The 461,373-nt window shown below is 59.1% G+C and carries 421 protein-coding genes, 1 tRNA gene, 5 pseudogenes and 1 riboswitch (2 of these 428 only partly in view); of the genes and pseudogenes, 223 read left to right on the top strand and 204 right to left on the bottom strand.

Annotated features, from left to right (window positions below; translation table 11 throughout):
* Positions 1-515, bottom strand: partial view of an NnrS family protein gene (locus tag AM571_RS30065; RefSeq protein ID WP_074064623.1) — the 5' portion only. The gene continues 694 nt to the left of window position 1, outside the view; the window shows 515 of its 1,209 coding nt (coding positions 1-515); its start codon is at positions 513-515; the stop codon falls past the left edge of the window.
* Between the two features lie 201 nt (positions 516-716).
* Here AM571_RS30065 and nirK point away from each other — a divergent pair, with 201 nt between their 5' ends.
* From nirK to AM571_RS30040, 5 genes are all read left to right on the top strand, one after another.
* On the top strand, positions 717-1,853 hold the full coding sequence (nirK, locus tag AM571_RS30060; protein ID WP_074064622.1) for a copper-containing nitrite reductase: 1,137 nt from the start codon (positions 717-719) through the stop codon (positions 1,851-1,853).
* 87 nt (positions 1,854-1,940) lie between these two features.
* On the top strand, positions 1,941-2,900 hold the full coding sequence (locus tag AM571_RS30055; RefSeq protein ID WP_074064621.1) for an SUMF1/EgtB/PvdO family nonheme iron enzyme: 960 nt from the start codon (positions 1,941-1,943) through the stop codon (positions 2,898-2,900).
* The gene (locus AM571_RS30050; protein WP_074064620.1) at positions 2,897-3,592 is read left to right on the top strand and encodes a Crp/Fnr family transcriptional regulator; all 696 of its coding nucleotides are present in this window, start codon (positions 2,897-2,899) and stop codon (positions 3,590-3,592) included. Before AM571_RS30055 ends, AM571_RS30050 begins: the two co-directional genes overlap by 4 nt.
* A 161-nt stretch (positions 3,593-3,753) precedes the next feature.
* Positions 3,754-4,413: a CBS domain-containing protein gene (locus AM571_RS30045; protein ID WP_074064619.1), complete on the top strand. Its 660-nt coding sequence runs from the start codon at positions 3,754-3,756 to the stop codon at positions 4,411-4,413.
* Between the two features lie 464 nt (positions 4,414-4,877).
* Entirely contained in the window at positions 4,878-5,558 is a 681-nt protein-coding gene (locus tag AM571_RS30040; protein ID WP_155774556.1) for an NnrU family protein, read from the top strand.
* Here the strand turns inward: AM571_RS30040 and AM571_RS30035 are convergent.
* Both AM571_RS30035 and AM571_RS30030 read right to left on the bottom strand, forming a co-directional pair.
* On the bottom strand, positions 5,555-6,163 hold the full coding sequence (locus AM571_RS30035; RefSeq protein WP_074065664.1) for a UbiX family flavin prenyltransferase: 609 nt from the start codon (positions 6,161-6,163) through the stop codon (positions 5,555-5,557). The genes AM571_RS30040 and AM571_RS30035 overlap by 4 nt on opposite strands.
* A complete protein-coding gene (locus AM571_RS30030) occupies positions 6,156-7,658 on the bottom strand; it encodes a UbiD family decarboxylase (protein WP_074064617.1) in 1,503 nt (500 codons plus the stop codon). The genes AM571_RS30035 and AM571_RS30030 overlap by 8 nt, the downstream gene beginning before the upstream one ends.
* 101 nt (positions 7,659-7,759) lie before the next feature.
* On the opposite strand from AM571_RS30030, the gene ubiT reads away from it, so the two are divergent.
* The 7 genes and pseudogenes from ubiT to AM571_RS30000 all read left to right on the top strand — a co-directional run bounded on the left by ubiT (position 7,760) and on the right by AM571_RS30000 (position 11,707).
* The gene (ubiT, locus tag AM571_RS30025) at positions 7,760-8,266 is read left to right on the top strand and encodes a ubiquinone anaerobic biosynthesis accessory factor UbiT (RefSeq protein WP_074064616.1); all 507 of its coding nucleotides are present in this window, start codon (positions 7,760-7,762) and stop codon (positions 8,264-8,266) included.
* Positions 8,257-9,233, top strand: a pseudogene (ubiU, locus tag AM571_RS30020) (ubiquinone anaerobic biosynthesis protein UbiU). Before ubiT ends, ubiU begins: the two are co-directional and overlap by 10 nt.
* 4 nt (positions 9,234-9,237) lie before the next feature.
* The gene (gene ubiV, locus AM571_RS30015; protein ID WP_237358665.1) at positions 9,238-10,173 is read left to right on the top strand and encodes a ubiquinone anaerobic biosynthesis protein UbiV; all 936 of its coding nucleotides are present in this window, start codon (positions 9,238-9,240) and stop codon (positions 10,171-10,173) included.
* A 101-nt stretch (positions 10,174-10,274) separates the two neighbouring features.
* Positions 10,275-10,622: a hypothetical protein gene (locus tag AM571_RS30010; RefSeq protein WP_155774555.1), complete on the top strand. Its 348-nt coding sequence runs from the start codon at positions 10,275-10,277 to the stop codon at positions 10,620-10,622.
* A 17-nt stretch (positions 10,623-10,639) separates the two neighbouring features.
* The gene (locus tag AM571_RS36680) at positions 10,640-10,831 is read left to right on the top strand and encodes a hypothetical protein (RefSeq protein WP_155774554.1); all 192 of its coding nucleotides are present in this window, start codon (positions 10,640-10,642) and stop codon (positions 10,829-10,831) included.
* A 70-nt stretch (positions 10,832-10,901) separates the two neighbouring features.
* On the top strand, positions 10,902-11,219 hold the full coding sequence (locus tag AM571_RS30005) for a TraR/DksA family transcriptional regulator (RefSeq protein WP_074064613.1): 318 nt from the start codon (positions 10,902-10,904) through the stop codon (positions 11,217-11,219).
* Positions 11,220-11,305: 86 nt separating this feature from the next.
* Positions 11,306-11,707, top strand: coding sequence for a hypothetical protein (locus tag AM571_RS30000; RefSeq protein WP_074064612.1), 402 nt, complete (start codon positions 11,306-11,308; stop codon positions 11,705-11,707).
* A 30-nt stretch (positions 11,708-11,737) separates the two neighbouring features.
* Here AM571_RS30000 and AM571_RS29995 read toward each other — a convergent pair whose 3' ends face one another.
* Together AM571_RS29995 and AM571_RS29990 are read right to left on the bottom strand one after the other, a co-directional pair.
* Positions 11,738-12,025 carry a hypothetical protein gene (locus AM571_RS29995; RefSeq protein ID WP_074064611.1) on the bottom strand — a complete coding sequence of 96 codons (288 nt, stop codon included), beginning with the start codon at positions 12,023-12,025 and terminating at the stop codon, positions 11,738-11,740.
* Between the two features lie 150 nt (positions 12,026-12,175).
* Positions 12,176-12,394 carry a hypothetical protein gene (locus AM571_RS29990; protein ID WP_074065663.1) on the bottom strand — a complete coding sequence of 73 codons (219 nt, stop codon included), beginning with the start codon at positions 12,392-12,394 and terminating at the stop codon, positions 12,176-12,178.
* 136 nt (positions 12,395-12,530) lie between these two features.
* Here AM571_RS29990 and AM571_RS29985 point away from each other — a divergent pair, with 136 nt between their 5' ends.
* Positions 12,531-13,094 carry a LysE family translocator gene (locus AM571_RS29985; RefSeq protein WP_074064610.1) on the top strand — a complete coding sequence of 188 codons (564 nt, stop codon included), beginning with the start codon at positions 12,531-12,533 and terminating at the stop codon, positions 13,092-13,094.
* Positions 13,095-13,305: 211 nt separating this feature from the next.
* Positions 13,306-13,485 carry a twin-arginine translocase TatA/TatE family subunit gene (locus AM571_RS29980; protein WP_074064609.1) on the top strand — a complete coding sequence of 60 codons (180 nt, stop codon included), beginning with the start codon at positions 13,306-13,308 and terminating at the stop codon, positions 13,483-13,485.
* A 17-nt stretch (positions 13,486-13,502) separates the two neighbouring features.
* On the opposite strand, the gene AM571_RS29975 is transcribed toward AM571_RS29980, so the two are convergent.
* Positions 13,503-13,793 carry a DUF6522 family protein gene (locus AM571_RS29975; protein WP_074064608.1) on the bottom strand — a complete coding sequence of 97 codons (291 nt, stop codon included), beginning with the start codon at positions 13,791-13,793 and terminating at the stop codon, positions 13,503-13,505.
* The gene (locus tag AM571_RS29970; protein WP_074064607.1) at positions 13,784-14,668 is read right to left on the bottom strand and encodes a ferritin-like domain-containing protein; all 885 of its coding nucleotides are present in this window, start codon (positions 14,666-14,668) and stop codon (positions 13,784-13,786) included. Before AM571_RS29970 ends, AM571_RS29975 begins: the two co-directional genes overlap by 10 nt.
* Positions 14,669-14,890: 222 nt before the next feature.
* Here AM571_RS29970 and AM571_RS29965 point away from each other — a divergent pair, with 222 nt between their 5' ends.
* From AM571_RS29965 to AM571_RS29925, 9 genes are all read left to right on the top strand, one after another.
* On the top strand, positions 14,891-17,122 hold the full coding sequence (locus AM571_RS29965) for a NosR/NirI family protein (RefSeq protein WP_237358664.1): 2,232 nt from the start codon (positions 14,891-14,893) through the stop codon (positions 17,120-17,122).
* Positions 17,123-17,146: 24 nt separating this feature from the next.
* Positions 17,147-19,060: a TAT-dependent nitrous-oxide reductase gene (gene nosZ, locus AM571_RS29960; RefSeq protein ID WP_074064605.1), complete on the top strand. Its 1,914-nt coding sequence runs from the start codon at positions 17,147-17,149 to the stop codon at positions 19,058-19,060.
* Complete coding sequence (locus AM571_RS29955) at positions 19,060-20,433, top strand: nitrous oxide reductase family maturation protein NosD (RefSeq protein ID WP_420493404.1); 1,374 nt, start codon at positions 19,060-19,062, stop codon at positions 20,431-20,433. The genes nosZ and AM571_RS29955 overlap by 1 nt, the downstream gene beginning before the upstream one ends.
* A complete protein-coding gene (locus tag AM571_RS29950; RefSeq protein ID WP_074064604.1) occupies positions 20,430-21,344 on the top strand; it encodes an ABC transporter ATP-binding protein in 915 nt (304 codons plus the stop codon). The genes AM571_RS29955 and AM571_RS29950 overlap by 4 nt, the downstream gene beginning before the upstream one ends.
* Positions 21,341-22,168, top strand: coding sequence for an ABC transporter permease (locus AM571_RS29945; protein ID WP_074064603.1), 828 nt, complete (start codon positions 21,341-21,343; stop codon positions 22,166-22,168). Before AM571_RS29950 ends, AM571_RS29945 begins: the two co-directional genes overlap by 4 nt.
* The gene (locus AM571_RS29940) at positions 22,165-22,722 is read left to right on the top strand and encodes a nitrous oxide reductase accessory protein NosL (protein ID WP_074064602.1); all 558 of its coding nucleotides are present in this window, start codon (positions 22,165-22,167) and stop codon (positions 22,720-22,722) included. The genes AM571_RS29945 and AM571_RS29940 overlap by 4 nt, the downstream gene beginning before the upstream one ends.
* Entirely contained in the window at positions 22,715-23,719 is a 1,005-nt protein-coding gene (locus AM571_RS29935) for an FAD:protein FMN transferase (protein WP_074064601.1), read from the top strand. Before AM571_RS29940 ends, AM571_RS29935 begins: the two co-directional genes overlap by 8 nt.
* A gap of 175 nt (positions 23,720-23,894) precedes the next feature.
* Positions 23,895-24,599, top strand: coding sequence for a CBS domain-containing protein (locus tag AM571_RS29930; RefSeq protein ID WP_074064600.1), 705 nt, complete (start codon positions 23,895-23,897; stop codon positions 24,597-24,599).
* A gap of 144 nt (positions 24,600-24,743) precedes the next feature.
* Positions 24,744-25,121, top strand: a complete 378-nt coding sequence (locus tag AM571_RS29925; protein ID WP_074064599.1) for a YbaN family protein — start codon at positions 24,744-24,746, stop codon at positions 25,119-25,121.
* Positions 25,122-25,154: 33 nt separating this feature from the next.
* On the opposite strand, the gene AM571_RS29920 is transcribed toward AM571_RS29925, so the two are convergent.
* The 11 genes from AM571_RS29920 to AM571_RS29865 all read right to left on the bottom strand — a co-directional run bounded on the left by AM571_RS29920 (position 25,155) and on the right by AM571_RS29865 (position 36,500).
* The gene (locus AM571_RS29920) at positions 25,155-25,850 is read right to left on the bottom strand and encodes a cytochrome c3 family protein (protein WP_074065661.1); all 696 of its coding nucleotides are present in this window, start codon (positions 25,848-25,850) and stop codon (positions 25,155-25,157) included.
* A gap of 7 nt (positions 25,851-25,857) precedes the next feature.
* Positions 25,858-26,364, bottom strand: coding sequence for a nitrate reductase cytochrome c-type subunit (locus AM571_RS29915; RefSeq protein ID WP_074064598.1), 507 nt, complete (start codon positions 26,362-26,364; stop codon positions 25,858-25,860).
* Positions 26,331-28,838, bottom strand: a complete 2,508-nt coding sequence (gene napA, locus AM571_RS29910; RefSeq protein WP_074064597.1) for a periplasmic nitrate reductase subunit alpha — start codon at positions 28,836-28,838, stop codon at positions 26,331-26,333. Before napA ends, AM571_RS29915 begins: the two co-directional genes overlap by 34 nt.
* The gene (locus tag AM571_RS29905; protein ID WP_074064596.1) at positions 28,813-29,100 is read right to left on the bottom strand and encodes a chaperone NapD; all 288 of its coding nucleotides are present in this window, start codon (positions 29,098-29,100) and stop codon (positions 28,813-28,815) included. The genes napA and AM571_RS29905 overlap by 26 nt, the downstream gene beginning before the upstream one ends.
* The gene (gene napF / locus AM571_RS29900) at positions 29,093-29,593 is read right to left on the bottom strand and encodes a ferredoxin-type protein NapF (protein WP_074064595.1); all 501 of its coding nucleotides are present in this window, start codon (positions 29,591-29,593) and stop codon (positions 29,093-29,095) included. Before napF ends, AM571_RS29905 begins: the two co-directional genes overlap by 8 nt.
* A gap of 7 nt (positions 29,594-29,600) precedes the next feature.
* Positions 29,601-29,759, bottom strand: coding sequence for a periplasmic nitrate reductase, NapE protein (gene napE / locus AM571_RS29895; RefSeq protein ID WP_155774585.1), 159 nt, complete (start codon positions 29,757-29,759; stop codon positions 29,601-29,603).
* A gap of 503 nt (positions 29,760-30,262) precedes the next feature.
* Positions 30,263-30,508 carry a DUF982 domain-containing protein gene (locus tag AM571_RS29885; protein WP_074064593.1) on the bottom strand — a complete coding sequence of 82 codons (246 nt, stop codon included), beginning with the start codon at positions 30,506-30,508 and terminating at the stop codon, positions 30,263-30,265.
* A 158-nt stretch (positions 30,509-30,666) separates the two neighbouring features.
* Positions 30,667-31,617 (bottom strand): glycoside hydrolase family 25 protein, encoded by a 951-nt coding sequence (locus tag AM571_RS29880; RefSeq protein ID WP_074064592.1) that lies wholly within the window; start codon positions 31,615-31,617, stop codon positions 30,667-30,669.
* A 161-nt stretch (positions 31,618-31,778) separates the two neighbouring features.
* On the bottom strand, positions 31,779-33,212 hold the full coding sequence (locus AM571_RS29875; RefSeq protein WP_074064591.1) for a family 16 glycosylhydrolase: 1,434 nt from the start codon (positions 33,210-33,212) through the stop codon (positions 31,779-31,781).
* A gap of 238 nt (positions 33,213-33,450) precedes the next feature.
* Entirely contained in the window at positions 33,451-34,761 is a 1,311-nt protein-coding gene (locus tag AM571_RS29870) for an HlyD family type I secretion periplasmic adaptor subunit (protein ID WP_074064590.1), read from the bottom strand.
* A complete protein-coding gene (locus tag AM571_RS29865) occupies positions 34,758-36,500 on the bottom strand; it encodes a type I secretion system permease/ATPase (protein ID WP_074064589.1) in 1,743 nt (580 codons plus the stop codon). Before AM571_RS29865 ends, AM571_RS29870 begins: the two co-directional genes overlap by 4 nt.
* A 484-nt stretch (positions 36,501-36,984) precedes the next feature.
* Here AM571_RS29865 and AM571_RS29860 point away from each other — a divergent pair, with 484 nt between their 5' ends.
* The 3 genes and pseudogenes from AM571_RS29860 to AM571_RS29850 all read left to right on the top strand — a co-directional run bounded on the left by AM571_RS29860 (position 36,985) and on the right by AM571_RS29850 (position 38,817).
* Positions 36,985-37,260, top strand: a complete 276-nt coding sequence (locus tag AM571_RS29860) for a hypothetical protein (protein ID WP_074064588.1) — start codon at positions 36,985-36,987, stop codon at positions 37,258-37,260.
* Between the two features lie 105 nt (positions 37,261-37,365).
* A pseudogene (locus AM571_RS29855) lies at positions 37,366-37,833 on the top strand (alkaline phosphatase PhoX); the annotation flags it as partial.
* 159 nt (positions 37,834-37,992) lie between these two features.
* Positions 37,993-38,817 carry an inositol monophosphatase family protein gene (locus tag AM571_RS29850; RefSeq protein WP_074064587.1) on the top strand — a complete coding sequence of 275 codons (825 nt, stop codon included), beginning with the start codon at positions 37,993-37,995 and terminating at the stop codon, positions 38,815-38,817.
* A gap of 7 nt (positions 38,818-38,824) precedes the next feature.
* Here the strand turns inward: AM571_RS29850 and AM571_RS29845 are convergent, their stop codons facing one another.
* Genes AM571_RS29845 through AM571_RS29825 form a run of 5 tightly spaced genes read right to left on the bottom strand, consistent with a single transcriptional unit; the run spans position 38,825 to position 43,641 of the window.
* Complete coding sequence (locus tag AM571_RS29845; protein ID WP_074064586.1) at positions 38,825-39,673, bottom strand: glycerophosphodiester phosphodiesterase; 849 nt, start codon at positions 39,671-39,673, stop codon at positions 38,825-38,827.
* Positions 39,666-40,745: an ABC transporter ATP-binding protein gene (locus AM571_RS29840; protein ID WP_074064585.1), complete on the bottom strand. Its 1,080-nt coding sequence runs from the start codon at positions 40,743-40,745 to the stop codon at positions 39,666-39,668. The genes AM571_RS29845 and AM571_RS29840 overlap by 8 nt, the downstream gene beginning before the upstream one ends.
* Before the next feature lie 36 nt (positions 40,746-40,781).
* Positions 40,782-41,609 carry an ABC transporter permease gene (locus tag AM571_RS29835; protein ID WP_074064584.1) on the bottom strand — a complete coding sequence of 276 codons (828 nt, stop codon included), beginning with the start codon at positions 41,607-41,609 and terminating at the stop codon, positions 40,782-40,784.
* Complete coding sequence (locus tag AM571_RS29830; protein ID WP_074064583.1) at positions 41,606-42,496, bottom strand: ABC transporter permease; 891 nt, start codon at positions 42,494-42,496, stop codon at positions 41,606-41,608. The genes AM571_RS29835 and AM571_RS29830 overlap by 4 nt, the downstream gene beginning before the upstream one ends.
* Positions 42,496-43,641, bottom strand: a complete 1,146-nt coding sequence (locus AM571_RS29825) for an extracellular solute-binding protein (protein WP_074064582.1) — start codon at positions 43,639-43,641, stop codon at positions 42,496-42,498. Before AM571_RS29825 ends, AM571_RS29830 begins: the two co-directional genes overlap by 1 nt.
* Positions 43,642-43,920: 279 nt before the next feature.
* Here AM571_RS29825 and AM571_RS29820 point away from each other — a divergent pair, with 279 nt between their 5' ends.
* On the top strand, positions 43,921-44,142 hold the full coding sequence (locus AM571_RS29820; RefSeq protein ID WP_074064581.1) for a hypothetical protein: 222 nt from the start codon (positions 43,921-43,923) through the stop codon (positions 44,140-44,142).
* Positions 44,143-44,300: 158 nt separating this feature from the next.
* Here AM571_RS29820 and AM571_RS29815 read toward each other — a convergent pair whose 3' ends face one another.
* Complete coding sequence (locus tag AM571_RS29815) at positions 44,301-44,780, bottom strand: hypothetical protein (protein ID WP_074065659.1); 480 nt, start codon at positions 44,778-44,780, stop codon at positions 44,301-44,303.
* A gap of 348 nt (positions 44,781-45,128) precedes the next feature.
* Between AM571_RS29815 and AM571_RS29810 the strand changes: the two genes are divergently transcribed.
* Positions 45,129-45,446 (top strand): hypothetical protein, encoded by a 318-nt coding sequence (locus AM571_RS29810; protein ID WP_074064580.1) that lies wholly within the window; start codon positions 45,129-45,131, stop codon positions 45,444-45,446.
* A gap of 319 nt (positions 45,447-45,765) precedes the next feature.
* Here AM571_RS29810 and AM571_RS29805 read toward each other — a convergent pair whose 3' ends face one another.
* On the bottom strand, positions 45,766-45,966 hold the full coding sequence (locus AM571_RS29805; RefSeq protein ID WP_074065658.1) for a hypothetical protein: 201 nt from the start codon (positions 45,964-45,966) through the stop codon (positions 45,766-45,768).
* Positions 45,967-46,065: 99 nt separating this feature from the next.
* Positions 46,066-46,953 (bottom strand): LysR family transcriptional regulator, encoded by an 888-nt coding sequence (locus AM571_RS29800; protein WP_074064579.1) that lies wholly within the window; start codon positions 46,951-46,953, stop codon positions 46,066-46,068.
* Between the two features lie 273 nt (positions 46,954-47,226).
* On the opposite strand from AM571_RS29800, the gene AM571_RS29795 reads away from it, so the two are divergent.
* Positions 47,227-48,258: an aldo/keto reductase gene (locus tag AM571_RS29795; RefSeq protein ID WP_074064578.1), complete on the top strand. Its 1,032-nt coding sequence runs from the start codon at positions 47,227-47,229 to the stop codon at positions 48,256-48,258.
* A gap of 15 nt (positions 48,259-48,273) precedes the next feature.
* On the opposite strand, the gene AM571_RS29790 is transcribed toward AM571_RS29795, so the two are convergent.
* The 6 genes from AM571_RS29790 to AM571_RS29765 form a co-directional block, all read right to left on the bottom strand.
* Entirely contained in the window at positions 48,274-49,344 is a 1,071-nt protein-coding gene (locus tag AM571_RS29790) for an ABC transporter ATP-binding protein (RefSeq protein ID WP_074064577.1), read from the bottom strand.
* Positions 49,341-50,168 (bottom strand): carbohydrate ABC transporter permease, encoded by an 828-nt coding sequence (locus tag AM571_RS29785; RefSeq protein WP_074064576.1) that lies wholly within the window; start codon positions 50,166-50,168, stop codon positions 49,341-49,343. Before AM571_RS29785 ends, AM571_RS29790 begins: the two co-directional genes overlap by 4 nt.
* The gene (locus AM571_RS29780) at positions 50,165-51,067 is read right to left on the bottom strand and encodes a carbohydrate ABC transporter permease (RefSeq protein ID WP_074064575.1); all 903 of its coding nucleotides are present in this window, start codon (positions 51,065-51,067) and stop codon (positions 50,165-50,167) included. Before AM571_RS29780 ends, AM571_RS29785 begins: the two co-directional genes overlap by 4 nt.
* Before the next feature lie 129 nt (positions 51,068-51,196).
* Positions 51,197-52,429 carry an ABC transporter substrate-binding protein gene (locus AM571_RS29775; protein WP_074064574.1) on the bottom strand — a complete coding sequence of 411 codons (1,233 nt, stop codon included), beginning with the start codon at positions 52,427-52,429 and terminating at the stop codon, positions 51,197-51,199.
* Between the two features lie 69 nt (positions 52,430-52,498).
* The gene (locus AM571_RS29770; protein WP_074064573.1) at positions 52,499-53,401 is read right to left on the bottom strand and encodes a sugar phosphate isomerase/epimerase family protein; all 903 of its coding nucleotides are present in this window, start codon (positions 53,399-53,401) and stop codon (positions 52,499-52,501) included.
* Between the two features lie 12 nt (positions 53,402-53,413).
* Entirely contained in the window at positions 53,414-54,448 is a 1,035-nt protein-coding gene (locus AM571_RS29765) for a Gfo/Idh/MocA family protein (RefSeq protein ID WP_074064572.1), read from the bottom strand.
* 377 nt (positions 54,449-54,825) lie between these two features.
* On the opposite strand from AM571_RS29765, the gene AM571_RS29760 reads away from it, so the two are divergent.
* The 3 genes from AM571_RS29760 to AM571_RS29750 all read left to right on the top strand — a co-directional run bounded on the left by AM571_RS29760 (position 54,826) and on the right by AM571_RS29750 (position 57,845).
* Positions 54,826-55,869, top strand: a complete 1,044-nt coding sequence (locus AM571_RS29760) for a LacI family DNA-binding transcriptional regulator (protein ID WP_074064571.1) — start codon at positions 54,826-54,828, stop codon at positions 55,867-55,869.
* A gap of 441 nt (positions 55,870-56,310) precedes the next feature.
* Positions 56,311-56,550, top strand: a complete 240-nt coding sequence (locus AM571_RS29755) for a DUF1127 domain-containing protein (protein ID WP_074064570.1) — start codon at positions 56,311-56,313, stop codon at positions 56,548-56,550.
* A 257-nt stretch (positions 56,551-56,807) separates the two neighbouring features.
* Positions 56,808-57,845, top strand: a complete 1,038-nt coding sequence (locus AM571_RS29750; protein WP_074064569.1) for a substrate-binding domain-containing protein — start codon at positions 56,808-56,810, stop codon at positions 57,843-57,845.
* Between the two features lie 36 nt (positions 57,846-57,881).
* Here the strand turns inward: AM571_RS29750 and AM571_RS29745 are convergent, their stop codons facing one another.
* Positions 57,882-59,081 carry a multidrug effflux MFS transporter gene (locus AM571_RS29745; protein WP_074064568.1) on the bottom strand — a complete coding sequence of 400 codons (1,200 nt, stop codon included), beginning with the start codon at positions 59,079-59,081 and terminating at the stop codon, positions 57,882-57,884.
* 173 nt (positions 59,082-59,254) lie between these two features.
* Here AM571_RS29745 and AM571_RS29740 point away from each other — a divergent pair, with 173 nt between their 5' ends.
* Complete coding sequence (locus tag AM571_RS29740; RefSeq protein ID WP_074064567.1) at positions 59,255-59,980, top strand: TetR/AcrR family transcriptional regulator; 726 nt, start codon at positions 59,255-59,257, stop codon at positions 59,978-59,980.
* A 3-nt stretch (positions 59,981-59,983) separates the two neighbouring features.
* Here AM571_RS29740 and AM571_RS29735 read toward each other — a convergent pair whose 3' ends face one another.
* The gene (locus AM571_RS29735; RefSeq protein WP_074064566.1) at positions 59,984-60,382 is read right to left on the bottom strand and encodes a response regulator; all 399 of its coding nucleotides are present in this window, start codon (positions 60,380-60,382) and stop codon (positions 59,984-59,986) included.
* A 292-nt stretch (positions 60,383-60,674) separates the two neighbouring features.
* Between AM571_RS29735 and AM571_RS29730 the strand changes: the two genes are divergently transcribed.
* The 7 genes and pseudogenes from AM571_RS29730 (at position 60,675) to AM571_RS29700 (ending at position 73,480) form a co-directional block, all read left to right on the top strand.
* The gene (locus tag AM571_RS29730) at positions 60,675-66,143 is read left to right on the top strand and encodes an alpha-2-macroglobulin family protein (protein ID WP_074064565.1); all 5,469 of its coding nucleotides are present in this window, start codon (positions 60,675-60,677) and stop codon (positions 66,141-66,143) included.
* Positions 66,143-68,224: a penicillin-binding protein 1C gene (gene pbpC / locus AM571_RS29725; protein ID WP_074064564.1), complete on the top strand. Its 2,082-nt coding sequence runs from the start codon at positions 66,143-66,145 to the stop codon at positions 68,222-68,224. Before AM571_RS29730 ends, pbpC begins: the two co-directional genes overlap by 1 nt.
* Positions 68,225-68,296: 72 nt before the next feature.
* Positions 68,297-70,816 carry a malto-oligosyltrehalose synthase gene (treY, locus tag AM571_RS29720; RefSeq protein WP_074064563.1) on the top strand — a complete coding sequence of 840 codons (2,520 nt, stop codon included), beginning with the start codon at positions 68,297-68,299 and terminating at the stop codon, positions 70,814-70,816.
* 67 nt (positions 70,817-70,883) lie between these two features.
* Positions 70,884-71,166 (top strand): annotated as a pseudogene (locus tag AM571_RS29715) (copper-transporting ATPase); the annotation flags it as partial.
* 282 nt (positions 71,167-71,448) lie between these two features.
* Positions 71,449-71,988 carry a sigma-70 family RNA polymerase sigma factor gene (locus tag AM571_RS29710; RefSeq protein WP_074064561.1) on the top strand — a complete coding sequence of 180 codons (540 nt, stop codon included), beginning with the start codon at positions 71,449-71,451 and terminating at the stop codon, positions 71,986-71,988.
* The gene (locus tag AM571_RS29705) at positions 71,975-72,742 is read left to right on the top strand and encodes an anti-sigma factor family protein (protein WP_074064560.1); all 768 of its coding nucleotides are present in this window, start codon (positions 71,975-71,977) and stop codon (positions 72,740-72,742) included. Before AM571_RS29710 ends, AM571_RS29705 begins: the two co-directional genes overlap by 14 nt.
* 21 nt (positions 72,743-72,763) lie before the next feature.
* The gene (locus AM571_RS29700) at positions 72,764-73,480 is read left to right on the top strand and encodes a Bax inhibitor-1/YccA family protein (RefSeq protein WP_074064559.1); all 717 of its coding nucleotides are present in this window, start codon (positions 72,764-72,766) and stop codon (positions 73,478-73,480) included.
* A gap of 119 nt (positions 73,481-73,599) precedes the next feature.
* On the opposite strand, the gene AM571_RS29695 is transcribed toward AM571_RS29700, so the two are convergent.
* The 3 genes from AM571_RS29695 to AM571_RS29685 all read right to left on the bottom strand — a co-directional run bounded on the left by AM571_RS29695 (position 73,600) and on the right by AM571_RS29685 (position 76,911).
* Entirely contained in the window at positions 73,600-74,718 is a 1,119-nt protein-coding gene (locus tag AM571_RS29695) for an RHE_PE00001 family protein (protein WP_074064558.1), read from the bottom strand.
* A gap of 76 nt (positions 74,719-74,794) precedes the next feature.
* Positions 74,795-75,508 (bottom strand): histidine utilization repressor, encoded by a 714-nt coding sequence (gene hutC, locus AM571_RS29690; protein ID WP_074064557.1) that lies wholly within the window; start codon positions 75,506-75,508, stop codon positions 74,795-74,797.
* A 56-nt stretch (positions 75,509-75,564) separates the two neighbouring features.
* On the bottom strand, positions 75,565-76,911 hold the full coding sequence (locus tag AM571_RS29685) for a formimidoylglutamate deiminase (protein ID WP_074065657.1): 1,347 nt from the start codon (positions 76,909-76,911) through the stop codon (positions 75,565-75,567).
* 119 nt (positions 76,912-77,030) lie between these two features.
* On the opposite strand from AM571_RS29685, the gene hutI reads away from it, so the two are divergent.
* From hutI to AM571_RS29665, 4 genes are read left to right on the top strand one after another with little or no spacing between them, the layout of a single operon-like run.
* Positions 77,031-78,281, top strand: coding sequence for an imidazolonepropionase (gene hutI, locus AM571_RS29680; protein WP_074064556.1), 1,251 nt, complete (start codon positions 77,031-77,033; stop codon positions 78,279-78,281).
* Entirely contained in the window at positions 78,278-79,813 is a 1,536-nt protein-coding gene (gene hutH / locus AM571_RS29675) for a histidine ammonia-lyase (RefSeq protein WP_074064555.1), read from the top strand. Before hutI ends, hutH begins: the two co-directional genes overlap by 4 nt.
* 1 nt (position 79,814) lies before the next feature.
* Positions 79,815-81,488, top strand: a complete 1,674-nt coding sequence (hutU, locus tag AM571_RS29670; RefSeq protein WP_074064554.1) for a urocanate hydratase — start codon at positions 79,815-79,817, stop codon at positions 81,486-81,488.
* A 4-nt stretch (positions 81,489-81,492) separates the two neighbouring features.
* A complete protein-coding gene (locus tag AM571_RS29665) occupies positions 81,493-82,074 on the top strand; it encodes a HutD family protein (protein WP_074064553.1) in 582 nt (193 codons plus the stop codon).
* 142 nt (positions 82,075-82,216) lie between these two features.
* Here the strand turns inward: AM571_RS29665 and cobM are convergent, their stop codons facing one another.
* Both cobM and cbiE read right to left on the bottom strand, forming a co-directional pair.
* Positions 82,217-82,975 (bottom strand): precorrin-4 C(11)-methyltransferase, encoded by a 759-nt coding sequence (gene cobM, locus AM571_RS29660; RefSeq protein WP_074064552.1) that lies wholly within the window; start codon positions 82,973-82,975, stop codon positions 82,217-82,219.
* 2 nt (positions 82,976-82,977) lie between these two features.
* Positions 82,978-84,210, bottom strand: coding sequence for a precorrin-6y C5,15-methyltransferase (decarboxylating) subunit CbiE (gene cbiE / locus AM571_RS29655; RefSeq protein ID WP_074064551.1), 1,233 nt, complete (start codon positions 84,208-84,210; stop codon positions 82,978-82,980).
* Between cbiE and AM571_RS29650 the strand changes: the two genes are divergently transcribed.
* The gene (locus AM571_RS29650) at positions 84,209-84,979 is read left to right on the top strand and encodes a cobalt-precorrin-6A reductase (protein WP_074064550.1); all 771 of its coding nucleotides are present in this window, start codon (positions 84,209-84,211) and stop codon (positions 84,977-84,979) included. The two genes, cbiE and AM571_RS29650, sit on opposite strands and share 2 nt — an antisense overlap.
* Here AM571_RS29650 and AM571_RS29645 read toward each other — a convergent pair.
* The 6 genes from AM571_RS29645 to AM571_RS29620 form a co-directional block, all read right to left on the bottom strand.
* On the bottom strand, positions 84,943-85,707 hold the full coding sequence (locus AM571_RS29645) for a precorrin-3B C(17)-methyltransferase (RefSeq protein ID WP_074064549.1): 765 nt from the start codon (positions 85,705-85,707) through the stop codon (positions 84,943-84,945). The two genes, AM571_RS29650 and AM571_RS29645, sit on opposite strands and share 37 nt — an antisense overlap.
* Entirely contained in the window at positions 85,704-86,435 is a 732-nt protein-coding gene (locus AM571_RS29640) for a precorrin-2 C(20)-methyltransferase (protein ID WP_074064548.1), read from the bottom strand. Before AM571_RS29640 ends, AM571_RS29645 begins: the two co-directional genes overlap by 4 nt.
* Positions 86,432-87,064, bottom strand: coding sequence for a precorrin-8X methylmutase (locus AM571_RS29635; protein ID WP_074064547.1), 633 nt, complete (start codon positions 87,062-87,064; stop codon positions 86,432-86,434). Before AM571_RS29635 ends, AM571_RS29640 begins: the two co-directional genes overlap by 4 nt.
* 2 nt (positions 87,065-87,066) lie before the next feature.
* On the bottom strand, positions 87,067-88,431 hold the full coding sequence (gene cobG / locus AM571_RS29630) for a precorrin-3B synthase (RefSeq protein WP_420493403.1): 1,365 nt from the start codon (positions 88,429-88,431) through the stop codon (positions 87,067-87,069).
* Between the two features lie 72 nt (positions 88,432-88,503).
* Positions 88,504-89,262: a precorrin-6A synthase (deacetylating) gene (gene cobF / locus AM571_RS29625; RefSeq protein WP_074064545.1), complete on the bottom strand. Its 759-nt coding sequence runs from the start codon at positions 89,260-89,262 to the stop codon at positions 88,504-88,506.
* A 25-nt stretch (positions 89,263-89,287) separates the two neighbouring features.
* Positions 89,288-89,767: a DUF2938 domain-containing protein gene (locus tag AM571_RS29620; protein ID WP_074064544.1), complete on the bottom strand. Its 480-nt coding sequence runs from the start codon at positions 89,765-89,767 to the stop codon at positions 89,288-89,290.
* Between the two features lie 160 nt (positions 89,768-89,927).
* On the opposite strand from AM571_RS29620, the gene AM571_RS29615 reads away from it, so the two are divergent.
* From AM571_RS29615 to AM571_RS29575, 9 genes are all read left to right on the top strand, one after another.
* A complete protein-coding gene (locus tag AM571_RS29615; RefSeq protein WP_074064543.1) occupies positions 89,928-90,860 on the top strand; it encodes a dihydrodipicolinate synthase family protein in 933 nt (310 codons plus the stop codon).
* A gap of 464 nt (positions 90,861-91,324) precedes the next feature.
* Positions 91,325-91,897 carry a GbsR/MarR family transcriptional regulator gene (locus AM571_RS29610; RefSeq protein WP_074064542.1) on the top strand — a complete coding sequence of 191 codons (573 nt, stop codon included), beginning with the start codon at positions 91,325-91,327 and terminating at the stop codon, positions 91,895-91,897.
* Positions 91,898-91,901: 4 nt separating this feature from the next.
* A complete protein-coding gene (gene cydD, locus AM571_RS29605; protein ID WP_074064541.1) occupies positions 91,902-93,617 on the top strand; it encodes a thiol reductant ABC exporter subunit CydD in 1,716 nt (571 codons plus the stop codon).
* Complete coding sequence (locus AM571_RS29600; protein WP_074064540.1) at positions 93,605-95,293, top strand: amino acid ABC transporter ATP-binding/permease protein; 1,689 nt, start codon at positions 93,605-93,607, stop codon at positions 95,291-95,293. Before cydD ends, AM571_RS29600 begins: the two co-directional genes overlap by 13 nt.
* 68 nt (positions 95,294-95,361) lie before the next feature.
* On the top strand, positions 95,362-96,942 hold the full coding sequence (locus AM571_RS29595; RefSeq protein WP_074064539.1) for a cytochrome ubiquinol oxidase subunit I: 1,581 nt from the start codon (positions 95,362-95,364) through the stop codon (positions 96,940-96,942).
* A gap of 5 nt (positions 96,943-96,947) precedes the next feature.
* Complete coding sequence (gene cydB / locus AM571_RS29590) at positions 96,948-98,099, top strand: cytochrome d ubiquinol oxidase subunit II (RefSeq protein WP_074064538.1); 1,152 nt, start codon at positions 96,948-96,950, stop codon at positions 98,097-98,099.
* Between the two features lie 13 nt (positions 98,100-98,112).
* Positions 98,113-98,223: a cytochrome bd-I oxidase subunit CydX gene (gene cydX / locus AM571_RS29585; RefSeq protein ID WP_074064537.1), complete on the top strand. Its 111-nt coding sequence runs from the start codon at positions 98,113-98,115 to the stop codon at positions 98,221-98,223.
* Positions 98,224-98,358: 135 nt separating this feature from the next.
* On the top strand, positions 98,359-98,661 hold the full coding sequence (locus AM571_RS29580) for a hypothetical protein (protein WP_237358663.1): 303 nt from the start codon (positions 98,359-98,361) through the stop codon (positions 98,659-98,661).
* A gap of 142 nt (positions 98,662-98,803) precedes the next feature.
* Positions 98,804-99,418, top strand: a complete 615-nt coding sequence (locus AM571_RS29575; protein WP_074064535.1) for a TerC family protein — start codon at positions 98,804-98,806, stop codon at positions 99,416-99,418.
* A gap of 683 nt (positions 99,419-100,101) precedes the next feature.
* Here the strand turns inward: AM571_RS29575 and fhuB are convergent.
* The 6 genes from fhuB to AM571_RS29545 form a co-directional block, all read right to left on the bottom strand.
* Complete coding sequence (gene fhuB / locus AM571_RS29570) at positions 100,102-102,036, bottom strand: Fe(3+)-hydroxamate ABC transporter permease FhuB (protein ID WP_074064534.1); 1,935 nt, start codon at positions 102,034-102,036, stop codon at positions 100,102-100,104.
* A gap of 40 nt (positions 102,037-102,076) precedes the next feature.
* Positions 102,077-102,949, bottom strand: a complete 873-nt coding sequence (locus AM571_RS29565) for an ABC transporter substrate-binding protein (protein WP_074064533.1) — start codon at positions 102,947-102,949, stop codon at positions 102,077-102,079.
* A 5-nt stretch (positions 102,950-102,954) separates the two neighbouring features.
* On the bottom strand, positions 102,955-103,737 hold the full coding sequence (locus tag AM571_RS29560; protein WP_074064532.1) for an ABC transporter ATP-binding protein: 783 nt from the start codon (positions 103,735-103,737) through the stop codon (positions 102,955-102,957).
* A gap of 105 nt (positions 103,738-103,842) precedes the next feature.
* Positions 103,843-106,041: a TonB-dependent siderophore receptor gene (locus AM571_RS29555; RefSeq protein ID WP_074064531.1), complete on the bottom strand. Its 2,199-nt coding sequence runs from the start codon at positions 106,039-106,041 to the stop codon at positions 103,843-103,845.
* Between the two features lie 165 nt (positions 106,042-106,206).
* Complete coding sequence (locus AM571_RS29550; RefSeq protein WP_074064530.1) at positions 106,207-107,091, bottom strand: helix-turn-helix domain-containing protein; 885 nt, start codon at positions 107,089-107,091, stop codon at positions 106,207-106,209.
* A 121-nt stretch (positions 107,092-107,212) separates the two neighbouring features.
* On the bottom strand, positions 107,213-108,046 hold the full coding sequence (locus AM571_RS29545; RefSeq protein WP_074064529.1) for an amidohydrolase family protein: 834 nt from the start codon (positions 108,044-108,046) through the stop codon (positions 107,213-107,215).
* Positions 108,047-108,202: 156 nt separating this feature from the next.
* Here AM571_RS29545 and AM571_RS29540 point away from each other — a divergent pair, with 156 nt between their 5' ends.
* The gene (locus tag AM571_RS29540; RefSeq protein WP_074065656.1) at positions 108,203-108,661 is read left to right on the top strand and encodes a YbaK/EbsC family protein; all 459 of its coding nucleotides are present in this window, start codon (positions 108,203-108,205) and stop codon (positions 108,659-108,661) included.
* Between the two features lie 85 nt (positions 108,662-108,746).
* Positions 108,747-109,772, top strand: a complete 1,026-nt coding sequence (locus AM571_RS29535; RefSeq protein ID WP_074064528.1) for a Tim44 domain-containing protein — start codon at positions 108,747-108,749, stop codon at positions 109,770-109,772.
* Positions 109,773-109,774: 2 nt separating this feature from the next.
* On the opposite strand, the gene AM571_RS29530 is transcribed toward AM571_RS29535, so the two are convergent.
* Together AM571_RS29530 and AM571_RS29525 are read right to left on the bottom strand one after the other, a co-directional pair.
* On the bottom strand, positions 109,775-111,052 hold the full coding sequence (locus AM571_RS29530) for an L-fuconate dehydratase (RefSeq protein WP_074064527.1): 1,278 nt from the start codon (positions 111,050-111,052) through the stop codon (positions 109,775-109,777).
* A gap of 26 nt (positions 111,053-111,078) precedes the next feature.
* Positions 111,079-111,813 (bottom strand): SDR family oxidoreductase, encoded by a 735-nt coding sequence (locus tag AM571_RS29525; protein WP_074064526.1) that lies wholly within the window; start codon positions 111,811-111,813, stop codon positions 111,079-111,081.
* Positions 111,814-112,315: 502 nt separating this feature from the next.
* Between AM571_RS29525 and AM571_RS29520 the strand changes: the two genes are divergently transcribed.
* Positions 112,316-112,639, top strand: a complete 324-nt coding sequence (locus AM571_RS29520) for a hypothetical protein (protein ID WP_081377237.1) — start codon at positions 112,316-112,318, stop codon at positions 112,637-112,639.
* A 217-nt stretch (positions 112,640-112,856) separates the two neighbouring features.
* Here AM571_RS29520 and ppk2 read toward each other — a convergent pair whose 3' ends face one another.
* Positions 112,857-113,771, bottom strand: coding sequence for a polyphosphate kinase 2 (ppk2, locus tag AM571_RS29515; RefSeq protein WP_074064525.1), 915 nt, complete (start codon positions 113,769-113,771; stop codon positions 112,857-112,859).
* 354 nt (positions 113,772-114,125) lie between these two features.
* Here ppk2 and AM571_RS29510 point away from each other — a divergent pair, with 354 nt between their 5' ends.
* Positions 114,126-114,902, top strand: a complete 777-nt coding sequence (locus AM571_RS29510) for a TIGR01458 family HAD-type hydrolase (protein ID WP_074064524.1) — start codon at positions 114,126-114,128, stop codon at positions 114,900-114,902.
* Between the two features lie 303 nt (positions 114,903-115,205).
* Here AM571_RS29510 and AM571_RS37855 read toward each other — a convergent pair whose 3' ends face one another.
* A complete protein-coding gene (locus tag AM571_RS37855) occupies positions 115,206-115,529 on the bottom strand; it encodes a DUF6665 family protein (protein WP_074065654.1) in 324 nt (107 codons plus the stop codon).
* A gap of 1,025 nt (positions 115,530-116,554) precedes the next feature.
* Positions 116,555-117,613, bottom strand: coding sequence for a substrate-binding domain-containing protein (locus tag AM571_RS29490; RefSeq protein ID WP_074064522.1), 1,059 nt, complete (start codon positions 117,611-117,613; stop codon positions 116,555-116,557).
* 260 nt (positions 117,614-117,873) lie between these two features.
* Here AM571_RS29490 and AM571_RS29485 point away from each other — a divergent pair, with 260 nt between their 5' ends.
* The 6 genes from AM571_RS29485 to AM571_RS29460 all read left to right on the top strand — a co-directional run bounded on the left by AM571_RS29485 (position 117,874) and on the right by AM571_RS29460 (position 126,184).
* Positions 117,874-118,860 (top strand): autoinducer 2 ABC transporter substrate-binding protein, encoded by a 987-nt coding sequence (locus tag AM571_RS29485; RefSeq protein WP_074064521.1) that lies wholly within the window; start codon positions 117,874-117,876, stop codon positions 118,858-118,860.
* 92 nt (positions 118,861-118,952) lie between these two features.
* Positions 118,953-120,464 carry a sugar ABC transporter ATP-binding protein gene (locus AM571_RS29480; RefSeq protein WP_074065652.1) on the top strand — a complete coding sequence of 504 codons (1,512 nt, stop codon included), beginning with the start codon at positions 118,953-118,955 and terminating at the stop codon, positions 120,462-120,464.
* Positions 120,457-121,458, top strand: coding sequence for an ABC transporter permease (locus AM571_RS29475; RefSeq protein WP_074064520.1), 1,002 nt, complete (start codon positions 120,457-120,459; stop codon positions 121,456-121,458). Before AM571_RS29480 ends, AM571_RS29475 begins: the two co-directional genes overlap by 8 nt.
* Entirely contained in the window at positions 121,455-122,450 is a 996-nt protein-coding gene (locus tag AM571_RS29470) for an ABC transporter permease (RefSeq protein WP_074064519.1), read from the top strand. The genes AM571_RS29475 and AM571_RS29470 overlap by 4 nt, the downstream gene beginning before the upstream one ends.
* 4 nt (positions 122,451-122,454) lie before the next feature.
* Positions 122,455-123,303 carry a sugar phosphate isomerase/epimerase family protein gene (locus AM571_RS29465; RefSeq protein WP_074064518.1) on the top strand — a complete coding sequence of 283 codons (849 nt, stop codon included), beginning with the start codon at positions 122,455-122,457 and terminating at the stop codon, positions 123,301-123,303.
* Positions 123,304-124,396: 1,093 nt separating this feature from the next.
* Positions 124,397-126,184 carry a PBP1A family penicillin-binding protein gene (locus AM571_RS29460; RefSeq protein WP_420493402.1) on the top strand — a complete coding sequence of 596 codons (1,788 nt, stop codon included), beginning with the start codon at positions 124,397-124,399 and terminating at the stop codon, positions 126,182-126,184.
* Positions 126,185-126,603: 419 nt separating this feature from the next.
* Here the strand turns inward: AM571_RS29460 and AM571_RS29455 are convergent, their stop codons facing one another.
* From AM571_RS29455 to AM571_RS29445, 3 genes are read right to left on the bottom strand one after another with little or no spacing between them, the layout of a single operon-like run.
* Positions 126,604-127,281, bottom strand: coding sequence for an ABC transporter ATP-binding protein (locus AM571_RS29455; RefSeq protein WP_074064516.1), 678 nt, complete (start codon positions 127,279-127,281; stop codon positions 126,604-126,606).
* The gene (locus tag AM571_RS29450; protein WP_074064515.1) at positions 127,278-128,519 is read right to left on the bottom strand and encodes an ABC transporter permease; all 1,242 of its coding nucleotides are present in this window, start codon (positions 128,517-128,519) and stop codon (positions 127,278-127,280) included. Before AM571_RS29450 ends, AM571_RS29455 begins: the two co-directional genes overlap by 4 nt.
* Positions 128,520-128,526: 7 nt before the next feature.
* Positions 128,527-129,534, bottom strand: a complete 1,008-nt coding sequence (locus AM571_RS29445) for an efflux RND transporter periplasmic adaptor subunit (RefSeq protein WP_074064514.1) — start codon at positions 129,532-129,534, stop codon at positions 128,527-128,529.
* 138 nt (positions 129,535-129,672) lie between these two features.
* On the opposite strand from AM571_RS29445, the gene AM571_RS29440 reads away from it, so the two are divergent.
* On the top strand, positions 129,673-130,374 hold the full coding sequence (locus tag AM571_RS29440) for a TetR/AcrR family transcriptional regulator (RefSeq protein WP_074064513.1): 702 nt from the start codon (positions 129,673-129,675) through the stop codon (positions 130,372-130,374).
* A gap of 437 nt (positions 130,375-130,811) precedes the next feature.
* On the top strand, positions 130,812-132,569 hold the full coding sequence (locus AM571_RS29435; protein ID WP_074064512.1) for an adenylate/guanylate cyclase domain-containing protein: 1,758 nt from the start codon (positions 130,812-130,814) through the stop codon (positions 132,567-132,569).
* A 116-nt stretch (positions 132,570-132,685) separates the two neighbouring features.
* On the opposite strand, the gene AM571_RS29430 is transcribed toward AM571_RS29435, so the two are convergent.
* Positions 132,686-133,588, bottom strand: coding sequence for a DMT family transporter (locus AM571_RS29430; RefSeq protein ID WP_074065651.1), 903 nt, complete (start codon positions 133,586-133,588; stop codon positions 132,686-132,688).
* Between the two features lie 149 nt (positions 133,589-133,737).
* On the opposite strand from AM571_RS29430, the gene AM571_RS29425 reads away from it, so the two are divergent.
* Positions 133,738-134,595, top strand: a complete 858-nt coding sequence (locus AM571_RS29425) for a helix-turn-helix domain-containing protein (RefSeq protein ID WP_074064511.1) — start codon at positions 133,738-133,740, stop codon at positions 134,593-134,595.
* A gap of 148 nt (positions 134,596-134,743) precedes the next feature.
* Here AM571_RS29425 and AM571_RS29420 read toward each other — a convergent pair whose 3' ends face one another.
* Together AM571_RS29420 and AM571_RS29415 are read right to left on the bottom strand one after the other, a co-directional pair.
* On the bottom strand, positions 134,744-135,268 hold the full coding sequence (locus tag AM571_RS29420) for an NUDIX hydrolase (protein WP_237358660.1): 525 nt from the start codon (positions 135,266-135,268) through the stop codon (positions 134,744-134,746).
* Between the two features lie 67 nt (positions 135,269-135,335).
* A complete protein-coding gene (locus tag AM571_RS29415; RefSeq protein WP_074064509.1) occupies positions 135,336-136,343 on the bottom strand; it encodes a substrate-binding domain-containing protein in 1,008 nt (335 codons plus the stop codon).
* A 185-nt stretch (positions 136,344-136,528) separates the two neighbouring features.
* Between AM571_RS29415 and AM571_RS29410 the strand changes: the two genes are divergently transcribed.
* From AM571_RS29410 to AM571_RS29370, 9 genes are all read left to right on the top strand, one after another.
* Positions 136,529-137,557, top strand: coding sequence for an ABC transporter substrate-binding protein (locus AM571_RS29410; RefSeq protein ID WP_074064508.1), 1,029 nt, complete (start codon positions 136,529-136,531; stop codon positions 137,555-137,557).
* 79 nt (positions 137,558-137,636) lie between these two features.
* On the top strand, positions 137,637-139,880 hold the full coding sequence (locus AM571_RS29405; RefSeq protein ID WP_074065650.1) for an ABC transporter permease: 2,244 nt from the start codon (positions 137,637-137,639) through the stop codon (positions 139,878-139,880).
* A complete protein-coding gene (locus AM571_RS29400) occupies positions 139,877-140,938 on the top strand; it encodes an ABC transporter ATP-binding protein (RefSeq protein WP_074064507.1) in 1,062 nt (353 codons plus the stop codon). The genes AM571_RS29405 and AM571_RS29400 overlap by 4 nt, the downstream gene beginning before the upstream one ends.
* A gap of 26 nt (positions 140,939-140,964) precedes the next feature.
* Complete coding sequence (locus AM571_RS29395) at positions 140,965-141,762, top strand: inositol monophosphatase family protein (protein WP_074064506.1); 798 nt, start codon at positions 140,965-140,967, stop codon at positions 141,760-141,762.
* A gap of 184 nt (positions 141,763-141,946) precedes the next feature.
* A complete protein-coding gene (gene ugpB / locus AM571_RS29390; RefSeq protein ID WP_074064505.1) occupies positions 141,947-143,257 on the top strand; it encodes a sn-glycerol-3-phosphate ABC transporter substrate-binding protein UgpB in 1,311 nt (436 codons plus the stop codon).
* 64 nt (positions 143,258-143,321) lie between these two features.
* The gene (ugpA, locus tag AM571_RS29385) at positions 143,322-144,203 is read left to right on the top strand and encodes a sn-glycerol-3-phosphate ABC transporter permease UgpA (RefSeq protein ID WP_074064504.1); all 882 of its coding nucleotides are present in this window, start codon (positions 143,322-143,324) and stop codon (positions 144,201-144,203) included.
* A 9-nt stretch (positions 144,204-144,212) separates the two neighbouring features.
* A complete protein-coding gene (gene ugpE, locus AM571_RS29380; RefSeq protein WP_074064503.1) occupies positions 144,213-145,061 on the top strand; it encodes a sn-glycerol-3-phosphate ABC transporter permease UgpE in 849 nt (282 codons plus the stop codon).
* The gene (locus AM571_RS29375; protein ID WP_074064502.1) at positions 145,061-146,113 is read left to right on the top strand and encodes a sn-glycerol-3-phosphate import ATP-binding protein UgpC; all 1,053 of its coding nucleotides are present in this window, start codon (positions 145,061-145,063) and stop codon (positions 146,111-146,113) included. The genes ugpE and AM571_RS29375 overlap by 1 nt, the downstream gene beginning before the upstream one ends.
* A gap of 515 nt (positions 146,114-146,628) precedes the next feature.
* Entirely contained in the window at positions 146,629-147,891 is a 1,263-nt protein-coding gene (locus AM571_RS29370; RefSeq protein WP_074064501.1) for a glycerate kinase type-2 family protein, read from the top strand.
* Between the two features lie 21 nt (positions 147,892-147,912).
* Here the strand turns inward: AM571_RS29370 and AM571_RS29365 are convergent, their stop codons facing one another.
* On the bottom strand, positions 147,913-148,926 hold the full coding sequence (locus AM571_RS29365; protein WP_074064500.1) for an AraC family transcriptional regulator: 1,014 nt from the start codon (positions 148,924-148,926) through the stop codon (positions 147,913-147,915).
* Positions 148,927-149,070: 144 nt separating this feature from the next.
* On the opposite strand from AM571_RS29365, the gene AM571_RS29360 reads away from it, so the two are divergent.
* The 7 genes from AM571_RS29360 to lpdA all read left to right on the top strand — a co-directional run bounded on the left by AM571_RS29360 (position 149,071) and on the right by lpdA (position 157,164).
* Positions 149,071-149,838, top strand: a complete 768-nt coding sequence (locus AM571_RS29360; protein WP_074064499.1) for a 3-hydroxyacyl-CoA dehydrogenase — start codon at positions 149,071-149,073, stop codon at positions 149,836-149,838.
* A gap of 20 nt (positions 149,839-149,858) precedes the next feature.
* Complete coding sequence (locus AM571_RS29355) at positions 149,859-151,046, top strand: acetyl-CoA C-acyltransferase (RefSeq protein ID WP_074064498.1); 1,188 nt, start codon at positions 149,859-149,861, stop codon at positions 151,044-151,046.
* 11 nt (positions 151,047-151,057) lie between these two features.
* A complete protein-coding gene (locus AM571_RS29350; protein WP_074064497.1) occupies positions 151,058-152,185 on the top strand; it encodes an acyl-CoA dehydrogenase family protein in 1,128 nt (375 codons plus the stop codon).
* Between the two features lie 65 nt (positions 152,186-152,250).
* Positions 152,251-153,483, top strand: coding sequence for a 3-methyl-2-oxobutanoate dehydrogenase (2-methylpropanoyl-transferring) subunit alpha (locus tag AM571_RS29345; protein ID WP_074064496.1), 1,233 nt, complete (start codon positions 152,251-152,253; stop codon positions 153,481-153,483).
* A gap of 1 nt (position 153,484) precedes the next feature.
* Complete coding sequence (locus tag AM571_RS29340; RefSeq protein ID WP_074064495.1) at positions 153,485-154,498, top strand: alpha-ketoacid dehydrogenase subunit beta; 1,014 nt, start codon at positions 153,485-153,487, stop codon at positions 154,496-154,498.
* A gap of 3 nt (positions 154,499-154,501) precedes the next feature.
* On the top strand, positions 154,502-155,761 hold the full coding sequence (locus tag AM571_RS29335; RefSeq protein WP_074064494.1) for a dihydrolipoamide acetyltransferase family protein: 1,260 nt from the start codon (positions 154,502-154,504) through the stop codon (positions 155,759-155,761).
* Between the two features lie 5 nt (positions 155,762-155,766).
* A complete protein-coding gene (gene lpdA, locus AM571_RS29330) occupies positions 155,767-157,164 on the top strand; it encodes a dihydrolipoyl dehydrogenase (RefSeq protein ID WP_074064493.1) in 1,398 nt (465 codons plus the stop codon).
* Positions 157,165-157,334: 170 nt separating this feature from the next.
* On the opposite strand, the gene AM571_RS29325 is transcribed toward lpdA, so the two are convergent.
* From AM571_RS29325 to AM571_RS29290, 8 genes are all read right to left on the bottom strand, one after another.
* Positions 157,335-157,946 (bottom strand): thiamine phosphate synthase, encoded by a 612-nt coding sequence (locus AM571_RS29325; RefSeq protein ID WP_074064492.1) that lies wholly within the window; start codon positions 157,944-157,946, stop codon positions 157,335-157,337.
* Positions 157,943-158,716, bottom strand: a complete 774-nt coding sequence (locus AM571_RS29320; RefSeq protein ID WP_074064491.1) for a thiazole synthase — start codon at positions 158,714-158,716, stop codon at positions 157,943-157,945. The genes AM571_RS29325 and AM571_RS29320 overlap by 4 nt, the downstream gene beginning before the upstream one ends.
* Before the next feature lie 3 nt (positions 158,717-158,719).
* Positions 158,720-158,917, bottom strand: a complete 198-nt coding sequence (gene thiS, locus AM571_RS29315) for a sulfur carrier protein ThiS (protein ID WP_022717603.1) — start codon at positions 158,915-158,917, stop codon at positions 158,720-158,722.
* On the bottom strand, positions 158,914-159,897 hold the full coding sequence (gene thiO / locus AM571_RS29310; RefSeq protein WP_074064490.1) for a glycine oxidase ThiO: 984 nt from the start codon (positions 159,895-159,897) through the stop codon (positions 158,914-158,916). Before thiO ends, thiS begins: the two co-directional genes overlap by 4 nt.
* A gap of 1 nt (position 159,898) precedes the next feature.
* Entirely contained in the window at positions 159,899-161,725 is a 1,827-nt protein-coding gene (gene thiC / locus AM571_RS29305; protein ID WP_074064489.1) for a phosphomethylpyrimidine synthase ThiC, read from the bottom strand.
* Positions 161,726-161,817: 92 nt separating this feature from the next.
* A riboswitch (TPP riboswitch) is annotated at positions 161,818-161,929 on the bottom strand.
* 127 nt (positions 161,930-162,056) lie between these two features.
* On the bottom strand, positions 162,057-162,812 hold the full coding sequence (kduD, locus tag AM571_RS29300) for a 2-dehydro-3-deoxy-D-gluconate 5-dehydrogenase KduD (RefSeq protein ID WP_074064488.1): 756 nt from the start codon (positions 162,810-162,812) through the stop codon (positions 162,057-162,059).
* Positions 162,813-162,817: 5 nt separating this feature from the next.
* Positions 162,818-163,654, bottom strand: coding sequence for a 5-dehydro-4-deoxy-D-glucuronate isomerase (gene kduI / locus AM571_RS29295; RefSeq protein ID WP_074064487.1), 837 nt, complete (start codon positions 163,652-163,654; stop codon positions 162,818-162,820).
* Entirely contained in the window at positions 163,651-164,421 is a 771-nt protein-coding gene (locus AM571_RS29290; RefSeq protein ID WP_074064486.1) for a GntR family transcriptional regulator, read from the bottom strand. The genes kduI and AM571_RS29290 overlap by 4 nt, the downstream gene beginning before the upstream one ends.
* Positions 164,422-164,929: 508 nt before the next feature.
* Between AM571_RS29290 and AM571_RS29285 the strand changes: the two genes are divergently transcribed.
* The 7 genes from AM571_RS29285 to AM571_RS29255 all read left to right on the top strand — a co-directional run bounded on the left by AM571_RS29285 (position 164,930) and on the right by AM571_RS29255 (position 173,525).
* Positions 164,930-165,655 (top strand): FadR/GntR family transcriptional regulator, encoded by a 726-nt coding sequence (locus tag AM571_RS29285; protein ID WP_074064485.1) that lies wholly within the window; start codon positions 164,930-164,932, stop codon positions 165,653-165,655.
* A 66-nt stretch (positions 165,656-165,721) separates the two neighbouring features.
* Entirely contained in the window at positions 165,722-167,230 is a 1,509-nt protein-coding gene (locus AM571_RS29280) for an ABC transporter substrate-binding protein (protein WP_074064484.1), read from the top strand.
* Positions 167,231-167,295: 65 nt separating this feature from the next.
* The gene (locus AM571_RS29275; protein WP_074064483.1) at positions 167,296-168,243 is read left to right on the top strand and encodes an ABC transporter permease; all 948 of its coding nucleotides are present in this window, start codon (positions 167,296-167,298) and stop codon (positions 168,241-168,243) included.
* Complete coding sequence (locus AM571_RS29270; RefSeq protein ID WP_074064482.1) at positions 168,240-169,112, top strand: ABC transporter permease; 873 nt, start codon at positions 168,240-168,242, stop codon at positions 169,110-169,112. The genes AM571_RS29275 and AM571_RS29270 overlap by 4 nt, the downstream gene beginning before the upstream one ends.
* 13 nt (positions 169,113-169,125) lie before the next feature.
* Positions 169,126-170,910, top strand: a complete 1,785-nt coding sequence (locus AM571_RS29265; RefSeq protein WP_074064481.1) for a gamma-glutamyltransferase family protein — start codon at positions 169,126-169,128, stop codon at positions 170,908-170,910.
* 3 nt (positions 170,911-170,913) lie between these two features.
* The gene (locus AM571_RS29260) at positions 170,914-171,684 is read left to right on the top strand and encodes a DUF1028 domain-containing protein (protein ID WP_074064480.1); all 771 of its coding nucleotides are present in this window, start codon (positions 170,914-170,916) and stop codon (positions 171,682-171,684) included.
* A 14-nt stretch (positions 171,685-171,698) separates the two neighbouring features.
* Positions 171,699-173,525 (top strand): ABC transporter ATP-binding protein, encoded by a 1,827-nt coding sequence (locus tag AM571_RS29255; RefSeq protein WP_074064479.1) that lies wholly within the window; start codon positions 171,699-171,701, stop codon positions 173,523-173,525.
* Between the two features lie 74 nt (positions 173,526-173,599).
* On the opposite strand, the gene AM571_RS29250 is transcribed toward AM571_RS29255, so the two are convergent.
* Positions 173,600-173,857 (bottom strand): hypothetical protein, encoded by a 258-nt coding sequence (locus AM571_RS29250; RefSeq protein ID WP_074064478.1) that lies wholly within the window; start codon positions 173,855-173,857, stop codon positions 173,600-173,602.
* Positions 173,858-174,254: 397 nt separating this feature from the next.
* Between AM571_RS29250 and AM571_RS29245 the strand changes: the two genes are divergently transcribed.
* Positions 174,255-174,569, top strand: a complete 315-nt coding sequence (locus AM571_RS29245; protein ID WP_074064477.1) for a hypothetical protein — start codon at positions 174,255-174,257, stop codon at positions 174,567-174,569.
* 29 nt (positions 174,570-174,598) lie between these two features.
* Here the strand turns inward: AM571_RS29245 and AM571_RS29240 are convergent, their stop codons facing one another.
* From AM571_RS29240 to AM571_RS29230, 3 genes and pseudogenes are all read right to left on the bottom strand, one after another.
* Positions 174,599-174,925, bottom strand: a complete 327-nt coding sequence (locus AM571_RS29240) for a hypothetical protein (RefSeq protein WP_155774553.1) — start codon at positions 174,923-174,925, stop codon at positions 174,599-174,601.
* 92 nt (positions 174,926-175,017) lie between these two features.
* Positions 175,018-175,447, bottom strand: a pseudogene (locus tag AM571_RS29235) (HD domain-containing protein).
* Between the two features lie 10 nt (positions 175,448-175,457).
* A complete protein-coding gene (locus AM571_RS29230; protein ID WP_074064475.1) occupies positions 175,458-175,868 on the bottom strand; it encodes a hypothetical protein in 411 nt (136 codons plus the stop codon).
* Positions 175,869-176,324: 456 nt separating this feature from the next.
* On the opposite strand from AM571_RS29230, the gene AM571_RS29225 reads away from it, so the two are divergent.
* The 9 genes from AM571_RS29225 (at position 176,325) to AM571_RS29185 (ending at position 184,669) form a co-directional block, all read left to right on the top strand.
* Complete coding sequence (locus tag AM571_RS29225) at positions 176,325-177,428, top strand: flavodoxin family protein (protein WP_074064474.1); 1,104 nt, start codon at positions 176,325-176,327, stop codon at positions 177,426-177,428.
* A gap of 147 nt (positions 177,429-177,575) precedes the next feature.
* Entirely contained in the window at positions 177,576-177,797 is a 222-nt protein-coding gene (locus tag AM571_RS29220) for a hypothetical protein (protein ID WP_074064473.1), read from the top strand.
* 204 nt (positions 177,798-178,001) lie between these two features.
* Positions 178,002-178,859 (top strand): SDR family oxidoreductase, encoded by an 858-nt coding sequence (locus AM571_RS29215; protein ID WP_074064472.1) that lies wholly within the window; start codon positions 178,002-178,004, stop codon positions 178,857-178,859.
* 202 nt (positions 178,860-179,061) lie between these two features.
* Complete coding sequence (locus AM571_RS29210) at positions 179,062-179,265, top strand: hypothetical protein (RefSeq protein ID WP_074064471.1); 204 nt, start codon at positions 179,062-179,064, stop codon at positions 179,263-179,265.
* A 1-nt stretch (position 179,266) separates the two neighbouring features.
* Entirely contained in the window at positions 179,267-179,479 is a 213-nt protein-coding gene (locus tag AM571_RS37845; RefSeq protein ID WP_074064470.1) for a hypothetical protein, read from the top strand.
* A gap of 81 nt (positions 179,480-179,560) precedes the next feature.
* The gene (locus AM571_RS29200) at positions 179,561-181,204 is read left to right on the top strand and encodes an alpha-amylase family protein (protein WP_074064469.1); all 1,644 of its coding nucleotides are present in this window, start codon (positions 179,561-179,563) and stop codon (positions 181,202-181,204) included.
* The gene (locus AM571_RS29195; RefSeq protein WP_155774584.1) at positions 181,201-182,169 is read left to right on the top strand and encodes a TIGR03885 family FMN-dependent LLM class oxidoreductase; all 969 of its coding nucleotides are present in this window, start codon (positions 181,201-181,203) and stop codon (positions 182,167-182,169) included. The genes AM571_RS29200 and AM571_RS29195 overlap by 4 nt, the downstream gene beginning before the upstream one ends.
* Before the next feature lie 640 nt (positions 182,170-182,809).
* Entirely contained in the window at positions 182,810-183,373 is a 564-nt protein-coding gene (gene rfbC / locus AM571_RS29190) for a dTDP-4-dehydrorhamnose 3,5-epimerase (RefSeq protein ID WP_074064467.1), read from the top strand.
* 12 nt (positions 183,374-183,385) lie between these two features.
* A complete protein-coding gene (locus AM571_RS29185) occupies positions 183,386-184,669 on the top strand; it encodes an NAD(P)H-dependent oxidoreductase (RefSeq protein ID WP_074064466.1) in 1,284 nt (427 codons plus the stop codon).
* A gap of 440 nt (positions 184,670-185,109) precedes the next feature.
* Here the strand turns inward: AM571_RS29185 and AM571_RS29180 are convergent, their stop codons facing one another.
* On the bottom strand, positions 185,110-187,014 hold the full coding sequence (locus AM571_RS29180; RefSeq protein WP_074064465.1) for an acyltransferase family protein: 1,905 nt from the start codon (positions 187,012-187,014) through the stop codon (positions 185,110-185,112).
* 547 nt (positions 187,015-187,561) lie between these two features.
* Positions 187,562-188,317 carry a metallophosphoesterase family protein gene (locus tag AM571_RS29175; RefSeq protein WP_237358687.1) on the bottom strand — a complete coding sequence of 252 codons (756 nt, stop codon included), beginning with the start codon at positions 188,315-188,317 and terminating at the stop codon, positions 187,562-187,564.
* 554 nt (positions 188,318-188,871) lie between these two features.
* On the opposite strand from AM571_RS29175, the gene AM571_RS29170 reads away from it, so the two are divergent.
* The 17 genes from AM571_RS29170 to AM571_RS29095 all read left to right on the top strand — a co-directional run bounded on the left by AM571_RS29170 (position 188,872) and on the right by AM571_RS29095 (position 209,506).
* On the top strand, positions 188,872-190,293 hold the full coding sequence (locus AM571_RS29170) for a glutamate-1-semialdehyde 2,1-aminomutase (protein WP_074064463.1): 1,422 nt from the start codon (positions 188,872-188,874) through the stop codon (positions 190,291-190,293).
* Positions 190,294-190,464: 171 nt separating this feature from the next.
* Positions 190,465-191,703, top strand: a complete 1,239-nt coding sequence (locus AM571_RS29165; RefSeq protein ID WP_074064462.1) for a class I SAM-dependent methyltransferase — start codon at positions 190,465-190,467, stop codon at positions 191,701-191,703.
* Positions 191,704-191,744: 41 nt separating this feature from the next.
* Positions 191,745-193,010, top strand: coding sequence for a DUF4910 domain-containing protein (locus tag AM571_RS29160; protein WP_155774583.1), 1,266 nt, complete (start codon positions 191,745-191,747; stop codon positions 193,008-193,010).
* 6 nt (positions 193,011-193,016) lie between these two features.
* Complete coding sequence (locus AM571_RS29155) at positions 193,017-193,748, top strand: SDR family NAD(P)-dependent oxidoreductase (RefSeq protein WP_074064460.1); 732 nt, start codon at positions 193,017-193,019, stop codon at positions 193,746-193,748.
* A gap of 604 nt (positions 193,749-194,352) precedes the next feature.
* Positions 194,353-195,072, top strand: a complete 720-nt coding sequence (locus tag AM571_RS29150) for a family 16 glycosylhydrolase (protein ID WP_237358658.1) — start codon at positions 194,353-194,355, stop codon at positions 195,070-195,072.
* 118 nt (positions 195,073-195,190) lie between these two features.
* Positions 195,191-196,189, top strand: a complete 999-nt coding sequence (locus AM571_RS29145) for a glycosyltransferase family 2 protein (RefSeq protein ID WP_074064459.1) — start codon at positions 195,191-195,193, stop codon at positions 196,187-196,189.
* The gene (locus AM571_RS38080; protein WP_257788712.1) at positions 196,186-196,317 is read left to right on the top strand and encodes a hypothetical protein; all 132 of its coding nucleotides are present in this window, start codon (positions 196,186-196,188) and stop codon (positions 196,315-196,317) included. Before AM571_RS29145 ends, AM571_RS38080 begins: the two co-directional genes overlap by 4 nt.
* Positions 196,314-198,704 carry an AAA family ATPase gene (locus AM571_RS29140; protein ID WP_237358657.1) on the top strand — a complete coding sequence of 797 codons (2,391 nt, stop codon included), beginning with the start codon at positions 196,314-196,316 and terminating at the stop codon, positions 198,702-198,704. Before AM571_RS38080 ends, AM571_RS29140 begins: the two co-directional genes overlap by 4 nt.
* 106 nt (positions 198,705-198,810) lie before the next feature.
* Positions 198,811-199,923 carry an NAD-dependent epimerase/dehydratase family protein gene (locus AM571_RS29135; protein WP_074064458.1) on the top strand — a complete coding sequence of 371 codons (1,113 nt, stop codon included), beginning with the start codon at positions 198,811-198,813 and terminating at the stop codon, positions 199,921-199,923.
* Between the two features lie 70 nt (positions 199,924-199,993).
* Positions 199,994-200,782, top strand: coding sequence for a glucose-1-phosphate cytidylyltransferase (rfbF, locus tag AM571_RS29130; protein WP_074064457.1), 789 nt, complete (start codon positions 199,994-199,996; stop codon positions 200,780-200,782).
* Between the two features lie 233 nt (positions 200,783-201,015).
* On the top strand, positions 201,016-201,696 hold the full coding sequence (locus tag AM571_RS29125; protein ID WP_074064456.1) for a sugar transferase: 681 nt from the start codon (positions 201,016-201,018) through the stop codon (positions 201,694-201,696).
* Positions 201,697-201,735: 39 nt separating this feature from the next.
* Complete coding sequence (locus AM571_RS29120) at positions 201,736-203,025, top strand: polysaccharide biosynthesis/export family protein (protein ID WP_081377235.1); 1,290 nt, start codon at positions 201,736-201,738, stop codon at positions 203,023-203,025.
* 22 nt (positions 203,026-203,047) lie between these two features.
* Positions 203,048-204,346, top strand: a complete 1,299-nt coding sequence (locus AM571_RS29115) for an O-antigen ligase family protein (protein WP_074064455.1) — start codon at positions 203,048-203,050, stop codon at positions 204,344-204,346.
* A gap of 333 nt (positions 204,347-204,679) precedes the next feature.
* Positions 204,680-205,642 carry a glycosyltransferase family A protein gene (locus AM571_RS29110; RefSeq protein ID WP_081377234.1) on the top strand — a complete coding sequence of 321 codons (963 nt, stop codon included), beginning with the start codon at positions 204,680-204,682 and terminating at the stop codon, positions 205,640-205,642.
* A gap of 56 nt (positions 205,643-205,698) precedes the next feature.
* Positions 205,699-206,766, top strand: a complete 1,068-nt coding sequence (locus AM571_RS29105; RefSeq protein WP_196776388.1) for a glycosyltransferase family 8 protein — start codon at positions 205,699-205,701, stop codon at positions 206,764-206,766.
* Between the two features lie 90 nt (positions 206,767-206,856).
* Positions 206,857-208,308, top strand: a complete 1,452-nt coding sequence (locus AM571_RS29100; protein ID WP_196776387.1) for an oligosaccharide flippase family protein — start codon at positions 206,857-206,859, stop codon at positions 208,306-208,308.
* 382 nt (positions 208,309-208,690) lie between these two features.
* Positions 208,691-209,506, top strand: coding sequence for a hypothetical protein (locus AM571_RS29095; RefSeq protein ID WP_074064451.1), 816 nt, complete (start codon positions 208,691-208,693; stop codon positions 209,504-209,506).
* Positions 209,507-209,579: 73 nt separating this feature from the next.
* On the opposite strand, the gene AM571_RS29090 is transcribed toward AM571_RS29095, so the two are convergent.
* Positions 209,580-210,254, bottom strand: coding sequence for a sugar transferase (locus AM571_RS29090; protein WP_074064450.1), 675 nt, complete (start codon positions 210,252-210,254; stop codon positions 209,580-209,582).
* Between the two features lie 459 nt (positions 210,255-210,713).
* Between AM571_RS29090 and AM571_RS38575 the strand changes: the two genes are divergently transcribed.
* The 5 genes from AM571_RS38575 to AM571_RS29065 all read left to right on the top strand — a co-directional run bounded on the left by AM571_RS38575 (position 210,714) and on the right by AM571_RS29065 (position 217,753).
* Positions 210,714-210,950, top strand: coding sequence for an exopolysaccharide production repressor protein (locus AM571_RS38575; protein ID WP_074064449.1), 237 nt, complete (start codon positions 210,714-210,716; stop codon positions 210,948-210,950).
* A gap of 181 nt (positions 210,951-211,131) precedes the next feature.
* Complete coding sequence (locus AM571_RS29080; protein WP_074064448.1) at positions 211,132-212,280, top strand: NAD(P)/FAD-dependent oxidoreductase; 1,149 nt, start codon at positions 211,132-211,134, stop codon at positions 212,278-212,280.
* A gap of 443 nt (positions 212,281-212,723) precedes the next feature.
* Positions 212,724-214,346 carry an FAD-dependent oxidoreductase gene (locus AM571_RS29075; protein WP_074064447.1) on the top strand — a complete coding sequence of 541 codons (1,623 nt, stop codon included), beginning with the start codon at positions 212,724-212,726 and terminating at the stop codon, positions 214,344-214,346.
* A 208-nt stretch (positions 214,347-214,554) separates the two neighbouring features.
* Positions 214,555-215,967 (top strand): FAD/NAD(P)-binding protein, encoded by a 1,413-nt coding sequence (locus tag AM571_RS29070; RefSeq protein ID WP_074064446.1) that lies wholly within the window; start codon positions 214,555-214,557, stop codon positions 215,965-215,967.
* Positions 215,968-216,256: 289 nt separating this feature from the next.
* Entirely contained in the window at positions 216,257-217,753 is a 1,497-nt protein-coding gene (locus AM571_RS29065) for a DegQ family serine endoprotease (RefSeq protein WP_074065646.1), read from the top strand.
* Between the two features lie 156 nt (positions 217,754-217,909).
* Here AM571_RS29065 and AM571_RS29060 read toward each other — a convergent pair whose 3' ends face one another.
* The 9 genes from AM571_RS29060 to AM571_RS29020 all read right to left on the bottom strand — a co-directional run bounded on the left by AM571_RS29060 (position 217,910) and on the right by AM571_RS29020 (position 227,323).
* Entirely contained in the window at positions 217,910-218,698 is a 789-nt protein-coding gene (locus tag AM571_RS29060) for a crotonase/enoyl-CoA hydratase family protein (RefSeq protein ID WP_074064445.1), read from the bottom strand.
* Entirely contained in the window at positions 218,698-219,567 is an 870-nt protein-coding gene (locus tag AM571_RS29055; RefSeq protein ID WP_074064444.1) for a hydroxymethylglutaryl-CoA lyase, read from the bottom strand. The genes AM571_RS29060 and AM571_RS29055 overlap by 1 nt, the downstream gene beginning before the upstream one ends.
* Positions 219,567-221,543 carry an acetyl/propionyl/methylcrotonyl-CoA carboxylase subunit alpha gene (locus AM571_RS29050; RefSeq protein ID WP_074064443.1) on the bottom strand — a complete coding sequence of 659 codons (1,977 nt, stop codon included), beginning with the start codon at positions 221,541-221,543 and terminating at the stop codon, positions 219,567-219,569. The genes AM571_RS29055 and AM571_RS29050 overlap by 1 nt, the downstream gene beginning before the upstream one ends.
* A gap of 7 nt (positions 221,544-221,550) precedes the next feature.
* Positions 221,551-223,158, bottom strand: a complete 1,608-nt coding sequence (locus tag AM571_RS29045) for a carboxyl transferase domain-containing protein (RefSeq protein WP_074064442.1) — start codon at positions 223,156-223,158, stop codon at positions 221,551-221,553.
* Positions 223,155-224,318 carry an isovaleryl-CoA dehydrogenase gene (locus tag AM571_RS29040; RefSeq protein WP_074064441.1) on the bottom strand — a complete coding sequence of 388 codons (1,164 nt, stop codon included), beginning with the start codon at positions 224,316-224,318 and terminating at the stop codon, positions 223,155-223,157. Before AM571_RS29040 ends, AM571_RS29045 begins: the two co-directional genes overlap by 4 nt.
* A gap of 307 nt (positions 224,319-224,625) precedes the next feature.
* Positions 224,626-225,657, bottom strand: coding sequence for a hydroxyacid dehydrogenase (locus tag AM571_RS29035; RefSeq protein WP_074064440.1), 1,032 nt, complete (start codon positions 225,655-225,657; stop codon positions 224,626-224,628).
* A gap of 243 nt (positions 225,658-225,900) precedes the next feature.
* Complete coding sequence (locus tag AM571_RS29030) at positions 225,901-226,086, bottom strand: hypothetical protein (RefSeq protein ID WP_420493401.1); 186 nt, start codon at positions 226,084-226,086, stop codon at positions 225,901-225,903.
* Positions 226,087-226,347: 261 nt separating this feature from the next.
* Complete coding sequence (locus tag AM571_RS37135; RefSeq protein WP_165918533.1) at positions 226,348-226,593, bottom strand: hypothetical protein; 246 nt, start codon at positions 226,591-226,593, stop codon at positions 226,348-226,350.
* A gap of 223 nt (positions 226,594-226,816) precedes the next feature.
* Entirely contained in the window at positions 226,817-227,323 is a 507-nt protein-coding gene (locus AM571_RS29020) for an Hsp20/alpha crystallin family protein (protein WP_074064438.1), read from the bottom strand.
* 342 nt (positions 227,324-227,665) lie between these two features.
* On the opposite strand from AM571_RS29020, the gene groES reads away from it, so the two are divergent.
* From groES to AM571_RS28960, 11 genes are all read left to right on the top strand, one after another.
* Positions 227,666-227,980: a co-chaperone GroES gene (gene groES / locus AM571_RS29015; protein WP_074064437.1), complete on the top strand. Its 315-nt coding sequence runs from the start codon at positions 227,666-227,668 to the stop codon at positions 227,978-227,980.
* Between the two features lie 42 nt (positions 227,981-228,022).
* Complete coding sequence (gene groL, locus AM571_RS29010) at positions 228,023-229,654, top strand: chaperonin GroEL (RefSeq protein ID WP_074064436.1); 1,632 nt, start codon at positions 228,023-228,025, stop codon at positions 229,652-229,654.
* Positions 229,655-229,708: 54 nt separating this feature from the next.
* On the top strand, positions 229,709-229,948 hold the full coding sequence (locus AM571_RS29005) for a hypothetical protein (protein ID WP_074065644.1): 240 nt from the start codon (positions 229,709-229,711) through the stop codon (positions 229,946-229,948).
* A gap of 230 nt (positions 229,949-230,178) precedes the next feature.
* Positions 230,179-230,466 carry a hypothetical protein gene (locus AM571_RS29000; protein WP_074064435.1) on the top strand — a complete coding sequence of 96 codons (288 nt, stop codon included), beginning with the start codon at positions 230,179-230,181 and terminating at the stop codon, positions 230,464-230,466.
* 149 nt (positions 230,467-230,615) lie between these two features.
* Positions 230,616-231,644, top strand: coding sequence for a LacI family DNA-binding transcriptional regulator (locus AM571_RS28995; protein WP_074064434.1), 1,029 nt, complete (start codon positions 230,616-230,618; stop codon positions 231,642-231,644).
* 40 nt (positions 231,645-231,684) lie between these two features.
* Positions 231,685-232,923 (top strand): ABC transporter substrate-binding protein, encoded by a 1,239-nt coding sequence (locus AM571_RS28990; RefSeq protein ID WP_074064433.1) that lies wholly within the window; start codon positions 231,685-231,687, stop codon positions 232,921-232,923.
* A 74-nt stretch (positions 232,924-232,997) separates the two neighbouring features.
* Positions 232,998-233,912: a carbohydrate ABC transporter permease gene (locus AM571_RS28985; protein ID WP_074064432.1), complete on the top strand. Its 915-nt coding sequence runs from the start codon at positions 232,998-233,000 to the stop codon at positions 233,910-233,912.
* Positions 233,909-234,772, top strand: coding sequence for a carbohydrate ABC transporter permease (locus AM571_RS28980; RefSeq protein WP_074064431.1), 864 nt, complete (start codon positions 233,909-233,911; stop codon positions 234,770-234,772). The genes AM571_RS28985 and AM571_RS28980 overlap by 4 nt, the downstream gene beginning before the upstream one ends.
* 23 nt (positions 234,773-234,795) lie before the next feature.
* On the top strand, positions 234,796-236,724 hold the full coding sequence (locus tag AM571_RS28975; RefSeq protein ID WP_074065643.1) for a glycoside hydrolase family 127 protein: 1,929 nt from the start codon (positions 234,796-234,798) through the stop codon (positions 236,722-236,724).
* A gap of 1 nt (position 236,725) precedes the next feature.
* Positions 236,726-237,802: an ABC transporter ATP-binding protein gene (locus tag AM571_RS28970; protein WP_074065642.1), complete on the top strand. Its 1,077-nt coding sequence runs from the start codon at positions 236,726-236,728 to the stop codon at positions 237,800-237,802.
* A gap of 331 nt (positions 237,803-238,133) precedes the next feature.
* A complete protein-coding gene (locus AM571_RS28960; RefSeq protein ID WP_074064429.1) occupies positions 238,134-238,859 on the top strand; it encodes a YoaK family protein in 726 nt (241 codons plus the stop codon).
* A gap of 16 nt (positions 238,860-238,875) precedes the next feature.
* Here AM571_RS28960 and AM571_RS28955 read toward each other — a convergent pair whose 3' ends face one another.
* The gene (locus tag AM571_RS28955) at positions 238,876-239,481 is read right to left on the bottom strand and encodes a class I SAM-dependent methyltransferase (RefSeq protein WP_074064428.1); all 606 of its coding nucleotides are present in this window, start codon (positions 239,479-239,481) and stop codon (positions 238,876-238,878) included.
* Between the two features lie 269 nt (positions 239,482-239,750).
* Here AM571_RS28955 and AM571_RS28950 point away from each other — a divergent pair.
* A tRNA-Val gene (locus AM571_RS28950) sits at positions 239,751-239,826 on the top strand.
* A 190-nt stretch (positions 239,827-240,016) separates the two neighbouring features.
* Here the strand turns inward: AM571_RS28950 and AM571_RS37840 are convergent.
* Positions 240,017-240,325: a hypothetical protein gene (locus tag AM571_RS37840; protein ID WP_074065641.1), complete on the bottom strand. Its 309-nt coding sequence runs from the start codon at positions 240,323-240,325 to the stop codon at positions 240,017-240,019.
* A 381-nt stretch (positions 240,326-240,706) separates the two neighbouring features.
* Here AM571_RS37840 and AM571_RS28940 point away from each other — a divergent pair, with 381 nt between their 5' ends.
* The gene (locus tag AM571_RS28940; RefSeq protein ID WP_074064427.1) at positions 240,707-241,144 is read left to right on the top strand and encodes a VOC family protein; all 438 of its coding nucleotides are present in this window, start codon (positions 240,707-240,709) and stop codon (positions 241,142-241,144) included.
* A 223-nt stretch (positions 241,145-241,367) separates the two neighbouring features.
* On the opposite strand, the gene AM571_RS28935 is transcribed toward AM571_RS28940, so the two are convergent.
* From AM571_RS28935 to AM571_RS28920, 4 genes are all read right to left on the bottom strand, one after another.
* On the bottom strand, positions 241,368-241,589 hold the full coding sequence (locus AM571_RS28935) for a hypothetical protein (protein WP_074064426.1): 222 nt from the start codon (positions 241,587-241,589) through the stop codon (positions 241,368-241,370).
* Positions 241,590-241,900: 311 nt separating this feature from the next.
* Positions 241,901-244,399, bottom strand: coding sequence for an ImcF-related family protein (locus AM571_RS28930; RefSeq protein ID WP_237358655.1), 2,499 nt, complete (start codon positions 244,397-244,399; stop codon positions 241,901-241,903).
* Complete coding sequence (locus AM571_RS28925) at positions 244,396-245,265, bottom strand: M15 family metallopeptidase (protein WP_074065640.1); 870 nt, start codon at positions 245,263-245,265, stop codon at positions 244,396-244,398. The genes AM571_RS28930 and AM571_RS28925 overlap by 4 nt, the downstream gene beginning before the upstream one ends.
* Before the next feature lie 35 nt (positions 245,266-245,300).
* Positions 245,301-246,068: a PP2C family protein-serine/threonine phosphatase gene (locus tag AM571_RS28920; RefSeq protein WP_074065639.1), complete on the bottom strand. Its 768-nt coding sequence runs from the start codon at positions 246,066-246,068 to the stop codon at positions 245,301-245,303.
* Between the two features lie 118 nt (positions 246,069-246,186).
* Here AM571_RS28920 and AM571_RS28915 point away from each other — a divergent pair, with 118 nt between their 5' ends.
* The gene (locus AM571_RS28915) at positions 246,187-246,945 is read left to right on the top strand and encodes an OmpA family protein (RefSeq protein WP_074064424.1); all 759 of its coding nucleotides are present in this window, start codon (positions 246,187-246,189) and stop codon (positions 246,943-246,945) included.
* Between the two features lie 36 nt (positions 246,946-246,981).
* Here the strand turns inward: AM571_RS28915 and tssH are convergent, their stop codons facing one another.
* On the bottom strand, positions 246,982-249,696 hold the full coding sequence (gene tssH / locus AM571_RS28910; RefSeq protein WP_074064423.1) for a type VI secretion system ATPase TssH: 2,715 nt from the start codon (positions 249,694-249,696) through the stop codon (positions 246,982-246,984).
* 162 nt (positions 249,697-249,858) lie between these two features.
* On the opposite strand from tssH, the gene AM571_RS28905 reads away from it, so the two are divergent.
* From AM571_RS28905 to AM571_RS28820, 18 genes are all read left to right on the top strand, one after another.
* Complete coding sequence (locus AM571_RS28905) at positions 249,859-251,952, top strand: serine/threonine protein kinase (protein WP_074064422.1); 2,094 nt, start codon at positions 249,859-249,861, stop codon at positions 251,950-251,952.
* Positions 251,953-252,048: 96 nt separating this feature from the next.
* Positions 252,049-253,212 (top strand): type VI secretion system protein TssA, encoded by a 1,164-nt coding sequence (gene tssA, locus AM571_RS28900; protein WP_074064421.1) that lies wholly within the window; start codon positions 252,049-252,051, stop codon positions 253,210-253,212.
* The gene (gene tssB / locus AM571_RS28895) at positions 253,209-253,745 is read left to right on the top strand and encodes a type VI secretion system contractile sheath small subunit (RefSeq protein ID WP_074064420.1); all 537 of its coding nucleotides are present in this window, start codon (positions 253,209-253,211) and stop codon (positions 253,743-253,745) included. The genes tssA and tssB overlap by 4 nt, the downstream gene beginning before the upstream one ends.
* Positions 253,746-253,748: 3 nt before the next feature.
* The gene (gene tssC / locus AM571_RS28890; protein ID WP_074064419.1) at positions 253,749-255,257 is read left to right on the top strand and encodes a type VI secretion system contractile sheath large subunit; all 1,509 of its coding nucleotides are present in this window, start codon (positions 253,749-253,751) and stop codon (positions 255,255-255,257) included.
* Positions 255,258-255,285: 28 nt separating this feature from the next.
* On the top strand, positions 255,286-255,735 hold the full coding sequence (locus tag AM571_RS28885; protein ID WP_074064418.1) for an Hcp family type VI secretion system effector: 450 nt from the start codon (positions 255,286-255,288) through the stop codon (positions 255,733-255,735).
* A complete protein-coding gene (tssE, locus tag AM571_RS28880; protein ID WP_074064417.1) occupies positions 255,722-256,480 on the top strand; it encodes a type VI secretion system baseplate subunit TssE in 759 nt (252 codons plus the stop codon). The genes AM571_RS28885 and tssE overlap by 14 nt, the downstream gene beginning before the upstream one ends.
* A gap of 2 nt (positions 256,481-256,482) precedes the next feature.
* Complete coding sequence (gene tssF, locus AM571_RS28875; protein ID WP_074064416.1) at positions 256,483-258,357, top strand: type VI secretion system baseplate subunit TssF; 1,875 nt, start codon at positions 256,483-256,485, stop codon at positions 258,355-258,357.
* Positions 258,321-259,385, top strand: a complete 1,065-nt coding sequence (gene tssG / locus AM571_RS28870; protein ID WP_074064415.1) for a type VI secretion system baseplate subunit TssG — start codon at positions 258,321-258,323, stop codon at positions 259,383-259,385. The genes tssF and tssG overlap by 37 nt, the downstream gene beginning before the upstream one ends.
* The gene (tagH, locus tag AM571_RS28865) at positions 259,382-260,650 is read left to right on the top strand and encodes a type VI secretion system-associated FHA domain protein TagH (protein ID WP_074064414.1); all 1,269 of its coding nucleotides are present in this window, start codon (positions 259,382-259,384) and stop codon (positions 260,648-260,650) included. The genes tssG and tagH overlap by 4 nt, the downstream gene beginning before the upstream one ends.
* Positions 260,650-261,111, top strand: a complete 462-nt coding sequence (tssJ, locus tag AM571_RS28860; RefSeq protein ID WP_074064413.1) for a type VI secretion system lipoprotein TssJ — start codon at positions 260,650-260,652, stop codon at positions 261,109-261,111. The genes tagH and tssJ overlap by 1 nt, the downstream gene beginning before the upstream one ends.
* A gap of 16 nt (positions 261,112-261,127) precedes the next feature.
* The gene (gene tssK, locus AM571_RS28855; protein ID WP_074064412.1) at positions 261,128-262,462 is read left to right on the top strand and encodes a type VI secretion system baseplate subunit TssK; all 1,335 of its coding nucleotides are present in this window, start codon (positions 261,128-261,130) and stop codon (positions 262,460-262,462) included.
* A 4-nt stretch (positions 262,463-262,466) separates the two neighbouring features.
* Complete coding sequence (gene icmH, locus AM571_RS28850; RefSeq protein ID WP_074064411.1) at positions 262,467-263,789, top strand: type IVB secretion system protein IcmH/DotU; 1,323 nt, start codon at positions 262,467-262,469, stop codon at positions 263,787-263,789.
* Between the two features lies 1 nt (position 263,790).
* Complete coding sequence (gene tssM / locus AM571_RS28845) at positions 263,791-267,321, top strand: type VI secretion system membrane subunit TssM (RefSeq protein ID WP_074064410.1); 3,531 nt, start codon at positions 263,791-263,793, stop codon at positions 267,319-267,321.
* Positions 267,303-267,848, top strand: coding sequence for a type VI secretion system-associated protein TagF (gene tagF, locus AM571_RS28840; RefSeq protein WP_081377231.1), 546 nt, complete (start codon positions 267,303-267,305; stop codon positions 267,846-267,848). Before tssM ends, tagF begins: the two co-directional genes overlap by 19 nt.
* Positions 267,848-268,954, top strand: coding sequence for a DUF2169 family type VI secretion system accessory protein (locus tag AM571_RS28835; RefSeq protein WP_074064409.1), 1,107 nt, complete (start codon positions 267,848-267,850; stop codon positions 268,952-268,954). The genes tagF and AM571_RS28835 overlap by 1 nt, the downstream gene beginning before the upstream one ends.
* The gene (locus AM571_RS28830) at positions 268,951-269,973 is read left to right on the top strand and encodes a beta-ketoacyl synthase N-terminal-like domain-containing protein (protein WP_074064408.1); all 1,023 of its coding nucleotides are present in this window, start codon (positions 268,951-268,953) and stop codon (positions 269,971-269,973) included. The genes AM571_RS28835 and AM571_RS28830 overlap by 4 nt, the downstream gene beginning before the upstream one ends.
* Positions 269,973-270,929, top strand: a complete 957-nt coding sequence (locus tag AM571_RS28825; RefSeq protein WP_074064407.1) for a DUF4150 domain-containing protein — start codon at positions 269,973-269,975, stop codon at positions 270,927-270,929. The genes AM571_RS28830 and AM571_RS28825 overlap by 1 nt, the downstream gene beginning before the upstream one ends.
* On the top strand, positions 270,929-271,861 hold the full coding sequence (locus AM571_RS28820) for a hypothetical protein (protein WP_074064406.1): 933 nt from the start codon (positions 270,929-270,931) through the stop codon (positions 271,859-271,861). Before AM571_RS28825 ends, AM571_RS28820 begins: the two co-directional genes overlap by 1 nt.
* 31 nt (positions 271,862-271,892) lie before the next feature.
* Here the strand turns inward: AM571_RS28820 and AM571_RS28815 are convergent, their stop codons facing one another.
* Genes AM571_RS28815 through AM571_RS28805 form a run of 3 tightly spaced genes read right to left on the bottom strand, consistent with a single transcriptional unit; the run spans position 271,893 to position 274,983 of the window.
* Positions 271,893-272,240: a hypothetical protein gene (locus AM571_RS28815; RefSeq protein WP_074064405.1), complete on the bottom strand. Its 348-nt coding sequence runs from the start codon at positions 272,238-272,240 to the stop codon at positions 271,893-271,895.
* Complete coding sequence (locus AM571_RS28810; protein ID WP_074064404.1) at positions 272,240-272,665, bottom strand: DUF6484 domain-containing protein; 426 nt, start codon at positions 272,663-272,665, stop codon at positions 272,240-272,242. Before AM571_RS28810 ends, AM571_RS28815 begins: the two co-directional genes overlap by 1 nt.
* An 11-nt stretch (positions 272,666-272,676) precedes the next feature.
* Positions 272,677-274,983, bottom strand: a complete 2,307-nt coding sequence (locus AM571_RS28805) for a type VI secretion system Vgr family protein (RefSeq protein WP_074064403.1) — start codon at positions 274,981-274,983, stop codon at positions 272,677-272,679.
* A 282-nt stretch (positions 274,984-275,265) separates the two neighbouring features.
* On the opposite strand from AM571_RS28805, the gene AM571_RS28800 reads away from it, so the two are divergent.
* Positions 275,266-277,407, top strand: a complete 2,142-nt coding sequence (locus tag AM571_RS28800; RefSeq protein ID WP_074065637.1) for a caspase family protein — start codon at positions 275,266-275,268, stop codon at positions 277,405-277,407.
* 480 nt (positions 277,408-277,887) lie between these two features.
* On the opposite strand, the gene AM571_RS28790 is transcribed toward AM571_RS28800, so the two are convergent.
* The 4 genes from AM571_RS28790 to AM571_RS28775 form a co-directional block, all read right to left on the bottom strand.
* Positions 277,888-280,137: a glycosyltransferase gene (locus AM571_RS28790; protein WP_074064402.1), complete on the bottom strand. Its 2,250-nt coding sequence runs from the start codon at positions 280,135-280,137 to the stop codon at positions 277,888-277,890.
* An 879-nt stretch (positions 280,138-281,016) separates the two neighbouring features.
* Positions 281,017-281,814: an ATP-binding cassette domain-containing protein gene (locus AM571_RS28785; RefSeq protein ID WP_074064401.1), complete on the bottom strand. Its 798-nt coding sequence runs from the start codon at positions 281,812-281,814 to the stop codon at positions 281,017-281,019.
* Positions 281,807-284,059: an ABC transporter permease gene (locus AM571_RS28780; RefSeq protein ID WP_074064400.1), complete on the bottom strand. Its 2,253-nt coding sequence runs from the start codon at positions 284,057-284,059 to the stop codon at positions 281,807-281,809. Before AM571_RS28780 ends, AM571_RS28785 begins: the two co-directional genes overlap by 8 nt.
* Before the next feature lie 77 nt (positions 284,060-284,136).
* Positions 284,137-285,219 (bottom strand): substrate-binding domain-containing protein, encoded by a 1,083-nt coding sequence (locus AM571_RS28775; protein ID WP_074064399.1) that lies wholly within the window; start codon positions 285,217-285,219, stop codon positions 284,137-284,139.
* Positions 285,220-285,581: 362 nt separating this feature from the next.
* Between AM571_RS28775 and AM571_RS28770 the strand changes: the two genes are divergently transcribed.
* Complete coding sequence (locus AM571_RS28770; protein ID WP_074065636.1) at positions 285,582-286,223, top strand: alpha/beta family hydrolase; 642 nt, start codon at positions 285,582-285,584, stop codon at positions 286,221-286,223.
* Positions 286,224-286,410: 187 nt separating this feature from the next.
* Here the strand turns inward: AM571_RS28770 and AM571_RS28765 are convergent, their stop codons facing one another.
* Positions 286,411-288,372: a HAMP domain-containing methyl-accepting chemotaxis protein gene (locus AM571_RS28765; RefSeq protein ID WP_074064398.1), complete on the bottom strand. Its 1,962-nt coding sequence runs from the start codon at positions 288,370-288,372 to the stop codon at positions 286,411-286,413.
* Positions 288,373-288,925: 553 nt separating this feature from the next.
* Positions 288,926-289,741, bottom strand: a complete 816-nt coding sequence (locus AM571_RS28760; RefSeq protein ID WP_420493400.1) for a methyltransferase domain-containing protein — start codon at positions 289,739-289,741, stop codon at positions 288,926-288,928.
* 100 nt (positions 289,742-289,841) lie between these two features.
* Here AM571_RS28760 and AM571_RS28755 point away from each other — a divergent pair, with 100 nt between their 5' ends.
* The 5 genes from AM571_RS28755 to AM571_RS36675 all read left to right on the top strand — a co-directional run bounded on the left by AM571_RS28755 (position 289,842) and on the right by AM571_RS36675 (position 294,347).
* The gene (locus AM571_RS28755; RefSeq protein WP_074064396.1) at positions 289,842-290,972 is read left to right on the top strand and encodes an ABC transporter substrate-binding protein; all 1,131 of its coding nucleotides are present in this window, start codon (positions 289,842-289,844) and stop codon (positions 290,970-290,972) included.
* Between the two features lie 84 nt (positions 290,973-291,056).
* Positions 291,057-292,193: an ABC transporter substrate-binding protein gene (locus AM571_RS28750; RefSeq protein WP_074065635.1), complete on the top strand. Its 1,137-nt coding sequence runs from the start codon at positions 291,057-291,059 to the stop codon at positions 292,191-292,193.
* Entirely contained in the window at positions 292,193-293,260 is a 1,068-nt protein-coding gene (locus AM571_RS28745) for a FecCD family ABC transporter permease (protein WP_074064395.1), read from the top strand. Before AM571_RS28750 ends, AM571_RS28745 begins: the two co-directional genes overlap by 1 nt.
* Positions 293,254-294,006, top strand: coding sequence for an ABC transporter ATP-binding protein (locus tag AM571_RS28740; RefSeq protein ID WP_074064394.1), 753 nt, complete (start codon positions 293,254-293,256; stop codon positions 294,004-294,006). Before AM571_RS28745 ends, AM571_RS28740 begins: the two co-directional genes overlap by 7 nt.
* Positions 294,007-294,179: 173 nt before the next feature.
* Positions 294,180-294,347: a Thivi_2564 family membrane protein gene (locus AM571_RS36675; protein WP_022716243.1), complete on the top strand. Its 168-nt coding sequence runs from the start codon at positions 294,180-294,182 to the stop codon at positions 294,345-294,347.
* Between the two features lie 102 nt (positions 294,348-294,449).
* Here the strand turns inward: AM571_RS36675 and AM571_RS37130 are convergent, their stop codons facing one another.
* From AM571_RS37130 to AM571_RS28730, 3 genes are all read right to left on the bottom strand, one after another.
* A complete protein-coding gene (locus AM571_RS37130; RefSeq protein WP_165918538.1) occupies positions 294,450-294,620 on the bottom strand; it encodes a hypothetical protein in 171 nt (56 codons plus the stop codon).
* Between the two features lie 109 nt (positions 294,621-294,729).
* Positions 294,730-294,939 (bottom strand): cold-shock protein, encoded by a 210-nt coding sequence (locus tag AM571_RS28735; RefSeq protein WP_074064393.1) that lies wholly within the window; start codon positions 294,937-294,939, stop codon positions 294,730-294,732.
* Positions 294,940-295,302: 363 nt separating this feature from the next.
* Entirely contained in the window at positions 295,303-295,608 is a 306-nt protein-coding gene (locus AM571_RS28730) for a DUF982 domain-containing protein (RefSeq protein ID WP_074064392.1), read from the bottom strand.
* A 445-nt stretch (positions 295,609-296,053) separates the two neighbouring features.
* Between AM571_RS28730 and AM571_RS38570 the strand changes: the two genes are divergently transcribed.
* The gene (locus tag AM571_RS38570) at positions 296,054-296,401 is read left to right on the top strand and encodes a helix-turn-helix domain-containing protein (protein WP_074064391.1); all 348 of its coding nucleotides are present in this window, start codon (positions 296,054-296,056) and stop codon (positions 296,399-296,401) included.
* 1 nt (position 296,402) lies between these two features.
* Entirely contained in the window at positions 296,403-296,627 is a 225-nt protein-coding gene (locus AM571_RS28720; RefSeq protein ID WP_074064390.1) for a hypothetical protein, read from the top strand.
* 36 nt (positions 296,628-296,663) lie between these two features.
* On the opposite strand, the gene solA is transcribed toward AM571_RS28720, so the two are convergent.
* The 6 genes from solA to AM571_RS28690 form a co-directional block, all read right to left on the bottom strand.
* Positions 296,664-297,830: an N-methyl-L-tryptophan oxidase gene (gene solA, locus AM571_RS28715; RefSeq protein ID WP_074064389.1), complete on the bottom strand. Its 1,167-nt coding sequence runs from the start codon at positions 297,828-297,830 to the stop codon at positions 296,664-296,666.
* A 9-nt stretch (positions 297,831-297,839) separates the two neighbouring features.
* A complete protein-coding gene (locus AM571_RS28710; RefSeq protein ID WP_074064388.1) occupies positions 297,840-299,333 on the bottom strand; it encodes an HAL/PAL/TAL family ammonia-lyase in 1,494 nt (497 codons plus the stop codon).
* The gene (locus AM571_RS28705; RefSeq protein ID WP_074064387.1) at positions 299,330-300,106 is read right to left on the bottom strand and encodes an ABC transporter ATP-binding protein; all 777 of its coding nucleotides are present in this window, start codon (positions 300,104-300,106) and stop codon (positions 299,330-299,332) included. Before AM571_RS28705 ends, AM571_RS28710 begins: the two co-directional genes overlap by 4 nt.
* Positions 300,107-300,134: 28 nt before the next feature.
* The gene (locus AM571_RS28700) at positions 300,135-300,839 is read right to left on the bottom strand and encodes an ABC transporter permease (protein ID WP_074064386.1); all 705 of its coding nucleotides are present in this window, start codon (positions 300,837-300,839) and stop codon (positions 300,135-300,137) included.
* Between the two features lie 9 nt (positions 300,840-300,848).
* Positions 300,849-301,574, bottom strand: a complete 726-nt coding sequence (locus AM571_RS28695; protein ID WP_074064385.1) for an ABC transporter permease — start codon at positions 301,572-301,574, stop codon at positions 300,849-300,851.
* A gap of 95 nt (positions 301,575-301,669) precedes the next feature.
* A complete protein-coding gene (locus AM571_RS28690) occupies positions 301,670-302,512 on the bottom strand; it encodes a transporter substrate-binding domain-containing protein (protein ID WP_074064384.1) in 843 nt (280 codons plus the stop codon).
* A 196-nt stretch (positions 302,513-302,708) separates the two neighbouring features.
* Here AM571_RS28690 and hutC (AM571_RS28685) point away from each other — a divergent pair, with 196 nt between their 5' ends.
* The 8 genes from hutC (AM571_RS28685) (at position 302,709) to AM571_RS28650 (ending at position 308,662) form a co-directional block, all read left to right on the top strand.
* Positions 302,709-303,464: a histidine utilization repressor gene (gene hutC, locus AM571_RS28685; RefSeq protein WP_074065634.1), complete on the top strand. Its 756-nt coding sequence runs from the start codon at positions 302,709-302,711 to the stop codon at positions 303,462-303,464.
* 311 nt (positions 303,465-303,775) lie between these two features.
* Positions 303,776-304,177, top strand: a complete 402-nt coding sequence (locus AM571_RS28680) for a hypothetical protein (RefSeq protein WP_196776385.1) — start codon at positions 303,776-303,778, stop codon at positions 304,175-304,177.
* Between the two features lie 92 nt (positions 304,178-304,269).
* Positions 304,270-304,497 (top strand): hypothetical protein, encoded by a 228-nt coding sequence (locus tag AM571_RS28675; protein WP_074064383.1) that lies wholly within the window; start codon positions 304,270-304,272, stop codon positions 304,495-304,497.
* Positions 304,494-305,960: a TolC family protein gene (locus AM571_RS28670; protein ID WP_074064382.1), complete on the top strand. Its 1,467-nt coding sequence runs from the start codon at positions 304,494-304,496 to the stop codon at positions 305,958-305,960. The genes AM571_RS28675 and AM571_RS28670 overlap by 4 nt, the downstream gene beginning before the upstream one ends.
* A gap of 14 nt (positions 305,961-305,974) precedes the next feature.
* Entirely contained in the window at positions 305,975-307,321 is a 1,347-nt protein-coding gene (locus tag AM571_RS28665; RefSeq protein WP_074064381.1) for a multicopper oxidase family protein, read from the top strand.
* Between the two features lie 34 nt (positions 307,322-307,355).
* On the top strand, positions 307,356-307,835 hold the full coding sequence (locus AM571_RS28660; protein WP_074064380.1) for a cupredoxin domain-containing protein: 480 nt from the start codon (positions 307,356-307,358) through the stop codon (positions 307,833-307,835).
* A gap of 22 nt (positions 307,836-307,857) precedes the next feature.
* Positions 307,858-308,145, top strand: coding sequence for a copper-binding protein (locus AM571_RS28655; RefSeq protein WP_074064379.1), 288 nt, complete (start codon positions 307,858-307,860; stop codon positions 308,143-308,145).
* A gap of 55 nt (positions 308,146-308,200) precedes the next feature.
* Positions 308,201-308,662, top strand: a complete 462-nt coding sequence (locus tag AM571_RS28650) for a DUF411 domain-containing protein (protein WP_074064378.1) — start codon at positions 308,201-308,203, stop codon at positions 308,660-308,662.
* Between the two features lie 207 nt (positions 308,663-308,869).
* Here the strand turns inward: AM571_RS28650 and AM571_RS28645 are convergent, their stop codons facing one another.
* The 11 genes from AM571_RS28645 to AM571_RS28595 form a co-directional block, all read right to left on the bottom strand.
* A complete protein-coding gene (locus AM571_RS28645; protein WP_074064377.1) occupies positions 308,870-309,529 on the bottom strand; it encodes a peroxiredoxin in 660 nt (219 codons plus the stop codon).
* A 98-nt stretch (positions 309,530-309,627) separates the two neighbouring features.
* Entirely contained in the window at positions 309,628-310,212 is a 585-nt protein-coding gene (locus AM571_RS28640) for an RBBP9/YdeN family alpha/beta hydrolase (RefSeq protein ID WP_074065632.1), read from the bottom strand.
* Between the two features lie 115 nt (positions 310,213-310,327).
* Entirely contained in the window at positions 310,328-310,885 is a 558-nt protein-coding gene (gene msuE / locus AM571_RS28635; RefSeq protein WP_074064376.1) for an FMN reductase, read from the bottom strand.
* A gap of 252 nt (positions 310,886-311,137) precedes the next feature.
* A complete protein-coding gene (locus AM571_RS28630; protein WP_074064375.1) occupies positions 311,138-312,469 on the bottom strand; it encodes a hemolysin family protein in 1,332 nt (443 codons plus the stop codon).
* 169 nt (positions 312,470-312,638) lie between these two features.
* Complete coding sequence (locus AM571_RS28625; RefSeq protein ID WP_196776384.1) at positions 312,639-313,403, bottom strand: FadR/GntR family transcriptional regulator; 765 nt, start codon at positions 313,401-313,403, stop codon at positions 312,639-312,641.
* 23 nt (positions 313,404-313,426) lie between these two features.
* The gene (locus AM571_RS28620; protein ID WP_074064373.1) at positions 313,427-314,488 is read right to left on the bottom strand and encodes a four-carbon acid sugar kinase family protein; all 1,062 of its coding nucleotides are present in this window, start codon (positions 314,486-314,488) and stop codon (positions 313,427-313,429) included.
* Positions 314,485-315,477 carry an ABC transporter ATP-binding protein gene (locus AM571_RS28615; RefSeq protein WP_074064372.1) on the bottom strand — a complete coding sequence of 331 codons (993 nt, stop codon included), beginning with the start codon at positions 315,475-315,477 and terminating at the stop codon, positions 314,485-314,487. Before AM571_RS28615 ends, AM571_RS28620 begins: the two co-directional genes overlap by 4 nt.
* Positions 315,477-316,481, bottom strand: a complete 1,005-nt coding sequence (locus AM571_RS28610) for an ABC transporter ATP-binding protein (RefSeq protein ID WP_074064371.1) — start codon at positions 316,479-316,481, stop codon at positions 315,477-315,479. Before AM571_RS28610 ends, AM571_RS28615 begins: the two co-directional genes overlap by 1 nt.
* Positions 316,481-317,440 (bottom strand): ABC transporter permease, encoded by a 960-nt coding sequence (locus AM571_RS28605; protein ID WP_074064370.1) that lies wholly within the window; start codon positions 317,438-317,440, stop codon positions 316,481-316,483. The genes AM571_RS28610 and AM571_RS28605 overlap by 1 nt, the downstream gene beginning before the upstream one ends.
* 2 nt (positions 317,441-317,442) lie before the next feature.
* Positions 317,443-318,399 (bottom strand): ABC transporter permease, encoded by a 957-nt coding sequence (locus AM571_RS28600; RefSeq protein ID WP_074065631.1) that lies wholly within the window; start codon positions 318,397-318,399, stop codon positions 317,443-317,445.
* 136 nt (positions 318,400-318,535) lie between these two features.
* Positions 318,536-320,182 (bottom strand): ABC transporter substrate-binding protein, encoded by a 1,647-nt coding sequence (locus tag AM571_RS28595; protein ID WP_074064369.1) that lies wholly within the window; start codon positions 320,180-320,182, stop codon positions 318,536-318,538.
* Between the two features lie 283 nt (positions 320,183-320,465).
* Between AM571_RS28595 and AM571_RS28590 the strand changes: the two genes are divergently transcribed.
* The 4 genes from AM571_RS28590 (at position 320,466) to pdxA (ending at position 324,996) form a co-directional block, all read left to right on the top strand.
* Positions 320,466-321,371, top strand: a complete 906-nt coding sequence (locus AM571_RS28590; protein ID WP_074064368.1) for a dihydrodipicolinate synthase family protein — start codon at positions 320,466-320,468, stop codon at positions 321,369-321,371.
* Between the two features lie 10 nt (positions 321,372-321,381).
* Positions 321,382-322,569 carry a sialidase family protein gene (locus AM571_RS28585; protein WP_074064367.1) on the top strand — a complete coding sequence of 396 codons (1,188 nt, stop codon included), beginning with the start codon at positions 321,382-321,384 and terminating at the stop codon, positions 322,567-322,569.
* A 278-nt stretch (positions 322,570-322,847) separates the two neighbouring features.
* Positions 322,848-323,981, top strand: a complete 1,134-nt coding sequence (locus tag AM571_RS28580; RefSeq protein ID WP_074064366.1) for an iron-containing alcohol dehydrogenase — start codon at positions 322,848-322,850, stop codon at positions 323,979-323,981.
* 28 nt (positions 323,982-324,009) lie between these two features.
* Positions 324,010-324,996 (top strand): 4-hydroxythreonine-4-phosphate dehydrogenase PdxA, encoded by a 987-nt coding sequence (pdxA, locus tag AM571_RS28575; RefSeq protein WP_074064365.1) that lies wholly within the window; start codon positions 324,010-324,012, stop codon positions 324,994-324,996.
* 279 nt (positions 324,997-325,275) lie between these two features.
* Here pdxA and AM571_RS28565 read toward each other — a convergent pair whose 3' ends face one another.
* Positions 325,276-325,752 carry an Lrp/AsnC family transcriptional regulator gene (locus AM571_RS28565; protein ID WP_074064363.1) on the bottom strand — a complete coding sequence of 159 codons (477 nt, stop codon included), beginning with the start codon at positions 325,750-325,752 and terminating at the stop codon, positions 325,276-325,278.
* 589 nt (positions 325,753-326,341) lie between these two features.
* On the opposite strand from AM571_RS28565, the gene AM571_RS28560 reads away from it, so the two are divergent.
* From AM571_RS28560 to cysG, 12 genes are all read left to right on the top strand, one after another.
* Positions 326,342-326,929, top strand: coding sequence for an ANTAR domain-containing response regulator (locus tag AM571_RS28560; protein ID WP_074064362.1), 588 nt, complete (start codon positions 326,342-326,344; stop codon positions 326,927-326,929).
* Between the two features lie 49 nt (positions 326,930-326,978).
* A complete protein-coding gene (locus AM571_RS28555; RefSeq protein WP_132550840.1) occupies positions 326,979-328,253 on the top strand; it encodes a CmpA/NrtA family ABC transporter substrate-binding protein in 1,275 nt (424 codons plus the stop codon).
* A gap of 362 nt (positions 328,254-328,615) precedes the next feature.
* Positions 328,616-329,914 carry a CmpA/NrtA family ABC transporter substrate-binding protein gene (locus tag AM571_RS28550; RefSeq protein WP_074065630.1) on the top strand — a complete coding sequence of 433 codons (1,299 nt, stop codon included), beginning with the start codon at positions 328,616-328,618 and terminating at the stop codon, positions 329,912-329,914.
* A 59-nt stretch (positions 329,915-329,973) separates the two neighbouring features.
* Positions 329,974-330,864, top strand: coding sequence for a nitrate ABC transporter permease (ntrB, locus tag AM571_RS28545; RefSeq protein WP_074064360.1), 891 nt, complete (start codon positions 329,974-329,976; stop codon positions 330,862-330,864).
* A gap of 11 nt (positions 330,865-330,875) precedes the next feature.
* Positions 330,876-331,673, top strand: coding sequence for an ABC transporter ATP-binding protein (locus AM571_RS28540; protein ID WP_074064359.1), 798 nt, complete (start codon positions 330,876-330,878; stop codon positions 331,671-331,673).
* 166 nt (positions 331,674-331,839) lie between these two features.
* Positions 331,840-332,442, top strand: a complete 603-nt coding sequence (locus AM571_RS28535; protein WP_074064358.1) for an ANTAR domain-containing response regulator — start codon at positions 331,840-331,842, stop codon at positions 332,440-332,442.
* Positions 332,439-333,653: a CmpA/NrtA family ABC transporter substrate-binding protein gene (locus AM571_RS28530; RefSeq protein WP_074064357.1), complete on the top strand. Its 1,215-nt coding sequence runs from the start codon at positions 332,439-332,441 to the stop codon at positions 333,651-333,653. The genes AM571_RS28535 and AM571_RS28530 overlap by 4 nt, the downstream gene beginning before the upstream one ends.
* 316 nt (positions 333,654-333,969) lie before the next feature.
* Complete coding sequence (locus tag AM571_RS28525) at positions 333,970-335,235, top strand: MFS transporter (RefSeq protein ID WP_074064356.1); 1,266 nt, start codon at positions 333,970-333,972, stop codon at positions 335,233-335,235.
* Between the two features lie 16 nt (positions 335,236-335,251).
* Positions 335,252-337,702 carry a nitrite reductase large subunit NirB gene (nirB, locus tag AM571_RS28520; RefSeq protein WP_074064355.1) on the top strand — a complete coding sequence of 817 codons (2,451 nt, stop codon included), beginning with the start codon at positions 335,252-335,254 and terminating at the stop codon, positions 337,700-337,702.
* A 10-nt stretch (positions 337,703-337,712) separates the two neighbouring features.
* The gene (gene nirD / locus AM571_RS28515; RefSeq protein ID WP_074064354.1) at positions 337,713-338,042 is read left to right on the top strand and encodes a nitrite reductase small subunit NirD; all 330 of its coding nucleotides are present in this window, start codon (positions 337,713-337,715) and stop codon (positions 338,040-338,042) included.
* A complete protein-coding gene (locus AM571_RS28510) occupies positions 338,043-340,700 on the top strand; it encodes a nitrate reductase (RefSeq protein WP_074064353.1) in 2,658 nt (885 codons plus the stop codon). It abuts the gene before it with no gap.
* Positions 340,672-342,141, top strand: coding sequence for a siroheme synthase CysG (gene cysG, locus AM571_RS28505; protein WP_074064352.1), 1,470 nt, complete (start codon positions 340,672-340,674; stop codon positions 342,139-342,141). Before AM571_RS28510 ends, cysG begins: the two co-directional genes overlap by 29 nt.
* Positions 342,142-342,395: 254 nt before the next feature.
* Here cysG and AM571_RS28500 read toward each other — a convergent pair whose 3' ends face one another.
* Complete coding sequence (locus AM571_RS28500; protein WP_074064351.1) at positions 342,396-343,439, bottom strand: LacI family DNA-binding transcriptional regulator; 1,044 nt, start codon at positions 343,437-343,439, stop codon at positions 342,396-342,398.
* Positions 343,440-343,578: 139 nt separating this feature from the next.
* Between AM571_RS28500 and AM571_RS28495 the strand changes: the two genes are divergently transcribed.
* From AM571_RS28495 to AM571_RS28475, 5 genes and pseudogenes are all read left to right on the top strand, one after another.
* Positions 343,579-345,900: an alpha-L-rhamnosidase gene (locus AM571_RS28495; RefSeq protein ID WP_074064350.1), complete on the top strand. Its 2,322-nt coding sequence runs from the start codon at positions 343,579-343,581 to the stop codon at positions 345,898-345,900.
* 42 nt (positions 345,901-345,942) lie between these two features.
* Positions 345,943-347,222 (top strand): annotated as a pseudogene (locus tag AM571_RS28490) (ABC transporter substrate-binding protein).
* Between the two features lie 50 nt (positions 347,223-347,272).
* Positions 347,273-348,151 (top strand): carbohydrate ABC transporter permease, encoded by an 879-nt coding sequence (locus tag AM571_RS28485; protein ID WP_074064349.1) that lies wholly within the window; start codon positions 347,273-347,275, stop codon positions 348,149-348,151.
* Entirely contained in the window at positions 348,148-348,975 is an 828-nt protein-coding gene (locus AM571_RS28480; RefSeq protein WP_074064348.1) for a carbohydrate ABC transporter permease, read from the top strand. The genes AM571_RS28485 and AM571_RS28480 overlap by 4 nt, the downstream gene beginning before the upstream one ends.
* Positions 348,976-348,980: 5 nt before the next feature.
* The gene (locus AM571_RS28475) at positions 348,981-349,964 is read left to right on the top strand and encodes an ABC transporter ATP-binding protein (RefSeq protein WP_074064347.1); all 984 of its coding nucleotides are present in this window, start codon (positions 348,981-348,983) and stop codon (positions 349,962-349,964) included.
* Positions 349,965-349,983: 19 nt separating this feature from the next.
* Here AM571_RS28475 and AM571_RS28470 read toward each other — a convergent pair whose 3' ends face one another.
* The 5 genes from AM571_RS28470 to AM571_RS28450 are packed head-to-tail and all read right to left on the bottom strand — an operon-like array spanning position 349,984 to position 355,092.
* Entirely contained in the window at positions 349,984-350,721 is a 738-nt protein-coding gene (locus AM571_RS28470) for an ABC transporter ATP-binding protein (protein ID WP_074064346.1), read from the bottom strand.
* Entirely contained in the window at positions 350,718-351,563 is an 846-nt protein-coding gene (locus AM571_RS28465; RefSeq protein WP_074064345.1) for an ABC transporter ATP-binding protein, read from the bottom strand. Before AM571_RS28465 ends, AM571_RS28470 begins: the two co-directional genes overlap by 4 nt.
* A complete protein-coding gene (locus tag AM571_RS28460) occupies positions 351,550-352,452 on the bottom strand; it encodes an ABC transporter permease (RefSeq protein ID WP_074064344.1) in 903 nt (300 codons plus the stop codon). Before AM571_RS28460 ends, AM571_RS28465 begins: the two co-directional genes overlap by 14 nt.
* The gene (locus tag AM571_RS28455; protein WP_074064343.1) at positions 352,449-353,477 is read right to left on the bottom strand and encodes an ABC transporter permease; all 1,029 of its coding nucleotides are present in this window, start codon (positions 353,475-353,477) and stop codon (positions 352,449-352,451) included. Before AM571_RS28455 ends, AM571_RS28460 begins: the two co-directional genes overlap by 4 nt.
* A 19-nt stretch (positions 353,478-353,496) precedes the next feature.
* Positions 353,497-355,092 carry an ABC transporter substrate-binding protein gene (locus tag AM571_RS28450; protein ID WP_074064342.1) on the bottom strand — a complete coding sequence of 532 codons (1,596 nt, stop codon included), beginning with the start codon at positions 355,090-355,092 and terminating at the stop codon, positions 353,497-353,499.
* Positions 355,093-355,231: 139 nt separating this feature from the next.
* Between AM571_RS28450 and AM571_RS28445 the strand changes: the two genes are divergently transcribed.
* The 3 genes from AM571_RS28445 (at position 355,232) to kdgD (ending at position 357,957) form a co-directional block, all read left to right on the top strand.
* Positions 355,232-355,933: a FadR/GntR family transcriptional regulator gene (locus tag AM571_RS28445; RefSeq protein ID WP_074065629.1), complete on the top strand. Its 702-nt coding sequence runs from the start codon at positions 355,232-355,234 to the stop codon at positions 355,931-355,933.
* A 71-nt stretch (positions 355,934-356,004) separates the two neighbouring features.
* Positions 356,005-356,985 (top strand): mannonate dehydratase, encoded by a 981-nt coding sequence (locus AM571_RS28440; RefSeq protein ID WP_074064341.1) that lies wholly within the window; start codon positions 356,005-356,007, stop codon positions 356,983-356,985.
* Between the two features lie 48 nt (positions 356,986-357,033).
* Positions 357,034-357,957 carry a 5-dehydro-4-deoxyglucarate dehydratase gene (gene kdgD / locus AM571_RS28435; protein ID WP_074064340.1) on the top strand — a complete coding sequence of 308 codons (924 nt, stop codon included), beginning with the start codon at positions 357,034-357,036 and terminating at the stop codon, positions 357,955-357,957.
* A 351-nt stretch (positions 357,958-358,308) separates the two neighbouring features.
* Here kdgD and AM571_RS28430 read toward each other — a convergent pair whose 3' ends face one another.
* Positions 358,309-359,643: a dicarboxylate/amino acid:cation symporter gene (locus AM571_RS28430; protein ID WP_074064339.1), complete on the bottom strand. Its 1,335-nt coding sequence runs from the start codon at positions 359,641-359,643 to the stop codon at positions 358,309-358,311.
* Positions 359,644-359,891: 248 nt separating this feature from the next.
* Between AM571_RS28430 and AM571_RS28425 the strand changes: the two genes are divergently transcribed.
* Positions 359,892-361,754, top strand: coding sequence for a sensor histidine kinase (locus AM571_RS28425; protein WP_074064338.1), 1,863 nt, complete (start codon positions 359,892-359,894; stop codon positions 361,752-361,754).
* Positions 361,751-363,118, top strand: coding sequence for a sigma-54-dependent transcriptional regulator (locus AM571_RS28420; protein WP_074064337.1), 1,368 nt, complete (start codon positions 361,751-361,753; stop codon positions 363,116-363,118). Before AM571_RS28425 ends, AM571_RS28420 begins: the two co-directional genes overlap by 4 nt.
* A gap of 377 nt (positions 363,119-363,495) precedes the next feature.
* Here the strand turns inward: AM571_RS28420 and AM571_RS28415 are convergent, their stop codons facing one another.
* From AM571_RS28415 to AM571_RS28400, 4 genes are all read right to left on the bottom strand, one after another.
* Positions 363,496-363,972, bottom strand: a complete 477-nt coding sequence (locus AM571_RS28415) for a hypothetical protein (RefSeq protein ID WP_074065628.1) — start codon at positions 363,970-363,972, stop codon at positions 363,496-363,498.
* Positions 363,973-364,020: 48 nt separating this feature from the next.
* Entirely contained in the window at positions 364,021-364,497 is a 477-nt protein-coding gene (locus AM571_RS28410) for a TspO/MBR family protein (RefSeq protein WP_074064336.1), read from the bottom strand.
* Between the two features lie 70 nt (positions 364,498-364,567).
* Positions 364,568-364,792 carry a DUF378 domain-containing protein gene (locus AM571_RS28405; protein ID WP_074064335.1) on the bottom strand — a complete coding sequence of 75 codons (225 nt, stop codon included), beginning with the start codon at positions 364,790-364,792 and terminating at the stop codon, positions 364,568-364,570.
* A gap of 70 nt (positions 364,793-364,862) precedes the next feature.
* Positions 364,863-365,345 carry a fasciclin domain-containing protein gene (locus AM571_RS28400; RefSeq protein WP_420493406.1) on the bottom strand — a complete coding sequence of 161 codons (483 nt, stop codon included), beginning with the start codon at positions 365,343-365,345 and terminating at the stop codon, positions 364,863-364,865.
* Between the two features lie 172 nt (positions 365,346-365,517).
* Between AM571_RS28400 and AM571_RS28395 the strand changes: the two genes are divergently transcribed.
* The 5 genes from AM571_RS28395 (at position 365,518) to AM571_RS28375 (ending at position 371,440) form a co-directional block, all read left to right on the top strand.
* Entirely contained in the window at positions 365,518-366,096 is a 579-nt protein-coding gene (locus AM571_RS28395) for a helix-turn-helix domain-containing protein (protein WP_074064334.1), read from the top strand.
* 627 nt (positions 366,097-366,723) lie between these two features.
* A complete protein-coding gene (locus AM571_RS28390; RefSeq protein WP_074064333.1) occupies positions 366,724-367,848 on the top strand; it encodes a sugar ABC transporter substrate-binding protein in 1,125 nt (374 codons plus the stop codon).
* 78 nt (positions 367,849-367,926) lie between these two features.
* Positions 367,927-369,480, top strand: coding sequence for a sugar ABC transporter ATP-binding protein (locus AM571_RS28385; RefSeq protein WP_074064332.1), 1,554 nt, complete (start codon positions 367,927-367,929; stop codon positions 369,478-369,480).
* On the top strand, positions 369,477-370,457 hold the full coding sequence (locus tag AM571_RS28380) for an ABC transporter permease (protein WP_074064331.1): 981 nt from the start codon (positions 369,477-369,479) through the stop codon (positions 370,455-370,457). Before AM571_RS28385 ends, AM571_RS28380 begins: the two co-directional genes overlap by 4 nt.
* Entirely contained in the window at positions 370,454-371,440 is a 987-nt protein-coding gene (locus tag AM571_RS28375) for an ABC transporter permease (protein WP_074064330.1), read from the top strand. Before AM571_RS28380 ends, AM571_RS28375 begins: the two co-directional genes overlap by 4 nt.
* Positions 371,441-371,451: 11 nt before the next feature.
* Here the strand turns inward: AM571_RS28375 and AM571_RS28370 are convergent, their stop codons facing one another.
* From AM571_RS28370 to otnK, 19 genes are all read right to left on the bottom strand, one after another.
* Entirely contained in the window at positions 371,452-372,441 is a 990-nt protein-coding gene (locus AM571_RS28370) for a beta-ketoacyl-ACP synthase III (RefSeq protein ID WP_074064329.1), read from the bottom strand.
* Positions 372,438-373,703, bottom strand: a complete 1,266-nt coding sequence (locus AM571_RS28365) for an adenosylmethionine--8-amino-7-oxononanoate transaminase (RefSeq protein ID WP_074064328.1) — start codon at positions 373,701-373,703, stop codon at positions 372,438-372,440. The genes AM571_RS28370 and AM571_RS28365 overlap by 4 nt, the downstream gene beginning before the upstream one ends.
* Entirely contained in the window at positions 373,700-374,338 is a 639-nt protein-coding gene (gene bioD, locus AM571_RS28360) for a dethiobiotin synthase (RefSeq protein ID WP_074064327.1), read from the bottom strand. The genes AM571_RS28365 and bioD overlap by 4 nt, the downstream gene beginning before the upstream one ends.
* Entirely contained in the window at positions 374,335-375,483 is a 1,149-nt protein-coding gene (locus AM571_RS28355) for an 8-amino-7-oxononanoate synthase (protein WP_074064326.1), read from the bottom strand. The genes bioD and AM571_RS28355 overlap by 4 nt, the downstream gene beginning before the upstream one ends.
* A complete protein-coding gene (bioB, locus tag AM571_RS28350; protein WP_074064325.1) occupies positions 375,480-376,493 on the bottom strand; it encodes a biotin synthase BioB in 1,014 nt (337 codons plus the stop codon). Before bioB ends, AM571_RS28355 begins: the two co-directional genes overlap by 4 nt.
* 128 nt (positions 376,494-376,621) lie before the next feature.
* On the bottom strand, positions 376,622-377,290 hold the full coding sequence (locus AM571_RS28345) for a GntR family transcriptional regulator (protein ID WP_074064324.1): 669 nt from the start codon (positions 377,288-377,290) through the stop codon (positions 376,622-376,624).
* A gap of 60 nt (positions 377,291-377,350) precedes the next feature.
* Entirely contained in the window at positions 377,351-379,072 is a 1,722-nt protein-coding gene (locus AM571_RS28340) for an ABC transporter ATP-binding protein (protein ID WP_074064323.1), read from the bottom strand.
* 214 nt (positions 379,073-379,286) lie between these two features.
* A complete protein-coding gene (locus tag AM571_RS28335) occupies positions 379,287-380,921 on the bottom strand; it encodes an FGGY-family carbohydrate kinase (protein ID WP_074064322.1) in 1,635 nt (544 codons plus the stop codon).
* 2 nt (positions 380,922-380,923) lie between these two features.
* Entirely contained in the window at positions 380,924-381,652 is a 729-nt protein-coding gene (locus AM571_RS28330; protein ID WP_074064321.1) for an SDR family oxidoreductase, read from the bottom strand.
* A gap of 25 nt (positions 381,653-381,677) precedes the next feature.
* On the bottom strand, positions 381,678-382,925 hold the full coding sequence (locus AM571_RS28325; protein WP_074064320.1) for a sugar ABC transporter permease: 1,248 nt from the start codon (positions 382,923-382,925) through the stop codon (positions 381,678-381,680).
* Positions 382,922-383,743, bottom strand: a complete 822-nt coding sequence (locus AM571_RS28320) for an ATP-binding cassette domain-containing protein (RefSeq protein ID WP_074065626.1) — start codon at positions 383,741-383,743, stop codon at positions 382,922-382,924. Before AM571_RS28320 ends, AM571_RS28325 begins: the two co-directional genes overlap by 4 nt.
* A gap of 80 nt (positions 383,744-383,823) precedes the next feature.
* Positions 383,824-384,909, bottom strand: a complete 1,086-nt coding sequence (locus AM571_RS28315) for a sugar ABC transporter substrate-binding protein (protein ID WP_074064319.1) — start codon at positions 384,907-384,909, stop codon at positions 383,824-383,826.
* A 210-nt stretch (positions 384,910-385,119) separates the two neighbouring features.
* Positions 385,120-386,004, bottom strand: a complete 885-nt coding sequence (locus AM571_RS28310; protein WP_074064318.1) for an AraC family transcriptional regulator — start codon at positions 386,002-386,004, stop codon at positions 385,120-385,122.
* Positions 386,005-386,281: 277 nt separating this feature from the next.
* Positions 386,282-386,992: a DUF899 family protein gene (locus AM571_RS28305; RefSeq protein ID WP_074064317.1), complete on the bottom strand. Its 711-nt coding sequence runs from the start codon at positions 386,990-386,992 to the stop codon at positions 386,282-386,284.
* A 243-nt stretch (positions 386,993-387,235) separates the two neighbouring features.
* Positions 387,236-388,063, bottom strand: coding sequence for a 3-methyl-2-oxobutanoate hydroxymethyltransferase (gene panB, locus AM571_RS28300; protein ID WP_074064316.1), 828 nt, complete (start codon positions 388,061-388,063; stop codon positions 387,236-387,238).
* Positions 388,063-388,938, bottom strand: coding sequence for a pantoate--beta-alanine ligase (gene panC / locus AM571_RS28295; RefSeq protein ID WP_074064315.1), 876 nt, complete (start codon positions 388,936-388,938; stop codon positions 388,063-388,065). The genes panB and panC overlap by 1 nt, the downstream gene beginning before the upstream one ends.
* A 142-nt stretch (positions 388,939-389,080) precedes the next feature.
* Positions 389,081-389,974, bottom strand: a complete 894-nt coding sequence (locus tag AM571_RS28290) for an NAD(P)-dependent oxidoreductase (RefSeq protein WP_257788711.1) — start codon at positions 389,972-389,974, stop codon at positions 389,081-389,083.
* Between the two features lie 45 nt (positions 389,975-390,019).
* Positions 390,020-390,661, bottom strand: coding sequence for a 3-oxo-tetronate 4-phosphate decarboxylase (gene otnC / locus AM571_RS28285; RefSeq protein WP_074064314.1), 642 nt, complete (start codon positions 390,659-390,661; stop codon positions 390,020-390,022).
* Entirely contained in the window at positions 390,654-391,937 is a 1,284-nt protein-coding gene (gene otnK, locus AM571_RS28280; protein WP_074064313.1) for a 3-oxo-tetronate kinase, read from the bottom strand. Before otnK ends, otnC begins: the two co-directional genes overlap by 8 nt.
* A gap of 187 nt (positions 391,938-392,124) precedes the next feature.
* Between otnK and ltnD the strand changes: the two genes are divergently transcribed.
* The 3 genes from ltnD (at position 392,125) to AM571_RS28265 (ending at position 394,944) form a co-directional block, all read left to right on the top strand.
* Entirely contained in the window at positions 392,125-393,045 is a 921-nt protein-coding gene (gene ltnD, locus AM571_RS28275; RefSeq protein ID WP_074065624.1) for an L-threonate dehydrogenase, read from the top strand.
* Positions 393,045-393,821 (top strand): 2-oxo-tetronate isomerase, encoded by a 777-nt coding sequence (gene otnI / locus AM571_RS28270; protein ID WP_074064312.1) that lies wholly within the window; start codon positions 393,045-393,047, stop codon positions 393,819-393,821. Before ltnD ends, otnI begins: the two co-directional genes overlap by 1 nt.
* A gap of 97 nt (positions 393,822-393,918) precedes the next feature.
* Positions 393,919-394,944, top strand: coding sequence for a LacI family DNA-binding transcriptional regulator (locus AM571_RS28265; RefSeq protein WP_074064311.1), 1,026 nt, complete (start codon positions 393,919-393,921; stop codon positions 394,942-394,944).
* 21 nt (positions 394,945-394,965) lie between these two features.
* Here AM571_RS28265 and AM571_RS28260 read toward each other — a convergent pair whose 3' ends face one another.
* The 9 genes from AM571_RS28260 to AM571_RS28220 form a co-directional block, all read right to left on the bottom strand.
* Positions 394,966-395,712: an SDR family NAD(P)-dependent oxidoreductase gene (locus AM571_RS28260; protein ID WP_074064310.1), complete on the bottom strand. Its 747-nt coding sequence runs from the start codon at positions 395,710-395,712 to the stop codon at positions 394,966-394,968.
* 39 nt (positions 395,713-395,751) lie between these two features.
* On the bottom strand, positions 395,752-396,645 hold the full coding sequence (locus AM571_RS28255; protein WP_074064309.1) for a carbohydrate ABC transporter permease: 894 nt from the start codon (positions 396,643-396,645) through the stop codon (positions 395,752-395,754).
* Positions 396,646-396,661: 16 nt separating this feature from the next.
* Complete coding sequence (locus AM571_RS28250) at positions 396,662-397,597, bottom strand: carbohydrate ABC transporter permease (protein WP_074064308.1); 936 nt, start codon at positions 397,595-397,597, stop codon at positions 396,662-396,664.
* Positions 397,598-397,662: 65 nt separating this feature from the next.
* Positions 397,663-398,976: an ABC transporter substrate-binding protein gene (locus tag AM571_RS28245; RefSeq protein ID WP_074064307.1), complete on the bottom strand. Its 1,314-nt coding sequence runs from the start codon at positions 398,974-398,976 to the stop codon at positions 397,663-397,665.
* A gap of 129 nt (positions 398,977-399,105) precedes the next feature.
* A complete protein-coding gene (locus AM571_RS28240) occupies positions 399,106-400,173 on the bottom strand; it encodes an ABC transporter ATP-binding protein (RefSeq protein ID WP_074064306.1) in 1,068 nt (355 codons plus the stop codon).
* Between the two features lie 91 nt (positions 400,174-400,264).
* On the bottom strand, positions 400,265-401,041 hold the full coding sequence (locus tag AM571_RS28235) for an SDR family oxidoreductase (protein WP_074064305.1): 777 nt from the start codon (positions 401,039-401,041) through the stop codon (positions 400,265-400,267).
* A gap of 1 nt (position 401,042) precedes the next feature.
* Complete coding sequence (denD, locus tag AM571_RS28230) at positions 401,043-402,026, bottom strand: D-erythronate dehydrogenase (RefSeq protein ID WP_074064304.1); 984 nt, start codon at positions 402,024-402,026, stop codon at positions 401,043-401,045.
* 30 nt (positions 402,027-402,056) lie between these two features.
* Positions 402,057-402,800: a FadR/GntR family transcriptional regulator gene (locus AM571_RS28225; RefSeq protein ID WP_074064303.1), complete on the bottom strand. Its 744-nt coding sequence runs from the start codon at positions 402,798-402,800 to the stop codon at positions 402,057-402,059.
* A gap of 197 nt (positions 402,801-402,997) precedes the next feature.
* Positions 402,998-403,441 (bottom strand): CBS domain-containing protein, encoded by a 444-nt coding sequence (locus AM571_RS28220; RefSeq protein WP_074064302.1) that lies wholly within the window; start codon positions 403,439-403,441, stop codon positions 402,998-403,000.
* Positions 403,442-403,686: 245 nt separating this feature from the next.
* On the opposite strand from AM571_RS28220, the gene AM571_RS28215 reads away from it, so the two are divergent.
* Positions 403,687-404,127 carry a DUF2267 domain-containing protein gene (locus tag AM571_RS28215; protein WP_074064301.1) on the top strand — a complete coding sequence of 147 codons (441 nt, stop codon included), beginning with the start codon at positions 403,687-403,689 and terminating at the stop codon, positions 404,125-404,127.
* A gap of 96 nt (positions 404,128-404,223) precedes the next feature.
* Here AM571_RS28215 and AM571_RS28210 read toward each other — a convergent pair whose 3' ends face one another.
* From AM571_RS28210 to AM571_RS28200, 3 genes are all read right to left on the bottom strand, one after another.
* Positions 404,224-404,688, bottom strand: a complete 465-nt coding sequence (locus tag AM571_RS28210; protein ID WP_074064300.1) for a YbhB/YbcL family Raf kinase inhibitor-like protein — start codon at positions 404,686-404,688, stop codon at positions 404,224-404,226.
* Between the two features lie 230 nt (positions 404,689-404,918).
* Entirely contained in the window at positions 404,919-405,563 is a 645-nt protein-coding gene (locus AM571_RS28205; protein WP_074065623.1) for a TenA family protein, read from the bottom strand.
* Between the two features lie 5 nt (positions 405,564-405,568).
* Positions 405,569-406,411 carry a BtpA/SgcQ family protein gene (locus AM571_RS28200; RefSeq protein WP_074064299.1) on the bottom strand — a complete coding sequence of 281 codons (843 nt, stop codon included), beginning with the start codon at positions 406,409-406,411 and terminating at the stop codon, positions 405,569-405,571.
* A gap of 24 nt (positions 406,412-406,435) precedes the next feature.
* Between AM571_RS28200 and AM571_RS28195 the strand changes: the two genes are divergently transcribed.
* Positions 406,436-407,332 (top strand): ribokinase, encoded by an 897-nt coding sequence (locus AM571_RS28195; RefSeq protein ID WP_074064298.1) that lies wholly within the window; start codon positions 406,436-406,438, stop codon positions 407,330-407,332.
* A gap of 3 nt (positions 407,333-407,335) precedes the next feature.
* Here the strand turns inward: AM571_RS28195 and AM571_RS28190 are convergent, their stop codons facing one another.
* From AM571_RS28190 to AM571_RS28160, 7 genes are all read right to left on the bottom strand, one after another.
* Positions 407,336-408,106, bottom strand: coding sequence for a glutamine amidotransferase (locus AM571_RS28190; protein ID WP_074064297.1), 771 nt, complete (start codon positions 408,104-408,106; stop codon positions 407,336-407,338).
* Between the two features lie 26 nt (positions 408,107-408,132).
* Positions 408,133-409,200, bottom strand: coding sequence for a phosphotriesterase family protein (locus tag AM571_RS28185; protein ID WP_074064296.1), 1,068 nt, complete (start codon positions 409,198-409,200; stop codon positions 408,133-408,135).
* 3 nt (positions 409,201-409,203) lie between these two features.
* Complete coding sequence (locus AM571_RS28180; RefSeq protein ID WP_074064295.1) at positions 409,204-410,208, bottom strand: ABC transporter permease; 1,005 nt, start codon at positions 410,206-410,208, stop codon at positions 409,204-409,206.
* A complete protein-coding gene (locus AM571_RS28175; RefSeq protein WP_074064294.1) occupies positions 410,205-411,017 on the bottom strand; it encodes an ATP-binding cassette domain-containing protein in 813 nt (270 codons plus the stop codon). The genes AM571_RS28180 and AM571_RS28175 overlap by 4 nt, the downstream gene beginning before the upstream one ends.
* Positions 411,014-411,970, bottom strand: a complete 957-nt coding sequence (locus tag AM571_RS28170; protein WP_074064293.1) for a substrate-binding domain-containing protein — start codon at positions 411,968-411,970, stop codon at positions 411,014-411,016. Before AM571_RS28170 ends, AM571_RS28175 begins: the two co-directional genes overlap by 4 nt.
* Positions 411,971-411,974: 4 nt before the next feature.
* Positions 411,975-413,033: a LacI family DNA-binding transcriptional regulator gene (locus tag AM571_RS28165; protein WP_074064292.1), complete on the bottom strand. Its 1,059-nt coding sequence runs from the start codon at positions 413,031-413,033 to the stop codon at positions 411,975-411,977.
* A 111-nt stretch (positions 413,034-413,144) separates the two neighbouring features.
* Entirely contained in the window at positions 413,145-414,050 is a 906-nt protein-coding gene (locus tag AM571_RS28160) for a S1C family serine protease (protein ID WP_074065622.1), read from the bottom strand.
* Between the two features lie 297 nt (positions 414,051-414,347).
* On the opposite strand from AM571_RS28160, the gene AM571_RS28155 reads away from it, so the two are divergent.
* Positions 414,348-415,112, top strand: coding sequence for a metallophosphoesterase (locus AM571_RS28155; RefSeq protein WP_081377230.1), 765 nt, complete (start codon positions 414,348-414,350; stop codon positions 415,110-415,112).
* Positions 415,113-415,227: 115 nt separating this feature from the next.
* Here AM571_RS28155 and AM571_RS28150 read toward each other — a convergent pair whose 3' ends face one another.
* Both AM571_RS28150 and AM571_RS28145 read right to left on the bottom strand, forming a co-directional pair.
* Positions 415,228-416,226: an ABC transporter permease gene (locus AM571_RS28150; RefSeq protein WP_074065621.1), complete on the bottom strand. Its 999-nt coding sequence runs from the start codon at positions 416,224-416,226 to the stop codon at positions 415,228-415,230.
* A 38-nt stretch (positions 416,227-416,264) separates the two neighbouring features.
* Positions 416,265-417,005, bottom strand: coding sequence for an ATP-binding cassette domain-containing protein (locus AM571_RS28145; protein ID WP_237358653.1), 741 nt, complete (start codon positions 417,003-417,005; stop codon positions 416,265-416,267).
* 256 nt (positions 417,006-417,261) lie between these two features.
* Here AM571_RS28145 and AM571_RS28140 point away from each other — a divergent pair, with 256 nt between their 5' ends.
* Together AM571_RS28140 and AM571_RS28135 are read left to right on the top strand one after the other, a co-directional pair.
* Positions 417,262-418,242: an NAD-dependent epimerase/dehydratase family protein gene (locus tag AM571_RS28140; RefSeq protein WP_074064290.1), complete on the top strand. Its 981-nt coding sequence runs from the start codon at positions 417,262-417,264 to the stop codon at positions 418,240-418,242.
* A gap of 48 nt (positions 418,243-418,290) precedes the next feature.
* On the top strand, positions 418,291-419,277 hold the full coding sequence (locus AM571_RS28135; protein ID WP_074064289.1) for a sugar-binding protein: 987 nt from the start codon (positions 418,291-418,293) through the stop codon (positions 419,275-419,277).
* Positions 419,278-419,491: 214 nt separating this feature from the next.
* On the opposite strand, the gene AM571_RS28130 is transcribed toward AM571_RS28135, so the two are convergent.
* The 5 genes from AM571_RS28130 to AM571_RS28110 form a co-directional block, all read right to left on the bottom strand.
* Positions 419,492-420,607, bottom strand: a complete 1,116-nt coding sequence (locus tag AM571_RS28130; protein ID WP_074064288.1) for a TRAP transporter substrate-binding protein — start codon at positions 420,605-420,607, stop codon at positions 419,492-419,494.
* Between the two features lie 59 nt (positions 420,608-420,666).
* Entirely contained in the window at positions 420,667-422,244 is a 1,578-nt protein-coding gene (locus tag AM571_RS28125; RefSeq protein ID WP_074064287.1) for a TRAP transporter large permease, read from the bottom strand.
* Between the two features lie 12 nt (positions 422,245-422,256).
* A complete protein-coding gene (locus AM571_RS28120; protein ID WP_074064286.1) occupies positions 422,257-422,805 on the bottom strand; it encodes a TRAP transporter small permease subunit in 549 nt (182 codons plus the stop codon).
* A 127-nt stretch (positions 422,806-422,932) separates the two neighbouring features.
* The gene (locus AM571_RS28115) at positions 422,933-423,577 is read right to left on the bottom strand and encodes a response regulator (RefSeq protein ID WP_074064285.1); all 645 of its coding nucleotides are present in this window, start codon (positions 423,575-423,577) and stop codon (positions 422,933-422,935) included.
* Positions 423,574-424,965: a cache domain-containing protein gene (locus AM571_RS28110; RefSeq protein WP_074064284.1), complete on the bottom strand. Its 1,392-nt coding sequence runs from the start codon at positions 424,963-424,965 to the stop codon at positions 423,574-423,576. Before AM571_RS28110 ends, AM571_RS28115 begins: the two co-directional genes overlap by 4 nt.
* 596 nt (positions 424,966-425,561) lie before the next feature.
* Here AM571_RS28110 and AM571_RS28100 point away from each other — a divergent pair.
* On the top strand, positions 425,562-426,626 hold the full coding sequence (locus AM571_RS28100) for a glycosyltransferase family 2 protein (protein WP_074064282.1): 1,065 nt from the start codon (positions 425,562-425,564) through the stop codon (positions 426,624-426,626).
* 134 nt (positions 426,627-426,760) lie between these two features.
* On the opposite strand, the gene pqqE is transcribed toward AM571_RS28100, so the two are convergent.
* The 7 genes from pqqE to AM571_RS28060 form a co-directional block, all read right to left on the bottom strand.
* Positions 426,761-427,867, bottom strand: a complete 1,107-nt coding sequence (pqqE, locus tag AM571_RS28095) for a pyrroloquinoline quinone biosynthesis protein PqqE (RefSeq protein ID WP_074064281.1) — start codon at positions 427,865-427,867, stop codon at positions 426,761-426,763.
* Positions 427,864-428,163: a pyrroloquinoline quinone biosynthesis peptide chaperone PqqD gene (gene pqqD / locus AM571_RS28090; RefSeq protein ID WP_335727745.1), complete on the bottom strand. Its 300-nt coding sequence runs from the start codon at positions 428,161-428,163 to the stop codon at positions 427,864-427,866. Before pqqD ends, pqqE begins: the two co-directional genes overlap by 4 nt.
* Entirely contained in the window at positions 428,160-428,915 is a 756-nt protein-coding gene (pqqC, locus tag AM571_RS28085; RefSeq protein ID WP_074064280.1) for a pyrroloquinoline-quinone synthase PqqC, read from the bottom strand. The genes pqqD and pqqC overlap by 4 nt, the downstream gene beginning before the upstream one ends.
* Entirely contained in the window at positions 428,912-429,850 is a 939-nt protein-coding gene (gene pqqB, locus AM571_RS28080; protein ID WP_074064279.1) for a pyrroloquinoline quinone biosynthesis protein PqqB, read from the bottom strand. The genes pqqC and pqqB overlap by 4 nt, the downstream gene beginning before the upstream one ends.
* A gap of 297 nt (positions 429,851-430,147) precedes the next feature.
* On the bottom strand, positions 430,148-431,005 hold the full coding sequence (locus AM571_RS28070) for a substrate-binding domain-containing protein (protein WP_074064277.1): 858 nt from the start codon (positions 431,003-431,005) through the stop codon (positions 430,148-430,150).
* Positions 431,006-431,009: 4 nt separating this feature from the next.
* The gene (locus AM571_RS28065; protein ID WP_081377229.1) at positions 431,010-431,528 is read right to left on the bottom strand and encodes a c-type cytochrome, methanol metabolism-related; all 519 of its coding nucleotides are present in this window, start codon (positions 431,526-431,528) and stop codon (positions 431,010-431,012) included.
* A gap of 181 nt (positions 431,529-431,709) precedes the next feature.
* Positions 431,710-433,557, bottom strand: coding sequence for a methanol/ethanol family PQQ-dependent dehydrogenase (locus AM571_RS28060; protein WP_165918543.1), 1,848 nt, complete (start codon positions 433,555-433,557; stop codon positions 431,710-431,712).
* Between the two features lie 474 nt (positions 433,558-434,031).
* On the opposite strand from AM571_RS28060, the gene AM571_RS28055 reads away from it, so the two are divergent.
* Entirely contained in the window at positions 434,032-434,382 is a 351-nt protein-coding gene (locus AM571_RS28055; RefSeq protein WP_074065618.1) for a hypothetical protein, read from the top strand.
* 453 nt (positions 434,383-434,835) lie between these two features.
* Positions 434,836-435,084, top strand: coding sequence for a hypothetical protein (locus tag AM571_RS28050; RefSeq protein WP_074064275.1), 249 nt, complete (start codon positions 434,836-434,838; stop codon positions 435,082-435,084).
* Between the two features lie 252 nt (positions 435,085-435,336).
* On the opposite strand, the gene AM571_RS37125 is transcribed toward AM571_RS28050, so the two are convergent.
* The gene (locus AM571_RS37125; protein ID WP_165918539.1) at positions 435,337-435,480 is read right to left on the bottom strand and encodes a hypothetical protein; all 144 of its coding nucleotides are present in this window, start codon (positions 435,478-435,480) and stop codon (positions 435,337-435,339) included.
* Positions 435,481-436,705: 1,225 nt separating this feature from the next.
* Between AM571_RS37125 and AM571_RS28040 the strand changes: the two genes are divergently transcribed.
* Positions 436,706-437,098, top strand: coding sequence for a c-type cytochrome (locus tag AM571_RS28040; protein WP_074064273.1), 393 nt, complete (start codon positions 436,706-436,708; stop codon positions 437,096-437,098).
* 56 nt (positions 437,099-437,154) lie between these two features.
* On the opposite strand, the gene rpe is transcribed toward AM571_RS28040, so the two are convergent.
* Genes rpe through AM571_RS28000 form a run of 8 tightly spaced genes read right to left on the bottom strand, consistent with a single transcriptional unit; the run spans position 437,155 to position 445,785 of the window.
* A complete protein-coding gene (gene rpe, locus AM571_RS28035) occupies positions 437,155-437,844 on the bottom strand; it encodes a ribulose-phosphate 3-epimerase (protein ID WP_074064272.1) in 690 nt (229 codons plus the stop codon).
* The gene (gene cbbX / locus AM571_RS28030) at positions 437,841-438,779 is read right to left on the bottom strand and encodes a CbbX protein (RefSeq protein WP_074064271.1); all 939 of its coding nucleotides are present in this window, start codon (positions 438,777-438,779) and stop codon (positions 437,841-437,843) included. The genes rpe and cbbX overlap by 4 nt, the downstream gene beginning before the upstream one ends.
* Complete coding sequence (locus tag AM571_RS28025) at positions 438,772-439,191, bottom strand: ribulose bisphosphate carboxylase small subunit (RefSeq protein ID WP_074064270.1); 420 nt, start codon at positions 439,189-439,191, stop codon at positions 438,772-438,774. Before AM571_RS28025 ends, cbbX begins: the two co-directional genes overlap by 8 nt.
* A gap of 10 nt (positions 439,192-439,201) precedes the next feature.
* Positions 439,202-440,662 (bottom strand): form I ribulose bisphosphate carboxylase large subunit, encoded by a 1,461-nt coding sequence (locus AM571_RS28020; protein ID WP_074064269.1) that lies wholly within the window; start codon positions 440,660-440,662, stop codon positions 439,202-439,204.
* 35 nt (positions 440,663-440,697) lie between these two features.
* Positions 440,698-441,777 (bottom strand): class II fructose-bisphosphate aldolase, encoded by a 1,080-nt coding sequence (gene fba, locus AM571_RS28015; protein ID WP_074064268.1) that lies wholly within the window; start codon positions 441,775-441,777, stop codon positions 440,698-440,700.
* A gap of 47 nt (positions 441,778-441,824) precedes the next feature.
* Entirely contained in the window at positions 441,825-443,837 is a 2,013-nt protein-coding gene (gene tkt, locus AM571_RS28010; RefSeq protein ID WP_074065617.1) for a transketolase, read from the bottom strand.
* Between the two features lie 11 nt (positions 443,838-443,848).
* Positions 443,849-444,721: a phosphoribulokinase gene (locus AM571_RS28005; protein ID WP_074064267.1), complete on the bottom strand. Its 873-nt coding sequence runs from the start codon at positions 444,719-444,721 to the stop codon at positions 443,849-443,851.
* 14 nt (positions 444,722-444,735) lie between these two features.
* Entirely contained in the window at positions 444,736-445,785 is a 1,050-nt protein-coding gene (locus tag AM571_RS28000) for a class 1 fructose-bisphosphatase (RefSeq protein ID WP_074064266.1), read from the bottom strand.
* 116 nt (positions 445,786-445,901) lie between these two features.
* On the opposite strand from AM571_RS28000, the gene AM571_RS27995 reads away from it, so the two are divergent.
* Positions 445,902-446,846, top strand: a complete 945-nt coding sequence (locus AM571_RS27995) for a LysR family transcriptional regulator (protein WP_074064265.1) — start codon at positions 445,902-445,904, stop codon at positions 446,844-446,846.
* Between the two features lie 36 nt (positions 446,847-446,882).
* On the opposite strand, the gene AM571_RS27990 is transcribed toward AM571_RS27995, so the two are convergent.
* The 5 genes from AM571_RS27990 to AM571_RS27970 form a co-directional block, all read right to left on the bottom strand.
* The gene (locus tag AM571_RS27990) at positions 446,883-447,695 is read right to left on the bottom strand and encodes a formylmethanofuran dehydrogenase subunit C (RefSeq protein WP_074064264.1); all 813 of its coding nucleotides are present in this window, start codon (positions 447,693-447,695) and stop codon (positions 446,883-446,885) included.
* On the bottom strand, positions 447,692-448,600 hold the full coding sequence (gene fhcD / locus AM571_RS27985) for a formylmethanofuran--tetrahydromethanopterin N-formyltransferase (protein WP_074064263.1): 909 nt from the start codon (positions 448,598-448,600) through the stop codon (positions 447,692-447,694). The genes AM571_RS27990 and fhcD overlap by 4 nt, the downstream gene beginning before the upstream one ends.
* A complete protein-coding gene (locus tag AM571_RS27980; protein ID WP_074064262.1) occupies positions 448,588-450,219 on the bottom strand; it encodes a formylmethanofuran dehydrogenase subunit A in 1,632 nt (543 codons plus the stop codon). Before AM571_RS27980 ends, fhcD begins: the two co-directional genes overlap by 13 nt.
* The gene (locus tag AM571_RS27975; protein ID WP_237358652.1) at positions 450,216-451,301 is read right to left on the bottom strand and encodes a tungsten formylmethanofuran dehydrogenase; all 1,086 of its coding nucleotides are present in this window, start codon (positions 451,299-451,301) and stop codon (positions 450,216-450,218) included. Before AM571_RS27975 ends, AM571_RS27980 begins: the two co-directional genes overlap by 4 nt.
* An 81-nt stretch (positions 451,302-451,382) precedes the next feature.
* Complete coding sequence (locus AM571_RS27970; protein WP_074064260.1) at positions 451,383-451,775, bottom strand: 4a-hydroxytetrahydrobiopterin dehydratase; 393 nt, start codon at positions 451,773-451,775, stop codon at positions 451,383-451,385.
* Positions 451,776-451,890: 115 nt separating this feature from the next.
* Between AM571_RS27970 and AM571_RS27965 the strand changes: the two genes are divergently transcribed.
* From AM571_RS27965 to fae, 7 genes are all read left to right on the top strand, one after another.
* Entirely contained in the window at positions 451,891-452,874 is a 984-nt protein-coding gene (locus AM571_RS27965; protein WP_081377227.1) for a beta-ribofuranosylaminobenzene 5'-phosphate synthase family protein, read from the top strand.
* A 14-nt stretch (positions 452,875-452,888) separates the two neighbouring features.
* Positions 452,889-453,785: an NAD(P)-dependent methylenetetrahydromethanopterin dehydrogenase gene (locus AM571_RS27960; RefSeq protein ID WP_074064258.1), complete on the top strand. Its 897-nt coding sequence runs from the start codon at positions 452,889-452,891 to the stop codon at positions 453,783-453,785.
* Entirely contained in the window at positions 453,763-454,890 is a 1,128-nt protein-coding gene (locus AM571_RS27955) for an ATP-grasp domain-containing protein (protein WP_237358651.1), read from the top strand. The genes AM571_RS27960 and AM571_RS27955 overlap by 23 nt, the downstream gene beginning before the upstream one ends.
* Entirely contained in the window at positions 454,887-455,846 is a 960-nt protein-coding gene (gene mch, locus AM571_RS27950) for a methenyltetrahydromethanopterin cyclohydrolase (protein ID WP_074064256.1), read from the top strand. The genes AM571_RS27955 and mch overlap by 4 nt, the downstream gene beginning before the upstream one ends.
* Positions 455,839-456,771, top strand: a complete 933-nt coding sequence (locus AM571_RS27945; RefSeq protein ID WP_237358650.1) for an ATP-grasp domain-containing protein — start codon at positions 455,839-455,841, stop codon at positions 456,769-456,771. Before mch ends, AM571_RS27945 begins: the two co-directional genes overlap by 8 nt.
* A 20-nt stretch (positions 456,772-456,791) precedes the next feature.
* Positions 456,792-457,631 carry a triphosphoribosyl-dephospho-CoA synthase gene (locus AM571_RS27940; RefSeq protein ID WP_237358649.1) on the top strand — a complete coding sequence of 280 codons (840 nt, stop codon included), beginning with the start codon at positions 456,792-456,794 and terminating at the stop codon, positions 457,629-457,631.
* A gap of 160 nt (positions 457,632-457,791) precedes the next feature.
* Positions 457,792-458,298, top strand: coding sequence for a formaldehyde-activating enzyme (gene fae, locus AM571_RS27935; protein ID WP_040116633.1), 507 nt, complete (start codon positions 457,792-457,794; stop codon positions 458,296-458,298).
* 125 nt (positions 458,299-458,423) lie between these two features.
* Here fae and AM571_RS27930 read toward each other — a convergent pair whose 3' ends face one another.
* Positions 458,424-459,176, bottom strand: coding sequence for a HisA/HisF-related TIM barrel protein (locus tag AM571_RS27930; protein ID WP_074064254.1), 753 nt, complete (start codon positions 459,174-459,176; stop codon positions 458,424-458,426).
* A 43-nt stretch (positions 459,177-459,219) separates the two neighbouring features.
* Between AM571_RS27930 and AM571_RS27925 the strand changes: the two genes are divergently transcribed.
* Positions 459,220-460,266, top strand: coding sequence for a hydantoinase/oxoprolinase family protein (locus AM571_RS27925; protein ID WP_074064253.1), 1,047 nt, complete (start codon positions 459,220-459,222; stop codon positions 460,264-460,266).
* 30 nt (positions 460,267-460,296) lie between these two features.
* Here AM571_RS27925 and AM571_RS27920 read toward each other — a convergent pair whose 3' ends face one another.
* Both AM571_RS27920 and AM571_RS27915 read right to left on the bottom strand, forming a co-directional pair.
* Positions 460,297-460,860, bottom strand: coding sequence for a DUF447 domain-containing protein (locus AM571_RS27920; protein ID WP_074064252.1), 564 nt, complete (start codon positions 460,858-460,860; stop codon positions 460,297-460,299).
* On the bottom strand, positions 460,857-461,373 hold the end of the coding sequence (locus tag AM571_RS27915) for a DUF6513 domain-containing protein (RefSeq protein WP_074064251.1). The gene runs 881 nt beyond the window's last position; only the last 517 of its 1,398 coding nucleotides appear in the window; its start codon lies beyond the right edge, outside the window; its stop codon occupies positions 460,857-460,859. The genes AM571_RS27920 and AM571_RS27915 overlap by 4 nt, the downstream gene beginning before the upstream one ends.

Here is a 461,373-nt window from a genome sequence, read left to right as displayed (position 1 = left end):
TGGAAGCAGATGTTTGCCGCAGACAGCGCCGCAAGGCCGCTTAAAACTTTCAAGTCCTTCCACTTCCGACCGGCGATCACTTCACGAGTGCAGATGATCAGCATTGCCGGCAGGAAAAGGCTATCGGCGACGGCAGCGGGGAGCAAGCCGATTGTGTCCGACAAAAGGATGGCTACCCGCCCGGACGTCCACAGCCCAAATAGAACGACAAGCGGCCGTCCCGAAACCGGCAAGCGGCCGGTCCAATTCGGCACCGCCGTCAGCAGGAAGCCTGCAAGAACCGCCGAGGCAAACCCGAAGAGCATTTCATGGGCATGCCAATTGACCGGTCCGTAGTTCGGCGCAATCGCCGGGCCCGAGGAAAGAAACGCCGCCCAGAGCCCGATGCAGAGAACAGACCAACCGGCTGCGCCGAGGAAGAAGGGCCGGAAGCCGTAAGAAAAGAGCACCGATCCGGACGTCCACATTCCTCTTGGAATGCGCTTGGCCGGTTCGGCTGCTGACGTATTTTGCATGGTTAAGATCTCCGAATTGACCCCTCAGTAATGGTCGCATCGGACGAAGCAGTCGTTGACAATACGCAAAGAGCAGCGCCTCGACTTTGTGCTCCCGCAAAGATCGAATTTGCTCCAAATCAAAGAGATTCCACACAATTCTTCTAGAACGTTTTGTGACCGGGCGGTTTTTGCTCCGTGTTCGACTTCAGGAGAAGGATGATGACAAACACATTTCAAATGACCCGGCGCACGATGCTGACGGGTGCTGCTGTCGCCGGAGCGCTGACCCCCATCCTCGCATCGACGGCGGCGAATGGCTCTCCTGCCGCCCTCGCCAAGAAGCTGAGCGCCGCCGACATCGCAGCCCTTCCACGCCAGAAATTGGAGCTCATGAAGCCACCTTTCGTCCACGCACATACGCAAAAGGCAGAAGGCGGACCGAAAGTCATCGAAGTCACGCTGACGATCGAGGAAAAGAAGCTCGTGATCGACGGTAAAGGCACTGAAGTCAATGCCATGACCTTTGATGGATCGGTTCCTGGTCCGCTCATCGTCGTGCACCAGCACGATTACGTCGAAGTCACGCTCGTCAATCCCGAGACGAACTCGATGCAGCACAATATCGACTTTCATTCGGCAACCGGCGCGCTCGGCGGTGGGGCGCTGACGATCGTCAACCCGGGTGAGAGTACCGTACTGCGCTTCAAGGCGACCAAGGCCGGCGTCTTCGTCTATCACTGCGCCCCTCCCGGCATGGTGCCGTGGCACGTTGCGTCCGGTATGAACGGCGCGATCATGGTGCTGCCGCGCGAAGGTCTGACAGACGGCCATGGCAAGGAACTTGTCTATGACAAGGTCTACTATGTCGGTGAGCAGGACTTTTATGTTCCGCGCGACGAAAAGGGCGAGTTCAAGAAATATGACAGTCCCGGCGAGGCCTATGAAGAGACCATCGCCGTCATGCGCACCTTGACACCGACGCATGTCGTCTTCAACGGCGCCGTTGGCGCGCTCACCGGTGAGAACGCTCTGACGGCTGCAGTCGGCGAGCGCGTTCTCATCGTTCACTCGCAGGCCAACCGCGATACCCGGCCGCACCTCATCGGCGGTCACGGCGAATACGTCTGGGCGACGGGCAAGTTTATCAATGTGCCGGACCGGGATCAGGAGACCTGGTTCATTCCCGGCGGCACAGCCGGCGCAGCCTACTACACCTTCGAGCAGCCCGGCATCTATGCCTACGTCAACCACAACCTGATCGAAGCCTTCGAGCTTGGAGCTGCGGCTCACTTCAAGGTCACCGGCGATTGGAACGATGATCTGATGACTTCGGTCAAGTCGCCATCGGCCAGCTGATCTGGCCAGCTCAAGCCGGCGAGTGGACCAAGCTGTTGGCCTGCTCGCTAAAACTCAATGTGAGGCGCCTTCAAACGCGTAGCGGCCGTGATACTAGACGAAGTCGATGATCAGATTTCGGAGATTTCCGTCGCCATACCGCTCGCGTTGTTGGCGGTCATGCTGGCTGCGGTCGCCGTTCAGTCCGGCCTCGTCGCCTTGCGCAGCCACCAGGATCAGGTCGCCCGTCCGGATGTGATTACCGTGGCACCCCGGTCGTTCGATTACCGGGACCATGGGGAGTATTTCCGCGCCGGGCTCGCCGTCGATGCGCCGCGTTTCCTTGTGACGACTGAAACCCCGCTGACGATCATGAAATATCAGGTCTCGCATGCCGAATACGACCGCTGCGTCCAAGATGAAACCTGCACCGCAGCGGAGAGCGAAGGACCGGCCGCGCCGGGCGACACACCTGTTATCGGTGTCAGCTATGATGATGCCGTGCGCTATGCAGCGTGGCTTTCCGAAAGCACCGGAGACTCATGGGATCTTCCGACGGATCAGCAACTGGCCTTTGCCGCCGGAAGCCGCTTTCCCGACGACGCGCTCGGTGTTTCAAGCAATGATAAGAATCCCGCCATACGCTGGCTTGCAGACTACGAACGCGAGGCGCGCCGTTCCGCCTCCAAGGATCCCCTCCCCCAGATCCGCGGATCGTTTGGCGTCAGCGAATACGGGTTGGCTGACTTTGGTGGTAACATTTGGGAATGGACGCGCAGCTGCAGCAAGCGTATTGATGCTGGCGTTCAAGAAGCAGCCCAAGAGGCTGATCCATCGCGCTGCGGTATCCTGATTGCCTCCGGCAAACATAGAGCACCAATGAGCAGTTTTGTCCGCATTCCAAAAGGCGGCGGCTGCTCTGTCGGCAGCCCGCCGGACAATCTCGGCTTCCGCCTCGTTCGCCAGCCAACTCCCTTTGAGGCGGCGAAAGACTGGATCAGGCGAGTGATCGGCTTGACCGCTTTTTCGATGAACGCCGTCCCCCCCGATGAAGGACCTCCGGCATGAAGATTGATCGCGCCGTATTGAAATCACTGCCATTGTTCGATCGAATGACGGATTCCGATCTCGACGCGATGGTGGAGCATGCGGTTTCACGGCGTGTCGCACAGGGCGATGCCGTCTTCGAGCAAGGGGCGCCTGCCAGATTTTTCTTCCTGCTCCTGCATGGCAGATTAAAGGTTACGCAAATTACCGCAGATGGCCAGCAGATCATCGTCCGGGTTGTTCACCCGGGCGATTTGTTCGGTTTTGCCAGAGCCTTGCAGCGTTCCGACTATCCAGGCACCGCAATTGCCGCCGCCGAGAGCCTGACGCTTTCGTGGCCAACCGATCTTTGGCCGCAATTCGTCGAGCAAAACCCGCGCCTGGCGGTTACCGCGATGCAAACCATCGGTCAACGTCTCGAAGAGGCTCATACGCGGATCCGCGAAATGTCGACAGAGGAGGTGGAAAGACGCGTCGCCCATGCTGTCCTGAGGCTTTCCAAGCAGGCAGGGAAACAGGAGGGTGACGGCATTCGTATCGACTTTCCGATTTCTCGCCAGGATATCGCCGAAATGACGGGAACGACACTGCACACGGTCTCAAGAATTCTGAGCGCCTGGGAAGCCAAGGGCCTTGTTGAAGGTGGCCGTCAAAAACTGCTCGTCTGCGACTACCGAAAGCTATTGATTCTCGCAGACGGCGGCCGTGAATAGATTTTGCCCCGCGTCGCCCGCATCAGAAGTCTCTGATCGGCACCTGCCGCGCGAAAAAGCCGAAGTCCTTGATCCCGATCAATTCAGCCCTGGACGCGCCGCGATAGGCTTTTTGTCTCAGGATATCCCGATGGTACCGGCAGCAACGGCAAGGAGCCACCATGCAAGCCAAAGACATAATGACGAGGGCCGTGGCTACGGTCAGCCTGACGGCCAGCATCCGCAAAGCTATCGAAACAATGATCGCTGCCGATGTCAGCGGGCTGCCGGTCGTCGGCGACGACGGAAGCTTGCGCGGGATTATCACTGAAGGCGACATGCTGCGCCGAAAGGAACTGGACCTGAGGGCAGCCGATGATGCAGGCACGGTTGACGCGCTTCGCGACTATGTCCACGGCAATAGCTGGCGGGTCGAAGACGTCATGTCCACCGACGTCGTATCTGTGAGGCCAGCGGCGCCTCTTGGCGAAATCGCCGGTCTCATGGCGCTGCATTCCATCAAGCGCGTGCCGGTCGTCTCGGATGGCAGGGTTGTCGGGATCGTCAGCCGCCGCGACCTTCTCAGAGCGGTCGTTGCAGGCCTGCCCGATTTCATTCCGCGCGGCGAGGATGCGTTGCGCCTTGCTGTCGCGACACGGTTGAAGAATGATCTGAGTCTTCCGCAGGAGCAAATTGATGTGGCCGTTCAGGACGGCAACGTCATACTCACGGGCAGCGTCGAGACAGAACTCCATCGCAAAGCCATAAAAGTTCTCGTCGAGAACCTCAGAGGCTCGGCAACCATTGTCGACAAAGTGACAACGATTGCCGGCCGGCCGTAGCCCCGGATGTACTCAGCCGAGGAAAAAGAGCGCCCAAAACCGCGCACGTGCAACAACCGTGCCGCTGAGACCGCGAACTTGGCCAAGCACGACGGGCTGTAGCGTCCGGCGATGCTGTAGGCGAGATTAAGGGACCACGATCCCGCCGCGCCAACAATCATGCAGCGGGCCTCGTCGACCATCGGGATCGATAGGCCATCAATGCACAATTGGGTGATGGTCATCGACAGGAGTCCGCAGAACAGGCCTGCCGCAGCGACCGGTATCATGGCCTGGGCGAGATGATGGAACCGGCGGCGGCTCCACCCGCCCAACGGGACGGTACTCACCTTTATGGTCGTCAATCGCGCCGTTCTTTGTTCGAACGCAAATAAGAAGCCAGGCACTGCTTTTGAGATTTCGCAATGAAGCGATTGCTCAAGATCGTATAGAGGAGCGGGTCGACATCAAAATGGGGGTTGAACGTGCAGGGATTCGCAGCCGCATTTGCAGTCTTCATCGTGCTACATTCGATACCGGCGATCCCGGCTCTGCGCTCGCGCATCATCGGCATCGTCGGAAGGGCGGCCTACCTCGTTATCTATTCCACCGTCTCAACGGCGGTTCTCGTCTGGGTTTTTCACGCCGCGCTGATGCTGGACTACATCCCGCTTTGGGATTTTCAACCTTGGCAGACAATGGTAGCTTTCGCCCTGGCTCCGCTGGGTATTTTTCTGGTGATTGCCGGACTCTTGAGCGACAATCCCTTATCGATCTCCTTGGCGCGCGGATCGACGCCTGGTGCGATCGTCAGCATCACAAGACATCCGGTCCTATGGGGATTTTTTCTCTGGGCGGTCGGGCACGTGATTGTCAATGGTGACCTGCGCTCATTGCTGCTATTCGGCGGATTTGCACTCTTTGCCATCACGAGCATCCCGATAGCGGAAAGACGCGCCCGGCGCCGTCTTGGCGACGGCTGGGCAACGGTTGCGTCGGGCACATCAAATGTGCCGCTGCTTGGCGCTTTGACATGGCAGATGAGGCCGCGCATCGACATGCGTCTCGGCGTGGCAGCATTGGCCACAGCTGCATTGACGGCGTCGTTGCTGATGGGCGGCCATAGCTATCTGTTCGGAGCCGATCCGCTTTCGCTGCTTGGCTAAGCGCAGCCAGAGCCGGCAGCCTGTTCTCCCTGCCAGCTCTGGGCAAGAGGCCGGATCGGCAATGCCAGCTGGTCGATTGCTCGTGAAGCAATGTGATCCACGACATGCGCGATCGTTTCCGGCTTCTGATAGAAGGCCGGGACCGGCGGCATGATGATGCCGCCACATTCGGTGACGGCCACCATGTTGCGCAAGTGACCGAGGTGAAGCGGTGTCTCGCGCGCCAACAGGACCAGCTTCCTCCGCTCTTTGAGCTGCACGTCGGCTGCGCGTATGATCAGGTTGTCTGAGAGACCGGCTGCGATCCCTGCCAGTGTCCGCATAGAGCACGGCGCGACGATCATGCCATGGACGGGAAACGAGCCGCTGGCGATGGCCGCTCCGATGTCGGCGCCCTCATAGGCCTTGTGTACCTTGAGCAGAAGCTTGCCATAGGCACCTGTGCCGATCTCATGGGCAAGCGTGCGCTGCCCTGCTGCCGAGACAACGAGGTGAACATCGATGCCGAGTGCAATGAGCTTGTCGGCGATTGCGACACCAAAGATCGCGCCCGAAGCGCCGGTGATCGACAACACCACGCGTGGCGCCGTCCGGGGGTCATAAATCACGCTTCATCCTTTCCCAAATGGCATCGGCGCGGGCCGAAACGTCAGGCGATATCGATAAGACACGCCCCCAGTCGCGCTCCGTCTCCGACCCGATTTTGTTGGTTGCATCGCAGCCCATCTTGGCGCCCAAGCCTGGTCGCGGCGAAGCAAAATCAAGATAATCGATCGGCGTGTTTTCGATGACCGTCAGATCACGGCCGGCGTCGAAGCGGGTCGACAAGGCCCAGATGACGTCGGCCCAGTTGCGGACGTTGATGTCAGGATCGACCACGATGATGAGCTTCGTGTAGTTGAATTGCGGCAGCATCGACCAGAGACCCATCATAATCCTCTTGGCCTGACCCGGGTAACGCTTGTCGATCGAGACAACGATCGCCCGATACGAACAGGCCTCCGGCGGCAGCCATAAATCGCATATTTCCGGAAACTGCCGTTTGACGATCGGCACGAAGAGGTCGGTCATCACCTCTCCAAGTCGCGACGGTTCATCGGGCGGGCGGCCGGTGAATGTGGAGAGATAGAAGGGTTTTTGCCGGCTTGTCATTGCCGAGACGGTCATCACCGGGAAAGGCTCGATGCTGTTGTAGTAACCTGAGTGATCGCCGTAAGGTCCCTCGGGCGCGCGCTCCGTGGCCGACACCGTGCCCTCGACAATAATCTCCGCATTGGTTGGAATTGGCATCGAGACCGTCAAGGCGGGGGTCACCTCTGTCCTAGCGGACCGCAGCAGGCCCGCAAAATTGATCTCGCTCACGCCTTCGGGTAGGGGCATGACCGCCGAAAGAATGCTGACGGGGTCCGCACCGATCGCGATCGTGACGGGCATATCCAGGCCTTTGCGCTGCCAGGCTCGATGATGTTTTGCTCCGCCGCGATGATCCAGCCAACGCATTATGAGTGATCGTCGATCACTTACCTGCATCCGGTATATTCCGACATTGATATCGGACGGATCATCTGGGCAACGCGTGATCACCATCGGCCAGGTGACGAGTGGCGCCGGCTCGCCCGGCCAGCACCATTGGATCGGAAGCAGCGAAAGATCCACCTCCTCTCCCATGCGTATCATCGCTTGCGCCGGCGACCTTGCCTGGCGCTTGGGCCGCATCGACATTGCCGCGCGCACAAGCGGCAGCTTGTCCCAGGCCTCCCGGATGGTCTTCGGCGGTGTCGGCCGATGCAGTTCGCCCAGCATATCCGCAAGATTTGCCAGGCCTCCGGCCTGGAGCCCGAAGCCGAGCTCAATCCTTTCCCGAGTGCCGAAGAGATTGACGAGAACAGGAATATCCTTCCTCCGGCCGGAGGCATCGATCGGCGTCTCGAACAGCAAGGCCGGGCCGTTTTGTTCGATGGACCTTCGGTGGATCTCCGCCATTTCGTGGACGAGCGAGACCGGCTCGCTGATCCGCCGAAGCAGGTTGCGCCCCTCAAGGTCGAGGGCAAAGCTTTGGAGGTCTGGAAATGCGGCAACGGGAGCGGTGCGAATACTCATCCGCCTGCCATCGGTAAAAAAATCCGGTCTGTCTTTGAGATGGCACAAATACCGGCCGATCAGTCGGGACTAAACCGGTTTCCGCTACCAATGAGGCGCGCATGTTATTTCGACCACGGCTGATAACTTCCTTGCACCCGGTTCCGTTACCGCTTGCTCAAGGCGTCTCGGCTTTCCTACTAAGACAGATCCTCGAACGACATCCAGGACTCTTTGATCGGCTGGGAGCCTTCAAGGAGATGCGATTTGCGTTTGTTCCGATAGATTTGCCTTTTTCCTTTCTGGTCGATCCGGCCCGCAAGACGATAAAGGCGTTCCGAAAAAGGCGGCCGATTGCGGCGGATGCGACGGTCGAAGGCCCGTTGACGCTCTTGCTGGCGCTGGCCGAGGGGCGCGTCGATGGCGACGCGGTGTTTTTTTCGCGCCGCCTGACGGTAACGGGCGATATGGAAAGCGTCCTTGCCCTTCGAAACGCTCTCGACGACTGCGATATCGACATCACCGAAATCATTGCCAGGGCCGGCGGACCTGTTCACCCGATGCTGAAGTCATTGATGGTCTCGATCCGGAAACAGGCCTTGATGTCGGAGGGGCTCTCGTGGAACTGATTTGTCCTGCGGGCACCCCGGCAGCCTTCCGGGAAGCCGTCGACGCTGGCGCCGATGCCGTCTATTGCGGTTTTCGCGACGAAACCAACGCCCGCAATTTCCCGGGCTTGAATTTCACGCGGGAGGAACTTGCCGCGTCAATCTCATATGCCCGGACCAAAGGCGTCCGCACCTTCGTGGCCCTCAACACCTTCATGACGGCGGGCCGCGAAAAGCTCTGGTATTCAGCCGCCGATGACGCCGTGGCGATCGGGGCGGATGCACTTATCCTGGCTGATTTCGGCCTGATGGCCTATGTCGCGGAACGCCATTCCCAACAGCGCCTGCATGTTTCCGTGCAGGCATCTGCGTCAAATGCGGATGCGATCGCCTTCCTCGCAGACATGTTCAACGCAGCACGCGTCGTACTGCCGCGCACGCTGACAATTCCCGATATCGCCCGGCTTGGGAGCAAGATCAAATGTGAACTGGAGGTCTTCGTCTTTGGCGGCCTCTGCGTCATGGCGGAAGGACGTTGTGCCCTGTCATCCTATGCCGCGGGAAAGTCGCCGAACATGCAGGGCGTCTGCTCGCCGGCCAGCCAGGTGCGCTACCGTCAGGAGCGGGTGGTCTCGTCTCCGAGCTTGGCGATTTTACCATCAATCGCTTCGGGCCCAACGAGCCTGCGGGATATCCGACCTTATGCAAGGGCCGTTTCGACATTGCAGACAGGCAAGGCTACGCGTTTGAGGATCCCACGTCGCTCGACATCATGGATGAGATCGATGCGCTGAGAGCAGCAGGCGTTTGCGCCCTCAAAATCGAAGGGCGGCAGCGCGGCAAAGCCTATGTCGGCGAAGTGGTTTCGACGCTTCGCGCCGCGGTCGATGCTGCCCCGGCCGAACGATCGCGCCTGCTGGCCCGTCTGCGGAGTTTAAGCGAGGGTCAGAAAACCACGCATGGCGCCTATGAGAAACGGTGGAGATAATGAAGTGACAGATCGTTCAACGGCGCTTGTCCTCGGTCCCGTCTACTATCTCTGGGACGCCGATCGCTGGCGCGATTTCTATTTCCGGATCGCCGACGAAGCGCCGGTCGATACGGTCGTCATCGGTGAAACGGTTTGCTCGAAACGGCTGCACATCACCGAACTGGTTTTTGCAGATGTCGTCGATCGGCTGAAAGCTGCAGGTAAGTCCGTCAGGCTTTCAACGCTCGCCCTCATCACGCTCGATCGCGAAAGCCAATATCAGCGCGATCTCATCCGTGACGGCGGCCACGTCATCGAAGCCAACGACCTGTCGGCACTCAATCTGCTCAAGGGCCACAACTACGCCGTCGGGCCACTGGTGAACGTCTATAACGGCCCGGCGGCGCGATTCCTTGCAAAAAACGGAGCATCGACAATATGCCTACCGCCGGAATTGCCGGCGATGTCCGTCAAGGCGATCGCCGCGGATTGCCCGGAACTCGCCTTCGAGCTTTTCGCATTTGGCCGTCTTCCGCTTGCCGTGTCGGCGCGCTGCGCGCATGCAAGGACAAAAGGCAGGATCAAGGACAATTGTCAGTTCGTCTGTGGCGAAGAGCCTGACGGTTTGACGGTAAAGACGATGTCGAACCAACCGTTTCTGGCGCTGAATGGCGTTCAAACCGTTTCCTATACGTGTCAGGCGCTGCTGCAGACGAACACTGATCTCGATGCGCTCGGCGTGTCGGTGCTGCGGCTGTCGCCGCAGGTCTGCGATATGGTCGAGGTCGCCGAGATCTTCCTCGATCTGACAAAAGACAGGATCGATCCCGACGAGGCGGCGCTTCGCCTGCGAATGGCCTATCCGGCCGTACCCTTGTCGAATGGCTTTCACCATGGTCACGCCGGCGCGGAATGGATCGCCCGCAACCGCAACGCTACCATGGGAGTGCCCCAATGAGCGATTCCAATTCCATTCTAGCGGGAGCGAATGTCCAGGCTGTCATCCACCAGATCCGCGCGATTATTCGCACGAGCGCTCTGGATTGCAGGTGCCGCGACGTGATCGATGACGTGCTCGAGGGGCTTGAGCGCCGGGAAAAGGCGGTCGCCACCGAGGAACTGCTGAAAGCTGCCATCAGGCAAAGGGACAAGATCATAAAGCTCACCGAATTGCTGCGCGATTTCGGTGAGGTGTCGACGGGTTCCGATGATGGGGTCATCAATGAGGCCGCGTTGCTGTTTGAAGATCTGGCCATGCAGGCGCAGGTAGGATCGCAATTTCTGCAGGCGATCGCTCACGGCAGTGCGATCGCGGCCGCAAAGCGGAGCAGCCGCGATGATCCGGGAAGTCTGCACCGGAGCAAAGACCGGCTCTCTTTGGCTTGTAACGCTAAGAGCACGCAATGAGATCTGGAGCTCGATCAATGACCCGCGACTTTACGGCACGTCGCCGTGACACCGTGATTGCGATGACCACGTCCGGGATGGCGCTATCGGGCGAGGCGATGTCTTTCATTGATGCGTTTGACGACTGCCGCGTTCCTTCGGCATCGGCGTTTCGGCGAAATGGTCGGTCTCTGGTGTCGCACCTCAAAACCTCTGTTTTTGAATATTGACGTAGATCAAGATGACTCGCCCGAAATCGCCCTAACTATGATCGGGAGAGGAAGAGTCTGGAGAACCAGGATGCAAAAAGAGAAATTTGAAAAGATTCTGCGGCGCCGATTGGAAGATCTGGACCGGCGCCTGCATCTCGTTGATAGCGATCTGGGGCGGCGAAAGGATGCCGACGACGAGGACCGTGCCGTCGAGCTCGAAAACAACGATGTGCTCGAGGGCTTTGGACGTGCGGGGCAGGAAGAGGTGCGCGCAATCAACGCCGCCTTGCTACGCCTGGAGAACGGAACCTTCGGCATCTGCGTAAAGTGTGGATCGCCGATTTCGGAAGCGCGTCTTGAAGCGGTTCCGTTCGCCGTCACATGCCAATCGTGCCTCAGCGAATAGCCGGCGCGACGATCATCAAAGAAGGTTCGTGCCGGGCCAACGGTCGTGAGTGGATGTTACGCACTGCAAGAAGGGAGTAGCAGGTCATGGAATATGGCATCGTAGCAGCCGGATTGGACGCGGACGAGAAGTCTGGATGCATCATTTTGCAGGTCGGCTCACAATGCCGGACCGTCTTGGTGACGCGCCGCGCCATACTGAACGTCGCCTCCCCGCCGCGCGCCAGCGAAGCGCGTTTCCTGGAGCACGTCGGTACCTTCTGCGAGATTGCCGTCAATCGTATGCAGATGCCGATCGTCAATCAGGACATCGTTATCACCGCAGACGACGTGCGAGGCTGGCGCCGGCATTGGCCGTCTTCTCCGGCGCAGTTTTCCTCTCGCTCGAAGGAAACCTGCAACAGCAGGTATCGCATTCGCAAGCGGTCGCATCACCTTCAGCTCGTCTCAGCCAAATCCCCAGAGGAAAAAGGCTATACCGTGGAGTGAAACCGTGCGGTTGCACGGCAGGCAGCAAAGTCAGTGCCGATGGTCACGATTTGAGTTCCACTCCGAGACATCGCCGGCAGAAACATAGATACGGCCATCAGACGCAACATCCTTGACGCGATGCTTTGCGCGAACGATGTCGCAGAAGAGCTCGATATTTTCCTGCAGCCGCGTCTCGTCCGCCCGCGGTGGAGAGGCAACATTGAGGAGCGCCTCTTTTTCGACGACGGCAATCTGATTGCTTCCGGCCTCCTCAAGGATGATCATGGCGTTCTCGCCAGAAGAGCGCAGGAAGGCTGTAACGAACTTTAAAGACATCGCAATACCTCTCGCTTGATGGATAAGCGCTCGAGGGGCGCTTCGTCGCGGCATTGGATGTGCCGGTACTCGGCAAATATCGCCGCAACACAGAGCGATGTCTTTGAGGAAGATCAAAATCAATAAGATGACTTCGGTGTCTCTTGCGGGTTATTCCGATTCCATCATCAGCGCCGTGCCGAGATATCCGAGTGCGATCGTATCGCCAAAAGAGAAAATGAAGAGGGCCTGGGCCACATAGTGCTCCACCAAGCCTAACGAGGCTGTTGAATCTGAAAATGCTGTTGTCCAAAGAATCGAACCCACTGCGCTCCCTATGAGGAAGCCGATGGTCATTCTGACGATGATAAACCGAATGAGCTGGGGCATGGCGCAAGAATCCTCAACGCCTGGCACAACAACGAAACGGCAGAAAAGTTCCATGGGAGAGCAAGATCTTGACCTTCGTCAAGGCGGCGCCTCCTATTGCCCATCAAATAGACCTGTTCAGATTGACGGGCAAAACATGACACAACTTTCGATGGCCGCCGGTGCATTTGCACTTCTTGCAATGCCCGGCCCAACCAATACGCTTCTTGCGCTCGCTGCCCACCGACGGGGAGTGCGGGAACTCGCAATTCTCGCGACCACTGTCGTTGCCGCCTACCTGATGGTGGTGGTTTTGCTTGCAGTCTTTGCAGGAGCCTTCCTGCATTCCCATCCGCAGATCGCCGCGGCCCTCAAATTGGTCTCTGCGGCCTGGGTTTTGTATCTTGCCTTCCGATTGTGGTTCGCGCCTGGTCCGATATCGGCCACCGACGTCTCGGCTCGTCATGTCCTGATGACGACGCTGCTCAATCCGAAGGCGATCATCATCGGGTTGGCGATGGTCCCCACGGCCGGCATTTCGACGCAAATCCCACATCTCATGACTATCGCCTTTGTTGTCGCGGCAGCCTCGGCGCTCTGGCTTGCACTTGGCAAGCTAGTGATTGGAGGGCAAGAAACGTTGCCGATGCTCGTGCGCCGATGCAGTTCCGCTGTGCTTATGCTGTTTTCAGCCAGCTTGACCGCCGGCTTTTTTACCTGACAGCGGCACGTTCTGACCGACCTAGGGTCTGTGAGATTCAGCGTGTCAGTCGCTGACCACGCTCTGAGCAAAAAACTCCCGAAAGAATGAGCGCGCCGAGCTATTCGAGTGCGTTGTTGAGATATGTCAAACAGTCCACCTTCTGAACGGCATAGGCTTTTGCTCAACGGCCTGGAGGACGGCTTAATTGCCTAAAATAAGGAGTATTGCAATGGGTTCGTTGAGTGTATGGCATTGGCTGATTGTAATGGTGATCGTTCTGCTGCTCTTCGGTCGAGGCAAGATCCCGACGTTGATGGGCGACGTCGCACAGGGGATCAAGGCCTTCAAAAGGGGGATTGCAGACCCTGCCCCTAACGAGACAGCAGGATCGAACAATGAACGGCAATAGCTGGCGAACCGCTGCTTTTACGCAAGGTTCCGGCGCCTGGCCCTTTTCATCGTGCCAGCCCGGGCAAAGGTCATTTCTTCGGAAATGACGGTATAGGACTTGTCGAGGATTGCGCACCAAATGCGGTTGCCGATCCTAAGGCTCAACCGCCGAAAACCTGCATCCTCGCCTTCTCCAATTTCCACGGTACTTGCAACCAGTTCCATCTGCAGTTTTCGCTTGAACTCCGCTCCAGAGAGACCGAACCGCGAGGAAAGCTCTGCGGGATTCAGAACGAAATCGCCATTGTCATCGCGCGTTATCTGCATACTGGATCCTCTTTCCGGTCGCGTCGTGATCGCGTCTCTAGGCGCCCCACGACAGACAGACAGTGAATAAGTTCTCCTGCGAACTTCTGCGCTAGATTGCGCCCCGGCTGATCCCTGCAGCTCTCGGCAAGGTCGAGATAACAGTCAAGCAGGAGTTCGCTTAGTCCGCGAAGGTTCGGCACTTCGTCATTTTGCTGCACGGCAACCGTCATCGGACCCGCAAATGGCCAGGACCGGACAGCGTCAGCACGTGCCCGAGCCTGCCGCGCCAGCGCAATAACTTCAGCCATATCCGCCGTCTCCACTGTCGAAAACTGACCATCGAGAGAGCCGGTCAGCCGGTCCTCCAGAAACGCGATGCTTCTAACGATGGTTGCTTCCGAGTGCCTGAGAGCATGAAAAGCGCGGCGCCGTTCCTGACGAAGTGTTGCGACATGTCCGAGTTCTTCCCGCGCCATGCGCTCGGCGGCTGATCGCATCTCCGGCGTCGGGGCGTGGGCGGCGACATAGGTCCAGAACACGAAGGCGCGCTCCTCATTGCGCACCGCGATCGAAAAGGTCCGACAGGCGCTAAGCATTTGCGGCGCGACAACACCCGCACCTTCGTCGTCAAAGAGGCTAACCTGATCTGGCAAAGCCTCCGTCTCGCAGGCAATACCGGTTTGGGCTGACCATTGCTCGACCATGGCGAGATGGTCCTGCTCCTCGGCGACGAGCCGATCGAAAACTGAAGCAAGCTCGGCCCTTCCTTCCCTGACCATGCGTTCGGACAATGCCTGATAGCCGGCAACGGCTTCCTGCTCCATCGACCGCGCGGTCGTCAGCAGATCCTGCATCGATTGAATGGTTTTCGGCTCGTCCCTCAATCTCTGCATTGGCATGTTTCTCCTGTTGCCCCGCAAAAGGCGCCTTAAGACGGCTGTCTCCGCGATCTGCATTAGCAGGAGCGAAAATCCGAGAGTTTGACCTTCATCAAAGAGTGATGCCGTCAGGTGATTAGGTTGCAGCCAACTGATCACCAAGATTCTGCAGGCAGCACCGGCGCCATGTCTTCTCCGATTTCCAGATGCTCCCACCAGCACATCGTCCGATGGCTTATGGCTCTGTGCCTGTCTCTTCTTTCTGCCGTGCCGGCTTTTTGCGGACAGCAACTGTCAGCCTATTTGCCGAAGGTGCAGCCGTCAGAGCTTTTCGCAGGCGCCGATCGGTTCGGTGCGATTCAGGGCGAGCCGCCGATCGCTCCGGTATTGCGCGGCAACGATATCGTGGGTTATGCCTACCTCAATTCCGACTTTACGGCGTCCACAGGCTATTCCGGCAAGCCGATCCACATTATCGTCGGCATCGACCCGACCGGCGTCGTCAGAGGCATCAAGCTCGTCGATCACAAGGAGCCGATCGTCCTGATCGGCATACCGCAGGCGAAGGTCGTTTCCGCGTTGAATTCGATCATCGGCAAGGATCTCGGGCGCGTGGCGGCTGGACAAGACAGGCCGCCCCAGGTCGATATCGTCAGCGGCGCCACCGTTACCGTCCTGGTGATGGGCGACAGCGTCGTGCGATCAGCAGTCAAGCTCATCCGCAGCCACCGCCTCGACGGCAGTGCTGCGCAAAGTGCGGCGCGCAATGTCGTCGAGACCCGGAAGGTCGATGAGGCAAAGTCCGGAACTCGCAACTGGCAGACCTTGATCGGCGACGGTTCAGTGCGCAGCCTGCGTCTCACGGTAGGCGAAGTTTCGCAGGCTTTTCTGACCGCCAAACAACCTGAAGCCGCCGCGCATTCTGAAGATCCCACGCCGGAAAACCGTTTTATCGACCTTTTTGTCGCGCCAGTCAGTGTCCCGGCAATTGGCCGGAGCCTGCTCGGCGACACCGGCTTCCAGCGCTTGCGTGGTAGGCTGAAACCCGGCCAGTCCGCGCTGATCGTTGCCGGCGATGGCGCTTATTCCTTCAAGGGTTCGGGCTATGTCCGCGGCGGCATCTTCGATCGGATCGAACTGCTACAGGACAGTCAGGGGCTGCGGTTTCACGATCGTGATCACACACGAATACCATCGCTTGCCGCCGAGGGAGCGCCACGGCTGCGCGAGATTGCGCTGTTTGTTGTTCCGAGCGACTTCCCCTTCGACGTGACCGCACCGTTTGAGCTCCAACTGCTCGTCCAACGCAGCGCCCGCGGCCGTGACAAAGCCGTTTTGCCTTACAATCTGGGCTATACGCTGCCCGACGGCTACGTCTCCATCGAGCGCGCACCCCAGCCATCCGTTCCAGTCGCAGCACCCACAGATCGGCCCTCGGCGGCAGCCGAAGATGACGGCGCGGACCAAGCTCTCTGGATCAGCATCTGGCAAATGAACCGCGGCTCAATCGCCATTACGATCGGCGCACTCTTGGTCCTGACCGCCATCTTCTTCTTCCAGGACTGGATGGTGCAGCGCCCGAAGTTCTTCGCATGGGTGCGCAACGTCTATCTGCTGTTCACGCTGGTCTGGTTTGGCTGGTATGCCAATGCCCAGCTGTCCGTCGTAAATGTCCTGACCTTTGCCAACTCGCTTGTAACAGGATTCAGCTGGGAGTTCTTTCTTGCAGCGCCGCTTGTCTTCATTCTCTGGGCGTCGGTGGCCGCGGGGCTTCTGTTTTGGGGACGCGGCCCCTTCTGCGGCTGGCTATGCCCTTTCGGAGCGTTGCAGGAACTCACGAATGCCGTCGCCAAGAAGCTGAAAGCCCCTCAGGTAAGGCTGCCCTGGGGTCTGCATGAGCGCCTGTGGCCGGTCAAATACATCATCTTCCTCGGTCTTTTCGGCTTGTCGTTCTATTCGATGGCGCTTGCCGAAACTGCCTCGGAAGTCGAGCCGTTCAAGACAGTCATCATTCTTAAATTCGCGCGGCAGTGGCCCTTCCTGCTTTTTGCAACGGTGCTGCTGGGCGCTGGATTGTTCATCGAACGCTTCTATTGCCGGTACCTCTGTCCGCTTGGCGCAGCACTGGCCATTCCGGGCCGTATCCGAATGTTTGAGTGGCTGAAGCGATGGCCGGAATGCGGTTCGCCGTGTCAGCGCTGCGCCAAGGAATGTCCGGTCCAGGCAATCCATCCCGAAGGCACGATCAACGTCAACGAGTGCATCTACTGCATGCATTGCCAGGAACTGTACCAGGACGACCAGCGCTGTCCGCACATGATCCAGGTACGGCTCAAGCGCGAAAAATTCATGGCTCTTTCCACCCCGACCTCACGCGGAGAGAAACCTGAAAAGCGACCCAAGGTGGAAGTCACCTACAAGGGCACTCCTATCAAGAACCCTAATGCCCTGCCGGATCAACCGGCATAACCCGAACAACCAAGGAGAGATGAAGTGGCAATTGATGATAAACAACCGCGCCTCAACCGGCGCCAGCTTTTGGGAACGACGGCCTTTGCCGCAGCGGCAGGTGCCGCAAGTGTGGGTGGTGCGCTGACGATGTCGGGCGCCATGGCGACACCGGCGCTTGCCGCCGACGGCCTCGCGTATGAGGTCAAGCCCGGCGAACTCGATGAATACTACGTCTTCGTGTCGGGCGGTCACTCGGGGGAAATCCGCGTCGTCGGCATGCCCTCGATGCGAGAGCTCATGCGCATTCCCGTCTTCAATCGCTGCAGCGCGACGGGTTGGGGTCTCACCAATGAAAGTCGAAAGGTCCTGACGGAGGGCCTGCTGCCTGAAACCGTGGAATTCCTCGGCGAGCGCGGAGGCGTTTATCTGAACGGCGACCTGCACCATCCTCATCCCTCCTTCACCGACGGCACTTATGACGGGCGCTACCTTTTTGCCAACGACAAGGCCAATACCCGTGTCTGCCGCATTCGTCTCGACGTGATGAAATGCGACAAGATCATTCAATTGCCGAACCAGCACACGGTCCACGGCCTGCGTGTGCAGAAATATCCGAAAACCGGCTACGTGTTCTGCAATGGGGAAGACCGCGTTCCAATTCCGAACGACGGTAAGGTGCTCGACGACCACAAGCAGTATCACGCGATCTTCACTGCCGTCGACGGCGAGACAATGAAGGTTGCCTGGCAAATTTCGGTCGATGGCAATCTCGATAACGTCGATGCCGACTATCAGGGTAAGTATGCCTTTGCCACTTGCTACAACTCGGAGGAAGGCGTCAACCTTCCAGAAATGATGGCCAGTGAGCAGGATTGGGTCGTCGTCTTCGACCTCAAGCGCATCGAAGAGGCCGTTGCGAAGGGAGAGTTCAAGGAAATGGGCGGCGTACCGGTGCTCAATGGTCGCCACGGCTCTCCCTATACCCGTTACATCCCCGTCTCCAACAGCCCGCATGGCATGAACACCGCTCCTGACGGCATCCATCTGGTGGCCAACGGCAAGCTGTCGCCGACTGTTACGGTCTTCGACGTTCGCAAGTTCGAAGACCTGTTTGCCGACAAGATCAAGCCGCGTGACACCGTCGTTGCCGAGCCGCAGCTCGGCCTTGGCCCGCTTCACACCGCCTATGACGGTAAGGGCAACGCCTACACGACGCTCTTCATCGACAGCCAGGTGTGCAAGTGGAACATCGAGGACGCCAAGCGCGCCTACAAGGGCGACAAGGTCGATCCGATACGCCAGAAGCTCGACGTCCAGTATCAGCCGGGCCACAATCACACCTCCATGGGTCAGACCAAGGAAGCTGATGGCAAATGGCTGATCTCGCTGAACAAGTTCTCCAAGGACCGGTATCTCAACGTCGGACCGTTGAAGCCGGAAAATGATCAGCTGATCGACATTTCCGGCGATCGGATGGTTCTGGTCCACGACAATCCGACATTCGCCGAGCCACATGATGCGACGATCGTCCATAATTCCAAGATCAACCCGGTCAGCACGTGGAATCGCGATGATCCGTTCTTCGCCGATGCTGTCAAACAGGCAATGGCCGACAACATCGACCTCCTGTCGGACTCGCAGGTGATCCGCGACGGAAACAAGGTGCGCGTTTACATGACGTCGGCAGCGCCGGCATTCGGTCTGGAGAGCTTCAGCGTCATGGAAGGCGATGAGGTCACTGTCTATGTGACCAATATCGATGATGTCGAAGACCTGACGCATGGATTTGCCATCGTCAACTACGGCATCAACATGGAAGTTGGCCCCCAGGCGACGGCGTCGGTGACTTTCAAGGCCGATCGGCCAGGCGTATGGTGGTACTACTGCTCCTGGTTCTGCCATGCCATGCACATGGAAATGAAGGGCCGTATGTTCGTCGAGCCGAAGCAGGCGTGATGCGGCATCTGCTGAACATCGGGATCACCGGGATGGCGGCCGCTATGGCCGCCATCCCGGCTGCTGCGGCCGAACACATCGTCGGCCGCGAGCAGGCCTTCGCCCTTCAGTCAGTACTCGACGCCGCGTCCGCAGGTGACGTCATCCGGCTGACGCCGGGCAAGTATGAAGGACCGTTGAGTGTTAACACGCCGGTGACACTTGAAGCTGAAGCTGGCGCCGTACTGCTAGGCTCCGGCAAGGGCAGCGTGGTGACGGTGACCGCTCCGGGCACAGTTGTGCGTGGGCTGGAAATCCGCGGCTCCGGCAGTGATCTCGCTGCAATGGATTCAGGCGTATTCGTCGCCGCCTCGGCACAGGGCGCGCTCATCGAAAACAACCGGATCATCGGCAATCTGACGGGCATCTACCTTCATGGCGCGGCGCAATCGACGGCGCGCGGTAATCATATCATCGGAATGAATGCCGGCCGTATGAGTGAGGCAGGCAATGGCGTGACATTGTGGAACGCACCCGGCGCTCAGGTCGTCGACAACGACATCAGCTTCGGACGCGACGGCATTGCGACAAACTCCAGCAAGCGCAACGTCTTTAAGGGCAACCGCTTTCGCGATCTGCGCTTTGCCATCCATTACATGTATACCAATGACAGCGAGATCAGCGGCAACGTCTCGACCGGCAACCTTGTCGGGTATGCGATCATGTTTTCCAGCCGCCTGAAGATCTTCAACAATCTGTCGGATGGCGATCGCGATCATGGCCTTCTCCTGAACTTTGCCAATGGCTCGACGGTCACCGGAAATGTTGTCCGCGGTCGTCTGCAGGCCGCTGACCGCTGGGTGCTGGGAGGCGCACGGTCCGATGACAAGGACTTGCCGAAGATCGACGAGCCTGCCGGCCGGTTCGGTGAAGCCGGAGGCCGGCTCGGACCGGAGAAATGCGTCTTCATTTACAACGCCAACAAGAACACCTTTACCGACAATGTCTTCGAAGGCTGCTCGATCGGCATTCATTTCACCGCCGGGTCCGAGGGCAATACCATTACCGGCAACGCCTTCATTGCCAATCGAAACCAGGTCAAATATGTCGGCACGCGCTATCTCGATTGGTCGAAGAACGGGCAAGGCAATTATTGGAGCGACAATCCGGCCTTCGATCTCAATGGCGACGGCCTGGCCGACAGTCCCTATCGCCCCAACGATATCATCGACCAGGTTCTATGGACCTCTCCCCAGGCGAAGGTGCTCACAAGCAGCCCGGCGGTCCAGGTGATCCGATGGGCGCAATCCCAGTTTCCCGCGCTGTTGCCCGGCGGCGTTGTCGATAGCCGGCCCTTGATGGCTCCACCCGAAAGGAAGGACAAGACACCATGACACCTTCGGTATGCTTGATGGAAACGAGCAAAAGCTATGGCAAGTTCGCCGCAGTCAACGATATTTCGTTGTCACTTGGCGAAGGCGAGACAATCGCGCTCGTCGGTCACAACGGTGCTGGAAAGACCACGATCATCAAGCTGATCCTGGGGCTGATCAGGCCGACATCGGGCAAGGTGCGCGTTCTGGGCGAAGACCCGGTGACGGGAAACACCGGTGTGCGACGCCGTCTTGGCTATCTGCCGGAAAGCGTGTCATTCCATCTCGCGCTCACGGGCCGCGAGATCTTGACATTCTACGCCCGTCTCAAGCGGATCCGGCTCGCAAAGACGCACGACCTATTCGACCGCGTTGGTCTTGCCGAAAGCGCCGATCGGCAGGTCCGCACCTATTCGAAGGGCATGCGGCAAAGATTGGGTCTGGCGCAGGCCTTGCTCGGCGAGCCGCGTATCCTGCTGCTTGATGAACCGACCAGCGGGCTGGATCCCGCACTCAGGCGAAATTTCTATGACCTTGTCTCCGAGCTGCGGGCAAAAGGCACGACGGTCCTTTTGTCATCGCACGCGCTCACCGAGCTGGAGGATCGGGCCGACCGTGTGATCATCGTTAACGGCGGCCTCAAGATTGCCGATGGAACACTTGAAGACCTGCGGCAGATCGCGCGGCTGCCCACGCGCATTCGATTCAAGCCGAGCCAGGATGCCGGCGCTGACCACTGGGCGACAGGATATTTCCCATGGACGCGATCGGCGGACGGCTTGCTTGAGGCGGATATCGATCATGAGGAGAAGATCGCCGCCCTTTCCTGCGTCACGGCCGATCCGCAAGCCGTGGCAAACCTGACGATCATGGAGCCGACCCTGGATGACCTCTATGCGCATTTCCTCAACGGACAAGGCACGAGACAATGACGAATATATTGATCATCGCCGGCAAGGAAATTCAGGAGGGAATGCGCAATCGCTGGGTCTTGGCCATGACGATCCTTCTTGCCGCCTTGGCGCTCACTCTGTCTTTCCTTGGCAGCGCGCCGACCGGACATGTCGGGGTCAACCAGCTCGACATCGTCATTGTCAGCCTCTCGAGCCTGACGATCTTCCTCGTGCCGTTGATCGCGCTCTTGCTCTCGCATGATGCGATCGTCGGTGAGATGGAGCGCGGAACGATGCTGTTGCTGCTGAGCTATCCGATCGGGCGTCGACAGGTGATCTTCGGCAAATTTCTGGGACATATCGCGATCCTCGCCTTTGCAACGCTTTGCGGCTATGGCGCTGCAGCGGCAGCCCTTGCCTCGACCGGAACGGCAATCGCCGCCAGCAGCTGGTGGGCCTTCGCGTCGATGGTCGGCTCGTCGATATTGCTCGGCGCAGTCTTCATCGCCATCGGCTATTTGATGAGTGCGTCGGTTGGCGAGCGCAGCACGGCGGGCGGTATCGCCATCGGCATATGGCTGTTCTTCGTCATGCTTTACGACATGGCGCTGCTTGGCACGCTCGTGGCGACAAAGGGTCACGGCATTCCAGGCGGGCTGCTCGACGTGTTGCTGATGCTCAATCCGACGGATGCCTACCGTCTCCTCAATCTCAGTTCCGGCGGGGCTGGATCGCTCTCCGGCATGAGTGGCGTCGCCGCAAATGCGACACTGACACCCACGCTGCTGCTCTCAACGCTCGGTCTCTGGACGCTGGTGCCATTGGCGCTCGCTGCGCTGCGTTTCTCTAGGAGAGAACTATGAAACGGTCAAATCTTGCCGCGATGATGACGGTGGTGCTGCTGCTTGCCGCCTGCGAAAAGTCCGAAACTGCGGCACCTCCAGCCATGCTGCTGATGCCGGAAGCCGTCGATCACTACTGCGGCATGAACGTTCTGGAGCATCCGGGACCCAAGGGGCAGATCATTCTCGAAAGCCGTGACGAGCCCGTATGGTTCACATCATCGCGGGACGCGGTGGCATTCACCAAGCTTCCGGAAGAACCAAAGGACATTGCTGCCATCTATGTCTCCGACATGAGCCGTGCACCAAGCTGGGAGCATCCTGGCAACGATAACTGGATCGACGCACGACAGGCCCACTACGTGATCGGCAGCAGCCTGCGCGGTGGCATGGGCGCACCCGAAACCGTGCCGTTTTCTAGCCGTGAAGCCGCAGCGGCGTTCGCGGCAGAAAACGGCGGCAAGGTCGTCCTCTTCGAGGAAATTTCCGAGAGCTACGTCTTTGGAGCAGACACAAGCACCGGAACCGGGCTTGGTGGCACGAACAATGAGGAAGGGAGCGCGATCAGTGGCTAGTCTGTTTACCCGCCGACGCGCCATCGCGATCATTGCCGCAGCCGCGGGTTTGCCGCTCGTTCGATCGGCCGAACCTGCCCGCGCAGCAGCGGATGCTGTCGTATGGAGGGGACAGGCATTGGGGGCACAGGCAACGCTGATCCTCCATGATGACAATCGCAGTCGCGCGGCAACGCTGATTGCGCAGGTGGTGGCAGAAGTCGACCGGCTGGAGGCCATTTTCAGTCTGTACCGCAGCGATTCTGCGCTCTGCGAGCTCAACCGCGTTGGCGGGCTGGCAGCGCCGCCAACGGAAATGATCGCACTGCTCGAAAGGTGCCGAACCTACTGGGAGACGACCAAAGGGCTATTTGATCCGACAATCCAACCCCTTTGGGCACTGTACGCGCACCATTTCTCGGCCTCGGGTGCCGATGCGGCCGGCCCGCCCGCGGCTCAGTTGAAAACGGCCTTGACGCGCATCGGCTTTGATGGAGTCAGGTTCAACCGCGACCGGATCGCCTTCATCCGCCCCGGCATGGCGATGTCATTGAACGGCGTTGCGCAGGGCTTCATAACCGATCGGGTCGTCAATCTTCTGCGCAATGCCGGCGTCACCAGCAGTCTCGTCAACATGGGCGAGGATCGGGCGGTCGGCGCTAAGGCGGATGGCAGTCCATGGAGTATCGGGCTTGCATCGCAGGAAGACAGCTTGAAGGCAGATGCCGTGCTGGAGATTGTCGACCAAGCCGTCGCGACGTCGAGCGCAGCTGGTCTCCACTTCGACGGATCCGGCCGTTTTGGCCATATTCTCGACCCGCGGACCGGAACCGCCCCGCAGCTCTACCGCCGCTTGAGCGTCGTCGCCAAGGAGGCTGCTACGGCAGATGCACTGTCGACTGCAATGAGTTTGGCGGCGCCGCAACAGATTCCGGACATGCTCGCCCCTTCCGACGAGGCGAGCGTCGACTTGGTGACGATGTCGGGCGAACACCTTCGTTTCGGGATGGACGGTTGACTGGCAGCCGGCTGCAAGTTGGCAGCGACCGTCACGGATGCGGTCGATGCGGCGCAGCCCATGTCGCCTTCCGACCAAGTGCGCATCGCGGCCAGCTTTGATTCATCTCAAAGTCGAGGATCAGTCTTCCCTGTAAGCTGCCTCGCATGAAACCAACAACGGTGGGAGGACAGCCATGCGCGTCAGCACCATTATGACTTCGGCGGTTATTACGATCCAATCGACGGCGACGGTCGCTGAGGCAGCAAATCTGATGTTGGCCAATCGCATCAGCGGACTGCCGATCGTCGAGCCGCAAGGCATGCTCGTCGGCCTCATCAGCGAAAGCGATCTTCTGCGGCGCAGCGAGCTCGACACCGAGCGCCAGCGTTCATGGTGGCTATCGCTTTTGGCAAGCCCGGGAAAGGTTGCCGAGGAATATGTCCGGGCGCATGGACGGAAGGTCAAGGAGGTCATGTCTGCGCCGGTGATGACTGTGTCGCCCTACGCCACGCTTGGAGAAGCGGCCGATCTGATGGAAAGGTCGAAGGTGAAACGCCTGCCAGTGGTGACGAATGGGCGACTTGTCGGCATCGTCACACGCTCGGATTTTCTGAAGCCGCTGGTTCGCGAACCGCCGGTAGAAGCGGGTCAACCGCTATCCGACGCAGCCATCGCAGCGGCGATTGCCGAAGAGCTGGCGGCTCAATCCTGGTCCAAAAATGGCCTCATCCGTGCCAACGTCAAGAATGGCGTCGTGACGCTCAGCGGATCGGTACTGGACGAGCGTGAGCGCGGTGCGGCGATCGTGGCAGCCGAAAATGTCCTGGGCGTTAAAATGGTTCGCGATCAGCTTGCTTGGATTGATCCGAGCTTTGGGATTGTCGTACAGGCACCGTAGGGTCTTTTGAGTTTGCACGCCGTCTGGCTTTCAGCGGATATTGGCAAGGTTGGTTGAACCGCGCGCACTGCAATCCTATTCTCTGATAGGACAAAAGCCAGGTCGATCGGCGCTTTGAAGCAGGCGAATGGCTGAAGCCGCTTGATGAAAGGACATTCCGTGCGGTTGCTGTTTGCTGCCTTTGGCTTTGGTTTCGTTGCAATCGGGGTTGTTGGTCTCTTCGTGCCGCTGCTTCCGACAACACCGTTTCTGATCGTTGCCGCTGCTCTATTCTCCCGCTCTTCGCCGCGCTTCGAGCGCTGGCTGCTTGACCATCCGCGCTTGGGCGAACCACTGCGGAATTGGCGCCGCCAAGGGGCAATCCGGCGACGTCATAAGCTTGTCGCCTGTATCTCGATGGTTTGCAGCTTTGTCATTCTGCTGGTGTTTTTCAGACCTTCAACAATTGCGGTTGTTGGCGCTGGAGTTCTGATGGCGGCTGCCGCGATCTATGTCGCATCCAGGCCTGAACCGCGATACTGAAAATCCACCCACGACTGTCACGCGGCCCTTTGCTTAGAACGCCCCGGCGTGAATTTCGTCCAAAGCACGGCCGAGGTCGTCGATCGGCGAATTGCCCGCCATTTTCTTTCCCTCGAGCTCCTTCGGCATTTTCCATCCCGGATCAATCCCTTCCATATTGGGAAGCTCGTGTGCGATGCCTTTGTGGCAATCGATGCAGGTCGCTTTGCCAGACAAGAGATAACGGGTGTGGATATCGGCAGCGCGTTGCGCCTGCTTCTGCAGATCCATCGCCGTCGATGAATGGCAGTTGCGGCACTCGAGGCTGTCATTGGCTTTCAGGCGTGCCCATTCATGTTGAGCCAGCTCGAGGCGTTTTTCCAGAAACTTTGGCCGAGTGTTGATCGTCCCGAAGATCTTGCCCCATACCTCCTTGGACGCCTGCATCTTACGGGCGATCTTGTCTGTCCATTGATGCGGCACGTGGCAATCCGGACAGGATGCGCGAACGCCGGAACGGTTGGAGAAATGAATGGTGCGGGTCAGTTCCTGATAAACATTGTCACGCATCTCGTGACAGGAGGTGCAGAACGTTTCTGTGTTGGTAAGCTCCAGCGCCGTATTGAACGCGCCCCAGAAGATGACCCCGCCGATGAAACCTCCAAGCGTCAGGAAGCCGAGACTGAGGGTTGCGGCGGGCGTGCTCAACATCCGCCAGGCCCAAAGAACGATTTTCTTGATCCGGCCTATCATCTGATTACTCACTTCCGGCCGGTTTAAAGCCCAATTCGCTCATGTCCTTGAAGAGATTGGGCACGAGGGGGCCGGTATCGGCCTGTGGCACGTGGCAGGCGGTGCAGAAGTATCGCCTCGGTGAAACGTCCGCGAGCATCTGACTGTCGCGGGTCATGTAATGGGTTACGCTGATCATCGGAGCGCCGGAATCCTGCGTGAACTCGCGCTTGTGGCACGACAGGCACCGGTTGGCGTTCACCGACAGTTCGTAGCCTTCGATCGAGTGCGGGATGACCGGCGGCTGGTCCGGGTAAGCGCGCATCTTGCGCTGGTCATCGACGACCCATTTCGGTAACGGTTCGGCGGCGCCGCTTTCCATCGAGGGCGTCGGCCCCTCGAGTTGCGGCACCATCTGCTGAACCACCTGAGCGATTGCTGTCGTCGTGACAAACAGCACAAGCCCTGCTGCGAGCAGCAGCCATTTTTGCCGTCCTCTCACAAGACGACGGGAACGATCTTGACTGCGCATTTCTTGAAATCCGTCTGTTTGGAGATGGGATCGGTGGCGTCGAGCGTAACCTTGTTGATGAGTTGGCTGGCGTCGAACCACGGTACGAAAATGACGCCCGGGGGCATGCGGTTACGACCGCGGGTTTCGATGCGCGAGCGGATTTCGCCGCGCCGGGAGACGATCCTGACTTCGGCGCCCTGATTGATGCCGCGCTTGCGGGCATCGTCCGCATTCATGAAACAGCGAGCGCCGGGGAATGCCTTATACAGTTCCGGCACGCGCATGGTCATCGAGCCGGAGTGCCAATGCTCGAGCACCCTGCCCGTCACCAGCCAGAAATCATACTCATCGTCGGGAGATTCGGCCGGCGGCTCGTACGGCACGGTGAGAATCACGGCCTTGCCATCCGGCCGCCCATAAAAACGCACGCCCTCGCCAGGCTTCACATAAGGATCGTAACCCTCCCGGTAGCGCCACTTGGTTTCCTGTCCGTTGACCACGGGCCAACGCAACCCACGTTCCTGGTGATATCGGTCGTAAGGAGCCAGATCGTGGCCGTGTCCACGTCCGAATGAGGCATATTCTTCGAACAATCCCTTCTGGATGTAGAAGCCGAACTCCCGGGCTTCGTTATTTTCGTAGTTCGGGTCGATCTCGCTCAGCGGGAAGCGGTCGACCTGGCCGTTTTTGAACAGGACGTCGAAAAGGGTCTTGCCGCGATAGTCGGGGTGCTTGTCCAGAGTCTCTTTCGGCCAAACCTCGTCGGTGGTAAAGCGCTTCGCAAACTCCGTTATCTGCCAGAGATCGGACCGCGCCTCTCCGGGAGCCTGCACGAGTTGGTGCCAGACATGCGTCCTGCGCTCGGCGTTGCCGTATGCCCCTTCCTTTTCGACCCACATGGCTGCGGGCAAGATGAGATCGGCACTCATTGCCGTGATTGTCGGATAGGCATCGGAAACGACGATGAAGTTATCGGGATTGCGGTAACCCTGGTAGGTCTCATTCTTGGTATTGGGCGCTGCCTGGACATTGTTATTGACCTGCACCCAATAGAAATTGAGCTTGCCGTCTTTGAGCATGCGGTCCTGCTGCACGGCGTGATAGCCTGGCTTGTCGGGAAGCAGGCCTTCGGGGAGCTTCCACAGCTCTTCGGCGTGATGCCGATGCTCGGGGTTGGTAACCACCATGTCGGCGGGCAGGCGGTGCGCGAAGGTGCCGACCTCTCGCGCCGTGCCGCAGGCTGACGGCTGGCCGGTCAACGAAAAGGGGCTGTTTCCCGGCTCCGAAATTTTTCCAGTCAGCAGATGCAGGTTATAGACCATCTGATTGGCCCATACCCCACGGACATGCTGGTTAAAGCCCATGGTCCAGAGCGACATGACCTTCCGGTTGGGATCCGCATAGAGTTCGGCGAGCTGCTCGAGGAAACCGGGATCGACCCCTGTCAATTCAGCGGTCTTGTCGAGCGTGTAATCTGAGACGAACTTCTTGAACGCCTCGAAATCAATCGGCTCCATTTTGGCTGGATCACCGGCATTCAGCGCCTTGAGTTCCAGCGGATCCTCAGGGCGTAGGCCGTAGCCGATGTTATCCACGCCCTTCATGAAGATCGTGTGGTTGCGGACGAATTCCTCGTTGACCTTGCCGCTCGTGATAATGTGGTTGGCGATGTAGTTGAGGATGGCAAGATCGGTGCCGGGCGTGAAGATGATCGGAATGTCGGCAAGGTCCATGCTCCGATGCGTGAATGTCGAAAGTACGGCCACGCGGACATGTGGTTGGCCTAGGCGGCGATCGGCGACGCGCGTCCACAGGATCGGATGCATCTCAGCCATGTTCGAGCCCCAGAGCACGAAGGCATCGGCGTTTTCGAAATCATCGTAGCACCCCATCGGCTCGTCCATGCCGAAGGTGCGCATGAAGGCGTAGGCTGCCGATGCCATGCAGTGTCGGGCATTCGGATCGAGATTGTTTGAGCGGAAGCCGGCCCGCATCAGCTTCGTGGCCGCATAGCCCTCGAAGATCGTCCATTGGCCGGAGCCGAACATGCCGACCGCCGTTGGCCCTTTCTCCTTCAGCACCCTTTTGCACTGCTCGGCCATCACGTCGAAGGCCTCGTCCCAGCTGACGGGCTCGAACTCGCCGTCCTTGGCGTAGACGCTTTCGCGTTTGCGCAGCAGCGGTGTTTTCAACCGGTCCTCGCCGTACATGATCTTCGACAGGAAGTAGCCCTTGATGCAGTTCAGGCCACGGTTGACCTCCGCCTGCGTGTCGCCATGCGTGGCAACCACCTGCCCCCCCTTGACGCCGACCATGACGCCGCAGCCCGTTCCGCAGAAACGGCAGGGAGCCTTAGACCATTTTATCTCCAGCGCGCTCACGCCGCCGGGCACCGGCTGAGCAGCAGCAGGAAGCACAATGCCGGCTGCGGCCGCGGCAATGCCGGCGGCCTGGGCCTTGAGAATGTCACGCCGCGTCAATTCTCCCGTCATCGCTCTGCATCTCCTCCATCTCGACATGCTCGAAAACCATGTTCGCCGCGATCACCCCGTCCAGAAGCGAGATTCGCGACAGGCATTCTCCAAGCATTCCTGTACTTGTTCCCTCGATGACGACGACGATCTTGCCGCCAGCATGACCATGGATTTCGACGTTTTCCATCCCTGTCAGCGCAGCAAGCACACCCTCGGTGCGAGCCGGTATCGTGGCGATTACGGCGCTTGAAATATGATAGGGCAATACCGGCTCAGACATTTGCGGCCTCCCCGTCACGTGCCTGAAGAGCGATAGCGCCGACGGGGCAGACCTGCAGGCACGCGCCGCAACCGCTGCACATCCCTGCCTTCAGCTCCGGAAGAAACGGGCCGCCGATGCGCGGACGGAAACGGATGGCTTGCTCGGGACAGCTTTCGCCGCAGGCCTGGCAGGCGATATCTTTCCTCGCCAGACAGCCATCGGTGACGACCGCCATATGGGCAAAGCGCTTTGCAGCCTCCGGCTGGAAAACGGGTTCCGGACAGGCGGTCTTGCACGCGCCGCAAAAGGTGCATTCGCCAAATTCGAAATCGATGGAAGGCAAACCGTCGAGCAGACAGATTATGCCGGTGGGACATCGCTCGGCGCACAGCCCGCACCCGGTGCAGGCTTCAAGACTTTCAGTGGAGGCGCCAGGCGGTGGGATGCGAGTTTGCCGGGACACCGGCGAGCCCGCGAGAAACTTCCTCCGTGAGAGAGGTTCCATTTGCATGGCAATCTCAATGCCCGGGCGGGCCGGGCGGCCCGAATACGATCTGGAACATCCAGACGAGGAAGCCGTAGCCGCCAACAACGGCGACTGCGAGCAGCGGCCAAATGCCGAACGCCAGGACAAGGAACGTCAGAAACTCGTTACGCCGCCGGGAACGAGGGTCGATCGAAAGGGGTCGGTTGGGAGACGAGTCTGACAGAACGAACCTCCTCAATTGCAGTCAAGCCATCAATACGAGCAGAAAATCAAAACCCATTGGGGCTTTGTCATCTAGATTTCACCGTCCGGTAGCGAAAGCGGGCCGTTTTCGATCCCTGGAAGGAACTAGAGGATTGGACGTGCATTTCCAGAGATCGCACATACGAAAATGGACGCGATTGAGGTCGCTCTTGGAAGGTTTGCCAGGATGAGTCTTGAAGGACACTCGACAGCGCCCGGTGCAAACGTCCATGAGGACCATTGCTGCGACCATGAAGATGCAAGCGGGATCCGTTGCTCGCAATGGGGCTGTTATGGCTTCGAGGAGGCTACCGGCGCCACACGATGGTTCTGCCGCAGGCATCAGCCGCTTGTCTACCGCGGACTGCCTGCCCATGGCAGTATACATGTCCTTGTCGGAAGTTAAGCCCGGCTTGGTTGCCGGCGCCCATACGGTCGTGGAACCTTCTGTCAGCTCAAACGAAAGTGGGCTTCGATTGCAGCAGCAATGAATGCTTGCCGGGCTTTGGTCTCGTCATCGCCGCCATTGAGAGCGTCGTCACAAACCTTCTCAGCTTTCCGGTACTGGCTCCCGTGATAAGCCGGCCAGAAACGATCCAGCATCACCTTGGCTTGCCTAACGGTCCTGACCGTTCGCATATTACCCGTCTCCGGATCCTCAAGAGTGATCGGAGTATCCCAAGCAGCCTGTTTCATGACGCAGCACCTCCCGAACTGGGAACGGATTTCACGTCAGCACTGTTCCCCGGCCTGCCCACTTCCGGCTGGTTTGGTTAAGAGGGTGTTTCGCCTTTACTCGGCAGGCCCTGAAGGTGCGATCGGACGCCACCGGCGACGGATTGATCAAGTGCTCGTCAGCGGCGGCCAGGCGAGATCGCAGACGTTACAATCCGGTCAAGTTGCGGCGCTTCAAGCGGCACGGAGCCGAATTCGATCTTTGCAAGGATCAATGGAGGATCGGGCTCGGCAGGGCGCAGGAGATCGCCTTGGGGCCAGGCACGGCGCAGTTCCTCCTTGGACATCGCTGCGACGTTCACGTCGATGTCGGTCAGCGTGCCCGGCACGCGATAAGGACAACGCCGTTTTGAACAGTTGCTGGCGGAAGAAAACTGCCACAGAAAATAGTTTTGCCAGTTGCCGAGCGGGAAGACCTTGCGGATGTCCGGCTTGTAACGCGCATACCACAGGGGCAGCCTAGCCAGTACGCTGTAGTCTCGGCGATATGCGGCAATATAGCGTGCCGTATCGTGGTTGGTATAAAGGATGGGATAGCGTCCGGTTCTGGCCCTGATGTGCCCTACAAAGATCTGCGCATCCTCGAGCGACATGAACCGATCGGGGTCGATTCCCTCGATGTCGAGGATCATCAGATCGTCCGTACCCGGCGTTGCATAGTCCAGGAAGTGATTGGCCTGGTCGATCGGATTGCCCGGCCGACCGACATGGTAGGCACCCCAGAGTAAGTCGTTCTGTCGGGCAATCATCCGGCGGCTCGTATAGAGCTCCCGGCTTACCGCGTATTTCCGCCACATCGTTTTGCAATGCGCAAACGTGTCTCCGCGGTGTTCTCCCTTGCAGTGGAAGCTCTCAGGCAGACCATCGGATGCCTTGGAAATAAAGGCCGCAACGCGCTCGTCCTTGAGCAAGGCCTGCCAATCGATCGCATTCATTTCATAGGCGTCGACGACCAGCGCAGTGTTTGGACTCTTCCAGGGCGACACATCCGCCGCAAACAGAGACCTTGCTTCAACGATGAATGCAAGCAGACATAGGCAGGAGAGAATCGATGTTCGGAGCCCCTTCATCGATCCAGGGTAGAATATCCCAAGTTTATAATATGTTAAGAATAAGATGGCCTGAACACGCGTCCCAATGATTGAGCGCCATGGCCATGGCGCTCAAGGTGGCCGACCCGTTCACCGGCCAAGCGATTGGAACAAGGTCTGTCGCCCGAGATCCGCGTCGATCATATGTGCCAATCGGTTGTGGCGGACTGGGAGCTGGCCGTGACCGGGGCGTCATCGAGCGAATAGGCATGGATGTAGTCTATCTTCATCTGTGCTCCATCGGCGAACCCGGCACCCGGTGTCCCAGCCGTGCCGCCGACGGCCAGGTTTACCAGCATGTACATTGGATCATGCATGTCGGCCGGCGTATCGGCACGGGCAATGGCGACATCGTCGAAATACCAGACGATCTGATCTTCGTCCCACAAGACCCCATAGGTGTGGAAGCCATCGGTGCTCGGAACCTTGACCGGCGTCAAGACCGAGGTGCGCGAGCCAGTCTCGTTGCTGTGGACTGTCACGTTGACCGTGTTCGGATCCTGTCCCCGCATTTCGACGACGTCGAGTTCCGGCGGCCATGAGCCATCTTCAGGCAGCAGCCAGAAAGCCGGCCAGGCACCCTGCTCGGTCGGCATATCAGCGCGCATTTCGAAGTAGCCGTAGGTCTGGGCGAAGGAGGAGTGGGTGTTCAAGAGGCCCGACGTATAATCATAGCCGTTGATCTGCGATTGGATCGCTTCGGAGGCCGGCGCCGCTGTGATGGTCAGTACCCCATTCTGGACGGAGAAGGGATTGACGGCCGAGGTCGCAGCATAGGACGGGTTGATGTACCACTGGAGTTCGCCATTGCCGGAGAGAGTGCTGCCCTTTTCGGGCGCCCACCAGAATTTGGCATCCCAGACACCCTGGTCGCCGTTGCGCAGCGACAGGCTGTTGAATTCATCGGCAAATGTAAGCGTGAGTGCGGACCGGTCGAGCGTCAGCTGGAACTGATTCGCACTGAGGTCGGCGACGGTTTTATTCGCAAAAACGATACTTTCTCCGCCACCGAGATCGAGCCGCAGGTTTGCGCCCTCCTGTGTGAGGTGGTTTACCACCTGATCGAAGCTCGACAGCCCGTAGCTGTTCAATCGGACGGTATCGTCGACAGCGAAATCGACGATAAGGTCGCTGCCGTTGCCGCGCGTGAAGATGAATGTGTCGGATCCGCCGGCTCCGATAAGGACATCGTTGCCCGCGCGACCATCTATCGTCTGACTGCCGGATCCACCGGTGATGATATTGTCGGCCGCATTGCCAAATGCGTAGCGGCCGCTACCGGTGACGGTCAGGTTTTCGAAGTTTTCAGGAAGCGTATAGCTCATCCAGGTGCTGATGGTATCGACCCCGGCGTTCGGGGCCTCCACCGCGCGGTTGATGCTGGAATAGAGGTAATAGATGTCATCACCCGTTCCGCCCTGCATGGTGACGTTTACGGAGGCGTCGCCCCAGATCGAATCGTTGCCGCTCGTCCCATTCAACACAGGGCCTGAACCTTTGGCCGAAAACCAGGCGCTCGATGCACCGCTATAAAAAAGTGATTTACCAACGGCGTTCGTAACCGAGCTTGCCATACATGATTCTCCTTCGTTTTCTGCCTTGCGATAGTAGACGACGATTTAGGCGGTTTTGACACCTTTCGATTGGTTTTAGCTTCAACCTCCACGGAAAGCCTGCAACAGACCTAATGGAAATATCGCCGTCCGTTTGCGGCTGTGCCATCATCTGGCGTTCGAACCATAATGATCCATAATGACACCGCCAAGACTTGCGCTTGCCCTCGCCAATGCCTCGGGCACCCGCCAAAACTACTCAGTCCTCCCGGAACGCGCGTGCCACCTGGTCGGTCAGAGGCTTCGTCAGATAGGCAAGAGCAGTACGCGCACCTGTTTGCACGAATGCTTCCACTGGCATGCCGGGGACGGGCACAAGACTACCCAATCGGCTCCATTCGCTCTGATCAACCGAAATCCGGACCGCATAGTAGGTCGAGCCGCTCTCACGATCCGTCGTCAGATCAGCGGCAATCTGCTGCACGATGCCGTTGATTTCGGGCGTATTCCTTTGGTTAAAGGCAGAAAATCTCAACCTGACCTCTTGGCCGATGGATAGCTGATCGATGTCTTGAGGTAAGACGCGGACTTCGGGCGTCAGCGTATCGCGGGCGGGCACGATCTGCATGATCGGCTCACCGGGCGGAACGACGGCGCCGGCGGAGTGGACCATAAGCTGATGGACGACACCTGTCTGAGGCGCCCGGATGTCAACGCGCCGTAATTCGTCTCTTGCGGCGACCATTCGTTCGGAGAATTCAGCGATGTCGCTCTGGGTCTTGCGCAGTTCGTCCGATACTTCGCTGCGGTGATCGTCATCGATCTGAATGATCTGCAATTCCGTCTCGGTCACCTTACCGTTCGTCTGCGCAACGCTTGCCACGAGGCTGCCGAGTTCGCCCTTCAGGCGCGCGGACTCGCGTTCAAGGGCATAGAGGCGGTTGACGGGCACGATACCTTGGTCGAACAGTCGCCTGACGCTCGCAAGCTCCTTGTCGATCAGCGCCATTTCCGCTTTCTTGCCGGTCTGCTGGGCAACCAGTCCCTCCGCTTCCTGCCGCAATTGCTGGATGCGTTGGCGCAACTGGGCCTTTCTGCTGGCTCGCGATGTCCGGCGATCTTCGAACAATCTGCGCTCGCCTTCGATAATGCCGCCATCTCCAGCTTCGACCGCCTGCTGCAACAGGTTCTGGGGAAACCCGATCTCCCCAACGCCGTCCCGTTCGGCGCCCAGCCTGGCAGAGGTTGCCGACAGTTCGTTCAGTCGCCGCGAGATGATTGCGAGGTTTGCCCGCAATTGCGTATCGTCCAGATGCACGAGGATCTGCCCGGCCTCAACCAGCCCGCCGTTTTTGACGAAGATCTGCCCGACAGTACCCCCCTTTTGATGCTGAACGGGCTTCACATAGCTGTCGACGACAAGCGTGCCGTTCGCAATCACCGCGCCGGAGAGGTAGGTCGTGGCTCCAAGGCCTCCAACCACACCGATCAGAAGCAGGACCATCGCCAGCGCGATTGTCGTAAGGCGGCCGATTGCAGCTTCGGAAATGGGAGCTCGCTTGTCGATCAACTGTCGCCTCCCGCGATAACCGTCAGCGTGCTACTGCGCGGAGCCGTCGTAACCGTTGTCTTATTGAGAACCTCGTCCTTCGCCCCGAAGGCCTGAAGCTGTCCATTGGCGAGTACCAGAACGAGATTGGTTGCCGCCAATGCACTTGGTCGGTGAGCAATTACGATGGCAATGCCCTTTCGTGCCCGGACGCCTGCGATTGCCTGAGCGAGCGCTGCCTCGCCATCGCTGTCGAGGTTTGAGTTCGGCTCATCCAGGACGACAAGGAAAGGATCGCCATAAAGCGCGCGCGCCAGGCCGATCCGCTGACGCTGCCCGGCCGAAAGCATCGATCCGTTTTCGCCGATCTGGGTATCGAAGCCATCGGCAAGCTGCACGATCATCTCGTAGACACCCGCAGCTCTCGCAGCTGCGATGACTTTCTCGGACGGGGCATCCGTGTCGAAACGAGCGATATTTTCGGCAATTGAGCCCTCAAAGAGCGACACTTCCTGCGGGAGATAGCCGATCGACCGGCCAAGCGATGACGGGTCCCACTGATCAAGGGACGCCTTGTCGAGACGCACCGCGCCGCCGACTGGTCTCCAAAGGCCGACAAGTGCGCGGGCAAGCGAGGATTTTCCCGATGCGCTCGGCCCGATGACGCCGACAGCGTCTCCGGCCTGCGCCCTGAAGGAGATCGCCCGCAGCACCATCGTGCGGTTACCAGGAACGGCAAGGTGGAGCGCTTCCACGGACAGGTTCGCGGTCGGCGCAGGCAGGTCGACATGCCGCTTCTCGCCCGGCAGCAGTTCCAGATAGGTCGTCAGTCTGCTCCAGCTTTGCCGGGCGGCGACAAAGGCCTTCCATTGTCCGATAGCAAGCTCCACAGGTGCCAGCGCCCTTGAGACGAGGATGGAACTTGCGATCATGATGCCGGGCGTGGCCTCTTGCCTGACGACCAAGATCGCGCCGACGGCCAGAACGCCGGATTGCAGCATCAACCGAAGGACTTTTGAGATCGACATCAGACTGGTCGTCACAGTCGTCGCCGAGATATGATTCGCAAGATACTGGTTGTTGACGTCGCTCCATTTGGCGGCAAGCAACGACCCGAACCCCATGGCCAACACGGCCTCGCAATTGCGCCGTGTCGCTTCGGCAAGATTCAGCCGCCGCGCGGCAAGCTCAGCGGCGATCTTTGCCGGTTTGCGGGATTTGTACTCGGCGAGTGCTGTAAGGCCTATCAACATCACCGCACCGGCAAGCGCCGTGACCCCGATCCAGACGTGAAAGAAAAAGCACAGACCGATGTAAAAGAGCATCCACGGCATATCGAACAGCGCCGTTGGCCCGGGACCTGAGAGAAAACCGCGCACGGTATCAAGATCGCGGATCGACTGGAGACCGTCGCCCGGCATTCGCATCCGTGAGGGCAACAGGATCAGGGAGTTGTAGACGTCGCCTCCCAAACGCTCGTCGACAGCGCCTCCGGCCCGCATCAAAAGCATCGAGCGGATAAAGTCGAGCAATCCCTGGAAGATGAAGAGCGTTGCTGCAATGATCGCAAGCCCGGCAAGTGTCGGCAGGCTTCGACCCGGAATCACCCGATCATAGATCTGCAGCATGAAGAAGGAGCCGGTGAGCGCCAATATGTTGACAATGCAGCTCGTTGCTCCGACACCCAGAAAAGCGCGCTTGAGGGAAAATAGCACCGCCACAAGGAAAGCCCGTGATGGGCCGGATTTTTCATTCGCCATGCAGCGCTCCGCGGTTGTATCACCGACACGAAGCGGGAGCCGTTCGTGCAGGCCATTTCAACATTAGATTCTCAGTTCGACTTTATTGATATCATCCCATGGGGTCGGCGTGTTCCCGTTAAAAAGTTTCTTTCGGTCTAAATTAAGGACCGCTTTACACCGGACGCATGTGAACGGCCGATGTGCCGGAAAGGGACGAGGCCGCGCATGTCTTGCCGACGAAATCATCCTCCAATATGTCAGCCTTGGCGTTCGACAAAAGCAAGCCCGCCCTGCAAATCCTGCTGTGGATAAGAGAGATTGCCGACGAAATTTGGCCCTGTTGGCACCCTACGGGCTGGAGTTGGCAACGTTTTGTTAACCATGCCGACCTACCAATGGGGCGCTGCTTTTCCGCGATAGCAAGGCAGCATGTCGCGTGGCGGGCTTTGCAGCTTCAGGCATGTGGCGCTTGGGCTGGATATCTTCTCCAAGGAGTTTGCAAATGCAGCTTATCGCTTTACCGGATACGTTCAACCTGATCGGCAACGAAGCGCTTATCGTCATGAAGGCCGACGACATGCATCAAGCAGTCTGTGTGACGAAAGATGCGCTTGCTGATGTTCAGGCTGCGCCTGACCCACGGTGGCTGCCGCAGGATCTGAGCGTACTCGAACTTATCGCGAGCCGGAAATTCGATCATGGCGAGATCGCCTTCGATGGCCGCATCTGGATCACGGCGAAGGATGTCCAGAACTGGCACAAAATGACGCGGCATTGAATTTAGCCGACCGCGACGGGTTGCGAGTGAGCGGCAAGGAACTGTCGCATCTTCGTATTATCCCAGCTCTAAGTTTAGAATGGCTCCAAAACCAGGGGGCCGTTCAAATGGGAAGTGCTTTTGAAGTTGCGGGGATCCTTCGGTTGCTGAAGTCGGTGCGACTTTCTCGACCGAAACTTCGAAGAACGGCTGGTTCGGCATGCCGGACAACTGCACTGTCGATTCGGCCAGCCGCCTTTGGGTCGCAACGGACGGCAATAGCAACAAGGCCACCGGCCGCACTGACGGCCTTTGGGCTGTCGACACCGATGGTGACGCCCACGCCGCCTCTCGCCTGTTCTTCCGCGTCCCGGTCGGGGCCGAACTCAGTGGTCCGCTTTTTGCCCCGGATGACGAAACCGCTTTCGTCGCCGTGCAACATCCCGGCGACGGCGGTGCTGACTGGGCCGGCCATGGCCGTCCATCCTGTTACGAAGATCGTCCATCAGATGGCCGGACTTCAAGGATGACATGCCAGAGCGCCCGTCTGTACTTGCCGTGACCAAGATCGGCGGCGGCAAGATTGGCGTCTGAGACGATACCTTGTTAGCCGGGACGAATGCCTCGTCCCGCCTATTGTTATTCGCAGCAATACAATCCTGTTTGCATCCATGCGCCTCCGCGTCACAAAAACTTCATGCGCCTCTGCGAAAGCTTCAAACGACGTCGGCAATCCTCCTTTAAGAATTCTCCATGACATTCTCCTCAGCCTCAACGCGCTTGTCACCGGCGGCCTCGCAACGCCTGATGCTTCTCGCAAATACGGCCCTGATAGCGGGGCAAACCGCCCGCGCCTCGCTAAAGCGGCGGCTCGTGAGCGAGATCGTGTCGAAGGCACCGCGTGACTACCAGACGGAAATCGACGTTTCGGTCGAGCGAATCATCGTCGATGAGGTGGCGAAAGCCTTTCCGACTTACTCGATCAAAGGAGAGGAGGCCGTCGGCAATCGTGACGCCGGGGCAAGCACGCCTGTCATCTATATCGACCCGATCGACGGCACGACAAACTACGCTTGGGGTATCCCGCATTTCGGCATGACGATTTCGATCGTCGAAGCTGGCCGCATCGTGGCTGGCGTCGTCTATGATGCGATGCAGGATGAACTGTTCAGCGCGGAGGCCGGAGGCGGCGCTTATCTGAACGGCGAGCCGATCCGCTGCATCGAGAACGGCGAAATCGAAAACGTCCTGATCGGCGCTGGACTGCCGGTTCCAGGACAAGTGAAAGCCGTCAGCGAGGAAACCTATTTCACCGCGCTCAAGCGGCTGATGGGAAATACCGCAGGTGTGCGGCGGATGGGCTCAGCAGCACTTTCGATTGCCTATGTGGCATGCGGACGGCTGGACGGCTTCTTCGAAGACGGCCTTTCGCTGCATGATTATGGCGCGTCGGTCCTTCTGGTCGAAGAGGCTGGCGGGCAGGTTTCGGCCTTTTCGGGCGGGCCGGTTACGGCAAACGGCGATATTCTCGCCGCAAACAGCGCGATCCATCCGTGGCTTGTCCAGGGGTTTAACTGAGCTCGGCTTACAGGTGTTTGACCAGAAGCGTTTCCAGCCCGACCGGATCGTCGGTCGTGATTTGATCCGCTTTGAGCGCAAGAAGCCGTCGAACTTTCGGCAAGACTTCGGGAACGGCTGCCGTGATGGTATAGGCATCGACGCGGCGGCCAGCACGATGGAAGGCACCAATGAGGTCATAGCCTGCAGCGTCGGCGAAGAGCACCAGCTCGTAATAGAGATAGAACATTCGCGCGCGCGGCGATGCCTTCAGCGCTCTTTCCACGAAACCTGCGAAGTCGCGGCTTTCGATCAAGCGCTCAATCGCTCCGTCGTGACAAGGATCATAGCCGACCGGCATGTCGGGTACTGAGAGGGAAAGCCTTTCGATGGCTCCAGCATCGCCCCCAGACAGGACGACAGACCGTGCGACCGGCGATATTGCTGCGGCAAAGGCGGCGATATCGATGTCGCGTATATTCGTCGACGCCTCCTTGAGATCCAGCTGCAGGACGGCATTTTCATCGTATTCGCCTGCAAGAAGAAGCTGACCGAGATCGTCGATCAGCATCACAGGGTGATCTGTCGGAATGCCGTCATCATCGCGAAGCTGCAAGCCACGCAGATGTTCCTGCGAAGCATCCAGGACACGGCCCGTGCCCGTCGTGGCTCGATCAAGTGTTTCATCGTGAAGAACTGCAAAACCTGCGCCGCAAAAGCGAATGAGATCTATCTCGACGCTGGCGCCAAGCAACATGCCTTCGGCAATCCGCCGGCGCGTGAACGAGATGTCGCCGGCGAAGCGATGACCACGATGCCATTTCAGCCATGTCCTGTGCTCACCTGTCTCGATGGCAATCCCCCTGCGGTCAGACATGTCCGAGCATCCGATCGGTTTGCGGTTCGCCGGCGCAGTCCGACCGATGGACGAGCTTGTTGTCACGAAAGGCGAAGTAAGCGGTGACTACAGGTTCCACAAGAAAGCCCATTTTCCAATCGACATCCGGTGACGTCATGGCCTTGAGCCGCGTGCCGTCCGCAAGGTCGACATCGATGATCCTGTGGGTGCCGAAATCGATGCTGCGATGCACGATGCCGGCGCCTGGCTTCTTGGACGGGCTGAGCACAAGCGCTTCCGGACGGAAGGCGACTACGAGATCGCCATCTTCGACAGGAACTGCAAGCGAAAAGTCTGGATGTTTGCTGATCCCGTTGCGGATCTTCAGGCGAACGAAATTCATGGAGCCGATGAAACCTGCCACGAATTCGGTCTTCGGTTCGCGGTAAATAAGGTCCGGCGGGCCGATCTGTTCGGTGCCGCCATCCCGCATGACGACGATCCGGTCGGCAAGCGTTAGAGCCTCGTCCTGCCCGTGAGTGACAAACAGGGTCGTGATGCCGAGGCGCTGCTGGATGTCGCGCACCTCCTCCCGCAGACGCTCGCGCAAATGCTGGTCGAGACTGGCAAAGGGCTCGTCGAGCAGCAAGATCTTCGGCTCGAGCACGAGCGAGCGCGCCAGCGCCACACGCTGCTGCTGCCCGCCCGAAAGTTCAGTCGTCATCCGCTTTGCATAGTTGGAAAGGCCGACTAGTGCGAGCGCGCCTTCAACGCGCTCCCTGATCTCGGGTTTTGCCAGCCTGCGTATCTTCAACCCGAATGCAATATTGTTGAAAACGTCCATATGGGTCCACAGCGCATGGCTTTGAAACACCATCCCTGTCGGGCGCTTCTCCGGCGCAACGGTCGTAACATCCTTGGAGTCGATGAGAATTGCGCCTGCACTCGGTCGTTCGAAGCCGCCGATCATGCGAAGAAGCGTCGACTTGCCGGAGCCCGATGGTCCGAGCAGGCAGACGAGCTCGCCATCATCGACATCGAGCGAGAAATCGCGCACCGCGAACGAAGCGCCGAAGGCCTTCGAAACCCCTTTGATCGTCAAGCGTGCCATTTCAAACCTTTCGTTGGGTCATGCCCGATCCGCGCGTCACGCGCCCAAGCCGCGGGCAAAGGCGCCCGTTCCAACGACACGGCGGGCAAACATCAGTGCGATGAAGGACGGCACCCACAACATGAGCGAGAGGACGGCGCCATACTGCACGACGATCTGATTGTTGATGAAGGTGATCATCAAAACCGGCATGGTTCGGACCTCAGGAGCACCGATCAGCCAAGCTCCTTCCGTTTCGTAAAAGGTTCCGACAAAGGTGAGCAGAAGCGCAGCCGCGATTGTCGGCGCGGCCTGCGGAAGGGTGATCGACCAGAATACCCGCAGTGGTGCCGCACCCGCATCCCGGGCCGCTTCCTCCATGGCCCGGTCAACGTTTTGAAACGCTGCGACGGGGATCCAGATCATCAGCATAAGGGTACCGACAAGCTGGATCAGGACGACACCCCAGAACGTGCTGATCAGCCCAAGCTGCAGGAAGATGCCGGCGATCGCAACAAGCAGTCCGAACTTCGGGAAGGCGTGCGAAGCAAGAAAGGAGAGAAACAGGATGTTCCTGCCCGGAAAGGTCATGCGCGCAAATGCGTAAGCTGCCGGCAGGCAGATGACAGCCGACAGCAGCGTCACGGTCGCCGTCAGCCGAAGGCTGAGGAAAAGCGATTCCCAGACATCGGAGCGCGACAGCGTCTGCGACCAAAAGCGCAGCCCGAACTGCTGCGGAATGACTGAGGGATAGCGCCATACCTCGGTAAAGGCCCAGGTTCCGACAACAATCAGCGGAAGCGCGATGAACAGGGTCAGCAGCGCCGCAAACAAGATGCCAACCCAATCGATTCTTGCCGCACGCGCATCTGTACCAATGCTCATCGGCAGCCCCGGTTTTTCGCGATCGATCGAACATAGAAGATTCCGAACCCCAGGCAGAAGCCGAAGGTGATCACCGCCTGCGTCAGCGCATTCAGCGGGTCGTTGAGGTCGGAGAAGGTGCGTTGCATGAACGGACCCATCATTTCGGGCGAAGCTGGGCCAAGCACATAAGGCAGCGTGAAGGACGAAAAGATGCCGAGGATGGCGAAGGAGGTGGTGACAAGAAACGAATTGCCCATGCGCGGCAGGATGATCGAAATGAAGACCCGCAGCGGAGAGGCACCGACATCACGCGCAGCTTCGATCGAACTTTTCGGGATACTGCCCAATCCGGCCGCCAGCATCAGCACGGTGAGCGGAAGATTGTCCCAGACAAGGCCAATCACCGGCCCCCAGGGCGTCAGATATGGCGAAGGCAGCTTTGGCAGGCCGGTCGCGTTCAGAAGGATGTCGATCGTGCCGTTCGGACCAATCGTGCGGATAAGAGCATAAGAGAGGATGATCGACGGGACGAACATCGGAAAGATTGCCAGGCCCTGGACATAAGCTGCCAGCCGTCCCTGCGAAAAGCGCAGATAGAGTGCGATCGGCAGTCCCGTGGCGAGAAGCAGCACGCCGCAAACCAGCGTCGTCCAGAGCGTAAGCCAAAGATTGGCGAGGCTGTAGGTATCGCTGAAGAAAAAGCGGTAGGAGGCAAGCGAAAAGACAGTAGCGCCGTCCGGTTGGTGCACGAAGACCGTTCCGACGACAGCGGCGATGATCGGGTAGACGATCAGCCAGGCCAGCAGAAGCACCGGCAGGGCGACGAGAAGAAGCCCTGCCGAAGCGCTCCTGGCGGCTGGTGCGCGCCAGCGCGCCAGCGATGGTAGCGCAAAATCCTTGCCCATTAGATACGGTCAATGCCTGGCGCGACGCTGCGGTACCAGCCGTCGTTGATGGCAGGCTCCCAATCGCCACTCGGAAAAGTGGGGATGGTTGCCGGGACGACATCGGCATATTTCTGGCGCAGTTCATCGGAGATATGGTCCCAGGAGATGCCTGGAAAACCGCCGATCTCGGTGATGATCGCCTCTTGCATCTCCTTTGTGAGCACGAAGGCGGCCAGCTTCAGGGCCGCCTCCTTGTGCGCGCCGATCGAAAATACCGTCATGCGCGAGAAATTGCCGCAAAGGGCAAGGTCGCCGAGCTGAACGACACCGGTCGTTTCGGGCAAGACGCCTTGCGAGATCGCCTGCAGGACCTGGTCCGACCATACCGGCGTCATGGTGACGACGCCCTGCGCCAGAAGCTGGATCGACTGCGTGTTGCCAGCCGTATAGGCGCCTTTTTCATAGAGCGACGGCGCAAGGTCGTTGAGGATCGCCCAGGCAGGCGTCAGGGTCTGGGTGGCGTAATCGGCCGAGAAGTTGTCGATCGTGAATTTCTTCGGATCGCGGCCGTTTGCCTCGTGAATGGCGCGGCGGACGAAATTGCCGCCTGAACCGCCCTTGTCGGGACGATTGTAGATGAACTGGCCCGGATTGGCCTTGATCCACGATACCAGCTGTTCCCAGGTTTTCGGCGCATCCTTTGGATCGAGCTTGGACTTGTCGTAGGCGAGAAGAACCTGCGAGCCGCGGTAGGGAAGTGAATATTGGCTGTCGACGCTCAGTGGATTGACGCGGTCGAAGCCTTCGATGTTCTCTGCAGAGAACTTGACCCAAAGACCGGCGTCGATCCCACCCGTGGGCAGGCGCGGATCGAAGGTCTCGAATATGTCTGCCTGCGGATCGGTCTTAGTCTGTAGAGCCGCCAGGGCTCGATCGGCAATGGCGCGCAAGCCGGTATTGTCGCCGGCGTCAGTGACCTTCAAGGCAACGTCCGGATGGGCCTTTTCGAAAGCCGGACGGACGATGTTGTTCCAGAAGTCGACGATATTGGCGTCGGAGCCGCTGTAGAGATCGATCGTCGTCGTTGCTGCGGCGGCAAGACGCGGCGCGGCCAACAGAGCTGCAGCTGCCGACGATGTGACAAGAAACTCGCGTCTATTCATGACCCTCTCCATTCGTTCACAGCCGCACCGCGCGTGGCTGATGGAGCTAGCTAACGCTGACGCGTGACATCGAGATGACAAACTAGGCCCGACGAGAGTTTTTTGCACAGCCGTGCATTCTCATCTTCGAAAACGGCATCGACGCAAGGGTGGCCGGTTCGCACATTCTTGAATGCGGCTGATGACCAACGGCGGCTGTGTGGCCATCTTTTCGCCGTCGCAGTTACATTAGATTGTAATCAATCGCGGCTAGATTGTTTTCATCATCAGGAGGCAACTATGCGCGATATGACCATATCAGAGATGCTGAGCGATCCGCTGATCCGGCAGCTTTTGCGCGCCGACAGGGTATCGCTTGATTTTTTCGCGACATTGCTTCGCGAAGCTGCAGCGCGGGTCCACGCACAGGCAATGAAGGACGTGAGCACGGCCGCGCGGTCTAATGACAGCGAGGCTTCAGCACAGCCGCACGGGACGGTCTTGCAAGCAGAAGCAGTATAGAAAGTGCGGGTTTTGATCTTCGCCGCCCAGGTGATTGCTGTGTACGAGTATGCGATTCTTAGCGCTCGAGAGCGCCGTTATGAGCGCGCGCCAGCTGGCGTTTGCTAGACTGCAATATCGCCTACAACTTCAAGAGGAAGCGAAGATGCAAGGGGGCGCTAGCGCGTAGCGCCCCAGAGGTAGGCAACCGCCGCGACTATGCCGACGGCAGTCAGCGGCCTTGCCCTGACATGCTCTTCGATTTCATAAACAAGGGTTCTCGCCTGAACTTTCGCGACCCGCGCCGTATCGGAGGCAAGATCTGTTGCGGCTCCTGACAGGCGGCTCACTTCTGATCGCAGGGGCCTGATCTCGCCGCCGCTGGCCTCGCTCCTTTTTCGATGTGCAGCGAGAGCTTCATCCACCAAGGGAGATCTTTCGTCGGGACTTTCCAGGTCCCGCTGCCGCTGCACGCGCTCGGCCGCCTCGGCGTCCACTCTTCCAGATGGTGCCGTAGTGTGGGTGAGGGAAACGGGGTCCGAAGCTGGAAAGGTGTCCTCGAGTCCCTTCTCGAGTTCGCCCTTTCGCGATCGCTTGCGCTGCTCGGCCTGCTCCTGCTTCATGGACTGAACTGCTGGGGATTCGTCTGGATTTGGCATTTTGAGTTCCTCCTTCTTGATCGCACTAATCCCGTAGGTGACAGGAAGTTCCGGATTTGCGTTGCAACCGCCGCAAACCGGTATGTCAAACTCGAAGCTCATCGCGGCGAGTATCCTGCTGCAAGGTCGACACTCATTTTTCGTGACCGCGACAATTGCGCCCGGTGGCTTCGACGACAGGCGGGCATGCGTTGGGAATGATTTACAGTGGCAGGTGAAGGCCGCGTTAAATCATGGGGATGCATGGAAATCTTGAGACGCCGTCTGCGCCCGGAAGTTTCCTGGAACTTTAAGGTTCGACCGGTGTTCCTTGCACGGATCTCGGCGATCCCAAAAAGGAACATAACAATGCATGCCTTCATCCTAGCCGCTACCGCCCTCGGCGCATCCGCCTCTTCCGTGCTAGCCCAGGCAACCCTTGCCCCCTCCCCGACCGGCAACACGCCTGCAATCGCAACGCCAGGCTCCAAGAACCCGACTGCCCCCGTCGCAGGTGCCAACAGCTTCACCGAAGCCCAGGCAAGAGATCGCATCGAAAATGCGGGCTACACGGAGGTTAAGGACTTAAAGCTCAATGACAAAGGCGTCTGGATGGCCTCGGGGATGAAGGACGGCAAAGCCGTTTCGATCGCTCTCGACTATCAGGGCAACATTGTCGCCGACTAGCGAACCTGAAACATTGCATCAGACCTCATCCGAACCGTTCGATGACTACTTCAAAACTGCAAGCTGACGCACCGCCATGTCTCTGTCAGACAGTAGTACGACATCTGCCAACATGCTGTCCTCATAGATCTTCAATCGACGCTTTAGGCAATAGGCCATAAGTTATTGATATAAACGCAAGTGCGGTCCGAAAGAACTTTGCCTGAGTGACAATAGGGACCGACGGCTTTCACAAGCTTTCAGCCTATTCGTAGTCTGGCGATCCAACTCCACGAGCCGGTCTGCTACGGCGGTCGGCTGATCTAGACCTGTCAGCAGATCAGTTCCCACGCAGTTTATGGGTGATGAAGACGGCTATGCCGCCGATCCCCACGACGATGACACCCCATAAAATCCAGAGATTTTGATTGACCATGAAACTTGAGGAAGGATAGGGGAAGAGCCCGCTGCCTTGACCGATCCAGAGCAGTCCGAGCAGGATCAAGCTCGCGCCGAATGCATAACCGAATTTCCGTCTCATGTTCATCCCTTCCGTACACTCCGGTTGCCGGCCATGGTGACGACCGGTGTCACAGCCGCAAATTTCGACAGTATCCACAAATCATGCGCCACCCGGGGGTCAAACTTCGATGCCGGCATCACTTCCGATGATTTCCTCAAAGCGTCTCGGCAGAGCGTCGCCCGATGTTGCCGATGAGGCCAATACGACTTCCCAGCATGCATCTGCTTCTTTGAGACGGCAAACACTCAATATCTGTGGCTGGCTGCAGGCGACCGATTCCGGCACCAGGGCGATGCCGAGCCCGTGTCCGACCAGTTCCATCAGAGTAGCAAGATCACTCACCTCAAATGCGATCTTGCGATCGATATTCGCCGCCAAAAACAAATCATCGATGATTTTGCGCGTTCCTAAATCCTGCTCGAATTCGACAAAGGCATGAGCTGCAATCTCAGCAAGCGAAACGACCTGGCTTGAGGCAAGTGAATGGGCCTTGTTGCAGACGACAACCAGTTCTTCGCAGGCGATGGTGACGGTTGCGATATCGGCTGGTGGTTCAAACATCGGCAGGAAAGCAAGGTCAAGCTTGCCATTCCTGACCTTCTCCAGGAGATGGACCGCCCCGCCCTGTATCAGCCGCACATCGATATGCGGATGACGCTTATGAAAACGTGCAAGTAGAAACGGCAGATCGACAAACGCCGGCAGTCCGTGAACGGTTCCGAGGTTCAGCTTTCCCGATTTCGCCTGGGCAACAGCGCTTACCGCTTCGCGTGCGTCCTTCGCGGCATCAAGGACAATCTCGGCTTTTTCGAGCAGCGCTCTGCCGGCGGCCGTCAGCCGCACCTTGCGAGTCGTGCGAACGAAAAGCTTGGCATTCAGCTCTTGTTCTAGCGCCCGGACTGAACTTGAAAGAGCAGACTGAACAATGTTCAACCGTTGCGCGGCTTTTGTGAAATGCTCGGCTTTTGCCGCAGCAACAAAATACTGGAGCTGGCGTAGTTCCACGGGAGCCTCATTTTTCACATCTATTGATCAATCTCATCTAAATCTTCCGTTTGAAAGATGGAAGCGCCTGTCGCATTCTCTCGTGGCGTTTTCGGCATTGCTTCTACCTCATGTGATCAACCCATCTGTTCATGACGGTCTTGTCGACGCTGTCCCTTCCGACAGCTGCGAAAGAAAAGAATCGTTGGCTGCGGATACCGCCGCCACCGGTGTCGATGACGCGAGACGGTGGCCGCCCTTGGTGTCGCGGCTTTGTTGGATCAGGAGGTTAACATGGATTATCGCAAACTCGGCCAGAGCGGCACAATCGTGACCGCCTATTGTCTCGGCACGATGACCTTTGGCGCGGAGGCGGACGAAGCGGCCTCCCACAAGCTGCTCGACGACTATTTCGCCTGGGGCGGCAATTTCATCGATACCGCCGACGTTTATAGCGCTGGCAGTTCCGAAGAAATCATCGGCCGCTGGCTGAAAACGCGGCCGAGCGAGGCAAGGCAAGCCGTGATCGCGACCAAAGGCCGCTTCCCGATGGGTCCGGGTCCAAATGATATCGGTCTCTCACGCAAACATCTCAACCAAGCGCTCAACGACTCTCTGCGTCGCTTGGGCATCGAGCATATCGATCTTTACCAGATGCATGCATGGGACGCGCTGACGCCGATCGAGGAGACCCTACGCTTCCTCGATGACGCCGTCTCAGCGGGCAAGATCGGCTATTACGGGTTTTCCAACTATGTCGGCTGGCACATCGCCAAGGCATGCGAAATTGCCAAGGCGCGCGGCTACACACGGCCGGTGACGCTTCAGCCGCAATACAATTTGCTGATGCGCGATATCGAGCTAGAGATCGTCGCCGCCTGCCAGGATGCTGGCCTGGGGCTGCTTCCTTGGTCACCACTTGGCGGCGGCTGGCTGACTGGCAAGTACAAGCGTGATCAGCTGCCGACCGGCGCAACCCGTCTTGGCGAAAATCCAGCGCGCGGCGGCGAAGCCTTCGAAGCCCGCAATGCGCAGGAGCGCACCTGGGCAGTTATCAGGGTGGTGGAGGAGATCGCCATTGCCCGCGGCGTCAGCATGGCGCAAGTGGCCCTTGCCTGGACGGCGGCGCGCCCGGCAGTGACCTCGGTCATTCTCGGTGCGCGAAATCCTGAGCAGCTCGCCGACAATCTCAACGCCGCCAGCCTTGCGCTTTCACATGAGGAGACCACCAGGCTTGACGAAGTCAGCGCGCCGACGCCTGGACAATATCCCTATGGTGAGCATGGCATCAACCAGCGCCACCGCAAGATGGAAGGCGGACGCTGACGCTTAAAGGCGGCGTCAGATCCTGACGCCGCTTGTCTCGTCGAAGAGGTGAAGCTTCTCCAGATCGACACGGACGCCGATGATATCTCCCGCCCGTGTATTTCCGCGACCGGTTTCGACAATGGTGAGTTCAGGTCTGGTCGCCGCGGTGATGAAGGTTGAAGAACCCGTCGATTCCACGACAGCGACCGGAACGTCGAAAGTGCCCTGCCCCTGGCTGGTGATGCCAATGTGTTCGGGGCGAATACCGGCGGTGACTTTGCGGCCGGGTTGCAGTTTGCTGGAGATCGCCACCTTGTGCTTCAGCGCCCCGAAGTCGAGCGTCAGGCTTTCGCTACCTTCGCCGACGATCGCCGGGATGAAGTTCATTGCGGGCGAGCCGATGAAGCCGGCGACGAATTTGTTGGCAGGCGTGTCGTAAAGATCAAGCGGCCTTCCCTGCTGCTCGATGACGCCATCGCGCATGACGACAACGTGATCGGCCATCGTCATAGCCTCGATCTGGTCGTGGGTAACGTAAACGGAAGTCGCATGAAGTCGGTCGTGTAACGCACGGATTTCCTTGCGCATATGGACACGCAGCGCCGCATCCAGATTGGAAAGCGGTTCGTCAAAGAGGAATGCCTTCGGATGACGGATAATGGCGCGGCTCATGGCGACGCGCTGACGCTGGCCGCCTGAAAGCTCTCGCGGATAGCGTTTCAGGAGATGCGACAGGCCGGTCGTGGCGGCGACGTCCTCGGCGGCTTTCTTCGCCTCGGTTTTGGCGACGCCGCGGATGCGGAGACTATATGTGAGATTCTGCTCGACGGTCATATGCGGATAAAGAGCGTAGGACTGGAAGACCATCGCCACGTCGCGCTTGCGCGGCGGCACGTTGTTCATCAGCTCCCCGGCGATCTTGAGGTCGCCCTCAGAGATGCTTTCAAGACCCGCGAGAGATCGCAGAAGCGTGGACTTGCCGCAGCCGGAAGGACCGACGAGCGCCACGAACGTCCCCTTGGCGATCGACAGGTTGATGTTCTTGAGAGCGTGAAAGGCGCCGTAATGCTTGTTGACGCCGACAAGCTCGATCTGAGTGGTCATTTGAGGGCTCCCGAGGTGAGGCCGGATACGATGCGGCGCTGCAAGAGAACGAAGATGGCGAGAATGGGCGTTACATACATCGTGGCGTAGGCCATGATGTTGTTCCACTCGTTGGTGTTCGGCCCCATGAAGGAATTGAGACCGACGCTCGCCGGCTGAAGCTCGGCGGCCTGGATCATCGATTTCGCATAGACGAATTCGCCGAAGGCCTGCATGAAGATGAGGATCGCGCTGACCAGGATACCGTTGCGCGCCAGCGGCAAGACGATGGTGAAGAAAGCGCCGATGCGGGAATTGCCGTCGACAAGAGCGGCCTCTTCCAGTTCCTGGGGTACGGCCATGAAGGTGGCGCGGACCAGGACGACGAAGAAGGGCATGCTTTTTGCTGCTATGGCGATGATAACGGCAAGACGCGGATAGTTGAGCATGCCGAGCTGCGAAAAACCGACGAAGATCGGTGTAACCATCAAGGAGGCGGGAAGAACCTGCAGCATGAGGATCAGGAACAGGCCGATATCCACCCAGATGCTGCGATAACGCGCCAGCACGTATGCGCAACCAACGCCGAGGATGGTGATGAGGGCCACGGAACCGAGCGCGATCACCAGCGAATTCCAGAGATAGCGACCCATGTTCCGGCTCTCCCACACATAGGCATAGGTGCTCCATTGCGGAGAAGACGGCCAGAAGCTCGGCGGCGTGGCGAACATCTCCGAGCCGCTTTTCAGTGCTGTGATATACATCCAGTAGAGCGGAAAGAGGTAGATCGCCGCCATGGCGATGGCGATCGCGAGCATCAGTCGGTTTCGGTTTATTTCACTCATCCTCGCACCTCATGGCGCGTCGAACGGACATAGACGACAGAGGCGATCATGACGAAGACGATCATGATGACGGAGATCGTGGCGCCTTTGGCGAAATCATATTGGCGGAAAGACAACTCCCAGGCCCAATATTGCGTCACATTTGAGGAATTGTTCGGCCCGCCAGAGGTGATCGCGGCGAAGAGGTCGAACTGTTGCAGCGTGAAGATCAGGCCAAGGGCGATGATGGCGCCGATTGTCGAGCGCATCATCGGCAGAGTGATGGTCCAGAAGCGCTGCCAGGCATTCGCACCATCGAGTTCTGCAGCTTCATAGAGATCGCCGGGGATGGCCGAAAGGCCGACGGATAAAAGGATCATGTTGAAGGAAGTGCCGAGCCAGACATTGGCAATAATGACGGCAAAGAGCGAATAGTGTGGGTCGGAACGCCAGAAGATGTTTCCGGAGATCATGCCGCTTTCTCGCAGGATGAAATTGAGCACGCCGAAGTCGCCTGACAAGATCCAGTTCCAGATGGCGCCGACAACGAGGCCGGGCATGACCCAGGACACGAGGAAGAGACCGCGCATCCATGATGCCCCGGGAAAGTTCACCCAGAAGAACAACGCAAGCCCGAAACCGATCAGGAACTGACCTGCGATCGAGCCGGCGACGAAGATCAGCGTGTTGTAAAAGATCCCCAGCGTCTCGGGCTGCGCGAAGAGATCTGTGTAATTCTTGAAGCCGACAAAGGGTCGCGAAAAGGTCCCGAGGCTGAACATGTCAACCTCCTGAAAGCTCATTACAACGTTGTAGATGAGCGGCAGACCCGCCATCAGAAACAGAAAGCCGAGCGGAAAGGCAACGAGCACGATATCGAAACCGCGGCCGTCCTTGACGCTCATCAGGATCCTCTTCATGGGGCCTCCGATTACTCCCGAACGGCGCTGCCTGGCGCTCTCGCGCAAGACAGCCCCTGCCGGGAGGAAATGGTTGAGTTTCTCCTTCCCCCCGGACCGGGGAGAAGACGAAGCGATTGACTGCGCCAATTATCCCAGAACGGCCTTGATTTTGTCGGCGGCCTGGTCGAGCGCTTCCTTGGCGCTCATCTGGCCAGTCAATGCGGCCTGGATTGCGTCCTGGATCGCCTTGGAGATCTTCGGCCACTGCGGGTGCGGGCCACGGGGCTTGGCATATTTCAGTTGCTCGAGGAAGACCTTGAGAGCATCATCCTTCAGCTTTTCGCCGGTCTGCGGGATAGTGATGTCGGAACGGGCCGGAAGCTGGCCGTAGTTCTTGAACAACTTGTCGTCCTGAGAGGCGAAATACTCAAGCGCCTTGAAAGCTTCGGCCGGGTGCTTGGAGCTTGCGAAGATCGCCCAGTTGAAGTCGCCCATGGCCGATGAACGCTCTGCGCCTGCCTTCGGGACCGGAAGCAGTGTCACACCCCAATCGAACTTGGCTTCCTTCACCATGCGGTCGAGCTCCCACGGACCGGAGATCGCCATGGCTGCATTGCCGGAGTTGAAGGTGCCGGTCGAGTCCCACTGGCCGCGCGTGAGTGTATCCGGCGAGGCAAGCTTTTCGTCCAGTATGGTCTTCCAGGTCTCGAGCGCCTTGACCGCACCATCGGCATTGATGTTCTCGTAGCCGCCACCGCCCATTTGGGCCCAAGGAAGGAACTGGAAGGTGCCTTCCTCGTTGGCTTTTGCAGAGAAGGCCAGGCCATAGACGTTCTTGGCCGGATCGGTCAGTTTACGCGCGTCTTCAACGAGCTCGTCCCAGGTCTGCGGCGGCTTGTTCGGGTCGAGGCCCTTCGCCTTGAACATGTCCTTGTTGTAGTAGAGCGCGATCGTGTTCGTCGCTTTTGGCACGCCATAGTATTTCCCGTCCCATTCGACCGACTTCAGCGGCCCGGGAAAATAATTCTCCGGCTTGATCACGGTCGACTTCGAGATCATGTCGGTCAGATCGAGGAAGGCGCCACGCGAAGCGAACATTGCGTGTTCGGGATTATCGACGGCAATGATGTCGGGCGCCTGACCGGAGGCATAGGCGCGCATCGCTTCGGTGACGACGTCATCGAACTGAATGAGGCGGTATTCGATCTTAATGCCGTTGTTCTGCGCGTTGAATTCCTTGACGAGATTGGGCGCCGGTTGAATGTCGCGATCAAGTGACCAGACGCTGATGGTCACGTCTTCGGCCTTGGCTGAAAAGCCGAAGAGCGAGACGCCGGCAAGTGCCAAAGCACTCAGGACTGCGAATTTGCGGATAGCCATGGTTCTCCTCCTTTGTGGTTACCCATTCCCCGACTGCCCGGCAAATCCTCCTTGCCGGGCGCCGTATCATTAAACCGGATCGGCGACAAAGTCGCCGCCCCGGGCATGCTTCAGATGGTTCAGTGCGTAGACCTGGCCTGTCATCTCCAGCACGTCGCGGTAAACCGGATCGTGCCAGCCTTCGATATCGATCGAGCCCGACCAGCCCGCCAGACGCAGCTCCGAAATGATGTCCGTCCAGTTGCTGTCGCCGAAGCCAGGCGTGCGCATGAGGACGAATTTTTCCTTGCCGAAGATGCCATGCTCCTTGATGACATCCCAGCGGATCGTCGCATCCTTGCCGTGGACATGGAAGATTTTCTTTGCCCACTTTCGGATCTGCGGCAGCGGCTCGATCAGGTAGACCATCTGGTGGCACGGTTCCCACTCAAGGCCGATATTATCGTCCGGCGTCTCATTGAAGATCAGCTCCCAGGCATCGGGATTATGCGCGATGTTCCAGTCACCGGTTGTCCAGTTGCCGTCCATTGCGCAGTTTTCGAAGGCGATCTTGATGCCCTTGTCGGCGGCGCGCTTGGCAAGTTCGCTCCAGATCTGCTTGTAGCGCGGCAGGCTGTCGGTCAGCGGCGCACCGCGGATGCGGCCGGTAAAGCCGGCAACGCAATTGGCGCCAAAATGATGGGCATTGTCGATGCAGTCCTTCCAGCCCTGCAGCGTCTGCAAGTCGATATCGGTTTCTTCCAGCGGATTGCCGAACATGCCGAGCGTCGAGATCGTGATGTCGCGATCGCCGATGGCATCGAGTGAGCGCTTGCCGAGCTCGGCGAGATCCTGCCCGTTCGTCGTCTGCCAGAAAAAGGGTTCGAAGCTCTCGAATCCCATATCGGCGATCTGGCCGATGCGCTTGTCGGCCCCGCCCTTGGACGCGCTGACCATAGTTCCGATTCGGATGGATTTTGCAGGATTGCTCACGATCTCAATTCCTTATGCTGATATTACAACACGTTTGCCCGTTCTGGCGCTCTCGACCGCGCCGAAGACCATGGCAAGGCTTCTGATGTTGTCGCAACTGGCCGTCTCCGGCCGCCTGCCGGTCCGGATGGCGTCCACGAAACCTGCAATCACGCTGGCATGGCCGCGTGTCTCCTCGTCCCGCTCCGGCCCTGGAACATCGACGGGCGTAAAGCCGCGAAGCAGCCCCCTCTCTTCCCCGGCGACCGCGGCGCGGAATGTTTCATCTCCATTCCAGGTCAGCATTCCCCTGGAGCCAACGAGACGCCACTGGCTTTCCCAGCTCGTGCGCTCGCCTTCAGCGCACCAGGAGCCGCGATAGGTGAAAATGACATCGTCGGAGAATTCAAAGGTGGCGTTGGCACAGGCGCCGTGACGATACCACGACCCCTTCGGATTGCGCTCGACGCAGTAGACGGCGAGCGGCGTCTTGCCGGCGACAAAGCGTGCGGCGTCGAAGGTATGGATCGCCATGTCCACAAGCAGGACATTGTCCATGTCTTCGCGGAAGCCGCCGAAATGCGGGGCTATGAAGAAGTCGCAATGGATCCCGGTCAGATCGCCGATTGCACCGCTTTCGACAAAACGGCGCATGCGACGAACACCGGAAATGAAGCGTCGGTTCTGGATGATCGCATGGATCTTGCCTGTCTCTGCGGCAAGATCGATCAGGGCAGTTCCTTCCGCCAGCGAGGCAGCCATCGGCTTTTCGCTCAGCACATGGCATCCCGCCTTAAGGGCTGTAGAGACGACATTGAAGCGGGCAACCGGGATGACGACGTCGAAGACGATATCCGCCCTCGCCGATGCAATAACATCGGAAAGATCGGTGCCGATCAAGGCCCGATTCAGGCCGAATTCAGCGGCGAGCGCTTCGGCTGCAGCCAAGTTCACATCGACGAGGCCCGTCACCTCGATTGCTTCGGCTAGAGCCGGCGTTTCCTTTATGGCACGCAACCAGCCCTTGGACATGGCTCCGCAACCGCACAGCACTGCATTCAATGTCACGATTTCCTCCCGCGGCGCGCCTCCGGCAAATCTCCGAAGGCATGTCCCGTAAACGTTTACGATCCTAACGGAAACGTTTCTTGCTGTCAATAGAAGGCAAAGCAGGCTCGAATAGTGCGGAAAAGGGGTTTGAATGCACGATCTTGGTGGAATCCCTGTTCAATGCAGCGCGGTCATGGCAGGCATGTCATCTGGCTGACAAACAGAGATTTTAGGAAAACAATCAGCACCCAAACGGGCAGAACAGGCGCCCTACTGCTGCTTTAAGCGCCGTGGCACGGAAACATAGCAGTGAGGACCGCGCTCATGCCTGCATCCTTGGTGCCCATGCGAATCAGGAGCTGTTCGTGACTTCGCGCTGAGAAAAAGGAATACCAATGAAGGACGGCCCGACGAGCCAGAAAAATAAGACCAAGCCCAAGGAGCGCATGCGATTTGCCAGCGCAGATCAGGTCGCCCAGCTTGCGGGCGTTTCACGCTCCGCCGTTTCACGCACTTTCACCCCAGGCGCAAGCGTTGCGCCCGCCACCCGCGAACGGGTGCAGAAGGCTGCCGAGGAGCTCGGCTATCATGTCAACGACCTGGCACGTGGCGTCCTTGCAAATCAGAGCCGCCTGGTCGGTATTGTTGCGACGCGGCCGGAAGTCGGCTTCCGCGCCCATCTGGCCGCAGCACTTGCAAAGGCGCTGATAAGGCGAGGCAGCATCCCGATCCTGATCGACACCGGCAAGACAGAGGATGAAATGCTTGCCGCGCAGAAGGTGTTGATCGGCCACCGCGCCGAAGCAACGATCATTCTTTCCGGATCGCCACCCGCCAGCTTCGTTGATATCGCGCATCGCAACGGCCAGCCGTTGGTGGTCATCGGTCGCTGCGAGCCGGATGCCGATCATGTCAGTGCCGGAAACGCCGAAGCATCCCGCAAAGCAGCGACGGCTTTCTTCGAAAAGGGGTACCGGCGACTTGCCGTTGCAGTGTCGCATTCGGCAACGTCCAGCATTGCAGAGCGCAAGGATTCCTTCTTGGCGGCAGCCGAAGAGTGCGGCGCTTCGATCTCGATCGGGCGCGGCAGCGATTCCGACTATGACAGCGGCATGGATGCCGCGCGTCAGCTCTTCTCCCAGACCGAAAGACCTGATGCCGTCTATTGCGCCAACGATTTGATTGCCTTCGGATTGATGGATCATGTGCGAAAGACGCTCGGCTTGCGGATACCGGAAGACGTCGCGGTGATCGGCTTCGATGATGTGCCGGAGGCAGCCTGGCTCAGCTACCGGCTTACGACTTTCCGCCAGGATCCGGTCGTCATGGCGCAGCGCGCCGTCGACCTTGTCGAGCGTCGGCTTGCCAATCCGGACTTGCCGCCTGCCTACGAGAGAATCGTTCCGGAACTTGTCTTCCGCGACAGCTTTACTCCCTGACCTTAAAGCCGACGCGATCCCTTTTGCCGCTCGCCACAGATAGCTGCCGGACAACAGGCGTCGGAAGTGACGTGTTGCCGTCACGCAACAACCTTATCGATGATAGCTACAATTCATGATTTAGTATTGCTGACCACCCGCCGTTGTGCAAATATGCGGCTATCTCGCAGATTTGATCAGAGGAGGCGTGAAATGAATTCCATTCTCGTGTTTGTACGCTCCGCTGGCGGGATGGCTCCCATGACGTCGATGCACTGTGCATCCAATCGGGACCTGTATTCGTCCGAGGCCGTGTAAACCCCGGATTCCTGCCAATTTGGCATTTCCCAACTTGACCTGACGTGAGTCGGACCGCCGAGCGACTAGGTGTGTTCCACGTCCGCCTCCGTATGTCTTTGAACCTTCAAGAGGACCTGGCTGCTTGAGCCGGGGCGGATAATCATGCGTGAAGTACAAGTTATAGTTGCTGAAACCCTGCCAGCAACGGTCGATGAACTATACCGGAAATTTGGCGTCTGGCGGACAGCGCGCGCGCTGGTCCTGGCCGCCTGGAGGCATCACCAAACGGTGAGCCAGGTCTCCCAGCTGTCAGATCGTATGCGCCGCGATATCGGCCTTCCGGAGGCCGAGCACGCGCACAGCGCGGAGAGGTACTGGAGCATCTGGCCAGACACAAGATGACTTCCAGCCCCGGCGGCCTGGCTGCCGGGGCTGGCATCTGCCTGCGGACCACCTTGATGAGGAGCGTGAAGTAGATGTCGGCTGGCAAGCGCAAAAGCGATGCGGCATCGTCATCCTGGGCCGGTTTTCATCTGACGTCCGTGCCGCCCACGGCTGCCGCCCATGGGCAAGCGAGCCTGCGGCCGCTTTGCGCAGACGCGTTCCTGTGGCAATAAGAGGAGGCTACGCGCTTTGATCGAGGAGGAAGAACGCAGCCGATGAAGGGAATCCGTCAGCTTGCCAAGCATCTCGACATTTCGATTGGGACGGTTTCCCGCGCGCTGAACGACAAGCCGGACGTCAACGAGGAAACGCGCAAGCGCGTGCTGGCGGCTGCCGAAGAGCTCGGCTACGTGCCAAATCAATCCGGCCGGAGCCTGAGGCAGGGCACGACCAACGTCATCGGATTGATGATCGAATCAAGCAAAGAAACGGTCGAAAATAGCGACAACTTTTTTCTCGGCCTCACCGGCGGTCTGCAGAGCGTGCTTGCACGCCACAAGCTCGACCTCGTAATGCTGCCCTGCCCCAGCGACGAAGATCCCTACGAATATCTGAAGCGCATGGTGGCGCGGCGCGTCGTCGACGCGATGATTCTTTCAGCGACGCAGCGGATCGATAGGCGCATCGATCTTCTGGTGAAAGCCAAGATCCCTTTCGTCGCGCTCGGACGAAGTTCATCGGGCGGCAACTACACCTGGATAGATCTCGATTTCGAAGGCGTAGCTGCATCGGCCGTCGACCGGCTGGTGGCCAAGGGACATCGCAGGATCGCGATCGCAGCACCCTCGAGCGACATCAATCTCGGCTATGTCTTCGTCGATGCCTACCAAAAGTCGCTTGAGCGCCACGGCATCCCCTACGACCCGAAGCTCGTCATCCGCGTCAAATCGAGCGAACAAGGTGGCTATCAGGCCGGACACGAATTGCTGCTGCTGGACAACAAGCCGACAGCCATCATCCTGATCTACGAACTGATGGCGATTGGTCTTTACAGACGCCTTGTCGAGGCAGGCGTCGTTCCGGGGCGCGATTTGGCAGTGATCGGCTTCCGCGAAGAGCCGCGCGCTAAATTCCTGCAACCTGCCCTCACCTGTTTTCGCATGTCGCTGCGCGATCTCGGTGTCGAACTGGCCGAAACGCTGCTTGCGACCATGCCCGCTTATGCGAAATTTTATCCCAAGGGCGCGCGCAACACGATCTGGCCGCTGGAACTGGTGCCAGGCGAAAGCGACGCCTTTTTACTCAATTCGTGAAAACTGGCCGCGCCATCTTCGGAGCGGCCGCAATTGTCATTCAGCCGGCGCTGCGGCGGCGCGGCGGCCGAGCGTTGCTTGAGTAAGGACGAATGCAAGCAGCGCGCAGGCCGCAATGCCTGCGGCCATCGGAACGGCCGTCCCGTCGGCAAACAGGCTAGACACCACCATCGCGACAGCCGCAATGACGAAGTGCAATGTTCCCATCAATGACGAGGCCGTACCTGCGATCTGACCATGATCCTCCAGAGCAAGAACCGCGCTCGTTGGGATGACAAGGCCGAGAAAGCCATATCCGATGAAAAGCAAGACGGCCATGACCGCAAGCTCGTTGATGCCCGCCGCCATTACGACGGCCATCACGACCATGACGAGGCAATAGAAGGTGACAGCTGAGCGCATGACGCGAGCGAGGCCGAAACGCTCTCCGAGCCATCCGGTCGCCTGCGAAACGGCGAAGAAGGACACGGCATTGACGGAAAAGGCGAAGCTGTACTGCGTCGGGGTCAGGCCGTAGTGCTGGATCAGAACGAAGGGCGAGTTGGCGAGGTAGACGAGGAAGCTTGAGATCCCGAGACCACCGATGGTGGTGAGCGTCAGGAAATTCCTGTCGCGCAAAAGCAATCCATAGGCAGACATCGCGCTGCCGAGGCTGCTGCCCTTACGATCCTTCGTCGGGCGAGTCTCGTCAAGCTGTGTGGCAAGCAGCACGAGCCCGACGACGGCCGCGACCATCACCGCCCAGAAGACACCCCGCCAGCCGTAGAACTCGATGACCGCGCTGCCGGCCAGCGGAGCAAGGATGGGGGAAATTGAAAAGACGAGCATGAGTAGCGACATGAGACGGGCTGCCTGAACGCCAGTGTGCATGTCACGAACAACAGCGCGTGGTATGACCATGCCGGCCGCCCCGCCGATGCCCTGGATAAAACGGAAGGCGATCAGCGTTTCTATGTCTTGCGCCAGCGCGCAGCCGATGCTGGCAAGGGTGAAGATGCCGATGCCCAGGTAAAGTGGCAGCTTGCGGCCCCACATGTCGGACAGCGGACCGTAAAGCAACTGGGCCAGTGCAAAAGAAATGAAGAACGACAGAAGGCTCAACTGGGTAACGTTATTATTAGAACCGAGATCGGCGCCGATCGAAGGCAGCGCGGGAAGGTACATGTCGATAGCAAAGGGACCTATGGCTGATAGCAGCCCGAGAATGATCGCAATGCGAAAGAATGAAGCGGTCATTTTGATGATCTTTCATAAATGCGCAGCGAAGGAAGCGGATCTACTCCGCCGCGTTGCTTTCGAAGGATTCAAATGAGGGGCGGCTGCAGCCTGCCCGACGCGCTGGGACCGGCGTCAGCGAATGCGAACCGACGTGTCAATTATTTTGGACACATATGTAAAATTAGACAACGTTGTCTAAAACGTCAAGGCGCATTATCTATAGAGAGATGAAGAATTTCGCGCCATCCGAAAAGAAATTGGACGAGCCGACCCAGCGCGGCCAGTTCAAGAAGCGCGCTTCCATCCTTGAAGCAGCCGCGGACGTGTTTTGCCGCCAGGGCTTCGCAGGAGCAAGCATCGACGAGATTGCGGCAGAGGCCAATGTCTCGCGCCAAACGATCTATAATCACTATTGCGAGAAAGAGACCTTGTTCATCGCCGTCGTGGACGACGTGCTGAAGCGCGCCAATTCGATGATTTTTTCGATGCTGGCAACATTTCCGATCAATGCCGACAATTTGGAAGAAGACCTTGTCGCCTTCGCGATCCGGATCAACAAGAATTGCATTTGCAACCAGGACGGAAAGTTCCTGCGCCGTCTCGTCCAGAACGAAGGTGAGCGCTATCCGCATCTCTTCGAGACTTGGCGTCAGCAAGGCCCCGGCAGGATCGTTTCGGCGCTCGGCGCCTTATTTGCGCGGTTGAGCGCCAGCGGTGCGCTGACGATCGAAGATTTCGATGTGGCGGCACGCCAATTCCTTGCTCTCGCGAATGCGGATCTGCAGGTCATGATGCTGTTCGGGCAAACGCCGAGCGATGAGCAGATTGAAAGTGCCGCCCGCAATGCGGTCACGACGTTCCTTCGCGCCTACGGTGCGGGTGTGAGCGCCGGGCGGCTTGCGCCCGCCAGCGGCTGAGCCTCAGGCAAAGACCAGCATCTGCGACGGAACGGCAGCGAGCGCGCCATTGCGGCGTGCGACGGCATATCTCAGCGACTGCTCGACGACAGACGGCTTGACCGGCTTTTTGACGACGCCGAGCGTCCCCTCGATGCCTCCTGCCACCATGTCCGGATTGCCGGTCATAAAGACGACGGCAATACCGTGGTCTTGCGCCAGTCGGCGGCCGATTTCCGGTCCGGTCGCACCATCCGACAGGTTGACGTCGACAAAAGCGACGTCCGCCGTCGGCGCAAGACGCAACGCCTGTTCCTTGTTTGTGGCAAGCCCTGTCACTTCCATGCCCATGGCGTGAACGGTTGCTTCAAGATCGAGGGCGATCAAGAACTCGTCCTCCACGATCAATACTTTTTGGTTCATGAGGTTGTCCTATAAGCCAGCTTACGCAAAACAATTCGTGGCCAAACGCCCTTTCCACCCGGCACACGAAAGACTGCGCAGCAGCGGAACTTGGGTGAATAACGGGCAAGCGGGGGATATGTTCCGGACCGATACGCATTATTTTTCGAATAAGCTATTGTTAATATTAACAAAACACTAAACGTGGCGTAAGCCTTTGATAAAAAGCATCTCTAAATTTGAAGTTGTATTGACAAGTCTTTTCGGCCGCAGGAGAGTGCCGCAATGAAGCGCCAGCGACCGGGGGGGACCTATGTCTGTACGCTCGTTTTTTGCATCTGCCGTCATTGCCGTTTCAGCCATCGCGGCCAGCCTTCCCGCGACAGCTGCGGAGACGAAGCGAGATATCCAGACGATCAAGGACGCTGACTTCTTCGGCTTTGACCTGCGGACCGAACAGAACGTTTCGCTCGAACAATGCAAGACCTCGTGCATTGGTGACAAGAGCTGCAAGGCTTTCACCTATAACCCCAAGGTGAAATGGTGTTTCCTGAAGTCCGACTTCAAGACGATGAACGCATTTCCGGGCGCCATCGCCGGTCGGGTCGTCGAAACGACGGCGGGACCGCGCGAGCGCGATATCGGTGCGCCCCCTCGCCTCAGCTTTCTGTCGGAAGACATCATCCAGCAAGCGCGCGACTTCAAGGCCAATCTGGCGCTCACCGACGCTCAACCGGGCCAGACCGTCGACAGCCTGACAGCAACGGCGCGCCTTGATCTTACCGCCAACAACCTCGCAGGTGCGATCGACGCTTTTCATCATGCGCTGGCGCTGGCGCCCGACGATGCCGATCTCTGGCTGGAGACGGCTCGCGCCGCAAATTCGCTCGGCGGTACTGACAGCCAGGCCTTCGGCCAGGCACTGGTCGATGGGTTGAACGGCTACCAACTGACGCGCACAGCCTCAAAGCGGGCCGAGGCTCTTGCCGTGCTTGCGACCTCGCTCGCCAAGAATTCGAATTTCCGCGCGGCCCTCAACGCCTATAAGGCAAGCCTTGCGCTGGCAAGTTCCAGGGAAGTGCAGGCAGCTTATCTAAAGCTCAAATCGGAACAGGGCTTCCGTATCACCGAACACAATGTCGATGCAGACAGCGCGACGCCTCGTGCCTGCGTGACGTTCTCTGAACCCCTCGTCAAGTCGCTCGACTATGCACCGTTTGTAACGCTGAACGGACAAGTCCCCAAGGCGCTCGAGGCCAAGGACAAGCAGATCTGCGTCGAGGGCCTGGGTCACGGCGAAACCTACAAGATCAGCTTGCGCACCGGCCTTCCCTCTTCCGTCGACGAAGTCCTGGACGTACCCGTCAGCCTCGATGTCTACGTCAAGGACCGCTCTCAGATGGTGCGCTTTACCGGCGATGGCTTCGTGCTGCCTTCGACGGCCCGCCGCGGCGTTCCGCTCGTCAGCGTCAATATCGAAACTGCCAACCTCAAGCTCTACCGCATTGGCGATCGCGGTATTGCTCCGCTCCTCACCACTTCGCAGTTCCTGACGCAGCTCGACGGTTATAGCGCGCAGCGCATTCAGGATGAAAGCGGTGAACTCGTGTGGCAGGGTTCAATCGAGATCGCCAACGCTCTGAACAAAGATGTCGTCACCAGCTTCCCCGTCGATGAAGTCCTGCCCAAGCGCCAGCCGGGCATCTATGTTCTGACCGCCTCGCCTGCCGACAAGCCGGAAAACGAGTGGGATTCCAAAGCGACACAATGGTTCGTCGTTTCCGATATCGGCGTTACAACCTATGCCGGAGCCGACGGGCTCAACGTCTTTACGCGCTCGCTCGCTTCCGCCAAGCCGATCGCCGGTGTCGAACTGCAACTGCTTGCCAAAAACAACGAGGTTCTGGGCACCGCGACGACGGATGAAAGCGGCCGAGCCACCTTCACTGCCGGGCTGCTGCGCGGCACCGCAGCACTCACGCCAGCCGTCCTGGCTGCCCGGAGCGGGGCGTCCGACTACGTCTTCGTCGACATGACTCGTGCAGGCTTCGACTTGTCCGATCGCGGCGTCACGGGACGAGCCTCACCCGGGGCTATCGATGTCATGACCTGGACCGAGCGCGGGATCTATCGGGTGGGCGAAATCGTCCATGCCACTGCCCTTGCCCGCGATACGGATGGCAAGGCGATCGAGAAGCTGCCGCTGACCTTCATCTTCATGCGTCCAGATGGCGTCGAAGACCGGCGCATCATTCGGCAAAGCAGCGACGTCGGCGGCTACCTGATCGATCTGCCGATTCAGGAAAATGCCATGCGCGGCAGCTGGACGATGAACGTCCATACCGACCCCAAGGCCCCCCCGATCGGCACCAGAACGTTCCTCGTCGATGATTTCGTTCCCGATCGCACCGAGCTGGATCTGAAGACCGAAGCCCAGGTAATCGGTCCCGATACGCCGGCAACGATTAAAATCAGCGGTAAATATCTTTACGGCGCGCCGGCAGCCGGCCTGACGCTCGAAGGCGATGTCGTCATCAACCCGACGCGCGAAAGCCAAAGCTTCCCGGGTTACTTCTTCGGTCTTTCTGACGAGGAGGCGAACGAAGAAAGCCGCCAGGCGATCGAAGGCCTGCCGGAACTGGACGAGAACGGCCAAGCAACGACCGATCTTGCGATCGGCGATCTTCCGGCAACCACGCAGTTGTTGAACGCGACGATCCATGTCCGCATGCAGGAAACGGGCGGCCGGGCGCTTGAGCGCTCGCTCGTGATCCCGGTCAAGAACCAGGGGCCGGTAATCGGCATCAAGCCTGAATTTTCAGATGATATTGCCGAGAACTCGATCGCAAGCTTCAACGTGATCGGCGTCTCGGCCGACGGCCAGAAGCAGGAAATGAAGGGGCTTCGCTGGACGCTTTCACTCCTTGAGCGCGAATACCAATGGTATCGGGAAGGCACGGCGTGGAAATACGAAACCGCCTTCAATGCCCGCCAGGTTGCCAGCGGCACGACTGATACCGGATTGGATGGCGGCAAGATCGCATCGCAGGTCGGCTGGGGCCGCTACCGACTTGAAGTCGAAAGCCCCGAGAACGATGGCCCGGTATCAAGTGTTGAATTCGATGCCGGATGGATGGTGGAGGCTGTCTCGAGCGAAACGCCAGACGGCCTTGAAATCGCACTCGACAAAGCGAGCTACAGGACAGGCGAGACGGCGAAGCTCAAGATTTCTTCGCGTTATGGCGGCGAGTTGATGGTGACGGCCGGAACGGAAGACCTCATCGCCGTACAAAATGCCACGATTGGCGAGACTGGCGGCGAAGTGGAGATCCCAGTCACCGCCGAATGGGGCGCTGGCGCCTATGTGACCGCAGCTCTCTTCCGTCCGGGCGACGCACAGGACAGCCATATGCCGATGCGCTCGATCGGCATCAAATGGCTGAAGGTCGATCCCGAGCAGCGCGCACTGCAGGTAACAGTCAATGCACCGGAAAAAATGCTGCCGCGCGCTCCGTTGAACATCAGCCTTGCGGTATCGGGTGCTGGAGCCACTGAGGATGCTTATGTCACGGTTGCGGCCGTCGATGTCGGCATCCTCAACCTGACACGTTACGAGGCGCCCGATCCCGAGGACTGGTATTTCGGCCAGCGCCAGCTCGGTCTTGAAATCCGGGATCTCTATGGCCGCCTGATTGACGCTTCTCTCGGCACGACAGGCAAGCTTAGAACCGGTGGCGATGGTGGCACGGTGGCGCTGCAGGCCAGCCCGCCGACGCAAAAACTCGTCGCCTTCTTCAAAGGTCCGGTGAAGCTTGACGCCGAAGGACGGGCGAATGTCCGCTTCGACATTCCGCAATTCAACGGCACGGCGCGTCTCATGGCCGTTGCCTGGTCCAAGGACGGGGTCGGCCACGGCGTCAAGGATATCGTCATCCGCGATCCGGTGGTCGTCACCGCCAGCCTGCCGAAATTCCTGGCGCCCGGCGACACGGCGCAACTGCGCCTCGATATCGCCAATACCGATGCGCCCGCCGGCGATTTCAGACTGCAGCTGATGGGCAACGAAGCCGTCGGCATCGAGGGGGCCGCAGCTTCCCGGACAATCCATCTGGATGCCGGTGAAAAATCCGATTTCACGCTGTCGGTGATCGGCAAGCAGCCCGGCAACGGCCTTGTTTCGATCAATCTGTCGGATGCATCTGGACTGTCGCTTGATCAGACAGTCGACATACCGGTCCGCCCATCGTCCCTGCCCGTGACCGAAAGGCGCGTCATCGCCTTAAAACCGGGGGCGAAACTGAGGGTCGACCAGGAACTTCTGGCCAACAGCGTTTTGCCGGGCGCCTCGGTCAGCGTCAACGTCACGCGTTCGGCCGCCTTCGACATTCCCGCACTGCTGATGTCGCTCGACCGTTATCCTTTCGGCTGCGCCGAACAGACGACGAGCCGCGCGCTGCCGCTTCTTTATCTCAGCGATCTTGCAAAACAAAACGGGCTCGAAGGCGATGCCGACGTCACGAAGCGTGTCCAGGACGCGATCTATCGTGTGCTGTCCTATCAGGCATCGGCGGGCAGCTTCGGCCTTTGGGGACCCGATTCAGGCGATCTTTGGCTCGACTCCTATGTCACTGATTTCCTGACGCGGGCGCGTGAAGAGAACTACGACGTGCCTGACCGCGCGCTGGTCCAAGCGCTCGAGAACCTGCAGAACGCGCTGAGCTACGACGTTGACGTCAAGACGCAGGGCGATCAAATTGCCTATGCAATCTATGTTCTTGCCCGCAACAGGAAAGCCTCGATCAGCGATCTGCGCTACTACGCCGATACGATGATCAACGACTTCCCGACGCCGCTTGCCAAAGCTCACGTCGCCGCGGCTTTGGCACTTTACGGAGATGCGACGCGGTCGAAGAATATCTTCGTCGACGCTTTGCAGATGACCGAGGATTCCATCGTTCAGCGCGTCAATCTTTCGCGCACCGATTACGGCTCTATTCTGCGCGACGGTGCGGCCATCCTGGCACTTGCGGCCGAAAGCCGCCCCGTCCCGCCAGTCATACCGGAACTGGCAAAAGCTGTTGGCCGCGAATGGGACCGCAGCAAGTGGACGAGCACCCAGGAACAGGCCTGGACGCTGCTTGCTGCGCGCGCGATCCAGAGCGGCGATGATTCGCTGAAGGTGGACGTCAACGGCGCGCTACATACAGGTGCCTATATGGCGAAGATGAGCGGCGACGCGCTGATGAACAATCCCCTGACGCTGACGAGCGCCATGGCCGAGCCGGTGTCGGCGGTCGTCACGACAGTTGCAGCACCCGTCACGCCGCTGCCTGCAGGAGGCAACGGCTTTGCTATCGAGCGCACCTATTACACGTTGGATGGCGAGCCGGCAAATGTCAGTGAGGCGCAGCAGAACGAGCGTTACGTGGTAGTGCTGCACGTCACCGAAACCAACGCCTGGCCGTCGCGCGTTGTCGTGACCGATCTGCTGCCAGCCGGCCTCCAGATCGATAATCCGAGCTTGGTCGACAGTGCTCAGCTCACCAATTTCGACTGGATCGGCGAACAGACGGCGGCACACACTGAATTCCGCAACGATCGCTTTGTTGCCGCCTTCAATCGGACCACCGACGACAACCGGGAAATCAATGTCGCCTATATCGTGCGGGCCGTCACCCCGGGCGCTTATGACCATCCGGCGGCGACCGTTGAAGATATGTACCGTCCCGAGTATTCGGCTCGCACGGCGACCGGCAAGATGGAGGTTGTCGCAGCAAGATAATGCGGCTCTGGCGCAAGCTCACGATTGGTACTGCGGCCGGTTTCATTCTTGCCGGCGCGGTTCTTTTTGCGCTGGACACTGCCGATAGGGCCTTTCCGCCGCCGCTCGATAAGACCGGTGCGGTGTCGGCCGAAGTGCTTGATGCCGATGGTCAGTTGCTGCGCGCCTTTGCGACGCCGGAAGGGCGTTGGCGTCTGAAAACCACGGTCGCGGACGTTGACCCGCAATTCATGCGCATGCTGATTGCCTATGAGGACCGGCGCTTCTACGAGCATCGGGGCATCGATCCGCTGGCAATCGGGCGCGCAGGCCTGCAACTGGTCACCAACGGTCGCATCGTATCGGGTGCCTCGACACTTTCCATGCAGGTGGCGCGGCTGATCGAACCGCGCGCCGGACGTTCGCTTTCGGCGAAAATCCTCCAGGTGACGCGCGCCATTCAGATCGAGCGGCGGCTTTCGAAGGAAGAGATACTCGATCTTTATCTGACATATGCACCCTATGGCGGCAATCTGGAAGGCGTGCGGGCCGCAAGCCTTGCCTATTTCGGCAAGGAGCCGAAGCGGCTGACAGTTGCACAGGCTGCCCTTCTCGTTGCCCTTCCCCAGCTTCCTGAACGACGACGCCCCGACAGGAACCTGGCGGCAGCGGAAGCCGCACGAAAACGCGTTTTGAATCGCGCTGCCGTGGCCGAAGTCATCGGCGAGGGTGAGGCCGAGCGCGCCGAGGCGACACTCGTTCCGGCAACGCGCATGCAGCTTCCGGCCCTTGCCGCGCATCTTGCTGAAGCAGCGCTTGGCAGCAAGCCGAGCCAGCGCGAACATCGCACGACGCTGAAAAAGCAGATACAGGCAGGGCTTGAAGCGACGGCGAAAAGTGCCGCGATGAAACTTCCTGCGAAACTTTCGCTCGCAATCGTGATGGCCGATGCGCGCACCGGCGAAATCGTCGGCGAAGTGGGCTCGGCGGACTACTTCGACGCGAGCCGTTCCGGCTGGATCGACATGACGCGTGTCAGCCGCTCGCCCGGCTCGACCCTGAAACCCTTCATCTATGGTCTTGCCTTCGAACAGGGACTGGTCAGCCAGGAAACGATCATCGAGGACCGGCCTGCCGATTTCTTCGGTTACCGGCCGCGTAATTTCGACATGAGTTATCAAGGCGACGTGACGGTCCGCGAGGCATTGCAGCTTTCCTTGAATGTGCCGGCCGTCCGGCTGCTTGACGCCGTCAATCCGGCGCGGCTCTTGGTCCGCTTCCGCCGGGCCGGCGTTCGCCCCATCCTGCCGCCGAACGAAGCGCCGGGACTGGCGATTGGTCTCGGCGGCGTAGGCATCACGTTGAAAGACCTCGTGCAGCTTTATGCGGCGCTTGCCAACAGGGGTGAGCCGGTTCGCATCGGCGACGGCGTAACTGCCGTGCCCGGCAAGATAGACGGCGAGCCCTTGCTGGAGCCGGTCGCCGTTTGGAATGTTTCGGATATACTTTCCAGCGTCATTCCACCGGCAGGCGCCCCGCAACGCGGCATCGCCTACAAGACGGGGACCAGCTACGGCTATCGCGACGCCTGGTCAGTCGGCTACGACGGGCGGTATGTGCTCGGTGTCTGGGTGGGAAGGCCCGACAATGGCGCGGTGCCGGGATCGACCGGTTACGGCACGGCAGCCCCCATCCTGTTTGAGGCTTTTGCAAAATCGAACATTGCAACCACACCTTTGCCGCGCCCGCCCTCTGGCGCCATGCGCATCGCCCAGGCGGATCTGCCGGTGAGCCAGCGGCGTTTCTCGACAGATGCCAGCGGACTGCTTTCCACCTCCAGCCGAGAGCAGGCGCCACAGATCGTCTATCCGCCGGAGGGCGCGCATGTCGATCTCGGCGCAAGAAGCGGTGATCTTTCGCCATTGATATTGAAACTGCAGGGCGGCCGGGCGCCGTTCCGCTGGCTTGCAAACGGCAAGCCGCTACCCGATCTTTCTCGCCGCCGCACCAATCAATGGATGCCGGATGGTGGCGGCTACTCGAAACTGACGGTGATCGATGCGATCGGCCGTGCGGCAAGCGTCGGTGTCTTCATCGACTAAATCTTGAGCTGAGGGGAACAAAGAACCCGTTGTCACCGTTGCGGGCCGTCTCCTCCGGAACGGCAGGCGAACATGATACTTCCGACATCGACTTACCGCATTCAATTCCGCAACGGCATGACATTCGACCGGGCCATAGAATCTGTGCCCTATCTCAAGGCCCTTGGCATCAGCCATCTTTACGCTTCACCGATCTTTGCCGCGACGAGAGGTTCCACGCATGGCTATGACGTAACCGATGTCAATGAAATCGAGCCGGCTATCGGCGGACGCGACGGCTTTGACCGCTTGTGCCATGCTTTGAAAGACGCCGGGCTCGGCCTCATCCTTGACATTGTGCCAAATCATATGGCCGCCTCGACGGAAAACCCCTGGTGGCGAAGCGTGTTGAAGCTCGGTCAAGAAAGCCCCTATGCGGGCCATTTCGATATCGACTGGAGCGAACGGCTCACCCTGCCGATCCTTGGCAAGCCGTTCAACGATGCACTGTCGGATGGTGAACTACGCCTTAAACGCGATCCTGAAAGCGGCGAGCTGGCGCTCGGCTACTGCGATACACTCTTGCCCCTGAACCCCGACAGCACCAATCTTGTTCCAGCAAGCGCGGACGAGCCAGCGTTGGTCGACCTCGCATTAGACCAAGAGCTCATCGTCAGACTGCACCAGGCCCAGCATTGGCGGCTGACATATTGGAAAGAGGCGGCCAGACATCTGAGCTACCGGCGATTTTTCGAAGTAACGGGTCTGGTCGGACTGCGCGTTGAGGACGAGCAGGTTTTTGAAGATAGCCATCGGCTCATTCTCGAACTCGTCCGCTCCGGTCAGGTAGAGGGCTTGCGGCTCGACCATATCGATGGCTTGGCCGATCCGAAGCAATATCTGCAAAGGCTTCGCTCTGAGACAGGACCTAAGACCTATATAGTGGTCGAGAAGATCCTTGCCCATGACGAGACACTGCCCGCAAGCTGGCCGATCGCGGGGACCACCGGCTACGAATTCATTTCGGCGCTTGGCCATCTCTTCGTCGACGGAGGCGGCCTGCAACAGCTGGATACCATCTATGCGAATATCGCCCCGGACATGGTCGATACCGCTGCCGGTCTTCGCAAGGCCAAGCAATTGATGGTCTCGCGGTACTTCGAAGGCGAGACGACCCGGCTGGTGAAGATCGTCCATGGCGTTTATCCCGACCTTGACCGCCCCGCCATTGCGGCAGCCATCCACGAATCACTGATAGCCTTTCCCGTCTATCGCATCTATGGCAGCAAGGGTCGCCTTGAAGCACGCGATGCGGACGTGCTCAGCCGGGTCATTTCCAGCGCGGCAGAAAAGCTTGCTGACCGGCGAGCGATCGACGTTGTGGCAAGGTTATTGAAAGGTGAAGTACGGGGAGCAGCGGCGAAAGAATTCCGCCGCCGTTTCCAGCAGTTGAGCGGACCGGTCATGGCCAAGGCAATGGAGGACACCTTCTTTTATCGCTACACTCGGTTGCTTGCGGTAAACGAAGTCGGCTGCGATCCGGATCTCAAGCCGGGCGGCGTCGAGGCTTTTCATGCGTTGATGCTGAGGCGCGCGCAGACTCATGCACACGGGCTTTCGGCGACATCGACGCATGATACCAAGCGCGGCGAGGATGCGCGTGCAAGGCTTTACAGCTTGAGTGAAGGAGCCGATGTCTGGGCGCAGGCGGTGGAGCGCTGGCGCGAGATGAACCGTGATTGTCTGGTCGAGCTGCCGGGAGGGTTGACGCCGGAACCGAATGTCGAGTGGATGCTCTATCAAGCACTTGCCGGGATATGGCCGGAGGATTTCTCAAACGGTGAGGCCGAAGCGCTGATCGGGCGCTTCACGGCCTATGCGCAAAAGGCGATTCGTGAAGCAAAGCTCGGCACGAGCTGGAATGAACCGCATGCCGGCTACGAAGCAGCGGTCACAGCTTATGCAACAGCGTTGCTTTCATCGACCAACCTCGTCTTCCACGAGGACTTCGCAGCGCTAATGCGGCCCTTCATTGAGGCCGGCTATCTAAACACCCTGTCACAGACGCTGATTAAGCTCATGGCGCCGGGTGTTCCAGATATTTATCAGGGGGCCGAGATCCTGGATTTGAGCTTCGTCGATCCTGATAATCGCAGGGCTGTCGACATGACGGCATTGCATGCCAGCCTCCTGGAAGGAGCGCCAATTGCTAGTTTGACGGTGCCCGCGCTGAAGCAGCGCATCGTCCAAATCGGTCTTCATCTTCGAAAGCGGCAGCCGGCGCTTTTTGCGAAAGGAAACTATGTTCCGCTTGAGGTGTCAGGCAACCGCAAGGATCATGTTGTTGCCTTTGCACGAGAGTTAAACGGAACCTATGCAATGACCGTCGTTCCACGGTTGATGCTCGGGTGGCTCGATCCAGGCGTCCTATTCGCCGGTCCGGAATTCTGGAACGATACGGCAATCCAGGTGCCGGCCTTTCTTGAAGGGCGCCGCTGCGATCTCCTGACTGGTCAAATTCTCGATCCAGGAGGCAAGCTGCCACTTTCGGCGCTCCTTGGCAGCCAGCCTGTGGCGCTCGTAGAATCTGGTGGAACCGACGGAGGACCCTGACCATGAGGGTTCAGGGATCAAGGGTGAGAGCGCGTGGGAGCGGGAACAATGTTATCGCCCGTCGTCGGTCGAAATGGTCGCCAAGGCACAGCGCTCGCGCGCCAATAAAGGGGCGCAATTGACCGGGTCTCGGCCGTGTTCGTACCGGTCGTCGTTGTAACAGCGATAGCGGCCTTCGTCGCCTGGGACATGTTCGGGCAGGACCGCCTGTGGCCATCACCGCTTGCCCGTGCGCACTTGATCTTGCGACGCCGATGTCGATCATCAATGCGACGGTCCATGGCGCGCAGGAGGACGTGCTAATCCAGGATGCTGAAGCATTGGAGCGTTTCTCGAAGGTCGATTGCATTGATCCTCGACAAACGCTTGGCGTGCCAGTCGCTGCAGGCGTATTCTAGCCGGTCTCGGGCTTTTTAAAGTTCGCCGCAAGGCCTCGGTCTTGGTGATATGGCTTCCTGGGAGCCAGCTGTTTCGCAATCTCGCTTGGAATGACGAGAGGCATTCGCACGGTCCCGTTTAGACGATATAGCGCAGGCATCTCCGCAAGCCGAGACCAAGGGTGGTTCCTCCCATTTGTCAAAAAACATCAGAGGAACGGGAATAAAACCTCACGGGCTGTCGTATACTCAATCATGGAACGCAACGAACGGCCATTCGACGTTATCGGGCAGCTCGCAGCGCTGAGGCGCTACGCACGTGCGTTGGTGCGCAATTCGGATGACGCCGAAGATCTTGTCCATGATGCGCTGGTGCGCGCCTTCGAGAAGCGGCAGAGCTTTAGGCGCGGCGGCAACCTGAGGACCTGGCTGCTCTCGATTCTCCACAATGCCCATATCGACAGGGTTCGTCAGAATCGGTCCATAACGCGCCGGCACGATAAGGCAGCCATCGAGGCAGACCAGTCGCTGCCGGCGGGACAGGAGCATGCAGTGCGTCTTCAGCAGGTTCGTGAAGCTTTCTTTGACCTGCCGGAAGAACAGCGCGAAGCACTGCATCTCGTTGCGATCGAGGATCTTTCCTACCAGGAAGCTGCAGCCTCGCTGGGCATTCCGGTCGGAACGCTGATGTCGCGCATTTCGCGCGCCCGGACCCAGCTTCGCGAGTTCGAGGCAGCGACGCCTCGTGCCTCACACCTGAAACTAATCGGAAGGAACGGCAATGAAAGCAGTTGATCCGATCATCGATGCCGATCTCGACGCCTATGTGGATGGCGAACTGGATGTGGCTCGCCGCATCCAGGTGGAGTCTTATCTCTCGGAGAATCCGGCGATTGCTGCAAAGGTCATGGCCGATCTGAGCATCAAGGGCGAACTGCGTCTGGCGCTCGCCGGAGAGAACGCCTTTGGCCGGATCGAGACCCGCGACGCCGCACGGCGTCTGGAGCGGGGACTTTCTTACGGCCGTATCCTGCATTCGGTTCAAAGGATTGCCGCCGTCGGCGTTCTCGTGATGGCAGGCTGGGTGGCGCACACGTCCTTTGGTGCCTTTACGGCGACGGAGGTCGCCGCATCCGTTCCCGCCCCGCCCTACGTCGAGGATGCGGTGCGCGCCTACCAGACAGCCAAGCTCCGCGAAACGATGCCTTCGCAGCCAGCGGCACAATATAATGCTGACGACGTTCGTGCGGCGACGGCGATTGCGATGCCGGAGCTCCCGAAAGACTGGAAGGTTTCCGATGTCCAGATCTTTCCCTCTGAGTTCGGCCCCAGTGTCGAAATGGCGATCCGGGAACCGGACGGAAAGCAACTTTCGCTTTTTGCCGTGCGTCCTGGCGCGTTTGCCGTTCAGCCCGTCAGCCATCTGGCGCTCGACAATGCCCAGGCTGCTTACTGGCAGATTGGCGAGGTGGCCTATGCGTTGATTGCCAGCGACAAGGATCTTGAACTCGACCGGGCGGCCGAAGGGCTCGCCCGTTCGCTCTACTAGTGTCAACCCGAGGAGATCAAAATGAATCCGAACAATCCGCGATACGGCTACGGCTCCGCCGCAGGCTCGCAGGCCATCTTCGACGAGGGCCTCCGCCAGCATATGCTGCGCGTTTACAACTACATGGGTCTCGGCCTTGTCATCACCGGGATCGTAGCATTCATCGTCGGCAGTACGCCGGCCCTTTACGTGCCGATCTTCCAGTCGCCCTTGAAATGGGTCGTGATGCTCGCGCCGCTTGCCTTCGTCTTCTTCTTCACGTTCCGCATCCAGACGATGTCGGCAAGTGCTGCGCAAACGACTTTCTGGGCGTTCTGCGCGGTCATGGGACTTTCGCTTGCCTCGGTTTTTCTGGTCTTTACCGGCACGAGCATCGCGCGCACTTTCTTTATCGCCGCGACGATGTTCGGCGCGACCAGTCTCTATGGCTACGCGACAAAGCGTGATCTTTCACGCTTCGGCTCATTTCTGATCATGGGCCTGATCGGCGTCATCATCGCCAGCATCGTCAATATCTTCCTGGGTTCGAGCGCGCTGCAGTTCGCCATATCGGTGATCGGTATCCTCGTCTTCGTCGGCCTGACCGCATGGGATACGCAGAACATCAAGGAGCAGTATTCGGAAAATCACGATCAGGAATCGAACCAGAAGCTTGCTGTTTTCGGTGCGCTCTCGCTCTACCTGAACTTCGTGAACATCTTCCAACTCCTGCTCAACTTCACAGGCGAGCGGGAATAAAGACTGCGCTTCTGGGGGCAATGGAAGCGCAAGAACGCCCGGTTCGCCGTCTGTGACAGGATGGCGGGCCGGGTGTTCACCGAAATAGTCGGCCGGGCACCGTGCCCGGCCGTTTTGTCTCAGATGATACCCCAGGCACGGTAGCGTCCCCGGCCGGTGATTTCGCGGATGCCTATCTCGTTGAGAAGATTGAGTGCGCCCCGGCTCGTCACCCGCAACTGACGCGCAACCATCGTCGAGGAGACCATGGGCCGCGATAGGACGAATTCGGCAAGCTGCGGCAGGCTGCTGTTCGAGCGACGATCCCTGAATCGCAGTTCCATCTGCGTGCGGGCAAGCGACAGACGATCCATATCCTTAAGGCCGGCCGCCGCACTCTCACGCATTGCCTCGAGGAAGGCGAGCAGCCGCGTCGCCCGATCTCGCGAGCGGCGGCGCTCATGACGGATTACCTTCAATCCGGCATAGAAGGAAAAGAGATGAGAGGCGACCTTGCCCCGCGAGCGCAGGTAGCTCGAAACCAGAAGCCCGCCCAGCCAGTGCTGGCGCCGAAGCGGCTCAGTTCTCTCCCATGCCTCGAAAAGAACCGCTGCACCCAAGGCGGCAGGCAACTCATCGGCGAGCGGAATAACCGCACGCCAATCCGATAGACGCTGGGCCTCGTCCCATTCATCGTCGGCGAACAGGCCAAGCGGGTCGACAGGCGTCGCCTTCGGCCTTTCTTCCACCTTAGAACCTCTGGCGAGATGCGTATCGAGCAATCGCTGGGAGCGCGCGAGTACGGCGTCGATCTCGGCAAGTTCCAGTGACAGCAACGCTTCGCCTTCGTCCATTTCCTGTTCAGGCGACGCTGGCATGCTCCTAATTTCGGGTGCCCGCCCGGCATCATCTGGACCGCTGCCGGCAAGTACGTTCAATCCGGCGCCGCTCAGCGCCCAGAGCGGGTCGGCCGTCCAGATGCGGCGCCGCGCTCGCAGCACGGCATGGGCAATCGTCAGCTCGTGGCTCGGCGTCCGGCTGTCCATATGTGCATCATGCAGCACCAGGTCTTCGACGTGCACGAGTTCTCCGGCAACCCAGAGCGCGCTTGCAGCGTCGAAAAAATGCCCCCGTTCGGCAAAACCAGCGCCGACTGGCGAACGGGCCACCCTCTCATCCAGCCTGGCCAGCATATCCTCCGCCAGCGCGAAAGCGGGCAACAGGTTCTTCAGCAGGGTATTGTCGATTTCGTAGCGCATCTTCTCGGCCGGAAGTCATCTTGCTGTTTACTTCCGCTATTTGTGGGATGATTCGCAATAGAGCTGTTGTGGATTCTCAGGAGGCCGGGCTGAAACGGGCAACAAGCGCGTGGCGGTCGCCGGGATAGGTAAAGCGCACATGCGTCACAGGCCCGGCACTGCTCCAGGTGCGGCGCTCGATAACCAGGCATGCTGCCGCGCGGGCAATGTCGAGCGCTGCGGCTTCCTCAGCACCAGCCGCAAACGCGTAAATCTTGTGCTCCGCCTTGCTCCACGGAACCAGTTTCAAAAGCCAGGGGCCAGGCGCGATTGCGCCAAAGTCGGCATCGGCCGCTTCCGCAACGGTGCCCAGATTGATCAAGCGCTGTTCAAGACAGAAAGGCCGGGTCCCTGCAAAATGAACGCAAACGACCTCCTTCACGAAGCCGCCGGCCGGAAGGTCTAGTTTGTCATCCGCCCTTGCTTTGCGGTTTGCATTCTTCATGACCGAATACGCGTACGGCAGATTCAGCGATTGAACTTCTGCTTTGATGTCATGAATTTCCAGCACGGCGGACTGCGCCTGCGGCTGGGTGACGAAGCTGCCCGACTTCTTGCGGCGCTCGATCAATCCGGCTTTGGCCAGCTGCGTCAGCACCTTGTTGACGGTCATTCGTGAGCAATCGTATTGCGCGGCGAGATCGACCTCGAAGGGGATGCGATATCCCGGCGGCCACTCACCGGAAACGATGCGACCTTCGATCTCGCTCAAGATGCGCTGATGCAGGGTCGCATCCTTGCTATCGTTCATTATTCTCTCCGCTTCGCGCCACCTGCTCTATTGCCAATGCAGCAGCAAGGAAAGACTTAGGCGGCAAGCAATTGGCGCATTGCAGCAAGGAAACGTCGGCTGATCGCCTCACGCTGCCGATGACGGCCGGCTTCGACCTGCTTGCGGCCAAGTGCCCAGAGGCAATCGACCGCGACGCTGCCGGCGAATATCCAGTGGTCAAGGATTTGATCATGTGTGAGATAAGGCACCTGGCGGCAGTCAAGGGCGACGATATCTGCATAATTGCCTTCGGCGAGGCCCGCGGCAGCACCAAGCGCGCAACCACCACCCAAGAGCGCGTGATCGAACAGCGCTCGGCCCGTCGAGCCGCTGGTCTCTGCAATCACGTTGCGGGCGCGAAGTGCCAGTCGCTCGGAATATTCGAGCTGGCGGAGTTCCCCGGGAAGCGTAATCTGCACATTTGAGTCCGAACCAATGCCAAACCGTCCGCCCTCTTCAAGAAAGATCGGCGCTGGAAAAACCCCGTCTCCGAGATTGGCTTCAGTGATTGGGCAGAGACCGGCGACCGATCCGCGTTTTGCCATGCGCCGCGTTTCATCCTCGGTCATGTGAGTGGCATGGATGAGGCACCAGCGGCGGTCGACGGACGCATGCTCCAGGAGCCACTCGACGGGTCTCGCGCCCGACCAGGCGATGCAATCATCCACTTCCTTGAGCTGCTCGGCGATGTGGATATGGACTGGACCGCCTTCTGCAAGCGGCAGGAGCTTTGCCAATTGATCAGGCGTGACGGCGCGAAGGCTGTGAGGTGCAATCCCGATCTTTGCGCCGTCAAGCTTGCAGGTGATCGTGCGTGCCCGCTCCATCAGCCTGCCGAAGCCCTCAAGCGAGTTGACGAAGCGCCGCTGGCCATCGAGGGGAGCAGCACCGCCGAAGCTCGAATGGGCGTAAAAGACCGGCAGCAACGTCAGGCCGATACCGGCCGTCTCGCTCGCCGCGCCGATGCGTTCTGCCAACTCCGCAATATTGGCATAAGGACTGCCGTCCTTGTCATGATGCAGATAGTGGAATTCGCCGACGCGCGAAAAGCCGGCTTCGAGCATTTCCATGTAAAGCTGTGCGGCAACGGCCTCGACATGCTCCGGCGTCATAGACAGCGCGAACCTGTACATGACCGTGCGCCAGCTCCAGAAGCTGTCGGCTCCGGGACCACGGGCCTCGGCAAGGCCCGCCATGGCGCGCTGGAAGGCATGGCTGTGCAGGTTGGGCATCGCAGGAATGACGAGTTTGTGGCACTCGTCGCCCGCCTCGGCCTTTGCGCCGACCGCAATCTTCGCGATAAGGCCGCCATCAAGTGTGAGACGCACGTCGCTTCGCCACCCCTCAGGCAGGAGCGCGCTCGCCGCATGAAGTGTCGTCATCGCCTTTTCCCTTCCTGTGGGCCTGTCATCTTTCTTTTCCATGGAAACGCCCAAATTTCCACTTGTCACCCGGTTATTATGTATATACATGTTTCGACAGAAGGAAAGGCGTAAAGCTGATGAGCGGGAACAATCTTTTTGCGCGAGAGCAGAGGCCGAGCCTCTGGCGAAATGGCCGGCTGGCGACGCTCGACCCGGGTAAGCCGGGACTGGGTATTGTCGAAAAAGGCGCAATCGTCACGGAAAGCGGCCGAATCCGCTATGCTGGCCCGGAGGGCGAATTGCCGGTTTCCGTCATCGAACGTGCCGAAATCATCGACCTTGAGGGCCGCTGGGTGACGCCGGGGCTCGTCGATTGCCACACCCACATCATTCACGGCGGCAACCGGGCGCGCGAATTCGAAATGCGGCTTGGCGGCGCGACCTATGAAGAGATTGCCCGCGCCGGCGGCGGCATCGTCTCCTCGGTCAAGGCAACGAACGCGCTTTCTGTCGAAGGCCTTGTGCAAGCTTCCCTGCCCCGCCTCGATACCTTGCTTGGCGAGGGGGTGACGACGATCGAGATCAAGTCGGGCTACGGTCTCAGCATCGCTGGCGAAGTGAAGATGCTGGAAGCTGCCCGTGTTATCGGCAATATGCGACCGGTGCGCGTTAAGACCAGCTATCTCGGCGCCCATGCGACACCGGCCGAATACAAGGACCGCAACCGTGAGTATATAACAGACATCGTGCTGCCCGCTCTCGAAGAGGCGCACGCCAAGGGCCTTGTCGATGCCGTCGATGGGTTCTGCGAAGGCATTGCCTTCTCAGCGGAAGAGATCGGACTTGTCTTTGATCGCGCCGAGGCACTTGGCCTTCCGGTGAAGCTGCATGCCGAGCAGTTGTCTAATCTCGGCGGAGCTGCACTTGCTGCCGAGTATGGTGCGCTCTCTGCAGATCATCTCGAATATCTCGATGATGACGGCGTGGTCGCCATGGCGGCAGCCGGAACCGTCGCGGTGCTGCTGCCGGGCGCATTCTATTCCATCAACGAAAAACAGAAACCACCCGTCAAGGCGCTGCGCGCCGCCGGTGTTCCGATCGCGGTCGCGACGGATTGCAACCCGGGCACATCGCCTCTCACCTCCCTGCTTTTGGCGATGAATATGTCGGCGACGCTCTTCGGCCTGACGGTTGAGGAATGTATTGCAGGGGTCACACGCGAAGGCGCTCGCGCACTCGGCGTCGTTGCCGAAACGGGCACGATCCAGGCCGACAAATCCGCCGATCTTGCCATCTGGGAGATCGAGAGTCTGGCCGAACTTGTCTATCGAATCGGCTTCAACCCGCTCTTTGCGCGTGTCTTCAAGGGCGAAAGGATCGACCGTTGACCATCATCCTCCACCCAGGTTCCGTTTCGCTGAAACAGCTGGAAAAAATCTACTGGACCGGCGAAGCGGCGGAACTCGATCCCGCATTTGATGCCGGCATAAGGAAGTCGGCGGCGCGCATTGCCGAGATCGCCGCCGGCAATGCCCCCGTCTACGGCATCAACACAGGCTTCGGAAAACTCGCTTCGATTAAGATCGACAGTGCCGATGTTGCCACACTCCAGCGCAATCTCATCCTCTCGCATTGCTGCGGCGTCGGCGCACCGTTACCTGAAAACATCGTGCGTCTCGTCATGGCGCTGAAGCTCGTGTCACTCGGCCGCGGCGCCTCGGGCGTGCGACTGGAGGTGGTGCGGCTGATCGAAGCGATGCTGGACAAGGGCGTCATACCGGTCATTCCGGAAAAGGGTTCCGTCGGCGCCTCGGGCGATCTTGCGCCGCTTGCCCACCTGGCGGCCGTGATGATGGGAGAGGCCGAGGCCTACTTCAAAGGCGATCGGCTTGAAGGCGCGGAAGCCTTGAGCAAGGCTGGCCTTGCGCCGGTCGTTCTGGCCGCAAAAGAAGGCCTTGCGCTGATCAACGGTACGCAGACTTCAACCGCGCTCGCACTTGCCGGCCTGTTCCGTGCGCATCGTGCCGCCCAGGCGGCCCTGATCACCGGCGCCATGTCCACCGACGCGGCCATGGGCTCTTCGGCACCGTTCCATCCGGATATCCATACACTTCGCGGTCACCGCGGCCAGATCGACACTGCCGCGGCTTTGCGGGCGCTGCTAGAAGGATCCGTTATCCGGGAAAGCCATATTGAGGGCGACGAGCGCGTGCAGGATCCCTATTGCATTCGCTGCCAGCCGCAAGTCGATGGCGCCTGCCTCGATCTTCTGCGGACGGTCGCACGCACGCTTGAAATCGAAGCCAATGCAGTGACCGACAATCCGTTGGTACTTTCCGACAACTCCGTCGTTTCCGGCGGCAACTTCCATGCGGAGCCGGTTGCCTTCGCTGCCGATCAGATCGCGCTTGCGGTCTGCGAGGTCGGTGCAATTTCGCAGCGCCGCATCGCCCTGCTCGTCGATCCGGCTCTCTCCTACGGGCTTCCAGCCTTCCTTGCCAAGAAGCCAGGACTGAACTCCGGTCTGATGATCGCGGAGGTCACCTCTGCCGCGTTAATGTCCGAAAACAAGCAGATGTCGCATCCAGCTTCCGTCGACTCGACGCCCACTTCGGCGAACCAGGAAGATCATGTTTCCATGGCCTGCCATGGTGCACGCCGTCTGTTGCAGATGACCGAAAACCTTTTCGGCATCATCGGCATAGAGGCATTGACGGCCGCACAAGGCGTAGAATTGCGCACACCGCTTGCCACCAGCGGTGAACTGCAAAAAGCGATCGCTGCCATTCGCAATGTGGTGCCGACACTGGAGGTCGATCGCTACATGGCCGGCGACCTGCAAGCCGTCAGCGAACTTGTTGCAACCGGCGTATTGAACGCGTCGGTTTCCGAAAACATCCTTCCGTCCCTGGAGATCTGAGATGAGCAATCCCCGTCACAACATCCGCGAAATCCGGGCACCTCGCGGACCGGTGCTCAATGCCAAGAGCTGGATGACCGAAGCGCCGCTTCGCATGCTGATGAACAATCTCGATCCAGATGTGGCAGAAAATCCCAACGAACTCGTCGTCTATGGCGGCATCGGCCGCGCTGCCCGTACCTGGGAGGATTTCGACCGCATCGTCGCGACATTGAAGACGCTTACCGAAGACGAGACGCTTCTGGTGCAGTCCGGCAAGCCGGTCGGCGTCTTCCGCACGCATAAGGATGCGCCGCGCGTCCTGATCGCCAATTCCAACCTCGTGCCGCACTGGGCGACTTGGGACCACTTCAACGAGCTCGATAAGAAGGGCTTGGCGATGTATGGACAAATGACGGCAGGCTCATGGATCTACATCGGCACACAAGGCATCGTCCAGGGGACCTTTGAAACCTTCGTCGAGGCGGGCCGGCAGCATTATGGCGGCAACCTCAAGGGTAAATGGATCCTGACCGGCGGCCTTGGCGGCATGGGTGGCGCCCAGCCGCTCGCTGCCGTCATGGCCGGCGCCTGCTGCCTTGCCGTCGAGTGCAATCCGGACTCGATCGATTTTCGCCTGCGTACCCGATATCTCGATGCCAAGGCCGAAACGCTGGACGAAGCCCTCGCCATGATCGGTCAGTGGACCAAGGCTGGCCAAGCCAGATCGGTCGGCCTTCTTGGCAATGCCGCCGAAATTCTTCCTGAAATGGTCCGCCGCGGCATCCGTCCGGATATCGTCACCGACCAAACGTCAGCCCACGACCCGATCAACGGCTATCTACCGAAAGGATGGACGATCGCGCAATGGAAGGCGATGCGCGAAAGCGATCCGAAGGCTGTCGAAAAAGCGGCTCGCGCCTCCATGCGCGAGCATGTCGAAGCGATGATCGCATTCTGGGATGCAGGCATTCCGACGCTCGATTACGGCAACAATATCCGCCAGGTTGCTCAAGACGAGGGTCTCGAAAACGCCTTCGCTTTCCCCGGCTTCGTGCCTGCCTATATCCGCCCGCTCTTTTGCCGCGGCATCGGTCCCTTTCGCTGGGCAGCACTCTCGGGCGATCCGGAAGATATCTACAGGACCGACGCGAAGGTGAAGGAATTGCTGCCGGACAACAAGCACCTGCACAACTGGCTGGACATGGCCCGCACGCGTATCGCCTTCCAGGGTCTGCCGGCGCGCATCTGCTGGGTCGGCCTTGGCGACCGTCATCGTCTTGGGGTTGCCTTCAACGAAATGGTGAAAAGCGGCGAGTTGAAGGCGCCGATCGTGATCGGACGCGACCACCTCGATTCCGGCTCGGTTGCATCGCCGAACCGCGAGACGGAAGCGATGAAGGATGGTTCTGATGCGGTCTCAGACTGGCCGCTGTTGAACGCTCTTTTGAACACCGCCTCCGGCGCAACGTGGGTTTCTCTCCATCACGGCGGCGGCGTCGGCATGGGCTATTCGCAACATTCAGGCATGGTCATCTGCTGCGACGGCACCGACGATGCGGCCCGCCGCATCGAACGCGTGCTTTGGAACGACCCGGCGACCGGCGTCATGCGCCATGCCGACGCCGGCTACGATATCGCGCTTGATTGTGCCAAGGAGAAGGGGCTAAGGCTGCCGGGGATCTTGGGAGACTGAACCAATGCAGATCCTTCGCGCGGCCGATCACCGGCGCATGCCGTGGAAGAACGGCGGCGGCGAGACGGTGGAGGTGGCCGTTTGGCCGCCCGGTGCGGGCCTTTTCGATTTCGACTGGCGGGTCAGCATGGCCACGGTTGCTTTCGATGGACCCTTTTCGATTTTTCCCGGCATCGACCGCACACTTTCAATCCTGTCCGGCAGTGGCATGATCCTTAAGATCGACGGCAAAGAGCCTGCGCTCCTGGCACAGGACAGCCCGCCATTTGCTTTTTCGGCCGACATTGGCGTCACGGCACGACTTGTGGCGGGGCCGATCACAGACCTCAATGTCATGACGCGGCGGCACGCCTTTGCCCACAAGGTCGTAAGGCTGCATATCGAGCAAAGCTGGAGCGGCTCTCTACCGGCCGCAGTATCGCTTGTGCTGTGTCACGAAGGCAAAGCAGCATTTGAACTGGCCGAAGAAAGCGGCATGATTCATACCGGCGATGTCTTGATGATCGAGGCTCATAACCGCGAAGCTTTGACGCTTGCTGGTGCTGCCACCTGCTACTTGATCAGCATTATGGAAGCCGATGACTGAAGGAGCCGGCATCATCGACCCTCGTGGAGCCGCTTGGTTTTGAGATCTGCTCGCCGCGTTTGCAAAGACAAGCAGCGAAGGCGAGCATGGACCCACTATCGGCAAAGCATTGAGCGGGACGGCGAGCCGGCGTTCCGGCTCGCTATTGCCTGCCCCTGAACCGCCGCTGATAGGAGGCGTCGTAAAGAGCGCTTTCGCGAAAATCGCAGGCAGCAAGCGTCGGACCGACGAAGATGATCGCCGTGCGCTCGATCGGTTCGAGGGCGACCCTCGCCTCGATGTCGGCAAGCGTGCCATGCACGACGCGCTCGTCCGGCCAGGAGGCTTTGACGACGATCGCAACAGGACAATCAGCGCCGTAAAGTGGTGTCAGTTCTTCAACGACCTGGCTGAGCGCATGAATTGCCAGATGTATTGCAAGCGTCGAGCCCGTGGCGCCAAACTTGGCGAGCGTTTCCTCACTCGGCATCGGCGAAGCGCGGCCCGAGACGCGCGTAAGCACCAGGCTCTGAGCAACGGCCGGAATCGTCAGTTCCCGGCCCAGGGCGGAGGCCGCAGCAGCAAAGGCCGGAACGCCCGGTGTCATCGTGTAGGCGATGGCATGCTTGTGAAGACGCCGAACCTGCTCAGCAACAGCGCTCCAGACGGATAGATCGCCCGAGTGCAGACGAGCCACATCCTCCCCCGCGTTGGTCGCACGCACAAATTCCGCCTCGATCTCATCGAGTGACATCGGTGCGGTATCGATGATGCGCGCATCCGGCGGGCAATAGTTGAGCAGTTCGGGCGATACGATCGATCCGGCATAAAGGCATACCGGGCATCTGCCAATGAGGTCCCGGCCGCGAACGGTGATGAGATCAGCCGCACCTGGGCCGGCTCCTATGAAGTGAACCGTCATTTCTAGTCCTTGATCCAGCGCCATTGCACCACCGGCATTGCCGGGCGCCAGCCGCTCATTGCGCCGAGCGGGGCGGCTCGGCAAACCTCGATCCTTGTCAGAAAGCCGCCGCGCCTGGCTTGTTCGGCAAGCAGAACGGCCTCCATTTCCAGTGTCACCGCATTGGCCACAAGGCGCCCGCCGCTTTTGAGCGAGATGATTGCGGCATCCATGACGCCTGGCTCGCTGCCGCCTCCGCCGACAAATATGGCGTTAGGTTCCGGCAATCCCCTCAAAGCCGCAGGGGCTCTTCCCTCGACGACGGCAAGGTCGGGCACCCCGAACGCGGCAGCATTTCGCGCGATCCGGCTGACGCGACCTGGCGATTGCTCGATAGCGACCGTCTTCAGTGATGGGTCGCAGAGCATCCACTCGATGCCGATCGAACCCGAGCCGGCTCCGATATCCCACAGCAGTTCCCCATGGCGCGGTGCAAGTGCCGACAGCGTCAGAGCGCGGATTTCTCGCTTGGTGATCTGCCCGTCGTGCTCAAAGAGTTCATCGTCGCGGCCGGGGGCAAATGGCAGGATGCGAGCTTCATTTCCCGCCTTGACCTCGACGGCGCAGACATTGAGAGGGTCGATATCCCTAAACTGGAAGTCTTCTGCAGACGTGCTGAAGATGCGCTCGCGCGGGCCGCCGAGCGCCTCCAGAACCGTTATGCGGGAGTGGCCAAAGCCGCTGTTTGACAGCAGCACAGCCAGTTCCCCCGGCCCCTTCCCGTCGGATGTCAGCGCAATGATGCGCCGTCCGGAATGCAGATGCGGGCGGATGAGATTGATGGAACGGCCATGCAGCGAGAGGCAGGCAGTTTCCTGCATCGGCCAGCCTAGACGCGACGCGGCCATGCTGAAGGCTGACGGAGCTGGGATCGTGCGCATCTCCTCGGCATTTACATGCCGCGAGAGTGTTGCGCCGACACCGAAAAGAAATGGGTCACCGGAAGCGAGTACGACGACCGGTGTACCGCGCCGCCTAACAATAGCATCGATCGACTTTTCGAAGGGGCTTTGCCAGACAAGCCGCTCGCCGGCAATCAGACTATCCATCAGCGCATGATGCCGTTCGCCGCCGAAGACGGCAGGCGCGCTCAGAATCAGCCGCTTGGCGTGCTCGCCAAGTCCTTCTGGACCATCCTCGCCGATACCGATAATGGTCAGCCAGGGTTTCGGAGTGAGGCTAGGCATATCAGACATGGCAAAAATCCGCGTGCTGATACTGGGCGGGACGAGCGAAGCGCGTGCCTTGGCACAGATGCTTTCCAAGAGGGCCGGCTTTGACATCCTGCTGTCCTTGGCCGGCCGCACAGAAAAACCCTCCGTCCAGCCTGTCCCCGTTCGTATTGGTGGTTTCGGCGGAGTGGAGGGCCTTGCTTCTTTCCTGCGCGACGGACGATTTGACATTCTCGTCGATGCGACACATCCCTTTGCCGCACGCATCTCGGCCAATGCCGTCGCCGCAGCGCGACTTTCCGGAATTGCGGCCCTTGCCCTCCACCGGCCCGAATGGATCGAGCGACCGGGTGACAAATGGACCGCGAGCAGTAACATCGCGCAGGCAATCGCCGCGCTTGGGCCCGTTCCCCGCCGCGTCTTTTTGGCGATCGGGCGTCAGGAGGCGCACTATGCCGAGGCGGCGGCACATCATTTCTATCTTGTTCGCAGCGTCGATCCCGTCACCCCGCCGCTCGATATCGAAAACGCCGAGTATATTCTCGATCGTGGCCCCTTCGATGTGGACGCCGAGGCCGCGCTTTTTGCCTCTCACCGCATCGATGCTATCGTCGCCAAAAACAGCGGCGGCGCTTCGACCTACGCAAAAATCGCGGCGGCTCGCCATCTCGGCATTGAAGTCTTCATGATCGCCCGTGCGCCCGCTCCTGCCATGAGAGCGGTCGAAACCGTCGAGGAAGCGCTTGGCGCGATCGATCAACTGTTTCCTCCCGCCATAGAACGGGGAGTATAGACGAGCTCGGGCCTGCCGCCGCCGGAAATGATCCGTGTTTCTGGCGACCCGATGATGATGCATGTCGCCATATCGGCAATTGAAGCGTGGGCGTCACCGAGGGGCTGAATGATGATTTTTTCGTCGGGACGTCCGGCTGCGCGCCCGAAGATCACCGGCGTCTGCTGCGGCAGTTGCGCGCGCAGCAATTCAAAGGCCTTGCCGAGCTGCCAGGGCCGCGCTTTGCTGATCGGATTGTAAAGCGCAATCACGAAGCCCGCCTTGGCAGCCAATGTCAGGCGCTTTTCGATGATCTCCCAGGATTTGAGGTTGTCCGAAAGCGAGATTGCGCAGAAGTCGTGGCCGAGCGGGGCGCCGACACGCGCAGCAACCGCAAGCATTGCGGTGATGCCCGGAACGACGACCAGTTCGACGGAACGCCATTCGGCCGGACCTGTGTCGATTGCCTCGCAGACTGCCGCTGCCATGGCGAACACACCGGGATCGCCGCCGGAGACGATGCAGACCTTGCGGCCGCCTGCCGCCATCGTCAAAGCATCCGCTGCCCGCCTCATCTCCTCGCGATTGTCGGAAGAATGACGATTTTGGTGGGCGCGAAGCTGCAGCCGGTCCAGATAGGGCCCATAGCCGAAGAAATCGGTCGAGGCCGAAACCGCTGAATGCGCTTCCGGTGTCATCTGCTGTGGGCTGCCAGGACCGGTGCCAATGACGAACAGGATTCCACTCATCGACTTGCCTCCCAGCCTGGTACCAGCACCAGCGAGAAATACGGCGCGTCACCCTCCGGCCGCTCCGCAAGCTTCGCCATTGCGGCATTCGCCATCGTCCCACGCTCGACATAGACGGCTTCGCTAAGACGCCCTGCTGCTTCAAGAGCGCGGCGGATCTTCGGAAGATTGCGGCCGACCTTCATAATGACGGCTGCCTGGGTATCGGCAAGCCGCCGGGTCAGTTCCGCTTCGGCCATGGTGCCCGGCAGCACGGAAAGGACATCGTCACCTTGCACGATCGGCATGCCGGCAAGCGACCAGCAACCGGACATGGCGCTGATGCCCGGAATCACCTCGGTCGGATAGCGACCGGCAAGGCGCACATGCAGGTGCATATAGGATCCGTAGAACATCGGATCGCCTTCGCTGAGGACAGCAACGGTTCTTCCCGCATCGAGGCGCGCTGCGACCGCGGCTGCAGAATCATCGTAGAAGGCAGTGATCTGGCTTTGATAGAACGTCTCGCTTTTTTCGATTTCAGTGGTCACCGGATAGTAGAGCGGCAGCAGTTCTGTCTCGGGACTGATCAAGTGCTGGACGACCGCCCGGCCGTTGCCGGCCCTGCCCTGTTTGGCGAAATAGGCAATGACATCCGCAGCTTCGATCGCTTTCTTTGCCTTGATTGTCAACAGATCTGGGTCGCCTGGACCCGTTCCGACGCCGATCAGTCGGCTTGGCCTGGTCATAGTCCCGACCTCGCCAGCGCGTTGATTGCGGCGGCAGTCATCGCACTGCCGCCCAGGCGACCGCGAACGATCGCGAAGGGCACGCCATAGGAATTTTCCGCCAACGCGTCCTTTGATTCTGCCGCACCGACGAAGCCGACCGGCATGCCGATGATGGCCGCCGGCCGCGGTGCGCCGCCGCGCAATCGTTCAAGAAGGTGGAAGAGTGCCGTTGGCGCATTGCCTATCGCGACAACGCTGCCGGCCAGACGATCGATCCAAAGGTCGACGGCCGCCGCCGAACGCGTGTTGGCGCTTGCTTCTGCCATTTGCGGAGTGCGGGGGTCGCGCAGAGTGCAGATCACGTCATTGTTTTCTGGCAGCCGGGCGCGTGTGATGCCGTGGGCGACCATTTCCGCGTCGCAGAAGATCGCTGCGCCCTTTTTGAGCGCGCCGCGCGCTGCATCGACGAAACCCGGCGAAAAGTCGAAATATGTCGCGGCTTCGACCAGCCCGCAGGCATGGATCATGCGCACGGCAATCTCGGCCTCTTCCGTCGAAAAGCGCGAGAGGTCGGCTTCGCTGCGGATAATCGCAAAGGAGCGCTCGTAGATCGCCTCGCCGCTGCGGATATAATCGTAATCTGGCATTCCTATTCCTGTTTCAGCGCCTTCACGATCGTCTGGGGGCCAAGCCGCGTCAGGCAGGCAGCAGCCGATTCGTCAGCGCTCTTGTTGTTCTCGACCAGCCGGGCGAGCTTCTCTATAGCGAAATCAATCTTGCCGCCAGCAATCGTTGCATCAGGGCTGTCGCCTGCAAGTCCGCTCAACACAATACCATAACCGCTCGCCATTCCAGTCAACGCCAGCGCCGGTCGCGGATGAGCGCATCCCTTGGAACAACCCGAGAGATGAAACGTAAGCGATCCATCGAAAAGAACCGGTGAATGCCGCAGCAAATGCTGTGCTCGCATCCTCGTTTCATAAAAGCCGGAGGCGCAGGCACCCGCACCGGCGCAAGCGGCAATATTTGCAGATGGATCATCGGCATCGGAGCTGAAGCCATAATCCTTTGCCGCTGCCTGCAACGCCTTCGCCGCCTCCGTGCTGCAGCCCGTGACGAAGAACTGGCGGCCCGGTGCCAGGCGAATTTCCGCCGCACCGAGGGGCTCGGTCTGTCCCAGGAATCGTGATAGGGCACTAGCCTTCATCTGGCCGAAACGCGGTCTGAGGCCAAGGACCGCGCTGTCATCGCAAAGCTGATGAAGGCCGGGCCTCGGCATTTGCGAATTTGGTCCGGCGGCAAATTGCAATTCCATTGCCGGAAACACTTCGCGCAATGCAGTCGGTCCAATGTCGCGCGCTCGAGAATTCTTGCCGATTTCCATGAGCATCGCCAGCAATCGCCCGACCGCCCGGGCGGCGTCGTCTGCGGAACCGATACAAACCGGCTTTGCCGCTTTTGCATCACCGTCGATCGCGACCAACCAACGGCCTTCGTCCAGAGCGTCAACGCGGATATCGGCCGATAGACCGGATAGACCGAAACGTCCCCCACCGTCGACGATGATGGAGAGCTTCGGGGCCAAGAGTGGTGAAGACAGCGCGATCTTGTGCTCATTTCGCAGCCGGGCTTCGATCGCGGCGGCATTTCCTATCTCACCCGGGTCGATGCCATGCAATGGCGACAGCTCGATCGGCGGACCTGCGGGCACGAGGATCCCAGCCGCATCAACATCAGCGGCGAGCCGCCCGACAGTTTCCGGCCGCAGTCCGCGCACTTGCAGACTTCCCCGCCCAGTGATTTCCAAAACGCCGTTGCCGTTTGCCGCTGCGGAGACTGCAAGCATGTTCAATTGCGAAGGCGTCAGCGCACCCCCGGCTGGACGCAGCCGTGCGAGAAGGCCATCACCGGTCGCCATGGGTGCAGCAAGCGTCGGACAGGCGCCTCGGCGCGAGCCTGGTGCGGCAATTGCACGCCCTTCCATGTCGATCTCTCTTTCGCCGGCAAACCCCATGGCTCGTCCTTTCATGCATGCCTTTACGGGGCGGCACGCTTGCGGTAAAGCGCCCCGACTCGACCTGCCGGGCTAGTCGTGAACGTCGCGGGCTTTGCGCAGCAGGTAGATATCCATGATCCAACCGTGCCGTTCGCGCGCTTTGGCCCGGATCGTTACGATGTCATCGGCGACGTCGCCGAGCCGCCCGGACCGGATGATTTCGTCCTGCGTGCCAAGATAGGCTCCCCAGAAGATCTCCGCATCAGGGTCGTCGATCTTCGTAAACGCCTGGATCCCATCGAGCATCACGACCGTACTTTCCCTCTTGAGCCCCTCTTCGGCGAGCCTTCGGCCAGTCGTAATCTCCACAGGCTTGCCCACGAGATTGATTGGAACGCGGTGGCTGGCGGCAAGCGCCTGAATGCTGGTAATGCCCGGGATGACGGTGAGATCGAAATCCACTTTGTCCCGCACCCGTTCCAGGATGCGCAATGTGCTGTCGTAAAGACTCGGATCGCCCCATACAAGGAAGGCAGCCGTGCCATTTTCAGGCAACTCATTGATCAGATGACAATAGGTCTCAGCAATTGTGGCGTGCCATTCATCGACGCTTTGCCCATAGCTGCGCTCCTTCGTTTCGCGAAGAGGCACCGCAAATTCGATGATCTTTCCATCCGCCTGCTTAAGATACCGCTCACAGATTTCGCGGCGGACATCTGCAAGCTCTTCTTTCTGTGCACCTTTTGTGGGAATGAACACGAATTCGGCGCCGTTCATGGCGTTGATCGCCTGAATGGTCATGTGCTCCGGATTTCCGGTGCCGATGCCGATTGCGTAAAGATGCTTCACTGAGCCTCCTTGCGGTCTTGTGCCCTCAGGCGATCAAAAGCGCCGTGCCGTAGAGCCCGATGGCGAAGACGGTATGCGCGATCAGATTGAGCGCACGCACCTTGTTCGGGTTCGGTGTCTTCGACGCTGCCCAGCCGATGCCAAGTCCGGGCTGCAGCAGGAACCAGCCGGCCCCGACCGTGACAATACCGAGGATCCAGGCGGGCAGGAAAGTCGGTGCTGCCAGCCAGGATGGACCCATGATAGCCGCAAGAGCAAGGCCATAGATGATGCCGGTCGCATAATGGCCGATCCACCCGATTGCCAGCTCGTGTCTATAGGGTTCTGCATTGGCGATATTGTCGTGAAATACCTTGCCGCGCCCGAGGTGCCAGAACCACCGTCCGACAGGCGCCCAGTTGGCGGGCCCCTGACCGAAAACCCGGAAAAGGACGATTGCCCAAATATCCATGAGCAAGGTCGCACCGATCCCCATACCAATCCCGCGCCATAAAATATCGAACATGAAGAAGATCCAGACTCGTAAATTGCTGGACTGTCTTAAACAGGCGCGGCAGGCCCTGCAACAGCGCTCTTGCACTTAAGCGCGATCCCTGCAAACGACGCATTTCAATTGATCGGAAAGGTGACTACCCCTAAATTCCGGCAAAAAAGGAGAGTGCGCAATGAAGCTCGATCAGACAGCCAAGGGCGTCTATGCCATCGCCGCAACGCCGTTTCATCCGGACGGGCGGCTGGATCAGGTGTCGGTTGACCGGCTCACCGATTTCTATCTCGGGTGCGGCGTGAGCGGGCTTACCATACTTGGGATCATGGGCGAAGCGCCGAAGCTTGAGCCGGAGGAGTCGCTTGCAATCACCCGGCAGGTCGTGAAGCGCGCCGGCGTTCCGGTGATCGTCGGTGTCTCGGCGCCGGGATTTGCGGCGATGCGTTCACTCGCGCGCGGCGCCATGGATATTGGCGCCCAGGGCGTCATGATCGCCCCACCGCCGTCTCTTCGGACGGATGATCAGATCGTCGGCTACTATGCCCAGGCGGTCGAGGCGATCGGCGATGATGTTCCCTTCGTCATCCAGGACTATCCGCTGACACTGACCGTGGTGATGACGCCTGGCGTCATCCAGAAGATCGTCAACAATCACCCGTCCTGCGTGATGCTGAAGCACGAAGACTGGCCGGGGCTCGAGAAGATTTCCCAGTTGCGGGCAGCGCAAAAAGCGAACGAGATGCGCGACATTTCGATCCTTTGCGGCAACGGCGGGCTGTTTCTCGATTTCGAGATGGAGCGCGGTGCCGATGGCGCGATGACCGGTTACGCCTTCCCCGATATGCTGGTCGACGTCGTGAATTTCCAGCAGACCGGAAACCGCGAGGCGGCACATGACCTCTTCGATGCACATCTGCCGCTCGTTCGCTATGAGCAGCAGCCGGGAGTTGGGCTTGCCGTGCGCAAATATGTCCTCAACAAGCGCGGCGCGATCGCCAGCGACTCTCAGCGAAAGCCCGCGGGAAACATTTCAATGAGAGCAAAGGCCGAGATCGATTACCTCCTTTCACGCATTGCAAGATATGACACGCGTGCGGCGTTCAGGGACTAGACCGCCAATTTTCCATTCGGCACTGCATGTTCCTCGATCACTTTTGAGCGGATCAAACAAGTTCCAAAGCAATCTCGCTCCTTGTCAGTGCTAAACTGCGCCCTGGCCCGGCGATGGCGGCGTCGTGGCGAGAGCGCTTCGATCGACTGTAAATTTTGCCATCTGCCATGAGGTGGGGCTCAGATCGGCCCTGCTCTTTTCATCAGTGGCAGCACGCTGCCAGCAAAAACGAGCCTCCGGGTCCGTCTGGGCCATCTCCTGCGACAAGTCCTCCGGCCCGTTTCATTTCGTTCCTATCGGCTCTTTCGAAGTCCGCGCTGGATTTTTGTGCCGCCCAGAGACGTAGAGGTATCGAGAAGACATCACCAAATTGCCGCAGCCCGGTTTGATCGATTGAGGGCTGCGAAAACAGACGTATAATAGTTTCAGAAATTTCTGAAAGTTTAGAAATAACGGAATCGCCAATGAACCTCCCGCCGCTCGTTCAATCCTTCGTTCTGCATTTCGGTGAGATGGGCTCGCGTTGGGGCATCAATCGCACGGTCGGCCAGATTTATGCGCTTCTTTATGTTTCGCCATCGCCGCTTTGCGCCGATGAGATCGTCGATGCGCTCAACATCTCGAGATCGAATGTGTCGATGAGCCTGAGGGAGCTGCAGGCATGGAACCTCGTGCTTTTGAAACATCGACCTGACGACCGCAGGGATTTCTTCACGACACCTGATGATGTCTGGCACATCCTGCGCACCCTTGCTGAAGAGCGGAAGAAGCGCGAGGTCGATCCAACGCTCTCGGTTCTGCGCGAAATCCTGATGCAAAGGCCGGCGAGCGAAGCCGAACGCTTCGCCCAGGAGCGGATGAGCGAAATGCACGGTCTGATCGAGCAGCTGACGCATTGGTACGAGGATGTGAAACAGCTTGAAACGGAACGCCTCGCAACGCTACTCTCCTTAGGAGCAAAAGTTACGAAGCTTCTGGAAGCCAAGGACCGGGTGGTTTCACTCGGCCGTGGCCGCCGGCCCGCCAACAAGAGCTAGCGCTATGGGGACCGCTTTGTTCGACGAGGCAAAAGCCCATGCAGCCGGAGCGTCAAAGACTGGCTTGCCGGCCCGCTCGGCCCGGCCTTTATGTCTTCGTCATGCCGCTTCGCTTCAAACCGCTGCCTCTTTCTTGTGGATCCCGCAAGCTGGTCTGCTTGCTCATGCCGTCGGGCGTATTGCAGATGGCGACGGTCTCAGTCATGTCCTTTGGCCCGCCTTTTTTGTGTTGACACTCGGAATTGCAAAGGCGCTGCTTGACGCGGTTGGCGGCCAGATTGCCCTCGACAGCGCGCGGACCGAACTGAGTGTGAGGAGACAGTTTGCCGTTGCAGCGCTTGCCCGGCGATCGCCGATCGACGGCACACGTCCTGCTTCCGGGCAAGTTGCGAGCGTTCTCGGCGAGCAGGCGGAGCTTGTCGTTCCCTACCTCGCGCGCTATTTTCCCGCGCGCATCAAGGCGAGCGTCATCCCTGTCGTCATGCTTGTTTGCGTGCTAGCGATCTCCTGGGTTGCCGCGCTCGCGCTCTTCATTTCTATGCCGCTTATACCGCTTTTCATGGCACTCATCGGCTGGCGCGCACAGGTTGCAAGCGAAAAGCAGCTCGCTGCAACAGGCAAGCTCAATGCATTCCTTCTCGACCGGCTCCGTGGGCTGGCCACGATACGCTCCTTCAATGCAGTCGAGCTGACTGCCACGCGGCTGCGGGCAGATGCTGAAGACCTCAAGACACGCACCATGGCGGTACTTAAAATCGCCTTTCTCTCCTCGGCCGTGCTGGAGCTCTTTGCTGCGCTTGGCGTTGCAATGGTCGCCGTCTATGTGGGCTTCAGCCTCCTCGGCGAAATTCACTTCGGGACGTGGTCGGGCAAGATCAGCCTGACCGAAGGGTTTTTCATACTTCTTCTCGCACCCGCCTTTTTCGAACCGTTGCGCGAACTTTCCGCCGTTTGGCACGACCGTGCTGCCGGAGAAGCGGCGATAAAGGCGCTGGACAGCCTCGGCGAGTGCGGCGGTATTGAGATCGTCGATACGCACAGCACCGGCCCGGCGCCGGGCTTTGACCGGCTTGACATTGAATTCAACGATGTCAGCTTCCGTTACGATTGCCTGCGGCCCTGCGCGCTGACCGGCTTCAACTGTCTTATCGAAGAGGGTGAGCATGTCGCGCTTTCAGGTGCGAGCGGCGCGGGAAAATCCACGCTGCTTGCGCTAATCGCCGGTCTGGCACCTCCACAGACGGGTCGAGTCCTGATCGATGGCCGGCCCGTCGATGCGGGCGTGCGCAGCACCATGGCCTGGATCGGCCAGACGCCGCATATATTCGCCGGAAGCTTGGCGGGCAATGTCTTGCTGCACAGACATTACGGCGTTCTAAAGGAGGCTTTGGCGCTTGCCAGACTGGACGGCGTTGCGGCCGCCTACGGCAAACGGCCGCTGGGCGAAGGCGGTGCCGGTCTTTCCGGCGGCGAAGCCTTGCGACTTGCGATCGCACGGGCGGCCGCCAATCCTTTCATTCGCATCATCCTGGCGGACGAACCGACGGCGCATCTCGACGCAGTGACTGCTGCGGAGATCACGGAAAGCCTGATTGCCCTTGCCAGCGAGCGGACGCTTATCGTTGCCACGCATGATGCGCGTCTTGCTGCGCGCATGGACCGCATGATCCTCATCGATGCACCGTTCTCAAAAGAGGCTGCTGTGTCATGCGAAAACTGATCCGGATGCTTGCGCCGATCCTCAAACTTTTCTTTTTTGACAGGCCGCGTCGTCTGTTGGCCGGTGCCTTGCTTTCTGCCGTCACGGTCTTTGCGGGTCTTGCGCTGCTCGGCTTGTCGGGCTGGTTCATCACCGCCGCGTCGATTGCCGGCCTATCTGCAGCAGCCGTCGCCTTCGACGTCTTTGCGCCGGCAGCCGCAATCCGCTTGCTTGCAATCAGCCGTACGGCTGCCCGCTACGGCGAGCGGATGACGACGCATGATGCAACGCTGGGCATATTGGCGGCACTTCGCGAGAGGCTTTTTCGCGGCTGGGCGGGACCTGGTGCCGCACGCAATCTTCTCAGGCGTCCCTCCAAAGCGCTATTTCGCCTGACGGCCGATATCGATGCACTGGATTCGCTCTACCTCAGAGTTCTCGTTCCCATCGGTGCCGCCATGGGTGCTGGGGTTGTCGCTGTCGTGGCGCTGGGCATCATGCACCCCGCCTTCGGGCTCACGGTCGGTGCAGCTTTGGTTGGCTGCGGGATCTGCGTCCCGATCGCTGCAGGCGGCCTTGCGCGAAAGCCTGCCCGGCGTCGCGCTTACGGCATCGAGGCGCTTCGCTCGCGTGCCATCGACCTGACCGCGGGCCAGGCAGATCTCATGATGGCATCGGGAATGGAAGCGCAATGCATGTCCGTTCTCGCTGCCGATCGCTATACCGCCAGGGCCGATCGTCATCTCAATCGGATCGAAACGGGCGTCACTCTGACCTTCGGCCTCGTCACGGCGATCCTGCTCGCCGGCTCGCTTCTTGCGGTAGCGGCGCTCACCGAAGCAAAGGCGATCACTGCACCGGTCGCCGCATTGGGGCTGCTGATCGCCTTTGCAGCCGTCGAACCCTTCACGGCCCTGCGACGCGGCGCCCTGGAATTCGGCCGTGTCCTGGTTGCAGCAAAGCGGATTGGTCCGCGCCTGACTGAAGAGACCTTGCGCCATCAAAGAAGTGTCACTGAAGCCGGCATCGCAGTTGGACTGCGGGAGGCAAGCGTCAGACATGACGGGTCGGCCGGAGATGCGCTTCATGCAATCAGCCTCGAATTGAGATTGGGTGAAACATTGGCTGTCATCGGCCCGAGCGGTGCCGGAAAAACGACACTGCTGATGCTGCTCGCAGACGAAGTGGAGCCGCGCGTCGGGACTGCTGCATGCGTCGATGCGACGCTGCTGACGCAAAGGACAGAACTCTTTCACGATACGCTCGAAGGCAATCTTCGGCTCGCCAAGCCGGAGGCGAGCGACGCGGAACTGCGCGAAGCGCTTGCCGCCGCGGGGCTGCTTTCGGATATCGAGGCCTTGCCGAAGGGGCTCGGTACGCCGCTTGGCGAAGGCGGCTTCGGTCTTTCGGGTGGTCAGTCCCGTCGCCTTGCGCTTGCACGCCTTTTCCTTCGCGACACGCCGCTTTGGCTGCTCGATGAGGCGACGGAAGGTCTCGACAGCGCAACGGCAAACGATGTCATGTCCCGGCTGAAGCAACGGGCGTGCGGCCGTGCCGTCGTCATTGCATGCCATACCCGCCGCGAGGCTGCGATCGCCGATCAGATCGCAGTCATCGAACGCGGTCGCATGACCCAACTATCGCGCCGTGGAGAGGCGGCGTTCGAAAGCGCGCTCGAGCGGCTAAGGCCGGATTGAGTGCTGCGCCAACTGCGGACGCCGACCGGCGCCCGTTCGACATCCTGTGGGACTGTGGAAGAAAAACAATGGAACTAGATATCGTCGCGCTCTCGCGCTTCCAGTTCGCCCTGACGGCGCTTTATCACTTCCTGTTCGTGCCGCTGACGCTCGGTCTGTCGGTGCTGCTCGCCATCATGGAAACCACCTATGTGATGACCGGCAGGCAGATCTGGCGGCAGATGACGAAATTCTGGGGCACGCTCTTCGGCATCAACTTCGTACTGGGCGTGGCGACCGGCATCGTCATGGAGTTCCAGTTCGGCATGAATTGGAGCTACTACAGCTATTATGTCGGCGACATCTTTGGTGCGCCGCTGGCGATCGAAGGGCTGATGGCCTTCTTTCTGGAAGCGACTTTCGTCGGCCTCTTCTTCTTCGGCTGGGACAAGCTGTCGAAAGTGGGGCACCTGATTGCCACCTGGGCCGTGGCGCTCGGCTCCAACTTCTCGGCGCTCTGGATCCTGATCGCCAACGGCTGGATGCAGAACCCGGTCGGCTCGGCGCTCAATCCGCAGACCATGCGTATGGAGATTACGAGCTTCTTCGACGTGGTCTTCAATCCCGTCGCCCAGGCGAAATTCGTGCATACGGTTTCTGGCGGCTACGTCTGCGCCTCGATCTTCGTGCTCGGCGTCTCGGCTTGGTACCTGCTGAAAGACCGCCATATCGAGCTTGCCAAGCGCTCGATGACGGTTGCCGCCTCCTTCGGACTTGCCTCGGCTCTCTCGGTGGTCGTACTCGGCGACGAGAGCGGCTATCTGGCGACTGAAAACCAAAAGATGAAGCTCGCCGCAATCGAGGCAATGTGGGAGACGGAACCGGCACCTGCAGCCTTCACGGCCTTCGGCTTTCCGGACCAGCAATCGCGTGAGACGCATTACGCCATTCATATCCCGTGGGTCATGGGACTGGTCGGGACACGCTCGCTGACCACCGAAATTCCAGGGATCGACAAGCTTGAACAGCAGGCCGAGACCCGTATCCGCGAAGGCATCAAGGCCTATGATGCGCTGATGCAAATCCGCGCGGCTCCAACACCGGACGGCATTGCGCACGAGGTTCGCAGCGCCTTTGAAGACCTTGGCCATCAGCTCGGCTACGCGCTTTTATTGAAGCGCTATGTCGATGATCCGCGCCAGGCAACAGATGAACAGATTGTCCAGGCTGCACGCGACACGATCCCGCATGTTCCGACCCTTTTCTGGTCGTTCCGCGTCATGGTCGGGCTCGGCATGTTCTTCATCGTGCTGACGGCAGTCTTCTTCTGGCTGTCAGCCCGCCGCCACCTCGACAAATATCCGTTGCTCCTGAGGGTCGCCGTTTTCGCCATACCCCTTCCCTGGATTGCCATCGAAGCTGGCTGGATCGTCGCCGAGATCGGTCGACAGCCCTGGGTCATAGAAGGGGTTCTGCCGACGGCAATGGCAGTTTCCAGCCTGGGGGCAAGCACGGTGCTTGCCACCATCATCGGCTTTGCCGCACTTTATACGACGCTCATCGTCGTCGAAATGAGCCTCATGATCAAAGCGATCCGCCAGGGGCCGGATCCGGACGAGGAGCCGGACGCCGCACTCATTTCCGAAACAATCGTTCCAGCAGCGGAGTGATCGCCATGGTCCTTCATGAACTCGTCGACTACGGAACCCTACGGATGATCTGGTGGCTGCTGCTCGGCATATTGCTGATCGGCTTTGCGGCAACCGACGGCTTCGATCTGGGTGTCGGTGCGTTGTTGCCCTTCGTGGCCAAGACCGACACGGAACGCCGCGTCGCGATCAACACGATCGGCCCGGTCTGGGAAGGCAATCAGGTCTGGCTGATCCTTGGCGGCGGCTCCATCTTCGCCGCGTGGCCGGCGCTCTATGCCGTTTCCTTCTCGGGCTTTTATCTCGCCATGTTTGCGATCCTGCTTGCGCTCATCTTGCGCCCGGTCGGCTTCAAGTACCGTTCGAAGCGGGAAAGTGCACGCTGGCGCAACAACTGGGACTGGGCGCTGTTCATCGGCGGCTTCGTGCCGTCGCTAATCTTCGGCGTTGCCGTCGGCAATGTATTGCGGGGAGTGCCCTTCCGTTTTGCCGACGACATGCGCATTTTTTACGAAGGCTCATTCTTCGGCCTTCTCAATCCATATGCGCTGCTTTGCGGCCTGCTCTCGGTCTCCATGTTCGTCCTGCACGGCGCATCCTGGCTGGTGCTGAAGGCGAGCGGTCCCGTTGCCGAGCGCGCCAGAAACTATGGAAGCGTTGCTGCCCTATGCGTTATCGTACTCTTTGCCCTTGGCGGCCTTTTCCTGGCGCTCGGCATCGATGGCTATCGCATCACCAGCGCCATCAGCCCCGGCGGTCCGTCAAATCCGCTCTTGAAAACGGCGCAGCATGACGGTTCGTGGCTTGCAAACTACAGCACCTATCCGTGGCTGCTGATTGCTCCGGTACTCGGCCTGCTGGGTGCGGCACTTTCGTTTGCTGCAATGCGGGCGAGGCGCGAGGTCTCGACCCTGCTTTTCAGCAAGCTCTCGATCTTCGGCATCATAGCAACGGTCGGCGTCTCGATGTTTCCCTTTATTCTGCCCTCCTCGCTCGATCCGCGATCAAGCCTGACAGTCTGGGATGCTTCCTCGAGCCACATGACGCTTTTCATCATGCTCGTCGTCTCGCTGATATTTCTGCCGATCGTCGCCGCTTACACCGCCTGGGTCTACAAAGTGCTGTGGGGCAAAGTCGACGAAAAGTCGGTTACCGACAAGAACGGACACGCCTACTGAAGGAGATAAGGTGATGTGGTACTTCGCATGGATGCTCGGGCTGCCGCTGGCGGCCGCCTTCGCCGTCCTCAACGCCATGTGGTACGAACTGGTCGACGACGAAGCCAGGAAGAAGAAGCAATGACAAAAAACTCAGGACAAGCGCCCGGCCGTGAATGCACCCTGCCACACCGCCGGCCCATCCTCGCAGAGCCTTTGGTCAATCTGGCACAAGGATTGCCTATTAATACCCGTCTGAAGCGTGGCAGGAGAAGATATGATGGTGTCAGTCACGGATATGATTGGTGCGACATGGCGTCTTGAGGATGCAATCCGGGAGGTGATCGCGGACAGGCATATTTTTTCTAATGAAACCAAAGCCATGAAGGAAAAAGCTAAAGTTCTACCCCATCTTCTGGTGCAGAAATATCCACATCTGTCGGATATCGAGAACGAATTGCGCGGCGTCTTCGAGACCTGCCGCTTGGCGATTGACCACAAATCGATCAGTCCGGTCGTTGTAAAGGCAGCAATTGCCATTGCCGACGAATACCGGGAGATCATCATCAAGCTGAAGCACTGAACTTGCCGAAACGCGCGACCTTAAAAACTTGGGGACAGAGCGGTTCCCCGCGCAGCATTTGCTTGACCTTGCGTCATTCATGGTTGACGTGGCGTTCCGGGGACACTAGCACGCTTGTCGAAGGCATTCTGGGGACGTTTCCATGGAAATCTTTACTGCTGCGGGCCTGACTGCACTCCTGCAGGTCATCGCGATCGATCTTGTTCTTGCCGGCGACAACGCCGTCATCATTGGTCTTGCTGCCGCCGGCCTGCCGGTCGCTCAGCGTAAGAAGGCCATTCTGGTCGGCATTCTTGCCGCCACCGTTCTGCGCATTCTTTTTGCATCCGTGACGGTTCAGCTCTTGAGCATCGTCGGTTTGCTGCTTGCCGGGGGCCTGCTCCTGCTCTGGGTCTGCTGGAAGATGTGGCGCGAGCTTCGCTCCCAGCATGCAAACGGCGGGGAGATCGGTCTGGACGGCGAAGCCTCCACCGGACCCAAGAAGACCTTCATGCAAGCTGCAACCCAGATCGTCGTCGCCGACGTTTCGATGTCGCTCGACAACGTGCTGGCGGTTGCCGGTGCCGCACGCGAGCACCCGACCGTGCTTGTGCTGGGCCTTGCGCTCTCGATCGCCATGATGGGTGTCGCGGCGAACATCATCGCCCGCCTGCTCAACCGCCATCGCTGGATCGCCTATGTCGGCCTGCTGATCATCCTTTACGTCGCCCTCGACATGATTCATCGTGGCGTCCTGGAAGTGTGGCCGCATCTCTAGTCGTAAGAGCTGATGCAATTGCCTTTGAGGCGGATCGGCGAAAGCCGCTCCGCCTTTACTTTTTTACAAACAGCAATGCTGACAGGCAGCGACTGCAGCACGCCCTGCGCTTGACGCCTGACCTGTCGCGCTGCCTTTTGTGCAAGGTGGCGCCAGGTCGTCCCCGGTGCGGATGCGACCGGCCGCTAGCGACCACTACAATCGCGAAGCGCTGACAGGTGTCGACGTGCGCGACGCAGGCTTCATCGAGATCGCAGGAGATGTTGCCGGTGATCAGCAGAACGATGCGTCAGACGAGGCGCTCGCCCGCATCGAATGCTCTTTACATGAAATGTGGGATGCAGTGACGCCAGCAAAGTCATTCCCCCGGTCTGGGCGATCGCCCCGAAATCGCCGATCGTTGCGCTTGCCATATGTCGATGGTCATTTGCGATCTTGAGTTGGGCCCGGTCTTTGCGCGCCATCGCCGAGATTGCGGTCAAGCACGATGATGGCGTGCACTGATTTCGCGCTGTCTTCTATCAACGGCGAGCCTGGGCCCGGCTAGCGCACCGCATGAAATTCACCGCCGGCAAGCCGATGAAACCACCCTGCTTGGCATTGATCATCCATTTGGAGCCAATGGCTGGTCCGTCGACGCAGTCCTCATACTGATTAAGGCGTGATCCGTGAACCCGGTGCCGCTACGCACGCGCCGCCTTCCGGGTGAGCAGCCAAACCAGATATGGACCGCCAATCAGAGCGGCAAAGAGCCCTACGGGAACCTGATAGGGATAGATGACGACGCGCGAAAGCCAATCGGCGAAGATCAAAATGACAGCACCGATGAGGATGCTTGCGGCAAGCTGATGCGCCGGTTTCTGGAAGCCCATCAATCTCGCAAGATGCGGAGCCATAAGACCCGTCAGACTCAGTGGACCAACGAGAAAGGAGGCGATTGCCGTCATCAGTGCTGCAATCATTGCCAGCACCAGACGGCTCATCCTGGCCGACAAGCCGAGGGCGCGCGCAGCCGAGCCACCGAGCGGCAAGATGGCCAACCATCGGCCCAGGAGGGGTAGCGGCGCTGCCAGACCCGCCAATGCGGTCAAAGCTGTCCATGCCTCGAACGGCCCTGCCCGGTTTGTCGAGCCCGAAAGCCACGTGAGAAGGATGTAGCTGCGCATGTCGCCTTGCGCGAGGACCATCGTTACGATGGCCATCGAAAAGGCGCCGATGGCGACACCGGCGAGCAGCAAACGCTCCGGCGAAAATCGCGCGCGCGCAGCAATCCCGATGATGACAAGAAATGCCACAAGGGCGCCGAGCGACATCGCGCTCAGCATGACAATCGGCGACGGAAAACCGAAGATGAAGAGTGCAACGGTGAGACCTGCTCCGCCGCCGGCGCTCACGCCTAACACCTCCGGACTGGCAATCGGATTGCCGGTCAGGCGCTGCATGATGAAACCTGCAGCCGCCAGTATCGCTCCGGCTCCGCCCGCCGCTGTGGTGCGCGGCAGGCGAAACGGCAGGAGATCGAAGAAGAGCGCGCCGCTTGCGACGTGCCATCCGTCGCCGGCGGGAGCCGACGTCAATGCGAGCGCAATGACGCCCGCAAGAGCGATCAACAGCACAAGCAAGCCGGCGGAAGGCTTGCCGAGGCGCCGAAAGGCAAGCAGAGGCTGAGGAGCTTCGGTCGGGAAGCAGTGGACGCGCGGCAAAAGGTACAAGAGCAGCGGTCCGCCGAAGAGAGCTGTTGCCGCACCTGCTGGCGCCAGGTCAGTAAAACCCGGTCCGAGCAGTTGCGTGATGCAGTCCGTCAGGAAAAGCAAAGCTGCGCCCGTCAGGGGCGCGGCCATCATCATCTGGCCGGTCGTTCGCGCACCGGCAAGACGGGCGATCGCAGGTGCAGCGAGCCCGATGAAACCGATGACGCCCACCTGCGCCGTGACCGAAGCCGATAGCCAAACGGCAAGTGCCACTACGCCAAAACGGGCCGAATGCAGCGCCAGACCGAGGCTTCTTGCCCCGGCATCATCCAGCGAGAGAACGCGAAGCGGCCGAAGCAGCAACAGGCCGGCTGCAAAACCGAGCAGAAGCCGCGGGGCGAGCGAAATCACGCCGTTCCAATCCTGCTGGCTGAGCGAGCCGGCTCCCCAGATGAAGATCGACATCGCGTATTCGCCGCGCGCAAGGATGATTGTGACGCTGAGTGCCGAGGCGATCAGGGTGACGATCATGCCCGACAGCGCGACGGTAACCGGATCTAGCCCTCGCCGCCAGCCCAAGGCAAGCACGATGGCCACGGCACCAAGCCCTCCTGCAAAGGCTGCAAGCTCGCGCGAAATACCGAGCAGCAGCGGCGAAGCGCTCGCCACGATCGTCAGCGCCAGCTCGGCGCCGGCTGCGACCCCGAGCGTCGAGGCGTCAGCGATCGGATTGCGCAAGACCCTTTGCAGCAGCAAACCGGAAAGCCCAAGAGCCGCACCGGCAATCAGCGAAAGCGCGGCACGCGGCATCATGCTTTGCCAGAGCAGGACCGCGTCGAGCGCAGCTGCCTCCCCTGAGAGCTTCGGGCGCAGCAGGACAAGCAGCGCGAAGACGACGAGGCAAAGCCCTGTCAGAAAGAAGCTCATGGCGCGTGGCTGCCGGAGCCGGCTTGCGGAGATCACGCGGTTAACCGTTCCAGGCACTGGAAAGCGCCTCTGCCAGTAGATCGGCAAAACGCATCGCCGCCGGCAATGCGCCATAGGGGTTGATGGAGCCGAGAATGATCACCCGTTTTTCAGAAACCGCGGGAAGCGCGTTCCAAAAAGCGCTCATCTCGAGTGTCGCCAGGGCGTCCTTCGGGTGCGGTGGGATCACAACAATCCAGGCATCTGGCATCGACGCGAGCGTTTCGATCCCGACCGGCGCCACGGCCGAATAGCTGGTCGCGCCCTGCCAGGCATTTGTCAGTCCTGTGCGTTTCAAGACAGCACCAAACATGCTGTCGGAGCCGAAGACACGGTAGTGCCGTGCATCGCCAAGGTTGATGGGGATGACGGGACGTCCGTCGCCTTTGGCAAAGACGGCGCGAAAGCGTTGAAGTTTCCCGGCCAGCTCTTCCGTAAGCTGTCTTGCCGCCCCAAGTTCAAGGCGCTCGCCGATTGAAAGCGTCGTCTGTTGCGCAAGATCGTATGGATCTTCGCGCGGCTTGTAGACCGCGTGGTTCTCGACCGGGGCGATCAGACGCATGCGTGCATCTGCCCAGGCATAGAAATTCGAGCTGAAGATCAGGTCGGGCCTGGCGAAGCGAAGCACCTCGAAATTCGGTGTGCCGCGCAGTCCAAGGTCGGCGACTGATGCCGGGACCTCGGGTTTAACGACGATATGGCCGAATTGCCGCAGCTCGGGTGCGGCAACCACATTTGCGCCGATTGCAAGAAGCGTCTCGAGCAGTGCCCAGTCGAGCGTGGCGACCCGTCGCGCTTCGCCTGCCCTGACGAGAGCCGGGGTTGCGAGCGCAGCTGTCAGCGCCATGAAATGCCTGCGGGTAAAATGCGCCATCGCCGTCACAGCAGATAGCTGACGGGTTCGCCGCGTGCAGGATGCGAAAAAACACCCATGCCGATCCCGAAGATGGTCTTCAGCAGGTCGGCCTGCATGATCGTGCCTGGGCTTCCCTTGGCAGTGATGCGGCCATGATTGAGCGCAATGATCTCGTCACAGTAGCGCGCAGCGAGGTTGATATCGTGCAGCACGATCACCACGCTCAGTGCACGCTCGCGGCTCAGCGACTGGATGAGCGAAAGCACGGATGCCTGATGTGCAAGATCGAGCGCAGAGGTTGGCTCGTCCAGCAGCAGGCAACGGGCATTCTGCGCCAGCATCATGGCGATCCAGGCACGCTGGCGTTCACCGCCCGACATATTTGCCACCAGTGCGTCGGCGAACGCCTCAAGATCCGTTCGCGAGATGGCGTCCTCGACGAGCTCGCGATCGATCTTCCCGAACCGGCCAAGCGTGCCATGCCACGGAAAGCGACCGAGAGACACGAGCTCGCGGACCGTCATTCCATCGGTGGGAGGCGCAAATTGCGGCATATAGGCGATGTTGCGCGCGAAGGCGCGGCCGCCCCATTTCGTCGCCGCCCTGCCCTCGACGGAGACCGTTCCGGCAACCGGCACAATCTGACGCGCGATGATTTTCATGAGCGTACTCTTGCCGGAACCATTTGGCCCGATCAGCCCGTAAACACGTCCGTGCTCCAGTGCAAGGTCGATGCCCGAAAGGATTTTCCTCGTGCCCATCGAATAGTCGACGCCCGACATCGTCAGAAAGGCTGTGGACACCATCAAGTTCTCCGTTGTTGCATCGAAACCCATTCGGAAGAGCACTTCGCTGCCGCACTCGGCTCCCGCACTGGGGGCTTCCTGCAAAACTCTACTCTAATTGTCAACTTACCACTTCTTGCTGAGCTTGAAGGTGATCGCGCGCGCATCGCCGTAACCGCACGTGCTGAGACCACCGCAGCCCTTGACGTATTCCTTGTCGAAGAGATTGGTGACGTTGATGGAGGCGCCCCAATCTTCTTTCTCATATCGGATTGCGGCATCGAAGACGGCGGCGCCTGGCACCTTCTTGTTGTTCTCATTGTCTGCCCACGACCAACCCTGATAGCGCACACCACCGCCCACGCTTAGGCCTTCCAGCACACCCCGCAACACGGTGTAGTCGAGCCATAAACTTGCTTGAACTTTGGGCTGGAGGTAGGGAGTGTTGCCGACGAGCGCCGAATTGGCGTCCTCGGTGATTTCAAGATCAGTGTAAGAGAAGCCGGCAATCGCTTTCCAGCTATCGGTGAGATTGGCTTTGCTCTCGAATTCGAAGCCGCGCGAACGCACCTCGCCAAGCTGACTTGAGAGCATCGTCGAGGGATCCGTTACGACAACGTTCTTCTTCGTGAGTTCGAAGAGCGATGCGGAAATTGTGCCGTCGAAGAAGGTCGGTTCGTATTTTATGCCGGCCTCGAGCTGATTGCCTTCCTCCGGTTTGATATTGCGGGTGAGGCTGGTTGCGACGATGGGGTTGAAGAAGGTCGCAATGCTGACATAGGGCGTTACGCCGTTTGCGAATTCATAGGCGAGGCCTGCACGCCCGCTGAAGGCTGTCTTGTCGTAACCATAAGCAAAATTTTGGTTCGGTGCCCAAAAAGTAGGACCGTTACGCGTTTGTGTATCGACATAGTCGTAGCGGCCGTTGAGGGTCGCCAGCCAGCCCTCGCCGAAATGGATCTGATCCTGCACGTAGGCTCCGACCTGCTGCTGGGTAATGACCTGATTGAGATATATGCTGTTTTCCGGTTGTGGATTGCCGTAAACGGGGTCGATAGGGTCAATCGGCATGGCGGCAGACGCGGCCTGAACGTGGTCGAGCCTGTAATATTTATAGTCAATGCCGACCATCACCTTATGCGTGCTCCGGCCAAAGTCGAATTCGTTCTCGGCGCGGTTGTCCATCGAGTAGGAATCGCTCGTGGATTTGTGTTCGAAACCGATACGGTTGAGCCAGTAATAATTTGGGTTGGTGGGATCGGTCGTGTTGACATATCCGAAACCATAAGGGCCAATCTCATGTTTTCTCAGATGACCGTAGCGAGCGCTCTGGGTAATTTTCCAGCCACTATCGAACTCGTGCTTGAGCTCGTAGCCGACCATCTGCTGCGCATAATTGCCTTGATCGATGTCGGGCTCACCGAGGAAAGCGTCGCGTGGAATCTTGCCGAAGGGAGCGTCGGCGACTGTGCCCTCATGGGGGAAAAAGCCGTTCCCGGTATGGACTTGATCCAACGCACCCACGTAGCCCCAGACGTTGACCATTGTCGCATCATCCGGAACCAGTGTCAGCTGCGGCATGATGAAACCACGCAGGTCATGGGAAAAATCGGAATAGTTATCGCCGCCGGCGACTTTGCCTGTCAGCCGATAGGTCATGGTATCGCTTGACCCGACCTTGTCGGAGAAATCCACGCCGGTGAAGGCGTTTCCATTACTGTTGATGCCGATATCTGTATAAAAGAGCGGCTCGTCGATTGGTCGCTTGCGAACGAGGTTGACGATCCCGCCCGGATTGGAGCCGCCATAAAGGACCGAGGCCGGCCCCTTGAGAACCTCGACGCGCTCCAGCATGAAAGGATCAATCTGGAAGCCGCCGAAACCATAGCTAAAGAGGTTGAGGCCGTCCATGAAGACACCCGTCTGCGTGGCGTCGAAGCCGCGGATATAGAACCAATCAGTATCGCCATCATTGCCGAAGGGTTGGGCATTGACACCGGGTGTGTAGGTGAGTGCCTCATCCACCTTATTCACGACACCGCGGTCCTGCATTTCATCAGAACCGATAACCGACACCGATTGCGGTATCTGTCTCAGCAGTGTGTCGGACTTGGAACCAGTCGTGGAGCGCTTCGCCACATAGCCCTTGACGGGGCTCGTCCCAGTCGCCTCGGCGTTACCAGTTCCCCCCTCGGCCTGGATGATGACAGGCTTCAGCTCCGTTGCTTCCTGCGACGAAGCAGGCATTGCAGTTGCGAGCCCGACGATGGCCATGCCCGTCGATAGCTGCGCCTTGAAGATGAGCCCCTTTGCATGCCCACGCATAATGTCTACCCCACTCGCACCGAGAGCCTGTACCCCGCGGCCATGTCCTTTTGATAAGCTGAGCGTTTAACTCAAATTAAAGGTAGTGGATTGTCGCATTCGGTGGAATTTGAACGTTCTTGGGCAAATTATCGCATTGTCAACAAAAGCCCGCGCGGCGTTGTTTCAGGCAACCTGCGCCTTTTTCCAGTGGGCCGGCGTGGTGCCGACATTCTTGCGGAAGACACGCGTGAAATGCGCCTGATCGGAAAAGCCCGTCTCCGCGGCGATCGCCGGGAGCGTGAATTCGCCCTTTGAGAGCAATTGCTTGGCCCTGGTCAGCCGGGCGTTCGTTTGCCACTGGTGCGGCGCAACACCAGTGGACGCCTTGAAAGCGTGACTGAAATGCGATTGCGAAAGGCCAGTGAGATTTGCGAGCTCTTCCAGCCTGATATTGCGAAGGCAATTCTGATCGATAAACTCCAGTACGCGTCGAAGCTGCCAGCTTGCGAGCTTGCTTCGCTTGCGTGTCGGCGCTTTCGTGAGCTTCATCACGTCGATTATCAGCGATAAGCAAAGCCCATCACCATAAAGATCATGCAGGGGTTCGGGATTGATGCATTCCGTGGCGATCAAATTTGCGAGTGTCAAAACGCGCTCGTCGTGAAAAAGCAGCCGCGCATCATCGAGCCGCTTCGGATCGATATCCTCCATCAGCCGACGGCTGATGATATCTGCGTCGAAATGGATATCCAGATGACGGACGGAATGGACATCGACGAGATCGGCCCAAAGTTCCATGCCGGCCGGAACATAGGAAATCGGCCGTAGCGCGGTATCCTGAACCAACCCGCTGTTGTTGGGCGCCAACTTGATCCGCGAATTGCCCGGACCTCGCAGATCGAGAAGAATGAACAGCCGCGGATCGCTGGCAACATAATAGCCACCGGCATAAGGCGCGCACTCGACATCCCAGACGTCTGCGACGATGCCGTTCCAGTTCCGGCGGTTCATCCCGCCAATTATGGAAAAGCCTTCGATCTTGTTTTGCATCCGCGGCTGAAATGTCATACCCGATCCCGCACGACTGCGTCATGAAAACCTTCATAAAATAATCATGTTTTCCTATCCAAAACCTCGCGGATGAGCAATAGAAAAGCGGATACACACGTTGATAAGACTGCCTGCCCTGTCAAAGTCCGTAAAATCGCTCGCCGTTTGATGCCCAAATCTTTTGCTTGTCGGCAGCAGGAAGGCTCTTCATGGCGTGTTCGAGCGTCTCGATCCAGGCGCTGTAATCGCCGACGAGATTAACCACTGGCCAGTCGCTGCCGAAGACGAGGCGATCGGGTCCGAAAATATCGAAGACCGCCTCGAGATAAGGTTGAAGCCGCTCCGGCGTCCAATCCGGACCGTCCTCGGTCACGATACCGGAGATCTTGCAATATACATGGTCGAAATCGCGGAAGCGTTCCATATCGCGTCGCCACGGTTCAAAATTGCCACTTCCGATTTCGGGCTTGGCCATGTGATCGACGATCACCGGCAGATCTGGATAGCGCTCGATGAACCTCACGATGTTGAGGATATGCCGCGGCTTGATCAATGCGTCGAACCGCAGACCATGTTCGAGCATGGCGCGGAAAGCTGGATCAAGTTCTTTCTTCAGGATCCAATCCTCTTCAGGCAGATCCTGAAGATAGGGACGGATGCTCTTCAGCTTAGCAAAGCGTGCCCAGCCACCAAGGTCGGCGGCAGCCGTCGGCGCGAGAAGATCAAGCCAGCCAACCACGCCCTTGATGAAATCCCGCCCGTCGGCAAGGCCGAGAAGATAACCGGTTTCATGAACGGAAGACGCAGCCGAAACGACAACGACGCCTTCGACGTTGTTCTTCTCCATCAGCGGAAGGGCGTCGCGCGGCCCATAATCGCGATAGAGCACCTTGTCGTCCGGCGACATCCAGAGTGAATAGTAGGGCTCCATCGCCAGCGTCCAGAAATGCATATGGCAGTCAACGCGCCGCATCGCTTACCTCCCTCAAAATGTCTCGCCGCGCCACAAAGAAGTCAGAAAACCGGCCTGCTCGCAAGTGCATCCAGGTTCCAAATGCGATTGAAATTCCTCGAGCATCAGATACTTTTCCAGGTCTGTTCAATCCCGATCCTGCTGGTCCTGTTGCCCATGAGCTTTGAATCCGTCCGCGCATTTTTCAGTGCACATGCACCTGAGATCGAAATCATCGAAACCGCCGAAAGCTCTTCGACAGTGGCGCGTGCAGCCGAAGCGCACGGAGTCGAGCCGGCGCAAATCGCCAAAACGATCTGCCTCAGGGTCGGTGATGAGACGATGCTCGTTGTGGCAAGCGGCACGGCTCGCCTCGATAACCGCAAATTCAAGGATGCATTCGGCGGAAAGGGCCGCATGCTGGGACCGGAAGAAGTCCTGGAAGTCACCAGCCATCCGGTGGGCGGCGTCTGCCCCTTTGGATTGCCTGCCCCAATTCCAGTCTATTGCGATGTTTCATTGAAGCGTTTCGACGAAGTCGTACCGGCCGCCGGCTCCACGCATTCGGCCGTTCGCATCACGACCGAACGGCTCGCCGAACTCACCAGCGCTACATGGGTCGACGTTTGCCAATAAGTCGGGTCGGCGAGCTTCAAATTGACGAGACAATACCTATATTACCTCCCAAACATGCCATGGTTGTTGCATGACAGGAGATATGATGCAGAGTGCCGTTTCGCGTTTTGCCAAGATTGCGGCGATAGCCGTTCTGACGAGCGCTACCGTTTTTGCTGCCTATAGCGATGCCGAGGCGCGCCGCGCTGGAAGTTTCGGCGGGTTCGGCAGCCGCGGAACGCGCACCTTTCAGGCGCCGCCGGTCACACGTACCGCGCCAGCCCCGGCCGCGCCGATGGAACGGTCGATGACGCCGCGCCCGCAGACACCTGCTACCGCCCAACAGCCTGTTAACGCCCAGCGTTCGGGTGGTCTATTCGGCGGCTTTGGCCGTTCGATGATCGGCGGACTGATCGCCGGCGGGCTGCTCGGCATGCTCCTCGGCCACGGTTTCGGCGGCGGCTTCGGCTTCCTCGGCATGCTGCTGCAGATTGCCCTGATCTTTGGCGCAGTCATGCTTGCCATGCGCTTGTTTGCAAATCGACGCCAGCCGTCCTACGGTGCGGCAGGCGGTGCGGCAGGCGGCCGGAGTGCCTCCTCCTACAGCAACATGTCGTCGAACAGCAATTCATCGTTTCGCATTCCGGCGATCGGCTCGGGTGCTGCAGGCTATCAACAGCAACAGCACCAGCGCAATGACAGGCCAAGCGACGAAATCGGATTGACGCAGGCAGATCTGGATCAGTTCGAGGAGCTGCTGACCAAGGTGCAGACCGCTTACGGCGCCGAGGACTATAATACCCTGCGCAAACTGACAACACCCGAAGCCATGTCCTATCTCGCCGAAGAACTCGGCGAAAACGCCACGAACGGCGTGCGCAACCGCGTCACGGACGTCAAGCTCCTGCAAGGTGACATCGCCGAAGCCTGGCGCGAGGACGGTCAGGATTATGCAACACTTGCAATGCGCTATTCGTCGATCGATGCAATGGTCGATCGCGACAGCGGACGCGTCGTTTCCGGTGACGATCGCCACCCTGGCGAAAGCACCGAAATCTGGACCTTTGTACGCAGAACCGGCGGCGACTGGAAGCTTGCAGCCATCCAAAGCACAGAGCAGCGCGCTGCCTGAAATCAGCCCTTGAAGGCGTAGTCGATGATCGATTGCGCCTTCATTTCAATTGAAAAACCAGGCTTTGACGGCGGCATATAGGCCGCGTCCTTAATCACGCACGGATCGAGGAAGTGTTCGTGCAAATGATCGACATATTCGATCACGCGGCCGTCCTTGCTGGCGGCCACGGCGACATAATCGATCATTGACAGATGTTGCACATATTCGCAAAGGCCGACGCCGCCCGCATGCGGCCATACCGGAAGACTGTATTTTGCGGCAAGCAGCAGTACGGCCAGCACCTCGTTCAGACCGCCCATCCGGCACGAATCGATCTGCACGATGTCGATCGCGCCTTCGGCGATGAATTGCTTGAACATGATCCGGTTTTGGCACATCTCGCCGGTTGCCACCTTGACCGGCCTGATTGCCTCACGAATTTTCCGGTGTCCGGCCACGTCATCGGGACTTGTCGGCTCCTCGATGAAGTAGGGATTGGCGAAGGCCAGTTCATTCACCCAGTCGATCGCCTGCTTGACCTCCCAGACCTGATTGGCATCGATCATCAAATAGCGGTCCGGACCAATCACCTCTCGGGCGATGCGCAGCCGGCGGATATCGTCCTGGAGATCGCGACCGACCTTCATCTTTACATGATCGAAGCCTGCGTCGATCGCTTCCTGGCAGAGACGGCGCAGCTTTGCATCATCATATCCGAGCCAGCCGGCAGAGGTCGTGTAGCAGGCGTAACCTTCTTTCTCGAGCGTTGCGATGCGCTCGGCCTTGCCCGCCTCGGCACGTCTCAGGATTGCGACCGCCTCGTCACGCGTCAGCACGTCGGTGAGGTAGCGGTAGTCGACGATGTCTGCGATCTCCTCCGCTCCCATCTCCGCGACCAGCCGCCACACAGGCTTTCCCGCCTGCTTTGCAAGAAGATCCCAGACAGCGTTGACCACGGCTCCCGTTGCCAAATGGATGGCGCCCTTTTCCGGACCAATCCAGCGAAGCTGGCTGTCGCCTGTCAGATGCCGCCAGAATCCACCTGGATCGGCGATAACCTCGCTGAGATCTGCGCCGACAACCAAATGCTCGATCGCCTTTATTGCCAGGCAGCAGATGTCGTTGCCTCGGCCGATCGTGAAGGTGAGCCCGTGGCCAGAAAGCCCCGGCTCGTCCGTATTCAAGATAACGTAGGCCGCCGAATAGTCCGGGTCCGGGTTCATCGCATCGGAGCCGTCGAGGCTTTGCGAGGTGGGAAAGCGAAGATCAAAGACGCTAAGGCCGGTAATGACGGTCATGGGTTCCTCCCGAACTGGCCGGGCGGTTAGATCGTCCAGCCGCCGTCGATCGCGTAGGCCTGTCCGCTTGTATAGGTAGCACCGGCAAGATAGACGGCAAGGTCGCCAATCTCTTCCGGCGTACCGAGACGGCCCATCGGCTGACGAGAAATAAAGGCAGCTCGCGCCTCATCATAATCGCCCTGCGCGCGCATGCGATCCTGCAGCGACGGGCTTTCGACCGTGCCGGGGCAAATGGCGTTGCAACGGACGCCGTAAGCGACGTAATCGGCGGCAACAGACTTCGTAAGGCCGATTACTGCCGCTTTCGTGACGCCATAGGCAAAGCGGTTCGGCACACCCTTGATGCTGGAGGCAACCGAAGCCATGTTGATGATCGCCCCGTCCTTGCGCTCCAGCATGCCGGGTAGCACGGCGCGGATCGTGCGGATCATCGCCTTGACATTGAGGTCGAAAGCGAATTCCAGGTCGCCATCCTGCATCTCCAGAATGGATCCGGCATGCACAAAGCCGGCGCAGTTGAACAGCACGTCGACCGCGCCGATTTCAGCGACCAATGCCTTCACGGCCCCCTCATCGAGCACGTTCAACTTGTGCGTCGACACCCCGGTGTCAGCGGCAAGCGTAGCCAGTGCATTCATATTGATATCCGTCGCGTGAACCTTGGCCCCGGCTTTCTGAAAGGCGATTGCGCTGGCACGGCCGATGCCTTGCGCTGCCGCGGTGATCAGAACGGTCTTGCCGGAAAGAGTGATGGTCATGTCTTGGCCTTCTCAAGGTTTCAATACGTCGGTTAGCGCTCGGTTTCATCGGTGCCGAACCTGAACGGCGGCTCTTATGGTGTCAATCGAATAGTGAAACTGTCTATCCCTCGACGTCGACGGAGACTATATCCAGGTCGTGGTCGTCAAGTCCTGGCTGGCGATTTGAAGGCCCGTTCCACCAATTTGCCCGCAGCGTCAAAACACGTACACTCTAGCCTGGCGAGGTTGACGACCAGGTATGCTCGGATCGTTTTTCAAAAAGAAAGCCGCATCTGCAGGAGTGCCTCATTGAAAACCCGGGCAAGCGTCCCAAGAATAACCCAGCCGCCTGGGTTCTGGCGGCGACTTTGCAGTCAAGCAGCATGCGCTCCGATGCTGGCAGCGACAAAAGCATCGGGGCGCAAAATCGGGCAACCCGTCGATTGACCCCGCGCCGGCGCATTTGGAACATTCGATATTCCAGAGTGTTTCCACGACAAGCGAACGAAGGAGGGTTCTCATGCTCTCCATTCAAGAAAATGTTGTCAGTTGCACGAGGCGCATCGGCGCATATGCCGTCGGACTTTTGTGCGGATTGGCGCTTGCCCAGCCGCTCGCCAGTCAGTCGGATCGCTGCCAGGCGCCAGACCAGCCGCAGAATCCGGCCCGCGCCTTTGAGAACGGCACTTCACCACCCAAGAATGGGTCGTCGGACACTTCGAAATTGTCTGATTGCAACGGCGTGCTAAAGCCGCCGTCGATCGGCGACGGAGACTTGGTCAAGCCTGCGCCGCCTATCGGCAACACTCCCGTAATCCGGCCGGATCTTCCGCAGCAGCAGTAGGCACAATTGTGCCCGGATGTACAAACATGACCAGTTGCGACGACTAAGCTGCCGCGCTCGTGCGGATCGTGCTGGAGGCGAGAACCTGTTCGTCATCTCTACACACAAGGAACCTTTTCAAACATTATCACGTGCCCCTGAGGAGACCTGAAGACGAACCAGCCGGCGGCTAGACGTTGCTCGGATCCCGCATGTCTTCGATGCTTTTTGAGCTGCCTCAGTATTTCGGCGGCACGTAGAGCTCCGGCGGAAGGACTTTGCGTTCGTAGTCGGGGTTAAATACTCGCTCCGGGAGCGTGATGTCCTCATGCGCCACGTCTTCGTAGGGAATCTGCGTCAACAGGTGGTCGATGCAGTTGAGGCGGGCCCGCTTTTTGTCGTTGCCTTCGACAATGTACCAGGGCGCCTCAGGGATATTCGTGCGGGCGAAGGTCTCTTCCTTTGCCTTGGTATAAGCTTCCCACCGGACCCGTGATTGCAAATCCATCGGCGACAGCTTCCACTGTTTCAGGGGATCGTGGATGCGCATCAAAAAACGCATCTGCTGTTCCTCGTCGGTGATCGAGAACCAGTATTTGACCAGTCGGATGCCGGAGCGCACCAGCATGCGCTCGAACTCGGGCACATCGTTGAAGAACTGTTCCACCTGGTCTTCGCTCGCAAAGCCCATGACGCGCTCAACACCGGACCGATTATACCAGGACCGATCGAAGAGCACGATCTCGCCACCGGCTGGCAGATGTGGCACGTAACGCTGGAAATACCATTGCGTTTTCTCCCGGTCCGATGGCGCCGGCAGCGCGACCACTCTCACTACGCGGGGGTTGAGTCGCTGCGTGATGCGCTTGATCACGCCACCCTTGCCGGCCGAATCGCGCCCCTCGAAGATCACGACGACCTTCTCCCTGTGATAAGATACCCAGTCCTGCAATTTGATCAGCTCGGCCTGCAGCGCCAGGAGCGCGCGGAAGTAATCGACGCGCGGCATTGGGGGCGGATGCGACGTGCGATTGCGGATTTCTTCCGACAGCGCCGGTTCGGAGAGCTCGAGTTCGTAGTCCTCATCGAGCGTATCGGCCAATTCGGCTTCCAGCCAATCTGGTTTATCGAGATCATCCTTTGGCATATTCATATCTTTCTCTCCCCGCATGTGCCACGCAATGGCAATTTGTTTCACGCCTGTATGACGGGATTTTGAAGCCATAGTGAGCTCAACGACCCGTGCGGCTGATGGGTTCGATATAGCGGTTAATGCAGGCGTGCGTAAAACAACGTCTCAAGAAAGCGCGCTGCGTTTTTGAAAACGACGATCCCCGCCATTCTGTGGGCTTGACCTTGCCGAAAATGCCATTAACCACGAGGCGGCCGTGGCAGTTGAGAGTTAGTGGGCTGAGTGACAAGACCTGCGATTTCCTGCGGGCTCACCGATGGCGACCGGCGAATTCCTAAATTTGACGCGCGATGCTTTGGCGTTCATTCTGCGCCCATGATCAGCGGAGTACTTCTGGATCTCGCTGGGGTTGTCTACGACGGCGAGGACGTCATACCGGGCGCTATCGATGCTGTTGCACGTTTGCGCGGAGCCGGCTTGCTCATCCGGTTCGTGAGCAACACGACACGCTCGAACAAACCGGCGCTTTTGACGCGACTTTTACGAATTGGACTTCACACCACAAGCGATGAGCTGTTCACCCCGGCGCAAGCCGCGCGCCAATGGCTGGTTGAGCACGATCGATCGCCATACCTATTGGTTCATCCCGATCTCGAACCGGACTTCCACGGTCTCGCAGGAGGATCAAAGAAAGCTCTTGTTGTCGGTGACGCCGGCGAGGCCTTCGACTACCAGACCCTGAATGCCGCATTTCGCGAGCTGCTCGAAGGCGCGGAATTCCTAGGGTTAGCGCCGAATCGGACCTTCCAGGATGTCGACGGCAAACTCAGTCTCGACGCGGGCGCGTTCATCGCGGCACTGGAGTACGCAAGTCAGAGGCGTGCCACCATCCTGGGAAAGCCGTCACCCGAATTTTTCCTGTCCGCGCTCGCCGGAATGAACTGTCCGAAAGCAAAGGCCGTAGTGGTAGGCGATGACGCAGAATCGGACGTCGCTGGCGCCTTGCGGGCCGGACTTTCGAAAGCAGTGCTCGTGCGCACAGGCAAGTATCGTGGCGGAGACGAGACACGCTTCAAGCCTGCACCAACTGTAACGGTCGACGATATCTCGGCTGCGGCGGACTGGATACTTGCGGCACGCAACATCCAATGAAACCCGTAGCGATGCATCGCAGCGGCAGCCGCTTGGCGAGGGTTTTCAAATCCACCGGCGAACTTCCCACGGGTTCAGCTCTGCGACCGCTCCGCACGAGGCTGGCTGCTATCGCCACTGATACGATACGCCGCCGGTCGCCTTGGCCCCTCGACAGCAATGGGGAGTATTCTCATGCGGCAATTTCAGTGTTTGTGTTTGTCGCACTTTATCTCGCAACGCTGTCAGCGCTTTCGTTGCATTAACCGGCGCGCCCTGAACGCGCACTTCCTTTTGCTGTCGGATGGAAGCCAGCCTATGACTTCATCGTCGTATTACCCCGACCCTCGCCAGCACTTCGTCGGGAATCCCATATCGTTTGACGAAATCCGCATTATTGCGGAGTCCGCAGATCTCCCGCTGAATGAACAATGCCCAGACAGCCTCCGAGGCGTCATTCAACAAGCCTTCTCGATCAGCTGTGCGACTATCGTCTCGCCTTGAGGCAGCAAGCTTAGCAAGTGCCGCCTCGACTTTACGGCCCTGACGGCCAAGTGCATTGGCCCGCTCCGAGGCAAGTTCATATTCCAGGGGGCTGATTGCCGTATTCGCCCGATCCGAGAACGATCGCGGTGGTCTGAAACTCACGAAATGCCTTTCCAGGTTAGCAAGCTTTGCCATCAGCCTCAATGGGAACTGTGACCGGCCGTGACGCCTGCTGATCAAGCAAAGCGACACGGCAATGCCGACCAGAAGCCCGATTTCGAAGCTTCGAACGGCGCTGGCGTGACGATCTCGCAAGCGTAAAGAGGAACAGTTCCGCCTCATGCAAGTTTGGTACTATATGACGCAAGATCAAGAGGAGGAGACAGTGTGGATAATCTCAATTGGCGCAATTTTCATCATATGCGGCATTCTTCTCCTTTGTCGGGAGGCTCTTGATCGACGGCCTCTCAGCGATCCTCACCAATCATCCCTTAGCGGGCGGACACTGGAACCCAGGAGCCAAGGAGTCCGATTTCTAGGGTTGACGAGGAACTGGCTAGGTGCGGGCCTGATTGCGGCCGGAGCAGCGTTCTTGTTGCTGGTAGCGTTCATGTAATGCGTTTGAATGCGAGGTCGTTTGGGGCTGGCTACGCGGAGCATTGTCGGCATTCTGCTGCCAATGCTATCTTAGCCATCCGAAGCGAACTAGGTGGAAAATGCCATAAACGCGCAGCATCGCGAAGCGTCGATTTGTCAAGCTTATCGAGGGGTTGAAAGCGTGGGCTACCGGGCGAAATGAACGCCGAAGTACCGATCAAATGACGGGCAGTCAAAGGCCGAACCTTCCAATCCCGAAAAGCCCCCTTACCGCAACACGTTGATTTGCCGTCCTGCCGGCAACCACAGCTTCGCTTGGCAGATGCCTTGTGAACGGCCACCCCAACCATGGCAAAGAAAAGCGCTAAGTGAAGTGAGCGGGGCGCAGTGGCAAAGGGAGGTTTGAAGCGTGCACCGGTTCTGAGCATGAATTGGTTCGCTCCGCCGATCGCGACACCGAAAGCGATCCGCAGGTGGCCCACCAGCCAAGCAGAATTGGCCGTAAGGGCCTCGGAAGGATCGACGAGAAAACCGCAACAACCACACCACCAGCGGCAAAGGCAGCGGTGGTCGTGGGGCCTGTAATAAGGTCAGTCGATGTCCTTCAATGCGTCGAGGGGGCCGGCCAGCGCCGTGCGGGGCTTGATGAGTTCCGGCCGGATCATATGAACGGTTGGTGCGGACCGCGGCTCTTCCATGACCTCGAATGCCTTTGCCAGCATGCTCTCGATATCCTGCCTTATCATGATCACGGGAAAGGGCAGGAAGGACGCGAAGGGATCATAGTCGTAGCAGCCGACCACCATGTCCGCGAAGGTCTCGTGTGGATGACCAGCCATGAAACGAAGAAAACCTTCGAAGTTGATGGATGAATTGACGAAGAGTGCGCGCGGCAGCCGGCCTTCCTGCTTGTAGAATGCTTCGAAGGCGATGCGCGTGTTGTTTGGCGAATAGCCTGTCGTTTGAATGCAAATGTCGGGGTCGCCTGCGAGCAGCTCGCGTTTGACGGCGCGAAAGCCGCGGATGCGCTCGTGGCTTGCATGGTCGTTGCGGCCGCCGAAGAGGTAGAGCTCTTCGGGTGCAAGGGGCTTATCTGCGGGAAACTGTCGGATAATCGCTTCCGTTAACATCCGCCCGCCCTCGTAGTTGTCGCTGATGACGGAGGCAACCTTGCTGCCTGGAAGATCGATGTTGATGTGCTTCAGCCCTGCCTTCTCGCAGACCTCGTGTACGCCGTCTGGATCGGTCGCACCGCAGATGAAGAGCTCATCGATCGAATAGGAAATGAGCGTCGCTGCCGTATCGCGCTCTTCCTGGGGATCGCGGCTGGCGCTGACGACGATGGGGCACTGGCCCTTGCTGCGCACATGCGCCTCGAAAGTCTGGGCCATGGAGGAGAAGTAGCGGTTGTCATGGACCGGCAGCAGCAGACCGACCAGGCCAGACCTGGAGCTGCGCAGTCCCTGGGCCTGCCGGTTTGCAGTATACTGGTACTTCTCTGCAAGATCGCGGATCAGTGCGGCGGTCGTTTCCTTGATACGCCGCTTGCGCCAAGTGCCGTTTAGCACGGCGCTGACTGTCGAGGGCGAGTTGCCCGACAGCACCGACAGGTCGTAGATCGTCGCCTTCTTCCTCATGCCGTTCTTCATGCAAAACCTTGAATTTTCCTTAGTGCCGATTTCGAAGCGGCGAAAGGCGTTTCCGCTTGACGAAAGTATAACTCTGACCGATAGTCTTTGCACTATCGATTGTGCACGTAAAAATATCGATTGTGCAACGGTGGCGCTGCTTGAGGAGGCGGCTTTCAAGGGAGGCGGGAAATCACATTCTTCGCCAGTTACTTGCAACGGGAGGCCGGCGGTCTTCAGCAGGCCCTGTGCCCATCCCGAAACGATCGAGGAGGAACAAAATGAGGAAATTGCTCGTCGCCGCATTCGCGGCTTCGCTGTCGCTGGCAGCCGCTTTTGGCGGCGCCCTTGCGCAGGAGGCCGGAAAGGTCGGTGTCGTCGTCAAGATCGGCGGCATTCCATGGTTCAACGCGATGGAAGCCGGCATCAAGGAAAAAGGTGCCGCGCTCGGTATCGATGCCTTCATGATTGGGCCGACCAGTGCCGATCCGGCGCTGCAGGTCCGCGCCATCGAGGATCTCATAGCCCAGGGCGTGAAGGTGATCGGTGTCGTACCCAACGATGCGAAAGTGCTGGAGCCAGTCCTCACCAAGGCGAAAGAAAACGGCATCATTGTCATCACGCATGAATCACCCGGTCAAAAGGGTGCGGATTGGAATTTCGAACTCGCCTCGGCCAACGGATTCGGCGAAGCGCATGCCGAGCTTCTTGCAAAGAAGATGGGCGGCAAGGGAAAATATGCGGTCTTCGTCGGCTCGCTCACCGTACCGTTGCACAATGCTTGGGCCGATGCGGCGATTGACTATCTCAAAGAAAAATATCCGGAGATGGAAGTGGTCGGCGAGCGTTACGGCGTTGCAGAAGATGCCGACAAGAGCCGATCGACGGCGCTCGACCTGATCTCGGCCAATCCAGACCTCAAGGGCTTCCTCGCCTTTGGCAGCCAGGGGCCGATCGGCGCCGGCCGTGCCGTGGAAGAGCGCCGCAAGGTTGGCGAGATCTTCGTACTCGGGCCCTTCTCGCCGGGCCAGGGCCAGAAACTCATTAAATCCGACGCGATTTCCGGCGGCTTCATGTGGAATCCGAAACAGGCCGGCGAAGTCTTCGTGACTCTCGCCGACAAGCTCATGAAGGGCGAGAAGATCAAGGCAGGTGACGAGATCGAGGGCCTCGGGAAGATCAATCCGACCGGAAATGATATTATCGTCGATCAGCTCGTGACCATCAACAAGGATACGGTCGACGAACTCGCGGCCATGGGCCTCTAAACCTTTCGAAGGCACCTCCCAGACCGCCGGGCTGGCTGCGGCCGGCTCGGTGGACTGCGAGCATGGCCGGCGACCACTACGGCAGGCGCGATATGGAATCTCCAGCTGGCGCAGACGTCCAACGATCTCTGTTGTCGATGAAGAACATCAACATGACCTTCGGCGGTGTGCGCGCGCTCCGCGACGTCTCCTTCGAGGTGCGACCGGGCGAGGTGCATTGCCTCGCCGGCGAAAACGGCTCCGGTAAAAGTACCCTCATCAAGGTCATCACCGGCGTCTATCGCCCGCAGGCCGGTGCTGCAATCGAATATGACGGCCAGAAATATACCCATATGTCGCCGGTCACGGCACAAGCCTCCGGCATTCAAGTGATCTGGCAGGATCTCGCACTCTTCCCGGAAATGTCGGTGGCAGAAAACATCGCTTTCCAGACCGTGCTCGGCCATCGCCCGCGCCGGGTCAACCACACGGCCATGCGCGAGACGGCCGAGCGCGTGCTGGCGCGCCTTGGCGTTATGCTCGACGTCGACCTGCCGCTGCGCGAATACGCTGTCGCCCAGCGGCAGATCGTGGCAATCGCACGAGCCTTGGTCGGCGAGGCAAAGGTCGTCTTCATGGACGAGCCGACTGCTTCACTGACGCAGTCAGAAACCGACCATCTGCTGGAGATCGTGCGTAATCTTTCCGCCTCGGGCGTCGCCGTCGTCTTCGTCAGCCACCGACTGGCCGAGGTGCTGGAAATATCTGACCGTATCACTGTGCTGCGCGACGGCAGGCTCGTCGGCGTCTATCCCGCCGAAGGCATGACGCAGTCGCGCATCACCGAACTCATGACGGGCAAGTTTTTCGACCACGCAGTGCGCGCCCAATCGCATGATGGGGCTGCGCCTGTCATTGCAGTTGAGGGCCTGACACGGCGCGGTGAGTTTACGAACATCTCGTTTTCCGTCCGCCGCGGCGAGACGCTCGGCATCACCGGCCTGCTGGGCGCCGGCCGCACGGAACTGGCACTGACGCTCTTCGGCATGCGCCGTCCAGATCGCGGCACCATCGAGATCGACGGCAAGCCGGTGCGCTTTTCGTCCAATCGGGACGCGATTGCTGCCGGCATTGCCTATCTCTCCGAAGATCGCCTGTCGCTTGGGCTTATCCAACAGCAGTCGATTGCCGACAACCTGGTGATCGCCTCGCTGGGTAAGATTTTGCTCCACGGGTTCATTTCGGAACGTAAGAAGCACGGGCTGGCGGCGCGCTGGATTGCCGATCTCGGAATAAGGATTGGGCTGCAGGATGATGCCATCTCGACTCTCTCCGGCGGCAATCAGCAGCGTATTGCCATTGCGAAATGGTTGGCGACTGACCCTAAGCTGCTGATCCTCGACGCACCTACGGTCGGCGTCGACGTCGGCGCGCGCGCCGGTATCTTCGACATCGTGGCGCAGCTTGCGCAAAGCGGTCTTTCCATCATCCTCATCTCCGACGAGGTGCCCGAGGTCTATTTCAACGCCGACCGGGTGCTGCACATGGCGCAGGGCGAGATTGCCGGCGAATATGATCCACGCGCGACCTCGCTTAGGGAACTGGAGGCCGCGGTCTATGCGTAGGCTCTTGCGCACCCATACGACGGAGATCTGCCTGCTCGTCGTCATCGTTCTGATCGGCGCCTTTCTTTCCTTTGCGACGCCGCGTTTCTTTACGCTCGGCAATGCTTTCGACCTTTTGAACATCAGTTCAGTCAACATCATCTTCGCAGTCGGTCTGCTCGTTGTACTGATCGCAGGTGGCATAGACATCTCGTTTGCGGTCGCCGCCTCGGTCGTGCAGTACGTGACCGCCCTCATCCTCGCCAAGGTCGGCGGCGGGGGCTGGGCAAGTGGCCTGCTGATCGCCGGCGGCATCGGCACCCTGCTCGGCGCGTTCAATGCTTTCCTGATCCACCGGTTCAAGATCATCTCGATCGTCGTTACGATCGCCACCTTCAATATCTACTTCGGACTTTTGATGTTCTTCACCCGCGGCGTATCGATCTACACGCTGCCCGACTGGTGGACGGAGCGGATCATCCTCTACGAAAGGGAGATGGCTGACGGCAGCTGGGCCGAGATCCGCCTTCCGGTTCTTGTCATGGCAATCTGCGTTGCGGCAACCTGGTTTTTGATCCGCCACACCACGACCGGGCGCCAGCTTTATGCCTTCGGCGACAATCCCGAGGGTGCGCGCCGCTTCGGAATCTCGATCGGCGTCATGCAGTTCATCGCCTTCGGCTGGTTGGGGCTCATGGCCGGCATTGGCGGATTGATCCAGGCACATTATGCCCAGGAAGTCGTGCCAAATGCGCTCTACGGCCGCGAACTGGACGTGCTTGCCGCCGTCGTGCTCGGCGGCGCCCGCCTCGGTGGCGGCAAGGGCTCGGTCCTTGGCTGCGTGCTCGGCGTGCTGCTGATCTCGATCACCCAGAACGGCCTCAACCTGATGGGCGTTTCCCCTTTCGCGTTCAAGATGATTATCGGCGCCATTATCCTCGTTGCGATTACACTCTCGAATTCCCGTATCGAAAGGCTGCTGCCTATCCTCAAGACCGAGCGGAGGCACAGATGACGACGCTGGTCCGGCGCACTCGCCACCTCCTGGGATCGGAAATCGCGGGATCGGTCGTCGCCTTCGTCGCGGTGGTCGTGGTCTTCGGCCTCGCTTCGCCGCAGTTCCTGTCGCGGGCCACTTTCGGTTCCGTTGCCTTCCAGCTTCCGGAGCTCGGACTTCTCACTCTTGCCATGCTGTTGCCGATCCTGACGGGAGGGCTCAACCTGGCGATCACATTTACCGCCAACATCGCAGGCCTCACCGTGGCTTGGACGCTGCAGGCCAACGGCGGCCTCGACGCGGGCCCGGGATCCTTCCTGCTCGGCGTGGCGCTTGCGCTTGCCGCAGGTGCGGCAAGCGGCCTCGTCATGGGTCTTGTCATTGCCTATACGAAGGCACATCCGATCCTTGTCTCGCTGTCGATGATGATCTTCCTGCGCGGGCTCGGCGAGTTCTTGACCCGCGGCGGCGACGTGTCGGGCTTTCCGGCCTTCCTGCGCCCGTTCGGCCATGGCTCCTTGATGGGGATTCCGGTGCCGCTCCTCATATTCATCCTGTGCGTCGCGCTCTGGCATGTGCTGCTTTCGCGCACCAGGCTTGGCTTCAACACCTACATGATCGGTTCCAACATCGAGGCTACGCGCTATTCCGGCGTCAACACCCGCAGGGTCATCGTCCTCGTCTATACGCTATCGGGCGCGATGTGCGCCGTCGCCGGCATCATCATGCTGGCGCGCTTCAACTCGGTGCGCGTCGGCCACGGTGAGTCCTACCTGCTTATCACCGTGCTCGCCTGCTTCCTCGGCGGGGTAAATCCCTTCGGCGGCTTCGGTCGGGTGATCCCGGTCTTCGCGGCGCTGGTCGTTCTCCAGCTCTTTTCGTCGGGGCTCAATCTTCTCGGCGCCAACCAGCATCTGGCGACGGCGGTGTGGGGTGTCCTGCTCGTCGGCGTCATGATCCTGCGCTGGCTTGCCGGCCACTTCAGAACCGTTCTGCGCAGAAAGGAATAAGACGATGCAAGGCTTCGGCGTACATACCAGCATGTGGACAATGAACTGGGACAGGGCAGGCGCCGAAAAGGCGATTGCAGCTGCGGTTTCCTATAAGATGGACTTCATCGAAATTGCGCTCCTCAACGCACCCGCAGTCGATGCGCCACACACCCGGGGGCTTCTCGAAAAGCACAACTTGCCAGCCGTCTGCTCGCTTGGACTGCCCGAGCACGCCTGGGCATCGGTGCGGCCGGAGGCGGCAATCGAGCACCTGAAGGTCGCGATTGACAAGACGGCCGACATGGGCGCATTGGCGCTATCCGGTGTCATCTTCGGCGGCATTGGCGAGCGTACTGGCGTGCCGCCGACGGAGAAGGAATATGACAACATCGCGCGGGCGCTGACGGCCGCAGCCAAGCACGCCAAGTCCCGCAGCATCGAGCTGGGCGTCGAGGCAGTGAACCGCTATGAAAACCATTTGATAAATACAGCAAGGCAGGCAGTTGAGATGATCGAGCGCGTCGGCGCCGACAATATCTTCGTGCATCTCGACACCTATCACATGAACATCGAGGAGAAGGGCGCTGCCACGGGCATCCTCGACGCACGCGCACATCTGAAATACATCCACCTGTCTGAAAGCGACCGTGGCACGCCCGGTTATGGAAACGTCCCTTGGGACGAGATATATACGGCGCTTGCGGCTATCGGATTCAAAGGTGGCCTTGCTATGGAGAGTTTCATCAACATGCCGGCGGAAGTCGCCTACGGTCTCGCAGTCTGGCGTCCTGTCGCCAGAAACGAGGCAGAAGTGATGGGCAACGGCCTGCCGTTTCTGCGCAACAAGGCGAAACAATATGGCCTGATCTGAGGCCGCAGGACGGGCGGTTGACATTCCGCAGACGGCAGAAAGCATGATGACCGGCCCGTTTCAATCCTAACGCCACCCGGAAGGACGCCACGCCGACGGCCGTGTTGGTCCGAGGCGATCTCGTCTCAAGGCTGGAGCTCCCGAACCCGGTCGTGACCGCCATGGCGCCCTTCACGATCTGGCTGGACTGAGCGCAAGGAACTTTTAGGATGGGGGCGCTAGTCCCTGGCGAATGAGGCCGGACGCACTGACGGAGATGGCGTTCGAGGATCGAGCAGATGCAAACGATGCGTTATGGCCGAAGGCGCAGATCCAGACACCCGCACACCGCTCGCGCGCGGTTAATTTGGCACTGCGTTGCCATGAAAAGGCTGGCTTGGGATGTGAGAACAGTTCCGCAATCACTTTTCACGACTGAGCCTGTTTCGAAAAGATCTGAAAGCAGAGTCAATGTCGTCTTTCCTCCGTACCATTGCGCGCTAATTGCTTCAAAAGAACCAGCCGGCAACAAATGGAAAGCACCGCAGACAGCTCAAAACAGACTGGCAGCCCAAATCAGCCTGGTGATCGCATCGCCGGTTCTGCACCGCTGCCGAAGAGCGAGGGATTTACGGCTGAAGGCCCTGAAGTAGGAACCAGGGTTCACCAGGGACCACCCGGATCTTCAACATCGCTGGAACAATCCAAAGAGGCCGTAAACCCATCCTCGCCCTTTGGTCAAAGCGCACGAGCCGTTCGTGACCTGATTGTCGCCCTCCGTCATGATATGCGTGCGCTTCTGCAAAGAAGCCCGTTCTGGATGAGAAGGGACATCGCCACCATCAAGCAGAAAGGACAGACGTCCGGCACTCGAGTGCCCAATGAGAAGTTTCGGCGGATATACGCCGCCTTTGCATCGCTTTCATCCAAAGCGCGGTCCCGCTCGCCAGAACTTCTGGCCGGTTTGACCCGCATAAAGCAGGCCCGTCCACCGAAACTGCGGTCATGGAAAGGGCTTGTCGCGGTCGCTTCCTTGCTGGGCTTGCTGATCGGAACCGGCGTTTTGACTTGGGCGTTGAAGGATGTGCCATGGCAAGAGATTGCCGATGGTACCATGAAGCCGGTCATTGTATTGGAAACGGCGGATGGCGAACCTCTTGTTCGTCAAGGGCCCTATCAGGGACCCTATGCAGGATACAAACAATTCCCCCCTCACCTCGTGGATGCCGTGCTTTCAATCGAGGACCGCCGGTTCATGGATCACCACGGCATCGACTTGAAAGGCATCGCGCGCGCGCTGATACGGAACTTAGAGGCAGGCTCCGTCGTCCAGGGCGGAAGCACGATCACACAGCAGTTGATCAAGCTGCAATATCTCGAAAGCGACCGAACGCTGAAGCGAAAGATCCAGGAACTGGTAATTTCGTTCTGGCTGGAATGGAAGCTCGGCAAGCAGGAGATCCTGACGCGGTACCTGAATTCCGTCTATCTCGGTTCCGGCGCTACGGGAATGCCGGCAGCAGCACGGATCTATTTCAACAAGGATATCGGTGCACTCGATATCACGGAATCGGCGATGCTGGCAGGTCTGCTGAAGGCTCCCAGCCAGTTGAATCCGATCGACAATTTCGAAGGCGCACGCCAACGCACGGCAACCGTGCTCGACGCGATGGCCGCCAACGGCAAGCTTACGCCGCAAGAGGCCGATGCCGCCAAGAAAGATTTTGCCGAAGTGCATCCGACGACACTGACCCCGCGCTCCGGCAGCTGGTTCGCCGATTGGGTCTCGCCACAGGCGAGCGAAATCGCCGGCGCTTCTCCCGGCTCGACGACTGTGCGTACGACGCTGGTACCGCGCCTGCAGGAAATTGCCGAACGGGTGGTGAGACAGGCTCTCGATGAAGAAGGAAAGGCTCTCGGCGCATCGCAGGCGGCGCTGGTCGCCATGACACCCGATGGCGCGGTTGTCGCAATGGTCGGCGGACACGACTACAAGACCAGCCAGTTCAATCGTGCCGTCACGGCGATGCGTCAGCCAGGCTCCACATTCAAGTTGTTCGTTTACTATGCTGCATTGAAAAAGGGGCTTTCTCTGTCGGATCAGGTCCTCGACGGCCCTATCGAGATAAACGGATGGTCGCCCCAAAACCCCGGGGGTGGTTACCGCGGATGGGTTACGCTGGCGGAGGCCTTTGCTCGCTCGTTAAATGCCGCCACCGCAGCCCTTGCTCAGGAGGTGGGACTGGACAGTGTGGCGGCGGCAGCCAAGGAGCTCGGCATAAACACGGCCCTGACGACTGCGCCAGCCTTGTCGCTTGGTGCGTCGGAGGTGAGTTTGCTCGATCTGACCGGCGCCTACGCATCGGTTCGCCTTGGAAGGGCGCCCGTCGAACCGTGGGGTGTCATCGATTTCCAGGCATCTGGCCAGCCCAGGGGCTTCCGCGTGGGTGCGCAAGTGCCGGTCTCCATCGACCTCTCTCGATATCAGCCGGACCTTCTTGCGTTACTGCAGTTGGTCGTTGAGCGTGGGACCGGCCGCGACGCCGATCCCGGCATTTTTGCGGCCGGCAAGACAGGTACCAGTCAGGACAACCGCGACGCCTGGTTCGTCGGCTTCACGGACACCCTGGTCGCCGGAGTCTGGGTCGGAAACGACGATGATGCGCCGATGAAGGGTGTCACCGGAGGCGAACTTCCGGCTCGCATCTGGCGGGAGTTCATGCAGGCGGCGATGGCTGAGCCTGCACCGCAAATCGATCCTGACACAGGAGCGATGACGAGCGAGGAGAACGTCGCGCCATCCTGCAATATCACGGCCTGCTCGCGCAGTTATCGGTCGTTCCGCGCTTCTGACTGTACCTACCAACCGTACTATGGTGCTCGGCGGCTTTGCGAGAAATAGCCAAATCGTTTGTTGCTCGCCGCAACGTGGGTGGAAACCGCAAAGGCCGAGCCAATGCAGAAACGACGGATCTGAGAACAAAATTTCCCGCCTTGGAGGCTTCCACATTGACGCCGAACACTCCTTCAAGGCAATCACGGACACTGGCAGACGATCGCCGGAAGCTTCATCTCGGCGGTCTGAGTCCTTGGTCGATCGGCATGCTTCCTTCGACAGGCGTCAGCGCGCATGAAGAGGCCATCCCAAGCAATGATCGGACGCCATCGCGATTGATCACGGTATATCACCTGTTCTTGCTTGTGACGCTGGTATCGGGGCTTGGCCGCTTCGAACAGGCCGTGACGAAACAATGGCTGGGCTTCATCGCGAAAGCCATCACGTGGCTGCTGGCTGGGCAAATTCCTCCGCTCGCACCGATTTTAAGGATCGGCGATCTTGCCATCCATGAGATGAATGCGTCGCCCCATACGGGCCGCCATGTCGAGATCATGGGTGACGGCGATGACCGTCTTGCCGCGTTCGCGCACGAGCCCTTCAAGGATCGAAAAGACCTGCTCGGAATTTTGGCTGTCGAGGCTTCCCGTCGGCTCGTCTGCAAGCAGGATGGGTGGATCATTGGCAAGCGAGCGTGCCACGGCGACCCTCTGGCGTTGACCGCCGGAAAGCTGATCTGGCCTCTTGTCGATATGACCAGCAAGACCAAGCGACGCCAAGAGTTCCTCTGCCCGCGCCTGCATGGCCGACCGGCTCAAACGGCCAAGCTTGCGCATCGGGATCTCGACGTTCTGTCGCGCCGTGAATTCCGGCAGGAGAAAATGGAACTGGAAGACGAAGCCCAGCATCGAGAGGCGGGTTTCGGCGCGTTGCCTTTGGTCCATGGGGTCGGTATCTCTGCCGCCAATCAAAAGCCTGCCGCTCGTCGGCTCGTCGAGCAGCCCCAACAGATAGAGCAGCGAAGATTTGCCGGAACCGGAAGGTCCGGTGATTGCAACGAATTCCCGCTCACCGATCGTCAAAGACACATTCTCGACCAGCGTTACCGGGACAGTTTCCGTCAGGATGCGTGTGAGGTTCTTTGCTTCAATCAAGGCGCTCATGTCGCACCCCTGATGATATCCACGGGATTGAGGCGTGCAGCCCGCCTGGCCGGGAGATAACCGGCAAAAGCCGCCGCGCTCAGCGCGAAACCTGAGGCAATCACGTAGTGCAGAATGCTCCAGGCAATCGGCAGACGTGTCATTTCCTGCCCTGTCGCGGCAAGCTCGAAGCGCACCAGAGACAAGGCATAGACGAGCGAAAAGCCAAGCAGCCAACCAAGCGCTGATCCGCCGGCCCCGATCGCAATTCCTTCGAGCAGAAACAGACGCCGCATGTCAGCCTCGGCAAACCCGAGCGACTTCATGATGGCGATATCGCGCGCCTTTTCGTGCGTAATCGTCGAGATAATATTGTAAATGCCAAAACCAGCGACCAGCATGATTGCTGCGACAACGGTGTACATGATGACATTGCGGATCACGAGCGCTTCGAGGAGCGATTCATTGGCCTCCTGCCAAGCCTCGGCCCTGTAGCCGAGTTCGGTCTCGATCCGGCGCGCCACCGCTGGTGCGTCATCGGGATTGGCAAGCTTGATGCGGATTTCATTGATGGCGTTGGTACGCGCGCTCAGGATCTGCGCGTTCTTCAGCAGTACATAAGCTTCGCCCTCATCCCGAGCGGTCGTGCCGGTATGAAAGAGGCCGACGATCTTGAAATTGCGCGAGAGCCCCTCCGACGAAACCGCCGCCACGGTATCGTTCAATCCGGCGCCGAGGCGCTCTGCCATCGTGTCACCGATGACGATACTGTTCCCGCCCGCCGCAAGGGCTCCGAAACTTCCCTCCACGAAGTCGCCGATGATCGGCGAGACGCCGCGCTCGGCCGCCGGTTCGATGCCGATCACCGATGCTCCGACCTCGCGGCTGGAGTAACGGATGACAGCTTGCAGCTTCAGGTCTGGAGCCAGCCGGCCGGGTATCCATGCCTCGAGCCAGGAACGCGCGGCTGTCGGATTGATGATGCCGCGGCGGTCCTCCCGCGGCCTCAGTCCGAAGATCTCCGTCGCATGGAAGACGGTTTCGGCAGGCTGCCGTCGCGCCGTTCGCTGCTCGTCGGTGATGTCAACATGGGGCATGGTGTTGATCAACTGTTCCACAAAATCGTCCTGGCCGCCCTGCATGAGCGCCGCCATGGCGATGGAAAAGCCGACACCGACGGCAACGCCGAACACGGCAACAAGCGTCTGCCGGCCGCGGCCGGCAATATGGGTGACGGCGATCTCGAAAATCAGCCGCATCGCAACCTCACTTTGCAGTACCGGTTATCGTGACCCGGGTCCCATCCATCAGATCTTGCGGAAACGGTGAAATCACACGCGTCGTTTCATCCAGACCGGATATGATCTCGATGCCATTCGGTCCGCGGATTCCTGATTTGATCTCGCGTAGCCGGGCAAAGTTTCCTTCGACAGTGAAGACCTTCTCGGCCTGCATCGCGATGGTGGGGACCAGAAGTGCGTTTTCCGAGACGCGCACGATGATGTTCACATCAGTCGACATACCGATCATCAGGGGCGTGTCGTTGGGAAGACGCAGCTTTACGCGATAGGTCTTCGTCACCGGATCGCCCTTCGGCGTTATGCTGCTGACGGTTGCTTCGAGGGTCTGATCCTTGAAAGCATCGGATTTGAGCAGGGCCTTGTGCCCCAGCCGGACCCGCGGAATATCCTCCTCGTTGACGTCCGCGACCACGAGCAGCGGTTTCTGTTCCCCGACCCAGAAGAGCGCCGTTCCTAGATCGGCAACTTCGCCCACCTCGCCGTCCTGGCGAAGCACGACACCATCGATCGGAGCGCGGATGATATAACTGTCAAGGCGTGCCCTCTGACCGGCCGCCAGCGCCTTGAGCTGCTCCACCTCACTGCTCGCCCGGTCGACTGACTGCTGGGCTGCTGTGTTTTTTTCCAGCATCAAATTGTAGCGCCGAAATTCCTGCTCCGCCAGCGCAAGCCGCGCCTCGAGTTCGGCAAGGGCCGCTCTCGCCTCGCTATCATCGAGGCGAGCAAGTATATCGCCCTTTTCTACGGATGCACCTTCGCAATTGCATTGCTCGACGACCCGTTCGCGCACCAGCGGCGTGACTTTCGCCCAGGTCAGCGGTTCGACAACGCCACTGGCATAGACGATTTCGGCAGCACGACCGCGCAAGGGGACGACAACCGATACTGGGATGGGGTGCCAGACATACCAAGCGGCCAAACCGCCTGCCACGGACAGAGCGACGACAACGGAAAGCAAGCGGAACGGTCTCACGCCATCTGCCTCGAACTGCTGCTGTTGTCGACCCTATAGCATTAGACCGACCGTCGGTCTATAAAAGCAGCTGAAGAATTCGGCCACAGCATCGAATTCCGCTAGTCAGGAGACCCCCCGAAAGAAGTGAGAGCGTCGATGCGTGTCAAAAAACACCCAGACATCCGCTCGGGCGAACTGTTGGATTGCGCCCAGAGGCTCTTCTTCGCCCACGGCTACGACAATACCACGATTAACGACATCATTCGCGAAGCAGGCGTGTCGAAGGGCGCCTTCTACCACTATTTCTCCTCCAAGGAGGCGCTGCTTGAAGCTATCGCTGCTCGCCTTGCCCGCGGAAGCCTTGAAGAGATTCGACCGCTCCTGAACGATCCTACGCTCAATGCCGTGGAAAAACTGAACAGCTTGTTCGCCGGGTCGCGGCGCCTGAAGGTCGAGCTTGCCCCGCAACTGCGAACAATGTTCGATGTCATCTTCCGCCCGGAAAACATCGTGCTGTTCCACCGCGTCGATCAGGCTGTGACCCGCATCGTAGTCCCGCTTTTGGCCGATGTTCTCCGAGAGGGAACAGAGGAGGGTCTCTTCGATGCGCCCGATCCCGAAGCGTTCGCAGAGATGCTCCTGCTCTTTCGGCTTTCCCTCAGCAGCATGATGCACGAGGCCCTGCGAAAGAGCCGCGAGGGCAACATCGAACAGGCCGTCAAGATGCTCGACGATCGCCTCAAGCTCTATGGTACTGCCATCGATCGCGTCCTGAAGTTGCCCGATGGAACGATCGAAGTAGCCGAAACTGGCTTCGTCCGGGCTTTGCTTGATGATCACAAGAAAGGCTCCGAATAGCTTTCCCAGCCAGCTAGCTAGTCGGCTGGACCTGGACGGTTCGCACGAGGGAGGAAAGGCGGTTCTGGCCGAGATTGATCCTCCTGCTTCAAAAAATGATGCGACCGTCGGCGGTACCTGAAAGGCTCTCAGCGAGCCTCAAGTGAAAGACAATGTCGCGCCGACGCCGCGGTAACAGATCCTGGCGATTGGTACCCTTTTCACTTTCCACCGATATCTGCTAGCCACCGCCAAGAACGCGCGAGCGGCATTGCCGATTTCCATCCCACCTTCATCTTTATCAGCATCAGCATGCGCCTTTCAGTCGCCGCTAATTTAGATAGTCGATTTCCCAGCAGTGCGGTAAAATTGAAATATCGGGCGCCCTAAGCGGGAGGTGATCACACTCCAGGTTGGCGCTTCTCGCGAAAGTGCGTCACTCTTGTTTGGCAAATGACATGGAACAGAGACTAGCCGCGATCATGGCAGCCGACATGGCAGGCTACAGCCGGCTGATGGAGATCGATGAAGCAGGTACGCTCGCCCGCCTGAAAACCCACCGAATCGAATTGATCGACCCCGCGATTGCGAAGAACAAGGGTCGTATCATCAAGACGACAGGGGACGGCATGCTTGTCGAATTCCTAAGTGTTTCTGATGCAGTGAAGTGCGCCGTGGAGATCCAGCAGCGCATGAAGCGACGCAATTCGGATGTGCCGCAAGATCGGCGGATTGAATTCAGGATCGGGATCAACCTCGGCGACATCATCTTTGACGATCAGGATATTTTCGGCGACGGTGTCAATATTGCTTCTCGCATCGAGCAGTTGGCCGACGTCGGCGGCGTCTGCATCACCGCGGCGGTGGCGACACAGATTGTCGACCGGCTTGAAGTCGCCATTGAGGATTTGGGAGAAAAGACGCTCAAGAATATTAGCCGTCCGGTACATCTCTTTCGTGTCGGGCTCGAAGCCCTGCCAGGTCAGCTGGATGACCTGGATGCGAAACGATCGGTCGGGAAGCCTTCGATCGTTGTGCTGCCGTTCATCAATATGAGCGGCGATCCCGATCAGGAATTTTTCGCCGACGGGCTTACAGAGGACATCATTACCGAACTATCGCGCCGTCACGAGCTGTTCGTCATCTCGCGAAATTCGAGCTTTGTCTATAAGAACCAGGCCGTGAACGCACGGGAAGTCGCCGAAAAGCTAGGAACGCAGTACTTGGTGGAGGGAAGCGTCCGCAAGATTGGCGACAGGGTGCGTGTGACCGTCCAGCTCATCGATGCAGTCAACGATGCTCATATTTGGGCAGACAAATACGACAGGAAGCTTGACGACATATTCGCGATACAGGACGAGGTCACCGGAGCGATAGTGGCCACGTTACCCGGTCGCGTCGAAGCCGCCCAGCGTGACCGGCTCGAGCGAACAAAACCGGCGAATATGGCCGCATACGAATGCGCGCTCGCCGCCAAGGTACTGCATCACAGAAGCACGGCGCTGGACAACCAACAGGCGCAACTGCTCATAGACCGTTCAGTCATGCTGGACGCCGGTTATGCCCACGCCCATGCGTGGCGTGCATGCATTCTGGGCCAAGCTTGGGTCAACGGCTGGTGCGAAGACAAGGATGCTGTGTGGAATGAGATCGTTGCCGCGCTAGATCGCGCGCTGGCGCTGGATGACAACGACGCTGACGTCCACAGAATTTTAGCTGCGGTGAATGTAAACAACAATAATCTGACCACAGCCCGGTATCACCAGGAGCGCGCACTTTCCCTCAATCCTAACTACGACCTAGTCGTGGTTCAGCAAGGAGAGTTGTTGACGTGGCTGGGACGACCCGAAGAGGGGCTAGAATGGATCCGTCGGGCGATGCGGCTCAACCCCCATCACCCCGAGCGATTCTGGAGCCATCTTGGAAAGTCGCATTTTGCCGCGCATCAGTACGTCGAGGCGATCGAAGCCTTCATGCATCTGTCGGTCATGGACTACGTCCAGCACGCCTTTGTCGCGGCATGCTATGGCTGGCTTGGTGACGAAATCGCCGCGGCAGGTCATCTGGAAAAAGTCAGGGCGCTTGCTCCACATTTCGACATAGACGATTTTCTTGCAACGATGCACTACGCTCAAGAATCTGATGCACAGCACCTTCGCGACGGCCTTGCCAAAGCGGAAGAAAGCCGCCGCACCTCACCATCAAAGGCAATTTGAATTGGCGTTTTTTCAGCTGCGCGACTGACTGCCGCTTGGTCTGGCCTGGTGGACATGGATAAAGCAGATCCGGGCGACGACAATGAAAACGTTCCTCTTAAAAAAATCCCCATGGCTCAGGTCCGTCTCGCTTGGGCGGTCCGGTGCGCCCAGATGGGCTTTCCGAACAGGATCAGGTTACCTGCGAGCGCTAAAGCAAGACCGAGCACAGCCTCGGGCGTCCAGGCGTAGCCTTCAAAAAGTGTCGAGACCGTCAAGGCGACAAGCGGAAACAGCACTGTCGCATAGGACGCACGTGCCGGGCCCCATTGGCCAACGAGAGCCAGATAGGCGAGGAACCCGATGACACTGCCCGGAATTGCAAGATAGAGCAGTGCACCCGTGTAGGCCAGCGATGGATCGAAGGAAAGAGGCAGTCCACGCGCCAGCACGAGGACGCCCAGCGCCGCCACACCGCAGACCATCGCATAGGCCGTCGTGGACGACAGATCGAGCCCGATCCTTTGGTGTCGAGCCGAAAGGAAATTGCCGAGCGAAAAGCAATAGGTGCCGGCAAGCGCCAGCAAAAGGCCAAGTCCGCCATCAGGCGTGGTGTCAAGCGCGCGCAGCTCATCTGCAAAAAGAAGCACCAGGCCTGCGAGTCCAACCGCGCCTGCCAGTATCACACGGGCGCTCGGGCGATTTCCTTGAAGGAGCCAGCCATTCGCCGCGTTAAACAGGGTTGCCATTGCAAAAACGACCGAGACGATGCCGCTCGGCAACATACCGGCGGCATAATAGAAGCAAAGAAAATTGCAGCAAAACAGGCAAAGGCCCTGAGCGCCGACCGTCAGCCAATGCTTCAATGGCGGCGGCAGCAGGCGCCGGCGCAGCGCCAGTAATCCAAGCAGCAGAATGGCTGCGAGCGCGAAACGGTAGAGGATCGATACCTCCGCGGGCACGATGCCGACCTGCAGCTTGATCGCATACCACGTGGTGCCCCAGATAAGGACGGTAAGAAGGAAGAGAAGCGGCGCCATTGGCTGTCTTTCTTGTTGAAGGCATTGAACGGCGTCTTCTATGGCGGTGCACCAAGCGCAGCTATCATAGACTTGCGCGACTATCGAATTCTTGCGGTCTTCGGCAGCACCCAGTTGCAGGAGATGCCGCCGCGGGCTTATGACAAAGCATGCGAACGGCATCGATTTCATCCGCTTTGGAAAATGTGGGCGCCAAGCTGCTGAGGCAGGTTGATCTCGGCGGCGGCCTGTCGATTGCGCAATGGCGAAACTTCGCCAACAGCCGCCTTTGCTATCGCGATCCCGGCCACCACACCGTTAGCCTTTATCTCGATGGTACCGTGCGCCGCATGGACAGCGGTCAGACCAAGATAGGCTCGTCGGGAGCGCTCTGTCTGTTGCCGGCAGGTGGTGACAGCGCCTGGCACGTACTCCGCGACGTCTATTTCTGTCATATCTACATCTCTCAGAGCCGGTTCCAGCGGCTGGCCGGCGAGGTCTTCGATCGCGATAGTCGGACTTTGACGCTTCCCGACCTGAGTTTCTTATCCGACGGCTTCGTTGCGGAGATCATCAACAGGGCGATCCTGCCGAACGACTGGTCGGAAAGGGCCAATCGCCTTTTACTTGCCCAGGCGGCCGATCTCATCTTGCTCGAAGTGCTGCGCAAGAACGGTCCGGTCCGCTCCAGCGGCCTTGTCCTCCAGGGCGGGCTTTCACCCCACGTTTTGAAACGCGTTACACAGTTGATCGATGCCGATCTCGCCGGCGACCTCAGCCTCGACCGGCTCGCCGCGGAGGCGGGCCTCAGCTCCTATCATTTCGCCCGCATGTTCAAACGGACCACGGGCCAGTCACCACACCGGTTCGTGCATGAGCGGCGGCTTGCGGTGGCCTACGAAATCGTCCGAGCCGGCAAGGTGAGTATCACCGAAATCGCCGCCGCCTGCGGATTTTCGACACCGGCGCATTTCGCCGCGAGCTTCAAGGCGAAGTTCGGGACAAGCCCGTCCGCCATTCGCGTCTGACGGCACGAAAATGCTCCCGTCGACATGTCGATGACCTTGCAAAGCCGAAGTACTTCGGGCTTCGCCGGCGCTGGGGGTCTGAGATAGTCGGGTGTACGGCAGTCTTGACAAAAAGCCGTGCGGGCTAGAGCTGCAGCCACTGCGTCAATCATTTCCGCCGACTGTCTTCCTTGTGCGCCAGCATCAGCAAAAGTCCCTTCAGCTCCGGCTCCTGCACCCGCCGTGCGGCCTCGTAGCAGGAGACCCACTCCCGCCTTCGTTGACCGTTCTCACGAAAATCCGTCTCCGTCCCGTCGACCTTCAACAAGTGAACCTGAACGATGCAGGGCACCTGCCTGCCGGTATCGAGCTTCTTCAGATAGGTGAAATAGCCGAATGGTTTCTTCTTCACCTTGCCGCGAATGCCAGCCTCTTCGAGCGCTTCCTGCGCGGCGACTTGGTAGTCCTTCTTCCCTTCGATCGGCCAGCCCTTCGGTATGATCCATCGGCCACTTTCGCGCGATGTCACGACCAGAACCTGAACGCCGTCGGAGGCTGGCCGGTAGCAAAGCGCCGCGCATTGCTCATAACAGGGCTGGGATAGCGCATCGTAATGCTCTGCCAGCTTTCCGAGAAACGTGCGGCTCTTCTTGCCGGCCATTTTCTGTTGCGGGGTAATGACGCTGGTCCTCATGCCTGTGCGGTGGCACTGCTCAGTTAAATCGCCGTGGTAGGCATTCTGTTCCTCATGCGAATTTCTTTTAGCCTCCTCTGACCGAGCCGCGCCAAACCAATTCGGCATGCAGCATCAGGGATTGGCTCTCAGCCCGGCTTTCGTCATTTTTTCCAAGCCAGGCGACAGCTTGCCCGGCAATGGCCTGGACGGGCTGCGCGAATGTCGTCAACTGGTAGGAAGACCAAGACGCCTGGTCGATATCATCAAACCCGACAACGCAAAGCTGATCTGGAATAGCCATGGAAAACTGGTGGCGAGCGGCGTCCATGAAACCACAGGCAAGAAGATCGGTGGCGCAGAATACGGCGTCGGGGCGGTCCTTTCTGGTCAACATTCGCTGTGCCAGGACTTTGCCAGCCTCGTATCCGGTCCAGCCGTAACGCTCAACCATGATGTCCAGGCCAAGGGCTTTGGCAGCGGCAGCGAAACCGTATTCCCGCGCCATGAGGCTGGGCGTGCCTGCTTCGGAGTTTGCAAACGCCAGCTTGCGGCAGCCAGCGCGAAGAAAGGCTGTTACCACTCGTCCCGCGGCTTCGCGATCATCGAGGTTGATGCGAAGCGGACCAGGCTGATCATCGTCGCGATTGATCAGGACGAGCCTTTGTCCGTTTCTCAGGCAAAGCTGCGTGATCGACTTATCCGGCAAGCCGGACAGAATGATTGAAGCATCGGCACGGTAGCGAATGGCTTGGCTCAAAGCCCGATCCACACTGCCGTCCGAGCGGTCCGTGTTCACCAGCATCGCAACTTTGCCGACGCTCTGCAGCTGCTGCGTCAATTCCCGCAGCAGGGCCGAGCGATAAGGTGTGGCGACCTCTGAAACGATGAGACAGACGATACCGCTTTCATTGCGCATCAGTCCGCGCGCCAGATGGTTGACGTGATAGCCGAGCTCGTCGGCGGCTTCCATTACCTTTCGCCTTGTCTCAGCCGACACGCTCGCGCCGGGCGTGAAAGCACGCGAAACAGCAGAGCGCGACACCCCTGCTCTTTTGGCTACTTCGTCGGCGCTGACAAAAATCTTGGACGACACAGCTCCTCCCATCCGCTCATCGGATTTTGCTATGCTTTGCAATGGCGTGCAAGCTCTCCTGCGGCGGATTATCACGACAGTACTGTGAAGAATACAATTGACAGCCTTTGATGTCTCATGCACCATTTGCACACGCTTGCAAAAAGCGAACGGCGTGGAGGCGTCGCGATAATCAGGAGGAAATGATGGGTTCGGTAAAAATTGCCGCGGCAGCGCTTGCCGCGAGTGTGACTTTTGGCGCCTATTCGGCCCACGCTGCTGGCGACCTCAACCTCATCTGCTCCGCAGACGTCGTCATTTGCGAAATGATGAAGGATCGTTTTGAAAAGGGAACGGACGTCAAAGTGAACATGGTTCGGCTGTCGTCGGGCGAAACCTATGCGAAAATCCGCGCCGAGGCGCGTAACCCGAAGACCGACATCTGGTGGGCGGGCACGGGCGATCCGCATCTCCAGGCCGCAAGCGAAGGGCTGACGCAAGAATACAAGTCGCCACTGCTCGACCAGCTCCAGGACTGGGCAAAGAAGCAGGCCGAAAGCGCCAATTTCCGGACGGTAGGCGTTTATGCTGGCGCGCTCGGCTGGGGCTATAACACTGACATGCTGCAGAAGAAGGGACTGAAAGAACCAAAGTGCTGGGCAGATCTCCTGGATCCGTCCTACAAGGGTGAGATCCAAATCGCAAATCCGAATTCGTCGGGCACTGCCTATACCGCCCTTGCGACGCTCGTTCAGATTATGGGCGAAGACAAGGCGTTCGAATATCTCGGCAAGCTCAACGCCAACATCTCGCAATATACAAAGTCCGGCTCGGCGCCGGTCAAGGCAGCCGCTCGCGGCGAAGCGACGATCGGCGTCGTGTTCATGCACGATGCGGTCGCCCAGACAGTCGAAGGCTTCCCGGTCAAATCGGTCGCACCTTGCGAGGGGACCGGCTACGAAATCGGCTCCATGTCGATCATCAAGGGCGCCAAGAACCTCGATAACGCCAAAAAGTGGTACGATTGGGCACTGTCTGCCGATGTTCAATCCCAGATGAAGGATGCGAAATCCTTCCAGCTGCCGTCCAACAAGTCGGCGACGGTTCCGAAGGAATCGCCGAAGTTCGAGGACATCAAGCTGATCGACTACGACTTCAAGGCCTATGGCGACCCCGACAAGCGCAAGGCGCTGCTTTCGCGTTGGGACAAGGAAATCGGCGCGAAGGCAAACTGAAGCCGATGATCGGGAGGTGACGGCCGGCGGCGAAAGCGTCGGCTGTCGGATCGATACGGCCGAGCCTGGAGCGGACTTCATGAAGAACCACAATCGCAGGCTTGGTCTCGCCCTCGTCTTTGCTGTCGCCGCCCTGACGATGCTCCCGTGGTATCGGATCGAAGGCGGCTTCTTCGGTCTTGGCTGGCTCTCTGCCTTTCCAGGTGAAGCCTCCGCAGCTCCCGCCATACTCCAGATCGTCCAGCACGGCCGATGGTGGCTCGCAATCGCCGTCTTCCCTATCTTGCTTGGCGGGGTCGCGCGATTGCTTCCCGATCATGCGCAACGTGGAACACTGCTTTCCTGGGCTGGTGGCCTCGGCCTTTTGGTTCTGGCGCTTCAGGGACTTGCGATCGGCTTTTCCGGATGGACCTGGACGATCAGCGAAAGCCTTCTTGGCGCATTGCCAGTCGGCCAGCCCTCCATGGGAGCCGGTGCGGTTGTTATCGGCCTCGTTTTCGTGCTGCTCTTTGCCTTTGGCCTCGCCGAGCGCGGTTTTCTTAAGGGTGATGCCTTCGTCACCGGTGCCATCGCCACGCTCGTGCTCCTCGTTGCAGTTTTCGTCTTCTATCCGATCGGCAGCATGTTTGTTGGCGCATTCCAGGATCTCGACGGCTCCTTCAATCCGGACGGCTTCGTCAGCAATATTCAGGATCCGTCCGTCTGGAGCCTGGGCTGCATCGCCGGCGGCGGGCACTGCGGTGTCGCCTGGCGCACCTTGTGGCTCGCAATCATGACGGCGGCAGGCTCAACGACACTGGGGCTCTGCTTTGCCCTCGTCGCAACCCGCACACGCTTTCCGTTGAAGAAGGGCCTTCGGCTGCTGACGATCCTGCCGATCATCACGCCGCCTTTCGTGGTCGGCCTTGCGCTCACCTTGCTTTTCGGTCGCTCGGGCGTTGCAACGCAGTTCGTCTCCTCCTTGCTCGGCCTTGAGCCCGGCCGCTGGCTCTATGGCCTGACGGGCATCTGGATCGCCCAGGTGCTCTCCTTCACGCCGATCTCCTTTCTTGTTCTCATCGGCGTCGTCGAAGGCGTCAGCCCGTCGATGGAGGAGGCATCACAGACGCTGCGGGCGGATCGTTGGCGGACCTTCTGGCGTATCTCGCTGCCACTGATGAAGCCGGGGCTGGCGAATGCGTTCTTGATCGGTTTCATCGAGAGCATGGCAGATTTCGGCAATCCACTCGTGCTCGGCGGCAGCCATGGCGTGCTGTCGACTGAAATCTTCTTTGCCGTCGTCGGCTCGCAAAACGACCCGTCGCGCGCCGCGGTCCTTGCCATGGTCCTGCTCGGCTTCACGCTTTCGGCGTTCCTGGCCCAGCGTTTCTGGCTGTCGGGCAAGAATTTTGCGACGGTAACCGGCAAGGGCGATTCTGGCCGACACATCGCGCTGCCGTATGGCCTTTCAATCGCCATCCATGCAATCGTCATCCCCTGGATGATCTTTACGATCGTCGTCTATGCGATGATCCTTTTCGGCGGTTTCGTGCGCACCTGGGGCCTCGACAACACGCTGACATTGGAACACTACATCCGCGCCTTCTCAATAGGGTTGCGGGACGACGGTGGACTGGCATGGACGGGGGTTGCCTGGAGTTCGTTCTGGACAACAATGGAAATCGCCCTGATCTCCGCCCCGCTCACCGCTGTCGTCGGCCTTTTGACCGCCTATCTTATCGTGCGGCAGAGATTCGCAGGGCGGAATCTCTTCGAATTCGCGCTGATGGTGAGCTTTGCAATCCCCGGCACCGTCATCGGTATCAGCTACATCATGGCCTTCAACCTGCCCCCGCTCGAAATGACCGGCACGGCGCTGATCCTCGTCGCCTGCTTCGTTTTCCGCAATATGCCGGTTGGCGTACGCGGTGGCGTAGCCGCCATGAGCCAGTTGGACAAGAGCCTCGATGAAGCCTCGCTGACGCTGGGCGCCGACAGTTTTCGCACGATCCGTAAGATCATCCTGCCGTTGCTGCGACCAGCCATCACCGCCGCTCTCGTCTATTCCTTCGTGCGCGCGATCACCTCGATCAGTGCCGTGGTTTTCCTCGTCAGCGCACAATACAACATGGCGACGTCCTATATCGTCGGCCTCGTGGAAAACGGGGAATACGGCGTTGCCATCGCCTATTCTTCCGCGCTGATCGTCGTCATGGTCGCCGTCATCGCGGGATTCCAGTTCATGGTCGGCGAACGGCGGCTCCGACGCGAAAATCGCGTTGGTCTTGCCGTCACGACCGCCGCTGCTGCTGCCGCCCCGATTGGCCAGGAGAAAACCGCATGAGCGTCAACACACCCGGTTCCGTCGTCTTTGAGAACGTCCGCAAGACCTTCGGCGCCTTCACTGCTATATCCGACCTGTCGCTGACGATCGAGCCCGGTACGCTGGTGACGCTGCTTGGTCCTTCGGGCTGCGGAAAGACGACGACATTGCGCATGCTGGCAGGTCTTGAACATCCTTCGGCGGGCCGCATCCTTATCGGCGGCAAGGATGTGACGATGCTTCCGGCCAATGAGCGCGACGTCTCGATGGTTTTTCAGTCCTATGCGCTCTTTCCGCACATGACGGCACTCGACAACGTCGCTTATGGCCTCGAATCCTCCGGGTTGAGGCGCAAGGAGGCCCGCGAGCGCGCCGAAGACGGCCTGACGCTCGTCGGTCTCGCCGGGATGGGCCAGCGCCTTCCTGCCGAACTGTCCGGAGGCCAACAGCAGCGGGTTGCCGTTGCCCGCGCGCTGGTGCTCGAACCACAGGTGCTGCTCCTCGACGAGCCGCTGTCGAATCTCGATGCCCGGCTTCGCCGCCGAGTGAGAACGGAGATCCGCGACTTGCAGCAGCGGCTTGGCTTCACCGCCGTCTACGTTACCCATGATCAGGACGAGGCGCTTGCGGTCTCTGATCAGATCATCGTCATGAAGGACGGGGAAGTCGCACAGAAGGGAGCGCCGCGCGATCTCTACGATCAGCCGGTATCGGCGTTCATTGCAGATTTCATGGGCGAGGCAAACGTCGTGGCCTGTGATGTCATCGGTACCGAAGGCGGAGAAGCGACGATCAATGTCGAGGGTCTCTTGCATCGCGTCCCCGGCCGCAATGTCCGCCCCGGACCGGCTCAGCTCGCGGTGCGCCCGAACGCCATTACGCTGTCGGCGCGAAACGGCGGCGCTTTCAGCGGACAGGTCACTCATGCAGCCTATCTTGGCGACCGTGTGGAATACGAAGTGAAAACGCGCAACGGCATGCTTTTCGTCGTCGATCCTGCGGTGGAAAGAGCACTACAGCCTTTGACGGAGGTTGAGATCAGCTTCAAGGATCGCGGGATTGCCATCATCGGCGGCTGAGCCGCGTTTCATCAAGGGAAGATTCCATGACATCGCATGTAGCACGCCTCGAAGCCCGGCTCGCGCTTGCCGAAGCCGTAGCCCGCGAAGCCGGCGCTATGGCGCTCGATTACTTCAAGCACCGCGAGACGCTGGTAATTGAAACCAAGCGCGATCCGCAAGATGTCGTTTCGATCGCCGACCGGGAGGTCGAAAATCTGATCCGCGGCCGCTTCAACGAAGCCTATCCCGACGATGGCGTGCTCGGAGAGGAATATGGGCTCGAAGCCGGCACGTCCGGCTACACATGGGTCGTCGATCCCATCGACGGCACCAGCCCCTTCGTCAACGGCATGCCGAACTGGTGCATTTCGATTGCTCTGTTGCATGAGGGCGTTCCTGTCGTCGGTGTGATCTGCGCACCATGCCACGACGAGCTTTATGCGGCCGCACTCGGGCTCGGCGCAACATTGAACGGCAAGACGCTTCGGCTCGACCCCACGCGCACCATCCGCAACAGCGTAACGGGCATCGGCGCGAACAACTATGTGACGCCAGCTTTCGTGGGCAAAATGGTTGAAAGCCTGCTCACTGCGGGTGGCAACTTTATCCGGAACGGCTCGGGCGCCCTGATGCTCGCCTATGTCGCGGCAGGCCGTCTGGTCGGCTATTACGAACCTTACATGCACGCCTGGGACTGCCTTGCGGGCTATTGTCTGGTGAAGGAAGCCGGCGGCTGGTATCAAGCCTTCCCCACGGAGGGCGAAGGGCTGACGAAAGGCGCACCGGTCCTTGCCGCTGCCCCCGGGGCCATCAAGGATCTGCGACAGGTGGCAGGCTTATGAAAGGCACATGCTGGACAGAGCAAGGGGCTGCGCTAAGTTGCGCCGAACGCGCTTCCAGCAACACCGGCATTTCGTCTTTCAGGATTGCCGTTGAACAGGATTTCCACGGGAGGTCGAGGAGGATCGTCCGTGGAATATTTGGATGCCGGCTTGCCGGCTCCACCCAACAAACAGGGAGGAACTAATGTCCATTCGTACAGGTCTCTTATCGACAGCGGCGATCGCCGTTTCGCTTGGCGCAGCATCGCAAGCGTTTGCACTCACTGAGCTGCAGTGGTGGCACGCCATGTCTGGCGCAAACAATGAGGTCGTCGAACAGATTTCAAAGGAATTCAACGCAAGCCAGGCGGACTATAAGATCGTTCCAGTCTTCAAGGGCAGCTATCCCGAGACCCTAAATGCCGGCATCGCCGCGTTCCGCGCCAAGCAGGCGCCCGCAATTCTTCAGGTGTTCGATGCTGGTAGCGGCGTTATGATGGGGGCCGAAGGCGCGATCATGCCCGCCGCCCAGGTGCTCGAAAAGGGCGGCTACAGCTTCGACAAGTCGGAATATCTTCCAGGTATCGTCGCCTATTATTCGAAGCCCGATGGCACGATGTTGTCCTTTCCCTACAATTCTTCCTCGCCGATCCTCTACTACAACAAGGATACCTTCAAGAAAGCCGGCCTGGATCCAGAAACTCCGCCGAAGACGTGGCCGGACGTGTTTGAGGCCGCCAAAAAGATCAAGGCGAGCGGCGCATCCCCCTGCGGCTTGACATCCACCTGGCTCACATGGATCCAGACTGAGAACTTCGCAGCCTGGAACAACGTATCCTACGGATCAAATGAAAACGGCCTTGGCGGGACCGACGTGACGCTCGCCTTCAACAGCCCGCTTTTCGTCCAGCATTTTCAGGCGATCGCCGACCTCGCCAAGGATGGCACGTTCCGCTACGGCGGGCGCACCTCCGAAGCCAAACAGCTCTTCACCTCCGGTGAATGCGGCATCATGACTGAATCGTCAGGCGGTCTCGGCGATATCGTCAAATCCGGCATGAACTACGGCATCGGTCAATTGCCGTATTATGAAGGCGAAGGTCGGCCACAGAACACGATTCCCGGCGGGGCCAGTCTCTGGGTCTTTGCCGGTAAGAGCGACGCTGAATACAAGGGTATTGCCGAGTTCTTCCACTTCCTGTCGCAGACAAAAGTCCAGGCGCGGCTGCATCAGGTTTCCGGCTACATGCCGGTCACGATGGCCGCTTACGAGGAAACGAAGAAGTCGGATTTCTACGACAAGAACCCGGGGCGGCAAACGCCAATCCTGCAGATGATGGGAAAGACACCGACCGAAAATTCCAAGGGGGTGCGCCTCCCGAATTTGCCGCAGGTCCGTGACATCATGAATGAGGAATTCGAGGCCATGCTTGCTGGAAAACAGGATGCAAAGGCGGCACTCGACAAGGCTGTCGAACGCGGCAACGCTGCCATCAAGCAGGCCGTTAGCCAGTAGTGGTCCAGTGTTTCGCGCCCGCGGCCCGAGGCTGCGGGCGTTCCTTCACGCCAAGGAGTTCTCCGTGCAGCGCGTTGTTTTTCCAAACAAGATTCTTCCCTATTTCCTGCTTGCACCGCAAATTATTCTGACCGTTGTTTTCTTCTTCTGGCCGGCAAGCCAGGCGCTCTACCAGTCGATACAGCGCGAGGATCCCTTTGGCTTGAAGAGCGGTTTCGTCGGCCTTGCAAATTTCCGCGACGTCTTTGCAGATCCCAACTACCTGCATTCTCTGCAGGTCACGATCCTCTTCAGCGTACTGACGGCACTGCTGTCGATGGTCATGGCTTTGGCGCTCGCAACGGCCGCCGATAAAGTCGTGCGTGGAAAGACCTTTTACCGCACGCTGCTGATTTGGCCCTATGCAGTGGCACCCGCCGTGGCCGGCATGCTCTGGCTCTTCATGTTCAATCCGGCAATGGGCACGTTTGCCTATCTTCTGCGGCGCAACGGCTTCATGTGGGATCCGCTGCTCAACGGCAATCAAGCAATGATGCTTGTTGTCATGGCGGCTGCGTGGAAGCAGATCAGCTACAACTTCCTGTTCTTCGTCGCCGGCCTGCAAGCCATTCCGAAATCGCTGATCGAGGCTGCGGCAATTGACGGAGCGCGCGGCAACCGGCGCTTCTGGACGATCGTTTTCCCGCTTTTGGCACCGACGACTTTCTTCCTGCTCGTCGTCAACACCGTCTACGCCTTCTTCGATACGTTCGGCATCATCCATGCAGTCACCGGCGGTGGTCCCGCCAAGGCCACAGAAACGCTCGTCTACAAGGTCTATAATGACGGTTTCGTGAACCTCAATCTCGGCTCGTCGGCGGCCCAATCCGTCATCTTGATGATCATCGTCATTGCCCTGACCGCTTTTCAGTTCCGCTTCGTCGAGAAGCGCGTGCACTATGCGTGAGATGCGGCGATGATTGAAAAGCGCCCTCTCGCCAATCTTATCGGCCACCTGATGCTGATTATCGGCATCATCATCGTCGCATTCCCGATCTATTACACGTTCGTCGCCTCGACCATGACGTCGGCGGAAATCATCAGGCCGCCCATCTCGCTGTTGCCCGGCGATCATTTCATGGACAACTACACCTCAGCACTTTCAGGCGGTGTTGAGCAGGTCGTCGGAGTGAGCCTCGAACGCCTGCTGTTCAACACATTTGTCGTCGCGGTCCTGATAGCGGTCGGAAAAATCCTGATCTCCTTTCTCTCGGCTTTCGCGATCGTTTTCTTCCGTTTTCCATTTCGCATGGCCTTCTTCTGGATGATCTTCATCACCTTGATGTTGCCAGTCGAGGTCCGTATCCTTCCAACCTATAAGGTGATCGTCGACCTGGGCATGATCGACACCTACGCAGGATTGACACTGCCGCTGATGGCATCTGCCACGGCGACATTTCTGTTCCGTCAGTTCTTCCTGACAATCCCGGGAGAATTACTGGAGGCGGCGCGCATCGACAGCGCCGGCCCGTTCCTCTTCATGCGCGATATACTGCTACCTTTGTCGAAAACGAATATCGCAGCGCTCTTCGTGATCCTCTTCATCTATGGCTGGACCCAATATCTCTGGCCCTTGCTTGTCACCAATGACGCGAAGATGAATACCATCATCATCGCTCTTCGAAAGATGATGGATTTCGCCGATGCGGCAACCCCCTGGAACTACGTGATGGTGACGGCGATCCTTGCAATCATTCCGCCCATTCTCGTCGTCGTGCTCATGCAGCGCTGGTTCGTAAAAGGTCTTGTGGAAACGGAGAAGTAATGGCCAAGATCAATCTGAAGGATGTTCGCAAGACCTATGGCGGCGGTATCGAAGCCATCAAGGGGGTCTCGATGGAAATCGCAGACGGCGAGTTCGTCGTGCTCGTCGGCCCCTCCGGCTGCGGCAAATCCACGTTGCTGCGCATGATCGCCGGTCTCGAAGGTATCACATCGGGCCAAATTGCCATTGGCGATCGCGTCGTCAATCGGCTGGAGCCATCCGAGCGCGACATCGCCATGGTCTTCCAGAACTACGCACTTTACCCGCATATGACGGTCAGGCAGAACCTTGCTTACGGCCTGAAAAACCGCAAGACACCGAAGGACGAAATCGAGCGCCGCATCGAAAAGGCTGCAAGGGCGCTCGAGATCGAGGCGTTTCTCGAGCGCAAACCGAGGCAGTTGTCGGGCGGGCAGCGTCAGCGTGTGGCGATGGGGCGCGCAATCGTGCGAGAACCGGCTGCCTTCCTGTTTGACGAACCGCTGTCGAACCTCGATGCCAAACTGCGCGTCCAGATGCGCGTCGAGATCAAGCGCCTGCAGCGTTCGCTGGCGACAACAAGCGTCTACGTGACGCATGACCAGATGGAGGCGATGACGCTGGCCGATCGTCTTGTGGTGTTGAACGGTGGCCAGATTGATCAGATCGGTACACCAATCGAGCTTTACGAGAAGCCGGCCACGACCTTCGTTGCAACCTTTATCGGCTCCCCCGCCATGAACCTCTGGGACCGGTCGGGTGACAGCAGAGGCTTCTTGCTGTCACCCAGTATCGCCCTGCCCGCCGGCGCCGTCACGCTTGGGGTCCGACCGGAGGACCTTTACATTTGGCAAGATGGCAGAGCGGATGCTTTCAGGGCTGACGCGCGGGTTGGCGCCGTCGAACTCGTTGGTGCCGAAAGCTATGTCCACGCTTGGCTTTCAAACGGTCAGCCGATCGTCTTCCGGGTTCCCGGCCGGTCCCGGATCGCCATTGACGAAGCCGTGTCGGTCTGCGCGGCTGCCGAAAGCCTTCACCTCTTCGACGATGGTGGCAGACGCATGACTTGGTAGAGCGCCCGGTTGCAGGAGCTCGCTTGCAGTCGCAAACAACGTCATTGCCTTGGCTTGGCGCCGCAGCATTCATCTCGGCTCCCGTTGACCTGGATTCCAGCTTGTCGCAATAGCGACCGCCTGAAACAACGCCTGCTCGGCCCTGATGAAACCGGCCTGCATGAGATCAGTGCCCTTGAGTGCGACAGTGCCTTAGCCGAGCCTCGATCTGTGCGATCAGCCATCGAACTGAACGGCTCAGTGACATAGGTGTCAGCGCTGCTTTGGGGAACCTTCACGCGGTCTCGGATACTTTTGCCGGCAGCAAGATAAAGCCGGCACGAACGGCGTTGCTCGCGAGGTCATGCGACCTCCCAAGATGGGGACAATGGGGAGCATGCGATCGATCCGTTATCGCGAATACACAAAATCGGCCGAGCCTGCCTTGCCTAAGCGGCCAAACTCTTGGAAGTTGCAGCTTGAGGATATGCCGGTGAGTAGACGCGTCCTGCAATGCAGATTCGAAAGATTTAATTGTGGCTGTTTTATCCCCCCGCACCTTTTTGACATCGCTGTTCCACGCCGCTGTCCGTGCAGCCGATCCCTTGTCGGGCATCAAGGCGCATCTGCCTGCGAAGCCAAAAGGTCGAACGGTGGTGATCGGCGCGGGCAAGGGAGCAGCACAAATGGCTCGCGCGCTCGAAAGCGTCTGGGACACCCCGCTCGATGGCGTTGTCGTGACGCGCTATGGCTATGGCTGCGAAACCAGAAGGATCGAGATCATCGAAGCCGCCCATCCCGTGCCGGATGTCGCCGGTCTTGCGGCATCGAAACGATTGGTCGAAGCACTGAAGGACCTGACGGCGGACGATCTGGTGATCGCGCTGATGTGCGGCGGCGGTTCGGCGCTTCTGCCGGCGCCGCCCGAAGGCCTGTCGCTCGAAGATGAGATCGCGCTCAACGAGATGCTGCTGGCGTCAGGCGCGCCGATCTCGGCGATGAACGTCGTGCGCAAGCACTTATCCACCATCAAGGGAGGGCGGCTCGCGGCAGCCACGAAAGCGCGCCTCGTCAGCTTGATCGTTTCGGATATTCCCGGCGACAATCCCGCCCATGTCGCCTCAGGACCCACCGTTCCTGATTTCTCCACGAGGCATGACGCGATCGAAATCGTCCGGCAATATGGCCTGCGGCTTCCGAAGGCAGCGCTCGATCACCTGGCCTCCCCCGCCGCAGATGCGCCCTTTCCGGACGATCCGATCTTTGCCGGACACGAACATCACATCATCGCTTCGGCCAGTGTGTCGCTCGAGGCCGCCGCTCAACTGGCAAAGTCCAGTGGCATCACCCCGGTAATCCTGTCGGATTCGATCGAGGGCGAATCCCGTGACGTTGCACTGGTGCACGCGGCAATAGCCCGTGAGGTGCTTGGCCGCAACCGACCGTTCGAAAAGCCTTCCGTCATTCTTTCAGGCGGCGAGACGACCGTGACACTGCGGGCCAGAGGTGGCAAAGGCGGGCGCAACGGCGAATTTGCGCTTTCCGCCGCACTTGCAATCGACGGATACGACATCCATCTCCTGGCAGCAGACACCGACGGCATCGACGGCTCGGAAGACAACGCCGGCGCATTTGCCGACGGCACCTCCGTCAGGCGCCTGCGCGAAAGCGGTCTCGATCCACGCCGCCTTCTTGATGGCAATGACAGCTATTCGGCCTTCCAGGCTATCGGCGACCTCTTCGAGACCGGCCCGACAGGCACCAATGTCAACGATTTCAGGGCGATCCTGGTTCGCTGATGGCGGGCCGGGCGCCGTCGTCTACATTGTCGGCGCCACTTTCCTGCTTTCCCGGCGGAACGCATCCGGGCTCGTCGACATCCATTTGCGGAAGGCCCGGAAAAATGCGCTGGGTTCCGAATAGCCGAGTTGTGTTGCGATGTCGCCGATCGTCTTCGGACTATTGAGCAGCATATCGACGGCCATATCGCGGCGGATGTCATCTTTGATGCCGGCATAGTTCTGCCCTTCGTCACTCAGGCGATGACGCAGGGTGGATACCGGCATGCGCATGTCGGCTGCAAGATCGGCGAAATTCGACCAGGCAGCCGGTGGCAGGCTGCTCAGGCGTCGCCGGACACTGGAAGCAAGTCCGGCATCGTAGCGATAGCGCACGAGGATGTTTGCCGGTGCGCCACGCAGGAACTGTTTCAGTGCCTGCTCGGTCCGCGAAACCGGCAGGTCCAGCATGGCGCTGTCGAACCCCAGCCGGCTGATGGGTTGAGAGAATGCGACGGGGGCACCGAAGAAAAGCCGGTAATCGGCTCCCTGTTTCGGCTCATCACAGCGGAAATCGACGAGCCGGATGGGGATCCGGCGACCCACTAGCCAGCACGTGATGCCGTGCAGAATGATCCAGTAGGTGCGATAGGCGAAAGCCGAGCGAGGTCCGCCGGCGTCTGCAAGCGTGATCTCGGCCAGGCCGTCGCGGGCGACGAGTTCGCCGTGCGGATCCTCCAGGACGACATTGAGGAAGCGCAGTGCCCGACGTAACGCCTGGCCGAGGCTTCGTGCATGCAGCACGCAGTGGCAGAGCAGGGTGAAGCTTCCGCTGCGCATCGGCCTACCGCCCATTCCGAAGAACTCATCATTGAGCTCGGCGGCAATCGCAAGCCACAATGCACCGTAGCGCTCGGCCGATATCGGCTGGTTGACACCTCGAGGCAGTCCGAGCGCAGCAATGAGCGGGGCAGTTGGTTTTCCCATGCGGCGCAGGCTTTCGAGTGCCTCTTGGACGAATCCCGGTGCAATCATGCGCCTTTCGAGTTCAGGCATCGCCTTACCTCTCACTATGGTAAAATTGTCCAGAAATATGAAACAACTCTGTCATCGCTTGCAATAGTGGGACGACATAAAGTCCGTGCTATTCTGGCTGGGCTCTCCATGAGGGGAGAAGGGACTGGCTGTGGGAGATGAGCCATGCTGATTCGTGGAGGAACCTTCATCGTCACCGGCGGCGGATCCGGTCTCGGCGCAGCAACCGTGCGGATGCTGGTCGAAGACGGGGCGCGCGTCGTCATTGCTGATCTCAATGAAAAGGCTGGTGAAATGGTCGCCGCAGAGCTCGGCGGAGAGGTTTCATACTTGTGTGCCGACGTAACGAGCGAGCAAGATGGTGCGCGCGTTGTCGCCGCTGCGCTTGATATCTTCGGTGGCCTGCGCGGGCTCGTCAACTGCGCCGGCGTTGCCCCGGCCGAAAAGGTCATTGGACGTGATGGACCGCATCGGCTCGAAAGCTTTTCACACGCGATCGCCATCAATCTGATCGGCACCTTCAACATGACCCGCCTAGCCGCCTGCGCCATTCAAGAACAGGAGCCGGATGGCGAAGGCGAGCGTGGCGTCATCATCAATACCGCCTCGGTCGCAGCCTTCGACGGCCAGATCGGCCAGGCGGCTTATTCCGCCTCCAAAGGTGGTGTGGCCGCCATGACGCTGCCAATTGCCCGCGAGCTTGCCCGCCACGGTATTCGCGTCGTGTCAATTGCTCCCGGCATCTTCGAAACACCGATGATGGCAGGCATGCCGTTTGAGGTTCGCGAATCACTCGGCAGGAGCGTGCCCTTCCCGCCGCGGCTCGGCCGGCCCGCTGAATTCGCCGCTCTGGTGCGCCATATATGTGAAAACAGCATGCTAAACGGCGAGGTCATTCGCCTCGACGGCGCATTGCGGATGGGCGCGCGTTAGGCGCCGTCAGGGAGGAGAAAATGCCATTGCAGGATCCTGTCGTGATTGTCGGCTCGGCACGCACCCCGATCGGCGGATTTCAGGGCGAGCTCAAGGATGCTACGGCGCCCGCGCTCGGAGCCGCCGCAATCCGGGCCGCACTTGAACGCAGCCGCGTCGAGGCCGGGACCGTTGATGAAGTGGTGTTCGGATGCGTGCTGCCGGCCGGCCAGGGCCAGGCGCCGGCGAGGCAGGCGGCCATCGGCGCTGGCCTTGCCTTTTCGACCGGCGCCAGCACCGTTAACAAGATGTGCGGCTCCGGTATGAAAGCGACGATGATTGCTCATGACCTCATTGCCGCAGGAAATGCCTCGATCACCGTCGCCGGCGGCATGGAAAGCATGACGAATGCGCCCTATCTCCTCGATCGGGCACGTAGCGGCTACCGGCTCGGCCACGGGCGCGTTGTCGATCATATGTTCCTCGACGGGCTTGAGGATGCTTACGACAAGGGACGTTTGATGGGCACTTTCGCGGAAGACTGCGCCGAGGCCTATCAATTCACACGCGCCGCACAGGATAATTATGCGATCGCCTCGCTGACGCGGGCGCAAAAGGCGATCGAGGCCGGCTATTTCGATGAAGAGATCACACCGGTGACCATCAAGACCGGCAAAGGCGAACTGACGGTTGCCCATGACGAACAGCCGGGCAAGGCAAAACTTGAAAAGATTCCGGCCTTGAAGCCTGCCTTCCGCGACGGCGGGACGGTGACCGCTGCCAATTCAAGCTCGATTTCCGATGGTGCGGCCGCCCTCGTCCTCATGCGCCGCTCGGAGGCCGAACGCCGCGGATTGCAGCCGCTTGCCACGATCACTGCCCAGGCTACCCATTCGCAGGCCCCCAATCTCTTTGCAACGGCGCCGGTCGGTGCTCTTGAGAAGCTTTCCGATCGCGCCGGCTGGTCGTTTGATACAGTCGATCTTTTCGAAATCAATGAGGCTTTCGCCGTCGTCGCCATGGCTGCGATGCGCGACCTCCATCTGCCGCACGACAAGGTCAACGTGCATGGTGGCGCCTGTGCGCTCGGCCATCCGATCGGTGCATCGGGAGCACGCATCATTGTCACGCTGCTTGCGGCTCTTAAGCGATACGACCTGAAGCGCGGCATGGCCGCACTTTGCATCGGCGGCGGCGAGGCAACTGCAGTCGCCCTCGAACGGCACTAAGGGAGGAAGCGATGATTCTTTCCGACCTGCAGCAGCAAATTCGCGATCTCGCGCGCGATTTCGCCCGCGAGCGCCTGGCGCCTGGCGCAGCCGCCCGCGACCGGAATCACGCCTTCCCCCGCGAGGAACTGAAGGAAATGGGCGAGCTCGGCCTGCTCGGCATGCTCGTTCCGGAAGCCTTTGGAGGCTCCGACACCGGCACTATTGCCTATGCTGCCGCGCTCGAAGAGATCGCCGCCGGCGACGGGCCGTGCTCGACCATCATGAGCGTCCATAGCTCGGTCGCCTGCGTGCCGATCCTGAAATTCGGCAATGAAGAACAGAAGCAGCATTTCTTGCCGAGGCTTGCGAGTGGCGAATGGATCGGAGGTTTCGCACTGACCGAGGCCCAGGCAGGCTCGGATGCCTCAAACCTGCGCAGCCGCGCGCGCCGCAACGGCGATCATTATGTGCTCGACGGCGCCAAGCAGTTCATCACGTCGGGCAAGAATGGCCAAGTGATCATCGTCTTCGCAGTCACCGATCCTGATGCCGGAAAGAAGGGCATCACCGCCTTCATCGTGCCGACCGATACACCCGGTTACGAAGTCATCCGTGTCGAAGAAAAGCTTGGCCTCCATTCGACCGATACCTGCCAGATCGCCTTCAACGGCATGCGCATCCCCGCCGAACAAAGGCTCGGTGCGGAGGGGGAAGGTTACCGCATTGCGCTTGCCAACCTCGAAGGCGGGCGGATCGGCATTGCCGCGCAGGCGGTTGGCATGGCACGGGCGGCCTATGAGGCGGCGCGCGACTACGCGCGCGAGCGTGTCGCTTTTGGCAAACCGATCATCGAGCACCAGGCCGTCGCCTTCCGCCTTGCCGACATGGCGACCCAGATCGAGGCCGCGCGCCAGCTCGTCCTCCATGCAGCGGCATTGCGCGAAGGCGGCCTGCCCTGTCTTTCGGAAGCGTCGATGGCGAAGCTCTTTGCCTCCGAAATGGCAGAGCGGGTCTGTTCCGACGCGATCCAGATTCATGGCGGCTACGGCTATATGGCCGATTATCCGGTCGAGCGGATCTACCGGGATGTCCGCATCTGTCAGATTTATGAGGGAACGAGCGATGTGCAGCGCATGGTGATTGCGCGCAATCTGTAACACCAAGGATGAGCCGTCGCTTCCTGGAGGAGAGGAGCGGGCGGCAAAGGGAGGAATGAGACCATATGACGGAATTCGCTCAACTGAGCTTGCACGTCCCCGAGCCCGCCGTCCGTCCGGGCGGCCAGCCTGATTTTTCCAACGTCAAGATCGCCAAGGCAGGCGCGGTACCGCGACCTGAAGTGGATGTCGCGTCAGAGGACATCCGCGAGCTCGCCTATTCGATCATCCGCGTACTTAATCGCGACGGTGAGGCAGTCGGCCCGTGGTCGGGCATGCTTTCTGACGACGAACTACTTACCGGCCTTCGCCACATGATGAAGCTCAGGGCCTTCGACGCCCGCATGCTGATGGCGCAACGCCAGGGAAAGACATCCTTCTACATGCAGCATCTCGGGGAGGAAGCCGTCAGCTGCGCCTTCCGCAAGGCGTTGCGCAAGGGCGATATGAACTTTCCGACCTATCGCCAGGCGGGACTGTTGATCGCCGACGACTACCCGATGGTCGAGATGATGAACCAGATCTACTCGAATGAGAGCGACCCGCTGCACGGCCGGCAGCTGCCGATCATGTATTCCTCGAAAGACCACGGTTTCTTCACGATCTCCGGAAATCTCGCCACGCAATATGTTCAGGCAGTCGGCTGGGCGATGGCGTCCGCCATCAAGAACGACAGCAAGATCGCCGCCGGCTGGATCGGCGATGGCTCGACAGCCGAATCCGACTTTCACTCCGCGTTGGTTTTCGCCTCCACGTACAAAGCTCCGGTGATCCTCAATATCGTCAACAATCAATGGGCGATCTCGACGTTCCAGGGCATCGCCCGCGGCGGCTCCGGTACTTTCGCTGCCCGCGGTCTCGGCTTCGGGATCCCGGCGCTGCGTGTCGACGGCAACGACTATCTCGCCGTCCATGCCGTTGCCTGCTGGGCAGCCGAGCGCGCCAGGCGGAACCTCGGCCCGACGCTGATCGAATATGTGACCTATCGCGTCGGCGCCCATTCGACGTCTGACGATCCAAGCGCTTATCGTCCGAAGACCGAGTCTGAGGCCTGGCCGCTTGGCGATCCGGTTCTTCGCCTGAAGAAGCATCTGATCGTCAGGGGCGTCTGGTCCGAAGAACGTCATCTTCAGGCGGAGGCCGAGATCATCGACGAGGTCATCGAGGCGCAGAGAAAGGCAGAGCAGCACGGCACACTGCATGCGGGCGGCAGGCCCTCCGTGCGCGACATCTTCGAGGGCGTCTATGCCGAGATGCCGCCGCATATTCGCCGCCAGCGGCAGAAAGCGGGTTACTGAGATGGCCAGAATGACGATGATCGAGGCCGTGCGCAGTGCCATGGACGTATCAATGGCCCGCGACGACAGCGTCGTGGTGTTCGGCGAGGACGTCGGTTACTTCGGCGGTGTTTTCCGCTGCACGCAAGGGCTTCAGGCAAAATACGGCAAGACCCGCTGTTTCGATACGCCGATCAGTGAATCGGGCATCGTCGGAACGGCGATCGGCATGGCGGCCTACGGGCTAAAGCCGTGCGTCGAAATCCAATTTGCCGATTACATGTATCCTGCCTATGACCAGATCACTCAGGAGGCCGCCCGCATCCGTTACCGCTCGAACGGCGATTTCACCTGCCCGATCGTGCTGCGTATGCCAACCGGCGGCGGTATCTTCGGCGGTCAGACGCACAGCCAGAGCCCGGAGGCGCTCTTTACCCATGTCTGCGGCCTGAAGGTTGTCGTGCCTTCCAATCCTTTTGATGCCAAGGGCCTGCTCATCTCTTCCATTGAGGATCCGGACCCGGTGATGTTCCTGGAGCCGAAGCGGCTCTACAACGGTCCCTTCGACGGTCATCATGAGCGCCCTGTTACTCCCTGGTCGAAGCATGACCTCGGCGAAGTACCTGAGGGACATTATACCGTCCCGATCGGCAAGGCCGAGATCAGGCGGTTGGGATCAGCCGTGACCGTCATCGCCTATGGTACCATGGTGCATGTGGCGCTTGCAGCTGCGGAAGATGCCGGCATCGATGCCGAAGTCATCGACTTGCGGAGCCTCCTGCCCCTCGATCTCGATACCATCGTACAGTCGGTCACGAAGACCGGCCGCTGCGTCGTCGTCCATGAGGCAACGCTTACGTCCGGCTTTGGCGCCGAAGTGGTGTCGCTCGTGCAGGAGCATTGTTTCTACCATCTGGAAGCGCCGGTCATGCGTATCGCCGGTTGGGACACGCCCTATCCGCACGCACAGGAATGGGACTATTTCCCCGGGCCTGCGCGTGTCGGGCGGGCACTTGCAGAAGTCATGGAGGCGTAAGCCATGGGTGAGTTCACGATCAAGATGCCCGATGTCGGCGAAGGCGTGGCCGAGGCTGAGCTTGTCGAATGGCACGTGAAGGCCGGTGACCCCGTGCGCGAGGACATGGTGATCGCCGCCGTCATGACCGATAAGGCGACGGTCGAAATCCCTTCTCCCGTTACCGGCACCGTCGTCTGGCTCGGTGCAGAGATCGGCGACCGGATCGCCGTAAAGGCGCCGCTGGTGCGCATCGAAACGGCCGGTGAAGGCGGCGAGAGGAAGACCGAAATCCCTGCGGCTGTACCACCCGCGAAAGCTCCTGAGCCACTGTTGCCTGCATTAGACCTCGCAAAGGCAACGGTACCAAAAGCCGGTATTGCGCCTCGTGCAGTTGCTGCGATGCCCGCCGAAAGGCCGCTCGCCTCCCCTGCCGTCCGGCTCCTTGCCCGGGAAAACGGCGTCGATCTCAGGCAGGTGACGGGAAGCGGTCCTGCGGGCCGTATCCTGCGCGAGGATATCGACCAGTTTCTCGCCCGCGGCGGGGCCTCATTCCCGGCGCAAACGGTTCCAGGAAGAAAGACTGCCACGGAAGAGATCAAGCTTACCGGCCTTCGCCGGCGCATTGCCGAGAAGATGTCGCTGTCGGCCTCCCGCATTCCCCACATCACCTATGTCGAGGAGATCGACATGACGGCTCTGGAGGAACTGAGAGCCACCATGAACCGGGATCGCAGGCCGGAACAGCCGAAGCTTACCGTCCTGCCTTTCCTGATGCGGGCGATCGTCAAGGCGGTTGCCGGACAGCCAAACCTCAACGCCACCTTCGACGATCACACAGGCGTACTCACCCGTCATGCGGCCGTCCACATCGGCATTGCCGCGCAGACGCCCGCCGGGTTGGTGGTACCTGTCGTGCGACATGCAGAGGCGCGCGGCATCTTTGATTGCGCCAGCGAGATGAACCGGCTTGCGGAGGCGGCGCGCACGGGTTCAGCGACGCGTGATGAGCTCGGCGGCTCGACGATCACCATCAGTTCGCTCGGCGCGCTCGGCGGCATCGTCTCGACGCCTGTGATCAATCATCCCGAAGTCGCCATCATCGGCGTCAACAAGATCGCCATCCGTCCGGTCTGGGACGGCACGCAGTTCGTGCCGCGCAAGATGATGAACCTCTCCTCAAGCTTCGACCATCGCATCATAGATGGATGGGATGCTGCCACCTTCGTCCAGCGCGTCCGGGTTCTTCTCGAAACGCCGGCACTCATTTTCATCGAAAGCTGAGTTTTATGAAAGAGATCGTCTGCAAGCTCCTCGTCATCGGCGCCGGTCCTGGAGGCTATGTCTGCGCCATCCGGGCGGGCCAGCTCGGCATCGACACCGTCATCGTGGAGGAAAGCAAACCGGGCGGAACCTGCCTGAATGTCGGCTGCATTCCGTCCAAGGCGCTCATTCATGCGGCAGAAGAGTTCGCCGCAGTCCGCCGTATGGCTGCCGGAAGGAGCCCGATCGGCATCCGTGTGGGGGACGCTGCCATCGACCTGGCGAAAACCATCGGTTGGAAGGATGGTATCGTTGGCAGGCTCACCAGCGGTGTCTCAACGCTGCTTCATAAGGCGAATGTCAAGATCGTCCACGGACGCGCGGCTTTTCGCGACGGCAAGACCGTGGAGGTGGAGACGGAAACCGGCGCGCAGATCATTCGCGCCGACACCGTGGTCATCGCCACCGGCTCGGAGCCGGTCGAGCTTGCAGGTCTTCCCTTCGGTGGCCGCGTCATATCCTCAACCGAGGCCCTGTCGCTTAAGGATCTGCCGGAGAGGCTTGTGGTTGTCGGCGGCGGCTATATCGGCCTCGAGCTCGGCACCGCCTTTGCCAAGATGGGCTCCGAGGTAACCGTTGTCGAAGCGATGCCGCAGATCCTGCCGCAATATGATGCCGATCTCGTGCGCCCTGTGTTGCGCAAGCTCGGAGAACTCGGCATTCACGTGCTGACCGGTGCAAAAGCCAAGGGTCTCTCTGGCGAGGGAAATGCACTCTTTGTCGAGACGGCGGACAGTCAGGAACAGCAGCTGCCGGCCGACCGCATCCTGGTCACCGTCGGACGCAAACCGAAAACCGCAGGATCGGGGCTGGAAGAGCTCGATCTAGATCGTTCAGGGCCTTATCTGCGCATCGACGAGCGCTGCCGCACGTCGATGCGCGGCATATATGCGATCGGCGACGTCACCGGCGAGCCGATGCTTGCCCACCGCGCCATGGCGCAGGGCGAAATGGTGGCCGAGATTGTGGCCGGCCGGAAGCGGGCCTGGGACAAGCGCTGCATTCCGGCGGTTTGCTTCACGGACCCCGAGATCGTGACGGCGGGTCTTTCCCCCGGCGAGGCCCGTGCTCAGGGCTATGAGATCCGCGTCGGCCAGTTTCCCTTCAGCGCCAACGGCCGCGCCATGACGATGCATTCGGACGAAGGCTTCGTGCGCGTCGTGGCACGAGCCGACACAAATCTTGTCCTCGGCCTTCAGGCCGTCGGCGCCGGGGTTTCGGAGCTTTCGGCCACCTTCGCACATGCCATGGAGATGGGCGAGCGCCTGGAGGATATTTCCGGTACGATCCATGCCCATCCGACCCGCAGCGAAGCCATCCAGGAAGCAGCCCTTAAGGCACTTGGCCATGCATTGCACATCTGACGCGCAGTTGCAGTCCGTAGATTGCGATGGTCGGGTTAGCGCGCCAATGTCAGAGCCCAGTTCTTGCATCTTCCATTTCCGCGCGTCCTATGAGCACGGCAAGAGTGGTTTTCAGCAGACGTCATGTGCGTTTCTCGCGGCTTTTGGTAAAGTCGTCCCGATCATGACATCTATGAGATTCTCCATCTGGCGGTGGCCTTAAGCCACTGTCTGGTTCTTGCCTCTGGATCGCTGTTCAGCGTGATGTCGGTCACAACGGCCGCGCTGTCTGCGCCATGGGCAAAGACGCCGTCGATGCGATCGACATTCAGCCCGCCGATGGCGACAAGCGGCAGGCCGGCGATGCGTGTTTTCCATTCGCTGAGCCGTTCCAGCCCTTGCGGCGCCCATTTCATCTGCTTCAGGATTGTCGCATAGACTGGACCGAGCGCGACATAGTCCGGCTTTGCGGCGAGCGCTGTCTCCAGCTCGGCACCGTCATGGGTGGAGAGCCCGAGCTTCAGACCGGCCTTCCGAATCGCTCGAAGATCCGCTCCGGCCAGATCCTCCTGTCCCAGATGGAGGAAATCGCATCCCTCCTCGATCGCCAGTTGCCAGTAGTCGTTGATGATCAGCTGGCATCCATTTGCAGAGCAGATCGTCTTTGCGTTGCGGATATCAGCACGGATTTCCGCCTCCGTCCGGTCCTTGATGCGGAGTTGAACCAGCTTGACGCCAAGCGGGACCAAGCGGGCGATCCACTGTGCACTGTCGACAATCAGATAGAAGGGATCGAGCCTCATGCAAAGACCGCCCTACCGATCACCGGTGTCGAGGGCACGGCCATCTCGCGCGGCTCCAGCATGCCGGCACCGAACGCCTGATGGCCGGCCGCGACCGCCCTGGCGAAAGCCTCGGCCATGGAGACAGGATCGCCGGCGCCAGCCACCGCGGTGTTGAGAAGAACCGCATCGAAGCCGAGTTCCATGACGGTTGCTGCATGCGAGGGCCTGCCGATGCCGGCATCGACGATCAGCGGCACCTCGGGAAAGTGCGCGCGCATCGCCCGAAGGGCCGAGAGATTGAGCGGCCCGGCGGCGCTACCGATCGGCGCGCACCAGGGCATCAAAACCTTGCACCCCGCTTCCAGCAAGCGTTCCGCCACGACAAGATCATCGGTCGTGTAGGGGAAGACTTCGAAGCCCTCACCCGAGAGGATACGCGCGGCTTCGACCAGCCCAAAGACATCGGGCTGCAGCGTATCGTGATTGCCGATCACCTCAAGCTTGATCCAGCTGGTCTGAAACACCTCGCGCGCCATCTTGGCCGTCAGCACCGCTTCGGAGACGCCATGGCAGCCGGCCGTATTGGGCAGCACACGTACGCCGAGCGAGCGGATCATGTCGAAGAATGCACCACCGTTGCGGCCGCCGGCGGTTTCACGGCGCAAGGAAACGGTGACGATTGCAGTCTGAGATCGCTGGACGGCTTCGGTCAAGATTGCCGGTGAGGGATAGCGGGCCGTTCCGAGAAGAAGGCGCGAGGCAATTTCGGCTCCATAAAGCGTAAGCATGGTTCAACCTCCCTGCATCGGGGTCAGGATTTCTATCCGGTCATTCTCGTCAAGCGCATGGTCAGCCCGATCCTCCCGGTGGACGAGCTCGCCGTTGACGGCGGTCGCGAGCCACTCGCCTTCGTAGTCCATCAGCCTCAGCAGCTCGGAAAGCGTATTGGCACAGATATTCTGAGCTTCGCCATTGATGATCAGTCTCATGAAAACATTCCTTCCCGTTGGCTTACGTGTTGGAGTTTGCCGAATACAAGCTCCGCAGCTTCGGCCGCTATTGCCGGTGCCAGCAAAAAACCGTGGCGATACAAGCCGTTGACAAATACTGTGTTTGCGTCGCGGACGGCGCGGGGAAAGTTGTCGGCGAAGGCGGGGCGGATTCCGGCCCCGGTCTCGGCGACGGCTGCCTCTGCAAAGGCCGGATGAAGCGCGTAGGCGGCGTTCAGCAGTTCCATCAACGAGCGTGCCGAAATCGGCCCGTCGAAATCGGTTTCGATCATCGTGGCACCGACCATGAAAAGCCCGTCGCCGCGGGGGACGATGTAGAGCGGGATGCGCGGATGCAGCAGGCGAACCGGGCGTGCGAGTTGCACCTCGCAGCTCTTAAGATAGAGCATCTCGCCGCGAACGCCACGCAGCCCGCCGGCCTTGCCAATCTGCGCCGCACCCGTGCAGTCGACACGGTCGTCGAAGCTGCCCTCGTCGGCATCTCGAATGAACGACACACCTTGTGTTGCAAGCCTCTCGCGCAGCCTTGCAAGCGTCCGGCGCGGATCAAGATGGGCTTCGCGAGGAAAAAACAGACCTTGCTGGAAACGCCCGGCAAGGTCGGGTTCCAGCTCAGCAATGGCTTTACCATCGAGCCATTCACAGCCGGTCGTGCGGCTGGCGAAGCGTTGCAGCTCACCAAGATCGCGGGCCGGCGCGACCACGAGCGTACCGTTGCGTCGCACTTCTCCCGGCACCATCGCCTCCCACCGGTCGGCGGCATCGCGGCCTTGTAAAAGAACAGCCTCGCCAGCACTTTCCCGTTCGCACCAGGGCGCCAGCATCCCGCCGGCAAACCAGGATGCGGCGCCCTTGAAACCCTCATTCGGATCAACGACCGTCACATCGCCACCGCGGGCGTGAATCGCATGGGCAACGGAGAGGCCGGCAACGCCGGCCCCTTTGACAAGTATGCGCATGTTAGCCGTCCAAATGCTTTAGCGCTTCGACCGGAACATAGAGATCGCCGCCCTCGCGGTATTTTGCCGCCATCGCATCCAAGCCTTCCTTCTGCGCCTCGGCGCGAATGTCGTGCGAAATCCGCATGGAGCAGAATTTCGGGCCGCACATCGAGCAGAAATGCGCGACCTTGTGCGCCTCCTTCGGCAGCGTCTCGTCATGGAAGCTGCGAGCTGTTTCCGGGTCCAGCGAGAGATTGAACTGATCTTCCCAACGGAACTCGAAGCGGGCACGCGACAGTGCGTCGTCGCGAAGACGCGCGGCCGGATGTCCCTTGGCGAGGTCGGCGGCATGCGCCGCGATTTTGTAGGTGATGACCCCGGTCTTGACATCATTGCGGTCGGGCAATCCCAAATGCTCCTTTGGCGTGACATAGCAAAGCATGGCCGTCCCGAACCAGCCGATCATCGCAGCCCCTATGCCTGAGGTGATATGGTCGTAGCCGGGTGCGATGTCCGTCGTCAGGGGCCCGAGCGTATAGAAGGGCGCCTCGCCGCAGACGGCGAGCTGCTTGTCCATGTTTTCCTTGATCTTGTGCATCGGAACATGACCTGGTCCTTCAATCATCACCTGGCAGTCCTTCGCCCAAGCAATCTTCGTCAATTCGCCAAGGGTTTCGAGCTCGGCGAACTGCGCTGCGTCATTGGCATCGGCAATCGAGCCCGGTCGCAGGCCGTCGCCGAGCGAGAAGGACACGTCATAGGCGCGGCAGATATCGCAGATCTCCTCGAAATGCTCGTAAAGAAAGCTCTCACGGTGGTGATGCAGACACCACTTCGCCATGATGGAGCCGCCGCGCGAGACGATTCCGGTGACTCGGTTGACAGTCAGCGGGATATAGTGGAGCCGCACGCCGGCATGAATGGTAAAATAGTCGACACCCTGTTCCGCCTGTTCGATCAGCGTGTCACGATAAACCTCCCATGTCAGGTTCTCGGCGATGCCTTCGACCTTCTCCAGCGCCTGGTAGAGCGGCACGGTGCCGATCGGCAGTGGCGAATTGCGGATAATCCATTCGCGGATATTGTGTATGTTGCGGCCGGTCGAAAGGTCCATGACCGTATCGGCACCCCACCGCGCCGCCCAAACCATCTTTTCGACCTCTTCGGCCATCGACGAGGTCACGGCGGAATTGCCGATATTGGCGTTGATCTTCACCAGGAAGTTGCGGCCGATGATCATCGGTTCGGCCTCTGGATGATTGATGTTGGCGGGGATGATCGCGCGGCCTGCGGCAACTTCCTGCCGGACGAAGTCAGGTGTGACATAGTCGGGGATGTTGGCACCAAAGCTTTCGCCGTCGCGAACCACCGCCTCGCATTGAGCCGTCCGGCCGAGATTTTCGCGGATGGCGATGAATTCCATTTCCGGAGTGATGATGCCGGCACGCGCATAGGCAAGCTGGGTGACAGCCTTGCCGTTCTTTGCCCGCAGCGGCTGGCGCTGGCCTGGAAATTCGGGCGTCAGCCGTTCACCGCTGGCAAAACCATTGTCTTCCGGGCGAACGTGGCGACCCTGATAGGCCTCGACGTCGCCGCGGGCGAGCACCCAGTCACGCCGAAGCTGAGGCAAGCCCTCTTCGATGCGAATATCGGCTCCTTCGACCGTATAGGGGCCAGACGAATCGTAGACCCTGACTGGCGGCTCGCCTGCGGTCGGATGAACGCTGATTTCGCGCATAGGCACGCGAATGTCGGGATGGATATCTCCCGCAATGCAGACTTTGCGAGATGCCGGCAGCGGACCGGTGGTAACGGTGGGGGTGATGGTCTTTGCGGCAATATTCATGGTTTGAGGCTCCAAGTTGTGATTGGAGACCCAGTCCTTAGCCGGAATGATGGAAAGACGCCGGCATGGATTCCACGCGTGAATTCCAAGCCTTTCGAGCGCTCGCACCGTCCCTACGCCAGTATGAACTGGATCAGGTTCAACGGGTCACTGCGCGCGACAGCAGTATCTCAGCCCCTTGCCGGGACCCCCCTGGTGAATGTTCAAAGGTTAGGGGCGCGTGTCGCCGGTGTCAAGCGAGTGGCTCACGTCACTTCCTTCAACAAGCAGATGGGATGCCTACAAGGGAAAGATTAAGACACGCCTGCCTTTGGAGATGCAACCCTTCCCGTCAGCGTGCCAACCAGCCGCCGTCGACCGGCAGCACGGTGCCATGGACGTAGTCGGACGCGGACGAGGCGAGAAACACCGCCGCACCGCCGAGTTCGGCGGGCACTCCCCACCGTCCTGCCGGGATGCGCGCGAGAATGGCGGCACTGCGGTCCGGATCTTCTCGGAGCGAAGTCGTATTGTTGGTGACAAAATAGCCAGGCGCGATGGCGTTGACGTTGACGCCTTTGCCTGCCCATTCGCAGGCAAGCAGCCTCGTGATGCCGGCAAGGCCGCTCTTCGACGCCGTATAGGACGGAATGCGGATGCCGCCTTGGAAGGACAGCAGCGAGGCGATGTTGATAATCTTGCCCCTGCCCGTTTCGATCATGTGGCGGCCAGCGGCCTGAGACAGGAAGAAGGCCGTCTTGAGATTGGTGTCGATAACGGCGTCCCAGTCTTCCTCGGTGAAGTCGATCGCATCGGCGCGGCGAATGATACCGGCATTGTTGACGAGGATGTCGAGTGCACCGAAGGCCGAGAGCGTTTCGGCAACGATACGCTTTACCGGCGCGATCGTGCCAAGATCGGCCTTGATGGCATGGAAGCGCGCGCCCTCCTCCGTGACCATCGCCTCGGTTTCATCCATGGACGAGCGGCCGACAGCGACAATCGAGGCACCTGCTTGGGCAAGTGCCATCGCAATGGCCTGCCCTATGCCAGTATTGGCGCCGGTGACAATGGCCACGCGGCCGGAAAGATCAAACTGGTTTGCCATTGGACTTACCTTAAATCTGCGATCGCGATCTGATCCATGTCGGTGAAGCTCTTGTTGTCACCGGCCATCGCCCAGATGAAGCTGTAATTCTTGGTGCCGGCGCCCGAATGGATCGACCACGGAGGCGAGATGATCGCCTGCTCGTTTGCAATCAGCATGTGCCGCGATTCCTGCGGTTCGCCCATGAAATGGAAGATGCGCTGATCGGCATCGAGATCGAAGTACAGATAGGCTTCCATGCGCCGGTCATGGATGTGACTGGGCATGGTGTTCCAGATGCTGCCCGGCTCCAGCATCGTCAGGCCCATGGTGAGCTGGCAGGACTGGCAGACTTCGGGATGGATGAATTGGAAGATTGATCGTTTGTTGGCAGTTGCCGCTTCGCCAAACGTTAAATGCCGAGCCTGCTCGCGCGTCAAGAGCACCGCGGGATGCGGTCGATGTGCCGGCGTCGAAACGAGGTAGAACTTGGCGGGATTACCGGCATCAGTACTTTCGAAGCGGATGTCCACCGCACCCTTGCCGACATATAGGCAATCGTATTTCGAGAGCTCGTACGCCTTGCCGTCAATCAGGACGCGGCCCGCTCCCCCAATGTTCAGCGCACCGAGCTCGCGTTCGGCAAGAAAGGTCTCCTGGCCGATGGCCTTTGGCGCCGTCAACGTGAGGGCGGCGCCGAGCGGCATTGCGCCACCGATCACCATGCGGTCGTAATGCGAATAGGTAAGCCTGATTTCGCCGCCTTCGAAGACATGGTCGACAAGAAAGTGGCGTCGCAGTGTGTCGGTGTCGTAGGCGCGAACGGCCTCGGGATGGGAAGCGTGCCTTACGTCGACTTTCATTGAAACAATCCTTTTTTTTCAGTTGATAACATAGGTTTTCTCGCGTCCTCGATAAAGTAATTCGGGTCCCAGATCGCGGCCTTTTCAACCTCGTGCAGTAGTTTGCCGAGATGGATGTCCATGGCCTCGACGGCGCCCTTCTTGTCACCCTTGCGCATGCAGCCGATGACGGTCGAATGCTCCTCGAGGACGCGGGCGAGACGGCCATCTTGCGGCAAGGTCAGGAGGCGGTAACGGTCGGAATGAACCTTGACCTGCTCTATGATTGCCCAGATGCCGGAAAAGCCGGCGATATCGCTGATCAACTTGTGGAAGTCGATATCAAGCCGGTGGAATGCCGTCACGTCGCCATTGCTCAGGCAGGCGCCAAGATCGTCCAGATTGCGGTCGAGCAGCCGGAGGCCGGCGGGCGTCATTCTTTCGACGGCATGGCCGACGGTGGTTATCTCGAGGGCTTTTCGCACGAGGATGGCTTCATAGAGCGCGCGGCGCGGTATGCGCGATACGAAGGTGCCGGATTGGGGAAAGATATCAACGAGACCATCGTCGGAAAGTCGTAAGATCGCCTCACGGATCGGCGTGCGGCTGACGCCGAAGTGGGCCTCCAACTCCTTCTCGCTCAACAAGTCCATGGGCTTGCGCCGAAGCGAGAGTATGTCGTCGCGCAAAACATCGTAGACCAGGGTTGCGGCGCGAGGAACTGCGGCACGCTGGTGGGAAAGTTGGGTCACGCCCGCCAAGGAACGCTTCTTGCGCGCTTCACTCATTCGTCACGCGTTTTTTCAAATCGCAGTTTGCAATACCGATTGGCATGCACCGATTGCCCTCCCAAGTCCTCAGCGGAAGTAGTATATTAGTATCCGACTGCGGGCAACAGAAAGTCGCTGAATGGAAAACGCCTGCACATGGCCATGGCCAGGATCAATGGCTGTCCATGCATTATCGTCACGCAGATCGAGAGCGGCTGGCATCAAACCTGTAAACAGAGCTGATTTTGCCAACAGTTCCTCGCGTCGATGAGAAGAAGGAGGTGCGTGTCAGCGTCCCTTCTATTGCGGGTGACAATCACGGTAACTCATTGAAGTTTTTCACGAGTAAGGGCCCGCCGTATTGCCATTGCCGAGGCGGCTCACCTTGCTGCTTTCCGACATTTTCAGAGATCGGCGCGAGAGCCCAAATCTTGTGCACTGCAGAATTTGCCTAAAAATTCACTTGACGCGTCCGTCAATTTGGTCTGGATTGAACCAATATTCAATTGGTACGGACCATTTTCCAATGGACGAAGCCGCCGGGAACTCAAACCTTGCACTGGACAGGCTCCGGACGCTGCTGCGCTCCGGCAGACTGGACGCGGACGGCAAGCTGCCGACGGAGCGCGCGCTTTCGCAAACCTTTGGCGTTAGCCGCCGCGCTGTGCGCCGTGCACTGGAGGTCCTGGAAGCCGAGGGGCTCATCTGGCGTCGTCAGGGTTCGGGCACCTTTGCCGGGCGACGTCCCGATGGCTGGAGCGAGCATGTCGATTCGATCGTCGCCGGGACCGACCTCATGGAAGTCATGGAGGTGCGTTTGCGCGTTGAGCCGCAGCTGGCCCAGCTTGCCGCAATGCGCGCCAAGAGCGTCGATATCGAGCGCATGTACGAGCTCATCAAGAAGATCTACGAAAGCACCGATGCCGACGGCCGAGAACTTTGGGATGGGGCACTGCACCGGCAGATCGCCCAGTGCGCCGGCAACCAACTCTTCCTGGCAATCTTTGATGTCATCAACAGGGTGCGTCAGGACGAGGCTTGGCAGGTGATCCGCGAGCGCGCCCGCAGCGCCAGCAAGACGCGTACGGTCACTTATGACCAGCATACCGCAATCGTCGAGGCGATTGCTGCCCGCGACCCTGCCAAGGCCGGCGAGGCCATGCGCCAACACCTGTTGACGCTCCAGGAAAGCCTGATCCGCATCACCTCGCTGGACCACCATGAACCGAAGATCAAAAAAGAACTCGCCTGAGCGAGCCCGACTGCAGAGAGGCCGATACCGCCCCTCATGAAGCAAAGAACGACAGAGGAGAATGGCATGACGACCGCCAGATTCGCGACGATCCTTCTTGCGGGCGCACTGATTGCGCTACCCGCTTTCGCTGCCGAGCTAAAAATTGGTCTGCAAGATGATGCCGATGTGCTTGACCCCGCACAGTCACGCACCTTCGTGGGCCGTATCGTCTACACGGCAATGTGCGACAAGCTGGTCGATGTTACGCCCGACCTGAAAATCGTGCCGCAGCTTGCAACCGAGTGGAACTGGTCTGGCGACGGCAAGCTTCTGACCATGAAGCTGCGCGAGGGCGTAAAATTCCATGACGACACGCCGCTTGATGCCGAAGCGGTCGTCGCCACGATCGAGCGCAACATGACGTTGCCTGAATCGCGCCGCAAGAGCGAGCTCGCCTCTGTTGAAAAAGTCGAAGCGGTCGCACCTTATGAAGTCAAGTTCACGCTGAAGAGCCCGGACGTCACCTTGCTCGCCCAGCTTTCAGACAGAGCCGGCATGATTGTCTCGCCAACGGCGGCAAAGGAACTCGGCGCGAATTTCGGCAACCGGCCGGTCTGTGCCGGTCCGTTCAAGTTCGTCGAACGCGTGCAGCAGGATCGTATTGTGCTCGAGAAGTTCAAGGACTACTGGAACAAGGACAATATCTTCATCGACAAGGTCACCTACCTGCCAATCCCTGATACGACCGTGCGCCTTGCCAACCTTCGCTCAGGCGATCTCGACATGATCGAGCGATTGGCCGCCACCGACGCAGCTTCGGTCAAGCAGGATGCGAACCTGACCTACGCGGACGTGGTCAATATTGGCTACATGGCGCTCTATGCGAACATCGCCAACGGCCCGCGCGCCGACACTCCGTTCGGCAAGGACAAGCGACTGCGGCAGGCTTTTTCACTTGCCATCGATCGCGAGGCGCTGAACCAGATCGTCTACGAAGGCACTGCCGTGGGCGGCAATCAGCCGTTTCCGCCCAAGAGCCCTTGGTTCGACAAGGACATTCCAGTGCCTGTCCGCGATCTCGACAAGGCAAAAGCGCTCGTGAAGGAAGCCGGCTTCGATCGCGTACCCGTAGAAATGCAGATCCCAAACAACCCGGTCGCCGCGCAGATGATGCAGATCGTCCAGTCGATGGTCGCCGAGGCAGGGTTCGACGTCAGCCTGAAATCGACGGAGTTTGCGACCCTTCTGTCCGAGCAGACGGCAGGCAACTACCAACTGAGCCGCTCCGACTGGTCCGGCCGAGTCGATCCCGACGGTAACATCCACCAGTTCATCACCTGCAAGGGCGGAATCAATGACACCAAATATTGCAACCCTGAAGTCGACAAGCTGCTGAATGAAGCCCGTGCCTCGACCGACGATGCCGTGCGCAAGCAGAAGTATGACGCCGCCGCAGCAATTCTCAACGAGGACCTGCCGATCATTTATCTCGGTCACCAGTCCTGGATCTGGGCGCTGCACAAAAACATTACCGGCTTCGTCCCTTCGCCGGACGGCATGATCCGCCTCGCCGGCGTGAAGAAAGCCGGCTGATCCGAACAGATCTGCATGGCGGATCAGTATCCGCCATTCACCCGGTGCCGTGTCAGGACCTGCTCATGTACACCTATATTGCCAAGCGGCTTCTGGTCGCCATTCCGACGCTGGTGATCATTTCGCTTTTCGTCTTCTCGCTGCAGAAGCTCTTGCCGGGCGACCCCATCCTTGCCATGGCAGGCGAGGAGCGCGATCCGCAGGTGATCGAATACCTGCGCGAAAAATACCGGCTGAATGACCCGGTTCCCTATCAGTATGTGTCGTGGCTCGGCTCGGTCCTGAAAGGCGATCTTGGCATATCGCTGCGTACCAACCAGCCGGTTGTGGAACTTGTGGCGGAAAAACTGCCGTTGACGATCCAGCTCGCGATCATGTCGATGCTTTTCGCTTTCGCCATTGGCGTGCCGATGGGGATTTTAGCGGCAATCAAGAAGAATACGGCCTTCGACTACGTCGCAAATCTTTTCGCGCTTTCGGGTTTATCGATCCCGAATTTCTGGCTCGGCATCATGCTGATCCTGCTGGTCTCGGTGGAGCTCGGCTGGCTTCCCGCTTCCGGTTACGAACCTTTCTTCAAAAACCCATTACGCTCGATTGAAACGATGTTGATGCCATCCTTTGTGCTTGGCAACGCACTCGCCGCCACTTTGATGCGTCATACCCGCTCTGCGATGTTGAGCGTGCTCAGCGCCGATTACGTCCGCACCGCCCGCGCCAAGGGTCTTTGCGAGCGGAAGATCGTGCTTGAACACAGCTTTCGCAACGCCGTCCTGCCGATCGTGACGCTGAGTGCATTGCTCTTTGGCGAATTGCTTGCAGGTGCGGTCTTGACCGAACAGATCTTCACCATTCCCGGATTTGGCAAACTCATCGTTGATGCCGTTTTCAATCGTGACTATGCGGTCGTCCAGGGCGTGGTACTTTGCACGGCAATCGGCTTCATCGTGATGAACCTGCTAGCTGACATCGTCTATGTCCTTCTCAATCCGCGCATGAGGGCCGCCCTATGACCGCTCTCGATCAGATCACCATTGCAACGGATCATCGCCCGCCAAGACGAGCCTGGCGCAAGCTGAAGGCGAACAAGGGGGCGATCGCAGGCCTCGGAATCATCGCCTTCTTCGCCATTCTCGCGACAGCAGCGCCGCTATTGCCGATCCCGGACCCGAATGCGACGAGCTGGTCTGCAATCCGCAAGGCGCCGTCAGCGGCCCACTTGTTGGGAACCGATGACCTTGGCCGTGATATTCTCTCCCGCATGATCTGGGGCGCACAGGCCTCGCTGATGGCGGGTGTCTTTTCGGTAGCGATCGCGGTAGTGGTCGGCGTGCCGTTCGGCCTCATCTCCGGCTATTTCGGCGGGTGGACGGATCAGATCATCTCCCGCGTCACCGAGGCCTTCCTCGCCATGCCGTTCCTGATCACCGCGATCGCACTTGCGGCGTTCCTCGGCCCAAGTCTGACGAATGCGATGATCGCCATAGGTCTTTCGGCCATGCCGATATTCGTCCGGCTGACCCGCGGCCAGGTGCTCGCCGTCAAGACCGAGGAATATGTCGAGGGTGCACGTTCCATTGGGCTTAGACACTTTAGCATCATCAGCCGCTATATCCTGCCGAATGTCTTTGCTCCGATCCTTGTGCAGGCGACGCTGACGATCGCCACAGCGATCATCGCCGAGGCGAGCCTTTCCTTTTTGGGCCTCGGTCAGCAGCCGCCTGCTCCCAGCTGGGGCTCAATGCTCAACGTTGCAAAGAATTTCCTCTCCCAGGCGCCCTGGATGGCGATGTGGCCGGGTGCGGCAATCTTCCTCGTCGTGATTGGCTTTAACCTTTGCGGCGACGGGCTGCGCGATGCGCTCGATCCGCGCGAGGCATGAAAGGATTCTTAAAATGACCACGTTCACCACCCGTCCCGAGATTTTGGGCACCTTCGGGGTTGTCACATCAACCCATTGGATCGCCTCCGCCGTTGGCATGAGCATCCTCGAAAAAGGCGGAAACGCGTTTGATGCAGCGGTCGCCACAGGTTTCGTTCTGCAGGTGCTCGAGCCGCATCTTTGCGGACCGGGCGGCGACATGCCTGCGATCTTTTATTCGAAGAAGAAGGACAAGGTCGAGGTCATCTGTGCCCAGGGGCCGGCTCCGGCAGGCGCCACAATCGAGCACTATACGTCCGAGGGGCTCAGCCTCATCCCCGGAAACGGATTGCTTGCGACGGTCATTCCCGGCTCTTTCGATGGATGGATGCTGATGCTTCGAGACTATGGACGCCTGACCGTCCGCGACATCCTTGAACCAGCAATTCATTATGCCAAGCACGGTCATCCACTCCTAGAGCGCGTGTCTGCGACAATCTCCGGCCTGGCAACTTTCTTCGAAAAAGAGTGGCCGACCTCACATGAGACCTGGCTGCCCGGCGGTGCGGTCCCGGCGCCGCAGTCGAACTTCAAGAACCCGGTGCTTGCGCAAACCTGGAAGCGCGTCATCGCAGAGGCAGAAGTAAAACAAGGCCGCGAGGCACAAGTCGAAGCTGCGCGCGATGCCTTCTATCGCGGTTTCGTTGCTGAAGCGATTGACAAATATGCCGGCTCGACGGCGGTGATGGATGCAAGCGGCAGTCGGCACAAGGGTGTGATCAGCGCAAACGACATGGCAAAATGGTCAGCTACGATCGAAGAACCGCTGATCTATCATTATCACGACTGGACGGTCGCAAAGACCGGTCCATGGGGCCAGGGGCCGGTGTTCTTGCAGACGCTCTCGCTTCTGAAGGAGATCGACATCGCCGGAATGGATCCGGCGGGCGCCGAATTCGTCCATACGCTCACCGAGGCGATGAAACTCGCCTTTGCCGACCGCGAAATCTATTATGGCGACCCGAAATTCGCGGAAGTCCCGATCGAACATCTGCTCTCGGATGCTTATGCCAATGCACGCCGAAAGTTGATAACCTCCGAGGCATCGCTTGAATTGCGTCCGGGACGCATTCCCGGATTCGAAGCCCAATACGACCTCACCATGGACATGATTAACGCCACCTCGAAGACAGGCGCCGTCTACGAGCCGACCATGGCACACCTCTCCGAAAAAAGGGGCGACACCGTCCACATCGATGTGATCGACCGGGAGGGCAACATGGTATCCGTCACGCCCTCAGGCGGTTGGCTTCAGTCTTCACCCATCGTGCCAGGCCTTGGCTTCTGCCTGAATTCGCGCGCGCAGATGTTCTGGCTGAAGCCCGGCCTGCCGACGTCGCTTGCTCCAGGCAAGCGTCCACGCACGACATTGACGCCATCCTTAGCCCTGTATGAAGGCCGGCCGACGCTCGCCTTCGGCACGCCCGGCGGCGACCAGCAGGAGCAATGGCAGCTTTCCTTCTTTATGCGCTATGTGCATCACAAGATGAACCTGCAAGCTGCAATCGATCAGCCTCTCTTCCACACTTCACATTTCCCGGGCTCCTTTTATCCCCGCTCCCGCGAGCCAGGCAGCTTGATGGCGGAGGCGAATTTCGGCACCGAGGTTCTCGATGCGCTGCGCAGCAAGGGCCATAATCTGACAGTCGCCGATCCATGGACCGTCGGCCGCCTCACTGCTGCGCGCCGCGACGCCGATGGCCTGATGCGGGCAGCAGCAACGCCGCGCCTGATGCAGGCCTATGCTGTCGGGAGATAGGCCATGACCTGGTCGATCGTTGCCCGTGACTGCGAAACCGGCCAGCTCGGCATTGCCGTTGCCAGCCGCTTCTTTGCCGTCGGCGGCCTAGTGCCGCATATTCGCGGAGGCATCGGCGCGGTTGCGACGCAGGCTTTCGTCAGCCCGCTATACGGTGTCGACGGTCTTGCTGCGCTCGCGTCAGGACAGGCTCCAGTAGAAATCCTGCGTGAATTGACCGCCCGCGACCAAGGCCGCGATCAGCGGCAGTTCCACTTAATCGACGCCAGGGGGCGGAATGCAGCTTTTACGGGCGCAAGATGTATCGATTGGGCAGGTCATCTTGTTGGGCAGGACATATCCGTGGCCGGAAATATGCTGGACGGACCGCAGGTGCTCGAAAAGACGCTCGCGGCCTATGGCAAGACGTCCGGGTTGCCGCTTGCCGAGCGGCTGCTGGAAGCCATGCAGGCCGGTGAAAATGCGGGCGGAGACAAGCGCGGCAGGCAATCGGCGGCCCTGCTCGTTTATCGCGATCAGGATTACCCCTGGCTCAGTATCCGCGCCGACGACCATGCCGACCCGCTTGGCGAACTTCGCCGCCTCTACGCCGTCGCAAAGGAGCGCTATCTGCATGTCGCCGAGACGATGGCGACGCGTCAAAACCCGAGCGGATTGATCGACCGCCGCGTGATCGACGAAAAGATCGCCGCCCTTGAAGCCGCACGTATCGCCGAAGGCCGCCCTTCGGCCTCCTTTGCAACGCCGCTTAAGCTTTCACACGCAAAACCATAAAGTAGGGAAACGAAATGGGTGAAGCTGCAAAACCCGTGCTCTCGGTCAATGACCTGACGATCTCCTTCCTCGTCGATGGCCAATGGAAGCCGGTGGTCCGCAACATCGCCTTCGACGTCATGCCAGGTGAAACTGTGGCCATCGTGGGCGAAAGCGGCTCCGGCAAGAGCGTCACCTCGCTCTCGATCATGCGCCTGCTGGCCAGGAACCAGAGCCGCATTGACGGCAAGATCGTTCTGAACGGCAAGGACGTCCTTGCACTTACCGAAAGGGAGATGCGGCACGTGCGCGGCAATGATGCCGCAATGATTTTCCAGGAGCCGATGACGAGCCTCAATCCCGTTTTTACGATCGGCCGGCAGATTTCCGAAGCGATCACCTGTCACGGCGACATCACCCGGTCCGAGGCGCGGCGTGAAACGATCCGTCTTCTGGAAAAGGTCCGTATCCCGAATGCCTCCTCGCGCTTCGATGAATATCCTCACCAGTTTTCCGGAGGCATGCGCCAGCGGGTGATGATTGCCATGGCGCTTGCCTCCAGGCCGAAACTCTTGATCGCCGACGAACCAACGACGGCGCTCGACGTGACGATCCAGGGACAGATTCTCGACCTCATTAAATTACTGCAGGAAGAGGAAGGCATGTCCGTTCTCTTCATCACCCATGACATGGGCGTCGTCGCCGAAGTCTCGGACCGGACGATCGTGATGTATCGCGGCGAGGCAGTCGAAACCGGCCCGACCAGTGATATCTTCCTCCGCGGCAAGCACCCTTATACGCGCGCGTTGCTTTCGGCCGTGCCGCGATTGGGTTCAATGGCCGGTCAAAAATGGCCGCTCCGGTTTCCTGTTGTCGATACCGCAACTGGCGAGCGGAGCGAGCCCGTCGCGATCGCCGATACGGTCGTCGGCAAGACGCCGGTCCTCGAGGTCCAGAACCTCACCACGCGCTTTCCCGTTCGCGGCGGGCTTTTCGGTGCAAAGACCGGCGCCATTCATGCGGTCGAGAATGTCTCCTTCGAGCTTTTTCAGGGAGAGACCTTGTCGCTCGTCGGCGAATCTGGTTGCGGAAAATCGACCACAGGCCGATCGATCACCCGCCTTGTCGAACCGAACGGGGGAAAGGTCAGCCTTGACGGCTATGAGGTGACAAGCCTTGATTCCTCGGACCTGCGCCGCATGCGGCGCAGCATTCAGATGATCTTTCAAGATCCGTTTGCCAGCCTCAATCCGCGGATGACTGTGGGGGCAGCGGTCGCAGAGCCGATCATCGAGCATGGTCTCGCCAGCCGCGTCGAGGCTCGTAACAAGGCTGCCGACCTATTGGTACGTGTCGGTCTGAACGCGGATATGATGACGCGCTTTCCGCACGAGTTCTCCGGGGGGCAGCGTCAGCGCATCTGCATTGCCCGGGCCCTGGCGCTCGATCCGAAGGTGATCGTCGCCGATGAAAGCGTCTCGGCCCTCGACGTCTCGATCAAGGCGCAGGTCATCAATCTGATGCTGGACCTGCAGCAGAGCCTCAACCTCGCCTTCCTGTTCATCTCGCACGACATGGCCGTCGTCGAGCGCGTCAGCCATCGTGTTGCGGTCATGTATCTCGGCGAGATCGTCGAGATCGGTCCGCGCGCTGCCATCTTCGGCAACCCGCAGCACCCTTATACGAAGACGCTCATGGCAGCCGTTCCCGTGCCCGATCCGGATCGCCGGCGCATGAGACGCGGACTATCGACGGAGGAGCTGAAAAGTCCGATCCGACCGCTAGATTATGTCGGACCGACGCCCAGTTACCGCGAGGTCGGCGCTGGCCATCTCGTCCGGCTGGAACCTGCGTGGGCATAGGTTGTCGATGGCAGGTAACACGTCGCGAAGACCCCACCGCAACCCCTGCATCAACAATATGACCGTCACGACAATCAATCGTAGAGCTCGCCATGGCCGATCTGCTCTTTTGCAGCGCCACTTATCGAAGAATTGCCAGCCGGGTCAGGCTCCTTGCGATGGGCATCCTTGAGGAAATTTGCAGCCTCGGCAAAAGCGACGGTGATTTCTTCAGTGCCCCATCCTGCTTCCTGGGCGTTTGCAATCAGCTGTTCCAAAGCCTTGCGCGCGGCATCACTTGCTTCTTTGAAGCGTCGGGAAGGAACGTCTGTCATCGGTGATGGGAAGGTCATTTGGTAATCCTTCAATCTTTCGTGGAACTCGCAGTTCAACGCGGCTGCATCGAAATGGATGCAGCAGCGAGTATCTTTTCTCAGCCATCTCCATCGTGCGGCTTGATAAGACATCGTTGAGGGCACCTTTTGAAACGTCGTTCCTCGGCGGTATGGTAGCCCCCGCCCTCGATGACACAGTCGCATCATGGCGATCCGGGAACTGCCGGCACGATAGGCAATCTGGTGCGGCAGGCGCAGTTCATGGTCAAAAGCCTGCCGTCAGCGAACCCAGTCCGGAGATCGGACGTACCTAAGGATGAACATCAACTTCAGTACCCAACCAGTTGAAATAGCGGATCTTTCCATCGTCGCCATTTGACAAGTTATTGCCTCCGATGAAACTCGGGAGACCTCTATGACCTCTACCAACGACTTTATTGCCGAAATCATCCGTGCCGCCAACAGGGTCGAAAAGCTGAGCACTTCCGAAAGACGCCTACTGCTGCAACGTGCAGTCGAGGCAATACATAAGCTGCGAGAGCGCACCGGGATACCGAGCAGCAATACGAACTACGATGCGATCTTCGACTTGCAAGCGATCGAAGTGACAGTCGAGCGACGCAAGACCGGTGAAATCAAGACAGCACTTCTGTTGGCCGCCGACATGATCCGGACGCTGCATATCGTGCTGGATTCGGGAACACAGATTAAGACCAAGGTGGCGGAGTAAGCGGTGCGGCTCGCGTCGGCAGGCGCGGGTCAGCCGGCAGAACAGCACACTGCGCCGCTTCGGATCGAAGGCGCGAAAGGCAAGCCGACAACAGGTGGCACCGGCAATTGTCCGCCGTAGGTGAGTTGCGAGATTTGAAGCATGGGAATGGTTTGGCCGCCTGGGCGTTCCCCAATATTGCGGTCCGTGCTCGGTCCATCGAACCGCAAGCGGCCCTCCGGCACGCCCTCGGCAATGCACTTGCGCCTCGGATATTCGTCAATACATTCAAGAACCTCGTTTAAGTTCTTTATCTCTTCACTGAAGTTCTTCCTCGGACCAAACCAGTGGATCAAACTGAAACCTGCCGATTTCAACTTTGTCTTCGGGCGTGTCTGAAGCGGCAAATTTCAGGTCATGCGCAAAGACCCATCGCCTTCGTGGAACCGGACCATTTCGACACTTTTTGTCAATCTGCTGAAGAGGCTTCCGCAATGATCGCAAGTCCGCGCTCGTATTTTAGCGTGTCGCTTCCCATTTGCCGCGCTTGGTCAAGATTGTCCTCGAGATCCGCCTGCTTGACAGGCCGTGCCAGCCGGTTGGCGATTGCCCGCCGCACAAAGACCTCGTCTTCCTCGCCTTGCCTTTTCGTCAAGGCATCGACCGCGGTGAGGACGGCCTGGGAAAAGCCCTCTTCCTTCAACCGATCCAGCGTCCATCCCCAAGCCTTCTCAGGCACATCGTGAAGGGTAGGCGACCACTTTCTCTTCGTCGCCAGAGACCGCGTCCGCGACCCTTCGGCAGTGGTCAAAGTAAGGCTTTCCGAGTTTGTCCTGCTGGCCGTCGTGAGCCTCGGTTGCGATCTGAATAGCGTGCTGGAGATGCTGTTCCGATTGCATCTAGTTTCTCCTATCGGCGCGATTTCGCCTCGAGGCGAGCGACGATCAAGGAGATCGCGACCGTCGCGATCGCATTCACAGGAAGGTGTCTCAGCACCCGCACGCCAAAAGCGGTCGCGGCCATGGCACCGGCAAGCTTCGCCCAAGGGTAGCTGCCGAGTTGGTCATGAGCGCTCGCGTCGGCCCATTCGAGATTGGACTTGGCGACAACTACCGCCTGCTGTTTGACGACTGACAGCCTTGAGCGGATATTTTCGATCTCGTCCCGCACATGATCAAGGTCTTCTCTCACCCGCTGGAAAGAATATGCTTGCGGCGGGCCGCTGTCGGACGCCGTTTCGGCCTCAAGCGCGGCGAGATGAGCCTGTAGCTCGACGTCGGCGTCGAGGTCTTGCGAGAGGGTTGTGTCGCCTTTAGCCATGATGTTTCTCCTATAGATTTGCGGGTCACATCACAGCGCGCAATGGCACTGCGAACACGCGCCGGGTGCCTCTTACAGGCCTCGACCGGATTGCCCTGTGATCGCTCGTGCGCTCAACTCCTGCCGGAAAGGATGGTTCCTGAGCCGATTGTCGTTTTCACCGCGATGTCTCGACACTCTTACCTGCTGAAACGATGCCGATGCGTAGGATGCGACCCTCGTGCCTTTGGATCTTCTCTCAAACTCGTCGAGACCGTCGTCCCGTTCTTGCGGACGCGATACCCATTTGCCAGCCCCACCCTTTGGGTTTGCCGCAGGTCCCAAGAGCCGATACGCTCTTTCACGCAAGGGTGATGCTTCACGTTCGGCCACTGGCGCCTCCTTGTGCGGACGGTCGCTAAGGAGCGACAGCGCGGCGGACGTTCCCGTGGACTTGCTGACATGTGGGAGGCTTTAATGTCTCATGAAATTTTATCCAGCCTGGACGCCCTCGAACCGCGCAGGGGAAGTCCTAGTCCTCGTCTCGATGAGAGGGAATTCAAGAAGCGGTTCCTGAACCAGTTCAGGGACAAAGCTTTCGCAGATTTGGCAGCCGAAATCGATAAGGTGGCATCTGCAGCCTGGCAGGCCTATCTGCACTCCCGCAAGAGTCCAGTGACGAGGAAAGCTGGCCCGAATTTCTTCGACCCAGACTACGAGCTTTCTGCGGACTGGCTCAAGGCTCGGCGCGCGGTTCAGGAGGCGCAATCGCGCCACGAGGATGCAAATGGACCGTCGAGGGTGCTTTTGATCAATGGATCGTCGCGCAGCGAACACACCTGTCCCGGCGAACTATCGAAAAGTTACAGGATGATCCAACTGGCGAAGCAGATATTCCAGGAAAACTCCGATTTCAAAGTCAAGGTCCTCGACCTTAGCCGTATTGCGTCGGAATATGGGCGGCAGATCCATCCATGCAAGTCGTGCTTCTCCACAGCGGCACCCCTATGTCACTGGCCGTGCTCGTGCTATCCGAACTACTCTCTCGGGCAAATCCACGACTGGATGAACGACATCTATCCGCTGTGGGTCGAGGCACACGGCATCATGATCGTAACCCCAGTCAACTGGTACGCGACCTCCTCTCCACTGAAGCTCATGATGGACCGACTTGTTTGCGCAGACGGTGGCAATCCGGATCCGACAAGCACTCATGGCAAACACGCCCGCGAAGCAAAGGCAATTGAGGTAAAGGGGTGGAACTACCCCAGGCATCTCAAGGATCGCCTGTTCTCGGTCGTCGTCCACGGGGATACGGAAGGGGCAGAGAATGTCCGGCGAAGCGTATCAGACTGGTTGCGCTCGATGGAGCTGATCTCCGCCGGAGCGCTCGCTGAAATCGATCGCTACATCGGCTACTGGGAGGCATATGCCACCAGCCACGTCACCTTCGAAAAGGATCTCGATATGCAGAACGAGGTCCGAAACGCAGCAAGGACACTGCGCCAGGCCGTTATTGCAAAGCGTCGCGGCAATATGATCGAAGCTGGAAGAGACGTGGAGCATCCTCGCAAAAAATAGGGTCAGTCGCAAAACGGCTATCGCGCCAAGCCATCGCCACCGGTTCGAAGGTTCATAACCGGGCCGCTCAGATTTTCGGCGCGTGTGGCTTTCTGGTGATTGCTCATTGTCCGTGGGTCGCTATCGTCGTCCAAAAACGGGGTAACCATGGCAAAGACGGACTGGCCGAAGGAACCGCTGACAAGCGAAACCTTGAACATGCTCGATCGCGTTCTTCGCGAATGGTGTACCGAGCAAGATTGCGAGCCCTCGAGCGAGGCGGCCATCGTGCAGGCGAAAGCCCTCATTGACTGGTTTGAATTCGGCGTGCGGGACGAGGCGGAGCTTTCGAAACTGCTTCGCGACACGCTTACGACAAAGCAATCGTAGGAACTCTAAGCGTCTTTGGAAGTTGTTTTAAGACACAGCCAAGGAGACCCGAAACGCGTTCCAGTCGCCTGCATCGCCCCGGCAACCACTCAGGGGCACAAAAGCGGGCAGATCAATCGTCACGCGAACGCTAGGCGCCGTCCAGCTTTCGAGGATCATCTCCAAATGGCCTAAGAACCTTAACACGCAATCCGGGAGATCGCCATGCCACACTATCCTGCCCCGCCCTTCGACACCCCGAGACAGCCAATGCCCGGATCGACGAAAGCCATGTCGCCATTGCCTGACCATGGCGAACATACGTACCGTGGTTCTGGTCGCCTCAAGGACAAGAAGGCGATCATCACCGGCGGCGACAGCGGTATTGGCCGCGCCGTCGCGATCGCTTACGCTCGTGAAGGTGCCGATGTTCTCATCGCCTATCTGGACGAGGATGACGACGCAAATGAAACAAAAAAATGGGTCGAAAAAGCCGGTCGCAAAGCCATCCTCATGCGCGGCGACATCCAAAATCCGGTGCATTGCCGCCACATCATCGATACGGCCAGGGCAGAACTCGGCGGCATCGATATTCTCGTCAACAATGCCGCTCACCAGGCAAGCTTTAGCGACATTGGAGAGATAAGTGACCAGGAATGGGAGCTGACATTCAAGGTCAATATCCATGCGATGTTCTACCTTTGCAAAGCAGCTGTTACGCACATGAAACCGGGCAGCGCCATTATCAACACTGCCTCGATCAACGCTGACAGTCCAAGCCCACACCTGCTTGCCTATGCCACAACAAAAGGCGCCATCCAGAACTTTACCGCTGGCCTCGCCCAAATGCTTGCGGACAAGGGAATTCGGGCGAATGCAGTGGCACCCGGGCCAATCTGGACGCCACTGATCCCGTCAACCCTGCCGGAGGACGCAGTCAGGAACTTCGGAAAACAGGTTCCCATGCAGCGCCCCGGGCAGCCGGCAGAACTGGCGACGACCTATGTAATGCTCGCCGATCCCCTGTCGAGCTATGTCTCAGGCGCAACAATTGCCGTTACAGGGGGCAAACCGATCATCTGATGGCAAGTGCCGGGACCCTGCCGGTAAGACAAGTTGAAGCGCGCCAGCGAGCATCTGCTGGCGGCTTCTGGCTCGACGGTCAAAATCCCCATTGCTCCGACTTGGGAACATTGGAGTTGATCAAGGGTTAGACCCTCAGGAATGATTACAGCGACGGCAGCCAGCAAGCCTGCCACAACCCATAGACAAACGGAGGACCAAGATGGGCATGAATACACCGAAGAATGGTCCACCAGGAACCACTGATCAGTCGCCACGTTGGGAAGGCCCCAAAGGCAACACTCCGCGAGGCTATCTTCCGCCGAAAGACGATCCGGACAATGATCGGGACGCGCTTGGTGAAAACAATCGTGATCCAGAGAAGAAAAATCTTTCCGATGCCTTCAAGACAAAAGGAGGGACCTGAAATGGGTGGCAACCCTAGAAAGGATGCAGCCGGGCAATTTGCGAGGTCTCGTGCAGACAGAAAGGCTTCCGGCGTCCACAGCGCCAAGCCCACCGTCATAACAGGTTCGGAGGATGCCACGGTTCACAAGAACCCTCCAGGCAGGCAAAAGCCGGAAAAAGACTGGGATCCGAATTATGATCCCGCCGACATGAACGAGGGCCAATCGCACTAGGGGTCTCATCGGTGGTGCAGATCACAGCGCTGCTGTCCTTCGTCCTATCGCGCTATCGGGTGGTCCAAACTGGGTTCCCAGATGCCTGAATCGATTGTTCCCTGGTATATCGACGCCGTTATCTACGGCGTGGATGTCGAGAAATTCGCTGACGGAAATGGCGATGGCATAGGTGATTTCGTCGGCCTGACGGAAAAGTTGCCATATCTCGGTGAGCTCGGCGTAACTTGTATCTGGCTGTTGCCCTTCTATGGCAGTCCGGACCGAGACAATGGCTATGACGTCAGTGACTTCTACGCCATCAATCCGAAGGTGGGAACGCGTAATGACTTCCTGCAATTTCTCCACAGGGCCGGCGAGCAAGGCATGCGGGTGATCATCGATCTCGTCGCCAATCACACATCAAACGAACATCCCTGGTTTGAGGCCGCTCGACGCGACCATCAAACGCGCTATCGCGATTATTACGTATGGAGCAATGATCCGCCGCCGATTGAAGCCGGCGCCACGTCGATCTTCCCCGGCGAGGAGTCGAAGCTATGGACGTATGACGACGTCGCAGGAGCCTACTACTTTCACAAATTCTATCACTTCCAGCCTGAACTCAACTTCGCCAATCCCGAGGTTCGCTGGGAGATCGAACGCGTCGTCGACTACTGGCTCGCATTTGGAATCAGCGGCTTCCGCTTGGACGCAGCGCCGCTCATCATCGGCGACAATGGGCTGGAAAGGGCAAACCCACGCGATCCTCACGGAGTATTGCGCGATGTTGGTGGGTATCTGCAAAAGCGGCGGCCAGGTGGCGTTTTGCTTGGGGAAGTCAATCTCGATCCAAGTGAGATGAGCCTCTACTTCGGCGAGGGCGATCAGTTGGGACTGCTCTTCAATTTCATGCTGTCTTGCTACATTTTTGCTGCGATGGCGAAAAAGGAGGCGGCGCCGATTTACGAGGCGCTCAGTTTGCTGCCCGAGCCGCCTGTTCTGTGTGGCTGGGCAAACTTCTTGCGCAATCTCGACGACCTGGACTTTTCGCGCGTGCCGCCGGAGTTGAAGGACGTCGTCTTCAAAGCTTTTGCTCCCGAGGAAAACATGCAGGTCTTCGGCCGCGGCATCCGGCGCCGACTGGCGCCGATGCTGGACGGCGACCAGCGGCGGATCGAACTTGCCTTCAGCATCATTCTTTCCCTGCGCGGGCCACCACTATTCGTCTACGGCGATGAGATCGGAATGGGCGAGGACCTTTCCCAAGAGGGACGCAATGCCATGCGGACACCAATGCAATGGTCTTCGGAACGAAATGGCGGATTTTCGACTGCTAAGGCCGAAACGATCTGTCAGCCTCCAATTTCGCGAGGCCCGTTTTCATACAAGCATGTGAATGTCGAAAGCCAGCAGAAGGATCCAGACTCGCTGATTAGCTGCATCAAGCGGCTGATCACCTTTCGTCGTCGGAACGTCATTTTCTCCCAGGGCCGTTTTGTGCGACTGACCGCAGACCACCCGGCGATCCTGGCATATGGATTTGAAGATGCCGGCTCCGTCCTGCTGGTGGTGCACAACCTGGGCGACCACTCGGTCGATGTCGAGGTATCACTCGATGCTGTCCACTGCGAGCGCCTGCAAGACATGACGAGTGGAGACGTTTTCGAAGCATCGACCACGCTGAATGTCAAAATGGCACCATATGGTTATCGGTGGCTCGCTTCAAAAAAGGAGGCCGGCTGATGCATATAGGATATCATGCGTCCCATGAGCAGTTCACACCCTCGGACTTGCTACACTATGTGAAGCGTGCCGAGGCCACGGGCTTCCAGAGCATTATGTCTTCTGATCATTTCGCCCCGTGGAGCGAACGCCAGGGCCAGTCGGGTTTCGTCTGGTCATGGCTTGGAGCGGCAATGCAGGCAACGCGTCTGCCGTTTGGGCTCATCACGGTTCCTTCTGGTTGGCGCTATCACCCTGCGATCACTGCGCAGGCTGCCGCGACCGTGTGCGAGCTCTTTCCGGGAAGGCTGACATGGCTGGCGGTTGGCAGCGGCGAGGCTCTGAACGAGCACGTTGTCGGCGGCGACTGGCCATCCAAGGCGGAACGGAACGCCAGGCTGCTTGCCGGGGTCGAGATCATGAAGGAGCTCTGGGCAGGACGGACGGTCAGTCGGCTGAAGCCGATCAAGGTTGACGAGGCGAAACTTTATACGCTTCCAGCCGAACCACCGATGATCGTTGCCGGTGCACTTTCACCAGGAACAGCCGAGTGGGCCGGCCACTGGGCAGATGCGTTAATCACCGTCAATCAACCCCGCGAACGGCTCGCAGAGATCATAGACGCCTTCAGGCTCGGCGGCGGGAACGGAAAACCTCTCTATCTGCAGGCCCATGTCTCCTTCGCAAGAAGTCAGTTTGAGGCACGCGCGAATGCCTACGACCAGTGGCGCAGCAACGCGGTAACAGCGGCGATGGCGGAAGACCTCCGTCTCACTGGGGATTTCGACGATGCCTGTCGGCACGTTCGTCCAGAAGACATGGATCAGCATGTCCGCATTTCGGCCGATCCTGCAGATCATATCGCATGGTTGGGTGATGATGCGCGGATGGGCTTCGAAAAAGTATTCTTGCACAATGTCGGGCGCAACCAAGCCGAGTTCATTGACGTCTTTGCCAAAGAGGTCTTACCAGCGTTCAAAAGCTAGACGCGGCGCGCCGCCTGCTTGTGGCACGGTCTGACCGTCCACACCGTTTCAATCCGCCGGATCGTCAATGATGAGTGTCCCAAACGGCCCGTTTCATGATGCAGCACATGCCGCAGCATTCATCACGCCTTCCCGGTCACGCTATCGCTTCCCGCAATTAGCAACGTCAAGGTGATGTTGTCCTGTAATCTTCGGTCTCGGCGTTTATCGAACGACATTATTTCTTCCTGATGAATAAGTCTTAAGAGTTGACATTGCGTAATGGCGGAAGGTAGCATATAGCACGGTGGAATAAACGATATGGTATTGTCGATATTGGCAAGTATCGATTTTAATTAGCACAGACGTTTAAGACACTGTTTCTACCAGAGTTCCTTGCTTCTTTCAAAGTTCGATCGTCATTCTTTTAACATAACCCCCCTGTATTGACATTGTATTTGTACGAGGTGTGTATTTTGTTGACTTTAAAAGTTATAAATTTATCGCTAATGCACACTAAACTTCCGGAGCAGCGTGAAGAGCACATGATCGAGATTAATCTTTGCGAGCCATCCAAGGATGCTCAGAATGTCATCGCTCTACAGTCGGGGGCTGCTGCATCGCAGCTGGCCGCTAAACAGAGGGATACGAGGCTAGCAGCATGAAGTTTCACGCGACGCCTTTGGATGGTGCATACGTTATCGAGCCGGAACCGCGCGGCGACGAACGCGGGTGGTTTCAGCGCGTCTTTTGCGAAAGAGAAATGACCGATGCCGGCCTCGAAGGCCGCTTCGTACAAGTCAATAACTCGTTCAACGCCGAAGCAGGCACCCTGCGTGGACTGCACTATCAACTCCCGCCCTCGCCAGAAGTTAAGATCGTCCGGTGCCTCTCCGGAGCACTGTGGGATTGCATCATCGATTTGCGACCCAATTCGGCGACATACCTTGGTTGGCACGCAGTTGAGCTAACGGGTGAGAACCGGCTGGCATTTTATGTGCCCCGCGGCTTTGCCCACGGTTTTGTAACACTAAGGCCCAACACCGAAGCATTGTACCTTGCCAGCGAATTCTATGATCCAAATTCGGAGCGCGGTGTGCGTTGGAATGATCCGAAGTTCGGCATCGCCTGGCCGGTTGAAGGGGCCATAATTTCGGAGAAAGACGCGAAATGGCCCGACTTCGACGAGGATTTTCATGGCGTGGAACGCCTACGCGGCGTCTAGCAGGAGGTTTTGATGGTGATTGACACGCTCCTGAAGAAGCGGGAAGAGGATGGCCGTCCCATCAGGGTCGGGATGTATGGCGCAGGCTTTATGGCCAAGGGCATCGTCAACCAGATCTCCAATTCCGTGCCAGGAATGGTCCTTGGCGTGATCTGCAACCGAAACGTGGAAAAGGCAATATTGGCCTACCGCGATGCCGGCCTTGAAGCATCCTACGCTTCCGATAGCAGCAAGCTTTCCGACTTGATTGCCGAAGGCGTGCCGGCCGTCACTGACAATCCAGCATTGCTTTATGAGTCGGGTGACCTGGATTGCCTGATCGATGCGACGGGTGCGATCGAATATGGCGCCAATGTCAGCTTAGGTGCAATCGCGCACGGTCGCGACATGGTGACGATGAACGCCGAACTGGACGGTACGGTCGGCCCGCTTCTCAAGAAAAAGGCCGATGCGGCAGGGGTTATTTTCACGGCCTGCGATGGAGACCAGCCCGGGGTCCAGATGAATTTGTGGCGCTTCGTCAAATCCATCGGGCTAACGCCGCTGGTGTGCGGCAATATCAAGGGTCTGCAGGATCCCTATCGCACACCGACAACGCAGGCCGCATTCGCGGCAAAATGGGGGCAGGACCCGCATATGGTCACCAGCTTCGCTGATGGCACGAAGATTAGCTTCGAGCAAGCTATCGTCGCCAACGGCACTGGTATGTCCATTTTGAAGCGCGGCATGATGGGTCTCGAGCATCGTGGCCATGTCGATGAACTCGTCAATGCGTATGACATTGAGGCACTGAAAGCCGTAGGTGGAGCTGTCGATTATGTTGTGGGAGCGATACCAGGTCCGGGTGTCTTTGTTCTCGCCTATCACGACGATCCGAAGCAACAGCATTACCTGAACCTTTACAAGCTCGGAACCGGCCCGCTTTATAGCTTTTACACACCGTACCATCTCTGCCATTTTGAGGTCCCCCTCTCAGTGGCTCGAGTTGTACTTTTACGCGATCCGGTGCTTCAGCCACTGGAAGGGCCAAAGGTCGAGGTTGTGGCGACTGCGAAGCGCGACCTTGATGCTGGCGAAACGATCGACGGTTTGGGCGGCTACATGAGCTATGGCCAGTGCGAGCGCATCGACGTCGCCAGTGCTCAGGATCTGCTGCCCATGGGGGTTGCAGAGGGATGCGTCGTGAAACACGCCGTAGCGAAGGATCAAGTCCTTACCTATGCCGATGTGGTGCTACCGGCGGGCCGCACCATCGATCTGTTGCGCCGCGAACAGGCGGAGATGTTTGCCGCGTAGTGCTGGAGACGGGCCTCGGGCTGCGGCCCTTGCATCAACATATATATGGCTGATTCAATGGGGTTGTTCCCTCGGCGTACTCGTCCTTGCCGCGGTGATGAGCGGCGAAGAATCGTCCAGCCGTCCAGCATGCTGCTCTTCCTTTGCAACGCGTCGTACTCCATCTTACTTGGGATGTGTTATTCGGCGTGGCGATCGTCGCTCTTCTCCTGCAATGCGAAAATCCCCGTTCGGCCTTCCCTCCGATCGAAGTCGCGACCGCGCTCGAAAGATAGATCAATCCGTTCTTTTCAGACCAAACATCGCGACCCACTGGCGACAACGATCACCTGACGAAGAGGCCCAGGCTTGAGGGAAGGAGTTATGCCCTTGCAGCCTGAAAAAAAGCGGAGTGGGCAAGGCCCTGGGGTGGCCCGGCCGAAAGTCAACCGGCGCTTACTTCAATTGACACGGGATACGAGCGGGAAATAGCGTTCGACTACGCGAGCGCTGCCGAAATTCGACAGGTGGCCGGAATCGAAATAAAGCATTCTGCCATCGTCAATGTAAGGGCACTCGCCGGCTGTGCAATCCATTGCAATCGGATCAACGAAATCGGCGCCGCCCGCAGCAATACGCAGCCGCTCGTTGAAATCGTGATCGATCACGGTTGACCAGGAGGCCGCTTTTTGGCCGGAGGCGGCCTTCTTAAAAGCAATGACGTCGACATTGGTTACAAACATTGGCGATTGCCCGATCACTATCACCCGGACGCCCTCCGCCTGAAGCTGTCTGACGGTGTCTTCGAGCATTTCCAGCCCCCGGCGCTGCAAATCAACCCACCGGCCCGAGAGCACGACCGTCTTAACGTCGAGTGAGCGGATGATGTCTAAAGCCTTCTGATTGAATGCCTGGCAGTTCGGTCTGGCGTAGGAGTAGTAGGCAAGGACGGGAGGGCAGCCGGCAAATGTATACTCATAGACTCGGCCAGGAATGGACGCAGCGTTGGCGACGATCCCGGGGGCGTAGTGGGCGGCATAGGAATCCCCCCACAAAAGCGCGACATCGCCGGTGCTTGTCGTCAAAGCGCAATTTTCGGGGAGCCATTTTTTAAAGCCATCGTCGTCTTCGAAAAAGCACGTGCCATTCCGCCACGTCTGGCCGGCCTGCACTGTCGTATCCGCGCTCGCTACAACTGCTGAAACGTCAAGCATGCGCGCTTCGACGTTTGTTGCATAGCCTGGAAAACGCTGGGGAAAGCCATGAGCGGCAACCCCCGCGTAACCGAACAGCGAGACGATCGTCATGCTGGCAAGCGCTGAGCCTATGAGCGCGCGCCGGGTCCAACTCACGGTCTGCAGACGGAATGGCGTTTCGACAAAGCGCCAGGAGAAAATGGCAAGCAGGAGACTCGCGGCGACGATGCCCATGGCGTGGAGCCCATTGGGCTCCTCCAGGGTCACGTATCGGACGAAGACGGTGATTGGCCAGTGCGCCAGATAGAGCGAATAGGAAATCTTGCCGATGAACACGAACGGCGCGCTCGCAAGGATTTTTCCAACCACGGAACGGGTCGGGCCGCCTGTATAGATGATGAGAGCTGCGCCCGCGCATGGCAAAACCGCTGCAAGCCCGGGAAATGGGGTCGCATCGGTATAGGCAAATACCGAATAGAGGATCAAGATCGCCGCACCGATCGCAACGGCGCTGTTTGACCGGTAGGACAGCGTGCTTTGTCCGCCCCAAAGCGCCAGCAAGCTTCCAATCAACAGCTCCCAGCTTCGTGTCGGCAAGAGGAAGAAATTTGCCGTCGGTGCGACGTCGATTGCATAGATGCTTAAAGCCAGGGACAGTGTTAAGGCGAGTGCGAATGCCGCCAATCGCACCCGGAAGTTCACTTTGTAGAGCAGCCACATGGCGATCGGCATGAAGATGTAGAACTGCTCTTCGACCGCAAGCGACCAAGTATGCAGCAGCGGACGTAACAGCGCGCTGTTTTCGAAATAACCTGAGAACTTCCAGAAATAGATATTTGAGGTGAACGTCCCGACGGCCACCAGGCTTCGGGCGAAGTCTTCGAAGAATGGCGGCAGGAAAAGCATGTAGGCGGCGATCGCCGTCAGTAAAATATAGAAAACCAGTGCCGGAATGATCCTGCGAAAACGCCGCTCGTAGAATGTCAGTATGGAAAAGCGACGATTCTTGAGATCTTCGTCCAGAATTCTTGTTATGAGGAAGCCGGAAATAACAAAAAAAATGTCGACGCCGACGAATCCGCCAGAAAATCCAGTGACTCCGGCATGAAAGAACAGCACCGGCATAACTGCTATCGTCCGTAACCCGTCAATCTCCGGCCGATATTTCATGAATATCCTAGTTCGTAGAAGGATTTTCAGTTTTGTTAGTCATGGGTTATCAGCTTAGAAGACGGTGTCAATAGAACAGTTAAACCGGAGAAACTTGCTTATCTGTCCCGTGTAACATGGTTTCTTATTTGTTCATCGGTTTTCCTGGGTAGCTGTTGGTGTTCGCACGTCGGCGACTTACTTCACCGGTCGAAGCGGCCCGCGCCTCTCCTAAAGAACTTGGGTTGATTCACTCAAAGTCACACCTTGCCCCTCTTGCCAATTTCGCCATGCGCTTGAACAGCGGGCGCAAGGGTGGCCGGCGATCGCCAGAATCTGTCGGCAATGCGCCCTGCAATTTGTCTTCAACGGCTAAACAGTGAAGAGTGATGGCCTGTCATCCCTCGCAATTTCAGACGAGAGATGTCATTGCGTGCAGGCGTCCCGCGACGCTATGCCGTCGATTTTCACGGCAACGCCGCCGACGGCATCGTTCTTAACGAGGCTGCGAACATCGCGACACCTGGGCGACTGCGCGGCCAGACCCACCCAAAGGGTCCAGCCCGTGTCAGATGAAATTGAAGCTTTCCTCGGCGATCTTCAGCACCGTCAGGTGGCCAGTGGCCGCCGCCGCCGTGTCGATGGCAACCCGCTGCGGTCCGAAGGTCGGCTGCAGGACAGGGGTATGCCCGTGGACCACGAAGAGCGGCCGACGCGGGCCCTCGCTTAAGAACGGCTCGCGGATCCACATGAGATCCATATCCGTTTGTTTGGACATATCGACGCCAGGCTTTATGCCGGCGTGCACGAAGAGCAATTTGCCGATCTGAAGCGAGACCGGCATCATTTCGATCATGGCGATGTGCCTTTCTGGCACGCGATCCGCGACAAGGCCTTGAAGGCCGCGCGTCCCTTTCGTCTTGATGACATGCGCAACGTCGATACCGTAGGAAGCAAGCGTTTCGGTCCCGGCGAAGTCGAGCCAATCGCCAATGATGGAAGGTTTGCGGAACATTCGGGCGAATTCGTCGTCGTGATTGCCCGAAAGCGCGACCTGCATGAAGCCATCAGGCGGCTCTGCGCCAAGCATGTCGAGGACCTTGCTGCTGGCGGGACCGCGATCAACGTAGTCGCCGAGAAAAACGAGGAGCTTTGGGCCACGATAGGCCCGAGCGTCATGGTCTATGCGTCGTTTTGCTTCTGCCAGTTCATCAGCGCAACCGTGTATATCGCTGACAGCGTAGATCGCATCGAAGGCGTTATCGAGCCACAAGAGCCTTTGCCTGCCGATCGACTGCGGGTTCGGATTGCGGCGCCAACGCATCGGGAAGTGAAACATTCATCCACCGAAAATGACAAGGACTCAAATCTCCCTACAGGAAGAATCTTAACTGAAGCCCAAAGGGGAAAATTCCCGAATCCCGTTTTGGTACAACTCCATGGGATTTGGTTACAATTGCATGCTTCATCCAACGCAATGCCATTGGCACCAAATATCAAAGCACACAAATACACCAGCGTGATTGCAATTTTAACTCCTCATTAATTGTCATTTACATGTTGTTGCTTTGGTGATAACTCTTGAACAGTAGCAGTGGAGTATAGTGTACTTGAGTGTATCCAGTGTGTACCTGACGAACTTGAAATCATGCGACCGTTGCATGATTTCAATTTGGCTAGCGTTGCAATATATGCGGCTGGCTCAACAGTTTTTCAGAAAGAATTTTGGCCGCTTTGATATCTCAAGGCATGGCCTTCCCGCGCTTGGGACATCCCACGGTCACCCTTCCCCGCTCAGCCATTTTAAAATGTCGTTAGACACGTCCTCCAACGCTTCTTGCAACGGCGTGCGACGTGTTTTCGGAGGGGTAGAAACCGGTGACCAGCCTCATTAGTAACTTTGAGCACTCGAATGAGTTGCGTCAGCGAGCCCGACGGTTGATTCCGGGAGGAGCGCACACTTATGCAAAGGGCGACGATCAGTATCCGGTCTTGTCGCCGGGCTTCATCGCCCGGGGGCACGGCGCCTATGTCTTCGATGTCGACGACAACAAGTATATCGAGTTTGGCATGGGAAACCGCGCAGTCTCCCTCGGCCACGCCTATCCAAAGGTCCTGCGCGCTGTCGAGCGGGAGCTGAAAAACGGCGCGAACTTCACGCGACCGGCAGTCATCGAGGTGGATTGCGCAGCAATCTTTCTTGAGACGATCCAAGGCGCCGAAATGGTCAAATTCTGCAAGGATGGATCACATGCGACCTCTGGCGCAATCCGTTTGGCAAGAGCCGTCACCGGGCGCGACCTCGTTGCTCGATGTGCCGATCACCCGTTCTTTTCGACCGACGATTGGTTTATCGGGACAACGCCCATGAATGCCGGCATCCCGAAAGCCGTACGGGATATGACGCTATCGTTTTGCTATAATGAAATTGACAGTGCCAGAGCACTGTTTGAGCAACATCCCGGTAAGATCGCGGCTGTCATTCTTGAGCCATCGAAAGGCGAACCGCCGAAGGATAATTTCCTGCACCGTCTGCGTGATCTTTGTCATGCCAATGGAGCACTTTTCATCCTGGACGAGATGATAACCGGTTTCCGGTGGCATCGGAACGGAGCGCAGGCTCTTTACGATATCCAGCCAGATCTATCCTGTTTCGGCAAGGCGATGGGCAATGGCTTTGCGGTCTCCGCACTTGCGGGAAAGCGCGAATTCATGGAGCTGGGCGGTATAGATCAGCGCGAGAAGCCACGGGTCTTCCTGCTGTCGACCACTCATGGCGCTGAAACGCACGCCATGGCGGCGGCAATTGCAACGATGAAGATCTATCGTGACGAGCCGGTGATCGAGCACCTTTATGAAAAAGGCGAGGCGCTTCGACAAGGCATTTCGCAGATTGCGGCCAGCCATGGAATAGGAAATCATTTCAGCGTCTTCGGGTTGGCAAGTAACCTCGTCTACGCAACGCTTGATGAGGATGGTCGTCCCTCCCAGGCGTTCCGCACGCTGTTTCTGCAGGAACTGATCAAGCGCGGCGTTCTCGCTCCCTCCTTCGTTGTCAGTTACACGCACGGCGACCCCGAGATTGCAAAGACGCTCGATGCAGTCGATGGCGCGCTCGGCGTTTACCGCAATGCCCTTGAAAACGGCGTATCCAGTTATCTGGTCGGGCGACCATCGGAGGTGGTGTTCCGCGCCACGAACCGCATGACAACGGAGCCTGACGCTGTTCCCGCTCTGGTGCCTGAATTAGATCGTCGCGTCAAACGGCGCGAGACGCGCCTTGCCACTGCTGGCCGATAGGGAGGTTTGCCGATGCTTCACCACGTATCATTTCCAAGAAGCCTGAAACTCATGGACGATGCTTTGCCGGCAGTTGTTCTTCTGCAAACCGATCCGCAAAGCTAAACGTCTCTTGGAGCCGCGTTTCAACCAATTCTTCACCGTATCGTTTCGTCTAGGGGGACGAAGATCATGGCTTCATTCAACTGCAGGTTTTGCAACACCGCTCTCACTCAGACGGTCGTCGACCTTGGCGCGTCACCGCTTGCAAACTCCTATATCGCCGTCGACAAAACGCAGGACGCCGAACCGTTCTTTTCACTACATGCGTTCGTCTGCGACGAGTGCTTCCTGGTCCAGGTGCCTCCCATGGCGCCGCGCGAAGACATCTTCGACAGCGAGTATGCCTATTTCTCCTCCTATTCGGCCTCGGTACTGAAACATGCGCGCGAATATGTTGATCATATGGTCGAGCGGTTTCAGTTCGACTCGGGCCACCAGGTAATCGAAATTGCCAGCAACGACGGCTATCTTTTGAAAAACTTCAAGGAACGCGGCGTTCCGGTGCTCGGCATAGAACCATGTGCCAACGTCGCGGCTGTCGCGGTAGAGGCCGGCATCCCGAGCAGGGTACAGTTCTTCGGTGTGGAGACGGCACGGCAGTTGGTTGGCGATGGTCTCACCGCCGACCTGCTGATCGGCAACAACGTGCTGGCGCATGTCCCCAACATCAACGATTTTGTTGCCGGCATCAAGATCGTATTGTCGGCAACCGGCATCGCAACGATCGAGTTTCCGCATCTCATGAAGATGCTGGAGCTCAATTACTACGATACGATCTATCACGAGCACTATTCGTACCTGTCACTTTTTAGTGTCGAGAAAATCTTTGCCCACCACGGCTTGACGATCTTCGATGTCGACGAGATCGCTCCACAAGGGGGATCGTTGCGCATTTATGCTCGCCACGCCGAAGATCAAAGCCAGCCGGTCTCGGTGCGTGTAGATGAACTGCGTGCCCGCGAAATTGAAGGCGGCGTCAATTCTATCCAACGCTACAGCAAATTTTCCGAGCAGGTCCACCGCTCCAAGCGCGATCTTCTGCGATTTCTGATCGATGCAAAGGAAAGCAAGAAGACCGTTGTCGCCTATGGTGCTCCGGCAAAAGGCAACACGCTTTTGAATTTCTGCGGCGTTGGTACGGATCTTATCGAATATACTGTCGATGTCAGCCCTCACAAGCAGAACCACTTGCTTCCGGGCACCCGCATCCCGGTCCACGCACCACAAAAGATTGCAGAAACCAAGCCCGATTACGTCTTGATCCTGCCCTGGAACATCAAGGATGAGATCATCAGCCAAATGTCGGAGCTCAAAGGCTTGGGCAGCCAGTTTGTCGTTCCGCTTCCCAATGTCGAGGTCGTTGCTTGAGCGCCGTCAGCGCGACAGACAAGGAGCCTGCCGGCGCGCGGATGGCTGCCCTCATCGAGCGACTTTTTCCGATCTGTCGCAGCATCACCGGTCCGGGCGTCGTCGAGACCCTTGAGATTATCAGGCAGGAAATTCCGGTTACGATTCATCGCATAGCAAGCGGCACGCAGATCTTTGACTGGACCGTCCCGCAGGAATGGAGCATCCGCGATGCCTATGTGAAGGACGAGAAGGGCAACCGGATCATCGACTTCAAAGCAAGCAATCTGCACGTCGTCAACTATTCCCGACCGATCCGCGCGACATTGCCGCTTAATGCACTGAAGCTTCATCTGCACACCGACCCCGCCCATCCCGCCTGGATCCCCTACCGGACGACCTACTACAAGGCAGACTGGGGCTTCTGCCTCTCCCAGAACGCCCTGGAGGCGATGAGCGAAGGAACCTACGAGGTCCTGATAGACTCAACACTTTCAGATGGCGAACTTCTGTGGGGCGAATGTTTCATCCCCGGTACCACGACCGACGAAATCGTTATCTCGACCCATATCTGCCATCCATCACTTGCCAACGACAACCTGTCGGGCATCGCCGTCTGTGTCGAGCTTGCCAAGCTTTTGATGGCGGCACAGCGGCGCTATTCCGTGCGGTTGCTCTTCATTCCGGGCACCATCGGTTCGATTGCCTGGCTTTCGACGAACCGCGAGCGGTTGTCGTGCATCAGACATGGTCTTATTGCCGTCAACCTCGGCGATCCCGGGATGCTTCATTATAAGAAGAGCCGTCACGAGACGGCTGAGATCGATCGGGTTGTGGAACATGTGCTGAAGTCAGCGGGACAACCCCATTCGATTATGGCGTTTGCTCCCTATGGCTATGACGAAAGGCAGTTCAGCTCACCTGGCATCAACCTTCCCTTCGGCTGTCTGTCGCGCACACCCTACGGGCGGTTTGCTGAGTACCATACGTCGGCCGACAACCTTGATTTCATCAAGCCTGAAGCGCTTGCCCACTCACTCAATACCTACGCCTCCGTGCTCGAAACACTTGACCGCAACCGAGCTTTCCTGAACCTTTCGCCGATGTGCGAGCCGCAACTTGGAAAACGCGGGCTTTATGATGCCGTCGGCGGAAAATCCGACACGAAGATACGTCAGATGGCCCTGCTCTGGGTTCTAAACTACTCGGACGGCAGACATGATCTCCTCGATATCGCCACAAAATCGGGTCTTGCGTTTGATTTGATCGCCGATGCCGCCGATCTTCTGATTGGCCATGATCTACTTGCACCGGCACAGAGGACCTAGGAGATCATGGAAAAATCTCTTCAGGGGCGCGTGGCAGTGGTGACCGGGGCAGCGGGCGGTATCGGTCAGGCGATCGTTTCGGCCTTCGGTGGAGCCGGCGTGACCGTTCATGCTCTTACCCGCGGCGGCGTCCCTCCGTCGTCCCTTAGCAATGGAGCATCGATCAGCTGGCATCACGTCGATCTTGCCGATGACCGGGCCATCGCCGAATTCGTCGCCCGTTTGCGGGTGAGCGAACGCGGCATCGATTACCTCGTGCACAGTGCTGGCGTCTTTCGTTCAGGCCCGGTTGCGCAAAGCCCGGTGGATGAACTCGATAACGTCTGGCGCGTCAATCTGCGCGCTCCCTATGTTCTGACACAGCTCCTTCTCCCGGCACTGGCCAGACAGAAGGGTTATATCGCATTCATCAACTCAAGCGTGTGGCTCAATCCGAAAATCGATCTTGCGGGTTACACGATGAGTAAGTATGCCCTGAAGGCATTCGCCGACGTCCTGAGAGCCGAGATCAACAATCAGGACGTGCGCGTCCTCAGCATCTTTCCCGGCAAGACCGCAACGCCGATGCAGGAAACTATCCATGATGCAAGGGCGCTTTTCTACCAGTCAGACGAGCTGTTGCAGCCGGAATCGGTGGCAGCAAACCTGATCTCAGCCTTGTCGATGCCGTCCACCTGTGAAGTGACCGAAATTTTCATGCGGCCAGCACGGCCGACAACGCCGACCTTCAACGACTAGGCATTCCCAGTGCCATGATCTCCAGCGCCAGCATGATAAACCGCATGCACGCATGGCGGACGAAACGTCCCTGCCTCTCCGGCATTCGGAATGACTACCTGTACCATTATGAAACGACAGGAGCTGAACTTTGTTCAAACACTAATCTACGGCGTAAAATCAAGCTTTTAGCCATCACATTCGTTAATTTTATGTTGCCTCTTTCAATTTTCTGAAATAACGTCTCCGCAAATACTGCTACGCCGTTCTCGGGATGCCGGTATAGACGATCGTGATTAGTTGAACGCGGTCGAAGTTGGCAACGTCGGCGCCGCATATCAGGCAGGAAAACTATGCAATGATTCAACAATGCATGTATTCTGCCTGTAAAAAAGAATCGGGAAGTATAGCCTGGAATTTTTAGTGCCAACGTCGCCGCGCCATTTGTCTCTCGTACTCGCTTCGGGTTGCTATTATGAATTTCAATCAATCTTCACATGCTGACCGTGCAGCTACGGGTCGGGGATTCAGTTGCATTTTCCGGCACATCCTTTCACTGATCTTGCTGACATGTTGGTTTGCTCCTAACGTCGGGGCCGCGGACGGGCGCCCTGGAGCGTCGTTCTTGGAGAGCTTTGACCGCCTCGACCCCAACTTCTGGTATATTTCAGATGGCTGGACGAACGGTGATCACCAGAACTGCATCTGGTCGGCGAGAATGCTTAAGATTGCAGATGGCTTTGCCTCGCTCATGCTCGCAAAGGACACTATCGATCAGAAGGCCCTGCTATGCGCAGAAATCCAGACGAAGCAGCGCTACGGCTATGGTACCTACGAGGCACGGATAAAGACGGCGACCGGGTCAGGCATCAACTCGGCGTTCTTCTCCTATATTGGCCCCGCCGACCATGAGGAACACGACGAGATTGATTTCGAGGTGCTGGGGAAGAACAGTGCTGCTGTCCAGGTCAACCAATATGTGAAGGCGAAGGGCGGCAACGAAAAGCTCGTTTCGCTCGCCGGTCCGGCCGACGAGGAATTCAACCATTTCGCCTTTACCTGGGAGCCCTCCAGACTGCGGTTCTTCGTAAACGGCCTCCTCGTCAACGAGATTACCGATCCGCTCCGCATTCCGACGGCAAGGCAGAAAATCTTCTTTAGCCTGTGGGGAACCGATACGTTGACAGGCTGGATGGGCCCTTTTGCCTACAAAGGACCGGTGATCATGCAGGTCGACTGGGTGAGCTTTACCGCTACGGGCGAAAGATGTCTGTTTGCAGGCTCTGTGACCTGCGACGGCACGATCACCGTCAGCGCCCCTGCAAATCAGCAGGAGAACCTTTGATGGCGCCTGTGTTTTACCTGGTCCACGATCTGTACGATCCCACTTGGCGAAAGCCGCCTCGCAAGACATCAGGTCACTTTCCGATCATTTCGTCATTTGCCATACAGGATTGAACGCGATGAATAAGCACGGGGGCCCAGAAGATTGCTGCTTGATCGTCATTCCATGCCTTAACGAACGAAACTACATCGGTGCGCTTCTGAACGATCTGAGCACGGAGCTTCAAGCGCCGGGCTGGCGCATTGTTGTGGCCGATGGCGGCAGCAAGGACGGCTCGCAGGATATCATTAAGGCCGCCTGCGCCATCGATCCGCGCATCATCTTCCTTGACAATCCGAAGCGCCTGCAAAGTGCGGCGATTAATCTTGCCGTGGCACGCTACGGCCGTGATTTTGACTATTTCGTCCGCATGGACGCCCATGGTCAATATCCGAGGAATTATTGCCAGCAGCTGATTGCCGATGCCGAGATGACCGCTGCTGCCTCCGTCGTCGTCGCCTTGGAGACGACTGGTTTCAACACATTCCAGAAAGCAGCGGCGATTGCACAGAACTCCAAGATCGGCAACGGCGGTTCTGCCCATCGCAACCAATCGACGGGTCGCTACGTCGACCACGGACACCACGCTTTGATGCGCGTCAGCGCCTTTCTCGCCGTTGGAGGCTACGACGAGACCTTTTCCCATAATGAAGATGCCGAACTCGACTTCCGCCTGACGAAGGCCGGCTACAGGATCTGGATCAGCGGCAAGACAAGCATGATCTATCATCCGCGCGCAAGCGTTGGCGCGCTGTTTTGTCAATACCTCAATTACGGCCGCGGACGGGCGCGCAATATTCGCAAACACAAGACGATGCCAGCCTTGCGCCAAATGCTGCCGCTTACAGTCGCGCCCGCCGTTGCCGGCACTGCGCTCGCGCTGTTTTACTGGGCAGCCATCGTCCCAGCTTTCGCCTGGGCGTTCACCTGTATCGGCTATGGTTTTTACCTTCGCGTGCGCCAGCAAATGCCCCACGGACCATTGGCCGGGCTACTTGCTATGGTCATGCATGTAGCCTGGTCAACGGGTTTCTGGCTCGAGATGCTGTCGCTTGGTCCAAGAAGGAGCGTCTCATGAGCCGGCCACTTCTCATCGAAATCGCTGTTTGCACATACCCGTGGGGCTCGCTCAGAGCGGCACGCATCAAGCCAGCGGCAATGGCGCTGCAGACGCCTGTCTCGGCCGTTAGGCGGGTGTCGCAATGAACGAGTTCATAGGCAAGGCAAAGATGATGCAGGAAGCACTACGCCCCTATCTCGGCCCGCCGGGCACGGCCAAGCAGCCGGAAGCCGGCGATGAGAGGTTCATAGACGTCGACCGCCTGATACAGATCGCCAGGCGTCAAGCAAAGCTCGTCGTCCTTTTTGCCGCCATCGGCCTGCTGCTCGGCGTTACCCGTCTGGTGTTTGCAACCTATTATTACACGGCAGGCACGAGCGTCCTCATCGATGACAATCTGAGCCGGTTTGCTGGAGACGTTTCACCGGCACCTGCAAACATGGAATCTGACAAGAAGATCATGAGCCAGGTGGCGATCTTGAGGTCAAGCTCGCTTGCTGCAAAAGTAGTCGACAGACAGAAGCTTTACGAAAAGCGCGAATTCATAAGTCCTCCACTCTCGGTCACCCAGCAGATCAAGGGCCTTGGCAAGATGGCGATGGACGTGTTTGCCGGCATAGGCACAGAGATGGCAGATGCCGATAGCCTCGATGCGCGCAAGGGCACTGCCGTGGCAGTTCTCATGGACAATTTGAGGGTCGAGCAGCAACCGCAGAGTTTCGTGATCGACCTGTACTACACTTCGACGGACCCCACCTTGTCGGCGCAGATCGCTAACGCCTATGCCGAAGCCTATCTGTCAGACAAGCTCGATGCCAATTTCGACGCGTCACAAAGGGCGACGGTCTGGCTGCGCGCTCGGCTGACCGATCTGAAGGACCAGTCGCAGGAGGCGGCCCTGAAGGTCGAACGCTACCGCACGGAAAACGGCCTCACTTCAGCAAAAGGTGCCCTCTTGTCGGAAGAACAGCTCTCCGACATCAGTGGCCAGTACATCCTGGCCCAGGCGGACAGCGCAAAGGCACTCGCGCTTTACAATCAGTACAAAGCGATCGTCGCCGCCGGCCAGCAGACTGCAGTCGACAATGCCGCGACCGTCTCGGAGCAGGAAGGCTCCACAGTCATTTCGACGCTCAGAGCGCGCTACCTGACGGTCATCAAGAGGGCTCAGGAGATCGAAGGCCGTTTCGGCCCCGAACACCCGCAGGCAATCACGCTGCGTAAGGAGCAGGATGACATCGGGCGGCAAATCTTTCTAGAGCTCAAGCAGATGACGGAAAGCTACCGCAATCAGTATGAGGTTGCCCTCTCGCGCGAGGCATCGCTGAAGGAGGGACTGTCGAGGATTACCGGACAAACCTCGGCGGCGAATGAATCGCTCGTGCAATTGAAGGACCTCGAACGCAACGCCGAAGCCATCAGCGACCTCTACAAGACCTATCTGACGAAATATCAGGAAACGGCCCAGAACCAGTCGTTTCCGATATCAGAAGCGCGCGTCATCTCGCCTGCCTCGCCGCCGGCCGAGGCATCCAGCCCCAAGCGCACCCTGACGCTTGGTGGCTCGCTGGTACTCGGCGCGATCTTCGGTATCGGCCTTGGCCTGTGGCGCGAGATTAGGGAAGGCACGTTCCGCCTTGGCGAGGAATTTACGGCGCTCGGCCTGAAGTTCTTCGGTTATCTGCCGCCGATCCCTGGAGCCACGCGTCCCTCCCCCGATGACGAAAGAAAGCTGATCGCCAATCCCGATGTCGAGACCATGCGGTTTGCGGTCAAATCGGGCGGCACCAAGTTTACCGAGACGCTACGGCACGCAAAGATCGTGACCGACACGATGCTTGGCAGCCAGAACTGCAAGGTCATCGGCGTCGTCTCAGTATTGCCTGGCGAAGGCAAGACGACAGTCGCGGCAAACTTTGCGACGCTCGTGGCCTCCAGCCCAGCCAAGGTGCTGATGATCGATGCTGATCTCAGACGCGGATCACTGACGCAGGGTCTTGGCATCCACTTTGAGACCGGCTGGACGGAGGCGCTGGCCGGGGCAACGAGATGGCAAGATACCCTGGTTGTCGATCCGCAGACGGGTGCGAGCCTTCTCGCGACACCGCGCCAGCTTAAGGTCTTCAACACGAGCGAGCTGATCTCAGGTCCTTCCATGGCAGCTCTGTTAGAAGAGGCCCGCTCCATGTTCGACTACATAATCGTTGACCTTCCACCAATCGGGCCAGTCTTCGACGCCAAGGCTTTCGAGCCGTTGGCCGATGGTTTCCTGCTCGTGTCGGAATGGGGAGGCACACCACGAGCCCTTTTGAAGTCAACACTTGAACAAGAGCCGGCAATAGCAGCGAAATTGCTGGGGGTCGTGCTCAACAAGGCAGATCAGGAGAAGCTTTCGACCTATGGCGGCCTTGGCAGTTCCGAGAAGCTCTACTCCCGATATGCGAGCTACTACCTCGAGCAGGGCGAGCCCATCATGAAGGCGCGAGGCCGCAGGCGGCGAAAGTCGCGCGCGCAGCTATCGAAGGAGCTCTAGCGAAACGCGCAAGTAGCACTGATCCGATGCAATGTTGGTGTGAAGCAATTCTGGTTTGCGCCATGCCGATTTTCAATGACAGTTACCAGTTCCGGAGCGTTTGAAAATGAAGATCTTGATCACAGGAAACATGGGCTATGTCGGGCCTGCTGTCGTCTCTCACCTGCGCCGTGCGATGCCTGATTGCTTGCTTGTCGGCGTCGATACTGGCCTTTTCGCGCACTGCCTCACCCAAGCAAACCTGCCTGAGCGTTTGCTTAATAGTCAGGTCTTTGCCGATGTCCGCGATCTGCCTGCCGAGCTATTCGAGGGCGTCGATGCGGTCGTGCATCTGGCAGCCGTTTCCAACGATCCGATGGGTGGCCGCTTTGAGGCAGTGACTGACGAGATTAACCATCGTGCCACACTCAGGACAGCCGAGCTCGCCGCCAGGATGGGCGTCAGAAGCTTTGTATTTGCCTCCAGCTGCTCAATGTACGGTTTTGCCGAGGGCGGCGCGCGCACCGAAGCAGATGATCTTAACCCTCTGACCGCTTATTCGCGCTCGAAGGTTGCGGCCGAGATCGGGCTTGGCGAGATTGCCCGCAACAGCCAGATGACGGTCAGCGCGTTGCGCTTCGCGACTGCGTGCGGCTTTTCGGGACGTACCCGGCTCGATCTCGTCCTTAACGATTTTGTGGCCTCGGCACTGAAGACCGGGCGCGTCTCGGTCCTCTCTGACGGCACGCCCTGGCGTCCGCTCATTCATGTCAACGACATGGCAAGGGCAATCGAATGGGCGCTGCTCAGGCGGGATGGCGCAAACTTTCTGGCCGTCAACGTCGGTTCCGAGGACTGGAACTATCAGGTCCGCGAGCTCGCGGAGGCCGTCGCCGCCTCGGTTGCGGGCACGGTGGTCGAAATCAACAAGGACGCTCCACCGGACCGGCGCTCTTATCGGGTTAATTTCGATCTATACCGGAGTCTGGCACCGGCCCATCAGCCAGAAGTAACGCTTGCAGGCGCTATTGCCGATCTCAAAAACGGCCTTGCTGCGGCGGGCTTGAAGGATCCCGATTACCGCTCTTCCCAACTCGTGCGGTTGAACGTGCTTACACAGGCAATCGACGGCGGCAGCCTTGGTACCGACCTGCGCTACACGGCCAATTCGTCCGACCTTGGTTCCATTCCTGGTTTCAAGGATCCGGCTCTTCAAACGCGCGAAGCCATGTCTGGCTGAACCGGTTCATGTGACACAGTGACTTTAAAACCGCCTATGGCGGGCAACGATTCAAATGACGAGGGACGCAATGAAAGTTGTCATTTTTGCAGGAGGCTACGGGAGCCGTCTTTCGGAGGAGACTACGCTTCGGCCAAAGCCTATGGTCGAGATCGGCGGGCGGCCGATCATCTGGCATATTATGAAGATCTATTCGCACTACGGCTTCAACGACTTCGTTGTGCTTGCCGGTTACAAGGCGGATTACATCAAGGACTACTTCATCAACTATGCGATGATCAACAGCGACTTCACAGTCGACCTAGCGACGGGCGAGTTTAAGTGGCTTCGCCGCGCGCTAGAGCCGTGGAGGGTCACCGTGCTCGATACCGGACTGAACACGATGACTGGCGGACGATTGAGGCGCGCCCGCGACGTCATCGGCGACAGGCGGTTCCTCCTTACCTATGGCGACGGTGTCTCCGATACCGATATCGCTGCAACCATTGAGCTTCATGAGAGGGACGCTAACTGGATCACGCTGACCGCCGTCAGCCAACCGGGCCGCTACGGCGCACTTGGGCTGTCTGACGACGGAACTCGGGTCCATGCCTTCCGCGAAAAACGCATTGGCGATGGCGGTCTGATCAACGGTGGCTTCTTTGTCTGCGAGCCTGACGTCTTCGACCTCATTGAGGGCGATGACACCGTTTGGGAAGAGGGTCCGATGGAAAGAGCGCTTCACATGGGCAAGGTTGGCTCGCACTGGCACCAGGGCTTTTGGCAAAGCATGGATTCGCTGCGAGACAAAATGGTGCTCGAGAAGGCCTGGGAGAGCGGCAATGCGCCATGGAAGCTCTGGGACCCGACGCCGGGGTGAAACGAAGCCTTGATGAGCGATAGGTCGCCTCTGCGGTTTGGCCCACCCGAACCGAAATTGAATAATACCTGCTACGAAATGGAAAATTGCCTGCGAACAGCGCGAACTACAGACTCAATCTGTATCACTTTGTTACATTAAGTATATTTCAATTAAGAAGGATCTTTTTCTATTGCCTTTTCGAACACTTTAGTTACTAATTTCTTAATATTCTGCTTTCGGGGAGCTTCATGATGAAGCATGATATCGATCTAGCCGATGCCTCTATTTTCTCGCATTACACCCAGTGGCCAATGAGGCCATTGGGCGGTTTGCGCAAGAGGGTGTTTGACATTGTCGGCGCCCTGGTTTTGCTCGTCCTGTTTTCCCCGCTGTTCTTGCTGATCGCGATTGCCGTAAAGCTTGATGATCGCGGCCCCGTTCTTTTCGGTCATCAGCGCATTGGCCACAACGGAAAGTCGTTCCGTTGCCTGAAATTCCGGACCATGGTTACCGAGAGCGATGCGCGGCTTGCTGCCTATCTCGCCGAAAACCCCGCCGCCCTTGCTGAATGGGCGACGACGCGCAAGCTGCGTCACGACATCAGGGTAACCGCCACCGGAAAGGTGCTGCGAAAACTCAGTCTCGACGAGCTACCACAACTGCTCAATGTGTTGCGCGGCGATATGAGCCTTGTTGGACCTCGTCCGATCATGGGCGAGGAAATGGTCCGTTACGGTGATCGCGGAAGTCACTACCTTCGCTCGCGCCCCGGTCTCACCGGCAAGTGGCAGGTGAGCGGGCGAAGCGACACGAGCTACGAAGAGCGCGTTCAGCTCGACAGCCAGTATGTTGAGCACTGGTCTTTCGTCGGCGACGTCTGGATCATCCTGAAAACCGTGCCGGTTGTCCTGTTCGCACGGGGTGCCCGCTAGCACGCCCACGCCTTTGCCAGGCGAAGATAGGAAAGAACCATGAGGTTAGTTCGTCAGCTTTCACTTGCCGCGCCTAACGCCATTTACGCGTTACCGCGGCTGTGCCTTGCAATACTTGCCGCAGTCGTCTGTCTTGTTCAACCGGCGTTGCTGTCGGCTGCGCGCGCTGATGCCTACAAGCTTGGAATCATGGACAAGCTGTCCGTCCGCGTGGTCGAATGGCAAACTGCCGAGGGGCAGTTTCGCGAGTGGCCGGGTATTACAGGCGAATACATCGTCGGTCCGAACGGCGATCTCGCTCTGCCGTTTGCCGGTGAGCTGAAGGTCACCGGTCGCTCGACCTCTGAGGTGGCGCACGAGATCGCACGCGCTCTCCAGGAGCGTTTCGGGCTTGCCAATCCGCCCGAAGCTTCGGTAGAGATTCTGGAATTCCGGCCGATTTTCGTAGCTGGCGAAGTCCACACGCCCGGCAAATACCCCTACGATCCGGAGATGACTGTTCTCAAAGCGATTAGCCTTGCGGGCGGCATGCGTCGCGGATTGCACGAAGGTCAGCGGTTCGAACGGGACTTCATCAACGCCAGGGGCAGCTACGAGGTGCTGGTCGCCGAGCGCGCCCGTCTGATGGCGAAGAAGGCGCGACTTGCCTCCGAGGCTGCCGGCAAGGAGAAGATTGCGGTTCCCCAAGACCTTGCCGCCATCGCGCAATCGCAAACGCTGATCGAGGATGAAATAGCAATCATGGAAACGAACCGGAACGCGTTCGACCTTCGCCTCAAAGGGCTTGATGAGCTGCAAACCCTCTACAGCAACGAAATCACCTCGCTCAGCAAGAAGGTCGACAACCAGACACGGCAAGTGGACCTTTACAAGCGGGAGCTTGAAAAGACTGCCAAGCTCGTCGATCAGGGCCTGGCAGTCAGTTCCCGGGCGCTGGGCCTGGAGACGACGCTTGCCGAAACCCAGAGCAACCTGCTCGACCTCGATGCTGCCTCGCTGCGCGCCAAGCAGGAGATGAATAAGGCCGCACTCGACACGATCGATCTGAAGAATGAGCGCAAATCCAAGATTGCGCTCGATATGCAGGAAACGAAGTCGCAGCTTGATGAAAATGCGCTGCAGCTTCAGATGTATCGCCAACTGATGGCAGAGGCGCTGGTGAATGCGCCAATGGCCTCGCAATTGACCGGAGGCGACGCCGACAGGCTCATCAGCTATTCGATCGTGCGCACAGTCGCCAGCAAGATACAGGAGATTCCAGCGACCGAAACGACCCCCGTGCAGCCGGGAGACTTGGTCAAGGTCAGTGTCACCAACGAAAAATCATAGGACTTGGGGTCGGCAGGTCGGCATGCGTATCAGCATCAACGCTTTCTTATCACCCGGACAGAACGCCCCCTTTGCGATCTCTGCTATGATCGCGACGATGTTTTTCATCGCCTATGCGCAACTGTTTGGCTCTGTCTTCATTTTGTTGTTCTATCTCGTGTGGCTGCCTCTTCTTGCCATGGATCCGCGCGCAGTCATCGGAGATCCACGGCCTTTCTACTGGATTTTTGCCTTTTCCATCTTTGCGTGCCTGTCCTTTTTTTGGTCCGCGGTTCCGGGGCTCAGCCTGCGCGGCGGACTCCAATATCTTTCAACGATTGCCTGCGCCTTGATTGCTGCACGGGTCGTGCCTGTAAAGGCGATGGTTTTGGGAATGAGCCTCGGCGCATCGCTGGTGCTGCTCTACTCACTGATGTTTGGACACTTCAGCTACGATCCTCTTGATGGCGTCTACAGCTTCATCGGCGCCTTCGCGTCGAAGAACCAACTCGGCATGTTTGCCGCGCTCGGCGTTTTTGCCTCCTTCTCGCTGGTCTTCATTCTGCGCGTGCAGATGATCTGGCGCATCCTGGCCCTGATGTCCGGCGTCTTCGGCGCCTTTTCGTTGCACGCCGCCCAGTCGGCGACGTCTACGATCACGATCGCCGCAACGATCGCCGTAGCGGTCGCTGCGGTCTTTTTGAAGCGGTTCTCACCGCGACACAGGACTGTCCTCTTCCTGTCTATCGTTCCAGCAGCAGCCGTCGGACTCCTAATTGCGCTGAGTAGCGGGCTGTTCGGCGCCATCCTCGGCGTCTTCGGCAAGGATGCGACCTTGACAGGCCGGACATATCTTTGGCAGCGCGGTATCGAAATCGCACACGACGAACCGATCTTCGGCCTCGGTTTTCAGGGTTTTTGGGTCCAGGGCTTTTCCCAACCGGAGGTCTTGTGGCAGCAATTCTACATTGCCTCGCGTGCGGGCTTTCACTTTCATAATACCTACATCGAGGCCGCGGTCGAACTCGGCTATATCGGGCTGGTCTTGCTCGGCGCCGTTATTCTTGGCCTCCTCGTTGGATACATCAGACGCCTCCTGTCATCAGGCGCGCGAGACGAGGACGTGATCCTCTTCGGTATCGTCATACTGTTCATCGGTCGCTCCTTTTTCGAGGTGGATTTTCTCAACCAGTACACGATCGGAACCTTCCTCATCTACTATTGTGCCGGTGCACTCGCAAAACCGGTCGCGGGAACGGCAAGCAGCGCCTCGGTGCGGTACTATTCTCAATTCGCTGGCAAAGAAGGTTTCCATGTGCCTCGCCGTGGCGGTCACGCTTGACCGCCGAAAAAACCGTGAGGCGACCGATGGAAGGCATTGATCTGGTTCTGTCGACTATCGTCTGCCCGATGTACCACCGTCCGCTCACGAAACGGTCGGCGCGGCGTTGTGTTTCAAATCCTGCCGTATTCCCAAGGGCGGCAAGCTGACGCCGAACCGTCATCAGAAGCACAGGAACGGCGCAAAAGATCTTTGATAGTCAGCTATACGGCGTATCCACAGTATCGTAATAATAAATTGGATTCCAAGCCAAGCCATTGTTGACTAATATCACCTGAACTATAACATAGCTTTAGTTCTTCTTTGGATTTCTTTCGCGTGGTGGAATGTACAATGTCTATGCCACTTGTCGCCGTTGTGACACCGACATATAATGGCGGGCGGTTCTTGGCTGAAACAATGGAATCCGTCCAGCAGCAAGATTGGCCAAATCTTGTTCACGTTGTTCTCGACAACAATAGCAGCGACAATACCGAAGAGATTGTCTCCGCCTATTTGAACAGGCGCATCCCTGTCCTTCGCTTCCGTAATGAAAAAACGCTGGATCAGCGTGCAAACTGGACGCAAGCGTATCGCCTCGTACCCCAGGACGCTGTCTATGTGCGCTATCTCTGCGACGACGACACGATCAGCCCGACGTCGATCTCCAAGATGGCGACACTCGGCGAAACCTTTCCCGATGTCGGAGTCATTGGCAGCCTGCATGACTGCGCGGGTGGCGTTCAAGATTTCTTCTGGCCACCCGGCAAGCCGGTGTTTTCCGGCAAGGAAGCCATGCGTATGGCGCTGCTGCGCCAGGGCATTTTGATGCCGGTCCAGATGATGTGGCGCAAGCGTGTGACTGACGCGCTCGAACCACTTTTCACTGGTGACATGGAAGGCAGTTGGGACCTTGATACGGTATTCCGGATGCTGGCCATCAGCGATTTCGGTTTTGTGCATGAAGCGCTTGGCTTTACCCGTGTTCACGAAAATACGGTAACTGCCTTACATTATGCCGGCAAAACCCGCGCCTGGACGCGCGATGGCCTTGATCTCATCATGCGCCACGGCCCGGTCGCCTTCGGGCCAGACTACCGCCGCCAGCTTCTTACGTTTCGCCGTCACTACGTGCGCCGCATTTTGACCTGGTGGCGCGAAGATCGCGGTCGCGAGCATCTGCAACCGCATTTAGATGCACTGGCAAAGGCCGGCTTTGGTGTTAACGGCCTGCTTGTCGTCGATGCCGTCCTGGACTGGATTTATGTCAAGCTTGGCATGCGCCGCGCCTGGACCGGATACCCGGGCTGGCAATAAGCGGCGAACGTTCGATGAAATGAGACAGGAGCATGAGGCTCCCGCATGGAGGGGTAATGAGTGATCCCGCATTTGAAGGAAATCTGGCATCTCCTACCATGGGCGCCTTGCCGATGAAGACTGCCAGTTTGCGGTCAATCACCGGGGGCCTGAACGGCCGCCCCCTTGCCGAACCTCTACTTGAGGCAGCAATGCAGCGATACAGCCGCCCGCGCCCGCCAGCATCGGAGGTGGCAATCGCCTTTGGACTCGATACCACTTACCTGCCGCATGCAGCTGTTGTGCTGGCATCGCTTATCGCTAACGCACCGGGCGCAAAATTCCGTTTTCTGGTGGTCCATGATGGCATTTCCCCCCAGGCCCGTTCGACCTTTGAACGCTGCGGCGAAGGGCATCGTTTTGATTGGCTGGAGATCAAAGGCTCAAGCGTCCTTGGAATGCCCGGCAAACGCCATATCAGCCGCGCCGGCTACTACCGACTGATGCTTGCCGAACTTGCCCCGCCAGATATCGATCGGGTCCTTTATCTCGATGCCGACCTCGTCGTCATGGGTGATGTTCGCGAACTCTATGCATCCGATCTGGGAGAGCATGCAATTGGCGCGGTCTGCGACGTCGGCATGGATGGCGAGGTGTTCGCCGAGCGCTTTCAGCTGCAGCCCCAGCGTCTTGGCTACTTCAATTCCGGTGTGCTGTTGATGGATCTCGCCAAGCTGCGTGCCAGTGACGATCTTTCCAAAGTGATTACCGTTTTGGAAACGCGTATCGACGACATGGAATATGGTGATCAGTGCGCGCTGAACGTTGTCTTCTGGAGCCGATGGAAACAGCTTGACATATTGTGGAACGTCCAACGCCGCATGCTGATGCCGCAGGAAGGAAAGCCCTGCTATGCAACCGCTGCCGAGATAAAAAAAGGGCGCCGACCAAAGATCATCCACTTCACCGAGCACAACAAACCCTGGTCGACGGACGGATGGCATCCGTTGATCTGGACCTATTATCGCTACCTGAAGAAGACCCCTTATCGGGCCCAGGTCCTCAAGCTTGGCGAGGTCCACTTCGTCAAGGATCTGCGTCGGAAAATCAAGACCATCGTCAACTGGTACCGGTTGCAGGCGTGAGGCAGACCTGGATTTCCAGGCGCACATGCTTGATCATGACCCGCAGCGGCGCAACGGCGCCGGCTACACCTTGCACAAATGAGATGGTCCATGTCTGAAACGTCGCTGGCAACGGCACTTCGAAATGGCATTGCCTGGAACACCATCAACGCGATCTTTTCGCAGAGCGCCGGTTTTGTCATCTTCCTGGTTCTTGCGCGCATGCTGGAACCGGCCATCTTCGGAGCAGTCGCGCTCTCTGCTGTTGTTGCCGACTTCATTGCCAATGACGGCCGCTATGCCGGCATGGATGCGATCCTGCAGCGTGGGGACTTCGACAAGAAGAGCTTGAACGCAGCCTTCATTTCCCTTTCCTTGGTCGCCTCCCCCTTCGCGCTCTTTCTGGTCATGGCTGGACCTATGATCGCGAGCTTTGAGGACGCGCCGCTGGTCGGCTACTATATGCCGATTTTCGGGCTCCTCCTGCTTTTTACGCCGTGGCTGTCGGTGATGGATGCGCTCATAATGCGCGAACTGGGCTTCAAGACGTTTGCCAAGCGCAATATGATTTCGACCCTTGCGGGCGGTATCGCCGGCATCACCTTGGCATTCTCACCGCTGGCGATTTGGGCGCTACCTGCCCAACGCATTGTTTCGACAATGGCCGTTGTTGTCTTTGAGTTCCGTCATACCGCTTGGCTTCCCGGGCGTCATATGGAAAAGGGCGCGTGCCGCGACATTCTTCGCCGCTTCCTGCCTCTGTGGATGGTCGCCGCCATTAACATATCCATGCAACGCGCCGCCGTGCTGGTCTTCGGTATCCGCTTCGATGGCGCGACCGTCGGTCTCTTCCGGGCGGCCGATAGGATCAGCGAGTCGCTGCAAAATCCCCTGGTCAGCCCGCTCTTTGCGCTTTGGTTTCCTTTGATGAGCAAGGTGCGCGGCAACCTTGCGGCGGAACGCGAAGTGTTTACCGCCATCATACGCACCGCTGCCTTCGTGACACTGCCGGTCTTTACCGGACTGATCGTTGTCGCCGATGATGCGGTGGCTTTGCTGTTGCCCTCTTCCTATGCAGGGGTTGCGCCCATTCTTCGCGCTGTGGCGATCACCTCGCTGATGATCCCGATCGTCTGGTTCAACCCCATTGCAATGAACGCGCTTGGCTTGAACCGCATGTCGCTGCAATATTCCACCCTGGTTGCCCTGACGTGTATCGGTGCGCTCGTCGTCATACCGACAGGCACGCCGGGCGCGGCGATTTTGGTGATGTCGTCGCCGGCGCTCGTCTATGGTGTGATCGGCAATATGTTGTTGCTGCGCCGGCTGAACCTGCCGGCGAAGGTGCATTACATGGGGCTCGCGCCGGCCGCAGCGGCGGCACTCGCCATGGGCATCATCGTCTATTATGTGCAAGCAACAGCAATGGTTGGGATGCAACCCTCCTTCCGCCTCGCGAGCTCGGCGAGCCTTGGCATGGTCATCTATTTCGGCTGGCTAACCTGCTTCAGCCGAGGCTGGATGATCGAGCGTATCCAGCTCCTGCGTGGACAAGGAAGATGACGCTCTCCTTCAAAGCCAGGTGACAGTCCCGGCGCAAGCTTCACCGTCTATCCTTCTCTCATGCGAAAGCGGAGAGCGAGATGAAGAAAGCGACGTTGCTGAATGCCACCGGGCTTTCCCTGCTCCTCTGGCTCTTTATCCTGCTCGCGATTGCCTGTCTGCTGCGCTAGCGCAAGCAGAAAGGATCGGCGCGCCAAGAGCTGCTCCGGGCTTGCCTTTTTCAATGGATAGAAATTGGCAGATCGTATGCATGAATAAACCTGAGGCATTTGTGTCTCATTATCCAGATAGCGTAACATCATGAGCCTAAAATCGAAGTTTTTATCTGGCCTTTAGTCGGATATGTCTTCATATTGTTAGCGCTTCTACGGATGGTATAGTGATGTTACTCAATGATACCGTGTTTCCTGCCGTTCAGGCAGCATCAATCTGCATACTTGACAGACTTTTGGTCAGCGAGAGCGCTGAATTATCATTTTTGTACTTTCACTATGAGGCTCGCTTCGTCCTTATCATGCGCACAGCAGGTGCGCCGGCAAGGTGCGAAATCATTGAAGATTTCGAAGAAAAGACCGGGGCGGCGGCCGACAATTATTTCCGTGACTTTGCAGCGGCTGTGCTCGAAGTCAGATCCAGCGAGCTTGGACTTTATCTGACATCTGCAATATCTCCGGCAGAGGGCTTGGCAAATGGTGCGGTCGGGATCGCAAGGCGTGCTGGACGACACAGCGACGCGCTCGCCCTGGAAAAGCTGAGCGCCGCAAGCTTCCTGATTGGCCAGTTGCTCAAAACATTCACCGAGATCGCAAACGATGTGCCGCAACACGATGCCCTGCCCGGACTTGTCTTACATCGTGCCCTTGACGCGCTGACCATCCTTTTTGATCTGCGGGTATCTTTGCTGCGCAGCTTCGAGGGTATTGAAGCTTATCGGGAACGACTACTGATCCTGATCATCGCGCTGTCGACAATGGCAGCGAGCGCACAGGAAGCAGAGGCCGTCAGTGTCGAGATCGCGGGCGGGGCAGCAGAAGGATCGGTGACTTTCATCCAAAAGAACGCCACGCTAATGTTTCCGTTCATGAGCGGCCGGGATGCTGCGATCCTAAGGCGCGCCGTCAATGGCCTTGGCGCGCGGCTATCGGTCCAGCGTGATAGTCAGACCAATATTACCCGCGTCCAACTCATGATTCGCTAGTGAGGTTGGCCCCGAAGGCTCCCGGACTTACGCACCAGCACAGTCACGAACCGCGCTGCCTACAGCGGCCTTCTCAATGATCGAGCTGAAACCTTTCATCCTGGAACAGACCACCGATCGCCCGGACCAAAATTTTCAAATCACCAAAAAAACTCCACTGTGCGGCATAGGAAGCAGCCGCCATCTCTCCGTTCTTGACGCCGTCCGCCGTGGCGCAGCAACCGCTGATCATGCCTGGCCTGCAGAACTGTGCCGACACATTGACCCTTTTTACGAAGCCGCGCTCAACGGGCAGCGATGGTGGACCAACGAAGCTCATGTCACCAAGGAGCACGTTGAAAAGTTGCGGCAGGTCATCAAGCCCTGTTCGATGAAGAACTCGTCCAACTGGCGTAAGCAGAATGTCGTCCTTCAGCGTTTCCGTCATGATCCAACTGGCAAGCTCGTCTGGATAGCGCGACAGATGCTGACCCAGCCGGAGGCGCCAGTCGACCGGCAGTTTCCGGAAGCTGTAGCAGTCAAACGCCTCTCCCCCGGCGGATCGCCGTCTTTCCAAGTGAAGGATCGGTCCGCCGTCGGAAAGACGAACAAGTAACGCGATCGCAATCATCAGCGGCAGAAGGCAAATGACAGCCACTCCCGCCAGAACGACGTCAAAAACCCGCTTCTGCGCACCCCCCGCAGGCTGCGGGATGTGACGATCGCCGTGATCACGTGAGGGATTTGCAAATTCGGCATCGTATTTCATTCTGAGGCCTCCACAGCGCCGGCCATTTAAATCGTAGTGATCAGTATTTTCAAGCAGAATCTGATGTATACCTCGAAAGCATGAACTACGTCCTGGAATACCCTACGTTACCGTAGGTAGCGTTACGTCATGAACGATTTACACGACGTCATTCATCTGGCGCATAGACTTCAGATTTGCGCTGATGACTCATTATCTTTCGTTTTGTAATCTTCTATGTTGCCGGTTACTGGCAGGGTCTCGTCATTTGCCGAAAATGTCGTTATCAAAAATGCGTTTAATGACTTTTTAACGATGACATCTTTTTGACATCTTGTCTGTTGAAGGTTTCAAGTGACGCATTAAGCATGGTAACATTGCATCAAAGAACTCAGTTATCTCTGATTATGCGAAGTATTGCGGGACGGTAAAAGAAAGTCCCAAATCAGAGTGTGCGTCGCGAGGCCGGAGGGGGAGTTCATGTACGCACCCAGGGTTTTTGTTTCGATGGCCGCCGTGCTCATCGCCTTCTTTTGCGCGATATTATGGATACAAGGATCCGTCCTCAGCGCATTTGCCGATAGTCTGTTATGCGCTGTGCTGATCCAGTGCGGGTATTTTCTCGGAGTGCTTTTTCTTGTCTGGCACGAGGAGGCGTCCAGGTCTTCTCGCGCCCTTGATATTTCGAACCAGACGGTCCGTCCCCGATCCCGATGAGCTCCGATCCTTTCAAGCAGTCCCCATGACTGTTTCAGATCGGCCCGAGGTGAGCGTTCTCCAATCTCGCATGACGAAAAATCTGCACCGCTTTGCACGCTGCAGAATTGACTTCGCTGCCCAGAGGTCAGATGAATGAGGGTGGTTCTTGCGTGGCGGCGGTTGGTGAGATGAAAGCCGGATGAGCAGATTGTTTGTCGACGCCATTGTCGTTGGCGCAGGCGTCATCGGCCTGGCGGTTGCCCGCAAGCTCGCGCTTTGCGGCCTTGAAACCATCATTCTCGAGCGCGCCAACGCAATCGGCACAGAAACTTCGTCGAGGAACTCGGAAGTTATCCACGCCGGTCTTTATTACCCACAAGGTTCGCTCAAGGCGACGGTATGCGTCAACGGCCGGGAAGCGCTTTACGACTATTGTGCCCGCCGCGGCGTGGAAGCGCGCCGGGTAGGCAAGATTCTGGTTGCAGCAAGCCCCGAGGAATTACCCAAACTTGAAGCGATTGCTGCGGCAGCCAAACGCAACGCCGTTTTCGACCTAGTTCCGCTCACACAAAGCGACGTCGCCGACCTCGAACCGGAGCTGCACTGCGCCGGCGCGCTGCTCTCGCCATCGACGGGCATCATCGACAGTCACGGCTATATGCAGGCGCTGCGCGAGGATTTCGAGACTGCCGGCGGCATGATCGCCTTCCACACGCCGGCTGTAGCAATCAGCTGCGGCGGTGCGCGGATCAGACTGACCACGGGCGGAGCGGAGCCTACCGAAATTGGGGCCAGCTTCGTGGTCAATTCCGCCGGCCACGGTGCCCCCGGCCTTGCGGCAAGAACAGCGGGACTTTCGCCCAACATGGTGCCGCCACAGTGGTACGCCAAGGGAAACTATTTCGCGCTTTCCGGACGCCAACCCTTTTCGCACCTCATCTATCCGATGCCAGACCATGCCGGCCTTGGAGTCCACGCAACACTCGATCTCAACGGACGCTGTCGTTTCGGGCCTGATGTCGAATGGGTCGACGAGAACTATTCGCTCGATGTTGCAGCCTCGCGCGCTGAACAGTTTTATGATGCGATCCGCCGCTATTGGCCAGGTTTGCGTGACGGCGCCTTGCAGCCGGATTATGCCGGGATACGGCCAAAGCTTCACGACGCAACCATGCCAATGCCGGACTTCCGCATCGACGGACCGCACCTGCACGGCGTCAAAGGCCTGGTCAATCTGTTCGGGATCGAAAGCCCGGGGCTGACGGGATCGCTTGCGATCGCGGATGAGGTTGCGGCCGCGCTTGGAGTTGCAGCAATAAGCAAGCCACCCATTCCGATCGATAATTAGTTCTTATACTACTTATCTTGCTTGCGCGGCCGAGTTCACCGAGCAAGGGAGCGGAATCTCCTGCAATCGACGCCTTCTCGCAGGGTGATCCTTGTAAGTGCTTGGCGATGAATGCCGGAATAATGTTCCGATCCTTTGAGCAAGTGATATCAAAAAAATTTCGAGTATTAGTAGCATCGATACTGATACACGCAGTGATAGAGAAAATACTGCTCCAATGCCGGCCGCGCGATATCACTAATCTTTTCATACACATTACGTGATTGAACACTATTTCAAACTTATGATAGTAAATAAGTACTGCAGCCGACAGAATCATGCTGCCGCATCCTTCGTGAGAATCGTCGGGATTCTTCATCCAAATCCTGTTGAACCTCACGCCTGCATGTCTTTTTTTGCATTGAATGCATTGCAACATATCGCATCATAGTGACGGGGCCGGAATGATTTCAGGGCGCATTGATGACATGCCAGGTGACATCGATGTCCTAATCGTCGGATCCGGACCCGTCGGCCTCACCCTCGTCAAAGAGCTTCGGCGGGCCGACAAGCGCGTGCTCGTTGTTGAGTCGGGCGGGTTGGACCCATCTGCGGCCTCGAACGAACTCGCCGGCGCCTTGATCCTGGAGCCTGCCACCCATGATGACGTGCGCATCTGCGTCTCGCGCCAATTCGGCGGAACAAGCAACCTTTGGACCGGGCGATGCCTTCCCTTCGATCCGATCGACTTTGAAGATCGATTTACCGATGCTCGGTGGCCTATGTCCTATGACGAGATAAGACCGTTCTACGACCGTGCCGTTGAATACGCCAACTGTGGCCAAGGGTTCCTCGATAAGACGCCACTTGTGTCGGCAGACGCCCATTTCGAACTCACGCGCCTTGAACGTTACAGTCGTGATCCGAAACTGTTTCGCGCAAGCCTTCAGCAATTCAGCGAGGATAAGGGACTGACAATCCTCCTGAACACCACAGTCGTGGATCTGGTCCTGACGGAAAATGGCAGAGTCAGCCATATCGTGGCTCGTCACAAAAACGGTCTTGCCTACCGCATTTCATGCAAACTCGTGGTTCTTGCCTCAGGTGGGCTGGAAGCGGCGAGACTTCTGCTCAACATTCAGCGGCGTCACCCGCTGATGTTCGGCGGCCCCCATGGAGCGCTTGGCCGCTATTACATGGGCCATCTTTTCGGGCATGTTGCCGCGGTTAGATTTTCGAACAGGCCGGCTGAGGCACTTTTCGACTTCCGCAGGGACGAAACAGGCGCATACATGCGCAGACGCATCGTGCCGAGCGATACGCTAATCAACCAGCATCATCTGCCGAATGTGGCGTTCTGGCCCGACGTGCCGGCCCTTTCAGATCCGCAGCATGAAAGTGCCTTTTTGTCCGCCGCTTATCTTGCCCTGAATTTTCGTCCACTCGCACGATACCTTGCTCCTGAAGTCATCCGCCGGCATCACGCAAGCCGCCTTGATGCAATCGCCGGCCATCTCAAGAACCTCGCAATCAACCCAACCGAGATTGTCAGGCAGCTACCAGGTTATTTACGCAATCGCTATCGGCGAAGCGCCAGGAAACCCGGCTTCTTCATCAATAACAGCCGTTTGACCTACAGGCTCGCTTTCCATGCCGAACATTTCCCGGACAGACAAAGCCACGTGCGTTTGTCTGACAGTGTCGATGCCTTCTTCATGCCGCGGCTGACGATCGACATGCGCGTGCTCGACGAAAATATCCATGCACTCGTTCGCACCCATCGGCTCCTCAATGCCTGGCTTGAAAAAAACTGCCTGGGTCAACTCGATCTCGATCGAAATGACGATACGCTTGCAAGTGCCATCACTACGCGCATCCGCCATGGCACGCATCAGATTGGACTGACACGCATGGGAAGGAACCGCAACGAAGCCGTCGTCGACGCGAACTTGAAGATCTTCGATCTTGCTAACGCATATATTGCGAGTTCTTCTGTCTTTCCGACGTCGAGCCAAGCCAATCCAACATTGACGGCAATGGCCCTTGCAATTCGCCTCGCGCAGCACATCATCCAGCCGGCGCCCTAGCATTTTTCTGCAGAGTTCGAGCAACCTCAGGTTTTATTGAAGAACCTTGGCGAAACGAGTTTATATTGGCCTCTGTGAGTGCAGTTGCAGGTTCAAATTGATCTCCATTATAGATTATTTTACCGCGTCGGCCCCAAATACCGGCTAGGCCGAGCCTCGAAGAGGCCTCAAGCTCCTTCCAAATCTAAACAAAGTTGGATTAGCATCGGTGACGAAAACCCAAACGGATAGTGTCAAAAGACCGGCCATTGCCATTGTTGGCGGCGGCTTTTCCGGCGCGGGAGTAGCCTTTCACCTCGCAAGGACAATGCACGAGATGGCGCGCCTCATCGTCTTTGAGCCGCGCCGCGAATTGGGCCGCGGGCTTGCCTATGATACGGACGACCCTTCCCACCGCATCAATGTTCCGGCAGCCCGTATGAGTCTGCTTCCCGATGAACCGGAGGATTTCCTTGATTGGATTGCCGATACCGATGGTGTCGCGGACGATCCGGAAGCATTATGGCCGAATGGCAATCTCTATCCTCAACGCCGGCTCTTCGGCGCCTATGTCGCTGCGAGACTGCGCCCATACCTTGAAAACGGCAGGATAGAGCACAGGAGGACGCGTGTAAAAAGGGTGTTACCCGACCCAAAGGCTTGGATGATCACCGACAGCGATGGCGAGGAGATGCGCGCAGATTTACTCGTAATCGCCACCAGCCATCCAGCCCCCTCTGCACCGCCCAGCCTCTGCGCCGCATTGGCCGGCCACCCGCGCTTTTTTGCCGATCCGACGCGCCCCGGCTCACTCGATGCCATCCGTCCCGACGATCGGGTCCTCATTGTCGGCAACGGCTTGACATCCGCCGATATCATCGCGTCTCTAACACGCAGCGGCCATCAAGGTCCGATCACCTCGATCTCCCGCCGAGGGCTTCGTTCTCGCGGGCACCCGCCGTGCCCGCAGGAGCCCTTGGGCGACTTCCTTTCCGAGCCGGCAACAAGCGCTGCAGCACTGCTCCGCAACGTCCGAAACTCGATCGCGCAGGCTGCCGAACTCGGCGAAAGCTGGCATGCAGTCATCGATCAGGTCCGCAGCAACGGCCATGAAATCTGGCGCAATCTGCCTCTCGCCGAGCGGCAGCGCATCGTGCGTCATTTGCGACCTTACTGGGACGTCCATCGCTTCCGCATCGCACCGCAGGTCGAAGAGGTGCTGGACCGGGCGATCGCTGACGGACGCCTCGAGATCCTTGCCGCTTGCGTAGCCGGTGCAAAAATCGACGGAGCGGCGATCGATGTATTTCTATTGAGGCGAAGTGGCGAGCGCGTGGAGAAACGCTTCGATGCCGTGGTCGTGACCACCGGTCCTGCCCATGGCGGCATTCTCCAAAGCCAGATGTGGCTGCACGAACTCGCGCAGAGCGGTCATCTAACGCTCGATCCGACCGGCCTCGGAATCGCCTGCAACGAGAGCTCCGAAGCGGTCGGAACGGATGGGGTGGCGGATTCCTCATTGCTGATCTCGGGTCCGCTTGCGCGTGGCACTTTTGGAGAACTGATGGGGCTGCCGCAGGTAAGCGAACATGCTGTCTTCATCGCAGCCGAACTTGCAAAGAAATTGAAAGCGGTTCGCTGATGCGAGTACCGCCGACCGCTTGGCACCCGCCCGCATTGGTTTACGGTAGCAATAACCAGCTGTAATTCTTACATTTTTGCAATGAAACGGTAATGAACATTTAATTTGAAAATGGGCATTGGCCAGAGCATATCTTTTCGCGACGCCATTTCTTCAAACCGGCAGCATTCGCGACAGTCTCGATGTCCTCTGGAGGCCAAAGAATTGGCGCCACGTTCACCCGACGCCCGCGTTCCCCGACATGGAACCAAGACGCCGCCATGCAGTACTTCGCAAGGGACTTGTCACCATGTTACCAATCCTCCCCAAGCATCGCACCGCAGCGCTGATCGGCGTAGCGATTATCGCCGCCACTGCCGTCGCGCCGTTTGCCATCAACGCATCCAATGCCGCGGCCTCTGCGGCCGGAACCCAGGGCGCGCTTTCGGCCAGCGGCTCTTTCGCCTCCGTCGTTGATGCCGACAAGCCTGCCGTCGTCACGATCACCACGACGATGAGGGCCGACGCCAGCGCCGACGACGACCAATCGCCGATGGACGAGCAATTCCGGCAGTTCTTCGAACAGCAAGGCATACCATTTCCGAAACAGGCGCCGCAGCATCAGCACGGTGAGCGTGCCATGGCGCTCGGCTCCGGTTTCATCATCAGCCCCGATGGCGTCATCGTCACCAACAATCATGTGATCGACAATGCATTGGGCATCAAGGTGACACTCGATGATGGAACGGAACTGCCGGCCAAGCTGATCGGTGCCGATGCGAAGTCTGATATCGCTGTCTTAAAGATTGAAGCTTCGAAGCAGCTTGCAACGATTTCCTGGGGCGAATCTGATACGCTAAAGCTTGGCGATCAGATCCTGGCCATCGGCAATCCCTTCGGCATCGGCACGACAGTCACAGCTGGTATCGTGTCGGCCCGCGGCCGCGATCTGCACAGTGGTCCCTACGACGACTTCATCCAGATCGACGCCCCGATCAATCACGGCAATTCCGGCGGTCCGCTCGTCGACCACAACGGCAATGTCGTCGGCATCAACACGGCGATCTATTCACCAAACGGCGGCAGTGTCGGCGTCGGTTTTGCCATTCCCTCCGATGAGGCCAAGGCGATCGTCGCCAAGCTTCAGAAGGACGGGTCGATCGAGCATGGTTACCTCGGCGTGCAGATCCAGGCAGTTACCAAGGATGTTGCAGATGCCGTTGGGCTCAATGCCTCGCAGGGTGCGCTCGTTGCAGGCGTAACCGGGGGGAGTCCTGCCGCACGCGCCGGTGTGAAAACGGGCGATATCATCACCGCCTTAGGCAGCGAGGCCGTAAAGACGCCGAAAGACCTCTCGCGTCTCGTCGCCGACATGTCGCCGGGCGCCCGAGAGACGCTCACCGTCTGGCGTGACGGCCAGAGCACCGATCTCGCCGTCACCATCGGTAGCAACGGCACCGGCGAGAAGCAGGCAGCAGCCGAAGACAGCAGCGGCAGGACACCGGCCGGTTCGGGCATCGGAATTGCTCTTGCCGATCTGACGCCGGGTACGCGGGAGGAACTGAACCTGCCCAGAAGCGTCACAGGCGCAGTCGTCGCCAGTGTCAATCCGGACAAGACGGCCGCCGATGCAGGCATTCAGACGGGCGACGTCATCGTATCGGTGAACAACAAGGCCGTCCATAATGCAGGCGATGTGAAGAACGCCGTCACCTATGCTGCAAGATCCGGCCGCAAGTCAGTGCTCCTGCTTGTCGAACGTGGCGGCAATAGGATCTTCGTAGCGGTACCTTTCGTAGCGGCTTAACGGCGAACGTCCTGCGCTCTGCACTCCCGGTGAAAAGCGCTGTCGCTCCAAGGCCTGCGCCGCCGGGTTGCTCGGCGGCGCGCAGAGGCGATGGAAACGACGATGTTCATCGTCGAAGCCGACAGCGACATTGCCGAGCCAATCGAAGTACCCTTTTCAAGCATCACTTCGCCAGGATGGCTCCCGTCCCTCGAAGAAGGCGGCAATGCCTTCGCGCGCCTCTTCCGTTTCCCAGGTATCGGCCAATTGCTCGATGACGCTTTCGATGACCGCGTCCGTGATCGGCATTCCGAGCGAACGCGCAAGTGTCTTGGCTCTTGCCGCTGCATCCGGTGACGCCCTCAAAAAATGCCCGACTTCGGCCTCGACTGCCGCATCGAGGTCCTTGGTGGGTACAACATGCGCGGCCAGCCCGGCAGCCTTTGCCTCCGATGCGCTGATCAGTTTACCGGACATGATGAGAGGACGAGCAGCACCTTCGCCAATCCGCGCGACGACGAAAGGACTAATCGTCGCCGGGATGATACCGAGGCGAGCTTCGGTCAGGCCAAAACGGGCGCTTTCAGTGGCGATCACCAGATCGCAAACACTGACAAGGCCGACACCGCCGCCATAGGCATTGCCCTGAACACGGGCGATCACTGCCTTCGGAATTTCATTCAATGCGCGGAACATGGTGGCAAGCCGCCTTGCCTCGGACATTCGCTCAGCCCGCCCCGCCTCAAACTGGGCGCGCATCCAACCGAGATCGCCGCCCGCACAGAAGCTTGCTCCCTCTGCGGCAAGCACGATAACCCGAACGCTGCGATCAGCACCGAGAGCCTTTGATGCGGCGGTCAGTTCATCCATCATCCGGGGCGAGATCGCGTTGTGCTTTTCTGGCCGCGCAAGCGTCAGCCGCGCAAGGCCGCGGGCGTCGATATCGATGCGAAGCGTTTCAGGCATCACGACTTACTCCTCAACGCACGGGCAAATGCGGCTGCCTGCCGAAGCTTGTCTTGCGCAAGCCCTGTCGAATAACCTCTTGCCGCGAGGTGCCGCGCGACCGCCGCGGTGTCGACATTGCCCTTTGCACCGGGTGCATAAGGACAGCCTCCGAGCCCGGCGATCGAGGCATCGAAGACGCGAAGCCCATGGTCCAGCGCAACGTCGATATTCTCGAGCGCCCGGCCCGAGGTGTCGTGGAAATGGCCTGCAAGCATTGTGGCGGGTGCCTCGTCAAGCACGGCCGCGATCATCCTTGCCACAGCTTCCGGTGTTGCACGGCCGATCGTATCGCCAAGGCTGATCTCGTAGCATCCGAGGTCCCTCAGCAATGCTACCACCTTCGCGGCATTGGCAGGCGGTACACCACCGTCATAGGGGCATTCGACAACACAGCTGACATAGCCGCGCAGTGGAATGCCATGTGCGATACTTGCCTGCGCGACGGGTCTGAAACGGTCAATGCTCTCGGCAATCGAGCAATTGATATTATGCTGGGAGAAGCCTTCGGAAGCTGCGGCAAAGATCGCCACCTCGTCGGCCCGTGCCTCAAGTGCCGCCTCAAAGCCCTTCATGTTAGGGGTGAGGACGGCATACCGCACGCCAGGTACGCGGCGAATTCGGGCCATCACTTCGGCCGCGTCGACAAGCTGCGGCACCCATTTCGGGCTTACGAAACTCGTCACCTCGATACGCTCGTAGCCGCAATCGGACAGCATATCGACAAGAGCAATTTTGTCTGCCGTCTCGATGAAATGTTGCTCATTTTGCAGACCGTCACGCGGTGCCATCTCGACGATCGAAACATGTTCCTGGTGTAAAGCCGTCATCATGCCTCTCCGGCCTTCAGGGTGACGAGGACGGCGCCCTCGGAAACCTGCTGGCCCTCACTCGCGTGAACGCTTTCCACGATCGCGTCTCGCGCAGCGGTCAGCGTCAGCTCCATTTTCATGGCCTCCATGACGATCAGCGGCGCGCCTTTCGAGACTGCAGCACCTTCGCTTGTCCGCACGATCTTGACGAAGCCCGGCATCGGTGCGATCAGCCGATCGCCGACATCCGTTTCTGAGGTAGTCCCATCCAGCGGATCGGGCAGCGTAAAGAGATGCGAATTGCCGTCAAGCCTCAGGCACAACCGATGCGTCCCGCGCTCCACCTCGACGGCAACCTGCCTGCCATCGGTCTCCACTTGCAAACGGTCGGCATGTCGGCTGACGATCCTTATGGGGATGACGCGGCGGCCGTCATGGACGGCGAACATGCCGAAGCCTCGTGCAACGACGCACAGACTTGCAAGACTGCCTGCATGTTCCAACGTCACTTTACGCTGCATTTCGCCCCAGAGCTGCCAATGGCCGAGCGTGTCCCACGGATCGTTGCCGTGGCCCCTTGCCTCCAGCGACAGCACCGCCGCAAGGGCAATCACCGTGTCTTCGGCAGCCGGAATTGCGATCAAGGTCTCAAGATTGCGCTCAATCAGACCAGTGTCCGGATGGCCCGAGACAAACTCCTCCTGACGGCTCAGGTTGGTGAGAAAGCCGATATTGCTCACCGTCCCGGCGATGTGCGATGCCTGCAGTGCCCGCGTCAACATCGCAAGCGCATCGGCACGATCGGCGCCATGGACGATCATCTTGGCGATCATCGGGTCGTAGTAGGCAGAAATCCGATCGCCTGCCCTGACGCCCGCATCGATCCGCACGCCGTCTGGAAAGCGCATTCCGTCGATCACGCCCGTGGCGGGTAAAAAACCCCTTGCCGCGTCCTCCGCGTAAATGCGTGCCTCAAAGGCCCAGCCGTCGATCTTCAGCTCAGTTTGTTTTTTCGGAAGCGGCTCACCGGCTGCCACCCGCAATTGCCATTCGACGAGATCAACACCCGCAATTGCCTCCGTTACCGGATGCTCGACCTGCAGACGCGTGTTCATTTCCATGAAAAAGAAGCGGTCCGGCAGCAAGTCCTTCGAGACATCGGCGATGAACTCGACGGTCCCGGCGCCGCGATAATCGATCGCCCGCGCAGCGCGCACGGCCGCTTCGCCCATGGCGCGACGCATCTCGGCGGTCATGCCCGGAGCCGGCGCTTCCTCGATGACCTTCTGGTGGCGCCGCTGGAGTGAACAGTCGCGCTCGAAAAGGTGGACGACATTGCCGTACCTGTCTCCGAAAACCTGTATTTCGATATGACGCGGTCGAAGCAGGTACTTTTCGATCAGCACGGCATCATCGCCGAACGCCGCCTTCGCCTCGCGCTTTGCCGCCTCCAGGGCAGATGGAAGCTCCTCGGCGCCCTCGACACGGCGCATGCCCTTGCCGCCGCCGCCTGCGCGCGCCTTGATGAGAACGGGGTAGCCGATCTCGGCTGCCTTGTCCGCCAGAAGGTCCAGATCCTGGTCGTCGCCGTGGTAGCCCGGCACGATCGGAACGCCAGCGCTTTCCATCAGGGCCTTGGCGGCATCCTTGCGGCCCATTGCCCGGATCGCCATTGGCTGCGGACCAACGAAGACTATTCCCGCCGCCTCGACAGCCTCGGCGAACTCGGCGTTTTCCGAAAGAAAGCCATAGCCCGGATGAATCGCATCGGCGCCAGCCCGCTTGGCCGATTCTAAGACCCGCTCGATGGAAAGGTAACTTTCATGGGCCGCCGCACCGCCGATGCGGATCGCTTCGTCAGCAAGTTCGACGTGCAGCGCGTCGCTGTCGGCATCGGAATAGACCGTCGCTGTGCGCACGCCCAGGCGGCGGGCGGTACGAATGATACGGCAGGCGATTTCGCCACGGTTGGCAATCAGGATCTTTTCAAACATCGCCCCCTCACATCCTAAACAGGCCGAAGCGCGTGTCCTCGATCGGCGCATTCAGCGCCGCTGACAGCGACAGCCCGAGCACATTGCGGCTCTTTGCAGGATCGATGATGCCGTCGTCCCATAGGCGGGCGGAAGCATAGAGCGGATGGCTCTGGCTTTCGAAGAGATCGAGAACCGGCTTTTTGAAAGCCGCCTCGTCTTCTGCATTCCAAGGCGTTCCAGCGCGGATCAGCGCTTCGCTGCGAACGGTTGCAAGAACGCCTGCCGCCTGCTCGCCGCCCATTACGGAAATCCTACTGTTCGGCCAGGTCCAGAGGAAGCGCGGCGAAAAGGCGCGGCCTGCCATTCCGTAATTTCCGGCGCCGAAGGAGCCGCCGATCAGCATGGTGATCTTCGGTACCCTGGTCGTTGCCACTGCGGTGACCAGTTTGGCGCCATGCTTGGCGATACCTTCCGTCTCGTATTTGCGCCCGACCATGAAGCCGGTGATGTTTTGCAAGAAGACCAGCGGGATTTTCCGTTGCGAGCAGAGCTCGACAAAATGTACGCCCTTAAGAGCGGATTCGGAAAACAGGACGCCGTTGTTGGCAAGGATCCCGACGGGGATGCCATGAATATGCGCAAAGCCGCAGACGAGCGTGGCACCGTAGCGCGCCTTGAACTCGTCAAAACGCGAACCGTCGACGATGCGGGCGATCACCTCGCGGACCTCGTAGGGTGTGCGAAGGTCAGCGGGCACGATACCGGCGATTTCCGCCGGATCGTAGCGCGGCGGCTCTGCCTGGCGAAGCTCGACGGTATGCGCTTTTTGCCGGTTCAGCGAGGCAACGGCGCGGCGTGCCAGCGCCAGCGCATGGGCATCGTCGCGCGCCAGATAGTCGGCAACGCCGGAAAGGCGCGTGTGCACGTCGCCGCCGCCGAGCTCTTCGGCAGAGACCACCTCGCCCGTCGCCGCTTTGACAAGCGGCGGCCCGGCGAGAAAGATCGTTCCCTGCCCTTCCACGATGATGGCTTCGTCAGACATGGCCGGGACATAGGCCCCGCCTGCCGTACAAGAGCCCATCACCACGGCAATCTGGGGGATTCCGGCCGCCGACATATTGGCCTGGTTGAAGAAGATCCGGCCGAAGTGATCACGATCGGGAAAGACCTCGTCCTGATTGGGCAGATTGGCGCCGCCGGAATCAACCAAATAGATGCAGGGCAGGTTGTTCGCCGCTGCGATCTCCTGTGCCCTTAGGTGCTTCTTCACCGTCATCGGATAGTAAGTACCGCCTTTGACCGTCGCATCGTTGCACACGATCATGCATTCGCGACCTGCGACGCGCCCGATTCCCGCAATCAGCCCGGCTGCCGGCGCCTCGTCGCCGTACATGCCATAAGCAGCTGTCGCAGCAATTTCCAGAAACGGTGTTGCCGGGTCGATCAACTCCATGACCCTGTCGCGCGGTAGCATCTTGCCGCGACCCACATGCCGCTCGCGTGCCGCCGTCCCGCCGCCGTTCTGGGCCGATCGCGCGACGTCCTCAATAAGCCTGATAGCCTCCTGCATGGCCACCTGATTGGCCCTGAAGGTGTCAGAGTTGGTCGAGATCTGGGATTTGAGTACGGTCATGCCGTCTCCGCAAAGAGCTCACGTCCGATCAGCATTCGCCGGATTTCGGAGGTGCCGGCGCCGATCTCGTAGAGCTTGGCATCCCTTAAGAGCCGTCCTGCGGCATAATCGTTGGTGTAGCCATTGCCGCCCAGCGCCTGGATCGCTTCGAGCGCCACGCCAGTTGCCTTTTCCGCTGCATAAAGGATGCAACCTGCAGCGTCCTTGCGGGTCGTCTCACCGCGGTCGCAGGCCGCCGCCACGGCATAGACATAGGCGCGCGCCGTATTCAGCGTCACATACATGTCGGCGAGCTTGGCCTGCATCAACTGGAATTCGCCGATCGCCCGGCCGAACTGCTTGCGTTCATGCAGATAGGGCAGAACAAGATCGACGCAAGCCGCCATGATCCCGAGGGGACCGGCCGAAAGCACAACGCGTTCGTAATCCAGGCCTGACATCAGTATCTTCACACCGTCGCCGATTGCGCCCAGCACGTTCTCCTCGGGCACTTGGCAATCCCGAAAGATCAGCTCGCAGGTGTTCGAACCCCGCATCCCGAGCTTGTCGAGTTTCTGACCCGTGGTAAACCCCTGGAAAGTCTTCTCGACAAGGAACGCCGTAATGCCCCGCGATCCGGCCTCAGGGTCGGTCTTGGCATAGACCACGAGCAGATCGGCATCCGGACCGTTGGTGATCCACATCTTGTTACCGTTCAGGAGATATCGGTCGCCGCGCTTTTCGGCCTTGAGCTTCATCGAAACGACGTCCGAACCGGCATCCGGCTCCGACATGGCGAGTGCGCCGACATGTTCGCCCGAGATGAGCTTGGGCAGATAGCGGCGCTTCTGCGCGTCATTGCCGTTGCGGTTGATCTGATTGACGCAGAGGTTGGAATGCGCCCCATAGCTCAAGCCGACCGAGGCCGAGGCGCGGCTAATCTCCTCCATGGCGACGCAGTGGGCGAGATAACCGAGACCCGCACCGCCATAAGCGTCGTCCGCCGTAATGCCGAGCAAACCCATATCGCCCATCTCCCGCCAGAGCTGTGCTGGAAACTGGTTACTGCGATCGGTCTCTGCCGCCAGCGGCGCGATGCGACCACTGGCAAACCGCCTGACACTTTCGCGCAAGGCTTCGATCTCGTCTCCGAGCGCGAAATTCAACCCACCTGAATACATCCGGCCTCTCCCCTTAGCCGTCGACCACGCCGCATCGGCACCGGCATCTGCTCCTTCGAGGTCGCAGTGTTGATCCATGATACTGGAAGCATTGCTCCTCCGCTTCATCAGTCCATGTCAGAACGATAGCACCCGATCAGCATAATTTCCCCACCAAAAATGCGGCTGCAAAGCATCAATCGAAAAGCGAATGCCCAGGCTGGCGATATTTTTACAAAGAAGCTCGGATCGCCCCGGATATTGAACCATCTGCTGCCGAGTGCGGCAATCGGCCCGTCGCATCCGGCGCTACTGGGGCGGCGCGGGATCAATTGATCTTCACGCCCTTAGAGCGCATGCGCGAAACGGTCTCACGCTCGGCCCGCTTGCACCGCATGGGCGGCAAACCGCGGTCCATAAGGTCCATGTCCTCCAGCACCATGTCGCCCATCTTCTTGAAGGCACTGTCAAGTGCACCGGCACGATGGGCGGAGCGGATGAACCCATTCAAAACGCGCGCCCCGTGGTCGAGCGGCAGCGGCTCTTCGGGATACACATCGCTGGCTGCAACGATATGGCCCGATGCGACGGCTGCCATCAGTGCGTCGAAATCGACGACATCGGCCCGACTGAGCAGGATGAACGCCGAGCCCGGCCGCATGCTGGCAAACGCCTCAGCATTAAGGAAATGCTTGTTCTCACTGGTCACTGCCGCAACGACAAAGATGAAATCGCTCTCGGTAAGCACCTCTTTTAGGCTTGCCGCCTGAACGCCGTTCTCCTCCAGCATCGAGCGCGGCAGCCAGGGATCGAAAACCCGGATCGTTGCCCGGAAACCGCATAGCACGCGTCGGAGCGCCCTACCGAGATCGCCGAAGCCGATGATGCCGATCTCGGAGCCTGCAATCAGCCTGGAGCGTGCATTGCCCTCGCCGCCCCAAAGCTCTCTGCCTTCACGAAAAGCCAAGTCCTGGTCGACGATGCCGCGCGCGAGCGAAAGTGCAAAACCCAGGCCAATCTCCGCCACAGGTTCGGCAAAGACCTGTCCCGTCGTGACGACGTGGATGCCGCGCTGGAAGAGGATTTCATAAGGCATATTGTTGATAAGGTTGCTTTCGACGTTCAGCACGCAGCGTAATTCGGGCATGCGCGCCAAGGTTCCGGCCGACAAGGGCGGCTGGCCGATGATGTAACGCGCCTTGCCGAGAACTTCATCGCTGAGCTCGGCGATATTGTCCGGATCGGCCTCCACGATCTGATATCTGGCGTGCAACAGTTTTCGCGCCTCGTCGCTAAAGATCAGATCGAGCGTGCGCGGTTCTGGTGCACTGATCGCCAGTGGCCGCTCGTCATATGCCATCTCTTTTCCTCCTCAGCACTTCATTGCCGTCTGAACACAAGCCGGCGCTTCACCTTCCGACGATCGCGATCATAGCCTGATAGTTCCCTGACCTGGTGCTTTTCTTCTTCGAGCCGAGCTGGACAGCGGCACATCGACAAACATCGGTAAAACGACATCGGACCCTGGGAACGGCTTCGATGATGAAGCTCGACAGCATATCAGGCCCAGGAAACACCCTCTTCTAGCGATGACAGAGACCTCTCAGTGATCGAGGTCAAGTTTGAGCTGCTCGCCGCCGCGCGTCTTAGCGAGATAGGGGTTTGGCGGTCTCATCAGCTGGATCCGCTCGAACAGCTTTTGACGGCGCTCCATGTCGCGCTCGCGCGCCGAGCGGGAGGCAGCAACAAAAGCCAAGGCATTCTGGATAACGCGTTCTGCGTGGGTCACGAGCATCTCCAATGAAAGAACACAACGGGCAAAAACAGTGCCATTTTCGGCTTGTCCCTGGTCTGCTTTGGTTTGGCCGACGTTGGCGCCGATCGGCTAGTTCTTCTGCGTCCGTCGCACAGGTGGTCCCGTCCCTCAGTACGGCATACCATTCTCAATCCGTGGCCCTAATGCCTGTGGCTTCTGTCACAGGGTGGAGTTCCGCTCCGGTCCGCGTTCGCGAAGGCGATGCGCAGCTCCGCGGGCCTTGTCGCTCGACCCTCAGGGGATGGACGAGAACGACGTCATCACAAATGTCGTCAAGCCGCTGCTGCCCTGCATCAGCATATGGCTATAGAATTTGTGGTAGTCGACGAGATCTTTAAAACCTCGATCTGAGCCCAAAGGCTGGAAGTGTGTCTGTCCCTCGATCATCACCTGCATCTCAGTGATCCGTTCTTTCGGCGGGCGCGGCCTCTTCATCGCCGCATATGTTCCCGGTATGTTCTTTTTTGCTGGCAAAGTCAACCGACAGCCCTCGCAGTAGACGGAAAATTCCCAATGTCGCTTCTTGACGCACGACGGCTGAAGGTGGGCCTGAGGGCACCGATTCAACTGACGTCATCATCGGCGCTCACTCAAACCCGTTTCCCCGTGGCATCAGCTTTATTTTCTGAGGTGAACGGGATCGACCCAGCGATCCCGTCCTGCCTTCGGGCCAGCCGATGTGGTTTGGCAGCGGTGGAAGGCCCTAGCCGTTAATCGTAATGCGCTTGGCGGTCGATTGCGCCGTTTCGGACCGTGGCAGAGTGATCGTCAGGACGCCGTTCTTGAAAGAAGCCTCCACCTTGTCTTCCTGCACCTCGTTATTGAGCGACAGACGGCGCTCGAAGCGGCCATAAAACCGCTCTGAGAATTGCCGGTCCTTGTCCTCGCTATCGGCCCGCTTTTCACCGCGGATGGTCAGAATGCCATTGTCGATCAGAAGTTCGATATCCTTCTCGTCCATTCCGGGAATTTCGGCGACGATCCGGATGTCCTTGTCGGTCTCCGAGACTTCGATTTTTGGCCAGGCCGTTTCGAACATGAAACCGGACCCGACTGTTGGAAAATGGCCTTCTACGCCGCGGAAGACATCATCGAACAACCTGTTCATCTCGCGATGAAGCGCAAGGAATGGATGCTGGTCTCTGCCTGCATAGCCTGTCGGGGCCGGACTGTTGCTGCGGCCCCAGGGAATGAGATCACGAACGCTCATCTTAAGCCTCCATGTTTTTCAACGCGCCAGATCCTCCGGCGCGCTCGCCTTTGCCCTGGTGGGGGTCAGGCGACTGCCTAAGTCACTCTTTGGATTGACACTGCACAGAACTGCCTGCGCCGCATCATAGATTAAACGCTGGTGGCGAAGCTTCCGTTCCGGCTGCGTTAGCACTCTCCCAACAAGAGTGCTAATTTTTTGCCGGCGCCCTCTTGAAATTCGAAAAGATCGGTAGCAGATTTTTTCCGCCGAGCGGTCAGGAAGGCTCGGCAGCCGCCCGGATTGGTGACCTGGTCTGGGAGCGTAATTAAGTGATCATCATCGTTGTCCATGGAGGGAGCCATGTCATTCCGACCGCTTCATGATCGCATTCTCGTCCGCCGTGTTGAGTCCGAAGAAAGAACCAAAGGCGGCATCATCATACCCGACACTGCCAAGGAAAAGCCGCAGGAAGGCGAAGTCATCGCCGTCGGCCCCGGTGCGCGCAATGACGCGGGCCAGGTTCAGCCGCTCGACGTCAAGGCTGGCGACCGTATCCTGTTTGGCAAATGGTCCGGCACCGAGATCAAGATTAACGGCGAAGATCTGCTGATTATGAAGGAAAGCGACGTAATGGGCATCATCGAGGTTCCGGCGGCCGGAAAGAAAGCCGCTTGAGGTGCCTAACGCCATCCGGCTATCCAATGGAGGAGTGAAGACATGGCTGCTAAAGAAGTCAAATTCCACAGCGACGCGCGCGACCGCATGCTGCGCGGGGTCGACGTGCTTGCCAACGCGGTGAAGGTGACGCTTGGTCCGAAGGGCCGCAACGTTGTGATCGACAAGTCCTTCGGCGCGCCGCGCATCACCAAGGACGGTGTTTCGGTCGCCAAGGAAATCGAACTGGAGGACAAGTTCGAGAACATGGGCGCGCAGATGCTGCGCGAAGTCGCCTCGAAGACCAGCGATGTTGCTGGCGACGGCACGACGACAGCAACCGTTCTTGCTCAAGCCATCGTTCGCGAAGGCGCCAAGGCCGTTGCAGCCGGCATGAACCCGATGGACCTGAAGCGCGGTATCGATCTTGCTGTCGATGCGGTCGTCAAGGAACTGAAGAACAACGCCCGCGAGATCTCGAACAATGCCGAGATCGCCCAAGTCGGCTCGATATCGGCCAATGGGGATGCCGAAATCGGCAGTTTCCTTGCCGAAGCCATGCAGAAGGTCGGCAACGAAGGCGTCATCACCGTCGAAGAAGCCAAGACCGCCGAAACCGAACTCGAAGTCGTCGAAGGCATGCAGTTCGACCGCGGCTACCTGTCGCCGTACTTCGTTACCAATCAGGACAAGATGCGGGTCGAGCTTGAGGATCCCTATGTCCTCATCCACGAGAAGAAGCTCTCGAACCTGCAGTCGATGCTTCCGGTTCTCGAAGCCGTCGTGCAATCCGGCAAGCCGCTGCTCATCATCGCTGAAGACGTCGAAGGCGAAGCGCTTGCAACGCTCGTCGTCAACAAGCTGCGCGGCGGGCTGAAGATTGCTGCCGTCAAGGCTCCGGGCTTCGGCGACCGCCGCAAGGCCATGCTCGAGGACATCGCGATCCTCACCGGCGGCACGGTCATCTCCGAAGACCTCGGCATCAAGCTGGAGTCCGTCACGCTCGACATGCTCGGCCGTGCGAAGAAAATCGTAGTCGAGAAGGAAAACACCACGATCATCGACGGCGCCGGCGCCAAGTCCGACATCGAAGGCCGCGTTGTCCAGATCAAGGCGCAGATCGAAGAAACCACCTCCGACTACGACCGCGAGAAGCTGCAGGAACGCCTTGCCAAGCTCGCCGGCGGCGTTGCCGTCATCCGCGTCGGCGGCTCGACGGAAGTCGAAGTGAAGGAAAAGAAGGACCGCGTCGACGATGCACTGCACGCGACCCGCGCGGCCGTCGAGGAGGGCATCTTGCCAGGCGGCGGCGTGGCGCTGCTGCGAGCCGTCAAGGCCCTCGACAACCTTACCGCGGCCAATTCTGACCAGCGTGTCGGCGTCGAGATCGTTCGGCGTGCAATCGAGTCCCCGGTGCGCCAGATCGCCGAGAATGCCGGGGCGGAAGGTTCGATTGTCGTCGGCAAGCTGCGTGAAAAGGCCGAATTCTCCTATGGCTGGAATGCCCAGACCAACGAGTATGGCGATCTCTATCAGATGGGCGTAATCGATCCGGTCAAGGTCGTGCGCACAGCACTTCAAGATGCTGCCTCCGTTGCCGGTCTGCTGGTGACGACGGAGGCGATGGTGGCGGAAAAACCCAAGAAGGAGGCCGCTGCCCCTGCCATGCCCCCCGGAGCCGGCATGGACTTCTAGGGAAGCCATTCGGCCCGCCTGGCGACGGGCGGGCCGTACGGAATGGAGGTCAAGATGGTTCAGACGATCATCAACAGATCGGAAGTGCCGCTGGATGCCCGTGACCTTGAGATGTGCCAATCTGTATTCGACGAGGTTCGATCGGAAGCCAAAATAGCCAAGGTTTCCGATGAGGCGGAGCGGATTGCTGCCATAACGATCGAACTCTATCGCCAGGGCGTGCGCAGCCCACACCATCTGAAGGTCATGGTAGAGGCGGCGCGCGGCCTAATTGCGCCGCGAAAAGTGGAATGAATTCACGGCGAGGAACGGCATGCCCATTTGGCACCTGCAAACGGGCATGCCTGGAAGATAAACGTTCTTTAGCTGGGGCAGACGCTCGCCGCGTTACCGATGATATGATTTTGCGGCCCCCTTAAACAGCCGCCTGCCAATGATCTGAATTTTTCGCCCCTTTTTCGAGGAGGTTCCATGAATCTGTGCTAAGTCGCGGAAAAGAACGCTAGCACAGGACTTATCGAACCATGATCGAACTTACACCATCGCAGATCGCAGCACTGAAACTTGCAAGGGACGGCGATCTTTATCCTCAGCCGATGAAGAAGTGGACGCACCAAAACGCCACGGTGACCTACGCGAAAACCGACCGTTGGAAAGAACGGCCGCAGAAGGTGAAATCCGTAACCAGCAAGGCGCTGGACGAGTTGAAAGCGTCGGGCTTTCTGGAGCGGCGCCATCTCGATCATGATGCTTCAAAGGATGTCTACGGGATCACGATGGCCGGCAAGATGTGGCTGCTAAAGAACAAATAGGCTTACGCAAATCCTCACGATCCTTGATCCTGATCATCCTGTGGTTCGGCACAAGCGCCTAGGACCATTTCACAAATAATGAGAAAACGTTTTCGCAGTTGACATTTTTGTTGCGAAAAGGTTTTCTCTAATGGTCACGGGTGGAAGAAATGAGACCGGACCTTACAGGAAAAAAGCAGACCCGCATCACGATCCACGATCTAGCTGCTGCGGCTGGGGTCAGCATCTCGACGGCATCGAAGGCGTTGAACGATACGGGCCGGATGGGCGAGGAAACACGCGAGCGGGTCAAACGCATCGCGCGGGAAATCGGCTTCAGACCGAACGCACTGGCGCGTGGCCTCTTGAGCAAGCGCAGCTTCACTATCGGGCTTTTGACCAACGATACTTATGGCCGCTTCACCCTTCCGGTGATGGCAGGCGTTTCGGAAGCGCTCGTCGATCACGGCGTTTCGGTTTTTCTCTGTGCGATCGAGGATGATCCGGCTCTTGGGCAGATCCACGTGGATGCGATGCTGGACAAGCAGGTCGATGGGATCATCGCATCGGGAAAACGGGTCGATCGGCAGCTTCCGGTCGACTTGTCGAGCCTTCCGGTACCCGTAGTTTATGCCTTCACGGAAGGTACGCCGGGCAGCGTGAGCTTCCGCTCGGATGACGCACAGGGCGCAAGGCTCGCCGTGGAATGGCTGATTGGGCTCGGGCGTTTCCGAATCGCCCATATTACTGGTCCTCAAAGCTTCTTTTCGGTGCGCGAACGCGCTTTTGCCTATCGCGAACTGGCAGGTGACGGTGAACCGGTTCTTTACGGCGCCTGGTTAGAGGCATGGGGTCACGAAGCGGTCGACCAAATATGGAGCCGCGCCGGAGAAAAACCCGATGGCATCTTCTGCGGCAACGATCAGATTGCCCGCGGCGTCGTCGATGCGCTGCGCGAACAGGGCGTTAAAGTACCAGAGGACGTTTCTGTGGTCGGCTTTGACAATTGGGAGATTGTCGCGGCACAGACGCGGCCGCCGCTGACGACGATCGACATGGAATTGAAGGAGCTCGGGCGCCAGGCAGGATTGACCGTGCTTGCCCTGGCCGAGGGCCGGCCCGTCGAGCCCGGCGTGCGGAAATTGCCGTGCCGTTTGGTCGTGCGGCAGTCCTGCGGGAGTGATGCCCGCGAAAAATGAGAAGCGGCGCGAGGAGACGCGCCATATTGGGAGGAATGTCATGATCAAGCGTCTAATCGCAGCGACCAGCATCGCTACCTTGTGCCTGGTATCGGGAGCATCGGCCGCAGAAAAAGTTGAAATGTGGGTGCGCACGGGAATCGGCGACGCCTTCAAGAAGGTCGTCGAAGCCTATAACGCCAGCCACGAGAACCAGGTGATCGCAACCGAGGTGCCGTTTTCCGAACTCGTCCAGAAATATGCAACCGCGATTGCCGGCGGACAGGCCCCTGATGCCCTTTCGATGGATCTTATCTATAACCCCGCCTTTGCTGCGGCCGGCCAGTTGGAGGACCTGACAGACTGGGCAAAATCCCTGCCCTACTTCAATTCGCTTTCGCCCTCACACGTCCGCCTCGGAACCTATCAGGATCGCATTTACGGCCTGCCGCTCTCCGTCGAAACCTCGGTCTTCGCCTGGAACAAGGATCTCTACAAGAAGTCCGGTCTCGACCCGGAAAGGGCTCCGGCAACATGGGACGAGATTACCTCGAACGCGGAAAAGATCCGCGCGCTCGGTGACGACACCTACGGATTTTATTTCTCCGGCGGCGGCTGCGGTGGCTGCATGATATTCACCTTCACGCCGCTCGTGTGGGGTGCCGGCGCCGATATCCTGTCGGCCGACAGCAAGACAGCAACGCTCGATACCCCTCAAATGCGCAAGGCCGTCGATATCTATCGCAACATGGTGGCGAAGGATCTCGTGCCGGCGGGAGCTGCAAGCGACAACGGCGCAAACTTCCTCACCTTCACCAACGGCAAAATCGGTCAGCAAAGCCTCGGCGCCTTTGCCATCGGCACCCTGGTGACCGAACATCCGGATATCAACTTCGGGGTAACGCTCATTCCCGGCGTCGACGGAAAGCCGTCCTCCTTCGCCGGCGGCGATAATTTCGTCATCACCAAGGGCACGAAGAAGATCGATGCCGTCAAGGAATTCCTCGAATATGTCTATGCAGTGGACGGCCAGAAGGTCATGGCCAAATACGGGAGCCTGCCGACACGCGGCGATATCGCCGAAAAGGTACTTGAAGGGCTCGATCCGCGCATGCAGGTCGGACTCAAGGCCATCGGCGTTGCCAAGACCCCCTATACGCTGCAGTTCAACGATCTGATCAACAGCGCCAACGGTCCGTGGGCCAGCTTCACCAATGCCGCGATCTTCGGCGACGATGTCGACGGCGCCTTTTCAAGCGCCCAGTCAGAAATGCAATCGATCATAGACAGCGGCCAATAGACCTCTCCCGGCCGCGGCCGGGAGGCGGTGGGAGCTTCCCGGCCGACCTCAATGAAAGATGCGGAGCGTTCTCGATGACAGGTTCAGGCTTACCGCACCAAGCTTGCGCGCGCAGGGCTCGCAGATCGCAATGGCGCGGCCTTGCCTATATCGCCCCTGCCATGGCGCTCGTTATCGTCTTCTTCATCATACCGGTGATTTTCACCGGATGGATGAGCCTTCACAACTGGCCACTGATGGGCGCTTCGCGCTGGATCGGATTCAACAATTACCTTCGCATGTATAACGACAGCCGCTTCATGACAGCGCTGAATTTTACGGCCTATTATACCGTGATCGTCACGATCGCGATCTTTTCGATCGCCTTTCCGCTCGCGATCTTTGTCGAAAAAGAGCGGCAATTTGTCAGCGCCTATCGCACGATCGTCTTCCTGCCCGTGGTCGTCGGCCTTGCGACGGCATCGCTGCTTTGGGTTTGGCTCGCCAATGTCGACAGCGGCTTCATCGGTCCCGCCTTGAAAAGCCTCGGCGTCGTGGCAAAGAGCCCGAACCTGCTTGCCACTTTCGACACGGCGTTTCTGACGATTGTCGTGATGGTGGTCTGGAAGATCGCAGGTTTCACCATGATCATCCTCTTGACCGGACTTCAGGCTATTCCCGCCGAACTCACCGAGGCGGCCCGCATCGATGGCGCCGGTCGTTGGCAGCGCTTCGTGCACCTGACACTGCCGTTGATGCGCAAAACGATCGCTTTGGCGCTAATCGTCTCCGTTACCGGATCGGTTCTCGCCTTTGACCAGTTCTATATCATGACGGCCGGCGGGCCGCAGAACAAGATGATCTCGGTCGTGTACTACATCTTCAATCAGTCCTTCGTATCCTTCAATCTCGGCTATGGCGCAGCGCTCTCGATCGCGCTTCTCGCGATCCTGGTTGCTATCAGTATCGTTCAGCTCTGGCTGCTGCGTGTCGGAGGGGATCACCAATGATCTCCGCGAAGGAAAAACGTGCACGAAAGCGCTTACGCTCGAAGTCGGCCTATCACCTGACCGGCATCACCATAGCAGTCTTCTTTCTTGCGCCTTTCGCCGTCACGCTGCTTGCCTCGTTCCGACACGGAACCGAGGCGTCCCTGCCGCCCCTGCCGCCATGGCCGACTGCGGGGATAAGCTTCGATTCCTATAGATTGCTGGATACCTTCGGCGCCGGGATCTGGCGGCATATGGTCAATTCGCTGCTCGTTTCCCTTGCCACCGTGGTTCTCACCGTTGCCGTCAGCCTGCTTGCGGGCTACGGATTTTCACGCTACCGCTTTCCGCTGAAGAACGTGCTCTTCGTGCTGATCATCACGACACTGATGATCCCGTTCCAGTCGATCCTGACGCCGCTTTTCATCATCCTTGCAAAGCTCGGGCTCAACAATTCGCTACTCGGGCTGACGCTCGTGTACGTGACGCTTCAGCTACCCTTTTCCGTTTTCATGATGCGAAATGCTTTCGACGCCGTGCCGAAGGAGATCGAGGAGGCTGCGCGCATCGATGGCGCCCGTGATTTGAAACTCCTCGCGCGCGTGCTGTTGCCCCTCGTCCTGCCGGGTGTCGCTACCGTCGCGATCTTTGCGTTCCTGAATGCCTGGAACGAGTTCCTGGCAGCACTTGTGCTGCTCTCCAGCAACGAGAAATACACCCTGCCGGTCCTCATGACGGCAGTTCGCGCCGGCCGCCTCGGCGCCATCAACTGGGGTGCTGTGCAGGCCGGCGTCGTCGTCATGACGGTCCCCTGCCTCATCGTCTTCCTGCTTTTGCAACGCTACTACATGCGCGGGCTGATGGCCGGCGCGGTAAAATGAAGCCACTTACAACGGATGAAGCCATGAACGATCCAAAACGAGACCGTCAGTTCCGCCCCCTGCCCGTTCCAAGCGTCGAGCTATGCGGCATCTTCGGTGACCGTCAGGAGGCCATCTGCGGATCCACGGCCGAGACACTTCTTGACCGCTGCGTGGAGGCGGGCATGCTGCGCGCGATCGATACCAGCCACCAGGGGCCTGGGGTCGTCATTCCGATTCAGCCCTGGGGTGGTACGACTCAGATGTTCTGGGACAGCGACCTTGGGAAGTCGATCGAGACCGTTGCCTATTCGCTCTACCGGCGTCCCAATCCCCGACTTGAGGCGCGAGTCGACGAAATCACCGACATGTACGAAAAGCTGCAGGATGCAGACGGCTATCTGAATGCCTGGTTCCAACGCGTTCAGCCCGGTCGCCGCTGGACCAACCTGCGCGATCACCACGAGCTTTATTGCGCCGGACACCTGATCGAGGGTGCCGTTGCCTATTTTCAGGCGACAGGCAAGCGAAAGCTGCTCGACATCATGTGCAGGTATGCCGATCACATGATCGAGGTCTTCGGCCATGGCGAGGGCAAGATCCCGGGCTATTGCGGCCATGAGGAGGTCGAGCTTGCACTCGTGAAACTCGCCCGGGTGACCGGCCAGAAGAAGTATCTGGATCTCGCCAAATATTTCATAGACGAGCGTGGCACCGAGCCGCATTTCTTCACCGAAGAAGCGATCCGTGATGGGCGCGATCCGACACATTTCATCCAGAAGACTTACGAATACAACCAGGCCCATCAACCGGTGCGAGAGCAGAAGAAGGTGGTCGGCCATGCGGTGCGTGCCATGTATCTTTATTCCGGCATGGCCGATATCGCGACGGAATATAACGACGACACGCTGACTGCAGCGCTCGAAACGCTCTGGGATGACCTTACAACTAAGCAGATGTACATTACCGGCGGCATCGGCCCGGCCGCTGCAAATGAGGGCTTCACCGACTACTACGATTTGCCGAACGAAAGCGCCTATGCGGAAACCTGCGCTTCGGTCGGCCTGGTGTTTTGGGCAAGCCGTATGCTCGGCCGCGGCCCGAACCGCCGCTATGCCGACATCATGGAACAGGCACTGTACAATGGCGCAATGGCCGGTATTTCGCTCGACGGCCGCACGTTCTTCTACGAAAATCCACTTGAAAGTAGCGGCAAGCATCATCGCTGGATCTGGCATCATTGCCCGTGCTGCCCGCCCAACATTGCCCGCCTGCTTTCTTCCATCGGGTCGTACATGTATGCCGTTGCCGACGACGAGATCGCCGTACATCTCTACGGAGAAAGCAAGGCGCATTTCGAAATCGGCGGCTCCAAGATTACACTGGCGCAGGAGACGCGCTATCCTTGGGATGGCGCCATACGTTTCGACATCGCAACGGAAAAGCCGGCGTGTTTTGCAGTGTCGCTTCGTATCCCCGAATGGGCAAACGGAGTGGCGATCAAGGTGAATGGCGAGACGTTTGATCTCTCTCGTGTGATGCTCGACGGCTATGCCCGCATCGAGCGGGAATGGAAAAGCGGCGACCGCGTCGATCTCGACATTCCTCTTGCAACGCGCTCGCTGTTTGCCAATCCGCTCGTTCGTCAGGATGCCGGCCGCATGGCTTTGATGCGTGGACCTTTGGTCTACTGCGTCGAAGCAACCGACAACGGCCCCGGCTTGAATGGAATCCGGCTCAATGGCGACGTTTCGAAAGCGAAAACCGCCGAAGTCGCCGAGCTTGGTGGTGCCATTGCTCTGGATTTGCCTGCAAGGCGCGATGAGGCCGACTGGGGCGAGGCCCTTTACAGGGCGTCGCCGCCGCATGCACGCGAAACGACTGCGCGCTTTGTGCCCTATTCATTCTGGGACAATCGAGCGCCAGGTGAGATGCTTGTCTGGGTAAGAGCAGGTGAAGAAGGCGGTGATTAAACTGGCTGACACTGGCGTCGTGCTGGCGGGCGTCCGCAAGAGTTTCGCTGGCCTTGATGTCATTCACGGCATCGACCTTGAAATTGCCGAAGGTTCCTTCGTTGTCTTCGTGGGACCCTCCGGCTGCGGAAAGTCGACGCTGCTTCGCATGATTGCCGGATTGGAAGAGGTTACTGACGGCGAGATCGAGATCAAGGGGCGCAATGTCACCGATCTCGATCCGTCCGAGCGCGGCATTGCCATGGTGTTTCAGTCGTATGCTCTTTACCCACACATGAACGTTCGCGAAAACCTCGCATTCGGACTGAAGATGGCGAAAACGGCGGCAGCAGAGATCGAAGCACGCGTGATGGCCGCGTCCGCGATTTTGAAGATCGAGCACCTGCTCGACCGCAAGCCCGGACAACTCTCCGGCGGTCAGCGCCAACGCGTGGCGATCGGCCGGGCAATCGTGCGCAAGCCGCACGTGTTTTTGTTCGACGAGCCGCTTTCCAATCTCGATGCCGAATTGCGGGTCTCGATGCGCATCGAGATCGCTCGGCTACATCGCGAACTCGCCAACACGATGATCTATGTCACGCATGACCAGACCGAGGCGATGACACTTGCCGACAAGATCGTCGTTCTTCGCGATGGGCGCATCGAACAATCCGGAACGCCGCGCGAGGTCTATGAGAACCCGGCCAATGTCTTCGTAGCGGGCTTCATCGGTTCACCGCGGATGAATTTACTGCAAGCGACATGGTCGGGCGACGGCACAATCAGCGTCGCCGGGACGGCCATCCCGGCGCCGATTGCATCTGGCAAGCTTTCAGCTGGCGACAGGCTTACATTCGGCGTTCGCCCGGAGCACTTCATTGTCGCTGAAGCTGCGGCACAGACGCTTAGAGCGCGCGTTGATTTTTCTGAATACCTTGGCGGAACCCAGTACCTCTACTGCCAGCTCGATGATGGAGGGGCCGTTACCGCTGAACACAGGTCTTCGGTTCCAATCGAGGCCGGTGACACTATCCATCTCGCAAGCGAGATGACCAAGCGCCGCTTCTTCGATTCAGATGGGAAGCGGCTGGCGGATTGAAATCTTCTCCTGGTCGAAACTGTCCTCGGGTGCATTCGCTCGATCTTCCGATCAACTGCAAGAGCGGCACACGGGCCAAGAGTGATCCGCCGCATCTCAGGTGGATCATTTTTCGTTTCCGCGCTTTCTCCTGCGAAGTGAAGAACGCCGGACAAAACCGGCAATATCCGGCCGTGTTGACGTTCATGTTTGAGGCGATAGAAGTGAAAAGTGAATGGATTGTGCAGATTCTTCGGCTCTCGGTCTAAAGGCCCGACCGCATCGAAATTTCACGTCCCGTTGACCGCACTTTCCGGATCTTGACCCGATCCCGCCACTTTGAAGATTGACCATGCTGATCCGCCAGGGGCACGAACGCAACGAACAGATTGACAGGAAGCTCGCCTCTTGTCTTGCGGCCATCGCCGGCGCGCTCAACGCGGCCGCCTTTTACGCGGTCGGCTTCTTTTCGGCAAACATGACCGGAAACATTTCCATATTTTCCGATCACATTGCCGTCGGCGCGTGGATTTCCGCCCTGTTCTACCTTGCGATCATCGTAACCTTCATCCTGGGCGCAGCCGTCTCGACGCTGCTCATCAATGCCGGCCGCAGACGCAATATAAATGCCATCTACGCCTACAGCATCCTGACCGAAGGGATCTTGCTTGCAATACTTGGCTGTGCCGACCTTTGGCTGCTTGGAGAATGGCGAGCACCGGTTCTGGTGATCGGCCTTGCCTTTCTCATGGGACTTCAAAACGCAGTCGTCACCCGCATTTCCAACGCTCGGGTGAGGACCACCCACATCTCGGGAATGGCGACCGATGTCGGAATCGAGCTCGGGATGATGTTCGACATCCTGCGCGGGCGGGAGCGACCCAGCGAGGCGCAGCATGACCGCGCCAAACTCCTTTTACATGTCCAAACCATTCTCGCGTTTCTGTTCGGCGGGATCCTGGGCGTCCTCGTCTATCGCTCCGCCGGCGGCTTATTGCTTATCGCCACTGCCGCGCTACTGCTGGCGATTGCCATGGCCGGCATTTTCAGGGTGCGGCAGCAGCGGGTACAGGCGTGAATCGCAAGGCTGGTGATCAAAGGCGCTGCAGGCAGAAGGAAAAATGCGCATCTGGATCCAGCGTCAGGTATTCGAAGCGCCATCCATATTCCAAGCAGAACTTGTTGACGGCTTCCACGACGCCGTAGACGATCGGCTTTACGGTATTGCCGGTACAAAAATCGTGGCCCGCAATTCGCCCGCCGCGATTAACCTTGCTGTTTGAAAGGACCAGTTCCTTCCAGGTGAGTTCGAAGGAATGATCCGTGTCGATATAAACCCAGTCGAAAAAACTGTCGTCAAACATGCTTAGAGCTTCAAGCGACGTGCCCTGCCGGATCACCACTGTTCCCTCTTTTATCTCGCCGGCGAATTTCTCGCTCACCGTCGCCATGCCGGCCGAGTAACGATCCATTCCCCACGGATCGATCAGGAATAGTTTTTCGGGGCGATTCCGCTTGAGGATTTCACACGTGAACTCTCCTTCAGCTACTCCGATCTCGGCTGCAACTGCACGATTGGGCAGACGATAAAGGAGTTCATTGCGATCAGGCAGGAGTTTGGCGCCTTCGGTATGGACAAAATCAAGCCTTGTTCGAGGTGTGCTGCTCCTCAGACGCAGCCGCTCTTCGCGCGTTTTCACTCTGTGCTCCAGTCTCGAATGGTTATTGTCACGACACAACACCAGAACGTGCCGCAACGCAGCCCATCTCTATACGCAAGTCCGGCGTCACGAAAGCTTGCGAGACAAGAAGATCCCCCTTGGCGGTTCACAATCATCCGAGCGCGTCCGCAGTGGACATGGTCCGATGATGCCGGTTCTAAAAATTTGCTAGAAAAAGCCGGCAATGGTCTTGCAGTTCTGCGCCGATATCGGTAGAGAGCCTTCACACTGGATGCTGCGGCATCGAGGGGCGATTAGCTCAGTTGGTAGAGCGCCTCGTTTACACCGAGGATGTCGGGAGTTCGAGTCTCTCATCGCCCACCATTCCCTCAGATTGCCTTTGTTTTTGTTTTCCTTTTCGGCTGAATCACGTACCGCGAGTAGGGTGCGGGTTTTTTGGCGGCTTCGATTTGTTCTGTGACCGGGCGTGAGGACTTCCAGCCCGGGCGTGGGCGTATGCGTCTCGTTCCTGCGAAAACAGGCTGACCAGAAAGCGTCCGTTTTAAAGCGCAAGCTACTGCTGCGCCGGAGCCGTTGGAGGAGTGGCCGGCGCCGGGGTTGCATCGTTGTCAGCCGGTGCGGCCGGTGTTGCCGGTGCTGGAGCAGGCTCCGATTTGGTCGTCGAGGACGTTGTCGCAGGGTCTGTATCCGGCCCATCGAGCCACTCTACCAGTGCGAAAGCCGCAACAGCGAAGACCACGATACCAGCGACCCAAGCGCCCCACGAAGGCCGGTTGCGAGCCGGTGTCGCGCGGAGGTCAGGCTCGCTTGGCGGCTTAAGCGGGCGGTTCGGCTCGTTTGGGTTGTTTGGGTCGTATGTCATGCCACGTTCCTCATCTTTGGTGGTAGAGAAATGAAGCGATGGCATGTTTGTTCCGCGCGTCGGTCGCCAGTTGCCCAGCTCGCTCGATTCATTGATGGTGAAGAAACCTCCTGTCGAATATTCCGGCCGGCGCGCAATATATCGTTTGGGTGAAGCCGACGCGCTGGTGGCCGGTCGAATATCGCCCCTGGAGGCATGACGGCAGCTGCGGCAGTCGTCAAATAAGGGGCTGGTGAGCCGTAGGAAACCGCGGGCGGTCTATGAGACCGACGGCGAATGAACCGTTGACGGGAATGAGGCCCGTGTCGGGGGGCCCCAAGCGTCCGTTGTCAGAGGTGGCGACGCCCCGTCGATTGAAACGACATTTCGGAGATTTATACCATGGCGGTCAAGCGGATGGACAATATCGGAATCGTCGTCGAAGACCTTGACGCGACGATTGATTTCTTTCGCGAACTCGGCCTCGAGCTTGAAGGGCGGGCCGCGATCGAAGGAGAGTGGGCCGGACGTGTTACTGGACTGGGCGATCAGCGTGTCGAGATTGCCATGATGCGCACACCCGACGGCCACAGCCGGCTCGAGCTCTCCCGCTTCATCACGCCGCCCGTCGTCGCAGATCACCGGAACGCCCCGGTCAATGCACTCGGCTACCTCCGCGTCATGTTCGCCGTCGACGACATCGACGAGACGCTTGAAAGGCTCTTCACGCATGGCGCCAAGCTCGTAGGCGAAGTCGTCGAGTATAAGGCCGCGTATCGGCTCTGCTACATCCGTGGGCCCGAAGGGCTTCTCATCGGACTCGCCCAAGAACTCAGTTGAGCGCACGAAGCTGGCTCCCGCGCATCGCTTTCGGCGGAGTCTCTGGACGCCGGATGTCTCTTAAGGGCATCGATAATCTCCATGGCGGTGGCTTCATCAAGGCGTTTGAGCGGCAGAGTTTCAGCAATGACGGCGACCTGGTGCGTTCGCGTATCGACAATCGACCAGGTGCCATCCCCATCGCGCCTGGCATAATAGTGCGGGAATGTTCGAGTGTTCATACCTACCTCTGTTTCTTGGCAATGCGCGCGAGAAGCTGTTCCAAGCTGTGTTCGTTCGTAACGCCGCGCTGATATAAACGGATGATCAGGGTTGCGAGCTCATCACATGCGTCGTCACCTCTTACGTGCTCGGCCGCGCAGATATGATCGAAGACTCTTTTGCAGATTACGATATCTTCGTTCTGCAATGGGGCATCGTTTGCAGCAAAATCATCTCTGGCCATGGGTCAACACTCCCTAAGAGAATGGGTTATTTTCGAAGATGTTCCTGAACGCAGGATGAAAATCCCGCTCGCGGCCAGGCATCGCTTTTGATATTCTGGTGTAGCCTTCGATCTTCCTTCAAGCCTCTCTCACCGTCGGTGCAAAGCCGTGGCGAGGCATAATGTTCAGCCTCTGCCAAGGTATGGTACATCGCCCATTGCCACTGGCGGGAGCGCCAACCGCCGATTGCATCGAGGTTTATACGCCCGAACTGCAAAGCGCCGTCGATGGTTGGCACCCGGGCGCGCGGGTGTCATCGGTAAAAACGCTTTCAGAGCGTCAACGGACAGGTCAGGCCGCGCATCAGTGAGCGAACCGACACCGGGTTGGCAGCTCCTGCGAAGGACATCTGAAGATAGGCACGCGCCCCCTTGGCACGGACATCTATGAGGAACCGTCGACCGGCCTCGCGGGGCCGCAGGCGCGACCCATCCAGAAACCGCAAGAGACCCCAAGGACCCGGCGCGCTCTTCTTTTCGAGCGCAGGACCTATATCGAAGGATATCTCAAAGCCTTGCGCGGGCGAGGCTCCTGGCCAGTTCAAGGTGACCGACTCCCCTGATGTGACGACCGGAGCATGAGCGCCGCCGATCGAGACAGTGGCGGCTCCTCGTTGGGCAAGAGCTTCCAGCACAATCGGGATGTCGGGCGGCGCTCCCTTGCGAAACAACGCCTCGCCAACTGCAATCGCCCTTTGGAGAAAGGCCGCGCTTTCGGGTGAGTAGCCCGAAAGCCGCGCTTGCGGCTTCCATCGCCACGGTGTGGTCGACGTGTCCATCAAGTGTGCCAGTTGTGCTCGGAAGTACTTTTCTATGGCGCCATCCGGCGCGAAGATCCGCGCGACTTCGGCCAGGTTCGCATCAGGCCCGTCAAAGAATGGATAATGGCCGCTTACGGCGGCCTGGCAGGCGGCCGCAACCTGGGAACCCCAAGGTGATTGTGGTGACAGCGAAGGCTGCGTTGCCTGAGGTGTCTGTTTGGGAGCGTGATCCACAACAACCTCCGACGCTTTTGGGGCAGCCGTCTGAGCGATCACGTCCTCGACGATCTGCACGACCAGCAGCGGGGCTTGCTGCAAGGCGACGATCGAGTTGGCGCGCTCCTGTGCGTCCATCAGGGATTTCTTTCCGATCTCCGCATCCGCATCGAGGACGGAGAGAGCGACGTTCAGCGACACAAAGAGCTGCGAGATCTCCGACATCCGGCCCTGTTCCACGAACTGGATGGCCGGACCCAATGCAGCTGCCACCTTAAGCTGGTGAGCGTGGCTTCGGCTGCGGTCGGTCCCGCCGGACTGGCGCCATGCCTCGCGGATAAGCGCCGACAGCGGCGAGTTGCGGGCGCTCAGCCCACCGCTGATCACGACAGACGTGGGTTGGTCCGTGAACGGCCGCACGCGAAGCTCACCCAGATACTGCGTCCATGCCTCAAGCGTGCGCTTTTGAAGGAGATCCATCACCGCATCCGTGGTCGCCGTGCCGCCCGAAGGCAGAAGCCTTGCGGCTTCGGACGTTGCCCGGCGGATCGCGTCGGCGGCGCCTGACCTGGCATAGTTCCATCCAGCCTCCGTATAGAGACCGGGGACCCCACGCTCGATCGGCAGGCCTGAGCGATGGATCAAGATCGTTTCGAGACCGGGAACCGCCTGAGCGAGAGACCAGGCAGGAATAGCTGCCGTCTTTTCGGCCCGCGTCAGTTCCAGCAAGGCGCGCTCACTCGCAAAGCCTTCAGCAGCGAATTGCCGTGCCTGGGCGATCGTTTCGGGATCGGGAGATGGAAGTCCCGGCTGAGGCTTTGGCATGGCTGCAACGTGCTCGGCCAGTAAAGCAAGTTCGGGGAAGCTCTCGGCGCGATCGGCGACCCACCCTCCCAAAAACCTGGGCTGCCAGTCCGATGTCCCCTTCAGTATCGACAAAGCGCGAAGGGTATCGTAGAGCGCATTGGCCTCCCCTTCCGTGGCAAGCGCAACAGCCAGTGCCTCGGCGAGCGGCTCGACAACCAAGGCTTCGGCCGCCTCGCCATAGTGACGGCGCGCCGCTGCAGCGGGATCGATCATCTCGATATGGTGAATGAGACCAAGCGGAGAGCGGGCGCCATCCTGCTCAACGAGCCGAACCGCCGCCACGAATGCATCGAGCTGAGCCGCCCGCGCGGCTGGCGTGGCGATCCTGCCCGCTTCCACAACGCTGCCGACGTCAGGTAATCGTGCCAGCAGCCGCTCGCGAAACTGCCACTCGGCCCAACCGGCCCAGGCGACCAGCATCGCGAAGAACAGAGCCACCGGAACAAAGACGAGGCCACGATCTGTTCGCGTTCTGTGCTTCTCCTCCTTCGACTGTGCAGCTTGAACGGCTTCACTGCAGTGCCCCAGAAAGCGCGCCAGATCTCGCCGAGACAGCCCCCCTTTCGCGGCTTGGGAGGCCCTTTCGGCGAGACCGTCGGCGCCAATCATGTGGTTGATCGGAAGAGCGGCTGCGAGCGCACGCTCCCATCGTTTGATCGGCAGCGCCGGATTGCTGCGCGCACGGACATCGAGCAACGCAACGAGCGCGTCGCGCGCATCCAGTATCCAGTCCGGCGGAACGTTCCTGCGCCGTCCTTCTTTCTCGAACTCGGCCACGAGCATGCGGGCCGTCGCAGCCAATTCCTGCGGATCAGGCCGCTTCTCGCTTTCGGCACGCTTCGCGAGGCCAAGCAGCGGCTCGGCCAATGCCGGAAGCACGTCCGCTCTCGCTCCATCCCGACCCGCAGGCTGGACATAGTCCCTCACAGTTTGCCCTCCGCGGCCCATTTGCGAAGCAGCGCCTCACCCACTTCAAAATGCATGGAATCTTCCCGGGTATAGCCAGCTCCCCAATACCAGCCGGCATCATTGAAGAACTCTGCGAGCACTACAAGTCCGAACTGTGTGCTGCTGTCTCCCATCCTGTCGAGGTTCTTCTTGAGCGTCAGATCGACGGCCGCGCCCCAGGCATGCGACGACACAGACCTGTTCGAGCCTCGAACATAACGCGCGCACAGCGCACCAGCCGTGCCGATTGCGGAATAGATATCCGGCTCCTCCTTTCGGAGGCGCTCCATGATATGCGCCAGCGAATCGAGGGCGGGCCTGATCATCGTCAGGCGGAAATGTCCTATGTCCCGGCTAACCAGGTTCTTGAGCAATTTCGGGTTGGTGACCGGTTGGCAGCTTGTGGAATAGGCACTACGCGGCTCGCCGAGGATCTGGCGGAGCACTGCCGGGGTCGGGCGTATGACCCCCTCGTTGAAGCGCTTCTTCGCCAGTTGCATCGGCTCCGTCATATTTTCGGTCTCCTCCGGCGGCGCCATGCCGCCGAACTGGTCGATCGAAAATGATTCCTGGCTCAAAGGTTCCCCGGGAGGGGCGGTGACGGCGAGGCTTGGCGCGACAGGATCGGGGCGCGGCGCCTTTGCTAGTTCTTCCACCTTTCCCTCTAGCTCTATCACCTTTGGCTTGACAGAATTCAGCTCAGCTCGCAGCGACTGGATCTCTCTGTCCTGCTGAGCGAGCTGTTGCGTCAACCGGTCTATTCTTCCCGCGTTCGGATCACGGTCCGTGTCTCGAAGCAAGTCGCCGACAAACGCGAAAACCGCCGCCGCAAGAATGATGCTCATTCCAATGACGACAGCCGCAATCGAATTGAGTGGCCTCAAGGCGCTGCATCTCCGTCAATCCGAATCACTACCACAGACACATTGTCTGGAGCGCCGTGATCGAGAGCGGCGGCGACCAGCTGGCGGCAGGCGGCGTCTGGGCTGGGCGCGTTCAAATGGGTGATGATCTCGGCCTCGGTAAGACAATCCGTCAATCCGTCGGAGCAAAGGAGCAGAAGATCGCCCGGCTCCAGCGCGACCTCGATGGAGTCCACGTCCAGCCGGTCGGCGGCGCCGATTGCCCGAGTAACCACGTGGGACTGCGGGTGCTGCTTGACAGCGGCAGGGCTAATGTGCCCTTCATCGAGAAGTTCCTGCACCACCGAATGGTCGCGCGTGAGTTGCAGCAACTCATCTTTTCGCAAACGATAGGCCCGGCTGTCTCCCACCCAAGCGATTGTTGTTGTCCCGCCGTCGATGAGTGCGGCGACCACTGTAGCGCCCATCTGTGCCACATTGGCCGAAGTCGCCCAACGGCGCACGGCGGAATTGGCCGACTGCAGTGCAGCAACGAGGTGAGCGCCGGAAACGGGATTGTGCGGAATGAGGGCGAGCTGTTCGATGACCAAGTCAGCCGCGACGTCGCCGTGACCGTAGCCGCCCATTCCGTCAGCTACTGCCCAAAGGACGCCCGAGGGATCGGTGAGAACCGCATCTTCGTTGGTTGTTCGCACATGACCGGTATGGCTTAGTCCCGCTCCTTGCGACCTGCCCGGCCGGTTCGGTGCCCGCGTCGAAGCATTGTCCCGAGAATCCGGGGTCATGATCGGATGAACCCCATTAAATCGATCCGTCGCAAGAGCGGCTAGCGGATCGGTTGCAGCCAAAGTCATCCTATAGTAATTTCGTAGAAGGCGAAACCTTTTTGCCAAGGAGCCTGAGATGAAGCGCTTGCTGACCACCAAGCTGACGATGTTTCTCGCTCTATTCTTCGTCACTCAAAGTGATTTGGGCGCGCAGGAACCGAACGATTTGGCGTCGCTCAAAGAGCGCTTTCAGCGGCAGATCGAGTTGTTCAAGGCGGCACGGCTCGGAGCCACTCGCGGCCTGGTTCTTACCAACTCCAACTCCGCGTCCGAAGCAGGGGCCATACCGGTGACAATTGCCACGCCTGAAACCGGAGGAGCCACAACCGCTCCGGCTCCCCCTCCCCCTGCAGCCATTACGTCGCAAGGCACCGAAGTTGCTCCAGCAGCCCCAAATGAAGGTCGGCCGTCAACCCAGCAACCGACGGCGACATCACCGGCAACCGCTCAATCCGCAGCGGCGACAAGCGAACAGCAGACATACTGGAAGCTACCGCCCGACGACCAGATCAACGTCCGCATAAATTTCGACTTCGATTCAGCGGCCATAGCGACGAAGCAAAAGGCGATGCTGCAGAAGTTCTGCGAAGTAATAAAGGATATGGACATTAAACTTGTCCGTATCATCGGTCACACGGATGCGGTCGGAGGCGCAAGCTACAATCAGCACCTTTCCGTGCTGCGCGCAAAGGAAGTAACGCGCTTCTTCACGGATGATTGCAACATCCCTCCAGAACGGCTCGAAGCCGTGGGCGTCGGCGAGCAGTTTCTTCTCAACCAGGAAAATCCGAAAGCCGACGAAAACAGACGCGTGGAATTCCAAGCTGTGAGCTAACGGCGGCCGCAACCGCTAGCGGCGAAAGCACGTTCCTTATTCGAACGCGTAGGTGAAGCCTTCAGCAGATGCTCCGACCGTGGCCTTGGTAAGGCGTTTGCCTTCGAGCGCCCAGTTCAGAACGCCTTGGCTCAGGGTCGGCAGAAGCGTGTTTGTCAAAATCGCGTCGATCATGCGTCCGCCTGATTCAACTTCGGTGCACCGAGCCTTGATCAATTCCAAAACACCGTTGCCGATGACCAGTTCGGCGTCATGGCTGGCGCGGAGTCGGCGCGCGATCTTGGCAAAATGATGTTGTGTGATCGCATCGATCATCAAATCCGAGAGCGGGTAATAGGGCACGACGATCACCCGTCCGAGGAACGCTGGCGGAAACACTTTCAGCAGTGGCGGCCGCAATGCGCTTTCGAGTTCCTCAAGCGGCGGCCGCGTCCTGCCGCCGTCTGTTCGCTTCATGATGACGTCGGATCCGACATTCGACGTCAGCAGGATAAGGGTGTTCCTGAAGTCGATCCGTCGACCCTCGCTGTCGTCCATCATTCCCTTGTCGAAAACCTGGAAGAAGATCTCGTGCACATCCGGGTGCGCCTTCTCGACTTCGTCGAGCAAGATGACGGAATAGGGGCGCCGCCGCACAGCTTCGGTCAGTACCCCCCCTTTGCCGTAGCCGACATAGCCGGGAGGGGCACCCTTGAGGGTCGAAACCGTGTGTGCCTCCTGAAATTCCGACATGTTGATGGAGATCAGATTCTGTTCGCCTCCATAGAGTGCCTCGGCGAGCGCCAGCGCCGTTTCTGTCTTGCCGACGCCTGAAGGCCCGCACAGCAGGAAAACGCCCACAGGCTTTTCAGGTGAGCCAAGTCCTGCACGGCTGGTTTGCACGCGCCGTGCGATCGATTCCATTGCAACCTCCTGGCCGACGACGCGCTCTCCAAGAAGCTCTGCGAGCTGTAGCGCCTTTTCAGTCTGGCTGGTCAGCATCCGGCCGACGGGAATACCCGTCCAGTCCTGCACGACGGAGGCCACAGCGTTGCGGTCAACGGAGAGCAGGATTAGCGGCGTCTCGCCCTGGATGCCTGCAAGTTCGGCCATCAGCATCTTGAGCCGTGCAAGATCGGCGACCTGGTCGGAGAGCTTTGTGTCGCCGTCCTGCTCGGGGAGATCCACGTCGGCGGCCACCGGCAATTCCACGTCCGCCTCTCCCCTGGCCAATACCTGATCAAGCTTAACTCCCTCTCCCCGCAGCCTCGCCCGTAGATCGAGGATCTGGGAGACCATGGATTGTTCTCTTTCCCAGCGAGCCCTTGCGGCAAGCAACGCGGATTCCGTCTCGCAAAGAGAGGCTTCGACCTTCGACAGGCGCTCCGCGACCTCGATGCCGATCGCAGCTTCGCGCTCAATGATGCCCTGCTCGATCTCGAGAGAGTGCTTGCGGCGCACAAGATCTTCGACCTCAGCCGGAGTCGCGTGCTGCGAGACCGCCACGCGTGCGCAGGCCGTATCGAGTAGGCTGACTGCCTTGTCCGGCAGTTGGCGCGCTGGGATATAGCGATGTGAAAGGCTGACGGCTGTCTCGATGGCTTCGTCCAGGACCTGCACCTGATGGTGCTTCTCCAACGCGCCTGCCACACCACGCAGCATCAAAATGGCGGCTTCTTCATCAGGCTCTTCAACCTTGACCACCTGGAAGCGGCGGGTCAAAGCTGGGTCTTTCTCGATATGCTGCTTGTATTCTGCCCATGTCGTTGCAGCGATGGTGCGAAGCTCGCCTCGCGCCAATGCCGGTTTGAGAAGATTTGCCGCGTCTCCCGTTCCCGCGGCACCGCCTGCCCCGATCAGAGTATGAGCTTCATCGATGAAGAGAATGATCGGAGTTTCCGATGACTGGACTTCATCGATGACTGTCTTCAGCCGCTTCTCGAACTCACCCTTGACGCTCGCTCCCGCCTGCATCAAACCGATGTCCAGCAGGTGTAGCGCCACGCCTTTAAGCGGCGGCGGCACGTCTCCTTCTGCAAGGCGCAGTGCAAAGCCCTCGACCACAGCCGTCTTGCCCACTCCGGCTTCGCCGGTCAGGATCGGGTTATTCTGGCGCCGGCGCATGAGGATATCGACGATTTGCCGGATCTCGGGATCGCGGCCCAGGACCGGATCAATCTTGCCCTCGCGTGCGCGCCGGGTGAGGTCGGTGGCGTATTTCGCCAATGCCGAGTCACCGCCCGCCGGGCGTTTTTTCCGGGACAATTCTGGAGCTTCGGGCTTACCGGCATTTTCAAGTGAGCCGGCCAGTACGTCGTCCAGCCGCGGGATAACCGCATCCGCCTCGATCCGATCGAATTCGGCACTGATCTTCAACAGGAGCCCGTCAAGTACCGCCACCTTTCTGCACGCCAGCAGAACATGCACGCCGCGAACCTCCTCAGATGCGAACTGCAGGCTTGCGAGGCTCCAGGCCTCCTGGATGGCATGAAAGATGTGATCGGAAAACTCCTCGATGGAGGTAGCGCCATAAGGTAGCTTGTCGATCGCCCTCGCCATGTCGGCAGCAAGCCTTCCGACGTCGACGCCGGCATCGGCGAGGATAAGCTGAAAATCTGCGCGGTCGACCAGGGCCAGCTGTTCGATCCAGTGGACGAGTTCGACATAGGGATTGCCGCGAAGCTTGGCCGCGTCCGCCGCCGCCTTGAAAGCGCGCAAGCACACAGGATTGAGCTTGCCGACCAGTTCCTTGCGCTTGAAGCTCTGCTGCATGTCGGTCAGCTCCCATCATGTGATCTTGAATAGAACGTCGCTGCCCTTCGATCGCTAGTCACAGCGTGCCACATTAGAGTATTCTTGACAAATATCCGACCCGCGTGTTCTTGATGAATATTATGTCGCGTGGTTTCCACTGGGTGCGCTGGGAGGCTCCAGATGATTGATCCACTGCCTGGCGACATCTTCCGCAAAGGACAGTTGCTCAACAACACCTATGAGATCGAGGGTGTTCTCGGCCGCGGTGGAACGGGTGAGGTCTATCGGGCAAGCAATCGGATCACCGGGCGGGTGGTAGCGCTCAAGGCGCTGAAACGGGAGCTCTCGGCAAATGCCGGCTATCTGGAGCTGATGAAGCGAGAGGAGGAGATGCGCAGCATCTCCCACCCCGCGGTCGTGCGCTACACCGACTGCAGCCAGACCGGCGACGGCCACGTCTATCTGGTGATGGACTATGTTGCCGGCACGCCGCTCAGTGAGTGGCTCGAACAGGGCGGGGCTTCCCCGCGAGATCTGCTGATCGTGGCAAAAAGAGTGGCCGAAGGCCTTGTCGCAACGCATGAGCGCAAGATCGTCCACCGCGACCTTTCCCCCGACAACATCATCCTCCGCGACGGCAGGCCGGAGGAAGCCGTCATTATCGATTTTGGTATCGCCAAGGACAGCAACACGGGGGCGCGCACGATCGTCGGCAACGAGTTTGCGGGCAAGTACGAATATGCCGCGCCGGAGCAGATGCATGGGCAAGCGGAGCCGCGCTCCGACCTTTATGCCCTGGGCGCATCGCTGCTTGCAACCTTTCGGGGAAAGGTTCCAGACGTCGGAATGAGTCCGGGCGCGGTCGTCCGCCATAAGGAGCGCCGGCTTGACACCTCGGGCGTTCCAGAGCCGCTTAAGTCACTGATCGACGACCTCACTCAGCCTGACCCGACCCACCGGCCACCGAGTGCTGCCGCGGTCGTCAGGGAAATCGGGGAGCTGTTGCAAGCTGGTCTCGCCAAAGCACAGCCGGACGGGAGCGGCACGAAATCCAAGTGGCGGGCCTGGCTTGCAATCCTGCCTCTCGCGGTGCTGGCGGCGATCGCCGGCCTTTGGTTTTTCGGAGTTTTTCAGAGCTTGTCTCCGAAGACCCTGCCGATCGCTACGCCTTACAAGCTGACCGCCGGAGTGGACGGCCAGGGCCGGCCCACGCTTGCCGGTTTCGCACCCGATGCCAACCAGCATCAGGCAATCCTGGCAAACTTCGCCCGCACCGTCGGCCTTCCCCCACCCAACGACGCCCTCACACTCGCCCAAGGCGCTCCATCCGAACGGTGGGCGCAGGACGTCGATGTGCTTTTTTCGGCCGCCGTTCCGCTCGACGAGTGGAAGCTCGAAATAGCTGATCGAACGGTCCGCCTGACGGGCCTCGCACCCGATAAAGCCGGACGCGAAGCTGCCGTTACGCGATTTAATGAAGTGGCAGAAGCGGCCGGATATAGGCCTGTTGCCCGTATTGCGGCCGGTCCGCGAGATCTGTCGCCGGACCAACTGAAACCGCTTATCGTGCCGCTGGAGACTTGCGGTCCACTGCGCGTTCAACAACCGGAGGGCGGTACCTTTCCCCTCGGATCGACGATCTCCGTCCAAGGAGACGTCGCTTCAAGCGGCGACCTCGAAGCCATCGAGCAGGCTCTCGCACCCCGTGTCGGAGATCGCGAGCTGCGCTTCGATGCCACGGTGCTCAGCCGCCAACTGTGCGTTGTTCAAGAGCTGTTGCCGGATACGCCGCAAGGTCAGATGACGATCGTTCTTGGCTATGGCGACAGATCCGAGCCAAACATGTCGGGCATCTATACAGTTGGCGATAATCCGGTCATCGATGTGCTTGCGCCGGCTACGGTTGACAAGGGGTATCTGTGGGTCGCCATCGCCGACGTCACTGGCAATCTCTTCAATGTCCTTCCGAACATCAAGAGACCCGATCACGCAATCGCAAAGGTCGGGACCGTGTCGGACGGAATGCGCACCATCCGGGTTGCCTATCCGACGGCAGAGGGTGCGGCCGACCCCGCAAAGCTCACCTTCGCCGTCGACAACACCTTCGGCAGAACCCTGATAATTGCCATGCAGACCGATCGGCCACTTTTTTCACAACTTCGGCCAACAACCGAGTCCACCAAGTCCTTTGCCGAAGATTTGCGTGCAGTGATAGCGGCCGGTCATGTCTCGATCCTTTCGATGACGACCCGGCTCATCGATACTCGTAATTAATTACAACTCGAAGATACGTTGCATTAGTCTAGGCCAAGAACTTGTGGTAAAAGCAAGAAGGTAGGGGAATATTAGTCGGTTATCGGGGGGAATTTGTTGTTCAACTCGGCTCTCTGGTTAAGTCCACTGAACGGCGACAACCCGTCAGGCGAAAGCTTGCGGAATGACGGGCGTTTCCACGAGTTGGAACGTCTTGTGCAACCACAGATAGAAATCAGCCGCGATGAACGCAATAACCCGGTCTCACGGACCGAGGTCCCTGTCGATTGGTCGATCGTCCTTCGAAAATCAGAAGAGTTGCGCCAGCACGGACGGGATCTGAGGCTCCTCGTGATCGTGACGCGCGCCCTGGCAAACGAACAGGGTCTTGCTGGCCTCGCAGAAGGCTTGAACCTGATCACCGGAACCTTCGACATGCATTGGGAAACGATGCATCCGGAACTTCGTGAGGGCTTGCCGCCACGGGATGCCGCGCTACGCCGGACCAATGCTCTTCTCCAACTCCAAAACGACAAGGATGGGCTGCTCGGCGATCTTCGCAAGATGACTTTCTTTGCGCCGCGTAGCGTCGGCCCAGTCACAGGACGCGATCTCGAACGCGGGGCTCTCGACACCCGAACCGTTCTCAACGAGGCTGCACCCGGATTGAGCGAGGCAGAGAAGGCGTCGCTCGTAAGCGAGCACGACCAGTTACTAAATCGCGTGAGGATCGGCTGTGCGGCGTTTGCGGAACAAGCCGCGGACGAGGCAGCCGCGCTTATCGTCAGCGCAAACGCTGCTGCCACGGCGATGGAGGCTCTCGAGACGTCTCTCAATCGGCGAATCGGCGGTGATCTACGCGTGAGCTTGCCGGATCTGAGCCGCTTCCTGCAGCGAGTGATCTCGACGCTTGAGCGCGCCAGGCCCAGCCCCAGGCAGGAAACTGCAAACGAGGAAACGCTCGATCATGAGACCGCGTCTGCAAATACGAACTCTGACGCAGCACCCGCCTATGCCGGAGCACCGGCAGTCTTTCCCTCGCGGCTCACCTCGCGCGAGGAAGTCACCAAGTGCATCGACCTCATCATTGCCTTCTACGACCGCACCGAACCGTCGAGTCCCATTCCCCATCTGGCGCACAGGATCAAACGTATGGTGCCGATGGATTTTCTGGAACTCATGGAGGACCTGGCGCCCTCCGGTTTGAAGGAATTCCGGCTTCTGGCCGGCGTGCCGGAAAGAAAAAAACCTGTCCCTGGGACGAAAGGTGACCACCAATGAGCGAAACTAAGGCCAAAGTTATTGAACGAAACCGGGCGCCTCGCGTCCAGATCGCTTACGAAGTCGAAACTTACGGCAGCCCGACCACCATCGAGTTGCCGTTCGTGATGGGCGTGATGGCTGATCTCGCCGGCGCCTCCGAGACGCCGGAGGCTCGCAAGTCCGTCCGGGACCGCTCCTTTGTCGAAACCGACGCAAACAGGTTCGGCCGTTTCATGGAAGCCCTCAGCCCGCGCGTCAAAGCGCGCGTGAGAAACACCCTTCCTCAACCGGTCGGCGAAGAGCGCGACGAAGAGCTTGCGCTGGACCTGACCTTTACGAGCATGGCCGATTTCGCGCCGGATCGTATTGCCGAACAAGTTCCGCAGCTTGCAGAACTTTTGAGAATGCGCCGCCAACTTGAAGAATTGCTTGGCTTCATGGATGGCCGCATCGACGCCGAAAAACGCATCGCGCAACTTTTGAACAACGAGCCCCTGTTGGGAAAGATCGCCGATCAGGCGCTCGAAGATAGCAGCAAGTCGGAGGTCTGAACCATGGCCGAACAGGAAAGAGCCGCTGCGGTTGGTGTCACGGAAACCAAAGAAGTCGACCTTCAGGAATTCAGCGAACTTCTGGAAAAGGACTTCAAGGTCAAGAAAGATGACAGCGACAAGCTTCAAACCTTGGTCAAAAATCTGGCGCTTGCTGCGCGCGGCCGCACAGAATCGACCGTCATCTCTTCCAACGCGATCAAATCGATCAAGTCCTTGATTGCCGGCATCGACAAGCTGCTGACCGAGCAGACCAACGAGATTCTCCATGCGCCTGAAGTGCTTCAGATGGAAGGCACATGGCGCGGACTGTGGTACCTCGTGAACAATACCGAGACGGATCAAAAGTTGAAGATCCGCGTCATGAACATTTCGAAAGAGGAGTTGGCTGATACCCTTGAGGATTACGAGGGTCAGATGTGGGACCAAAGTCCCATATTCAAGAAAGTCTACACCGACGAATACTCGATGCTCGGCGGCAACCCCTTTGGCTGCCTGATCGGGGCCTACGAATTCTCAAATCATCCGAAGGATGCCGGTCTGCTCCGCAACATGTCCGGCATCTGCGCCTCGGCGCACACCCCTTTCATCGCCGCCGCCGCCCCCCGTCTGTTCCGCATGGAAAGTTGGCAGGAACTGCCCAACCCTCAGGACCTGCAACAGATCGTGTCGTCGCCGGCCTATGCCTCGTGGCAGTCACTGCGCGAGAGCGAGGACGCCCGTTACATTGGCTTGACAATGCCACGGGTGCTGGCGAGGCTGCCTTACGGCGCAGAAACCGTTCCTGTAAAGGGCTTCGCCTTTGAGGAAGAGGTACAGGGCGACCATCATAAGTATGTCTGGATGAACGCGGCCTTCCCGATGGGGGTCAACATCAACCGCAGCCACAAGCTGTTCGGCTGGGGCACGCAAATCCGTGGGGTCGAGAACGGCGGGGCAGTGATCAATCTTCCCGTCCACAACTTCCCGACCGACGACGGGACGGTGGCGATGAAATGCCCGACCGAGGTCGCCATTGACGATCGGCGCGAGGCCGAGCTCGCCAAGCTCGGGCTGATGCCGATCCTCCATCGAAAGAACACTGATATTGCCGCCTTCATCGGCGCCCATTCCTTGCAAGACGACGAGGCGCGAGCCGGCCGTCTGGTCGATCCGGATGCTCAGGCCAACGAGAGACTGAGCGCAAATCTGCCCTACCTTTTCCCGGTTTCCCGTTTCGCCCATTACCTGAAAGCGATCGCACGGGATAAGATCGGCTCATTCAAGGAACGTGCCGACATGCAGATCTGGCTGACGGAGTGGATTAACCGCTATGTTCTCGCCAACCCTGCCTTTGCCGACGAAAAAGCCCGCGCAAAACGTCCCCTTGCAGCTGCCGAGGTCCAGGTTGACAGCGTGGAGGGTCGCCCCGGCTGGTACAATGCTCGGTTTTACCTGCGGCCCCACTACCAACTGGAAGGTATCAATGCTTCGCTCCGGCTCGTTTCGGAGCTGCCGTCTATGAAGTCCTGAACAACATTTAGCCCATGGGAGGTTATTCATGAAAATCGACGGTTTTCTCAAGGTACCTGACATCACGGGGCCAAGCGTTCGCGACGGCCACGAAGACGAAATCGAGGTCCACGGAGTAGAGTTTGAAATGCAGGCTCCTTACGATCCGAATTCGCTATCGCGGAGAGGCCGCGTCAGCATGGGCATGCTCAATTTCATCAAGCACTACGACAAGGCCTCGCCCTATCTGAAGAAGGCTCTGTTCGAAAACAAGCTTCTGGACGAGGTCACGTTTTCAGCGCGCAGAACGATAGAAGGCGAAACGAGCGACTACCTGGTCATCACGTTGAAGGAAGCTTCGGTGACCAACTACACCATGAAGCCGAGTGAGGAGGAGCCAGATGTGATCGAAGAGCGCGTCGGCTTCGCTTACAAGAACATCAATTTCAAATACGACGACAAGGACGAGGTCGAGATGGATGTCTATGTCGGCAAGTGACGGCTGGCAAAAAGGATTTGGAAGGAAGGCGAGACCCGGCGGGCACCTGCGGGCGACTCGAGAAGCGATCCAGCCGTCCTTGTGGGATCGCCTGGTGAACGACCTGCCGGGGCTCAACTCGGAAATCAACCAACTTCGGCAGGGAATCCAGAAAGAAATAGACCCCGACCGTCTGGACGGGCTGGTTGCCGCAGGTCTTCACCAAATGGAGGCCGCTGCCGATATCAGCGCCGAGCAGAAGAAGAGCATACACCGTCTGTTCTCTCTCGAGCGACGCCAGGCGGAACTGGAAAGTCGCGGCGTCGTCGTCTCGACCGATGTGCTGCGCGAGGCAGTGCGGCGCGACATCGAGGCGCTTTTTAATGCCCAACGCTTCGAATCGACGCCGCTCCTGACGGACTTCGAGGCAGATCAGGCTGGCGACAACCCTCCGTCGCTTGAGGATTTCCCGGAAGTTCGCCGCAGTGTCATAAATTATGGTGTGCCCCCCTTCTCCGGCCGTTCCTCCCGTGACTTCGATCGCGACGAACTGTCGAAGGAAATCCGAAGCGTGCTCGCCGCATTCGAACCGCGGCTGAAGGAAAGCGCGACGAAAGTAACCGTCAGCCTCGGCGACAGGGCAACCGGTCTCAGGATCGACATCGACGCACTGCTGCTTACCTCGCCGGCCCCTGAACGGCTGCTCCTGCGCACGATACTCAACCTCGACGACGGTTCGGCGCGGACTGAATTGAAGGACACCTGACCATGGACCGGGTCTTCCTGGAGTATTACGAGGAAGAACTCACCCACATCCGGGCGCTCGCTGCCGAGTTTGCAGATATGCATCCCTCGATCGCACGCAACCTTTCTCTTGATACAGTCCCGTGTCCCGACCCCTTCGTCGAACGCCTGCTGGATGGAGTGGCTTATCTGGCCGCGCGCACCCGACAGAAGGTGGATGCAGAAAGCTCCCGTTTCGCACGAAGCGTGCTCGAAAATTTCTATCCGGATCTCGTTTCGCCGACGCCCGCAACCGCCATGGCTTTGCTGAAGCCGGGCCAGCAGGTTCAAACGATGCTCGCAGGACACCTTGTGAAGCGCGGGACCCGGCTGGTTTCGAGCGTCCGTCCGGGCATTTCCACCCGGTGCATCTATACCACGGCGCAGGATGTGATGCTCTGGCCGCTCGCGATTACCTCGGTCACCTACATCCAGGATCGAAGTGCACTCGCAGCAGCGGGGATTGCTCCGGTCGACGGGGTAAGCGGTTCGGCGGCATTGAGCATCACCTTCAATCGAACTGGCAAAGGCAAGCTCAGCGACTTGTCGCTTGACCGTCTGGATCTGTATTTTGGCGACAAGAGCAAGGCGTCGCTGCTCTTTGATACGCTCTTTGGCGCTTGCGCTGCGACCGGCGCCCGCCCGGAAGGGCGCGATAACGCCCTGAGCGCACTTCCGGAGCCGGAGATGATCGGGATCTCCGACGACGAAGCGCTTATGCCGCGCACGCGCGAAACATTCGAAGGCTACAGGCTGTTACGGGAATACTTCATTGCGCCGGAAAGATTTCACTATGTGCGCGTCAAAGGGCTGCAGCCGGTCGTTCGGCGTTGTTCGGCTGGGCTGGAACTGCTCTTTCTGTTGCGGCGTCCGATCCCCGAGCTTGCGAATATCGCAGCGAAGGATTTCGAACTCTTCGCAACGCCAATCATCAATCTGTTCGAGCGCGGCTGCAACGTCATCGAACTCGATGCGAGGCGCACCCGGCAAGTGCTTCACGCCGATCGCACCCGTCCACGGGATTTCGAGATCTATCGCACAATCCGCGTCGAAGATGCCGATGCCGAGCGCCCCGACGCCGAGATGCCGGCACTGTTCAGCCTGGGCCAGAACCGTGGAAACGGCTGGGTTTATTTTACCGAACGCCGCCCGCGGCGCCCGAGCGAAGACGAGCTTCGCCAGGGGCAAACGCGGACCTCCTATCCAGGTGACGATGTCTTCATCACACTTTCGCGCCCCGCTCAGTCGAAAGCTGACCGGCCACCGAAGCGGATCGAGGTGACGGCGCTGTGCACCAATCGCGATCTACCGATATTGGACGACACGCCGTCCCTCACGCTCGAGAGCGGCGATCCCGTGGAGACTATTCAGCTCCTTGGCGCCGTGCGGCCGCCGTGGCCCTCGATTCCAGCGACGCTTCCGGCTGGAGCAGCGGAAGGCTCCAGAGCCGATGAACTCGCCTGGCGGCTCATCGCGCAACTCTCGCTAAATTTCCTCAGCCTGGCCGAGGAGGGCCGCGGAGTGGATCCACTTCACGCTCTGCTCGAGCTTTATGCGAACCGCGGGGATCCAAGCCTAAACCGGCACGTGCGCGCCGTCGCCCGCGTCGAGGCTCGACCCTTGATCGAGCGCTTAGCAATTGCCGGGCCAATGTGTTTCGCGCGAGGCACCGAGGTTATTCTTCATATCGACCAATCCGTGCTTGCCGGGCACAGCACGTTGTTGCTCTCGGCGCTGCTGGCAAGGCTTTTTGCTCGCTATGCGGCAATCAACGCATTCGTGCGAACCCGCGCGCGGATCATACAAAAGCAGGAGGATGTGCTATGGCCCATAGCGCCGGGCAATCGCTTCCTGATCTGAAGGACGCGGCCCCATCCCTTGAGGCGTTCGACTTTTTCGAGCTCCTGCGGCGCCTCGAAGACGACGGACGACTTTTTGGGATGGCCGGCCGCCCGGACCGGGAGCCGGCGCGGCTCGGACAGCATGTGCGGCTCGGTTTTGCCGTGCAGGATGTCGCGAAGGTCGAGCCGGCCACCGAAACCACGCCGGCTCGCGTCACGGTCTCGAACCTTGGCTTGCTGGGGCCAGAGGGTCCAATGCCCCTCTACCTAACACGTTGGGTGCTGGATCGGCTGTCGCAGCGCTGGTTTGCCAGGGCGGACATGCGCGAGGTCAGCGATACGACCTTCGTCGATTTCGTGAATATTCTTCAGCATCGCATGATCGCGCTCTTTTACCGGGCGTGGGCCGACGCTCATCCGGCGGTGCAGGTCAGGCGCCACGACGGCGGCCGTATTCGAGCAATGTCGGCGGCCATGGCTGGCCTTGGCTTGTGCGGAAGGGAGCAACATGGTGAGCGCGCAGCTATCAATGCCACGAAACTCTCACACGCGCCGGCGCTCGCCCATCAGGTAGACGGGCCGGAAAAGCTCACCCTGTTTCTTGCCGACCTCCTGAAGGTGCCGGTTCGACTTCGCGAATTTGTCGGCACCTGGATGCCTATACCGAACGGGCTCCAGTCCCGGCTTGGCGGCGCGCATGCGCAACTCGGACGAAGCGCCACGATCGGACCGAGGACGTTCCAGCGACAGCAAAGGATCGAGCTTTCGATCGGCCCGCTGACGCTTGCCGACTACGTGGCTTTCCTGCCCGGCTGCGAACGACGCGCAACCCTGCAAACCGCAATCCGCGATCTCGTGGGACACGGGCTCGATGTCGACGTAAGGCTCGTGCTCAGGCGGGACGAAGTTCCCGCGGCCAAAATGGGAGCAGCGCGGATCGGACACATCGCTTGGCTTGCTCGACCGAAAGACCGCAGTGATGCAGATGATCTGTGCATACGCACCATCATTGGCTGGCGGCCGGAAATGCCGGAGGCTTCGAGATGAGCCTGATCCTTACTCTCGAGCAGGCGCCCCGACCCCAAGCCGTCCGTCAGATGCGGCTCGTCGAGGGAAAGCTGGTCATCGGTCGCAGCGCAGACGCCGACTGGCGGATCGAAGATCCCGACATGTACATCTCACGCGCTCATTGCACGATCGGTTGCGTTCGCGGCCAGTATGTGGTGACGGACACCTCCAGCGGCGGGCTTTTCATCGATGGATCGCGCACGCCGCTTGGATTTGGGAACTCCGCCCCGCTGCATGACGGAGCGCGCTTGCAACTCGGCAATTATGTGGTGCGCGTCGACTTGCAAGCGACGCCGACGGAGCGGGTACCTGAACACCCGGCTTCCCCACCGCCGGCCGGCTTCGAGCGGGACGACTTCTTCTCCGAGCACAAAGAGCCCGCAGCGCCCACCCCGCGGCCAGCAGGATTGCCCGACCCATTCGAACAACCGGCCGCAGGGGCGTTCGCCGCAGCCGGCAGAGGCGAAACAGCAAAAGGGACGCCCATGTTCGACGATCCCTTCAGCCTTGATGCGTTGCCTGCGTCGGGTCACGAAAAAGGGGCTTGGGATTTTTCTTTGCCCAATACCACGCCGACCGAGCAGCCTGTCACAGAGCCTGCAGCCGAGCCGGGTCCTGCCCCGAAACCACAAGCAAGGCCAATGCAGGAAAGGACGGCACAAACCGAAACTGCCTTGCGCGACGCCTTCCTGCGGGGGCTGGGGCTCGGCGCCGATGAATTCACGACATCCGATCCGGTCGCCCAGATGGAGAATTTCGGCCGGGAATACCGGATGATGCTGGAAGGGCTGATGCATCTCCTGCGCAAGCGCACCGAAGAAAAGGGCGAAGCGAGGATCGCCCAGACTGTGGTCGGAGCATCCGAGGTCAACCCCCTTAAATTCCTGCCCACGGTGGACGATGTGATCGCGACCTTCCTGGCTCAGCGGCAGGCCGGTTTTCTTCCTCCTGAGGCCGCCATCGGCAGTTCCATCCGCGATCTCGCACACCACCATGTAAGAACATGGCGCGGTGTCCAGGCAGCGCTCGCCCGGATGATTGACCGCTTCGACCCGGCGACCCTGGAAAGCGAACTGAAATCGCATTCGGCGTTGGATGCCCTGCTTGCGGGTGGCCGGCGGGCAAAGCTCTGGGAGCTTTATGAGAAACGCTATCGCGAGATCGCCAAGAGTGCGTCGACGCGCTTCCTTGGAGAGATCGGCAGCGATTTTCGGGACGGCTATGAAGAGAGGGAGAACGACTGATGCTTAACCGACGCGACTTTCTGATGGTGATCGGCGCGACAGGCGCGCTTTCCGCCTGCATGGGGGGCCCGCCAAAATCGTCGACCGTAACGGTCACGGCGACGGGACAAGCGGGGATGAATGCTGCCGCTGGTGGAGGGGAGCGTCCGGTGACCCTCCTTGTTCTTCGGCTGAAGGATGTCGGCAAATTCAACTCTGCCGATATTTTCGCCCTTCAATCCGATCCGGCCGGCGCGCTCGGAGCAGACCTCGTCGGGTCCGAGCAAATGACGGTCGCCCCGGGTGCAAGCGCCTCAAAGACGGTCGCGTTCCCGCCAGAAGCCACATTCCTCGGACTTGTCGCGCTGTTCCGGGAACCAGGCGGTCGCACCTGGCGAAGGAGCGTGCCGATCAGGCCGGAATCGACGGTGACGGCGAATGTCGTACTCAGCCGCGGCGGTATGGCGCTCGCGCTCGCCTGAATGGAGGGCGTTCAGCATGACGGATATCAACAAGGTGCTTTGGTCCGAGGGGCTGTTCCTCCGGACGCAGCATTTCCAGCAGCAGGACCGTTATACCGAAGCTTTGGTGCGGGGCGCGCTGCAGGCTGGACGGCTGCAGACCTTCGGTTTCAGATCCCTCACGCTCGATGCCGCACAGCTGGAAGCCGGGCGGGTGGCGGTAACGTCGGCGCGCGGCATTTTTCCGGACGGCACTCCGTTTGCCATACCCGAAACGATGGACGCCCCCACACCTTTGACAATCACCGGTGACATGGGCGCGGGAGCGGTGCAGCTCGCCCTGCCCTTGGAGCCACCCGGCGGCGCCAGTTTCGACCCGGCTCACCGCGAACCAACCGGAGCGCGGTTTAGAGGACGGATCGAATGGGTACGCGATGCCGTCCACGGGGGCGCTGATCCCGAAGAGATCGAGATCGCCCGGCCGCAAGCCCTCCTCCTTTCGCCGGCGCAGGCGACCGGTGGCTACTCGGCAATGCCGGTGACGAACGTTACCGGGCTGCTTTCCGATGGCAGTGTGGCGATGTCCGAAAATTTCCTGCCGCCGGCGCTCGTAACCGGCGCGGTGCCCTTCTACGGCCAGCTCCTGCAGGAGGTAATCACGGGGCTCGACCGCATAGCCGAAGCGCATGGCAAGATGGTGCTTGGCGGCCCCGGCCGCAGCGTGGAAAATCTGCTGGTGCTCGATCTCGCCAACAGCGCGCGGCCGCGACTGGCCCACATGCTTCCTCAGGAGGTTTTTCATCCGGCCGAGCTCTTTCTGGAGCTCAGTGGACTGGCTGGACGAATGGCAACCTACGGATCGGGCTCACGGCGGCTGAGCGAACTTCCCACCTATGAGCATATGGCGCCGGGGCCGGCCTTTGCCGCACTCGCCGACACATTGCGCTCGCTGATCTTGAGCCTGCGCTATGTCGAGCCGAAGTCGCGGGCGCTGCCGGTTCTGAAGCACGCGACCAATGTCTGGAAGGTCCGCGTCGACAATCCCGAACTGCTAACGGCAAGTCGCATCGTTGTGCGCGTCGGGTGCGACATGTCCGACGAGGCATTGCGCAAGATCTTCGTCAATCAGGTGACCGTCGGTGCTGCAGACGAATTCGAGGCGCTGTGGAAGTCTCGACTGCCCGGCATCCGCCTCAAGCCCCTTCACTCGCAGCCCCGCGAAATCCCCTACGACGGGGACCGTCTCTGCCTTGAGCTCGATCAACGCAGCGAGCATTGGGAATCGCTTCTGCGCTCGCCCGGGTTCGTGATCGGAGTTTCCGGCGTTTTGCCTAGCGAACCACAGGTCGACTGCTATTCGGTAAACAGGTAGCACCATGACAAGTGAGGATCCATTCGGCCTTTCGGAAGATCAGGGCCGTACGCGCATCCGCCCGCCGGCGGGGGCAATGCCCCCTGTCATTCCCACCGGCGCATTGGCGAGACGCGCGCGATCCCACCCCAACACGCTGATCAACGCTTTCGCCACCTTGCTGGAATTTGCGCCGGAGCTCGAGAATGCATTGCCACCTGGCAATCCGGAAGCGCTGCGGACCAGACTGATGGAGGAGCTGGTTTCGGCGCGCGACGCGGCCGTGGCCGCCGGCGCGAGCCTGGCACAGGCAGATGCGGCCGCCTGGGCTGTCGCCTCCCTGCTCGACGATCTGGCGCTCAACACGCCTTGGGGCGGCTCCAGCGCCTGGCCCCGCCAGCCGCTGGTCGTCATGCTCCGCGGCGATGTGGACGCCGGAGCACAGTTCTTCGCAAGGCTGGAGGAGCTGGAGCGCTATCCTGGCCGCGATCGTGAACTGCTGGAGTTGCAATACTTCTGTCTGGCGCTTGGTTTCCGCGGCAAATATCGGGTGCCAGGGCGTGCGGGCGATCGCTCCATCAGCGCCGTTCGCGCTGCAGCGGCTCGCTTCCTGCGCGACGCTGATGCCGAAGGCGCGCCGCTCTCGCCCAGATGGGAAGGTGTCGCGGCAGCCGATGAGCCTTCCCGCTTTGCCGTTCCGATCTGGGTCCTCGCAGTCGTGGCTGTGGCGCTCGCGACGGCGATTTACGTGCTTCTGTCGGCGCGGCTAGGCGCCAGGGCAGAAGAACTTGCCACGCTCGTTCGGGCGCTACCGCCGCCGGAGCGCGCCGAGATCTATCGGCCGGAAAAACGTGCGCCGGCACCGGATGCGCCCCCGGTCGAACCTGTCGTCCTTGAGCTGCTGCCAGAATTCCGTGCCGCCGCACCTTCTGCGCTTCTGCCGGCCTTGAAGGGCAATGAAAACGCCTCTCGGGTCACACTCCTGCTTCAGTCGAGCACTCCGGAGCTTTTCCAGTCTGCCCGGCCCGAATTGACGAAAAGCTTCGAGCCGCTGGTCGCCTCCGTCGCAGCTGTTATCAAGGAGAATGCCGAACTGATCAGAAGTGTCACGATCATCGGACATACCGACAATGTTCCGCTCCAGACCTCTAATCCTCTATCCAACAACCAACGCCTCTCCGAGGCGCGCGCCGCAACGATTGCCGCTTTACTGCGTGCAAGCGGCTTGCCGCCTGAACGCTTGAAATCGGAAGGACGTGCGGCAACGCAGCCCCTTGCCAGAAACGACACTCGCGAAGGCCGGGCTGCCAACCGCCGCATCGAGCTCCTGATCGAGAAGGGGCTTTGAGATGGCGATCTTCCGTTTCCTCTGGGCTATCTTAACCTCGCGCTGGCTCTGGACCTTCATCGGGCTCGCGTTGCTGTCCCTGATCGTCTGGATCTTCGGCCCGATTGTCAGCGTCGGAGAGAGCGCGCTATTAGCGTCCGAGACGGTGCGATTGGTCATCATAGGCCTTCTCTTCGTTCTGTTTCTCATCTGGTGGATCACGGCACAACGCCGGGCAATCCGCGCCAATCGCCTTTTCGTTTCCGAAATCACCCCGCCACCGGAAGCGCCCCCGAGCCCGGCTGAGGAAGGCGTCGCCTCCGTAGGCGCAAAGTTCCGAGAAGTGATGTCGGAGCTGAAACGCCACAAAATCGGCGGCCGAAAGTTTCTCCGGGAGATGCCTTGGTACGTGATCATCGGCCCGCCTGCGACCGGCAAGACAACGGCACTGCGGCAATCTGGACTAAGCTTCCCCATCGACCTCTCCGACGATTTGCATGGCGTGGGCGGGACGCGCAACTGCGACTGGTTCTTTTCCGAAGAGGCGGTGCTGATCGACACCGCGGGCCGCTACGTTCAACAGGAAAGCCAACCCGACGTCGACGCAGCGGAATGGTTGGGCTTCCTCGATCTTCTGAAAAGGCACCGGGGCCGCCGGGCCTTGAACGGCATCATCGTGGCACTCGCCATCGACACGCTCCTAGAAGGCGACGCGGCCATTCGCGCGCACGGCCGCCAGATCCGCAAACGGCTAACCGAACTTCAGGAACGGCTCGAGATCCGCCTGCCCGTCTACCTGATGCTGACCAAGGCCGATCTTATAAAGGGGTTCGAGACTTTCTTCGGAGGGCTGTCGACGGCCGATCGCGAGCAGGTCTGGGGAGTGACCTTCCCGCCCGGCGCGAGCATCGACGGCAGCGAAGTCACGCGGGAACTTGCCGCATTGGCTGGCGAGCTCGAACGACGCCTCGTTCCGCGTCTCGAAGTCGAAGAAAACCTTACCGCGCGCGCGGAGATATTTCGTTTCCCGGCACAGGTTGGGAGCCTCTCCGAGCCCATTCGCGTGCTGGTCGAAACCGTCTTTGGTGAAAGCCGCTATGCCGAAAGTGCCTGGTTGCGTGGTATCTATTTAACCTCCGCCACTCAGGAAGGCACGGCAATCGACCGGCTGACGGCAGCCCTCGCGTCCTCCTTCGGCCTTCCGGCACAGCCCGCCGCGCCGATGCTGCGGGTTGAAAAGCGCAGCTTCTTCCTGAAGGACCTGCTCACCAAAGTGATCTTCAAGGAGGCGGGTCTCGGCACGTTCGATCCTGCCGCAGAGGAACGGCGTATCTGGATATGGCGAGGCGCCGCAGTGGCCGCCGCGGCATTGGTTGTCGTCGCCGGCCTGGCCTTTACGGTTTCCTATCGGAAAAACAGCGCCGCCCTTTCGGCACAGGCCGAACAGCTGGAGGCCCTGCAGCTTCCGCTCACTCCGGTTGCTGCACGTCAGGCGCCGCTGGAACCGCTCGACCTGGATGTGGCGCTCGAGGCCGCAACCGAAGTATCGAATGCCCGGACCGGGCCGCCAGGCGGGATTGCTGCGTTGATCGGCCCTTCCGCGGCGACCGAGATCAGACAGGCGCAGGAGGACGCTTATCACCGCTCGCTTCGCAACATATTGGAACCACGCATGGTTGCGCTGCTCGAGGCGACGATGTGGCGTCAGATCCGTGACCCGGAGTTCCTTCTCGGCGCCTTGAAGACGTATCGCATGATGACCGGATTGTCGCCGATGGACCCCGAATTCGCCAAGCAATGGTGGACTGAGCGGCTGCCCGAATTCGCGCCTGCGCCGCCCTTCCGGACCGAGATGGCTGCCGAACATCAACTCGCCGCAATCGATAACATGGCGGCGGATCAAGCGCTTATCCAGCCAGATGAGGCGCTGGTGGGCGAAGCACTGCGGAGCATCTGCTCAATTCCGCTTCCAGTGCGTGCCTATAATGCACTGCTCTCAGATCCGCAGATCACAGCACTTAAAGATTGGATTCCGGCGGACCATGTCGGCCCAAACGGCCTTAAGGTCCTCGCTCGACGCTCGGACAAGACCCTTAGGGTGGGCATCAGCGGCGCCTTCACCTATGACGGCTTTCACAGCGGAATTCTTGCACGGCTCGAGGACGTCGCCACTCAGGCTGCGCTCGATCGCTCCGTCTTCGCCGGAGGGTGCTCGGAAAATGCCAGCCCGTCGGTCGCCGCGCTTTCCCAGGACATCCTCAAGCTTTACTACGACGATTACATCGCGAAGTGGGACAGCTTTCTGCGCGACGTAAGGCTCGCGCCGCTGGTAGACCTGCAGACGGCGAGCGAAAACCTCAAGGATCTCTCCAGCGCAGATTCCTCGATGAAGCGACTGCTGAACGCCGTCATCCAGGAGACCGAACTTACCCGTTCCGAAGATGACGCTGGGGGCAAAGTTCCTCCGGCAGCAGCTTCCAAGCTTTTGTCCAAACTCGGCAAGATTGGCAAGCTTGCCAAAAAGGGCGTGAAGCTGATGCCTGCCCCCGGCTCCAAGGCTGAAGTGGATCTCTCGGGCATGCTGGTTGCCGAGCATTTCAAACCCATCAAGGCCGCGATCGCCGAGGTCGACGGCCAACCTCCAGCACTCAATGACGCCGTTGCAGCGCTCACTGCGCTCTCGAACATGCTGCAGACCGTATCGGCAAGTCCCGATGCCGAGGATGCGATAAAGCGGCAAGGCGGCTTGGCCGAACTCACAGGGGCGGTGGCAAAACAGGCCATGACCCTCCCTGACCCGCTCGACGACTGGCTGGCCGGCATCGCCGGCGACACGAGCGGCCTTACAACGGAAGCGGTCACCTCTGAACTTAACGCCATCTGGCGCGCCGATGTGCTGCCTTTCTGTCAGGCGGCGCTGGCGAACCGCTATCCGTTCATCCCTGACAGCGCAATCGATGTCAACGTGGTCGACTTTGCGCGGGTCTTTGGTCCGGGCGGGCTGATTGACAGCTTCATAAACAATCAGCTGATCAACTACGTCGACATGACGCGCCACCCCTGGAAATGGCGTGCGGACATCCGGCTCGATTCGTCAGCCTTAGCAGCCTTGGAACAGGCCCGGCTGATCCGCGACAGCCTCTTTCCAGGTGGTGCCGGACCGATCCTGACCTTTACGCTCGAGCCCAAGGACCTTTCGCCGACGGTCGGCCGCGTGACGCTGAACGTCGACGGCCAGAGTCTCACCTATTTCAACAACCCAACTCGCCCGCAGCCAATGACGTGGCCGGGCAAGGACGGGACGGGCGTCATTACCCTCGCCTTTCAGCCGCTTGACGGCTCGCCGGAAGTGATGGTCAGCGAAACCGGGAGCTGGGCTTTCCTGCGAATGCTGCGTGCCGGCCGACTGAGCGGGACCGAACTTCCGGAACTCTACAAGCTGCGGCTTGCCGCCCAGGGCCACTACGCCGATTTCGAGCTTCGGGCCGCGAGCGTGGCCAATCCCTACGACCTGAAAATGTTTGCGAGGTTTTCGTGCCCGACGCGGCTGTGATCCTGCCAGGCTTCTTCGGAAAACTGCCCGCGACGGGGGATTTCGTCACGCGCGGCCTGCCGGCATCCTTCGTCGGCGCTTGGGATCGCTGGATTAGCCGGCATCTGGTTCACCGGTTTCCGGAAGGTTCGATGTCGGTTCATCCGGCATTGCGATTTATCCTCGGCCCAGAAGCCTTCGGACCCATGACCGGCGTGGTGATGGCAAGCGCCGACCGCGCGGGCCGGCGGTTTCCGTTGACCATCGCGGCTGTGCCGCCGACCGCCACAACTGACATCACCACGCTGGCCGCAGACTGGCTCGATGCGTTGGAAGCTGCGGGAAAGTCTGCGCGCGAAGGCGAGATGGACGGCGACAGACTGGCGGCCCGCCTTGGATCCCTGCCCTATCCCGCGATCGCGGCGTGCGGCGCCCCGGTCCGGCGCATGACATTGTGGATGCGTGAATGCCAGGCATTCGAAGTTGATCCCGGCGCACCTGAAGCAGCGCTGCGCCACCTCTTCCCAGAAGGTATGGAGGCCGGCTGATGCAGATCTGGAACCAAACCGGCTTTCCGACCGAATTCACGATGGGCATGGACAAAGAGGGCCGCGAGTACATCGTCGTCGTCGTCAAGGGAACCTTCGATTTTCCGGAAACGCCGGGTGGCTCCGTGCGAAAATCATCCGTGCAGCTGCCGCTGGTGATGGCCGATACGCATACAGGTGAGCCCGGTTTTTCGGCCACCCTCTGGGAAACCGATTTTGCTTTTCGAAAGCCCCGCTGCGACATCATCGCCAATGGATGTGCCTATGCTCCCGGAGGGCGTCCGGTCGAACGTGTCAGCGTCGGAATCAAGGTGGGCAACTGGTCAAAGATCTTCGACGTAATCGGGCATCGCGAGTGGCGCGCCCGCGGACCGCTCTTGGTCGCCACTGCCCCGCAACCCTTCCTGCGTCAACCCTTCTCCTACGACACTGCGTGGGGAGGCACCGACCGCCTCGATCCGGAGGACAGGCTTCCCGCGAGCTACCCGCTCAACCCGGTCGGCACCGGCTGGGCACGCACGCGCAACCAGCATCGGATCTCGGGCCTTCGCCTTCCCAACACCCAGGCGGTCGGCGAGGAGATCCGCTCGCCCTTCGGCGACTACCGGCCGATGAGCTTCGGACCCTATGGCCGAGGCTGGCCGGGCAGGATCGAATTCGGCGGCACTTACGACCAGAACTGGATCGACAATATCTTCCCGTTCCTGCCGCCGGATTTCGACGACCGTTATTTCCAGATGGCGCCGCCCGACCAGCAAACAGAACCTCCGAACGGCGGCGAAGAAGTGGTGCTGGTCAACCTTACGCCTGCCGGACGCGAGAGCTTTCGCCTGCCGACCACCAGCCTTCCGATGACGCTGTTCAAAGGCCGTGAGAAAGCCTTCGAGAGTGCGATACCGCCCGACACCATTTTGTTTGATCCGGACAACCGGCGCTTTTCACTGGTCTGGCGCGTGTCTCAGCGCATCCACCGGACAATCCTCGACTTCAGCGAATGCTGGGTCGGACGTCCAACCGAGTCCATGCTGCGGGCACGTGCCACGGGCCGCGTGTTCGTGCGCGCGAGCAGTGCGCCTGCCCCCAAAGAAGAGGAAGAAGAGGCATGAGCGCCGCGATCGACATCGTCTCGATCGGCATGGCAACCGCCGTCGGCCTCGACGCGCCCTCCGCCTGCGCGGCAATGCGCGCACGCCTGGATGGCTTTCGTGAGACGCGCTTTTTGGGACCCGGCGGAAATTGGCTGATTGGAGCTCCCGTGCCGCTCCCGCGTAATTGGGTCGGCGAAAAGCGAATGGCCTATCTGGCCGCAGGCGCGATTTGCGAGGCTTTCGAGGCCGTTCCTGAAGCTCGCGGTCAGACCGCGCTCATCCTTTGTCTTGCCGAAGAAGGCCGAACTGGCCGCCCTGCACCTGATGGTGCGCGCCTTCTTGGCCGCATTGCGGAGATCGTGGAGAGCCCACCGCACGGCCGCTCGAGGATCGTCGCCCATGGGCGTCCATCGGGTCACGTCGCCCTCGAACAGGCGCGCCGCATACTGGCGGCGGGCGAAGCGTCCTACGTGATGATCGCCGGCGTCGACAGCTATCTGACGGCGGAGACCATCGCTTACTACCTCGCCAACAAACGGCTGCTCACTCCGGAGAATTCCAATGGCTTTATCCCTGGGGAAGCGGCAGCAGCTGTGCTTTGCATGCGTTCGCAAAAAAACTGCCTCCGCCTGTTCGGGCTCGGCCTCGCCGGCGAACAGGCATTCATTTACAACACGGAGGATCTACCATTGCGGGGCGACGGCATGACCTCGGCCTACCGCGCCGCACTTCAGGAAGCCGGCATCGAGATGAACCGGGTAGGCTACCGCATCGCCGATCTCGTCGGCGAACAATATTGGTTCAAGCAATCTGCATTGGCAAGTCTGCGCCTGCTGCGCGGCCGACACGAGTTTCAAGACATCTGGAGCCCGGGCGAATGCCTGGGAAATATCGGCGCGGCCGCCGTGCCCATGATGATTGGCATGGCTTTCACCGCCACCCGCAAGGGCTACGCCGCCGGCAACCCGGTCTTGATCGAAGCCTCCAACGATTCCGGTGCCTGCGGCGCAGCGATCCTGGCGGCGAGGGCCGCGTGATGTCGAACGTGTTCGCAAACGGGCTTGAAATTTCGGGCAAGGCAGTGAATGCCAGAACCATCGCGGTTTTCCCGGATACCTGCTTTACCCCACCCGAGAACCCGGCAACGCCGCCGGGCGTTCCAATACCCTATCCAAGCTTCGGCTTTGCCAGTGACACCGAAAAGGGCACGGGTACGGTCAAGATCGGTGGCCAGACCGTCAACATCAAGAACAAGTCCGATCTATCGAGAACATCCGGGACCGAGGCAGGCTGCGCCGCCAAGAAAGGCATCATTACCTCGAACAACACCGGAAAAGAATACTTCAACAGCTGGTCAAACGACGTCAAGTTCGACGGCGAGCCTGTTATCCGCTTCACCGACCTCGCAACCAACAATCATTCTTCGCCAGGCCCGAACACGGTCACTTGGCCACACATGGCGGGGCTGACCGCCGGCGGCCAGGACTGCGAAACTCTGCTCAACAAATACCAGATCCGGCTCCATCAGCACTCGAAGGCAAGTTGCCCTCCGGGACACGAATCCGAACACTTCGTTCGCGTCGGGTGCTTCCAGAGCAGCCGTAAGCAAAACAAGTCCTTTACGCGATGGAAAGAGTACGACAACCAGACCGCCCCGTGCATCTGCATGCGCTCCCGAAAGCACAAGAAAGGGGGAGGCTTTCAGCGCGGCGACGGCAGCAAGAAGGGTACGCCCCACAACTTGAAGACCAACCAGGAAGCCGCCTTCTTCCGAAAGGAAAAAAAGAGACGCAGGAAGCCTTCGCTCAAGAATGCAATGGAAAAATCCATTGCCGCCGTGGCGAAGAATGAGCCCGCAATCAAGAATGCGCCGCAGAAGGACGCTGATGACATGCTTGAATGCCTTCGGCTCGTGATGATAAACTATCTCCAGGATGTTGTCCGACCGAAGAAGACGCAGACCGAGCTGAATGCAATGACGGTAGGTAGGTGATGACGGACGATCCAGAATTGCGTCTCGACGACTATCCGCTTGACGAGATCGATATCGAGGCAATAAACGCGTTTCACCTCGGGAGAAATCTTTTCTCAGCGTCTGTTCAGCTGAGCGACAAGAATAATGAGGCGGGACGGTCGTTCCTGCTGCGGATGTCGCTCGACAACCAGATCCGTCAGGAAGTGCTTCTGGACATCGATGACCTCATTCTCTCGCATGTCAGCTTATCGGCGCGCGAGCATATCGCCTTGCAGGTCGGAGGTACCACCCATCACATTCACGACGGCACCATTGCAATCGGGGAAGGACCAGAGGCATTCACGAACAAACTTTGGAATCTGGACGAAAAGACTGCGTATCTCTATGGCGACGAAGGTACCGTCTGCTTCGCACAGGGTACCGATTGGGTACCGATCGACACAGGGACCTCGGCTTTCCTGCGTGCTATGCACGGTCCGGCCCCCGACCTGATCCACGTAGGCGGCGATCATGGGACTCTGCTGCGCCTGGATGGCTCTCGCTGGCGCTCAATTCCTCTGGGGTTCAACCATAGCATCTCGGCCTTGCAAGTCGCGCTTAGCTCAGATGTGTATCTCGGCTGCGAGAACGGATTCTGTGCTCGCTATGCGAATGAGGAACTCACCGAAATTGTCGCACCGGGGACACAGATATGCTCGATATGCGAGTTTGCCGGCAATCGGTACTGGGGCGATGATGAGTACGGCCTATACATCCAGAAGGGGATGGAACTCGTGCCGTTCAGATCACTCGGCTTCGTCTATGCAATGCAAGCGACCGACGCTTATCTTGTGGCCGTGGGCTGGAAAGAAGTTTTTACCTTTAACGGAACGGAATGGTCGGGGATCGAATTCGGCTATGACGGAAACCTCTTCGTTCGCCGGATAGACATGACTCGTGAATTCATCTGAGCAGCGGACCTGGCGGCGTCCAACCTCCAGTTCATCCCCGCTTCTCAAGAGTCGTTCTCAAATAATTTCTGACCTTGCCGAGATCGAGATCGCGTACCCGCAAATCCGACGGCCCAGACAGCACCCTCAACACGAAGAGTTCCCCAGCCTCCGGAAACTCGGCGTACCGCGCGTTTGCAATTTCCAGCCCCGCCTGCCCCGCTACTCTGAGCCCGTCAAGATGCGCCTCAAGCCGCTCGACGAGGCGTGCAAGCCGCTCCTCGTCCATGTCGGGGTTCTCGTCCGGATGAAGCAGGTGGTAATCGTAGACAGTCCACAGGAATGCCGCCATCTCGGCATGCTGTCGGACGATTTCGCGTAGAACAGGCGCAGCAGGCATCAGTTGAGGTTCACTGAGCCGCCACGAATGCGGTTTGCGGCGCTGGCGTGGCTTGTCACATAGGTGCCGCGGATCGTGATATGGCCGTCCTTTTCCATGATGATTGTCGCCTTGCCGCAACGAAGCTCGATGCGCTCCTCGCCCGTGATCCGCACGCGCTCTCCATCACGAACGACATTTGGCGTCGAAGACTTGCGCACCGGCTCCACGATGCGGCCGACGATCAGCGGTCGCGTCGCGTCTCCACCCTCGAAGAGCAGCGCGACCTCGGCACCGATCATTGCCGATGTGAGGTCGCACAAGCTTCGTGCCGGCAATGCAATGTCCCGGGGGTTGCCGGGGAAGACCACCAGTGGCACACCTGCGTCGAAGCCCAGCAACACGCCGATCACCACTCCTTCGATACGTTCCCGTGTGTCGAACATCTGAAAACCCCTCAATTATGACTGATCTTGCTGCCCTTCCAAACGACCTCACCGGACGCCTTGCCGTTGAACTTGCCCGTGGCCTTGACCGAAATATCCTTGCCTTCGATCGAGATCGTGCCGTCCTTTTTCATTGCAATGGCCGCCGAGCCGCACTTGATGACCACCGAGTCGCCGGCTTCGATCAGCAGATCCTTTCCGATCTTGATCAGCCCATCCTCTCCGACCTCGACTGCGCTTCCTTTGGCGACCTTCACCATCCGGGCGCCTCCAATCTCGGTCGCATCATCCTCGCCGATCTTGGCGCTGCGGCCCTTGCCGATCTCGCTCGTCTGTCCGCCGCCAATCTCGATGCTTTGATTAGTGCCGATCTCCCAGCTGTCGGATCTACCGATGTCATGGCTCTGGCTGATGCCGACACTGACCGATCGCGTCGCGCCGATGGTGTTCATCTGTGTCGCGCCGACGGTTCTGGTCTCTGCGGCCCCGACCGTATCGATCCGCGCCGCGCCGACGGTGACCGTCTGGACGATGCCGACAGTCTGGGTGTGGTTGGAACCAATCGTCTCGGTGGAATTTGCGCCGATACCGATCGTCTCGTCAGCGCCGACGGTGAGAGAGCGGTTGATGCCTACCGTCTCGGTGTCATTGGAGCCGATGTTCACTGTGCGGTCGACGCCCACCTTTGTCGTCTTGTTGTTGCCGACATCCTCGTCGAGGTTCACCCCGACTGAATGCTTGGCGTTGTTGTCGATGCGGTCGGACTGGTCATGTTGGACGAGCTTGCTGCGGTCGTTCTTGATCAGCAGGTTGTGGTCCTTCTGCGCCTGGAAATAGACCTCTTCGGATCCTGCCTTGTCCTCGAAACGCAGTTCGTTCCAACCGCCCCCGCCAGGCGAGGAATTCGTCTTCAATCCGGATTGGGTGGCATTTCCCGGAAGCTCATAGGGAGGCATCTCCTTGCCGTTATAGACCCTGCCGGTGATAATGGGCCGGTCGGGATCTCCCTCGAGGAAATCGACGATCACCTCCTGGCCGATGCGGGGGATCTGGATAAAGCCCCAGCTCCCGCCAGCCCAGGTTTGCGAGACCCGCACGAAGCAGGAACTGTTCTGGTCCTTCTTACCGAGGCGGTCCCAGTGAAACTGTATCTTCACCCGCGCATATTTGTCCGTGAAGATTTCCTCACCCGAAGGGCCCACCACCGTCGCGGTTTGCGGGCCCCGCATGATCGGTCGGGGCGTGGTTCGCGCCGGCCGATAAGTGACGGAGGTCGGAGCAACCTGGAGTGCCGCACGGAAAGTTTCATCACCCGCAAAACCGGCGGGGCGGTAGCCAGGATCGAACAAGCGGTAGTCGGCGCTGAGGACCACATGGTTCGTGTTCTGATCCTTGCGCGGGAAATTTTCCAGTTTGAAGGTGCAGCCCGAAGCCAGTCCGCGCAAAGTGCCGGCGGCAGCGATGCGTTGATGGGCTGCCTGAAGCTCCTCGCGACGCACTACGGCAATTGCGTCGCCGCGGCCAACCGTCAGATGGGCGCCGGGATGGCGGTAGTGCTCGCCCTGTGATTCCGCGTGAGCAAAGGGCTGCGCCGATTGCGCCATCAGGTCGGCGCCGGGCTTGGTGAAGTCGAAGTCCGTATGAGCATAGGTACCCGGGTGAACAGAACTGGTTGACACCCATTCCGTGATATATTCCTGGTCTCGGCGCAGCGGTTCTCCTTCGGCGCGGAACTTGACCGTCGCATAACCCGGCGCGGGCTTCAGCTTGTTCATGGCGTCGGCAAGAATGAGGGTGTGCTCTCCCTCGCCATACTCGAAGAAATACATGATGCCTTCATGCTCAAGCAGCCGCTGCACGAAATCCAGGTCGGTTTCGTCATACTGCACGCAATATTCCCGTGCCTCGTAGGAACCCTGCAGCCGCTTCTCGAACTTGGCGGGCTTATATTTCGAGAATATTTCCTCGACGATTTCCACCACACTCATGTTTTGGAAGATGCGGCAGTCGGTGGTGTTGCCCAGCAGCCAAAGCCACGGCCGCAGCTCCGCCTCGTAATAGGCAAATCCTTCTTCGATGCGGGTCAGGCGAAAGTCTGATACGAGCCCGCTGAACCACCGTTTGGGGTCTCCTGCCTCGCCTTCAACTGAAATTGGCTTTCCGAGAAGCCTCAGGGCATCGACGTCCGCGTCGGGGCTGACGAACCCAACGGTGAAGGCAAAACACCTGCTGATCTCATCATGGCCGACAAGGTGCGTGAAGGTCAGCGTCTCTGGTCCAAGCGGCGTCTGGACGGTTGTCTTGCGTTCTTCGGCCATGCGGAGAGTGCCCCTGTTCGTGACGCCGGCAGTCCTGGATCATGAACCTATCATAAAGACCCGCCACCTCGAAAGCAGCATGGCAACAGCACCGGGTTTATCCTCTCAGGGCAAAGAATCCGGCCGGAAACGCGTCAGCCTGAATTCGCGATGCCATGGGAGCGGCTTTCGCTGGCATTGATCCTTTACCCCCATGCCAAGGTCTGAAAATTGCATTACTATGGAGGCATTATTCTTACCTCTCGTCAGGACTACGAAGTCAACAATCTGGGCTTACCTGCCATGATGCAAAGAAGTTCCTGCTTTCGGCCGAAGTGGATTTTCCTGATCCCGCTGTTGGCGCTGTTCTTAACGGCATTCTCGCACATGGCCCATGCGGAGCGGCGAGCCGCCATCGTGGTGGGGAATGGCGAATACGAGTTTGCGCCTCTGGCGAACCCCAAAAACGATTCCAAGCTGATTGCCGCGACGCTCACGGAGCTTGGTTTCGATGTCCTGCTTTTCTACGACGTCAAGAAGGCCGCTGTCGGCGACCTCGAAAATGCAACCCGCACGCATCTTCTCGGCGCTGATCTGGCTATCCTCTACTACGCGGGACATGCGCTGCAATACGAAGGGCGAAGCCTGCTGCTACCCGTCGATGTAAGGACCGGATCGGCCAAAGAAGTGGTCGACGACGCCATGGTTCTCAATGACCTAATAGACATCGTCAAGGACGACCCGGTCGGCGTCAAGCTGATCATTTTGGACGCCTGCCGCAACAACCCACTGACCTCGGAAAAGGGACTGCAGCAGGGCTTGGCAAATATCGAGGCCGGCTCTGGTCAGGTCCTCATCGCCTTCGCCACAGGCGCCGGCGAAGTGGCTTACGACGGTACCGGAGTGAACAGCCCTTATTCTTTGGCGCTGGCCAATGCGCTTCAGCAGCCGGGCCTCGACATCTACGACACGTTCAGAACAGTGCGTGGAGACGTGCGCCTTGCCACCAGCGGATCGCAAATACCATGGATCACAGGCTCGATCGAAACCAAATTCGTCCTGAAGCCGGGCGGCGCCGACGAACCAGCACCCGAGGTCCCGGGGGGCGACGGCGCGCTGACTATTGACCAGGTCCTGTGGTATTTCATTCAAGACAGCGCGGATCCAACTGATTTCGAACGTTTCGCAAAGGTGTTTCCGAAGAGCCAGCTTGCGGTCGAAGCGCTCAAACGCAGCAGTCTCCAGGTTGCTGAGTTGCAGAAGCGCGGGCTGTTTGTCAGCGGTGCACTTGCCGCCACCGCGATTTCCACCGAGCCGCCGTCCGATGAGGCTACTGAAGCCGCTGGAGCGGAGTTTGTTTTTCAGCAGGCCGGCGAGCGCGCCGTCAGCGAGACTTTTCGTGTCTGGCCACGCGAAATGCCCGACACACAAAGCGGCATGAAGACAATCGTTACGGATTGCGATCTGTATGCAGCCGATCCCAACGATCCTCAACGCGTGGTACCGGGTGTTACGAACGGGCTGGTTAACGTCCGCGACGGACTGCGCTCCTGCGGTTATGCGCTCGCTGCAGATCCCAGCAACCCACGCCTGCAGTTTCAGTTGGCCCGCGTCCTTGAAATAGCGAAACGCTATGACTGGGCGGAGCATTTCTATGAACTCGCCAGCCAGCAGCAATACAGCGCCGCATTCGTCAATCTCGGTTACATGGCCCGGGCCGGTGTCGGCCGCGAAGTCGATTACAAGCGTGCCTTGGATTTCTACATGAAGGCAGCACCGCTCGGAAATCTCAGAGCAAGGACAAATGTGGGAACGGCCTACATCCGCGGTCAAGGCGTGCCTCAAAATCCCGAAGAGGGGATCCTATGGTACAGACTTGCAGCATCAAGCGGCTGGTCGAACGCGATCACAGCACTCGGCGACAGCTTCCGTCGCGGCACCGGCGTGAAGAAAGATGATGTGGAGGCGACGAGGCTTTATGCCGCGGCGGCCGATGCCGGTCAGATCGACGCCATGACCAATCTCGGCCGTGCCTATGTCAGCGGATTGGGTGTGAAGAAAGATGTCAAGCGGGGCTTTGATCTGATGATCCGCGCGACGGAAATGGGTAACCAGTATGCGCCCTTCTACGCAGCACGCCTTCTCGTGAAGGGCGAAGGCAACGTTTCTCGCGATGCCAATCGCGCATTTGCCCTGCTGGAACTGTCAGCACGCCGAGGCTTCGAAGACGCCTATCTCGAACTTGCCAAGGGTTACGCGGAGGGCAGTTTTAGTCGTGGAAAGCCGGATTTAAAGAAGGCATATTTCAGCGCAACGCTCGCCACTCGTTTCAAGGTCGATGAGGCAGAACGGACCAGGTCTTCGGTGGGTGAAAAACTGAACGCTGCGACGCGAAAGCAAATCGATGAAGAAGTCGAGCTTTTTGTTCAGCAGAATGGGCTTTGAGGATGAATGGCTTTGCGCTGGATCATAGACAAAGTTGGCGGGTTTTTACCGTTCGGCAGGCGCAAGCGAAGTGCGCGGACCCTCAATCCGGCCGATGAAGAGGACAGCCTTCTTTACGTCCTGCAAGATCCGGTCGAGGAAGCCAAAGCCAGGAGCCTTATTTCTGTCCTCGGCGTGATGCCCGCCAACCTCCGCGAGATTCTCGATGCTGCCGTGGAGGCTTGCAGGGCCAATGGCGAATTTCCTGTTGTCGTTCTTTCAGAACTGCGTCCCGATCTGACCGCTGCAAGTTCGACTCCTTTGGAGTTTCTCCCTACCCGAGGCTACCTGCCTTCGCTCTCCCCCGAAATCTATGGCAGATATGCTCGTCGACGCTGGTCATTGATCCTCGCGAAATGGGACATTTCCAGCGAAATCGCACTTTCATCGACCATCGACGAGTTTCTTGGCGACCAGGTGGGCGCCGATGCGTCCCTTAGCTCAACTGCGAGCAATCGAGGCATGCAGCGGACGGTCAGCGCGGATACTGAAGACAAGCTGCTCGATCGCATTCGCAGCCATGGCGGCGCCATTGACGTAACCAACGCGAGCCAATCGCCGGCGAACCTCGGTGCGGAAAGCGTCAGATAGTGCCAGATCGAGGGTTGTCTCCACACGATCCAATTCCGAGTACCGCAGGCACAGACCCAAGCCTGCTGTTTGGGCATATACAGCGCGAAGGTGCTGGTCATCCATTTCCGGCGCTTCATTGGGCACGAAGATCGAAGGGATCCCTCCCAAGATGCTTTCATGGAAGCTGTTATACCCGGCAGTGGTGACAAGAAGATCAATCGCGCTGACATATTCAGCCAAGGGGTAAACGCTTGTGCGCAAAACCCCCGGCCATTCCTGCTTGGAAGGTTTCGCGAGCGGATTGAGAACCTGAACTGTTTGTATGTTCCGCCTTACCAGGCCGGCAAAAATCAAACCGGGCAAATCCTCAAAGTCAAAGTTGCGCTGCGAGCCTAGTTGTACCGCGACAGTGAAGCGGCCCGGGTCGACGCCTAGCTTGCCGGCGGCTTCGTTCCTGGGCATTCGCGTCCCTGGGTCCAACAGAAGCACAGGAGGGACGGCGACAGTCCCGAGCATATTGCGAGTGGGACCATCATCTTCGTCATGGGCAAATTCGCCCGGCTCGATCACCATATCGAATATATCCTGGGAACATGGGTCAAAGTCGTGGTCAAGGCGCCACAAGGCGCGCCGGATCCAAATCCAGGCCAGGTCGCGACGGTTTTCGGCAACGGCAATCAATCCTGGAAACGGCCTGTTCCCATCGAACACCACCGCCGAAACATCAAACGCCTCAACGGCCGTCAGCAGCTCTTGCGCATATGCCCTATTCCAGCTGTCGTCCGTCACTCCGATCGCCAAGCCGGAAGGAGTATAGTCAACAGCGTGACCTCGCGCATAAGCCAACGCCGACCCGGCCGATCGGGTAAAGAAAATGGGATCCATGTCCTCGGGCAGACGCTCTGCGATAGCCATCAGTCGCGTGATGTGTCCAAGCCCGATACCGTTTGTCGCGACAAAGAGTATTCGCCGTTTCTTGCCCATAAGCCGCGGCAATGATCCGGGCGCCTTGTCCGCGACGGTTTTGGCAGATACCGCGGTTCGGCTGCATTTCAGGGTGGAGGGCCCGGACAGTTCAAGATCATCACATAGACGTGCCATGCGCTGCGGGTATTGATCGATCGCAAACTTTCTCCGCACAAGCTCTCGCGCGGCATTCGATTGTTGCAGATAGGTCGAAGGTGAAGCGACAAATCGCTCGATGACGTTGCGCGTTTCGGCAACTTTGCAATAGACGGCGCCATCTTCGAAGAGGCTTTCAAACGAAGGATCGAGCATCGTCACCAAACCGCTCGCCATTGCTTCCGCGATACATAATCCAAAGGCTTCCACCCACTGCGGGCTGTGAAAGTAAACGTAAAAATCCAGGAGCCTGAGAAAGTCCGATACGCTGTTTTGCGCGAACGGACTGATCTGCCAGTTCGAGCCTATCCAGGGCTGGATTGACATCGGGGCGCCACCCAAGACCTTGATGGCGAAATCGGGTGTGTCGGGATAGGCTGCTCTTAGCTCATCTGCGGAACTGGGCCATTTCGCCGGATCCGCTCTCGAGTGGCGCCCCAAATTGACGGTGCCTGTTGGAGCTGTACGCTGGGGAAATGACCATTCAGCAAGGTCGATCATGTTCCACAAATCGTGCCGGAGCAGCGCAGGACTTTCGGTCCCGATACTGTCGAACTGGGATCGGACCTTCGGCCCAACAGGAGCAAACACGACCGGAACGCCAAAGAGCCGATCCAACACGCGTTCCACGACCCCCAGATCGTATTGCCGAACGCGATTGCCGTCGAACAGGGGGTGATGAACGACGCAAACGACGCGGCGAGGCTGCAAACGCACCGGCGAACGCGGCATTCGCTCGAACACGGCAGGATGGTGAGCCAGAAGAATGTCGCAGGTGGCCTCTTCGGATCCTGTGAGCCAAACAGTATCCGATTGCTCGATCGCTGCGGCTGTACGAATGTCGAAGACGCCGAGCTCGCGCGTGCGCTGCCCCAAAAAAGGCAGCAGGCCACAGCTCACCCCCCACTGTTTCGCCGCCTTCAGTTCGGCTCTCAGTGCGCTGGACGCGCCACCTCGAAATCGCGGGTCAGCAGCATGAACAACGTCAAAATGCATCAGCTAGTTCCACGATCGTATCCGCCGCTGAGCTTCCAGCCTGCCGCCCTCGATGAGATCGAAGTTCTTTTGCCAGTTTATAGATGCGGCTTTGCTCCGCGAAAAAGCAGTCTATGAAACAAAGCCGACAGCGCTAGTACACTCGCCGTCCCCAGAAGTCTCGCCGAGGTTGGGTCGCCAATTTCCGCACTGTAACGGGCTGCTTTTGAACCGTCGTCCTCATCCTTTCAACGGCCAAGGTCCCGTAGCAGCTGCGAGGGTATTGTGCGAGGAAAGCCTGGTAGGATTGCCGTGTATTTTGCCTTTGTGCCCGGCGCCAGGCGGCAGCTTCAGCTGCGCTTGGCCTTGTGCTTTGACAGTTGCTGGCACTGGGTGGCGCCATTGTCAGGTATGGCCAGGACGGCACACATCCTGTCAAAAAGACCGAGAAAAGGACGGCAACACGTTTCAGCATTGCGAGAACGCTCCAATCCAGGCGAGGGCAAAAAACCCACAAGAAATAGTAGAATAACTACAGCCAAATAACAAGCACCGCAGACGGCTTCGAACAGTGATCCCGTGCGGCTAATGGTTAAGGTGAATACGCTAGCGGTAGGTCGCTGCTGCTCTTTCGTCCGCTATTTCGATTGTGGTCGATAGCGCCGGCTTCCTATCTTAAATTCATTGTATTGCAGCCTGAGGTTGATCGTCGTCTGCGCGCATTCCCTGCCCCACGCAAACGCCGGAAGCCAGCAGATCTCACAAGAGCGAACTTGCGTAAAAGCAAGAAGGATGGGCGCAATTCTCACCCAATTCCTGGATGATGAGATCAACGAGAAAAAATCAAGGGAGAATCTTGATGTCGCGCGCGCCTTTCGGCCCCGTCTTTCTCTCGCAAGTTCAAAGCTTGCCTTTCCAAGTCCGCCTTGCCTCATCGGCCGTCAGCGCGAGCTCTCGCGTGCCGGATACAATGATCTCAAGAACCTCATGCTCGTCTGTGTTCTTGATGTAGCGGTCGCCCACATACTCGCCGCGCTTCAGCACCATGACGCGGTCGCCCACGGCGAAAATGTCGATGAGGCGATGGGAAATGATGATCTGCGCGACCCCCTGCTTCTTTAACTCCAGCATGGTTTCGAGCAGGCGCTCGGTCGCCATCACGGAAAGATTGGCTGTCGGCTCGTCTAAGATCACGACGCGCGGGCCAAAGGATATCGCGCGTGCAATCGCTACAGATTGCTGACGGCCACCCGACAGGCTTTCGACCTTCTGATAGACCGAGTTCACGTCGACCTTGAGCCGTTTCAGCACATTGTCAGCTTCGGCATACATCTTGCGACGATTGACGAAGGGACCTTTGAGTGGCCAGCGGCCAAGGAAAATGTTCTGTCCGACATCCATGTTGCCGCAGAGAGCGAAGTCCTGGTAGATCATCTCGATGCCGACATCCCGGCTTTCGTGCGGGCTCTTGAAATGCGCCGGCTGTCCGGCAACGAAGATCTCACCGGCATCGCGCTGATAGGCACCGGTCAGGATCTTCATGAGCGTCGATTTGCCAGCCGAGTTGTCGCCGACCAGGCCGAGTATCTCGCCGGGATAGAGCACGAGATCCACCTTGCGGAGGGCCTGCACCGCACCGAAGGCTTTTTCGATATTCCGCATTTCCACGATCGGCTCGGATTGTGTTACGTCAACCATGAGCGATTTCCTTACCCCTGCGCATTCTTGCGAGACGGGCGAGCACGTGTGCGAGAATATTGGCTTGGCGAACCCATATGTCGATCAAGACCGCAACGATGAGGATGAGCCCGATGAAGACGTTGATCCAGTGCTGCGGCATGGTGAATCCCTGGACGTTGAGCTGCATGAGAGCCCGCACGAGTGTAATCACGGCTGCGCCGGCGAGTGCACCAATCATGGTGCCGTAGCCTCCGAAGATCGAACCGCCGCCTATGATGACTGAAGCGATGGCGTCGAGCTCGCGGAACTGACCGGCAACCGGATTGAAGCTCCGAAAATAGGCAACGTTGATGATCCCTGCCATGGCTGCACATAATGCGGCCAGCATGAGTGCGATAAAGCGCACCCTGTTGGTATCGATGCCGGCATAGGCAGCGGCGCGGATGTTACCGCCGGTGGCACAGACTTTCATCCCGAACGGGGTAAAGGCGAGCACGGCGCCGGCCATCAGGGCGACGAAAAACATCCAGATCGTCTGAACACTGACGACTTCCGCCACGCTACGCATTACTCCGGACGGCAGCGAAAGACCGAAATGGAGGAGAATGTCATTCACCTTGCGGCCGAGCAGATTGTAGTCCTCCGGCCAGCCTGCCAATTGCTGTCCGGCAACGAACCAGGCAGCCAGACCACGGGCGATATAGTACATGCCGAGTGTGGCGATGAACGCCGGCAACTTGAACCCGACCGTCACGACGGCATTGACGAGGCCAGCGGCCATTCCCGCAAGAAGGCCCATGGCGATCGCCGTGAATGGATCGGCGCCGAGGACTTTCAAAAAGTAGGCAGCCGTACTCCCGGAAAGGGCAAGGACCGATCCGACGGAAAGGTCGATATCGCCCGCGGCAATGACATAAGTAAGCCCGATCGCGATCAGCGCCAATTCGGTATAGTTGAGCAGGATCGCAAAGCTGTTCGAAAGGTTCCACCAGTAGTCGGGCCTGAGCGCGACGCCCGTAAACCACAGCAAAACAGCCAGGATGATGGCAAGCGAGTCACGCCGGCCAACAAACCTGCCGAAGGTAGTCGTCGACATCGCCGTGTCCGTTGCCATGGCACCTTTGGTCTGAACGCCCTCCAGCGCGACACCGCCGATCTCGTAGGCGGGCGGCGGTGGCTTGCCGCAGATCCACGCCCAGAAGCGCGTTGCAACCTGGCGCCGAATGAGATGGGGTTCGATCAGCACCGCGATGACAAGAAGGAATCCGAGGAAGACCGGGACGGCACCGACCGGCAGCGAGAATATCGCGTTGACCGTGATTTCCTCGTCGCCGATCTTGACCGTGCGTGTGATCGGCCAGCCCTCGCGCAGCACCTTGTCGAGAAGCACAACCAGCAGTGCACCGAGGCATGAGCCGGCCACGCGGCCACGGCCGCCGAGGATTGAAGCGCCGCCGATGATGACTGCGGCGATGACCGTCAGCTCGCCGCTCACACCGTAAAGCGGCGTCACGCCCTTATCCTGCGCGGCGGACATCAGGCCGGCGAGCGTCGCGCAAAGAGAGGAGATCAGGTACGCCCGTATACGCACCCAGTTCGTCGGTATGCCGGCATAAACGGCGGCCTGCTCATTTCCGCCCGTGGCGAATGTCTCGTAGCCCCACCGCGTCTTGGCCAACACAAGGGCGCCGATCACCGCGACGACGGCGAAGATCGCAATCTGGTTGTTGAAGCCGAAAACATTTGTTTCACCGAGGTGGAAGAACAACGGATATTCTTTCGCCTTGCCGGGATAATAGATTGCCTGGCCATGCGTGAGTGCGAGTACGAAGCCGCGGCCTATAAACAGAACAGTCAGTGTGGCAATGAATGCGGGCACTTTCAGAACGGTGACAAGCAGGCCGTTCGCGAGACCGATCACAACACCTAACGTCAAACAGAGTATTATCGCTGTCAGGACATTGAGGTCGAGAACGTTGGATGCGAACAGCCGGGCAAAGACGACCGCAATCAGGCCATAGGTTGAGCCGACCGAGAGATCGAGATCCTTGTTGACAATGACGAAGGTCATCCCGACTGCAATGATGGCCACCCGGGAGGTATCGCGAAGCAGGGCATGGAACGCCTCCGCCGATCCAAAGAAGGCGGGATTGACGATAGCGCCGCCGAGATAGAGAAGCACGAGCAGGCTCACAAGCCCCGCCTCCCAGCCGCCGATCAGTTGGGATGGTGCGCGCTCGTGCCGGGTCGCGTTAGGCTCCATAAGCTTGTTCTATCCGGCTTTGGCATGCTGCGGGCAGAGATCCCTCTCCCGCAGTGATTGTTGAGCCCTGCGCGACGTCAATTCTCGAAGCGCTTGCCAACATTTCCGACAGTGTCCTTGGTCACGAGCTGGGCGCGCGTGTCGAGATTGGCGGCCGCGATTCCACGATCGATCTGCAGATAGAGCTGCATGACCGGCCAGAAGCCCTGCAAGAATGGCTGCTGACCAAGCGCGCCGGTCAAGTCGCCGCTGTTCAACGCATCCTGCTGGGCCGGCCCGAGGTCGAATCCATAGGCGCAGATCTTGCCGGTCATGCCGGTCTGGGCGACGGCCTTGGCAAGGGCCGGCGTGAATACGTTGTTACCGGCGAAGGCGCCAACAACGTCGCCGCGCGATTCAAACAACGTCACGATACCGTTCACCGGATCATTCGGATTGGTGTCGATGCCGGTGTTCTCGGGTCCTGCATCGACCTTGAAGCTCTCCAGCTTGCCTGCATCCTTAAGTCCTTTGACGATCGCGTTGAAAGCCGATGTCACTCGATTGTTCACCTCGATGTTGCCCATCGCAGTCGACGAGGGCAGCACGATCGACCCCTTGTCGATGCCTTTGTCTGCCAAGCACTTGACGAGTGCCTCGCCGGCAATTGCGGCAGCAGACGCGTCCTGGCCGGTATGGCTGATCTTGCTGCGGTTGAGAATGGTCCCATCGAAGGAGTTTGTGGTGGCAATCGGGATACCCTTCGCTTCGGCGGCTTTGACGATGTCGTTGTAGGCGCCAGCCTGCGGCGTTGTCATGATCAGCCCGTCGATCGTCGGATCCTGCACGATCTGGTTCAGGATTTCGATCTCGCGAGCGGGGTCGTCGGTCGGTGATTCCGAACCGAGCAACAGGACCTTGGCGCCGATCAGATTGCCGGCAACCGTCGCGCCGACATAGACCGGGTCGAAGAACCCGTTGCCAGCCGTGTGGGTTACAATTGCAAAGGTCAGATGGCCGTCGGCTGAATGAAAATCCTTCGTGCCGGCTGCTTCCTTTGCAGCCTCATCGAAGTTGTATCCGCCTACTGCCTTTTCAACGCTGCCAGATTGCGCGAAAGCAAATGAGACAGCGAGCGACACTGCAGCGGTCGATGCCGCAAGCAACATAATTCGCCTCATGAGAGCTCCTCCCTTACTCGTTTTGCAAGGCATTCGAGCGCAATTGTCGTGTTGTTCGAATACCTTTACCAATTATTTTCTAATATTCTAATATGCGGCGCAAATGCTGCGGAAGTAAATGGTGAACTCATCGTATCGACGAATTTGTTCAATCTCGAAGCGAGTTCCATTGCCGGATTGGAAGGACAGACGTCGTCAGCCTGGTTGCGAACAGTGTCCGGGGCTTACGGTGTCTTAAGCAACGTCGGCAGGGTCTCCGGCTCATCGAGCAGGTTTCGTGATTGGAAAGAGCCACCCCGTCGCTGGCCTAAATTGCCATCGGTGTGCTGACAAAGAACGGAAGACCCCTTATGAATTGCGTGATGCGACATGGCTTTTTGATAAATGGCCCCGACGACGCAGAGTTTACGATCCTGCTTGCTCATGGCGCCGGCGGGGCGATGGATGCGACGTCGATGACGGCTGCGGCCGAAGCTCTGGCCGCCATTGGCTTTCGCGTCGCCAGGTTCGAATTTGCCTATATGGCGGCAAGGCGGACCTCCAAGGGCCGCAAGCCGCCGCCGCGCGCCGACAGGCTTATTGGCGAATATGGTGCTGCGGTCGAGCGTTTCGGCGTCCGCAATCGTTTGATCATCGGTGGAAAATCGATGGGCGGCCGCGTTGCCAGCATGATTGCCGACGATCTCTTCGCCAAAGGAAAGGTCGCCGGGCTCCTTTGCCTCGGCTATCCGTTCCACCCGCCGGGCAAGCCCGAAGAGCTGCGCACAAAGCATCTCGAAACGCTAAAGACGCCGGCGCTGATTGTCCAGGGAACACGAGACGTGTTCGGAACTCGGCGGGAGGTCCAAAACTACAACCTGTCCAACAAAATTGACCTCGTTTGGCTTGAAGACGGCGATCATGATCTGACGCCGAGAAAGAAAATATCGGGATTCTCATTGGCCGATCATCTGGCAAGCATGGCAGCGGCCGTCAAAAGCTGGGCACCTTCGTTGGCACCATAGCTGCGAAGCGCTTGAGCCGCGGCGGCTCGCCATCGCGGGCGTCAAGCGGTATACGCATAGCAGCAGCTCGGCCGCCTGCGGACACGCGGTCAAACGTGCTCTCACACCACGCGCCATGCCTGGGGCACAATGAAAAGGCCCGCGAAAGTGCGGGCCTTTGAATATCACTTCCGGAAACAAGAGAGGATTAGAATTCCTCCCAATCCGACGACGCCGCAACCGCGGCTTGGGACCTTCCACCGGTGAAGGCTGATGAAATCTTACGGATCATGGCTGCAGGTACAGAAGGCCTCGACAGAGAGGCGGGGGCCGCTTGACGGACGGTGACCGACTTTGCGCCGTCGAAACGGAACTTTGCCAGCTGTGCTGAAAGCGCTGCTGCTTCAGCTGCCAGTTTTTGTCCGGCGGCCGACGTCTCCTCGACCATGGCGGCGTTCTGCTGGGTCGATTGATCCATCGCATTGACGGCATTGTTGATTTCTCGAAGGGCCGTCGACTGCTCTTTTGCCGATTCAACAATCGAATCGACGTGGCGGTTGATCTCCTGCACTTCCAGAACGATTTCCGTCAGTGCCTTGCCTGTTTCGTCAACGAGCGCCACGCCGGAGCGCACCTGTTCGGCGGATGTGTGGATCAATTGCTTGATTTCCTTGGCGGCCCTGGCGGAGCGCTGCGCCAGTTCGCGCACTTCCTGTGCCACCACGGCAAAACCCTTGCCGGCCTCGCCCGCACGGGCCGCTTCAACGCCGGCATTGAGCGCCAAGAGATTTGTCTGAAATGCGATTTCGTCGATGACGCTGATGATATTGTTGATTTCGCTGGAGGAAGTTTCGATTTGTCCCATCGCAAGGACGGCGCGCTTGACGACGTCGCCCGATCGCTCGGCATTCTGCCGGGTTTTGGCGACAACCGTGCGCGCCTCTTCAGCGCGTGCGGTCGAGCCGTTAACCGTTGTTGTAATCTCGTCGAGCGCGGCTGCGGTTTCTTCGAGGGAAGCAGCCTGCTGTTCCGTGCGGCGTGCAAGGTCGTTGGAGGCCGTGCTGATTTCGGCTGCACCAGCGTCGATCGAGAGGGCGTTGCCGCCGATTGCCTTCAGGGACGACTGCAACTTGTCGGCGGAATTGTTGAAGTTTATGCGCAGCGTGTCGAGCGCCGGACCGAATGGCCGCACGAGGCGGAAGGCGAGATCACCATCGGCCATTGCCTCAAGTGCTTGACCTAATTGGGCAACGGCATCGTTGGTTTCAGTTGCGGCAGCCTCACGCTCCCTGGCAGCGCCTTCGAGCTGCTCGCGTTCTGCAGCGGCGCGTCTTGCGTCGACCTCAGCCCGGTGCGTAGCCTGTGCACTGAGCGCGTCGCGCACCGCGCCGACGGCGCGCGCGAGATCCCCGATCTCGTCCCGGCGGGTATCGAGCGTAGAATCGGCTCCGACCCCTTCTCCGCTGGCCATATGCCGCAGTGCCGATTGCAGCTTTGCGATCGGTCTCGTAATCGAGCGACTTGCGACAAAGGCCGCGACAATCGCCAACAGCATGGCGACTGCCAGCGACCCGAACGCCAAAGTCTGGAAACCATTGACGGATTGACGAACGTCGTCGCCGACCTTCTGGTTCAGGGCCTCCTGGTAATCAATGAATTTGTTGATTGCGCCGAGCCAAGCGACGAACAGCGGGCGGGCCTGTTCAAGCAGGATTTTCTTTGCCTGCGCCCCATCGCCTTTTACCTGCAGATCGATGATCTGGGCAACGAGCGGGTTGGTTTTCGATTGGATGTCGGCAATCTCAGCAAGGATTGTCCTTTCCTCGGCCGAAGCGCCCGCCGGCGAAGACACCATCTGCGCCATTTTTTTCTCGTTGACGGCATAGGCCTCGGCCAGTTTAGCGATCAGTTCCACTGCTGCCTGCCGGTCTGCAGTTGCTTCGACCAGGGTAACATCCCGGATTGCAATAGCCCGGTCGTGCACGCTGCCACGGAAATTGATGGCAAAGCGCTGCTTGACGCTGTTGACGTCGTTGACCTGGCCAAGATCGCTATTGATGAAGTTGACCTCGGTCACCGAATACTGGGTCAGCGCCAGCATCAGGAGAAGAAGGAAACCGAAGCCGATCCCCAAGCGTGTTCCAATTCCAAAGCGGGTCATTTTCCTCATCCGTATGTTCTGGTCTGAACGTAGCCAGGCGCATGGCATTTGATATATAAGTAAAATTCACTACAAATCTTAAATAACATTGAAGTATCCAAAAAATGTATTCCATCCTTCGAAAGACCGATTACTATATATCTACGAGCGATTAGGTCGTTACAAAATACAACGGCAAGTTATACATTCGAACCCAGAGGCTCGCACGGCCCCTGCCCCGTCGGAGCTCGTGCCTCGCAGGTCTGGGTTTTCTGACGGTGGCACTCGTTGCCAATCTCTCGGCTGCAGCAATCATCTGCAGGAGAACGGATCCTGATTTTCGGGGCAGTTTCAAACGGCCTGGCGCGACGAGAGGCGCGCGCGCCGGCGCGGAAGTCGCCATTGCCGGCCGAAAGCAGAAAAACTGAAACGCGTCAGCGACGAACCACCGAATTCAACGGCACTCGACACGGGCCAGCGCGATGGACAGTCAAGTAGCGGGATGCGCCGAGGCTGTCGCGTCTATGCCATTGATCGGTCGCAGAACGATTGCAATGAGGCAGCGGCGCGATCCCATCAAGTCCTAGCGAGGTTTGCACGCACTGATCGCGTAGCGGTGCTGGAGGCCTCTGGAAAGCGCCTTGAAATAGTTCCAGTGGCTGGCCTGCGCTTTGTGTACTTCGCGCAGGTCATCCTCGATCTGGACGTGTTCGAAACCGGCATTGTGCAGAAGTGCGGCGACCTTGTCGGCCCGCGCGCCCTTTGAGAAATAGACCCGCGACAGGATCCTGCTATGGATCTCTGCCATACCGGGCGCATGGCCCGGATCCGCTTTCAAGAGTCCGCCGCCTTCAAGCAATTTCATGAGACGCTTCACCAGCCGCTCGGCGAAATTGGCACTGACGAAATCGCCATCGACGATCAGCAGCGTTCCGCCAGGCTTCAACACACGCATCCATTCCGCAAATGCTTTTTCGGGATCAATGAGGGTCCACACCAGATGGCGGGTCACGATGACGTCGTAAGTGTCATCCAATTCGGTGGTGTTTTCGACATCAGCCATGCGGAAACGGATCATGCGGCCCCGGCTCTTTGCTTTGGCACGGGCGCGTTCGAGCATCGGCTCGGCCCAGTCGAGACCGGTCACCTCGAAACCGAGATCGTCCATGAGATGCGAAATCACACCCGTGCCGCTCCCCAGGTCGAGCGCACGCCTGCCCTGTCCCGCACCAAGATGCTTTACAATCAACCGATGCCAGGCGCTGCGCTCCGTCTCGGTGAAAATCTCATGGCCCGGCGACTGGTCGAAGGACTCCGCCCTGGCCGACCAATAGGCCTTGATCTCGTCACGAAGCCCATAATTCTCGCCGCCCGCCCCTTGCCCGTCCATTACCGTCATGCCAGCCAGTCCCAGTTTGAAATCGTTCTAATAGATAGAACTTGACGATAACACTCATAAAATAATAGAGGGCATTTCAGTTTTCCACGGAGTGAATCTAATGCGCATTACAGGCAAAGCGGCCGTTCTTGCAATGGGCCTTGTCGTTACCGCCGTCTGGCCGGCTTTTGCCGACAAGATCACCGTGAGGGACGTGACCGGGCGCGAGGTCGAGGTGAACGCCCCGGTCAAACACATGATCCTCGGCGAGGGCAGACAGATCTATTTTCTGGCAGCACTGGATAAGGAAGCCCCCTTTAAGCACGTCGTCGGGTGGCGCGACGACCTGCCAAAGGCAGACCCTGAATCCTACGACGCCTATCTTGCGAAGTATCCCGATATCGCCAAGCTGCCGACCTTTGGCGGCATGAAGGACGGCACCTTCGATATCGAACAAGCCGTCGCGCTGAAGCCCGACGTGATCTTGATGAACATCGACGCGAAAACCGCAACCGAAGAAGCCGGATACATCGAAAAGCTCGGTAAAGTCGGCATTCCGCTTGTCTATGTCGACTTTCGCGAAAAGCCGATGGAAAACACCGAGCCCAGCATGCGTATCATGGGCAAGCTGATGGATAAGGAAGCGATCGCGGAAGATTTCATCAAATTCCGCGCCGACAGCATCAAACGCGTGACCGACGTGCTGCAAAAGGCCAACCCGCCGAAGCCTGTCGTCTTCGTCGAGCGCGCTGGAGGTTATTCCGAGGATTGCTGCATGTCCTTCGGCAACGAAAATTTCGGCAAGATGGTCGAAATTGCCGGCGGCATCAACATGGCCAAGGACATCATCCCCGGCACGTTCGGAACGGTCAATCCCGAGCAGATCATTGCCTCCAATCCGGACCAGATCATCGTCACCGGCGGCAACTGGGACAAATATGTGCCCGGCGGGGCCTGGGTTGGGGTCGGCTATGGCGCAGATCTCGAGAAAGCTCACCACAAACTCGAAGCCCTGACCAAGCGCCCGGCCTTTACCGGAGTCAAGGCGGTGGCCGATCATAACGTTCATGCAATCTGGCACCAGTTCTACAACAACCCCTACCAGTTCGTCGCCATCCAGGAGATCGCGAAGTGGCTCCATCCGGACCTTTTTGCCGACCTCGATCCTGAGGCGACCTTCAAGGAATTGCATGCCCGCTTCCTGCCGCTCGACTACAAGCCGGGATATTTCGTCTCCCTGAAGGACGAGTGAGTTAACCTGGGCCGACGGCAAGAACCGTCGGCCCGACCATTGCTGTCACCGGCGCGCGACCTTTGCGTCGAGAAGGAGCCTCTCATGCGGTTTTCTGCCATCCGACACATCGCCGCCATTCTGATTGGCCTGGTTGCGACGACCGCGACGGCTGCCGAGATCACGGATGCTGCGGGCCGCACGCTCAAGATCGACCTGCCAGCAAAACGCGTCATCGTTGGCGAGGCACGGCAGATCCACGTCATCGCCGCCCTTAAGGGTGATAAGACTTTCGATCAGATTGTTGGCTGGCGCGATGATCTGATCAAGAAGGACCCAGACAGCTACACAGCCTATGTCGAGGCTTTTCCGCAGATTGCCGACCTGCCACGTTTCGGTTACCTGCCCCAAGGTGAATTCAGCCTCGAAGCGGCAGTTGCGCTCTCGCCCGATGTCATCACCCTCAATCTGGAGGCGCAAAAGTCCGCGACGGAAAGCGGCTTTGAGGAAAAGGCCGCCGCCGCCGGTGTGAAGATCGTCTATCTCGATTTTCGCCTCGATCCGGTTCGCAACACCGAGCCATCGATCGAACTGCTCGGCCGCCTTTTCGGCGCCGAAGAGCGGGCCAAGGAATTTATTACTTATCGGCGCGCGCAGATCGCCCGCGTGACCGACAGGCTCGCAACGATCAAGGACCTGAAACGCCCGAACGTCTTTATCGAGCGGGCGCCCGGTATTTCGGGGGAAAACAACTGTTGCCGCACCTTCGGACCGGTCAATTTCGGCGCTATGGTGGAAGAAGCCGGTGGTCATAATATCGCATCAGATGTCATTGCCACGACATTCGGCGATCTCAACCCCGAACAGCTTGTCGTGTCCGACCCCGAACATGTGATTGTCACCGGCTCGAACTGGGCAGCCGAATCCGACATCAACCAGTTCGTGCCCGTCGGCCGCGATGCGGATATGTCGCTTGCCCGCGACAGGCTCGCAAAACTGATGACGCGCACACCCTTTCCGGCCCTAAAGGCTGTGAGGAGTGGACGAGTTCACGCCGCGTGGCATCAGTTTTATGGCGCGCCATATGAGTTCTACCCGATCCAGCAATTTGCCAGATGGCTTCACCCCGAGCTCTTTGCTGATCTCGATCCCGATCAGACATTCAAGGAATTCCATGAGAGGTTTCTTCCCGTGACCTTCAAGCCTGGCTATTTCGTATCGCTGGAACAGGGATCAAACTGATGGCTGAGGCAACCCAGCTCCTCGTTACGCCGGCGGGACGCGAGCGATATCGTGCTCTAGCAACGCGCAGGATCCTGATCCTAACCGGGCTGGTTGGCGCGCTGTGCCTGAGTGTCGCAGCAGACATGGCACTTGGGCCGGCCCGCTACAGCCTGACGGAGGTTATCTCGGCGATCTTCGGTCCCGGTGAAGTTGCAAACCAGCTGAGGGTCGTGATCTGGGATATTCGCATGCCCATTGCGCTGATGGCGATCACGGTCGGCGCATCGCTTTCGGTCGCCGGGGCCCAGATGCAGACGATCCTTTCCAATCCGTTGGCGAGCCCTTTTACGCTTGGCATTTCGGCGGCCGCCAGCTTCGGCGCAGCACTCGCACTCGTTGGCGGCGTCTCCCTGTTTCCCGGCGCCATCGAATACGTGGTGCCGCTGAACGCCTTTATCATGGCGATGGTCGCAGCACTCTTCATCCACTTCGCCTCCACGATGCGCGGTGTCAGCGTCGAAACAATCGTGCTGCTCGGCATTGCCCTGGTCTTCACGTTCAACGCAGCCCTCTCCCTCCTCGAATATCTGGCTTCCGAACAGGCGCTCGCGGCAGTCGTCTTTTGGACCATGGGCAGCCTGACGAAAGCCACCTGGGCCAAGGTCTATTTCACCGGGGCGGTGCTTCTCGTCACCGTGCCGCTGTTCATGAAGGACGCCTGGGCGCTGACTGCTCTTCGCCTCGGTGACGACAAGGCTGCCAGCATGGGTGTCAATGTCCGCCGCCTGCGACTGCAGACGATGATGATCGTCAGCCTGCTTGCTGCAATCCCCGTCTCCTTCGTCGGCACCATCGGCTTCGTCGGGCTTGTCGGACCGCATATCGCCCGTATGCTGGTCGGAGAGGACCAACGCTTCTTCCTGCCAGGAGCCGTCATCTGCGGGGCGCTTCTGTTGTCGACGACATCCGTCGTCAGCAAGATGCTCATTCCTGGCGCCATCCTTCCAATAGGCGTGATCACGGCGCTCGTCGGCGTTCCTTTCTTCTTCGTTCTTATATTCAGCAACCGGAGACGCGCATGGTAGGTCTTGCGCTTCAGGACGTGGGGGCCGCTTACGGCCGCAGGACGGTGCTTTCCAGTGTCAGCACGGACATGCTCCGGAGCGGCAGTGTAACGGCGGTGATCGGCCCCAACGCGGCAGGCAAATCGACGTTGTTCAAACGCATCGCCTCGTTGATCTCCGGGCCGGGGCTCGTTGAACTCTCCGGCACGGCGCGAGGACCGAGAACGATCTGCTACATGCCGCAAGATACCGGCGCCAACGCCGTTCTGACGGTCTACGAATCGATCCTGCTGTCTGCCAAACAGGGCAGCGGCTGGCGCGTTCACGACGATGAGCTCGCCGAAATCGACGCCATCTTGAAGGCACTGCGGATCGAGGATCTCGCATTTCGAGAGCTCGGGGAGCTTTCTGGCGGGCAGCGGCAGCTGGTATCGCTGGCACAGGCGCTCGTGCGCCGACCCGAGGTCCTCCTCATGGACGAGCCGACTTCCGCGCTCGACCTGCATCGCCAGGTGGATGTCCTGACCTTCATTTCCGACCTGGCAGCGCGCAAGGGCATGATCGTTCTGGTTGCGCTCCATGATCTCAACCACGCCCTTCGCTACTGTCAAAATACGATTGTCATTGCCGACGGTTCCATGGCGATCAGCGGCGATACATCGGCCGTCATCACCCCCGAAATGCTCCGCGACATCTATAAAGTCGCAGCCCGTATCGAGACCTGCTCGCAGGGACGCGCGCTGGTTATCGTTGATAACGCCATCTAGGCGAGGAAGCTGCACAGATGCGGCAACAGAAGGAAAGACGAGTGCCGGGACCTCACTGCCCCGGCGATACCAGCAGTGAATCGAACTGAAAATTCCCGCTCTTTCCTTTGTCCTGCCATCCGTTAGTTAAACGCCTGTTGTCCAAAGGCTTTCATCTGCAGGAGTGAGGATAAATGGGTGCGTCAGTGATAATCGGAATTTTGATCACGTTTCTCGTGATCATTCTCGTCTTATACTTGGTTCAGCGACTGCCGATCGATGCCCGCATGCGACAGATCGTGCAGATCATCGTGATAATCATCGGTATTGTTTCGCTCCTGAAGTATCTGGCCGTTTGGTAATTACAGGCGGCCTGCGACTGGCCGGCAACGTCAGCTCTTTGTGGCGAAGACAATGCCCGCTGCACTGGGGCAACGGGCACTCTTGCTCCGGTCGACGCCGACTTATCGTCCGTTGGTGTTGCGGCGAACCTTGTCGGTTTTTGCCTTCACTGATGACGTCTTAGCGTCATAGGCCTGTCCGAAATTGGTCCCACCCAGATGCCCGCCGGCGCTCGTATTGGCGACCTGCCGCTTGGCGCGCTGAAGAAGTTGATCTGCATTGGTTTTCTTCATCTCGTAGCTCCAAAATTGAAAATCGAAAAAGGCCGGGCGAACCCGACCTCAATAGTTGATAAAGGACCGGTCCAGGAAATCCGGGTCAGTGGCCGATCAGGTTGGATGGTTACGCAGCGAAAAGGTTCTCGGCGGCGTTCTTTCCGCTTTTGTTGTCGCGCACGATATCAAAGGTAACCTTCTGGCCTTCCCTCAGATCGGACATGCCGGAGCGCTCAACCGCAGAAATGTGAACAAAGACATCCGTTGATCCATCGCTTGGCTGAATGAAGCCGAAGCCTTTGGCCGCATTGAAAAATTTAACAGTTCCGCTGTTCATGACGATATCCTTTCAATCGCACAGGATGAGTCGCTCGGCCATTGCCGACGACGGATGATCGATTTTGAGAGGAAAGACCGCCTTGAGCGCGAAGTGGCGCCAAAACAAAGCTTAACAGGCAAGCTCGATGCCCGACTTTTAAGCGACAACTGTGTCTAGATAAAGGCTGGATCGCACTACCTAAGCTGGCATGCGCGCTCAAAGAAGAGGCCATCCCAGCAGCCGACCTAATCTCGTATTCCCAACCTGATCTCGCACCAAGGAAGACACATGCGGTGTTACACAAAAACCTTGCGACAGCGCCGAAAGCGCCTCGACCATTCAAAACCAATGCTGCCATCGCTTTGTGCCGACGGCCGTCCATTATGTGCCCATTGCAAGGTTCGGCGATGATGCTTGTGTAAGAGCGGCGACGGTGCCTGCCATTGCCGGGACGCCGGCCTCCAGGCAGGCTGCGATAAATGCTTCGCGTGCCACCTCTGCGGGGACGACCCGGCTCAATGCTCCCCGGCACTGGTTGACGGCTCGATGGTAGCGCTCACCTCGCCGCTCGGGCCACTCGTTCTCAAGAAAACCAAGGGTCTCAAAGGCTGACGTCAATGTCCGCTGAAATCCGCACTCCAAGCGGACGGTTATCGGAACCCGCCAAGGCACCTCACTCACAAGCATGATGTTTTCTCCTCTCTCGATGCCGCTACGCCACCCGGGAAAATATTGGTTTTAATCGGTTTTCGTTCAAGAGGTAATGGCCTAGACCAATCGGATGAGTTCCTGCAACGATCGTCATCAGGACGCCATCATTTTGAGAGTATCGCGCCGCGCGCAGGTCGGTGACCGCGCCGATCTGAGGCAAACTCGCAACCGCGCATCTTCCTCCTACCGGCATAGCGACGGCGACGGCCAGTTCCAACGAGCACCGCGCTTCCGGTCGGTTTTCCCGGATGACTGGCGCCTACAACTTCGTCGCCAGAACTGACGCTTCTACCAGTGAGCCCAGCGGACGAAGAGCTTGTGGATTATAGGTGTTGGGGCAGGATTTCATCCTGATTGATCAAAATCGCTCAGCTTGATAATATATCTTCATCAACAGAGGCGGCAAGCGGCTGGAACCACCATGCGTGAAATCAACCACATCACCGGCAAACAGCTGGCAGCGGCGCGTGTGTTGGCGGGTCTTGGTCAAGTCGAACTTGCAAAGCACGCCAATGTTTCTGCCCCCACCTTACGCCGCATGGAGGCAAGCGATGGACAGATCAAGGGCATGCCTAACAACGTCGTCGCCGTCGTTCGTGCCCTCGAAGCGGCCGGCATTGCCTTCCTCGACGGCGACTATTCAGGCTCCGGCGGCCCAGGGATTCGGCTTGTGGCACCTGCGCGAGGGTCGATCGACGTCGATGAGAAACAGATGATTCAGTACCGCGAAGTTTTCGAAAACGATGCACCTCCCGGCGCAGGCGGCTGATATGGAAGAACATTTCGGACATCGCCGCGACGAGCCGCTTACGTCTGAAGATCTGACCGTCTGCAATGACGTCCTTGATGATCTGTGTGCTCAGATGGAGATCACCGACAATAAAACGGTCGCACGTCTGGCCTCGATCATCATAGAACTGTATCGCCAAGGTGTGCACGAACCGGAGCAATTGACGCTTCTGGCGGGCGCGACACGTGATGACCCCGCCGCCTGATGGAGGGCTTGGGTCGTCGGTCGCCAGCAGCAGAGGTTAGTTGACGCCAGGAGATCGCGAATGGCGATGTCTTTCGAGGGCGTCGAAGGAGAAAGCGCCTATCTCCAACGCGGTGCCACCATCGAGTGCAAGGTCAGACAGAATCTCACCGACAACGCTCGTAAATTTGAATCCATGTCCGGAACAGGGCGATGCAACGACAATGTTTGGCTGCCCGGGCAGAAGGTCGAAGAGGAAATCCTCGCTCGGCAACATTGTATAGCGGCAGGAGGCCGCGCGAACACGAAGTCCGGCGGCGGCAGGCAAACGTCTGGATGCAAAGTCATCAAGCAGTGCGGTATCTCGGTCGTTGATCGGCGCATTGGGTCGGTTAGGGTCGATCGGTTCGCGGAAATGCGCGTGGCGGCCGAGCTTCATGCCGTCGACGCCGATCGCAGGGAAGCCAAAATAAGAACCTTCCCGACCTTCGTCGCGAAGGAAACATGGCATGCGCTGCGGCTCTGCGACAAAGCCGTCCTTTGGCTGATACCACGCCACGACCTGACGGATCGGTGTCGCGTGTGATTTCAGGTGCGGAACGAGTTCGGCAATCCATGATCCCGTCGCGATGACGACCTTTCTGGCGTGGTAGCAGCCATTTGCTGAGGCGATAGTCACACCCCCGTCACCCGGATCCAGAGCCATGACCTTCTCGCCAAAATGGATCATCGCTCCGCTTTCGGCCGCAAGTTTGACGTAGCCCATGATGGCAGTCTCCGGTCGCAGATACCCGCCTTGCGGATCAAAGATGGCAACCTCATCGTCATCGAGCTGAAACGCGGGAAAGCGGCGCGCCATTTCCGCTGCGTCGAGCTCTTCATGGGCAAGGCCGTGCAACCTGCACGAAGTGCGCGTGCCGCTCACGATCTTGCTGTCTGGCAAACCGATCTGCAACACGCCGGTGATGGTCAGGATATCGGTCCTTAGGCTGGTTTCGAGCGCTCGCCAGTTGCGATAGGCACGTTGAAGAAGCGGCACATAGGACGGGTCCTCGAAATAGCCGAGCCGAATGAGCCGGCTGTCGCCATGCGACGAGCTCATCGCATGTGCGGGAAAATAAGCGTCGATGCCAATCACCTTGACGCCACGGGCGGCGAGAAATGCAAGTGCTGCGCTTCCCATGGCGCCAAGGCCGATCACAGCGACGTCGAAACGAGCGATCATGGCAACCCTTCAAATACCCGTCGGCGGCGACCGATCCCGAAGCAAAATGCGCAATGTCTCCACGTCCCCAGCAAGCGGGCGGTCGTCGGCATAGTGCTGCACATGCGCACGCACGATAACATGGATTTCTTCCGTGCCCCTCGCCCTCGGCGCTGTCGCCTCGAGAAAATCATGGGCCTGTGCTGCAGCCATCAGTTCGATCGCAAGGATGTATTCAGCATTATCGATGACGGTAAGCAGCTTGTTTGCAGCAGCTGTCGGATGCGCGAGAAAATCCTCCTGCAGACCCGATGTCAGGCCGCCATCCAACGAGGCGGGAGCAGCAAGACGGCGGTTCTCATTACTGAGCGCGGCAGCCGTATACTGGGCGATCATGAAGCCGGAATCGCTGCCGGCATCACTGGCAAGGAAAGGCGGAAGGCCGCTTACCAGCGGATTGACAAGCCGATCAATTCGCCGCTCGCTCATCGCGCCGATTTGAGCGATTGCGACCGCAAGGCTGTCGATCGCCTGCGCGAGTGCCGGAGCAACGGCATGCGCTTCGGACGAGACGATCGGATTGTCCGGCGTGCCCGAGATCGCCGGATTGTCGGTGACGGACGCGAGCTCCCGGTCGACGATCCCGGCTGACTGCACGAATATATCGCGCGCGCCGCCATGGGCATGCGGTACCGCACGCAGGCTCAGCGCATCCTGCGTACGCCTTGCGAGGGCGACCGCAACAAGCCCACTGCCCGAAAGGCGATTGCGGATCGACGCGCCGACCGTCGCGATACCCCTCGAAGGACGAAGCGCAAGCACGGCTTCGTCGAATGCTGCCAGCTGGCAGCCGGCAGCTTCCAGGGTAAGAGCGGCGATTGCATCGGCCCAATCGAGAAGGCGCGCGGCACGTGCGAGAGCGATGCTCGAAAGGCCGGTCGCGCAAGCCGTGCCATTGACAAGGCTCAACCCTTCTTTGGCCTTGAGGACGAGTGGCGCTAGACCGATCGCCGTCAACGCGTCGCGCCCGTGCATCGGACGACCGGCGACGCGCGCAGATCCCTCCCCAATCAAGACGAGCGCACTGTGGGCATTGTGGGTGAGATAGCCGGCTGAGCCTTTCGACGGCACATCGGGAATGCAATCCCTCTCGAGAAAGGCAGCCAGGTTTCTGACGATTTCCGGCCGCACGCCTGAGTGGCCGTGGGCAAAATTGGCGATCTGCGCGGCAATAATGGCCCGCACCTCGCGTGGTGCCAGGAGCGAGCCGACGCCGCATGCGTGACTGAGTACGATATTGCGCGAGAGTCGGCTTTGCGAGCTACGATCAACGACCGTGTCCGACAGGGCGCCGACGCCGGTATTTATACCGTAGGCCCGCACCCCGCTATCGACGATACACCCGACGATACGGGCAGCGTGGGCGATACGTTCCTCTGCAGCCGGCGACAGTGCAAGTGCTGCGCCTTCGCCGACCTCAGCGATGTCGCGCCAGCCAAGCCTGTCCCCGATCGTGACGGTCATTGTCCACTTCCGAAATCGCCGATGAACTGGCGGAAGGCTTTCGATGCGCCGCCGCCGAACATTGCGTCCGGAGCGCCACTGCTTTCCACAAGCCCTTGGCGCATGAAGATGACGCGATTAGAGACGTTGCGGGCAAAACTCATTTCGTGCGTGACAACGAGCATGGTCATGCCCTCTTCGGCGAGCGCACGCATGACCCGGAGTACCTCACCAACGAGTTCTGGATCAAGGGCAGAAGTCGGCTCGTCAAAGAGCATCACCTTCGGCTTCATCGCAAGCGCGCGCGCGATTGCAGCACGCTGCTGCTGGCCGCCCGAAAGATGCGCCGGATAGGCATGACGTTTATCGGCGATGCCGACCTTTTCGAGCAGCGCTTCGGCTTCGGAAATGCACTCTGCACGCGGCCGTTTGAGGACATGCACGGGGCCTTCGATCACATTCTGCAGGATGGTCATATGTGACCAGAGATTAAATTGCTGAAAGACCATGCCGAGTTCGGAGCGGATATGATCGACCTGCTTCTGGCTCGCGGGCCTGCTTCTTCCGTTCTTGTGCACCATCTGGATCTCTTCGCCATCGACCCAGATCTCGCCACTGGTCGCCGTCTCGAGAAGGTTGATGCAACGCAGGAACGTCGATTTGCCGGAGCCTGATGCGCCGAGCAGCGAAATCACATCGCCATCCTGTGCATCGAGGGAAATTCCGCGCAACACCTCGTGAGTGCCGAAGCTCTTGCGGATGTTGCGGACCGAAAGTCGGGTCTGACCGGGCATGAAGGCTCCAATCGGTTTGAGTCTGATCCTACGCCTTCAGCGCCGCCGGAGTGGCGCGGCGATGTCGGGAGAGCGAATATTCAAGCAGGGTCATGCCCTGAAGGATGATGAAGTTCAAAACAAGATAGATGAGGGCAGCACAGAGGAAGACCTCCATCGTACGATAGGTCTGCGAGATCAGACGCTGGGCGACACCTGTGACCTCCCATACCGTGACGAGGCTTGCGAGAGCCGTCGACTTCATCATCAGGACGATTTCAGTCGAATAAGCAGGCAGGGCATGCCTAAAAGCGATGGGCGCCAGGATGCGGCGCACAAGCACAAAGCCCGACATGCCGATCGAGCGGGCGGCCTCGATTTCCCTTGGAGAGATTGCCCGAATGCCGCCGCGGAAGATCTCGGCCGTGTAACCGGCAGTGCACAGCGCCAGCGACAGAACGGCACAGACGAAAGGCTCTCTCAGGAACGGCCAGAGGAAGGAATAGCGGATGAAACCAAATTGCCCGAGGCCGTAAAAGACGAGAAACATCTGGATCAGAAGCGGTGAGCCGCGAAAGACAAAGACGTAGCCCTTGGCAATCGCCGAGAGTACCGGATTGCCGCCAACGCGCATCCAGACAATCAAGAGCGCCAGAAAGAGGCCGAAGAAGATCGACGCGGAAAACAGCGCCAGCGTCATCGGCACAGCCTTCAAAAGGGTGATCATGGTCTGCGACAGAAAGGTGAAATCCATGGTCGTTCCTCAGGCCTGGCCCATCGCAGCTGCCGGCATGCTGCGGTTTGTCCGCCGCTCGGCACCATTGAATACCCGATCGGAAAGGCTCGTCAGGATCAGATAGAGCGCGCCACCGATGATGAAGAAGAGGAAATATTGCCGGGTGGAGCCGGCCGCGACCTGGCTGGTCCGCATCAGTTCGGCAAGACCCGTCACCGAAACCAGCGCCGAGTCCTTGAGGCTCAACTGCCAGACATTGCCGAGGCCGGGAATGGCGAAGCGCAGGACCTGTGGCATGATAATGCGCCGGAAGCGCAAGCCGCGATGCATGCCGATTGCGGATGCCGCCTCAAGTTCTCCCTTGGAAATCGCAAGATAGGCGCCACGGAAGACCTCCGCCTGATATGCGCCTGAAATGATACCAACCGCCAGCGCACCGGCCGCGAAGGAAGGTAGTCCGAGAAAACCCTCGTAACCCATGGCCGTGCCGATCGCCGTCATTGCGGACGATCCGCCGAAATAGATCAGATAGATGATCAGCAGTTCGGGAACGCCGCGAAAAACGGTGGTGTAGAGACTGCCCATGGCAGACAGCAGCCAATTGCCGGACAGCTTGGCGCCGGCGACGATCGTTCCGAGCAGCGCCCCGATTGCGAGCGCCGTCGCCGTCACGGCAAGCGTCGTCGCGGCACCGAGCAGAAGCAGTGCTCCCCATCCTGTCGAGCCGAAGCCGATCAGTTCCATTGTCGCCATATCCGTTCCCCGCGCTGCCCTCCAAGGGCCGTCAGAATAACATGCGGTCCCCGTCGAGTAAGCGGGGACCGGAAGTTTTCGGCCGGAACCGGCGCTTACTTCTGCGGGCTGACGTCGACCTTGAACCACTTCATCGAGAGGTTTTTGACGGTGCCGTCAGCAAGGGCAGACTTGATGGCCTCGTTGAACTTGTCGCGCAGATCCGTATCTGCCTTGCGCAGCCCAAGACCTTCGCCCTCACCCCAGATGGAACCGGCTATTTCGGGACCGGTAAAGGCAAGCGCACCATTTGCGGCTTGAAAGGCGTTGTTGAAATAGACCGCATCGTCAAAGCCGAGATCGATACGGCCGCTCTGCAAGTCAAGGTCGCGGTCTGCACCGGTCTTGTATTCACGGATCTCGGCGATGCTGCCGAAGTTGTCATAGACGAATTTGGCATAGACAGTCGCCGCCTGAATGCCGATCGTCTTGTCCTTGAAGGCTTCCTTGAGGGCTTCGATTTCCTTCACCCCGCTCTGGCCGGGAGTCATCGTGATGGTCGAGCCTGTGCCTGCGGCGTTGGCAAGCGGACTATCCTTGGCTGTCGCAAAGGCGGCGGGGGTCGCGGCGTAGGGCACCGTAAAGTCGATGATCTTCTTGCGTTCCTCGGTGATCGACAAGGCGTCCATGATGACGTCGAACTTGCCGGCGTTGAGGGCTGGAATCATTCCGTCCCAGTCTGAGGCGACGAGGCTGCACTCAATCTTGGCACGTTCGCAAAGAATCTTGGCGAGTTCGGGTTCGAAACCGCCGAGCGAGCCGTCGGCATTCGTCAGGTTCCACGGCGCGTAGGCGCCTTCGAGCGTTATGGTGGCGGTCTTCCAATCCTTGGCCGCGAGCGGGGCGGCGAAGGTTGCGAGCATGAACCCGGCAGAAAGAAAAAGCGTCTTCAATCTCATATCATCAATCTCCTCTGAAGTTGTCATTGATCTTGTGATTGCATGAAACCGGTCTGCGCCGGCTTGCCTGTCGTCATCGATGTTACTCGAACGCTTGACCAGGAGGTTGTATAGGGTAGCATATGAGAGATTTCATGATATGCAAGAGGAAAGTCTGTTTATCGGGCAGATTCCATCGATGCAAAAGGAATGGGCAATGAAGCGTCCGGGCGAGATGAAGCGCGAGTTTTCCGAAAATGACACCGCACCGCTTTACGCCGGCGTCAAACAGGTGATCCTCGATCGCATTCACAGCGGCGAATGGCCGCCCAAGCATCGCGTGCCTTCCGAAAACGAACTCGTCGTCGAGCTCGGCGTCAGCAAGATGACCGCCAACCGCGCCTTGCGCGAGCTTGCCAGCGAGGGTGAGCTGGTGCGCATCCAGGGCGTCGGTTCGTTTGTTGCGGAGCGCAAAGGCTATTCTGCGCTTTTTGAAGTGCGTAATATTGCTGAAGAGATTGCCGAGCGTGGAAACGCGCATGAGGCAAAGGTCATTGTTCTTGCAAGAGAAATCGCCTCCCCGGAAGTGGCTGATGCGCTGGAGCTTGAAATCGGCGGCCCCGTATTCCACTCGCTCATCGTTCACAGCGAAAACGGCGTTCCGGTGCAAATCGAAGACCGCTTCGTCAACCCGTCGGCGGCGCAGAATTACCTTGAGCAAGATTTCTCCTCGGTGACACCGAATGCCTATCTCACAGCCGCAGCGCCATTGAGTGGATCCGAGCATGTCGTCGAAGCAGCAATGCCGAGGAGTTGGGAATGCAAGCTGCTGATGATTTTGAAAACGGAACCCTGTCTTGCGATCCGGCGACGGACCTGGTCGGGCAAGAAGGTTGTCTCGACTGCCAGACTTGTTTATCCGGGGCATCGCTATCGGCTGGAAGCACGCAGTGGCCGGATGTTTGATGAATAGGCATCAGGTTCCATATGGAAGTTTTGCCGCATCGGAGCTGAGCGGTTTCGGTAGAGCCGGCACGAGCATAGGCCGATCAGCGCGGTCCGATTGGATATGCAGTATCGTCGCTGCGCCGAGAGCCGCGGCAAATAGAGCCGGGCAGCATTCGAGATCGGGCACAGTCAGGGAAGAACAGCTCCTTGACCTTACCAGCATTGGAACCTCTAGCCTGTGCATAAGGTAATGTTCGCGCCACATAAACGACGCGAACATCAACAACATATGGGACCTGATTGAAATCGGGCTGCTTTGCATGTAGCTCGTTGGGAATGGGCAAGATGTACCGAATCATAGTGAGCAGGCTGCTCGTGATGATGCGGCTGGTGATCATCGTATCGCTGGCGGGGTATTCGCTGTCGAACGCTAATGCAGCGATGCATGGCTCTCCCTTCCCAGATCCTGGAGCCGCTCCGTTTGACGCGATGCTGTCGCACGGCGCGCATGACAGGGTCGACGTCGCCCAACATGACCACTCGCATGGCGATGTCTCCGATGATGACGGATCAAAGCTCGTCAAACAGGACTGCTGTGACGATTTTTGCGGCGGCATCGGGATTATTTCTGATGGCCAGGACGTCGGTGGGCCCGTCGTGACTTCGATCCGGCAGTTCGTCGACGACCGGACGACGCTTGGTGAACTGCCAACGCTCGACCGTCCTCCGAACATCTGAATAGAGACGCGCCCGCTTGATCGGGTCCAGCCGGACATCTGCCTTTGTGTGGCGGGTGCCCTTTAGGCTATCTCATACTCGGAAATTTCATAATGAAAACCTCGCTTCTCGTGGTGGGGCTGCCGCTTGTTATCGGCGGCTGCGCATCCACACTTCCTCCCGACGTAACGGCGTCGTCGGCCGCAGTCGAACAGCCCTCCCCGCGCCCGGTCGCATACCGGTCGCCGATCTCGGGCTATGTCGACAGGCAGCCCGTCGACCCCAGGCCCTGGCGGCAACAGAACCAGTCGCAGTCTCCCGCCGAAGGAGACCCGTCATGACCCCGACGAAACTGCTCGCAGCCATCTCAGTTATTCCATTCGTCCTAGCAGGCTGTGTCAGCAGCGCGGAATATGCCAGGAATGAAGCCGGTTTCACCACTGTCTCCAGTAAGACTGCTGCCATCGCCTCTAAGCGAACCGTCTGGGTGCAAAATCAACAACAGGCGCGAGCAGCATCTGCTCAGGTCAGAGCGCTCCTGGCTCGCAAGAAGTCACTCGACGTCGAGACCGCCGTACAGATCGCCCTGCTGAACAACAAGGGCCTTCAGGCGGCGTATGCCGATCTTGGCGACAGCGCCGCTGACGCCTGGCAATCGACAATGTTCCTGAACCCGACTGTAGCCGTTGGTTTGACAGGCATCGGGACGCCCGGGTTAGAGGCCTTCAAGACAGTCGAAGGGGCAGTCGTCACCAACATCCTGGCGCTTGCCACGAAGAAGCGTGACATCGAAATCGCTGACACGCGGTTCCGGCAAGCACAGTTGAACGCTGCTGTGCGTACGCTTCAGCTTGCCGCCGACACCCGTCGCGCCTGGATCAACGCCGTTGCTGCCTGGGAGAACGTGGGCCAGTTGCAACGCGCCCAAGCCACTGCCGATGCAGCCTCCGAGCTAGCACAGAAGCTGGGCGAGACCGGGGCAATGACCAAAGGCGCTCAAGCTCGCGAGCATGTTTTTGTAGCCGAGCTTGCAGGCGAAACCGCAAAGGCGCGTCTGGCGGCCCGGCTGACAAAGGAAGAGCTTACGCGTCTTATGGGTCTTTGGGGCTCTGACCTCGACTATCAAGTCCCGAACAGCCTGCCGTCCCTGCCAAGGGCTGTCGTCAAGCGCGATACCATCGAGGCGGAGGCACTTCGCAACCGTATCGATCTGCAAGTCGCCAAACTTGAGTTGGAGGCGACCGCTCGCTCCTATGGGCTGACAGAGGCAACTCGGTATGTGACCGATCTGGAAATCCTGACGGGGCTTGAAACGGAACGCGAAATCGAGGACGGCGACAAGAAGGTCGACACGACGGGATTTGCCGAGCTGGAATTCGCGATCCCAATCTTCGACACCGGCAAGGCCCGGATGCGCAAGGCCGAGCTTGACTACATGCGTGCCGCCAACGAGTTGGCGGAAAAAGCCATCAACGTCCGTTCGGAAGCACGCTCCGCCTACGAGGCCTACCGGTCGAACTACGACATCGCCCGGCACTACCGCAACAGCGTCGTGCCGCTGCGCACCAAGGTCGAAGAGGAGTCTCTGCTGACCTACAACGGCATGATCACCAACACGTTCGAACTGCTCACCGACACACGCGACAAGATCAACTCCATCCTGCTCTCCGTCAACGCCAAACGCGACTTCTGGTTGGCCGAAGCCAACCTTGCGCCAGCGATTTATGGCGGCGGCGCGACGGCTACGTCAGCAGAGACCGAAGTTGCCTCTGCCTCCGAGAGCCGCGGTGGCGGCGGCCATTGAGAAAGGACATCGCTATGTTCAATAGAAGACAGATCATTGGAGCTAGCGCCGCTCTCCTTTCGACGGCCGCTTGGACAAAGACGTCGGCAATGGGTCTGCCCGACGCACCAACGATGGAATCGGCGGACATGCAGCCACCGCTCCATCCGACCTCGGGACCAGATTACCAGCCAGTGGTTACGCTCAATGGCTGGACCCTGCCGCACCGGATGAACAACGGTGTCAAGGAGTTCCACCTGGTCGCCGAACCGGTCGAACGCGAGATGGCTGACGGCATGACGGCCTATCTCTGGGGCTACAACGGTCAATCACCCGGTCCCACCATCGAGGCGGTCGAAGGAGATCGCGTCCGCATTTTCGTCACGAACAAATTGCCGGAACACACGACGATCCATTGGCACGGCATGCTCGTGCCGTCGGGCATGGACGGTGTCGGTGGCCTGACACAGCCGCATATCCCGGTCGGCAAGACCTATGTCTACGAGTTCGATCTCGTAAAGTCGGGAACCTTCATGTACCACCCGCACTCCGACGAGATGGTGCAGATGGCCATGGGCATGATGGGCTTCTTCGTCGTCCACCCGAAGGACCCGAAGTTCATGCCGGTCGACCGTGACTTCGTCTTCCTTCTCAATGCCTATGACATCGATCCCGGCTCCTACGTGCCCCGGATCATGGAAATGACCGACTTCAACATGTGGTGCTGGAACAGCCGCGTGTTTCCGGACATCAGTCCACTCGTCGTTTCCAAGAACGACCGGGTCCGCGTCCGCGTCGGCAACCTGACGATGACGAACCATCCGATCCACATGCATGGCTACGACTTCGAGGTGACCTGTACCGACGGTGGCTGGGTGCGGCCGGAAGCGCGGTGGCCGGAGGTAAGCATCGACATTCCGGTCGGTGCAATGCGTGCCTACGAGTTCGACGCCAAGTACCTCGGCGACTGGGCGATCCATTGCCACAAGTCGCATCACACGATGAACGCGATGGGACACGACATCCCGACCTTCATCGGTGCCGACAAGTCCAAGGTCGCCGAGAAGATCAAGAAGCTTCAGCCGGAATACATGCCCATGGGCACCAAGGGTATGGCTGATATGGGCGAAATGGAAATGCCTATCCCCGAGAACACCATTCCGATGATGACCGGCTGGGGGCCGCACGGCCCCATCGAGATGGGCGGCATGTTCTCGGTCGTCAAGGTCCGCGAGGGCATCTCGGCGGGCGACTACTCCGATCCGGGCTGGTACGAGAACCCGCCGGGGACCCAGGCTTGGGAATGGACCGGCGAACTGCCGGACGCGACCAAGGTCAAGGACGCGAAAACGCAAATCACACCGAAGCCGACAAACGGCTGAGGCTCAATCCTCCACATCAAAAAAGGATTTACCCATGAAAAACTATGTACTGGCACTGGCGCTGGTCGCGCTCGCAACCCCAGCCCTGGCCACCGGCAATCACGCTGGCGGTCACGGTGAAAAGATGCCCGTTGGCGAACCTGGCGACAAAGCCAAGGCGACGCAAACGATCCGCGTCACGATGAAGGAAACCGACGACGGGAAGATGCTGTTTACCCCCGCCGTCTTCAATGTCCGCAAGGGGCAGACAGTCAAGATCGCGATCAAGAATGCCGGCACCGTCGATCACGAATTCGTGCTCGATCAGGAAGACAAGATCCTTGAGCATAAGGCGGTCATGGAGAAGTTCCCGGAGATGGAACATGACGATCCGAATTCGATCCGGCTTCCGGCAGGTCAATCCGGCGAGATCGTCTGGAAGTTCACCACCGACGGCCAGTTCAAGTTCGCCTGCCTGATCCCTGGTCACTATGAAGCAGGCATGCACGGCGACGTCACCGTCGCCGGGAAGTAATCGAAACCAAGGAGACACAGAGATGAAAACTGCAATGATCAAGGTCACCGTAGCCGCCCTGCTCTGCGCCAGCACGGCCTTCGGTGCGTTTGCCCAGGAATTCACCAAGGGCGTTGTCAACAAGGTCGACACCAAGGCAAAGAAGGTCACCATCAAACATGAAGACCTCAAGGGCCTCGACATGCCCGCGATGACCATGGTTTTCCGTGTTGAAGACCCTGCATTGCTGGAAAAGCTGAAGGAAGGCTCGAACATCGAGTTCGTTGCCGAACGCGTGAATGGCAAGCTGATGGTCACCGAGGTAAAATAGCCGCCTCCTGCCGCCCGCGTCCATCCGGGCGGCAGGACATCAAGGAGTGGAGACGATGCACAGGAGAAGCTTCATCACAATGGCGGCATCCGCCCTGGTGTTCCTTGGCAGCGGGGTCCGCGCCGCCGCCCCAGCGAAGATGACTGTCCACAAGGATCCGAACTGCGGTTGCTGTCGCGAATGGTCGAAGGCGATGGCCGCGGCGGGATTTTCTGTCGACGTGCGCGACACCGGCGACCTTGCCGCAGTTAAAGCGCGGCTGGGAGTCCCCGCCGCCCTTGAGGGATGCCACACTGCCATCGTCGAGGAATACTACCTTGAGGGACACGTTCCGCTTGAGGCCGTTCAGCGCCTGCTGCGGGAGCGGCCGCCGGTCCGAGGGCTGGCCGTGCCTGGCATGCCCCCTGGCTCGTTGGGGATGGGAGACGACCCGCAGGCGTCCTATGACGTCTATGCGATCCCCTCGGGAACCGGCGCACCATACCTATTCATGGAGGTCCGACCCCGGAAGGGGTGACGTCGCGATCAAGCGGCCGCGTCGAGCGCTCATTGCAGGGCGCGGCTTCAAGATCTTGGCCGGCAGATCCGAACGAAGCGATGTGGGGAGACCTGGACGAGTGTGGGGAATGCGCGCAAACGATCAGGGACGAAAATCGGGCGTCTCTCCCGCTTCCGTGGTCGTTGCGCGCCGATCCAGTCAATCCGCACAAGCTCCGAGGCTCGATCAACCGGTCGGCTGCTTGGTCTTCCTGAGATAGGGAAGGACAGTGTCGAAAGAGCCGAAGCGCGAGATCGCGTCTTCGTTCGAAACCGCAGCCGTGATGATGACGTCTTCCCCCTGCTGCCAGTTTGCAGGTGTCGCTACCTGATGCTTGGCCGTCAACTGAATGGAATCGATGGCACGCAAGATTTCATTGAAGTTGCGGCCCGTCGTCATCGGATAGGTGAGGATGAGCTTGATCTTCTTGTCGGGGCCGATGACGAAGACAGAGCGCACGGTGGCGTTGTCGGCCGGCGTGCGGCCTTCCGAGCTCTCGCCTGCGCCTGCCGGCAGCATGTCATAGAGCTTGGCGACCTTGAGATCCTTGTCGCCGATCAGTGGATAGCCGACATCGAAACCGGTAGCCGTCTTGATGTCGTTCTTCCACTTGCCGTGGCTTTCCACCGGATCGACGGATATGCCGATGATCTTGACACCGCGTTTAGTGAACTCCTGTTCGAGCCCGGCCATTGCGCCAAGTTCCGTCGTGCAGACTGGCGTGAAGTTCTTCGGATGCGAGAACAACACCGCCCAACCATCTGCTATCCACTCATGAAAATGGATTGGGCCCTGCGTCGTCTCGGCGGAGAAGTCAGGTGCAATATCATTGATGCGAAGGCTCATGGGTTGGGTCCTTTCTCCTGGATCACGCGTGAATTCCGTCTTCGGCTAGCGATATACGCTCATCTTAGCCGACAGCAAGCCGCTTGCGGCCGCACGCTTCAAACATTGGTGACCGCTCGCCTACGTTCAACCTGCCGCGGGCGGCGGGTGCGGCTCTTCAACGTTGTCAAAAGTCCATACCCGCTCGGCCAGCGCCCGAATCCGCTTGCGACGTTGATATGTCCGGCCAATCCGATGTTCCTGAGATCGGATCTCCAAAGGCGCGCAAACATCGTCAACCGGTCAAGGCTTATATAGATATCGTTGAGACTGCCGACGACGATGCTTGGAAAGGGCAGCGCCTTGGTGGGCATCGTGCCAAAGTCGATGTGACCGGGATGGAGCGCTTCTGTTGCACGCAGATCGCATGGCGCAACAAGAAGGGCTCCCCTGACGCGCCGAGCCGATGGCCGGCCTGCCAGTTGAGCGGCCAAAAGGCAACCGAGACTGTGAGCGACAATATAGGCATCGTCCTCCTCCTCGGCTAATGTTTCCTCAAGTCTGAGCATCCAGTCGTGCAAGCGGGGACGATCCCAGTCGTCCTGTTCGACAAGCCGGCTGTGCGGATGCTCCTTCAACCAATGGTGCTGCCAGTGCCCCTCACCTGAACCGAAGAGGCCGGGGAGAATGAGTATTCGGCTCATTGCAACACGCTTCATAAGTCGCTCCGCGACATGCCGCGGCATTTTAATGCGGCCGTGCAAAGGGTTGTCGGCATCGAATTCCTCTTAGTCCCGCGAGGATATCAGGCCTTGAACGTTATTCGGCGGCCGCAACGATCACATCGCCTGGAAAAAAAGCTGCAAGTTCGCCTACCACTTCGTCAATCCGCGTCGACAGTGGCTTTGAAGCAACCTTGTAGTCCGCAAAATCTCGGTCCGATCCGTAGACGGCCGTCGGCAGGGTATGGGACATGAAGAAGCCGAAGAGCGGCCGCAGTTGGTGCTCGACCACCAGAGCATGCCGGTCTCCGCCGCCAGTTGCCGTGATGATGATCGGCTTTGCGCGCAGTTCCCCGGGTTCAATAAGGTCGATCAGATGTTTGAACAGACCGGGATAGGATCCCTTGTAAGTCGGCGAGCCGACCACCAAAGCGTCAGCGCCGACGATTGCATCGATGACACCCTTTGCCTGATCGTCCAGTTCCCTTCGCGATAACGCACTGCCGAGCGATGGGCCAACATCGTGTAGATCATAAACGCGACGGTCGAAGCCATATCTATGCGCCGCGCGATCGGCAACCTCCTCAACGAGCGCGCATGTCTTGGAAGGGCGGTTGAAGCTGCCGGCAATTCCGACCAGTCGCAGAGCGGCCATCTGTTTTCCTTTCCGATTGAATGAACTATTTATTGTCTATAAATTTAGTGGTTAAAAGCAAAGAGCATTTCCAATGATGGATGACAGGGAAATTTCTTTCTGCCCGGCGGCTGATCGCTTTGATGCGTCTGAACGCCGGGATTGATTTTTATGAGCCTGACAATGGCAGGCATGATCGGAGGTTGCGCCGGAGATTTCAAGAATCGGCGGTGATCGGAAAACGAATGAGACTGGCTCGGCACGGCAGCCAGCCTAGATATCGGCTCCTTGCGTCGGACTGCGCGTTGCCAGGATCTTGTCGATGCGCATTCCATCCATATCGATGACTTCGAACCGCCATCCGTCGAACTCGAAAACCTCACCGGTCTCCGGGATGTGCTGGAGCTGATGAAGGGCAAATCCCGCAAGCGTATGGAAGTCAGCATCCGGTTTGTTCCGCAGGCCCAGTTTTTCGAAAGCGTCGAAGGCCGGCATCATTGCATCAACGAGCAGTGAGCCGTCTTCGCGAACCACGATCGCCGGTTCCTCGTCGGATCCCGGCAGTTCCCCGGCGATCGCCTCCAGCAAGTCCGTCTGCGTGACAATTCCCTCGAGACTGCCATATTCGTCGATGACGATAGCGAGGTGGACCGGTGACGCCTTGAAGCTGCTGAGAACGCGGACCACCGAGGTTCCTTCGTGAAGCACCAGCGGCTGCTTGATGACATCCATCGGCCGGATCCTGCCGCCGTCCAAAACCTGATCGAGCAAGTCCTTCTTAAGAACCATCCCGATCGGCTCGTCGATTGAGCCGCGAGCAACGAGAAGCTGTTCGTGCCTGCACTCCCTAATCGTTCTCAGGATTTCTGCCTCGCTGTCGTCGGCGTCGAACCACTCCACGTCCAGACGCGGTGTCATGACGTCGGAAATCGGTCTTTCGCCGATATTGAGCACGCGCTCGACGAGCTGTTGCTGCACCTGGTTGAGAAGACCCGCCTCCTGGCTTTCGGCCACCAGCAACTTCAGCTCTTGCGGAGAATGGAAGGAGGATTCACCAGTTCCGGGGTGAAGGCCGAAAGCACGAAGCACGAGGTTGCCCATACCATTGAGAGCAAAAATCGCCGGCTTGAATAAGACGAGAAAGAACCCAAGCGGCCGGACCACGGCCAACGAGGTTTCCTCACTACGCTGCAGAGCGAGGCTCTTCGGTGCCAGCTCGCCAAGCACAATGTGAAGCGCCGTTATGATCACAAACGCAATGACAACTGCGATGGCATGAGAGCCTGTCCTTGCCCAGTCACCGGGCAACCACGCCAATAGCGGCTCGATCAGATGCGCCAGCGCCGGTTCGCCGACCCAGCCAAGAGCGAGTGAAGAGATCGTTATGCCGAGCTGGGTGGCCGCAAGATTTGCATCGAGATTGTCCACAGCCCGCTGAAGCGCTGAAGCGTTCATACGTCCCGCGGCCGCGAGCTCGGCCACGCGGCTGCGCCTGACGGAAACCAATGCGAATTCGGCAGCCACGAAAAAACCGTTGGCGCCAACGAGAAAAAACACGGCAAGAATCCCGACATAATCAAGAATACTGCCATCCTGGCCCGTCATGAGTTGATCGTCCCTAACTGTTGAAGGAACCAATATCGTAGCATGGGCAAGCGCAAACGGGCACGCGCCAATAGAGACTGTTTTTTCTTTCCCATGACCAGGTGCGCAGACGAAAATGCCGGTCGCCAACCGTGACGGCGACAGACCTCCGTGACACCGTCGCTGGCAACTAGAAGGAGAGGTCGAGAACACGACCCTCGAAGAGGCGATCTCTCGAGCCCTCAAGATGGGCCTGCATCAGCTCCCGGGCGTCGTCTGCCCGGCCCTCGGCAATAGCCTTGTAGATTTCATCGTGTTCCTGAAACACTTTCTGAAGGCCCTGGCGGGGACCGAGAAGCGACAATCCATGCAGATGCATACCAACCGCGATATGCGGTTTGAGAGCGTCCATGGAGGCCGTGTAATAGTGATTGTTAGCAGCCTCAGTGACAGCCCGATGAAACAGGAAATCGGCGTCGGTTCGATGAAGCTGGTGGTTCGTCGCCTCGCGAAGATCCGCAAGCGCCGTTGCTATCTTCTCAAGCGCTCCACTGTCGCGGCGCTTGGCGGCAAAGTAGGCCGCCGCGGGCTCGATCGTCAGGCGGAATTCGTAGCAACGCTGAATGTCGGCGATCGTCTTGACAGGCGAGTAAGCCAGGTGCGCGGCCGGCAAGCCGTGGGCGCTGACGAAGGTTCCTGCTCCCTGACGGGCATAAACCATGCCCTGGTCGCGCAAGCGCGCGAGCGCGTCGCGAACGATTGGACGCGATACGCCCAGCATCGACGCCAGTTCATGCTCTCCCGGCAAGCGTGAATCAGCTGGATAGTTTCCGGCGCGAATACGTTCCAGAAGCTGGTCGAAGACGCGATCCACGAGCTTCACGGCCTTTCCGCGCTCGGGCTTTGCGGCTCGGCCGGTTCCCGCGTTCAAAGATGCTCCATTTCTTTCATCCACCTTCATTCTCCCGCCGGCATCCGCTAGGCCGCCTGAACCCGCACAATCAGTCTTAGCAAACTATCGCAGCTGCCGAACCCCCCGGACTTTACCGCAGAACGAAGATGGCGCCCGTCTGCGGCTGTAACGTCGAACCACGGCACGCCTGCCTCGATTTCACCTTTCGGGACGAGGATGCGCATACCAAGCTCGCCAAACACCGCAAGCGCAGTGTCGCCACCGCCAACCATCAGCATATCCGGCCGTGTATCGTCCATGACCGATTTTACGCCTTTTGCAAAGCGTTGCGCTACTGCTGCAGCATCGTCTGCAGTTCCGCCACTGCAGCGAAGCAGAGCAGGAAGCTCAAAGCCTTCGCCGCTTTCCACAGCTCCCAGCGGTGCGTCTGCGACCATGCGCAAGGCACCGGATGCCTCGAGGCGGTCCATCTGCTGGGCGGTAATCGGATCGCGGGAGCCGATGGCAAAAAGTGTCCTGATGGCCGGCTCGAAGGTTTGGCTATGCCCGCCCGCCTTGCCCAGGCGTCGGGCCAGGGCCGCGCCAAGGCCACGCGCGCCGACGGCCAGAACCGAACGCCAATCATTTTCGCCGGCGATGGAGTCGAGATCGCTATCGTCCTCGGCATCTGCAACGGCCACGATTTGCGAATGGTTAGCAAAAAGCTCGGCAACCGGGATCGGACTGTCGACACCGCGCCCGACGACGCAACCGCGATAAGTAAAGCGCTTCTGGTCCGGAATCGCAGGCGCAACCAGAATTGACTTGAGGGCGAATACCTCAACAAGGGCAGAGCTTTCGGCAGCGACGTTGCCTTTTAGCCTGGAATCGATCTTCTTCATGACGATTGCAGGTTCGGCCGACAGCAAGACCTCTGCTGCCAGCCGCACCCTGTGTGCGGCGGCATCCTCGGCAAGAGCACGCGAGGCTGTGTTGATCACCACGACATCGGCACTCCTCGCAATCGCCTCCCTTGCCGCCTCAACATCAATGGCGACAGCAACGGCAAGGCCCGCTTCGACGAAAGGCGCGGCCGTATCGAGTGCCCCGGTCAGGTCGTCGGCAATGATGGCGACTTTCAGCGTCACGTCGTCTGACCCCAATTGACGGCGTGGCAGGCAACGAGATGGCCGGGACTTGCTTCCTTCCATTCGGGAACGAGTCTGCTGCAGACATCGGTTGCGATCGGGCAGCGGGTGTGAAAGCGGCAGCCGGACGGCGGGTCGAGCGGACTTGGAACGTCACCCTGCAGGATCTGGCGCTTGCGGCTCCGCTCGTGGGAAGGATCGGTTTCCGGCACCGCCGAAAGCAGCGCCTTCGTGTAGGGATGCAGCGGATTTTTGAACAGCTCTTCGCGGCTGGCAAGCTCGGCAAGCCGGCCGAGATACATGACGCCTACGCGCGTGCTGATATGGTGGACGACTGCCAGGTCATGCGCGATGAAGAGATATGTGAGGCCGTATTTCTCCTGCAGATCGAGCAGCAGATTGATGATCTGTGCCTGGATCGAAACGTCGAGTGCTGAGATTGCCTCGTCGCAGACGATGAATTTCGGCTGGCAGGCAAGCGCACGCGCGATGGCGACGCGCTGGCGCTGGCCACCTGAGAGCTCATGCGGATAACGCTGCGCAAAGCGCGCCGGCAGCCCAACATCACTCAGCAGGTTTGCGACCTTGTCCTTGAGCTCGCCCTTGGTGCATAACCTGTGGAAGAGGATTGGCTCGCCGATCGCCTCGCCGATCGTCATGCGCGGATTGAGCGTCGAATAGGGATCTTGAAAGACGATCTGCAGGTCGCGGCGGAATGGCCGCATTTCCTTTTCGCCAAGCCTCGACAGATCCTGCCCCTTGTAGACAACCTTGCCGCTCGTGGCCTTGTAGAGATTGAGGATCGTAAAACCGGTCGTCGATTTGCCGCAACCGGATTCCCCGACAAGGCTTAAGGTCTCGCCTTCCATGATATCAAGATTGACGTTGTCGAGCGCGTAAACGGTTGCCGAGCGCTCGCCGAAAGCGCCGAGCTTGACGTGAAAGTGCTTGACCAGGTTTTCGACCTTCAGAAGCGGTTCAGCGCCCATCACGCAGCCTCCTGCACTTTCTGGACAACAAAACATGCGGTGCGATGGTTGGCGGCTCCGGCCAAAGGTTCAAGCTTCGGAGCGCGCTCGTGGCAGATGGTCTCGACAAGCGGACAGCGCGGGGCGAACGGACACCCTTTCGGACGCAGGCCGGGCTCAGGCGGTGTTCCCCCGATCGAACTTAGACGGCTTGCAGGCGCATCCGAGAGCTTCGGGATCGACGCAAGCAGCCCGCGCGTATAAGGATGGCTTGGCCGAGCATAGAGCTCATCGACCGGCGCAACTTCGACGACAGTGCCGGCATAAAGCACCGCCACGCGATCGACGAGACCTGCAATCAGCGCCAGATCGTGCGTGATCCACACCACCGACATGCCAAGCTTGGCCCGCAGCTCCTTCACGAGATCGACGATCTGGGCCTGGATCGTGACGTCGAGCGCCGTGGTCGGCTCGTCGGCGATCAGAAGCTTCGGATCGCAGGCAAGGCCGATGGCGATCATCACGCGCTGGCGCATGCCGCCCGAAAGCTCATGCGGGTATGCCATCAGGCGTTCCTCAGGGCCGGGAATACCCACCAGCCGCAGGAGCTCGACCGCCCGAATTCGCGCATCTGCCTTGCTCATCTTGCGATGATAGATCAGCGGCTCGCAGATCTGCTCGCCGACGCGCATCACCGGATTGAGCGAGGTCATCGGATCCTGGAAGACGAAGCCGATGTCACCACCGCGCACCTTCCGCAGATCGGCGTTCGACATCGTCTGCAGATCGCGTCCGTCGAAATGCGCCGTGCCCCTGGCGACTCTGATCTTGTTCGGCAGGAGCCGCATCAGGCTCAGCATCGTCAAGCTCTTGCCGCAGCCGGACTCGCCGACGACGCCAAGCGTTTCGCCCTTGTTGACGTAGAGATCGATGCCATCGACCACGACGGCAGTCCCTCGGCGCGTCTCTATCTCGACGGTGAGGTCGCGCACGTCAAGAAGGCGGTCATTGGTCGTCGTGTTCATTACTTGCTGCCCCGCGGATTGAGCGCATCATTGAGACCATCGCCCAGGAAGCTGAAAGCAACCGAAGCAAGTCCGAGCACAGCCGCCGGCGCAGCAAGCAGATGCGGATAATGCTGCCAGACACGCAGGCCATCCGAGATCATGTTGCCCCAGCTGGGCGTTGGTGGATTGACGCCGACACCGAGGAAACTGAAGGCACTTTCGAGCACCATCGCAGTACCGAGACCGGCGCTGACGGAAACGATCAGCGGACCGAGGGCATTCGGAATGACGTAGCGCGTGATAACGATCCAGCTCGAAAGGCCGAGCGCCTGCGCCGCCGTGATATAGGGCCGGCTGCGGATCGACAGGACCTGGGCGCGGACGAGACGGGCGTAGGGCGGCCAGGCGATCAGGGCCATTGACCCGAAAACCAGGATGAAATCAACCCAAACCGTCTGACGATAAAAAGGATTGAGGGTCTCCAGGTAGCGGGCTTCCATCCAGTTGGTGATCGGCGATTTCAGCGAAGCGTTGATGACGACGACCAGGAGCAGATTCGGCACCGACATGGTGACATCGGTCAGCCACATGATGACGCGATCGAATGGATCGCCGAAGAAGCCAGCAACAGCGCCGAGGGTCAGTCCGATCAAAACGGCGACGAGCGTGACGATCACGGCGACGAGAAAGGCGGTGCGTGTGCCGTAGACGACGCGGCTGAAGACGTCCCGGCCAAGATCATCGGTGCCGAATAGATGTGTCAGCGAGGGTGCGGCGTTGCGGGCATCAAGGTCCTGGCCCAGGTAGTCATAGGGCGTAAGGTATGGTCCGAAGACCGCTGCCAGAGCCAGCACAACGACAACCGCGAGGCCGAAAAGGGCAAGCCTGTTGCGCTTCAGGCGGAACCAGGCATCGCGCCAAAGGCTGACCGGGGGTTCTTCTGCGGTCTCGATCGTCGAGAGAGGGACTGCGGACATTGTCAGCGACTCCTTCTTGCATCGTTGGCGCGTGGGTCAAGCAGCGGATAGAGAACGTCGACCAGAAGGTTCGAGACCATCACCAGGAAGGATCCGATGAGCGTGATCGCCAGGATGACTGGATAATCGGAATTCGTGAGCGCCTGCACGGTCAGACGGCCGAGGCCGGGTAGGCCGAAGACCAGTTCAACGAAGATCGCACCGTTGACGATGGTGATCATGACGAGCCCGAGCTGGGTGACGACCGGGGTCAGCACCGGGCGCAGGATATGCCTGAGAGCGACGACGATTTCCGGTACGCCCTTGGCCCGCGCCGTGCGTACGAAATCCTCCGACAGCACTTCAATCACTGCCGCACGCGTCTGGCGTACGATGAGCGCAATCGGCTGAAAGGACAAAACAATCAGGGGCAGCAGGATGCGGACATCAAAAATACCTCCCCAACCGTAGGGAACCTTGATCATCGGCAGGAAGACGATCAATCCGACCATGAGCAGTGGTCCGGCGACATAGGCAGGAATTGCCCATAAGAACAGGGCCGAGCCGAGGATCGTATAGTCGAGCCTGGAATTCTGATTGAGCGCTGCGATCATGCCGAGGGGGATGGCAACGACCGCTGTCAAGGTGATGGAACAAAGCGCCAGTTTGAAGGAGACGGGAGCGGCTGCGGAAACCATCGCCCAGACCGAGCGGCCCGAGGTCAGCGAATTGCCGAACTGGCCATGCAGCAAGTTCCAGATGTAAAGGCCGAACTGCTCGATGAATGGTTTGTTAAGGCCGGCGCTCTCTCGAATGGCTTCGATCCGTTCCGGATTATAGGCGACATCGCCCGGTGCACGAAGAAAGATCAGCTTGATCGGATCGCCGGCACCGTAAAATGCCATCGCATAAACGGCCATCATCACGACAAGGACGGACGGAATCCAGATGGCAAACCGCGTTAACACGTAACGAAACAAAGCCACCTCCACTTGTTCATCGGCGCAGTTTTCACGGGGATAGCCGCGGACAACCGCGCCTTCTGTTTGAAACATGCGCGAAGGCCGTACGGACCTCGCGCATGTTGCTGTTCAGCGACAAAGTCGGCGAAAGCCATCATGCTTGATCGATGGAAATGTCCCATGGTGCAACGACTTGCCAGTCCAGGTTCTTCTCCATCCCCTTGACCTCCTTCGTCGCCCAGCGGGACATCGCCTGAGAATACCATGGAATGAATACCCAATCGTCGCGGAACGCCTTTTGTGCCTCCTGCGCCAGTTTCACGCGCTGCGGGTCGTCTGCAGCCTTGGTCGCGGCTTCGGCAAGCAGGCTGTCGACCTTGTCGTTCTTGTAACCGCCGAGCTTGTTTTGGGCGTTGGAGGAGGTGGAGGCGATTGAACCGGCGAGGTAGGAAACGGCATCGGGGACGCGCGTGCCGACATCGTCGCGGAAAATCTGAACCGAGTTCTGGTCAGGCCCGGCATAGGCGTCCTGCTGCGGTTTCATGTCGACTGCGGTAATGCCGAGGTTCTGGCGCCACTGTTCCGCGATGAATTGGGCAGCTGCCTGGATCGCGGGCGCCGAGATGCCAACGAACATGATCTTCGGCAGCCGCTCGGGACCACCATAGCTCGATTGAGCAAGCAGCTTTTTTGCCCCTTCAGGATCAAAAGGATAGGGTTCGAAGCCGGAACCGTCCGCGCCAGGCACGGAATTCAGGATCTGGTCTGCCTTCTTGTGCGGTCCATCCGGATAAGACGCCTTGAAAAGCCCGTCGCGGTCAACCGCCATGATCAGCGCCTGACGCACTTTCGCATCGTTCATCGGTGCACGCGAAATGTTGAACCAGAAGTGCTGGCTCGTAGGAATGATCGGCCCTGCTGAAAACTCCGGACCGAGATCCTGGATTATCGTCGAGGTGACCAGTTCCGTATGGACGTTATACTCGCCGGAATTGATGAGAGACGTCGCCGTCACATTGTCTTCGATCGAACTGATCTCGATGCGAGCAAGCTTCGGCTTCGGACCGAAGAAATTCTCGTTCGGCTCAAACGTCAGGCTCCCTGCGTCGATGTCGATGCTCGTTAGCTTGAAAGGACCGGAGTAGACGGCATTATTGTCCGGCTTGTACCAGTCGGCTATCTCTTCCCCGTCGCTGCCTCTCGACTGCGACGCCTTGGTCACGGGAATAATATGGTTTGCCAGGCGCATGAAGAAAATCGGGTCAGCTTGCGTGAGTGTAACGGTGACCGTCCCTTCATCCGGCGTTGCGACCCCGGTAAGCTCAGTGCCGGAACCGGCTCCGATCTCTTTGTAGCCTTGCACCTTGCTCAGCACTTGGTCGGCGCGCTGGCTCTTGGTGTTCGGCATCGAGGCCACTTCCCATGAACCCTTCACATCCGCCGACGTGATCTTGCTGCCGTCGGAAAAAACAGCCTTCGGATCGATCTTGAAGGTCCAGACCTTGTTGTCGGACGATTCCCAGCTCGTGAATACATAAGGCTGCAACTTGCCTTCCGTGTCGAAATACATCGGCGACGCCCACCAGAACGAATTCCAGCGGAAGGTTCTGCCGCCGCCACGAAGTGGCGACCAATCCTGGTCGAAGGCCGGATTGATGGCCTTGAGAACCTGACCTTCCTCGGCCATGACAACACGTGCACTCATGCCGAACATCGTTAGGCCGACGCCTGCGGCGAGGCTAAGCTTCAGCGCATCACGGCGCGAAATTTGTGAGGCAGTCTGGTTCTTTCGAATTGTCATCTGCTCCTCCCATGAGCATTCAACGCGCCCTCGAAAGCCCTCCCCGAGCCAGCACGATGGAATGAGCAGCAGAGTTGCGCGACAATGTAAATCTGTCAATATAAAATTCATATTCTCGGCTGCAAAAATCTTGATACAAAAATTTTTCCCATTATAACAACACCTTGATCTAAGGTTGGCTTCAACGTGCAGCTTGTAAGATTGACAACAACTTTCTCCTGTGGACAAAACACTGCGGCAAAAAGCGTATAAAGGCGCTGTCGCTTCGACGAGGAGGAAAAAGATGAGCAATCATAAGATTACAGGCGTCTTCAGCGCCGCAACCACGCCTCTCAACGCTGACGGCAGCCCGGATCTTGGCCTTTTCACCGAGCATTGCCAACGTCTGCTTTCGGAGGGATGTCACGGTGTGGCGCTTCTTGGCACGACAGGCGAAGCGAATTCATTCTCGCTCGCCGAACGGCGCACCATTCTTGAAGCGGCCCTGAAAGCCGGCGTTCCGGCCGAAAACCTTCTGCCGGGGACCGGCGTTGCCGCCATTCCCGAAACCATCGAGCTCACCAACCATGCGCTTTCGCTCGGCGTGACCAAAGTCGTGATGTTGCCACCCTTCTACTACAAGGGCGTATCGGACGATGGCCTCTTCAATGCCTATTTCCAGATTCTAAACCGGGTGAACGACAGTCGCCTGCGCGTCATTCTCTATCATATACCGCAGGTCTCTGGCATTGCGATCTCGATCCCGTTGATCGGCAGACTGATCGATGCCTTCCCCGAAACCGTGGTTGGCATCAAGGAATCGGCTGGCGATTTCAATAACATGCAGGCAATCATCTCCGCCCATCCGGGCTTTTCGGTGCTTTGCGGCGCAGACCCATTGCTGCTGCCTTTGTTGAAGGCAGGTGGCGCCGGCTGTATTACGGCAACGTCCAATCTGGTCGCCTCTTCGCTCCGCACCGTCTATGACAACGTTTTCGATGCGACACGCGCCGCACAGGTCGATAAGGCACAAGAGCGCATCAATGCCTATCGCACGCTTTCGAATTCCTATGCACAGATCCCGGCGATCAAAGCCATGGTCGGCCTCAAGACGGGTGACAGTGCGTGGAAGCGCACCCGCCCGCCGCTGGTGGCGCTCAACGACGCCGAGTATGCGGCTTTGTCCGAAAACTATGCGCAGTTGCCATAAGGAGAACCTCATGAGCTTGACAGCTTTGCCGCCGGAAAAGATCCCCGCATTGATGAACGGCCTGATCCGGCCGAATTCCGCTCACGCTGGCCGCGCAGACGCCTACCTGCCCTCGCCATGCATCCAAAATCATGCCGCCAACCTCGCTTTTCTCCCCGGCGGCACCTTGAGCTGCGTCTGGTTCGGCGGCACGATGGAGGGCATGGGCGACATAGCGGTTTACATGTCGAAGCTCGCACCAGGAACAGCGCAATGGTCCGAGCCGCAGAAACTTTCAGACGACCCTTCAAAGTCCGAGCAGAACCCATTGATTTTCAATGCACCGGACAGGACCGTCTGGCTGCTTTACACTTCGCAGACTTCGGGCGATCAGGATGGCGCGGTTGTCAAATGCCGAATATCTCGCGACGACGGAAAAACGTTCGGACCGGTCCGGCTTCTTTGCGATTTGCCCGGAACCTTCGTCCGCCAACCGATCGTGACAAATTCCAAAGGAGACTGGCTTCTGCCGGCATTCCGCTGCGTCAGCCTACCGGGCCAACGCTGGAGCGGTGATGTAGACACCGCAGGTGTGCTGATATCCCGCGATCAGGGTCAGTCCTGGACCATGACCGACGTTCCTGACAGCCTCGGCGCAGTCCATATGAACATTCTGGCGCTCGGCAAGGGCAGGATGATAGCCTTCTTCCGCAACCGCTTTGCGCTAAACGTCCTCTCGGCTGCATCCGAAGACGACGGCGAAAGCTGGTCCCGTCCACGACCTATCAACCTGCCAAACAACAACTCGTCCATTCAGGCTGTTTTGCTGAAGGACGACAGGATTGCAATGGTTTACAACCACAGTAGTGCCGAGACTTCCACGGCGCGACGCCGGTCGCTTTACGACGAGATCGAAAGCGATCAATCTGAAATGGGCGCCACTGAGCCGGTCACATCGGGCCGCAAAGCAATATGGGGCGTGTCGCGCGCGCCTCTCAGCCTTGCCCTTTCCGACAACGGCGGTGCAGACTTTCATCGCCTGATCGATCTTGATACCGGCGACGGCTATTGCCTCAGCAACAATTCCAGGGATTCGCTCAATCGCGAATTCTCCTATCCCTCAATCGTTGAAGGCCCGGACGGAACGCTGCACATCGCCTATACCTATTATCGTCGGGCAATCAAATATGTCCGGCTTCCGGCTGAGGCACTCGGCTAGCCAGCTCACCGCCGATATTGACAAATATACGTTCAAACCGCGTGGGCACTATCCATCGATGCCAGCGCGTCCGCGTCAGCGAATGATGTTCCATCATTATTAAATAAATTCAAGTGGTTGTATGATGCTGCGCTCTTTTCTAGTCTTCACCCATTCAGCCTTTTGACGATCTTTCGAGATGTCCTGAGCATTTTTCTTGCCAGAAACAGGCGGCTGATATAACAACTTTACATCCTTGACGGTGATCGGCCGTTTTTTGTTAGGGAGGAGCCGCTTTCATGGCCAGTCTGGGTTCGCCTATCACGACCATCAGGCCGAACATCATCGAGTTCGGCATCGGCACGGCCGGCAGGCTCGGCAAATGGGCCGCAGAGAAAGGCTACACCCGCACGCTCGTCATTTCGGATGCCTTCAACGCTTCGCGCGTCGATGCCCTCGAGATCCAGGGCAAGGTCGAAGTGTTTGGAAATGTCATTCCGGAACCCGACATCGGCAATCTCGACAAGGTGCTGAGTGCCGCCGAAGCCGCCCGGGCAGAACTCGTCGTCGGCTTCGGCGGCGGCAGCGCCATGGACCTTGCCAAGCTCGCGTCCGTGCTTGCCGGTTCGCCGCAAAGCCTGCGCGAGGTCGTCGGAGCGAACATGGTTCAAGGCCCGCGCAAAGTGGCTCTCGCACAAGTGCCAACGACATCTGGAACCGGCAGCGAGGCGGGTATCCGCGCGCTGGTAACCGATCCCGAAACGATGGCGAAACTTGCCGTCGAAAGCGTCTACATGCTTGCCGATATCGCCGTCGTCGATCCGGCGCTTTCCTTTACCGTTCCGCCCCGCACGACGGCTGCGACCGGAGTGGATGCAATGGCGCATTGCGTGGAGGCCTTTACCAATCGCAAGGCGCATCCGATGATCGATATCTACGCGATCGAAGGCACGCGGCTCGTTGGCAAATATCTGGAACGTGCTGTCAGGGACGGCGCCGATGCAGAAGCGCGCGCTGGCTTGTCGCTCGCCTCCCTTTATGGCGGCTTCTGCCTGGGACCGGTCAATACGGCCGGCGGCCACGCCCTCGCCTATCCGCTCGGCACGCGCTGGCATGTCGCCCATGGCGCTGCAAATGCACTGATCTTCCCGCATGTGCTGGCTTTCAACACACCGTCCGTTCCGGCCAAGACCAAGGCTGTCCTGGAAGCTCTCGGCCATCCCGCCTCCGCTGAGATCAAAACCGTCTTCTCAGCCGCCTATGAGTTTTGCGCAGAACTCGGCATCGAGATGAAGCTGTCGGGTTTGGGTGTGCCTGAAAGCAGCCTGGACGAGATGGCCGATGATGCCTTTGCCATCCGCCGCCTGCTCGATAATAATCCGCGTGATCTGACACGCGACGACATCCGCTCGATCTATGAAGCCGCCTTCTAGGCCGGCCCTTGCAAAGGGAAATTGACTGATGGTCAAAAATGCGAAAGTCGCAGTCACGCTCGGCGATCCGGCAGGCGTTGGCCCGGAAGTCATCGTCAAAGCGCTTGCGGCAATGCCAAGACATGAGCGCCGCGATTTCGTCATCGTCGGCAGTAGCAATGCACTGCAGCGGGCCTGCCGCACGACCGGCATCGACCTGCGCTTTGCGCCCTCTGCATCGGAAGACGGATCGACGATTGCCCTCGACGAGGTGGCGCTTGACGGCAGCCTTCCCGAAATCGGCAAAATCAGCCCCGTCGCAGGCGACGCTTGCGTTCGCTACATCAGCCGCGCCGTCGAGCTTGCGATGTCGGGCGATGCCGACGTGATCGTCACGGCGCCGATCAACAAGGAGGCAATGAACCTTGCCGGGCATCATTTCGACGGCCACACCGGCCTGCTTGCGCATCTGACCGGCTCGAGGAGTTCGTTCATGCTGCTTGCCTCGGAGCGCCTTAATACGATCCATGTTTCGACGCATGTCTCGCTGCGAGGTGCCATCGAGCGCGCCAAGACGGACCGCGTCATTGCAACGATCGAAGCGGGCCATAACCACTTTGTGCGCCTTGGCAAGAAACCACGGATCGCCGTTGCCGGCATCAACCCGCATTGCGGCGAAAACGGCCTCTTCGGCACGGAAGACATGGAGTTTCTGACGCCTGCGGTCGAACTGGCTCAAGCTAAGGGCATTGACGTGGTTGGCCCGATTTCAGCCGATACCGTCTTTGCGCGTGCCTATAACGGCGCCTTCGATCTGGTAATTGCCCAGTATCACGACCAGGGCCACATTCCGATCAAGCTCGTCGCCTTCGAAACCGCCGTCAATGTGTCGCTCGGTCTTCCAATCGACCGCGTCTCCGTCGATCACGGCACCGCCTTCGATATTGCTGGCACCGGAAAGGCAAATCACGCCAACATGCTATCGGCGATTGCCTACGCGCAGCTGATGGCGCGTTCACCGCGCCAGCGCGCATAGTTCAAACGACGCTCGATAGTATGTTACATATCGTCGATCCGACATTACAGGCGATCGGCCTGATCGATGACGTCAGTTTCAAAGCCTTTCCCTTTTTCTCACGGGTAATCCCGAAAACCTGTGACAACCCCGCGGTCAGGCATCTTCAAGTTGCGTGGAACAGACACCTTCCGACAGCCTGCGTGCCGAAACTCGATCCAACCCGGCTCGATGGACTTGAGCAGGAGCCGAAACTCGTGCGTGCCTAATGCCGGCGCTGCGCTGAGACACTGCCAGCATCTACACCGGAAAGAGGCTGGTCAGCGGCATGTGGGCCTTGACGATCGGTGATTTCAGCACCACGAAGCTGAAATACTTGTCAATGCCGATGTCCATGTCCGTTAGCCGCTCCATAATGGTCTGGTACTCGCCGATGCCCGCTGTTACGAACTTCAGCATATAGTCGTAGCCACCGGAGACCAGGTGGCATTCGATCACCTGGTCGATCTTCTCGACTGCCGCAAGGAAGCGGGCGAAATCGATCTGCCTGTGGTTCTTGAGGGTAACCTCGGTGAAGACCGTGAGGGTCTGACCAAGCTTGCCGACATTCACCTGGGCGCAATAGCCGATAATATAGCCCTCTGACTGCAGCTTCTTCACGCGCATGAGGCAAGGGCTTGGCGAAAGATTGACCAGTTCGGCAAGCTCGACATTGGTGATACGGCCATTTTTCTGCAGCTCATAGAGAATCTTGATGTCGATCCGATCGAGTTTCATGTGAGCCCTGCCTTAACTGGTTTCATCGATCGGCAACCGCAGCAGAAAATGCTGCGCCATGCCGATCCGACCATAGCATATAAGTCCCTCCTGTCATTATCTGTGCGCTTGCCCTGACAAGCATAAACGGTTGCACGATCGCGCAAGGGCAGTAGAAAATGCTGACCCTTCACGAACTCCAGCTCTGTCCTTCTCGGCCAGGCTTTCGATCGACGGCCTCAGCTGGAACATCGAGCCTGCCCCCGATTGGTGCCGGAACTCGAGCGGAACTGGGGGGTGGTGGTGCCAGCTGGCAGCTTGGACAGGATAAAATTGGGACGGCACCCCAGCCATCGGGGAAATGGCTTCCAGGGTTCGCCATTGCCGCCGGCTCCAGCGGATGTGGGTTGAGCATCGGACCTATCGCCGACATCCGATCGCCGACTCCCCACAGGCTCGCCGCTCGTGGAACCCGATAAAGGCGCTTCAAACCATCGGCCTGCGAAGGCTGGGGATGCCTAAACCGCGTATTTTTTGTGCATTATTACTTTATGCTTATTTTTGCGGCTTTTAACTTGCCTGTTTTATTGCGGTGCGTCATAAACGGCGCATGAGCCGTTTCGACCTGACAATTCTGGTCATAGATGAAAATGCAATCCGCGCCTCGATTATCGAGGAGGGCTTGCAGGAGGCCGGCCACACGCGGGTCACCGTCATTCACGAAGTCCAGGGCGTCGCACGCATCATCGAAACACTGAAACCGGACGTTATCATCATCGACATCGAGAATCCGAACCGCGACATGATGGAGCACCTGTTCCAGCTGACACGAACGGTCAGTCGGCCGATCGCGATGTTCGTCGATCGGTCCGATACGGCTTCCATCGAAGCGGCCGTAGATGCCGGCGTCTCTGCCTATATCGTCGACGGTCTGAAAAAGGAGCGGGTCAAACCCATTCTCGATATGGCCGTCAGCCGGTTCAATGCCTTCAGCCGCCTGCAGCGGGAGCTCGCCGACGCAAAATCGGCACTCGAAGAGCGCAAGGTCGTCGAGCGGGCCAAAGGCATCCTGATGAAGATGCGCGGCCTTTCGGAGGAACAGGCATTCGCTCTGCTGCGCCAGACGGCGATGAACGAGAAGAAGAAGATGTCCGAAATCGCACAAAGCGTCGTGACGGCCGCAGGGTTGCTGATGTGACCCGCCGCCACGGCCAATCGATTGTCCGGAGGACTGCGGAGTGAATGCGGTGACGAAAATAGACACACAGCAAGGACGCGTCTCTGCGCCTTCAAAACTCAGCAGCGAGGGCCCGCGTGTTCTTCGCGCCGGCTTTATTCCCTTGGTCGACGCCTCGGTGCTGATTGCGGCCGCTGAATTCGGATTTGCCGAGAAGGAGGGCCTGACCCTCGATCTCGTCAGAGACGTTTCATGGGCGAATGTTCGCGACCGCCTGGCCTTTCGCCAGTTTGATATAGCCCATATGCTCTCACCGATGCCTGTTGCGGCAGCACTTGGACTGGGCTCGAACCCTTCGCCGACCATCACACCCTTTTCGCTCGGGCGCGGCGGCAATGCGATCACCCTTTCGACGCGCCTCTTCGAACGGATGCGCGAAACCGCAGGTCTTTCCGAGGAAGCCAGCGCCCTCGAAAGCGCGCGCGCCTTTGCATTGGTGCTGAACCAGATGCGGCTGACCGGCGAGCCGGTGCCGACTCTCGGGATGACCTATCCCTTTTCCTCGCACAACTACGAATTCCGCTACTGGCTGGCCGCAGGCGGCATTGATCCCGACAAGGACGTGAAGCTCGTCGTCGTCCCGCCGCCACTCACCTCCGACGCTCTGGCTGCCGGCGCGATCGACGGCTTCTGTGTCGGCGCGCCGTGGAACATGGTGGCGTCTGAGCGCGGTGTCGGTCGGATCGTTGCGACAAAACAGGATATCTGGCCGTCAGCCCCGGAAAAGGTCGTCGGCATGCGGCCGGATTGGGCAGAGAGCCATCCGGAAACGGTCTCCCGGCTGATCGTGGCGCTCGATGCCGCAGCACGCTGGTGCGACGATGCCGCAAACCACGATGCCTTGGCCGCGCTACTGGCCGATCAGCGCTATATTGCAGCACCCGTCGACATTATCCGATATGTGCTTGCCGGCGAGTTCAGCCTGGATGCCAAGGGCAACCGCCGCGTCATCAATAACTACTTCCTGTTCCATGGCGGCTTTGCAAACTACCCAAGGCCGAGCCAAGCATTGTGGATCTATAGCCAGATGGTCCGCTGGGGACAGGCGTCAATCAGCCTGAACAGCGCGCGCGCGGCAGCTTCCGCCTATCGCCCCGACCTCTACAGGACGGCACTCGGGGAGACGCGCACGCCTCAGGATGCCGATATCCGCATCGAAGGCGACAACGACCAAGACCGCTTCATGGACGGCCGCCCTTTCGATCCGGCGCGGCTCGTGGAGTATGTCCGCGGATTTGCGGTTCGCAGCACCCTACCCTTTGCACCGGATGCGCACGAGGCCTGATTTCCTTTTTGCTTTGCACAAAAGGCTGGCAGCCGCCCGCGCACGAGAAATAGCATTAGCACAAAATATACGCAGGATTGGTATAAGCTCAAAATTTGTGCATAGGCGCTTAAAGCGCAGAACTTGATTTAATTTCAATGATCTAAAGTTCACTTCAAAAACTGGCACGGGGCTTGCAGGAGAAACCTTGCCCGGATCAATGGCGATCTTGGCGGACAAGCGCGCGATAAGCGCTTGCAAAAGACATCGACGTCGCACGGTTTTTGCTGTCCGGGAACTCTCCCTTCCCGCAGACGCAATTTCCGGGCGGCGTTTTTTTATTCCCGAACATTCCTGCGACGACCAACAAGGGGAACCAGCGCATGAACAAGATCCTTACGAGCGGCATGAGCCGCCGCAGCCTCCTGAAAACAACCGCCGCGGCTGCCTTGATCGGCGCAGTCCGCACGGCTTTTCCCTCCGGCGCTTTTGCAGCAGCCGCAGCACCTGAAGTTACGGGCGCCAAACTTGGCTTTATCGCGCTGACCGACGCTGCCGCGTTGATCGTCGCCAAGGAGAAGGGCCTTTTCGAAAAACACGGCCTTGCCGATGTCGAGGTCGCCAAGCAGGCTTCCTGGGGCGCAACACGCGACAATCTCGTTCTCGGCGGTGCCTCGAACGGGATCGACGGTGCTCATATCCTTTCGCCGCTGCCCTATCTCATGCATACGGGCAAAGTGACGCAGAACAATCAGCCGGTACCGATGGCCCTGCTCGCCCGCCTGAATTACGACAGCCAGGGCATTTCCGTCGCCAAGGAATATGCCGATACCGGCGTCCAGCTCGACGCATCCAAGCTGAAGGCGGCCTTCGAAAAAAAGAAGGCCGAAGGCAAGGAAGTGAAGGCCGCAATGACCTTCCCCGGCGGCACCCACGACCTTTGGATCCGCTACTGGCTCGCCGCCGGCGGTATCGATCCGGACAAGGACGTCTCCACCATCGTCGTGCCGCCGCCGCAAATGGTGGCAAACATGAAGGTCGGCAACATGGACGTCTTCTGTGTCGGCGAGCCATGGAACGAGCAGCTCGTCAATCAGGGCATCGGCTTTACCGCAGCAACGACCGGCGAACTCTGGAAGGGACATCCTGAAAAGGCGCTCGGCATGCGCGCCGACTGGGTCGAGAAGAACCCGAATGCCACAAGAGCCCTGCTGATGGCCGTGATGGAAGCCCAGCAATGGTGCGACAGCATGGACAACAAGGAGGAGATGGCAACAATCCTCGGCAAGCGCCAATGGTTCAACGTGCCGCCGAAGGACGTCCTTGGCCGCCTCAAGGGAGACATCAACTACGGCAACGGCCGTGTCGTCCATGGCACCGATCTTTACATGAAGTTCTGGGCAGGCGGCGCTTCCTATCCCTTCAAGAGCCACGATACCTGGTTCATGGCCGAGAACGTTCGCTGGGGCAAGTTCGCCCCTGATACCGACATCAAGGCTCTCGTCGACCAGGTCAACCGGGAGGATCTCTGGCGCGATGCGGCCAAGGCGCTGGGTGTCGCTGCCGCCGACATCCCCTCTTCTCCGTCCCGGGGCAAGGAAACCTTCTTCGACGGCAAGGTCTTCGATCCGGAAAATCCGTCCGCCTATCTCGATAGCCTTGCCATCAAGGCCGCATCCTGATCCCCACCTCCGGCGCGCGACAGGCGCGCCGGCCTTTTATTCACGACGAGGAGCGCCCCATGTCCGCCCTGGCAAAGAACAAACCCATACCGGCAAAGACTGCGCCGAAGGCTGCAAATGTCGTGCGCCTTGCAAGACAGCCGGCACCCCGGATCAATGTCCGCGACGTTGCGATGGTGGCCGCACGCACCATCGTGCCGCCGCTTGTCGTGCTTACGATTATTCTGACCGTCTGGCAGGTGCTCTGTTCGTCGCCCGACGCCTCGCTGCCCTCTCCCCACCGGGTCTGGCAGGAAAGCTTCGATCTGATTGCTTATCCCTTCTTCAATTACGGCTCCCAGGACATCGGGCTTGGCTGGCGCGTCATTATCTCGCTGCAGCGCGTCGCCTACGGTTTCGGTCTTGCCGCGATTTCGGGTGTCGTCATCGGCGCCGTCATTGGTCAATCCATTTGGGCCATGCGCGGGCTCGATCCGATCTTTCAGGTCTTGCGCACTGTCCCGCCACTTGCCTGGCTGCCGCTGTCGCTCGCCGCCTTTCAAGATTCCAATCCTTCAGCAATCTTCGTAATCTTCATCACCTCCATCTGGCCAGTGATCATCAACACGGCCGTTGGTGTGCGTAATATTCCGCAGGACTACCGCAACGTGGCGCAGGTGCTGCGACTCAATCACTTCGAATTCTTCTTCAAGATCATGCTGCCATCGGCGGCGCCCTACATCTTTACCGGCCTTCGTATCGGCGTCGGTCTGTCGTGGCTTGCCATCGTCGCAGCCGAGATGCTGACCGGCGGCGTCGGTATCGGCTTCTTCATCTGGGATGCGTGGAATTCGTCGCGCTTGCCGGACATCATCGTCGCCCTGGCCTATATCGGCGTCGTCGGTTTCGCGCTCGACAAGCTGGTGGCCGCCTCAGGCCGACTGATCACCCGTGGCGCTTCGGCAAACTGAAAGGAACGACCATGACTGCCTATCTCAAGCTCGACCATGTCGACAAGCATTTTGACCGGGCCGGAACGCGCGCCGAAGTGCTGAAGGGCATCAGCCTGACGATTGCCAAGGGTGAGTATGTATCGATCATCGGCCACTCCGGTTGCGGCAAATCCACGCTTTTGAACCTGATCGCCGGATTGACGCCGGTTTCGGCCGGTGCCGTGCTTCTCGAAAACCGGGAAGTCAATGCGCCCGGTCCCGAACGCGCCGTCGTGTTCCAGAACCACAGCCTGCTTCCCTGGCTCACCGTCTATGAGAACGTCAACCTGGCCGTTTCCAAGGTCTTCAGCAGTTCGAAGAGCAGGGCGGAGCGTCACGAATGGGTCATGGCCAATCTTGATCTCGTCCAGATGGCCCATGCCAAGGACAAGCGGCCCGCTGAGATTTCCGGCGGCATGAAGCAGCGTGTCGGCATTGCCCGTGCGCTGTCGATGGAGCCGAAAATCCTGCTGCTCGACGAACCCTTCGGTGCACTCGACGCGCTGACGCGTGCCCATCTACAGGATGCGGTGATGGATATCCACGCACGTCTCGGCAACACGATGGTGATGATCACACACGATGTCGACGAGGCCGTGCTGCTCTCTGACCGCATCGTGATGATGACCAACGGACCCGCGGCCAAGATCGGTGAAATCCTCGACGTGCCGATCGAAAAGCCGCGCAACCGCATCGAACTCGCTTCGGACCGCACATACCTCAAATGCCGCGAGGCGGTGTTGAAGTTTCTTTACGAACGTCACCGCTTCGTTGAAGCCGCGGAGTAGCTCACAACGATTGGCGCTGCGCAGATACCGTGGTCGACTCCTCGAGATTGAGCAACCAAGATATTACTTGATTTTGTGTCTGTCTTCGCGCATCTGCGGCCTCGTGTCCTTGGCTCCTGCATCATCGGCGCGCTGTTGCCAATGAATACCAATAACCCGCGGTCTCATGAAAGCTAACAGTCTGAATGTCCTGGTCATTGATGAGAACCGCATTCGTGCGTCCATCATCGAGGACGGGTTGCTCGAGGCCGGTTACGACCGGGTGACGATCATCGATGACATGAATGGTCTTGCCAGGCGCATCACCGAGATCAATCCCGATGTCATCGTCATCGATCTCGAAAACCCCAACCGCGACATGCTCGAGAGCATCTTCCAGATATCGCGTGCGGTGAAGAGGCCTATTGCCATGTTCGTGGACAAGTCCGATGAGGCCTCGATCGAAGCTGCGGTCGAGGCGGGTGTTTCCGCATATATTGTCGATGGCCTGAAGCAGGAACGCGTCCGACCCATCCTCAAGATGGCGATCAGTCGTTTCAATGCCTTTGCGCGATTGAGCCAAGAACTGGAAGAAACACGCGGCGAGTTGGAAAAACGAAAGCTGATCGATCGCGCCAAGGGGTTGCTGATGCGCACCCGCGGGCTGTCGGAAGCCGAAGCCTACGCGCTATTGCGGCGCACGGCTATGAACCAGAACAGGAAAGTCGTCGAGATCGCTCAAAGCCTTGTCACCGCGGCAAACCTGCTTGATCCTGGAGCGGACGTATGAGGAACATGCATGACATCACCGCGGGCTTCGTTCCGCTTCTCGACAGCGCACTGCTCGTCGTCGCCAAAGAGAAGGGCTTTGCTGCAGCGCAGGAAGTGGCCCTCACGCTCGTGCGGGAGCGATCCTGGGCAACGATCAGGGACAGGCTGGCGGTCGGCCATTTCGAAGTCGCTCATATTCTTGCCCCCATGCCGATCGCCTGCAATTTAGGTCTCATGGCCCCCGCGCCGCGCATGATCGTACCCATGGCGCTCGGACTCGGCGGAAATGCCGTCACCGTTTCGGGCGCCTTGTGGCGGGAAATGGCCGACGATGGTGCAACCGATCCGCTTGATGCGCGCTCAAGCGGTGCCGCACTGAAGAAAGTGATATCGCAGCGGGCAGGCGAGAAGCTTCGTTTCGGCATCGTACACCCCTATTCCGGACATAACTACGAATTGCGCTACTGGCTTTCTGGAAGCGGCATCGATCCGGAGCGCGAGATCGAGATCACGACCCTTCCGCCGCAGGATATGGGTGACGCGCTGAGGTCGGGGCTGATCGACGGCTATTGTGCTGGAGAACCATGGAATACTTTCGGCGTCCTCAAACGCGGCGCCCACATTGCAACCGTCAAGGCAGCAATCTGGAAATCCAGCCCCGAAAAGGTGCTCGGGGTGAACAGTCGCTGGGGCGATAGCAATCCTGAGGCTCTCGTGGCCCTTTTGCGAGCGCTCTACAATGCCTCACTCTGGTGCGCCGATCCCGCCAATCATGAAGAGCTTGCCCTGCTGCTTTCGGGTCCGGCCTATATCAACAGTCCTGCGGAGTGGCTGCTTCCATCCGTTACCGGAGTGCTCAGAATTGGCCGAGACGCTACGCAGACGGTCAGCGACTTCTTCGTCCCGCACGCCAAGGCGGCGACGTTTCCATGGAAGAGCCACGCACTTTGGTTCTACACACAGATGGTCCGCTGGGGCCACGTCGATCACACCACAGCCCATCAAAACGTAGCCGGCAACACCTATCGGCCGGATATCTACCGCAACGCTCTAAAGGCGCTTGGCGTTGCCATGCCTGCTGCAAGTTCAAAGGTTGAGGGCGCCTTGCGCATGGAAACGCCAGTTGGCTCCAGCGGCACGATGACGCTCGGTCCCGATGGCTTTTTCGACGGCAATCTCTTCGATCCCGATTGCGTCGATGCGTATATTGCTGCTCAAAAGCAGGCATAGCATGACGCCTAATTTCTATGCATTGCATAATTTTTGACCGAAGAAGCCGGGTGTCGCGACCTGGCCATCCTGACCAATAAGGCGGATTTACGCTGAGAATTGGCCAAATCCACTTCGATTTCGAGTTGGCACGCCTCTTGCATGGATAATAGCGAGGCCGAAAGGTCGCATTTTTCGGCGTCCAAAGACGGGCGCCTCAGGCAAAGCCGCTGATCAGGACATCCCGCGCATTCTTGTGTGCGCGACCTGGCCAGCGGCTTTTTGTTTTAACTCTTACCGATTGATTGGCACGACATTGTCGGGCCCTGGAGAAGCCATGCCTTTTTCTGAGAAACCCCAGCCAATGTCTGCTGGCGAGTCAGCCAGAGCATTGTGGATTTCGACGGTCGCCTTCACCGTTTGCTTCGCCGTCTGGACGATCTTTGCGATTATAGGCGTTCGTATCAAACAGGAACTCGGTCTCAACGAGGCAGAATTCGGACTGCTGGTCGGCACCCCCGTGTTGACCGGCTCGCTCGTCCGGATCGTGCTAGGCATATGGACGAGCCGCTATGGCGGCCGTCTGGTCTACACGCTCACCATGGTGGCAGCGGCCATAGCGACTTTCCTGCTCTCCTACGCAACAAGCTACACGGAAATGCTGATTGCTGGACTCGGGATCGGCCTCGCCGGGGGCTCTTTCGCAGTTGGTGTCGCATATGTCTCGCCGTTCTTTCCGCCAGACAAGCAGGGTACTGCGCTCGGGATTTTTGGCGCTGGCAATGTCGGAGCCGCGGTTACCAAGTTCGCGGCGCCCTTCGTGCTCATCGCCTGGGGATGGCAGGCGGTTGCTGAAATCTGGGCTCTCGTTCTTGTGGCGATGGCGGTCGTCTTCTGGTTTTCGACCACCGACGACCCAGCTTTTCGCGACCGCCGCTGTCGCGGCGTCGCACCCAAGAGCTTCCTTGAAGAATTCACTCCTCTCAAGAACATCCAGGTCTGGCGTTTCTCGCTTTACTATTTTTTCGCCTTCGGCGGGTTTGTCGCTTTGTCGCTGTGGTTGCCGCGCTATCTGGTCGGCGTCTACGGGTTCAATCTGGAAATCGCCGGCATGATTGCGGCGGCCTATTCCGTTCCAGGCAGCATCTTTAGAGCATTCGGCGGCGTCCTGTCCGACAAGAAGGGCGCAAGAAGCGTCATGTATGCGATGCTGGCCGTTTCCGCCGTCGCTACTCTCATCCTGTCGCTACCGGCTGCATCCGGATCCGAGCCCGGGCTTGGTATCACGCCGGCAATCTTCATTATCGTCATCTTCGTGCTCGGCTTCTTCATGAGCCTCGGCAAAGCAGCCGTCTACAAACACATTCCGGCCTACTATCCCGAAAGCGTCGGCGCAGTCGGCGGCGTCGTCGGCATGATGGGCGGCCTTGGCGGCTTCATCCTTCCGATCGCTTTCGGCCTGCTCAAGGACATCACCGGCCTTTGGTCCAGCTGCTTCCTGCTGCTGTTTGCGATCGTCGTGACGTCGCTCATCTGGATGCACCTGTCCGTAAAGCACCTGTCACGCCAGGGGCACGCCGTGCCCGCAGTGGCGGCAACCTAATCAAGGACTTGTTACTATGACAGAAAAACTCGTTATCATCGGCAACGGCATGGCGCCCGGGCGCATGCTCGAGCACCTCTTCGAAAAGGCGCCTGGTCAGTACGAGGTGACAATCTTCAACGCTGAACCCCGCGTCAATTACGACCGCATCATGCTCTCGCCTGTTCTTTCGGGAGAAAAGGACTATGAGCAGATCATCATTCATGGCGACGGCTGGTACATCAAGCACGGGATCACGCTCTACAAGGGCCACAAGATCGTCGCGATCGATCGTCACGCGAAGACCGTGACCTCCGACCACGGCGTCACCGAAAGCTACGACAAGCTGGTGATCGCCACCGGCTCCGTGCCCTTCATCATTCCGGTTCCCGGCAAAGACCTACCCGGCGTCATCACCTACCGTGACCTCGACGACGTGCAGGCAATGCTGCTTGCTGCCCAGTCACGCGAAAAGGCAATCGTCATCGGCGGCGGCTTGCTGGGTCTTGAGGCGGCAGCTGGCCTTGCCCAGCGTGGCATGGACGTGACCGTGCTGCATGTGATGCCGACGCTGATGGAGCGTCAACTGGATCCTGCGGCCGGCTATCTGTTGCAAAGGGCCGTCGAGGAGCGCGGCATCAAGGTCATCACCAGGGCCAATACCAAGGCAATCATCGGCGATGGCAAGGTCGAGGGCATCGAGCTCGACGACGGACGCATCATTCCGGCAACTCTCGTCGTCATGGCCGTCGGCATCCGTCCGAATGTCGGCCTGGCGAAAGAGGCTGGTATCGCGGTCAATCGCGGCATCGTCGTCGATAACGGCATGCAGACCTCGGACGGCAGCATCATGGCGCTCGGCGAATGTGCCGAAGTCGGTGGACAGGTCTACGGTCTTGTCGCGCCGCTCTACGAAATGGCCCGCGTTGCCGCCGCCCACCTCTCCGGTGACACCTCCGCTGCCTTCGTTCACTCCGACACCCCGACCAAGCTCAAGGTCACCGGCATCGAGCTCTATTCACTTGGCGATTTCGCCGATGGCGACGACCGCGAGGAGATCGTCCTTCGCGACGCTTCGGCTGGCGTCTACAAGCGCCTGGTGCTGAAGGACAACAAGATCATCGGGACGGTGCTGTACGGCGAAACCGCAGACGGCGCCTGGTTCAACGATCTCAAAAAGAAGCAGACCGATATTTCCGAGATGCGCGAGACGCTGATCTTCGGACAGGCCTACCAGGGAGGGTCTCCGCTGGACCCTATGGCGGCCGTTGCAGCCTTGCCGGATGACGCGGAAATCTGTGGCTGCAACGGCGTGTGCAAGGGTAAAATCAGTTCGACCATCACGGCCAAGGGCCTGACCTCGCTGGATGACGTGCGCGCCCACACCAAGGCCTCGGCGTCCTGCGGCTCCTGTACAGGCCTCGTCGAGCAGCTGATGGCGCTGACGCTCGGCGACAGCTATAACCCTGCCGCCGTGCAGCCAATGTGCAGCTGCACCGAACTTGGCCATGACGACGTGCGGCGCCTGATCAAGGCCAAGGGGCTGAAGACCATCCCTGCCGTCATGCAGGAGCTGGAGTGGAAGACTTCCTGCGGTTGTGCCAAGTGCCGTCCAGCGCTCAACTACTACCTCGTCTGCGACTGGCCGGACGAATATGCCGACGATTATCAGTCGCGGTTCATCAACGAGCGCGTCCACGCAAACATCCAGAAGGACGGCAGCTACTCGGTGGTGCCGCGGATGTGGGGCGGCGTTACCTCCTCCAAGGAGCTGCGCGCCATCGCCGACGTGGTCGACAAGTTCGAAATCCCGATGGTGAAGGTCACCGGCGGCCAGCGCATCGACCTGCTCGGCGTCGAGAAAGAGGACCTTCCCGCCGTCTGGGCCGACCTCGGCAAGGCAGGCTTTGTCTCCGGTCAGGCCTATGCCAAGGGCCTGCGCACGGTCAAGACCTGTGTCGGCTCAGACTGGTGCCGCTTCGGCACGCAGGATTCGACCGGGCTCGGCATCCGCATTGAAAAATTCATGTGGGGCTCTTGGACGCCGGCAAAGCTCAAGATGGCTGTCTCCGGATGTCCCCGCAACTGCGCGGAGGCGACCTGCAAGGATATCGGCGTCATCTGCGTGGATTCCGGCTACGAAATTCATTTCGCCGGTGCGGCCGGTCTCGACATCAAGGGCACCGAAATCCTCGGTCTCGTCAAGACCGAGGATGAAGCGCTCGTTCACATCGTTGCGCTGACGCAGATGTACCGCGAGCAGGCACGTTATCTCGAACGCATCTACAAATGGGCCAAGCGCATCGGCCTCGAAGAGATCCGTCGCCAGATCATGGGCGATGCCGAAAAGCGCAAGGCCTATTTCGAGCGCTTCGTGTTCAGCCAGAAATTCGCACAGGTCGATCCCTGGTCGGAACGCGTCTCGGGCAAGGATAAGCACGAGTTCAAGCCGATGGCGACGATCGGCTATCCTCAGGCTGCAGAGTAAGGAGATCAAGATGAACTGGATTGCAATCGGTGATATCTCCGAGATCCCGCTGCGCGGTGCGCGCTGCGTGAAGACGCCTCAGGGCAAGATCGCCGTCTTCCGGACGGCTGAAAACGAAGTCTTCGCCATAGAAGATCACTGCCCCCACAAGGGCGGTCCTCTCAGCCAGGGTATCGTGCATGCCAAGGCGGTCACCTGCCCGCTGCACAACTGGGTCATCTCGCTCGAAACCGGCAAGGCGCTTGGCGCCGATGAGGGGGCGGTGCGAACCATTCCGGTCCGCAACCAGGACGGCGCCCTCTTCGTCGCTCTTGAAAGCTTGATGATGGCGGCGGAATAGATGACACGAGAGATCAAGACGACCTGTCCCTACTGCGGCGTCGGCTGCGGAGTGATCGCCAGGATCGCGGATGACGGCAATGTTTCCGTCAAGGGCGACCCGGACCATCCGGCGAATTTCGGGCGGCTGTGCTCGAAGGGCTCGGCGCTCGCCGAAACGATCGATCTCGACGGACGCGTACTGCATCCGGAGATCGCGGGACGGCGGGCCGGATGGAATGAGGCTCTTGATCTGGTGGCGCAGCGCTTTTCGGATGCCATTGCCGAGCACGGGCCAGACTCCGTCGCCTTTTATGTCTCGGGTCAGCTGCTGACCGAGGACTATTACGTCGCCAACAAGTTGATGAAGGGTTTCATCGGCTCGGCCAACATCGACACCAACTCGCGCCTGTGCATGTCATCTTCCGTGGCCGGCCACCGCCGCGCCTTCGGCGCCGATACCGTTCCCGGGACCTACGAGGATCTGGAGCTTGCCGACCTGGTGATCCTTACCGGATCCAACCTCGCCTGGTGTCATCCTGTCATCTATCAGCGGCTGACGGCCGCCAAGCAGGCGCGTCCCGGCATGAAGATCGTCGTCATCGATCCGCGCCGCACGATGACAGCCGACTTCGCTGATCTCCACCTGGCGATCCGGCCGGACAGCGATGTCGCTCTTTTTCTCGGCCTCTTCGAGCACCTGATCGCAAACAATGCCATCGACCAGAATTATGTGGCTGAACACACGAACGGCTTTGCCGAGGCTTTTGCATCAGCCTCTGGTGTCTCCTTCAACGAGGTACTGGAGCGGACCGGCCTGCCAGCAATGCAGCTTCGCGAATTCTACCGTCTCTTCGAGGCGACCGAAAAGACCGTCACCTGCTACAGCCAGGGCATCAACCAATCCTCGTCAGGGACCGATAAGGTCAACGCCATCATCAACTGTCATCTCGCCACCGGACGCATCGGCAGGCCCGGCATGGGTCCCTTCTCGCTCACGGGCCAACCGAACGCGATGGGCGGCCGCGAGGTTGGCGGACTGGCTAATATGCTTGCCGCCCACATGGCGATTGAGAGCGGACAAGACCGTGATCGCGTGCAACGTTTCTGGCAGTCGCCGGCGATTGCCGAAGCGCCGGGTCTGAAGGCCGTCGACATGTTCAAGGCGGTCGGCGACGGCCGCATAAAGGCGCTCTGGATCATGGCGACGAACCCTGTGGTCTCGCTACCGGATTCCGATGCCGTCGAGGCCGCGATCAAGGCCTGCCCTTTCGTCGTCGTCTCCGATATCCTCAAGACAACCGACACCGCCCGCCATGCCCACGTATTGCTGCCCTCTCTGGGATGGGGAGAAAAAAGCGGCACAGTTACCAATTCCGAACGTCGCATTTCGCGTCAGCGTTCCTTCATCGACGCCCCCGGCGAGGCGCGCGCGGATTGGTGGCAATTGGCCGAGGTCGCACGCCGCATGGGTTTTGCCGATGCGTTCGCCTTTGCCTCTCCGGCAGATATTTTCGTTGAGCATGCCGCACTTTCGGCCTTCGAAAACAGCGGCAGCCGCGATTTCGACATCGGCGCCTATGCTGGCATCGGCAAAGCTGCCTACGAGGAGATGACACCCTTTCAGTGGCCGCAGCCCATCGGCGACGAAAGGATTGTGACCCGTTTCTTTGCGAAGGGCAGCTTTTTTCATCCTGATCGCAAGGCACGCTTCGTGCCGGTCGAACCACCCGCATCCGACCGCACCAGCGCCGACTACCCCTTCACGCTGAACACGGGACGTATCCGCGACCAATGGCATACGATGACGCGCACTGGTAAAAGTGCGCGGCTTTCGGCCCATATTGCCGAACCCTTTGGCGAACTACACCCCCGAGACGCGATGGAAATCGGTATCGGCAATGCCGGGCTGGTCGAAATTGAAAGCCCGCAGGGAAGGGTCATCGTGCGCGCGCTGATCACCGAACGCCAAGCCCGCGGCAACATTTTCGTACCCATGCACTGGAACGATCAGTTTGCCGCCAGGGCTCGTATCGACGCCGTGGTTGGCCCGCTCACCGATCCGTTTTCCGGCCAGCCTGCCTCCAAGAACGTCGCCGTCGCTGCCCGGCCATTGAAGGCAGCCCGCTATGGCTTTGCAGTGTCGGCGGGCAAACCGCAAAATCTCAGTGCCACCTATTGGGCCTTGGCCAAAGCAGATGGCGGCTGGCGACTGGAACTGGCCTTCGACCACGCGGTCGAAGACTGGTGCGCCTGGTGTCGCAGCACCTTTGATATTTCTGCCGAGATCGAGCCGCTCGGCTACGCAGATCAGCAATCGGGCGATCTGCGACTTGCCTTCTTCGACGGCACGCGCCTGCTTGCAGCCCTGTTCCTCGCCGCCGAACCGGTCGCTGTCGCTCGCAACTGGGCGATCTCACAGCTTGCCGCCGAACATGGCGACTTGCGCAAGCGCTTTGCCCTTGTCGCCGGCCGACCGGGCGCCGACAAACCGGACCCAGGCGCCACGGTCTGTTCCTGCTTCGCCGTCGGAGTCAATCAGATCGTAGCGGCGGTCCGCGGCGGCTGCCACAGTGTCGATGCAATCGGCAAAGAGCTCAACGCCGGCACCAACTGCGGCTCCTGCCGCGCCGAAATCAAGGGGATCGTCGATGGATGTCTTGCAGCAGCCGCGGAATGACAATCCAGCCCGCATGGAGCCGCTTGCAAAGCTGCCCGTCTTCTGGGCGCTTGAAGGCAAGCGGTGCGTGGTGGCCGGCGGCTCCGACGCCTGCGCCTGGAAGGCGGAACTTCTTGCCGCTTGTGGCGCTCATGTCGAAATCTATGCCGAAACGCTGAGCGATACCTTCAGGGCACTTCTTGCCCGCAATCTCGAGCACGCCGCGGCCAGACTGACCCATCATCCAAGGCATTGGCAACTGGAAGCTCTCGCCGGCGCTGCCATCGCAATTGCCGACTGCGACGACGAGATCGAAGCCGGGCGCTTTTTCAACGCGGCATGCGCGATGGGCGTTCCGGTCAATGTCATTGATAAGCCGGATTTCTGCCAGTTCCAGTTCGGATCGATCGTCAACCGCTCGCCTGTCGTTGTTGCAATCTCGACGGATGGTGCAGCACCCATTCTTGCCCAGACCATCCGGCGCAAGATCGAGACCCTGCTCCCGCGCACGCTGAAATCCTGGGCTGGACTTGCCCAATCAATACGCGGCAAGGTCAACGGGCTCCTCGAATCCGCTTCCGCGCGGCGGCTTTTTTGGGAAAAATTCGCCGACATGGCTTTCGACGGTCCTGCCTTAGACCATGCCGAGGAGCAGCTTTTGCTTGCCGCTCGGGGCTTGACGTGCGCAACAAGCACAACCGGACGCGTCACTCTCGTCGGAGCCGGGCCGGGCGATGCCGAGCTTCTGACACTGAAGGCGGTTCGCGCCCTGCAGGCCGCCGACGTCATTCTTTTCGATGATCTCGTTTCCGCCGAGGTGCTGGAACTCGCGCGCCGCGAGGCCAAGCGCATGCTGGTCGGCAAGCGCGGCGGCCGCACCAGCTGCCGCCAGGAGGACATCAACGCGACGATGGTAAAACTCGCAAAGGCGGGCAAGCGCGTCGTCCGCCTCAAGGCCGGCGATCCCATGATCTTCGGCCGCGCTGGCGAAGAGATCGCTCATCTCGATCGCGAAAACATTCCGGTCGACGTCATTCCCGGCATCACGGCCGCAAGCGCGATGGCCTCGCGCCTTGGCATTTCGCTGACCCATCGCGAGCATGCCCAGTCTGTCCGTTTCATCACTGGCCATTCCCGCCATGGCGGATTGCCGATGGATATCGATTGGACCGCCGCTGCCGATCCGCACACGACCACCGTCTTCTATATGGGCGGGAGAACAGCGCCGCTTATAGCCGACCGCCTGGTCGCCGAAGGGTTGTCGCCGGAAACACCGGTCGTCATCATGAGCGACGTGAGCCGCACGACGCAGCGTCAGTGGCACGGGAAGCTTCTCGGTCTTGCCGAAGGCATCCGCGAGATCGGCTATGATAACCCTGTCTTGATCGCAGTCGGTGATGTTTTTGCCGCCCGGCAACACGCCGCCCACGCAGCACCTTTGTCGGCCGCTGCGTCCCAATAGCAACTTTTTGCTGCTGCGCCCGCAATGACCTATTCCTGCGCAAGAACGTCGAGCGGCAGCGATGTTCCTTGCATCTCCACTCAAGCGAATCTCAAAAATCGATTTGCATAAGCGGTTCGGCAGATTTTTGAAACGAATGGTTCACGCGGCAGCTTGCAAGCACTGCTTGATTGCCATTCCGCGGTTTCCTGCTATTTCCAGTTGCGGGAAAACCCACCTCGGCGGCCTTGCTCATAACGCAAGAAGCACCAGGGTCACAATGAATCGATTAAGCTCTTCCTGCGGACCAACGATGGCATCAGCAGAAGATGCTCCGCTTCGCTACGACCCTCTATCCTCGACAAGAGGGTTCGCGTCGCTGCTTCACCGAGTTCCCTGCCCGACTGGTCGATGCTTGCCAGATTGACCAGGCTGAGAGCTGCGGTCGTCGAATTGTCATAGCCAACGACCGCCAGGTCTTCAGGTATCCGCACGCCCATTTCCGCCGCCGTGCTCAAAAGCGTGATCGCATCAAGATCGCTCCAGCAGAAGACGGCGCGGGGCCTATCGCTTCGCGCCAAAAACACCCGCATTGCCTCTTCGCGCTTCGGAGAATGGACCGGAATGTGGCTGATCGGTGCTGAGGAGCTCAGTCCGGACCGAAGCATGGCGCGCCGGTATCCGATTTCACGCTGACGCACTACGGAGACCTTGTGACCTTCGCGAGCTCCCAGGCTGAGCATCTCGATGTCGCGATAACCACATTTCAGCAATGCCTCTACCGCTATCTCAGCCCCTTGCTGGTCATCGGTGTTGACCGTGTCGAAGGTCTTTGCTTTCCCATCATGATAGCCAACAGCCACAATCGGAACTTGACCCGCAAATTCTGCGATGATTTCAGTCGGCAGGCGGGGAGCCACGAGGATGAGTCCATCCATCTTATAGTCGATCATGGATTCGATGAGAGAGGTCTCCAGTTGCATGCGGCCTTCGCCGACCCCGATCATTGCCTGGTAATGCGATGGTGCCAGAACGCCATTCACGCCGTCGATGACTTCGGGCAGGAAGGGGTTGCGTATGTCGACAAGGAGCAATCCGATCGTAAACGAACGACCGCGCAGGCCGCGTGCGGTTCTTGACGGTCGATAACCCAGTTCTTCAATCGATCTGGTCACCCTGGCGCGCAGGCTCTCGCTCACACCATACGCATTTCGCATGACCTTCGAAACCGCCGCAACGGATACGCCTGCATGCGCAGCGACCGTCCGTATCGTCACACGATCCCGCTTTGCAGGCTTCGACTTCTCTCTGATCGGCATGAAATCCTCAGATTAGATCTGCAGGCCCTGGAGCCTCACCAAATCACCATGGCAGACCAGTCGCAAAATATCTATTGCGCTTTTGTAGAAAATGTAGAACGTTATACGAAGAACGTTCTACACTAATGTGGGGAATCTGATGAATTTTCACCCGATGGCGGCCAGCGAAAATCTGGTTTCACGAGCCTGGACCAGCGATATGATCGCGCCGCTGTCGGATCGCGGTCAGGGAACGGCCGCAAGTTTTGTCGCCAAGACGTTCAACTGCGAGGGCGTCGTGACGCCTGCCGAACTCTTCATTTCGGCGCTCGGCCTCTATCGCTGCTTCATCAATGGCAAACGGGTGGGCAATGATCTGCTGACACCCGGCTGGACAAGCTACGATCATCGCCTGGCCTATCAGCACTACGACGTCTCGGACCTCATCAGGCCTGGCCAGAACCGTATCGAGATCTGGCTTGCGGACGGGTGGTACAGGTCTCCGCTCATGTGGGGTCAAAAGGCCATTCCCAATTGCTGGGGTCAGCAAACGGCAGCCATTGCAGAGCTGGTCGGGCCAAATGGCGTTGTTGTCTCAACCGATACCACCTGGCAGAGCGGGCTGCTGCCGATACGCAAATCCGGCATCTATTTCGGCGAGATCTATGATGCACGCGAAGAAAGCCTTGCCGATACGCACGGCACCGCGAGGCTTCCATTCGACAAGGCCTTGCTCGTTGCGCACGAAACGGCGCCGGTCCGTGAATTGCCGCCGATCAGTCCGATTGATAGCTGGACAGACGCGCAAGGGCGGATGATCTACGACTTCGGCCAGAACATCGGCGGTTATGTGCGCTATACGGTCCGCGGGACAGCGGGCGCCGAAATCCGCGTCGAACATTCCGAAGTCTTGGGGCCCGGCGGGTACTTCGACAACCGCAACTATCGAACCGCGCAAGCCCATACGATCTATACGCTGGGCGCAGGCGGCGAGAAGACCTACGCGCCACATTTCAGCTTTCAAGGCTTCCGCTATGCCAGGGTGACGGTTACGGGCGAGGCACGTATCTTGGCGATCTCGTCGATTCCGATCTCCTCCGTTCCCAATCTGAGCGGCGGCTTCCAGTCGGGCAACGCACTCGTCAACCGGCTTGTCCAGAACACCATCTGGTCACAGCGCGCCAATTTCATCGAGGTCCCGACCGATTGCCCCCAGCGCGACGAACGCCTCGGCTGGACAGGCGACGCTCAGGTGTTTGCTGCAACGGCGTGCTGGCTGACGGACTGCCAGACCTTCTTCCGGAAATACCTGCGCGACGTCATGGCCGATCAGCGTGAGGATGGTGCCATTTCCCACTTTTCGCCCGACCCGACACGCCTGCATCCGAGGAATTTTCCCGGATATGCCGGTTCGACTGGCTGGGGCGACGCCATCGTCGTGATCCCCTGGGTTCTTTACACGCATTACGGGGATCGGGCAGTTCTTTGCGAATGCCTGGACTCAATGGTGCGCTGGGTCGACTTCGTCTGGTCGATATCGAATGGCCCGATCGTGCGCCCGCCGTCCCACTGGGGCGAACGCGGCTTCACATTTGGGGACTGGCTGCAGCCGACCGGCGACAACCGCAAGCCACGCCCGACAGTTGCCGACGATTGCTCTGCGACACTTTATCACTTCATCTCCACCGACTTGCTGGCAAAGATCGCAGGGGTCCTCGGCAACCAGGCTCTGGAAGCGCGTATGCAGAGACGTGCTGAAGACATTCGACGCGCCTTTGCGCACGAGTTCGTCGCACCATCCGGACGCATTGCACATAACGACCAGACGTCTTACGCGCTGGCATTCCTGTACGACCTGATCCCGGCTGCGCACCATGAGGCTGCCAAGCAACATTTCAGACAGGTGATCATCGATGCCGACTACAAGATCGGCACGGGTTTCATAGGCACGCCCGCCCTGCTGCCGGCTTTGACAAAGCTCGGAATGGACGACCTTGCCGAAAAGGTGTTCCTGCAGGAGGAAGTTCCGGGCTGGCTCTATCAGGTGTCCAGGGGCGCAACCACGATCTGGGAGCGCTGGGATTCAATGGCGCCGGACGGCACCATCTACGAGCCTGACATGAACAGCTACAACCACTATGCCTATGGTGCCGTGTGCCAATGGCTGTTTGAGAGCGTCGCGGGCATCTCGCCGAGCCCACGCGCACCTGGATTTTCCGAGGTCATCATCGATCCGGCGCCGATTGCCGCGCTCTCGCCCGTCACCGCCTATCATGACGTGCGTCAAGGCCGCATTGAAGCTCAATGGGAGTGCAGCGGCAACAGGGTCACCTATAAAGTGAGGCTTCCAGAAGGCTGTGTCGGTCGATTCCGAGCCGGACGCCGGCATCTGAACCCGCTGCTTGACGACAAGCCCGTCACGGGGGAGGCCGTCCTTGGAGCGGGGACACATGAGCTGATCTTTTCTCTTCCCCATCCTTGAGGAGGATGCCTGCCACCGTCAAACCGTTCGAGGAGGAACGTCATGACACACCGCATCAAAGTCATTCTTGCCGGTGCCACGGCACTCATAGCACTGGCTGCCGCAGGCCCGTCGCATGCAGAATCGACGCTCTTGTTCCTGATCGACAACAGCCCCGACACCGTCGCAGCCGCCGAGGCGCTGGTTGCAGCTTACGAGAAGATCGCGCCGGATGTAACGATCGAAATCGAGCAGCGGCCGGGTGGTGGCGAGGGCGACAACATCGTCAAGACGCGGCTGGCGACAGGCGAGATGTCGGATGTCTTTTTATACAATTCCGGCTGGCTGATGCAGGCGCTGAAACCAGCACAGACGTTGGCCGACCTTGGTGATCTTTCATCGCAGGCAAAAGTAGACGAGAGCTTCAAGGCCGTGGTCCGCGCTGACGGCAAGCTATACGGCGTTCCCTTCGGTACGGCGATGGCTGGCGGGATCCTCTACAACAGAAAAATCTATCAGGACCTCGCCTTGCCAGTCCCGAAGAGATGGGCCGAGTTCATGGCCAACAACGAAAAGGTGAAGGCGGCCGGCAAAGTCGCTGTTGCCAGACCTATCGTGACACCTGGACCTCCCAGCTCTTCGTTCTGGCGGATTACTACAACCTGCATCAGGCCGCACCGAACTTCGCAACCGATTATACGGCCAACAAGGCCAAATACGCCACAACGCCTGCGGCCATGAAAGGTTTCGAGCGCCTGAAGGAGGTTCACGACGCCGGCCTGATGAACGAGGATTTCGGCGCGGCAAGCTATGACGAGGGCCTCAGGATGGTGGCGACAGGCGAAGCGGCCCATTACCCAATGCTCACCTTTGCGGTTGGCGCTTTGAAACAGAATTATCCGGAAAATCTGGAGGGTGTCGGCTTCTTCGCGCAGCCGGGGGACGATGCGGCCAAGAACGGTCTGACGGTCTGGATGCCACCTGCCCTTTATGTCCCGCTCGCAAGCAAGAATGCGGATGAAGCCCGCAAATTTGTGGATTTCGCCGGAAGCGTCGAAGGCTGCAGGATCATGGTTGAAACCAACACTGCCCAAGGTCCCTCCCTCGTCGACGGATGTGCGTTGCCGGCCGACGTCCCGCCCGCGGTGAAGGACATGCTGCCTTATTTCGCGGCAAAGGCGACTACGCCGGCGCTGGAATTCGTATCGCCGATCAAGGGACCGGCCCTTGAACAGATCACCGTCGAGGTCGGGTCCGGCATCCGCCAGCCAGCCGAGGCAGCCGCCCTTTATGACGACGACGTGCGCAAGCAAGCAAAGCAGCTCGGTCTACCCAACTGGTAGAGGCCCTTCCCGAAAGCCTCGCCTTCACAGGCGAGGCCCAAGAGGTAAACATGACCGAAACACGCCTCCGCTCACGCAAGTCGCCCTACCCCTTGTGGTTTTTTCTTCCTGCCGCAGCCGTCTACGGCGTGCTGTTTGTCGTCCCTACGGTGTCTTCTTTCTGGTTCAGCCTCACACGTTGGGATCTTTCGACCGCCGAGTTCACTGGATTGGAGAACTTCCGGCAGTTCTTTTCCGAGCCGTTTCTGATCAAGGCGCTCGTCAACACGCTGATCTATGCCTTAACGACTTCCGGCCTGAAGACGATATGCGGGCTCCTGCTCGCCGTACTGCTTTCCGGCAACATTTTCGCTCGAGGTTTCCTGCGCACGCTCGTTTTCTTTCCAGTTCTGGTATCGGCGATCGGCATCGGCATTACCTTTAGCGTGATGATGCACCCGACCAAGGGCATCATCAACGTCATGCTTGCAACGCTCGCCATTCCCGGACCGGGCTGGCTGACCAATCCCGCACTTGCTCTTTTTTCCGTGGCGCTCGTCGATCTGTGGAAAGGCGTGGGTCTTGCCACCTTGATTTTCATCGCCGGCCTCGCCGCAATCAGCCCCGACTACTACGAGGCTGCGAGAATTGACGGTGCCACACGTTCCCAGCAGTTCTGGCGCATCACCTTACCTCTCGTACGTCCGGCGACGATCACCGTCATTACGCTGTCGTTGATCGGCGGCCTCCGGTCGTTCGATCTCATTTGGGCGATGACGCGTGGTGGGCCGGGATTTTCCTCGGATGTGATCGCATCGGTCATCTACAAGCAGTATCAGGCTGGATTTTACGGTTTGTCGACTGCGGGCAATGTCATCCTGTTTGCCCTGATCGCCACCATCATTCTGCCGCTTACCCTGTGGCTAAACCGACGCGGGGCCGAACAATGAAACAGATGCGGCCCTATGCCAGCGGCGCGATCGCAATTGCCCTGGGCACCGTCATCTTCGTGCTGCCGTTCGTGTTCATTGCGCTCCAGGCGGTCAAGTCGAAATCCGAGGCATCCCGGCTCGACTTCACACTCCCGGAAAAGTGGCTGTTGTGGGACAACCTCGCAGCCGTGTTCAAGGCGCGCGACTATCAGCTCGTGCTGGCCTATTTCAATTCGACACTGATCACCGTCGTCTCGGTCACCATACTGATACTGTTTTCGGCGATGGTCGGCTATGTCATGCAGCGCCGCAGAACCCGCTGGAATGCCGTTGCCTCTGGTGCGCTCTTCATGGGACTGATGATGCCACCGGCGGTCGTCCCGACGATCGGACTGCTTCAGGATATCGGCCTCTTCAAGACCATTACCGGAATGATCCTGATCCAGGTTGCCTATAATCTCTCGTTCTCGACGCTGCTCTACCGATCGTTCATTTCGACCATTCCGCGCGATCTCGATGAGGCGGCATTGATCGATGGTGCAAGGGCCTGGCAGATATTCTTCCGGGTGATCCTGCCTCTCCTCAAGCCGGTGACGGTGACCAATATTGTCGTGCAGTCGATCGCGATCTTCAACGATTTCACGAACCCGCTCTATTACCTGCCAGGCAAAGAAAACGTCACCGTGCAGCTGACGCTCTATAATTTCCAGAGCATGTACACGAGCCAGTACAACCTGCTGTTCATGAACATCCTGCTCGTCACCGTCCCTCCCCTCATCGTCTTCATCTTCTTCAACAGGCAGATCGTGGCGGGCATGACTGCCGGCGCAGTGAAAGGTTAGTGTCAATGGCCGAGGTCACTCTTACCCGGATTTGCAAGAGCTTTGGCGCCCTTGATGTCATCAAGGGCATCGATCTGGAGGTGCGTTCGGGTGAATTCGTCGTATTTGTCGGGCCGTCTGGATGCGGAAAATCGACCTTGCTGCGCATCATTGCCGGGCTTGAGGAGTCGACGTCCGGCATGCTGACCATAGGCGGCAAGGACGTCACGGACGCCGAACCATCAAAGCGCGGTATCGCCATGGTATTCCAGAGCTACGCGCTTTATCCGCATATGACGGTCGCCGATAATATCGGCTTCGGGCTTTCGCTTGCCCGCCGCCCGAAATCCGAGATCGAGGCCAAGGTCCGCGCAGCAGCCGAGACCTTGCAGCTCACGCATTTGCTCGACCGCAAGCCAAAGGCGCTTTCCGGCGGGCAAAGGCAGCGCGTTGCCATCGGCCGCGCGATCGTCCGTGATCCAAAGGTCTTTTTGTTCGACGAGCCGCTCTCGAACCTCGACGCATCCTTGCGAGCCCAAATGCGGCTTGAGATTGCACAACTTCATGCCCGTCTAAGAGCAACCATGATCTACGTTACCCACGACCAGGTCGAAGCGATGACGATGGCCGACAAGATCGTCGTCTTAAACGGTGGCAGGGTCGAGCAGGTGGGCAGCCCGATGGAACTCTACCGCAAGCCGGCGACGCCCTTCGTCGCCGGCTTTATCGGCAGTCCGAAGATGAACCTCTATGCGGGCGAGATTGCGCAGCGCTTCGGGTGCCAGACATACGGGATCCGACCCGAGCATATTCGACTTTCACAAGCCGGAGGCGAGTGGCAAGGCAGGGTCAGACATATTGAGCGGCTCGGGGCCGATGCCATCCTCTATCTGGATGTTCCAGAAATCGGCGAAATGGTGGTGCGCGCCGAAGGAGAGACCGTATTTGCAACAGGTGCCACCATTTGGGCAAGTCCGGTGGAAGGCGCGGCCCACCTGTTCGGTGCATAGCCGGATCGCCGAGCAGGAATCAGAGAAAACTTGCCTCGAAAAGTTCTCGTGAATAATCGGCATGGGTGACACCTTTTTCCAGATCGGCTTTCGTCAGTTCATCGACGAAAGCACCATCTTTCATGATAAGGACCCTGTCGCACATGTGCGCGATCACTGCGAGATCGTGGCTCACGAGCACGTAGGTCAGCCCATGCTCGTCGCGCTTGTCTGCAAGAAGATTGAGGATCTCGGCCTGTACGGAGACGTCAAGTGCCGAGGTCGGCTCATCGAGCAGCAGGACTGGTGGCGACAGGATAAGAGCCCGCGCAATGGCAACGCGCTGACGCTGGCCCCCCGACAATTCATGGGGAAAGCGGTTGGCAAAGCTGTCGGGCAGTCCCACCTGCCGCAGCGCCTTTTGAACGGCAGACCAACCATCACCCTGCCCCATCGACCGGAGAGGCTCGGCCAGAGCCGTCCCGATGCGATGACGCGGATGAAGCGAACCATAGGGATCCTGAAACACCATTTGAGCGCACTTCAGCTCATTTTTCGACCGGATCTTTCCGATTGCCTTGCCGTCGAGTTCTATTGAACCCGTCCATTTCTGCTCGATACCGGCTAGAGATCGCAGAACCGTCGATTTGCCGCAGCCGGATTCCCCGACGATCCCAAGCGTTTCGCCCTTGGCGACCTCGAAGCCTACCCCTTTTACGACGTGATTGCGCGTTTTGCCCGCACCATAGACAACGTCGAGATTGCTGATCCTGATCATTTCGCCGCCTCTGTTTCCAATGCCTTCCTGTCCAGTACTTTCAGTCTGCGGACGGGATGACGAGGGTCGGGAAGCGCCGCAATCAGGCCACGGGTATAGGGATGGCGGGCGTTATCGAGGCTGGTGAGCGTTTCAACGACGCGACCCGAATACATGACCAGGATCCGCTCGCAGAAGGCTGCGACCATGCGGATATCGTGGCTGATGAGGATGAGGCCGGAATCATTTTCCCGCACCAGTTCGTCGAGCAGGACGAGTACGTCCTTCCTGACACTGACATCGAGCGCCGATGTGGGCTCGTCGGCAATGACCAGCTTCGGCTTGGCAAGCAGCATCATCGCAATCATCACGCGCTGGCCCATTCCACCGGATATCTGATGCGGGTAGAGTCCCATGACGCGCTCTGCATCACTGATCCTGACGCGTTGGAGCATGCTTCTTGCACTCTCCATCGCTTCAGCGCGACCCAGGCCAAGATGAAGCCTTGCCGCCTCCGCCACCTGCCGGCCGATGGTCAGCACCGGATTGAGCGAATAGCGTGGATCTTGCATGATCAGTGCCATCTCCTTGCCGCGCAGTGCACCCATCTGCCGTTCGGTCCTTTCAAGCAGAGGACTGCCGGCAAGGTCGAAACGCTCCGCCGAGATCTCGGCGCTCGGCGAAAGAAGGCGCATGATCGCCCGCCCGGTCGTCGATTTTCCGGAACCGGACTCGCCCACAATTCCCAGCCTTTCCCGCCCCAGGTCGAAGCTGACTTCGCTGACGGCCGGTATTGAACTGCGCCCAAAGCGCACGTTCAAATTCCGCACAGAAAGGATCGTTGAGGTTTCACGATCTTGCATGGCGCGGATCCAGGATATCGCGCAGCGTATCGCCGGCGATGTTGAAGGCGAGGCTCGTGAGCAAGATGGCAATGCCGGGCATGACGGCAACCCACCAGTAATCGAGCATGAACTTGCGTCCGCTTGATATCATCGCGCCCCATTCCGGCGCCGGCGGCTGCGCGCCAAGGCCGAGGAAGCCGAGCGATGCCGCCGTCAAGATGATCCCGGCCATGTTGAGCGTCAGGCGCACGATCACCGACGGGACGCACATCGGTGCAATGTAAAGAAGCAGTATTCTCAAGGAAGAGGCTCCGTAAAGGCGGGCTGCGGCAACGTAGTCGGCGTTGCGCACGACCAGGGCCTCTGCTCGGGCAAGCCGGGCAATCGGCGGCCAGGCCGTCAACGAGATTGCGATGATCGCCGTGTTCAATCCGGCTCCAAGGGCGGCGGCAAATGCAAGGGCCAGGATCAGCGAGGGAAAGGACAGGACGATGTCGGTTGCACGCATCAAGATCGCGTCTGTCCGGCCGCCGAAAAAGCCGGATACGATGCCGATGAGCAATCCCACAGGGCCGACAATTACCGATATCGAGAACACCGTCTGGATGGTGATCCTTGTCCCATAGACTAGACGGCTGAAGATATCGCGTCCAAACTCATCTGTCCCTGCAAGATGTGCAAGGCTGGGCGGCTGCAGTGCGTCACTCAGCATCTGGACATTTGGATCATAAGGCGCAAACGCCGGGCCAATGACTGCAACGATGCAAAGCACCACGAGGATGAGGAAGCCGCAGAGACCGAGCGGCTCGTCGGCAAGTTTGCGCCCGGCGCGCGCCAGCGAGGCGGCGATGCGGGCGGGAATAGGCGGGCGCCTGATCTCGCTTTGAGAATGGAGCGCGTCGGTCATTGCGTGGCCTCCCGGGTGCGCGGGTCAAGCAGCGCATAGGCAATGTCTGCTACAAAATTGAGGAACATGAAGATGAAGCCAACGATGATTGTTGCGGCCAGGATGGCGTTCATATCGCCGATCATCAACGCATTCGTCATGTATTGACCAATCCCCGGCCATGAGAAGACGATCTCGGTCACGACCGCGCCTTCCAGAAGATTTCCATAGGAAATCGCAAGAACGGTGATCAGCTGCACGGCAATGTTTGGCAGAACATGACCGAGCACCGTATTCGCCGGCCCGACCCCTTTGGCTCGCGCAGCAATGACGTAGTCCTGATTGAGCTGCTCAAGTGTAAAGCTGCGGGTCATGCGGGTGATATATGCCATGGCGGCGTAAGCAAGGATGATGGCCGGCAGAATGATGTGCGAAAGCGCATTCCAGAAAATTTCGGGCTCGCCTTCGAGCAGGCTGTCCACCAGCATCAGACCGGTCCTTGGGGTTACGATACCCTCGTAATAGACATCGACCCTGCCTGGACCGCCCACCCAGTTGAGCCCGGCATAGAAGATTACCAGCCCGACGATACCGAACCAGAAGACCGGTATCGAATGACCGACAAGGGCCACGACCCGCGCCGTCTTGTCGATCCAGCTGTCGCGGAAAAGTGCGGCCGCAAGTCCGAGCGGCACACCTATGAATGTCGATATGATGACCGCCAAAGTGGCAAGCTCAAACGTTGCCGGAAATGCCTGAGCCAGATCCTTCGAAACGGGATTGCCCGTCAGGATTGCCGTTCCGAAATCACCATGCAGCAAGCCCGTCAGATAAATGAAGAACTGCTGATAAAGTGGCAGATCAAGCCCAAGGCGCGCCCGCATCGCCGCGTAGGCGGAAGGGTCGGCAAGCTCGCCGACCACTGCGCCGACGGGATCGGCGGGCATGACGCGGCCGATCACGAAGGTGACGCAAAGCAAGATGAACAGACTGACGATGAGTTGGAGGACGCGCCTTCCAAGCTCACTCGTGGACAATTCCTTCATGATCGGCTGCCTGCGTCGGTTATTCGGTTTCTGCCTTGGTTACGGCTTCAAGTCGCGTCGTCATGTTCGGATGGCCGACATAGTCCTTAACGCGCGCGTTTAGAACGATCGGCTCGTAACGCTCGAAGAGCGGCAGCACAGCCGGTTTGAGGTCAACGAACATCTTTTGCATTTCGACATAAAGCTCGCCGCGCTTCTTGGCATCCGGCTCAAGCGAAGCCTTTGCGGTCAGCTTCGTCAGTTCGGGGATATCCCAGGCCGAGCGCCAGACGAAGTTGCCGGCGTTGTTTGCCTCCCTGGAATTGTCCGGATTGCTGGAAAACTGCTCCATCGAACCGAGAACGTTCGGCATGTAGGAGCCAGTCTGCGGGATCAAGAGGTCGAAATCGCGGGCGCGGTGGGCCGCGATGATCTCCGAACCATTGCCCTGCTGGATATTGACCTTGATGCCGATCTGCGCAAGCGAGGCCTGGATGGCTGTCGCAAGATCGATACGCGGCGTCTGCGCGATCGTCTTCAAAGAAAGCGAAAAGCCGTCCTTGAACCCGGCCTCCGCCAAAAGCGACTTGGCCTTTTCGACATCGAGATGCCAATCAGGGCTCGAAATTGCATATTCGTAGTTCTCCGGAACCGGCACCGTCCGCACCCTGCCGTAAGGCCCCATGATGGTCTTTTCGATGCCGGCATAATCGATGCCGTAGGCGATCGCCTCGCGGACCTTTGGATTAGACAGATATTGATTTCCGGCATTCATGGAAAGCACATAGAACCCGCCGGTCGGTACGCGCTGAATTTCGAATCCCTGCTTGTTTTGAAACGTCGCAAGATCAGATGCGCTCAATGCGCTTGCAATGTCGATGTCGCCGCGCTCAAGCATCAGGCGCTCGACCTGGCTTTCAGGAACATGCCTGATAACGACGCGCCGCATCTTCGGTTCGCCCCCGACATACTCCTTGTTGACGTCCAGAATGACGATCTCGTTGGGTGTCCAGCGATTGAGCGTGAAGGGACCCGAACCGGCAGAATTCGTGCGCAGCCACGCGTTTCCATAGTCGTTGTCCTTGACGTGCTTCAAAACCTCGACGCTGTCGACAACGCTGGTGGTCACCATAGCAAGACGATAGAGAAGCAGTTCCGGCGTAACCTCGCCCGACAGATCAATGCGAACTGTATGTTCGTCGGGTGCCGTCACCAGCTTTTCAATATTGTCGGCATTGTAGCCGACCCGCTTCAGGTTGGCCGCTGCTGCCTGGTTCATCTTGAGAAGACGCGTCAGCGAAAATACGACATCCTTGGATGTCACCGGATTACCGGAGGCAAATGCCGCCTCCCTGAGCTTGAACGTAATGCCTTTATCATCGATCGCCCAGCTTTCTGCCAGTTGCGGAGCGATCTTTCCCTCCGGTGTCGCCAGGACCAGACGGTCATAGAGATTGCACATGATTTCATTGGCCTTGCCCTCCGTCGCCTGCTGCGGATCGAGCGACAACACCTGGGCAAGCGACGTGCCGATGACGAGTTGATCCTTCGGCGTTTCGGCGACGGCGGCAGAAGCAGTCAGCGCCAGAAAACTGATGGCGGCTCCAACGAATAGCCCCTTGCGAAAATGCTTCATTTCAATTCCTCCCTAGTCTACTATAGAAGACATATTATGTCATCGGTATGTCGTATTATGATTTACAGAAGTTCCTGCGGGTTGGCAAGAGCCGCCCATGGGCATTTGCGACAGGCGCTGTGAGGGTTGGGATTTGAAAATGCGACGGAGCCGGGAAAGACTTGCGCAGCAGTTGATCGATCAGATGCGTGCCCAGATCGAATCAGGAAAGCTTAAAGAGGGAGACCAGTTGCCCACCGAGCCGCAGCTGGAGGCGACTTTTGGTGTGAGCCGCACCGTTGTTCGCGAGGCCATCGCCGATCTTCGCTCAGCCGGCTATGTCCGACCCATCCAGGGAAAGGGAGTGTTCGTCAGCAATCCTTCTGCGCAAAAGGCATTTTCGCTAACGCCGATCGAAATCAGGAGCATCCCGGAAACCCTTGAATTACTTGAATTTCGTATGGCCGCGGAGGGAGAGGCGGCCGCAATTGCGGCCTATCGAAGAACAGCTGAACAGGAGGCTGCAATACGTGCAGCCAACCGCAAGATGGCCCAGATGATCGAGGATGGCGCCCCCACGGTCGAAGCAGATTACGAGTTTCATATGGCGATCGCAGCGGCGACGAACAACCGCTTCTATGTCGACGTATTGCGGCATTTTGGCCCTCGGTCCATCCCCAGGGGGCAGTTTCCAACGCTGCCCGAGGCCCATGATCGTGCCTATCTCGAGAAGGTCCACGCAGAACATGTCGAGATCCTTGAGGCCATTGCGGATCAGGAACCCGAGCGGGCGCGGCAGGCCATGCGGGCGCATTTGCTTGCCAGCCAGCGGCGCTACCGGAAGCTGGCCGAACAGCGATAAGCCACTCGACACCTCTCGGAATTCATATTATGTCATATGACATTTCTGAAATTTGGAGAGGATTTCAAAACATGTATGTTGGGACCCAGGTCGCGGTTCGCGACGACGACGATTTGCGTGTTTTCGCGCAGCTCGGGCTGAAGCATATCTGCGCCGACCCGCCCGGACCGCCTGCGAGCTGGTCTCTTGATGATCTCGAACGCCACCGCGACAAGATCGAGAGCTTCGGATTGATCCTTGATATGGTTCAGCTGCCCCTTCCCTCGCGGCCGATCGAGAAGGCCTCTTATCCAGATATTCTGCTTGCCGGTCCCCAACGTGATCGTCAGATCGATGCCGTCTGCAGACTGATCGAGGATATTGCCGCGGCAGGCATTCCAGCGGCAAAATATAACCTCAATCTGATCGGCATCCCCCGCACGCCGATGGAGCCGGGCCGCGGCGGCTCGATGAACGAGGCCTTTCGCTGGGAAAAAGCCGATCAGGGAGCAGCGCCCGGTCTTGCCGGGACGCTTTCCGAGGACGAGAACTGGGAAAGAATCGATTATTTCCTCCAGCGTGTCGTGCCGGTTGCCGAAAGCAATCGCGTGCGGCTCGCCTGCCATCCGCATGATCCCTACACGCCCCCCGGCTATCGCGGCGTCACCCGCGTCCTTGGGACTGTCGACGGCCTGAAGAAGTTCGTGACCATGCACGAAAGTCCCTATCACGGACTGAATTTCTGCCAGGGGTCGATCGGCGAGATGCTCGAGAATCCGCGCGAAGAAATCGACGAGGTCATCCGCTGGTTCGGAACGCGCGGAAAAATCTTCAATGTTCACTTCCGCAACATCAAGGGCGGAAAACTGTCCTTCATGGAAACCTTCCCCGACGAGGGCGACATGGACATGGTCCGCTCTGCACGGATCTACAAGGAGGTTGGCTACAAGTACATGCTGATGCCCGATCACGTCCCGACGATCAGCGGCAGGGATCCTTCCGGCGTGGCCTTTGCCTTTTGCTACGGCTACATCGCAGCGCTCGTCGAAGCGCTTGAGACGGCCTCAATCTAAGCCGATCCCGCATTCCCTTCACCTATGAACATCAAACAGGAATGAACAATGGATCCAATAGAACTCAAGCGAGCGGTGGGCAGCGGGCTCCTCTCCTTCCCGGTCACGCATTTCGATCAAGAACTCAAATTCGACGAGGATTCATATCGCAAACACATCGAATGGTTGGCCGGCTACGACGCGGCCGCTTTATTCGCCGCGGGCGGCACCGGGGAGTTCTTTTCGCTCAATCCGCAGGAAATTCCTTGCGTCGTGGCGGCGGCAAAAGGATCGGCCGGGAAAACACCGATCATCTGCGGCGCCGGATACGGCACCTCGCTTGCAATCGACATCGCCAAATCCGCCGAGAAGGCCGGCGCAGACGGTCTATTGCTTTTGCCGCCCTATCTGATGTTCAGCGAACAAGCCGGCCTCATCGACCATGTGAAGGCCATCTGCAAGTCGGTCGGCATCGGCGTCATCGTCTATAACCGTGACAATGCCGTCTTGACGGCCGACAGCATTGCAAGGCTTTGCGATGAGTGCCCGAACCTGATCGGCTTTAAAGACGGCGTAGGTGATGTCGACAAGGTGATCGAGATTACCACCAAGCTTCAGGACCGTCTGGTCTATGTCGGCGGCATGCCGACGCATGAGGTGTATGCGCAGGCCTATTTTGCAGCCGGCGTCACCACCTACTCCTCGGCGGTCTTCAACTTCATACCGGCGCTTGCCCAGCGTTTCTATCAGGCGCTTCGCTCAGGCAATCAGCCTGTCGTTGACGAAATCCTGAAGACTTTCTTCTTTCCCTTTGTGGCCTTGCGCAATCGCAAGAAGGGTTACGCTGTCTCGATCATCAAGGCCGGGCTGCGGGTGCGTGACCGGGACCCCGGCCCCGTCCGTCCGCCGCTTATCGATCTCAACCCGGAAGAAACGGCGCTGCTTGAGCATATCGTTCAGGCAAACGAAATTGAAAAAATCGCAGCGGAGTGAAGAGGCGGCAGGGCCACACGGTGCCCTCCCAGCCGTCCTGAACCACCTCTTCAAGAACGGCCGCGCGGCATGGTTGGATCCGCGCGGCCGTCTGCTGACCAGGCATTTCCCAACGGCCAGATCAGCCGACGGGCGGCGGGATTTCGCTCTGGCCGCCGTCATGGCTTCAGCCGAGGGCTGTGAGCCTCTGTCGCCTGAGACGTTGTCATCTCCTCGGCACGCGCGGCCCCTCGCCTTAAGGTTGGGCGTTACATTGAGGAGCCAGAAAATTCCACCAGCCCGCCTTTGTGGAGGCGCGAAAAAGCCGCGCCCTCGTCAGAGCGCGGCGACTTGTCGCTGAAAGCTCAGGCGTTATTCGGCAGCCTGAAGTGAGGGGACGGTCACGTCACCAATTTCCGGCAGGTCACCGGCCATTGCTGCAGCAAACTTTGTCTGATCCAGTTCGTTCTCCCAGCGAGCGACGACAACGGTGGCGACTGCGTTTCCGACGAAATTCGTCAACGCGCGGCATTCCGACATGAAGCGGTCGATGCCGAGGATGAGCGCCATGCCGGCGACGGGAACCGACGGAACGACCGAGAGCGTGGCAGCGAGCGTGATGAAGCCCGCGCCGGTGATGCCTGCAGCACCCTTTGAGCTCAGCATTGCTACCAGCAAAAGCAGGATCTGGTCAGCGAAGGACAGCGGCGTGTCCGTCGCCTGTGCGATGAACAAGGCTGCCAGCGTCATGTAGATGTTGGTGCCGTCGAGATTGAAGGAATAGCCGGTCGGGATCACAAGGCCTACGACGGAGCGCTTGCAGCCGGCTTGTTCCATCTTCGCCATGAGACCGGGAAGGGCTGCTTCCGACGACGACGTACCCAGGACAAGCAGCAGTTCCTCCTTGATGTAGCGGATCAGCGCCAGGATCGAGAAGCCGTTGTAGCGGGCAACGCCGCCAAGCACGATCAAGACGAAAAGCAGTGACGTCAGATAGAAGGTGCCGATGAGCATGGCAAGATTGGCGATCGAACCGATGCCGTATTTGCCGATCGTAAAAGCCATCGCACCAAAGGCTCCGATGGGGGCCGCCTTCATCAGGATCGCAACGAGGCGGAAGATCGGCGTCGTCAAAGCCTGCAGGAAATCCACCACTGGCCGGCCGCGGTCGCCGACCATGGCAAGCGCAATACCGAACAGCACCGAGAAGAACAGCACCTGCAGGATGTCGCCGTCGGCGAAAGCACCGACGATGGTCGTCGGGATGATATTCATCAAGAAGCCAGTGATGGTCGAGTCGTGGGCCTTTTCGGCATAGGTCGCCACCGCCTTGGCGTCGAGCGTGGCCGGATCGATATGCATGCCCGCACCCGGCTGGATGACGTTGGAAACGACAAGACCGACGGCAAGTGCGAGCGTCGAAAAGACGAGGAAGTAGATCATCGCCTTGCCGGCGACGCGCCCGACCTTGTGCAGATCGGACATCCCGGCGATGCCGGTTGCCACCGTCAGGAAAATGACCGGCGCGATGATCATCTTGACGAGCCTGATAAAGGCATCGCCCAGCGGTTTCAGCGCCGTGCCGAGTTCGGGGTAGAAGTGCCCGAGAAGAATGCCTGCACAGATCGCGAAAACGACCTGCACATAGAGATGCCGGTAGAATGGAACTTTGCCGCGCGCCGGCGAGGCTGGAATTGCTACACCCATAGTGTCCTCCATAAAGCCCCAAACCGAAAAACGGCCTCCCGGGGCGGATGATGCGGATATCTGGTAATTCAACAGCCACCCGGCTGTTTGCAGACACATTGCAACGGCCATGCCAGTTTGCTTCCACGCCCCTAAACCCCTGTTTTTTCGTATGTTTTCGACAATCCGATCGGGAAAGCGAATTCAGCTGGGCGCCTTTTCGCACAAAATGATTTGACCATTGTGCGAGAATACGCACATTCTTGGTCATGCTTCAGCGGTCAACCACTGACAAAGTTCGAACTCCGCCGGATGTCATTCGGCAGGCGCGTCGGGCCTGGATCTTCTTTCTAACTGCATCTGCGATGCTGATTGCGGCAGCGCTCGTCGGCGCCGAACTTTACGGGCGCCGTTCGGCGATCGAAGCGTTGGAAAGCCGTGCCCGCACCGATGCCAATCTCAAGGTCGCTTTGCTGACGGCCGTTCTGGAGCGCCCTCGCGCCCTGCCGCTACTCCTTTCGGAGGATCAACAGGTTCTTGACGCGCTCTCATCTGCAAAGAGCGGCGCAACTGATCTCTTAAACCGCAAGCTGGAGCGGCTGGTCACCGACACGCAAGCCGCCGTGCTTTATGTCATCGGTCCCGATGGCATAGCCGTGTCCTCAAGCAACTGGCGCCAGTCCACCAGTTTCGTGGGAAACGACTACGCGTTCCGCGACTATTTCCGTCGCGCGATGGAGCAAGGCACGGCGGAGCACTTCGCCCTTGGCAGCGTCAGCAAACGCCCCGGCCTTTACATCTCCCGAAGGGTCGGCAGTGCGGCCGCTCCACTCGGGGTCGTTGTCGTCAAAATGGAATTCGACCGTCTGGAAAGTGACTGGCGTGACGCAAGCCGGCCCGTTTACGTGACGGACAACCATGGGGTCGTTTTGATCACCAGCATTCCTTCCTGGCGTTTCATGACCACCGGGCCGGTACCGCAGCAGGATCTTGCATCCATTCGAAGCAGCCTGCAGTTCGGAGATGCACCGCTGGCTGAGCTTCCCATCATGCATCCCTTAACCATCGGCCCGGACGCAGCCATTGTTTCTGCGGTCCTGCCCGGGGGCGGAGAGGCCCAGTATCTGCGCCTCTTTGCGGCGGTTCCCACGACGCCATGGCGGCTGGAATATTTGGTTCCAACCGAAGCGCCGGTCGCCTCGGCTGTGCGGGAGATGCGGCTTATCGCACTGGCGTTTTTGCTGCCCATTGTCGCAATCGCTGCCGTTTTGCTGAGACGGCGGCAGGTATCCATGATGAGGATCGCCAGCGAACAGGCCATGCGCGAGGAACTGGAGCGCCGGGTCGTTGCCAGGACAGATGAATTGAGCCGTGCTCGCGATCGCCTGCAGGCGGAAATTTCCGATCATCGAGATACGGAGGCGAAGCTGCAGATCGTGCAACAGGAGCTCGTGCAGGCAAACCGGCTCGCCATCCTCGGGCAGGTTGCAGCCGGCGTAGCCCATGAGATCAATCAGCCGGTTGCCACGATCCGCGCTTACGCCGACAACGCCCGCGTCTTCCTGCAGCGCAAAGAGCCAAGTCCGGCCGAGGAGAATCTCGGTGCCATTGCTCAGCTCACCGAAAGAATCGGCACGATTACCGAGGAATTGAAAGCCTTTGCGCGCAAAGGTAGGACGGCTGCCGAGCCCGTTGAGCTTAGCACCATCATCGAAGGCGCCGTCGTCTTGCTGAAGAGCCGGTTTGCCGGGCAGCTGAACGCACTCGACATTCAGATGCCGCCACCGGGTCTCTTCGTCATGGGCAATCGGATCCGGCTGGAGCAGATTCTGATCAATCTGTTCCAGAACGCCCTTGAGGCGCTCGAAGGCCGCGACGATGCGAAGGTGGAGGTATCCGTTGCAGCTACGCCCGAGCAGGTCGCCATCGCCGTGTCGGATAATGGACCCGGCATTCCACCGGCAATTCTCGACACTCTCTTTACGCCGTTTCATACATCCAAGGAAAAAGGCTTGGGCCTCGGGCTGGTCATTTCAAAGGACATCGTTGCCGATTACGGCGGCCGGATCGATGTCACAAGCAGCGGCAACGGCACATGTTTTACAGTCCACCTTATGAGGGCAAAGACATGAGGGATGCGTTATCGATCTTTCTCATCGACGATGACAAGGACCTGCTGCGGGCGACCAAGCAAACCTTGGAGCTTGCGGGCTTTAAAGTTTCAGCCTTCTCGGTCGCCAGTGAAGCCCTTGGTGCCCTTAGCGCCGATCATGCAGGCGCGGTCGTTTCCGATATCCGCATGCCGCAGATTGACGGTCTGCAGCTTTTCGATCGCGTGCGGAAGGAAGACGAGGACCTGCCGGTCATCCTGATCACCGGCCACGGCGATATTCCCATGGCGGTGAAGGCCATTCAGGACGGCGCATACGATTTCATCACCAAGCCGTTTGCAACCGACCGGCTGGTGCAATCAGTCAGAAGGGCGGTGGAAAAACGCGCTCTCGTTCTGGAAAATAGAGCGCTGCGCCGGGCCGCCGATCAGGCTCGGGACGACCTGCCGCTGATCGGCCAGACAGCGACGATGGAGCGGCTGCGCCGGACCTTGCGCCAGATCGCCGATACCGAGGTCGACGTGCTCGTCACGGGTGAGACGGGCAGCGGCAAGGAAGTGGTGGCCAGCCTGCTGCATCGATGGAGCCGCAGAGCATCGGGCAATTTCGTTGCCCTCAACTGCGGAGCTCTGCCGGAGACGGTCATAGAGAGCGAGCTCTTCGGCCATGAACCCGGCGCCTTTACCGGAGCGCAAAAGAAGCGCGTCGGGCGTATTGAGCATGCAAGCGGCGGGACGCTTTTTCTCGACGAGATCGAAAGCATGCCGCCGTCGACCCAGGTGCACATGCTGCGCGTTCTCGAGATGCGGGAAGTGACGCCGCTCGGCACCAATGAGGTCAGACCCGTTGATCTGCGCGTCGTCGCCGCCGCAAAGGTGGATCTTTCAGACCCGGAACAGCGCGGGAATTTTCGTGAGGATCTCTATTACCGGCTGAATGTGGTCACGATCTCGATCCCGCCGCTTCGAGAGCGCCGGGACGACATCCCCCTCCTCTTTGGCCATTTTGCCGAGCGCGCGGCCTCCCGGTTTCACCGCGAAGTTCCGGCGATCTCGTCAGCCATTCAACGTCATTTGCAGGGTCACGACTGGCCAGGCAACGTGCGCGAACTGTCGCACTTTGCCGAACGCTTCGTCCTCGGCGTTGAGCAGGCTTCGGCAGGTAGCCAAGCGTCGCCTCCCGATACGGGACAAGGCCTTCCCCTGCCCGAGAGACTGGACCGCTATGAGGCCAGCATCATCCGTGAGGCGCTCGATTCCAATGGCGGCGACGTGCGCCGCACGATTGCGGAGCTCGGAATACCGCGCAAGACTTTTTACGACAAGCTCCAGCGCCACGGCATCGTCCGCAGTCAGTTCGCAGCAGCCAAATCCGGGCAGGTTTGAACGGAGCTGCATCGATCGAGACAAATGAATCCGAATTCGCATTCCCGTCGGTACTCGAACCTGCGACGATCCGCCATGCGCTCTCGCCGCTCGAAAGGACGACGTCGTCATTGTCTCGTCTCCCGCCCATGCCATTGTCCTGCTCGTCGCCGAAAGGAGCCAGAGGGAGGCTCGAGCGGACACAGCCGGCACTGCGGAAGGCAGATTGCGACCAAGTCATTGCTGCCGTCACGCCCAAATCTAGCGGCCGTTTGGCGAAAAAGACCGACCGGGCCGTTCGGGGCCCGCCTCCCATGCCGCCCCGTGGGGGCCGGAGGGGGCATATGCCTGGCGCGGCGAACGACATGGAATTCTTGCATCTGAAAGTGGCGCCTGCTTTACAGTTTCCGGCTGTCATAGGCCCAGTGAAGCAGCGCCTGCCGCTGGCGCCGGCGACACCAGAGATCGCCGGGCTCGCAATGGTGCCTGATCTGGGCGATGTGTCGCCGCATGGCCCGCCAGCGGCCGATCTGACGTTCGTCCTCGCCGGGCATCCTACGGCCGCGGAAATAGCGACAATACCACTGAAACCAGCCCCTCGGATCGTCTGGATGGATCCAGCCCTTTGCTCGCCAGACACTGAGAGGCTGACTGGCGTCAACACCAAAGTAGTTGAGCGAGGGATCGCGGGTAACCGGCGAAAGGCGAGCTTGCCCGAACCAGCTTTCAGGAAATTCTTGCCGGCAGTCAGTCATGTATTTGCCGGCGAAGACCCCAAGCGCCAACATGTCCGGCGGCATGAGGCCCGGCCGGAATTCTGCATGGAACTCGCATCCCGTCGCTGCCGTAAGGGCGTAGCGGTAACCCTGCTGCATGCGGTCATTCACCTCGATCCATCTGGCGCCCAAGGAGTGCACTCCCTTCTAGACACGCACCGGCAGTGGGTTGCGCCGCCAGATCGCGAAGTTGAGCACCGATGCGAAGCTTACCCATGCCAGGTAGGGCAGGAGCAGCAGCGCTGCTGCCGTGCTGATCGGGTAGAACAGCAAGATGGTGGCCGCGATGGAGAGCCAGACCACAATAATCTCGAAGAAGGCCAGGTCGGGACGATGAAGACCAAAAAAGATCGGTGACCAGGCTGCATTCAGCATCAGCTGAAGCGTGTAGACGGTGAGTGGCAAAGCGACCTCGGGCAATCCGCCCTCCCGCCAGACCAGCCACCCGGACAGTGCGATCGTCCCGTAAAGAAGCATCCACACGGGCGCAAAGTACCGATCCGGCGGGCGCCAAGCCGGCTTATCCAACCGCGTATACCATTTTCCCGGACGAAAGAGCGCACCGATGGCACCGGCGGCGAACGTGGCCAGTGCAAATCCAAGAAGCATGAGGAGGGAAATCATATCCGTTGGAACCCTGTCGCTACGATGCCGAGCGGCCGCCCGCAATGTCGAGCAGCCTCTCGTTTCAGATCTATCGGCCACGCTGCGCAGCAATTTCCCCCGCGCCGACTGCAAAAACCAACGGCCGGAACTGCCATGCCGCCGACAGTCCGACCAGCGTGTAGACGGTGCGGGCAAGAGCCGAGCCGGCCCCAAGAATCGCGGCGACCAGGTCGAAGCCGAACAGGCCAACGAGGCCCCAGTTGAGACCGCCGACGATGACGAGGGCGAGCGTCAGAATATTCAAGAACTTCATGTCATTCTCCATGGTTGTCTGTCGGGCGAGGCGACGGCGCCTTCGGCCGGGCCACGCGGGGGAATGGCGATCAGCCCTTCGGCGGCAAAATCACCCGGTCGATGACGTGAATTACGCCGTTGGAAGCAGCGATGTCGGTCGCGGTGACGTTTGCGTCATTGACCTTGACCGAACGACCCATTGTCTCGACGTCGATCATCTTGCCGTTGACCGATTTCGCTTCGTCGACGCCGATGACGTCGGCGGCCATCACTTTTCCGCGAACGACGTGGTAGGTAAGGATATCGATGAGCTGCTCCTTGTTCTCCGGCTTCAGCAACTCCGCCACCATGCCGGCGGGCAGCTTGGCAAAGGCGGCATCGGTTGGCGCAAAGACGGTGAACGGTCCGGGTTCCTTCAGGGTGGGAACGAGCCCGGCAGCGTCGAGCGCCGAGGCAAGCGTCTTGAACTGGCCGGCCTCCACTGCCGTATCGACGATGTCCTTTTCAGCAGCCTGCGCCTGGAGTCCGATGGCTGCAATGGCAACCACAGCGGCTGCGAATACGCGTTTCATCCTCATTGTCATGCTCCCTGTTTTCAAACGCGCCTCAATCCGAGACGCATGAATTATCGTTTAATGAAATTTCTTTTTCCTACCAGTAATATTTTCGTGACAATAATAAGTTTTGTCTTGACGTGAACATTTGGCATGACACCTTATCGCCTGACGAAAAGGAGTTGATAAAATGCTATCCGACACACTCGCTGGCGAACTCGAGCGCTACAGGATCGGGCCGCGCATAAAGACGCTGCGGCTGAATAAGAAGATGGGCTTGGTGCAACTTGGGACCCATACGGACCTGTCGCCCGGGATGCTTTCGAAGATCGAGCGCGGTCAGTTGTTTCCGACCTTGCCAACGCTGCTGAGGATCGCGATGGTCTTCGGCGTCGATCTCGATTACTTCTTCAACAAGAAAGGGCCGCTGGTTACCGTGACCAGAAGGGATGAGCGTCTGCGGCTTGCAAGCCCGCCAGACGAGGCGACGCCATTTTATCTTTTCGAAAGCTTGAACTATCCGGCCGGCGAACGGCGCATGGACGCCTACTTCGCGGAGTTTTCCGCCAATACCCAGCCTTCAAAACCGCACCGTCATGGCAGCGCGGAGTTCATCTACGCCATGAGCGGCCGGCTGACTGTCGATGTCGACGGCGAAGAGACGTCCCTGAACGAAGGCGATGCCATGCATTTCGATTCAAGTGTGCCGCACAGCTATCGCCGTGAGGGCGAGAGCGCCTGCACGGCAATCGTGGTGACGATCCCCTGAACATACAATCTTGTTCCAGCGCCTGAATACCGCCTCGCCTCCCGCCAATGCCATTAAGAGCCAGATCCCGACAATGGCACCGTCAAACCTGGGCATCAACACTTGCCGGCGCCAGAATTGGCGCGCAGCGCTTCCGCAAGCTCTTCCTATCAAGATTGGATACGCAGTATGCTGCACCTCGTTTTGCCTGACGCGCGATGCTCCAAATGGGGAAAACCCCACGGTGGGATGGCCATGTTTTCAAACAACCGCATGGGCACAGACGGTCTTCACGCCGCTGGGTTGTGGCATCTCTCGTTCCGGAGTAACCGTCCTGTCCGCACAAAGGCCGCAGCAAAAGACCGCCACCAATCTCGGTTTAGGCATCGCGCGCGCAAAAACGCAACGCTGCAGAAACGCAAGATTCCCTAGCAGAACAGGTCAACCCGGGCCGCTTTACAATCATGGTTGCCAGCGCTAGCATTGCCTTCGTGACGCAGGGGAGGAGCCCGTCTGACGTCATCTGGATAGCGTATCGACATGCCTTGCCGGACCGGCACCGACTGCACAAAACAACCGCAGCGGAGGGTCGATGATGCCGACACCCATTCGACGCCATTCCAAGTACGGCAACAATGGGAGGATTCGATGTACAAGACATTGGTCGGCGGCATCCTGGCCGCGGCTGCAATCACGCTTTCCCAATCCACGGCACTCGCCGAGCCGGAAATCGTCAGCGGGCCTGCGGCCGAAGCCGAGTGCTTCGTGCCGTGGACGGCAGAAACTAAGTTCTTCAAATTTCCAAAGAAGGACGCCCCCTACCGCATAGCGCTCGCCAACGGCTATATCGCCAATACCTGGCGAATCCAGATGATCCAGACGGCGAAAGCCTATGCATCGCAGCCGGAGGTCGCATCGAAACTCAAGGAGTTCAAGGTTGTTTCGACCGGCGAGGACGTGCCTGCGCAGATCTCGGCAATCAACAACTTCATCGATTCAGGCTATGACGCCATCGTCGTCAATGCCCAGAACCCGACGGCGTTCGGACCGGTCATCAAGCGTGCCAAGCAGGCCGGCGTCATCCTGGTCGCCTTCGACAACATCCTGGACACCGAAGACGCAATCAATGTCAACGTCGACCAGAAGGGCCTTGGCGTATTGTGGGCAAACTGGCTGGCAAAGCATCTGCCTGACGGCGGCAAGGTTCTGGAAGTGCGCGGCGTTCCCGGTACCTCGGTCGACACAGACCGTCACAACGGCATTCACGAAACCTTTGCTGCGACCGGCAAGAAATGGGATGTCGTCGAAGTGCTCGGAAAATGGGACGATCCGACAGCACAAAAGGCGACCGCCGACGCAATTGCCGTGCACAAGAAATTTGACGGGATCACCGCGCAAGGCGGCGATACCGGCGTCGTCCAGGCGATGATCGATGCCGGACATCCCTTTGTGCCTTTCGGGGGAGAGACTGAGAACGGCTTTCGCAAGTTCTGCGCCAAACATGCCGCCGAGGGTCTGAAATGCTCCTCCGCCGGTACAGGCCCCGCACAGGTGGCGGTTGCCATCAAGACGGCGATTGCTGCGCTTGAAGGACAGGTTGTGCCGCAATCCATCAAGCTGCCGCTGGCAATTGTTGAAGATCCAAACTTCAAGGAAGGCCAGGACTTTTATCCCGATCAGTCCGACAACTTCTTCGTCGGCAATGCCTTTCCGACCTGCGGCATCAACTTCACCGCGCAGGAGATCATGGGGCAGTCGAAGGAAAACCAGTAGACCGGGTCCAAGCCACCCGCCTGAGCGGCGCGTCGCGGTAGCCGCGACGTGCCAGTAAGACCGGTTTCGAGGAGCCTTATGATTACATCAGAAAGCCCGGCGACAACGCCCCTCTTCAAGATGAGCGGTGTTTCGAAGCGTTACGGCGGCGTTCACGCTCTGGAAAATGCCGAACTCACCGTGAAACCGGGGCGGATTCACGCCATTCTCGGCGAGAACGGCGCCGGAAAATCGACCCTTATCAAGATCATGGCAGGTGTCGTCGCGCCCGACGAGGGCCAAATGTTGCTGAACGGACGCCCGGTCAGCTTCAGGTCCCCCGCCGAAGCCTGCGCTGCGGGGGTCACTTGCGTGTTCCAGGAGCTTTCGCTCATTCCCGACCTGAGCGTTGCCGACAACATCTGCATCGCTGCGCCGCCGCGCCATTTCGGCCTGATCAATCGCAAGGCACAGCGCGCGATTGCCGAGGAGATGCTGGCCAGGGCAGGCGCCGAAGACGTCCATCCGCGGGCGCTGGTCAAGGATCTGTCACTGTCGCGTCGGCAACTGGTCGAGATCGCCAAGGCGCTCGCATGGAAGCCGCGCATTCTTATTCTCGACGAGGGAACGTCGGCGTTGACGGCGACTGATGTCGCCAAGGTTTTTTCCGTCCTGAGGCGGCTCCGGTCCGAGGGCTTGGCGCTGCTTTACATTTCACACCGCATGCAAGAGATCGCCGAACTGGCCGATGAATGCACGGTTTTGCGCAATGGCCGCAATGTGATGAGCTTTGCGGCCGGAACGCGCAGTGGCAGCGAGATCGTCGAAATGATGATCGGCCGTGAATATTCCAACGCCTTCCCGCCGAAACCGGCGCGAGCGACAGCCGATACGGCTCCGCCTCCGCTTGAGTGCCGCAAGCTGTGCTGGGGGGACAGCCTGCGCGACATTTCTCTTGCCGTCGGCAGAGGCGAGGTGGTCGGCCTTGGCGGTCTGGACGGTCAAGGACAGCGCGAAATGCTGCTTGCCCTTTTCGGCGTACTTCGCGGCACCACCGGCTCCGTCCTTGTCGATGGCAAGCCGGTCACGCTCACCAGTCCGGCGGTCGCACGTTCAAAGCATATCGGCATGGCTCTGATCCCCGAGGACCGCAAGACCGAAGGATTGATGCTGGAGATGACGGTCCGGGAAAATCTCTCCTTCGCGGTGCTGGACCGAGTATCCAAGGGAGGCGTCATTGACCGGAAAAAGGAAGGACAGCTGATCGACGAGATGGTGCAGTTGCTGGCGATCAAGACGGCAGGTTTCGACATTCCGGTCAGCGAGCTTTCTGGCGGCAATCAGCAAAAGGTCGTCATTGCCAAGTGGCTGATGCGCCGGCCCCGGATCGTGCTGCTCAACGACCCCACACGCGGCATCGATGTCGGCACCAAACAGGAAATTTACCAGTTGCTGCGACGGCTTGCCGAGGCTGGCGCGGCCATCCTTTTTTATTCGACGGATTACGATGAACTGATCGGCTGCTGCGATCGCGTTCTCGTATTTTATAAGGGCAGCATCGTACGCGAACTGCGGGATGGCGGCATCACGCAGCATGCTTTGGTCGCAAGCGCGCTCAATGTCGAGGGCGAGAAGGCGGAGAGCGCGGCATGAAGGAATGGCGTTACCGTTTACACGAACGACGCGGCACGCTGATGGCAGCGGCTGTTTTCTTCGTCATGTTTGCCATCTACGTCTCCAACCATCCGGCCGGTTTAACGTCCAACGTCGTGCAGACCGCCGCCAACAAGGGTGTTCTGCTTGCTTTTGTCGCGATGGCGCAGACGCTGGTCGTGATCACGGCCGGCATCGACCTATCGGTCGGCATGATCTTCATCCTTACGAATGCGCTGGCTTCCTGGGTCGTTCTCGGAACGGCGGTTGAAACGGCCTTCGGCGTGATCGCCGTTCTGACTACCGGTCTTTTCTGCGGAGCATTGAACGGCCTGATCGTCATTTATGGAAGATTGCAGCCGATTGTCGCCACCATCGCGACGGGCGCCATCTTCTTCGGGATCGCCTTGTTGCTGCGGCCCTTTCCCGGCGGCTCGGTCAATGAGGAACTGGCAGATCTCATGACGGGAAAGATATTCGGCACTGTGCCCGCCAGCCTGATTGCCCTGGCTGCCATCGTTCTCGTCATTTGGGTGCCGTTCAGCCGGTCGATCATCGGACGGACAGCTTATGCATCCGGCTCGTCGGAGACCGCAGCCTATATGTCCGGACTACCGATCCGTCGCGCCAAGTTTACTGCCTATACGCTGGCCGGCCTTCTTGCCTCGATCGGCGGCCTGTTTCTCACATTCTTCACTTTCACGGGCGAGGCAGCCCTTGCGAGCGGCAATGCCTACACGCTCTTCTCGATCGCCTCGGTCGTGCTTGGAGGCGTATCCCTTTTTGGCGGCAAGGGCAGCGCGATCGGTGCGGTATTCGGAGCTCTCGCCTTCCGCACCATCGGCGACCTGCTTTTCGTCTTCGATTTCGATCCGCTGTGGCAGCCTCTGTTCCAGGGTGTGGTGCTGCTGGTAGCGGTCAGCCTCGGAGCCTTCGGATTGTTTCGCGTCCGCAATCGGCTGGAGTGGTTCGGATGAGCAACGTAACGCGAGAAGAGCCGGTGAGCTCTTCGCCTAAAATCGCCCGGCGGCTTGATCCGGCGATCGCGACGGCCTTCGGTTGCATCATCCTTTTGCTGATCATCGGCAGTTTTTATTCGACGAGTTTTCTGTCGCCTCAATATCTCCTGCAGCAGTTGAAAGTGGCCTCCTTCCTCGGCGTCATTGCCACCGGCATGATGATCGTCATCCTCCTCGGCCAGATCGATCTTTCAGTTCCCTGGTCGATTGCCGTTGGTGGAATGATGGCTTGTGCTGCGGCCGCATATGGTCCTGCAGGCGAGATGCTTGCCATTCCCTTCGGAATCGTCTGTGGCATGGCGATCGGCCTCGCCAACGGGATCGGCGTCGCCTATCTGCGCATTCCATCGATGATCATCACTCTGGCGACCAACGCCGTCGCTCAGGGGTTGATGGTCCTTTATACCGGTGGTTTTTCGCCACAGGATTCGGCTACATTTGCCATGCGCTATCTGGCAACCGGGTTTCTTCTCCCCGCCATACCCAATGCCGTCCTCATCTGGGCCGTCATCGGTTCCGGCACGGTCTTTGCGCTCACGCGCACGACATTCGGCCGTTCCGTCTACGGCATCGGCAACCGCGAGAGCGCGGCCTATCTTTCCGGCATCAACACCCGTCGCATCGTCCTGATCGCCTTCATCGCATCCGGTGCCCTTTCCGCCTTTGGCGGTGCCCTGCTTGCCGGCTATGCGTCGAAGGCGGCCCAATCGATGGGCGATGCTTATCTTTTACCTTCGATCGCCGCCGTCGTCCTCGGTGGAACGTCCATTCTCGGCGGCAGGGGCTCCTATCTCGGCACGGTCGCCGGCGTGATCTTAATCACGCTCCTGCAATCGATCCTCTCGGTCATGCAGATGCCGGAGGCAGGAAGGCAGATCATCTACGGCACTGTCATCATCGCCATGCTGCTGCTTTACGGCCGCAGTCCTGCCAACCGGTGACCCGCGGCCTCTCAAAATCCCAAAACCAAGGCACCACCGGTCAATCCGGCGCCGGCAGCCGCTAGAAGCACCACCTCACCCGATGCAAACGGCCGTTTCTCCTTGGCGATCGACAGCGACAGGGCAATCGTCGCGGCAGATGAATTGCCGTAGTCGGCAATTGTGCTGACGGTCTTGACCGCCGGGATGCCCAGCTTCTCGCCGACGGCGGTGAAGATTCGCGTATTGGCCTGGTGCGGCACGAACCGGTTGACATCCGGCGTGATCACGCCCGCGCGATCGAGCGCCCGCAGCGACGAAGCCGCCATCATCTCGACGGCACGCGAAAACACCTCGCGTCCATCGCGCATCGTCATGAGAAAATCCTCGGGCCTCATTCCCGGCCCAAAGGGGCGGTTGCTGCCGCCGGCAGCAATCGAGATGAGATCATAGCCGCTTCCATCGGACGCAAGATCGACGCCGAGGAGACCGTTGCCGGGCTCGAGCGATGGTAAAAGCACGACCGCACCTGCTGCGTCGGCAAACAGAACCGAGCTTGCGCGCTCGGCCGGGTTGATCCGCCGGCTTAGAATGTTTGCGGCAACGACGAGTACCGGTCTTCCTTGGCTTCGAACAAAGCCGTCGGCAAGTGTCAGCGCGTAAAGAAACCCCGAGCAGGCGCCTGCAAGATCGATTGCTCCGGAATTTGCAAGCCCGAGGCGATGGGCAAGCAGGGGTGCCGACGGCGGCAGCAAATGGTCAGGGGTCGAGGTTGCAAGCAGCGTGAGGGCGATTTCGGTCCGCTCGATGCCGGCATCGCTAAGGGCCATGACCCCGGCGCGGGCCGCAAGCCCGCTCAAAGTGTCGCCCTCTTCGGCCCAGTGCCTGGCACGAATGCCTGTACGACGTTCGATCCAGCCAGGTTCGAGCCCATGCGCTTGCTCAATCTCGACGTTTTCGACCCGTCGCGCCGGCACGCTGTGCCCGAAGCCCGCCAGGCGCGAAGCCCGCACCCCAGTCATGCCGAACCCCTGAAATGAAAGGCGGCTTCGTCGATCGCTTCATAGGCACGGCCGAGCTCCTTTGCGGTGATGCAATAGGGCGGCATCAGGTAGATGACATTGCCGAGCGGCCGGATGAGCAGGTGACGCTCGCGGAAGAAGGCGCGCAGCCTCGGGCCGACCTGTGCCAAGTATCCGCCCGAGGCGACCTCGAGATCGAGCGCCGCGATGGTTCCGATCTGTCGAACATTGCGGAAACGCACATCATTCGAAAAACCGGTCAGATGCGCCCGATGCGCTTGCGCCAGAGACTCAATCCGTGCCTGCACCGGCTCATCGCGCCAGACGGAGAGATTGGCAACCGCAGCGGCGCAGGCGATCGGATTGGCGGTGTAGGAACTCGAATGAAAAAAGGTTCTGCGGCGGTCAGTGGAGAGGTGCGCCTCGAAGATTTCCGCCGTGCACAACGTTGCCGCCAACGGCAAAGCCCCTCCCGTCAGGCCTTTCGAGGTACAGAGGATGTCTGGGGTGATCGCTGCCTGCTCACAGCCGAAAAGCGTTCCGGTGCGTCCCCAACCGGTCATCACTTCATCGGCAATGAAAAGCGTCCCGCAACGTAAGGCAACCTCCTTGAGGCCAGCAAGGAGCGACGGCGCATAGATCTTCATGCCGCCCGCCCCGAGAACGAGCGGCTCGATGAGAAGAGCTGCCACCTGGCCTGAGCGGCAGTAGCGTTCGAAGGCATCGAGGGTTTCCTGCTCGCGGCCCGCCTCTGGGAAAGCCAGCCGGTCGACGGCAAAGAGCAGCGGTTCGTAGGCAGCATTGAACACGCCGCGCTCACCGGTCGACATCGTGCCGATCGTATCGCCGTGATAGGCATGCTCCATGACGACGATGCGATTGCGCCGCTCGCCTTGGTTATGGAAAAAACCGAGCGCCATCTTCAGAGCGACCTCGACTGCGGTCGATCCGCTGTCGGAATAAAAGACATGGGCCAGTCCGGGCGGTGCAACGGCGATCAGGCCTTCAGCCAGTTCTTCAGCCGGCGCATGCGTGTATTCAGAAAAGATGAGCTGGTCGTAGTGTCCAGCGGCGGCAGCAATTGCCCTCATGATGGCAGGGTGCCGATGGCCGTGGGTGGTCACCCACCAGGATGAGATCGCGTCAAGCACATGATTGCCGTCCTCATCGATAAGGTAGGCGCCAGCCGTCTCAACGATCGGCTTCATGCGCGGTTCGAGCGCGTGCTGGGTGAAGGGATGCCACACGCGAGAATTCTTCATGCCAGGGCTGCCTTGATGTGCTCGATATCGATGTTTCCATCGAAAGCTTTCTGCAATGTCTTGGGCGTTGGAACAGACAGCCACGGCAGGCAGCCAAGCGACCGAATGGCTCCGATCTTCACGATCACCCGCTGCGTTTCGTCGTTCTCCTCGCCGATGAAAGCCACGCCGAGGATCGGTACGGCACGGCGCTTCAGCGCCTCTAGCGACAGCAGCGTGTGATTGATCGTTCCAAGCGTTGTCCTCGCGCACAAAATGACAGGGATCTGCCAACGGGCAAAAATATCCACGAACAACAGCCGGTCGGTCAGCGGGACCAAAAGTCCGCCGGCCCCTTCCACAACCAGAGGATGGTCGGTTTCGGGGAGGATCAATCGCTCGGGCTCGACTGCCACGCGATCGAGCCTGGCGGAGAGATGCGGGGATGCGGGCGTCTTCAGCCTGTAAGCCTCCGGGATGATCCGTGCCGCAGTAATGCCGCCCAGGCGAGCGACAGCCTGGCTGTCTGTCTCTTCCTCAAGGCCCGCCTGCACAGGCTTCCAGTAATAGCCATCGAGCGCCCGCGTCAGGGCAGCGGCGAACCACGTCTTGCCGATGCCGGTATCCGTCCCGGTGACGACGCAAGCCTGCGTCATGACCGCTCCTCCTCCGTCAGGACGGCCGCCAGCTGCTCGAACATGCTGGAAACCATGCTGCAATCCACGTTCAGCGTGATTGCGATTCTCAGTCGCGCAGTCTTTTCCGGCACGGTCGGCGGGCGGATTGCCCTGATGTCGAAGCCTTGGTCGCGCATATGCGCAGCAATCGCGACGGCGCGTGCATTGTCGCCGATCATCACCGGCAGGATCTGGGAACCGTTGCCTTTGGCACCGGTCGCAGCCGCAAGCGCGCCGTTTGCAAAGGCCCGCAACTTGTCGAGCTCCGCGCGCCGTTGCGGCTCGTCCTGGAGAATTCGCAACGATTCGCCAACAGCAGCCGCCATCAATGGCGACGGCGCCGTCGAATAGATGAAACCGCGGGCGCGGTTGACGAGGTAGTCACAGATGACAGCGCTTGCACAAAGCAGCGCTCCGGCAACACCGAGCGCCTTGCCGCAGGTGTGAAGGACGATCACGTTGTCTTGCGCTTCCAGACCTGCCGAAAAACCGCGCCCCCCCGGCCCGAAGACACCCGTTGCATGCGCTTCGTCCACGACCAGGAAGGCGTCATGCGCATTCGCAACGCTTACAAGCTGGGCAAGAGGTGCGCGATCGCCGTCCATGGAATAGAGGCTCTCGACGGCAATCCACGCCCTGCCAGTTCCACCTGACCGGCGCCATCTCCTGATCGCCTCATCGAAGGCGGCAGCATCGTTGTGGGTGACAGATATCGCCCGTGCCTTGCTCGCCGCGATCCCCTCATGCGCGCTTGCATGGATCAGGCCATCGTGGACAATGATGTCCCCGCGCTGGGGAAGGGTCGAAAAGACAGCGACGTTGGCAGCGTAACCGCTGCCGAAATAGACGACCCTTTCGGTACCGAAATAGGCGGCTGCCTGCTCCTCGAGCGCTGCGTGCTCGCCATGATTGCCCCGCAACAGCCTCGATCCCCCTGCCCCGATCGCAACCCCGCGTTCGATCGCTTCGGCAAGCGCGTTCCTAAGGCGCTCCGATTGAGCAAGCCCCAGATAGTCGTTCGACGTAAAATCGATGCCGCTCTGGCCGATCAGCGTACGGGCGCGGCCTTTCCGCTCAAGGCCGGCCAGTGTCCGCTCATAGCGGGCAAGGCCCGAAAACCTCACGGGACCGCCTCCGCGCCGTCCAGCTCCATCGGCTTCAGACCTAGGCGGCGAAACAGTGCGCTGTCATGGTCCTCCCCCGGATTGTCGGCTGTCAAAAGCGTATCGCCGACGAAGATGGAATTGGCACCTGCGAAAAAACAGAGGGCCTGCATCTCATCGCTCATATCCGAACGTCCTGCCGAAAGCCGCAGGTGCGAGGCCGGCATCAGGATGCGGGCCAGAGCGATCGTTCGCACGAACTCGATCGGATCGATGGGTTCGGCCTCGGCAAGCTTCGAACCCGGGATCGGGATCAGCATGTTGATCGGCACGCTCTCGGGAGGAACGGCAAGATTGGCAAGCGTCACCAGCATCGCGATGCGGTCGGCGGCCGTCTCTCCCATCCCGAGGATGCCTCCGGCACAGACCTTGATGCCGGCGTCGCGAACGTTCGACAGTGTCTCCAAACGGTCGGCAAATGTCCGCGACGTTATGATTTGGCCGTAGAAGCGCTCTGAGGTGTCGATATTGTGATTGTAGTAGTCAAGTCCCGCTTTGGCGAGCGCAGCGCTCTGTGCCGGCGTCAGCATGCCGAGCGTCATGCAGGTTTCCATGCCCAGCGCCTTGACGCCCTTGACCATGGCTGCGATCGCATCCATATCGCGATCCTTCGGGCTGCGCCATGCCGCGCCCATGCAATAGCGGGTGGCGCCGCCCTCCTTTGCCTTGCGCGCTTCGGCAAGGACACGCTCTACCTCCATCAGCTTCGAGGCCTTGAGCCCGGTCGGATAATGGGCCGACTGGCTGCAATAGCCGCAGTCCTCGGCGCAGCCGCCGGTCTTGATGGACAGCAGACGGCTCATCTGGACGGCGTTCGGATCAAAATTTTCGCGATGAATGCTGTGGGCGCGATAAAGAAGATCGTTGAATGGCAAATTATAGATAATTTCTGCTTCGTCGGCGCGATACCGAGTGGAGAAAGGCTCCGAATCCTCGATTGCACCATGCGAATCAGCCGTTTCAGCCTGCATCAAACCAGATCCTCCCCTTACAGATGTGCTGCAATAGATATCGTTACCGATTTATCTATAATAATGCAGCGCAGCATAAGGCAAGGGCAGCGATGAATTTTCCGCGAGCGACAGAATTGCAGCGATGCTCAGCCGACGATCGCAAAACGTTCGGCGAAAGCAGCGCCGCCGCTTCTCGCCGGCCGTCGGCCGATCCATTGAACGTGCCGCTCGAGAACAGTGGCGGCGTGTTCGGTTTCTCCCTCGCGAAGAAAACCGAGGATCGCTCGATGATCGCGATCCTTGGGTGTCATCCAGCCCGAGTTCCAGGTCGCGAAAAGAAACCGCGCGCTCGCAGCGTGCAGATCATCGATAGCGGCCAGCAGGCGCGGCATCCCGCAAGGCGAAAGCACCAGCCGGTGAAATCGCCTGTTTGCGGCTTCCCAGCCGGCAACATCAACGGCCCGGTCGCCTTCGAGGGTGGCGTGCTCGGCCTGATCGAGGATGGACGGCGTCAGGTGGGGAGCAGCATGGCGAAGCGCCAGAACCTCGAGTGCGGCGCGCATGCGCGCCACTTCCTGCACTTCAGCAAGGTCGAATGACGCCACGCGGACGCCTCGTCTCGGCTCGCTGATGGCAAGCCCCTGCGCCTCCAGCCGCCGAAGTGCCTCGCGCACCGGTACGTGGCTGGAGCCGAACTCTTCGGCGATATGATCCTGCTTGAGTTTGGAACCGGGTGCGAGCTGTCCTGTCACGATCCGGTCGGCAAGTACGCGGCTGATCCGCGCGGCAATTGTCTCGTCACTGTGATCGGTCATTTTTTATAGGTAATTCGCTTCGCTACGACTGTCGAGACGCCAACCGTCTCAAGCCCGCGGTCAAGAATCGATCGCAAGCTGGGCATCATACAGGCGCGCGTAATGGCCGCGCCGCTTTAGCAATTCGGCATGCGAACCCACTTCGACGACCCGTGAGCCGTCGACGACAACGATGCGGTCCGCATCGCGTATTGTTGCTAGCCGGTGCGCGATGATCAGTGTGGTCCTGCCTTCGGCAAGCTTGGCCAGCGATTGTTGTATCTGGCGTTCGGTCTCAGTGTCGAGCGCCGATGTCGCCTCGTCGAGGATGAGGATCGGCGGGTTCTTCAGGAACATGCGGGCAATGGCTAGGCGCTGTTTCTGGCCGCCCGACAATTTGACGCCGCGTTCGCCGATCATCGTATCCAGCCCGTTTGGCAGAGATGCAATCGTCTCGTCAAGCTTGGCGCGCACAGCTGCCTCGATGATATCGGCTTCGCCGGCGTCCAGCCTTCCATAGGCGATGTTTTCGCGAATCGTTCCTGCGAACAGGAAGACATCCTGCTGCACGACGCCGATCTGACGTCTGAGCGAGGCGAGTTTGATATGGCGGATGTCGATGCCATCCACCGAGATTGCACCGCAGCCGACTTCATAAAAACGTGGCAGCAGCGAGCATATCGTCGTCTTTCCTGCGCCGGAGGGGCCGACGAATGCAACCGTCTCGCCTGCCTCGATAGTCAGATTGACGTGCTTAAGCGCCGGCTTGCCGCTGCTGTAGGCGAAAGACACATCGCGATAGGCGATTTTTCCCCTCAGATGATCGACTTCGATCGCGTTGGGCGCATCTTCGATATCGGGTTCCGTGTCGATCAGCTCGGTAAACCGCCGGAAACCGGCAATGCCCTTCGGGTAGGTCTCGATAACCGAGTTGATCTTCTCGACGGGCCGGAAAAAGACGCCGACGAGAAGCAGGAAACCAATGAACCCACCAGCCGTCAGCTCGCCCGACAGAACGAAATAGCTGCCGGCGACCATCACGATCATCTGCGTCAGCCGCATGCTCATGTAACTCAGCGAGGTGCTGGCAGCCATGATGCGGTAGGCTTCGAGCTTCGTCTTCCGATAGCTTTGGTTGTCATTTTCAAAGAGGGCCCTTTCATGGTCCTCGTTGCCGAAGGCCTGCACGACCCTGACGCCGCCGACGCTCTCTTCGATCCGGGCGTTGAAATCGCCGACGCGCCCGAAAAGCGCCCGCGAATTCCGCGTCATCCGGGTTCCGTAACGGCTGGTCACCCATGCCGTCAACGGCACGATGACGGCGGTGATGACCGCGAGCTGCCAATTGACAGTCAGCATCAAGATGAGCGCGCCTGCAAATGTCATCACCGCAATGAAAAGATCCTCCGGACCGTGATGGGCGACCTCGCCGATCTCCTCGAGATCCTTCGTCAGACGGCCGACCAGATGGCCGGTCTTTTGATTGTCGTAATAGCTGAAAGAGAGTTTCTGAAGGTGGTCGAAGGCCGCGCGGCGCATGTCTGTCTCGATGTTGATGCCGAGCATGTGCCCCCAATAGGTGACGATCGCCATCAGACCGGTATTGATCGCATAAACGACCAGAAGACCGGCAGATGCCAATAGAATGAGCAGCCAGTCCTGGCCGATCAGAAGCCGATCGACGAACAGCTTCACAGCCATCGGAAAGCCGAGCTCGAGCAGGCCCGAGATGATCGCGCAGCCGAAATCCAGCACGAAGAGGCCGCGATAGGGCCTGTAATAGGAAAAGAAGCGACGGAGCATTTCGGCCTTTAAAGGTATAAACTTAGCGGCGGCATTGACGCGGAGCGCGCATCAACACGAAATGTGATCCCAATTCTCATATTTCTTGACGAAAGCCAATAGCGCACCGGGCGTGAGACTGCACCTCGGCAATAACCGGCAAGCGCCGCCGAAGTGTGGAAGCTGGCAAGCGGTCGGCTTCGATCACTCTTCATCAGCCTCGTAACTGATGCTGTCATTCGCCCGGCTTAAAAAGCGATCGGATATCGCGGTCAGCCGATTGCAGCAGTCCGAAGGCCTGGTACCTGCGTTTGTGCAGGTCTGCAATTGCGCCACCGACGGGATAAAACAGTCTGGAAAGGCGCGACATCGCCTGCATGGCGTCCGGCAGCGAACGATGACGTCCGCCGGCGACAGCCGCAAGCATTGCCGCACCGAGCAGTACAGGCTCCTCGGTGTCGGCGATTGCCAAGGGTACATTCGTCGTATCGGCGAGAATCTGGCGCACGAGATTGCTTTGCGCAGCACCTCCGCTTGCGACGATCAGGTCAATCTCAATGCCGTCCTGAGCCAACCGTTCCAAAAGCTGTTTGAGGCCGTAACCGATCCCGCAAAGGCCGGCAACATAGAGCGAGATCAAACTGGGAATGTCGCTGTCAAGTCCGATGCCGGAGACGACGCCGCGAGCCTCGGGGTCGGCATGGGGGGAGCGGTTTCCGAGAAACTCGGGCACGACGTGAAGGGACTTCGCAAGTTCGACAGCACGCCCCAGGTCCGTACATTTTTCGGTGGCCTGCCTGTCGAGCCAGGCAACGAGTGTGAGCCCCGCGGCATCCGCCTTCGCGCGTGCCTCGACAGAGGCGGCATGCATGCTCACCAGATGGTCTATGGCAGCTCCTGCCGCAGACTGCCCGCCTTCCGTCAGCCAGAGCCCCGGCACCATTGCCGAATAATATGGTCCCCAGACGCCACCGACGAAGATCGGATTGTCGCTTGAGGCCATCGAACAGGCGGATGTGCCAAAGATATAGGCAAGCCTGTTTCTGACATCCGAACCGCCGCTTGTTTGGGCTCCGCCGAGCGTGCCGACACCGCCGGCATGCGCATCGATCAGCGCCGCTCCGACAGGCGTTGCGACCGGCAATCCGAGATCGGCGGCGGCGCTTTGCGTAAGCCCGTTTGCCAGCGCCGTGCCAGGATCGACGATATCCGTACCTATCCTGGCAAATCCCTCCGCCACCAGCTCTTCAAGGCCGATATCCCTGAAGTACTGGTCATCCCAGCGCGCTTCGTGGGCAAGAAAGGTCCATTTGCAGGTCACTGTACAGACCGACCGGCTGAGCGAGCCGGTTGCGCGCCAGGTCAAATAGTCCGCAAGGTCGAAAAAATGACCGGCAGTGGCAAAGGAGGCCGGCAGATGGCGCTTCAGCCACAAAAGCTTGGGTGTTTCCATTTCCGGAGAGATCCGCCCGCCGACGTAACGCAGGACCTTGTGATCTCCAGCATTGATTTCCGCAGCTTCACCGGCGGCACGGTGATCCATCCAGACGATGATATTGCGGTTGGGATCGCCGGAGGGGCCGACGGCGACCGGCGCGCCGTCGGCGGTCACCGCAACGAGAGAACAGGTCGCATCAAAACCCACACCGGCAACAGCTGCAGGCGCAATTGCTGCCGCTGCAACAGCTTCCTTGACGCTGTCGCAGATCGCTTTCCATATCTGCTCGCTCGATTGCTCGACAATGCTGCCTGCCTCATACCAGATCGTGATGGGTCGTTTTGCAGCCGCCAGCAGAATGCCGTCTTCGTCGAAGACCCCTGCGCGCGCGCTGCCTGTACCGATATCGACGCCGATAAAGTACTGCGCCATGGTCAAAGGTCCGTGCTGTGCGGCAAAATGACGAGGTCGCGGATCGTCACGTTGCGTGGTCGCGTCAGCATGAAGAGCACCGCGTCTGCGACCTCCCTGGCCTCCATCAATCCTCCTGCGGCAATCGTCTCATCGAGTTTCTCCTGCGGCCAATCGCTGATCAGGGCCGTCACCACCGGGCCCGGCGCGACAGCACCGACGCGAATGCCGTGCTTTATGACCTGACGCCTGACCGTATGGACGAAGGCCTGCACGGCGTGTTTCGACGCAGTATAGATCGGCTCCCACACAACGGGAACCAGACCGGCGATCGAGCTGGTCATGATGATGTCGCCGGTCTTTCTCTCCACCATATGAGGCAAGACCGACTGGACCGATCGGAAGGCTGCATTGATATTCAGGTTCAGCATCCGGTCCCAGGCATCCGGATCGCCGTCCACGACCTCCCCGCCGATGTAGGAGCCCGCATTGGCGTGAAAGATATCGAGCTTTCCGAAACGCTCGAGAATCTGCGGCATCATCGTTGAGACGCTGGCGGGATCGGTCAGATCGGCGGCCAGAGGGAAGGCGCTCGCACCCAGCTTAGAGCATATGCTTTTCAGTGAATCTTCGGCCTTGTCGATGAGAGCGACGCTCGCACCCTCCCGCAATAACGATTTGGCGCATTCAAGACCGATCCCCGAGGCAGCCCCGGTAATCGCTGCGACCTTTCCAGAAAGTTCCTGTCCCATGTCAATCCTTGCTTTCGTAGTTGTATCAGGCGCGGCCGTGCGAGACCCGCGACCGGCGTGCCAGCGAATCGACGATGACTGCAATGGCGAGAACTGCGCCGGTGATCATGTAGCGAAGCGCCGAAGACAGATCGAGCATCGTCAGTCCGCTTGCGATCGACTGGATGACGATGATGCCGAGGAGTGCCGAGTAAGCGCTGCCGCGGCCCCCGAAGAGGCTTGTTCCGCCGATGACGGCTGCTGCGATCGCATTCAGGTTGACGTCGCCGGTCCCGGCCTGCTGGCTTGCCGATGCAAGACGCGCCGCCGCGAGCACGCCGCCAAGTGCGGCAAACATGGCGCAGAGAACGAAGGCGCTGGTGTAGATGAGCCGGACATTGATACCTGCGCGGCGTGCCGCCTCGCGATTGCCGCCGACGGCCGCCATCGAGCGGCCCCATTGGGTCCGCGTGAGCGCGTAGTTCATCACGATCGCAAGGGCGACGAAGAGCGCGAACATCCACGGGATGCCGCGATCCTGATTGAGATAAAAGACGACGAATTCGAGGAGGATCGTGATTAAAGCGACACGCACGACGAGAGCACCGATCGAGCGCGACGAGAGATTGGCTTGCCTGCGGCGTTGCCCAGCCCGATAGCCTGAAACCAGCATCACGACGCCCGGCAGCAGCGCAAGCACGTATGCCAGTGGACGCGGAATGACGAGCAGTTGCCCGAAGTTCACCAAAGGCGAGCCGTAAGGCAGGTTGATCGAGCCTGTCGCGCCAAGCAGATAGAGCTGCATTCCGAGTACCGCCAGCAGACCGGCAAGCGTCGAAACGAAACTGGGCATTCCAAGGCGATTGAAAAGCAGAGCATACAGCGCGCCGATCAATCCGCCGACGGTGATGGCGGCAATGATTGCAATCGCCACGGGCCAGCCCTGATTGACCCACAGCATGCCGACCATGGCGGAAGCAAAGCCACTGATTGAACCGACCGACAGGTCGATCTCGCCGACCATCAGCACGCAAACGATTCCAAGCGAAATCACCCCGACCGTGGATGCGTCGAAAAGCAGGTTTGCAAGATTGTTGCTTGAAAGAAACGTCGGGTTGAGGGTTCCGAAGACTGTCCAGATGATCACCAGGCCAACGACCACAGGAAGCGAGCCAAGGTCGCCAGAGCGCACCTTGTCGATCGAAGAACGGATCGTCGCGCCAATACCCGCATCGTGGCTGACGCGAACATCACCTCGATCCAGAAGCGTTGTTTGTTTCGCATCGCTGGTCATACTTGGCCCTCCTGCCTCGTGTCCTGCTGCGCCTGGCGACGGCTGGCACGGCGCGAGACTGCATTCTCAGTCGCCCCGGTGATGGCGGTGACGAGTTCCTGGTTGGACGCATCGGGATAGAAAACTCCATTGTTCCGCCCAAGTCTCAAGACGACGATGCGGTCGGCTACGGCACGCACGTCCTCCATGTTATGGCTGATCATTACGACGCCGAGGCCGCGATCGCGCACCCGCTCGATCAGGTTCAGAACCTCTGCCGTCTGGGCAACGCCAAGGGCGGCTGTCGGCTCGTCGAGCAGGATGAGCTTTGGCTCCAGAAGCAGGGACCGGGCGATCGCCACCGTCTGTCGTTGTCCACCCGACAGCGATGCGATCGGAATGCGGACACTTGGAATGCGGGCCGAAAGCTCGTTCAACAGCGTCCAGGCACGAACCTCCATCGCGGTCTCGTCAAGCCTCAAAGGACTGAGCTCACGGCCGAGGAAAATGTTGGCAACGACATCAAGGTTCTCGCAAAGTGCAAGGTCCTGAAACACGGTCGCAATACCCAGGGAGAGGGCCGCACTCGGGTCGGCCAACGTCACCTTGCTGCCGCGGAACGTGATCTCGCCCGAACTCGGCTGGTGGACGCCTGCAAGGATCTTCACGAGCGTCGATTTGCCGGCGCCGTTGTCGCCGACGAGCGCCACGACTTCGCCTGCGTGAACGTCAAGATCGATATCGGTGAGCGCCGAGACGGCACCGAAATGTTTCGAGATACCTTTTAGGCTGAGCACCACTTCCCCGGGCGGGGCTGCTTGGTTGGAAGCGTCAGTCATCTGTCGCAAGCCTTTCATCATGAATTTCAGGTCCTTCGACCATTCGCAAGAGCGGTCGAAGGACCTTCTGCGAGGACCGATCAGCTGCCGATGCCGAGCTTTTTGCAGCCTTCGGCGTAACGATCCGTGCACAGCTCCTCGGGGGTCTGGATCGGTTTGCCATTGACTGTTTTGTCGATGATCTCGGCCTTCAGGTTTTCAGCGGTAACGAGGGCCGGCGTGAAGAGTTGCGTCGGCGTGTCGAAGAGCGTGGTATCGGCCTTCGGCGTTTCGCCCGACAGCAGCTGCATGGCGACGTTGGCCGCAGCCGCGGCAACGATCTCGCTTGGCTTGGAGATGGTGTTGTATTGGTCGCCTGCGATAATGAGCTGCAGGCCGGCGATCGTCGCATCATTGCCGGTGACCGGCGGCACAGGATCGATGCCGGCAGCCTTGAAGGCTGCAACGGCAGCGCCACCTGTGCCATCATTGGCGGCCACGACGCCGATGATCTTCTTGCCGAATCGGGTGATCTGTCCGCTCGCCCACTGCTGCGCCTTCGGCGGAGCCCATTCGGGCGTGTCGAATTCGGCAAGGATCGGATAGCCGCCCTCGGCAAGACCGGCATGAATACCCTTCTTGATGAGGCCTGCGGCAGCATCCGTCGGCGAGCCGTTGATCTCAAGTAGACCACCGTCGCCAGCTTGGACATTCTTTGCCTTCAGATGATCGACCAGCGATTTGGCGATCATCTTGCCGATTTCCTCATTGTTGAAGGAGACATAATAGTCTGCCGCGGCAGAGGGAATCGGACGGTCATAGGCGATCACCTTGACGCCCTGGCTCTGCGCCATCTTGACCAGTGATGCGGCAGCCGTCGAATCGACCGGATCAAGCACGATCGCCTTGGCGCCTTGCGAGATCGCCGAGTTGAACTGTTGCTGCTGGCGCGAAGCGTCGCCGTTCGCGTTTTGGTAAATCACCTTGCAGCCGGCGCAAAGCTTTTTCATTTCCGCTTCAAAGCCCGGATAGTCGTGCTCCTCATAGCGTGTGGAGCTTTGGTCGGGCATCAGAAAGGCGACCGTTGCATCGGTTACCTTTGCAGACTGCGCAAAGGTCGACGTGCTGCCGAGAAGACCGACGGCGAGCGCTGCTGCGCCTGCCAATTTCCATGCGAATTGGGTCATTGGAATTTCTCCGTACCAAATGGTAACTGTTTCGATGAAGTCTCAAGCTCGCTCGAAGCCGACACTCTTTGTGCGATCCCGCCGTGCGAGGCGCCTTCTTGACCGGCGCTTCTCCAGCTGGTTTGCGGACAAGCAACCCCGTTCGGGCCACGTGCGTGCCCGGTCGCCCTGCCCTGGTTGTTCGTTTTCTCCTCCCCGGTCCTCCCCTTTTTAGGCGGCCTCCACCGCTCGTGCATTTTGTGCCAGCAATGTTCTGAAACGCGAGGGCGCCATGCCCTTCTGATCCAGAAACCGGCGATTGAAATTCGAGATGTTGTTGAAGCCGGCAGCAAAGCAGATGTCGGTTATCGACATGGCGGTTTCGCTCATCAGCAGATGGCAAGCGAAGTTGATCCGCAGCCGGTTTACATATTGGACAAGCGCCATGCCGGTATGCCGACGGAAGCTGCGGGAGAACGCGCTTGGGCTTTGCCCCGTCAGGCCGGCAAGGTCGCTTTCACTGAAAGGTTCGGTCAGATGTGTATTGATAAAGGCCAGCGCCTGGTTCACCCCGGCCGACATGAAACCCGAGGGATCCGGATGATAGAGCGCGCTTGCAAGGGTGCGCGTGCCCGGCGCAGAACTCAGCGTGTCGAGCACGTTCATGAAAAGCTCGATGCGGCGAATTCCCTTGGCGTCGACCAGCTCCCCAAGGAACGGGCCGACGAGCGACGCCGTTTCAGATGTGAACAACGCACCCCGACGGCTCATTTCCAAAATGCCGGCACAGGCCGAGAGCTCCGGAAATATCCGAGTTGCATCTGCAAGGAAGGACTCGGTGAATTGAAGCACCCGGCAGCGCAGTGGCAGGCATGTGCCCGGCGGCACGTCGCTCACCCAGTTGTGCGGCAGGTTCGGTCCGGTAAGCACAAGGTTGTCCGGCTCGAATTCACCGATAAAATCACCGACGAAATATTGTCCCGTCGTCGCCACGACATGGTGGATCTCATACTCGGGATGGAAGTGCCAGCGGACCGTACGGTAGGGATAACCATGCTCCCAGGCCTTGAAGGACTCGCCGCTGCCGATCGCGACCACTTCCAAATCCGGATTCATGGAACCTTCCTCCCTGCGCTTCAACCGGAATTTCACCGGCAATGGCGCCTCCTCCCAGAGGTCATCATTTTCTGATGGGGACTTTACCCGCAGGCATCAGCGATCGCTACTACGCCATCGACCTCCCGCTGATACTTTTTTGACAATTCTCCCATCATTTGTGGCCATTCGCGCAGTTATTCCGTCTCGGCCGGACCGCTAAAATCGAACCCGGCCCTTGATTTCTGTGGCGGACCGGCCTTGCGCAACCTCCCTCCCCGATATTCGCTTCAGACGGTCAACTCGGGTAGGAGAGCTTCGGATACCAGTCCGGCGCACGTCCTTCCGGCGTGCAATCGAGCACCGTCCAGATAGGCATGGCGTCGGGAGCACCGCGCGGGTCTTGTCCCGGGTCGGCTGTCGCCGGTCCCATTTCCTCGCTCCAGAAATGCCGGATCGTCCCGTCGCGTCGCGTGAAGACGTTGAATGCCGCATCATCGCTGCCGCCATGACCGAGCGCGCGATAGTCCCGGCTATAGTCGTCATCAATATCCGAATAGAGCGGTAGATAACGCCAACCGCGCTCCTTCTGGAACGACAGCAGCCTTTCGAGGGGCGAACGGGCAACAACCGCGAGCGCTATGCGCTGCTGCATGTCGGGCACTTCCCCATCCCAGGCGGATAATAAGGATGTACACATAGGACAAGGACGTTCGCGCTCAGGCCCGAACATGTAGCTGTAAACAACCAGCGTGTTCTTGTCGGCGAACAGGTCTTTCAACGACACGATACCGTTATTTCCCTCAAATCTGTATTCCTTCGTCACTACGCCTCCAGGCGGAAGAGCGCGTCTTTGCGCGGCGACGCGTTCTATGTGGCGGCGCAGCTCGATCTCTTCGGCAAGCAGCGCGTCGCGCGCACGCCGGTAGTCTTCACTCTCGTTCGGAAATCGGGCGCCGTTTCTGCGGGCGAGTTCGATTGCGGGTGTCAGGTGCGGATGATCAGCCATAATATCCTCCATCGATCTGATCGTGAGAGAGAAACCTGTGCCGGACTCTCCTAGCTTTTGAACGCGTGGCGCCGGCCGTCATTCCGGAACTGGAGCGCTCGCCTGTTCAAGGACGATCGACGGCCGTCGAAATCGACAGTGCTGCTGATAAATGTTTTTCGTGCATGCAAAAAAGATAGGCCGACCGGTTTCACGAATTTGCAAAGGTGAACCGATAGGAGCATGGCATTCAGAACCCACAGATCACTGCGGTGATCGAACGTCGAACGTGTGTTCCTTGGCCGGGAACCGTCGATTTCGCACATCGTCAGCATAGGCGCTTGCCGCCTCCTCGATCGTCTGTGCAAGTCCAGCATAGCGTTTGACGAATTTGGGCTTGAAATCGGTGAAGACGCCCAGCATGTCTTCGGCTACCAAAATCTGCCCGTCGCAGGCCGGCGAGGCGCCGATGCCGATCGTCGCGGCGTGGATCGAGGCGGTCACCTCGCGCGCCAGAGGCTCCACCATTCCCTCGACGACGACCGCAAAAGCGCCGGATCCGCCGACTGCTCGGGCATCGCGCCTGACCCTGGCGATCTCGCTTTCGTTGTGGCCGAGCGAGCGGTAACCGCCGGCGGTGTGCACCTGTTGCGGCATCAGCCCGATATGTCCGCATACCGGCACGCCGCGCGCGGTCAAAAAGGCGATGGTCTCGACCATCTCCTCGCCACCCTCCAGCTTGACGCCGTCGCAGCCGGTTTCCTTCATGATACGCACGGCACTGCGGAAAGCCTGTTCTTTCGATTCCTGGTAGCTGCCGAAGGGCAAATCGACGATGACGCAGGCCCGCGAGACCCCCCGCATGACCGCCTGGCCGTGGGCGATCATCATGTCGAGCGTAACGGAAGTCGTGCTCGGCAGGCCATAGAGCACCATGCCGACGGAATCGCCGACCAAAAGCAGATCGCAATGGGCATCAAGGGCACGCGCCATCGGTGTCGTATAAGCGGTCAGGCAAACGATCGGCGTTGAGCCCTTCATGGACTGGATGCGAATTGGCGTCAGCCGCCGTTGATTGGAGGGCTTGCTCATCACGCAGCCCTCGACTGGGCGTGGCGCCGGTGGCCGATGATCCTGTTGTCAAGGAGCCTTGTCGAACCGATCCGCACGAAAAGGGCGACAAGGGCCTGCCGACCGTGCAAGGTTTCAAGTCGTGTCAGGGTCTGCGGATCGCGAACGGCGACGACTTCAGCCACGGCGAGCGGCTCGCGTGCAATGAACGCGGCCAATGCCGCCTCCAGCGCCTGAGGCCCGTCGATGCCCTCCCGGCAAAGTCGTTCGGCTTCCTCAAGGGCCTTTGGAACGATCACCGCTGCGGCACGCTCCTGCGCCGTCAGGTAACTGTTTCGCGATGAAAACGCGAGCCCGTCGGCTTCCCGGACAGTCTCGACCGCGACAATGCGGACCGGCAGTGCAAGATCCTCGACCATCCGCTTGATGATTACGACCTGTTGGTAGTCCTTTTTGCCAAAATAGGCGGCATCCGGCTGAACGATATTGAAAAGCTTGGTCACGACAGTCGCAACACCGGCAAAATGTCCGGGCCGCACGGCACCTTCCAATTCGCTGCCGAGTGCCGGCACGTCCACGATCGTCTGCATCGGTCGCGGATACATCTCCGAAACGCTTGGGCAAAAAAGGATATCGACGCCGGCGGCAGAGAGCATGGCGCTGTCCCTTTCCAGGTCTCTCGGATAGCGCGTCAGGTCTTCGTTCTTTCCGAACTGCAACGGATTGACGAATATGGAGACGACGACGGCATCGTTGTCGGTGCGTGCACGCGCGACCAGCTCCATATGCCCGGCGTGAAGGTACCCCATCGTCGGGACGAATCCGAGGGTCCGGCCTTCCTTCTTGATCGCCGCAACCTGCTCCCGCAGTTCGGCAATCTTTGTTACGACACGCATCCTTCAACCTCCCCAAAAAGCGGTGGCGGATAGAAGTTGATTTCGCGCGAAGCGTCAACTTACCTGATAAGATAATATCGATTAGACGCTGCTGAAACTTATTTCAGCCGATCGCAACACCGTCGCTTACCTTGATCTGCGGTCAACCGACATTGTTTCTCCGGGCAACAAAATCTGCAAGATGCGGCACGTAATCCTCAGGACCGTTGCCGCCGTCTGCCACTGCCGCCGCATATGAATTCTTCACCGCACTTGCAAGCGGCGTGGCAACGGTCGCGTCATTTGCCATGGATTCCAGATATTTCAAATCCTTATACGCGTTCGAAAGCGTGAAGCGATGCGCATTTCGATTCCCGTCCAGAGCATAACCCATGAAGGTCTGGTAAAATCCGCTGTCCATGCGCCCGCCCCGGATGACGCTGTCGAAGCGTTCCACCGAGATTCCGACCTTTCGGGAAAGTGCCAGAGCCTCGGCAAAGAGAGCGCCCATGCCCAACGAAATGAAATTGTTGAGAAGCTTCATACGATGACCGTCGGCGACCCCGCCGATATGAACGATCTTTGCCGCCCATGTCGATACCACCGGCTGAATCCGTTCGAATGTCGCATCATCGGCGCCGACCATGCAGTCCAAAGTCCCCTCCCACGCCTCCTTCGGCGTCCGGCTAAGCGGTGCGTCGGCAAAATGGACCTTTAGCGCCGCAAGCGTTTCGGCAATACGCATTGTCACCGTGGGATCCCCGGTCGAGCAGTCGACAATCACCGTTTCCGGGGCAAGGGCCGGCCGCATTTCCTCGATCACCAGGGACACTTCCTTCGAGCTTGTGAGGCACAGAAAGATCATCGTCGAATTTTTCGCAAGCTCCGAAAGCGAACCCGCCTCGCGGGCGCCGCGGCCGATGAGGTCGTCGACCGGATCTCGATTACGGTGTGCGATCACCGTCAGCGGGAAGCCTTTTTCGACGATGTTCTTCGCAATACCGTGACCCATCAGTCCAACGCCGACAAATCCGACTTTCTCCTTGATCTCAGCCACGTTTCTCTCCCGTTCAATCGTTTCGAAGTTCTGCTGGCGATCGGCCTAAGGTAGGTTGAAGCGTTTGCGCAATTCGTCTACCTGTTCTGCACTCAGCATCCTTTTGGCGTGATGCTGCAGCATGAGAAAAAGCTTTGCAGTTTCCTCAAGCTCTTCGGCGGCGAACTGGGCGTTTGCGAGCGTCGTGCCGGCGACGACCGGCCCATGATTGGCAAGCAGCATGGCGTGATGACGACCGGCCAGCGACCGCACCGTGTCTGCGAGCGCCATATCCCCAGGGGCAAAATAGGGAACAAGAGGCAAGCGCCCCACGCGCATGACGTAATAGGCGGTCAAGGGCGGCAGCACGTCGAACGGATCGATATCGCGCAGAATGCTGACGGCAGTTGCATGGCTCGAATGGAGATGGACGACAGCGCCGGCATCACCGCGCTCGCCATACATCGAAAAATGCAGAAATGCTTCCTTGGTCGGCGCATCGCCGGACAGGAGTTTGCCCGAGGCGTCGAAGAGGGAAAGGCGGGCCGGATCAAGCGTCCCCATCGAGGCATTGGTCGGCGTCATCAGCCAACCGCCGTCGGAAAGGCGAACGGAGATATTGCCGGTCGAGCCGGAGGTCAGCCCACGCTCGAATAGCGACTGCCCCGTACGGCATATCTCTTCACGCACGCGGTTAATCTCAGACATCCGACCCCTCCGTTTCAAGCTGCGCCCATGCTTTCAGGAAGAAATCCGGAGCGCCGAAGTTGCCGGATTTCAAAGCCAGCACAATGTCGGGACCGCTTAGGCTGCGGGTCCATGGCACGCCGGGATCGATTTCAGGGCCGATCGAAAGTGTCTTGACGCCGAGCGCATTGATCACCGCGCCTGAAGTCTCTCCGCCAGCAATCAGAAAACGGGTAAAGCCATTCTGCTTCAGCCGCTCGGCCACCTCGGCCAGCGTCTGTTCGACGAGCGCTCCGGATTCGTGCCGTCCCATGGCCGCCTGGATGCTCTGAAGTTGTTCGGGACTGGCGCTGGAATAAACGAGCGGCAGACGGTCCTTGTCTTGCGAAATCACCCAGTCGGCGATTTCTGCCGCGCTCTGGCTTCCATCGGCAACGGCCGAAATATCAAGCCTCAGAACCGCCGCAGCGTCATTGCGGGCAACCTCGATCTGACCGCGGGTAGCAAGCGAGCAGGATCCGGCAAGGACAACCCGGCGCCCTGCCGGCGCCGTCATGCGGGTCATGGCCCTGCGGACGGGCAATTTCTTGCGTTTTCTGAAATTCTCGGGCAAGCCCATGGCAATGCCGGAACCGCCCGTCACAAGCTTCATGCCGTCGCAAGCCGCCCCGATCGTGCGCAGATCGGCATCCGACAATGTATCGACGACGAGGATGCGCTTTCCTGCCGCCTGCTGCTGCGCAAATGCCCCCCGGATGGCGTCTTCGCCCCTGGCGATCACCGGCCAATCGACAAGACCGACCGGCCGTCTTGTCTGCCGTTGCAGGACCCGGACAAGATCGGGATCGTGCATTGGCGTTAAGGGATGGTCCTTCAGAGAGCTTTCCGACAGGAGCCGGTCGCCGACAAAAAGATGCCCCTTATAGACGGTGCGGCCGGCTGCAGGAAAGGACGGACAAGCAATTGTCAGCTCGGCCCCGGTCAGATCCTGAAGCGCGTCGGCGACCGGCCCGATATTGCCGTCATCAGTGGAATCGAACGTCGAGCAATATTTGAACAGCAGCTGCTCTGCACCGGCGGCAAGCAGCTTGCCGGCCGCCGCCGTCGAATCCCTGACGGCTTCGGCCGCAGGGACCGTTCTCGATTTGAGCGCGACGACCACCGCATCGGCATCGCCAAAATCAGTCCCTTCCTCCGGCATTCCGATGACTTGCAGGGTCTTCATGCCTTCACGCGACAGCATGAGGCAAAGATCGGTGGCTCCGGTGATGTCGTCGGCTACAGCACCGATTAGCACATCGTTTCTCCTGCCTGTTTGCGTTGAATGAGCGGGCTGACGAAGTGCAAGTACCCGATGAGAAATAGAACTTGCAATCCGTTCTGCCGATAAGCTAACCATAGAGTGGCAGCGCTGTCATCAGTTTTTCGCAGATCACGATTCAAGCCAATTGCGCGCAAAGTGAATGCAACAATGGATTTCGAGCATGAGCGAAGCGGTTAACCTGAAGCTCTGCGTCATCGGTCTCGGATCGATGGGTTTTGGCATCGCGACATCACTGCTGGAGAAGGGCTTTGAGACCCACGGCTACGACATCAGCGCCGAAACGACGTCGCGGTTCGTGGCGGCAGGAGGCAAAGGGGCCGCAAGTCCAGCCGAAGCAGCTGCCGGGGCCGATGTCGTCGTGACCGTGGTCGTTGATGGCGCCCAGACAGAACAGGTTCTATTTGGTAAGGGCGGTGCGGCCCACAGCATGTCGAAGGGCGGTACGATCCTTTCCTTTGCAACGATGCCGCCGCAGACGGCCGAAGATCTGGCGCAACGCGCCGGCGCGCTCGCTCTGAACTATATCGACGGGCCCATCAGCGGCGGCGCCAAACGTGCCGCTGCCGGGCAACTCACGATAATGGCATCGGGACGACCCGAAGCTTTCAACCATGCCCGCCCCGTGCTTGATGCGATTGCCGTGAAGGTCTACGAACTCGCAGACCGGCCCGGCATCGGATCATCCTTCAAGATCGTCAACCAGCTCCTTGCCGGCGTTCATATCGCGGCCGCCTGTGAAGCGATAACCTTTGCCAAGGCGCTTGGTCTTGATATCGACAAGGTCTATGAGGTCATCATAGCGTCGGCCGGCAATTCCTGGATGTTCGAAAACCGCGTCCCCCACATCCTGCAAGGTGATTATTCCCCCCAGAGCGCCGTCGATATTTTCACGAAGGACCTTGGCATCGTGTCGGACCTTGGGCGCGGGCTGAAATTTCCACTGCCGATCACTTCCACGGCACTTCAGATGTTCATCATGACGGCTGCAGCCGGCATGGGCCGAGACGATGATGCCTCCGTCGCAAGGCTGATCGCAAAAGTGACGGGCATTGAGCTTCCCGGCGGGCCGGAGGCTGCGTGATGCCGCAATTCGCCGCAAACCTTACCATGATGTTCAACGAAGTGGCGTTTTTGGAACGGTTCGCGGCAGCGGCAATGGTCGGCTTTTCCGCCGTCGAGTTCCTGTTTCCCTATGACCACCCGCCGGAGGTCATCGGCGAGCGCCTGCGGGAAAACGGATTGACGCTTGCACTCTTCAACTTGCCGCCGGGAAACTGGCAGGCCGGCGAACGGGGCCTTGCTGCGCTCGACGGCCGGAGAAGCGAATTTCGAACCTCGGTGGATACCGCCTTGGAATACGCCCGATGCGCAGGGGCCCGCACGCTGCATGTCATGAGCGGTCTGGCTTCGCGCCGGGACCCGGCCGCGATTGCGGTTTACCGCGACTCTCTGGCATTCGCCTGCGACCGGGCAGGCGAAAGCGACATCGACATCGTCATCGAGCCGATTAACCCGCGGGACATGCCGGGCTATTTTCTCAACGACTTCGACTTCGCAGCCGACATCATCAGTGCATTGAAGAGGCCAAACCTGAAGCTGCAATTCGACATCTATCATCGTCAGATCATTCACGGCGATGTGCTCACGGGGCTCCGACAGCTTATACCGCTCGTCGGCCACGTACAGATTGCTTCGGTGCCGCTGCGCAACGAACCCGCAACGGGCGAGCTTGACGATTTTCGTGTGCTCCGAGAGCTGGATGGACTTGGCTATAAGGGCTTCGTGGGCTGCGAGTATCGCCCTGCAGGCAAGACGGTGGCAGGTCTTGGCTGGCTAGAGGCTTTTGCAAGCCGCTGAGCACAAGCAGCGGCAATCGAACGTTGAGCTGGCCTTTTATGCAGCGGCTCGTGAACGTGGAGATGACGCTCGCCCGGGGCTGAATCAGGAGGACTTGATGCAGCAAAAACAGCGTCTGCCGGCAAGGAAAAGCAAGGTGACGGTCAGGGATGTCGCCCTTCGCGCCGGCGTGGGCGAGTCGACCGTCTCGCGGATCATGCGCAACAAGGGGCCGGTTGCAGAAGAGACGCGCCGGCGAGTGATGGAGGCCGTCCGGGCGACGGGTTATGTCCCCAACCGGATTGCCGGTTCGCTTGCCTCGCTCGATTCCCATCTGGTTGGCGTCATCGTTCCCTCACTGTCCAACATCGTGTTTCCCGAAGTTTTGCAAGGTGTCCATTCCGCTTTGCGCGGCAGCGACTATCAGCCCGTCATCAGCATTACCGGCTACGACATCGATCTGGAGGAAACGATCGTTCGCGGACTGCTGTCATGGAAGCCCGCAGCCATCCTGATTGCCGGCTTCGATCATACCCCGGCAACCCATCGCATGCTTTTTGAAAGCGGAATCCGCATTGTCGAGATGATGGACATCGATTCGGCACCGATCGATATCGCCGTCGGCATGTCGCATCGGCGTGCCGGCTATGCCACGGGTCAATACCTTGTCGAGCGCGGATACCACCGGTTCGGATATGTCGGTCATGACTGGAATGCCGACAGGCGGGCCCGTCTGCGCTACGACGGGATCTGTGGCGCCTTGGGCGACGCGGGATTGCAAATTGCCGCCCAGGCGATCGCCGATGCGCCGAGTTCCGTCGGTGTCGGACGGGAGATGACGGCACGCCTTTTGGCCGGGCCGGCAAAGCTCGACGCGATCATCTATTCCAACGACGACATGGCTCTCGGCGGTGTCTTCCACTGCCTCGGTTCCGGCGTTCGCATGCCCGACGATCTTGCCATCTTTGGTTTCAATGGCCTAGATATCGGCCGCGAACTGCCGCAGCCTCTTGCGACTGTACGCTCCAACCGCTTCCTGATTGGCCGCACATCAGTGGAAAAGGCATTCGAAACGCCGCAGCGGCCGCAAACGAGATCCATTGTCGATACAGGCTTCGAGATTTTTCCAGGTGCCACGGCCTAAGTTGGTGAAGCGCCATGTCCTTCAATAGGTGGCACGCCCGCCTGACAGGTCGAATATCGAGGCTGTGGTAAAGCTGTTTTCCTTTGATACCAGCCAGGCGACCATGGAAGCTGCCTCCTCGACTTTCAAAAAGCGGCCGCGCGGAATGCGCGAGCGCATATATTCGATGAATTCCGGCGTCAACTGTTCCAGAATCCGCGTCTGAGCGGTTGCCGGCGTAATGCAATTGACGGCGATGTCGTAGGCTGCAAGCTCCTTGCCCAGCGACTTGGTAAGACCGATGACGCCTGCCTTCGAGGCGGAATAGGCCGCAGCGTTCGGATTGCCTTCCTTGCCCGCGATCGAGGCAATATTGACGATGCGGCCATAGTTTCGCGCCTTCATGTCCGGGACAACTGCGCGGTTGACGTAGAATGTGCCGGTGAGATTGATATCGATGATCTTCGCCCACATGGCGATGTCGTAGGTGTCAACCGGCGCTGCATCTCCGGCGATGCCGGCGGAATTGACGAGGATCGAAACCGGTGGGCCATCGGCGGCAGTGGCGGCATAGGCAGCCTCGACCTGGTCGAAGCGTGAGATATCGGCAACGGCGCTGCGAGCTCCTGCGCCAAGCGCAGCCTCCGCCTTTTTGAGCAACGGCCCATCCATGTCCCAGAGCGTGACCTCCGCACCGGAGGCTATGAGACGGCTGGCGATTGCAAAACCAATACCCTGTGCACCTCCTGTGACGATCGCATGCTGGCCTTCCAGATCAATCCTGTTCATCCGCCCCTCTCTCTCGCGAACGCTGACACTCAGTTTTCGTCATTCCTTCACCGCCCCGGTCATCGACGAGACATAGTAGTCGACGAAGAACGAATAGAGGATCACGACGGGCAGCGAGCCGAACAAGGCCCCGGCCATCAGTGATCCCCATTCGAAGACGTCACCGCGCACCAGCTCCGTCAAAACACCGACGGGAATCGTCTTGTTTTCGGACGACTGAATGAATGTGAGCGCATAGATGAACTCGTTCCACGAGAGCGTGAAGGCGAAAATGCCGGCCGATATTAACCCGGGCACGGCAAGCGGCAGGATGATCTTCACGAGAATCTGCCAGCGATTGGCGCCGTCGACCAACGCACTTTCCTCGAGCTCGAAAGGGATCGACCGGAAATAGCCCATCAGCAGCCAGGTGCAGAACGGAATGAGGAAGGTCGGATAGGTGAAGATCAGCGCCAGCCTGGAATCATAGATGCCGAGCTTGAAGACGATGAAGGCCAGCGGGATGAAGAGGATCGATGGCGGCACGAGATAGGCGAGAAAAATGAGGAGCCCGACCGGGCGCGATCCAGTAAAGCGCACGCGCTCGATTGCGTAGGCGCCGAAAACGGATGCTGCAAGCGACAGCACCGTAGATCCGACCGCAACCAGCATGGTGTTCCAGAGCCAGCCCGGATAGGAGGTTTCAAGGAACAGATACTTGATGTGGTCTAGCGTCGGCTCGACCACCCAAAAGGGGCTGTAGTTGTTGTAATCGGTCAACTGCGCGTTCGGTTTGACGGCGGTAATCGCCATCCAATAGAACGGAAAGAGCAGCACGAAGACGAAGACTGCCATCGGCAGATAGAGCATGACGATGCGCCGTGGCAGACGATTGAGATAACTCATCCCCTGGACGTTGTCGGTCAGAACCTGATCGGTAGTGTTGGCGTTCATGATTGTCTCCCGACCGTTAATCCTGGCCGCCCTGCTGCCATTTGCGGCGCTGCAGACCGAAGAAGCTGAACATGATGGCGGCAAGCAGGAAGGGGATCATCGCAACCGCAATGGCAGCCCCCTCGCCCAATTGACCGCCCGGAATGCCGCGCTGGAACGACAGCGTCGCCATCAGGTGCGTTGCATTGACCGGACCGCCTTTGGTCAACACGTAGATCAGCTGGAAATCGGTGAAGGTAAAAAGCACCGAAAAGGTCATCACGACGGCGATGATCGGCGTCAGCATCGGCAGTGTCACATAGCGGAACCGCTGCCAGCTGGTTGCACCGTCGAGCGAAGCGGCTTCCTGGAGCGAGGCGGGAATGGTCTGCAGGCCGGCGAGCAGCGAGATGGCGACGAAGGGTATGCCGCGCCAGACATTGGCGATAATCACCGAAATTCGCGCATTCGTGGGATCACCGAGAAAATTGATCGGTGCATCAATCAGTCCCATCTGCATCAGCGACCAGGAAAGGATCGAGAACTGGGAATCGTAGATCCACCAGAAAGCCAGCCCCGACAGCACCGTCGGAACGACCCATGGAAGCAGGACGATAGCGCGGAAGAACGACTTGAACGGCAGGTGCTGATTGAGAAGCAGTGCCAGCCAGAGGCCCAGCACGAATTTCAACACGGAGGCAACGAACGTATAAAGCAGGGTATTGAAGACCGAGAGCCAGAAAACGGAATCCCCGGCGAGGAACTGATAGTTCTCAAGGCCGATGAAGATCCCGTCGCGACCGATCCGGGTATCGGTGAAGCCCAGCCAGACGCCCAGCCCGAGCGGGTAGGTGAGGAAACACACGAGAAAGATGGCCGCCGGTAGCATGAACAAGAAGCCGAGCATGTTGTTGTTCTGCATGAGCGATGCGACCCGGCCGCGCGTCGTATCCTCGGATGTCACGGTCGACATGGTTCTACCTCCTGATGGACAATCGCAGCATGCCGTCGCCGGCATGCTGCAGGCCTTAAGCGGGCTTAAACCCGGTAGTAGCGGTTTGCCCGGCGCTCTGCTTCCTTCATCGCGTCTTCCGGCGTCATCTGCCCGGTTACAGCAACGGCGAACATGTCGACGAGTACGTAGTCGGCCATGGTGCCTGCCGAAGCATAGCCGAGAGGGCCCGCATAACCGTTCGGCCTCAGTGTCTCCGATGCACGCGCATAGGGCGCATGGATCGGATCGGCCGTCCAGACGGGATTGTCGGAAAAGGCCTTCAGCGGCTGGCAGCAATAGGCGCTGGAACCTGTAATCCACGCATTCATCTGGTCGGCTTCCATCATGAACTTGATGTAGGCTTTTGCGGCTTCCGGATACTCGGTATGATTGAAAAGAAGCAGCGAGCTCGTCTGGTGCAGCTCGACGCTCTTGCCGACCGGACCAATCGGGAAGTTCGTTGTTCTCATGTCTGCGGTGAGTTCGGCAAGCTTTGGATCCTTTTTCGCCGCATAGTAGACTGACACACCGTTTGCGATCAGCGAAACCTGCCCAGCGAGGAATGCGCGGTTGTTGTTGATGTCCTGCCAGCTTTCCGTGCCCGGGATGAAGGTCGCATAGAGCTCCTTCGCATAGTTGATGGCAGCCAGCGTTTCGGGGCTGTTGATGGTCACCTTGCCGCTTTCGTCCACCATCTTGCCGCCATGGCTCCAAAGCAGCCAATGGGCATAATTGTTGCCGTCGCCGACTGCCTTGCCATGCGGGAATCCGGCGGGCGTGCCCTTGGCTTTCATTGCCTTGCAAAGTTCAAGAAAGCCTGCCGTATCCTTCGGGAACTCGCTGAAGCCGGCCGCCTTTACATGGCTGTCGCGGTAGACGACGGCATTGCCGATCGCCGTCAGTGGCATGGCGATGAACTTGTCGTCGCGGGTTGCATAGCCGCGGACACCGTCATACCAGCCGCCGTACTTGTTGCCGAGATAGGTCGCAAGTTCGGTCAGGTCGACGAGTTTGTCGGGATACTGGTGGGCGTCGTCGAACCAGCACATCACCATGTCCGGACCCGAGCCGACATTGGCGGCGACGGCAGCCTTCGGACGGATATCTTCCCAGCTTTCCTTGTCGACGCGAACCGCAACGCCGGTCGCTTCGGTGAACTTCTTGGTGTTGGCAAGCCAGGCATCCTCGTCTCCCTTGACGAAGGGCGTCCAGCGAAGAAGCCTGAGGCTTGCGCCTTCTTCCGGCTTGTAATTCGGCTCGGCCTGGGCGAAAGACGGTCGGACCCCGAACGGCGAAAGGCCCGCGATACCGGCCGCGGCCGCCGACGCGGCAAGAAAATCACGTCTTTTGATTGTCATAATACTCCTCCTTGAAAAGCGGGAGCGAATACTCCGGCGTTCACCTTCCCGCTTGGCGAACGACGGTCATTGCAACGGCGGATGAGCAAGGGAAGGCTCCTCTTCTTCCCTGCCTCCGCTGCAGCGTTATCAGGTACTCAATCTTTGTCCGCTTTCGGCATCGAAGAGATGCACATGCGGCGCGTCGATTGAAATGCGCAGCGTCTCGCCTGGACGCGCGTTGACGCGTTCGCGGAAGACGCAACTGACATCAGCGCCTGCGAACCTCATGGTCAACTGCGTTTCGTAGCCGGTCGGCTCGATGACGACGATCTCAGCCGGCAGACCATTGGCATCGAGAGCGATGTATTCCGGGCGCAACCCGTAGATCAGATCGCGTCCCTTCGCTCCGGCAGGCGGATTTGCAACCGGCAGGGCCGTTCCGTCCGACGCGATGAACTGGTTGGCGTTATCCGGATTGAGCCGGCCCTTGAACATGTTCATCGCCGGCGAGCCGATGAAGCCAGCGACAAAGAGGTTCGCCGGATTGTCGTAAAGATCGAGCGGCGCGCCAATTTGTTCCACCGCGCCGTCATGCATGACGACGATCTTGTCGGCCATCGTCATCGCCTCGATCTGGTCGTGGGTGACATAGACGGTCGTGGTGCTAAGACGCTGGTGAAGCTCCTTGATCTCGGCGCGCATGGCGACGCGGAGCTTGGCGTCGAGGTTGGAGAGCGGTTCGTCGAAAAGGAAGACCTGCGGATCGCGAACGATCGCCCGGCCCATGGCAACGCGCTGCCGCTGACCGCCCGAAAGCTGCCGTGGATAGCGGTCGAGTAGTTTGGTGAGGCCGAGGATGCCGGCGGCCTTGTTGACGCGCTGATCCATGTCCACCTTCGGCGCACGTTTGAGCATCAGCGAAAACGCCATGTTCTGGGCGACCGTCATGTGCGGATAAAGCGCATAGTTCTGAAAGACCATGGCGATATCGCGTTCTCCAGGCGCCAGCCCGTTGACCACGCGGCTGCCAATGCGAATTTGCCCGGCGGATATATTTTCGAGGCCAGCGAGCATTCTCAAAAGCGTTGATTTTCCGCACCCAGACGGCCCGACCAGGATCACGAACTCCCCGTCGGCAATCTCGATGTTCACACCCTTGATGACGGGGAACGCTCCGAACGATTTTCTGACATCGACAAACTCGACAGCTGCCATAAAAGTCCCTCCCAGACCTTGTCTTCGCCTTTGGCCTGCCTGCCATCCCTCCTCAGGATAAGGGCGCAGGCCAATTCAACTTGGGTTATGCCTATCCCCTGCCCACCAGGGGCATTTTTGTCGCCATCACAGTCATGGTCAGCACGTTTGCCTCCAACGGCAGGCTCGCCATATAGACGACGGCGCGGGCGATATGCTCGGACGGGATCGTCGGCTCGCTCGCAATCTCTCCATTCGCCTGCAGCACTCCCGAGCTCATCTTCGATGTCATATCCGTTGCGGCATTGCCGATATCGATCTGGCCGCAGGCGATATCGTACGGCCGCCCGTCGAGTGCGGCCGACTTCGTCAGGCCGGTAATCGCATGCTTCGTCGTCGTATAAGGTGCGGAATTCGGCCTCGGCGTCGTGGCGGAAATCGATCCGTTGTTGATGATGCGGCCGCCACGCGGCTCCTGCGATTTCATCAACTTGAAAGCCTGCTGCGTGCATAGAAAGGCGCCGGTGAGGTTGGCCGCGACTACCCCGCTCCACTGATCGAAGCTCACGTCCTCCAGCGGAATTGCCGCAATATTGGTGCCGGCATTGTTGACGAGAAGGTCGAGCCTAGCGAACTCGGCTTTGATCTGACCAAAAAGGTCCGCCACCTGCTCGGCAAGGCCGATATCGCAGGACATCGCGCGCACCGTGCCGCCGGTTTCGGCAGCAAGCTCTGTGGCGGCTTTTTCCAGAACATCGCTTCGGCGGCCGGTGATGACGACGATATAGCCTTCAGCGCTCAAGGCCCGGGCGATGCTGCGGCCGATGCCGGTGCCTCCGCCGGTGACGAGCGCGATCTTGCCTTTCTCCAGGGTTGCGGATAGCGGCATGTTAGATTTTACCCCCGAGTTCGTCGTCTATGTGGATCTTGATGATTTCGTCGAAACTGGTTTCCGCCTTGAAACCGAGCGCGACGGCGCGCTGCGCATTGAAATTGGTTGCCCAGCCGGAAACAATCGAACGAATTGTGGGGTCGGCCTCGCGGCGGATGAGTCTGACGGCCTTGTCGCCGGCAACGCGGCGCAGCGCCTCGATCTCTTCGCCGACGAGCGCAGAAAGGCCGGGCATGGTCAGATTGCGGCGCGGCCCGATCTCGCTGGTGTCGATGCGCGCTGCATGGACGAAGAAGCCAACTGCCGAACGGGGGCTTGCAAACCAGTGACGGACGGTCTCTTCGACGGGGAGCACGGCCTCCTGGCCGACCAACGGCTCGCGCAGGATGTTGGAAAAAAATCCCGAGGCTGCCTTGTTGGGCTTGCCAGGGCGAATGCAGATCGTCGGAAGGCGAATGCCGATGCCGTCGAAAAAGCCACGCCGTGTATAATCGGCCAACAGGAGTTCGCAGATTGCCTTCTGCGTCCCGTAGCTCGTCAGCGGCGTCGTGAAGAAATCATCTTCGATCTTCTCCGGGAATGGCTGCCCGAAGACGGCGATTGATGACGCAAAGATCAGGCGCGGGATGTAAGGCTCTTTTTGGCCTTCGTACCGGATCGCCTCAAAGAGCGAGTGCGTCCCGTCAAGATTGATGCGGTAGCCTTTGTCGAAGTCCGCCTCGGCCTCACCTGACACGATGGCCGCGAGATGGAAGATCAGGTCCGGCCGCAAGGAGGCAAGCCTGGCTGCGGCGCCGGCATCCGAAAGATCAAGCGCCAGCGCATTGGAAACGGAGGCAAGTGCGGCAGGCAGAGGCGGAGCAACGACATCGACGAGCGTCAGCCTGTCGATGCCGCGGCCGAGCGCTTCGGCGTTGGAGTCGAGCGTCTCCACCAGTTTGCGTCCGACCATGCCGGCTGCGCCGATAACCATCACATGCATATCAGGCAAATCTCCTCATGCTATACCGGCTCACGCCGGACTGCCGGCGCTCAAAAGAGCCCTGGTTGTTTCGTAAATCCGCGTCAGATGATGGCGAAATGCGGCGATCACGGCCTCTCGGTCATGCCGTTCAAGAGCCTCGGCAATCGCAACGTGATCGGCATAGCTGGCCTTAATGGCGCCAGGCTTCGACATTGCCTTGCGTCGGTGGTCCATCATGTAGGTGTATAGATCGGTGACAAAATCGGCGAGCAGCGGGTTTCCGCAAGCGCGATAGATTGCGACGTGGAATTCACGGTCACAGATGAGAAAGCGCATTGCATCGTCGCCACCCAGACGCTGCGCTTCGATGAGGCCCTGCAGTTTAGTCAGCGTTTCGGCGTCGATCCTTTCGGCGGCATCGCCGACGACCTTCAGTTCGATATGCAGGCGCGCCGCATGAACCGATTCCAAATCGTAGCTGTCGATGGCGTTCGGGGATGCGATGGTGACGGTGATGTGGCTGAGATCGACCTTTCCGACGCGGCTGCGGCTGCCGTGCGAGACTTCGATGATGCCTTGGGCAGCAAGCATCTGGATTGCGCCGCGCACCGTTTCCCTGCTGACATGAAGAACATTGGCAAGCTCGCGCTCACCCGGCAGCTCGTCGCCTGGCCGCAGCATGTTCGTGGCAATCAGGACCATCAGTTTTTCAGCGATGACGTCGCGCGCCGTCTGGCGCGCCAGGCTTCGCCCGACATTCGGTACCTGCGTCAAGATCGGGCTCTCGTCCATCACCACTCACTGATCCACTGGTTGGTCCACCAGATCAGTTGAGTAAAGGTCACAGTAGCTCGGGCGTCAAGAGGCAATCGTCGCTGCATCGCACCATAGAGGTTGCATGCGCAGCATTACGGCCTGCAGTGCGCATTGGCGGGAAAAGAGGGCGCCACGGCGCCATTTTCCCGCATCTTCACTCATCGCGTGGCCCGTCAGTGAAGGCCGCTCGACTGCGAATGTTGGCCTCCGTGCCGCGATATGCCCGCAAGCGCTGCGCCGGCCGCTCCCTTTTCGGCGACTGTTGCCAGATCACCAAGCGACAATATTCCAACCAGCCGCTTGTCGCGATTAACCACCGGGATGCGCCTGATCTGTTGATCGGCAAGATTCTTGCAGACTTCGTCAGTGTCCTGATCATCGAAGCAGTATCTGACTTCGGACGTCATGATATCGCCGACCTTCGCCTCAGGCCCCTGGCCTCTGGCAATGGCGCGCACCGCGATGTCGCGATCCGTCAGCATGCCGACCAGCCGGTCATTATCCTGAACCGGCACCACCCCGGCGTCGAGTTCGGCCATCATCCTTGCCGCTTCCTGTATCGTGTCATCCGGCCTGACGAGCCGGACGTCGCGCGTCATCACTTCGCTCACTTTCATGATTTTTATCCTCCGCCTTGTATGGATTTCTACAAAAGTCGAACGTCTCTGGCTCGGCAATGTTCCACACAGCGTCGATTAACGTCACCGTCGCCAATTGCCCGCTGCGTCAGGCATTGTCCGCACTGGACGCTCAACCGGTTTTCTTCACCATGGGCGAAACAATTGCAGCCAATTGCAGTTGTGCTCTTTGAGAAGCAATGTCCGGGGTTCGAGGGGCCTTGCATAGGAAGGAGGGTGTGAAGATGAGCACAACCGGTCTCGATGTCTTCGACAAGACGCTGCAAACCACCAATATCTGGCTGAACGAAATCATGGCCGACCATGGTCCCGACCGCCACGTCGCATGGCATATTCTGGGCGCCGTCCTTAAGGCCCTGCGCGACAGGCTTTCGCCGGACCTTGCGGCCCATCTCGGCGCGGAACTGCCGCTCATCGTTCGCGGCATTTACTACGATCAATATCGACCGTCCCAAATGCCGGACAAGACACGTTCGCGCGATGAGTTCCTCGCGCGTGTCGCCGAAGGTCTGAAATCCATTCGTCCGGTCGATCCCGCCGATGCGGCGAAATCGGTTTTCCACGTTCTTGCCCGTCATATCGATCTCGGCCAATCGGCGAAAGTGCGCGACGCACTGCCCAAGGAAATCCAAGCTTTGTGGCCCGACAGCGTCGGCGTAAGATAGCAACGGAACACGCAACCACGGTCCATCTCACCGGGACCTTCGTCGCATGGTGCTTTGCGATCGCACTTGCCAAGTCGGAAATCAAATCAGCTCAGCCTACGAGGTCTGATATGTGCCGGTAATGGTTGCCTCGGCGAGCATATGTTTCCTTGCTTCCTTCCACATAGTAGCGATACCGGCCTCGCCGGGAACCGAAAGACTCGGGACGTCGAGCGCGGCAAGGCGAAAAACGTAGTGATGCGCCTGGTCGCCCCGTGGCGGCTGCGGACCATCATAGCGGACGTTTCCGAAATCATTGGCATAAAAGCGTGGCGCGTTTTGCGGTGCGGTATCAGCGCTTTCGGCCAGAGCGTCCCAATCGGAAGGGATATTGGCAATGCCGCAATGGCGGAAGGTGCCATGTGGCGCGTCCGGGTCTTCGACGATCAAGGCAAAGCTTCTCGTCCCTTGCGGAGCCCCGCCCCATTTGAGAGGCGGAAGCAGATTTTCGCCGGAGCGCGCATATTTCTTGGGAATGGGATTGTCCTGTGTAAATGCCGGGCTCATCAGGGTCAGTGCCATGGCGCTTCTCCATTCATCTTGCTGCCTCAAGCGTCAACCTCTGCGGTCTTGTGTTGAAGCAAGATCAACCTGCAGGCAGCGGTATTGTTCCCGGTCCGATGGCTTCTGGCAGCTTCACCTTGAGGATCGTCCGTAGCCATTGGCAGTCAGCGCCTCGACATACCCCGATTGCGGCAATGCCATCGAGCCTGTGCCGTGCGAAGAAACTGGCAGCCGCCTTGTCGTGGGCATCATCGATAGGCAGCGTCGTGAAAATCGATCTCCAGCTGCTGGACCCGGCCGAAGACGCTGCTGAGCCGCGAGCGCTCGGCGCGATCGAGGCGATCGGCCGCAAGGTCGAGTTCCGCCTTAAGCCAGCGCGCCTGGGCGGCAAAACCCTCATGCGCGTGGAGGTCCACCCATTCCTTGAGCAATGGATCGTCGATCCGGAATTCGGCCGCCTCACTTGACCAGGTCCAATACATCCATTCAGCAGCAAACATGGCGGCGATCGTGTCGTGGAAGCTTCCAGATCTTGCAATCTCCAGCATGCCGTTGCAGAAGTTCGCCACCTCCGGCCGATCCACATCGAAGGCCGCGGGATCGATCCCGCGTGCGGCGAAGGTCTTCTCGAAATAGGCAAGCTGCTGATTGGCGAGCACGTGAAGCACATCGATCAGCCATCGCTTCTGCGCAATGGTCTCTGCCCTGGCCGTAGCCAGGGCGAAGATGGAGATGGCTGTTTCGACAAAGGCACCCTCATAAACGAGGTACCTGTCGAACACTTCCTTCGACAGGCGACCGGCCTTGATGTCCTCGACAAATCGATGACCGACCATCGCCTCGAAGACGGACCGGTTTTCCCGGATGATCTGGTCCGACAAGCTCTGCCGCATATCATTCATCCCTTCAAAGCCGGTCCGGCGGCTGCAACGAAGGCCTTCACGCGCTCGACGTCGACCGGGTTCCACCACAGTCCGCCGTGCTTCAGCGAGGAGGCGACGATGACGCCGTTGGTGCGCTTCAGGATTTCGACGATATTGTCCTTGCTGACGCCGGAACCGACCAGCAAGGGCAGGTGGGTCGCTGCGCCGATTGCTTCAATTTCATCGATGCTCGCCGTGTCACCGGTGCGCTGTCCCGTGGCGATCACGGCATCGGCGTCGAAGAAAGCAAGGTCGCGGGTCAGTTCCTCGATCGTGCGGTCGGCGGTGATGGCGTGTGCGCCATGCTTGACGTGGCTGTCGGCGAAAACCTTGATGTGCTCGGCTCTCAACATCGACCGGTAGCGCATCGCCTGCGCCGCACGGCCCTCCATGAAGCCCTCATTCGCTACATAGGCGTTGGCCCACTGGTTGACCCGGATGAACTTCGCGCCGCCGGCCATGGCGATGGCGAATGATGGGATCGGCGCATTCGCAAGGACGTTGATCCCGATCGGGACGCCAACTGCGCGTGCGATGCGATCGGTGACAACCGACATGAAAGCCGCGGTCTCCGGGCCGATATCCTCCGGTTTCGAGAACGGGATGTCGCCATGATTTTCGATAATCAGGCCGTGCATACCACCCTCTATCAGTGCCTCGGCGTCGCGAAGGCAGGCTTCATAGATGGCGTTCATCTCTTTGCCGTGGTAACGCGGGGCGCCGGGAAAGGCGGGGCAATGGATCATGCCGATCAGCGCCTTGTCAGTCCCGAATATTTCCCGTATGGCGCTTGAGGTCTTGTCGGATATTTCCTGCATCTGTTTCCCTTTCGAAAGCCAGTCATGCGTGCTTATGTCATCGGCAACGTCACAGTGGACGAAACTATTTCCGTATCGGCCATGCCTGAGGCAGGCGCTTCGATCCTCGGCCGCCAGCAAACCCGTGATCTTGGCGGCAAAGGCGCAAACCAGGCCGTGGTGATGGGCCGTGCCGGTCTTGCCTCCATCCTTGTTGCAGCCGTCGGCGATGATTTTCGCGCTGAGATCATTCGCAGCCAGTTGGCCGAAGAGCCGGTCGATGCGCGACTGGTCCGGCTCGCCGGAAAGGCGAGCGATTTCTCCATCATCTTCACCACCCCCGATGGCGAGAATGCCATCGTCACGACCTCCGATTCTGCCGGTTCGCTGACCATTTCGGATGCCATTCGGCCGCTTGCCGAAACTGCCGCTGGCGATCTCGTTGTCCTGCAGGGCAACCTTTCCGACGACGTTACCCGCGGCATTCTTGAAGAAGCCAGGCGCCGACAGCTGGTCACCGCATTCAACCCCTCACCCCTTCGTCGCTTTTTCGCCGATCTCTGGCCGCTCATCGACATTGCCTTTGTGAATAAAGGTGAAGCCGAGAGCTTAACTGGAACCGGCGGCCAAGCTGCCGCCTCGGCCCTGATCTCTGCGGGGGTCAAATATGCTGTCCTGACACTCGGGGCCGAAGGCGCAATGCTCGCAAGCCGGGCAGGCACCCTTGAGATCCCGGCAGCCCCCGCCATCGCTATCGATACCACGGGCGCCGGCGACACCTTCATGGGCACGGCACTTGCCTCTTGTGCGCTGCGGGGCGTGCCGCTTGACGCCCGCGCCATAGGCCACGCGACCGCAGCTGCTGCCTTAACTGTCAGCCGGCGGGGCACCCGATCTGCGTTTCCCACCAATGGCGAACTTCGTGCCATTCTCGCCGCCTGAGCTTCAGCGCGCCTCGGTCAACCAGCCAAGGAGATTGGTCCACAAGCGTCCATACCCTTCCCACTCGCAAAAAGCCGGCGACAGCCAATGGGGACCGATATCAGAGGTCCAGGCGGCCGTTCGGCCCTTGCCGTGCGACCCCAGAACCAGCAACGGATGGCTCCCCTGATCTTCCGGCAGGCGGGCAAGCACTTCGATATCGGCACGGTCGCGCGCTTCCACTTCATTGACGCCGAGAAGCAGCGGCCATTCGCCGTCAAGCCCGGCCATGACCGGATGTTCCGGCCTCAGGACAATGGCGGTCGATCCTTCCGGCATTTCAACGCGGTCGTCATTGGCAAGGCAGGTGACGGGCAAGACATCTTCGACTGGCGTACGGCGCCAGCGCGCCTTGCCGTCGATCCCCTGAAAGGAGAAGTAGCCGCCGACCATCAACAGCCCGCCCCCCTTCTCGACCCAGGCCTTGATGAGTTTCAGCCGGTTCGGCACCGTCTGCGAGTGCAGCCAGACCGCTGGCGGCAGGAGCAGCGAGTTCGCGCCGATGTCTGACAGGATGACCGCGTCATAGGCGTCAAGCCCGGCCATGCCGAAGGGAAATTTTTCCACCGCCTCGTGCGCGGGCATGTAGGTCAGATCGAATTCGCTGCCCTGAAGCACCTTGACCAGCGGTTCGGCGCCTAGATGGAAAGTTACGCTGCCGAACTGGTCGAAGCCCTTGTAGTGGGTGGCCGAACTGATCCAGCTTTCACCGACGAGGAGTACTTTCTTTGTCATTGTTCCTTACCGTTTCTTTGATGGTGTCAGGCACAAGCCTGGAAGACCGACCGCGGATTGTCGCGCATCATTTGGCCGATGACCCGGTCATTGAGGCCGTGGCGTTTGAGGCGCGGGAGGAAATGCCTGAGCACGTAGGCATAGCCGTTGCCGCCGTACTTCGTCAGCATCATCTTCAGGAATACGTCATGCGACAGCAGGATACGCCCGGCGTGTCCCATCTCGACGAGCTTGACGATGGCGCGTGCAGCCTCCTCGTCGCTCGGGCATTGCACCTGCTGATCGGCATAGAAGAAATCCATGCCGATCATGTCGTATTCGATAAACGCACCGCGCGAAGCGATCTCGCCCTGATAGCCGAGATCGTCATGCGAGGGATTCATGTGGCAGAGCACGGTGTGGCGCAGATCGCCTCCCTCCTCGGCCACGATGTCGAGCACCTTGTGGCCGAGCCGGCACCAGCCGGGCAGATGGACCATCAGCGGCAACCCTGTGCGGCGGTGGGCTTGGGTTGCACCGCGTAGCGACTTTTCCTCCTGCGCGGTGAAGTCGGAAGAGACGCCAATCTCGCCGATCAGACCGATCTTCACATCCGTGCCTTGAGCACCCTCAAGAGCCTCGCAGACGATCTCGTCGGCAATCTCTGCAGCACTCATGCCAGCAACCTTGGCCGGATGCGACGAGGCAAGGTAATAGCCCGCACCCATCACGATATTGAGTCCCGTTGCCTTGGCGATGCGCCGCAGAGCCAGGGGGCGGCGGCCGATGCCCTGACACGTCGGCTCGACGACCGTCCTGCCGCCTTCCTTCACGAAATCCTCAAGTTCGGCGATCGCCAGCGGCTCGTCGTCCAGCGCTATGTTGTGCTTGTTGACGAACGGGTCCTGGCGCAGCTCACCGAGAATCTCCATGCAAACGAACCCTTCGGCAAGATATTGCCGCTCCGGCGTCTTTGGCGGATGCCACCAGCAACTGCAGTCGTTGAGGACGTGCTCGTGCATCAGCGTAACGCCCAGTGCGTCAGCCCGGACCGGGCCGGCAACGGTCATGACCTTGCCGGATCGGACATGGCCTTCGGAAAGCTCGCCTGCCATCACTCAGCCCTTCTTCTTGCCGCCGAAACGAAAACTGGTGGTGAAGATGCGGGTATTGAGCCAGATCGCCAGGAGGATGATGGCACCAGTCACGATCTGGGTGAAGAACGGTGAGACGTGCATGAGGATGAGCCCATTGCCGATTACCGCGATGGTCAGCGTTCCGAGCACCGTGCCGAGGATCGTGCCGCGGCCACCCATCAGCGACGTGCCGCCGAGAACCACGGCCGCGACGACCTGCAGTTCGAAACCGACGGCTGCGTTTGACGAGCCGGAGCCAAGACGCGCCGCGATCAACAGCCCGGCCAGCGCCGAGGCCACGCCGGAAACGAGATAGACCGAGGCAATGATCCATTGCGCCGGCATGCCGACGCGGCGTGCCGCTTCCATGTTGGAGCCGACGGCCACGACCTGCCGTCCATATTTGGTCGAGGAGATCACGACATAGCCGATGGCGGCGACGAAAATGGCGATCAACGCAGGGACCGGCAAGCCGATAAACTGGCCGCGTCCCAGCCAGAAGAAGCCCGGCACGTCCCTGATCGGGATCGAATAGCCTTGCGTCAGATAAAGCGCCAGGCCGCGCAGGATCGAAAGTCCCGCCAGCGTGACGATGAAGGCCGGTATACCCTGATAGGCAATGAACCAGCCCTGCGCCATGCCCAGCAGCGCTCCGAAGGCCAGCATCCCCACGACAACGATCGGCCAGGGGTACCCCATGGCAAGAATGATCGCCGCCACGGCGTTGACGAGCGCCACCTGCGACCCGACCGACAGATCGATACCGCCGGTGACGATAACCAGGGTCATCGCGACGGCCACAACAAGAATCGGTGCTGCCTGGCGCACGACATTCAGAAGATTTCCAAGGGTCATGAATGTATCGGTCGTGACTGCAAAGAAGGCCACGCAGGCGAGGAAGAAAAAGGCGATCGACAGGACCTGCGCATGCTCGGCAAAGAAGTCGGCAAGCGGCGAGCCCTTGGCACGTTCGGTATAGACGGTCACGGCCGCTCTCCTCCGACGATGAGCTTCACGAGATCCTCCAGATCGGTCTTGCCGATCTCGCGCTCGGCGACTTTGGTGCCTTCGTACATGACGGCAATCCTGTCGCAGACCCGGAAGAGGTCCTGCAGGCGATGGGTGATAAGGACGACGCAAACGCCCTTCGCCTTGACGCGGTTGATCAGCGAGAGCACGGCTTCCACCTCGGCAACGGCAAGTGCCGATGTCGGCTCGTCCATGATCAGAACCTTGGGACTGAAGGAGGCGGCCCGAGCAATTGCGATGGCCTGGCGCTGGCCACCGGAAAGCTTTTCGACCTTTGCAGTCAGCCGCGGGATGCGAATTTCCAGCGCATCGAGCATCTTACGCGCCTCGGCAAGCATGGTCGCACGATCGAGGAAAGGTCCCTTGGTGATTTCGCGGCCAAGAAAGAGATTGCCGACCACATCGATATGATCGCAGAGGCTCAGGTCCTGGAAGACCATCTCTATATTGCGCGAGCGCGCCTCGGCCGGACCGGAAAACCGCACCTCTTCTCCATCGATCGAGATCGTCCCAGCGTCGGGAATATAGGTGCCGGAGATAATTTTAGTAAGCGTTGACTTGCCTGCCGCGTTGTCGCCTACAAGGCCGAGGCATTCCCCGGGGAAAAGGTCGAGGTCGACGCCTCGCAATGCCTGGTGCGAGCCGAAGGTCTTGCGGATATCGCGGAGCGATATGCGCGGCCTTATTGCCGCCACCCCGGATTGCCGGGGAAGCAGGGCTCCCCCGGTTCCGGAGACAGCGCTTGGGTGCTGTCCGTGCCCGATCATTTGAAAACGGCCCTGTATGGTTCCACATTCTCCTTGGTGACGATCGTCACGGGAACTGCGATGTTCTTGTCGACTGAACCGCCATCCGAGACCTTCTTCAGCGCGTCGACGGCCGCAGCACCCATGGCGGCTGGATCCTGCTGTATCACGGCTGCGACGTAGCCGGCGTCGATGCCGGCGATCGCCTGGGCAGTGAGGTCCCAACCGAACACCTTTATGGCATCCTGCTTACCCTGGCTTTCGACAGCGGCGATCGCTCCCATCAGCGCCGGCTCGCCGGTCGCATAGACGGCCGTCATATCCGGATTGCCGGTGATCAGGTTCTCGGCGGCGGCAAGCGCATTGTCCTGAATGTTCTGACCATCGACGACCCCGGCCTTCTCGATGCCGGAGACACCCTCGAGCGTCTTTTCAAAGCCCTGCTGGCGGACGTTCTGGATGAACGAATTCAGCGCACCGACGACACCGACCTTTGCCTTTCCGTCCATGTTCGCCTTGACATAGTCGAGAAAGAACCTGCCCATATCAGCGCCGGCCTTGGCGTTGTCGACGCCGATCTGGGCCTTTTGGGGCCCTTCAGGCAGGATTGCATCGATCGCGACCACAGGGATACCGGCATCTGCCGCCTGCTTGACGGCCGGCATGATGCCGTTGACATCGATGGCAACGACTGCAAGACCGGCGACTTTTTGCTGAATGTAGGTTTCGATTGCACTGTTTTGGGCAGCCGGATCGTTGTTGGCATTGAAGATCACCAGCTTTACGCCTGCTGCATCGGCCGCCTTCTGGGCGCCCTCGTTCATCTGGTTGAAAAACAATGCCTGCTGGTTGATCTGTACCAGCGCAAAGGTCTTTTCCTGTGCACTGGCGCCGAAGCCTGCGAGCGAGGCGGTGGCCAATGCGGTGAAGCCGAGAGCGGCTGTCAATGTTCTGCGTTTGATAGTGCAAGTCATGTTCTCATCCTCTGGTTGTTTTTTTGCCCATTGCGATTTTCGGATTCGCCGGCGGCGCAACGGAACTCCGCACGACGATCTCGACCGGCAGGAGCTCTTCCACAGCGCATGGGGCACGCTCCTGCCAGTTTGTTTCAAGAAGCAACGACAGCGCGCGCTGGCCGATCTGCCGAACGGGCTGGCGGACGGCCGTTACCGGCGGCGCAAAAAGATGCAGCGGCCCGACGTCGTCGAAACCAACGATCGAGACGTCCTGAGGAATCGAAATGCCTTGGCTGCGCAAGACTTCAATAAGGCCGATGGCGATTTCATCCGAACTCGCGAAGATCGCGCTCGCAGGCATGCCATCGGCTATGAAGCGCTTGGCAGCTTCGCGCCCGAAGGCGACGGTGTATTCGCCCTTATAGTTGAGCAACACAGCATCAGCACCCCACAGTTCGTGCATTGCCCTTTCCAGCCCCTGGAACCGTCGCTGTGCGCTGATCATCCGTTCGGGTCCACCGATGAATAGGACGCGGCGATGCCCCATTTGCGCAAGATGCGTTCCCGCAAGATAGCCACCCCTGTCATTGTCGCAGAAGAGCTTCGGTGCCAGCGCGTCCGGAACGTCTTCGTCGACGACGACGACCTTGCCGGTGCGGTTGATGAGCGCCCCCAGTTGCCCGTCATCGGGATGATTTGTAACGAAGATCAATCCATCGACGTGGTTGCGTTCTATCAGCTGAAGATAGGCGACCTCGCGACCGGAGCGGTTCAGCGTCGCATACAGCGAGACGGCAAGCCCGCGGCGATCCGCCTCCTCCTCCACCGCCGCCACAAGGGTTGCGAAGAACGGATTGGCGATGTCGGGCACCACGAGACCGATCGTATCCGAGCGCCCGCGGCTTAGGCGCCGGGCATGCGGATTGGGCTGATAATTGAGATCACGGATCGCATCCTCGATCCTCTTCTTCGTCTCGTGGGGAAGCTCGAGCGAGCCGTTCAGCAGCCGCGAGACTGTCGTCACGGAAACGCCGGCAGCACCGGCGACATCCTTCAGACTGGTGACACGCTCGTTTCCCATCGCTTGTAAACCGCTTTAGTAAACCGATTTACCATTTAGTTCACCGATCCCTTTTTGAGTCAAGCGGACTGTCGACCCGGTTATCTACGGCCAAACAATCGCAAAGCTTCATTACTGCAGCTGCGGCTTTCGAAGAAAGCTGTTGCGGTCGGCCGACTTGACACGCAGCCAAGCTTCACGACCATCGCGCAATATCCTCATTGGGATTTCCACACCGGCGGGACCGCTCCTCCATAGCTTGCGGTAAAAGTCGGCAAGACCGGCGACCTCTCCATCCCTTATCTCCGAGATGATATCTCCCTCACGCAAGCCCGCTTGAGCCGCCGGGCCCCCTTCAGCCACGCTCATGACCACCACGTCGCCATTGCTTTCGGCAGAAAAGGCCCCGAGCCAGGGACGCGGCGGCTTATTCACTTGGCCGCGCGTGAGCAGATCATCAAGAATGGGTGGCAGCAGGTTGATCGGTACAACCATGTTGATGTCGGCGGCCTGTCCCCTTTGGCTCATTTGCAGGCGCAGCGAGCCAATGCCGAGAAGTTTGCCGTCGGAGCCGATGAGTGCCGCACCTCCCCAGGAAGGGTGAGCCGGCGCGATGAAAATCGCCTCTTCGAGCAGATATTCCCAGTAACCGGCGAATTCCTGCTTGGCGACAATCGCAGCCTGCACAAACTGACCGATGCCGTCAGCAAGCATAACCGGATCGCCGACCTTCGCTGCAATTGCATCCCCAAGATCTAATGCGGGAACGTAAAGCGGCCCGAGCGCCTGCACCAGGCCGAAGCCGGTTTCCTGATCATAGGCAAGGGCATGCGCAGGAACGACATAGCCATCATTGCGCGTCAGCCACACTTCCTCGGCCTCGGTGATCAGATAGCCGATTGTGACCACCAGCCCGTTTTCACCGATCACCACGCCGCTTCCCTCTCTTTGGGTACCGAGGGTCATCGCCGTGAAGGCATCTTCCGGAATTGAAGAACGGACGGCCACAACGGACCGCAAAATCCTGTCGATGTTCATGCTTTCGTTCCTGATGAGCAAGCTCCACGCACGCGAAAGCGTCACCGCTTTCCTGCGGCGCCCGGCATTCCTCTAAAATATGGCTGGTCACAGTGCAGCACAAGCCGGAAGAGCCGAATCTGCTTTCACGTCGATGCGAAAGTCGAAGAGAAAACGGATCAACCGAGCACCGATATGAAACTGTTTTTCGATGCGACGTATCGAAAACAGGATTGACGTTTCATACACCACAACAGGCACTTGCCGGGCTCCATCCCTTGCCAGCAGAGCTGCATCACCTCAGATGAACACAGAGTGATGCTTGTACCGCGTCTGAGTATGCCAAATGAAAATCGTCGAGTTAGCCAGTTCTGTGTCTCGCCCGTTTATGCCATTGGCGATGTTCATGGGATGGCCAGCCTGCTCGAGCTTCTGTTAGCGACCATTGACGACGATGCCCACAGATGTGATGCGAAGCCGCGGGTCGTATTCCTCGGCGACATCGTCGACAGAGGGCCCGACAGCCGGCGAGCGATGGAAATCGTCCATGCGACGCTTCAAGAACGTGAGGGATCGCACTTCATTCTCGGAAATCACGACTACCTGTTTCGCGAGGCATTGAACAACCACCTCGGCGATCCGGCGCTCGATCATTGGCTGTCAGGCATGGGCGGAAAGTCGACCCTTCGATCGTACAGTCACCGCATGCCGGGCTGGGCAGGAGAGCTGCCGGACCTGCTGCTTCCCCGCTATTCCCATCATCTGGCACTGCTCAATCGAGCCGCAGATATGGTCATCGTGAATGGCTACTGCCTCGTTCACGCCGGGATCGACCCGAAGAAACCTCTTGCCCACCAGGACGAGCGGGATCTTCGCGAAATACGCGAACGCTTTCTCGATGTCTCAGACCCGCTCGAAAAGGTCGTGGTGCATGGCCATACAATAACGGAATCGGAACTTCCGGAGGTCCATTCGAACCGAATAGCGATCGATACAGGGGCGTATCGCACGGGACGCCTGTCGGCCGTCGTTATTGCTGGCAATAGTGAGCCGCGCTTTCTGTATGTCTCCCACTCCGATTAGCCCACCATTTCACGCTTTACTCCGCGCAGAAGGCGCGATTGAGCGGTTTGCACCCCTCTGCCGGCAATCCGGGAACGAGAACAAGACATCCAAGGCCCAGGCTCAAGCAAGACCATTATTCGCTTTGCCGGAAGTTGCGGATCCTGTCGAAAAGCACGGCAAGCACGATGGCGCCCCCAATGAAGGTCCCCTGCCAGAAAGCGTTGATGCCGAGCAGGCCGAGACTGTTGCGGATCACTTCGATCAGCGCAGCTCCGACCAACGCGCCGAGAGCGGTACCGACGCCGCCTGCCAGATTGGCGCCACCAATGACGGCGGCGGCGATGACCTGAAGCTCCATTCCGGCACCTATATTGGTGGTGACGGCGCCCAGCCAGCCGGTTTGAACAATGCCGGCAATCCCCGCCGATAGGGCGGATATCATATAAACTGCCACCTTGATCCTGCGTACGGGAACGCCGGTCAACGTTGCGGCATGCTCATTGCCGCCGATCGCAAAAACATAGCGCCCGAACCTCGTCCAGCGCAGCACGAAACCGGTCAGCAGGGCCAGAATGATCATGTAGAGCACCGGGTTGGCGATGCCGAGAAACCACGCGCCGCCGCCGAGTGCCAGGAGCGTGTCGTGATCCGGTCCGAATTGGAAGACCACGGTATTGTTAGATGCGACCATTGCAAGACTGCGCGCGATCGACAGCATGCCGAGTGTCACGACGAACGGCGGGAAGTCGAGATAGGCGATCAAAAGCCCGTTGAAGGCCCCGATTATTAGGGCGGTGCCGATCGACGCGGCAATACCGACTTCGATGCTGTAGCCGGCATGCATCACCACCGCCAGGACCATACTGCAAAGGCAGAGCACCGACCCAACGGACAGGTCGATTCCGCCGGTGATGATGACCAGCGTCATGCCGAGCGCAATGATCGCAACGAAAGTGACGTTGCGGGTGATGTTGTAGAGGTTCTTCGCCGTGGCGAAGGAGTCGGTTGCCGCAGACAGGAAAAGACAGGCGAGGATGACTGCGATCAGGACCCAGAAGGTCTGCCCGCCCACGACTGATGCAATCCAGTTCCGCTGCTTCTGTGCAATTGTCTGGTCAAGAGTAACAGCCATCATCGACCTTCATTTTTTCCACTATCCAAGCAGCGCGTTCACACCTGTTCGATCGCGCCGGTGATAAGCCCTGTGACTTCCTCTGGCGAACTTGCCTCAATCGGCTTGTCGGCAACTTTTCTGCCTCGCCGCAAGACAATGACGCGGTCGGCAACCGTAAAGACGTCCGGCATGCGATGGCTGATCAGGACAACGGCAATGCCGCGATCTCGCAGTTGGCGGATCAGATTGAGGACCTCCGCCACCTGGCGAACGGAAATTGCCGCAGTCGGCTCGTCCATCAGCACGATCTTTGCCTCCGAAAGCATCGTGCGCGCAATCGCCACCGCCTGCCGCTGGCCGCCTGACATCTGCCTTACGAGGTCCCGGGGACGCGTCTCCGACTTCAGCTCCCTGAAAATTTCGCCGGCACGCCTATACATGGTCTTGTAGTCCAGGACTTTCAGTGGACCGATGCCGCGCCGCAGCTCGCGCCCGAGGAACACGTTCGCCGCTGCCGTGAGATTATTGCAGAGCGCCAGATCCTGGTGAACGATCTCGATGCCGTGCTGGCGCGCCTCCACCGGCCGGTGCATGACGATTTCCGCGCCATCGAGGCGTATGGTGCCCTCGCTCGGCCGGAAGTTGCCGGCAATCATCTTGACCAGTGTCGATTTTCCAGCGCCGTTATCGCCCATGAGACCGACGACCTGCCCCGCCTGAAGCGAAAGCGAAACGTCGTTGACTGCCTGGATGGCACCGAAATGTTTGGAAATGTTGGTGAGTTCGAGAACCGCCACCAGCCTGCTGACCTCCCAAAACCTGCAGGCTTGCCCCAATTGCCCCTCAGATGTCGTCGAAGGGATGGATGCCCGCAATCTCGCCTTGCCGATGTCCTCCCAGCAAAGCGATTCCACCGCATTTACGCAAAACCTTGCGAAAGCGTCAATCAATTGTCCGACGAATCAAGCTGACATCACAAAAATCTGTTTTGTATGACAAATACTCGTTGACGGGCGAAGCGAGCGGATATTAGCTGTTAGTGGGAGAGAGAGCATGCTGATCCTTGTCACCGGTGCGACGGGCAAGGTCGGGCGGCGCTTCATTGCTGGGCTGCTTGACGATCCGAGATTTACGAAAGCACGCATCCGCGCGCTGTGCCATAATCGTTTGCTTCCTGAGACCAGCCGTATCGAAGTCACAAAGGGCTCGATCGCCGACCAGCATGTCGCGGCAGCCGCAATGAAAGATGTTACCCACGTTCTGCATCTTGCCACCTGCAAGGAAACGCCTTCCGCCGTCATGGACGTCACGGTCAAGGGTCTTTTCTGGCTACTCGAAGCCTTTCGGACGAGCGCTACCGCACAGCAGTTCATCCTCATCGGCGGTGATGCCGGTATCGGCCATTTCTACTATCGCCACGACGGACCGATCACCGAGGATACGCCGCATCGCGCTTATCCTGGCAGTTACGCGCTTTCCAAAGTTCTCGAGGAGGTAATGCTTGAACAGTTCGCTATCCAGTACGGCCTCAACAGCTGCTGCCTTCGCGCACCGTGGATCATGGAGAAGGATGATTTCAAATATACGCTGTCCTTCGGCGATGATGTTTTCGGCGGACCCGACTGGAAGACGCTGGTCCCGCAAGACGATGCGAGGCGTTATGCGGAAGCTGGCACAGTGCCGCTGCTGCGCGACGCCAACGGACGCCCGCTGAAGCGTAATTTCGTGCATGTGGATGATCTCGTATCGGCAATTCTGGCAGCTATCGACAATCCACGGGCAAAACGCCAGCTGTTCAATATCTGTATGGACCGGCCGGTCGACTATGGCGAGGTCGCAGCCTATCTGGCGCAGACGCGAAATCTTGGGGCTGTCGACATCCCAAGCCAGTACCACTCGAATTGGATGGATAACAGCAAGGCCAGATACCTGCTGGATTGGCAGCCCAGCTATGATCTGGAAAGGCTTATCGACTCGGCCTGGCAATACGAGCGTTCGCACGATGACCGTCGCATTGTCTGGTACCCGGGTTGATTTGGTATGGCGGTCGCGTCGCGCCCGTCTGTTTCAAGGGAGGAAACCATGAGGAAGGCATTGTTACTTGCATTCACAGCCTTGGCACTCACCGCCGGCCCGGCGCTTGCCAAGAAGCAGCTCGTGATCGTCGTCAAAGGTCTCGACAACCCGTTCTTCGAAGCGATCAACCAGGGTTGCCAGAAATGGAACAAGGAAAATCCGGACTCGGAATATGAGTGCTTCTACACGGGCCCGGCATCGACATCCGATGAAGCCGGCGAGGCCCAGATCGTCCAGGACATGCTAGGCAAGGCCGACACGGCTGCGATTGCCATCTCGCCGTCGAATGCCAAGCTAATCGCCCAGACGCTCAAAACAGCCAATCCGAGCGTTCCGGTAATGACGCTCGACGCCGACCTCGCCCAGGAAGACGCTGCTTTGCGGAAGACCTATCTGGGCACTGACAACTATCTCATGGGCAAGCGCATAGGCGACTACATGAAAGAGGCTAAACCGGATGGCGGCAAGGTCTGCTCGATCCAGGGTAATCCCGGCGCCGACAACATTCTGCGCCGCGCACAGGGCTGGCGCGATTCGCTGTCGGGCAAGGAAGGGCTGAGCGAGCTCAAGGGCGAAGGCGGCTGGACCGAGGTCGCCGGCTGCCCGGTGTTCACCAATGACGACGGCGCCAAGGGCGTGCAGGCGATGACTGACATCCTCGCCGCCAATCCCGACCTTGCCGGCTTCGGCATCATGGGCGGCTGGCCGCTCTTCGGCGCTCCCCAGCCCTACCGCGACCTGTTCAAGCCAATGGCCGACAAGATCGCCAAGAACGAGTTCGTCATCGGCGCCGCCGACACGATCGGCGACGAAGTGGCGATAGCCAAGGAGGGCCTTGTCACCGCTCTGGTCGGCCAGCGTCCCTTCGAAATGGGCTATAAGGCACCCTCCGTGATGATGGACCTGATCGCCGGAAAGCCGGTCGAGGATCCGGTGTTTACCGGGCTCGACGAATGCACCAAGGACACAGTCGACACCTGCATCCAGAAATAACGCCTGGGCCGGAGCGTCCAAGGCCACTGGGCGCTCCGGGGCTCCCGACCATCACACGATGACAGGGCCTGGCTGACATCTCTCGTCATTAAGGCACCTTTTGACCTCGTCCTTGCTGGGGTCATAAACGATCCCGCAGCGCGGTTAAAGGCCCCTGCAAACGCTGCAGTAACGGTGAGAAAAGCGGCTGGCCAGATCTCCAGCCGCCTGAGTGTCACTTGCCGGCGGCCTGTGCGGCGTACATGTAGCTGTCGTAGCTGTATTCGGCGACACGGAACCACTCGAAGGATTCGTCGCGAAATTTCTTCCAGGCCGGATAGATCTTCGCCCAGGCCGGATACTTGGCACTGTACTCGCCATAGAGTTCAAACGTCGCCTTATAGGCCGCATCCATGACGTCACGCGGAAGCGGACGAAGTTTCACCCCCTTGCCGACCAGCGATCGGATCGCCTTGGTGTTCTTGACGTCATAAAGCGCCTGCATGTTGACATTGGCCGCCTTGCAGGCGGTGTCGAGCGCTGCCTTGTAAGCGTCCGGCAAGCCTTCATACTGCGCCTTGTTGATGAAGAAGTGGATGGTCAGACCACCTTCCCAATATGCGGGATAATAGTAATAGGGGGCGATCTGGTAGAAGCCGAGGCGCTCGTCATCGTAGGGTCCAACCCATTCGGCTGCGTCGATCGTACCGCGTTCGAGCGCCGGATAGATATCGCCGCCGGGCAGCTGTTGCGGAACGACACCGAGACGCGACATCACCTGGCCGGCGACACCGGCAATACGCATCTTGACGCCGTTGAGGTCTGCAGTGCTGTTGATCTCCTTGCGGAACCAGCCACCCATCTGGGCGCCCGTGCCACCGCCGGGCTTGCCGATGATGCCGTATTCAGAAAGAAACTCGTCATAGAGCTCGTTGCCGCCGCCGTGATAGAGCCAGGCGTTTTGCTGGCGGGCATTGAGACCGAAGGGGATCGTTGAACCGATGGCAAAAGTCGGATTCTTGCCGGTAAAGTAATATCCGCAGGTATGGGCGATTTCGACGGTATTTGCCTGGACCGCATCGATCGCCTGCGGGCCGGGAACTATCTCGCCGGCTTGAAAGACCTGGATCTGAAATTTACCCTCCGTGATCTTGGAAAGGGCATCGGCCATGACCACCGCCCCGCCATAGATCGTATCGAGATTGTTCGGGAAGCCGGACGTCAAGCGCCACTTGATCGTCGGCAGTTCCTGCGCCACGGCCGGGGCCGCCAGCGCTGCTCCTGCCACCGTGGCAGCGCCACCGAGCGCTCCCCTGGTCAGAAAATTACGGCGGCTCAGTTGATCTGTCATCATATCCTCCTCTGTTGATGGGATTTGCAGCACTTGGCAAAGCGCTGATGGCTGCTACGTTACTTGCCGGGTTCGGAGGGCGCGCCAAAGCTTGGCGTCGGCGATCCAAAATTGGGCGCGGGTGCTCCAAAACCAGGTGCGGCCGGCGCACCGTCTGACGGTTCAGGAGCGCCGAACGGTTGGGCAGGCGTGCCGAATGGATTTTCTGCGCCAGCATCCGGCATCGGGACGTTCAATTGGATGGTCGACGGATCGACGGTGACCTGGCCGGCCTTGTAGTGGGTGACGAGCTGGGGGAACGCGATGACGACAATGACCATCGCAAGCTGGATCCCCAGGAACGGCAAGGCGCCCATATAGATCTGCCCCGAGGTGACCGGCTGGATGGTCGCGCCCGAAATTCGGTCCTTATAAGCCCGGCTCGGCGCGACAGACCGCAGATAAAACAGCGAGAAACCGAATGGCGGGTGCATGAACGAGGTCTGCATGTTGATCGCCAGCATCACGCCAAACCAGATCAGGTCGATACCAAGGCTGTCGGCAACAGGCGCGAGCAGCGGAATGATGATGAAGGCGAGCTCGAAATAATCGAGGAAGAAGGCTAGGAAGAAGACCAGCAGGTTGGCGACAATCAGAAAGCCGATTTCACCGCCCGGGATCGACGTCATCAGATGCTCGACCCAAACGTGGCCGTTGACGCCATAAAAGGTCAGCGAAAAGACGCGTGCACCCAACAGGATGAAGATCACGAAAGACGAGAGCTTCGCCGTCGAATACAGCGCCGCCTTGATCATTTTGAGATCGAGGCGACGATTGAATGCGGCAAGGATCAGGGCACCGACGGCACCCATCGCGCCACCTTCGGTGGGGGTCGCAAGACCAATGAAAATCGTTCCGAGCACCAGGAAGATCAGCACCAGGGGCGGCACGAGCGATGTCACAACTCTTCCGGCGAGCTTCCAGCCTCGCAGCAAACGCGCTTCTGCCGGTAGCGCGGGAACGCTGGCGGGCCGAAGAATGGACATTACGATGATGTAGGCCGAATAGACTGCCACCAGCAGAAGGCCTGGCACGAGAGCGCCCTTGTACATGTCGCCGACCGACCGACCGAGCTGATCTGCCAGAATAATCAGGACGAGGCTTGGCGGAATGATCTGCGCAAGCGTCCCCGACGCGGCGATGGTGCCGGCGGCAACGCGGCGATCATAACCGTAGCGAAGCATGATCGGCAGCGAGATCAGACCCATAGAGATGACGGAGGCGGCAACGACGCCGGTCGTCGCAGCAAGGATGGCGCCGACAAAGATCACAGCGAAGGCAAGGCCGCCGCGCACAGGCCCGAACAGTTGTCCGATCGTGTCCAACAAATCCTCCGCCATACCGCTTCGCTCGAGGATCAGTCCCATGAACGTGAAGAACGGAATTGCAAGCAGCGTCTCATTGGACATCTGTCCGAAGATGCGGTCGGGGATTGCCCCGAACAGGTTGATCGGCAGCAGGCCCATCTCGATGCCGACGAAACCGAACACAAAGCCGACGAAGGCCAGTGCAAACGCCACGGGATAGCCGAGCAAAAGCACGACGATCAGCGACAGGAACATGATGGGCGCGAGATTTTCCGCAAAGAAAGCAAACATGGATTTTCCTGCCTAGAGAGTTTGTGCTTCAGCGTCGGCAAGCGCGATCGCATCCGGAAGATCGCCCTTCAGGATCGCGATGCGTTTGATGAGTTCCGAAATGCCCTGGAGTGCCAGCAAGCCGAAGCCGGCAGGAATAAGTGCCCATACGGGCCACAGGAGCAGGCCGCCGGTATTGTTCGATATTTCGCCGCTGACGAATTTCGATACGACGATCGGCCAGGACAGGTAAATCGTGATCAGACAGAACGGCAAGAGAAAGAAGATCGTGCCGAGGATTTCGATCCAAAGCTGCGCGCGTCGCGGCAACTGACCGTAGACAAGGTCGACCTTGACATGTTCGCTACTTAAAAGCGTCCATGCTGCGGCGATGAGAAATACGGCCGAAAACAAGTACCACTGAGCTTCGAGCCAGGCGTTCGAACTCAAGTTGAACAGTTTGCGGATGGTCGCGTTGATCGCGCTGATCAGCACTGCTGCCAGCAACAACCATGAAACGGATTTACCCAAAAAGATATTGATCGCGTCAATGACGCGCGACAGCGACAGCAAGCCAGCCATGATGTAATCCTCCCAGGGTCACAGGCTCTTGGCGACGTGACCCGGGCAACTGGTATTGCGCGGAAACTTTAGGAACAAGACCGAAAATCGGCAAAATACGCGGCTCTACCCAGTACTGGGTAGGTGCTCAACTCTCGGCCCAGGTCAATCCGTTCGCGATGGCATAGCGCGTCAGCCCAGCCGTCGTCGCGATGTTGAGCTTCTTCTTGATGTTCTTGCGATGCGTCTCGACCGTGGCGGCTGAGAGACCGAGTAACTGCGCAATATCGCGATTGCTTTTTCCTGCCGCCAGCAACAGTAGAACATCATGCTCGCGTGTCGTTAGAGGAAGCGCATCCGGCGCCTCCCTTCGCTCGAGGAGAACATCGGAGACACCGGAAGAAAAGTAGCTTTTGCCGTCTGCCACGGCTTCGATCGCGGCGATGATCTCGTCGGTGGAGACATCCTTGAGTATGTAACCGGATGCCCCATGCAACACCGATGTCGAAATATATTCGCGACTGTCGTGCATCGACAGCATCAGGATGCGTGCTTCGGGCAGTTGCTCCTTGAAGAGCTCGATCGCGTCTATGCCGCTGAGCTGCGGCATGTTGATGTCCATCAGGACCACTGCTGGCTTTTCCCTCAGTGCAATCTCAAGCCCTGCGCGTGCCAATCCGGCGGTACCGACGATCTCAATGTGTTCATAGGTTTCCAAAACGGCCCCCAACCCGTCGAGAACCAGGGGATGGTTGTCGATCAAAAGAACCTTTATATTTTTTCTGCCGCTCATGCTGCGTCCTCGAGTTGTGCGCGGTTCACCGTAGCCGACCTTGGAAGCATCGCGGTCAGGATGGTGCCCGCCGATGTCGTCTTGATCAGCAGCAGTCCGCCGAAATGGGCCAGGCGCTCCTGCATATTGCGCAGTCCGAGCCCGCCGCCGAGCGCTTTCTTTCCCTCGGCCATTGTTTCATCGAAACCGTTTCCGTTGTCAGAGATCGTCATGCGGACACGGCCGCCAACGCTCCAAATCCTGATGTCGACGCGGGAGGCTCCCGAATGCCGCTCCACATTGTTCAACGCCTCCTGCGCAACTCGATACAGCGCCGTGCTCGCCTCGGACTTCAGCATGTTCTTGAAGGGAAGCGCCTCCAGTCTGGTCTCGATGCCCGTCCGCTCCGAGAAGTTGTCGCAAAGTGCCTTGAGCGCCGGCGTCAGGCCAAGATCATCAAGCGCTCGCGGACGCAGGTCATGGGAAAGGCGGCGTACCTCCTTGATCGCCCCGTTCAGCGCCTCTGCTCCGCGATCGATTGCGCGGGCCGCATCTTCGGCCTGGCTTGCGACCTTGCGGCTCGCCAGATCGATCGCATAGCGGACGCCGATGAGGTTCTGCGAGATTCCATCATGCAGTTCACGGGCAAGGCGCGTCCTTTCCTCTTCCTGCGTGTCGATAATGCGCTGCGCGAGCTGTTTAAGCTTGCTGTCTGCAAGGCGACGTTCTCTCAACGTCAGCAGCATGCCGGTGGCAAAGACGATGAGAACCGCAGGCACCGCGATCAGCGCAATGATCAGAAATGTCTTGCGCACATTGGCACGGAAATCTGCGTTTGCTGCGGCGGTCTGTGCGAAGACGTCGTCAAGATAAACGCCCGTTCCCAGCATCCATTTCCACTTGTCGAGTCCGGCCGCGAAGGACAGCTTGTCGGCCACCTCCCCCGAGGACGGCTTCTGCCACTTGTACTGGTGGAGCCCGCCGCCCTCCTTGGCCTTCTGGATTAGATTGGCAATAACCCGATCGCCATCAGGATCGGTAAGATCGAGCCAGTTGTGACCAGGCCGGAACGTTTGACGCGGATGGACGACATTGTTACCGTCGTAATCATAGACAAAGAAGTAGCCATCCTTGCCATAGTCGAGAGCGGTCAGGATGGCGCGAACCTTCTCCTTTGCTCCTTCGTCGTCCGGACCGGCGGCTTCGTAAATGTCATGAATGGCTGAGAGCGCAAGATTTGTGAGATTGAGGAGTTCCGTTTGCTTGGCCTTCAGCATGTTTCGCTCGAAGGTGTCGATGCTGCTGCGCACAAGTGTGGCCGACTGCCAGGTGATGAACGCTGTGACAATCAGGATGGCCAGGATCAATGGGATGATGGCCAATGCCACAATCTGATGTCTAAGGTTCATAAGCCTGCCTCCCTGCCACCTTCTCACCTGGGCATGCTTATATATGAAACGACATCGACGGATAGCTCAAGCTTGCCCGCCTCATTCAGGAGTCGGAGCGACCATATCAATACCGGGCGCTGTTGGGGCTGTTTGGCTAGGATGCTGGGCGTTATTGCCGCCAACCTGAGGTGTGCTTCAGGCAGTGAAAGGCAGAAGGAATTCAGCAAACAACATGGGGTCCACATGGACCTTGCCCGAGTGGCCGCGACCATGAACGCCTTCGCGGCGAACGAAAAGGTGTTCACTCGCGAATCGGTAAAACATGTTGGAGCGGTCTTCGGTCAGGCGCGGCGGACGATCCGCACAAACCCATCGCTTTCAACCGCTGCTGGCCAATGTTACAGCAACGTGTCTTTCAAAAGCCATAAAGCTGCGCAGGCTGATGAGCGCACCGATTTGATCAAAGCACGATCTTTGCTGGGTACGTGGCCGGCGTGTCGGTGCAGCGGCTTTCTTCAGCGTTGAAGCGCCGTTCTTGCCCAGACGGACATTACAAACAGGACCTGAATGAGAAGGTTCGCCGTGACCAAAGCAGAAGTGCGAGGTTCTATGCGATGCATTCCATCCAAGATGACGTTCCAGTTTCGATCATCATTGCGAATTACAACTATGCGCGCTTCTTAAAGCGCTGCATCGACAGCGCGCTGGCGCAAGATCATGACAACGTAGAGGTCATCGTTGTCGACGACGCATCGGCTGACGACAGCGCTTGTGTGATTGCGGCATATGGGTCCAGGATCACAGCTGTCCCACGAGAGCGCAATGGCGGCCACGCGGCTGCCTTCAACACGGGATTTGCGGTCAGCCGAGGCGAGATCGTTCTGTTTCTCGACGCCGACGACTATCTCTATCCGAACGCCGTATCGCAGATAATCGAGTCATGCGACGGCAATACCGCCCAGGTGCAATTCAGATTGCACATCGTCGACGAGCGCCAACGCATCAAGGATGTGTTTCCGCCTCACGAGCTCCCCTTCGATTCAGGTGACGTCACTCCGCAGCTGCTGCAGAAGGGACGCTATCAAACGACCGTCACAAGCGGGCTTGCCTTCAGGCGTTCGGTTCTGGAGGCGATCATGCCTATCCCCGAGATGGAGTTTCGCCAGGGGGCGGACGGATATCTGGTTACTGTCGCGCCTCTCCATGGAGAGGTGACGTCGATCGATTCCTGCCTTGGCGCCTACCGCATGCATGGCGCCAATCATTCCGTCTTTGCAGAAAAACTTGGCCAGCGGGCACGCTGGCGAGTGGAGCATGACTTCCGCCGGATGGAAGCCTTGTCAGATCAGGCCGCCGATGTCGGCTTGACGGTGTCGCCGGACGTCGCTCTTCATGATACGGTGCACCTCGAAGAGCGCTTGGCATCGCTTTGCATAGACCGCCAACTGCATCCCGTTCCCGACGATTCCAGGTTCACTCTGGGCGCTGCAGGTGCCGTGGCGAGCCTGGAAATGAATGCTTCGCTCAGACGGCGTGCCGTCCTCGCGGCCTGGTTTCTCTCCGTCGGCCTACTTCCCCGGCGCATGGCAAAGGCTCTCTTGTCGTGGAAGCTTGTCGCCTCTTCGAGACCTGCCTTCCTGCTGCGCCTGTCGAAAACCATTCGCCATGCCATGGGCTAGCTCCGGGACGACCAGAAGCCAACCCTCAAGGACTGGTGTGACCGGCGCGGCAGCGCAAGCCTGATCTTAGGACCGGATGAAACGATCGGCGTGGCGACTGTCAGCCGATCTGCGATGATGATAGTCCGGCCCGGCTACAGGGTCCGTCCGATGCGGCGATAACGGAAATTGTCGGAGCTGGTCGAAGGAGCGGAATTGGCTTGGCTGATGAGCGTTGCCATACGGCTATGAAGGGGTGATTTGACACAAGCGGGATCGGTGGCTGCAGCATCACCGGCTATTGCCATTGCCTGGCATCTGCAGCCGCCCCAATCGATGTCACGCCGCTCGCAGCTTCTGCAAGGTTCCAGCATCCAGTCGTCGCCGCGGAATGCATTGAATGCCGGAGAATTAAGCCAGATATCCGTCAGACTCCATTCGCCGAACCGTTCGAAATGCAAGGACGGGATGGTGGCAGCGGCGTGGCATGGAAGTGCCGTGCCATCCGGGGCTACCATGAACGCATCACGCGCCCAGCCACCCATGCAGGGTTTCGGATAGACTGCGAAATAATCGGGAGCGACAAAGTCGATCGCAAGAACTCCCTGCAACCGTGACTGGGCTTCTTCGACAATCTCCACTTGGCGCTCCACCGACGCTCGATCGGGCATGAGGGCATTGCGGTTAAGAAGAGCCCAGCCTCCATACTGAACATTGGCGATCTCCAATCTTTCTGCCCCAAGCGAAAGCGCAAGATCGATGAAAGCCGGCACTTCCTCTATGTTGTGGCGATGGATCGGAGCATTGATCGTCAGCGGCAGGCCGATCTCCACGACCCGCCTCGCAGTCTGAAGCTTCTTTTCGTGCGCGCCACGGTGATTGCCGATTTTCTCGGTCGTCGGCGCGTTCGCACCCTGAATGCTTAACTGGACATGATCGAGACCCACGTCCTGCAGCGCCTCGAGCCGCCCTTCCGGTATCCCGATCCCTGCCGTAATGAGATTAGTGTAGACGCCACGTCTTGTCAGACAGCCTACAAGCTTTTCAAGATCGGGCCTAACGGTCGGCTCTCCACCGGACAGATGAACCTGTAGGACCCCAAGATCGGCTGCCTCTTCGAAGAGAGCCCGCCATGCGTCTGTCGAAAGCTCCCTGTCCGCCTTCAACAATTCGAGCGGGTTGGAGCAGTAGACGCATTGCAGGGGACAGCGATGCGTAAGCTCGGCCAGCATGCTGATTGGCGGCAGAATTCGTTCATTCATAGCGTCACCAGAAATCTGTCGGACCAGTCCTGGAGGAATTCTTCGACATCGGGCGCAATGTCCTGGCGAGGCGCATCATATTGGCCGGCAAGTTCGTCGACCATTTGCGGCACCGTGTGCTGGCCATCGCACAGTCTCAGGATATCTAGACTGACCTCATCCGGCCAGAACACCTTTTCCGGCGACAAGACCGCCCAGGCGTTGCGCACCGGATCAAACTGCAGTCGGACGTGACGCTTCAGTTGCGGCCTCGACTGCGCGGACAAGACGGCACGCTGGCGGCGGCTCTGCATCATCTTACCTCCGGCACGAAAGCGCCCGGCGGTATGTTGCCGCCGTCTCTATAGGCATAGTCGAGTGCATCCAGCATCGCCCACAAGACATCGCATTTGAAAACGAGCGCATTTATGACGGCCTGCTGCTTTTCCGGCTCCGTCGCATGCGAAAGGACATAGGCAAGCGCAAAATCAGAATCGCGCGGCGCCTGCTTCAGCCTCGGCGTAAAGTAGGCCAGGGTATCTTCAGTCACATAGCTGTATTTTGCCAGCATGGCAGGAACCCGCTCGCCGATGATCACAGGGGCGAACAACTCCGTCAGTGAGGAGGCGATGGCTTCCAAAAGGCTGCGATTGGTGCAGAAAGACAGATAAGCTCCCACGGCAAAGCGGGTCGCAGGCAGAGCACGGCTCTCGCTCCTTACCAGTTCCTCGTTAAGCCCCAGCCCACTTGCCAGCTTGAGCCAGCGGGCGATGCCGCCATCCCAACCGGTTGCCCCATCATGATCCTCGATCCTTCGGCGCCATTCCGCGCGCAATTCCGGGTCCTCCGTCCGACTGACAATCATCGCATCCTTGCGCGGGATCATGGCCTGGTAACAGTACCGGTTGAGCGCCCATGCCTGAAGCTCCGTCCTGGTCAACGCGCCTGCCATCATTCTGTGATGGAAGGGGTGCTTGTTGTGGTATCGCTCCTCCCCCACCCGACGCAGCGTTGCTTCCAGTGCGGCGGGCGTCAGTCCATTTCGCGCCGCGTCTGCAAACTCGCTCATATGCCGATCTCCATCCCGTCGTAGCCGATCTCCCATCCCGCTGCCCTCACAGCTGCCGCTTCGGGAGAGCTCTCATCAAGGATCGGATTGGTGTTATTGATATGAACATAGATGCGGCGCGTGGGCGCGACAGCGGCAAGCATGGCCATGGAGCCGTCGGAGCCGGCGATGTGCAAGTGTCCCATACGCCGGCCGGTCTTCGCCCCGACGCCGGCGCTCAACATCTCATCATCGGTGTAGACTGTACCGTCGAAGAGCAGACACGATGACGCAGCAACCCTCCTTCTCAGGTCAGCGTCGATGGCCGCACAACCAGGAATATACAATGCGGAGGAGTGACCGCCCTCCTGGACAATACGCACCCCCACAGTATCGCCTTCTTGGGTGCCGAACCCTTCCTGCGCCCTGCCCGCATCTTCAAGAAACAGCGCAATCTTGCCCGGAACTGAAAAGGCTTCGATCACTACGGATGTCGGCTTGCCCTGCCAGTCCGCAACGGGGGTCGGCACGTCGAGCAAAAGTTCCCGGCGCTCCACCAATTGCCTGTCAAGGACATTGAAGATGCTGTTCTCCTCGATTACCCGAAGCACCCGGGCGGTTGCATAAATGACAAAGCGATGCCGCTCGCGCAGGCTCAATAGTCCGGCTATATGGTCGACATCTGCATTGGTCAGGACGACAGCCTGGATGGGCGAAGCCCGCAACGGGCCCTCCTCCATCGGCTGCAGCTCCGGAGCGGCGGCAATCTGTTCCCCAATATCCGGAGATGCGTTGAAGACAATCCAGTTCTCGCCGTCGGCGGATACGCCAAGACTCGATTGGGTCCGACGCCGAAAGCCGCCTTCACCATTGCGGACGGCGCGGCTCAGCCGATAGTTGCAGTTCCACTGGGGGAATCCGCCCCCTGCCGCGGAGCCGAGGATCTTCAGCCGCATGTGATGGTGCTTCCTTCCGGCGGCAGCCGCTCCACGCGGACAAGCCGCATGGAGCGGGAGATGCGCTTATTTCTTAGCCTTAAGTTCAGCGGAACGGTAACGTGACATTTCCATTCCGACGCAAACGACGCATGTCGTCGGCTTCTTCCAGCTTTTCTTCATAAGTTTCTCCTCTTTGCTCTGCCCGAGATCAACCACTGATCTCCTCCCGGCATCGTGCGCCTTTCGGCGCAAGCTCTGAAATCTCAACAACATTCGCATTCTGCCATTGTGGAGAAAATCCGAACGCCGTTACTGCTATCCCTTGATCTGGTTACCGGCTTCGTCGATGAGCGGGACCTGGTATTGCATCAGAATCTGGTTAATTTCCGATTGGTTTTCCCGAATCACCTTGTTCAGCGTCCGTTTCCACTCCTGATCGGACGGACGCACGCCCATGGTGATGCGATAGGACATACGGCCGGTCTTTTCCTTGAGAAGTGGCACCATGACAAGGTCCGGATTGATCTCCTTGACGTAATAGCCGGCCATCGGTCCCCAGAGGACAGCGACGTCGATGATGTCCTTTTCGAGGTCCTTCAGCATGACTTCGGCCATGGACGGCGTCGAGCGGGTATCAACCATCAACGGATAGGTCTTCGCGTTGCGCATCAGCTTGGCCCTCGCCAGGTTGGCGCTCGGCGGAGTTCTCGCGACGATCCCGATCCGCTTGTCGGCCAGTTTCGGATCCTCGAGGCTTTCCAAGCCGTCCAGACCGCTGCCCTTCTTGAAGATCATCACGTAGGTGGATCGGTAATAGGCGTTGGTGTTCTGCACCAGTTCGTCGCCTTGGGCATAACCCATGATGACATCGCACCGATTGGCTCTCAGCGTATTGCGGACAAAGCCGGTGGCCATCGGATACCATGTATAGGAGACCGATTTGCGTTGCGTTTTGGCAGCCACCAGTTCAGCCAGCTTGTTTTCGAAGCCTTCGCCGCTTTGATCCGTAAATGGCATGTTCGAGGGATCGGCGCAAACGCGCAGCACGTCCGGATCGACCAGTTCGCCCGCCGCGCCGATCCCGGCACCTTGCGCAAATACCCCTGTGGGGGTTGCGGCAACCACCGCGATCATAAACAGAATACGGCGAGCGCACGATTTGTTCGGCGACATTGGTTCAGCTCCCCATACAGGATTTTTCGTGGTCTTTCGCCGCTTGCGGCTTGTCAGCCTTCTTGGGCGGACGACCGCGCGGCGCGTCGCCGACGGCCCGGGCGCGCAGATAGACGTAGATGTCGTCGAGGTAGCAGTAGACGTTCTTGTTTTCGCCGAATGCCGGCATGACGTTTTCCTTGCCGCCGCCGACATTCTTGCGGCCCTCGGCAACGATCGACAGAAAGGTTGCGTAGTCCATGTTTTTCATCGAGTTGGCAAGCGCAGGCGCATAGCTCGAGCCGACGCCGTCGGGTCCATGGCACACATGACAGTCGGAATGATAGCGCCGGTAGCCGCTGAACGTATACCAGTCGACGGTCCCGTCATCCTGGATCTTGAATGTTGGATTGCCTTCCGCATCGACATATTTGCCATCCTGTTCGCTGACGGCTGCGGCTTTCTGCTTGTCATCGGCAGCAAGGATGACGCTGGAACCAATAAGAGACATTGCAAGCACTAAGATCGTTTTGCGCACTGACATTCGGACCTCTTTCTCATTCGCCACCAATACAGCCGTGCTGTCGCGATGCGGCGTTGACAGGAGAGTTGTGGTTTGCGTGGCGAATTCGAGGGCCTGCCGGGGAAATCCCGGTTTTGCAGGCCCTCGTTTCTCTGCCTTGCCGCCTCGACCAAGAGGTCGGCTTGCTATGGGTTCCCGCAGATCAGTCCGGGAGACCGAAGACGGTGAGCTGACCGCCCAGCGTCGTGTAGTCGGCAAGTGCAGCGTAGCCGCCGACAGCGCCTAGACCGGCCGTTGAGATCGACTTTTCTTCCTCGGTCGGAGCCTTCTGGCCGGCAACGGCCTGCTGCCAGGCTGCAGCACCTTCCGCGCCCAAAAGACCGCCGGCAAGTCCGATGCCGGCCCATCCGCCAACACCCGACAGCACGGCAACATACTGCTTGCCCTTGTGCTCGAAGGTGTTGATGTTGCCGATAATGCCGGATGGGGTCTTGAACTTGTAAAGTTCCTTCCCGTCCTTATCGACAGCCTTGATGTAGCCTTCCAACGTGCCGTAGAAGATGACGTCGCCATCGGTCGACAGTGCGCCCGACCACACAGAGAACTGCTCGGGCTTCGACCAAACGATCTCACCCTTGGCGGCATCCCAGGCAATGAAGTTGCCCATTCCGCCATGGCTGTTGGGAGCCGGGTACATCGATACCGTTGCCCCCACATAGGGCTGACCGGCGGTATAGCTGACCTGATAAGGCTCGTAGTCCATGCAGACATGGTTGGTCGGAACGTAGAACAACCCGGTCTTCGGCGAGTAGGTGGCCGGCTGCTGGTCTTTTGTTCCAAGTGCGGCCGGGCAGACCCCCGTTGTATTGGTGTCCTCGCCATTCTGCTGCGTCGAGTACTTTGCAACCACCTGCGGGCGGCCATACTCCTTGCTCTTCGGATCCATGACGACTTCCGTCGCCCAGTTGACGGCCGGATCGTATTTCTTTGCAACGAGCAGCTCGCCGTTTCCGCGATCCAGCGTATAGGCGAAGCCGTTGCGATCGAAGTGCACCAGCACGTCGCGTTTCTGGCCGCTGATGTCCATGCCGTCCACGAGGATCATCTCGTTGACGCCATCGAAGTCCCATTCGTCATGGGGAGTCATTTGGTAGACCCATTTGGCCATGCCTGTATCCGCATCACGTGCGAATATCGTCATCGACCATTTATTGTCCCCCGGTCGCTGAACCGGGTTCCAGGTCGACGGGTTGCCAGTCCCGTAGTAGACCAGGTTGAGCTTCGGATCGAAGGCATACCAGCCCCAGGTCGTTCCGCCACCCTGCTTCCACTGTTCACCTTCCCAGCTGGTGACGCCCGAATCCTTGCCGACCGGCTTGCCGAGCTGGGTGGTCTTTTCACCATCCATCAGGGTTTCCGCGTCAGGACCGGTCGAATATGCCTTCCAGGCAACCGTACCGTCTTTCAGGTTATAGGCGGTCACATGGCCACGCACACCGTACTCGCCGCCCGATATGCCGATCAGCACCTTGTCCTTGAAGACCATGGGTGCACTCGTCCCGCTCTCGCCCTTGCCGCCGGCCGTATCCTCGCCGTTCTTCACCGACCACACGACCTTGCCGGTCTTGGCGTCGAGTGCAACGACTGTCGTGTCGGCCTGGTTGAGGATGATCTTGCCGTCGCCATAGGCAACGCCACGATTGACCGTGTCGCAGCACATGATCGCGATGACGTTTGGATCCTGCTTGGGCTCATACTTCCAGAGGATCTTGCCGTCATTGTTGAGATCGAGAGCATATACCGTATTTGGGAACGGCGCATGGACATACATCACGTCGCCGATCACCAGAGGTCCACCTTCATGACCGCGCAGCACGCCGGTCGAGAATGTCCATTTGACCTGGAGGTTCTTCACATTGTCCTTGTTGATCTGGTTCAATTTCGAAAACCGGGTATTGGCATAGTCACCCGTCGGAATCGCCCAGTTTTTGGAATCGGAGATCAATTTTTGGACCTCGTCGTTGGCAGTAACTCCTCCCGCCAATGACATAGATACCGCAGTCGTCACCAATGCCGTTTTAATGAAGCTTGCACGTACACGCATTTAGTCCTCCCTAAGTTCGCAAGGATGACGAGTTAAAACGGCGCCTGTTCAGCGACCCGCGTCATCGGTTCAGCGTGTGGGAAGTATTTCCGGCAGCGTGTCACGACCTAAGCCAGGCGCGCGGAGGGCACCGTTACCGCCCACCCGCTTGGCCTACGAAGACAGTCACCACTCCCTTGACGGTAACGTCCTTGAAGCCGGAAACAAATAGACCATAAGAGATAGATTTGCTTTCCGCAAGCGTGTTTGTTCAGCAATGTACGCTGCATCGCAGCATCAATTTTTGTGCGTTGCAATATTAAAGCTGGAAGGTTACTATAAAACTACTGACGACGCATCGACATCATTGAAATTATGCTACAATAACACTATACATGTTCTTCGAACGGCTGAAAAATGCGCTGCATGAAAGGAATCGCCATGATTGCCATTAAGACCCTCGGGATCGCGACCTTCGCACTTGCAGCAATCGGTTTTGCGTTTCCGGCGGCCGCGGGAACACGTTATCCGACCAACGTCATTGCAGAATACGTCTATGCCTGCATGAAGGCCAACGGCGAGAATCGGGCCGTCCTTGACCGTTGCTCGTGTTCGATCGACGTCATCGAATCCATTCTGCCCTATGAACGCTACGAGGCGGCCTCAACCTTCAAACAGATGGGGCTCCTCACCGGTGAAAACAGCGCGTTGTTCCGCGAAAGCGCCCCGGCAAAGGCCGCGACGGCGGAGTTGAGAAGAGCACAGGCCGAAGCGGACATACGATGCTTTTGAACCGGCTTTTGGTTTACGGACCGAGCCGGGAATTTTCACGGTCCGACCCCGCAGGTTTTCGCCGCACACGCAGGTGTCGTGGCACTTCTGACAAACCTCTGGACCACGATAGCTGCTGGTTTCATTGTTCTATCGGCGGCGTTAAAAAGATGAAAACCCAAAGGCGCTGCCGCTCCAAAACCGCCGGAAGCTAGCTGGCCAATATGACAAAACGACCTTGAGTTGGCGAACACTGCCCCCGATGAAAAACGCCAGGGGCGTCAATCCGTCAAAGCCAACCCGCTGCGCTTGCAAAAGGTTCCAGCTCTGGCATCTTCTGCGCGAACGATGCCGGCAAGTCGGTAGCTCCATCTCGGAAGAACAAAGTGGTGCCGCTTCTGCAATCCTGTGGACTTTATCAGCAATCGTTGAAATGCCGTAGTCTCGCCAAAGGGAATCGGACACTATCGGTCTATGCGCGATATTTCACGGCCGTTCGCCACTGATGACAATCTCGAAAGGCACGTACACTGCCAGGAGGCCTTGCAATTCGCCTTCCTCGACCTGATAGCGGCGGCCGTTGCCGTCGGCTGGAACGAACGTGAGGCAATTGTCGCCGTCTTGGATCTTGCCGATAATCATATGCTGGCACTGGCGGCAAACGAAGGCATGTCCGCCCTGCTCGATGCCTTGAACGCAGCGCCACGACGCTCGTCGCACTGACGACATATGGTCGGCGATGGAGTGGAAGACATCGCGCGCCCTTGCTGGGGCTGGTGTTTACTGATTGGCTTTACCACGTATCGCGCCAGCTTATCACGACCGCGGATCTGATGAGAACCGACGGGTAATCAACCCGATAGAGCGCGCGAAGCGGCACCGTTGTTACACCTCCCGACTTTTATGGAACATCGCCTCGAATGAATCGCTAGGGAAAAGAATGGCGCCAATACCTGGCTCATTCTCCAATCGCGTTCAGCTCTTATGTTTGCCGCCCTGTGCGTTGCTTTTCGTTGCGGCCTTGATCTGATTGGCGAACGTACTCTCCACCTTCATCGGAGACTTTTCCTGTTTCGGCTTCCGCGCTTCGCGGTTACCTCTTATTTGTCCTTTGGCCATTGGTGCGATCCTTTTTTGAAGTTGGAACGATGTGTGAGGACAGAACCACAACATCCCGATACGACGATTTCGAAGTCCTCGTTGAACGATCCCGCGACAAGTAATTGGAGGTCCCGCGTGGGAGCTAGACGGCCGGCCAGCTTATTGGAGTTGCGCCCGAAGCATGGTTGAGCTCGGACGAAGGCAAGTATGAAAGATCGAACACGGAAGACAATCCTGTCCTCCCTTGAGGTGGCGTGTGGCGGCCATCGATCAGCAGCCTCCTAGATGAAGACCGCTGATAACAGACCATGCGCTCTTCCCATTCTCAATACAACTGAATTCGGTGAAAGCGCGGGTGCCAAGCGGGACATGAAGCGGGCGGCCAGACAAGGACGATCTTATCCTCGCTTACGCTGGCGAAACGTGCCCCACCGTCAACACAGGCGTCGAAAGCGACGGGTGAGGAAGTCTCAGTTCGCTCGCTTTCAGACAGCCGAGGCGTCGAACTAACCGCGGGTCTGTGATGCGAGGATTATGTGAGGCTGGGCTCGCCTATTGCAAGCTGCTCAGGACGCTGGAGCTGAAAGACCTCCGATGCGCAACCCTTCTCCTCGCGGCCGCTGCAATTTATCCATTGCACCGTGCAGGCCTGAAAGGAGCCCTTCTCCGGGCGACGCGGTCGTCGGATTTTCATCTTAGATTTCTGTGTCCTTCGGTGGGTATTCGCACCGCCATCTTACGACGCGCAAGTTCGGATGCTCCTCAGACCACCTGGCAATCTGAGGAGGCGCTTGGACCATACAGGCCATCAGGCTTCCCCTGTTTTCGAGATGAAGATGTTCATCCCGGCAGCTCGAGGGCCTGTCCTCAATACAGATTGTCAAGACGAGTTCGATAAATAACATGTCGCACCCTTCGCCCAACGTGGCCGCGCCGCGCCGATATTTTCTCGGGCGCCGTGGCCGCGACCGCCAACCAGCCGCTGCGCAGTGCTGGAACAGGTAAGAAGAAGCTAAGAGCTTCACCCCGGCGCGTCAATCGCGACCTTCGTCCTGTGCGGTCGATGAGGGTTCAGTGGCCTGTCGAAGGGTTGACTTACGTTCTCTGGCAGGTAAGTTTTTGCCGGATCGCAGGTCTACCGTCACTGTACGCAAGGCCATGCGATCCAAAATGGCTGGCGCCGGTGGAGGAACAGCAGCGCCTGCCTTCGTCAAAGGGCACCCTTGGCGAATGAGGAAATAGCATGAAATACCATATCCTTCTGATCGGTGTATCAGTTGCGATCTTTGCTGCCTGCGGGGCCAATGCTCAGGAGGGAGATTCCAACGCAGGCGCAACGGTGTTCAACAAGTGCAAGATCTGTCACAGTGCCGACACTGACCAGAACAAGGTCGGCCCTTCTTTGAACGGAGTGATCGGCAGGGTTGCCGGCTCGCATCCCGGGTTTTCCTATTCCAAGGCAATGATCGATGCGGGCAAGGCCGGCCTCAAGTGGGACGAGGCATCGTTGCGCGACTACCTCCACAATCCGAAGGCAAAGGTGAAGGGCACCAAGATGGCTTTTGCAGGCCTGAAGGACGATGGCGACATTGCCAATCTCCTCGCCTATCTCGGGCAATTCCAGAAGAAACAATAAAGGATGTGACCGCCGGCTGTCGCCGGCGGTCACATCCTCTCCTTGCCGTGCACGATTTACGCTGCCTGCTGCGCCAGCGCCTTGTCTGCCTGTCGGCGGATCACTTCGATATTGCCCGCATAGGCCGACGCGTCATTGCCAGCGAAAATGGCCGATCCCGAAACCAGCACGTCCGCACCGGCAGCTGCGATCAGCGGCGCGGTTTCGGCCGTAATGCCGCCATCGACTTCGATATGGATCGGGCGATGCCCGATCAAGGCGGCCACGCGGCGCACCTTTTCGGCAACCGCCGGAATGAAGGCCTGACCGCCAAAGCCTGGATTGACGGTCATCAGCAGAACGAGGTCCAGCCTGTCGAGCACGTATTCGATTACGCTTTCGGGCGTCGACGGATTGAGCGCGACGCCTGCCTTCTTGCCGAGATTTCGGATCGCCTGAAGCGTTCGATCAAGATGGGGACCGGCCTCCGCATGGACCGTAATGTAATCGCAGCCGGCATCGGCGAAGGCGGCGATATAGGGATCGACCGGCGCGATCATGAGATGACAGTCGAAAACCGCGTCCGTCCGATTGCGGATCGATTTGACGACCGGCGGCCCGAAGGTGATGTTGGGCACGAAATGACCATCCATGACATCGAGATGGATCCAGTCTGCGCCCGCCTTCACGACCTCCTCGACTTCATTGCCCAACCGGGAAAAATCTGCCGAAAGGATGGAGGGAGCAATGATCGTTTTGCGGCTCATGGCGTGGCCTCTTCTTTTCTTGCAGCGGTTTTGAAAACGCGACTGGCCCGGATGTCCTTGGCAATGATGGTGGACAGCACCTTGGCATCAATCGGACCGACCGAAGTCTCGAAGAGCCGGTTTGCCTGCCGCAGGCGCGCCCGATCGAGGGCGTTGCGGATGGAGCGCGCATTGGCAAAATGCGGTTGGCGGCGCCGAAGGGCGATATACTCTTCCATGGCCGCCCTGGCCTTGGCGTCGAAACGGTAGTTCTGCTTGGAAAGTGTCGCCTCGGCGATCTGCAGCAATTCGTCATCGGTGTAATCGGGAAAATCTATATGATGGGCAATACGCGAACGAAAGCCTGGATTGCTTTCGAAGAAGCGCTCCATCCGATCGGCATAACCGGCCAGTATGACGACGAAGTCATCACGTTGGTGCTCCATGACCTGCAGGAGGATCTCGATCGCTTCCTGGCCGTAGTCGCGCTCGTTTTCCTTCCTGTAGAGGTAATAGGCCTCGTCGATGAAGAGGACACCCCCCATCGCCTTTTTCAGGATTTCCTTCGTCTTCGGTGCCGTGTGGCCAATATATTGGCCCACCAGGTCGTCGCGCGTCACCGACACCAGATGCCCCTTTCTTATGTAGCCAAGGCGATGGAGCAGGTTGGCCATGCGCAAAGCAACTGTGGTTTTTCCCGTCCCGGGATTGCCGCTGAAGCTCATATGTAGCGTCGGCGTTTCATGAGCGAGACCGAGGCGCCTGCGCGCACGCTCGACCAAAAGCAGGGCCGCGGTCTCCTTGATCCGCTGCTTGACTGGTGCAAGGCCGATGAGAGAACTATCCAGCTCGTCGACGAGCTCCTTGACACCGGAATCGACATATTCCGCCCGCAGATCGATGACTGAGGGCTCCGCGTCATCGATCTCGGGCCTCAGGTGGACCGCATCAGCCATAACGTTCTCCCGCCGGCCGGTTTGCCGCATAGGAACGCGTGGTGTAATGGAGCCGTCTGCCGGCCGCCTCCTGCCGCTCAAGCCGGAACCCCGGCTCTTGCGCCGGACGATTGACGATGAAGGAGAGGCGAACGGACTCCCATCCGTGGCTGCTGTCGAAGGCGACGAGGCGGATGTAGCGGTCGCCATAGACCTTCCGGCACTCGTGAAGCTCCATTATCAGCGCGGCTGCGTCAGCGTTGTCGAACATCGGATGGCCCCACATGTCCCAATAGGTATTGCGGGGATGGGGATCATCGGTGAATTCGAGGCTCGTCGCCCAGCCGTTATCGATGCAGTATTGCGCCTGCCGGGCGATCTGCTCGTCCGTCAGCGGCGGCAGGAACGAGAATGCTCCCTGGGTGATATGCATGTTAGCTCTCCTATTCTGCTGCTGTGGCCGTCGGTACGAAATCCGGCGTGTCGGTCGAGGTGTAGTTGAAGGTCACGTCCTTCCAGACGTCGAGGGCCTGCTGCAATGGCTGGCAGTGGCGCGCCGCCTCGCGCAGGATCTCCGGTCCTTCATGCACAATCTCCCGTCCCTCGTTGCGGGCGAGCACCATACATTCAAGCGCAACGCGGTTGGCCGTGGCGCCGGCGGCTATGCCCATGGGATGGCCAATGGTGCCGCCGCCGAACTGCAGCACGACATCTTCACCAAGAAGGTCCAGGAGCTGATGCATCTGCCCTGCGTGGATGCCACCGGAAGCAACGGGCATCATGCGGTTGAGAGAGGCCCAATCCTGGTCGAAGAAGATGCCGTTTTCCAAACGCATCGGGTTGAAGCCTTCGCGGCAGACGTCGTAGTAGCCGCGTGTTGTTGCGGGATCGCCCTCCAGCTTGCCGACAACGGTTCCGGCGTGAATGTGGTCTACCCCTGCAAGGCGCATCCACTTGGCGATCACTCGGAATGACACGCCATGTGTCTTCTGGCGCGTATATGTCGAGTGACCGGCGCGATGAAGGTGCAGGATCATGTCGTTGCGTCGCGCCCATTTTGCCATGGATTGGATCGCGGTGTAGCCGATGACGAGATCGATCATGACGATGACCGATCCAATCTCTTTGGCAAATTCTGCCCGCTCGTACATGTCCTCCATGGTGGCTGCCGTGACGTTCAAATATGTTCCCTTGATTTCGCCCGTCTCGGCCTGGGCCTTGTTGACCGCCTCCATGCAGTAGAGAAAGCGTTCGCGCCAGTGCATGAAAGGCTGCGAGTTGATGTTTTCGTCATCCTTTGTGAAATCCAATCCGCCCTTCAACGCTTCATAGACCACGCGACCGTAGTTGCGACCCGAAAGGCCGAGCTTCGGTTTCACAGTCGCCCCAAGCAGCGGGCGACCGAACTTGTCCAGCCGCTCGCGCTCGACGACGATGCCGGTCGCAGGTCCCTGGAAGGTCTTCACATAGGCGACCGGAAACCGCATGTCTTCCAATCGTAATGCCTTCAGCGGCTTGAAGCCGAAGACGTTGCCGATGATCGATGCGCTCACGTTGGCAATCGAGCCCGGCTCGAACAGGTCGAGATCATAGGCGATATAGGCGAAATACTGACCCTGTGCATTTGGCACAGGATCGAGCCTGTAGGCCTTTGCACGATATTTCTCGGTTGCCGTCAGCCGGTCGGTCCACACGACCGTCCAGGTGGCGGTCGAAGATTCGCCGGCGACGGCTGCTGCTGCCTCGACAGGATCGACGCCGTCTTGCGGCGTGATGCGGAAGAGCGCGATGATATCGGTATCCTTCGGCTCGTAATCAGGCTCCCAGTAGCCCATTTTTTTGTATTCCATCACGCCAGATCTGTAACGTTCCGCACCTGTGACGGTTTGCGATTTATTGGCCATGACTTGGTCCTCTCGTTGTTCTTCCGGATCGCCGTTCAGGCGGCTTTGGCTGGTGTGGTTGTCGGATCGAGTTCGCCGGCGGCATAGCGTTTTGCCATTTCATCCAAGGCAATGACCTTGATTCGTGAGGCGTTGCCCGCCGTGCCGAAACGTTCGAAGCGGTCACGGCAGAGATTGCGCAGGGCATCCATGGCCGGTTTCAGGAATTTTCGCGGATCGAATTCCTCAGGATGCTCTGAGGCGATTTTTCGAAACTGCCCCGCCATCGCCATGCGACAATCGGTATCGATGTTGATCTTGCGGACCCCATTGCGAATGCCGCGCTCGATCTCCTCGACCGGCACGCCGTAGGTTTGCGGCATCCGACCTCCGAAGCGGTTGATGACATCCTGCATTTCCTGCGGGACCGAGGATGAGCCGTGCATGACGAGATGCGTGTTCGGCAGCTTGAGGTGGATTGCCTGAATGACGCCCATCGCCAGAATATCGCCGTCCGGCGCCCTGGTGAACTTGTAGGCGCCATGAGATGTGCCGCAGGCGATCGCCAGCGCATCGACACCGGTGCGCGCGACAAAATCGACGGCCTGGTCAGGGTCCGTCAGAAGCTGCTCATGTGACAGAGCACCTTCAGCCCCATGACCGTCCTCGGCAGCTCCGGTGCCGCTCTCAAGCGAACCAAGGACACCCAGCTCCCCCTCGACAGATACGCCCAGCCAATGGGCAATGCGCGTGACCCGTTCGGTAATTGCGACATTATACTCATAAGACGAAGGTGTTTTGGCATCCGCTTCGAGAGAGCCATCCATCATCACCGAGGTGAAGCCGTGGCGTATCGCCGACATGCAGGTCGCCTCGTCGCTACCGTGGTCCTGATGGACGCAGATGGGAATGGCCGGATAAATCTCCGACAGTGCCTCGATCATGCGCGCCAGCATGATGTCCTTTGCATAGGCGCGGGCACCCTTGGAGGCCTGGAGAATAACGGGAGCGTCACAGGAGGCAGCCGCCTCCATAACCGCAAGCCCCTGCTCCATATTGTTGATGTTGAAGGCGGGAACGCCATAACCGTATTCCGCTGCATGATCGAGCAGCTGGCGTAATGCGATGCGGGCCATCAGCCTGCTCCTTTCACGTTGAACTGTCCGGCCGGCCTGATCAGACCTCAGGCCGCAAGTCTCAGCGCCGCCTCCACGACGGCTTTGGGGGTGATGGCGAAATGCTCATAGAGTGCGGCGGCAGGAGCGCTGGCACCAAAGCCCTCCATGCCGATGAAAATGCCACCGTTTCCGAGATATCGATCCCAACCGAGACGGGCCGCCGCTTCGATGCCGATCCGCGGAGCCGTTCCGAGCACTGCCTGTCGGTATTCTGACGGCTGCCGTTCGAATAGCTCCCAGCACGGCATGGACACCACCTTCGCCCCGATGCCGTGTTCGGCTGAAAGCATGTCGGCAGCAACGCAGGCAATTTCGACCTCGGAACCGGTCGCGAGGAGCGTGACGGGGGATGGTTGCGAGGTCGCGCGCAGGATGTAGGCTCCACGCGCAGAACGGTTTTCTTCGCTATTGGCCGAACGACACATTGGCAGGTTCTGCCGCGACAGCACAATCACGCTCGGACGATTGCAGTCCTTGAGGGCCTGTTCCCAACATTCGGCCGTCTCGATGATGTCGCACGGACGATAGACGTTCAAGTTGGGTGTCGCCCGCAGCATTGCCAAGTGCTCGATCGGTTGATGGGTCGGCCCGTCTTCTCCAAGGCCGATCGAGTCATGCGTCATGACGTAGATGACCTGCTGGCCCATGAGCGCCGAAAGGCGGATGGCGCCGCGCGCGTAGTCGGAGAAGACGAGAAATGTGCCGCCATAGGGAATGAACCCGCCATGCAGGGCAAGGCCGTTCATCGCAGCCGACATTGCGTGTTCGCGGATGCCATAATGAATATAGCGGCCGGCGTAACTTCCCGGCTTGATCGGCTCCATTCCCGCGGTAAGCGTCAGGTTGGAATGGGTCAGGTCCGCCGAGCCGCCGATCGTCAGATCCGTCGCGGCGTTGATGATGCCAAGAACCATCTCGGAGGCCTTGCGCGTGGCGACCTTGGTCGCCTTGGCCTGGTGCGTTTTACGAAACTCGGCAAGTTCATCGAACAGTGACGTGTCGATCTGACGATCGACGGTTCTCAGGAAGGCGGCGCCTTCGGGAGCGGAGGCAACGCGATTAAGCCATTTGACCCGCTCGGCTGCCCCGCGTGCAGCCGCATCGCGCCAGCGCTCCAAGATAGCCTCAGGAACCTCGAACGGCGCCGATCTCCATTTCAAGGCGTGTCGTGCCGCGGCAACTTCGGCTTCGCCAAGTGGCGCGCCATGCGTCTTCTCCGACCCCTGAAGATTTGGGGCGCCCTTGCCGATGATTGTACGGCAGGAAATGAGCGACGGCTTGTTCGAAGCCCTTGCCCGCGCAATCGCCCGGCCGATCGCATCGAAATCGTGCCCATCGATCTCCTGCACGTCGAAGCCCGCCGCCTGGAAGCGTGCAAGCTGGTTCATCGAGGTCGAGAGGCTGGTGGGACCGTCGATCGAGATGGAATTGTTGTCCCAGAACACGATCAGCCGCGACAGCTTCAAATGGCCGGCAAGGTCAATCGCTTCATGGCTGATGCCCTCCTGCAGGCATCCGTCACCGGCAATGACATAGGTATAGTGATCAACGACCCCGTCGCCATAGCGCGCATTGGAAACGCGCTCTGCAAGCGCCATTCCGACCGCCGTTGCGATACCCTGGCCCAATGGACCAGTGGTCGTCTCGATGCCGAGGGCGTGACCGTACTCGGGATGCCCGGCAGTCCTGGCGCCAAGCTGGCGGAAGCGCTGCAGCTCCTCAACCGTCATGTCCTCATAGCCGATCAGGTAGTGAAGCGCATATTGCAGCATCGAACCATGGCCGGCCGAAAGAACGAAGCGATCGCGATCGGGCCAATCGGGGTGCGAAGGATCGATCTTGATGAAGCGGCTGAACAGCACGGTTGCGACGTCGGCCATGCCCATCGGCATGCCAGGATGGCCGGAGTTGGCTTTTTGAACACCATCCATGGCAAGCGCTCTGATTGCATCGGCCATGTCTTGTTCCGTTATGATAGCAGACTCGATAATGTCCTGCGTCTGGAGTTGCGTGTTCATGGCTTTCATCCTCATGAGGCGCGGTTTTTGCGTTCGATCAGTTGCATGATCAGGGGTGTCAGGATCAGCTGCATGGCGAGATCGAGCTTGTTTCCCGGCACCACGATGGAATTGGCGCGCGACATGAACGAGTCGTGGATCATCGACAGCAGATAGGGGAAATCGATGCCGCGCGGTCTGGCGAAGCGGATGACGAGCATCGATTCGTCAGGCGTCGGAATCCAGCGGGCGATGAACGGGTTGGATGTGTCGACGATCGGCACCCGCTGGAAATTGATATCGGTCAGCGTGAACTGCGGCGTGATGTAACGTACATAGTCGGGCATGCGCCGCAAGATGACGTCCATGACCGCTTCCGTGGAATAGCCGCGCGCTTCGCGATCACGGTGGATCTTCTGGATCCATTCGAGATTGATGACAGGCACGACGCCGATCTTCAGGTCGGCGTGACGGGCGAGATTGACCTTGTCCGTCACCGCGCATCCATGCAGCCCTTCATAAAAGAGCAGGTCGCTTTTGGGAAAATCGCGCCATGGCGTGAAGCTGCCCGGGGGGACGTCAAAACGTGCGGCCTCCTGTTCATCGTGGATATAGGTCCGTGTGTGGCCCGTGCCGCTGCGACCATATTCTTCGAAAACGGCCTCGAGCGTCTCCAGTTCGTTAGCGTCTGCGTTGAAATGGGTGAAATTTGGATTGCCGTTTCGTTCCTCCTGGGCCACCTTTTCCTTCATGGCCTGCCGGTCATAGCGGTGAAATGCGTCTCCCTCGATGAAGGCCGCTTCGATATTCTCGCGCCGGAAGATCTGCTCGAAAATCCGCTTGACCGAGGTGGTTCCGGCGCCCGACGATCCGGTAATCGAAATGATGGGATGCCTTGCGGACATGTCTTGTTCTCCGATCAGGCCCTGAAGAGACCGCGATTGCTGAAGAGCGGCGCCCGCTCGGCAATATTGCTCGGCTCGGTGTGGTAACGCGAGATGCGCAAGACCTCCCGCTGCGAGCCGAAGACCAACGGAACGCGCTGGTGCAGTGACGTGGGCATCAGGTCCAGAATACGGCTGATCGTGTCGGTGGCGGCTCCGCCGGCCTGCTCAATGAGGAAGGCGATCGGATTGGCCTCGTAGACCAGCCGCAGGCGACCCTCGCCATAGCCCCTTCGCGTATCGCCGGGATAGAGATAAATGCCGCCGCGCATGAGGATGCGATAAGCATCGGCAGCAACGGCCGCGATCCACCGCATATTGAATTCCTTCTCACGCGGCCCTTCCGTCCCCTTCAGGCAATCGTCGACATAGAGCCTTACGGCTTCGTCCCAATGACGATAGTTGGAGGCATTGATCGCGAATTCCTGTGTCCGCGGTGGAATGATGACGCTTTCGTGGACCTGCACGAATACGCCGCCACCGGAGGAAAAGACGAAGACATGGGTGCCGCTGCCAAGGCTGAGAACCAGCGCAAGCTGTGGTCCGTAGATGAAAAAGCCGGCGGCGAGCTGGGCGTCTCCCTTTTGGAAGAAGGAGGCGTTAGGCTCGCCGACCGGATCACCAGCTGTTGGGAGGATGGAGAAGATCGTCCCGATGGAGACGTTTATGTCGATGTTCGAGGAGCCGTCCAGCGGATCGATGGCGACTGCAAGCGGCGCTTTCGGATCGAGAAGAGCTGCCTCATCGAGCTCCTCGGAGGCGTAGAGGCTGACAGGCGCCTCCCGCATGGCGTCGATGAACAGGGCATCAGCCAGAACGTCGAGATCCTTTGTTATGTCGCCGCCTGGACCAACATGACCGCGCTCTCTGGAAAAGGCCCTGCCGGGCGCACCCTGATTGATCGTGCTGTAGAGCGTGACCGCAGCGGCAGCCAGCTGCCGGATGGTGACGACGGCAGCTTCGCAATGGCGCCCCCCGCTGCTGGTATGGGAACTCAAAAAACTGTCTAGCGTCGACGAAGTCATGGCCTTCCTCCCCGCCCGCTCCTCACTGCCGGGCATGGCAAACATCGAAACAGGAATTACGCGTTAAGTAAAATTTATTGTATTTACTAGTTAGCTTAAAAAATTAAGTTGTGACAATGAAGAACCTCACGCTTCGACATCTGCGTGCAACGCAGGAGATAGCACGGCACGGAACGATCGTGCGGGCAGCCAATGCTCTCGGCCTTACCCCCTCGGCCGTTACCATCCAGCTCAAGCAGATTGAGGAGGATGCGGGCATCCTCCTATTCGACCGGACAAATGACGGAATTCGACCAACGGCGGCGGGTCTTGCTTTCATCGATGCCGCCCAGTCGATCGAGGAACGGCTGCGCCAACTGGACGACGAAGTCGATGCGATCAAGGGCGTGCGCACCGGCACCCTCGCCCTCGGTGTCGTCTCGACCGCCAAATACTTCGCGCCAAACATGATGGCGACCTTCCGCAAGAGCCATCCCGGCATTGCCGTTTCGCTCGCAATCGGCAACCGGGCCGAAATCATCACAAAGCTCAAGAACCATGACGTCGACATCGCCCTGATGGGCCGTCCGCCCAGGGACATGCCGTTGCACTCGGTGGGATTCGGTGACCATCCGCTGGTGATGGTCGCGCCGCCCGACCATCCCCTGGCAAGGAAACGGGACATCACCAAAGAGGAAATCGCAAAGGAACATTTTCTTGTCCGAGAACCCGGTTCGGGCACGCGCATATCTCTGGAAATCTTCCTCGGCGAAATTCCTGGCAGGTTGGATGAACTGGGAACCGAGATGTCGTCGAACGAGACGATCAAGCAGGCCGTCATGGCGGGTCTCGGAATCGCTTTCATTTCGGCTCACACAATCGCCATGGAACTGGAGTTCGGCAAACTCGTCACGCTCGACGTCATCGGCATGCCGATCCGCAGGCAATGGTTTTCGGTAACGCGAACGGACAGAACGATCTCGCCGGCGATGAGTGCCTTTCAGGTGTTCCTGCGGGAGCGGGGAGCCCAATGCCTGCCCCTCTTCGACAAGCTTTACCCGATGCTGCAGCAATCCGATTGAAGACCTTCGGCCGATCTCGAACCGGGTGGTCACGGCTCAACCTCGCGGAAACATAATCTCGCCCTTGCCCAAGACTGCATTGTCGCCGCCGAAACGGAAGGGTTTTTTGCCGAGCAGCGGCCGATCGAGAATTTTGTCTTCCATCAGATAGCGATCAAACAGGGTCGGAAAGACGATGTCCACGCGGCCGCAATCGATGAAGGTCGGCGAAAGTGCCGCCGGTCGCCGGTCGAACAGAAGCGAGCCGCGTTTCATCAAATGGCCGGGATAAAGACCGACGCGCCCGATCGCAACGATCGTCCCGGCGGTCATGCCGAAACCGGCATAATCGCCGCATCCTTTCAAAAGCGCGATGACGCCTCGCCGCATTTTATCGCCGGGGCGATGGCCGGCCCTGCCGCCAACGATCACAAGCCCGCCCGCCATGCCGTGGATCTCTCCCGCCATCGGCCCACCAAGGCCGTCGCCTGCATCACCGCCGATCTCGATGCGCCCGTTCTTCATTCCCGAGCCCGCCTGCAATCCGGCATTGCCTTCGATGTTCAGAAGGCCGCCACTCATGCGCCGACCGGCGCGGGCGCCGACATCGCCCTCGACGCGGATCTGTCCCGTCGCCATCTCCGCTCCGACGAAGTCGAAGCGAGCGCTGCCGCCTGAAAACACGATGTTCGAGATATCCTTGCCCGCAACCTTGAAGACATCGCCGACCGAGGCGGGACGCCGGCTCGTTCCGATCGGCAATCTGGCGATGTCGGCAGGTTGCATGCCGTGGAGTTTATGGGGTGTCAAGCCGGATAGGTCGAGCCTTTCATCCGGTTCGGAGCGAAGGGTGAAGGTCAGCGGCTTCATGGCAGGAGATCCCTTAGATGATAGTGGAACTTGCCGAGTTTGCCGCCATAATTTCCCGCGCTGATGCGCAAGGCGCCGCGCTTCGGTCCGAAATTGATGACGGCCTTCAGCCCGGCCCGCATAGCCGCGGCCACCGCCTCGCTCGTCTGCCCGTCGATGACGATTTCAAGGATTGCATTGATGCCAGGACCAAGCGCGCTCTTGGTCACCCCCCGCAGTGTGGGCGCATAGGCATCATTGGTCGAAGCCATCATTCCCTTGTATTTGCCGCCGATTTTCGAGCCGGAGCGCACGATGCCGCCGGGGAACGGCATGATCGCGCCGGGAATCTTTTCGATCGCCGCCACGGCGCGTTCGGCGGCCGCCAGCGCCCTTTCGCCGTCTGCGGCGAGCAGGAAGAGATTTCCGCCGCCAACTGCCTCTTTCGTCAGACCCGTCTTCGCCTCGCAAAGAAATTCGCCGTCCATGACCGGCACCCGCCAATAGTGCTTGCCGCCGAACTTCTTGGAGATCTGCCATCCGTCGCCGAAATAGCGCAGGGATGATCCGAGATCGAGCGAGGCGCTGCCTTCGAGCCCGGAAAAACAGGCGCTGCCGGGGGAGGTCAGAACACACTGACCGAGCCTGGTTTTCAACTGCTTCTGCAGCTCGTCCGTCCCCATCGCAAAGATCATGACACGGCAACCCGGACGCCCATCCGGCGTCGCGGACGCCGGAATATCGATGTCGATCGCCGCCTCGCAGCCACAGCCTATGACGGAGGTCGCAAAGCCCGTCATGGTCGTCGCCGCCTGACGCGCCCATTTCAGGCTCGGCGCGGTGATGATGATTGCGGTCGCACGCATGCCGAATGCCTCCGCAAACGTGTCGTCGATCTCAATGCCGTTGCGGATCAGCTCTTGCATGCGACCTCCGCAAAGGGAGTTTCGCGACAGATCGCTGAATCCGAAAAGGTGAACCAATCGAGCGACAGCCCGTAGCGATCTTCGTGATAGGCTTGCATGCGCTTGATGATGGCCTTGTCGAGCGGCGGATTGAGGTGCATCGTCTTTCCCCAACGATAGTGCGTGACGACGCCGTCTTCGACGACCAGGTCGCCGTTCTTGAACACAAGAGCTGCATCGCGGAACATCTTTTGGACGTCCTGCCCTTTCCGGTAGACGGCGATATCCGCGATTGCGCCGGGGCCGAGATGCCCGCGATCGTCGAGGCCAAGCAGCTTCGCCGGCGCTGCTCGTGTCATGACAGCCACCTCCTCAAGGGTATATTCACGGGAGATCGAGGCGAGTGTGGTAAGCTCCAGCGCGGAGTGGTCGAGCTCCTCCATCTTGGCATGGCGGACATCGCGGCGCATCAGCAACTCGAACAATTCGGGATAGGCTGTAAAGGGGGCGCCGTTCGGATGGTCGGTGGTGAAGAAAACCCGCCATGGATCGTTGATCAGCAAGAACAGCTCGAGCCCCACCGCCCATTGCAGCGAACCATAGTAGTCCTTGCGATAGCGATAGGGGACGATGCCGCCGCCGTTTCCGTCGCCGTCGAAGAGAATGGACTTTTTCGGGCTCGCGGTTCGCATGCCGGAATATTGCCTTGTGACGTCGGACGAGATCGTCACCGTCTGGCCGAACATCACCTGGCCGACGTCGATCGTCACATTTTCCGTGTTGTTGACGAGATCGGCAAGACGGGCAGCTTCAGAAGAAAAGCCGCGTTTGCCTTCGGTGCCATAACCGTAAAACTGCAGGTGCGCCAGATGGATTGGTTGGCCTTGCGATGCGCGAATAGTCTCAGCAGCCGTTGCGGCGTTTCCGGCAATGCCAAGATTATTGGCGTGAACATGGAGAGGGTGAGGAATTCCCAGACGGCCGACGGCCGACTGCAGCGTCTCGACGATCTTGCGGGAAGTGACACCGTAGGATGGAATGACGTCGTCTAAGGCGAAGCTGCGGATGTTTTCCTTAAAGGCGGCGGCTGCGCCTGCATTGATCACCTTAACGCCGAGCGATCTTGCCGTCGACACCGTCCACGCCACGTAGTCGTCGATCATCGCCGACGAGGCATTGTCCCTGATCATCGACAGAAGGAAATCGTCATTGCCGAGAATTGCAAGCGTTGCCTTATCGATGATCGGAATGTCGGCAAGCTCCATATGGGTATGAAGCGCATTCGTAGGCGACATGGCGGGCTCTACCACGGTGGTAAAACCCATTTGAGCGTAAAGGCATCCCGTGTTGAAGGTCGACCAACCGGCGTTTGCAAGAGGCGTGTGCAACGGCCGCTTGAGGTGGGCGGCATGTTGCTCGGGCAACAGAAGTCGGGCCGTATTCACGTTGCCGCCGCCGATATGCGAATGGATGTCAATTGCACCGGCCATGACGACGCAGCCGGAAACCTCATAGGTTTTGTCGGCTCTCTTTGAGACCGGCTTTTCGATGATGAAGCCATCCTTGATCCAGACGTCGCGCTTGCCGGGGAAACCATTCACCGGATCCACCACCTCCCCACCTGCAACACGGATGATCATGATGGCAAACCCTCTTCCTGCAGGGCATGCTGGAGTTGCCCGACGATGTTGGAAATGCTGGGGAGAGCGGAAGGCACCGATGCGGCAACGGATCTTAAGGTTCCAATGCGGCTCGAATAGACCACACCGTCATGATCAAGGCCAGCCTTGCCGATGCGAACGGTGACCAACGCCCCGGCAGCGGGCCGTTCACTTCTCACCAGCGCGATCGTGGGCACCCTGCTGCGCTTCGACGGACGCGCCTCGTCACGCTCCGATACAAACAAATGCAGATCCGCCTCCCCTTCTGCAATCATCCGCTCGATGTCGCAAAGCCACGGATCATGGATGGGTGAGCCGGTCGAAAAACCCGTCCGCGGCGGAAAGCCCGTCATCCAGGCCGATGCCAAGACCATGCCCCAGGCGTCGTCGTCGGATGGCAGGAAAAGAGCCGTCGCTCGCCGGGCTCTGTTGATGTCGGCCAGCATGCCTTGCAGCATCCCCAGACTGGCCGGGTCGTTGAGATGGGAAAAGACGAAGACGGGAAAACGCGCGCTCGCCATTTCGCTTAAAAAGGAATCGACATTGGCGAGGGGGGCGGATGCTTTCCTTCCCGCCAGGATCGCCCTGAGGCTTGCGAGCACGGCATCGATGGCAAAATCGGACGAGCCCACTTCGACCGCTTTCACACGCCGCACAGGATCGCCGAGGGCAGTCGACGCCTTGCCTTTGATCCGAAGCCAGCGCCTTCGGCTGGACGAAGTAAGATCCGCCGCCGTTGACGCAAGCGATGAAAGCAGATCGTGATGAGCCGCTGGAATATCGCCCACGATGATGACGAGGTCGGCGCGGCGTCGCACTTCCGTCGCCGTTGCAAAAAAACCCCCGATATCCGTGTGAAGTGCCACCTCATGAAGGAGATTTCGGCCATTCACGTGGTCGTAGGTCGCCCCGACCCGCTCCGCCAGCGCAATCAGGCTGCGGGTACCATGGACATCCGATTCTATGGAAAATACCGGGCAGCGGCTTTTTGCCAGAAGCTTTGCCACCTGCTCAATTGCAGCCGGCAAAGGAACTGTTTGGCTGCCGATCCATGCAACCATCACACTCCGAAACTTTCTGGTGCCGTCGTGAATTTATCTGTTCTTCGTCAAATGTGAAGTCCATTCGACGAAAAATACCGCTCAGCTATCATATTTCAGGTAAGCAAATCGCTGATCGGCATTGGGCGTGCCTTCAAGAGCGCCCTGCGCCTTGCTTGGCTGCCATTGGACGACGTCCTCGATCTTTTTGGCGAGTTCGAAATCCTTGTCGGTCACGCCTTTAGCGGCATGGTTCATCAACAACACCTCCACCCACGCATAGGATGCCTTGAGATCGGGATGGTGCCAGGCTGCCTCTGCCAGATGTCCAACTGTGTTGATGACCATAAGGGTGGATTTCCAGCCGTGCGTCTTGTATCTGCGGCGAATCCAGCCGTTTTCGTAGCGCCAATGCGGAAGCTCCGCCTGCAGCTTCGAAACGATTTCGTCCTCGGAATATACGCGCTCCCGTTTCCGTTCCGTCTCCTCGCTCATCGCAGCTGCTCCTTCGGTTCTTTCTCCCGGCTCGTCACCCAGACTTGCGCTGGTAGCAAAATACGATAACATAACTCCCAGGGCCCGATTATCAAAAAGTTCAGAAATAGAACCGATGTCGGACTCCGTCTCCATTCAAGTTCCTGGACGCTTGCACCTCGGATTCCTGGACATCCCTGGCAAGGACAGCTCGCGTTTCGGCAGTATCGGTTTGCCGCTGGACGGCATATCGACGCGGCTGGATATTTCGCGGGCAGCCGAAACCAGCGTCCATGGACCCGAAAGCGTTAGGCTTTTTGCGCACCTGACGGCCCTGCGGTCTCACCTCAAGCTTCCAGGCCACCACCGCGTGATGGTTCGAGAGACAATCCCGGCACATGCCGGGTTGGGATCTGGAACCCAGCTGGCGCTCGCCGTTTCCGCAGCGCTTCGAAGATTGCATGATTTGCCGTTTCACATCCGCGAAGATGCGGCCTTCCTGGGGCGCGGCGCACGATCGGGAATCGGCATTGCGGCCTTCGAAGAAGGCGGTCTGATCTTCGATGCGGGCAAGGCAAGGGACGATCTGACCCCGACCGTCATTTGCCGCATTCCGTTCCCGAGCGAATGGCGCATCATTCTCGTTCTGGACAGTTTTGCCCAGGGCATTCACGGAGACGCCGAAATCAAGGCTTTCCGCGCTCTGGCGCCGTTTCCAGCAGCCGGCTCGGCTTCGATCTGTCGCCATGCGCTGATGGAAATCATGCCTGCCGCGATCGAAAAGGACATTGCGACCTTCGGCAATGCGGTGACGGCAATCCAGCAGACGCTCGGCGATTATTTTGCTCCGGCCCAAGGCGGCCGTTTTACCAGTCCTGCCGTCAAACGGACGGTTGCAAGGCTTGCCGAATGCGGAGCCGTCGGCATCGGGCAAAGTTCCTGGGGACCGACCGGCTTTGCCTTTGCCGCATCTCAGGCAGCTGCCGAGAGGATTGTCGCTTCAGCTGCGCTAAAGGACACACAAACCACAATCCGCATCGTCGCCGGCAGAAATGCGGGGGCGCAGATCGCGCGAACGAGGGCACTGCAGCAATTCGAACTGGGTCGGGAAACATACTAGACAAGGCGAGCCAAATGAGCCGGAAAACCATTCTCCATATGCTTACACCATTGAGGCAGATGAGCCCGTTCGACGTCAATATGGCCCTTGACGCGGGCTATGATCATGTCGTTCCTTACACGGACGTAGAGCTTGCCGACATAGCAGGCCTTATCCAAGATGCGGTCTTCTCGCGTCCGCCGGATGCAGGCGTTGCCACCGGCATTTTTATTGCCGGGCGAGATACGATCCTGGCACTCGACATGATCGATGCCGCAAAGCAGGCAATGGTGCCTCCTTTCGAGGTTTCTGTCTTCGCCGATCCTGCCGGCTCGTTTACCACCGCCGCAGCGATGGTCGCCAGAGTCGAGAAAACGCTTGGAAAACTGCACAATAGAGAGCTGGCGGGAACGGAAGTGACCATTTTCGGCGCGACCGGTGTCGTCGGCTACTGCACCGCCGTGATCTCTGCCAAGCAGGGCGCAAACGTTACGCTGGTCGGTCACGATGGAATTGCGCGTGTCCAAGCCATCGCCGGTGCCATCAAGGCCCGCTTCGGCGTCACTGTCACGGCGGCGGACGGTTCCACGGAAGAAAAGAAGACAAAATTGCTGCGCCAGGCCGAAGTGGTGCTGGCCGCGGCCAAGGCCGGCGTCAAGGTGATCTCCGCCGAACAACTGCGCCAGGCGACAAATCTGCTTGTTGCGGCAGATGTCAACGCCGTGCCGCCGGCAGGCATCGAAGGCCTGGCGGTCCATGCAAAAGCCGACAAGCTCGGGGAAACTGCCGCGGTCGGCATCGGTCCGCTTTCGATCGGCAATGTCAAGTACAAGACACAGTCGGGGCTGTTCAAACAGATGATCGGCGCTGAAAAACCGGTAGTTTATGATTTTCAGGATGCTTTCACCCTTGCCCGCAGCATCGAAAAATAGCCCTGCGATTTTGATCGCGGCCATTTCCGGCCGGTCACTTGCCGCAGCAGCGCGCCGTGCCGGGTATCGGCCTCTGGTGGCCGATCTGTTCTGCGATTGCGACACGATTGCCCTTTCCGAAAGGACGGCGCGCCTGTCGGGCAGTATAAGCGAGGGAATAGACCGCGAAAAAATCATCGGCATATTGTCTCGCCTTACGGGCGATGAGGAACCGGCCGCGTTGGTTTACGGCTCCGGCTTTGAAGGTCGGCCCGATGTCATCGACGCACTTGATCGAGTGTTTCCGCTTGCCGGCAACTGCGCCGACACCGTGCGGGCGGTCAAGGATCCCGCCAACCTTTCCCAACTTTGCCGAAGCCTGGACATCCCGCATCCGGCGATCCAGTTCTCGTCACCAGACAAACCAGAGGGCTGGCTTACGAAGCTTGGCGGCGGTGCGGGCGGCTCGCATGTCAGACCGGTGGCAACGATGCCTGCCGAACCAGGCTATTATTATCAGCAGCGTATTGCCGGCCGCAGCATCTCGGCCCTTTTCCTGGCCCGAAATGGTGCCGCCCGCATCATCGGCATCAGCCGGCAATGGTCGTCGCCTTCGCCGACGTCACCATTTCGATATGGCGGCGCCGTCCGTTTCATGCGATTTGACCGGCAAAAGAAAATGCAAATCGCCTGCTGGCTCGACAAGCTGACACGCCACTGCGGCCTTTTGGGTCTCTGCAGCGCCGATTTCATAGATGGGCCGGAGGGGCTTCATCTCATCGAAATCAACCCACGGCCTGGCGCAACGCTGGATATCTTCGACACCGACAGCGCACCCCTCCTCATTGAGCATTTGCGGGCCGTGCGCGGGGAAAGCATCGACGTGCCGGTCTATCGCGGAGCTGCGGCTGCGGCGATTGCCTACACCTCTCGTTCCATCACCTGCTTCCCCGATGTGAAGTGGCCGAACCTGACGGCCGACCATCAAAGGCCGGGTTCGGCCCTCAGCCCCGGCGATCCGGTTTGCACTGTCCTGGCGCATGCCCGATCCGCCTGCGCTGCAGAGCGCGCTGTCAAACGTCGTGTCATCGAAGTCGCGCAGCATTGGAAGGAAGAATTCCTATGAAGAACGGAATGGCCCATCTCAACAGGAATGCGCAACGGATCGTCGATCAAATTATTGCCGACGACGAAAGATTTGGCGTCGCATGTGGCCGCGGCTCGCTTGGAGAGCATCTCATCGACGCCGGCGCGGCAAGCCCCGGAGGTCTCGAAGTGGGTCTGCGGATGGCGGAAATCTGCATGGGCGGCCTGGGAACCGTCTCGATGGCGCTCGATCGTCATAACGAAAACTGGCCGTTGAGCGTTACCGTCCATTCCTCGCAACCGGTCCTTGCCTGCCTCGCCAGCCAGTATGCGGGTTGGCGGCTTTCGCATGAGAAATATTTCGCCATGGGCTCGGGCCCGGCGCGTCTGCTGGCGCGCGTGGAGCCGATTTTCGAGGAAATTGCCTACAGCGAAACAGATGCTTCGACATCAGTTCTTCTTCTTGAAACGGACAGACCTCCGCCGCCAGCCGTTGTTGAGAAGGTATCGAGCGCGACAGGACTGGAACCTGACGCTTTGACTTTCATCTACGCCCCGACCCAAAGTCTCGCCGGCTCCATCCAGATTATCGGGCGCTCCCTGGAGGTCGCTCTTCACAAGGCTCACAGCCTCAATTTTCCGCTGAACGCCATTGTCGACGGAACCGGATGCGCGCCCGTTCCAGCGCCTCATCCCGACTTCCTGAAGGCCATGGGGCGGACGAACGATGCCATCATCTATGGCGGATTGGTGCAGCTATTCGTTCTAGGCAGCGCCGACGACGCGCGCGCGCTCGCCGAAGAGCTGCCGAGTTGCAGGTCGCGCGACTATGGGCAACCTTTTGCGGAAATCTTCAAGAAGTTCAACGGCGACTTCTACGCGATTGATCCGCATCTCTTCAGCCCGGCCGAAGTGATCGTTACGGCCATCGAGACAGGCGACACCTTCCGCGCCGGTGAATGGAACAAAGAGATGCTGGAGCATTCCCTTGGTTGAACAGACGGTGATTTCAGACAAGATTCTCATCCTTTCCGACAAACCAGACCGCCAAGTGAGACAGTTACGCCGCGCCTTCGCAAAACTCGGCACGGAGACGATCTTCTGCCCGCTTGCCGATATCGCGTTCGATACCCGATATCCCTCAGGCATCGCCATCCCGACGCTTGATGGAAAACTTCCGGCCGGTGTGATCGTCCGCTCCATCTCCGGCGGCAGCTTTGAAGCGATCACACGCCGTCTCGGCATTTTGCACGCGCTGACGCAGCTTGGCGTGCCGGTCTGGAACTCCGCCAAAGCAATCGAGCGTTGCGTCGACAAATCGACGACGACGTTTCTGCTTGCGGCCGCCGGAGTGCCGACGCCGGAAACCTTCGCAGTGGAAGGTCACGCCAATGCCAGGGCCGTCGTTAAACGCGAGGTGCCGCACGGCCTGCTGGTGCTGAAACCACTGTTTGGATCGCAGGGGCGCGGAATAAGGCTCATTCGTTCGATCGACGATCTGCCTGACCCGGACGAGGTCGACAATGTCTATTACCTGCAGCGCCTTGTCCTGCGCTCCGGACCGCCCTATCGGGATTACCGGATATTTGTCAGCAACGGTGAAATTCTCGGCATGATGGGCCGTTGCGCGGACGGCTGGATCACCAATATCGCCCGCGGCGCGAAAGCCGAGTTGGTGGTCGGGCCGCTGCGCTCGAAACTTGCCGAACTTGCACTTGCCGCAGCGGCCGCCGTCGCAACCGACTTTGCGGGCATCGATATCGTACAGGGATGCGAAGGCAATCTTCTCGTGCTGGAAGTCAACAGCATGCCGGCCTGGACCGGCTTGCAATCCGTTGTCCCCGTCCGCGTCGCCGATTGCATCGCTCAGGCAATGGTCGCGCTTGTCAGTCCGCAGGCAACCGAAAGGCCCGCAGCATGACGCTGGCGCGGCAAGACATTATGGCAGCTTACCTCGACGCCTGCCGCGCCGAGATCGACGCGTTAAAGCCGGGCAACGTGCACCGCTTCGCAGACGGCCACCGGATGACGGCGGATCAATTCATCCAAAGTGCTGCCGTCAGCTCGCTATCGGTGACCGAACCGCTTGCATCGGTCGGTCAGCGCGTTCTTCGTGCGGTAACCGCCACTCGCAACAGCGTGGGAACGAACACCAATCTCGGCATCCTCCTGCTTTGCGCGCCGCTTGCCAAGGCGGCCGAGAGCACGTCTTCGGATTTGCGCAAGGGCCTCACGCAGACATTGGATGAAATGGATGCGGACGATGCCCGCGACGTGTTCGCCGCAATCCGGCTCACCGGCCCGGGAGGGCTCGGCAGCGCCGAAAAACATGACGTCAAAGACGAGCCGACGGTGTCTCTCGTCACCGCCATGGCGATGGCGGCCGACCGCGACGCGATCGCCAGACAATATACGAACGGCTTTGAAGATATCTTCACCGGCGGTCTGTCGGAGTGGAGAGAAGTGGCCGCCCGCGGCGAACAGGACATGTGGCCGACAATCTTTGTCTATCTTTACTTCCTGTCCTCGTTTCCCGACAGTCATATCGGGCGCAAATACGGGACCGATCTCGCTGCCGAAATCGCGAAAGAGGCAGTCACAATTCGCCGTCAGGTGATGGATGAAACGCGCTTGCCGGTCCGGGAGGAAATACTGCTGGACTTCGACAGACGGCTGAAGCACCGGAATATCAACCCCGGAACCTCCGCCGATCTCACGGTTGCGACGCTTTTTGTCTGCAACATGAAGTTCGGCTTGCATAATCGCAGCTTAGATGTTTGAATTTGGCCGGCGAATAAATCTTACTCGCTGCTATCTGGCCAACCGACCCAGTCAAGGGTGCTGCGAACAAGGATAGCTGTCCATCGAGCGTCGTGTCTCGTGTGGTACGGCTTCTTTGGACGAAACTTTTTGACCATACGGTACAAGGGAGGAATTGGCCGTGGCAAAGATTAGCAAGGTAATGGTTGGTGAGTCGCTCGTTGGCGAGGGAAATGAAGTTGCGCATATCGATCTGCTGATCGGACCGCGTGGAAGCGCCGTGGAAACGGCATTTTGCAATGCGCTTACGAACAACAAGGACGGGTTTACGTCACTTCTGGCGGTCATCGCCCCGAACCTGGCCTGCAAGCCGAATACGATATTGTTCAACAAGGTGACGATCAAGGGTGCCAAGCAAGCCGTGCAGATGTTCGGCCCGGCACAACATGCGGTGGCAAAGGCAGTCCAAGACAGCGTAGCCGAAGGCATCATTCCCGCAGACGAAGCCGATGATATCTTCATCTGCGTCGGCGTCTTCATCCACTGGGAAGCGGAAGACGACGCCAAGATCCAAGATTATAACTACAGGGCAACGAAGGAAGCGATTGAGCGCGCAGTCACCGGCAAGCCGACCGCGGCCGAGGCAACAGCTCAGCGCGACACCGTCAAGCATCCTTTCAGCGCCTAGACACGAAGCAACCCCGCACAGGGCGAGTCCGCCGAAAGAACAGGCGGCCTGTTGCGCCGGTTGGCGAAGCTTTTAGGCTTCAGCGGCACGCCATCTTCAAGCGCCAACGGTTGAGATGGCAGTGCTTAGGCTTCAGGATAGAGAGAAGAGGCAGGGCGCCTCTTCTCTTGAATTCCCGCTGCTCCCATAACGGCCGAGACATCAGTTGCGGTAAGTTCGCCGCTATGCAGCGATGTTGCAACCAGTGCACCAGCAATGCCCATGTCGCTCAGCCGTTCCAGGTCATTGACGTTGCGGATCCCGCCTGCGGCGATGATGTCGCGGTTTCCGGCGATGGCCTTGATCGATCGCAGGCGATCGAAGTCGGGCCCGCAGCGCGCGCCAACCTTGTCCAGTGTCATCACGATCACCCGTCTCGGCCACAGGTCAGGCGTTGACATGATGGCCGGCGGCCCGAGGAAGGCATCACCGCGAAAGTCAAGGGAAAGGATCAGTCTCTGATGCGTAGCGAACGCGCTGAGAACGTCGGTATCGGCCTGGCTTTCGGAGCCCAGGACCGCAAAGATCTGCGCGTTGGAAAGCACCTGCCTGACGTCGGTTTTTCTTCGAAATCCTGCATCGAGCCAGACGTCCGGCCTCGGCTTCAAAAGAGATAGAGGCGCGGCGGCAGAAAAATGGCTCGAACCGCTCTCGATGGCATCGAGGTCGGCCACGTAAAAGATCGAAAACGGGTGGATTTGGCGCAGGCCTTCGGCGACACTGCTGATCGCCGATATCGCGCTGAGCGGCGTCTTTATGGGTCTATAGGTATCGCGCATGCCCATCTGCGCGCGCACCACATGGCCGTCTTTGACGTCGAGAACGGGAATGATAAGCAATGGTCAAACCTCGGCAGAAACGATCACCCACATGAAAGCCGGAATGGCAGCAGAAGAAAAGCAAACAATTATCGGCTGGGACATCGGTGGCGCACATTTGAAAATGGCGCGGTCCGAAAATGGCCAAGTTACCCATGCCAGGACCGTCAAGGCGCCGATGTGGCTCGGGCTCGATCAGGTGCGCGATGCCCTGGACCAGTTCCGCCCGCTTTTTCAAGGCAGTCCCATCCATGTCTTCACGATGACGGGAGAGCTTTCGGATGGCTTCCCATCACGAGACGCCGGGGTTCGCCATATCCTGGATTTCATCAAAGCGGAATTCGGCGGCGCCCATCTCAAGGTTTATGCCGGCCGTGCCGGCTTCGTCGATGTTTCAGACGCCTACGGGCTCGGCCCCGATATCGCCTCGGCCAATTGGCATGCCACGGCTGCGTTGAGCGCCAGGATCAAAGGAGAAGGTCTCTTCGTCGACATGGGTTCGACAACCACCGACATCCTCGCGTTTCAGAACAAACGGCTCTGCAACAATGGCTACTCCGATGCGGAGCGCCTGTTGACTGGCGAACTCGTCTACACGGGTTTTACGCGCTCGGCGCTGATCGGAATTGCCGATAGAGTTCCGGTGCGCGGCACGATGACGCCGCTGATGAATGAGTATTTTGCCAATACCGCCGATCTCGGTCGCATTCTAGGAACATTGGATGAGGCCGACGACCACTACCCCGCCGCCGACCGCAGAGCCAAGTCGCGCGCTGGATCGATTGGCCGCATCGCTCGCATGGTCGGACGTGACGGCACCGATCTTAGCGAAGGCGAATGGATCGATGTCGCCCGCTGGTTCGGCGAGCATCAATTGCGCATGATCCACGACGCTGCGTTCAGGGTGTGCGGCAATGCCGGGCTCGACCCAGTCGCACCGGTGGTGGGCGCGGGGATCGGTCGCCCGCAGATCATGCAGCTCGCCAAACGCCTGGAGCGGCCCTACGTCGACTTCGGCATGCTCATTCCAGCAGCAGCAAACGAGATCCGCGACCAGGCAAGCAAGGCAGCGCCGGCCGCTGCCGTTGCGCTACTGTGGTCGAAACCGTAAAACGCTGTGGGCCGAACTGCCGGGAATTCGTCAGTCTCCGGTCGAATGGGCGTTCACGCGCTCCATCAGCCAGTCCCAGGCCTGCCGCTCGTCAGCACCAGCCGTTTTCTCGATGGCAATCGACAGATATGCAATCTCGGAATCGACTTTTTGCTTGGGCAGCATATGCAGCCTGCTCACCAGGATCGCGAGCTCGAGAACGGCCGCCTTGGCCCGGTTCATGCCTGTGAACGGCGCATGCGTGGCCTCAGAAACAATCCGGCAGAAATAGCGGGGGCGGGTCTCGTCCTGCGTGACGGAAACGACCTGCAAGACGGAATGACTGAGTGCTGCCTGAAGACGCGGGACAGGGCAATCTTGCACCGCAACCAGCGGCCATTTCCGCCGCCCGGTGAGACAGCCCGCGAAGATCCGCATGTCGTCGGTATAATTGGCAATGGCAAACGGCACGGCGGTGAGATTATCGAGGGTTGCGGAGGGGCGGAACGGCGCAATGACCCAGCCGTCATCCTGCGCGATGATACCGAGTGGCGCGATATGCACCCGGCCCTCGGCATTCACCGTCGTTACGATTGTTTCGCGGATGAAGCTCATGGACCGTCCTTCTTTGCGCGCAGCGTATGGCCTGCCCCTGCAAGCCGTGTGCGGTCCTCGTCCGCTCCCGGGCTCGCCACGCCCCAGCTAAGGGGCTCGTCCTGCGAATAGCGTTTGCCGAGCTTCCAGGCAATTTCCGCCTTCATCAATTCCGCTCCCAGATAAAAAGCATGCGGGCCATCCTGTTCGACATTGAGCACAGGAAAGAGGTCGAAGGCGTTGTCGCTCTTCCAGTGGCCGGCTTTGCTGAAGACATGGATGCCGTCAGAAGCAGTCATGATGCGAAAATTGGCGTCGCGCACGTCCTGCGCAAGCGCCTCGATATCGGCAATGGAGCTCGCAAAGGGCGCGCGCTCGTGTACTTGCAGGAGGGCTGCGTCATAGCCGCGAGGCAACGCATGATCTCGCTTGGCGGCATACATGATGCGCCGCGCCCGGTCATGTTCTTCCACCGTGCGCACGGTATGCGGGCTGACGTTGACGACCAGCACGTTACCGATGGAAAGCTCCGAG

It is taken from the genome of Rhizobium etli 8C-3, from assembly GCF_001908375.1.
Lineage (GTDB): Bacteria > Pseudomonadota > Alphaproteobacteria > Rhizobiales > Rhizobiaceae > Rhizobium > Rhizobium etli_B.
Note: the sequence above shows the minus strand (reverse complement) of the source record. Positions and strands in the feature narration are given on the sequence as shown.

Excerpts from the sequence above, each read along its gene's own strand:
- nirK (WP_074064622.1), top strand. The coding sequence starts at position 717 with ATGACAAACACATTTCAAATGACCCGGCGCACGATGCTGACGGGTGCT.
- AM571_RS30050 (WP_074064620.1), top strand. The coding sequence starts at position 2,897 with ATGAAGATTGATCGCGCCGTATTGAAATCACTGCCATTGTTCGATCGA.
- AM571_RS30045 (WP_074064619.1), top strand. The coding sequence starts at position 3,754 with ATGCAAGCCAAAGACATAATGACGAGGGCCGTGGCTACGGTCAGCCTG.
- AM571_RS30030 (WP_074064617.1), bottom strand. The coding sequence starts at position 7,658 with ATGAGTATTCGCACCGCTCCCGTTGCCGCATTTCCAGACCTCCAAAGC.
- ubiT (WP_074064616.1), top strand. The coding sequence starts at position 7,760 with ATGTTATTTCGACCACGGCTGATAACTTCCTTGCACCCGGTTCCGTTA.
- AM571_RS36680 (WP_155774554.1), top strand. The coding sequence starts at position 10,640 with ATGACCCGCGACTTTACGGCACGTCGCCGTGACACCGTGATTGCGATG.
- AM571_RS30005 (WP_074064613.1), top strand. The coding sequence starts at position 10,902 with ATGCAAAAAGAGAAATTTGAAAAGATTCTGCGGCGCCGATTGGAAGAT.
- AM571_RS30000 (WP_074064612.1), top strand. The coding sequence starts at position 11,306 with ATGGAATATGGCATCGTAGCAGCCGGATTGGACGCGGACGAGAAGTCT.
- AM571_RS29995 (WP_074064611.1), bottom strand. The coding sequence starts at position 12,025 with ATGTCTTTAAAGTTCGTTACAGCCTTCCTGCGCTCTTCTGGCGAGAAC.
- AM571_RS29990 (WP_074065663.1), bottom strand. The coding sequence starts at position 12,394 with ATGCCCCAGCTCATTCGGTTTATCATCGTCAGAATGACCATCGGCTTC.
- AM571_RS29985 (WP_074064610.1), top strand. The coding sequence starts at position 12,531 with ATGACACAACTTTCGATGGCCGCCGGTGCATTTGCACTTCTTGCAATG.
- AM571_RS29980 (WP_074064609.1), top strand. The coding sequence starts at position 13,306 with ATGGGTTCGTTGAGTGTATGGCATTGGCTGATTGTAATGGTGATCGTT.
- AM571_RS29975 (WP_074064608.1), bottom strand. The coding sequence starts at position 13,793 with ATGCAGATAACGCGCGATGACAATGGCGATTTCGTTCTGAATCCCGCA.
- AM571_RS29970 (WP_074064607.1), bottom strand. The coding sequence starts at position 14,668 with ATGCAGAGATTGAGGGACGAGCCGAAAACCATTCAATCGATGCAGGAT.
- AM571_RS29965 (WP_237358664.1), top strand. The coding sequence starts at position 14,891 with ATGGCTCTGTGCCTGTCTCTTCTTTCTGCCGTGCCGGCTTTTTGCGGA.
- AM571_RS29955 (WP_420493404.1), top strand. The coding sequence starts at position 19,060 with ATGCGGCATCTGCTGAACATCGGGATCACCGGGATGGCGGCCGCTATG.
- AM571_RS29950 (WP_074064604.1), top strand. The coding sequence starts at position 20,430 with ATGACACCTTCGGTATGCTTGATGGAAACGAGCAAAAGCTATGGCAAG.
- AM571_RS29945 (WP_074064603.1), top strand. The coding sequence starts at position 21,341 with ATGACGAATATATTGATCATCGCCGGCAAGGAAATTCAGGAGGGAATG.
- AM571_RS29940 (WP_074064602.1), top strand. The coding sequence starts at position 22,165 with ATGAAACGGTCAAATCTTGCCGCGATGATGACGGTGGTGCTGCTGCTT.
- AM571_RS29930 (WP_074064600.1), top strand. The coding sequence starts at position 23,895 with ATGCGCGTCAGCACCATTATGACTTCGGCGGTTATTACGATCCAATCG.
- AM571_RS29925 (WP_074064599.1), top strand. The coding sequence starts at position 24,744 with ATGAAAGGACATTCCGTGCGGTTGCTGTTTGCTGCCTTTGGCTTTGGT.
- AM571_RS29915 (WP_074064598.1), bottom strand. The coding sequence starts at position 26,364 with ATGCGCAGTCAAGATCGTTCCCGTCGTCTTGTGAGAGGACGGCAAAAA.
- napA (WP_074064597.1), bottom strand. The coding sequence starts at position 28,838 with ATGACGGGAGAATTGACGCGGCGTGACATTCTCAAGGCCCAGGCCGCC.
- AM571_RS29905 (WP_074064596.1), bottom strand. The coding sequence starts at position 29,100 with ATGTCTGAGCCGGTATTGCCCTATCATATTTCAAGCGCCGTAATCGCC.
- napF (WP_074064595.1), bottom strand. The coding sequence starts at position 29,593 with ATGCAAATGGAACCTCTCTCACGGAGGAAGTTTCTCGCGGGCTCGCCG.
- AM571_RS29885 (WP_074064593.1), bottom strand. The coding sequence starts at position 30,508 with ATGAAACAGGCTGCTTGGGATACTCCGATCACTCTTGAGGATCCGGAG.
- AM571_RS29880 (WP_074064592.1), bottom strand. The coding sequence starts at position 31,617 with ATGAAGGGGCTCCGAACATCGATTCTCTCCTGCCTATGTCTGCTTGCA.
- AM571_RS29875 (WP_074064591.1), bottom strand. The coding sequence starts at position 33,212 with ATGGCAAGCTCGGTTACGAACGCCGTTGGTAAATCACTTTTTTATAGC.
- AM571_RS29865 (WP_074064589.1), bottom strand. The coding sequence starts at position 36,500 with ATGGCGAATGAAAAATCCGGCCCATCACGGGCTTTCCTTGTGGCGGTG.
- AM571_RS29860 (WP_074064588.1), top strand. The coding sequence starts at position 36,985 with ATGCAGCTTATCGCTTTACCGGATACGTTCAACCTGATCGGCAACGAA.
- AM571_RS29850 (WP_074064587.1), top strand. The coding sequence starts at position 37,993 with ATGACATTCTCCTCAGCCTCAACGCGCTTGTCACCGGCGGCCTCGCAA.
- AM571_RS29845 (WP_074064586.1), bottom strand. The coding sequence starts at position 39,673 with ATGTCTGACCGCAGGGGGATTGCCATCGAGACAGGTGAGCACAGGACA.
- AM571_RS29840 (WP_074064585.1), bottom strand. The coding sequence starts at position 40,745 with ATGGCACGCTTGACGATCAAAGGGGTTTCGAAGGCCTTCGGCGCTTCG.
- AM571_RS29835 (WP_074064584.1), bottom strand. The coding sequence starts at position 41,609 with ATGAGCATTGGTACAGATGCGCGTGCGGCAAGAATCGATTGGGTTGGC.
- AM571_RS29830 (WP_074064583.1), bottom strand. The coding sequence starts at position 42,496 with ATGGGCAAGGATTTTGCGCTACCATCGCTGGCGCGCTGGCGCGCACCA.
- AM571_RS29825 (WP_074064582.1), bottom strand. The coding sequence starts at position 43,641 with ATGAATAGACGCGAGTTTCTTGTCACATCGTCGGCAGCTGCAGCTCTG.
- AM571_RS29820 (WP_074064581.1), top strand. The coding sequence starts at position 43,921 with ATGCGCGATATGACCATATCAGAGATGCTGAGCGATCCGCTGATCCGG.
- AM571_RS29815 (WP_074065659.1), bottom strand. The coding sequence starts at position 44,780 with ATGCCAAATCCAGACGAATCCCCAGCAGTTCAGTCCATGAAGCAGGAG.
- AM571_RS29810 (WP_074064580.1), top strand. The coding sequence starts at position 45,129 with ATGCATGCCTTCATCCTAGCCGCTACCGCCCTCGGCGCATCCGCCTCT.
- AM571_RS29805 (WP_074065658.1), bottom strand. The coding sequence starts at position 45,966 with ATGAGACGGAAATTCGGTTATGCATTCGGCGCGAGCTTGATCCTGCTC.
- AM571_RS29795 (WP_074064578.1), top strand. The coding sequence starts at position 47,227 with ATGGATTATCGCAAACTCGGCCAGAGCGGCACAATCGTGACCGCCTAT.
- AM571_RS29790 (WP_074064577.1), bottom strand. The coding sequence starts at position 49,344 with ATGACCACTCAGATCGAGCTTGTCGGCGTCAACAAGCATTACGGCGCC.
- AM571_RS29785 (WP_074064576.1), bottom strand. The coding sequence starts at position 50,168 with ATGAGTGAAATAAACCGAAACCGACTGATGCTCGCGATCGCCATCGCC.
- AM571_RS29780 (WP_074064575.1), bottom strand. The coding sequence starts at position 51,067 with ATGAAGAGGATCCTGATGAGCGTCAAGGACGGCCGCGGTTTCGATATC.
- AM571_RS29775 (WP_074064574.1), bottom strand. The coding sequence starts at position 52,429 with ATGGCTATCCGCAAATTCGCAGTCCTGAGTGCTTTGGCACTTGCCGGC.
- AM571_RS29760 (WP_074064571.1), top strand. The coding sequence starts at position 54,826 with ATGAAGGACGGCCCGACGAGCCAGAAAAATAAGACCAAGCCCAAGGAG.
- AM571_RS29755 (WP_074064570.1), top strand. The coding sequence starts at position 56,311 with ATGCGTGAAGTACAAGTTATAGTTGCTGAAACCCTGCCAGCAACGGTC.
- AM571_RS29750 (WP_074064569.1), top strand. The coding sequence starts at position 56,808 with ATGAAGGGAATCCGTCAGCTTGCCAAGCATCTCGACATTTCGATTGGG.
- AM571_RS29745 (WP_074064568.1), bottom strand. The coding sequence starts at position 59,081 with ATGACCGCTTCATTCTTTCGCATTGCGATCATTCTCGGGCTGCTATCA.
- AM571_RS29735 (WP_074064566.1), bottom strand. The coding sequence starts at position 60,382 with ATGAACCAAAAAGTATTGATCGTGGAGGACGAGTTCTTGATCGCCCTC.
- AM571_RS29730 (WP_074064565.1), top strand. The coding sequence starts at position 60,675 with ATGTCTGTACGCTCGTTTTTTGCATCTGCCGTCATTGCCGTTTCAGCC.
- pbpC (WP_074064564.1), top strand. The coding sequence starts at position 66,143 with ATGCGGCTCTGGCGCAAGCTCACGATTGGTACTGCGGCCGGTTTCATT.
- treY (WP_074064563.1), top strand. The coding sequence starts at position 68,297 with ATGATACTTCCGACATCGACTTACCGCATTCAATTCCGCAACGGCATG.
- AM571_RS29710 (WP_074064561.1), top strand. The coding sequence starts at position 71,449 with ATGGAACGCAACGAACGGCCATTCGACGTTATCGGGCAGCTCGCAGCG.
- AM571_RS29705 (WP_074064560.1), top strand. The coding sequence starts at position 71,975 with ATGAAAGCAGTTGATCCGATCATCGATGCCGATCTCGACGCCTATGTG.
- AM571_RS29700 (WP_074064559.1), top strand. The coding sequence starts at position 72,764 with ATGAATCCGAACAATCCGCGATACGGCTACGGCTCCGCCGCAGGCTCG.
- AM571_RS29695 (WP_074064558.1), bottom strand. The coding sequence starts at position 74,718 with ATGCGCTACGAAATCGACAATACCCTGCTGAAGAACCTGTTGCCCGCT.
- hutC (WP_074064557.1), bottom strand. The coding sequence starts at position 75,508 with ATGAACGATAGCAAGGATGCGACCCTGCATCAGCGCATCTTGAGCGAG.
- AM571_RS29685 (WP_074065657.1), bottom strand. The coding sequence starts at position 76,911 with ATGACGACACTTCATGCGGCGAGCGCGCTCCTGCCTGAGGGGTGGCGA.
- hutI (WP_074064556.1), top strand. The coding sequence starts at position 77,031 with ATGAGCGGGAACAATCTTTTTGCGCGAGAGCAGAGGCCGAGCCTCTGG.
- hutU (WP_074064554.1), top strand. The coding sequence starts at position 79,815 with ATGAGCAATCCCCGTCACAACATCCGCGAAATCCGGGCACCTCGCGGA.
- AM571_RS29665 (WP_074064553.1), top strand. The coding sequence starts at position 81,493 with ATGCAGATCCTTCGCGCGGCCGATCACCGGCGCATGCCGTGGAAGAAC.
- cobM (WP_074064552.1), bottom strand. The coding sequence starts at position 82,975 with ATGACGGTTCACTTCATAGGAGCCGGCCCAGGTGCGGCTGATCTCATC.
- AM571_RS29650 (WP_074064550.1), top strand. The coding sequence starts at position 84,209 with ATGGCAAAAATCCGCGTGCTGATACTGGGCGGGACGAGCGAAGCGCGT.
- cbiE (WP_074064551.1), bottom strand. The coding sequence starts at position 84,210 with ATGTCTGATATGCCTAGCCTCACTCCGAAACCCTGGCTGACCATTATC.
- AM571_RS29645 (WP_074064549.1), bottom strand. The coding sequence starts at position 85,707 with ATGAGTGGAATCCTGTTCGTCATTGGCACCGGTCCTGGCAGCCCACAG.
- AM571_RS29640 (WP_074064548.1), bottom strand. The coding sequence starts at position 86,435 with ATGACCAGGCCAAGCCGACTGATCGGCGTCGGAACGGGTCCAGGCGAC.
- AM571_RS29635 (WP_074064547.1), bottom strand. The coding sequence starts at position 87,064 with ATGCCAGATTACGATTATATCCGCAGCGGCGAGGCGATCTACGAGCGC.
- cobG (WP_420493403.1), bottom strand. The coding sequence starts at position 88,431 with ATGGGGTTTGCCGGCGAAAGAGAGATCGACATGGAAGGGCGTGCAATT.
- AM571_RS29620 (WP_074064544.1), bottom strand. The coding sequence starts at position 89,767 with ATGTTCGATATTTTATGGCGCGGGATTGGTATGGGGATCGGTGCGACC.
- AM571_RS29615 (WP_074064543.1), top strand. The coding sequence starts at position 89,928 with ATGAAGCTCGATCAGACAGCCAAGGGCGTCTATGCCATCGCCGCAACG.
- AM571_RS29610 (WP_074064542.1), top strand. The coding sequence starts at position 91,325 with ATGAACCTCCCGCCGCTCGTTCAATCCTTCGTTCTGCATTTCGGTGAG.
- cydD (WP_074064541.1), top strand. The coding sequence starts at position 91,902 with ATGGGGACCGCTTTGTTCGACGAGGCAAAAGCCCATGCAGCCGGAGCG.
- AM571_RS29600 (WP_074064540.1), top strand. The coding sequence starts at position 93,605 with ATGCGAAAACTGATCCGGATGCTTGCGCCGATCCTCAAACTTTTCTTT.
- AM571_RS29595 (WP_074064539.1), top strand. The coding sequence starts at position 95,362 with ATGGAACTAGATATCGTCGCGCTCTCGCGCTTCCAGTTCGCCCTGACG.
- cydB (WP_074064538.1), top strand. The coding sequence starts at position 96,948 with ATGGTCCTTCATGAACTCGTCGACTACGGAACCCTACGGATGATCTGG.
- cydX (WP_074064537.1), top strand. The coding sequence starts at position 98,113 with ATGTGGTACTTCGCATGGATGCTCGGGCTGCCGCTGGCGGCCGCCTTC.
- AM571_RS29580 (WP_237358663.1), top strand. The coding sequence starts at position 98,359 with ATGGTGTCAGTCACGGATATGATTGGTGCGACATGGCGTCTTGAGGAT.
- AM571_RS29575 (WP_074064535.1), top strand. The coding sequence starts at position 98,804 with ATGGAAATCTTTACTGCTGCGGGCCTGACTGCACTCCTGCAGGTCATC.
- fhuB (WP_074064534.1), bottom strand. The coding sequence starts at position 102,036 with ATGAGCTTCTTTCTGACAGGGCTTTGCCTCGTCGTCTTCGCGCTGCTT.
- AM571_RS29565 (WP_074064533.1), bottom strand. The coding sequence starts at position 102,949 with ATGGCGCATTTTACCCGCAGGCATTTCATGGCGCTGACAGCTGCGCTC.
- AM571_RS29560 (WP_074064532.1), bottom strand. The coding sequence starts at position 103,737 with ATGGTGTCCACAGCCTTTCTGACGATGTCGGGCGTCGACTATTCGATG.
- AM571_RS29555 (WP_074064531.1), bottom strand. The coding sequence starts at position 106,041 with ATGCGTGGGCATGCAAAGGGGCTCATCTTCAAGGCGCAGCTATCGACG.
- AM571_RS29550 (WP_074064530.1), bottom strand. The coding sequence starts at position 107,091 with ATGACATTTCAGCCGCGGATGCAAAACAAGATCGAAGGCTTTTCCATA.
- AM571_RS29545 (WP_074064529.1), bottom strand. The coding sequence starts at position 108,046 with ATGCGGCGCGTTGACTGCCATATGCATTTCTGGACGCTGGCGATGGAG.
- AM571_RS29540 (WP_074065656.1), top strand. The coding sequence starts at position 108,203 with ATGAGCTTTGAATCCGTCCGCGCATTTTTCAGTGCACATGCACCTGAG.
- AM571_RS29535 (WP_074064528.1), top strand. The coding sequence starts at position 108,747 with ATGCAGAGTGCCGTTTCGCGTTTTGCCAAGATTGCGGCGATAGCCGTT.
- AM571_RS29530 (WP_074064527.1), bottom strand. The coding sequence starts at position 111,052 with ATGACCGTCATTACCGGCCTTAGCGTCTTTGATCTTCGCTTTCCCACC.
- AM571_RS29525 (WP_074064526.1), bottom strand. The coding sequence starts at position 111,813 with ATGACCATCACTCTTTCCGGCAAGACCGTTCTGATCACCGCGGCAGCG.
- AM571_RS29520 (WP_081377237.1), top strand. The coding sequence starts at position 112,316 with ATGCTCTCCATTCAAGAAAATGTTGTCAGTTGCACGAGGCGCATCGGC.
- ppk2 (WP_074064525.1), bottom strand. The coding sequence starts at position 113,771 with ATGAATATGCCAAAGGATGATCTCGATAAACCAGATTGGCTGGAAGCC.
- AM571_RS29510 (WP_074064524.1), top strand. The coding sequence starts at position 114,126 with ATGATCAGCGGAGTACTTCTGGATCTCGCTGGGGTTGTCTACGACGGC.
- AM571_RS29490 (WP_074064522.1), bottom strand. The coding sequence starts at position 117,613 with ATGAAGAACGGCATGAGGAAGAAGGCGACGATCTACGACCTGTCGGTG.
- AM571_RS29485 (WP_074064521.1), top strand. The coding sequence starts at position 117,874 with ATGAGGAAATTGCTCGTCGCCGCATTCGCGGCTTCGCTGTCGCTGGCA.
- AM571_RS29480 (WP_074065652.1), top strand. The coding sequence starts at position 118,953 with ATGGAATCTCCAGCTGGCGCAGACGTCCAACGATCTCTGTTGTCGATG.
- AM571_RS29475 (WP_074064520.1), top strand. The coding sequence starts at position 120,457 with ATGCGTAGGCTCTTGCGCACCCATACGACGGAGATCTGCCTGCTCGTC.
- AM571_RS29470 (WP_074064519.1), top strand. The coding sequence starts at position 121,455 with ATGACGACGCTGGTCCGGCGCACTCGCCACCTCCTGGGATCGGAAATC.
- AM571_RS29465 (WP_074064518.1), top strand. The coding sequence starts at position 122,455 with ATGCAAGGCTTCGGCGTACATACCAGCATGTGGACAATGAACTGGGAC.
- AM571_RS29460 (WP_420493402.1), top strand. The coding sequence starts at position 124,397 with ATGAAGCCGGTCATTGTATTGGAAACGGCGGATGGCGAACCTCTTGTT.
- AM571_RS29455 (WP_074064516.1), bottom strand. The coding sequence starts at position 127,281 with ATGAGCGCCTTGATTGAAGCAAAGAACCTCACACGCATCCTGACGGAA.
- AM571_RS29450 (WP_074064515.1), bottom strand. The coding sequence starts at position 128,519 with ATGCGGCTGATTTTCGAGATCGCCGTCACCCATATTGCCGGCCGCGGC.
- AM571_RS29440 (WP_074064513.1), top strand. The coding sequence starts at position 129,673 with ATGCGTGTCAAAAAACACCCAGACATCCGCTCGGGCGAACTGTTGGAT.
- AM571_RS29435 (WP_074064512.1), top strand. The coding sequence starts at position 130,812 with ATGGAACAGAGACTAGCCGCGATCATGGCAGCCGACATGGCAGGCTAC.
- AM571_RS29430 (WP_074065651.1), bottom strand. The coding sequence starts at position 133,588 with ATGGCGCCGCTTCTCTTCCTTCTTACCGTCCTTATCTGGGGCACCACG.
- AM571_RS29425 (WP_074064511.1), top strand. The coding sequence starts at position 133,738 with ATGCGAACGGCATCGATTTCATCCGCTTTGGAAAATGTGGGCGCCAAG.
- AM571_RS29420 (WP_237358660.1), bottom strand. The coding sequence starts at position 135,268 with ATGAGGACCAGCGTCATTACCCCGCAACAGAAAATGGCCGGCAAGAAG.
- AM571_RS29410 (WP_074064508.1), top strand. The coding sequence starts at position 136,529 with ATGGGTTCGGTAAAAATTGCCGCGGCAGCGCTTGCCGCGAGTGTGACT.
- AM571_RS29405 (WP_074065650.1), top strand. The coding sequence starts at position 137,637 with ATGAAGAACCACAATCGCAGGCTTGGTCTCGCCCTCGTCTTTGCTGTC.
- AM571_RS29400 (WP_074064507.1), top strand. The coding sequence starts at position 139,877 with ATGAGCGTCAACACACCCGGTTCCGTCGTCTTTGAGAACGTCCGCAAG.
- AM571_RS29395 (WP_074064506.1), top strand. The coding sequence starts at position 140,965 with ATGACATCGCATGTAGCACGCCTCGAAGCCCGGCTCGCGCTTGCCGAA.
- ugpB (WP_074064505.1), top strand. The coding sequence starts at position 141,947 with ATGTCCATTCGTACAGGTCTCTTATCGACAGCGGCGATCGCCGTTTCG.
- ugpE (WP_074064503.1), top strand. The coding sequence starts at position 144,213 with ATGATTGAAAAGCGCCCTCTCGCCAATCTTATCGGCCACCTGATGCTG.
- AM571_RS29375 (WP_074064502.1), top strand. The coding sequence starts at position 145,061 with ATGGCCAAGATCAATCTGAAGGATGTTCGCAAGACCTATGGCGGCGGT.
- AM571_RS29365 (WP_074064500.1), bottom strand. The coding sequence starts at position 148,926 with ATGCCTGAACTCGAAAGGCGCATGATTGCACCGGGATTCGTCCAAGAG.
- AM571_RS29360 (WP_074064499.1), top strand. The coding sequence starts at position 149,071 with ATGCTGATTCGTGGAGGAACCTTCATCGTCACCGGCGGCGGATCCGGT.
- AM571_RS29355 (WP_074064498.1), top strand. The coding sequence starts at position 149,859 with ATGCCATTGCAGGATCCTGTCGTGATTGTCGGCTCGGCACGCACCCCG.
- AM571_RS29350 (WP_074064497.1), top strand. The coding sequence starts at position 151,058 with ATGATTCTTTCCGACCTGCAGCAGCAAATTCGCGATCTCGCGCGCGAT.
- AM571_RS29345 (WP_074064496.1), top strand. The coding sequence starts at position 152,251 with ATGACGGAATTCGCTCAACTGAGCTTGCACGTCCCCGAGCCCGCCGTC.
- AM571_RS29340 (WP_074064495.1), top strand. The coding sequence starts at position 153,485 with ATGGCCAGAATGACGATGATCGAGGCCGTGCGCAGTGCCATGGACGTA.
- AM571_RS29335 (WP_074064494.1), top strand. The coding sequence starts at position 154,502 with ATGGGTGAGTTCACGATCAAGATGCCCGATGTCGGCGAAGGCGTGGCC.
- lpdA (WP_074064493.1), top strand. The coding sequence starts at position 155,767 with ATGAAAGAGATCGTCTGCAAGCTCCTCGTCATCGGCGCCGGTCCTGGA.
- AM571_RS29325 (WP_074064492.1), bottom strand. The coding sequence starts at position 157,946 with ATGAGGCTCGATCCCTTCTATCTGATTGTCGACAGTGCACAGTGGATC.
- AM571_RS29320 (WP_074064491.1), bottom strand. The coding sequence starts at position 158,716 with ATGCTTACGCTTTATGGAGCCGAAATTGCCTCGCGCCTTCTTCTCGGA.
- thiS (WP_022717603.1), bottom strand. The coding sequence starts at position 158,917 with ATGAGACTGATCATCAATGGCGAAGCTCAGAATATCTGTGCCAATACG.
- thiO (WP_074064490.1), bottom strand. The coding sequence starts at position 159,897 with ATGCGCATACTTGTCAAAGGGGCCGGCGTTGCCGGCCTCTCCGTTGCC.
- thiC (WP_074064489.1), bottom strand. The coding sequence starts at position 161,725 with ATGAATATTGCCGCAAAGACCATCACCCCCACCGTTACCACCGGTCCG.
- kduD (WP_074064488.1), bottom strand. The coding sequence starts at position 162,812 with ATGGCAAACCAGTTTGATCTTTCCGGCCGCGTGGCCATTGTCACCGGC.
- kduI (WP_074064487.1), bottom strand. The coding sequence starts at position 163,654 with ATGAAAGTCGACGTAAGGCACGCTTCCCATCCCGAGGCCGTTCGCGCC.
- AM571_RS29290 (WP_074064486.1), bottom strand. The coding sequence starts at position 164,421 with ATGAGTGAAGCGCGCAAGAAGCGTTCCTTGGCGGGCGTGACCCAACTT.
- AM571_RS29285 (WP_074064485.1), top strand. The coding sequence starts at position 164,930 with ATGGACGAAGCCGCCGGGAACTCAAACCTTGCACTGGACAGGCTCCGG.
- AM571_RS29280 (WP_074064484.1), top strand. The coding sequence starts at position 165,722 with ATGACGACCGCCAGATTCGCGACGATCCTTCTTGCGGGCGCACTGATT.
- AM571_RS29275 (WP_074064483.1), top strand. The coding sequence starts at position 167,296 with ATGTACACCTATATTGCCAAGCGGCTTCTGGTCGCCATTCCGACGCTG.
- AM571_RS29270 (WP_074064482.1), top strand. The coding sequence starts at position 168,240 with ATGACCGCTCTCGATCAGATCACCATTGCAACGGATCATCGCCCGCCA.
- AM571_RS29265 (WP_074064481.1), top strand. The coding sequence starts at position 169,126 with ATGACCACGTTCACCACCCGTCCCGAGATTTTGGGCACCTTCGGGGTT.
- AM571_RS29260 (WP_074064480.1), top strand. The coding sequence starts at position 170,914 with ATGACCTGGTCGATCGTTGCCCGTGACTGCGAAACCGGCCAGCTCGGC.
- AM571_RS29255 (WP_074064479.1), top strand. The coding sequence starts at position 171,699 with ATGGGTGAAGCTGCAAAACCCGTGCTCTCGGTCAATGACCTGACGATC.
- AM571_RS29250 (WP_074064478.1), bottom strand. The coding sequence starts at position 173,857 with ATGACCTTCCCATCACCGATGACAGACGTTCCTTCCCGACGCTTCAAA.
- AM571_RS29245 (WP_074064477.1), top strand. The coding sequence starts at position 174,255 with ATGACCTCTACCAACGACTTTATTGCCGAAATCATCCGTGCCGCCAAC.
- AM571_RS29230 (WP_074064475.1), bottom strand. The coding sequence starts at position 175,868 with ATGGCTAAAGGCGACACAACCCTCTCGCAAGACCTCGACGCCGACGTC.
- AM571_RS29225 (WP_074064474.1), top strand. The coding sequence starts at position 176,325 with ATGTCTCATGAAATTTTATCCAGCCTGGACGCCCTCGAACCGCGCAGG.
- AM571_RS29220 (WP_074064473.1), top strand. The coding sequence starts at position 177,576 with ATGGCAAAGACGGACTGGCCGAAGGAACCGCTGACAAGCGAAACCTTG.
- AM571_RS29215 (WP_074064472.1), top strand. The coding sequence starts at position 178,002 with ATGCCACACTATCCTGCCCCGCCCTTCGACACCCCGAGACAGCCAATG.
- AM571_RS29210 (WP_074064471.1), top strand. The coding sequence starts at position 179,062 with ATGGGCATGAATACACCGAAGAATGGTCCACCAGGAACCACTGATCAG.
- AM571_RS37845 (WP_074064470.1), top strand. The coding sequence starts at position 179,267 with ATGGGTGGCAACCCTAGAAAGGATGCAGCCGGGCAATTTGCGAGGTCT.
- AM571_RS29200 (WP_074064469.1), top strand. The coding sequence starts at position 179,561 with ATGCCTGAATCGATTGTTCCCTGGTATATCGACGCCGTTATCTACGGC.
- rfbC (WP_074064467.1), top strand. The coding sequence starts at position 182,810 with ATGAAGTTTCACGCGACGCCTTTGGATGGTGCATACGTTATCGAGCCG.
- AM571_RS29185 (WP_074064466.1), top strand. The coding sequence starts at position 183,386 with ATGGTGATTGACACGCTCCTGAAGAAGCGGGAAGAGGATGGCCGTCCC.
- AM571_RS29180 (WP_074064465.1), bottom strand. The coding sequence starts at position 187,014 with ATGAAATATCGGCCGGAGATTGACGGGTTACGGACGATAGCAGTTATG.
- AM571_RS29175 (WP_237358687.1), bottom strand. The coding sequence starts at position 188,317 with ATGCGTTGGCGCCGCAATCCGAACCCGCAGTCGATCGGCAGGCAAAGG.
- AM571_RS29165 (WP_074064462.1), top strand. The coding sequence starts at position 190,465 with ATGGCTTCATTCAACTGCAGGTTTTGCAACACCGCTCTCACTCAGACG.
- AM571_RS29160 (WP_155774583.1), top strand. The coding sequence starts at position 191,745 with ATGGCTGCCCTCATCGAGCGACTTTTTCCGATCTGTCGCAGCATCACC.
- AM571_RS29155 (WP_074064460.1), top strand. The coding sequence starts at position 193,017 with ATGGAAAAATCTCTTCAGGGGCGCGTGGCAGTGGTGACCGGGGCAGCG.
- AM571_RS29145 (WP_074064459.1), top strand. The coding sequence starts at position 195,191 with ATGAATAAGCACGGGGGCCCAGAAGATTGCTGCTTGATCGTCATTCCA.
- AM571_RS38080 (WP_257788712.1), top strand. The coding sequence starts at position 196,186 with ATGAGCCGGCCACTTCTCATCGAAATCGCTGTTTGCACATACCCGTGG.
- AM571_RS29140 (WP_237358657.1), top strand. The coding sequence starts at position 196,314 with ATGAACGAGTTCATAGGCAAGGCAAAGATGATGCAGGAAGCACTACGC.
- AM571_RS29135 (WP_074064458.1), top strand. The coding sequence starts at position 198,811 with ATGAAGATCTTGATCACAGGAAACATGGGCTATGTCGGGCCTGCTGTC.
- rfbF (WP_074064457.1), top strand. The coding sequence starts at position 199,994 with ATGAAAGTTGTCATTTTTGCAGGAGGCTACGGGAGCCGTCTTTCGGAG.
- AM571_RS29125 (WP_074064456.1), top strand. The coding sequence starts at position 201,016 with ATGAAGCATGATATCGATCTAGCCGATGCCTCTATTTTCTCGCATTAC.
- AM571_RS29120 (WP_081377235.1), top strand. The coding sequence starts at position 201,736 with ATGAGGTTAGTTCGTCAGCTTTCACTTGCCGCGCCTAACGCCATTTAC.
- AM571_RS29115 (WP_074064455.1), top strand. The coding sequence starts at position 203,048 with ATGCGTATCAGCATCAACGCTTTCTTATCACCCGGACAGAACGCCCCC.
- AM571_RS29110 (WP_081377234.1), top strand. The coding sequence starts at position 204,680 with ATGTCTATGCCACTTGTCGCCGTTGTGACACCGACATATAATGGCGGG.
- AM571_RS29105 (WP_196776388.1), top strand. The coding sequence starts at position 205,699 with ATGAGTGATCCCGCATTTGAAGGAAATCTGGCATCTCCTACCATGGGC.
- AM571_RS29100 (WP_196776387.1), top strand. The coding sequence starts at position 206,857 with ATGTCTGAAACGTCGCTGGCAACGGCACTTCGAAATGGCATTGCCTGG.
- AM571_RS29095 (WP_074064451.1), top strand. The coding sequence starts at position 208,691 with ATGTTACTCAATGATACCGTGTTTCCTGCCGTTCAGGCAGCATCAATC.
- AM571_RS29090 (WP_074064450.1), bottom strand. The coding sequence starts at position 210,254 with ATGAAATACGATGCCGAATTTGCAAATCCCTCACGTGATCACGGCGAT.
- AM571_RS38575 (WP_074064449.1), top strand. The coding sequence starts at position 210,714 with ATGTACGCACCCAGGGTTTTTGTTTCGATGGCCGCCGTGCTCATCGCC.
- AM571_RS29080 (WP_074064448.1), top strand. The coding sequence starts at position 211,132 with ATGAGCAGATTGTTTGTCGACGCCATTGTCGTTGGCGCAGGCGTCATC.
- AM571_RS29075 (WP_074064447.1), top strand. The coding sequence starts at position 212,724 with ATGATTTCAGGGCGCATTGATGACATGCCAGGTGACATCGATGTCCTA.
- AM571_RS29065 (WP_074065646.1), top strand. The coding sequence starts at position 216,257 with ATGTTACCAATCCTCCCCAAGCATCGCACCGCAGCGCTGATCGGCGTA.
- AM571_RS29060 (WP_074064445.1), bottom strand. The coding sequence starts at position 218,698 with ATGCCTGAAACGCTTCGCATCGATATCGACGCCCGCGGCCTTGCGCGG.
- AM571_RS29055 (WP_074064444.1), bottom strand. The coding sequence starts at position 219,567 with ATGACGGCTTTACACCAGGAACATGTTTCGATCGTCGAGATGGCACCG.
- AM571_RS29050 (WP_074064443.1), bottom strand. The coding sequence starts at position 221,543 with ATGTTTGAAAAGATCCTGATTGCCAACCGTGGCGAAATCGCCTGCCGT.
- AM571_RS29045 (WP_074064442.1), bottom strand. The coding sequence starts at position 223,158 with ATGACCGTACTCAAATCCCAGATCTCGACCAACTCTGACACCTTCAGG.
- AM571_RS29040 (WP_074064441.1), bottom strand. The coding sequence starts at position 224,318 with ATGTATTCAGGTGGGTTGAATTTCGCGCTCGGAGACGAGATCGAAGCC.
- AM571_RS29035 (WP_074064440.1), bottom strand. The coding sequence starts at position 225,657 with ATGGCATATGACGAGCGGCCACTGGCGATCAGTGCACCAGAACCGCGC.
- AM571_RS29020 (WP_074064438.1), bottom strand. The coding sequence starts at position 227,323 with ATGAGCGTTCGTGATCTCATTCCCTGGGGCCGCAGCAACAGTCCGGCC.
- groES (WP_074064437.1), top strand. The coding sequence starts at position 227,666 with ATGTCATTCCGACCGCTTCATGATCGCATTCTCGTCCGCCGTGTTGAG.
- groL (WP_074064436.1), top strand. The coding sequence starts at position 228,023 with ATGGCTGCTAAAGAAGTCAAATTCCACAGCGACGCGCGCGACCGCATG.
- AM571_RS29005 (WP_074065644.1), top strand. The coding sequence starts at position 229,709 with ATGGTTCAGACGATCATCAACAGATCGGAAGTGCCGCTGGATGCCCGT.
- AM571_RS29000 (WP_074064435.1), top strand. The coding sequence starts at position 230,179 with ATGATCGAACTTACACCATCGCAGATCGCAGCACTGAAACTTGCAAGG.
- AM571_RS28995 (WP_074064434.1), top strand. The coding sequence starts at position 230,616 with ATGAGACCGGACCTTACAGGAAAAAAGCAGACCCGCATCACGATCCAC.
- AM571_RS28990 (WP_074064433.1), top strand. The coding sequence starts at position 231,685 with ATGATCAAGCGTCTAATCGCAGCGACCAGCATCGCTACCTTGTGCCTG.
- AM571_RS28985 (WP_074064432.1), top strand. The coding sequence starts at position 232,998 with ATGACAGGTTCAGGCTTACCGCACCAAGCTTGCGCGCGCAGGGCTCGC.
- AM571_RS28980 (WP_074064431.1), top strand. The coding sequence starts at position 233,909 with ATGATCTCCGCGAAGGAAAAACGTGCACGAAAGCGCTTACGCTCGAAG.
- AM571_RS28975 (WP_074065643.1), top strand. The coding sequence starts at position 234,796 with ATGAACGATCCAAAACGAGACCGTCAGTTCCGCCCCCTGCCCGTTCCA.
- AM571_RS28960 (WP_074064429.1), top strand. The coding sequence starts at position 238,134 with ATGCTGATCCGCCAGGGGCACGAACGCAACGAACAGATTGACAGGAAG.
- AM571_RS37840 (WP_074065641.1), bottom strand. The coding sequence starts at position 240,325 with ATGACATACGACCCAAACAACCCAAACGAGCCGAACCGCCCGCTTAAG.
- AM571_RS28940 (WP_074064427.1), top strand. The coding sequence starts at position 240,707 with ATGGCGGTCAAGCGGATGGACAATATCGGAATCGTCGTCGAAGACCTT.
- AM571_RS28935 (WP_074064426.1), bottom strand. The coding sequence starts at position 241,589 with ATGGCCAGAGATGATTTTGCTGCAAACGATGCCCCATTGCAGAACGAA.
- AM571_RS28925 (WP_074065640.1), bottom strand. The coding sequence starts at position 245,265 with ATGAGCATCATTCTTGCGGCGGCGGTTTTCGCGTTTGTCGGCGACTTG.
- AM571_RS28920 (WP_074065639.1), bottom strand. The coding sequence starts at position 246,068 with ATGACCCCGGATTCTCGGGACAATGCTTCGACGCGGGCACCGAACCGG.
- AM571_RS28915 (WP_074064424.1), top strand. The coding sequence starts at position 246,187 with ATGAAGCGCTTGCTGACCACCAAGCTGACGATGTTTCTCGCTCTATTC.
- tssH (WP_074064423.1), bottom strand. The coding sequence starts at position 249,696 with ATGCAGCAGAGCTTCAAGCGCAAGGAACTGGTCGGCAAGCTCAATCCT.
- AM571_RS28905 (WP_074064422.1), top strand. The coding sequence starts at position 249,859 with ATGATTGATCCACTGCCTGGCGACATCTTCCGCAAAGGACAGTTGCTC.
- tssB (WP_074064420.1), top strand. The coding sequence starts at position 253,209 with ATGAGCGAAACTAAGGCCAAAGTTATTGAACGAAACCGGGCGCCTCGC.
- tssC (WP_074064419.1), top strand. The coding sequence starts at position 253,749 with ATGGCCGAACAGGAAAGAGCCGCTGCGGTTGGTGTCACGGAAACCAAA.
- AM571_RS28885 (WP_074064418.1), top strand. The coding sequence starts at position 255,286 with ATGAAAATCGACGGTTTTCTCAAGGTACCTGACATCACGGGGCCAAGC.
- tssE (WP_074064417.1), top strand. The coding sequence starts at position 255,722 with ATGTCGGCAAGTGACGGCTGGCAAAAAGGATTTGGAAGGAAGGCGAGA.
- tssF (WP_074064416.1), top strand. The coding sequence starts at position 256,483 with ATGGACCGGGTCTTCCTGGAGTATTACGAGGAAGAACTCACCCACATC.
- tssG (WP_074064415.1), top strand. The coding sequence starts at position 258,321 with ATGGCCCATAGCGCCGGGCAATCGCTTCCTGATCTGAAGGACGCGGCC.
- tagH (WP_074064414.1), top strand. The coding sequence starts at position 259,382 with ATGAGCCTGATCCTTACTCTCGAGCAGGCGCCCCGACCCCAAGCCGTC.
- tssJ (WP_074064413.1), top strand. The coding sequence starts at position 260,650 with ATGCTTAACCGACGCGACTTTCTGATGGTGATCGGCGCGACAGGCGCG.
- tssK (WP_074064412.1), top strand. The coding sequence starts at position 261,128 with ATGACGGATATCAACAAGGTGCTTTGGTCCGAGGGGCTGTTCCTCCGG.
- icmH (WP_074064411.1), top strand. The coding sequence starts at position 262,467 with ATGACAAGTGAGGATCCATTCGGCCTTTCGGAAGATCAGGGCCGTACG.
- tssM (WP_074064410.1), top strand. The coding sequence starts at position 263,791 with ATGGCGATCTTCCGTTTCCTCTGGGCTATCTTAACCTCGCGCTGGCTC.
- AM571_RS28835 (WP_074064409.1), top strand. The coding sequence starts at position 267,848 with ATGCAGATCTGGAACCAAACCGGCTTTCCGACCGAATTCACGATGGGC.
- AM571_RS28830 (WP_074064408.1), top strand. The coding sequence starts at position 268,951 with ATGAGCGCCGCGATCGACATCGTCTCGATCGGCATGGCAACCGCCGTC.
- AM571_RS28825 (WP_074064407.1), top strand. The coding sequence starts at position 269,973 with ATGTCGAACGTGTTCGCAAACGGGCTTGAAATTTCGGGCAAGGCAGTG.
- AM571_RS28820 (WP_074064406.1), top strand. The coding sequence starts at position 270,929 with ATGACGGACGATCCAGAATTGCGTCTCGACGACTATCCGCTTGACGAG.
- AM571_RS28815 (WP_074064405.1), bottom strand. The coding sequence starts at position 272,240 with ATGCCTGCTGCGCCTGTTCTACGCGAAATCGTCCGACAGCATGCCGAG.
- AM571_RS28810 (WP_074064404.1), bottom strand. The coding sequence starts at position 272,665 with ATGTTCGACACACGGGAACGTATCGAAGGAGTGGTGATCGGCGTGTTG.
- AM571_RS28805 (WP_074064403.1), bottom strand. The coding sequence starts at position 274,983 with ATGGCCGAAGAACGCAAGACAACCGTCCAGACGCCGCTTGGACCAGAG.
- AM571_RS28800 (WP_074065637.1), top strand. The coding sequence starts at position 275,266 with ATGATGCAAAGAAGTTCCTGCTTTCGGCCGAAGTGGATTTTCCTGATC.
- AM571_RS28790 (WP_074064402.1), bottom strand. The coding sequence starts at position 280,137 with ATGCATTTTGACGTTGTTCATGCTGCTGACCCGCGATTTCGAGGTGGC.
- AM571_RS28785 (WP_074064401.1), bottom strand. The coding sequence starts at position 281,814 with ATGGTTGACGTAACACAATCCGAGCCGATCGTGGAAATGCGGAATATC.
- AM571_RS28780 (WP_074064400.1), bottom strand. The coding sequence starts at position 284,059 with ATGGAGCCTAACGCGACCCGGCACGAGCGCGCACCATCCCAACTGATC.
- AM571_RS28775 (WP_074064399.1), bottom strand. The coding sequence starts at position 285,219 with ATGAGGCGAATTATGTTGCTTGCGGCATCGACCGCTGCAGTGTCGCTC.
- AM571_RS28770 (WP_074065636.1), top strand. The coding sequence starts at position 285,582 with ATGCGACATGGCTTTTTGATAAATGGCCCCGACGACGCAGAGTTTACG.
- AM571_RS28765 (WP_074064398.1), bottom strand. The coding sequence starts at position 288,372 with ATGAGGAAAATGACCCGCTTTGGAATTGGAACACGCTTGGGGATCGGC.
- AM571_RS28760 (WP_420493400.1), bottom strand. The coding sequence starts at position 289,741 with ATGACGGTAATGGACGGGCAAGGGGCGGGCGGCGAGAATTATGGGCTT.
- AM571_RS28755 (WP_074064396.1), top strand. The coding sequence starts at position 289,842 with ATGCGCATTACAGGCAAAGCGGCCGTTCTTGCAATGGGCCTTGTCGTT.
- AM571_RS28750 (WP_074065635.1), top strand. The coding sequence starts at position 291,057 with ATGCGGTTTTCTGCCATCCGACACATCGCCGCCATTCTGATTGGCCTG.
- AM571_RS28745 (WP_074064395.1), top strand. The coding sequence starts at position 292,193 with ATGGCTGAGGCAACCCAGCTCCTCGTTACGCCGGCGGGACGCGAGCGA.
- AM571_RS28740 (WP_074064394.1), top strand. The coding sequence starts at position 293,254 with ATGGTAGGTCTTGCGCTTCAGGACGTGGGGGCCGCTTACGGCCGCAGG.
- AM571_RS36675 (WP_022716243.1), top strand. The coding sequence starts at position 294,180 with ATGGGTGCGTCAGTGATAATCGGAATTTTGATCACGTTTCTCGTGATC.
- AM571_RS37130 (WP_165918538.1), bottom strand. The coding sequence starts at position 294,620 with ATGAAGAAAACCAATGCAGATCAACTTCTTCAGCGCGCCAAGCGGCAG.
- AM571_RS28735 (WP_074064393.1), bottom strand. The coding sequence starts at position 294,939 with ATGAACAGCGGAACTGTTAAATTTTTCAATGCGGCCAAAGGCTTCGGC.
- AM571_RS28730 (WP_074064392.1), bottom strand. The coding sequence starts at position 295,608 with ATGCTTGTGAGTGAGGTGCCTTGGCGGGTTCCGATAACCGTCCGCTTG.
- AM571_RS38570 (WP_074064391.1), top strand. The coding sequence starts at position 296,054 with ATGCGTGAAATCAACCACATCACCGGCAAACAGCTGGCAGCGGCGCGT.
- AM571_RS28720 (WP_074064390.1), top strand. The coding sequence starts at position 296,403 with ATGGAAGAACATTTCGGACATCGCCGCGACGAGCCGCTTACGTCTGAA.
- solA (WP_074064389.1), bottom strand. The coding sequence starts at position 297,830 with ATGATCGCTCGTTTCGACGTCGCTGTGATCGGCCTTGGCGCCATGGGA.
- AM571_RS28710 (WP_074064388.1), bottom strand. The coding sequence starts at position 299,333 with ATGACCGTCACGATCGGGGACAGGCTTGGCTGGCGCGACATCGCTGAG.
- AM571_RS28705 (WP_074064387.1), bottom strand. The coding sequence starts at position 300,106 with ATGCCCGGTCAGACCCGACTTTCGGTCCGCAACATCCGCAAGAGCTTC.
- AM571_RS28700 (WP_074064386.1), bottom strand. The coding sequence starts at position 300,839 with ATGGATTTCACCTTTCTGTCGCAGACCATGATCACCCTTTTGAAGGCT.
- AM571_RS28695 (WP_074064385.1), bottom strand. The coding sequence starts at position 301,574 with ATGGCGACAATGGAACTGATCGGCTTCGGCTCGACAGGATGGGGAGCA.
- AM571_RS28690 (WP_074064384.1), bottom strand. The coding sequence starts at position 302,512 with ATGAGATTGAAGACGCTTTTTCTTTCTGCCGGGTTCATGCTCGCAACC.
- hutC (WP_074065634.1), top strand. The coding sequence starts at position 302,709 with ATGAAGCGTCCGGGCGAGATGAAGCGCGAGTTTTCCGAAAATGACACC.
- AM571_RS28680 (WP_196776385.1), top strand. The coding sequence starts at position 303,776 with ATGGGCAAGATGTACCGAATCATAGTGAGCAGGCTGCTCGTGATGATG.
- AM571_RS28675 (WP_074064383.1), top strand. The coding sequence starts at position 304,270 with ATGAAAACCTCGCTTCTCGTGGTGGGGCTGCCGCTTGTTATCGGCGGC.
- AM571_RS28670 (WP_074064382.1), top strand. The coding sequence starts at position 304,494 with ATGACCCCGACGAAACTGCTCGCAGCCATCTCAGTTATTCCATTCGTC.
- AM571_RS28665 (WP_074064381.1), top strand. The coding sequence starts at position 305,975 with ATGTTCAATAGAAGACAGATCATTGGAGCTAGCGCCGCTCTCCTTTCG.
- AM571_RS28660 (WP_074064380.1), top strand. The coding sequence starts at position 307,356 with ATGAAAAACTATGTACTGGCACTGGCGCTGGTCGCGCTCGCAACCCCA.
- AM571_RS28655 (WP_074064379.1), top strand. The coding sequence starts at position 307,858 with ATGAAAACTGCAATGATCAAGGTCACCGTAGCCGCCCTGCTCTGCGCC.
- AM571_RS28650 (WP_074064378.1), top strand. The coding sequence starts at position 308,201 with ATGCACAGGAGAAGCTTCATCACAATGGCGGCATCCGCCCTGGTGTTC.
- AM571_RS28645 (WP_074064377.1), bottom strand. The coding sequence starts at position 309,529 with ATGAGCCTTCGCATCAATGATATTGCACCTGACTTCTCCGCCGAGACG.
- AM571_RS28640 (WP_074065632.1), bottom strand. The coding sequence starts at position 310,212 with ATGAGCCGAATACTCATTCTCCCCGGCCTCTTCGGTTCAGGTGAGGGG.
- msuE (WP_074064376.1), bottom strand. The coding sequence starts at position 310,885 with ATGGCCGCTCTGCGACTGGTCGGAATTGCCGGCAGCTTCAACCGCCCT.
- AM571_RS28630 (WP_074064375.1), bottom strand. The coding sequence starts at position 312,469 with ATGACGGGCCAGGATGGCAGTATTCTTGATTATGTCGGGATTCTTGCC.
- AM571_RS28615 (WP_074064372.1), bottom strand. The coding sequence starts at position 315,477 with ATGGGCGCTGAACCGCTTCTGAAGGTCGAAAACCTGGTCAAGCACTTT.
- AM571_RS28610 (WP_074064371.1), bottom strand. The coding sequence starts at position 316,481 with ATGAACACGACGACCAATGACCGCCTTCTTGACGTGCGCGACCTCACC.
- AM571_RS28605 (WP_074064370.1), bottom strand. The coding sequence starts at position 317,440 with ATGTCCGCAGTCCCTCTCTCGACGATCGAGACCGCAGAAGAACCCCCG.
- AM571_RS28595 (WP_074064369.1), bottom strand. The coding sequence starts at position 320,182 with ATGACAATTCGAAAGAACCAGACTGCCTCACAAATTTCGCGCCGTGAT.
- AM571_RS28590 (WP_074064368.1), top strand. The coding sequence starts at position 320,466 with ATGAGCAATCATAAGATTACAGGCGTCTTCAGCGCCGCAACCACGCCT.
- AM571_RS28585 (WP_074064367.1), top strand. The coding sequence starts at position 321,382 with ATGAGCTTGACAGCTTTGCCGCCGGAAAAGATCCCCGCATTGATGAAC.
- AM571_RS28580 (WP_074064366.1), top strand. The coding sequence starts at position 322,848 with ATGGCCAGTCTGGGTTCGCCTATCACGACCATCAGGCCGAACATCATC.
- pdxA (WP_074064365.1), top strand. The coding sequence starts at position 324,010 with ATGGTCAAAAATGCGAAAGTCGCAGTCACGCTCGGCGATCCGGCAGGC.
- AM571_RS28565 (WP_074064363.1), bottom strand. The coding sequence starts at position 325,752 with ATGAAACTCGATCGGATCGACATCAAGATTCTCTATGAGCTGCAGAAA.
- AM571_RS28560 (WP_074064362.1), top strand. The coding sequence starts at position 326,342 with ATGAGCCGTTTCGACCTGACAATTCTGGTCATAGATGAAAATGCAATC.
- AM571_RS28550 (WP_074065630.1), top strand. The coding sequence starts at position 328,616 with ATGAACAAGATCCTTACGAGCGGCATGAGCCGCCGCAGCCTCCTGAAA.
- ntrB (WP_074064360.1), top strand. The coding sequence starts at position 329,974 with ATGTCCGCCCTGGCAAAGAACAAACCCATACCGGCAAAGACTGCGCCG.
- AM571_RS28540 (WP_074064359.1), top strand. The coding sequence starts at position 330,876 with ATGACTGCCTATCTCAAGCTCGACCATGTCGACAAGCATTTTGACCGG.
- AM571_RS28535 (WP_074064358.1), top strand. The coding sequence starts at position 331,840 with ATGAAAGCTAACAGTCTGAATGTCCTGGTCATTGATGAGAACCGCATT.
- AM571_RS28530 (WP_074064357.1), top strand. The coding sequence starts at position 332,439 with ATGAGGAACATGCATGACATCACCGCGGGCTTCGTTCCGCTTCTCGAC.
- AM571_RS28525 (WP_074064356.1), top strand. The coding sequence starts at position 333,970 with ATGCCTTTTTCTGAGAAACCCCAGCCAATGTCTGCTGGCGAGTCAGCC.
- nirB (WP_074064355.1), top strand. The coding sequence starts at position 335,252 with ATGACAGAAAAACTCGTTATCATCGGCAACGGCATGGCGCCCGGGCGC.
- nirD (WP_074064354.1), top strand. The coding sequence starts at position 337,713 with ATGAACTGGATTGCAATCGGTGATATCTCCGAGATCCCGCTGCGCGGT.
- AM571_RS28510 (WP_074064353.1), top strand. The coding sequence starts at position 338,043 with ATGACACGAGAGATCAAGACGACCTGTCCCTACTGCGGCGTCGGCTGC.
- cysG (WP_074064352.1), top strand. The coding sequence starts at position 340,672 with ATGGATGTCTTGCAGCAGCCGCGGAATGACAATCCAGCCCGCATGGAG.
- AM571_RS28500 (WP_074064351.1), bottom strand. The coding sequence starts at position 343,439 with ATGCCGATCAGAGAGAAGTCGAAGCCTGCAAAGCGGGATCGTGTGACG.
- AM571_RS28495 (WP_074064350.1), top strand. The coding sequence starts at position 343,579 with ATGAATTTTCACCCGATGGCGGCCAGCGAAAATCTGGTTTCACGAGCC.
- AM571_RS28485 (WP_074064349.1), top strand. The coding sequence starts at position 347,273 with ATGACCGAAACACGCCTCCGCTCACGCAAGTCGCCCTACCCCTTGTGG.
- AM571_RS28480 (WP_074064348.1), top strand. The coding sequence starts at position 348,148 with ATGAAACAGATGCGGCCCTATGCCAGCGGCGCGATCGCAATTGCCCTG.
- AM571_RS28475 (WP_074064347.1), top strand. The coding sequence starts at position 348,981 with ATGGCCGAGGTCACTCTTACCCGGATTTGCAAGAGCTTTGGCGCCCTT.
- AM571_RS28470 (WP_074064346.1), bottom strand. The coding sequence starts at position 350,721 with ATGATCAGGATCAGCAATCTCGACGTTGTCTATGGTGCGGGCAAAACG.
- AM571_RS28465 (WP_074064345.1), bottom strand. The coding sequence starts at position 351,563 with ATGCAAGATCGTGAAACCTCAACGATCCTTTCTGTGCGGAATTTGAAC.
- AM571_RS28460 (WP_074064344.1), bottom strand. The coding sequence starts at position 352,452 with ATGACCGACGCGCTCCATTCTCAAAGCGAGATCAGGCGCCCGCCTATT.
- AM571_RS28455 (WP_074064343.1), bottom strand. The coding sequence starts at position 353,477 with ATGAAGGAATTGTCCACGAGTGAGCTTGGAAGGCGCGTCCTCCAACTC.
- AM571_RS28450 (WP_074064342.1), bottom strand. The coding sequence starts at position 355,092 with ATGAAGCATTTTCGCAAGGGGCTATTCGTTGGAGCCGCCATCAGTTTT.
- AM571_RS28445 (WP_074065629.1), top strand. The coding sequence starts at position 355,232 with ATGCGACGGAGCCGGGAAAGACTTGCGCAGCAGTTGATCGATCAGATG.
- AM571_RS28440 (WP_074064341.1), top strand. The coding sequence starts at position 356,005 with ATGTATGTTGGGACCCAGGTCGCGGTTCGCGACGACGACGATTTGCGT.
- kdgD (WP_074064340.1), top strand. The coding sequence starts at position 357,034 with ATGGATCCAATAGAACTCAAGCGAGCGGTGGGCAGCGGGCTCCTCTCC.
- AM571_RS28430 (WP_074064339.1), bottom strand. The coding sequence starts at position 359,643 with ATGGGTGTAGCAATTCCAGCCTCGCCGGCGCGCGGCAAAGTTCCATTC.
- AM571_RS28425 (WP_074064338.1), top strand. The coding sequence starts at position 359,892 with ATGCTTCAGCGGTCAACCACTGACAAAGTTCGAACTCCGCCGGATGTC.
- AM571_RS28420 (WP_074064337.1), top strand. The coding sequence starts at position 361,751 with ATGAGGGATGCGTTATCGATCTTTCTCATCGACGATGACAAGGACCTG.
- AM571_RS28415 (WP_074065628.1), bottom strand. The coding sequence starts at position 363,972 with ATGCAGCAGGGTTACCGCTACGCCCTTACGGCAGCGACGGGATGCGAG.
- AM571_RS28410 (WP_074064336.1), bottom strand. The coding sequence starts at position 364,497 with ATGATTTCCCTCCTCATGCTTCTTGGATTTGCACTGGCCACGTTCGCC.
- AM571_RS28405 (WP_074064335.1), bottom strand. The coding sequence starts at position 364,792 with ATGAAGTTCTTGAATATTCTGACGCTCGCCCTCGTCATCGTCGGCGGT.
- AM571_RS28400 (WP_420493406.1), bottom strand. The coding sequence starts at position 365,345 with ATGAAACGCGTATTCGCAGCCGCTGTGGTTGCCATTGCAGCCATCGGA.
- AM571_RS28395 (WP_074064334.1), top strand. The coding sequence starts at position 365,518 with ATGCTATCCGACACACTCGCTGGCGAACTCGAGCGCTACAGGATCGGG.
- AM571_RS28390 (WP_074064333.1), top strand. The coding sequence starts at position 366,724 with ATGTACAAGACATTGGTCGGCGGCATCCTGGCCGCGGCTGCAATCACG.
- AM571_RS28385 (WP_074064332.1), top strand. The coding sequence starts at position 367,927 with ATGATTACATCAGAAAGCCCGGCGACAACGCCCCTCTTCAAGATGAGC.
- AM571_RS28380 (WP_074064331.1), top strand. The coding sequence starts at position 369,477 with ATGAAGGAATGGCGTTACCGTTTACACGAACGACGCGGCACGCTGATG.
- AM571_RS28375 (WP_074064330.1), top strand. The coding sequence starts at position 370,454 with ATGAGCAACGTAACGCGAGAAGAGCCGGTGAGCTCTTCGCCTAAAATC.
- AM571_RS28370 (WP_074064329.1), bottom strand. The coding sequence starts at position 372,441 with ATGACTGGGGTGCGGGCTTCGCGCCTGGCGGGCTTCGGGCACAGCGTG.
- AM571_RS28365 (WP_074064328.1), bottom strand. The coding sequence starts at position 373,703 with ATGAAGAATTCTCGCGTGTGGCATCCCTTCACCCAGCACGCGCTCGAA.
- bioD (WP_074064327.1), bottom strand. The coding sequence starts at position 374,338 with ATGACGCAGGCTTGCGTCGTCACCGGGACGGATACCGGCATCGGCAAG.
- bioB (WP_074064325.1), bottom strand. The coding sequence starts at position 376,493 with ATGCAGGCTGAAACGGCTGATTCGCATGGTGCAATCGAGGATTCGGAG.
- AM571_RS28345 (WP_074064324.1), bottom strand. The coding sequence starts at position 377,290 with ATGACCGATCACAGTGACGAGACAATTGCCGCGCGGATCAGCCGCGTA.
- AM571_RS28340 (WP_074064323.1), bottom strand. The coding sequence starts at position 379,072 with ATGCTCCGTCGCTTCTTTTCCTATTACAGGCCCTATCGCGGCCTCTTC.
- AM571_RS28335 (WP_074064322.1), bottom strand. The coding sequence starts at position 380,921 with ATGGCGCAGTACTTTATCGGCGTCGATATCGGTACAGGCAGCGCGCGC.
- AM571_RS28330 (WP_074064321.1), bottom strand. The coding sequence starts at position 381,652 with ATGGGACAGGAACTTTCTGGAAAGGTCGCAGCGATTACCGGGGCTGCC.
- AM571_RS28325 (WP_074064320.1), bottom strand. The coding sequence starts at position 382,925 with ATGACCAGCGATGCGAAACAAACAACGCTTCTGGATCGAGGTGATGTT.
- AM571_RS28320 (WP_074065626.1), bottom strand. The coding sequence starts at position 383,743 with ATGACTGACGCTTCCAACCAAGCAGCCCCGCCCGGGGAAGTGGTGCTC.
- AM571_RS28315 (WP_074064319.1), bottom strand. The coding sequence starts at position 384,909 with ATGACCCAATTCGCATGGAAATTGGCAGGCGCAGCAGCGCTCGCCGTC.
- AM571_RS28310 (WP_074064318.1), bottom strand. The coding sequence starts at position 386,004 with ATGAATCCGGATTTGGAAGTGGTCGCGATCGGCAGCGGCGAGTCCTTC.
- AM571_RS28305 (WP_074064317.1), bottom strand. The coding sequence starts at position 386,992 with ATGGCTGATCATCCGCACCTGACACCCGCAATCGAACTCGCCCGCAGA.
- panB (WP_074064316.1), bottom strand. The coding sequence starts at position 388,063 with ATGAGCAAGCCCTCCAATCAACGGCGGCTGACGCCAATTCGCATCCAG.
- panC (WP_074064315.1), bottom strand. The coding sequence starts at position 388,938 with ATGCGTGTCGTAACAAAGATTGCCGAACTGCGGGAGCAGGTTGCGGCG.
- otnC (WP_074064314.1), bottom strand. The coding sequence starts at position 390,661 with ATGTCTGAGATTAACCGCGTGCGTGAAGAGATATGCCGTACGGGGCAG.
- ltnD (WP_074065624.1), top strand. The coding sequence starts at position 392,125 with ATGAGCGAAGCGGTTAACCTGAAGCTCTGCGTCATCGGTCTCGGATCG.
- otnI (WP_074064312.1), top strand. The coding sequence starts at position 393,045 with ATGCCGCAATTCGCCGCAAACCTTACCATGATGTTCAACGAAGTGGCG.
- AM571_RS28265 (WP_074064311.1), top strand. The coding sequence starts at position 393,919 with ATGCAGCAAAAACAGCGTCTGCCGGCAAGGAAAAGCAAGGTGACGGTC.
- AM571_RS28260 (WP_074064310.1), bottom strand. The coding sequence starts at position 395,712 with ATGAACAGGATTGATCTGGAAGGCCAGCATGCGATCGTCACAGGAGGT.
- AM571_RS28255 (WP_074064309.1), bottom strand. The coding sequence starts at position 396,645 with ATGAACGCCAACACTACCGATCAGGTTCTGACCGACAACGTCCAGGGG.
- AM571_RS28250 (WP_074064308.1), bottom strand. The coding sequence starts at position 397,597 with ATGTCGACCGTGACATCCGAGGATACGACGCGCGGCCGGGTCGCATCG.
- AM571_RS28245 (WP_074064307.1), bottom strand. The coding sequence starts at position 398,976 with ATGACAATCAAAAGACGTGATTTTCTTGCCGCGTCGGCGGCCGCGGCC.
- AM571_RS28240 (WP_074064306.1), bottom strand. The coding sequence starts at position 400,173 with ATGGCAGCTGTCGAGTTTGTCGATGTCAGAAAATCGTTCGGAGCGTTC.
- AM571_RS28235 (WP_074064305.1), bottom strand. The coding sequence starts at position 401,041 with ATGCCGCTATCCGCAACCCTGGAGAAAGGCAAGATCGCGCTCGTCACC.
- denD (WP_074064304.1), bottom strand. The coding sequence starts at position 402,026 with ATGCATGTGATGGTTATCGGCGCAGCCGGCATGGTCGGACGCAAACTG.
- AM571_RS28225 (WP_074064303.1), bottom strand. The coding sequence starts at position 402,800 with ATGGACGAGAGCCCGATCTTGACGCAGGTACCGAATGTCGGGCGAAGC.
- AM571_RS28220 (WP_074064302.1), bottom strand. The coding sequence starts at position 403,441 with ATGAAAGTGAGCGAAGTGATGACGCGCGACGTCCGGCTCGTCAGGCCG.
- AM571_RS28215 (WP_074064301.1), top strand. The coding sequence starts at position 403,687 with ATGAGCACAACCGGTCTCGATGTCTTCGACAAGACGCTGCAAACCACC.
- AM571_RS28210 (WP_074064300.1), bottom strand. The coding sequence starts at position 404,688 with ATGGCACTGACCCTGATGAGCCCGGCATTTACACAGGACAATCCCATT.
- AM571_RS28205 (WP_074065623.1), bottom strand. The coding sequence starts at position 405,563 with ATGCGGCAGAGCTTGTCGGACCAGATCATCCGGGAAAACCGGTCCGTC.
- AM571_RS28200 (WP_074064299.1), bottom strand. The coding sequence starts at position 406,411 with ATGCAGGAAATATCCGACAAGACCTCAAGCGCCATACGGGAAATATTC.
- AM571_RS28195 (WP_074064298.1), top strand. The coding sequence starts at position 406,436 with ATGCGTGCTTATGTCATCGGCAACGTCACAGTGGACGAAACTATTTCC.
- AM571_RS28190 (WP_074064297.1), bottom strand. The coding sequence starts at position 408,106 with ATGACAAAGAAAGTACTCCTCGTCGGTGAAAGCTGGATCAGTTCGGCC.
- AM571_RS28185 (WP_074064296.1), bottom strand. The coding sequence starts at position 409,200 with ATGGCAGGCGAGCTTTCCGAAGGCCATGTCCGATCCGGCAAGGTCATG.
- AM571_RS28175 (WP_074064294.1), bottom strand. The coding sequence starts at position 411,017 with ATGATCGGGCACGGACAGCACCCAAGCGCTGTCTCCGGAACCGGGGGA.
- AM571_RS28170 (WP_074064293.1), bottom strand. The coding sequence starts at position 411,970 with ATGACTTGCACTATCAAACGCAGAACATTGACAGCCGCTCTCGGCTTC.
- AM571_RS28165 (WP_074064292.1), bottom strand. The coding sequence starts at position 413,033 with ATGGGAAACGAGCGTGTCACCAGTCTGAAGGATGTCGCCGGTGCTGCC.
- AM571_RS28160 (WP_074065622.1), bottom strand. The coding sequence starts at position 414,050 with ATGAACATCGACAGGATTTTGCGGTCCGTTGTGGCCGTCCGTTCTTCA.
- AM571_RS28155 (WP_081377230.1), top strand. The coding sequence starts at position 414,348 with ATGCTTGTACCGCGTCTGAGTATGCCAAATGAAAATCGTCGAGTTAGC.
- AM571_RS28150 (WP_074065621.1), bottom strand. The coding sequence starts at position 416,226 with ATGGCTGTTACTCTTGACCAGACAATTGCACAGAAGCAGCGGAACTGG.
- AM571_RS28140 (WP_074064290.1), top strand. The coding sequence starts at position 417,262 with ATGCTGATCCTTGTCACCGGTGCGACGGGCAAGGTCGGGCGGCGCTTC.
- AM571_RS28135 (WP_074064289.1), top strand. The coding sequence starts at position 418,291 with ATGAGGAAGGCATTGTTACTTGCATTCACAGCCTTGGCACTCACCGCC.
- AM571_RS28130 (WP_074064288.1), bottom strand. The coding sequence starts at position 420,607 with ATGACAGATCAACTGAGCCGCCGTAATTTTCTGACCAGGGGAGCGCTC.
- AM571_RS28125 (WP_074064287.1), bottom strand. The coding sequence starts at position 422,244 with ATGTTTGCTTTCTTTGCGGAAAATCTCGCGCCCATCATGTTCCTGTCG.
- AM571_RS28120 (WP_074064286.1), bottom strand. The coding sequence starts at position 422,805 with ATGGCTGGCTTGCTGTCGCTGTCGCGCGTCATTGACGCGATCAATATC.
- AM571_RS28115 (WP_074064285.1), bottom strand. The coding sequence starts at position 423,577 with ATGAGCGGCAGAAAAAATATAAAGGTTCTTTTGATCGACAACCATCCC.
- AM571_RS28110 (WP_074064284.1), bottom strand. The coding sequence starts at position 424,965 with ATGAACCTTAGACATCAGATTGTGGCATTGGCCATCATCCCATTGATC.
- AM571_RS28100 (WP_074064282.1), top strand. The coding sequence starts at position 425,562 with ATGCATTCCATCCAAGATGACGTTCCAGTTTCGATCATCATTGCGAAT.
- pqqE (WP_074064281.1), bottom strand. The coding sequence starts at position 427,867 with ATGAATGAACGAATTCTGCCGCCAATCAGCATGCTGGCCGAGCTTACG.
- pqqD (WP_335727745.1), bottom strand. The coding sequence starts at position 428,163 with ATGATGCAGAGCCGCCGCCAGCGTGCCGTCTTGTCCGCGCAGTCGAGG.
- pqqC (WP_074064280.1), bottom strand. The coding sequence starts at position 428,915 with ATGAGCGAGTTTGCAGACGCGGCGCGAAATGGACTGACGCCCGCCGCA.
- pqqB (WP_074064279.1), bottom strand. The coding sequence starts at position 429,850 with ATGCGGCTGAAGATCCTCGGCTCCGCGGCAGGGGGCGGATTCCCCCAG.
- AM571_RS28070 (WP_074064277.1), bottom strand. The coding sequence starts at position 431,005 with ATGTCGCCGAACAAATCGTGCGCTCGCCGTATTCTGTTTATGATCGCG.
- AM571_RS28065 (WP_081377229.1), bottom strand. The coding sequence starts at position 431,528 with ATGTCAGTGCGCAAAACGATCTTAGTGCTTGCAATGTCTCTTATTGGT.
- AM571_RS28060 (WP_165918543.1), bottom strand. The coding sequence starts at position 433,557 with ATGTCATTGGCGGGAGGAGTTACTGCCAACGACGAGGTCCAAAAATTG.
- AM571_RS28055 (WP_074065618.1), top strand. The coding sequence starts at position 434,032 with ATGATTGCCATTAAGACCCTCGGGATCGCGACCTTCGCACTTGCAGCA.
- AM571_RS28050 (WP_074064275.1), top strand. The coding sequence starts at position 434,836 with ATGCGCGATATTTCACGGCCGTTCGCCACTGATGACAATCTCGAAAGG.
- AM571_RS37125 (WP_165918539.1), bottom strand. The coding sequence starts at position 435,480 with ATGGCCAAAGGACAAATAAGAGGTAACCGCGAAGCGCGGAAGCCGAAA.
- AM571_RS28040 (WP_074064273.1), top strand. The coding sequence starts at position 436,706 with ATGAAATACCATATCCTTCTGATCGGTGTATCAGTTGCGATCTTTGCT.
- rpe (WP_074064272.1), bottom strand. The coding sequence starts at position 437,844 with ATGAGCCGCAAAACGATCATTGCTCCCTCCATCCTTTCGGCAGATTTT.
- cbbX (WP_074064271.1), bottom strand. The coding sequence starts at position 438,779 with ATGGCTGATGCGGTCCACCTGAGGCCCGAGATCGATGACGCGGAGCCC.
- AM571_RS28025 (WP_074064270.1), bottom strand. The coding sequence starts at position 439,191 with ATGCATATCACCCAGGGAGCATTCTCGTTCCTGCCGCCGCTGACGGAC.
- AM571_RS28020 (WP_074064269.1), bottom strand. The coding sequence starts at position 440,662 with ATGGCCAATAAATCGCAAACCGTCACAGGTGCGGAACGTTACAGATCT.
- fba (WP_074064268.1), bottom strand. The coding sequence starts at position 441,777 with ATGGCCCGCATCGCATTACGCCAGCTGCTCGATCATGCAGCGGAATAC.
- tkt (WP_074065617.1), bottom strand. The coding sequence starts at position 443,837 with ATGAACACGCAACTCCAGACGCAGGACATTATCGAGTCTGCTATCATA.
- AM571_RS28005 (WP_074064267.1), bottom strand. The coding sequence starts at position 444,721 with ATGTCCGCAAGGCATCCCATCATTTCGATTACCGGATCGTCGGGCGCC.
- AM571_RS28000 (WP_074064266.1), bottom strand. The coding sequence starts at position 445,785 with ATGACTTCGTCGACGCTAGACAGTTTTTTGAGTTCCCATACCAGCAGC.
- AM571_RS27995 (WP_074064265.1), top strand. The coding sequence starts at position 445,902 with ATGAAGAACCTCACGCTTCGACATCTGCGTGCAACGCAGGAGATAGCA.
- AM571_RS27990 (WP_074064264.1), bottom strand. The coding sequence starts at position 447,695 with ATGAAGCCGCTGACCTTCACCCTTCGCTCCGAACCGGATGAAAGGCTC.
- fhcD (WP_074064263.1), bottom strand. The coding sequence starts at position 448,600 with ATGCAAGAGCTGATCCGCAACGGCATTGAGATCGACGACACGTTTGCG.
- AM571_RS27980 (WP_074064262.1), bottom strand. The coding sequence starts at position 450,219 with ATGATCATCCGTGTTGCAGGTGGGGAGGTGGTGGATCCGGTGAATGGT.
- AM571_RS27975 (WP_237358652.1), bottom strand. The coding sequence starts at position 451,301 with ATGGTTGCATGGATCGGCAGCCAAACAGTTCCTTTGCCGGCTGCAATT.
- AM571_RS27970 (WP_074064260.1), bottom strand. The coding sequence starts at position 451,775 with ATGAGCGAGGAGACGGAACGGAAACGGGAGCGCGTATATTCCGAGGAC.
- AM571_RS27965 (WP_081377227.1), top strand. The coding sequence starts at position 451,891 with ATGTCGGACTCCGTCTCCATTCAAGTTCCTGGACGCTTGCACCTCGGA.
- AM571_RS27960 (WP_074064258.1), top strand. The coding sequence starts at position 452,889 with ATGAGCCGGAAAACCATTCTCCATATGCTTACACCATTGAGGCAGATG.
- mch (WP_074064256.1), top strand. The coding sequence starts at position 454,887 with ATGAAGAACGGAATGGCCCATCTCAACAGGAATGCGCAACGGATCGTC.
- AM571_RS27940 (WP_237358649.1), top strand. The coding sequence starts at position 456,792 with ATGGCAGCTTACCTCGACGCCTGCCGCGCCGAGATCGACGCGTTAAAG.
- AM571_RS27925 (WP_074064253.1), top strand. The coding sequence starts at position 459,220 with ATGGCAGCAGAAGAAAAGCAAACAATTATCGGCTGGGACATCGGTGGC.
- AM571_RS27920 (WP_074064252.1), bottom strand. The coding sequence starts at position 460,860 with ATGAGCTTCATCCGCGAAACAATCGTAACGACGGTGAATGCCGAGGGC.